This window comes from Micrococcus luteus, assembly GCF_014138885.1.
In the GTDB taxonomy this organism is placed as follows: Bacteria; Actinomycetota; Actinomycetes; order Actinomycetales; family Micrococcaceae; genus Micrococcus; species Micrococcus luteus.
Window position 1 is genome coordinate 628,370 of record NZ_JACJIK010000001.1, and the last position, 454,783, is coordinate 1,083,152.

Annotated in this window: 419 protein-coding genes, 5 tRNA genes, 1 other RNA gene, 6 pseudogenes and 1 riboswitch (2 of these 432 cut by a window edge); of the genes and pseudogenes, 130 read left to right on the top strand and 301 right to left on the bottom strand. The window is 72.5% G+C overall.

Going from position 1 to position 454,783, the window contains the following annotated elements:
- A protein-coding gene (locus HDA34_RS02800) for an ADP-ribosylglycohydrolase family protein (RefSeq protein ID WP_134376928.1) crosses the window boundary here: on the top strand, nt 1-691 show its 3' portion. The gene continues 464 nt to the left of window position 1, outside the view; the window shows 691 of its 1,155 coding nt (coding positions 465-1,155); its start codon lies beyond the left edge, outside the window; its stop codon occupies nt 689-691.
- Between the two features lie 5 nt (nt 692-696).
- Here HDA34_RS02800 and HDA34_RS02805 read toward each other — a convergent pair whose 3' ends face one another.
- The 7 genes from HDA34_RS02805 to clpS are packed head-to-tail and all read right to left on the bottom strand — an operon-like array spanning nt 697 to nt 6,191.
- On the bottom strand, nt 697-1,842 hold the full coding sequence (locus HDA34_RS02805) for a 3'-5' exonuclease (protein ID WP_036312995.1): 1,146 nt from the start codon (nt 1,840-1,842) through the stop codon (nt 697-699).
- Nucleotides 1,839-2,528, bottom strand: a complete 690-nt coding sequence (locus HDA34_RS02810; protein WP_036312997.1) for a non-canonical purine NTP pyrophosphatase — start codon at nt 2,526-2,528, stop codon at nt 1,839-1,841. Before HDA34_RS02810 ends, HDA34_RS02805 begins: the two co-directional genes overlap by 4 nt.
- Nucleotides 2,525-3,289, bottom strand: a complete 765-nt coding sequence (gene rph, locus HDA34_RS02815) for a ribonuclease PH (protein ID WP_036382145.1) — start codon at nt 3,287-3,289, stop codon at nt 2,525-2,527. Before rph ends, HDA34_RS02810 begins: the two co-directional genes overlap by 4 nt.
- A gap of 22 nt (nt 3,290-3,311) precedes the next feature.
- Complete coding sequence (locus HDA34_RS02820) at nt 3,312-4,127, bottom strand: MBL fold metallo-hydrolase (protein ID WP_041103211.1); 816 nt, start codon at nt 4,125-4,127, stop codon at nt 3,312-3,314.
- A complete protein-coding gene (gene murI / locus HDA34_RS02825; RefSeq protein WP_041103213.1) occupies nt 4,124-5,056 on the bottom strand; it encodes a glutamate racemase in 933 nt (310 codons plus the stop codon). The genes HDA34_RS02820 and murI overlap by 4 nt, the downstream gene beginning before the upstream one ends.
- Nucleotides 5,053-5,820 (bottom strand): DUF2017 family protein, encoded by a 768-nt coding sequence (locus tag HDA34_RS02830; RefSeq protein WP_036313009.1) that lies wholly within the window; start codon nt 5,818-5,820, stop codon nt 5,053-5,055. Before HDA34_RS02830 ends, murI begins: the two co-directional genes overlap by 4 nt.
- An 8-nt stretch (nt 5,821-5,828) precedes the next feature.
- On the bottom strand, nt 5,829-6,191 hold the full coding sequence (clpS, locus tag HDA34_RS02835; protein ID WP_002857236.1) for an ATP-dependent Clp protease adapter ClpS: 363 nt from the start codon (nt 6,189-6,191) through the stop codon (nt 5,829-5,831).
- A gap of 64 nt (nt 6,192-6,255) precedes the next feature.
- Here clpS and HDA34_RS02840 point away from each other — a divergent pair, with 64 nt between their 5' ends.
- The 3 genes from HDA34_RS02840 to HDA34_RS02850 all read left to right on the top strand — a co-directional run bounded on the left by HDA34_RS02840 (nt 6,256) and on the right by HDA34_RS02850 (nt 8,798).
- A complete protein-coding gene (locus tag HDA34_RS02840) occupies nt 6,256-7,608 on the top strand; it encodes a nicotinate phosphoribosyltransferase (protein ID WP_036313014.1) in 1,353 nt (450 codons plus the stop codon).
- A gap of 3 nt (nt 7,609-7,611) precedes the next feature.
- The gene (locus HDA34_RS02845) at nt 7,612-8,295 is read left to right on the top strand and encodes an isochorismatase family protein (protein WP_036313018.1); all 684 of its coding nucleotides are present in this window, start codon (nt 7,612-7,614) and stop codon (nt 8,293-8,295) included.
- Between the two features lie 149 nt (nt 8,296-8,444).
- Nucleotides 8,445-8,798, top strand: a complete 354-nt coding sequence (locus HDA34_RS02850; RefSeq protein WP_060973990.1) for a GNAT family N-acetyltransferase — start codon at nt 8,445-8,447, stop codon at nt 8,796-8,798.
- 55 nt (nt 8,799-8,853) lie between these two features.
- On the opposite strand, the gene HDA34_RS02855 is transcribed toward HDA34_RS02850, so the two are convergent.
- The 5 genes from HDA34_RS02855 to HDA34_RS02875 form a co-directional block, all read right to left on the bottom strand.
- Entirely contained in the window at nt 8,854-10,674 is a 1,821-nt protein-coding gene (locus HDA34_RS02855) for a DEAD/DEAH box helicase (protein ID WP_081097748.1), read from the bottom strand.
- Nucleotides 10,667-11,011, bottom strand: a complete 345-nt coding sequence (locus HDA34_RS02860) for a DUF3039 domain-containing protein (protein WP_010079007.1) — start codon at nt 11,009-11,011, stop codon at nt 10,667-10,669. The genes HDA34_RS02855 and HDA34_RS02860 overlap by 8 nt, the downstream gene beginning before the upstream one ends.
- Before the next feature lie 23 nt (nt 11,012-11,034).
- The gene (locus HDA34_RS02865) at nt 11,035-12,636 is read right to left on the bottom strand and encodes a Tat (twin-arginine translocation) pathway signal sequence (RefSeq protein WP_134376930.1); all 1,602 of its coding nucleotides are present in this window, start codon (nt 12,634-12,636) and stop codon (nt 11,035-11,037) included.
- Nucleotides 12,627-13,451 carry an ABC transporter ATP-binding protein gene (locus HDA34_RS02870; RefSeq protein WP_060973992.1) on the bottom strand — a complete coding sequence of 275 codons (825 nt, stop codon included), beginning with the start codon at nt 13,449-13,451 and terminating at the stop codon, nt 12,627-12,629. The genes HDA34_RS02865 and HDA34_RS02870 overlap by 10 nt, the downstream gene beginning before the upstream one ends.
- A 64-nt stretch (nt 13,452-13,515) precedes the next feature.
- Nucleotides 13,516-14,472 (bottom strand): co-chaperone YbbN, encoded by a 957-nt coding sequence (locus HDA34_RS02875; RefSeq protein ID WP_230956233.1) that lies wholly within the window; start codon nt 14,470-14,472, stop codon nt 13,516-13,518.
- A gap of 125 nt (nt 14,473-14,597) precedes the next feature.
- Here HDA34_RS02875 and HDA34_RS02880 point away from each other — a divergent pair, with 125 nt between their 5' ends.
- The gene (locus HDA34_RS02880; RefSeq protein WP_041103224.1) at nt 14,598-15,920 is read left to right on the top strand and encodes an AI-2E family transporter; all 1,323 of its coding nucleotides are present in this window, start codon (nt 14,598-14,600) and stop codon (nt 15,918-15,920) included.
- 33 nt (nt 15,921-15,953) lie between these two features.
- Here HDA34_RS02880 and HDA34_RS02885 read toward each other — a convergent pair whose 3' ends face one another.
- Nucleotides 15,954-16,313 (bottom strand): Rv1322 family protein, encoded by a 360-nt coding sequence (locus HDA34_RS02885; protein WP_041103226.1) that lies wholly within the window; start codon nt 16,311-16,313, stop codon nt 15,954-15,956.
- A 52-nt stretch (nt 16,314-16,365) separates the two neighbouring features.
- On the opposite strand from HDA34_RS02885, the gene nucS reads away from it, so the two are divergent.
- Nucleotides 16,366-17,061, top strand: coding sequence for an endonuclease NucS (nucS, locus tag HDA34_RS02890; RefSeq protein WP_041103228.1), 696 nt, complete (start codon nt 16,366-16,368; stop codon nt 17,059-17,061).
- 14 nt (nt 17,062-17,075) lie between these two features.
- On the opposite strand, the gene HDA34_RS02895 is transcribed toward nucS, so the two are convergent.
- The 24 genes from HDA34_RS02895 to HDA34_RS03010 form a co-directional block, all read right to left on the bottom strand.
- Nucleotides 17,076-17,465 carry a DUF2550 family protein gene (locus tag HDA34_RS02895; protein WP_230259842.1) on the bottom strand — a complete coding sequence of 130 codons (390 nt, stop codon included), beginning with the start codon at nt 17,463-17,465 and terminating at the stop codon, nt 17,076-17,078.
- A gap of 34 nt (nt 17,466-17,499) precedes the next feature.
- A complete protein-coding gene (locus HDA34_RS02900) occupies nt 17,500-17,775 on the bottom strand; it encodes a F0F1 ATP synthase subunit epsilon (protein WP_036313044.1) in 276 nt (91 codons plus the stop codon).
- A gap of 6 nt (nt 17,776-17,781) precedes the next feature.
- Nucleotides 17,782-19,239, bottom strand: coding sequence for a F0F1 ATP synthase subunit beta (atpD, locus tag HDA34_RS02905; protein ID WP_134376932.1), 1,458 nt, complete (start codon nt 19,237-19,239; stop codon nt 17,782-17,784).
- 53 nt (nt 19,240-19,292) lie between these two features.
- Nucleotides 19,293-20,186 (bottom strand): F0F1 ATP synthase subunit gamma, encoded by an 894-nt coding sequence (locus HDA34_RS02910; protein WP_041103232.1) that lies wholly within the window; start codon nt 20,184-20,186, stop codon nt 19,293-19,295.
- Nucleotides 20,187-20,269: 83 nt separating this feature from the next.
- Nucleotides 20,270-21,904, bottom strand: coding sequence for a F0F1 ATP synthase subunit alpha (gene atpA, locus HDA34_RS02915; RefSeq protein ID WP_036334989.1), 1,635 nt, complete (start codon nt 21,902-21,904; stop codon nt 20,270-20,272).
- A gap of 90 nt (nt 21,905-21,994) precedes the next feature.
- The gene (locus HDA34_RS02920) at nt 21,995-22,810 is read right to left on the bottom strand and encodes a F0F1 ATP synthase subunit delta (protein ID WP_049145267.1); all 816 of its coding nucleotides are present in this window, start codon (nt 22,808-22,810) and stop codon (nt 21,995-21,997) included.
- Nucleotides 22,807-23,361, bottom strand: a complete 555-nt coding sequence (locus HDA34_RS02925; protein WP_002857262.1) for a F0F1 ATP synthase subunit B — start codon at nt 23,359-23,361, stop codon at nt 22,807-22,809. Before HDA34_RS02925 ends, HDA34_RS02920 begins: the two co-directional genes overlap by 4 nt.
- A gap of 84 nt (nt 23,362-23,445) precedes the next feature.
- Nucleotides 23,446-23,661, bottom strand: coding sequence for an ATP synthase subunit C (locus tag HDA34_RS02930; protein WP_002857264.1), 216 nt, complete (start codon nt 23,659-23,661; stop codon nt 23,446-23,448).
- Between the two features lie 150 nt (nt 23,662-23,811).
- On the bottom strand, nt 23,812-24,612 hold the full coding sequence (gene atpB / locus HDA34_RS02935) for a F0F1 ATP synthase subunit A (RefSeq protein WP_036382182.1): 801 nt from the start codon (nt 24,610-24,612) through the stop codon (nt 23,812-23,814).
- A gap of 231 nt (nt 24,613-24,843) precedes the next feature.
- Nucleotides 24,844-25,278, bottom strand: a complete 435-nt coding sequence (locus HDA34_RS02940; protein ID WP_036382185.1) for a hypothetical protein — start codon at nt 25,276-25,278, stop codon at nt 24,844-24,846.
- Nucleotides 25,275-26,414, bottom strand: coding sequence for an MraY family glycosyltransferase (locus tag HDA34_RS02945; RefSeq protein ID WP_041103236.1), 1,140 nt, complete (start codon nt 26,412-26,414; stop codon nt 25,275-25,277). Before HDA34_RS02945 ends, HDA34_RS02940 begins: the two co-directional genes overlap by 4 nt.
- Nucleotides 26,415-26,423: 9 nt before the next feature.
- Nucleotides 26,424-27,158 carry an L-threonylcarbamoyladenylate synthase gene (locus HDA34_RS02950; protein WP_036313064.1) on the bottom strand — a complete coding sequence of 245 codons (735 nt, stop codon included), beginning with the start codon at nt 27,156-27,158 and terminating at the stop codon, nt 26,424-26,426.
- On the bottom strand, nt 27,155-28,057 hold the full coding sequence (gene prmC, locus HDA34_RS02955) for a peptide chain release factor N(5)-glutamine methyltransferase (protein WP_036382189.1): 903 nt from the start codon (nt 28,055-28,057) through the stop codon (nt 27,155-27,157). Before prmC ends, HDA34_RS02950 begins: the two co-directional genes overlap by 4 nt.
- Nucleotides 28,054-29,163: a peptide chain release factor 1 gene (prfA, locus tag HDA34_RS02960; RefSeq protein ID WP_036382191.1), complete on the bottom strand. Its 1,110-nt coding sequence runs from the start codon at nt 29,161-29,163 to the stop codon at nt 28,054-28,056. Before prfA ends, prmC begins: the two co-directional genes overlap by 4 nt.
- Before the next feature lie 115 nt (nt 29,164-29,278).
- Nucleotides 29,279-31,357 (bottom strand): transcription termination factor Rho, encoded by a 2,079-nt coding sequence (gene rho / locus HDA34_RS02965; RefSeq protein ID WP_041103238.1) that lies wholly within the window; start codon nt 31,355-31,357, stop codon nt 29,279-29,281.
- A 320-nt stretch (nt 31,358-31,677) separates the two neighbouring features.
- The gene (thrB, locus tag HDA34_RS02970) at nt 31,678-32,631 is read right to left on the bottom strand and encodes a homoserine kinase (protein WP_041103240.1); all 954 of its coding nucleotides are present in this window, start codon (nt 32,629-32,631) and stop codon (nt 31,678-31,680) included.
- A 3-nt stretch (nt 32,632-32,634) separates the two neighbouring features.
- A complete protein-coding gene (gene thrC / locus HDA34_RS02975) occupies nt 32,635-33,747 on the bottom strand; it encodes a threonine synthase (RefSeq protein ID WP_036313078.1) in 1,113 nt (370 codons plus the stop codon).
- 3 nt (nt 33,748-33,750) lie between these two features.
- The gene (locus tag HDA34_RS02980; protein ID WP_049147165.1) at nt 33,751-35,073 is read right to left on the bottom strand and encodes a homoserine dehydrogenase; all 1,323 of its coding nucleotides are present in this window, start codon (nt 35,071-35,073) and stop codon (nt 33,751-33,753) included.
- Between the two features lie 170 nt (nt 35,074-35,243).
- The gene (gene lysA, locus HDA34_RS02985) at nt 35,244-36,716 is read right to left on the bottom strand and encodes a diaminopimelate decarboxylase (RefSeq protein WP_049147167.1); all 1,473 of its coding nucleotides are present in this window, start codon (nt 36,714-36,716) and stop codon (nt 35,244-35,246) included.
- Nucleotides 36,717-36,724: 8 nt separating this feature from the next.
- Entirely contained in the window at nt 36,725-38,395 is a 1,671-nt protein-coding gene (argS, locus tag HDA34_RS02990) for an arginine--tRNA ligase (RefSeq protein WP_041103245.1), read from the bottom strand.
- Between the two features lie 114 nt (nt 38,396-38,509).
- On the bottom strand, nt 38,510-39,691 hold the full coding sequence (locus tag HDA34_RS02995; RefSeq protein ID WP_134376934.1) for a HesA/MoeB/ThiF family protein: 1,182 nt from the start codon (nt 39,689-39,691) through the stop codon (nt 38,510-38,512).
- Entirely contained in the window at nt 39,688-40,506 is an 819-nt protein-coding gene (locus HDA34_RS03000) for a thiazole synthase (protein WP_036316581.1), read from the bottom strand. Before HDA34_RS03000 ends, HDA34_RS02995 begins: the two co-directional genes overlap by 4 nt.
- Nucleotides 40,507-40,509: 3 nt before the next feature.
- Nucleotides 40,510-40,752, bottom strand: coding sequence for a sulfur carrier protein ThiS (thiS, locus tag HDA34_RS03005; protein ID WP_134376936.1), 243 nt, complete (start codon nt 40,750-40,752; stop codon nt 40,510-40,512).
- Entirely contained in the window at nt 40,749-41,918 is a 1,170-nt protein-coding gene (locus HDA34_RS03010) for an FAD-dependent oxidoreductase (protein ID WP_036316589.1), read from the bottom strand. Before HDA34_RS03010 ends, thiS begins: the two co-directional genes overlap by 4 nt.
- A 145-nt stretch (nt 41,919-42,063) precedes the next feature.
- On the opposite strand from HDA34_RS03010, the gene thiE reads away from it, so the two are divergent.
- Together thiE and HDA34_RS03020 are read left to right on the top strand one after the other, a co-directional pair.
- The gene (gene thiE, locus HDA34_RS03015) at nt 42,064-42,807 is read left to right on the top strand and encodes a thiamine phosphate synthase (RefSeq protein WP_134376938.1); all 744 of its coding nucleotides are present in this window, start codon (nt 42,064-42,066) and stop codon (nt 42,805-42,807) included.
- Nucleotides 42,808-42,893: 86 nt separating this feature from the next.
- Nucleotides 42,894-42,966: transfer RNA gene (locus HDA34_RS03020), tRNA-Arg, on the top strand.
- A gap of 196 nt (nt 42,967-43,162) precedes the next feature.
- Here the strand turns inward: HDA34_RS03020 and thiD are convergent.
- Nucleotides 43,163-44,017 carry a bifunctional hydroxymethylpyrimidine kinase/phosphomethylpyrimidine kinase gene (thiD, locus tag HDA34_RS03025; RefSeq protein WP_036316593.1) on the bottom strand — a complete coding sequence of 285 codons (855 nt, stop codon included), beginning with the start codon at nt 44,015-44,017 and terminating at the stop codon, nt 43,163-43,165.
- 73 nt (nt 44,018-44,090) lie between these two features.
- Here thiD and HDA34_RS03030 point away from each other — a divergent pair, with 73 nt between their 5' ends.
- From HDA34_RS03030 to HDA34_RS03060, 7 genes are all read left to right on the top strand, one after another.
- Nucleotides 44,091-45,248 carry a YkvI family membrane protein gene (locus HDA34_RS03030; protein ID WP_127435604.1) on the top strand — a complete coding sequence of 386 codons (1,158 nt, stop codon included), beginning with the start codon at nt 44,091-44,093 and terminating at the stop codon, nt 45,246-45,248.
- 171 nt (nt 45,249-45,419) lie between these two features.
- On the top strand, nt 45,420-47,225 hold the full coding sequence (thiC, locus tag HDA34_RS03035; protein WP_036341386.1) for a phosphomethylpyrimidine synthase ThiC: 1,806 nt from the start codon (nt 45,420-45,422) through the stop codon (nt 47,223-47,225).
- Between the two features lie 368 nt (nt 47,226-47,593).
- Nucleotides 47,594-48,514: a hypothetical protein gene (locus HDA34_RS03040; protein ID WP_049147226.1), complete on the top strand. Its 921-nt coding sequence runs from the start codon at nt 47,594-47,596 to the stop codon at nt 48,512-48,514.
- Nucleotides 48,511-49,647, top strand: a complete 1,137-nt coding sequence (locus HDA34_RS03045; protein ID WP_233437059.1) for a hypothetical protein — start codon at nt 48,511-48,513, stop codon at nt 49,645-49,647. The genes HDA34_RS03040 and HDA34_RS03045 overlap by 4 nt, the downstream gene beginning before the upstream one ends.
- Nucleotides 49,647-50,318, top strand: coding sequence for an ABC transporter ATP-binding protein (locus HDA34_RS03050; protein ID WP_127435353.1), 672 nt, complete (start codon nt 49,647-49,649; stop codon nt 50,316-50,318). The genes HDA34_RS03045 and HDA34_RS03050 overlap by 1 nt, the downstream gene beginning before the upstream one ends.
- 105 nt (nt 50,319-50,423) lie before the next feature.
- Complete coding sequence (locus HDA34_RS03055; protein ID WP_020624982.1) at nt 50,424-51,173, top strand: DNA-3-methyladenine glycosylase I; 750 nt, start codon at nt 50,424-50,426, stop codon at nt 51,171-51,173.
- A 62-nt stretch (nt 51,174-51,235) separates the two neighbouring features.
- Nucleotides 51,236-52,651, top strand: coding sequence for an NAD-dependent succinate-semialdehyde dehydrogenase (locus tag HDA34_RS03060; protein ID WP_060974184.1), 1,416 nt, complete (start codon nt 51,236-51,238; stop codon nt 52,649-52,651).
- A 149-nt stretch (nt 52,652-52,800) separates the two neighbouring features.
- On the opposite strand, the gene HDA34_RS03065 is transcribed toward HDA34_RS03060, so the two are convergent.
- Together HDA34_RS03065 and putP are read right to left on the bottom strand one after the other, a co-directional pair.
- A complete protein-coding gene (locus tag HDA34_RS03065) occupies nt 52,801-53,394 on the bottom strand; it encodes a 2'-5' RNA ligase family protein (protein ID WP_127445977.1) in 594 nt (197 codons plus the stop codon).
- The gene (putP, locus tag HDA34_RS03070) at nt 53,391-55,025 is read right to left on the bottom strand and encodes a sodium/proline symporter PutP (protein ID WP_060974186.1); all 1,635 of its coding nucleotides are present in this window, start codon (nt 55,023-55,025) and stop codon (nt 53,391-53,393) included. The genes HDA34_RS03065 and putP overlap by 4 nt, the downstream gene beginning before the upstream one ends.
- A 97-nt stretch (nt 55,026-55,122) precedes the next feature.
- Between putP and hrpA the strand changes: the two genes are divergently transcribed.
- Nucleotides 55,123-59,226 carry an ATP-dependent RNA helicase HrpA gene (hrpA, locus tag HDA34_RS03075; protein ID WP_134376940.1) on the top strand — a complete coding sequence of 1,368 codons (4,104 nt, stop codon included), beginning with the start codon at nt 55,123-55,125 and terminating at the stop codon, nt 59,224-59,226.
- 24 nt (nt 59,227-59,250) lie between these two features.
- Here the strand turns inward: hrpA and HDA34_RS03080 are convergent, their stop codons facing one another.
- The gene (locus HDA34_RS03080; RefSeq protein WP_060974188.1) at nt 59,251-59,679 is read right to left on the bottom strand and encodes an HIT family protein; all 429 of its coding nucleotides are present in this window, start codon (nt 59,677-59,679) and stop codon (nt 59,251-59,253) included.
- Nucleotides 59,680-59,724: 45 nt separating this feature from the next.
- A complete protein-coding gene (locus tag HDA34_RS03085) occupies nt 59,725-60,852 on the bottom strand; it encodes a sulfurtransferase (RefSeq protein ID WP_134376942.1) in 1,128 nt (375 codons plus the stop codon).
- Nucleotides 60,853-60,963: 111 nt separating this feature from the next.
- Between HDA34_RS03085 and HDA34_RS03090 the strand changes: the two genes are divergently transcribed.
- Nucleotides 60,964-61,410, top strand: coding sequence for a Fur family transcriptional regulator (locus HDA34_RS03090; RefSeq protein ID WP_036381728.1), 447 nt, complete (start codon nt 60,964-60,966; stop codon nt 61,408-61,410).
- Between the two features lie 18 nt (nt 61,411-61,428).
- Here the strand turns inward: HDA34_RS03090 and HDA34_RS03095 are convergent, their stop codons facing one another.
- The 6 genes from HDA34_RS03095 to guaB1 all read right to left on the bottom strand — a co-directional run bounded on the left by HDA34_RS03095 (nt 61,429) and on the right by guaB1 (nt 68,266).
- Nucleotides 61,429-62,247 carry a metal ABC transporter ATP-binding protein gene (locus HDA34_RS03095; RefSeq protein WP_049147192.1) on the bottom strand — a complete coding sequence of 273 codons (819 nt, stop codon included), beginning with the start codon at nt 62,245-62,247 and terminating at the stop codon, nt 61,429-61,431.
- Complete coding sequence (locus tag HDA34_RS03100) at nt 62,244-63,143, bottom strand: metal ABC transporter permease (protein WP_041104321.1); 900 nt, start codon at nt 63,141-63,143, stop codon at nt 62,244-62,246. The genes HDA34_RS03095 and HDA34_RS03100 overlap by 4 nt, the downstream gene beginning before the upstream one ends.
- Before the next feature lie 2 nt (nt 63,144-63,145).
- A complete protein-coding gene (locus tag HDA34_RS03105) occupies nt 63,146-64,153 on the bottom strand; it encodes a metal ABC transporter substrate-binding protein (protein ID WP_134376944.1) in 1,008 nt (335 codons plus the stop codon).
- A 75-nt stretch (nt 64,154-64,228) separates the two neighbouring features.
- A complete protein-coding gene (locus HDA34_RS03110) occupies nt 64,229-65,287 on the bottom strand; it encodes a hemolysin family protein (RefSeq protein ID WP_041104317.1) in 1,059 nt (352 codons plus the stop codon).
- Nucleotides 65,284-66,600: a hemolysin family protein gene (locus HDA34_RS03115; protein WP_041104315.1), complete on the bottom strand. Its 1,317-nt coding sequence runs from the start codon at nt 66,598-66,600 to the stop codon at nt 65,284-65,286. The genes HDA34_RS03110 and HDA34_RS03115 overlap by 4 nt, the downstream gene beginning before the upstream one ends.
- A 184-nt stretch (nt 66,601-66,784) precedes the next feature.
- Nucleotides 66,785-68,266: a GMP reductase gene (guaB1, locus tag HDA34_RS03120; RefSeq protein ID WP_134376946.1), complete on the bottom strand. Its 1,482-nt coding sequence runs from the start codon at nt 68,264-68,266 to the stop codon at nt 66,785-66,787.
- Nucleotides 68,267-68,466: 200 nt separating this feature from the next.
- Between guaB1 and HDA34_RS03125 the strand changes: the two genes are divergently transcribed.
- From HDA34_RS03125 to HDA34_RS12155, 3 genes are all read left to right on the top strand, one after another.
- The gene (locus HDA34_RS03125; protein WP_134376948.1) at nt 68,467-72,198 is read left to right on the top strand and encodes a multifunctional oxoglutarate decarboxylase/oxoglutarate dehydrogenase thiamine pyrophosphate-binding subunit/dihydrolipoyllysine-residue succinyltransferase subunit; all 3,732 of its coding nucleotides are present in this window, start codon (nt 68,467-68,469) and stop codon (nt 72,196-72,198) included.
- 76 nt (nt 72,199-72,274) lie between these two features.
- Complete coding sequence (locus tag HDA34_RS03130; protein ID WP_041104309.1) at nt 72,275-72,880, top strand: GDSL-type esterase/lipase family protein; 606 nt, start codon at nt 72,275-72,277, stop codon at nt 72,878-72,880.
- Nucleotides 72,881-72,924: 44 nt separating this feature from the next.
- Nucleotides 72,925-72,999 carry a 50S ribosomal protein bL37 gene (locus tag HDA34_RS12155; RefSeq protein ID WP_095346645.1) on the top strand — a complete coding sequence of 25 codons (75 nt, stop codon included), beginning with the start codon at nt 72,925-72,927 and terminating at the stop codon, nt 72,997-72,999.
- A gap of 136 nt (nt 73,000-73,135) precedes the next feature.
- On the opposite strand, the gene rsrA is transcribed toward HDA34_RS12155, so the two are convergent.
- Both rsrA and HDA34_RS03140 read right to left on the bottom strand, forming a co-directional pair.
- Nucleotides 73,136-73,414, bottom strand: a complete 279-nt coding sequence (rsrA, locus tag HDA34_RS03135; RefSeq protein ID WP_073115764.1) for a mycothiol system anti-sigma-R factor — start codon at nt 73,412-73,414, stop codon at nt 73,136-73,138.
- The gene (locus HDA34_RS03140) at nt 73,411-74,127 is read right to left on the bottom strand and encodes a sigma-70 family RNA polymerase sigma factor (RefSeq protein ID WP_036314006.1); all 717 of its coding nucleotides are present in this window, start codon (nt 74,125-74,127) and stop codon (nt 73,411-73,413) included. Before HDA34_RS03140 ends, rsrA begins: the two co-directional genes overlap by 4 nt.
- A 200-nt stretch (nt 74,128-74,327) precedes the next feature.
- Here HDA34_RS03140 and aroA point away from each other — a divergent pair, with 200 nt between their 5' ends.
- From aroA to HDA34_RS03165, 5 genes are all read left to right on the top strand, one after another.
- The gene (gene aroA / locus HDA34_RS03145; protein ID WP_061867904.1) at nt 74,328-75,758 is read left to right on the top strand and encodes a 3-phosphoshikimate 1-carboxyvinyltransferase; all 1,431 of its coding nucleotides are present in this window, start codon (nt 74,328-74,330) and stop codon (nt 75,756-75,758) included.
- On the top strand, nt 75,758-76,858 hold the full coding sequence (rsgA, locus tag HDA34_RS03150) for a ribosome small subunit-dependent GTPase A (RefSeq protein ID WP_044659234.1): 1,101 nt from the start codon (nt 75,758-75,760) through the stop codon (nt 76,856-76,858). Before aroA ends, rsgA begins: the two co-directional genes overlap by 1 nt.
- 29 nt (nt 76,859-76,887) lie before the next feature.
- Entirely contained in the window at nt 76,888-77,727 is an 840-nt protein-coding gene (gene hisN, locus HDA34_RS03155) for a histidinol-phosphatase (RefSeq protein ID WP_041104303.1), read from the top strand.
- 77 nt (nt 77,728-77,804) lie between these two features.
- The gene (locus HDA34_RS03160) at nt 77,805-78,290 is read left to right on the top strand and encodes a FluC/FEX family fluoride channel (RefSeq protein ID WP_041104301.1); all 486 of its coding nucleotides are present in this window, start codon (nt 77,805-77,807) and stop codon (nt 78,288-78,290) included.
- Nucleotides 78,287-78,733: a CrcB family protein gene (locus HDA34_RS03165; RefSeq protein ID WP_041104299.1), complete on the top strand. Its 447-nt coding sequence runs from the start codon at nt 78,287-78,289 to the stop codon at nt 78,731-78,733. The genes HDA34_RS03160 and HDA34_RS03165 overlap by 4 nt, the downstream gene beginning before the upstream one ends.
- A gap of 79 nt (nt 78,734-78,812) precedes the next feature.
- On the opposite strand, the gene ssrA is transcribed toward HDA34_RS03165, so the two are convergent.
- From ssrA to HDA34_RS03240, 15 genes are all read right to left on the bottom strand, one after another.
- Nucleotides 78,813-79,184: a transfer-messenger RNA gene (ssrA, locus tag HDA34_RS03170) on the bottom strand.
- 135 nt (nt 79,185-79,319) lie between these two features.
- The gene (gene smpB, locus HDA34_RS03175; RefSeq protein ID WP_044659238.1) at nt 79,320-79,835 is read right to left on the bottom strand and encodes an SsrA-binding protein SmpB; all 516 of its coding nucleotides are present in this window, start codon (nt 79,833-79,835) and stop codon (nt 79,320-79,322) included.
- Between the two features lie 129 nt (nt 79,836-79,964).
- Nucleotides 79,965-80,630 (bottom strand): CoA transferase subunit B, encoded by a 666-nt coding sequence (locus HDA34_RS03180; RefSeq protein ID WP_044659239.1) that lies wholly within the window; start codon nt 80,628-80,630, stop codon nt 79,965-79,967.
- On the bottom strand, nt 80,627-81,436 hold the full coding sequence (locus tag HDA34_RS03185) for a CoA transferase subunit A (RefSeq protein ID WP_041104295.1): 810 nt from the start codon (nt 81,434-81,436) through the stop codon (nt 80,627-80,629). The genes HDA34_RS03180 and HDA34_RS03185 overlap by 4 nt, the downstream gene beginning before the upstream one ends.
- Nucleotides 81,437-81,467: 31 nt before the next feature.
- Complete coding sequence (locus HDA34_RS03190) at nt 81,468-82,676, bottom strand: acetyl-CoA C-acetyltransferase (RefSeq protein ID WP_113913915.1); 1,209 nt, start codon at nt 82,674-82,676, stop codon at nt 81,468-81,470.
- Nucleotides 82,677-82,866: 190 nt separating this feature from the next.
- On the bottom strand, nt 82,867-83,934 hold the full coding sequence (locus tag HDA34_RS03195) for a 2,3-butanediol dehydrogenase (RefSeq protein ID WP_041104337.1): 1,068 nt from the start codon (nt 83,932-83,934) through the stop codon (nt 82,867-82,869).
- 217 nt (nt 83,935-84,151) lie between these two features.
- Nucleotides 84,152-85,273, bottom strand: coding sequence for a peptide chain release factor 2 (gene prfB / locus HDA34_RS03200; protein WP_049147200.1), 1,122 nt, complete (start codon nt 85,271-85,273; stop codon nt 84,152-84,154).
- Between the two features lie 12 nt (nt 85,274-85,285).
- Nucleotides 85,286-86,020: an alpha/beta fold hydrolase gene (locus HDA34_RS03205; protein WP_049147203.1), complete on the bottom strand. Its 735-nt coding sequence runs from the start codon at nt 86,018-86,020 to the stop codon at nt 85,286-85,288.
- Nucleotides 86,017-86,475 carry a Tad domain-containing protein gene (locus HDA34_RS03210; protein WP_036381775.1) on the bottom strand — a complete coding sequence of 153 codons (459 nt, stop codon included), beginning with the start codon at nt 86,473-86,475 and terminating at the stop codon, nt 86,017-86,019. Before HDA34_RS03210 ends, HDA34_RS03205 begins: the two co-directional genes overlap by 4 nt.
- The gene (locus tag HDA34_RS03215; protein ID WP_036313982.1) at nt 86,475-86,903 is read right to left on the bottom strand and encodes a hypothetical protein; all 429 of its coding nucleotides are present in this window, start codon (nt 86,901-86,903) and stop codon (nt 86,475-86,477) included. The genes HDA34_RS03210 and HDA34_RS03215 overlap by 1 nt, the downstream gene beginning before the upstream one ends.
- Nucleotides 86,887-87,315: a TadE/TadG family type IV pilus assembly protein gene (locus tag HDA34_RS03220; RefSeq protein WP_036381779.1), complete on the bottom strand. Its 429-nt coding sequence runs from the start codon at nt 87,313-87,315 to the stop codon at nt 86,887-86,889. Before HDA34_RS03220 ends, HDA34_RS03215 begins: the two co-directional genes overlap by 17 nt.
- Before the next feature lie 2 nt (nt 87,316-87,317).
- On the bottom strand, nt 87,318-87,524 hold the full coding sequence (locus HDA34_RS03225) for a hypothetical protein (protein WP_010079078.1): 207 nt from the start codon (nt 87,522-87,524) through the stop codon (nt 87,318-87,320).
- An 87-nt stretch (nt 87,525-87,611) separates the two neighbouring features.
- Entirely contained in the window at nt 87,612-88,553 is a 942-nt protein-coding gene (locus HDA34_RS03230; RefSeq protein WP_134376950.1) for a type II secretion system F family protein, read from the bottom strand.
- Nucleotides 88,550-89,407, bottom strand: a complete 858-nt coding sequence (locus HDA34_RS03235; RefSeq protein ID WP_134376952.1) for a type II secretion system F family protein — start codon at nt 89,405-89,407, stop codon at nt 88,550-88,552. The genes HDA34_RS03230 and HDA34_RS03235 overlap by 4 nt, the downstream gene beginning before the upstream one ends.
- Nucleotides 89,407-90,633 (bottom strand): TadA family conjugal transfer-associated ATPase, encoded by a 1,227-nt coding sequence (locus tag HDA34_RS03240; protein ID WP_041104284.1) that lies wholly within the window; start codon nt 90,631-90,633, stop codon nt 89,407-89,409. Before HDA34_RS03240 ends, HDA34_RS03235 begins: the two co-directional genes overlap by 1 nt.
- Before the next feature lie 237 nt (nt 90,634-90,870).
- Between HDA34_RS03240 and HDA34_RS03245 the strand changes: the two genes are divergently transcribed.
- On the top strand, nt 90,871-93,870 hold the full coding sequence (locus HDA34_RS03245) for an FtsK/SpoIIIE domain-containing protein (RefSeq protein WP_134376954.1): 3,000 nt from the start codon (nt 90,871-90,873) through the stop codon (nt 93,868-93,870).
- Nucleotides 93,871-94,448: 578 nt separating this feature from the next.
- Entirely contained in the window at nt 94,449-95,027 is a 579-nt protein-coding gene (locus HDA34_RS03250; RefSeq protein ID WP_123244100.1) for a dienelactone hydrolase family protein, read from the top strand.
- A gap of 19 nt (nt 95,028-95,046) precedes the next feature.
- Here HDA34_RS03250 and HDA34_RS03255 read toward each other — a convergent pair whose 3' ends face one another.
- Together HDA34_RS03255 and HDA34_RS03260 are read right to left on the bottom strand one after the other, a co-directional pair.
- Nucleotides 95,047-96,450 (bottom strand): MFS transporter, encoded by a 1,404-nt coding sequence (locus HDA34_RS03255; RefSeq protein WP_123244099.1) that lies wholly within the window; start codon nt 96,448-96,450, stop codon nt 95,047-95,049.
- 71 nt (nt 96,451-96,521) lie between these two features.
- Nucleotides 96,522-97,103 carry an LURP-one-related/scramblase family protein gene (locus HDA34_RS03260; protein ID WP_123244098.1) on the bottom strand — a complete coding sequence of 194 codons (582 nt, stop codon included), beginning with the start codon at nt 97,101-97,103 and terminating at the stop codon, nt 96,522-96,524.
- A gap of 141 nt (nt 97,104-97,244) precedes the next feature.
- Between HDA34_RS03260 and HDA34_RS03265 the strand changes: the two genes are divergently transcribed.
- From HDA34_RS03265 to HDA34_RS03275, 3 genes are read left to right on the top strand one after another with little or no spacing between them, the layout of a single operon-like run.
- Nucleotides 97,245-98,435, top strand: coding sequence for an LLM class flavin-dependent oxidoreductase (locus HDA34_RS03265; RefSeq protein ID WP_127435283.1), 1,191 nt, complete (start codon nt 97,245-97,247; stop codon nt 98,433-98,435).
- Nucleotides 98,432-99,121 (top strand): FMN reductase, encoded by a 690-nt coding sequence (locus tag HDA34_RS03270; RefSeq protein ID WP_049147210.1) that lies wholly within the window; start codon nt 98,432-98,434, stop codon nt 99,119-99,121. The genes HDA34_RS03265 and HDA34_RS03270 overlap by 4 nt, the downstream gene beginning before the upstream one ends.
- On the top strand, nt 99,093-99,635 hold the full coding sequence (locus HDA34_RS03275; protein ID WP_228070444.1) for a MarR family winged helix-turn-helix transcriptional regulator: 543 nt from the start codon (nt 99,093-99,095) through the stop codon (nt 99,633-99,635). The genes HDA34_RS03270 and HDA34_RS03275 overlap by 29 nt, the downstream gene beginning before the upstream one ends.
- A gap of 105 nt (nt 99,636-99,740) precedes the next feature.
- Here the strand turns inward: HDA34_RS03275 and HDA34_RS03280 are convergent, their stop codons facing one another.
- The 8 genes from HDA34_RS03280 to HDA34_RS03315 all read right to left on the bottom strand — a co-directional run bounded on the left by HDA34_RS03280 (nt 99,741) and on the right by HDA34_RS03315 (nt 106,022).
- Nucleotides 99,741-100,964 carry a trypsin-like serine protease gene (locus HDA34_RS03280; protein ID WP_233437060.1) on the bottom strand — a complete coding sequence of 408 codons (1,224 nt, stop codon included), beginning with the start codon at nt 100,962-100,964 and terminating at the stop codon, nt 99,741-99,743.
- A 122-nt stretch (nt 100,965-101,086) separates the two neighbouring features.
- Nucleotides 101,087-102,088, bottom strand: coding sequence for an SseB family protein (locus tag HDA34_RS03285; RefSeq protein ID WP_060973580.1), 1,002 nt, complete (start codon nt 102,086-102,088; stop codon nt 101,087-101,089).
- Nucleotides 102,085-102,870, bottom strand: coding sequence for a bifunctional 1-(5-phosphoribosyl)-5-((5-phosphoribosylamino)methylideneamino)imidazole-4-carboxamide isomerase/phosphoribosylanthranilate isomerase PriA (priA, locus tag HDA34_RS03290; RefSeq protein WP_020628149.1), 786 nt, complete (start codon nt 102,868-102,870; stop codon nt 102,085-102,087). The genes HDA34_RS03285 and priA overlap by 4 nt, the downstream gene beginning before the upstream one ends.
- 32 nt (nt 102,871-102,902) lie before the next feature.
- Nucleotides 102,903-103,061 carry a CG2302 family histidine operon protein gene (locus tag HDA34_RS03295; protein ID WP_004167696.1) on the bottom strand — a complete coding sequence of 53 codons (159 nt, stop codon included), beginning with the start codon at nt 103,059-103,061 and terminating at the stop codon, nt 102,903-102,905.
- Complete coding sequence (gene hisH, locus HDA34_RS03300; protein WP_004167703.1) at nt 103,061-103,720, bottom strand: imidazole glycerol phosphate synthase subunit HisH; 660 nt, start codon at nt 103,718-103,720, stop codon at nt 103,061-103,063. The genes HDA34_RS03295 and hisH overlap by 1 nt, the downstream gene beginning before the upstream one ends.
- Complete coding sequence (gene hisB / locus HDA34_RS03305) at nt 103,720-104,301, bottom strand: imidazoleglycerol-phosphate dehydratase HisB (protein ID WP_152743305.1); 582 nt, start codon at nt 104,299-104,301, stop codon at nt 103,720-103,722. The genes hisH and hisB overlap by 1 nt, the downstream gene beginning before the upstream one ends.
- A 181-nt stretch (nt 104,302-104,482) precedes the next feature.
- Nucleotides 104,483-105,604 (bottom strand): histidinol-phosphate transaminase, encoded by a 1,122-nt coding sequence (locus tag HDA34_RS03310; RefSeq protein ID WP_060973582.1) that lies wholly within the window; start codon nt 105,602-105,604, stop codon nt 104,483-104,485.
- Nucleotides 105,605-105,647: 43 nt separating this feature from the next.
- Nucleotides 105,648-106,022, bottom strand: a complete 375-nt coding sequence (locus tag HDA34_RS03315) for a LysM peptidoglycan-binding domain-containing protein (protein WP_020628151.1) — start codon at nt 106,020-106,022, stop codon at nt 105,648-105,650.
- Between the two features lie 291 nt (nt 106,023-106,313).
- On the opposite strand from HDA34_RS03315, the gene lexA reads away from it, so the two are divergent.
- Nucleotides 106,314-107,030 carry a transcriptional repressor LexA gene (lexA, locus tag HDA34_RS03320; protein WP_020628152.1) on the top strand — a complete coding sequence of 239 codons (717 nt, stop codon included), beginning with the start codon at nt 106,314-106,316 and terminating at the stop codon, nt 107,028-107,030.
- Between the two features lie 43 nt (nt 107,031-107,073).
- On the opposite strand, the gene HDA34_RS03325 is transcribed toward lexA, so the two are convergent.
- Both HDA34_RS03325 and hflX read right to left on the bottom strand, forming a co-directional pair.
- A complete protein-coding gene (locus HDA34_RS03325) occupies nt 107,074-109,173 on the bottom strand; it encodes an ATP-dependent DNA helicase (RefSeq protein WP_036383346.1) in 2,100 nt (699 codons plus the stop codon).
- A complete protein-coding gene (gene hflX / locus HDA34_RS03330; protein WP_134376956.1) occupies nt 109,170-110,810 on the bottom strand; it encodes a GTPase HflX in 1,641 nt (546 codons plus the stop codon). Before hflX ends, HDA34_RS03325 begins: the two co-directional genes overlap by 4 nt.
- A gap of 444 nt (nt 110,811-111,254) precedes the next feature.
- Between hflX and HDA34_RS03335 the strand changes: the two genes are divergently transcribed.
- A complete protein-coding gene (locus HDA34_RS03335; RefSeq protein ID WP_134376958.1) occupies nt 111,255-112,418 on the top strand; it encodes an NAD(P)-binding domain-containing protein in 1,164 nt (387 codons plus the stop codon).
- A gap of 25 nt (nt 112,419-112,443) precedes the next feature.
- Nucleotides 112,444-113,079 carry a class I SAM-dependent methyltransferase gene (locus tag HDA34_RS03340; protein ID WP_134376959.1) on the top strand — a complete coding sequence of 212 codons (636 nt, stop codon included), beginning with the start codon at nt 112,444-112,446 and terminating at the stop codon, nt 113,077-113,079.
- Between the two features lie 57 nt (nt 113,080-113,136).
- Here HDA34_RS03340 and dapF read toward each other — a convergent pair whose 3' ends face one another.
- The 13 genes from dapF to dapA form a co-directional block, all read right to left on the bottom strand.
- Entirely contained in the window at nt 113,137-114,090 is a 954-nt protein-coding gene (dapF, locus tag HDA34_RS03345; protein ID WP_102708365.1) for a diaminopimelate epimerase, read from the bottom strand.
- A 9-nt stretch (nt 114,091-114,099) separates the two neighbouring features.
- Entirely contained in the window at nt 114,100-115,038 is a 939-nt protein-coding gene (gene miaA / locus HDA34_RS03350; protein WP_095695801.1) for a tRNA (adenosine(37)-N6)-dimethylallyltransferase MiaA, read from the bottom strand.
- The gene (miaB, locus tag HDA34_RS03355; protein WP_020628159.1) at nt 115,038-116,585 is read right to left on the bottom strand and encodes a tRNA (N6-isopentenyl adenosine(37)-C2)-methylthiotransferase MiaB; all 1,548 of its coding nucleotides are present in this window, start codon (nt 116,583-116,585) and stop codon (nt 115,038-115,040) included. Before miaB ends, miaA begins: the two co-directional genes overlap by 1 nt.
- Before the next feature lie 39 nt (nt 116,586-116,624).
- Nucleotides 116,625-117,641, bottom strand: a complete 1,017-nt coding sequence (locus HDA34_RS03360; protein WP_134376960.1) for a regulatory protein RecX — start codon at nt 117,639-117,641, stop codon at nt 116,625-116,627.
- Nucleotides 117,638-118,702 carry a recombinase RecA gene (gene recA, locus HDA34_RS03365; RefSeq protein WP_041104259.1) on the bottom strand — a complete coding sequence of 355 codons (1,065 nt, stop codon included), beginning with the start codon at nt 118,700-118,702 and terminating at the stop codon, nt 117,638-117,640. The genes HDA34_RS03360 and recA overlap by 4 nt, the downstream gene beginning before the upstream one ends.
- Nucleotides 118,703-118,912: 210 nt before the next feature.
- Nucleotides 118,913-119,131, bottom strand: coding sequence for a DUF3046 domain-containing protein (locus tag HDA34_RS03370; RefSeq protein ID WP_002856506.1), 219 nt, complete (start codon nt 119,129-119,131; stop codon nt 118,913-118,915).
- A 98-nt stretch (nt 119,132-119,229) separates the two neighbouring features.
- Nucleotides 119,230-119,631, bottom strand: a complete 402-nt coding sequence (locus tag HDA34_RS03375; protein ID WP_036315027.1) for a helix-turn-helix domain-containing protein — start codon at nt 119,629-119,631, stop codon at nt 119,230-119,232.
- A gap of 107 nt (nt 119,632-119,738) precedes the next feature.
- On the bottom strand, nt 119,739-121,022 hold the full coding sequence (locus HDA34_RS03380; protein WP_134376961.1) for a hypothetical protein: 1,284 nt from the start codon (nt 121,020-121,022) through the stop codon (nt 119,739-119,741).
- An 80-nt stretch (nt 121,023-121,102) separates the two neighbouring features.
- Nucleotides 121,103-121,624: a CinA family protein gene (locus tag HDA34_RS03385; protein WP_095353821.1), complete on the bottom strand. Its 522-nt coding sequence runs from the start codon at nt 121,622-121,624 to the stop codon at nt 121,103-121,105.
- Nucleotides 121,625-121,634: 10 nt separating this feature from the next.
- Nucleotides 121,635-122,249, bottom strand: coding sequence for a CDP-alcohol phosphatidyltransferase family protein (locus tag HDA34_RS03390; RefSeq protein ID WP_041104255.1), 615 nt, complete (start codon nt 122,247-122,249; stop codon nt 121,635-121,637).
- Nucleotides 122,246-125,392, bottom strand: coding sequence for an FtsK/SpoIIIE family DNA translocase (locus tag HDA34_RS03395; RefSeq protein ID WP_134376962.1), 3,147 nt, complete (start codon nt 125,390-125,392; stop codon nt 122,246-122,248). Before HDA34_RS03395 ends, HDA34_RS03390 begins: the two co-directional genes overlap by 4 nt.
- Nucleotides 125,393-125,446: 54 nt before the next feature.
- Nucleotides 125,447-127,132: a ribonuclease J gene (locus HDA34_RS03400; protein WP_002856517.1), complete on the bottom strand. Its 1,686-nt coding sequence runs from the start codon at nt 127,130-127,132 to the stop codon at nt 125,447-125,449.
- A gap of 14 nt (nt 127,133-127,146) precedes the next feature.
- Nucleotides 127,147-128,064 (bottom strand): 4-hydroxy-tetrahydrodipicolinate synthase, encoded by a 918-nt coding sequence (gene dapA / locus HDA34_RS03405; RefSeq protein WP_134376963.1) that lies wholly within the window; start codon nt 128,062-128,064, stop codon nt 127,147-127,149.
- 41 nt (nt 128,065-128,105) lie between these two features.
- Between dapA and HDA34_RS03410 the strand changes: the two genes are divergently transcribed.
- Nucleotides 128,106-129,377: a heparan-alpha-glucosaminide N-acetyltransferase domain-containing protein gene (locus tag HDA34_RS03410; protein WP_134376964.1), complete on the top strand. Its 1,272-nt coding sequence runs from the start codon at nt 128,106-128,108 to the stop codon at nt 129,375-129,377.
- A gap of 17 nt (nt 129,378-129,394) precedes the next feature.
- Here HDA34_RS03410 and HDA34_RS03415 read toward each other — a convergent pair whose 3' ends face one another.
- The 5 genes from HDA34_RS03415 to rpsO form a co-directional block, all read right to left on the bottom strand.
- The gene (locus tag HDA34_RS03415; RefSeq protein ID WP_041104248.1) at nt 129,395-129,913 is read right to left on the bottom strand and encodes a hypothetical protein; all 519 of its coding nucleotides are present in this window, start codon (nt 129,911-129,913) and stop codon (nt 129,395-129,397) included.
- A complete protein-coding gene (gene dapB / locus HDA34_RS03420) occupies nt 129,906-130,697 on the bottom strand; it encodes a 4-hydroxy-tetrahydrodipicolinate reductase (RefSeq protein ID WP_002855289.1) in 792 nt (263 codons plus the stop codon). The genes HDA34_RS03415 and dapB overlap by 8 nt, the downstream gene beginning before the upstream one ends.
- Nucleotides 130,698-130,740: 43 nt before the next feature.
- A complete protein-coding gene (locus HDA34_RS03425) occupies nt 130,741-132,069 on the bottom strand; it encodes a M16 family metallopeptidase (RefSeq protein WP_036315003.1) in 1,329 nt (442 codons plus the stop codon).
- Nucleotides 132,070-132,152: 83 nt separating this feature from the next.
- Nucleotides 132,153-134,414 carry a polyribonucleotide nucleotidyltransferase gene (locus HDA34_RS03430; protein WP_036315001.1) on the bottom strand — a complete coding sequence of 754 codons (2,262 nt, stop codon included), beginning with the start codon at nt 134,412-134,414 and terminating at the stop codon, nt 132,153-132,155.
- A gap of 296 nt (nt 134,415-134,710) precedes the next feature.
- Nucleotides 134,711-134,980: a 30S ribosomal protein S15 gene (rpsO, locus tag HDA34_RS03435; protein ID WP_017488396.1), complete on the bottom strand. Its 270-nt coding sequence runs from the start codon at nt 134,978-134,980 to the stop codon at nt 134,711-134,713.
- A gap of 131 nt (nt 134,981-135,111) precedes the next feature.
- On the opposite strand from rpsO, the gene HDA34_RS03440 reads away from it, so the two are divergent.
- A complete protein-coding gene (locus HDA34_RS03440; protein WP_044658601.1) occupies nt 135,112-136,116 on the top strand; it encodes a CPBP family intramembrane glutamic endopeptidase in 1,005 nt (334 codons plus the stop codon).
- On the opposite strand, the gene HDA34_RS03445 is transcribed toward HDA34_RS03440, so the two are convergent.
- The 23 genes from HDA34_RS03445 to HDA34_RS03555 all read right to left on the bottom strand — a co-directional run bounded on the left by HDA34_RS03445 (nt 136,094) and on the right by HDA34_RS03555 (nt 161,553).
- Nucleotides 136,094-136,936 carry a class I SAM-dependent methyltransferase gene (locus HDA34_RS03445; protein ID WP_134376965.1) on the bottom strand — a complete coding sequence of 281 codons (843 nt, stop codon included), beginning with the start codon at nt 136,934-136,936 and terminating at the stop codon, nt 136,094-136,096. The genes HDA34_RS03440 and HDA34_RS03445 overlap by 23 nt on opposite strands.
- Nucleotides 136,933-137,910, bottom strand: a complete 978-nt coding sequence (locus HDA34_RS03450) for a bifunctional riboflavin kinase/FAD synthetase (protein ID WP_041104239.1) — start codon at nt 137,908-137,910, stop codon at nt 136,933-136,935. The genes HDA34_RS03445 and HDA34_RS03450 overlap by 4 nt, the downstream gene beginning before the upstream one ends.
- Nucleotides 137,910-138,341 (bottom strand): hypothetical protein, encoded by a 432-nt coding sequence (locus HDA34_RS03455; RefSeq protein WP_036314984.1) that lies wholly within the window; start codon nt 138,339-138,341, stop codon nt 137,910-137,912. The genes HDA34_RS03450 and HDA34_RS03455 overlap by 1 nt, the downstream gene beginning before the upstream one ends.
- Before the next feature lie 11 nt (nt 138,342-138,352).
- Complete coding sequence (locus tag HDA34_RS03460; protein ID WP_002855305.1) at nt 138,353-138,721, bottom strand: hypothetical protein; 369 nt, start codon at nt 138,719-138,721, stop codon at nt 138,353-138,355.
- Complete coding sequence (gene truB / locus HDA34_RS03465; protein ID WP_078026112.1) at nt 138,718-139,683, bottom strand: tRNA pseudouridine(55) synthase TruB; 966 nt, start codon at nt 139,681-139,683, stop codon at nt 138,718-138,720. Before truB ends, HDA34_RS03460 begins: the two co-directional genes overlap by 4 nt.
- Nucleotides 139,684-139,696: 13 nt before the next feature.
- A complete protein-coding gene (gene rbfA / locus HDA34_RS03470; protein ID WP_073116937.1) occupies nt 139,697-140,149 on the bottom strand; it encodes a 30S ribosome-binding factor RbfA in 453 nt (150 codons plus the stop codon).
- 80 nt (nt 140,150-140,229) lie between these two features.
- Nucleotides 140,230-143,031, bottom strand: coding sequence for a translation initiation factor IF-2 (gene infB, locus HDA34_RS03475; RefSeq protein ID WP_134376966.1), 2,802 nt, complete (start codon nt 143,029-143,031; stop codon nt 140,230-140,232).
- 191 nt (nt 143,032-143,222) lie between these two features.
- A complete protein-coding gene (locus HDA34_RS03480; RefSeq protein ID WP_078025530.1) occupies nt 143,223-143,564 on the bottom strand; it encodes a YlxR family protein in 342 nt (113 codons plus the stop codon).
- Between the two features lie 42 nt (nt 143,565-143,606).
- Nucleotides 143,607-144,593 carry a transcription termination factor NusA gene (gene nusA, locus HDA34_RS03485; protein WP_036314069.1) on the bottom strand — a complete coding sequence of 329 codons (987 nt, stop codon included), beginning with the start codon at nt 144,591-144,593 and terminating at the stop codon, nt 143,607-143,609.
- A 1-nt stretch (nt 144,594) separates the two neighbouring features.
- Complete coding sequence (rimP, locus tag HDA34_RS03490) at nt 144,595-145,182, bottom strand: ribosome maturation factor RimP (RefSeq protein ID WP_036314068.1); 588 nt, start codon at nt 145,180-145,182, stop codon at nt 144,595-144,597.
- A 130-nt stretch (nt 145,183-145,312) separates the two neighbouring features.
- Nucleotides 145,313-146,062 (bottom strand): sulfite exporter TauE/SafE family protein, encoded by a 750-nt coding sequence (locus tag HDA34_RS03495; RefSeq protein ID WP_169577818.1) that lies wholly within the window; start codon nt 146,060-146,062, stop codon nt 145,313-145,315.
- A gap of 43 nt (nt 146,063-146,105) precedes the next feature.
- Nucleotides 146,106-147,932, bottom strand: coding sequence for a proline--tRNA ligase (locus HDA34_RS03500; RefSeq protein ID WP_061866730.1), 1,827 nt, complete (start codon nt 147,930-147,932; stop codon nt 146,106-146,108).
- A 119-nt stretch (nt 147,933-148,051) separates the two neighbouring features.
- Nucleotides 148,052-148,984, bottom strand: coding sequence for a GNAT family N-acetyltransferase (locus tag HDA34_RS03505; protein ID WP_061866742.1), 933 nt, complete (start codon nt 148,982-148,984; stop codon nt 148,052-148,054).
- The gene (gene ispG, locus HDA34_RS03510) at nt 148,959-150,143 is read right to left on the bottom strand and encodes a flavodoxin-dependent (E)-4-hydroxy-3-methylbut-2-enyl-diphosphate synthase (RefSeq protein WP_061866731.1); all 1,185 of its coding nucleotides are present in this window, start codon (nt 150,141-150,143) and stop codon (nt 148,959-148,961) included. Before ispG ends, HDA34_RS03505 begins: the two co-directional genes overlap by 26 nt.
- A 105-nt stretch (nt 150,144-150,248) precedes the next feature.
- Nucleotides 150,249-151,616, bottom strand: a complete 1,368-nt coding sequence (locus HDA34_RS03515; RefSeq protein WP_061866732.1) for a M50 family metallopeptidase — start codon at nt 151,614-151,616, stop codon at nt 150,249-150,251.
- Nucleotides 151,613-152,848, bottom strand: coding sequence for a 1-deoxy-D-xylulose-5-phosphate reductoisomerase (dxr, locus tag HDA34_RS03520; protein ID WP_061866743.1), 1,236 nt, complete (start codon nt 152,846-152,848; stop codon nt 151,613-151,615). Before dxr ends, HDA34_RS03515 begins: the two co-directional genes overlap by 4 nt.
- A gap of 139 nt (nt 152,849-152,987) precedes the next feature.
- Nucleotides 152,988-154,610 (bottom strand): monocarboxylic acid transporter, encoded by a 1,623-nt coding sequence (locus HDA34_RS03525; RefSeq protein ID WP_041104224.1) that lies wholly within the window; start codon nt 154,608-154,610, stop codon nt 152,988-152,990.
- Nucleotides 154,607-154,981 (bottom strand): DUF485 domain-containing protein, encoded by a 375-nt coding sequence (locus HDA34_RS03530; RefSeq protein ID WP_041104222.1) that lies wholly within the window; start codon nt 154,979-154,981, stop codon nt 154,607-154,609. The genes HDA34_RS03525 and HDA34_RS03530 overlap by 4 nt, the downstream gene beginning before the upstream one ends.
- Before the next feature lie 202 nt (nt 154,982-155,183).
- Nucleotides 155,184-156,062 carry an HpcH/HpaI aldolase/citrate lyase family protein gene (locus tag HDA34_RS03535; RefSeq protein ID WP_044658614.1) on the bottom strand — a complete coding sequence of 293 codons (879 nt, stop codon included), beginning with the start codon at nt 156,060-156,062 and terminating at the stop codon, nt 155,184-155,186.
- A complete protein-coding gene (locus HDA34_RS03540; protein ID WP_041104218.1) occupies nt 156,059-156,589 on the bottom strand; it encodes a MaoC family dehydratase in 531 nt (176 codons plus the stop codon). Before HDA34_RS03540 ends, HDA34_RS03535 begins: the two co-directional genes overlap by 4 nt.
- A 1-nt stretch (nt 156,590) precedes the next feature.
- The gene (locus HDA34_RS03545) at nt 156,591-157,778 is read right to left on the bottom strand and encodes an acyl-CoA dehydrogenase family protein (protein ID WP_041104216.1); all 1,188 of its coding nucleotides are present in this window, start codon (nt 157,776-157,778) and stop codon (nt 156,591-156,593) included.
- A 15-nt stretch (nt 157,779-157,793) separates the two neighbouring features.
- Nucleotides 157,794-159,929: an acetyl/propionyl/methylcrotonyl-CoA carboxylase subunit alpha gene (locus HDA34_RS03550; protein WP_061866733.1), complete on the bottom strand. Its 2,136-nt coding sequence runs from the start codon at nt 159,927-159,929 to the stop codon at nt 157,794-157,796.
- A gap of 7 nt (nt 159,930-159,936) precedes the next feature.
- Nucleotides 159,937-161,553, bottom strand: a complete 1,617-nt coding sequence (locus HDA34_RS03555; RefSeq protein WP_081374413.1) for a carboxyl transferase domain-containing protein — start codon at nt 161,551-161,553, stop codon at nt 159,937-159,939.
- A gap of 113 nt (nt 161,554-161,666) precedes the next feature.
- On the opposite strand from HDA34_RS03555, the gene HDA34_RS03560 reads away from it, so the two are divergent.
- Nucleotides 161,667-162,314 (top strand): TetR/AcrR family transcriptional regulator, encoded by a 648-nt coding sequence (locus HDA34_RS03560; protein ID WP_061866734.1) that lies wholly within the window; start codon nt 161,667-161,669, stop codon nt 162,312-162,314.
- Nucleotides 162,315-162,417: 103 nt separating this feature from the next.
- Nucleotides 162,418-162,891 (top strand): GNAT family N-acetyltransferase, encoded by a 474-nt coding sequence (locus HDA34_RS03565; RefSeq protein ID WP_051995227.1) that lies wholly within the window; start codon nt 162,418-162,420, stop codon nt 162,889-162,891.
- Between the two features lie 105 nt (nt 162,892-162,996).
- Here HDA34_RS03565 and HDA34_RS03570 read toward each other — a convergent pair whose 3' ends face one another.
- The 9 genes from HDA34_RS03570 to rpsB all read right to left on the bottom strand — a co-directional run bounded on the left by HDA34_RS03570 (nt 162,997) and on the right by rpsB (nt 171,699).
- Nucleotides 162,997-164,424 (bottom strand): dihydrolipoamide acetyltransferase family protein, encoded by a 1,428-nt coding sequence (locus HDA34_RS03570; protein ID WP_036314052.1) that lies wholly within the window; start codon nt 164,422-164,424, stop codon nt 162,997-162,999.
- On the bottom strand, nt 164,421-165,476 hold the full coding sequence (locus HDA34_RS03575) for an alpha-ketoacid dehydrogenase subunit beta (RefSeq protein ID WP_044659478.1): 1,056 nt from the start codon (nt 165,474-165,476) through the stop codon (nt 164,421-164,423). Before HDA34_RS03575 ends, HDA34_RS03570 begins: the two co-directional genes overlap by 4 nt.
- A gap of 8 nt (nt 165,477-165,484) precedes the next feature.
- The gene (gene pdhA, locus HDA34_RS03580; protein WP_061866735.1) at nt 165,485-166,639 is read right to left on the bottom strand and encodes a pyruvate dehydrogenase (acetyl-transferring) E1 component subunit alpha; all 1,155 of its coding nucleotides are present in this window, start codon (nt 166,637-166,639) and stop codon (nt 165,485-165,487) included.
- Between the two features lie 155 nt (nt 166,640-166,794).
- The gene (locus tag HDA34_RS03585) at nt 166,795-167,394 is read right to left on the bottom strand and encodes a DivIVA domain-containing protein (protein ID WP_049147668.1); all 600 of its coding nucleotides are present in this window, start codon (nt 167,392-167,394) and stop codon (nt 166,795-166,797) included.
- A 49-nt stretch (nt 167,395-167,443) separates the two neighbouring features.
- Nucleotides 167,444-168,280 (bottom strand): phosphatidate cytidylyltransferase, encoded by an 837-nt coding sequence (locus HDA34_RS03590; protein ID WP_061866736.1) that lies wholly within the window; start codon nt 168,278-168,280, stop codon nt 167,444-167,446.
- 25 nt (nt 168,281-168,305) lie between these two features.
- The gene (frr, locus tag HDA34_RS03595; protein WP_002857704.1) at nt 168,306-168,863 is read right to left on the bottom strand and encodes a ribosome recycling factor; all 558 of its coding nucleotides are present in this window, start codon (nt 168,861-168,863) and stop codon (nt 168,306-168,308) included.
- A 53-nt stretch (nt 168,864-168,916) separates the two neighbouring features.
- Nucleotides 168,917-169,684 carry a UMP kinase gene (gene pyrH, locus HDA34_RS03600; RefSeq protein WP_002857706.1) on the bottom strand — a complete coding sequence of 256 codons (768 nt, stop codon included), beginning with the start codon at nt 169,682-169,684 and terminating at the stop codon, nt 168,917-168,919.
- Nucleotides 169,685-169,892: 208 nt separating this feature from the next.
- Nucleotides 169,893-170,729, bottom strand: coding sequence for a translation elongation factor Ts (gene tsf / locus HDA34_RS03605; protein ID WP_061866737.1), 837 nt, complete (start codon nt 170,727-170,729; stop codon nt 169,893-169,895).
- Nucleotides 170,730-170,832: 103 nt separating this feature from the next.
- Nucleotides 170,833-171,699, bottom strand: coding sequence for a 30S ribosomal protein S2 (rpsB, locus tag HDA34_RS03610; protein WP_061866738.1), 867 nt, complete (start codon nt 171,697-171,699; stop codon nt 170,833-170,835).
- 404 nt (nt 171,700-172,103) lie between these two features.
- Here rpsB and HDA34_RS03615 point away from each other — a divergent pair, with 404 nt between their 5' ends.
- The gene (locus HDA34_RS03615; protein ID WP_060974055.1) at nt 172,104-172,778 is read left to right on the top strand and encodes a M23 family metallopeptidase; all 675 of its coding nucleotides are present in this window, start codon (nt 172,104-172,106) and stop codon (nt 172,776-172,778) included.
- Here the strand turns inward: HDA34_RS03615 and HDA34_RS03620 are convergent.
- Nucleotides 172,714-173,916 (bottom strand): glycosyltransferase, encoded by a 1,203-nt coding sequence (locus HDA34_RS03620; protein WP_081097755.1) that lies wholly within the window; start codon nt 173,914-173,916, stop codon nt 172,714-172,716. The genes HDA34_RS03615 and HDA34_RS03620 overlap by 65 nt on opposite strands.
- Before the next feature lie 312 nt (nt 173,917-174,228).
- Between HDA34_RS03620 and HDA34_RS03625 the strand changes: the two genes are divergently transcribed.
- Nucleotides 174,229-175,113, top strand: a complete 885-nt coding sequence (locus HDA34_RS03625; RefSeq protein ID WP_036339471.1) for a LysM peptidoglycan-binding domain-containing C40 family peptidase — start codon at nt 174,229-174,231, stop codon at nt 175,111-175,113.
- A 61-nt stretch (nt 175,114-175,174) separates the two neighbouring features.
- Here HDA34_RS03625 and HDA34_RS03630 read toward each other — a convergent pair.
- From HDA34_RS03630 to HDA34_RS03670, 9 genes are all read right to left on the bottom strand, one after another.
- Nucleotides 175,175-175,248: transfer RNA gene (locus HDA34_RS03630), tRNA-Ile, on the bottom strand.
- A 45-nt stretch (nt 175,249-175,293) separates the two neighbouring features.
- The gene (locus HDA34_RS03635; RefSeq protein WP_060974056.1) at nt 175,294-176,514 is read right to left on the bottom strand and encodes a glycosyltransferase; all 1,221 of its coding nucleotides are present in this window, start codon (nt 176,512-176,514) and stop codon (nt 175,294-175,296) included.
- A gap of 126 nt (nt 176,515-176,640) precedes the next feature.
- Nucleotides 176,641-177,282, bottom strand: a complete 642-nt coding sequence (locus HDA34_RS03640; protein WP_020624488.1) for a CDP-alcohol phosphatidyltransferase family protein — start codon at nt 177,280-177,282, stop codon at nt 176,641-176,643.
- 151 nt (nt 177,283-177,433) lie between these two features.
- Entirely contained in the window at nt 177,434-178,357 is a 924-nt protein-coding gene (locus HDA34_RS03645; RefSeq protein WP_061866739.1) for a phage holin family protein, read from the bottom strand.
- Nucleotides 178,358-178,488: 131 nt separating this feature from the next.
- Nucleotides 178,489-179,322, bottom strand: coding sequence for an aldo/keto reductase (locus tag HDA34_RS03650; RefSeq protein WP_060973449.1), 834 nt, complete (start codon nt 179,320-179,322; stop codon nt 178,489-178,491).
- A gap of 80 nt (nt 179,323-179,402) precedes the next feature.
- Nucleotides 179,403-180,473 carry a nucleoside hydrolase gene (locus HDA34_RS03655; protein ID WP_134376967.1) on the bottom strand — a complete coding sequence of 357 codons (1,071 nt, stop codon included), beginning with the start codon at nt 180,471-180,473 and terminating at the stop codon, nt 179,403-179,405.
- A complete protein-coding gene (locus HDA34_RS03660; protein WP_036314031.1) occupies nt 180,470-181,408 on the bottom strand; it encodes an SDR family oxidoreductase in 939 nt (312 codons plus the stop codon). The genes HDA34_RS03655 and HDA34_RS03660 overlap by 4 nt, the downstream gene beginning before the upstream one ends.
- Nucleotides 181,409-181,521: 113 nt before the next feature.
- Nucleotides 181,522-182,478, bottom strand: coding sequence for a glutaminase A (gene glsA, locus HDA34_RS03665; RefSeq protein WP_060974229.1), 957 nt, complete (start codon nt 182,476-182,478; stop codon nt 181,522-181,524).
- A 55-nt stretch (nt 182,479-182,533) separates the two neighbouring features.
- Entirely contained in the window at nt 182,534-182,728 is a 195-nt protein-coding gene (locus tag HDA34_RS03670; protein WP_255351321.1) for an AbgT family transporter, read from the bottom strand.
- Nucleotides 182,729-182,768: 40 nt separating this feature from the next.
- On the opposite strand from HDA34_RS03670, the gene HDA34_RS03675 reads away from it, so the two are divergent.
- Nucleotides 182,769-183,515, top strand: coding sequence for a DUF72 domain-containing protein (locus tag HDA34_RS03675; RefSeq protein ID WP_044659465.1), 747 nt, complete (start codon nt 182,769-182,771; stop codon nt 183,513-183,515).
- Nucleotides 183,516-183,602: 87 nt separating this feature from the next.
- Complete coding sequence (locus tag HDA34_RS03680; RefSeq protein ID WP_010079170.1) at nt 183,603-184,448, top strand: alpha/beta fold hydrolase; 846 nt, start codon at nt 183,603-183,605, stop codon at nt 184,446-184,448.
- A gap of 478 nt (nt 184,449-184,926) precedes the next feature.
- Here HDA34_RS03680 and HDA34_RS03685 read toward each other — a convergent pair.
- Nucleotides 184,927-186,104 (bottom strand): annotated as a pseudogene (locus HDA34_RS03685) (IS3 family transposase).
- A 221-nt stretch (nt 186,105-186,325) separates the two neighbouring features.
- Nucleotides 186,326-187,891 carry a multicopper oxidase family protein gene (locus HDA34_RS03690; RefSeq protein ID WP_060974119.1) on the bottom strand — a complete coding sequence of 522 codons (1,566 nt, stop codon included), beginning with the start codon at nt 187,889-187,891 and terminating at the stop codon, nt 186,326-186,328.
- Nucleotides 187,892-188,207: 316 nt separating this feature from the next.
- Here HDA34_RS03690 and HDA34_RS03695 point away from each other — a divergent pair.
- Nucleotides 188,208-189,102, top strand: a protein-coding gene (locus HDA34_RS03695; protein WP_119217444.1) for an IS5 family transposase whose coding sequence is annotated in 2 segments (ribosomal slippage) — nt 188,208-188,564 and nt 188,566-189,102 — 894 coding nt in all. Because the reading frame shifts where the segments join, the coding sequence is not laid out codon by codon here.
- Between the two features lie 342 nt (nt 189,103-189,444).
- On the opposite strand, the gene HDA34_RS03700 is transcribed toward HDA34_RS03695, so the two are convergent.
- Nucleotides 189,445-190,311, bottom strand: a complete 867-nt coding sequence (locus tag HDA34_RS03700) for a F510_1955 family glycosylhydrolase (protein ID WP_036340675.1) — start codon at nt 190,309-190,311, stop codon at nt 189,445-189,447.
- A 157-nt stretch (nt 190,312-190,468) separates the two neighbouring features.
- On the opposite strand from HDA34_RS03700, the gene HDA34_RS03705 reads away from it, so the two are divergent.
- The 6 genes from HDA34_RS03705 (at nt 190,469) to HDA34_RS03730 (ending at nt 196,952) form a co-directional block, all read left to right on the top strand.
- Nucleotides 190,469-191,194 (top strand): response regulator transcription factor, encoded by a 726-nt coding sequence (locus tag HDA34_RS03705; RefSeq protein WP_060974075.1) that lies wholly within the window; start codon nt 190,469-190,471, stop codon nt 191,192-191,194.
- A complete protein-coding gene (locus HDA34_RS03710; protein ID WP_060974076.1) occupies nt 191,191-192,360 on the top strand; it encodes a sensor histidine kinase in 1,170 nt (389 codons plus the stop codon). Before HDA34_RS03705 ends, HDA34_RS03710 begins: the two co-directional genes overlap by 4 nt.
- A 71-nt stretch (nt 192,361-192,431) precedes the next feature.
- Nucleotides 192,432-192,761 (top strand): heavy-metal-associated domain-containing protein, encoded by a 330-nt coding sequence (locus HDA34_RS03715; protein WP_060775536.1) that lies wholly within the window; start codon nt 192,432-192,434, stop codon nt 192,759-192,761.
- A gap of 75 nt (nt 192,762-192,836) precedes the next feature.
- A complete protein-coding gene (locus HDA34_RS03720; protein WP_060974077.1) occupies nt 192,837-195,074 on the top strand; it encodes a copper-translocating P-type ATPase in 2,238 nt (745 codons plus the stop codon).
- 59 nt (nt 195,075-195,133) lie between these two features.
- Complete coding sequence (locus HDA34_RS03725) at nt 195,134-195,808, top strand: DUF305 domain-containing protein (RefSeq protein WP_060974078.1); 675 nt, start codon at nt 195,134-195,136, stop codon at nt 195,806-195,808.
- An 88-nt stretch (nt 195,809-195,896) separates the two neighbouring features.
- The gene (locus HDA34_RS03730; RefSeq protein ID WP_002854314.1) at nt 195,897-196,952 is read left to right on the top strand and encodes a type II glyceraldehyde-3-phosphate dehydrogenase; all 1,056 of its coding nucleotides are present in this window, start codon (nt 195,897-195,899) and stop codon (nt 196,950-196,952) included.
- A gap of 106 nt (nt 196,953-197,058) precedes the next feature.
- On the opposite strand, the gene HDA34_RS03735 is transcribed toward HDA34_RS03730, so the two are convergent.
- From HDA34_RS03735 to HDA34_RS03745, 3 genes are all read right to left on the bottom strand, one after another.
- Entirely contained in the window at nt 197,059-197,307 is a 249-nt protein-coding gene (locus HDA34_RS03735; RefSeq protein WP_060974079.1) for a beta/alpha barrel domain-containing protein, read from the bottom strand.
- 15 nt (nt 197,308-197,322) lie between these two features.
- Nucleotides 197,323-198,217 (bottom strand): IS5 family transposase gene (locus HDA34_RS03740; RefSeq protein ID WP_119217444.1). Its coding sequence is split into 2 segments (ribosomal slippage): nt 197,323-197,859 and nt 197,861-198,217, totalling 894 coding nucleotides; the frame shifts between segments, so codons are not numbered across the junction.
- Nucleotides 198,218-198,263: 46 nt separating this feature from the next.
- On the bottom strand, nt 198,264-198,743 hold the full coding sequence (locus tag HDA34_RS03745; RefSeq protein ID WP_310735465.1) for a class I fructose-bisphosphate aldolase: 480 nt from the start codon (nt 198,741-198,743) through the stop codon (nt 198,264-198,266).
- On the opposite strand from HDA34_RS03745, the gene HDA34_RS03750 reads away from it, so the two are divergent.
- Nucleotides 198,742-200,085 (top strand): IS256-like element ISMlu11 family transposase, encoded by a 1,344-nt coding sequence (locus HDA34_RS03750; protein WP_012750929.1) that lies wholly within the window; start codon nt 198,742-198,744, stop codon nt 200,083-200,085. The two genes, HDA34_RS03745 and HDA34_RS03750, sit on opposite strands and share 2 nt — an antisense overlap.
- Here HDA34_RS03750 and HDA34_RS03755 read toward each other — a convergent pair.
- Together HDA34_RS03755 and HDA34_RS03760 are read right to left on the bottom strand one after the other, a co-directional pair.
- A complete protein-coding gene (locus HDA34_RS03755; RefSeq protein ID WP_233437111.1) occupies nt 200,069-200,326 on the bottom strand; it encodes a beta/alpha barrel domain-containing protein in 258 nt (85 codons plus the stop codon). The two genes, HDA34_RS03750 and HDA34_RS03755, sit on opposite strands and share 17 nt — an antisense overlap.
- 96 nt (nt 200,327-200,422) lie before the next feature.
- Nucleotides 200,423-200,833: a four-helix bundle copper-binding protein gene (locus HDA34_RS03760; RefSeq protein ID WP_044659891.1), complete on the bottom strand. Its 411-nt coding sequence runs from the start codon at nt 200,831-200,833 to the stop codon at nt 200,423-200,425.
- Between the two features lie 419 nt (nt 200,834-201,252).
- On the opposite strand from HDA34_RS03760, the gene HDA34_RS03765 reads away from it, so the two are divergent.
- From HDA34_RS03765 to HDA34_RS03785, 5 genes and pseudogenes are all read left to right on the top strand, one after another.
- Nucleotides 201,253-202,695, top strand: a complete 1,443-nt coding sequence (locus tag HDA34_RS03765; protein ID WP_423300424.1) for an IS30 family transposase — start codon at nt 201,253-201,255, stop codon at nt 202,693-202,695.
- Nucleotides 202,696-202,699: 4 nt separating this feature from the next.
- Nucleotides 202,700-202,993, top strand: a pseudogene (locus tag HDA34_RS03770) (integrase core domain-containing protein); the annotation flags it as partial.
- A gap of 205 nt (nt 202,994-203,198) precedes the next feature.
- Nucleotides 203,199-204,349 (top strand): IS3 family transposase gene (locus tag HDA34_RS03775; RefSeq protein ID WP_159833235.1). Its coding sequence is split into 2 segments (ribosomal slippage): nt 203,199-203,469 and nt 203,469-204,349, totalling 1,152 coding nucleotides; the frame shifts between segments, so codons are not numbered across the junction.
- A 160-nt stretch (nt 204,350-204,509) separates the two neighbouring features.
- Nucleotides 204,510-204,713 (top strand): annotated as a pseudogene (locus HDA34_RS03780) (integrase core domain-containing protein); the annotation flags it as partial.
- A 253-nt stretch (nt 204,714-204,966) separates the two neighbouring features.
- The gene (locus HDA34_RS03785) at nt 204,967-207,075 is read left to right on the top strand and encodes an acyltransferase family protein (protein WP_081097732.1); all 2,109 of its coding nucleotides are present in this window, start codon (nt 204,967-204,969) and stop codon (nt 207,073-207,075) included.
- Between the two features lie 115 nt (nt 207,076-207,190).
- On the opposite strand, the pseudogene HDA34_RS03790 reads toward HDA34_RS03785, so the two are convergent.
- The 4 genes and pseudogenes from HDA34_RS03790 to HDA34_RS03805 form a co-directional block, all read right to left on the bottom strand.
- A pseudogene (locus HDA34_RS03790) lies at nt 207,191-208,011 on the bottom strand (transposase).
- A 30-nt stretch (nt 208,012-208,041) separates the two neighbouring features.
- Complete coding sequence (locus tag HDA34_RS03795; RefSeq protein ID WP_081097721.1) at nt 208,042-208,692, bottom strand: UvrD-helicase domain-containing protein; 651 nt, start codon at nt 208,690-208,692, stop codon at nt 208,042-208,044.
- Nucleotides 208,685-210,454, bottom strand: a complete 1,770-nt coding sequence (locus HDA34_RS03800; protein ID WP_060973737.1) for an ATP-dependent nuclease — start codon at nt 210,452-210,454, stop codon at nt 208,685-208,687. The genes HDA34_RS03795 and HDA34_RS03800 overlap by 8 nt, the downstream gene beginning before the upstream one ends.
- Before the next feature lie 212 nt (nt 210,455-210,666).
- On the bottom strand, nt 210,667-211,233 hold the full coding sequence (locus tag HDA34_RS03805) for a recombinase family protein (RefSeq protein ID WP_060973479.1): 567 nt from the start codon (nt 211,231-211,233) through the stop codon (nt 210,667-210,669).
- Nucleotides 211,234-211,512: 279 nt separating this feature from the next.
- On the opposite strand from HDA34_RS03805, the gene HDA34_RS03810 reads away from it, so the two are divergent.
- Together HDA34_RS03810 and HDA34_RS03815 are read left to right on the top strand one after the other, a co-directional pair.
- The gene (locus HDA34_RS03810) at nt 211,513-212,979 is read left to right on the top strand and encodes an MFS transporter (RefSeq protein ID WP_036316244.1); all 1,467 of its coding nucleotides are present in this window, start codon (nt 211,513-211,515) and stop codon (nt 212,977-212,979) included.
- A 17-nt stretch (nt 212,980-212,996) separates the two neighbouring features.
- A complete protein-coding gene (locus HDA34_RS03815; protein ID WP_100056028.1) occupies nt 212,997-213,566 on the top strand; it encodes a TetR/AcrR family transcriptional regulator in 570 nt (189 codons plus the stop codon).
- A 1,205-nt stretch (nt 213,567-214,771) separates the two neighbouring features.
- Here HDA34_RS03815 and HDA34_RS03820 read toward each other — a convergent pair.
- From HDA34_RS03820 to cmtR (HDA34_RS03870), 11 genes and pseudogenes are all read right to left on the bottom strand, one after another.
- Nucleotides 214,772-215,140, bottom strand: a complete 369-nt coding sequence (locus HDA34_RS03820; protein ID WP_127435415.1) for a hypothetical protein — start codon at nt 215,138-215,140, stop codon at nt 214,772-214,774.
- A 706-nt stretch (nt 215,141-215,846) separates the two neighbouring features.
- On the bottom strand, nt 215,847-216,098 hold the full coding sequence (locus HDA34_RS03825; protein WP_049147591.1) for a YlcI/YnfO family protein: 252 nt from the start codon (nt 216,096-216,098) through the stop codon (nt 215,847-215,849).
- Nucleotides 216,095-216,709 (bottom strand): AAA family ATPase, encoded by a 615-nt coding sequence (locus tag HDA34_RS03830; protein ID WP_065423796.1) that lies wholly within the window; start codon nt 216,707-216,709, stop codon nt 216,095-216,097. The genes HDA34_RS03825 and HDA34_RS03830 overlap by 4 nt, the downstream gene beginning before the upstream one ends.
- 180 nt (nt 216,710-216,889) lie before the next feature.
- The gene (locus HDA34_RS03835; RefSeq protein ID WP_127435416.1) at nt 216,890-217,318 is read right to left on the bottom strand and encodes a DUF6083 domain-containing protein; all 429 of its coding nucleotides are present in this window, start codon (nt 217,316-217,318) and stop codon (nt 216,890-216,892) included.
- A gap of 108 nt (nt 217,319-217,426) precedes the next feature.
- A pseudogene (locus tag HDA34_RS03840) lies at nt 217,427-217,720 on the bottom strand (integrase core domain-containing protein); the annotation flags it as partial.
- Between the two features lie 4 nt (nt 217,721-217,724).
- Nucleotides 217,725-219,167 (bottom strand): IS30 family transposase, encoded by a 1,443-nt coding sequence (locus HDA34_RS03845; RefSeq protein ID WP_060973670.1) that lies wholly within the window; start codon nt 219,165-219,167, stop codon nt 217,725-217,727.
- A gap of 1 nt (nt 219,168) precedes the next feature.
- Nucleotides 219,169-219,498, bottom strand: a pseudogene (locus tag HDA34_RS12200) (DDE-type integrase/transposase/recombinase); the annotation flags it as partial.
- Nucleotides 219,499-219,815: 317 nt separating this feature from the next.
- Nucleotides 219,816-220,109 carry a transposase gene (locus HDA34_RS03855; RefSeq protein ID WP_060973960.1) on the bottom strand — a complete coding sequence of 98 codons (294 nt, stop codon included), beginning with the start codon at nt 220,107-220,109 and terminating at the stop codon, nt 219,816-219,818.
- A gap of 326 nt (nt 220,110-220,435) precedes the next feature.
- A complete protein-coding gene (locus HDA34_RS03860) occupies nt 220,436-220,909 on the bottom strand; it encodes a signal peptidase II (protein WP_227718746.1) in 474 nt (157 codons plus the stop codon).
- A 180-nt stretch (nt 220,910-221,089) separates the two neighbouring features.
- Nucleotides 221,090-223,045, bottom strand: a complete 1,956-nt coding sequence (locus HDA34_RS03865; protein WP_170721174.1) for a heavy metal translocating P-type ATPase — start codon at nt 223,043-223,045, stop codon at nt 221,090-221,092.
- Entirely contained in the window at nt 223,042-223,404 is a 363-nt protein-coding gene (cmtR, locus tag HDA34_RS03870; protein WP_060775722.1) for a Cd(II)/Pb(II)-sensing metalloregulatory transcriptional regulator CmtR, read from the bottom strand. Before cmtR (HDA34_RS03870) ends, HDA34_RS03865 begins: the two co-directional genes overlap by 4 nt.
- Before the next feature lie 152 nt (nt 223,405-223,556).
- Between cmtR (HDA34_RS03870) and HDA34_RS03875 the strand changes: the two genes are divergently transcribed.
- The 5 genes from HDA34_RS03875 to HDA34_RS03895 all read left to right on the top strand — a co-directional run bounded on the left by HDA34_RS03875 (nt 223,557) and on the right by HDA34_RS03895 (nt 227,166).
- Complete coding sequence (locus HDA34_RS03875) at nt 223,557-224,306, top strand: cytochrome c biogenesis CcdA family protein (protein ID WP_036313837.1); 750 nt, start codon at nt 223,557-223,559, stop codon at nt 224,304-224,306.
- Between the two features lie 42 nt (nt 224,307-224,348).
- Nucleotides 224,349-225,074, top strand: a complete 726-nt coding sequence (locus HDA34_RS03880) for a DsbA family protein (protein WP_081097719.1) — start codon at nt 224,349-224,351, stop codon at nt 225,072-225,074.
- A 61-nt stretch (nt 225,075-225,135) separates the two neighbouring features.
- Nucleotides 225,136-225,795 carry a vitamin K epoxide reductase family protein gene (locus tag HDA34_RS03885; RefSeq protein ID WP_036313831.1) on the top strand — a complete coding sequence of 220 codons (660 nt, stop codon included), beginning with the start codon at nt 225,136-225,138 and terminating at the stop codon, nt 225,793-225,795.
- Between the two features lie 54 nt (nt 225,796-225,849).
- Entirely contained in the window at nt 225,850-226,227 is a 378-nt protein-coding gene (locus HDA34_RS03890; RefSeq protein ID WP_036313828.1) for an ArsR/SmtB family transcription factor, read from the top strand.
- A 30-nt stretch (nt 226,228-226,257) separates the two neighbouring features.
- Nucleotides 226,258-227,166 (top strand): cation diffusion facilitator family transporter, encoded by a 909-nt coding sequence (locus HDA34_RS03895; RefSeq protein WP_036313825.1) that lies wholly within the window; start codon nt 226,258-226,260, stop codon nt 227,164-227,166.
- A gap of 205 nt (nt 227,167-227,371) precedes the next feature.
- Here HDA34_RS03895 and HDA34_RS03900 read toward each other — a convergent pair whose 3' ends face one another.
- The 7 genes from HDA34_RS03900 to HDA34_RS12205 all read right to left on the bottom strand — a co-directional run bounded on the left by HDA34_RS03900 (nt 227,372) and on the right by HDA34_RS12205 (nt 233,297).
- The gene (locus tag HDA34_RS03900; RefSeq protein ID WP_036313821.1) at nt 227,372-227,989 is read right to left on the bottom strand and encodes a recombinase family protein; all 618 of its coding nucleotides are present in this window, start codon (nt 227,987-227,989) and stop codon (nt 227,372-227,374) included.
- A gap of 124 nt (nt 227,990-228,113) precedes the next feature.
- On the bottom strand, nt 228,114-229,280 hold the full coding sequence (locus HDA34_RS03905) for a TniQ family protein (RefSeq protein ID WP_080981719.1): 1,167 nt from the start codon (nt 229,278-229,280) through the stop codon (nt 228,114-228,116).
- Nucleotides 229,277-229,561 (bottom strand): hypothetical protein, encoded by a 285-nt coding sequence (locus HDA34_RS03910; RefSeq protein WP_233437109.1) that lies wholly within the window; start codon nt 229,559-229,561, stop codon nt 229,277-229,279. Before HDA34_RS03910 ends, HDA34_RS03905 begins: the two co-directional genes overlap by 4 nt.
- Nucleotides 229,562-229,597: 36 nt before the next feature.
- The gene (locus tag HDA34_RS03915) at nt 229,598-230,941 is read right to left on the bottom strand and encodes an IS256-like element ISMlu11 family transposase (protein ID WP_012750929.1); all 1,344 of its coding nucleotides are present in this window, start codon (nt 230,939-230,941) and stop codon (nt 229,598-229,600) included.
- An 11-nt stretch (nt 230,942-230,952) separates the two neighbouring features.
- Entirely contained in the window at nt 230,953-231,636 is a 684-nt protein-coding gene (locus HDA34_RS03920) for a TniB family NTP-binding protein (RefSeq protein WP_310735466.1), read from the bottom strand.
- A complete protein-coding gene (locus HDA34_RS03925; protein ID WP_230956207.1) occupies nt 231,630-232,865 on the bottom strand; it encodes a TnsB C-terminal domain-containing protein in 1,236 nt (411 codons plus the stop codon). The genes HDA34_RS03920 and HDA34_RS03925 overlap by 7 nt, the downstream gene beginning before the upstream one ends.
- A 48-nt stretch (nt 232,866-232,913) precedes the next feature.
- Nucleotides 232,914-233,297 carry a helix-turn-helix domain-containing protein gene (locus tag HDA34_RS12205; RefSeq protein WP_174233354.1) on the bottom strand — a complete coding sequence of 128 codons (384 nt, stop codon included), beginning with the start codon at nt 233,295-233,297 and terminating at the stop codon, nt 232,914-232,916.
- Between the two features lie 248 nt (nt 233,298-233,545).
- Between HDA34_RS12205 and cmtR (HDA34_RS03930) the strand changes: the two genes are divergently transcribed.
- The gene (cmtR, locus tag HDA34_RS03930) at nt 233,546-233,905 is read left to right on the top strand and encodes a Cd(II)/Pb(II)-sensing metalloregulatory transcriptional regulator CmtR (protein WP_017488126.1); all 360 of its coding nucleotides are present in this window, start codon (nt 233,546-233,548) and stop codon (nt 233,903-233,905) included.
- Nucleotides 233,902-234,504 (top strand): cadmium resistance transporter, encoded by a 603-nt coding sequence (locus HDA34_RS03935; protein WP_036341590.1) that lies wholly within the window; start codon nt 233,902-233,904, stop codon nt 234,502-234,504. The genes cmtR (HDA34_RS03930) and HDA34_RS03935 overlap by 4 nt, the downstream gene beginning before the upstream one ends.
- A 329-nt stretch (nt 234,505-234,833) precedes the next feature.
- Here the strand turns inward: HDA34_RS03935 and HDA34_RS03940 are convergent, their stop codons facing one another.
- The gene (locus tag HDA34_RS03940; RefSeq protein ID WP_049147382.1) at nt 234,834-235,715 is read right to left on the bottom strand and encodes a hypothetical protein; all 882 of its coding nucleotides are present in this window, start codon (nt 235,713-235,715) and stop codon (nt 234,834-234,836) included.
- A 305-nt stretch (nt 235,716-236,020) separates the two neighbouring features.
- Here HDA34_RS03940 and HDA34_RS03945 point away from each other — a divergent pair, with 305 nt between their 5' ends.
- Together HDA34_RS03945 and HDA34_RS03950 are read left to right on the top strand one after the other, a co-directional pair.
- Nucleotides 236,021-237,364, top strand: coding sequence for an IS256-like element ISMlu11 family transposase (locus tag HDA34_RS03945; RefSeq protein WP_012750929.1), 1,344 nt, complete (start codon nt 236,021-236,023; stop codon nt 237,362-237,364).
- A 119-nt stretch (nt 237,365-237,483) separates the two neighbouring features.
- Nucleotides 237,484-237,732: a MerR family transcriptional regulator gene (locus HDA34_RS03950; RefSeq protein ID WP_049147384.1), complete on the top strand. Its 249-nt coding sequence runs from the start codon at nt 237,484-237,486 to the stop codon at nt 237,730-237,732.
- Between the two features lie 134 nt (nt 237,733-237,866).
- Here the strand turns inward: HDA34_RS03950 and HDA34_RS03955 are convergent, their stop codons facing one another.
- Nucleotides 237,867-238,862 carry an IS481 family transposase gene (locus HDA34_RS03955; protein WP_060974313.1) on the bottom strand — a complete coding sequence of 332 codons (996 nt, stop codon included), beginning with the start codon at nt 238,860-238,862 and terminating at the stop codon, nt 237,867-237,869.
- A gap of 66 nt (nt 238,863-238,928) precedes the next feature.
- Nucleotides 238,929-240,272, bottom strand: coding sequence for an IS256-like element ISMlu11 family transposase (locus tag HDA34_RS03960; RefSeq protein WP_012750929.1), 1,344 nt, complete (start codon nt 240,270-240,272; stop codon nt 238,929-238,931).
- A gap of 240 nt (nt 240,273-240,512) precedes the next feature.
- Here HDA34_RS03960 and HDA34_RS03965 point away from each other — a divergent pair, with 240 nt between their 5' ends.
- Nucleotides 240,513-240,923, top strand: coding sequence for a hypothetical protein (locus HDA34_RS03965; RefSeq protein ID WP_127435035.1), 411 nt, complete (start codon nt 240,513-240,515; stop codon nt 240,921-240,923).
- Nucleotides 240,924-242,003: 1,080 nt separating this feature from the next.
- The gene (locus HDA34_RS03970) at nt 242,004-242,261 is read left to right on the top strand and encodes a hypothetical protein (RefSeq protein WP_134377518.1); all 258 of its coding nucleotides are present in this window, start codon (nt 242,004-242,006) and stop codon (nt 242,259-242,261) included.
- A gap of 151 nt (nt 242,262-242,412) precedes the next feature.
- On the opposite strand, the gene HDA34_RS03975 is transcribed toward HDA34_RS03970, so the two are convergent.
- The 17 genes from HDA34_RS03975 to HDA34_RS04055 form a co-directional block, all read right to left on the bottom strand.
- On the bottom strand, nt 242,413-242,790 hold the full coding sequence (locus HDA34_RS03975; RefSeq protein ID WP_049145134.1) for a hypothetical protein: 378 nt from the start codon (nt 242,788-242,790) through the stop codon (nt 242,413-242,415).
- Nucleotides 242,787-243,635: a hypothetical protein gene (locus HDA34_RS03980; RefSeq protein ID WP_049145136.1), complete on the bottom strand. Its 849-nt coding sequence runs from the start codon at nt 243,633-243,635 to the stop codon at nt 242,787-242,789. Before HDA34_RS03980 ends, HDA34_RS03975 begins: the two co-directional genes overlap by 4 nt.
- Before the next feature lie 268 nt (nt 243,636-243,903).
- Entirely contained in the window at nt 243,904-244,284 is a 381-nt protein-coding gene (locus HDA34_RS03985; RefSeq protein ID WP_049145137.1) for a hypothetical protein, read from the bottom strand.
- Nucleotides 244,285-244,288: 4 nt separating this feature from the next.
- On the bottom strand, nt 244,289-246,193 hold the full coding sequence (locus HDA34_RS03990; RefSeq protein WP_060973429.1) for a type IV secretory system conjugative DNA transfer family protein: 1,905 nt from the start codon (nt 246,191-246,193) through the stop codon (nt 244,289-244,291).
- Nucleotides 246,193-247,695, bottom strand: coding sequence for a putative type IV secretion/conjugal transfer ATPase (locus HDA34_RS03995; protein ID WP_049145144.1), 1,503 nt, complete (start codon nt 247,693-247,695; stop codon nt 246,193-246,195). Before HDA34_RS03995 ends, HDA34_RS03990 begins: the two co-directional genes overlap by 1 nt.
- Nucleotides 247,695-249,284: an SCO6880 family protein gene (locus tag HDA34_RS04000; protein ID WP_060973428.1), complete on the bottom strand. Its 1,590-nt coding sequence runs from the start codon at nt 249,282-249,284 to the stop codon at nt 247,695-247,697. Before HDA34_RS04000 ends, HDA34_RS03995 begins: the two co-directional genes overlap by 1 nt.
- Nucleotides 249,284-250,324 carry a hypothetical protein gene (locus HDA34_RS04005; protein WP_060973427.1) on the bottom strand — a complete coding sequence of 347 codons (1,041 nt, stop codon included), beginning with the start codon at nt 250,322-250,324 and terminating at the stop codon, nt 249,284-249,286. The genes HDA34_RS04000 and HDA34_RS04005 overlap by 1 nt, the downstream gene beginning before the upstream one ends.
- Nucleotides 250,325-250,356: 32 nt before the next feature.
- On the bottom strand, nt 250,357-250,662 hold the full coding sequence (locus tag HDA34_RS04010; protein ID WP_060774791.1) for a hypothetical protein: 306 nt from the start codon (nt 250,660-250,662) through the stop codon (nt 250,357-250,359).
- 183 nt (nt 250,663-250,845) lie between these two features.
- On the bottom strand, nt 250,846-251,508 hold the full coding sequence (locus HDA34_RS04015; protein ID WP_060973426.1) for a hypothetical protein: 663 nt from the start codon (nt 251,506-251,508) through the stop codon (nt 250,846-250,848).
- 86 nt (nt 251,509-251,594) lie between these two features.
- A complete protein-coding gene (locus HDA34_RS04020) occupies nt 251,595-251,891 on the bottom strand; it encodes a hypothetical protein (protein ID WP_036340685.1) in 297 nt (98 codons plus the stop codon).
- Nucleotides 251,888-252,697, bottom strand: a complete 810-nt coding sequence (locus HDA34_RS04025; RefSeq protein WP_231119441.1) for an RNA polymerase sigma factor — start codon at nt 252,695-252,697, stop codon at nt 251,888-251,890. Before HDA34_RS04025 ends, HDA34_RS04020 begins: the two co-directional genes overlap by 4 nt.
- A gap of 35 nt (nt 252,698-252,732) precedes the next feature.
- The gene (locus HDA34_RS04030) at nt 252,733-253,479 is read right to left on the bottom strand and encodes a helix-turn-helix domain-containing protein (RefSeq protein ID WP_233437108.1); all 747 of its coding nucleotides are present in this window, start codon (nt 253,477-253,479) and stop codon (nt 252,733-252,735) included.
- A 42-nt stretch (nt 253,480-253,521) separates the two neighbouring features.
- Nucleotides 253,522-254,865 carry an IS256-like element ISMlu11 family transposase gene (locus tag HDA34_RS04035; protein ID WP_012750929.1) on the bottom strand — a complete coding sequence of 448 codons (1,344 nt, stop codon included), beginning with the start codon at nt 254,863-254,865 and terminating at the stop codon, nt 253,522-253,524.
- An 11-nt stretch (nt 254,866-254,876) separates the two neighbouring features.
- A complete protein-coding gene (locus tag HDA34_RS04040) occupies nt 254,877-255,233 on the bottom strand; it encodes a helix-turn-helix domain-containing protein (protein ID WP_233437084.1) in 357 nt (118 codons plus the stop codon).
- A complete protein-coding gene (locus HDA34_RS04045; protein ID WP_044659678.1) occupies nt 255,230-256,363 on the bottom strand; it encodes a DUF2637 domain-containing protein in 1,134 nt (377 codons plus the stop codon). The genes HDA34_RS04040 and HDA34_RS04045 overlap by 4 nt, the downstream gene beginning before the upstream one ends.
- Nucleotides 256,360-256,842 carry a hypothetical protein gene (locus HDA34_RS11920; protein ID WP_238693316.1) on the bottom strand — a complete coding sequence of 161 codons (483 nt, stop codon included), beginning with the start codon at nt 256,840-256,842 and terminating at the stop codon, nt 256,360-256,362. The genes HDA34_RS04045 and HDA34_RS11920 overlap by 4 nt, the downstream gene beginning before the upstream one ends.
- Before the next feature lie 368 nt (nt 256,843-257,210).
- Entirely contained in the window at nt 257,211-257,438 is a 228-nt protein-coding gene (locus tag HDA34_RS04055; protein WP_060974140.1) for a helix-turn-helix domain-containing protein, read from the bottom strand.
- Nucleotides 257,439-257,599: 161 nt separating this feature from the next.
- On the opposite strand from HDA34_RS04055, the gene HDA34_RS12160 reads away from it, so the two are divergent.
- Nucleotides 257,600-257,863, top strand: coding sequence for a helix-turn-helix domain-containing protein (locus HDA34_RS12160; protein WP_223246458.1), 264 nt, complete (start codon nt 257,600-257,602; stop codon nt 257,861-257,863).
- On the opposite strand, the gene HDA34_RS04065 is transcribed toward HDA34_RS12160, so the two are convergent.
- Nucleotides 257,825-257,896: transfer RNA gene (locus HDA34_RS04065), tRNA-Asn, on the bottom strand. The two genes, HDA34_RS12160 and HDA34_RS04065, sit on opposite strands and share 39 nt — an antisense overlap.
- 203 nt (nt 257,897-258,099) lie before the next feature.
- On the opposite strand from HDA34_RS04065, the gene HDA34_RS04070 reads away from it, so the two are divergent.
- A complete protein-coding gene (locus HDA34_RS04070; protein ID WP_060974139.1) occupies nt 258,100-258,765 on the top strand; it encodes a PepSY domain-containing protein in 666 nt (221 codons plus the stop codon).
- Between the two features lie 81 nt (nt 258,766-258,846).
- On the opposite strand, the gene dnaG is transcribed toward HDA34_RS04070, so the two are convergent.
- The 3 genes from dnaG to HDA34_RS04085 all read right to left on the bottom strand — a co-directional run bounded on the left by dnaG (nt 258,847) and on the right by HDA34_RS04085 (nt 261,962).
- A complete protein-coding gene (gene dnaG, locus HDA34_RS04075; RefSeq protein ID WP_060974138.1) occupies nt 258,847-260,757 on the bottom strand; it encodes a DNA primase in 1,911 nt (636 codons plus the stop codon).
- 30 nt (nt 260,758-260,787) lie between these two features.
- Nucleotides 260,788-261,033 (bottom strand): hypothetical protein, encoded by a 246-nt coding sequence (locus HDA34_RS04080; protein ID WP_060974141.1) that lies wholly within the window; start codon nt 261,031-261,033, stop codon nt 260,788-260,790.
- A 62-nt stretch (nt 261,034-261,095) separates the two neighbouring features.
- Entirely contained in the window at nt 261,096-261,962 is an 867-nt protein-coding gene (locus tag HDA34_RS04085; protein WP_060974137.1) for a bile acid:sodium symporter family protein, read from the bottom strand.
- 32 nt (nt 261,963-261,994) lie between these two features.
- On the opposite strand from HDA34_RS04085, the gene HDA34_RS04090 reads away from it, so the two are divergent.
- Together HDA34_RS04090 and HDA34_RS04095 are read left to right on the top strand one after the other, a co-directional pair.
- Nucleotides 261,995-263,578 carry an anthranilate synthase component I family protein gene (locus HDA34_RS04090; RefSeq protein WP_095353463.1) on the top strand — a complete coding sequence of 528 codons (1,584 nt, stop codon included), beginning with the start codon at nt 261,995-261,997 and terminating at the stop codon, nt 263,576-263,578.
- Nucleotides 263,579-263,691: 113 nt separating this feature from the next.
- Nucleotides 263,692-264,594 (top strand): NAD-dependent deacylase, encoded by a 903-nt coding sequence (locus HDA34_RS04095; RefSeq protein ID WP_060973407.1) that lies wholly within the window; start codon nt 263,692-263,694, stop codon nt 264,592-264,594.
- Here HDA34_RS04095 and HDA34_RS04100 read toward each other — a convergent pair.
- The 3 genes from HDA34_RS04100 to HDA34_RS04110 form a co-directional block, all read right to left on the bottom strand.
- Nucleotides 264,521-265,927, bottom strand: coding sequence for a deoxyguanosinetriphosphate triphosphohydrolase (locus HDA34_RS04100; RefSeq protein WP_081097679.1), 1,407 nt, complete (start codon nt 265,925-265,927; stop codon nt 264,521-264,523). The genes HDA34_RS04095 and HDA34_RS04100 overlap by 74 nt on opposite strands.
- The gene (gene dusB / locus HDA34_RS04105) at nt 265,920-267,215 is read right to left on the bottom strand and encodes a tRNA dihydrouridine synthase DusB (protein ID WP_230956166.1); all 1,296 of its coding nucleotides are present in this window, start codon (nt 267,213-267,215) and stop codon (nt 265,920-265,922) included. The genes HDA34_RS04100 and dusB overlap by 8 nt, the downstream gene beginning before the upstream one ends.
- A 119-nt stretch (nt 267,216-267,334) precedes the next feature.
- A complete protein-coding gene (locus HDA34_RS04110) occupies nt 267,335-267,751 on the bottom strand; it encodes an ankyrin repeat domain-containing protein (RefSeq protein WP_095353462.1) in 417 nt (138 codons plus the stop codon).
- Between the two features lie 139 nt (nt 267,752-267,890).
- Between HDA34_RS04110 and HDA34_RS04115 the strand changes: the two genes are divergently transcribed.
- Nucleotides 267,891-268,913, top strand: a complete 1,023-nt coding sequence (locus HDA34_RS04115; RefSeq protein ID WP_020628395.1) for an LLM class flavin-dependent oxidoreductase — start codon at nt 267,891-267,893, stop codon at nt 268,911-268,913.
- Complete coding sequence (locus HDA34_RS04120) at nt 268,910-270,223, top strand: MFS transporter (RefSeq protein ID WP_095353461.1); 1,314 nt, start codon at nt 268,910-268,912, stop codon at nt 270,221-270,223. The genes HDA34_RS04115 and HDA34_RS04120 overlap by 4 nt, the downstream gene beginning before the upstream one ends.
- 7 nt (nt 270,224-270,230) lie before the next feature.
- Here HDA34_RS04120 and HDA34_RS04125 read toward each other — a convergent pair whose 3' ends face one another.
- From HDA34_RS04125 to HDA34_RS04135, 3 genes are read right to left on the bottom strand one after another with little or no spacing between them, the layout of a single operon-like run.
- Entirely contained in the window at nt 270,231-270,866 is a 636-nt protein-coding gene (locus HDA34_RS04125) for a cation efflux transmembrane domain-containing protein (RefSeq protein ID WP_134377311.1), read from the bottom strand.
- Nucleotides 270,863-271,999 carry a GNAT family N-acetyltransferase gene (locus HDA34_RS04130; RefSeq protein ID WP_036317592.1) on the bottom strand — a complete coding sequence of 379 codons (1,137 nt, stop codon included), beginning with the start codon at nt 271,997-271,999 and terminating at the stop codon, nt 270,863-270,865. The genes HDA34_RS04125 and HDA34_RS04130 overlap by 4 nt, the downstream gene beginning before the upstream one ends.
- Entirely contained in the window at nt 271,996-273,378 is a 1,383-nt protein-coding gene (locus tag HDA34_RS04135; RefSeq protein WP_044659691.1) for a glycine--tRNA ligase, read from the bottom strand. Before HDA34_RS04135 ends, HDA34_RS04130 begins: the two co-directional genes overlap by 4 nt.
- A 141-nt stretch (nt 273,379-273,519) precedes the next feature.
- On the opposite strand from HDA34_RS04135, the gene HDA34_RS04140 reads away from it, so the two are divergent.
- On the top strand, nt 273,520-273,762 hold the full coding sequence (locus tag HDA34_RS04140; protein ID WP_036317588.1) for an RNA-binding S4 domain-containing protein: 243 nt from the start codon (nt 273,520-273,522) through the stop codon (nt 273,760-273,762).
- A 52-nt stretch (nt 273,763-273,814) separates the two neighbouring features.
- On the opposite strand, the gene HDA34_RS04145 is transcribed toward HDA34_RS04140, so the two are convergent.
- On the bottom strand, nt 273,815-274,507 hold the full coding sequence (locus HDA34_RS04145; protein WP_134377310.1) for an alpha/beta hydrolase: 693 nt from the start codon (nt 274,505-274,507) through the stop codon (nt 273,815-273,817).
- An 80-nt stretch (nt 274,508-274,587) separates the two neighbouring features.
- Here HDA34_RS04145 and HDA34_RS04150 point away from each other — a divergent pair, with 80 nt between their 5' ends.
- Nucleotides 274,588-275,481, top strand: coding sequence for an SGNH/GDSL hydrolase family protein (locus tag HDA34_RS04150; protein WP_036317586.1), 894 nt, complete (start codon nt 274,588-274,590; stop codon nt 275,479-275,481).
- Nucleotides 275,482-275,556: 75 nt separating this feature from the next.
- On the opposite strand, the gene metX is transcribed toward HDA34_RS04150, so the two are convergent.
- Both metX and HDA34_RS04160 read right to left on the bottom strand, forming a co-directional pair.
- A complete protein-coding gene (metX, locus tag HDA34_RS04155) occupies nt 275,557-276,687 on the bottom strand; it encodes a homoserine O-acetyltransferase MetX (RefSeq protein ID WP_010079225.1) in 1,131 nt (376 codons plus the stop codon).
- A complete protein-coding gene (locus tag HDA34_RS04160; protein WP_095353460.1) occupies nt 276,684-278,051 on the bottom strand; it encodes a bifunctional o-acetylhomoserine/o-acetylserine sulfhydrylase in 1,368 nt (455 codons plus the stop codon). The genes metX and HDA34_RS04160 overlap by 4 nt, the downstream gene beginning before the upstream one ends.
- Before the next feature lie 130 nt (nt 278,052-278,181).
- A riboswitch (SAM riboswitch) is annotated at nt 278,182-278,297 on the bottom strand.
- 177 nt (nt 278,298-278,474) lie between these two features.
- On the opposite strand from HDA34_RS04160, the gene HDA34_RS04165 reads away from it, so the two are divergent.
- On the top strand, nt 278,475-279,110 hold the full coding sequence (locus HDA34_RS04165) for a VOC family protein (RefSeq protein ID WP_078025700.1): 636 nt from the start codon (nt 278,475-278,477) through the stop codon (nt 279,108-279,110).
- Nucleotides 279,111-279,128: 18 nt separating this feature from the next.
- On the opposite strand, the gene HDA34_RS04170 is transcribed toward HDA34_RS04165, so the two are convergent.
- Nucleotides 279,129-280,016: a CPBP family intramembrane glutamic endopeptidase gene (locus HDA34_RS04170; RefSeq protein WP_095353459.1), complete on the bottom strand. Its 888-nt coding sequence runs from the start codon at nt 280,014-280,016 to the stop codon at nt 279,129-279,131.
- A gap of 140 nt (nt 280,017-280,156) precedes the next feature.
- On the opposite strand from HDA34_RS04170, the gene HDA34_RS04175 reads away from it, so the two are divergent.
- Complete coding sequence (locus HDA34_RS04175; protein WP_095353458.1) at nt 280,157-281,233, top strand: phosphotransferase; 1,077 nt, start codon at nt 280,157-280,159, stop codon at nt 281,231-281,233.
- Nucleotides 281,234-281,248: 15 nt separating this feature from the next.
- On the opposite strand, the gene gatB is transcribed toward HDA34_RS04175, so the two are convergent.
- The 11 genes from gatB to HDA34_RS04230 all read right to left on the bottom strand — a co-directional run bounded on the left by gatB (nt 281,249) and on the right by HDA34_RS04230 (nt 292,525).
- Complete coding sequence (gatB, locus tag HDA34_RS04180; RefSeq protein WP_078025703.1) at nt 281,249-282,754, bottom strand: Asp-tRNA(Asn)/Glu-tRNA(Gln) amidotransferase subunit GatB; 1,506 nt, start codon at nt 282,752-282,754, stop codon at nt 281,249-281,251.
- Nucleotides 282,751-284,367, bottom strand: coding sequence for an Asp-tRNA(Asn)/Glu-tRNA(Gln) amidotransferase subunit GatA (gene gatA, locus HDA34_RS04185; protein WP_179288526.1), 1,617 nt, complete (start codon nt 284,365-284,367; stop codon nt 282,751-282,753). The genes gatB and gatA overlap by 4 nt, the downstream gene beginning before the upstream one ends.
- Before the next feature lie 8 nt (nt 284,368-284,375).
- Nucleotides 284,376-284,672 carry an Asp-tRNA(Asn)/Glu-tRNA(Gln) amidotransferase subunit GatC gene (gene gatC / locus HDA34_RS04190; RefSeq protein ID WP_002854348.1) on the bottom strand — a complete coding sequence of 99 codons (297 nt, stop codon included), beginning with the start codon at nt 284,670-284,672 and terminating at the stop codon, nt 284,376-284,378.
- 204 nt (nt 284,673-284,876) lie between these two features.
- Nucleotides 284,877-285,401 (bottom strand): GNAT family N-acetyltransferase, encoded by a 525-nt coding sequence (locus tag HDA34_RS04195; protein WP_060973931.1) that lies wholly within the window; start codon nt 285,399-285,401, stop codon nt 284,877-284,879.
- Nucleotides 285,398-285,880 carry a hypothetical protein gene (locus HDA34_RS04200; RefSeq protein WP_060973932.1) on the bottom strand — a complete coding sequence of 161 codons (483 nt, stop codon included), beginning with the start codon at nt 285,878-285,880 and terminating at the stop codon, nt 285,398-285,400. The genes HDA34_RS04195 and HDA34_RS04200 overlap by 4 nt, the downstream gene beginning before the upstream one ends.
- On the bottom strand, nt 285,877-286,794 hold the full coding sequence (locus HDA34_RS04205) for an inositol monophosphatase family protein (RefSeq protein WP_020625516.1): 918 nt from the start codon (nt 286,792-286,794) through the stop codon (nt 285,877-285,879). Before HDA34_RS04205 ends, HDA34_RS04200 begins: the two co-directional genes overlap by 4 nt.
- Nucleotides 286,791-289,184 (bottom strand): NAD-dependent DNA ligase LigA, encoded by a 2,394-nt coding sequence (gene ligA, locus HDA34_RS04210; RefSeq protein WP_060973933.1) that lies wholly within the window; start codon nt 289,182-289,184, stop codon nt 286,791-286,793. Before ligA ends, HDA34_RS04205 begins: the two co-directional genes overlap by 4 nt.
- Nucleotides 289,185-289,224: 40 nt before the next feature.
- A complete protein-coding gene (locus HDA34_RS04215; protein WP_020625514.1) occupies nt 289,225-289,983 on the bottom strand; it encodes a PP2C family protein-serine/threonine phosphatase in 759 nt (252 codons plus the stop codon).
- Between the two features lie 11 nt (nt 289,984-289,994).
- A complete protein-coding gene (locus HDA34_RS04220; RefSeq protein WP_060973731.1) occupies nt 289,995-291,134 on the bottom strand; it encodes an adenylate/guanylate cyclase domain-containing protein in 1,140 nt (379 codons plus the stop codon).
- Entirely contained in the window at nt 291,131-291,658 is a 528-nt protein-coding gene (locus HDA34_RS04225) for a PH domain-containing protein (protein ID WP_041103555.1), read from the bottom strand. Before HDA34_RS04225 ends, HDA34_RS04220 begins: the two co-directional genes overlap by 4 nt.
- 30 nt (nt 291,659-291,688) lie before the next feature.
- Nucleotides 291,689-292,525, bottom strand: coding sequence for a biotin--[acetyl-CoA-carboxylase] ligase (locus HDA34_RS04230; RefSeq protein ID WP_041103545.1), 837 nt, complete (start codon nt 292,523-292,525; stop codon nt 291,689-291,691).
- 189 nt (nt 292,526-292,714) lie between these two features.
- On the opposite strand from HDA34_RS04230, the gene HDA34_RS04235 reads away from it, so the two are divergent.
- From HDA34_RS04235 to HDA34_RS04260, 6 genes are all read left to right on the top strand, one after another.
- Entirely contained in the window at nt 292,715-294,298 is a 1,584-nt protein-coding gene (locus HDA34_RS04235) for an acyl-CoA carboxylase subunit beta (protein WP_041103546.1), read from the top strand.
- Nucleotides 294,295-294,588 (top strand): hypothetical protein, encoded by a 294-nt coding sequence (locus tag HDA34_RS04240; RefSeq protein ID WP_101965796.1) that lies wholly within the window; start codon nt 294,295-294,297, stop codon nt 294,586-294,588. Before HDA34_RS04235 ends, HDA34_RS04240 begins: the two co-directional genes overlap by 4 nt.
- A gap of 34 nt (nt 294,589-294,622) precedes the next feature.
- Nucleotides 294,623-296,311, top strand: coding sequence for a DUF885 domain-containing protein (locus HDA34_RS04245; RefSeq protein ID WP_041103547.1), 1,689 nt, complete (start codon nt 294,623-294,625; stop codon nt 296,309-296,311).
- Nucleotides 296,308-297,003, top strand: coding sequence for a Maf family protein (locus HDA34_RS04250; protein ID WP_041103548.1), 696 nt, complete (start codon nt 296,308-296,310; stop codon nt 297,001-297,003). Before HDA34_RS04245 ends, HDA34_RS04250 begins: the two co-directional genes overlap by 4 nt.
- A 164-nt stretch (nt 297,004-297,167) precedes the next feature.
- Complete coding sequence (locus HDA34_RS04255; protein WP_095353457.1) at nt 297,168-299,024, top strand: acetyl/propionyl/methylcrotonyl-CoA carboxylase subunit alpha; 1,857 nt, start codon at nt 297,168-297,170, stop codon at nt 299,022-299,024.
- A gap of 171 nt (nt 299,025-299,195) precedes the next feature.
- On the top strand, nt 299,196-300,635 hold the full coding sequence (locus HDA34_RS04260; protein ID WP_041103550.1) for an MFS transporter: 1,440 nt from the start codon (nt 299,196-299,198) through the stop codon (nt 300,633-300,635).
- Between the two features lie 108 nt (nt 300,636-300,743).
- Here HDA34_RS04260 and HDA34_RS04265 read toward each other — a convergent pair whose 3' ends face one another.
- Nucleotides 300,744-302,174 (bottom strand): NAD(P)H-quinone dehydrogenase, encoded by a 1,431-nt coding sequence (locus HDA34_RS04265; protein ID WP_081097739.1) that lies wholly within the window; start codon nt 302,172-302,174, stop codon nt 300,744-300,746.
- Between the two features lie 73 nt (nt 302,175-302,247).
- Here HDA34_RS04265 and HDA34_RS04270 point away from each other — a divergent pair, with 73 nt between their 5' ends.
- From HDA34_RS04270 to HDA34_RS04305, 8 genes are all read left to right on the top strand, one after another.
- Nucleotides 302,248-303,093: a purine-nucleoside phosphorylase gene (locus HDA34_RS04270; RefSeq protein WP_060973872.1), complete on the top strand. Its 846-nt coding sequence runs from the start codon at nt 302,248-302,250 to the stop codon at nt 303,091-303,093.
- On the top strand, nt 303,093-304,823 hold the full coding sequence (locus tag HDA34_RS04275; protein ID WP_060973873.1) for a phospho-sugar mutase: 1,731 nt from the start codon (nt 303,093-303,095) through the stop codon (nt 304,821-304,823). Before HDA34_RS04270 ends, HDA34_RS04275 begins: the two co-directional genes overlap by 1 nt.
- A 20-nt stretch (nt 304,824-304,843) precedes the next feature.
- On the top strand, nt 304,844-305,533 hold the full coding sequence (gene deoC / locus HDA34_RS04280; RefSeq protein ID WP_036340586.1) for a deoxyribose-phosphate aldolase: 690 nt from the start codon (nt 304,844-304,846) through the stop codon (nt 305,531-305,533).
- A 58-nt stretch (nt 305,534-305,591) separates the two neighbouring features.
- On the top strand, nt 305,592-305,897 hold the full coding sequence (locus HDA34_RS04285; protein ID WP_036317357.1) for a hypothetical protein: 306 nt from the start codon (nt 305,592-305,594) through the stop codon (nt 305,895-305,897).
- A gap of 78 nt (nt 305,898-305,975) precedes the next feature.
- Nucleotides 305,976-307,043 carry an acyltransferase family protein gene (locus tag HDA34_RS04290; RefSeq protein ID WP_060973874.1) on the top strand — a complete coding sequence of 356 codons (1,068 nt, stop codon included), beginning with the start codon at nt 305,976-305,978 and terminating at the stop codon, nt 307,041-307,043.
- The gene (locus HDA34_RS04295) at nt 307,040-307,966 is read left to right on the top strand and encodes an arsenate-mycothiol transferase ArsC (RefSeq protein ID WP_095353456.1); all 927 of its coding nucleotides are present in this window, start codon (nt 307,040-307,042) and stop codon (nt 307,964-307,966) included. Before HDA34_RS04290 ends, HDA34_RS04295 begins: the two co-directional genes overlap by 4 nt.
- 626 nt (nt 307,967-308,592) lie before the next feature.
- Nucleotides 308,593-309,480, top strand: coding sequence for a nucleotidyltransferase family protein (locus tag HDA34_RS04300; protein WP_060973876.1), 888 nt, complete (start codon nt 308,593-308,595; stop codon nt 309,478-309,480).
- Nucleotides 309,470-309,802, top strand: a complete 333-nt coding sequence (locus tag HDA34_RS04305; RefSeq protein ID WP_060973877.1) for a PqqD family protein — start codon at nt 309,470-309,472, stop codon at nt 309,800-309,802. The genes HDA34_RS04300 and HDA34_RS04305 overlap by 11 nt, the downstream gene beginning before the upstream one ends.
- 6 nt (nt 309,803-309,808) lie before the next feature.
- Here the strand turns inward: HDA34_RS04305 and mfd are convergent, their stop codons facing one another.
- Nucleotides 309,809-313,465: a transcription-repair coupling factor gene (gene mfd, locus HDA34_RS04310; RefSeq protein WP_060973878.1), complete on the bottom strand. Its 3,657-nt coding sequence runs from the start codon at nt 313,463-313,465 to the stop codon at nt 309,809-309,811.
- On the bottom strand, nt 313,462-314,526 hold the full coding sequence (locus HDA34_RS04315; protein WP_060973879.1) for a MauE/DoxX family redox-associated membrane protein: 1,065 nt from the start codon (nt 314,524-314,526) through the stop codon (nt 313,462-313,464). The genes mfd and HDA34_RS04315 overlap by 4 nt, the downstream gene beginning before the upstream one ends.
- A 184-nt stretch (nt 314,527-314,710) precedes the next feature.
- Here HDA34_RS04315 and HDA34_RS04320 point away from each other — a divergent pair, with 184 nt between their 5' ends.
- Nucleotides 314,711-315,238, top strand: a complete 528-nt coding sequence (locus HDA34_RS04320; RefSeq protein ID WP_060973880.1) for a DUF2505 domain-containing protein — start codon at nt 314,711-314,713, stop codon at nt 315,236-315,238.
- A gap of 83 nt (nt 315,239-315,321) precedes the next feature.
- Nucleotides 315,322-315,897: an arsenate-mycothiol transferase ArsC gene (locus tag HDA34_RS04325; RefSeq protein WP_060973881.1), complete on the top strand. Its 576-nt coding sequence runs from the start codon at nt 315,322-315,324 to the stop codon at nt 315,895-315,897.
- A gap of 43 nt (nt 315,898-315,940) precedes the next feature.
- Here the strand turns inward: HDA34_RS04325 and pth are convergent, their stop codons facing one another.
- The 3 genes from pth to HDA34_RS04340 all read right to left on the bottom strand — a co-directional run bounded on the left by pth (nt 315,941) and on the right by HDA34_RS04340 (nt 318,601).
- Complete coding sequence (gene pth, locus HDA34_RS04330) at nt 315,941-316,516, bottom strand: aminoacyl-tRNA hydrolase (RefSeq protein ID WP_010079281.1); 576 nt, start codon at nt 316,514-316,516, stop codon at nt 315,941-315,943.
- A gap of 7 nt (nt 316,517-316,523) precedes the next feature.
- A complete protein-coding gene (locus HDA34_RS04335) occupies nt 316,524-317,147 on the bottom strand; it encodes a 50S ribosomal protein L25/general stress protein Ctc (RefSeq protein WP_134377309.1) in 624 nt (207 codons plus the stop codon).
- A 185-nt stretch (nt 317,148-317,332) separates the two neighbouring features.
- Nucleotides 317,333-318,601, bottom strand: coding sequence for an O-antigen ligase family protein (locus HDA34_RS04340; protein WP_220482123.1), 1,269 nt, complete (start codon nt 318,599-318,601; stop codon nt 317,333-317,335).
- 210 nt (nt 318,602-318,811) lie between these two features.
- On the opposite strand from HDA34_RS04340, the gene HDA34_RS04345 reads away from it, so the two are divergent.
- Nucleotides 318,812-320,215 (top strand): tyrosine-protein kinase domain-containing protein, encoded by a 1,404-nt coding sequence (locus HDA34_RS04345; protein ID WP_134377308.1) that lies wholly within the window; start codon nt 318,812-318,814, stop codon nt 320,213-320,215.
- A gap of 60 nt (nt 320,216-320,275) precedes the next feature.
- Here HDA34_RS04345 and HDA34_RS04350 read toward each other — a convergent pair whose 3' ends face one another.
- Both HDA34_RS04350 and rfbB read right to left on the bottom strand, forming a co-directional pair.
- Entirely contained in the window at nt 320,276-321,691 is a 1,416-nt protein-coding gene (locus tag HDA34_RS04350) for a sugar nucleotide-binding protein (protein WP_134377307.1), read from the bottom strand.
- A 13-nt stretch (nt 321,692-321,704) separates the two neighbouring features.
- Nucleotides 321,705-322,700, bottom strand: a complete 996-nt coding sequence (gene rfbB, locus HDA34_RS04355; RefSeq protein ID WP_134377306.1) for a dTDP-glucose 4,6-dehydratase — start codon at nt 322,698-322,700, stop codon at nt 321,705-321,707.
- Nucleotides 322,701-323,216: 516 nt separating this feature from the next.
- Here rfbB and HDA34_RS04360 point away from each other — a divergent pair.
- Complete coding sequence (locus HDA34_RS04360; RefSeq protein WP_080695004.1) at nt 323,217-324,047, top strand: alpha-1,2-fucosyltransferase; 831 nt, start codon at nt 323,217-323,219, stop codon at nt 324,045-324,047.
- A 51-nt stretch (nt 324,048-324,098) separates the two neighbouring features.
- Nucleotides 324,099-324,938 carry a glycosyltransferase family 25 protein gene (locus HDA34_RS04365; protein WP_134377305.1) on the top strand — a complete coding sequence of 280 codons (840 nt, stop codon included), beginning with the start codon at nt 324,099-324,101 and terminating at the stop codon, nt 324,936-324,938.
- Here the strand turns inward: HDA34_RS04365 and HDA34_RS04370 are convergent.
- The gene (locus tag HDA34_RS04370; RefSeq protein ID WP_166795215.1) at nt 324,925-326,958 is read right to left on the bottom strand and encodes a glycosyltransferase family 2 protein; all 2,034 of its coding nucleotides are present in this window, start codon (nt 326,956-326,958) and stop codon (nt 324,925-324,927) included. The two genes, HDA34_RS04365 and HDA34_RS04370, sit on opposite strands and share 14 nt — an antisense overlap.
- A 4-nt stretch (nt 326,959-326,962) precedes the next feature.
- On the bottom strand, nt 326,963-327,823 hold the full coding sequence (locus HDA34_RS04375; protein ID WP_134377303.1) for an alpha-1,2-fucosyltransferase: 861 nt from the start codon (nt 327,821-327,823) through the stop codon (nt 326,963-326,965).
- A 52-nt stretch (nt 327,824-327,875) separates the two neighbouring features.
- Here HDA34_RS04375 and HDA34_RS04380 point away from each other — a divergent pair, with 52 nt between their 5' ends.
- Genes HDA34_RS04380 through HDA34_RS04390 form a run of 3 tightly spaced genes read left to right on the top strand, consistent with a single transcriptional unit; the run spans nt 327,876 to nt 330,784 of the window.
- Nucleotides 327,876-328,862, top strand: a complete 987-nt coding sequence (locus HDA34_RS04380; protein WP_166795214.1) for a glycosyltransferase family 2 protein — start codon at nt 327,876-327,878, stop codon at nt 328,860-328,862.
- A 20-nt stretch (nt 328,863-328,882) separates the two neighbouring features.
- Complete coding sequence (rfbA, locus tag HDA34_RS04385; RefSeq protein ID WP_060775330.1) at nt 328,883-329,752, top strand: glucose-1-phosphate thymidylyltransferase RfbA; 870 nt, start codon at nt 328,883-328,885, stop codon at nt 329,750-329,752.
- Nucleotides 329,753-329,776: 24 nt separating this feature from the next.
- A complete protein-coding gene (locus tag HDA34_RS04390) occupies nt 329,777-330,784 on the top strand; it encodes a CgeB family protein (protein ID WP_134377301.1) in 1,008 nt (335 codons plus the stop codon).
- Between the two features lie 10 nt (nt 330,785-330,794).
- Here HDA34_RS04390 and galE read toward each other — a convergent pair whose 3' ends face one another.
- Genes galE through HDA34_RS04445 form a run of 11 tightly spaced genes read right to left on the bottom strand, consistent with a single transcriptional unit; the run spans nt 330,795 to nt 343,343 of the window.
- Nucleotides 330,795-331,778: a UDP-glucose 4-epimerase GalE gene (gene galE / locus HDA34_RS04395; protein WP_134377300.1), complete on the bottom strand. Its 984-nt coding sequence runs from the start codon at nt 331,776-331,778 to the stop codon at nt 330,795-330,797.
- Nucleotides 331,778-332,920, bottom strand: a complete 1,143-nt coding sequence (locus HDA34_RS04400) for a glycosyltransferase (RefSeq protein WP_134377299.1) — start codon at nt 332,918-332,920, stop codon at nt 331,778-331,780. The genes galE and HDA34_RS04400 overlap by 1 nt, the downstream gene beginning before the upstream one ends.
- A gap of 10 nt (nt 332,921-332,930) precedes the next feature.
- Entirely contained in the window at nt 332,931-333,893 is a 963-nt protein-coding gene (locus HDA34_RS04405) for a glycosyltransferase family 2 protein (protein WP_166795213.1), read from the bottom strand.
- Nucleotides 333,894-333,909: 16 nt separating this feature from the next.
- The gene (locus HDA34_RS04410; RefSeq protein ID WP_134377297.1) at nt 333,910-334,947 is read right to left on the bottom strand and encodes a glycosyltransferase family 4 protein; all 1,038 of its coding nucleotides are present in this window, start codon (nt 334,945-334,947) and stop codon (nt 333,910-333,912) included.
- The gene (locus HDA34_RS04415; protein ID WP_134377296.1) at nt 334,944-336,089 is read right to left on the bottom strand and encodes an acyltransferase family protein; all 1,146 of its coding nucleotides are present in this window, start codon (nt 336,087-336,089) and stop codon (nt 334,944-334,946) included. Before HDA34_RS04415 ends, HDA34_RS04410 begins: the two co-directional genes overlap by 4 nt.
- Complete coding sequence (locus HDA34_RS04420; protein WP_233437083.1) at nt 336,086-337,225, bottom strand: glycosyltransferase family 4 protein; 1,140 nt, start codon at nt 337,223-337,225, stop codon at nt 336,086-336,088. Before HDA34_RS04420 ends, HDA34_RS04415 begins: the two co-directional genes overlap by 4 nt.
- Nucleotides 337,216-339,459 (bottom strand): N-acetylneuraminate synthase family protein, encoded by a 2,244-nt coding sequence (locus HDA34_RS04425; protein WP_134377295.1) that lies wholly within the window; start codon nt 339,457-339,459, stop codon nt 337,216-337,218. Before HDA34_RS04425 ends, HDA34_RS04420 begins: the two co-directional genes overlap by 10 nt.
- Nucleotides 339,456-340,247, bottom strand: a complete 792-nt coding sequence (locus HDA34_RS04430) for an acylneuraminate cytidylyltransferase family protein (RefSeq protein WP_060973899.1) — start codon at nt 340,245-340,247, stop codon at nt 339,456-339,458. The genes HDA34_RS04425 and HDA34_RS04430 overlap by 4 nt, the downstream gene beginning before the upstream one ends.
- Nucleotides 340,244-341,365, bottom strand: coding sequence for a hypothetical protein (locus HDA34_RS04435; protein ID WP_060973900.1), 1,122 nt, complete (start codon nt 341,363-341,365; stop codon nt 340,244-340,246). Before HDA34_RS04435 ends, HDA34_RS04430 begins: the two co-directional genes overlap by 4 nt.
- On the bottom strand, nt 341,362-342,423 hold the full coding sequence (locus HDA34_RS04440) for a CgeB family protein (RefSeq protein ID WP_060973901.1): 1,062 nt from the start codon (nt 342,421-342,423) through the stop codon (nt 341,362-341,364). Before HDA34_RS04440 ends, HDA34_RS04435 begins: the two co-directional genes overlap by 4 nt.
- Nucleotides 342,420-343,343 (bottom strand): glycosyltransferase family 2 protein, encoded by a 924-nt coding sequence (locus HDA34_RS04445; RefSeq protein ID WP_060973902.1) that lies wholly within the window; start codon nt 343,341-343,343, stop codon nt 342,420-342,422. The genes HDA34_RS04440 and HDA34_RS04445 overlap by 4 nt, the downstream gene beginning before the upstream one ends.
- Nucleotides 343,344-343,513: 170 nt before the next feature.
- Here HDA34_RS04445 and HDA34_RS04450 point away from each other — a divergent pair, with 170 nt between their 5' ends.
- The gene (locus HDA34_RS04450) at nt 343,514-344,638 is read left to right on the top strand and encodes a PqqD family peptide modification chaperone (protein ID WP_060973903.1); all 1,125 of its coding nucleotides are present in this window, start codon (nt 343,514-343,516) and stop codon (nt 344,636-344,638) included.
- 51 nt (nt 344,639-344,689) lie between these two features.
- Here HDA34_RS04450 and lepB read toward each other — a convergent pair whose 3' ends face one another.
- From lepB to rsmI, 12 genes are all read right to left on the bottom strand, one after another.
- Nucleotides 344,690-345,436 carry a signal peptidase I gene (gene lepB / locus HDA34_RS04455; protein WP_060973904.1) on the bottom strand — a complete coding sequence of 249 codons (747 nt, stop codon included), beginning with the start codon at nt 345,434-345,436 and terminating at the stop codon, nt 344,690-344,692.
- A 2-nt stretch (nt 345,437-345,438) separates the two neighbouring features.
- On the bottom strand, nt 345,439-346,419 hold the full coding sequence (locus HDA34_RS04460) for a ribose-phosphate diphosphokinase (RefSeq protein ID WP_020627447.1): 981 nt from the start codon (nt 346,417-346,419) through the stop codon (nt 345,439-345,441).
- Nucleotides 346,420-346,530: 111 nt separating this feature from the next.
- The gene (gene glmU, locus HDA34_RS04465; RefSeq protein ID WP_060973905.1) at nt 346,531-348,024 is read right to left on the bottom strand and encodes a bifunctional UDP-N-acetylglucosamine diphosphorylase/glucosamine-1-phosphate N-acetyltransferase GlmU; all 1,494 of its coding nucleotides are present in this window, start codon (nt 348,022-348,024) and stop codon (nt 346,531-346,533) included.
- A gap of 37 nt (nt 348,025-348,061) precedes the next feature.
- Nucleotides 348,062-348,133, bottom strand: a tRNA-Gln gene (locus tag HDA34_RS04470).
- 64 nt (nt 348,134-348,197) lie between these two features.
- A complete protein-coding gene (locus HDA34_RS04475) occupies nt 348,198-349,691 on the bottom strand; it encodes a sugar transferase (protein WP_060973906.1) in 1,494 nt (497 codons plus the stop codon).
- A 140-nt stretch (nt 349,692-349,831) separates the two neighbouring features.
- Nucleotides 349,832-351,673, bottom strand: coding sequence for an ABC-F family ATP-binding cassette domain-containing protein (locus HDA34_RS04480; protein ID WP_060973907.1), 1,842 nt, complete (start codon nt 351,671-351,673; stop codon nt 349,832-349,834).
- A 65-nt stretch (nt 351,674-351,738) separates the two neighbouring features.
- The gene (locus HDA34_RS04485) at nt 351,739-352,707 is read right to left on the bottom strand and encodes a 4-(cytidine 5'-diphospho)-2-C-methyl-D-erythritol kinase (RefSeq protein WP_060973908.1); all 969 of its coding nucleotides are present in this window, start codon (nt 352,705-352,707) and stop codon (nt 351,739-351,741) included.
- Nucleotides 352,704-353,627 (bottom strand): 16S rRNA (adenine(1518)-N(6)/adenine(1519)-N(6))-dimethyltransferase RsmA, encoded by a 924-nt coding sequence (rsmA, locus tag HDA34_RS04490; RefSeq protein WP_134377294.1) that lies wholly within the window; start codon nt 353,625-353,627, stop codon nt 352,704-352,706. The genes HDA34_RS04485 and rsmA overlap by 4 nt, the downstream gene beginning before the upstream one ends.
- Before the next feature lie 60 nt (nt 353,628-353,687).
- Complete coding sequence (locus HDA34_RS04495) at nt 353,688-355,499, bottom strand: ABC transporter ATP-binding protein (protein ID WP_060973972.1); 1,812 nt, start codon at nt 355,497-355,499, stop codon at nt 353,688-353,690.
- Nucleotides 355,500-355,532: 33 nt separating this feature from the next.
- Nucleotides 355,533-356,486 carry a TatD family hydrolase gene (locus HDA34_RS04500; RefSeq protein WP_060973971.1) on the bottom strand — a complete coding sequence of 318 codons (954 nt, stop codon included), beginning with the start codon at nt 356,484-356,486 and terminating at the stop codon, nt 355,533-355,535.
- Nucleotides 356,487-356,606: 120 nt separating this feature from the next.
- Nucleotides 356,607-358,094, bottom strand: a complete 1,488-nt coding sequence (locus tag HDA34_RS04505) for an NAD-dependent succinate-semialdehyde dehydrogenase (RefSeq protein WP_134377293.1) — start codon at nt 358,092-358,094, stop codon at nt 356,607-356,609.
- 183 nt (nt 358,095-358,277) lie between these two features.
- Nucleotides 358,278-359,135, bottom strand: a complete 858-nt coding sequence (gene rsmI / locus HDA34_RS04510) for a 16S rRNA (cytidine(1402)-2'-O)-methyltransferase (protein ID WP_134377292.1) — start codon at nt 359,133-359,135, stop codon at nt 358,278-358,280.
- A 96-nt stretch (nt 359,136-359,231) separates the two neighbouring features.
- Between rsmI and HDA34_RS04515 the strand changes: the two genes are divergently transcribed.
- Together HDA34_RS04515 and HDA34_RS04520 are read left to right on the top strand one after the other, a co-directional pair.
- Complete coding sequence (locus HDA34_RS04515) at nt 359,232-360,845, top strand: dolichyl-phosphate-mannose--protein mannosyltransferase (protein ID WP_134377291.1); 1,614 nt, start codon at nt 359,232-359,234, stop codon at nt 360,843-360,845.
- Nucleotides 360,846-360,913: 68 nt separating this feature from the next.
- A complete protein-coding gene (locus tag HDA34_RS04520; RefSeq protein WP_134377290.1) occupies nt 360,914-362,752 on the top strand; it encodes an AMP-dependent synthetase/ligase in 1,839 nt (612 codons plus the stop codon).
- 75 nt (nt 362,753-362,827) lie between these two features.
- On the opposite strand, the gene HDA34_RS04525 is transcribed toward HDA34_RS04520, so the two are convergent.
- From HDA34_RS04525 to HDA34_RS04535, 3 genes are read right to left on the bottom strand one after another with little or no spacing between them, the layout of a single operon-like run.
- Nucleotides 362,828-364,048, bottom strand: coding sequence for a TIGR01906 family membrane protein (locus tag HDA34_RS04525; RefSeq protein ID WP_101967343.1), 1,221 nt, complete (start codon nt 364,046-364,048; stop codon nt 362,828-362,830).
- A 47-nt stretch (nt 364,049-364,095) separates the two neighbouring features.
- Complete coding sequence (gene ahcY / locus HDA34_RS04530) at nt 364,096-365,655, bottom strand: adenosylhomocysteinase (protein WP_205810353.1); 1,560 nt, start codon at nt 365,653-365,655, stop codon at nt 364,096-364,098.
- 45 nt (nt 365,656-365,700) lie between these two features.
- Nucleotides 365,701-366,003, bottom strand: a complete 303-nt coding sequence (locus HDA34_RS04535; RefSeq protein ID WP_020628239.1) for a DUF3499 family protein — start codon at nt 366,001-366,003, stop codon at nt 365,701-365,703.
- A gap of 62 nt (nt 366,004-366,065) precedes the next feature.
- Here HDA34_RS04535 and HDA34_RS04540 point away from each other — a divergent pair, with 62 nt between their 5' ends.
- Entirely contained in the window at nt 366,066-366,611 is a 546-nt protein-coding gene (locus HDA34_RS04540) for a hypothetical protein (RefSeq protein ID WP_225348318.1), read from the top strand.
- A 55-nt stretch (nt 366,612-366,666) separates the two neighbouring features.
- Here the strand turns inward: HDA34_RS04540 and HDA34_RS04545 are convergent, their stop codons facing one another.
- Nucleotides 366,667-367,188, bottom strand: a complete 522-nt coding sequence (locus HDA34_RS04545) for a WhiB family transcriptional regulator (RefSeq protein ID WP_101967344.1) — start codon at nt 367,186-367,188, stop codon at nt 366,667-366,669.
- A gap of 171 nt (nt 367,189-367,359) precedes the next feature.
- Between HDA34_RS04545 and HDA34_RS04550 the strand changes: the two genes are divergently transcribed.
- Nucleotides 367,360-367,983 (top strand): hypothetical protein, encoded by a 624-nt coding sequence (locus tag HDA34_RS04550; protein ID WP_101967345.1) that lies wholly within the window; start codon nt 367,360-367,362, stop codon nt 367,981-367,983.
- Nucleotides 367,984-368,010: 27 nt separating this feature from the next.
- Here the strand turns inward: HDA34_RS04550 and HDA34_RS04555 are convergent, their stop codons facing one another.
- Nucleotides 368,011-368,628, bottom strand: a complete 618-nt coding sequence (locus tag HDA34_RS04555; protein ID WP_101967346.1) for a GtrA family protein — start codon at nt 368,626-368,628, stop codon at nt 368,011-368,013.
- Between the two features lie 162 nt (nt 368,629-368,790).
- Between HDA34_RS04555 and HDA34_RS04560 the strand changes: the two genes are divergently transcribed.
- From HDA34_RS04560 to manA, 4 genes are read left to right on the top strand one after another with little or no spacing between them, the layout of a single operon-like run.
- Complete coding sequence (locus HDA34_RS04560; RefSeq protein WP_101967347.1) at nt 368,791-369,996, top strand: 5-(carboxyamino)imidazole ribonucleotide synthase; 1,206 nt, start codon at nt 368,791-368,793, stop codon at nt 369,994-369,996.
- Nucleotides 369,993-370,550, top strand: a complete 558-nt coding sequence (gene purE, locus HDA34_RS04565) for a 5-(carboxyamino)imidazole ribonucleotide mutase (protein WP_049147836.1) — start codon at nt 369,993-369,995, stop codon at nt 370,548-370,550. Before HDA34_RS04560 ends, purE begins: the two co-directional genes overlap by 4 nt.
- Nucleotides 370,550-372,163 carry an LCP family protein gene (locus tag HDA34_RS04570; RefSeq protein ID WP_134377289.1) on the top strand — a complete coding sequence of 538 codons (1,614 nt, stop codon included), beginning with the start codon at nt 370,550-370,552 and terminating at the stop codon, nt 372,161-372,163. The genes purE and HDA34_RS04570 overlap by 1 nt, the downstream gene beginning before the upstream one ends.
- Before the next feature lie 41 nt (nt 372,164-372,204).
- Complete coding sequence (gene manA / locus HDA34_RS04575; RefSeq protein WP_134377288.1) at nt 372,205-373,449, top strand: mannose-6-phosphate isomerase, class I; 1,245 nt, start codon at nt 372,205-372,207, stop codon at nt 373,447-373,449.
- Nucleotides 373,450-373,472: 23 nt separating this feature from the next.
- Here manA and glpX read toward each other — a convergent pair whose 3' ends face one another.
- Nucleotides 373,473-374,495, bottom strand: coding sequence for a class II fructose-bisphosphatase (glpX, locus tag HDA34_RS04580; RefSeq protein ID WP_134377287.1), 1,023 nt, complete (start codon nt 374,493-374,495; stop codon nt 373,473-373,475).
- A gap of 107 nt (nt 374,496-374,602) precedes the next feature.
- Between glpX and HDA34_RS04585 the strand changes: the two genes are divergently transcribed.
- From HDA34_RS04585 to HDA34_RS04595, 3 genes are read left to right on the top strand one after another with little or no spacing between them, the layout of a single operon-like run.
- Nucleotides 374,603-375,193 (top strand): DUF4245 domain-containing protein, encoded by a 591-nt coding sequence (locus HDA34_RS04585; RefSeq protein WP_069941642.1) that lies wholly within the window; start codon nt 374,603-374,605, stop codon nt 375,191-375,193.
- Nucleotides 375,190-375,861, top strand: coding sequence for a carbonic anhydrase (locus tag HDA34_RS04590; RefSeq protein ID WP_049147417.1), 672 nt, complete (start codon nt 375,190-375,192; stop codon nt 375,859-375,861). The genes HDA34_RS04585 and HDA34_RS04590 overlap by 4 nt, the downstream gene beginning before the upstream one ends.
- Nucleotides 375,862-375,916: 55 nt before the next feature.
- Complete coding sequence (locus HDA34_RS04595; RefSeq protein WP_134377286.1) at nt 375,917-377,338, top strand: class II fumarate hydratase; 1,422 nt, start codon at nt 375,917-375,919, stop codon at nt 377,336-377,338.
- Between the two features lie 90 nt (nt 377,339-377,428).
- Here HDA34_RS04595 and HDA34_RS04600 read toward each other — a convergent pair whose 3' ends face one another.
- Both HDA34_RS04600 and phoH2 read right to left on the bottom strand, forming a co-directional pair.
- Nucleotides 377,429-377,932, bottom strand: coding sequence for a prepilin peptidase (locus HDA34_RS04600; RefSeq protein WP_134377285.1), 504 nt, complete (start codon nt 377,930-377,932; stop codon nt 377,429-377,431).
- 332 nt (nt 377,933-378,264) lie between these two features.
- Entirely contained in the window at nt 378,265-379,713 is a 1,449-nt protein-coding gene (phoH2, locus tag HDA34_RS04605) for an RNA 5'-3' helicase PhoH2 (protein WP_041105009.1), read from the bottom strand.
- A 227-nt stretch (nt 379,714-379,940) separates the two neighbouring features.
- Between phoH2 and HDA34_RS04610 the strand changes: the two genes are divergently transcribed.
- The gene (locus HDA34_RS04610) at nt 379,941-380,582 is read left to right on the top strand and encodes a rhomboid family intramembrane serine protease (RefSeq protein ID WP_227717990.1); all 642 of its coding nucleotides are present in this window, start codon (nt 379,941-379,943) and stop codon (nt 380,580-380,582) included.
- On the opposite strand, the gene HDA34_RS04615 is transcribed toward HDA34_RS04610, so the two are convergent.
- Nucleotides 380,561-381,334, bottom strand: coding sequence for an isoprenyl transferase (locus HDA34_RS04615; RefSeq protein WP_041105013.1), 774 nt, complete (start codon nt 381,332-381,334; stop codon nt 380,561-380,563). The genes HDA34_RS04610 and HDA34_RS04615 overlap by 22 nt on opposite strands.
- Before the next feature lie 105 nt (nt 381,335-381,439).
- On the opposite strand from HDA34_RS04615, the gene trhA reads away from it, so the two are divergent.
- Nucleotides 381,440-382,159, top strand: a complete 720-nt coding sequence (trhA, locus tag HDA34_RS04620) for a PAQR family membrane homeostasis protein TrhA (RefSeq protein ID WP_134377284.1) — start codon at nt 381,440-381,442, stop codon at nt 382,157-382,159.
- A gap of 156 nt (nt 382,160-382,315) precedes the next feature.
- On the opposite strand, the gene HDA34_RS04625 is transcribed toward trhA, so the two are convergent.
- Both HDA34_RS04625 and mca read right to left on the bottom strand, forming a co-directional pair.
- Entirely contained in the window at nt 382,316-382,720 is a 405-nt protein-coding gene (locus HDA34_RS04625; RefSeq protein WP_134377283.1) for a hypothetical protein, read from the bottom strand.
- Nucleotides 382,721-382,768: 48 nt separating this feature from the next.
- Entirely contained in the window at nt 382,769-383,761 is a 993-nt protein-coding gene (gene mca / locus HDA34_RS04630; RefSeq protein WP_101965738.1) for a mycothiol conjugate amidase Mca, read from the bottom strand.
- Between the two features lie 115 nt (nt 383,762-383,876).
- On the opposite strand from mca, the gene HDA34_RS04635 reads away from it, so the two are divergent.
- From HDA34_RS04635 to HDA34_RS04645, 3 genes are all read left to right on the top strand, one after another.
- Nucleotides 383,877-384,323, top strand: coding sequence for a DUF4307 domain-containing protein (locus HDA34_RS04635; protein ID WP_044659626.1), 447 nt, complete (start codon nt 383,877-383,879; stop codon nt 384,321-384,323).
- Nucleotides 384,324-384,581: 258 nt separating this feature from the next.
- Complete coding sequence (greA, locus tag HDA34_RS04640; protein ID WP_060973861.1) at nt 384,582-385,076, top strand: transcription elongation factor GreA; 495 nt, start codon at nt 384,582-384,584, stop codon at nt 385,074-385,076.
- Nucleotides 385,077-385,173: 97 nt separating this feature from the next.
- Nucleotides 385,174-385,812: a GPP34 family phosphoprotein gene (locus HDA34_RS04645; protein WP_134377282.1), complete on the top strand. Its 639-nt coding sequence runs from the start codon at nt 385,174-385,176 to the stop codon at nt 385,810-385,812.
- 10 nt (nt 385,813-385,822) lie between these two features.
- Here HDA34_RS04645 and ilvA read toward each other — a convergent pair whose 3' ends face one another.
- The 9 genes from ilvA to eno all read right to left on the bottom strand — a co-directional run bounded on the left by ilvA (nt 385,823) and on the right by eno (nt 396,018).
- A complete protein-coding gene (gene ilvA, locus HDA34_RS04650) occupies nt 385,823-387,154 on the bottom strand; it encodes a threonine ammonia-lyase (protein WP_134377281.1) in 1,332 nt (443 codons plus the stop codon).
- On the bottom strand, nt 387,154-388,371 hold the full coding sequence (locus HDA34_RS04655) for an AI-2E family transporter (RefSeq protein ID WP_134377280.1): 1,218 nt from the start codon (nt 388,369-388,371) through the stop codon (nt 387,154-387,156). Before HDA34_RS04655 ends, ilvA begins: the two co-directional genes overlap by 1 nt.
- Nucleotides 388,368-389,339: an aldose 1-epimerase family protein gene (locus HDA34_RS04660; RefSeq protein WP_134377279.1), complete on the bottom strand. Its 972-nt coding sequence runs from the start codon at nt 389,337-389,339 to the stop codon at nt 388,368-388,370. The genes HDA34_RS04655 and HDA34_RS04660 overlap by 4 nt, the downstream gene beginning before the upstream one ends.
- A 121-nt stretch (nt 389,340-389,460) precedes the next feature.
- Nucleotides 389,461-390,336, bottom strand: coding sequence for a Bax inhibitor-1/YccA family protein (locus HDA34_RS04665; protein ID WP_036384970.1), 876 nt, complete (start codon nt 390,334-390,336; stop codon nt 389,461-389,463).
- A 184-nt stretch (nt 390,337-390,520) separates the two neighbouring features.
- Nucleotides 390,521-390,597: transfer RNA gene (locus tag HDA34_RS04670), tRNA-Leu, on the bottom strand.
- A gap of 91 nt (nt 390,598-390,688) precedes the next feature.
- Entirely contained in the window at nt 390,689-392,104 is a 1,416-nt protein-coding gene (locus HDA34_RS04675; RefSeq protein ID WP_036316342.1) for an NAD(P)/FAD-dependent oxidoreductase, read from the bottom strand.
- A 53-nt stretch (nt 392,105-392,157) separates the two neighbouring features.
- The gene (locus tag HDA34_RS12100; RefSeq protein ID WP_134377278.1) at nt 392,158-393,756 is read right to left on the bottom strand and encodes a DUF501 domain-containing protein; all 1,599 of its coding nucleotides are present in this window, start codon (nt 393,754-393,756) and stop codon (nt 392,158-392,160) included.
- Nucleotides 393,757-393,806: 50 nt separating this feature from the next.
- Nucleotides 393,807-394,604, bottom strand: a complete 798-nt coding sequence (locus tag HDA34_RS04685) for an FtsB family cell division protein (protein ID WP_134377277.1) — start codon at nt 394,602-394,604, stop codon at nt 393,807-393,809.
- A 136-nt stretch (nt 394,605-394,740) separates the two neighbouring features.
- The gene (gene eno / locus HDA34_RS04690; protein ID WP_134377276.1) at nt 394,741-396,018 is read right to left on the bottom strand and encodes a phosphopyruvate hydratase; all 1,278 of its coding nucleotides are present in this window, start codon (nt 396,016-396,018) and stop codon (nt 394,741-394,743) included.
- A 179-nt stretch (nt 396,019-396,197) separates the two neighbouring features.
- Here eno and HDA34_RS04695 point away from each other — a divergent pair, with 179 nt between their 5' ends.
- Nucleotides 396,198-397,208, top strand: coding sequence for an IS481 family transposase (locus HDA34_RS04695; protein ID WP_182496702.1), 1,011 nt, complete (start codon nt 396,198-396,200; stop codon nt 397,206-397,208).
- 113 nt (nt 397,209-397,321) lie between these two features.
- Here HDA34_RS04695 and HDA34_RS04700 read toward each other — a convergent pair whose 3' ends face one another.
- The 11 genes from HDA34_RS04700 to HDA34_RS04750 form a co-directional block, all read right to left on the bottom strand.
- Nucleotides 397,322-398,128 (bottom strand): MazG nucleotide pyrophosphohydrolase domain-containing protein, encoded by an 807-nt coding sequence (locus HDA34_RS04700; RefSeq protein WP_134377267.1) that lies wholly within the window; start codon nt 398,126-398,128, stop codon nt 397,322-397,324.
- 7 nt (nt 398,129-398,135) lie between these two features.
- Nucleotides 398,136-399,347 (bottom strand): adenosine deaminase, encoded by a 1,212-nt coding sequence (locus HDA34_RS04705; protein ID WP_134377268.1) that lies wholly within the window; start codon nt 399,345-399,347, stop codon nt 398,136-398,138.
- A 24-nt stretch (nt 399,348-399,371) separates the two neighbouring features.
- Nucleotides 399,372-400,019 (bottom strand): DedA family protein, encoded by a 648-nt coding sequence (locus HDA34_RS04710; RefSeq protein WP_115261643.1) that lies wholly within the window; start codon nt 400,017-400,019, stop codon nt 399,372-399,374.
- Nucleotides 400,020-400,023: 4 nt separating this feature from the next.
- On the bottom strand, nt 400,024-401,358 hold the full coding sequence (locus HDA34_RS04715; protein WP_134377269.1) for a thymidine phosphorylase: 1,335 nt from the start codon (nt 401,356-401,358) through the stop codon (nt 400,024-400,026).
- Nucleotides 401,359-401,432: 74 nt separating this feature from the next.
- Nucleotides 401,433-401,864: a cytidine deaminase gene (locus HDA34_RS04720; RefSeq protein ID WP_122053957.1), complete on the bottom strand. Its 432-nt coding sequence runs from the start codon at nt 401,862-401,864 to the stop codon at nt 401,433-401,435.
- 2 nt (nt 401,865-401,866) lie between these two features.
- Entirely contained in the window at nt 401,867-403,174 is a 1,308-nt protein-coding gene (locus HDA34_RS04725; protein ID WP_122053955.1) for an ABC transporter permease, read from the bottom strand.
- The gene (locus HDA34_RS04730; protein WP_134377270.1) at nt 403,171-404,586 is read right to left on the bottom strand and encodes an ABC transporter permease; all 1,416 of its coding nucleotides are present in this window, start codon (nt 404,584-404,586) and stop codon (nt 403,171-403,173) included. The genes HDA34_RS04725 and HDA34_RS04730 overlap by 4 nt, the downstream gene beginning before the upstream one ends.
- A complete protein-coding gene (locus HDA34_RS04735; RefSeq protein ID WP_041102904.1) occupies nt 404,583-406,181 on the bottom strand; it encodes an ABC transporter ATP-binding protein in 1,599 nt (532 codons plus the stop codon). Before HDA34_RS04735 ends, HDA34_RS04730 begins: the two co-directional genes overlap by 4 nt.
- 125 nt (nt 406,182-406,306) lie before the next feature.
- The gene (locus tag HDA34_RS04740; RefSeq protein ID WP_041102902.1) at nt 406,307-407,464 is read right to left on the bottom strand and encodes a BMP family lipoprotein; all 1,158 of its coding nucleotides are present in this window, start codon (nt 407,462-407,464) and stop codon (nt 406,307-406,309) included.
- A gap of 144 nt (nt 407,465-407,608) precedes the next feature.
- Entirely contained in the window at nt 407,609-408,865 is a 1,257-nt protein-coding gene (locus tag HDA34_RS04745; protein WP_061866929.1) for an amidohydrolase, read from the bottom strand.
- A gap of 61 nt (nt 408,866-408,926) precedes the next feature.
- Nucleotides 408,927-410,078, bottom strand: coding sequence for a mannose-1-phosphate guanylyltransferase (locus HDA34_RS04750; protein ID WP_002856569.1), 1,152 nt, complete (start codon nt 410,076-410,078; stop codon nt 408,927-408,929).
- Nucleotides 410,079-410,324: 246 nt separating this feature from the next.
- Between HDA34_RS04750 and sdhC the strand changes: the two genes are divergently transcribed.
- From sdhC to HDA34_RS04770, 4 genes are all read left to right on the top strand, one after another.
- Complete coding sequence (sdhC, locus tag HDA34_RS04755) at nt 410,325-410,729, top strand: succinate dehydrogenase, cytochrome b556 subunit (protein ID WP_078025777.1); 405 nt, start codon at nt 410,325-410,327, stop codon at nt 410,727-410,729.
- A gap of 3 nt (nt 410,730-410,732) precedes the next feature.
- On the top strand, nt 410,733-411,212 hold the full coding sequence (locus tag HDA34_RS04760) for a succinate dehydrogenase hydrophobic membrane anchor subunit (RefSeq protein ID WP_036314556.1): 480 nt from the start codon (nt 410,733-410,735) through the stop codon (nt 411,210-411,212).
- Nucleotides 411,213-411,289: 77 nt separating this feature from the next.
- The gene (gene sdhA / locus HDA34_RS04765) at nt 411,290-413,077 is read left to right on the top strand and encodes a succinate dehydrogenase flavoprotein subunit (protein ID WP_134377271.1); all 1,788 of its coding nucleotides are present in this window, start codon (nt 411,290-411,292) and stop codon (nt 413,075-413,077) included.
- On the top strand, nt 413,077-413,868 hold the full coding sequence (locus tag HDA34_RS04770; RefSeq protein ID WP_010079347.1) for a succinate dehydrogenase iron-sulfur subunit: 792 nt from the start codon (nt 413,077-413,079) through the stop codon (nt 413,866-413,868). The genes sdhA and HDA34_RS04770 overlap by 1 nt, the downstream gene beginning before the upstream one ends.
- Before the next feature lie 183 nt (nt 413,869-414,051).
- Here the strand turns inward: HDA34_RS04770 and HDA34_RS04775 are convergent, their stop codons facing one another.
- From HDA34_RS04775 to HDA34_RS04810, 8 genes are all read right to left on the bottom strand, one after another.
- The gene (locus HDA34_RS04775; RefSeq protein WP_134377272.1) at nt 414,052-414,573 is read right to left on the bottom strand and encodes a hypothetical protein; all 522 of its coding nucleotides are present in this window, start codon (nt 414,571-414,573) and stop codon (nt 414,052-414,054) included.
- Between the two features lie 7 nt (nt 414,574-414,580).
- A complete protein-coding gene (locus HDA34_RS04780; protein WP_073116114.1) occupies nt 414,581-415,165 on the bottom strand; it encodes a hypothetical protein in 585 nt (194 codons plus the stop codon).
- 108 nt (nt 415,166-415,273) lie between these two features.
- Nucleotides 415,274-415,870 (bottom strand): hypothetical protein, encoded by a 597-nt coding sequence (locus tag HDA34_RS04785; protein WP_134377273.1) that lies wholly within the window; start codon nt 415,868-415,870, stop codon nt 415,274-415,276.
- A 58-nt stretch (nt 415,871-415,928) separates the two neighbouring features.
- Complete coding sequence (locus HDA34_RS04790) at nt 415,929-417,212, bottom strand: ABC transporter permease (protein WP_134377274.1); 1,284 nt, start codon at nt 417,210-417,212, stop codon at nt 415,929-415,931.
- Nucleotides 417,209-417,970 carry an ABC transporter ATP-binding protein gene (locus tag HDA34_RS04795; RefSeq protein ID WP_010079352.1) on the bottom strand — a complete coding sequence of 254 codons (762 nt, stop codon included), beginning with the start codon at nt 417,968-417,970 and terminating at the stop codon, nt 417,209-417,211. Before HDA34_RS04795 ends, HDA34_RS04790 begins: the two co-directional genes overlap by 4 nt.
- A gap of 188 nt (nt 417,971-418,158) precedes the next feature.
- Complete coding sequence (trpS, locus tag HDA34_RS04800) at nt 418,159-419,241, bottom strand: tryptophan--tRNA ligase (RefSeq protein ID WP_002856591.1); 1,083 nt, start codon at nt 419,239-419,241, stop codon at nt 418,159-418,161.
- Between the two features lie 26 nt (nt 419,242-419,267).
- The gene (locus HDA34_RS04805; RefSeq protein WP_002856592.1) at nt 419,268-420,194 is read right to left on the bottom strand and encodes an exodeoxyribonuclease III; all 927 of its coding nucleotides are present in this window, start codon (nt 420,192-420,194) and stop codon (nt 419,268-419,270) included.
- Nucleotides 420,194-420,757: a hypothetical protein gene (locus tag HDA34_RS04810; protein WP_060973411.1), complete on the bottom strand. Its 564-nt coding sequence runs from the start codon at nt 420,755-420,757 to the stop codon at nt 420,194-420,196. The genes HDA34_RS04805 and HDA34_RS04810 overlap by 1 nt, the downstream gene beginning before the upstream one ends.
- Nucleotides 420,758-420,859: 102 nt before the next feature.
- Here HDA34_RS04810 and HDA34_RS04815 point away from each other — a divergent pair, with 102 nt between their 5' ends.
- Nucleotides 420,860-422,362, top strand: coding sequence for an MFS transporter (locus HDA34_RS04815; protein ID WP_233437082.1), 1,503 nt, complete (start codon nt 420,860-420,862; stop codon nt 422,360-422,362).
- A gap of 16 nt (nt 422,363-422,378) precedes the next feature.
- Here HDA34_RS04815 and HDA34_RS12105 read toward each other — a convergent pair whose 3' ends face one another.
- The 4 genes from HDA34_RS12105 to glyA form a co-directional block, all read right to left on the bottom strand.
- Nucleotides 422,379-424,307 carry an ABC transporter permease gene (locus HDA34_RS12105; RefSeq protein WP_053088833.1) on the bottom strand — a complete coding sequence of 643 codons (1,929 nt, stop codon included), beginning with the start codon at nt 424,305-424,307 and terminating at the stop codon, nt 422,379-422,381.
- A 3-nt stretch (nt 424,308-424,310) separates the two neighbouring features.
- Entirely contained in the window at nt 424,311-425,297 is a 987-nt protein-coding gene (locus HDA34_RS04825) for an ABC transporter ATP-binding protein (RefSeq protein ID WP_036338212.1), read from the bottom strand.
- A 129-nt stretch (nt 425,298-425,426) separates the two neighbouring features.
- Nucleotides 425,427-426,338 (bottom strand): bifunctional methylenetetrahydrofolate dehydrogenase/methenyltetrahydrofolate cyclohydrolase, encoded by a 912-nt coding sequence (locus tag HDA34_RS04830; protein ID WP_036338210.1) that lies wholly within the window; start codon nt 426,336-426,338, stop codon nt 425,427-425,429.
- Nucleotides 426,339-426,345: 7 nt separating this feature from the next.
- Nucleotides 426,346-427,626: a serine hydroxymethyltransferase gene (glyA, locus tag HDA34_RS04835; protein ID WP_010079361.1), complete on the bottom strand. Its 1,281-nt coding sequence runs from the start codon at nt 427,624-427,626 to the stop codon at nt 426,346-426,348.
- A gap of 227 nt (nt 427,627-427,853) precedes the next feature.
- On the opposite strand from glyA, the gene HDA34_RS04840 reads away from it, so the two are divergent.
- A complete protein-coding gene (locus tag HDA34_RS04840; protein WP_041102947.1) occupies nt 427,854-429,368 on the top strand; it encodes a catalase in 1,515 nt (504 codons plus the stop codon).
- Nucleotides 429,369-429,473: 105 nt separating this feature from the next.
- On the opposite strand, the gene HDA34_RS04845 is transcribed toward HDA34_RS04840, so the two are convergent.
- Entirely contained in the window at nt 429,474-431,030 is a 1,557-nt protein-coding gene (locus HDA34_RS04845) for a hypothetical protein (protein ID WP_134377275.1), read from the bottom strand.
- Between the two features lie 179 nt (nt 431,031-431,209).
- Between HDA34_RS04845 and purU the strand changes: the two genes are divergently transcribed.
- Complete coding sequence (purU, locus tag HDA34_RS04850; protein ID WP_036314586.1) at nt 431,210-432,115, top strand: formyltetrahydrofolate deformylase; 906 nt, start codon at nt 431,210-431,212, stop codon at nt 432,113-432,115.
- Nucleotides 432,116-432,157: 42 nt separating this feature from the next.
- Here purU and HDA34_RS04855 read toward each other — a convergent pair whose 3' ends face one another.
- A complete protein-coding gene (locus HDA34_RS04855; RefSeq protein WP_144786657.1) occupies nt 432,158-433,168 on the bottom strand; it encodes an IS481 family transposase in 1,011 nt (336 codons plus the stop codon).
- Nucleotides 433,169-433,296: 128 nt separating this feature from the next.
- On the opposite strand from HDA34_RS04855, the gene HDA34_RS04860 reads away from it, so the two are divergent.
- Together HDA34_RS04860 and HDA34_RS04865 are read left to right on the top strand one after the other, a co-directional pair.
- Nucleotides 433,297-433,818 carry a gamma carbonic anhydrase family protein gene (locus tag HDA34_RS04860; RefSeq protein WP_036314590.1) on the top strand — a complete coding sequence of 174 codons (522 nt, stop codon included), beginning with the start codon at nt 433,297-433,299 and terminating at the stop codon, nt 433,816-433,818.
- A 33-nt stretch (nt 433,819-433,851) separates the two neighbouring features.
- Complete coding sequence (locus tag HDA34_RS04865; RefSeq protein ID WP_220482126.1) at nt 433,852-434,847, top strand: D-isomer specific 2-hydroxyacid dehydrogenase family protein; 996 nt, start codon at nt 433,852-433,854, stop codon at nt 434,845-434,847.
- A gap of 28 nt (nt 434,848-434,875) precedes the next feature.
- Here HDA34_RS04865 and HDA34_RS04870 read toward each other — a convergent pair whose 3' ends face one another.
- The 5 genes from HDA34_RS04870 to HDA34_RS04890 form a co-directional block, all read right to left on the bottom strand.
- Entirely contained in the window at nt 434,876-436,168 is a 1,293-nt protein-coding gene (locus tag HDA34_RS04870; protein WP_041102958.1) for an ABC transporter ATP-binding protein, read from the bottom strand.
- A gap of 35 nt (nt 436,169-436,203) precedes the next feature.
- The gene (locus HDA34_RS04875; protein ID WP_129866962.1) at nt 436,204-437,106 is read right to left on the bottom strand and encodes a carbohydrate ABC transporter permease; all 903 of its coding nucleotides are present in this window, start codon (nt 437,104-437,106) and stop codon (nt 436,204-436,206) included.
- Nucleotides 437,103-438,074 carry a carbohydrate ABC transporter permease gene (locus tag HDA34_RS04880; RefSeq protein ID WP_036381993.1) on the bottom strand — a complete coding sequence of 324 codons (972 nt, stop codon included), beginning with the start codon at nt 438,072-438,074 and terminating at the stop codon, nt 437,103-437,105. The genes HDA34_RS04875 and HDA34_RS04880 overlap by 4 nt, the downstream gene beginning before the upstream one ends.
- The gene (locus HDA34_RS04885; RefSeq protein WP_060974376.1) at nt 438,071-439,375 is read right to left on the bottom strand and encodes an extracellular solute-binding protein; all 1,305 of its coding nucleotides are present in this window, start codon (nt 439,373-439,375) and stop codon (nt 438,071-438,073) included. The genes HDA34_RS04880 and HDA34_RS04885 overlap by 4 nt, the downstream gene beginning before the upstream one ends.
- 86 nt (nt 439,376-439,461) lie before the next feature.
- A complete protein-coding gene (locus tag HDA34_RS04890; RefSeq protein ID WP_061866948.1) occupies nt 439,462-442,158 on the bottom strand; it encodes an ATP-dependent helicase C-terminal domain-containing protein in 2,697 nt (898 codons plus the stop codon).
- Between the two features lie 66 nt (nt 442,159-442,224).
- On the opposite strand from HDA34_RS04890, the gene HDA34_RS04895 reads away from it, so the two are divergent.
- Nucleotides 442,225-444,072, top strand: a complete 1,848-nt coding sequence (locus tag HDA34_RS04895; protein WP_134377449.1) for a glutaminase — start codon at nt 442,225-442,227, stop codon at nt 444,070-444,072.
- A gap of 46 nt (nt 444,073-444,118) precedes the next feature.
- Here HDA34_RS04895 and HDA34_RS04900 read toward each other — a convergent pair whose 3' ends face one another.
- Nucleotides 444,119-445,717 carry a TIGR01777 family oxidoreductase gene (locus HDA34_RS04900; protein ID WP_061873229.1) on the bottom strand — a complete coding sequence of 533 codons (1,599 nt, stop codon included), beginning with the start codon at nt 445,715-445,717 and terminating at the stop codon, nt 444,119-444,121.
- Between the two features lie 72 nt (nt 445,718-445,789).
- Between HDA34_RS04900 and HDA34_RS04905 the strand changes: the two genes are divergently transcribed.
- Entirely contained in the window at nt 445,790-446,383 is a 594-nt protein-coding gene (locus HDA34_RS04905) for a methylated-DNA--[protein]-cysteine S-methyltransferase (protein ID WP_101962408.1), read from the top strand.
- A 191-nt stretch (nt 446,384-446,574) separates the two neighbouring features.
- Here HDA34_RS04905 and HDA34_RS04910 read toward each other — a convergent pair whose 3' ends face one another.
- The 3 genes from HDA34_RS04910 to purH all read right to left on the bottom strand — a co-directional run bounded on the left by HDA34_RS04910 (nt 446,575) and on the right by purH (nt 452,203).
- Nucleotides 446,575-448,797 (bottom strand): NADP-dependent isocitrate dehydrogenase, encoded by a 2,223-nt coding sequence (locus HDA34_RS04910; RefSeq protein ID WP_134377450.1) that lies wholly within the window; start codon nt 448,795-448,797, stop codon nt 446,575-446,577.
- A 291-nt stretch (nt 448,798-449,088) separates the two neighbouring features.
- Entirely contained in the window at nt 449,089-450,441 is a 1,353-nt protein-coding gene (gene mgtE, locus HDA34_RS04915) for a magnesium transporter (protein ID WP_061866951.1), read from the bottom strand.
- Nucleotides 450,442-450,508: 67 nt separating this feature from the next.
- Nucleotides 450,509-452,203: a bifunctional phosphoribosylaminoimidazolecarboxamide formyltransferase/IMP cyclohydrolase gene (purH, locus tag HDA34_RS04920; RefSeq protein WP_061866952.1), complete on the bottom strand. Its 1,695-nt coding sequence runs from the start codon at nt 452,201-452,203 to the stop codon at nt 450,509-450,511.
- Nucleotides 452,204-452,322: 119 nt separating this feature from the next.
- Here purH and HDA34_RS04925 point away from each other — a divergent pair, with 119 nt between their 5' ends.
- The gene (locus tag HDA34_RS04925; protein ID WP_041102977.1) at nt 452,323-453,744 is read left to right on the top strand and encodes an MFS transporter; all 1,422 of its coding nucleotides are present in this window, start codon (nt 452,323-452,325) and stop codon (nt 453,742-453,744) included.
- Here the strand turns inward: HDA34_RS04925 and purN are convergent.
- Nucleotides 453,731-454,294: a phosphoribosylglycinamide formyltransferase gene (purN, locus tag HDA34_RS04930; RefSeq protein ID WP_041102979.1), complete on the bottom strand. Its 564-nt coding sequence runs from the start codon at nt 454,292-454,294 to the stop codon at nt 453,731-453,733. The two genes, HDA34_RS04925 and purN, sit on opposite strands and share 14 nt — an antisense overlap.
- Nucleotides 454,295-454,316: 22 nt before the next feature.
- On the opposite strand from purN, the gene HDA34_RS04935 reads away from it, so the two are divergent.
- On the top strand, nt 454,317-454,754 hold the full coding sequence (locus HDA34_RS04935) for a hypothetical protein (RefSeq protein ID WP_020621608.1): 438 nt from the start codon (nt 454,317-454,319) through the stop codon (nt 454,752-454,754).
- 10 nt (nt 454,755-454,764) lie between these two features.
- Here the strand turns inward: HDA34_RS04935 and HDA34_RS04940 are convergent, their stop codons facing one another.
- Nucleotides 454,765-454,783 carry the final stretch of a cell division protein PerM gene (locus HDA34_RS04940; protein ID WP_230594448.1) on the bottom strand. Its footprint extends 1,346 nt past the window's final position, so only the last 19 of its 1,365 coding nucleotides appear in the window; its start codon lies beyond the right edge, outside the window; the stop codon is at nt 454,765-454,767.

The following is a 454,783-nucleotide window of genomic DNA, read 5'->3' on the forward strand; positions in this document are numbered from 1 at the left end:
GCTCGCCGAACCGGGGATGGGCCTGCCGGGCGACCCGCACAACCCGGGTTCGAAGGGCTGCGGGACGGTCATGCGCTCGGCCCCGTACGGGATGGTGCCGGGGCTCGAGGACCCGCACGTCGTGTCCCTCGCCCGCCAGGGGGCCGTCCTCACGCACGGCCACCCCACCGCGTGGGTCGCGGCGGGCGCGTACGCCCTCGTCATCGCGGCCCTGCTGCGCGGCCTGGACCTGGCCGCCGCGGTCGCGCACGCCCGCGCGTGGCTCGACGGCCTGGGCGAGGAGGCCGAGGAGACCCGCGCCGCCGTGACCGCGGCGGTCGACCTGGCCGGCACCGTCGACGCCGACCCCGGCGCCCCCGGTGCCCTCCCCACCGCGCTCGGCGAGGGCTGGGTCGCGGAGGAGGCCCTGGCCATCGCGCTGTATGCCGCGCTCACCGCGCAGGCGGCGCACCCGGCCGATCCGGCGGCGGCGCTCGCCCTGGCGCTGCGGATCGGCGTGAACCACGACGGCGACTCCGACTCCACGGCCTCGCTGGCCGGGCAGGTGCTCGGCGCGGCGCACGGCACCGCCGTGTTCGGCGCGCACGACCCCGCGGACCGCGCCGCGGCCGAGGCCTCCGTCCCGGGGTGGATCGCCGAGCGCGAGGTCGTCCTGGAGGCCGCCCGGCGCTGGAGCGCCGCGACCACCTGAGTGGTTCAGCGCGCGGCGTCCGGCCAGTTCCCGTCGAGCATCTGCAGGAACTCCCCCTCGGAGACCAGGGCGATGGCCTGCCCACGGTCCCGCCGGCGCAGGGCGTCCCGCGTCTTGCGGTGCGCCAGCGCCGTGGTCACGGCCTGCGGTGCCCCGTCCTCGGCGCGCGGGCGGTGCAGGTCCGCGGCCTCGAAGCCGTCCCCCACGACGAGCATCGTGGTGGCCGCGCCCACCCGGTTCGCGGTCTGCGCGCCGTGCGCGGCCGCGCGCGTCTTGGCACTCTGACGCGACATGCCGATGCCGCCCGTGAACACCACGGTCTGGCCGAACAGGGGGTGACCCGGGTCGGCGGTCGGGTTCGGGGGCGGATTGACGCCCTCGTCCGGCCAGCGCATGAAGTCGGGCATGGCGCGTTCGTCCCGCAGCGGGACCCGCGCGTCGAAGACGCCCTCAGTGCGCCGGGCCTGGCGGGTGGCCTTCGACTCGGCGCCCGATCCCGCCGCCCGGGGGGCGAGGACGCTGACGCCCAGCCCCTGGGCCCGCATCAGGCGGTCGACGCCGCGGCCGGCCGGCGCGTCGGTCAGCCCGGGCAGAATCTCCGCGTCGGCCGGCGGCGCCCCCAGCACGCGCCGGCCGATGTCCACGAGGATGGCCGCGCAGGCCTCGGCGTCGGCCAGTGCGTCGTGGTGGCGTCCCGGGGTGAACCCGGCCTCGCGCGCCGCGGAGGGCAGGGCGTACGAGGGCAGGTCGTAGACGCGGCGCGCCAGCACCAGGGTGCACACGAACTCCAGGCCCGGCACGTCCCGGCCGGAGACCTCGAGGCCGGACTCGATGACGCCGACGTCGAAGCCCGCGTTGTGCGCCGCGAGCACGTCCGTCCCCACGAAGTCCGCGAGCTCGTCGTACACCTGCGCGAACCGGGGGGCGTCCAGGACGCGGTCCTCGGTGATGCCGTGGATGCGCACGTTGCGGGGATCGAACCGGTCGAAGCCGACGGGCGGACGGATCAGCCACTCCGCACGGTCCACCATGACCCCGTCCCGCACCCGGACGGCGCCCACGGCACACGGGGAGCCGCGGAAGCCGTTGGCGGTCTCGAAGTCGATCGCGGTGAAGTCCAGCCCCGGCACGGGGGCGCGCCCGCCGCTCACGGGCGCGCGTCGAGCGCGTCCACCAGGTAGGGCAGCAGGGCGCGGAAGGCGTGCCCCCGGTGGCTGATCGCGTTCTTGTCCTCGGGGCTCAGCTGCGCGGTGGACACGTCCCGGCCCTCGGGGCGCAGGATCGGGTCGTAGCCGAAGCCGCCGTCCCCCACGGGCTCGCGCAGCAGGGTGCCGGGCAGGCGGCCGTGCTCGACGTGCTCGACGTGGATGGCCCGGGCGCCCGCGGCGTCCGGGCCGCTGGGGACCGCGAGCGCGGCGGCGCACACGAACTGGGCACCCCGATGCTCGTCCGGCACGTCGGCCAGCTGGGCCAGCAGCAGCTCGAGGTTGGCACGGTCGTCCCCGTGGCGCCCGGCCCAGCGGGCCGAGAAGATCCCGGGGGCGCCGTGCAGCACGTCCACGGCCAGACCGGAGTCGTCCGCGACGGCGATCAGCCCCGTGTGCGCGGCCACGGCGCGGGCCTTCTTCAGCGCGTTCTGGGCGAACGTGACGCCGTCCTCGACGACGTCCGGGGCGCCCACGGCGCCCGCGTCCACCACCGCGGCCTCCACGTCGAGGCCGGGCACGGCGCCGGCGAGCAGCTGCCGCAGCTCGCGCACCTTGCCCGCGTTGTGCGTGGCGAGCACGACGCGGGCGCCCTCCGGCAGGCCTGCCGACGAGGAGGCGGGCGCGCTCACGCCCGGTCCTCCGTGGCGGCGGCCAGGGTCTCGGCCTGGATGCGGGCCAGCTCACCCGTGCCGATCAGGGCCAGGTCCAGCAGGGTGTCCAGCTCGGCGCGGGTGAACGGCGCGCCCTCGGCGGTGCCCTGCACCTCCACGAACTCCCCGGCCCCGGTGACGACCACGTTCATGTCCGTCTCCGCCTTCACGTCCTCCACGTACGGCAGGTCGAGGACGGGCACCCCGTCCACGATGCCCACGGACACCGCGGCGACGGAGTCCTTGAGGACGGCGGCGCCCTTCGCGAGGATCCCCTCGCGCCGCGCCCAGGCCACCGCCTCGGCGAGGGCGACGTAGGCGCCCGTGATGGCGGCGGTGCGGGTGCCGCCGTCGGCATCGAGGACGTCGCAGTCCAGGACGATGGTGTTCTCCCCCAGGGCGGACAGGTCGATGACGGCGCGCAGGGACCGGCCGATCAGGCGGGAGATCTCGTGGGTGCGCCCGCCGATCCGGCCCTTGACGGACTCGCGCTGGCTGCGCTCGTTGGTGGCCCGCGGGAGCATCGCGTACTCGGCGGTGACCCAGCCGGTCCCCTCGCCCTTGAGCCAGCGCGGCACGCCCTCGGTGAAGGAGGCGGTGCACAGCACGCGGGTGTTCCCGAACTCGATCAGGGCCGAGCCCTCCGCCTGCCGGGACCAGCCCCGGGTGATGGTGATGGGGCGCAGCTCGTCGACGGCGCGGCCGTCCGGGCGGGGGGCGGTGGGGGCGGGAGAGCTCATGGCCTCCAGTCTAGGCACGCCCTCAGACGCCGTAGCTCAGCCCCGAGACGGCGACGGCCAGCGGGCCGTCGTACACCGCGCGGGCCTCCTGGACGGCGCGCTGCGGATCGTTCCACACCGGCAGGTGTGTGAGCAGCAGCTTCCGGGCCCCGGCCTGCGCCGCCGTCTCGCCGGCCCGTCGGCCGGTCAGGTGGACGCCGTCGATGCCGTCGTCCCGGCCCTCGTGGAAGGCGGCCTCGCACAGGAACACGTCCGCGTCCCGCGCGGCCTCGACGAGCCCCTCACACGCGTCGGTGTCCCCGGAGTAGGTGAGCACGCGGGTGGTGACGTCGCCGTCGTCGTCGACGCGGTCCACCTCGACCCGGATCGCGTAGGCCTCGTCGATGGGATGGCGCACGGGGACCGGGGTGAACCGGAACGGACCGAGCCGCTCGGGGCGGCCGGCGGCCCAGCACCGGAACTCGAAGTCCTGGTGCATCCCCGGCTCGGGGTCCATCCCGTACGCCTCGGCGATGCGGTCGGCGGTGCCGGCGGGTCCGTAGACGGGCAGCCGGCCGCGTCCCCAGCCGGCCGGGTTCCAGCGGATGGCCACGTGCATCCCGCACAGGTCCATGAAGTGGTCCGGGTGCAGGTGGGAGAGCAGGATGCCGTCCAGGTCCTCGAGCTCGACGTAGCGCTGCAGCACGCCGAGGGCGCCGTTGCCGAGGTCGAGCAGGATCCGCCACGTGCGCGGGGTGACGCCGTCCTCGGCCACGCCCTCGGCGGTGAGGAGGTAGCACGAGGCGGGCGAGCCCGGGCCGGGGAAGGACCCGGAGGCCCCGATGATGGTCAGCTTCACGTCACACCCTCCTGCTCGGGGCCCGGCCGGACGGAGGCCGCCGAGCGCGTCGGGACCGGCGCGGCCGCGGGGCGGGGCGCGCCGATCGTCTCCAGGCGTCGCACGGACTCGACCTCGGGTCCGAGGAAGCGGCGCGCGAGGGCCTGGAAGTGGTCGGGGTCGCCGGTGGCGGCGAAGCGGTGGCGGGTGGCCTGGCCGGAGCCCGCGGCCGAGTGGGGGTGCTCGAGGCCGAGGCGGACCAGCTCCCGGTAGAGGTCCTTGGCGGTCTCCTCCGCGGAGGAGACGAGCGTGACGTCCTCCCCCATCACGAGGGAGAGCGCGCCGGTCAGCAGCGGGTAGTGGGTGCATCCCAGCACGAGGGTGTCCACGCCCGCCGCACGCAGCGGGGCCGTGTACTCCCGGGCGGTCTCCAGCAGTTCGGGGCCGGTGGTGATGCCGGCCTCCACGAACTCCACGAACCGCGGGCACGCGACCGAGGTGATCTCGAGGTGCGGGGCGGCCGAGAACGAGTCCTCGTAGGCGCGGGACCCGACGGTCGCCTCGGTGCCGATCACACCGATCCGGCCCGTGCGGGTGGCTGCCACGGCGCGGCGCACGGCGGGCTGGATCACCTCGATCACGGGGATGCCGTGGCCTCCCGTGTAGCGCTCGCGGGCGTCGCGCAGCACGGCGGCCGACGCGGAGTTGCACGCGATCACGAGCGCCTTGACGCCGCGCGCGACGAGCTCGTCCATGATCGCCAGGGCGAGGGCCCGTACCTCGGCGATGGGCCGCGGGCCGTACGGCGAGTGCTCCGTGTCGCCCACGTAGAGGATGGACTCGTGGGGCAGCTGGTCCATGATCGCCCGGGCCACGGTCAGCCCGCCCACGCCCGAGTCGAACACGCCGATCGGCGCGGCGGCGTCCACGGCGGCGCGCTGGCCGCTCACTGCTCGCCCTCCGCGTCCCCGGCGCCCGGCGCGGACTCGTCCGAGCCCTCGGGCAGCTCGCTGAGCATCTCCGTCATGAGCGTCTCCAGCAGCCACGAGGTGAAGTTGTAGAGCAGGGCCATGGTGGACTCGACGTCCTCCGCGCTGCGCCAGTCGTCCACGGCGTGCACGCGGGCGGCGTCCTCCTCGGTCTCGACGCCCAGGCGGGCCGCGAGGACGAGGCGCACGTCGTTGAGCGCGCGGCCGAAGGCCGGCGCCTGGTCGTGCGGGACCTCCACGCGCGTCGAGCGCAGCAGCTCGAGTGCCAGGCGCGCGTCCGCGAGCTTCCCCTCCGACAGGGCGTCCTCGGTCAGGGCCCGGTGGGCGCCCTGTTCGGCGGCGCCGGCCTGGGGCATCGCATCCGGCAGGAGGCGTGCGACGGCCGGGTCGGTGGGGGCCGAACGCTGCGGCTCCGGGTCCTGGCTCAGGTGCAGCCCGGAGACCAGCCCCCAGAACGCGGCGTCGGACGCGTCCAGCCCGGCCACGGGGCCCGCGTCCTGCGCGGCGGACACGGACGGCGGCGCCGCCGGGGGATCTTCGGGCGTGTCGACGCCGTCCTCGGCGGCCGGGGCCTCGGCGGGGTCCGCCTCGGCGGGGCGCACGTCCGCGCGTCGGCCCTCGAGCAGGGCGACGACGTCCCTGACCAGCCCGCGCAGCAGGCGCACCTCCGGCAGCTCCAGCTGCGCCGTGTACCCCCGCCGCGTCCAGCGGAACCGTTCTGCCATGCCCCTCCTCAGTCCTCCGCCTGCTCCAGCGTGGCCCACAGCCCGTAGCCGTGCATCGCGCCCACGTGCAGCTCGGCCTTCTCCTTGGTGCCCGTCGCCACCACGGACCGGCCCCGCTCGTGGACCTCGAGCATGAGCCGCTGCGCCTTGGCCGCGGAGTAGCCGAAGTGGGTGCGGAACACGTAGGCCACGTAGCTCATCAGGTTCACCGGGTCGTTCCACACCACCACGTTCCACGGCCGGTCCCGGGCTGTGTCCTCGTGAGGCCGCTCCAGCAGGGCGGTGTCGGTGGCGCCGGCGGGGACGGACTCACCCGGCGCCGGACGCACGGCGCGCGGCGCGGACGGATCGTGGCGGGTCAGCACGGACATGCGCCCCAGTGTACGAGGCGGGCGGGCCAGGACCGGCCCCGCCACGGTCCACTAGGGTGGGGGCGTGAGCCAGAACCCCGTGCCCAGCGCCCCGCGGACCGCCGACGACTGGCAGATCCCCACGGCGCTGATGACCGACCACTACGAGCTGACCATGCTCCAGGCCGCGCTGAAGGCCGGCACCGCGCACCGCCGCTCCCGCTTCGAGCTGTTCACCCGACGCCTGCCCAGCGGCCGCCGCTACGGCGTGGTGGCCGGCGTGGGCCGCGCGCTGGAGGGCCTGTCCCGCTTCCGGTTCGACACGCCCGAGCTCGACTTCCTCGCGGACACCACCGCCCTCGACGACGCCACGCTGGCCTGGCTCGCCGACTACGAGTTCACGGGTGACATCGTGGGCTACGCCGAGGGCGAGGCCTACTTCCCGCACTCCCCCCTCCTGCAGGTGGAGTCGACGTTCGCCGAGGCGTGCATCCTGGAGACCTACCTGCTCTCCATCTACAACTACGACTCCGCCGTGGCCTCCGCAGCCTCCCGCATGACGGCCGTCGCGGACGGCCGCCCGTGCGCCGAGATGGGCTCGCGCCGCACGCACGAGGAGTCTGCCGTGGCCGCCGCCCGCGCCGCGGCCATCGCGGGCTTCACCGCCACCTCGAACCTCGAGGCGGGCCGCCGGTACGGCATCCCGACCGTCGGCACCGCCGCCCACTCCTTCACCCTGCTGCACGACTCGGAGCGCGCCGCCTTCGAGGCCCAGGTCGCCGCGCTCGGGGCGGACACCACCCTCCTCGTGGACACGTATGACGTGGAGCAGGGCGTGCGCACCGCGGTCGAGGTTGCCGGCCCGGCCCTGCGGAACGTCCGGGTCGACTCCGGCGACCTCGTGATCCAGGCTCACCGCGTGCGCGAGCTGCTCGACGAGCTGGGCAACACCGAGACCGGGATCATGGTCACCTCGGACCTGGACGAGTACGCGATCGCCGCCCTGCGCTCCGCCCCCGTCAGCTCGTACGGCGTGGGCACGCGCCTGGTCACCGGGTCCGGCGCGCCCACCGCCTCCATGGTCTACAAGCTCGTGGCCCGCCAGGACGACGACGGCACGTGGGTGGACGTGGCCAAGGCCAGTTCCGGCAAGGCCAGCCGGGGCGGCCGCAAGGAGGCCGCGCGCCGCCGCGACCCGCGGGGCCGGGCCACCGCCGAGGTGATCGGCGTCAACCGCGGCGCCGCGCCCGACGCCGACGACCGTCCCCTGCTGCACCGTTTCGTGCACGCCGGCGAGCTGGCCGAGGGCTGGACCGGCCCCGAGGCCGTCACCCGCGCCGCCGAGCGGCACGCCGCCTCCCTGCGCGAGCTGCCCGCCTCGGTGGGCCGCCTGCAGCCGGGCGACCCCGCCATCCCGACCATCTTCCTGGAGGACTGACCCATGGAGAACCTGAACCGCGCCCTGGTGATCGTGGACGTGCAGAACGACTTCTGCGAGGGCGGCGCCCTCGGCGTGACCGGCGGCGCCGCCGTCGCGGCCGGGGTCAGCGAGCACCTGGCCGAGCACGCGGACGCCTACGCGTCCGTGGCAGCCACGCGCGACTGGCACGTCGACCCGGGCACGCACTTCGCCGCGGCCACCGGCGCCGAGCCGGATTTCCGCACCACCTGGCCGGTGCACTGCGTGGCCGGCACCGCCGGCGCCGAGCTGCATCCCGACCTGGACGCCGAGCACCTCGACGCCGAGTTCCTCAAGGGCCTGCACACGGACGCCTACTCCGGCTTCGACGGCGCCCTCGGCGAGCCCGACGCCGTCCCGACCGGGGCCGCGGGCGAGCGCCCCTCCGGGACCGTCGGCCCGTACGGGGCCACCGCCGTGGCCGCGGCCGCCGTCGAGTCCGGCGCCCCCGGCCTCGACGAGTGGCTCCGTGAGCAGGGCGTGGACGCGATCACCGTGGTGGGCATCGCCACGGACCACTGCGTGCGCGCCACCGTGCTCGACGCCCTCGACGCCGGCTACGAGGTCACCGTGCTGACCGACCTGGTGGCCGGCGTCGACGAGGCGGCCGCCCAGGCCGCGCTCCACGAGATGGAGGCCGCCGGGGCCATCCTGGCGACCTCGTGAGCGGGTTCGGCCCCGAGCGGCACCGGCGTCGCCTCTGAGGCGCCGCACGCCGAGACAGTGACGAATGTCACTCGATGCGGCATGATGGAGGCACGCGGCCCCGGCGGGCGTGCCGGAGCCGGTGCCCGACGCAGACGAGGAGAGCAGCCATGACCGACTCCCCCATCGCCGCAGACCGGGACGGCATCCGCTACCTCTCCGGGGTGATCCCCGCCGCCGACGGCGGCCGTCTGGTCGGTCTGGCCCGCGTGGTCTCCGACGGCCACACCATCGCCTACCTGCAGGACATCCTCGTGGATCCGGGGCACCAGCGCCGCGGCATCGCCTCCGAGCTGCTGCGCCGCATCTTCGCCCGGTTCGGCCATGTGCGTCAGCACGTGCTGCTCACGGACACCGAGGAGCGCCAGCGCGCCTTCTACGAGGCCCATGGATTCCGTGAGTCCCGTGACGTGGAGGGCGACGAGCTGCGCGCCTTCGTGCGCTTCCAGTCCCGGGACGGCTGAACCCGGCGCTCAGGTCGGCACGGCCCGCGGGCGCCCGCCGCGCTCCCGACGGACCTCAGGTCCGGCCGACGAACCACCCGCGCAGGGTGCTCAGCCGCTTCTCCAGCTGCTCGCGGGAGGCCTGGGCCACGGCGGGGCCGCCGGAGATCTCCCGCAGGCGGTTGTGGATCACCCCGTGCGGCTGGCCGGAACGGGCCGCCCAGGCGGACACCGTCTTGGACAGCTCGGAGCGCAGCTCCTTCATCCGCCGGTGGTCCACGACGTCGGCGGGCTCGGCCGCCTGCGCACGCGGCCGGCGCTGGATCTGCTCGGCCTGCCGCTGCCGCAGCAGGGCGGAGACCTGCTCGGCGTCCAGCAGGCCCGGGATGCCGAGGAAGTCCTGCTCCTCCTCCGAGCCGACGGCGCCGCCGAGGCCGAACTCGCCGCCGTCGAAGAGCACCTTGTCGAAGCTCGCCCGGGACTCGAGGGCCTCGAACTTCTCCCGCGTCAGCGCGTCCGAGCCGCTCTCGGCCCGGTTGGCCTCCGCGATGAGGTCCTCCTCGGGGGCGTCCTCGAGGTCCTCGACCTCGACGGCGCCCTCCTTGCGGTCCAGCGCGTGGTCCCGCTCGAGCTCCATCTCGTTGGCCAGCAGCATGAGCGCGGGCACGGACGGCAGGAACACCGAGGCGGTCTCCCCACGCCGGCGGGAGCGCACGAAGCGGCCCACGGCCTGGGCGAAGAACAGGGGCGTGGACGTGGACGTGGCGTACACGCCCACGCACAGGCGGGGCACGTCCACGCCCTCGGACACCATGCGCACCGCCACCATCCACCGCTCGTCCGACGCGGCGAACTCCTCGATGCGATCCGAGGCGCCCTTGTCGTCCGAGAGGATCACGGCCGGCCGCTGGCCGGTCAGCGCCTCGAGCTGCGCGGCGTACGCGCGCGCGTCCTGGTGGTCCGTGGCGATCACGAGACCGCCGGCGTCGGGCACGTTGCGGCGCACCTCGCTGAGCCGCCGGTCGGCCGCGCGCAGCACGGACGGGATCCACTCGCCCGCCGGGTCCAGCGCGGTGCGCCAGGCGGAGGCGGTGATGTCCTTCGTGGCGGCCTCGCCGAGCTGAGCCTCCATGACCTCGCCGGTGGAGGTCTTCCAGCGCATCTGCCCGGAGTAGGCCATGAAGATCACCGGGCGCACCACGTGGTCCCGCAGCGCCGGGCCGTAGCCGTACGTGTAGTCCGCCTTCGACCGCTCGATGCCGTCCGCACCGAGTTCGTAGCGGACGAAGGGGATGGAGGCGGTGTCCGAGCGGAACGGGGTGCCGGTCAGGGACAGACGCCGCGTGGCCGGCTCGAACGCCTCACGGATGCCCTCGCCCCAGCTCAGGGCGTCGCCGCCGTGGTGGATCTCGTCCAGGATCACCAGCGTCTTGGCGGCCTCGGTGCGGTTGCGGTGCAGGACGGGCTTGTTCGCCACCTGGGCGTACGTCAGCGCCACCCCGCGGTACTCGGCGCCGTGCCGCCCGTCGGCGTTCTTGAAGTTCGGGTCGATCGCGATGCCGACGCGCGCGGCGTTGTCCGCCCACTGGCGCTTGAGGTGGTCCGTGGGCGCGACGACGGTCAGCCGCTGCACGACGCCGGAGTCCATCAGGATCTTGGCCACGCGCAACGCGAACGTCGTCTTGCCCGCGCCGGGGGTCGCGACCGTCAGGAAGTCCTGCGGGGCGGTCTGGAGGTAGCGCTCCAGCGCCTCCTGCTGCCACTGGCGCAGCTTGGGGGCCGTCCCCCACGCCGCGCGCTCGGGCATGGCGGGGGGAAGGTCCTCGCCGATGTGGAACAGGTCGTGCTGGACGCTGCCGTCCGGGGTGCCGCTCGTCAGGGAGCGGCCGTCAGCCACGGCCGCGGCCTCCGAACCAGCCACCGCGCTTGCCGCCGCCGTCGCCGTCGCCGCCGTCCTGCGGCTCGCGCAGGCCCTCGTAGATCTCCTTGCACGTGGGGCACACGGGGAACTTGTTCGGGTCCCGGCCCGGCACCCACACCTTGCCGCACAGGGCGATCACGGGGGCACCGGTGACGGCGGACTCCGTGATCTTCTCCTTGCGGACGTAGTGGGCGAAGCGCTCGTGGTCGCCCGGCTCGATCTCCTGGCGCAGCTCCTCACGCTCGAGGACGGACGTGCCGCCGCCGGCGGGCGCGAAGGGGTCGTTCAGGTCGGGTTCGCCGGTCACACTCATGCGGGCCAGTCTAGCCGCGCCCCTCAGAAGGCGGCCACGGCCTGGTAGGTCTCGGCCTGCGCGCGGTCGTACCAGCGCGCCCCCAGGCGCACGCCCAGCCACAGCGCGACGGCGCCCCACGCGAGCCCGAGCGCCACCGTCACCCAGCCCCACACGGCGGCCCCGGTGGCGAGCCGGACGACGAAGGGCACCAGGAACGGCACCGCGAGCGCCAGGCTGACCAGCATCGCGGCGCCCTGGACGAGCATCGTGCGCATGGCCGCGCCCTGCGGCGTCGCGAACGGGCTGTCCCCCGGCTTCGGGACCGGGTAGACGAAGCGGGCGGAGACGAACGCGGACAGCCCGGCGGTCGTCCCGAACAGGCCGAGGGCCAGGCCCAGCATCGGCGCCAGCAGGGACCAGTCCCCCGCCGCCGCCACCGTCGCCGTCGTCACGAGCAGGATCATCGGCACGCCCCAGCCCGCCAGGCCCAGGACCCGGCCCCAGCGGTCGTCCACGCCCCGCACGCCCGAGACGACGTGCAGGTGGAACGCCGTGTGGTCGTAGGCGATGTCCGCGGAGATCGAGTAGGCCAGGGACCAGGCGGTGATCGGCCCGAGGACCAGCAGCAGGCCCAGTCCGGGACCCCCCTCCCCGGCCATGCCCCCGGTGAACCACAGCAGGACGGCCATGAGCGGGATGATGATGAGCCCGGCCGCGTACCGCGGGTCAGCCAGCCAGTAGCGCTGGGCGCGGGCCGCGATCGCGGTGCGCGGGCCCGTGGCCGGTCGGCCCAGCCAGCGCAGCGGCGTCGGGTCCGCTCCCGCGGCGACGCGGCGGGACCGACCGCCGCCCACGGCCACCGGCTCCACGGTGCGGCGCACGGCCAGGTGCCACAGGGCCAGGGCGGCCAGGCACCAGGCGGCCGCCACCGCGAGGTGGAGCGCGACGGCGGCGCCGCGGCCCTCGGCGACCGCCCACGCCGCGGCGGGGCCCGCCCCGAACGGGGTCCACGCCGCGCCGCGGGCGATCTGGGGCGCGATCGCCAGGAAGTCCTCGAACGACGCGATGGCCCGCGAGAGGGCGAGGCCGCCGAGCATGAGCGGGATGAACAGCAGGACGGAGACGACGTCCCGCACCCGACGCCGGCTCGCGTAGGCGGCCAGGAGGCCGGCGAGACCGGAGCCGATCGCCACGGCGGTCACCGCGGTGAGCGCGCCCCCGACCAGGCCCACCGCCAGCGCGGCCGGCCGGTCCCACCACCTGGCCCCCAGGCCCACCAGCACGGCCAGCGTGGCGAGCCCGACCGGCGTCGTGAAGGCGCTCAGGACCAGCCCGGCGATGAGGGTGCGGGCCGGGACGGGGAAGAGCACGAAGCTGTGCGGGTCGAGCGTGGCGTCGACGCCCGTGACGAACGGCGGGATGACGAGCCAGGCGAGCACCACGACGGCGGCGGCCAGCACGGTCGTGGCGCCGCGGGCCTCGTCCGGCAGGGCGGGCAGGCCCGTGACGAGCAGCGTCACCGCCACGGCGGCCATGCCGAGCACGTACAGCGCGCCGAGCACGCTCATCACCAGGGTGAACGGGGACCGGCGCCACTGGTTCAGGGTCAGCGTCCAGCGCAGTCGGACGAGCGTCAGAGCCATGCCAGCCCCTCCGAGCCGTGGCGGCCGCCGACGAGGTCCACGAAGCGGTCCTCGAGGTCGCGCCCGTCCCGGACCTCCTCGAGCGTGTCGGCGGCCCGCAGCGTCCCGGCCGCGATCACGGCGACGTGGGTGCACATGCGCTGGACGAGGTCCATCACGTGGCTCGAGACGATCACGGTGCCGCCCCGCTCCACGTACGAGTGCAGGATGTCCCGGATGTTCGCGGCGGAGACCGGGTCCACGGCCTCGAACGGCTCGTCCAGGACGAGCAGGTCCGGGGCGTGGACCATGGCGGCCGCCAGGGACACCTTCTTGGTCATGCCGGCGGAGTAGTCGGCCACGAGCTTGCGGCCGGCGTCCTCCAGGTCCATCACCCGCAGCAGGTCCGTGGTCCGCTCGGCCACGGTGTCCGCGTCGAGCCCGTGCAGCAGCCCGGCGTAGGTCACGAGCTGCGCGCCCGTGAGGCGGTCGAAGGTGCGCACGCCGTCGGCGAGCACGCCGACCCGTCGCTTGGCCTCGAGGGGCTGCTCCCACACGTCGACGCCGTGGATCCAGGCGCGGCCGTGGTCCGGGCGCAGCAGCCCGGTGGCCATGGACAGGGCGGTGGTCTTGCCCGCCCCGTTGGGCCCGACCACCCCGAAGAACGATCCGGCCGGGACGTCCAGGTCCAGCGCGTCGAGCGCCAGCTTGTCCCCGAACCGCTGGGTCAGCCCGCGCGTGACGAAGGCGAGGTCCGGATCGGGGGCGTCCACCGCGCGACGACGGGCGGCGGCCGCCAGGTGGGCGGGGGCAGGCTCGGGCGCATGCGGAGTCATGCCTGGGACGTTACCCACCGTCAAGCGGACACGGCGTCCTCCTCAGGGATGAACTGTGGGTCCCTCAGAACAGCGCTGCGGCCAGCCGACGCCGCGAGGCCTGCACACGGGGATCGTCCGTGCCCACCACGGTGTAGAGGTCCACGAGGTGGGCGCGCGCCGTCTCCCGGTCGTCGCCGGGGTGGAGGGCGATGAACCGCACGAGCCGGGCGAAGGCGTCCTCCACGTGGCCACCGAGCACGTCCAGGTCGGCGACGGCGAGCTGGGCGGCGACGTCGTCCGGGCCGTCCGCGGCGGCCGCGCGCACCGCCGCGGCGTCGGCGTCGCGGGTGCGCAGCATGAGGCGGGCCGCGGACAGGCCCTGCTGGGCCACGGCGTCCGCGGGGCTGTCGGCCAGCGCCGCCTCCCACGCCGAGACGGCCCCGGGCAGGTCGTCGGCGGCGAGGGCCTCATGGGCGGCCCGGTGCAGCGGCGGCACGGGCGGGGCCTCCGCGGCCGCGGCGCCGGCGTCCTGGCGCGCCGGAGCGACGGGGGGCACGGTGCCGGCGACGCCGTTCTGACGGGCCACCTCGAGGATCTCCCCCATGAGCTGGCGCAGCGTCTCCTCCGGCACCTCCTGATTGACCAGCGGCACCGGCTGCCCCGCCACCACGGCCATGACCGCGGGGCCGGCCCCCAGGCCCAGCGCCTGCAGCACGGTGGGCTCCTTCGCCACGTCCAGACGCGCGAGCACGAGCCGTCCCGCCTGGGCGTCGACCGCGTCCGCGAACTGCCGGTAGAGCGCCTCGCTCGCCGCGTCCCCGGGCACGTGCAGGTGCAGCAGCACCGGCACCTGGGCGGAGAGCTGGACCAGCTGCTGCAGCAGACCCTGGTCGGCGTCCGCGATCACCCACGAGCCGCCGCCGGCGCCGGCGTCGGCCCCCGGGGCGGTCCGCCCGGCCGGGGCCGGGGTGCCGAGCGAGGACAGGTCGACGGCGCCGCGCAGGTGGGACGGGGCGTCGGAGGGGGGCTGGGCGGTCACGTCGGTCACGATCCTTCCGGTCCGGGTCCGCCCCGTCGCCGGGGCGAGAGGCGTTGTCACTGCGCCCCACGGTAGCCTCCCCGGCGCGGCGCGGTCAGGCCGGGGCCCTGACGTACGCTGAGCGCGTGGAGGAGAAGGAGACCGCATCCGGCCCGGACGCCGCCGGCGTCGCCGACGTCCGCGCCCCGGCCGAGCCCGAGGGCACCGAGCAGCCGCCCGTGGCCGGCATCCCCGTGGAGCCGGTCGGGGTGGCCGCCGCGCCGCCGTCGCACGGGCCGACGCCCGCCGGGCGTCGTCGACTGCCCCGCCTGGGCTCCGTCCTGCGGCGGCGCCGACCCTTCCTCGAGGAGGACCGGGTGGACCCCGAGTCGGTCCCCGTCGACGGCGCCGAGGATCCGGCGGTCGCGGCCGTGGCTCTCGAGTCCCCCGTGCTGACCGGCTTCCTGCTCGCGGTGGGCGTGGCCCTGGCCATCGGCGTCGTCTCGGTGCTGCGCACGAACGGACACCTCATCGTGTGGATCGCCGCGGCCCTGTTCATCGCCCTGGGCCTGGATCCGCTGGTGCGCCGGGTCGAGTCCTGGGGCGCGCCCCGCTGGGTCGGCGTGCTCACGGCCGCGCTCGGCCTGGCCGCCGTGGCCGGGGCGTTCGTCGCCCTCCTGGTCCCCACGGTGATCGAGCAGTCCACGCAGCTGGTCCAGGACCTGCCGGCCATCATCGACGGGGTGATGACCGCCGAGTGGTTCGTGCAACTCGACGAGGAGTTCCACCTCCAGGAGGCCGTTCGCGCCCAGACCGAGCGCCTCGCCGCCGACGGCGTCGCCGTCACCGACCTGTTCGGCGGGCTCCTCGGCTTCGGCCAGACCGTGCTGAACGCCGTCTTCTCGGTGCTCGTGGTGGTCGTGCTGACGCTGTACTTCCTCTCCTCCCTGCCGCACATGAAGTACTGGGCCTACCGGCTCGCACCGCGTTCGCGCCGGCCCCGGATCGAGGCGCTGTCCGAGCAGATCACCTCCTCGGTCGGCCACTACGTGATGGGCCAGTCCTTCGTGGCCGCCCTCAACGGCGCGGTGGCGTTCACGGCGCTGGCCATCGCCGGCGCCCCCTTCGCCGTCCTGCTCGCCGCGATCGCCGCCTTCATGGCGTTCATCCCGCTGGTGGGCGCCGCGATCGGCGGTACGCTGCTGACCCTCGTGAGCCTGCTGACCTCGTGGCAGACCGCCGCCGTGTTCGCGGCCATCTACTTCGTCTACCTGCAGATCGAGGCCTACGTCATCTCGCCGCGTGTCATGGCGCGCGCGGTGTCCGTGCCGGCGGCCGTGGCCGTGATCGCGGTGATCGCCGGTGGCGCGCTGCTGGGCGTCCTCGGCGCCCTCATGGCGATCCCGCTCGCCGCCGCGCTGCTGCTGCTGGTCCGCGAGGTCTTCATCCCCCGCCAGGACGCCCGGTAGGCCCACGACGGCGGCGCGGCCCGGACCGCGCGGTCAGCGGCCCGGTCGGGTGCGCCAGCACACCGGGTGCCAGTGCCGCCGGTCCGCCCCCGCGTCCTCATCCCCCATGATCCAGTCGGCGCGCCAGGCCACGAGGTGCGCCTGGCCCTGCCGGATCACCTGACCGCAGCCGGGGCACGTGTAGTCCTTCACCGCGCGCCACGCGGGGATCTGCCGGACGTGCCATCCGCCGTCGGACCCGGACTGGCGCGAGTAGCCCGCGTCCAGGCCGAGGAGCTCCTCGAGCGGGTCGGCGCGCCCCGGCGACGGCCGGGACCGCCGGGAGGCGCCGGAGGCCCCGCGCTCGCTCCGCCGAGGCGCGGACGAGCGGCGGGGGCGGTTCGAACGGGGCATGCCTCCATGCTGGCACAAGAGCCGGTGGGCGCGGTCCGCCTAGGATGGACCGGTGCGACTCGTCATTGCCCGCTGCTCCGTGACCTATGAGGGCCGCCTGAACGCCCACCTGCCCACCGCCACCCGCCTGCTCATGGTGAAGGCGGACGGCTCGGTGCTGGTGCACTCCGACGGCGGCTCCTACAAGCCCCTCAACTGGATGTCGCCGCCCGCGACCCTGCACGTGGAGGAGCCCTTCCCCGACCAGGCCGACCAGGGGGTGACGCAGGTCTGGCGCGTGCAGGCCAAGAAGTCCGACGACCGGCTCATCGTGCTCATCGAGGAGGTCCTGGCGGACGACTCCCACGAGCTCGGCGTGGACCCCGGCCTCGTCAAGGACGGCGTGGAGGCGGATCTGCAGCGTCTGCTGGCCGAGCAGATCAGCCTGCTCGGCGACGGCCACACCCTCGTGCGCCGCGAGTACATGACGGCGATCGGCCCCGTGGACATCCTGGCCCGCGACGCCGACGGCGGCACCGTGGCGGTCGAGCTCAAGCGCCGCGGGGACATCGACGGGGTCGAGCAGCTCACCCGCTACCTCGAGCTGATGAACCGGGACCCGCTCCTGGCGCCCGTGCGCGGCGTGTTCGCGGCCCAGCAGATCAAGCCCCAGGCCCGCACCCTCGCCGAGGACCGCGGCATCCGCTGCGTCACCCTCGACTACGACGCGATGCGCGGCGTGGACGACGCCGAGTCCCGCCTGTTCTGAGGCGCCGGGCGGGCTCAGCGGCGCCAGAAGGACGACGCCGCGGACGGCCCCGCCTCGCTCCAGGCGCGCAGGGCGCCGGCGTCGTCGGGGTCGACGACGACGCGCACCGGACGTGTGCCGGCGCTCAGCTCCAGGACGGCCCGGCCGGCCTCGTCCGCCGGGAGGCGGTCGATCTGCAGGCGGCTCCGGTCCGCGCTCCAGCGCTCCCGCGAGAGGCGCCAGCCCCCGGTGAGGCGCAGGCGGGACTCGTCGTACACGCCGATCACACGCTCACGCCCCGGGCCCTCCCGCTCCAGGACCGCAGGGAAGGCGGCCGTGACACGGGCGAGGGCCCGGCGCCGCATCACCAGGGCGAGTGCCGACAGCACGATGACTGCCACCACGGTCGCCGAGGCGATGAGCACCGGGCCCTCCACCGTCAGGTCCTGCCGCGCCGCGTCAGGCCGCCGCGGCGTCGCCCAGCCGGGCGGACGTCGCGGCGATCACGACACGGTCGTGGTCCACGGAGAAGAAGCCGCCGCGGGCCTGCGCGGTGACGGTGCCGCCGTCCGTGGTCCGCACCACGACCTCGCCGTCGCCGAGGACGGCGAGCATCGGGGTGTGGCCCGGGAGGATGCCGATCTCACCGTTGACGGTGCGCGCCGACACGGCCGACGCGGCGCCCGACCAGATGGACCGCTCCTCGGAGACGATCTCGACGTTGAGCTCAGCCATGATCGATCAGCCCTCGGCCTGGATCTTGGCCCACTCGCGCTCGACGTCGTCCAGGCCGCCCACGTTGTAGAAGGCCTGCTCCGCGACGTGGTCCAGGTCGCCGTCGGCGATGGCCTTGAAGCCCTCGACGGTGTCCTTGACCGGCACGGTGGAGCCCTCGACGCCGGTGAACTGCTTGGCGGTGTAGGTGTTCTGCGAGAGGAACTGCTCGATCTTGCGGGCGCGGCCCACGGTGATCTTGTCCTCCTCGGAGAGCTCGTCCACACCGAGGATCGCGATGATGTCCTGCAGCTCCTTGTTCTTCTGCAGGATCTGCTTCACGCGGATGGCCACGTCGTAGTGGTCCTGGCCCACGTACTGCGGGTCGAGGATGCGCGAGGTCGAGGCCAGCGGGTCCACGGCCGGGTACAGGCCACGGGACGCGAGGTCACGGGTCAGGTTGGTGGTCGCGTCCAGGTGCGCGAACACGTTGGCCGGGGCCGGGTCGGTGTAGTCGTCCGCGGGGACGTACACGGCCTGCATCGAGGTGATGGAGTGGCCGCGGGTCGAGGTGATGCGCTCCTGGAGCACACCCATCTCGTCCGCCAGGTTCGGCTGGTAGCCCACGGCGGAGGGCATGCGGCCCAGCAGCGTGGAGACCTCGGAACCGGCCTGCGAGAAGCGGAAGATGTTGTCGATGAACAGCAGCACGTCCTGGTTCTGCACATCGCGGAAGTACTCCGCCATGGTCAGCGCGGACAGGGCCACACGCAGACGCGTGCCCGGCGGCTCGTCCATCTGGCCGAACACGAGGGCGGTGTCCTTCAGGACGTCCGCCTCGTCCATCTCGACCCAGAGGTCGTTGCCCTCACGGGTGCGCTCGCCGACGCCGGCGAACACGGAGGTGCCGCCGAAGTTGCGGGCCACACGGGTGATTATCTCCTGGATGAGCACGGTCTTGCCCACGCCGGCGCCGCCGAACAGGCCGATCTTGCCGCCCTTGATGTAGGGGGTCAGCAGGTCGATGACCTTGATGCCGGTCTCCAGCATCTCGGTGGAGCCCTCGAGGGACGCGAAGTTCGGGGCCGGGCGGTGGATCGGCCAGCGGTCCTCGGCCTGCAGCTGCGAGGTCGGCATGTCCAGGGTCTCGCCGAGCACGTTGAAGATGTGGCCCTTCACGGCGTCGCCGACCGGCACCGAGATGGGGGCACCGGTGTCCACGACGTCGGTGCCGCGCACCAGGCCGTCGGTGGACTGCAGGGAGATGGCGCGGACCATGTTGTCGCCGAGGTGCTGGGCGACCTCGAAGGTGACCGTGCGGCGCTGGCCGTTGAAGTCGATCTCGGTGGTCAGCGCGTTGTAGATCTCCGGCATCGCGTTGGCCGGGAACTCGGCGTCGATCACGGGGCCGATGACGCGGGACACGCGTCCGGTGGCACCGCCGGTGGGGGTCCCGGTGCCCTGGTCAGTGATGGTGGCAGTCATCTCTCTCACTTCTATCGTGTGTGGATGGCGAGTCTGGTGAGTCCCGAACGGGCTCAGGAGTTGTTGAGCGCGTCCGCGCCCGCGATGAGCTCGGTGAGCTCCTGGGTGATCTCGGCCTGACGGGCGTTGTTCATCAGGAGGGTGTAGTCCTTGATGAGGCTCGTGGCGTTGTCGCCCGCCGACTTCATGGCGCGCTGACGGTTGGCGAGCTCCGAGGCCGCCGACTGCAGCATCGCGTTGAAGATGCGCGACTCGATGTACTTGGGCAGCAGCGCGTCGAGGACCTCCTCCGCGTCCGGCTCGTACTCGTAGAGCGGCAGCACGTCCTCGGCGGTGGCGGCCTCCTCCTCGACGACCTCGAGGGGCAGCAGGCGCACCACGTGGGGGTTCTGCTTCACGAGCGAGACGAACTCGGTGAACACGACGTGGATCTCGTCCACGCCGCCGTCCGCCGTGTCCGTGAGGAACGCATCCACGAGCACCTCGCCGATCTCGGCGGCGCGCTCGGCGACGGGGGCGTCCGTCTGACCGGTCCACAGCTTCTTGTAGCCGCGGCCGCGGAAGTCGAAGTACGTCTGCGCCTTGCGGCCGACGACGTACACGTCCACGTCCTTGCCCTCCTCGCCGAGGCGGGTGAGGAGCTGCTCGGCCTTGCGCAGCACGTTCGCGGAGTACGCGCCGGCGAGGCCGCGGTCCGAGGACATGATGAGCACGGCCGCCCGGGTCGGGTTCTCGGGCTCCGTGGTGAGGACATGATCGATGTCGTGCTGGCTCGACACGGCCGAGACGGCGCGGGTGATCGCGTTCGCGTAGGGCAGCGACGCGCTGACGCGCTCACGTGCCTTGGTGATGCGAGACGTGGCGATCAGCTCCATCGCCTTGAAGATCTTCTTCATCGACGACGTCGACGCGATCTTCTGACGGTAGACCCGGATCTGGGCTCCCATGGTGGTCCTTTCCCTGGCGGGAGGGCGGCCCGGCGTCGTCCCCGTGGGGTCCGACGCCGGACCGCTCCCTCACCGACCGGCGGTCAGCGCTTCTGCTTGGTGATCTGCTCCTGCGCGACCTGGTCCTGCTCGATCGCGCGGTGCTCCTCGTGGCCGGCCTGCACGCCGCCGTCCTCGGAGGACTGGAAGCCCTTGGAGAACTCGGCGACGGCCGACTCGAGCGCGGACACGGTGCCGTCCTCGAGCTTGCCGGTGGAGGCGATGTCGGTCAGGACGGAGGTGTGGCGACGCAGGTGGTCGATGAACTCGCGCTCGAAGCGCAGCACGTCCTGCACCGGCACCTCGTCGAGGTGGCCCTTGGAGCCGGCCCAGATGGACACGACCTGCTCCTCGACCGGGTAGGGCGAGTACTGCGGCTGCTTGAGCAGCTCCATGAGGCGCTCACCGCGGGCGAGCTGGCGGCGGGTGGCCGGGTCCAGGTCGGAGGCGAACATGGAGAACGCCTGCTGGTCGCGGTACTGCGCCAGGTCCAGCTTCAGCGTGCCGGAGACCTTCTTCATGGCCTTGACCTGGGCGGCGCCGCCCACGCGGGACACCGAGATGCCCACGTCCACGGCGGGACGCTGGTTGGCGTTGAACAGGTCCGACTGCAGGAAGATCTGGCCGTCGGTGATGGAGATGACGTTGGTCGGGATGTAGGCCGACACGTCGTTCGCCTTGGTCTCGATGATCGGCAGGCCGGTCATCGAGCCCGCGCCCATCTCGTCCGAGAGCTTGGCGCAGCGCTCGAGGAGCCGGGAGTGCAGGTAGAAGACGTCACCCGGGTAGGCCTCGCGGCCCGGCGGGCGGCGCAGCAGCAGGGAGACGGCGCGGTAGGCCTCGGCCTGCTTCGACAGGTCGTCGAAGATGATCAGCACGTGCTTGCCGCCGTACATCCAGTGCTGGCCGATGGCCGAGCCGGCGTAGGGGGCGAGGTACTTGAAGCCGGCCGGGTCGGACGCCGGGGAGGCCACGATGGTGGTGTACTCCAGAGCGCCGTGCTCCTCCAGCGTGGCGCGGACGCCGGCGATGGTGGAGGCCTTCTGGCCCACGGCCACGTAGACGCAGCGGACCTGCTTCTCGACGTCGCCCGACTCCCAGTTGGCCTTCTGGTTGAGGATCGTGTCGACGGCGATCGCGGTCTTGCCGGTCTGGCGGTCACCGATGATCAGCTGACGCTGGCCACGGCCGATCGGGATCATGGCGTCGATGGCCTTCATGCCGGTCTGCAGCGGCTCGTGGACCGACTTGCGCTCGGTCACGGTCGGCGCCTGCAGCTCGAGGGCACGGCGGCCCTCGGCCTCGATCGGGCCCAGGTCGTCGATGGGCTGGCCCAGCGGGTCCACCACACGGCCCAGGAAGGCGTCGCCCACCGGGACGGAGAGGATCTCGCCGGTGCGCTGCACCTCCATGCCCTCGCGGATCTCCTGGAACTCGCCGAGGACGACGACACCGATCTCACGGGTGTCGAGGTTCTGGGCCAGGCCCTGGATGCCGTTCTCGAAGCGCAGCAGCTCGTTCGCCATGACGGAGGGCAGACCCTCCACACGAGCGATGCCGTCCGCCGCGGAGATGACACGGCCGACCTCGGTGCGATCGGTGCCCGACGGTTCGTACGATGCCGCGAAATCGTTCAAGGCATTGCGGACATCGTCAGCGTTGATGGTCAATTCGGCCATCTGCAGTCCCTGCTCTCTGTGCTTGGTGATCATCGACGTGACGATGATGCTTACGTTCGTGGGTGTTCCGGATGCGGGCGGGAGCCGGCGTCAGCCGGCCATCCGCCGCTGGAGGTCGTGGAGGCGCGCGGCCATGGACCCGTCGACGACGTCGTCGCCGACCTGGACGCGGATGCCGCCCACCACGTGGGGGTCCACCGTCACGTCCATGACGAGATCGCGGCCGAAGGCGCGGCGCAGGCCCAGGGCCAGCCGCTCCTGCTGCTCGGCCTCGAGCGGCCGGGCCACGGTCACCTCGGCGATCCACTGGCGCTGCCGCTCGGCGACGACGTCCGCGGCCTTGCGGACGGCGGCGGACGGCTTCAGGCCGCGCGGGGCCGAGACGGCGCGCTCGACCAGCAGTCGGCCGGCCGGGCTGGCCGACTCGCCCAGGAGGCGACCGGCCAGAGCGGCCCGTGCCTCGAGGGGTGCGTGCTGGTCGGTGAGCGCCCGCTGCACCTCGTGCGAGTCCTCCACCGTGCGGTTGAAGGCCAGCAGCTCGCCCGAGAGGGCGGCCAGGCCCGCGTGTCCGCCGCGTGCGGCCTCAGCGGCGGCCGCGTGCGCGGCCACCGTCTCGAGGGCGTCCCCGAGATCGCGCTCCGCCGACCAGCGGCGGCCGGCCAGGTCCTTGAGGACCTGCAGTGCACCGGGGGTCACCCGGGCGCCGAACAGCGAGTCGACGAGGCCGTGACGGCGCTCGGTGGTCCAGGCGGGGTCGGTCAGGGCGCGGCGCAGGGCGCCGTGCTCGTCCACCACGTCCAGCGCGCCGAACAGCTCGCGTGCCAGGGCCACGCCGCCCTCGTCCAGCACCGGACCGACGGCCTCCAGGGAGGCGGCCAGGGAGTCCCTCGATGCGCCCGTCATCATTCGGCGACACCTGCGCTCTGGTGACGGTCCAGGTCAGCCAGGAAGCGGTCGACCACGCGCTGCGAGCGGGCGTCGTCCTCGAGGGACTCGCCCACGATCTTGCCGGCCAGGGTCGTGGCCAGCGAGCCGACCTCGCCCTTGAGCTGCGCGGCGGCCTGCTGACGCTCGGCGGCGATCTGCGCCTGCGCCTGCTCGGAGATGCGCGTCGCCTCGGCGGTCGCGCGCTCGCGCGCCTCGGCCACGATCTCGGCGGCCTCGGTGCGGGCATCCTCGCGGATGCGGTTCGCCTCGGTGCGGGCGTCCGCCAGCTGCGACTCGTAGTCCGCCATCATCGCGTTCGCCTCGGCCTGGGCCTTCTCAGCCTTGGCCAGACCGCCCTCGATCGCCTCGACACGGTCCTGGTAGGACTTCTCGAGGGTCGGGACGATGAACTTGATGACGATGAACATGAGCAGGGCGAAGCCCACCACGACGACGAGGATCTCCCACGGGTTGGGGATCAGGGGGTTGGCCCCCTCAGCCGCCGCGAGGATCAGTCCGTTGCTGATCATGTTTCAACCATCCTTCGGTCAAGAGTCCTGTGGAGAGGGAGCACCGACGGTCTCACCGTGCGGGCGCTCCGTGGACGCGGCGCGTCAGGCGCCGATGACGAAGGCGAAGACGAGGCCCAGGATGGCGAGGGCCTCGGCGAGCGCGAAGCCCAGGAGGGCGATCGGCTGCAGGATGCGCTGGGCCTCCGGCTGACGGGCGACGCCGTTGATGTAGGCGGCGAAGATCAGGCCCACGCCGATGGCGGAGCCGATGGCGGCGAGGCCGTAGCCGATCATGTTGAGCGAACCGTGCAGTTCCATGGTGTTCCTTTCACGAGGCCGAGGTGTCCGGCCGGGTTGTGGAGGGTCGGCCTCCCGGGTGGTCCTCCTGCGGAGGGCCGGGAAGACTGGTGGCGGGCTCTCCCGCCGTACCGCAGCCGCCTGGGTCGTGCCCGAGGCGGCCCCGGAAGATCAGTGGTCGTTCGCGTCGATCGCGCCCTGGATGTAGATCGCGGTCAGCAGCGTGAAGACGAAGGCCTGCAGGTACATGATCAGCAGCTCGAGGAAGTACAGGGCCACCGAGCCGAGGATGACCAGGATGCCGGTGCCCTGCAGGGCCAGGCTGCCGGTCTGCGTGATCAGGTAGGCGGCGCCGGCGCCGGCGAGCATCACGATCATGTGGCCGGAGAGCATGGTGGCCATCAGACGCAGGGAGTGGGTCAGCGGGCGCACGATGAAGTTGGAGATGATCTCCAGCGGCACGAGCAGCGGCAGGATCCAGCCGGGCACACCCGAGGGCACGACGGCCAGCTTCAGGTAGCGCACGCCGTGGCGCTTGATGCCGACGCCGATCCAGATCGCGTAGACGATGAGGGCCAGGCCGTAGGCGGCGCCCGCGTGGGAGAAGGTCGGCAGCTGCAGCACCGGGATGGCGCCGAACAGGTTGTTCAGCAGCACGAAGAAGAAGATGGAGAAGAGCAGCGGGACCCACTGCTTGAAGTTCTTCTCGCCCAGGATGTCCTTCGCGATGTCGTTCCGGACGAAGGAGTAGCCGGACTCGGCGAGCCACTGGGCCTTGCCGGGCACGAGCCGGGGACGGCGCATGGCCCACGCGAAGAAGGCGGTGATGAGCACTACGGAGAGCAGGACGAGCAGCATCTGCTTGCCGAAGCCGGTGCCGTACTCCGCACCCCAGGGGAAGATCTCCGGGAGGTGACCATCAGAGATGGTGGGGGGCACGAATGATGCGTTGGCCAGCACGAGGGTCAGCACGCGGTTCCTCTCCGAAGTGATGCAGTCGACGGGACCGCAGCCTCGTCCCCGGACCACAGGCGGGCGCCGCGACATTGCGGGGGTACCGGTGCGATGCGAGACACGGATGGCGGCAGGTGGGCGCCGTCGAAGTGTTCGCCGCCAACGATACCAAACGGTGACCCGTGCTCCGTACCGCAGAAGGGGCCCACGACATGGCCCCCGGCTCGGTGTCTTCGCCCCTCGGGCGGGTCAGTCGGTGTAGATCCCGCGGCGGGTCCGCGCGAAGACGAGGACCTCCGCGGCCTGCCAGACGAGGATCGTCACGAGGGCGGCGATCGCCGCCGCGTCCGCCCGGACCCAGCCGGGGCGGGGCAGGACCCCCAGCAGCACCGCGAACACCGCGATCTTGAGCACGAACAGCCCCACGCTGACCGGCAGCGCCGCCTCGCGCGCCCGGTCCCACACGAGTGCCGTCGTCGCCCCGGTGAGCGCCGAGAGCGCGAGCACCGCGCCGCCGCCCAGCAGGGCGCTCCCGGCCGCCTCCCCGCCGACGGAGAGCAGCCACGCGGCGCACGTGATCGCCAGGGCAGCCCCCGCCGCGGTCAGGGACCACCCGAGGATCCCCCACCAGCCGCGGCGGTTCTCCCAGCGGCGCCGGCGTCGGCGGCCGCCCGCCCCGGTCACGCGTCCCCCCGCTCGTCCGGGTGGGCCGCGGCGTCGTGCCGGTCCGCGCGACGGCGCTCCACGATCGGATGCAGGGTGAGGTAGCCGGCTCCGGCCAGGGCCACGGCGAGCACGGGTAGGACGATCATGTGGTCCACGAAGTTCAGGGACACCGCGCCCCATGCCACGAGGAACGCCCAGAGCCAGAGCAGCGCGACGGCCTGCGCCTGGGTGTAGCCGCCGTCCACGAGCTTGTGGTGCAGGTGCCCGCGGTCCGCCGAGAAGGGGCTGGTGCCCTTGGCCGTGCGCCGCAGCACGGCCAGGGCGAGGTCCGCGAGCGGCAGGGCGAGGACGGCGACGGGCAGCAGGATCGGCGTGTAGGCGGGGACGTTGCGGAAGCGCATCCCGTCCAGGGCGTTGACGTCGGCGGTCACGGCGACCGCGGCCGCGGCCATCAGCAGGCCGATGAGCATGGCCCCCACCTCGCCCATGAAGATGCGGGCCGGGGACAGGTTCCACGGCAGGAAGCCCACGCACGCGCCGACGAGCAGGGCCATGAGCAGGGTGGCGAGGTTGGCGTAGTCGAACTGGTTGATGGTCCGCGTCAGCAGATACGAGTAGACGAAGAAGGCCGAGCCGCCGATCAGCGCGACGCCCGCCGCCAGGCCGTCCAGACCGTCCACGAAGTTGATCGCGTTCATCGTCAGCACCACGGCGAACACCGTGAGGATGACCTGCGTGGTCTCGTTCCCCACCGGGATCCAGCCCACCGGCATCGCCTCGATGCGGATCCCGCCCAGGGCCACCGCGAGTCCGGCCAGCACCTGGCCGGCCATCTTCACCCACCAGCGCAGGTCCCACATGTCGTCGGCGATGCCCACGACGAGCACGACGGCGACGGCGACCAGGAGCCCGCGCATCGCGGCGTCGTCCGCGTAGATCCCCTGGAGGAACGGCACGACTCCCCCGACGGCGAATCCCACCAGCACGGCCGCGGCCATGGCCACGCCGCCCAGCTTCGGCACGGGGTGCCGGTGCACATCCCGCTGGCGCAGCGGGGTGAACACGCGCGCGCCCAGCCCCAGCCGGCGCATGAGGGGCGTCAGGGCCCCGCAGGCGACGGCCGTGACCATGACCAGGACGAGATACGCGCGCATGGGGGCCGGTCAGGCCTCCCGGTCGGCGGGGCGCGCCGCGGCGGCGTCGTCGGCGGCCGCGATCCGCTCGGCGGCGACCGGCGGCTCCTCGCCCTCGGCGAGCAGGTCCGGCACCACCGCGCGCAGCTCCTCCAGGGGCACGGAGCCCTGCCGGGCCACGCGGAACGGGGTGACGGTGCAGTCCACGATCGTCGAGGGATCCCGGCTCTCGCGGGGGCCGGCGTCGAGGTAGAGGGCCACGGACTCCCCCAGCATCGAGCGGGCGGCGTCGGCGGTGGTGGCGGCGTCCATGCCGGTGCGGTTCGCGCTGGAGACGGCCATGGGGCCGACGGCGTAGAGCAGTTCGCGGGCCACCGCGTCGTCGGGCACGCGCAGGGCGACGGTGCCGCGGGTCTCGCCGAGGTCCCAGGTCAGCGTGGGCTGGGACTTGAGGATGAGCGTGAGGGCGCCGGGCCAGAAGCGCCCGGCGAGGGCCTCGGCCTCCTCCGGCACGTCGTACGCGAGGCCGGCCATGACGCGGCGGTCCGCGATGAGCACGGGCGGCGGCATGGTGCGGCCACGGCCCTTGGCGGCCAGCAGCACGGCCACGGCCAGCGGGGAGAACGCGTCCGCTCCGATGCCGTAGACGGTGTCCGTGGGCAGGACCACGCAGCCGCGGTCCGCGAGGACCTCGCGGGCGCGGGCCACGGCATCCTCGAGGGCGGCCGGATCCGAGACGTCGATGAAGTCACTCACGTCGGTCATTCTTCCACCTCCGCGCCCGCCACGGCGTCGCAGGACCGGCGCGCCGTGAGGAACCGGTCTCGTCCGGTGAGGTCCTGGTGGACTCGGACGCCCGTGAACCGCCGGTCCGCGCCGAGGGCGGCCAGGAGGGCCGGGCCCTGCGTCTCGTGGTGCTCCATGGCGAACAGGCCGCCCGGGACGAGCAGGTCCGCCGCCCGGTGCGCGATGGCGCGCGGGATCCGCAGCCCGGGCGCGTCCCCGCCGTAGAGCGCCCGCGCCGGGTCCAGTCGGGCCTCGGGCTGGGCGGGCACCTCGGCCTCGGGCACGTAGGGCGGGTTGCTCACGACGACGTCCACGCGGCCCTCGAGGTTGGGGCACGCGACAAGGGCATCGGCTTGTCGCAGGTCGACCCCGCGCGGGGCGAGGTTCCGCCGGGCCCAGTCGGCCGCCGTCGGGTCGAGCTCGACGGCGGTGACGGCGAGCGGGCGGCCCCGCGCCTCGCCCCACGCCGCGACGGCCGCGGCGATCGCGCCGGAGCCGGTGCACAGGTCCACCACGGCGCCCGCCGCGGGCCGCGCGGCCAAGTCGGCCACGACGGTCTCCACGAGCAGCTCGGTCTCCGGCCGCGGGACGAAGACGCCTGGGCCGACCGCCAGGTCGAGCCCGTGGAAGTGCGCGACGCCGGTCAGGTGCTGGACGGGCTCGCGGGCGGCGCGGCGCCCGACGAGCGCCTCGAAGGCCGCCGCCTGCGCGGGCTCGGCCACGGCCCCGGCGAACACCCGGGCCAGCAGCGCGCCGCGGTCGAGGCCGAGCACGTGGGCCAGCAGCAGCTCGGCGTCCACACGCGGCGAGTCGATGCCCACCGCGGTCAGGCGGGCGGCGGCGTCGCGCAGCAGCGCGGACCAGGCCGGTGCGCTCACGCGTCCCCGCCCAGCGCGGCGAGCCGCCGCTCCTCGTCGAGGGCGAGGCAGGAGGCGATCACGGCCTCGAGGTCGCCGTCGAGGACCGCGTCGAGGTTGTGCGCCTTGTAGCCGGTGCGGTGGTCCGCGATCCGGTTCTCCGGGAAGTTGTAGGTCCGGATGCGTTCCGAGCGGTCCATGGTGCGCACCTGCGCGGCGCGCGCCGCGGAGTTCTCGGCGTCCTGCTCCGCCCGCTGCCGCTCGAGCAGCCGCGACCGCAGCACGCGCAGCGCGGCCTCGCGGTTCTGGATCTGGGACTTCTCGTTCTGCATGGAGACGACGATCCCCGTGGGCAGATGCGTCAGACGCACCGCGGAGTCGGTCGTGTTGACGGACTGGCCGCCCGGCCCGGAGGAGCGGAAGACGTCCACTTTGAGGTCGTTCGGATCGAGGTGGACCTCGTCCGGGGCGTCCACCTCGGGCAGCACGAGCACGCCGGCGGCGGAGGTGTGGATGCGGCCCTGGGACTCGGTGACGGGCACGCGCTGCACTCGGTGCACGCCGCCCTCGAACTTGAGCCGGGCGTAGACGCCGTCGGCCGGGTCGGCCGCGCTCCCCCGCACCGCCACGTGGACGTCCTTGTAGCCGCCCAGGTCGGAGTGCGTGGCGGAGAGGACCTCCGTCTTCCAGCCCCGGGACTCGGCGTAGCGCAGGTACATGCGCAGCAGGTCGCCGGCGAACAGGGCCGCCTCCTCGCCGCCCTCGCCGCCCTTGATCTCGAGGATCACGTCACGCGCGTCGTCGGGGTCGCGCGGGATCAGCAGCCGGCGCAGCCGTTCGGCGGCCTCGGCCTCGGCCGCCTCCAGACCGGGCACCTCGGCCGCGAAGGCCGCCGCGTCGTCGTCGCCGGCCGCGGCCAGCTCCCGCGCGTCGGCCAGCTCCTCCGCGGCCGCCGACCAGGCGCGGTGCGCCGTCACCACGGCGCCGAGCTCGGCGAACCGCCGGTTCAGCCTCCGGGCGAGCGCCGGGTCCTGGTGCACCGCCGGGTCGGACAGGCGCGCCGTCAGCTCGCGATGCTCCGCCAGGAGCCGATCCACGGCCTCGCGCCGCTGCTCCGAATCGAACACGTGCGTGCCTCTCCTCCTCCGGCCTCAGCGGGCCGGGCTGTCCGACGCGGACGGCCCCGCCCCGTCCGGCGGAGACGAGCTCCCCCGGGCGGGACGGGGCCGTGCGACGGGGCGGTCAGTCGTCGCCCTTGGACCCCAGCGTGGTCTTGGAGACCAGCATGAGGAACTCGGCGTTGGACGCGGTGTCCTTGATCTTGTTGGTGAGCAGGTCGAGGGCCTGCTGCTGCTCGAGGCCAGAGAGCACCCGGCGCAGCTTCCACATGATCTTGACCTCCTCCTGCGAGAGCAGGGCCTCCTCGCGGCGGGTGCCGGACGCGTTGACGTCCACCGCCGGAAAGATGCGGCGCTCCGCGAGGTGACGGGACAGGCGCAGCTCCATGTTGCCGGTGCCCTTGAACTCCTCGAAGATCACCTCGTCCATGCGCGAGCCGGTCTCGACCAGCGCGGTGGCCAGGATGGTCAGCGAGCCGCCGTTCTCGATGTTGCGGGCGGCGCCGAAGAACTTCTTCGGCGGGTACAGCGCCGAGGAGTCCACACCGCCGGAGAGGATGCGGCCCGAGGCCGGGGCGGCCAGGTTGTAGGCGCGGCCCAGGCGGGTCATGGAGTCGAGCAGCACGACGACGTCGCGGCCCATCTCCACGAGGCGCTTGGCGCGCTCGATGGCCAGCTCGGCGAGGGTGGTGTGGTCGTCCGCCGGGCGGTCGAACGTGGAGGCGATGACCTCGCCGTCCACCGACCGCTGCATGTCGGTGACCTCCTCGGGGCGCTCGTCGACGAGCACCATCATGAGGTGGACCTCGGGATTGTTCGTCTTGATCGCGTTGGCGATCGACTGCAGGATCATCGTCTTGCCGGCCTTGGGCGGGGAGACGATGAGGCCGCGCTGGCCCTTGCCGATGGGGCTGACCAGATCGATCACGCGGGGGCCGATCAGCTTGGGATCGGTCTCCAGGCGCAGGCGCTCCTGCGGGTACAGCGGCACGAGCTTGCCGAACTCCACGCGCTGCGGGTGCTCGACGGCGGGCTGACCGTTGACCGAGGAGATCTTCACCAGGGCGTTGAACTTCTGACGGTTGGAGCCGCCGCCGTGGTGCTGCTGCTTCTCACCGTCGCGCGGGGCGCGGATCGCGCCGACGACGGCGTCGCCCTTGCGCAGACCGTACTTCTTCACCATGGCCAGGGAGACGTAGACGTCGTTCGGGCCCGGCAGGTAGCCGGAGGTGCGGACGAACGCGTAGTTGTCCAGCACGTCGAGGATGCCGGCCACGGGCTGCAGGACGTCGTCCTCGGTCAGCTCGGTCTCGTCGACCTCGGGGCCGCCGCGGCCACGGCGGTTGCGGCCGCGCTCGTTGCGGTTGCGGCGGTTGCGACGGTTGCGGCCGCCCTCGTCGTCGCGGTCGTCGCGGCGGCTGCGGTCCCCGCGTCCGCCGTCGCCCCGGCCACCGTCCTCGGACTTGTCGCCGCGCTGCTCGCGCGAGCCGTCGCGGCCGTTCTCACGGTCCCGGTTGTTCTCGCGGCCGTTCTCGCGGTCGCGGCCGTTGTCGCGGTCCCGCCCGTTGCGGCCGTTGCGGCCGCGGCCGTTCTCGCGCCCGTTGTCGTCACGGTCCTCCCGGTCGCCGCGGCGGTCCGCGTCGGCGCCGTCCTCGCCCTGGGCGCCGTCGGAGCGACGGTCCTGACCCTGCTGGGCGTCGTCGTCGCCGGCGCGGCGGCGGCCGCGGGAACGGCGCTCGGACTGCGGGCGGTCCTCGCCCTCGTCGCGGGTCTCGGACCCCCCGGACCGATCCTGGTCCGAGGCGGTCTCCCGGGGGGCCTGCTCGGTCTGGGCCTCGCGGGCCTCGGCCTGGGGCTGCCCGTCCTGGGCGGCGGCCGGAGCGGAGGTGTCGGCGTCGGCGCGGCGCGAGCGGCGGCGGGCCGGGCGCTCGGCGGCCGGGGCGGCGTCCTCTGAGGACGCGGCCGCCGGGGCGGTCTCGGCGGCGGGGGCCGCGGGGGCCTGGGCCGCGCGCTCGGCGGCGTCGCGGTCCGCCACGGAGCCGCCGCGCTGGTGGTCGGAGATCGCGGTCACCAGGTCGGCCTTGCGCATGCGCGAGCCGCCGGCGATGCCGAGCTGGGAGGCCAGGGCCTGGAGCTGGGCGAGCTTGAGCGAGGCCAGGCCACCGCCGTTCGTCGGCGTGGTCTGTTCCGTGGATTCGGTCACGAAGGTTCCTTCTCCCTCGAATGCGGCCCGGCGGCGCGTGGCGCGTCGGGCTGCGGTGTGCATCCGGTCGGGCCGCGCAGCGGCGCCCCAGAAAACCGGGTTTCATGGTGTGAACTCAGCAGTGGCGCCTCCCCTGATCGTGCGCAGTCGCTGCGTGACGGGGCGGAGGCGTCCGGACTCGACCGAGCCGGAGCGGATCCCGCACGCCGGCCGTGCGCAGCACGGGATGGATCGCGGCGGGGTTCCGGCCGACGGCGCACGGTGCGTCCGGCCGTCACAGGCCCGGGCACCGGAGACCCGGGCCGCGCGAGGCGGTGGGGTCAGCCGTGGTGGAGTGATTCCACCCTAACACCGTCCACGGCCACGCACGGCACCAGCACGCGCCAGGCGGCCGCCCCGTCCGCCGTCAGAGCACGCGCCGCCTCCGTGGCGTGCTCGGCCGCCTGGACGCCGTCGCACAGCGCGAGCACCGTGGGACCCGCGCCGGAGACGACGGCGGCGTGGCCGCGCTCGCGCAGCCCCGCGACCAGTGCGGCGCTGGCCGGCATGGTCACGGCGCGCGGCTCCTGGTGCAGCCAGTCGCGCGTGGCGGCCGGCAGCAGCGCGGGGTCCTCCGCCAGCGCGTGGACGAGCAGCGCGGCACGGCCGGCCTGGGCCGCCGCCACGGCGTGGGGCACCTCGGCGGGCAGCACGCCCCGGGCGACGTGGGTGGACAGCTCGGTGTCCGGGATCGCGACCACCGGCACCACGCGCTCGTGCAGCCGCAGCCGCGCCGTGGCCGGGCCGGGGACGTCGTCACGGGTCCAGGAGACGGTGGCCCCGCCCACGAGCGCGGGGGCGACGTTGTCCGGGTGCCCCTCGAAGCGGGTGGCCGCCTCGAGCAGGTCCGCGGGCGCCCGGCGCAGCGCGGCCGGCAGCAGGGCCTCGGCCGCGGCGTAGGCCGCGACGACGGCGGCCGCGGACGAGCCGAGTCCGCGGGCGTGCGGGATCCGGTTCACGGCGCGCAGGTGCAGCCCCGGCGCGGTGAACCCGCGGTCCCGCAGGTGCTCGTGCGCCAGGCGCAGGATCAGGTGCGCGCCGTCCCGCGGCAGGGTGGCCGCGCCCTCCCCCTCGACCTCCGCGACGTCGGGGCCCGCCACGACCGTGAGCGTCACCTCGTCGCGCAGCTCCAGGGCCAGGCCCATCGAGTCGAAGCCGGGGCCGAGGTTGGCGGAGGTGGCGGGGACGGAGACGGACGCGGCGGTCCCGGGCGCCAGCGGCTGCGGTGCGGCCATGGCTCAGCTCAGGCCGAGGGCCTGGGCGACGGTGACCACGTCGAACGGCACCGAGCGCGGGGTCACGTCGGCGCCGTCGGCGCCGCGCAGGGCCCACTGCGGGTCCTTGAGGCCGTGGCCGGTGACGGTGATGACCCAGCTCTTGCCGGCCGGCACGTTCCCGGCGGCGTGGTGCTTGAGCAGCCCGGCGACGCCGGCGGCGGAGGCGGGCTCGACGAACACGCCCTCCTTCGCGGAGAGCCAGCGGTGGGCCTCGAGGATCTCCTCGTCCGTGACGGAGTCGATCATCCCGCCGGACTCGTCGCGGGCGGCCTCGGCCTGCTCCCACGAGGCCGGGTTGCCGATCCGGATGGCGGTGGCGATCGTGTCCGGGTCGGTCACGGGGTGGCCCTGGACGATCGGGGCGGCGCCCGCGGCCTGGAAGCCCCACATCACGGGGGTCTTCGTGGCCACCGCGGGCAGCTCGGCGTCCGAGGCGCCCTCGTGCGGGTTCACGTAGGGGGCGGCGTACTCGCGGTAGCCCTTCCAGTACGCGGTGATGTTGCCCGCGTTGCCCACGGGCAGCAGGTGGTAGTCCGGGGCGTCGCCGAGGGTGTCCACGACCTCGAACGCGCCGGTCTTCTGCCCCTCGATGCGGGCCGGGTTGACGGAGTTCACGAGGAACACGGGGTAGTTCTCGGCCAGCTTGCGGGCCACCTCGAGGCAGTCGTCGAAGTTGCCCTGCACCTGGAGGATCTCCGCGCCGTGGGCCACGGCCTGGGACATCTTGCCCATCGAGATCTTCCCCTCGGGCACGAGCACGGCGCACGTGATCCCGGCCTGCGCGGCGTAGGCCGCCGCCGAGGCGGACGTGTTGCCGGTGGACGCGCAGACGACGGCCTTCGCGCCGTCCGCGACGGCGGCGGTGATCGCCATGGTCATGCCGCGGTCCTTGAAGGAGCCGGTCGGGTTCATGCCCTCGAACTTCACGTGCACGGTGCCCTGCACCAGCTCGGAGAGGTGGGGGGCGTGGATGAGCGGGGTGCCGCCCTCGCCGAGGGTGATCACGCGCGTGTCCTCGGTGACGGGCAGGCGGTCGGCGTACTCGCGGACGACGCCGCGCCACTGGTGGGCCATGGGTCAGTTCCCTTCGACTCGGAGGACGGACGCGACCTCGTGGACGACGTCCAGGGCGGCGAGCGCCCCGACGGTGGCGTCGAGGTCGCGCTGCCGCGCACGGTGGGTGATCAGCCGCAGGGACGCGCCGGGGGCGTCCTCGCGCTCAGATGGGACCTGACGCAGCGTCTCGATGGAGACGCCGTGCTCCTCGAACACCCCGGCGACGCGGCGCAGCACACCGGGCTGGTCCGCCGCGCGCAGCACGACCATGAAGGAGGTGTGGGCCTCGGCCGGGTCCAGGGCGGGCAGGGCGGTGACGGGGGTGCGCAGGCGCGCCGGGCCGCCGCGCACGATGCGCTGGGCGATCGAGACGACGTCGCCCATCACCGCGGAGGCGGTGGGGGCGCCGCCGGCGCCGGGACCGTAGAACATGAGCTCGCCGGCGTTGTCGGCCTCCACGAAGACGGCGTTGAACGCCCCGCGCACGGAGGCCAGCGGGTGCTCCCGCGGCAGCAGGGTGGGGTGCACGCGCAGGACCGCGCCCTCGGCGCCGTCGGCGGCGCGGCCGCGCTCGGCGATCGCCAGCAGCTTGATGACGTAGCCCGCCTCCGCGGCGGCGGCGTTGTCCTCGGCCGTGATCGCGGTGATGCCCGCGACGGCCACCTGGTCCAGTGTGTACGGCGCCCCGAACGCGATGGTCGCCAGGATCGCGGCCTTCGCGGCGGCGTCGTGGCCCTCGACGTCGGCGGTCGGGTCGGCCTCGGCGTAGCCGAGCCGCTGGGCCTCGGCGAGGGCGTCGTCGAAGTCCGCCCCCTCGGAGTCCATCCGGTCGAGGATGAAGTTGGTGGTGCCGTTGGCGATGCCCATCACGCGGGTGACGCGGTCGCCGCCCAGGGAGTCGCGCAGCGGGCGCAGGATCGGGATGGCGCCGGCGACGGCGGCCTCGAAGCTGAGCTGCGCGCCGGTGGCGGCGGCCGCGGCGTACAGCTCCTCGCCGTGCTGGGCCAGCAGCGCCTTGTTGCCCGTCACCACGGACGTGCCGGCGGCCAGGGCGCGCAGGATCAGGGTGCGGGCCGGCTCGATGCCGCCCATCAGCTCGATGACGACGTCCGCGCCGTCCACGAGCGCCTCGGCGTCGGTCGTGTAGAGCGCCGGGTCCGCCTGCCAGTCGCGCGTCGCGCCCGTGTCCCGCACCGCGATGCCCGTGAGCTCGAGGTCGGCGCCCACGCGGTCCCGCAGGATGTCGGCGTCCTCGGTGAGGATCCGGGCGGTCTGGGACCCCACGGTCCCGCCGCCCAGCAGGGCGACCTTGAGTGCGGTGGGGGCGTCGGTGTGCTGGGGCATGGTCCTCCGTGATCCAGGGTGGGTCGGGCCCGCGCGACCGCGCGGCCCGGCTGGCCTCGAATCTAGCGCGGCGCCCCGGCCCGTCCCACCGCGCGACACTCGGTGTCCGCAGAGCGGGACGGACCCACCCGGGCTCGAGGCCGGCGGCCGGGTGCGCCGCGCCCGCGTCCTCAGCGGGCGAGGCGCGGATCGGCCTCGCGGGCGAACAGGTCCTCCTGCGTCTCGCGGCGGATGATCACCCGCGCCTGCCCGCCGGAGACCGCGACGACGGCCGGGCGGGCCAGCGCGTTGTAGTTCGAGGACATCACGTGCGTGTACGCGCCCGTGGCCGGCACGGCCAGCAGGTCGCCGCGGCCCAGGTCGGCCGGCAGGTACACGTCGCGGACGAGGATGTCGCCGGACTCGCAGTGCTTGCCCACCACGCGGGAGAGCACCGGCTCGGCCTCCGAGGTGCGGCGCGCGGAGACGGCGGTGTAGTCGGCGTCGTAGAGGACGGGACGCGGGTTGTCGGACATGCCGCCGTCCACGGCGACGTAGCGGCGGGCCGCCGTGCCGCCGTCGGGGGCGTCCGCGTCCACGGTCTTGGTCACCCCGACCGTGTAGAGGGTCAGGCCCGCGGGGCCTGAGATGGCCCGCCCCGGCTCGAGCGAGACCCGCGGGCACCTCAGGCCGAGGCGCTCGACGGTCTTCTGGACGTCGTCGGCGAGGGCGTCGGCGATCTCCGCGGCCGGGCGCGGCTCGTCCACGGCCGTGTAGGCGATGCCGTGGCCGCCACCGAGGTCGAGCTCGGCCAGCTCCACCCCGTGCTCGGCCTTGACCTCGGCGAGGAACTCGAGCACGCGTCCGGCCGCCAGCCCGAAGCCCTCGGCCTCGAAGATCTGGGACCCGATGTGGCAGTGCACGCCCAGCAGGTCGATCGACTCGGCCGCCAGGGCCGCGGCCACGGCGACGGCGGCCGGCGAGCGGCCGGCCACGTTGCCGTCCCGGTCGGTGGAGGCCGGGGCCAGGGAGAGGCCGAACTTCTGGTCCTCGTGCGCGGTGGCGATGAAGTCGTGGGTGTGCGCGTGCACGCCCGGGGTCAGCCGGAGCATCACGGGGGCGCGGCGGCCGACCTCGGCCGCGAGCGCGGCCAGGTGGGTGAGCTCGTCGAGCGAGTCCACGATGATCCGGCCCACGCCCGCCTCGAGGGCGGTGCGCAGCTCGGCGTCCGACTTGTTGTTGCCGTGCAGGCCGATGTGGGCCGGGTCGACGCCGGCGGCCAGCGCGATCGCCAGCTCGCCGCCGGAGGCGGTGTCCACGCGCAGGCCCTCCTCGGCCGCCCAGCGGGCGGTGGAGAGGGTGAGCATGGACTTGCCGGCGTAGTAGACGTCCGCTCCCCCGCACAGGTCGGCGAACGCGGCGTCGAAGCCCTCGCGGAACGCGCGGGCGCGGGCGCGGAAGTCGTCCTCGTCCACCACGAGCAGCGGCGTGCCGAACTCCGCGGCGAGCGCGCTCGCGCGCAGGCCCTGGACGGTGAGCTCGCCGTCGGCGGCGCGGTCCACGCCGGCGGCCCACAGGCCGGGCACGAGCGCGTCCGGGTCCCCCGGCGCGGGGAGCCAGGCGGGGGCGAGCGGGGAGGCGGGGGCGGGCTGCGGCGTCGTCATCCGGGCGCTCACATCTTCTCCGGGGCGGTCACGCCGAGCAGGCCGAGACCGTTGGCCAGCACCTGGGCGGTGGCGTCGTTGAGCCACAGGCGGGTGCGGTTGAGGGTCTCCACGGGACGCGGCGTCCCGTCGTCGGTGGGCATGGGCACGATGCGGCAGGCGGCGTACCACGAGTGGTAGGCCCCGGCGATCACCTCGAGGTGGCGGGCCACGCGGTGGGGCTCGCGCAGGCGCGCCGCCGCGCCGACGACGGCCGGGAACTCCGCCAGCTGGGCCAGCAGCTCCGACTCGGTGGCGTGGGTGAGCAGGGCGGCGTCGAACTCGGAGCGGTCCACGCCGTGGGCCTGCGCGGTGCGCGCCGCGCCCGAGGCGCGGGCGTGGGCGTACTGCACGTAGTAGACGGGGTTGTCGTTCGTGGCGGAGCGCAGCAGCTCGGGGTCGATCGTCAGGGGCGAGTCCGCGGGGTAGCGGGCCAGGTCGTAGCGCAGGGCGTCGCGGCCGAGCCACTCCACGAGGTCCTTGAGCTCGATGATGTTGCCGGCGCGCTTGGAGAGCTTCGCGCCGTTGACCGAGATGAGCTGGCCGATGAGGATCTCGATGTTCGTCGCCGGGTCGTCGCCGGCGGCGGCGGCGATCGCCTTGAGGCGGTTCACGTAGCCGTGGTGGTCGGCGCCGAGCAGGTACACCTTCTCCTCGAAGCCGCGGTCGCGCTTGTGGAGGTAGTAGGCGGCGTCGGCGGCGAAGTAGGTGGGCTCCCCGTTGGCGCGGATGAGCACGCGGTCCTTGTCGTCGCCGAAGTCGGTGGTCTTGAGCCACACGGCGCCCTCGCGGTCCTCGATGTGGCCCTGCTCGCGCAGCCGCTGCACGGCCTGGTCGATCGCGCCGGAGTCGTGGAGCGTCTGCTCCGAGGTGAACACGTCGAAGTGCACGTCGAAGGCGGCGAGCGTGTCCTTGATGTCCTGCATCTGGAGCCGGTACGCGGCCTCGCGGACCACCGGGCGGGCGGCCTCGTCCGTCAGCTCGCGCACGTCCGGGTGCTCGAGGGCGACGGCGTCGGCCAGCTCCTGCACGTACGCGCCCGGGTAGCCGCCCGCGGGGACGTCGCGGCCGTGCAGGCGGGCGAGGACCGAGTCGGCGAACACGTTCATCTGGTTGCCGGCGTCGTTGACGTAGTACTCGGCGGTGACGTCCGCGCCGGAGGCGCGCAGGAGGCGGGCGATCGCGTCGCCCAGCGCGGCCCAGCGGGTGTGTCCGATGTGCAGCGGGCCGGTGGGGTTGGCGGAGACGAACTCCATGTTCACGGTGTGCCCGGCCAGGGCGTCGTTGCGGCCGTACTCCGGGCCGGCCTCGACGATCTCGCGGGCCAGGGCGCCGGCCGAGGCCGCGTCCAGGGTGACGTTGAGAAAGCCGGGGCCGGCGACGTCGACGGCGGCGATGCCCGGCTTGTCGGTCAGGCGCTCGGCCACGAGCCCGGCGAGGTCGCGCGGGGCCATCCCGGCCTTCTTGCCCAGCTGGAGGGCGACGTTGGTGGCCCAGTCGCCGTGCTCGCGGCTGCGGGGTCGCTCCACCTTCACGCGCGCGGGGGTGATCTCCTCCCGCAGCGCGGCGGGGAGGTCACCGGCATCGACGGCGTCGGTGAGGACAGCGGACAGCAGGGCGGAGAGGTCTTCGGGCTTCACCCGCGCAAGTCTACGGAAGGGCCGCCGCGCCCGTGCGCGTGCGAACGAACCCTGCGAGATGGCCCCCTCCGGCCCGCGGTGGGGGCCATCTCGCAGGGTTCGTCGGGGTGGGGGTCAGGCGGGCCAGGCGGCGAGGCCGCCGGCGAGGGACAGGACGCGCCCGCCGGCGCCCGGGTCGGCCCCGACGACGGCGTCCCGCGCCCGGGCCGAGCGGGCTCCGGCGGCGCAGTAGACCACCAGGACGTGGTCCTGCCCGGGCGCGTGGGCCGCCGGCTCCGCGAGGACGGCCTCGAGCGGGACGTGTCGATCGGCCACCGCCGCGGGGGCCTCGACGCGGCGCAGGCGCCGCTCCCAGTCCTCGCGGACGTCGAGCAGGGTGAGGGACGCGGCCCGGGCGGGGTCGGCGAGCAGGGCGGCCAGCGCGGCGGGGGCGATCTCCCCGCCCGCGGCGCCGCACGCCTCCGCCGAGCCGGGGGCGCCGGCGTCGTCCGGGCGGGGGGCCTGGTCCGCGTGGGCGGACAGGTCCGTCACGGGGGTCCGCTCGGGGTCGGGCACGAGCCGCAGCTCACGGAAGCGCATCGTCAGGGCGTCCACGGAGAGCAGCCGCCCGACCAGGGGCTCACCCACCCCGGAGAGCAGCTTGATCGCCTCGGCCGCCATGAGGGAGCCGATGATCCCGGGCAGCACCCCGAGCACTCCGGCCTGCGCGCACGAGGGCACCTCGCCGGGTTCGGGCCGCTCCGGGAACACGTCCCGGTACAGCGGCCCGCCCGGGGCGAACACGCTCACCTGCCCCACGAACCGCAGGATCGCGCCCCACACCACGGGCACGCCCGCGATCTCGCACGCGTCGGCCACGAGGTAGCGGGTCGCGTAGTTGTCCGTGCCGTCGAGCACGAGGTCCACGGCGCCGACCCGTTCGAGCGCGTTGGCCGCGGTCAGGCGTTCGCGGTGCTCGACCACGCGCACCTCGGGGTGCAGGCCGCGCATCGTCGCGGCGGCGGAGGCGGTCTTGGGGCGGCCGAGGTCCGCCTCGGCGTGGATCACCTGGCGGTGCAGGTTGGAGCGGTCCACCATGTCGTCGTCGATCACGTGGACCTCCCCCACGCCCGCGGCGGCGAGGTAGGTCAGCACGGGCGCCCCGAGGCCGCCGGCGCCGACCACGAGGACGCGGGAGCGCAGCAGCGCCAGCTGGGCCTCGGGGCCGAAGCCGTCCAGGCTCAGGTGGCGGGCGAAGCGCTCCAGCTGGGTGTCGGACAGCGCGGTGAGGTCGCGGGGCTCGCGGGCGGCGGTCACCGCTCGTCCTCCTCGGCCGTGACCCGCCCGGCCATCGGCGAGGAGGCCAGGGCGTGCTCGCGGCGCGGGATGCGCCCGGCACGGCGGGCGTGGAAGCCCGCCTCGAGCGCGAGCCGGCACGCGTGGGCCATGCGGGCGGGCTCGGCGGCGCGGGTGATGGCGGAGGCGGCGAGCACGGCGTCGCAGCCGGCCTCCATGGCCAGGGCGACGTCCGAGGCGGTGCCCACGCCGGCGTCGAGCACGATCGGCACGGAGGCGCGCGAGACGATCAGCTCCAGGTGGGCGCGGTTGAGGATGCCCAGCCCCGAGCCGATCGGCGAGCCCAGCGGCATGACGGCGGCGGCGCCGGCCTGCTCGAGGCGCAGCGCCATGGCGGGGTCGTCCGACGTGTAGGCCAGGACGGTGAAGCCGTCGGCGGCGAGCCGCTCGGTGGCCTCGAGGGTCTCGACGACGTCGGGCAGCAGGGTGCGCTCGTCGGCGATGACCTCGACCTTCACGAGGTCGGTCTCGAGCGCCTCGCGGCCGAGCCGGGCGGTGAGCACGGCGTCACGGGCGGTGTAGCAGCCGGCGGTGTTGGGCAGCACGTCGATGCCGAGGCGGTCCAGCAGCGCGACCAGGCCGTCACGGGTGTCCGCGGACCAGCGGCGCAGCGCCACGGTGGTGAGCGTGGTGCCGGAGGCGACGAGGGCGCCCTCGAGGGCGGTCAGGTCGGTGATGCCGCCCGTGCCCATGATGAGCCGGGAGGCCAGGTCGTAGCCGCCGATCCGCAGCGGCGGGATCGCGGGGGCGGCGGGCGGGGTGCGGTGCTCGGCCATCGCTCAGCCCCCCTGCACCGCGGTGACGACGTCGACCTCGTCCCCGGCGGCCAGCGCCCGGGTGGCCCAGGCCGACCGGGGCACGACCTCGCCGCCGACCGCCACGGCCACGCCGAGCCGCCGCCCGTCCGCGGCGGCGCCGTCGTCGCCGACCGCGCGCCCGGTGACGTGCGCGACGACGTCGCGGACGGTGGCCGCGGCCAGCTCGGCGGGCTCTCCGTTGAGGGTCAGGGTGAGGGTGCTCATGCGATCTCCTTCAGGCGGGCGTGCAGCAGCTCGAGGATCCGCCCGGCCGCCCAGGGGGCGAGCAGGATCCCGTGACGGTGGAAGCCGGTGGCGACGACGGCGCCCGGAGCCTCGGGCACGGCGAGCACGCGCGGGGCGTCGTCGGGGGTGCCGGGGCGGGCGGCGGTGGTGATCTCGACCAGCTCGCACTCGCGGACGGCGGGCAGGATCGCGGCGGCGTCGGCGAGCAGGTCCAGCACGGCCCCGGCGGAGGTGCCGGCCAGGCCGTCCTCGCGGGCCGAGGCGCCGACCACGAGGGTGCCGTCCGCGCGGGGCACGAGGTAGACCTGGCGCCCGTGGACGAGGCCGCGGACGGTGCGGGTGATCAGGTGCGACTCCCCCGGCAGCAGCTGCTCGGGGCGCACCCGCAGACGCAGCACGTCGCCGTGGACGGGGCGCAGCGGGACCTCGACGGCGGTGGCCGCGCCGCCGATCCCGCGGTGGCCCAGGCCCGCGGCGAGGACCGCGCCGTCGGCGGTGAGGACGCCCCCGTCGGCCAGCGTGAGGCGCACCCCCTCGCCCTCCGGGCCGGCGGCGGTGACGCGTCCGGCCACGAACCGGGCGGCGGGTCCGGCGCCGACCGGGAGCGGGCCGCCGTCGGGTCCGGTCTCGGCGCGCAGGGCGGCGACGCAGGCGGCGGCGAGCCGTCGCGGGTCCACCTGATGGTCGTCCGGGGCGTCGAAGCCGGCGGCCAGGCCCGGGGCCAGGGCGGGCTCGGCGCGGCGCAGCGCGCGGACGGAGACGGGCTCGACCCGGCGACCGAGGATCGAGGCGTGCTCGAGCACGTGGTCCCAGGCGCGGGCGTCCGAGGGGTCCGCGGCCACGATCCAGGCGCCCTGTGCGAGGAAGCCCGTCTCCACATCGGTGAAGGCGGCGAGCAGGTCCACGAGGGCCGGGTAGGCCTCCCAGCCGGCCTGCAGCAGCGGGGCGAGGTCGTCCTGGCTGAACTGGGTCTCGGCGAGCGGCGCGAGCATCCCCGCCGCGGCGTGGGTGGCCCCGGCCACGGCGTGCGGGCGCCCGGCGGCGTCCAGCTCGGGGGCGATCAGGGTGACGGCGTGGCCTGCGGCACGCAGACGCACGGCGGCGGTGAGGCCGATGATCCCGGCCCCGACGACGGCCACGTGCACGGACCGGTCCTCCTCACGGCGGCATGACCCGCATCGAGTGGTGATGGTCGGCCGCGCCGGCGCGGTGCGCCCCTGCGGCCCTCTCAGCCCGGCGTGTGCGGCCCGGGCTCCCATGGAACAGCGGCCAGTCTGCCACAGTGGGCGCATGCACTCCCCCGATCCGCTCCTGATGACCGCGGCCGGCCGCGACGACGGCGGCACCGGCCCCGGCGCGCGCCGCCGCGCCCGCCTCGCCGCCTCCCGGCTGTACGTCTGCACCGACCTGCAGCGGTTCCTGCGCCCGGACGGCACGCTCGACACGGCCGCGTTCGCCGACTTCTGCGCGGCGGCGTTCCGCGGCGGAGTAGACGTGATCCAGGTGCGGGACAAGGCCGTGGACGTGGCGGTCGAGCTGGCCGCGTTCGCCACGCTCGTCCCGCTGGCCCGGGAGCACGGGGCGCTCTCGGCCGCCAACGACCGCGCCGACGTCGCCGCCCTGGCCGGGGTGGACGTGTTCCACACGGGCCAGACCGACCTGACCACCGCGCAGTGCCGCGCCCTGCTGGGCCCGGACGTGGTGCTCGGCCGCTCGTGCCACACCGAGGCGCAGGTGCGCGGCGCCCGCGCGGAGGACGGCCTGGACTACTTCTGCACGGGGCCGGTGTGGGCGACGCCCACGAAGCCGGGCCGGGCCGCCGTCGGACTGGAACTGCCGACCCTCGCCGCACGCCTGGACGCGGAGGACCCGGCGGGGGCGCGGCCGTGGTTCGCCATCGGCGGCGTCGACGCGGACCGGCTGCCCGAGGTCCGCGCGGCCGGGGCGGAACGGATCGTGGTGGTCCGCGCCGTGACGCAGGCCGAGGACCCCGAGGCCGCGGCCCGGACCCTGCGCGGGGGCCTGCCCGGCTGACGCGCCCCGCGGGGAGGTCACGGACGGGCCGTCCTGATGGTGTAGAGTCGACGAGTCCGCAACGCGCTCGACGCGTCGCGACCCCCGCCTCCGTAGCTCAGGGGATAGAGCGTCTGCCTCCGGAGCAGAAGGCCGCAGGTTCGAATCCTGCCGGGGGCACGAGCGAACAGAGCCGGACCCCCGTGGCGACACGGTGGTCCGGCTCTTCTGCGTTCTGCGGACCCGGACGCTCGAGCGGAGCGGGAGGTCCGGGTCACCGGCATTCGAGGCGGGAAATCGACCTCATAGGACGTCCCGAGGTGCGTATTCGCCGGATTTCCCGCCTCGAACGTGTCGAAGCCCGGAGGTCCCGCCCTCAGCCCCGCTGCGCATGACCGTGGTCGACGGGCCCGTGCCACGTCGGCCGCGAGGCGTCCCCGACCGCGAGCGCCTCCCCCGCCCGCATCGCGTCGGCCAGCCACGGCTTGGCCCGCTCGAGTGCGTCCTCCCAGCTCAGGCCCGCCCCGGCCAGCGTGGCCAGGGCCGAGGAGAGGGTGCAGCCGGTGCCGTGCGAGGCGCGGGTCGTCACGCGCGGGCCGCGCACCTCGTGCACGGCCCCGCCCACGCGCACGACGGCGTCCGGCACCTCCGCCGCTGCGGCCTCGGGCGCCTCGGTCTCGTCCAGGTGCCCGCCCTTGAGCAGCACCGTCACCCCATGCTCGGCGGCCAGGCCCCGCGCCGCGTCGAGGGCGGCGTCCCAGTCCGTCGCGTCCCGCCCGGTCAGCCGGGCCAGCTCGGGCAGGTTGGGTGTCACCAGGTGCGCCACCCGCAGCAGCCGGGCCCACGCGGCGCGCCCGTCGTCGTCGCCGACCGCGGTGAGGGCGTCCCCGCTCGAGGCCACCATGACCGGGTCCAGCACGACGACGGCGGGCCGGGTCTCCTCGAGCCAGCCGGCGACGGCCCGCATGAGCTCCACCGTGCCGAGCATGCCGATCTTCACGGCGTCCACGGCGATGTCGGCGGCGACCGAGTCGAGCTGGGCGCGCACCACGTCCACCGGCAGCGGGTGGACGGCCTGCACGCCCTGCGTGTTCTGGGCGGTGATCGCGGTGATCGCGGTCATCCCGTAGCCGCCCCACGCGGCGATGGTCTTCAGGTCGGCCTGGACACCGGCGCCGCCGCCGGAGTCGGAGCCGGCGATGCTGAGCACACGGGGGACGGCGGGGGTCATGCGGGGGCTCCTTCGGGTCGGGGCGGATCGGCCGCCCGGGCCGGGCCGATCCCGCCCATGAGAATGTAGTCGCATGTCCCACGTCACAGAGAGCTCCCCCGCGCACCCCGGCCGAGCCGAGGAGTCGGCGCCGCTGCGGCCGACCTCCCCGCTCGGGATCGCCGCCACGTTCATCGGCACCACCATCGGCGCCGGGTACGCCTCGGGCAACGAGATCCTGCAGTACTTCGTGAGCTTCGGCCTCTGGGGCGGCACGGGGGCGCTCGTGATCGCCGGCGCGCTGTTCTTCCTGCTCGCGGTGATCGTGCTGCGGCTGGCGCAGAAGCTGCGGACCACGGACATCCACCGGATCGTGAACCCCACGACGTCGCGCGTGCCCACCTGGTTCGCGGACCTGTGCATCACCACGTCCCTGCTGGGGACGCTGGTGATCATGCTGGCCGGGGCCGGGGCGGCGGTGCACACCGCGTTCGGGCTGCCCTCGCTCGTGGGCTCGCTGGTGATGGCCGCCGTCTGCGTGGTCTCGGTGCTGGCCGGCATCACGGGCCTCGTGCGCGTCCAGGCCGTGGTGGTCCCCCTGATCATCGTGGTCGCCGTCGGCGTCGCGGTGTGGGGGTTGGCGAACCCGGGGGCCGCGGTGGACGACGTCGCCGCGCTCGTGACCTCGTCCCCGCTGATCAACCAGTGGTGGCTCTCGGGCGTGCTGTACGTGGCCTTCAACATCCAGCTGGCCTACGCGGTGCTCGCCCCGATCGGCGAGGAGAGCTCCTCGTCGGGCCGCTCCCTCGTCGCCGGGGCCGGGCTCGGGGCACTGGGCCTCGTGGTGATGGCCGGCGCGGTGATGGCCGCGCTGACCGTCCACGCCCAGCTCATCGGCCGTGCCGAGCTGCCCATGGTCGAGCTGGCCGCGATGATCGGCGGCTGGGCCGCCCTGCTGTACACGGTCGTCCTGCTGCTGGCGCAGTTCACGACGGCGGTCTCGTGCCTGTACGGCGGGGTGGAGCGCATCGCCCTGCTGTCCTCGATGCGCCGCGTGCCGGGCTGGGTCATCGCCGTCGTCACGGCCCTGGCCGCCACCCTGCTCTCGAGCGTCGGCTTCTCCGACCTCGTGGGCACCGTCTACCCCGTCCTCGGCTACGCCGGCATCGTCATCATCGTGATGCTGGTCGTGACGTGGATCGTCGAGCGCACCACGGTGCGCCGCCGGGCGGCCCGCGCGGCGCGCGCCTGAGCGCCCGGCCGCATGGCCGGACGGCGGCGGTGAGGCCTCGCGGGGGACGTGCTAGGGTCGCTCGCATCCCACGGGAGCCCCACGGCACGGGGCTGAGACCGGGCTGACGCCGCCCGGAGACCGTCTGAACCTGTCCGGGTCATTCCGGCGAAGGAAGAAGGAGCCGCGGCCATGTCCGTTTCCGAGCGCACCCCCCTGCCCGCAGCCGAGTCGACGGCCGAGGTCGTCGCCGAGGAGAACTACCCCACGCACCGTCTGGGATGGCTCGAGGACGCCGAGCACGGCATCCGCGTGCCCGTCACCGAGGTCCACCAGGACGACTCCCCCGACGGCACGCCCAACGCGCCCCTGACCGTCTACCGCACCATGGGCCCGGGCTCCGTGCCCGAGCGCGGCCTGCCGGCCCAGCGCGCCGAGTGGATCCGCGCCCGCGGCGACGTCGAGGAGTACGAGGGCCGCGAGCGCGACCTGCTCGACGACGGCCGCTCGGCCGTGCGCCGCGGCGCCGCCTCACAGGAGTGGGCCGGCGAGCGCCGCCCCCCGCTGCGCGCCAAGGAGGGCGCGCGCGTCACCCAGATGCACTACGCCCGGCGCGGCGAGATCACCCCGGAGATGCGCTACGTCGCCCTGCGCGAGGGCGTGGACGTGGAGCTGGTGCGCTCCGAGGTCGCGGCCGGCCGCGCCATCATCCCGGCGAACGTGAACCACCCCGAGTCGGAGCCGATGATCATCGGCAAGGCGTTCGCCGTGAAGGTCAACGCGAACATCGGCAACTCGGCGGTGACGTCGTCGATCGCCGAGGAGGTCTCGAAGCTGCAGTGGGCCACCCGCTGGGGCGCGGACACCGTGATGGACCTGTCCACGGGCGACGACATCCACACCACCCGCGAGTGGATCCTGCGCAACTCCCCCGTGCCGATCGGCACCGTGCCGATCTACCAGGCCCTCGAGAAGGTCGGCGGCGACCACCAGGCCCTGACCTGGGAGATCTTCCGCGACACCGTGATCGAGCAGTGCGAGCAGGGCGTGGACTACATGACCGTGCACGCCGGCGTGCTGCTGCGCCACGTGCCGCTGTCCGCGGACCGCGTGACCGGCATCGTCTCCCGCGGCGGCTCGATCATGGCCGGCTGGTGCCTGGGCCACCACAAGGAGAACTTCCTCTACGAGAACTACGACGAGCTCTGCGAGATCTTCGCGCGCTACGACGTCGCGTTCTCCCTGGGCGACGGCCTGCGGCCGGGCTCCGTGGCGGACGCCAACGACGCCGCCCAGTTCGCCGAGCTCGACACGCTCGCCGAGCTGACGGAGCGGGCGTGGGCGTACGACGTCCAGGTCATGGTGGAGGGCCCCGGCCACATCCCGCTGCACCTGGTGCGGGAGAACGTGGAGCGCCAGCAGGAGCTGTGCAAGGGCGCCCCGTTCTACACGCTCGGCCCCCTCGTCACGGACATCGCCCCGGCGTACGACCACATCACCTCGGCCATCGGCGCCACCGAGATCGCCCGCTACGGCACCGCGATGCTCTGCTATGTCACGCCCAAGGAGCACCTGGGCCTGCCGGACCGGGACGACGTGAAGACGGGCGTGATCACCTACAAGATCGCCGCGCACGCCGCCGACGTCGCCAAGGGCCACCCCGGCGCCCGCGACCGCGATGACGCGCTGTCCAAGGCGCGCTTCGAGTTCCGCTGGCGCGACCAGTTCGGCCTCGGCCTGGATCCGCAGCTCGCCGAGGAGTACCACGACGAGACGCTGCCGGCCGAGCCCGCCAAGACCGCCCACTTCTGCTCGATGTGCGGGCCGAAGTTCTGCTCCATGCGCATCAGCCAGGACATCCGCAGCGAGTTCGGCGGCGCGTCCGAGCAGGCGCGGATCGCCGAGGCCGGCATGGCCGCGAAGTCCGCGGAGTTCCGGGCCGCCGGCGGGTCCGTGTACCTGCCCGAGCCGACGATCCGCACCGCCTCGGACGCCTGAGGCCGGACGCGGGGTGAGGTGGGGCGGGATGGCCCGCCCCTGCGCCACCTGACGATCGCGTCATGACCTGAGGGCCGCCACCAGGTCATGACGCGATCGCCAGGACAAGGCCCTCCGGGACGGCGAAGGCGCGGCCCCACGGACGGGGCAGTGCGCTCGGTGGTCGATCGAGTGGTGATGCCTCTTGACTCACACACACTGGGCTCACTATTCCGTCAGGCCCCTGTGATGCGTGTCCCATTCGCCCACAGGAATTGAGTGGATGGAATATGACGTGAAAGTCGACATGACCCCGCCGGTCCGCACCCCAGGGGCGCTTCCCAGGTGAGGCATCATCCAGCCGCTCAGCTCTCCTCGGGCCAGCCGTGATGACCCGGATGCTCGTCTCGAGATTCCTCCTTCTCCTGATCACGCTCGGAACAGCAGCGCTCCTCGCGTCCTACGTCGGGGTGGAGAAGGAGGAACGCTGGCGCATGGACGGCACGGTGTACGAGATCTCGGCATTCCCCGCCGGCGAGGCCTGGCCCATGATCCGGACGTCGCTGACGGGACCGGACTCCGGCTCTGCGGCCACGTCCACGAGCCCCCACGTGACTGCCCTCGCCGGCCGACCTGCTCTGGACGTGCTCCCGGATGGCGTCGCCCCGACCGCGGTCGTCCCCAGCACCTCCCCCTTTGCCGCACGTGCCGCTGCGGGCGAACTGAGCTGGCCGGACGTCGATCGGGTCGTCGTCCGAGACCTCTCCTCCGCGCCGGATCGCGCCACCGAAGCAGACCTCCTGGTCCCGTTCCTCTCCACCGACAGTTCGTCCCTTGCCGGCGTGATCGGCGGCTCACCGGCCCAGGTCGACGAGCTCGTCCAATCGCTGCGGCGGGCCGGTGTCGTCGTCGACGTCGTCCCGCTCCCGCCGCCGTGGGAGGCAGCGATGCGACGCAGTGTCCATGTGCCCCTGCTCGCCGTGATCGCCGGCTTCGCCCTGCTGGGCGCCCAGGTCGTCTGGCGCACGACCCTGCGCAGTCGACTGCTCCCTGCCGTCACCTCGCACCGCCTCGTCGGTGCCTCCCCACTGCGAGCGGCCCGGCTCGGTGTCCGGCCCGCCATGGTCGCCTGGACGACCGCCGCCGCGAGTGCCGGCGGAGTCTGGCTCGTGGCATGGCCCCGGTGGGACGCGGAGATCGGGCTCACGGGGGACACCGCTCTCCTCTGGTCCGCCGTGCTCGTCGTGGACGCCATCCTCATCCTCGGCACGACCCTGTCCACCCTCTGGGTCCGAAGGGCACACGCATGACGGCAGCCATGCGGGCCGTTGCGGACGGCCTCCGCGACCTGTTCGACACGCCCGGACTGCTGTTCCTGTCCCTGCTGCACACGACCGTGGCGTCGGTCGTGTTCGGACTGGCCCTGGGCGTCGCCGGCGGAGTGACCACGGCGCTCGAGGTGCTCGAGGACGCCGAGTCGTCGGGCCTGGTGGCAACCAGGATCCTGGACCCCGCCGTCACGACCGACCTCCACCCCCGCGCCGTCGACACCGTCTCCCGGGCGTTCGCCGCCCATGTCGACGGAGTCGACCCCCGTGCCTTCCTCGTGACGGACGCCATCGGAATCGAGGACCCCCGGCTGCAGGGGGCGGTCATCGCCACGCCTGGTCTGGCCCGGGAGTTCAACGCCGCTGCTGCCGTCAGTCCCGCCGAGGGTGTGTACTTCGCTCCCGCCGCGATCACCTCCGGGGCACCGGGCGGCACCGTGTACGTGGGGTCCACACCCCACAGCTATGCCGGCCCACTCCCCGGGGACGCGGCCGCGCCGCGGGCCGACGGATCCCTCTGGCCCCTGGGTGAGTCGCCCGTCATCGTCACCAGCACGACGACCATGGCCGGCCTGATCGAACCGGCCCAGCTCGCGGCGGTCTACGGTTCCGTCGTGGCATGCCAGGACGCGGCCTCCGAGGTGAGAGCGGCACTCGACGTCCTCGAGGACGAGACGGGCGTGGTCGCCGAGTTGGCCCCGATCGCCTCGGCCAGGTCTCCGATCGCCCGAGAAGCCCGCGGTGCCGCGCTCATGGTCACCGCCTACACCGCCGGGCTTGCCAGCGCCGTCGTGACGGTGGTGAGCCTCCTGACGACCATGACCCGTCGACTCACGCCCACGTGGCTGGCGCACCTGACGGTCGGGGCGCCCAGACGACTGATCCGGCTCCGGATCGCCACATCCGTGGCCGCGGTATGGGGCATTCCGGCCGTGCTCGGATCGTTGCTCGGCCTCGGCATCGCCTCGGAAGCGGGCGGACTGCGTCCGGCGCCTGCCGTCGTCGTGGTCGGGCTGGCGGTCGTCTTGGCGATCGCCGCTGCGTGCACCCGTCATCCCCTCCGCCAGCTGCACCGGGCCGTCCGCACGGCGGCACTCGTCGAAAGGACCGTGTGATGTCCCTGCTCACCGTGCACGACGTACACCGCTCCTACCGCGGCCCCGCCGGGGATGTCCCCGTGCTCCGCGGCGTCTCGCTCCAGGTCCCCGGGGGCGGCGTCCACGCGATCATGGGACCCTCCGGGTCCGGCAAGTCGACCCTGCTGCGGCTCCTCGCCTGCCTTGACACACCGGACGCCGGGAGCATCCGTGTGGCCGGGCGGAGCCTGCCGGCACCGCGGTCGTCCGACGGCGACGCCTACCGGAACCGGACGTGCGGCATCGTGCTCCAGGACCATCTGCTCATCGATCGGGCGACCGCCGTGGACAACGCGGCCCTGCCGCTGCTCTACGCGCGGCCGCGCACCTCGAAGCGGGAGCGCCGCACCATGGCCGCCGAGCTTCTGACGCGCCTCGGGCTCGGAGACCGTCTCCACCACCCCGTCGGCCGGCTCTCCGGCGGCGAGCGCCAGCGCGTGGCCATCGCCCGGGCCGTGATCATGGGGCCCTCCCTGCTGCTCGCCGACGAGCCGACGGGCGCCCTGGACGAGGAGCGCACCGACGAGGTGATGGGGCTCTTCCGCTCCATGTCCCAGCCGGAGCGGGCGATCGTGGTCGTCACGCACGACCCCGCCGTGGCGGCCCGGTGCGACCACACGTGGCGGCTGCGGGCCGGGCGGCTCGAGTGACGAGGTCCGGCCGTGCCTCCTGCACAGGTGTCCGCAGACGGCGTGGCGTCCCCGGGCGTCGCGTTCCGGTTCCGGATGTCCGGGGCCGCTCCTAGGCTCGGATGCATGAGCGCGCACCACGCCGACGACGGCCTCCCCGCCCCCGTCTCCACCCTCGCCGAGGATCCACCGGCCGACGGGCGACAGGCGCCGCCGAGTGGCGTCGTCGTGGGTGAGGACGGGCGGGCCCGCCCGCCGTGGGCGGCACGGGATCCGCTGCTGCGGGAGTACTACGACACGGAGTGGGGCCTGCCCGTCACGGACGAGCGGGGCCTGTTCGAGCGCCTCGTCCTCGAGGCGTTCCAGTCGGGCCTGAGCTGGCGGACCGTCCTGGCCAAGCGGCCCCGGTTCCGGGAGGTGTTCGCGGGCTTCGACGCGGACGCCGTCGCGGCGTTCGGGGACGCGGAGGTCGAGGCGCTGCTGGCGGACCCCGGCATCATCCGGAACCGGCGCAAGATCGAGGCGGCGATCGCGAACGCGCAGGCCGTCGTCGGGATGCGCGGCGAGCGGTTCACCCCGCTGCACCCGGGCTCCCCCGGCGCGGGCCCCGCCTGGCACGGCGACGGCGACCGGCCGGCCCGCGGTCTGGCGGGGCTGGTCTGGGCGCACCAGCCTGCCGCGACCCCACGGCCGGAGACGGTGGCGCAGGTCCCCTCGGCCTCGGAGGAGTCGCGCGCGCTCGCGAGGGCGCTGAAGGCGCACGGCTGCCGATTCGTGGGGCCGACCACGTGCTTCGCCCTGATGGAGGCCGCCGGGGTCGTGGACACCCACCTTCTCGGCTCGTGGCGAAGAGGGGCGTCCGGGATCTGGGAGTGAGCGGGGCCTCCGGCAGGATGGGGAGCTGACCGCAGGACGTCCACACGAAAGGGTGACGACTGATGACCACCACCTCCGCCTCTCAGGGCTACCGCACGATCAACCCGGCCACCGGGGAGCTGCTGAAGTCCTTCGACAACGCCACGGATCAGCAGATCGCCGACGCCCTCGACGCCTCGCAGGCCGCCTACGAGCAGTGGTCCCGGAAGTCGGTGGCCGAGCGCGCCGCCGTCGTGAAGCGGATCTCCGAGCTGCTGGCCGAGCGCTCCAAGGACATCGCTGCGCTGATCACCACGGAGATGGGCAAGGCCCTCGGCGCGGCGGTCGGCGAGGTGCGCTACAGCGCCCAGATCTTCGGGTACTACGCGGACGAGGCCGAGGAGCTGCTCGCGGACCAGCCGATCAAGCAGTTCTCCGGGCAGGAGGCGTTCGTCCAGCGGCTGCCGATCGGCCCGCTGCTGGGGATCATGCCGTGGAACTTCCCGGTGTACCAGGTGGCCCGTTTCGTGGCGCCGAACCTCGTGCTCGGCAACACCATCCTGCTCAAGCACGCCGAGATCAACCCGCAGGTGGCGCAGCTGCTGGAAGAGCTCTTCACCGAGGCCGGCCTGCCGGAGTGCGTGTACCAGAACCTGTTCGCCACCCACGACCAGATCTCCACGATCATCGCCGATCCGCGCGTGCAGGGCGTGTCCCTCACCGGTTCGGAGCGGGCCGGCGCCGCCGTCGCCGAGCAGGCCGGCCGGCACCTCAAGAAGGTCGTCCTCGAGCTCGGCGGCTCCGATCCGTACATCGTGCTCTCCGCGCCGGACGCCCGCGCGGCCGCCCGCGACGCACTGGCCACCCGGATGGGCAACTGGGGCCAGGCCTGCAACTCGAACAAGCGCATGATCGTCATGGAGGACCTCTACGACGACTTCGTGGACGAGCTGGTCCAGCGCTCCTCGGCGATGAAGCCCGGCGACCCGACCTCGCGCGACGCCGACGTCTACGGCCCGCTGTCCTCCGAGTCCGCGGCCGACGGGCTCACCGAGCAGATCGCCGCGGCCAAGGAGGCCGGCGCCACCGTCCACGTGGGCGGCGAGCGCGTCTCCGGCCCGGAGGGCGAGGGCTTCTACGTCTCCCCGGCCGTGATCACGGACGTGGACCAGGAGAACCCCGCCTACACGCAGGAGCTGTTCGGCATGGCCGCCGTGGTCTACAAGGTGTCCTCGGCCGAGGAGGCCGTGGCGCTGGCCAACGACTCCCAGTACGGTCTCGGCGGCGCCGTGTTCTCCACGGACCTGGACGAGGCCAAGCGCGTGGCCGACCAGCTCGAGGTGGGGATGGCGAACGTGAACCTCGCCTCCGCCGCCGGCGCGAACCTGCCCTTCGGCGGCGTGAAGCGCTCGGGCTTCGGCCGCGAGCTCGGCCCCATGGCCGTGGACGAGTTCGCCAACAAGCGCCTCTACGCGGTGCAGGGCCCGCTGGAGAGCTGACCCCGGGCCGGGTCGGCCGGATGGGTCTCCCGCTCCGTCCGGCCCGTCGGCCGCCTGACGCACACAGAGTGGTCACGACGTGCCGTCACCGGAGTCCGGTGACGGCACGTCGTGACCACTCTGTTCGTCGGGGCCTGCTCGTCGGCCCCTCAGCCGCGCAGCGGGACGGTCGCCAGCACCTCGTGCAGCGGCCCGCCGGAGCGGCCCTCGCCGAGCCGGGACGCCACGACCTCGACCTCGTCGGCGGTCCACTGCGGCCCGCGGTACACCGTGAGCGCGTGCACGGCCTCGGCCAGCAGGACGGTGGCCGGTGCCGGCGGACGGGGCTCGCCCCGCCTCCGACCCCGAGGTCGGGGCGCGGCCCCCGAGACCCGCGCCACGGTGAGATGGGCACGCCGGCGGTCCTGGCCGTCGTCGTCGGCGAGCCAGGGCTCCGCCAGAAGCGCGCCGAGTTCCCGGACCTGCCCGCCCACCCCCACCCAGAGCGTGCGGTGGGAGAACTCCCCCGCTCCGGCCAGGTGCAGGTCCAGCGGGGCATGTCCCACCGCGATACGGCCGGCTTCGGTGACGACGTCGTCCACGGCGCCGGCGGGCACCTCCGGGTGGAACGCCAGCGTCAGGTGCCGCTGCTCCGGCTCGGTCCAGCGCAGCACGCGCCCGGCCCGGTCCCGGACGCCGTCGAGGGCCGGCTCGAGGTGGTCGAGCGCGGCCCTCGGCGGACGGATCGCGAGGAAGAGCCTCACGCCTGCGCGCGCGGATCCGCGGCGGCTGCGGTCGAGCCCCCGGCGGCGTCCCGCGTCATGGCGGCCGGGGCCACGTCCGGGTGCGGCTCGCGGCCGGCCACGATGTCGATCGCGCCGGTGAACTCGGCGTCGATCCGCCGCTGCACACGGCGCGAGCGCTGGGTCACGAGGGACACCACCACACCCACCAGGAGGGCGGCGACGAAGCCCGGCAGCAGCTCGTACAGGCCGAACCACTCCCACGTCTCGGCACTGGCCTCGGACCAGAACCAGGCGACGGCGGCGCCGGTGACCATGGCGGCCATCGCCCCCCACGAGGTGAACCGCGGCCAGTACAGGGCGAGCAGGATCACGGGGCCGAAGGCGGCGCCGAAGCCGGCCCACGCGAAGGAGACGAGCTCGAGCACGGAGGAGTCCGGGTTGAGGGCGAGCAGACCCGCCACGAGCGCCACCACCAGCACGCCGATGCGGCCGAGCCACAGGGTGAACGTCGGGGACCCGGTGCGCCCGCGCAGCATGTAGAGGTCCTCCACCAGGGCGGAGGAGCACACGATCAGCTGCGAGGAGAGCGTGGACATGATCGCGGCGAGGACGGCGGCCAGCACCAGGCCGGCCACGAACGGGTGGAACATGATCGAGGCCAGCACGAGGAACACGGTCTCCGGGTCCTCGAGCGTGGTGCCGGGGTTGGCCTGGAAGTAGGCGATGCCGACGAGGGCGACCATCACGGCGCCGAACACGGACAGCGCCATCCAGCCGATGCCGACGCGCCGGGCGACGGCCGCGTCGTGCGGGGTGCGCAGGGCCATGAAGCGGACGATGATGTGCGGCTGGCCGAAGTAGCCCAGGCCCCAGGCGAGGGAGGACAGGACGCCGATCAGCGTCGCGTTCTCGAACATCGAGAAGTGGTTCACTCCGCCGCCGGCGGCGTCGGCGGCGCGGATGCCCTCGACGACGGCGTCCCAGCCGCCCATGGTCAGGATCACGACGATGGGCACGGCCAGCAGGGAGAGGAACATGAGGATGCCCTGGGCCACATCTGTCAGCGAGGCGCCGAGGAAGCCGCCGAACAGGGTGTAGAGCACCGTGATGCCCGCCACCACGAGCATGCCGGTGAGGTAGTTGATGCTGATGCCCTGGGCGTAGAAGGAGTCGGGGCCGAAGGTCGACTCGACGAACTTGCCGCCGGCCACCATGCCCGAGGAGACGTAGAAGGTGAAGAACACGAGGATGATCAGGCCGGCCACGATCCGCAGGATGTGCGTGCGGTCCTTGAACCGGTTCTCGAGGAAGGACGGGATCGTGATCGAGTTCCCGGCCACCTCGGTGTAGGAGCGCAGGCGGGGGGCGACCACGCGCCAGTTCACCCACGCGCCCACGGTCAGGCCGACCGCCATCCAGCCCTCGACCAGGCCCGCGGCGTAGATCGCGCCGGGCAGGCCCATCAGGAGCCACCCGGACATGTCGGACGCACCCGCGGAGAGCGCCGCGACGGACGGCTTCATGTCGCGTCCGGCGAGCATGTAGTCGTCGAGGTCGGTGTTCTTGCGGGAGGCGTACAGGCCGATCGCGATCATCGCGAGGAAATAGAGGCCGATCGCCGCTAGCAGGGAGACGGTGTTCGTGTCCATGGGCTCCAGAGAATCACATCCGGACTCTCAGCCCCAGTCCCGGATTCGCCCCGTCCGGGTCGGCCCGGGCCCCCGCGCGCCTAGGATGGAGGCCGTCATGACGCAGACTCCCCCGCCCTCCACGCCCGCCGCGCAGCCGTCGGCGACGCCCCACGACGCCGCCGCGATCACGTTCCCCGAACACCTGCCGGTGGCGGAGCGCCGTGAGGAGATCATGGCCGCGATCCGCGACCACCAGGTGGTGATCGTCGCGGGCGAGACCGGCTCGGGCAAGACCACGCAGCTGCCGAAGATGTGCCTGGCCCTCGGGCTCGGGGAGGCCGGCTCGATCGGCCACACCCAGCCCCGGCGCATCGCCGCCCGCTCCGTGGCCGAACGCATCGCGCAGGAGCTGGGCGAGGAGATCGGGCAGACGGTCGGCTACCAGGTCCGCTTCACGACGCAGACCTCGAAGGCCACCCGGGTCAAGGTCATGACGGACGGCATCCTGCTGGCCGAGATCCCCCACGACCCGCAGCTGCGCCGCTACTCCGTGATCATCGTGGACGAGGCCCACGAGCGCAGCCTCAACATCGACTTCCTCCTGGGCTACCTGCGCAACCTGCTGCCCCAGCGCCCGGACCTGAAGGTGATCATCACCTCGGCCACCATCGACCCGGAGCGCTTCGCCCGGCACTTCGGCCGGCCGCTGGCCGCGGGCGAGGACCCTGCGGACGCGGTGGAGGCCGACGACGGCGGCCGCGTGGTCCCGGCGCCGATCATCGAGGTCTCGGGGCGCACCTACCCCGTCGAGATCCGCTACCGGCCGCTGACCGACGAGCCCTCCCCCGACGACCCCGAGGACGATGCGGACGACGCCGCCGAGACCCGCGACCCCCTCGACGCGATCGGCGACGCCGTCCTCGAGCTGGCCGCCGAGCCGCCGGGTGACATCCTCGTGTTCCTGCCGGGCGAGCGGGAGATCCGCGAGGCCGCGGACCACCTGACCGGCGTCGTCGCCGGCACCACGCGCCTGGCCGGCACGGAGATCCTGCCGCTGTTCGGCCGCCTGTCCATGGCGGAGCAGCACCGCGTGTTCGGCCGCGCCGGGGCCGGGGTGCGCCGGCGGATCGTGCTGGCCACGAACGTCGCCGAGACCTCCCTGACCGTGCCGGGCATCAAGTACGTGATCGACACGGGCACCGCGCGCATCTCGCGGTACTCGCACCGCACCAAGGTGCAGCGCCTGCCGATCGAGCGTGTCTCCCAGGCCAGCGCGAACCAGCGCGCGGGCCGGTCCGGCCGCACCTCGGACGGCATCGCGATCCGCCTGTACTCGGAGGAGGACTACCTCTCCCGCCCCGAGTTCACGGACCCGGAGATCCTGCGCACCTCCCTGGCCTCGGTGATCCTGCAGATGCTGTCCCTCGGTGTGGCCCGCACCCCGGGCGACGTCAAGGAGTTCCCCTTCGTCCAGCCCCCGGACGGCCGACAGGTCACCGACGGCGCCACCACGCTCACCGAGCTCGGCGCGCTCGAGGCCGGCGGCGCCCGCGCCGGCACCATCACCCGGGTCGGACGCCGCCTGGCCCGTCTGCCCGTTGACCCGCGGCTGGGCCGCATGATCCTCGAGGCCGGTGAACGCGGCTGCGTCCGGGAGGTCATGGTGATCGCCGCGGCCCTGACCATCCAGGACCCCCGCGAGCGCCCCACGGAGCAGCGCGAGGCCGCGGACGAGCTGCACCGCCGGTTCGCGGACGAGAACTCGGACTTCTCCGCGATCCTGAACCTCTGGGCCTACCTGCACGAGCGGCAGAAGGAGCTCTCCGGCTCCCAGTTCCGCAAGCTGTGCCGCCGTGAGCACATCAACTGGCTGCGCGTGCAGGAGTGGCAGGACCTGGTGCGCCAGCTGCGCCAGCTCGCCAAGGACGTGGGCCTCACCGTCGAGTCCGGACCCGTGGACCCGGTCGGCCGGCACGAGGCCGTGCACAAGTCCCTGCTCACCGGCCTGCTCTCGCAGATCGGCGCCTACGACGAGCGCCGTCGCGAGTACGTGGGCGCCCGCGGCACCCGCTTCGCCGTGTTCCCCGGCTCCGCCCTGTTCAAGAAGCGCCACCCGTTCGTCATGGCCGCCGAGCTCGTGGAGACCTCCCGGCTGTGGGCGCGCACGGTGGCCCGGATCGAGCCGGAGTGGGCCGAGGAGGTCGCCGGCCACCTCGTCAAGCGGACCTACAACGAGCCGCACTGGTCGCGGCGGGCGGGCTCCGTCGTCGCGCGCGAGAAGGTGACGCTGTTCGGCGTCACCCTGATCCCGGACCGCTCGGTCCGGTACGGCCGGATCGACCCGGAGCTCTCCCGCGAGCTGTTCATCCGGCACGCCCTCGTGGAGGGCGACTGGCGCACACGCCACCGGTTCTTCGCCCGCAACCGGGCTGCGCTCGAGGAGGTCGACGCCCTCGAGACGCGCCTGCGCCGCCGCGACCTGCGGATCGGGGACGAGGACCTGTTCGCCTTCTACGACGCGCGGATCCCGGGAAACGTCGTCTCCGAGCGGCACTTCGACGCGTGGTGGAAGAAGGCGCGCCAGGATCAGCCGGACCTGCTGGACCTCGACGTCGCCGCCCTGCTCACCGCCGACGCCGAGGACCTGGACACCGACGCGTTCCCCACCACGTTCACGTATCCGATGCCCGGCGGCGACGTGGAGCTCGACCTCGAGTACACGTACGACCCGACCGGCGCGGCCGGCACCGACGGCGTGACCGTGGCCGTGCCGATCCTGCTGCTCAACCAGGTCTCCCCCGACCCCTTCGCGTGGCTGGTCCCCGGCCTGCGGGTCGAGCTCGTCACCGCCCTCATCAAGGCGTTGCCCAAGGCCGTGCGCAAGAACCTCGTGCCCGCCCCGGACGTGGCCCAGCAGCTCGTCGCGGACCTCGAGGCCCACGCCGACCCGCTGCGGGACGAGCTGCCGGACGCGCTGTCCGCGGCCGTGCGCCGGGTGCGCGGCGTGGTGGTGGAGCCCGGACTGTGGGCCCTGGACGCGGTGCCCCTGCACCTGCGGATGGACTACCGCGTCGTGGACGCCCGCGGCGCCGTGATGGGCGCCGGCCAGGACCTGCCCGCGCTGCAGGCCCGGCTCGCGCAGGCCAACCGCTCCGCGATCGCCGCCCGGCTCGCCGGCACCGACGACCCCGCCTCGGCCCGGCCGGGGCCGCGCGGCAAGGGCCGCGGCGGCCGTGCCCAGGCCGACGCGCGGGCCGGGGCCGAGGGACGCCGTCGCCCGGAGGGCCCCGGGCGGTCCGGCGCGACGCCGGCCTTCGAGGAGCGGCACGGGCTGACCTCGTGGAGCATCGGCACGGTGCCGAAGACCGTCTCCACCGCGGCCGGGGCGCGCGGCCCCGCCATCACGGGCTACCCGAGCCTGGTGCCCGAGACCACGCCCGACGGCGGCCCCGCGGCCGGCCTGACCGTGGCCCGGTCCGCGGAGGACCAGGCGGCCTGGCACCGGGCCGGGGTGATCCGGCTGCTGCTGGCCACCCTGCCCAGCCCACAGCGCTACGTGCTGGACCACCTGGACAACAGGGAGAAGCTCACCTTCACCCAGAACCCGCACGGCTCGGTGGACTCCCTCGTCGCGGACTGCACCCAGGCCGCCGTGGACCGTCTCGTCGGGGACGAGCTGCCGTTCGACGAGGCCGCGTTCCGCGCCCTGTTCGACCGGGTGCGGGCCGACCTGATCGACACGGTCTTCGCCGTCACGTCCCTGGTGGAGCAGGTGCTCTCCCGGGCCGCGCAGGTGCGACGCCGGCTCAAGGACTCGGTCTCGCTCGCCCTCGCACCGGCGCTGTCGGACGTGAAGGCACACCTCGAGCAGCTCGTGTTCCCCGGCTTCGTGGCCGCCACGGGCTGGGAGCGGCTGCAGCACCTGCCGCGCTACCTGCAGGGCATGCTGACGCGCCTGGACCGGCTGGACGCCGGGGGCCACCTGCAGCGCGACGGGCAGCACATGGCGGTGGTGCAGGGGCTCGAGGACGAGTTCGACGCCGCCGTCGCGGCCCATCGCGCCCGGTTCGCGGGCACGCCCGTCCCCGCGGAGCTGGAGCGGGTGCGCTGGCTCATCGAGGAGCTGCGCGTCTCGTTCTTCGCCCATGAGCTGGGCACGGCGGTCTCGGTCTCCGAGAAGCGGGTGCGTCAGGCGCTCGCCCGTGCCACGCGCGCCTGAGCCGGGTCCGGGCGGCGCGGGCCGTCAGTCCTGCGGGACGACCTCGCCGTGGCCCAGGTCCCGCAGGGCCGCGCGGAGGCGGGCGGCGGCGTCGTCCAGGTCTGCCGGATCGGGGGCGTTGTCCACGCGGGCCAGGTCGAAGTCGGCGAGCGAGGTGGAGGGCCACACGTGCACGTGCAGGTGCGGGATCTCGTAGCCGGCGATCATGAGCCCGGCCCGGCGCGCGGAGAACGCCGCCACCTGCGCCTTGCCGATCTGCTGGGCGACGGTCGTCAGGTGCGTGACCAGCGCCGGGTCGACCTCCACCCATTCGTCCACCTCCTCACGGGGCACCACGAGCGTGTGCCCCGGCTGGAGCGGTGCGGCGGACAGGAACGCGACGCACGTCTGGTCCTGCCACACGAAGCGGGCGGGCAGCTCGCCGGCGACGATCCTGCTGAAGACGGTGGCCATGGGGGGTCCTCCTGAGGGGTCGGCGGGGCGGGGCCCCGGGGCTCATCACTCCCGGCCGGACGCGCCGTAGGGCTCGGGGCCGACCGCGACGGCGTTGGACGGGTCCTGGACCCATGCTGACCACGAACCCGGGTAGAGCGCCACTCCGGGTCGCCCCGCGACGGCCAGGGTGAGCACGGCGTGCGCCGCGGTGATGCCCGAGCCGCAGTACACGGCGACGGGAGTGGCGTCGTCCACGCCGACGGCGTCGAACCGCTCCGCCAGCTCCGCGGCGGGCCGCAGGCGACCGTCCTCGGCGATGCTCTCCGCCGTGGGCGCGTTCCGCGCCCCGGGGATGTGACCGGCCACGGGGTCGAAGGGCTCGACCTCCCCGCGGTAGCGCTCGGCCGCCCGCGCGTCGAGGAGCAGACCGCCGGAGGCCATCGCCTCGGCGCCGGCCGTGTCCACGACGGGCATGCGGCCCCACGACGGCCGGGCGGTGCCGGGCACCGGGATGACCTCGCCGGGCTGCAGGGGCAGGCCCGCGGCGCGCCACGCCTCGAGGCCGCCGTCCAGGAGCACGGAGTCCCGCAGCCCCGCGTGGCGCAGCAGCCACCAGGCGCGCGCGGCGGACAGGCCGTGGTCGTCGTCGTAGACCACGATGGTGTCCCCCTCGTCGATCCCCCACATCCGCACGGTCTCCGCGAACTGGCGCGCGTCCGGCAGGGGGTGGCGCCCCGCCGCCGGACCGGCGTGGCCGGCGAGCTGGCTGGGCAGGGAGACGTAGACGGCGCCGGGCAGATGGCCCTGGAGATAGGCGGCGTGGTCCGGCCCGCCCCCCGTGGCCCGGAACCGGACGTCGAGCAGGATCACCCGGTTCGGGCGGCATCGGCCCGGCTGGGCGTAGGCAGGGCCCCCGGGCACCGGCGGCAGGTCCTCGACGGGGGCCAGGCCGAGCCAGCCGGCCAGCACGTCCACCGTCACCAGGGTGGGCGGCTCGGCGGCCTCAGGGTCGACGCCGTCGATGTCCGCGTCGGGGTCGCCGCCGGCGTCATGGGACGAGGACGGGGCCGCCGTGGGCGCCGGGACCACGCGGCCCTGCCCCTCGTCGACGACGATCAGCGGGTCGGGTCGATCGGGGGCGGCGCCGTCGCGGTCCGGGACAGGGGATGGGTCCGGGGTCTCGCTGTGCACCCGGACACCCTACTCCACGCCCCCTTCGGCGTCGCTGATAACCTGGAGGATGGCCCGCGCGGACCTGTTCCGGACCGCGCGGAGGAGGCGGCAGCCGCCGCAGAAGGAGTCGTGAGCACCGTGAGCGCCCCCGAGCCCAGCCCCCGTGCCGCCCGTCCCCGGGCGACCCGGCAGAAGGCCGCCGTCGACCGAGCCCTGGACCGCATCCCGGACTTCGTGAGCGCGCAGGAGCTCCATGCCCGCCTCCAGGACCAGGGCGAACGCGTCTCGCTGGCCACCGTGTACCGGACCCTGCAGCAGCAGCTCGACGACGGGCTCGTGGACATGCTCCGCCGCGACGACGGCGAGTCCGTGTACCGCCGGTGCGAGGACGAGGGCCACCATCACCACCTGGTGTGCCGGATCTGCTGGACCACCGTCGAGGTCACCGCCCCCCACGTCGAGGCATGGGCCACCGCCGTCGCCGCGGAGCACGGCTTCACGGACGCGGACCACACGGTGGAGATCACCGGTGTGTGTGCCCGCTGCCGGGCCGAGGGGCGCACCCGCGCGGCCTGACCCCGGGCCGGGCCCCGGTCAGTGGCGGATGCCGCCCGCGGGGTCGTCCAGGAACTCCGCCGCGTCCTCGACCGCCGTGGAGGGCCCGTGCAGGGCGCCCCGGCCGTACGCGATGTCCAGGTTCTCGACCGTGAGCACGTCCCGCGGCGGGCCGGAGGCCACGACGCGCCCGCTCATCAGGACCACGTGGTCCGCCTCCGCGGCCTCGTCGAGATCGTGGGTCGTGTAGACCACGGACACCCCGCGCGTCGGCTCCTCGTGGAGGAGGTCGTCGATCGTGCGGGCGGAGACGATGTCGAGGCCCGTCATCGGCTCGTCGAGCAGCAGCACGTCGTGGTCCTGGGCGAGGCCCTGGGCCACGTAGGCGCGCTGGCGCTGGCCTCCGGAGAGCTGGTCGAGGTGCCGCCGCGCCAGGTCCGCGACCTGCATGCGCTCCATGGCGGCCCCCACGATGTCCCGGTCCTCCCTCCGGAACCGACGGAACCATCCGAGCGTGGGGTATCGGCCCATCCCGACGACGTCGCGCACCGTCACCGGCACGCCCTGGGGCACGCCGATGGACTGCATCACGAAGGAGGTGCGCTGCGAGCGCCGCCGCGGGTCCTCACCGAGCACCTCCAGCGCACCGGAGGCCGGGTCGCTCAGGCCCGCCAGGGCGGTCAGCAGCGTGGACTTGCCGGAGCCGTTGGGCCCGATCACCGCGATCAGCCGCCGGGCCGGCAGGGTGAAGTCGGAGGGTCGGACGGCCACGTGCGAGCCGTGGCGCAGTTCGAGCGCCCGGGCGACCGCGAGGGGAGGCGGGGTCGCCGCGGCGCCCGCGGGGAAGGACGCGTTCATCGGGGGGCCTCCGCTCCGGGCAGGGCCACGACCGGCGCCTCCTGCTCACGCTGCGCGCGCGAGCGCACGTGCCGGCCCAGGAGCGCCAGCACGGCGGCGCGGACGGCGAGCACCACGAAGAACAGCAGGATCGGCATGAGCGCCATGGTGGCCGAACCCGCCGTGCCCAGCCGGTAGCTGAGGGTGAGCCCGGTGACGACGCACGCCGCGCCGATCACGACGGAGACGAGCATCATCTGGGGCACGCTGCGCGTCAGCAGCGCCGCCGTCGCGGGCGGTCCCACGAGGAGGCCGAACACGAGCACCGTGCCCACCGCCTGGAACGAACCGATCACGGCCGCGCCGATCATCACCAGCAGCAGCGTGTGCGTCAGCCCCGGTCGCATGCCCAGCGAGCGCGCCTTGACCTCGGAGAAGCTCAGCGCCAGCAGGGGCCGGTAGAGCAGCAGGGCCAGGGCGATCACCACGACGGCGATGACCGCCTGGGTCACGATGCCGTCCACGCTGACCCCCAGCACATCGCCGAACAGGATCGACGTGAGCGATCCCGTGTAGGAGTCCGACTTGGAGATGATCACCACGCCCAGGGCCATCATCCCCACGAAGAGCAGGCCGATGGCGGTGTCCTCCTTGAGGGTGGTGGCCCGGTGCACCAGCGAGATGCCCGCCATCATGACGACGGCGGCCACCGCGGCACCGAGGTGGGGGCTGCCGCCGGTGACGACCGCCAGGGCGATGCCCGGCAGGACACCGTGCACGAACGCGTCCCCGAAGAAGCTCATCCCGCGCAGCACCAGCCACGTGCCCACGACCGAGCACATCACCACCGCGATGAGTCCGCCGACGAGGGCACGCTGCTGGAAGCCCATCTGGAAGGGTTCGAGCAGCCAGTCCATCCTCAGCCCTCCAGCGCGTCGGCGAGGGTGCGGGCGTTGACGAGCATGGCCTCGGCGTAGTCCGCCTCCGGGGTGTCCTTCGGGCCGACACCGCCCTCGTAGACCTCGATGACCGGCAGGTCGCCGGCCTCCTCGGCCACGGTGTCCACGAGGCTGTTGCGTGCGCCCACGGACGTGATCACGGCGTCCGCGCCGCCGTCGCGGATGGACCGGGCGAGCTCGGCGAGCTCCTGGGAGGAGGGCTCGCCGTCGGTGGAGCCGCCCGGGACGACGACGCCGGACACGGTGAAGTCGTAGGCCTCGCTGAAGTAGCCGTAGGCGTCGTGGTCCGTGACCAGCGTGCGGCGGTCCTCCGGGACCCCGGCGAGGATCTCCCGGACCTGCGTGTCCGTCTGCTCGAGCTCCCCGCGCACGGTCGCGCCGCACTCGGCGAACCTCTCGTCACCCCGCTCCTGGGCGAGCGTGTCGCCCATCAGCTCGGCGGCCCTCGCCATGCGGGCGACGTCCATCCAGACGTGCGGATCCTCGGACCTGTGGTCATGGCCCTCGTGGCCTGTCCCCTCCTCGGCGTGGTCATGGCCGCCGAAGGGCAGCGGATCCAGCTGGGGCGCCACCTCGACGACGGTCGCGCCGTCCGCCTCGGCGTTGGCGAGGGCGGACTCCATGCCGCCCTCGAGGCCGAGGCCGTTGGAGAACACGAGGCCGGAGGAGACCATGTCCTTCACCTGCGCGGACGAGGCGGAGAAGTCGTGCGGATCATCCCCCGGGCCCATCACCGTGACGCTGCGGGCGTCGGCGCACGCGACCACGCGGTCGAGCACGGAGCCGAGCTGCGTCGTCGTGGCGACGGCCACGGGCGCGCCCGCGGCCGAGCCGGACCCGGCGGCAGCAGAGGCGCCCGCGGCCTGCTCGCCCGCGGAGTCGCCGCTGGTCCCGCCGCACGCGGCGAGGCTCAGGGTGAGCGCGGTGAGGGCCCCGGTCAGGGCGGGCAGACGACGGCGGCGGAGCATGGGGCGACCTCGTTCGTGTCGGGAGGATGTGTGAAATCGGTTCTCAACAGTAGCACCGCGCCGCCCGCGCGACGCTCACGCGGGCCGGAACCGACGTGGCGACTGCGTCACGTCGTTGATCTCCCCGACGAGCTCCTCGAGCACGTCCTCGAGGAAGAGGATGCCCGCGGTCTCGCCCTCGGGCGTGATGACCCGGGCGAGGTGGGAGCCCGTGCGCTGCATGAGCGCGAGTGCGTCCTCGACCTCGTCCTCGAGCCGCACGTTGGCCAGCGAGCGCACGCGCGTGAGCGGGATCGGCTCGTCGTGTCCCGACGGGCCCACGGTGAGGACGTCCTTCAGGTGCAGGTAGCCGGTGTAGCCGCCGTCGGGGTCCTCGACCACGAACCGGGAGAAGCCCACGCGGCCCACGGTCCACTCGAAGTCGTGCGGCGTGATCCCCTCGGGGACGGTGACGACCCGCTCGAGCGGCACCATCACGTCCCCGGCCCGGTGGTCCGAGAACTCGAGGGCCGAGTGCAGCACGCCGGACTCGTCCTCCAGGGTGCCCGAGCGGGTGGACTCGGCCACGATCGACTGCACCTCCTCGAGCGTGTAGGAGGAGGCCACCTCGTCCTTCGGCTCGATGCGCAGGGCGTGCAGCACGAGGTTGGCCGTCCAGTTCAGCGCGGCCACGACGGGATGCAGCAGCTTCGAGAGCCACACGAGCGGCTGGGCCAGCAGCATCACGGCGCGGTCCGCGAACGAGACGGCGGCGTTCTTGGGCACCATCTCGCCCAGGGTCACGTGCAGGAAGGTGACCACCAGCAGCGCGAGCACGAAGGCGGTCACGTCCGCCGCCGCGGACGGGACCCCGAGGGCGGCCATCGGGACGACGAGCAGGTGGTGCAGCGCCGGCTCGGACACGTTGAGGATGAGCAGGGAGCACACCGTGATGCCGAGCTGGCAGACGGCCAGCATCTGGGAGACGTGCTCCATCGCGTAGAGCGCCACCTGGGCCTGGCGGGAGCCGGCCTCGGCCCGCGGCTCGATCTGCGCCCGGCGGGCGCCCATGACGGCGAACTCGCCCGCCACGAAGAAGGCGTTGGCGGCCAACAGGACCACCAGCCACAGCAGTCCGACGACGTCCCCGTTCATGCGCGCGTCTCCTCGTCCTCAGCGGCCGGGTCGAAGCGCACGCGCTCGATGCGGCGGCCGTCCATCCGCTCGACCGTCAGGGTGCCGCCGTCCACGTCCACCACGTCCCCGACCTCCGCCAGGCGCCCCAGTCGGGCCAGGATGTACCCGCCGACGGTCTCGTAGGCCCCGTCCTCCGGCACCACGAGGGCCGGGATCTGGGTCCGCACCTCGTCGGGCCGCAGCTCCGCCGGGAAGTACCAGCGGCCGGAGGCCGTCTGGAGGACCCCCGGGGTGACGCGGTCGTGCTCGTCCGCGACCTCGCCGACGATCTCCTCCACCACGTCCTCGAGCGTGACCACCCCTGCGGTGCCCCCGTACTCGTCCACGACGACGGCCATCTGCAGGTTCGCGTCGCGCAGCTCGGCCAGCAGCTGGTCCAGGTGCACGGTCTCCGGCACGCGGATGACCTCCGTCATCAGTGCACCGGCCTCGAGGTCGGCGCGGCGCTCCCGCGGCACGGCCACGACCTTCTTCACGTGCACCACGCCGCGGATGTCGTCCGAGGAGTCGCCGATCACGGGGAACCGCGAGTAGCCGGTGCTGCGGGCCAGGTCCAGGACCTCGGGCAGAGCCTGGTCCTCCCTCACCGTCTCCACGCGGATGCGCGGGGTCATCACGTCCGCGGCGGTGCGGTCCGCGAAGCGCAGCGTCCGGTCCAGGAACGTGGCGGTCTGCGCGTCGAGCGTGCCCAGCTGGGCCGAGCGGCGGACCAGCGAGGAGAGCTCCTCGGGGCTGCGGGCGCCGGAGATCTCCTCCTTGGCCTCGATGCCCACGCGGGCCAGCACGCCGTTGGAGAACCCGTTCAGGACCAGGATCGCCGGCTTGAACACGGTGCTGAACACGAGCTGGGGCCGGGCGAGTGCGCGGCCGATCGCCATGGGCTCGGCGATGGACATGTTCTTGGGGATCAGCTCGCCGAGGAGCATCGAGAGCAGGGTCGCCACGACCATCGCGACGACGAGCGAGACGGTGCCCACCACGCCGGCCGGCAGCCCCACCTGGAGCAGCAGCGGGTCGATGAGCCGGCTGATCGCCGGGTCCATCACGTAGCCGGTGAGCAGTGTGGTCAGAGTGATGCCCAGCTGGCACGCGGAGAGCTGGGTCGAGAGTGACTTGAGACAGCGCAGCAGGGGCTCGGCGCCGCGGTCACCCGCGTCCACCATGCGCTGCACGGTGGGCACGTCGATCGCGATCATGGCGAACTCGACGGCCACGAAGAACCCGGTGCCCACGATCAGGGCCAGGCCGAGGATCAGCAGGAGCCACTCCACCCGACCTCACCCCCTCGACGGCGGGCCGGGCGGCGGTGCGGGGCACCGGGACTGGAAGGCTCCGATCCGGCCGCGTCCGCGTGGGCGGACGAGCGGTCTGGCACACAGGTGTCAGGGTGATCCATAGTCCGCCCAGTATAGGGGCGTCAGGCCCCGGCGGAACGAGCAGGGGCATGCGGCCGCCTCACCACGACGAGGCGACCGGCCGGCCCTCCTCGTAGCCCGCCGCGGACTGCAGGCCGACGACGGCGCGCTCACGGAACTCCGCCAGGTCGTGGGCGCCGGCGTAGGTCAGCGACGAGCGCACACCGGACGTGATGGTGTCCAGCAGGTCCTCCACCGAGGGGCGGCGCGGGTCCACGTACATGCGCGAGGAGGAGATGCCCTCCTCGAACATCGCCTTGCGGGCCTTGGTGAAGGCGTCCTCGTGGCGGGTGCGGTGCTGGACCGCGCGGGCCGAGGCCATGCCGAAGCTCTCCTTGTACCGCCGACCGTCCGGACCGTGCACGAGGTCGCCCGGAGACTCGAGCGTCCCCGCGAACCACGAGCCGATCATCACCGAGCTGGCTCCGGCGGCCAGCGCGAGCGCCACGTCCCGCGGGTGCTTCACCCCGCCGTCCGCCCACACGCGTGCCCCGAGCTCGCGGGCCGCGGCGGCGCACTCCAGGACCGCCGAGAACTGGGGCCGGCCCACCGCGGTCTGCATGCGCGTGGTGCACATCGCGCCCGGTCCCACGCCCACCTTGACGATGTCCGCGCCGGCCGCGACCAGGTCCCGGACGCCGTCGCCGGAGACGACGTTGCCGGCCACCACGGGCACGCCGGGGTCGAGGGCCCGCACGGCGGCGAGCGCGTCCAGCATGGTCCGCTGATGACCGTGCGCGGTGTCCACGACGAGCACGTCGACGCCGGCCTCGACCAGGACGGCGGCCTTCTCCCCCACCGCCCCGTTGATGCCGACGGCGGCGCCGACGCGGAGCCGTCCGTCGTCGTCGAGACCGGGCGTGAACAAGGACGAGCGCAGCAGGCCCGCCGCGGTGACGACCCCGCGCAGCACGGGGGCGGCGGTGCCCACCGCCGGGTCCACGACGGGGGCCATCTCCTGGTGCGCGGCGTGCAGGCGCTCGAAGGCCGCCCGCAGCGCGTCCTTGTCCGGGGCGCCGTCCGTGCCGCCGAGCTCGGCGAGCGTGAGGGTCACCACCGGAGGGTGCATGACGGAGGCGGCCGAGGTGAAGCGGTCCACGTCCTCGCAGTCCTGGGGGCGGACCACGCCGAGCAGCCCGCCGTGCGCGTCCACCACGCAGACGGCCCCGTGTTTGCGGCGGTCCACGAGGTGGAGCAGGTCCAGCACCGTGTCCTGCGGGCCGACGGTCAGGGCGGTGTCCGCCACGGGGTGGGCCGCCTTCACCCGACGCACGACGTCCCGGATCACGTCCGCCGGGATGTCCTGCGGCAGGATCCCGAGACCGCCGCGCCGGGCCATGGTCTCGACCATCCGGCGCCCGGTGACGGCGGTCATGTTGGCGGAGACCAGGGGGATGGTGGCGCCCGTGCCGTCATCCGGGGCGATGTCCACGTCCATGCGACTGGCGACGTCCGAGTGTGAGGGCACGAGGAAGACGTCGTTGTACGTCAGGTCGACGGCCGGGTCGGTGAGGAAGCGCATGGCGTCAGTCTCCCAGACGAGGCGGACGCCGTGAGGCCCCCGCGCGTCCGCCGGGAGCGGAGTCGAGCCGAGGCCGCGGCATTCCGACCGGGGGCGTCGAAGAACTATGATGTCTCGAGGCGTTCCCGGCCCCACGCGCGCCGCGCGGGTGGCCCGGCGCAGCACATCGCATCCCAAGGCTCAGGAAGAGGCGTTACACAGTGCCAGAACTCACGTCGGACCGGCTCGCACAGGAGTTCCCGGGGAACGAACGGCTGGTGGCCGAGATCTACCGGAAGTACCGCGAGGACTCCGGTTCCGTGGACCGGCAGTGGGCACAGATCTTCGCCCGTCTCGAGGCCAGCGCCCCCGCCGCCGAGGCCGAGCCGAAGGCCGCCGCCAAGACCGAGCCGAAGACCGCCGCCAAGGCCGAGCCGAAGGCCACCGCCAAGGTGACCGAGCCGAAGGCGGCGACCGCCCCGGCCCGGGGTGCGCAGCCCAAGGAGACCTCGGTCAGCACCGGCCCCAAGCCCAAGAAGACCCCGGCGGCCCAGGCCGTGCCCTCCGAGCCCGCCGACACCGCCACCACCACCGCGGACGAGAAGCAGGAGAAGGCCACCGTCCTCAAGGGCATGGCCAAGGCCGTGGCCACGAACATGGACGCCTCCCTATCCATGCCCACCGCCACCACCGTGCGCGACCTGCCGGCCAAGGTGCTGATCGACAACCGCGTGGTCATCAACAGCCACCTGGCCCGCACCCGCGGCGGCAAGGTCTCCTTCACCCACCTCATCGGCTACGCCGTGGTCCGCGCGCTCGCGGCCATGCCCTCGATGAACGTGACCTACGAGGAGCGCGACGGCAAGCCCACCATGGTGGAGCCGGCCCACGTGAACTTCGGCCTGGCCATCGACCTGCCCCGCCCGGACGGCACCCGCGCGCTCGTGGTCCCGAACGTGAAGGCCGCCGAGACCCTCGACTTCCGCGGCTTCTGGAAGGCGTACGACGACCTCGTCCAGCGCGCCCGCAAGAACAAGCTGACGATGGACGACTACGCCGGCACCACGGTCTCCCTGACCAACCCGGGCGGCATCGGCACCGTGCACTCGGTGCCCCGCCTGTCCCAGGGCCAGGCCGCCATCATCGGCGTCGGCGCGCTGACCTATCCGGCCGCCTTCCAGGGCGCCGCCGAGTCCACGCTGCACGACCTGGCGATCTCCAAGACGATCACCCTCACCTCCACGTACGACCACCGCGTGATCCAGGGCGCCGGCTCGGGCGAGTTCCTGAAGATCGTGCACGGCCTCCTGCTGGGCGAGGACGGCTTCTACGACGAGGTCTTCCACTCCCTGCGCATCCCCTACGAGCCCGTCCGCTGGGCCCAGGACGTGCAGGTGAACCCGGAGGAGCAGGTCGGCAAGGTCGCCCGCATCCAGCAGCTCATCCACGCATACCGGGACCGCGGCCACCTGCTGGCCAACGTGGACCCGCTCGAGTACTCGATGGCCTACCACCCGGACCTCGACATCCGCGAGCACGGGCTCACCCTGTGGGACCTGGACCGCGAGTGGCCCACCGGCGGCTTCGGCGGGGCGAGCAGCCTGACCCTGCGCAAGATCCTCGGCGTGCTGCGTGACGCGTACTGCCGCACCATCGGCGTCGAGTACATGCACATCCAGGACCCGGCCGAGCGCGCCTGGTTCCAGGAGAAGCTCGAGCAGCCGTACGCCAAGCCCACCCGCGAGGAGCAGCTGCGCATCCTGGGCCGCCTCAACGCCGCGGAGGCGTTCGAGACGTTCCTGCAGACCAAGTACATCGGCCAGAAGCGCTTCTCCCTGGAGGGCGGCGAGTCCCTCATCCCGCTGCTGGACGGCATCCTCGGCGACGCCGCCGACGCCGGACTGGACGAGGTCGCCATCGGCATGGCGCACCGCGGTCGCCTGAACGTGCTCACCAACATCGCCGGCAAGACCTACAGCCAGGTCTTCCGCGAGTTCGAGGGGGCCACCCCGGGCGGCGCCTCGGGCTCGGGCGACGTGAAGTACCACATGGGCACCGAGGGCACCTTCGTGTCCGACGCCGGCAACAGCACCCGCGTGTATCTCGCCGCGAACCCCTCGCATCTGGAGGCTGTGGACCCGGTCCTCGAGGGCGTCGTGCGCGCCAAGCAGGACCGCCTCGATCTGGGTGGCCAGCGCCCGGACTCCTTCTCCGTGCTGCCGATCCTCGTGCACGGCGACGCGGCCTTCGCGGGCCAGGGCGTCGTGACCGAGGTCCTGCAGCTCTCGCAGCTGCCCGGCTACCGCACCGGCGGCACGATCCACGTGATCGTGAACAACCAGGTGGGCTTCACCACGCCGCCGACCCAGGCGCGCTCCGCGGTGTACTCCACCGACGTGGCCAAGACCATCCAGGCCCCGATCTTCCACGTCAACGGCGACGAGCCGGAGTCCGTGGTGCACGTGGCCCAGCTCGCCTTCGAGTACCGCCAGCGGTTCAACAAGGACGTCGTCATCGACCTCGTCTGCTACCGCCGCCGCGGCCACAACGAGGGCGACGACCCGTCGATGACGCAGCCGCGCATGTACAACCTCATCGAGCAGAAGCGCTCCACCCGCAAGCTGTACGTCGAGTCCCTCGTGGGCCGCGGCGACATCACGCAGGAGGAGGCGGACAGCGCCCTGAAGGACTACCAGCAGCAGCTGGAGCGGGTCTTCGCGGAGACCCACGAGGACGCGCCCGCCTCCGGCGGGGAGGGCCTCCGCCCGGCCGAGGACCGGGACGCGGCCCCGGAGGCGCCGGCGTCCACGGCCATCTCGGCCGAGACGCTGCGGGCCATCGGGCAGGCGCACATCGACGTGCCCGAGGGCTTTACGGTCCACCCCAAGCTCGCGGCCCTGCTCGAGCGCCGCGCCAAGATGGCCGTCGACGGCGGCATCGACTGGGGCTTCGCCGAGCTGGCGGCCTTCGGCTCGCTGCTCATGGAGGGCGTGCCGGTCCGCCTGGCGGGCCAGGACTCCCAGCGCGGCACCTTCACGCAGCGCCACTCGGTGTTCCACGACCGGATCACCGGCGACACGTGGGCGCCGCTGAGGCACCTCTCCGAGGACCAGGCGAAGTTCTGGGTCTACAACTCGCTGCTGTCCGAGTACGCCGCCCTCGGCTTCGAGTACGGCTACTCCGTGGAGCGCTCCGACGCCCTCGTGCTGTGGGAGGCCCAGTTCGGCGACTTCGTGAACGGCGCGCAGACGATCATCGACGAGTTCATCTCCTCGGCCGATCAGAAGTGGTCGCAGACCTCGTCCGTGGTCCTGCTCCTCCCCCACGGCTACGAGGGACAGGGGCCGGACCACTCCTCCGCCCGCATCGAGCGCTTCCTGCAGATGTGCGCCGAGGACAACATGCGCGTGGTCAACCCCTCCACGGGCGCGAACCACTTCCACCTGCTGCGCGAGCACGCCTACGCCCGCCCGCGTCGGCCCCTCATCGTGTTCACCCCGAAGCAGCTGCTGCGCCTCAAGGCCGCCGCGAACTCGGTGGAGGACTTCACCGAGGGCGGCTTCCAGCCGGTCATCCCGGACGCCGGGGTGGACGCCAAGGACGTCACGCGCGTGGTGCTGGTCTCCGGCCGGCTGTACTACGACCTGCTCGCCCGCCGCGAGAAGTCCGGTGACACGTCCACCGCGATCGTGCGGGTGGAGCAGCTCTACCCGCTGCCGCTCGACGAGATCCGCAAGGCGCTCCGCGCCTACCCGGTCGCCGACGTCACCTGGGTGCAGGACGAGCCCGCGAACCAGGGCCCGTGGCCGTTCATGGCACTGAACCTCGTGCCGCAGCTCGACGGCCCCGTGACCCTCGTGTCCCGCCCGGCCTCGGCCGCGACCTCCGCGGGCACCAAGGGCCGCCACGACCAGGAGCTCAGCACGCTGCTGGACGCCGCCTTCGGCCGCTGACCCGGACCGACCCTGCGCCGCCGCCGCACCCTCCGGTGCGGCGGCGGCGCCGGATCGGCCGACGAAAGGACACACTGTGCACAACCGCCGGATCCGGATCGCCGCCGTCGGCGACCAGCTGCTGGCCGGTGCGGGCGACGCCCGCGCCATCGGCTGGTGGGGCCGCGTGCTCGCCCGCACCCAGGCCCCCGACGTGGAGCTGGAGAACTACGTGCTGGCCGTGCCGCACGAGACCACCGAGGACCTCAACGAGCGCTGGTGGGGCGAGGCCTCGCGGCGCTTCTCCGAGGAGACGGAGAACCGCCTCGTCGTGGCCCTGTCCGACGCGGACCTGGATCTGGAGGCCACCTCGACCGCCCGCTCGCGGCTGAACCTGGCCAACGTCCTGGACACCGCCTCGCAGCGGAACATCCCGGTGCTCGTGGTGGGCCCCACGCCCACCCTGGACGAGCAGCGCAACGCCCGGCTCGCCGAGCTCAACGCCGCCTACCTGGATGTGGCCGACCGGCGCAACCACGTGTACGTGGACACGTTCACCCCGCTGGTGGGACACGAGCAGTGGCGCGCGGACCTCGCCTCCGGCCAGGGCCGGCCGGGCCAGGCGGGCCACGGGCTCATCGCGTGGCTCGTGCTGCACCGGGGCTGGTACCAGTGGCTCGGTCTGCCTGAGCCCACGGCCTGATGTGACAGAATGGACCACCGACCGACTCGTTGAAGGGAGACGTCATGAGCAAGCGTGCACGCAAGCGTCGCGACCGCCGCAGGAACGGCGCCAACCACGGCAAGCGTCCCAACGCCTGATCCGCTGATCGGCGTCGCGGACCGGCCGGGTGCCACCCGGCGACCGCAGACCACGAAGGGCCGTCCCCTCAGGGGACGGCCCTTCGTCATCGTCGGGGCGCCCGATCGGGTGCCCACGGGTCCGCATGTCGCGGTGTCAGCCCCAGGTGACGGTCGTCGTCGAGATCTGGGTGATGCGGGTCATGATGGTGGCCCGCAGCTGCGCGGGCGCCTTCTCCTGGCAGCTCCGACGCACCGCCGAGCGGATGAGCTCTTCGAGCTCCTTCTGGTGCCGGCAGTCCGGACACTCCGCCACGTGGGCGCGCACCTGCTCGATGTCCTCGGGCGTCAGGGCGCCGTCCAGGTACTGGTACAGCCGCTCCAGGGAGGCGTCCTGGGCGTCGCGGCACTCATGGCCGTGCTGGTCCGCGGTCATCGCGTGGCCTCCTTCGTGCTCGTCTCGGTCTGCTTCGTGCCGCCGCGCCCGGTCTTCTTCTTCGGCTGGGCCTTGATGCCGCGCGCGGCCGCGTAGTCCGCGAGGCGCTCGCGCAGCTGCTTGCGGCCGCGGTGCAGCCGCGACATGACGGTGCCGATCGGCACGTCGAGGATCTCGGCGATCTCCTTGTAGGCGAAGCCCTCCACGTCCGCGAAGTAGACGGCGAGCCGGAACTCCTCCGGGATCGCCTGCAGGGCGTCCTTCACCTGGGAGTCGGGCAGCCGGTCGAGGGCCTCCGTCTCGGCCGAGCGCAGGCCACCGGAGGTGTGCTCGGCGGCCCGGGCCATCTGCCAGTCCTCCACCTCAGGGTTGTCCGCCTCGAGGGGCTGGCGCTGCCGCTTGCGGTAGAGGTTGATGTACGTGTTCGTGAGGATCCGGTAGAGCCAGGCCTTGAGGTTGGTGCCGGGCCGGTACTGGTGGAACGAGGAGTAGGCCTTCGTGTACGCCTCCTGGACCAGGTCCTCGGCGTCCTGCGGGTTGCGCGTCATGCGCAGCGCAGCGGAGTACAACTGGTCCACGAACTCGAGGGCGTCACGCTCGAACCGGGCACGGCGCTGCTGTTCGGACTCGGCGGCGACGTCGATGTCGGCGCGGTCGTGCTCGGGGGCGTCCTCGGGCCGGGCGAATTCCGGCCGGCTGTTGTCAGTGCTCATCGCGGGCCAGTCTACGGTCCGGGAGGGATGCGTCAGCAGGGCGGCGCTCATGCGGGGCTCCTCTCCGGCTGCGGTCCGCGGCGAGCGGGACCGGTGCGCCGACACGGGTACGGGGTCGTCCAGTGGAGCGCCAGGAGCGTTCCAGGTATTCCCCCGCGACAGGCCGACCCCGGCCGACAGCCGCCGGATAGGCTGGTCCGGTGACCCGCCCCACGCGTGCCGCCGCGCACTCCCCCGCCCCCCGTCCCGACGCCGCCGAGACCTGGCCCGCGCCCGTGGCGCGCGGCCCGGTGCGCGGAGAGGTGCGGCTGCCGGGATCGAAGTCGCTGACGAACCGGCATCTCGTGCTCGCCGCGCTCGCCGACGGTCCGTGCGTCCTGCACGGCGTCCTCGAGTCGCGGGACACGGCATTGATGCGCACGGCGCTCACAGCGCTCGGGGCCCGGTTCGAGCCCCTGTCCGACGGCGGACTGCGGGTGCATCCGATGCCGGTCGGCGAGCCGCTGGCCGGGGATGTCGCCGTGGACTGCGGACTGGCGGGGACGGTCATGCGCTTCGTCCCGTTCGTCGCCGCGCTGCGGCCCGGCCGGGTCCGCTTCGACGGCGACGCCGGCGCGCGCCTGCGCCCGATGGCCCCGGTCCTGGACGCGCTGCGCCAGCTCGGGGTGGCCGTCAACGAGGAGGGCGAGCCCGGTCGCCTGCCCTTCACGATGACGACCCGCGCGGACGCGGCCACGGTGGCCCCCGACGGCGACGTGCCGGAGGTCGCGGTCGACGCCTCCGGCTCCTCCCAGTTCCTGTCCGCCGCGCTGCTGGCGGCCGCGGGGATGCCGCGCGGCCTCCGGCTGCGGCACACCGGGCAGACCGTGCCGAGTCCGGAGCACGTCGCGATGACCGTCGGGGTGCTGCGCGCGCTCGAGGTGGACGTCGCCGAGACGTCTCCCGGGGCGTGGACCGTGGCCCCGGGGCGCGTCCCGGCACACGAGGCGACCGTCGAGCCGGACCTGTCCAACGCGGGCCCCTTCCTGGCCGCCGCCGTGGCGACGGGCGGCTCCGTGACGGTGCCGGACTGGCCGACCCGCACGACGCAGATCGGCGACCGCTGGCGGCGGATCCTGCCGCAGTTCGGGGCGAGCGTGGCCCTCACGGTCGACCGCATGGATCGCTCCCGCGGCCGCCTCACGGTGACCGGGGCGGTCCACGACGACGGCACGCCCCGCATCACCGGCGCCGGTGAGATCGCGGACACGGCCGAGCTCGCCCCCACCGCGGCCGCGCTCGCCCTGCTGGCCTCCGGGCCCACCCGTCTGACGGGGATCGGCCATCTGCGGGGCCATGAGACGGACCGGCTCGCCGCGCTCACCGCCGAGGCCGCCCGCCTGGGGGTCACCGTGGACGAGGGAGAGACGTCGCTCGGCTTCCCGGGCACGGACGCGTCCGGACCGCTGTCGCCCGCCGCCCTCGAGACCTACCACGACCACCGGATGGCGACCTTCGCCGCCGTCGTCGGCCTGCGCGTGCCGGGGACCGGCATCGTGGACGTGGCGACCACCGCGAAGACGATGCCGGACTTCCCCGCACTGTGGACCGCGCTCGTGGCACCCGGCGACGCGGCCGAGGAGGCCCGCTGATGGCCCGGCGCCTCGATCCCTCGGCATGGGACGAGTCCGATGTCCGGGTGCGCCCGTCCAAACGCGGCACCCGCCCGCGCACCAAGGAGCGGCCCAAGCACGAGGATGCGCAGGTCGGCATGGTCACCACGGTGGACCGCGGCCGGTACGCCGTGGTGCTGCCGGATCGCCTGGACGAGCGGATCACGGCGATGCGCGCCCGCGAGCTGCGCCGCACGCCGATCGCCACGGGCGACCGGGTGGCCGTCGTCGGGGACCTCTCCGGGGACGAGGGCACGCTCGCACGCATCGTCCGTGTCGAGGAGCGCAGCACGGTCCTGCGCCGGTCGGCGGACGACTCGGACGAGGTCGAGCGGGTGGTGGTGGCCAACGCCGACCTGCTGGTGATCATGGTGGCCGCGGCCAATCCGGAGCCCCGGACCGGCTTCATCGACCGCGCCCTGGTCGCCTGCTACGACGCCGGCATCCACCCGGTGCTGCTCATCACGAAGACCGACCTGCGTGATCCGGCCGCGCTGGTGGCGCACTACGAGGCCCTGGACCTGGAGGTGATGACCTCCGGTGCGGCGACCTTCGAGGCCGAGACCGGGGACACCGCCCTGGACGCCTCGCTCGTGGCCCGGGTGGCCGAGCGGCTGATCGGGCACACGAGCGCGTTCGTGGGGCCCTCCGGCGTCGGCAAGTCCACGCTGCTGAACGCGCTCACCGGCGCGGAACGGGCCACCGGCCACGTCAACGCCGTCACCGGCCGGGGCCGGCACACCTCCTCGTCCGCGCTCGCACTGCCGCTGACGGGCGACGACGGCGCCCCCCTGCCGGACACCTGGGTGGTGGACACCCCCGGCATCCGGTCCTTCGGGCTGGGCTGGGTCGAGCCGGACCGCGTGGTGGAGGCGTTCGACGACCTCGCCGGCGGGCTGGCGGACTGCCCGCGCGGCTGCACCCACACCGCCGACTCCCCCGGCTGCGGCCTGGACGCATGGGTGGCCGCGGGCCACGCCGGCCCCTCGGGAGCGGCACGCCTGGCCTCGCTGCGGCGTCTGCTCGGCAACCGGCTGGCCCCCTCGGGGGCGGAGGACGCGGCGTCGTCCGAGGACTGAGGCGGCCCGCGCGGTATAGCGTGGGCGGCATGGAGCGACCTGAGAACCCTGCGACCCGCGGCCGCGACCTCACGGAGGACCTGCGGCTGGCCCACATGCTGGCGGACAACGTGGACTCGATCACGATGTCCCGGTTCAAGGCCCAGGACCTCGAGGTCAGCACCAAGCCGGATCTCACCCCTGTCACGGATGCGGACCGCGCCGCCGAGGAGTCCATCCGCTCGACCCTGTCCCGTGCCCGGGCGCGCGACGGCATCGTGGGTGAGGAGTTCGGCGGATCTCTGAGCCGCTCCGGCCGGCAGTGGGTGGTCGACCCCATCGACGGCACCAAGAACTTCGTGCGCGGCGTGCCCGTGTGGGCCACCCTCATCGCGCTGCTGATCGACGGCGAGCCCGTCGTCGGCGTCGTCTCCGCCCCCGCCCTGCACCGTCGCTGGTGGGCCGCGGCCGGCCAGGGCGCCTTCGCGGGCACCTCGCTCACGCGTGCTCAGCGGATCACCGTGTCCGGCGTGGACCGGGTCGAGGACGCGTCGCTGTCCTTCTCCTCGATCGAGGGCTGGCGCGAACGCGGCTCGATCCGCGCGTTCCTGCAGCTCACCTCGGACGTGTGGCGCGTGCGCGGCTTCGGCGACTTCTGGTCCTACATGCTCGTCGCCGAGGGCGCCGTGGACATCGCGGCCGAGCCCGAGCTCGAGCTGCATGACATGGCCGCTCTGGTGCCGATCGTGCGCGAGGCCGGCGGCCGCTTCACCTCGCTGGACGGCGAGGACGGCCCGTTCGGCGGGCACGCGCTGGCCACGAACGGCCTGCTCCACGACGACGTCCTCGCCCGCCTCCGCGCGGGTGACGAGACCGAGGGCGGCGCCTGATAGCAGTGCGGGGGGAGACGACGGCCGACCGGAGGGGCGGGCGCGGGACAGATCGCCGGCCCGGCACTGCGGGTGCGGTGGCCCTCGGCGGTGCCGCGGGCGTGCTGTGCGGTGCGGGGGTGATGAACGCGGTGACCGCGCTGGCCGGGGCGCCCAACTTCCGCGGCACGTTCGGCGCCGCGTTCGGGGCGGTCGACGTGCTGGTCCAGGCCCTGCCGCTGTTCGTGGTGAACGTGCTCGGCTCGTTCCTGCTCGGCCTGCTGTGGGCGGCCTCGCGACGCCGCGGGCCGGACTGGCGTCCACGCCTGGTGGCGGGGCTGGGAACCGGCTTCCTCGGTGCGTTCACCACCATCTCCAGCGCCGTCGCCCTGGTGCTGTGGCCGGTGCGGCTGGGCGCCGCGGCGTCCGGGGCGGGTGGCGTCCTCGCCGCGGCGGTAGCGGTGCTGCTGGTGCTCGCGCTGATGGCTGCACTCTCGACGGCGGCGGCCGTGCTCGGCCTGCGCGCCGGTGGCGCCCCGGGGTCGCGCGCGGTCGGGACGGATCGTTCGGCGGAGGACGCATGAGCGGCGCGGGATACGAGGTCTTCGCTCTCCTCCAGGTGGCCCTCCTGGCCTGCCTCGCGGCGGGCGGGGCGCTCGGCGCCCTGGTGCGCCGGCGCCTGACCGACCGGCTCGGCCCCCGGGGTCTGCTCACCGCCAACACGACGGCGGCCCTGCTCCTCGGCGTCACCGTCGGCCTGGCCGTGCCGGAGCTGGTGTACGCCTCCGAGAGCTGGGGCGACGGGCAGGGGCTCGTGCTCGTCGCGGCGGTGTCCGCCGTGGTGTCCGGGTTCTGCCTCGCCCTGGGGACGTGGTCCACCGTGGCCGCTGAGGCGGCTGACGCCGCGCTCGCCCGTCGATGGGGCACAGCCGCCCGCCTGTGGACCGCGCATCTGGGGCTGGGGCTGGTGGCCGTCGTCGTCGGCTGGGGCGCCGGCCTGGGCCTGCACGCCGTCCTGGCCGGCTGAGGGGCGGGCCGCCGCACACCGGCATGGACACGACGAAGGCCCCGGAATCGGGGTGATTCCGGGGCCTTCCCGTGGTGGTGAGTGGAGCCGGCGGGAATTGAACCCGCGTCCGATGAGGTGTTGCCAGGTCTTCTCCGGGCGCAGTCTGCTGTGGGTGTTGCTCGGTCCTGGCCGTCCCGCAGACGGGCGGCCAACCCGGACCCAGCCGGATTGATGTCGGCGTCACGACCCCCGGCGAGGGTGACGCCCAGTGGCTATCTAGCTGACGCCACGATCCGAGGCGACAGCGACCTCGGGGTGACGGACTCGATCACTGATCAGGCAGCGAGAGCGAAGTCAGTGCGCTTGGATTCGGCACTTATTGGTTTGCAGAGAGCGTTTGACGAGATGACTCTGCATCCTCGGCCCGCTTCTCCCGACGCGACACACACCGTCGAAACCGATCGGCCCCATGGGGGCGACTCCTCTATGAGGTTGTCAATCACCACTGCAGGCGGAGGGCGCGAGGCCCGCCGGTCCTGAAACCGGCCCTGCGAGAGATACAACGTAGCACGCCCCCGAGGCATTCCCAAGGGGTCCACCGCGCTCAGGCCACGCCGGCGCGCCGGTTGCGCATCCGCATGGCCCGCTGGGCCTCGCGGTTGTCCTGCTGCTCGCGCAGCTTGTGCCGCTTGTCGTATTCGCGGTTGCCGCGCGCGACGCCGATCTCCACCTTCACGCGCCCGTTCAGGAAGTACAGGGACAGCGGCACGATGGTCAGGCCCGGATCCTGGATCTGGCGGGAGATCTTCGTCAGCTCGGCGCGGTGCAGCAGCAGCTTGCGGCGGCGGCGGGCGGCGTGGTTGGTCCACGAGCCGTTGAGGTACTCCGGGATGTAGACCTGCTCGAGCCACAGCTCGTCCCGGTAGAAGACCGCGAAGCCGTCCACGAGCGAGGCCTTGCCCTCGCGCAGCGACTTCACCTCGGTGCCGGTGAGCACCATGCCGGCCTCGTACGTGTCGAGGATGGTGTAGTCGTGGCGCGCCTTCTTGTTGTTGGCGATCACCTGGCGCTCGCCGGGGGCCGGCTGCTTGGCGGCCTTGCCCTTGCTGTTCTTGCCCATGGCCTCACGTCCTTCCAGCGTCCACGGCGACGGCCGCGCCCCGATCAGGGCGCGGCCGTCCAGTCTATCCCGTGCCGGCCCGATGCCCGCCGAGGCGGTGCGCCGGGGCCGCGGGGCGGCGTCGTCGGCTCAGTCCAGCGGCGCGCCGGTGAGCGCGCGGACCTGCTCCTCGGTGATGCCGGGCGCGGTCTCCACGAGCGCCAGGCGGGGCTGTTCCGGGGTGCCGACGACGTCGATCACGGCCAGGTCCGTGATGATGCGGTCGACGACGGCGCGGCCGGTCAGCGGCAGGGTGCACTGGTCGACGATCTTGGGGGTGCCGTCCTTGGACACGTGGTCCATCATGACGATCACGCGGCCGGCGCCGTGGACGAGGTCCATCGCACCGCCCATGCCCTTGACCATCTTGCCGGGCACCATCCAGTTGGCCAGGTCGCCCGCGGCGGAGACCTCCATGCCGCCCAGGACGGCGACGTCGATCTTGCCGCCGCGGATCATGCCGAAGCTCAGCGCGGAGTCGAAGAAGGACGCCCCCGGGTTCACGGTGACGGTCTCCTTGCCCGCGTTGATCAGGTCCGGGTCCACGGCGTCCTCCGTGGGGTACGGGCCCGTGCCGAGGATGCCGTTCTCGGACTGCAGCACCACGGACCGCCCGGCGGGGATGTGGTTGGGGATCAGCGTGGGCATGCCGATGCCGAGGTTGACGTAGGCGCCGTCCGGCAGCTCCTGCGCGGCGCGGGCCGCCATCTGGTCGCGGCTCAGGCCCTGGGGACGCCCGGTGGTCTGCTCGCTCATGCCCGCCCCTCCCCCGACGCGCGCACGGTGCGCTTCTCGATCCGCTTCTCGATGTCCGTGCCGACCTCCACGATCCGGTGCACGAAGACACCGGGCAGGTGCACGTCATCCGGGTCGATCTCGCCGGGCTCGACGAGCTCCTCCACCTGCGCGATGCACACGCGGCCGGCCATGGCCGCGGGCGGGCCGAACTGGCGGGTGGCCTTGCGGAACACGAGGTTGCCGTGGCGGTCGCCCTTCCACGCGTGCACGAGGGAGAAGTCGGTGACGATGGAGCGTTCGAGCACATAGGTCTCGGGCTCGTCCGGGGTCTGGCTGAGGTAGCCCTCGCCGAGCACGAACGTGTCCGTGGGCTTGGCCTGCGAGGACTTCACCACGGTGCCGTCCGCGTCGTAGCGCATGGGCAGGCCGCCTTCGGCCACCTGGGTGCCGACGCCGGAGCGGGTGTAGAACGCCGGGATGCCGGCGCCGCCGGCGCGGAGCTTCTCCGCGAGGGTGCCCTGCGGGACGAGCTCCACCTCGAGCTCGCCCTTGAGGTACTGGCGGGCGAACTCCTTGTTCTCCCCCACATAGGAGGAGGTCATCTTCCGCAGCCGGCGCGCGCCGAGCAGGATGCCCAGGCCCCAGCCGTCCACGCCGCAGTTGTTGGAGACGACGGACAGGTCCGTGGCGCCCTGCTCGAGCAGGGCCTCGATGAGCTGCACGGGGTTGCCGGAGAGCCCGAAGCCGCCGACGGCCAGGGACGCGCCGTCCGGCACGTCCGCCACCGCCTCGGCGGGCGTGGCCACGGTCTTGTCGAGAGCCATGTCCGGGGTCCTTTCTGTCAGGGGCGGTCTGTCAGCGGAAGAGGATCAGGGCCTCGCCCTGGCCGCCGCCGCCGCAGAGCGAGACGGCCGCGCGGCCGCCGTCGCGCCGGTCGAGCTCGAGGGCGGCGTGCAGGGCCAGCCGGGCGCCGGAGGCGCCGATCGGGTGGCCCAGGGCGATGGCGCCGCCGTGGATGTTGGTCTTCTCGTGCGGGTAGCCGAGGTCGCGCAGGGACTGCACGGCCACCGCGCCGAACGCCTCGTTGATCTCGATGAAGTCAAGGTCGGCCACGTCCCAGCCCTGCTTCCGCACCGCCGCGGCGATCGCGTCCGAAGGCTGCGAGTGCAGCTGCGAGCTGTCCGGGCCGGCGGTCTGGCCGGGTGCGCCCACCGTGGCGAGGATCGTCAGGCCCTTCTCCTCGGCGAAGGCCCGCGAGGTCACCACGAGGGCGGCGGCGCCGTCGGACAGGGGCGAGGAGTTGCCGGCCGTGATGGTGCCGTCCTTCGCGAACGCCGGGCGCAGGGCGCCCAGCGACTCGGCGGTCGTGTCCGGGCGGACCCCTTCGTCCTGGGAGACGACCAGCGGGTCGCCCTTGCGCTGCGGGATCTCCACCGGGGCGATCTCGCCCTCGAAGACGCCCTCGGACTGGGCCCGGGCGGCCCGCTGGTGCGAGGCCGCGGCGACCTCGTCCTGCTCGGCGCGGGCGATGTTCCGCTCGCCGTTGCCGGACTCGGTCAGCTCGCCCATGGCCTCGTGGCTCAGGGAGTCGGTGAGGCCGTCCCACGCGACGGCGTCGAGCATGGTGGCCGGGCCGTACTTGAAGCCCTTGCGCGCGCCGGGCAGCAGGTGCGGGGCGTTGGTCATGGACTCCTGACCGCCGGCCACCACCACGTCCACCTCGCCGAGGCGGATGAGACGGGCGGCGTCGATCACGGCGGTGAGGCCGGACAGGCACACCTTGTTGATCGTCATGGCCGGGACGTTCAACGGGATGCCCGCGGCGAGCGCGGACTGGCGGGCCGGGTTCTGGCCCGCGCCGGCCTGCACGACCTGGCCCATGTAGACCATGTCCACGTCCTCGGGGGCCACGCCGGCGCGCTCGAGCGCGTGCGTGATCGCGTGGGCGCCCAGGTCCACGGCGCGCAGGTCGGCCTGCTGCGAGAGCAGCCGGGTGAAGGGCGTGCGGGCACCGCCCACGATCACGGCATCGGTGGGCTGAGGCTGGGGCAGCTCGGCGGTCATGCGGTCCTCCTGGGACGTTCAACTCGGTTCATCACGATTCACTCAAATGCAGTCTATGACCCCGGTCACAGGCGCGCCAGGGAGCGACGCGTCTGTGACGGCGCGCCGCGGCACAGGGACCACGACGGCCCGCACCCGCAGCGCGCGGGTGCGGGCCGTCGTCGGGACGTCCGGGGATCGGGCCGGAGCCTCAGAGGCCCTGGCCGGTGGGCGAGACGAGGATCTTCACGGCCGTCTCGTTGTGGTGGATGAGGGTCTCGAAGCCCTGGTCGACCAGGTCGTCGAGGCCGATCTTGCCGGTGATGAACGGCGCGAGGTCCACGGCGCCGTCCTCGACCATGCGGATGGTGTCCGCGTGGTCGTTCGCGTACGCGATGGTGCCGCGCAGGTCGATCTCCTTCATCACCAGCTTGTGCAGGGCCACGGCGGGCTCGTGGCCCCAGATGGACTCGTTGACGATCACCCCGCCGGGACGCACCGCGTCCAGCAGCATGTCCAGCACCACGTCCACCGAGGTGCACTCGAAGCCCACGTCCGCGCCCTGGCCGTCGTGCAGCTCGCGGATCTTCGCGGGCACGTCCACCTCGCGGGGGTCGAATGCCTCGTCTACCACGCCGGCCTCGAGCACCTTCTGGCGGCGCAGCTCCGAGAGCTCGGAGACGTACACCGTCAGGCCCTTGCCCTTGAGCACGGCCGCCGTGAGCGCGCCGATGGGGCCGGCGCCACCGATCACTGCCACGCCCGACGTCGGAGAGCCGGCCCGCACCCACGCGTGGTGGGCCACGGAGAGCGGCTCGATGAGCGCGGCCTGGTCGAGAGGCACGGAGTCGGCCACCGGGTGGACCCAGCGGCGCTGCACCGCGATCTGCTCGGCCAGTCCGCCGCCGTCGCCGCCCAGGCCGATGAAGTTCATGTCCGGCGCGAGGTTGTAGTCCGGTCGGTCCCGGTCCTCCTCGCGCACGATGTACGGCTCCACGACGACCTTCTGGCCGACCTCGAGGTCCGTGACGCCCTCGCCCAGGGCGGCGACGGTGCCGGACATCTCGTGGCCGAGCGTGACGGGGGCGGCGTCGCCGGAGATCGGGTGCGGGTGCCCGGCCGGCGGGATGAAGATCGGGCCCTCGAGGTACTCGTGCAGGTCCGTGCCGCAGATGCCGCACCACGCGACGTCCACGAGGACCTGCCCCGGGCCGGCCGTGGGCGAGTCGATCTCCTCGATGCGGATGTCCTTCTTGCCGTGCCAACGGGCGGCGCGCATGGTCATGCTGGTCGACCTCCTGGGTGGGAATGGAGTCTGGTGCCGGACCGGCGCGCGGGGGCGCCTGCCCGGTGCTTCGAGCATCCCACCGGGCCGGTCTCCCGGGCCAGGCCCGAGGCCCCTGCGGGGGCTTGAACGGCGACGCCGGCCGGCGCCTCACTGCGGAGGTGCGGGCCGGCGTCGTGGTGGCCTGGGCGGCGGGGCCGCGCCGTGGGGCTCAGTCCTCCTGGGCGGCCTTGACCTGCTCGGCGCGCCAGCGGATCCCGGCGTCCACGAAATCGTCGATGTGGCCGTCGAACACGGAGGAGGGGTTGCCCTCCTCGTGGCCCGTGCGCAGGTCCTTGACCATCTGGTACGGGTTCAGCACGTAGGAGCGCATCTGGTCGCCCCAGGACGCCTTGACGTCGCCGGCCATCTCCTTCTTCTTCGCGTCCTCCTCGGCCTTGCGCAGCAGCAGCAGACGGGACTGGAGCACGCGCAGGGCGGCGGCACGGTTCTGGATCTGCGACTTCTCGTTCTGCATGGACACGACGATGCCGGTGGGCAGGTGCGTCATGCGGACGGCGGAGTCCGTGGTGTTCACGGACTGGCCGCCGGGGCCCGAGGAGCGGAACACGTCCACCTTGATCTCGGACTCGGGGATCTCGATGGAGTCGTCCGACTCGATCAGCGGCACCACCTCGACCGCCGCGAAGGACGTCTGGCGGCGGCCCTGGTTGTCGAAGGGGCTGATGCGCACGAGGCGGTGCGTGCCGGCCTCCACGGAGAGGGTGCCGAACGCGTAGGGCGCGTTGACCTCGAAGGTGACGGACTTCAGGCCGGCCTCCTCCGCGTAGGAGGTGTCCATGACCTTGGTGGACCAGCCGCGCTGCTCGGCCCAGCGCAGGTACATGCGCATGAGGGTCTCGGCGAAGTCGGCCGCGTCCACGCCGCCGGCGCCCGCGCGGATGGTCACGACGGCGTCGCGCTGGTCGTACTCGCCGCTGAGCAGCGTGACGACCTCGAGTTCCTCCAGGGCCTTGCGGATGGAGGTCAGCTCCTGGTTCGCGTCGTCGAGGAGGGAGGGCTCGTCCTCCTCCGCGGCGAGCTCGACCATGGTCTCCAGGTCCTCGATGCGGCTCTCCAGGGAGGTGATGCGCTTGAGGTCCGTCTGACGGTGGGAGAGCTTGGAGGTGACCTTCTGGGCCTCCTCCGGGTCGTCCCAGAGGTCCGGTGCGGAGGCCTGCTGCTCCAGTTCGGCGATGTCCGCCTTGATGCGGTCGAGGTCCGAGACCTGCTCGATGGAGGCCAGGGTGTGGCGCAGGGAGTCGATCTCCGCGGAGAAGTCAGTGTCAGCCATGATTCGGCCAGCCTACCGCGTGGGGTGGACGCCGGTCGTGTGCCAGCGGCGGATCGCCGCCGCGACGGCCTCGGGCTCCGTGACGTGCGGCCAGTGGCCCGTGCTGACATCGACGACGGTGGCGTGCTGCGTGACCGCGTCCAGGTCCCGTTGGTGGACGTCCCGGGTGCTGCGCACGTACAGCGTCGGGACGGTGATGCCGGCCCAGAGGGCACGGGTGTCCGCGGCGAGGACGGCGGCCCAGAGCTCGCGCATCGGATGGTCCGGCGTGGCGTCCAGGTCGGTCAGGATCCGCTCGCGCCACGGCTCCGGGACGAGGAGGTCCCGCGCGAGCGAGGCGCGGAGCACGCTCCGCCAGTCCGGGCGGGCGGCGAGGCGGGCCTTGGCCGCCCGGGCGGCCAGGGCGGTGTCCGTCACCGGGACGTTCGAGTCGATGACCACGAGGGCGCGGGGCCGCACCAGCCCGTCGGCGACGGCGCGCAGCGCGATGACCCCGCCCGTGCTGTGGCCGATCAGCAGCCCCGGCACGGGGCCGGCCTGCGCCGCCCAGGTGCGGGCGGCGTCGAGGACGGGGTCCGCATCGGTCGCCGGCCGTGCGGCCCGGGGGCGGCCCTGACCGCCGGCGTCCGTGCCCGGGTGGCCGGGCAGGGCGGGCGAGGCGGCGAGGTCGGCCACGGCGCCGAGGGCGTCAGCAAGGGGCTCGAAGTGGGCGGGCCGGCCACCGATGCCGTGGAGGAAGCGGATCACCGGGCCAGGCTAGTGCGACTGCTGCCCGTCGCCTCGAGGGGGACCGACAGGGGCAGTGTCCCCGCGAACGGGCCGGTCATGGCGAACAGATCGGCCCGGGCGTCGAGGGTGACGACGACGGTGGTGCCGTCGTCGGCCACGCGGGCGTTCATCCCGCCGAGCCCGGGCACGGCCTCCTGGGCACCGACGGCCGCGAGGTGTGCGCTGGCGGAGGCGGCGACGTCGTCGTCGGAGAGCACGACGCCCGGGTCCTCCCCCAGCCGGAAGCCGAGCTCCTCTGCCCCGGCGATGGCGGCCGAGTCCGCGAGCGACTGCAGGCGGCGGTGCTGCAACTGCACGGTGGTGACCGCGAGCATGACCAGCATGAGGGCCACGAGCACGGCGCACAGGCCGACGGTGAGGACGGTGGTCTGCCCGTCGTCGTGACCCAGGCGAGCGGTGAGGCGGCGGCGCATCAGAACCTCGGCACAGTCTGCCGGGCGTCGGAACCCACCGTCACGGGGGTCAGCGACCACGCTGCCGGCGTGAGAGGGACGGGCACCCCCACGTCCACCCGCACGGCGACGACCTCGCCCGGTTCGAGCGTGCCACAGCCGCCCTGATCGCAGCCGACGGTCAGGTCGTACTGGCCGGCGCCCACGCCGTAGTCGGCCAGCGTGAGCTCGACGGTGGCGTGGGCGGCGCCTGCGCTGGGGTGATCAGCCTCGGCGACCACGGCCTTGACGGCCTGGTCAGCGGCGGCGACCGAGGCGAACGCCGCGGCCTGGACCTGGGAGACGTAGATCATCAGGTACACCACGGGGATCAACAGGACGAGGGTGAGGCCCAGGAATTCGACCGTGGCCGCTCCCCGCTCGTCGCGGACGTCATTGACGGAACGCATGACCGCTCACCTCCACGGGGATCGGGCCCGGCAGGAACCCCAGGCCGGGCAGCGAGCTCGAGACCGTGACGCGCAGGACCGGGACCCCGTCCTGGCTGGTGAGCTCCGCGGCGACGTCGGCCCCGGACTGGCCGGGCACGCCGGCCGAGAGCAGCTCCCGAGCCCGCTGGACGCCGTCCTCGGGGCTCCGGTCCGCGAGCGCCCCGTACCGGGCGCCGGCGGAGGCGGCGTCGATCATCACGTTGCGCGTGTGGATCACGACGCCGGCCTGGAGCAGCGCCGCGAAGAGCAGGACGACCAGGGTCATCACCATGGTGGACTCGGCCACCGCGGCGCCCCGGTCGTCCCGCCAGCGGACACCCGTGTGGCCGCCACGGGGCGCCTGCGCGCCGTGGGCAGCACCCCGGGGCATGCTCAGCCGCCCTGGGACACCTGGGAGATGGCCTGGTTGAACAGTCCCTGGAGCGCCGGCAGGGCGAGGGCCAGCAGGCCGGCCACGAGCACGGCGGACATGAGGGTGATCATCACCCAGCCGGGGACGTCGCCGCGCTCGTCGCGGACGTCGTCGTGGATGAGGGCGCGCAGGGCGGCCAGGACGGTGATGGCGTGGTGGTGGAGCATGGTCCCCTCCTCGGGTGGCCGGCCGCCCGTGCGGCCGGAGTGGATGGTGATCGTGGGTGGATGGATGGACTATTCAGTTGTGGGTCTTCAGAACCCCAGGCGCATCAGGGAGATGCCGGGGAAGACGGCGAAGATCACCGTGAGCGGGAGGATGCCGAACACGAGGGGCACCATCATCTGTATCTCCTTCCGGCCGGCGGCCTCCATGAGCTCGCGGCGATCCATCTCACGCACGTCCTGGGCCTGCGCGCGCAGGACGTCGGCGAGGGGCGTGCCGCGGTCGAGCGCGATGAGCACGCCCCCGATGAACCGTTCGACGGGGGCCAGCTGCACGCGCCGTCCCATGGCCTTGAGCGCCGCGGACAGCGACGCCCCGGCACGCATGTCGGCGAGCGTGGTGCGGAACTCGCCGGCCAGCTCCCCGCGCGCCGTCCCCGCGATGCGTTCGAGCGCTCCGGCGGCGCTCTCCCCCGCGCCCACCGAGAGCGCGAACAGCTCGGCCACGGACGGGAACTCGGAGAGGATGGCCTCGCGCCGCCGTCGCACCCGCAGGGAGAGCAGCTGCTCCCGGAGCAGGAACCCGGCCATGCCGCCGGCGATCACGAGGGCGACCCCCGTGATCACCGGCACGCGGCCCGTGACGGTGAGGCTGAGCGCGAGGACGGCCGCCACGGCGGCCCCCGCGGCTCCGCTCAGGACCTGCTGGGCACGGAAGTCCGTCGACGTGACCGCGAGCCCCGCGGCGGCCAGCTTGCGGTCGAGCGCCACCCCGCCCGGGGAGATGCGCTGGACCCAGCCGACTCCGGCCTGCACCACGGGATCGAGGATGCGTCCCCACGCTCCCCAGGGTGAGGCGCCCGCACGTTCCTCCTCGAGGAGGCGGGAGGCCGGGATGTGGTGGCGCAGCTGCGGTTCGACCCGTTGCTCGAGGCTGGGGCGCCAGCCCACCGGCTGGGTGACCAGGATGAGGAGCAGTCCCGCCCCGAGGGTGAGGCCCAGGAGCGCGGCCCAGATCAGCGCGGACGTCATGCGAACACCCGCTTCTCCCGGGGCAGCGCGCCGATGCGGAGCATGACGCGGTAGCAGACGACGGAGGCCACCATGCCGGCGAGGAGCACGGCCCCGCCGGCGGCGGACCGATAGGCCGCGACCGCGGCGGGCTGGGTCCCCAGCAGCAGAAGCACGAGCCACGGGGCGCACACCGCCAACCGGGCCGCGTTCACGGTCCACGACTGCCGGGCCTCGAGCTCGGCGCGGATGCGGGCGTCCTGCCGGAGGAACTCGGAGAGGGTCTGCAGCAGACGGCCGATGTCGGCGCCCCCGACCTCGCGGGTCAGGCGCAGCGAGACCACCAGGCGGTCCGCGACGGGGTCGGCCATCCGGGCCTTGAGCCGGTCCAGTGCGTCCACGAAGCGGGCTCCGGCCCGGTAGTCCCGGGCGAACTGCTGGAACGGCTCGCGCAGCCCCTCCGGCCCGGTCTCCCCGAGCTGGATGAGCGCCTCCGGGAGAGTCAGGCCCGCGCGGATGGCCGACCGGGCGTGGTCGATCGCGTCCGGCCACAGCTCGCGCAGTGCCGTGGACCGCCGGCGGGCCTGCCAGGACAACAGCAGCCAGGGCACGGCCGCGCCGAAGACGGCGAAGCACGCGGCGATGGTCCACGTACTGGTCAGCGACAGGACGAGCAGCCCGACCACGAGACCGCCGACGGCCATGGCGGACACGACGCCGGCCGGGCTGAGACGCTGGATGCCGGACTGGGCGATCAGCACCCGCAGGCGCGAGTCGGTGCGGGCGGCCCCGGGCTTCTCCATCGGAGGGGACCGGAGGGACCACCACAGCAGGAACAGGCCGCAGCCGAGCGCGAGCCCCAGCAGCGCGGCCATCAGCGCAGCCCCACCAGCTCGTGGACGTCCACGCCGCGACGGGCGAGCGCCTCGAACTCCAGGTTCGCACCCTCGTTGAGGCGCAGGTCGCCCTCGGCGTCGCGCTGGAAGAGCGCCGACGTCTCGATGACCCCGCCCTCCACCCGTGAGCCGACGGTGAGGATCTCCCGCACCCGCCGGCGGCCCTGACGGTCGCGCTCGCAGTGCACGACGACGTCGATGCACGTGGCGACCGTCGGAACGACGAAGTCCCGGGAGATGTTCTCCCCGGCCAGCAGCGGCAGCGTGCAGAGCTTCGTGAGCGCGTCCGCGGCCGAGTTCGCGTGGATCGTGCACATGCCGGCCAGGCCGGAGTTCAGCGCGACGAGCATGTCCAGTGCCTCGGCCTCGCGCACCTCGCCGACGATCAGGCGGTCCGGGCGCATCCGCAGCGCCTCCTTGACGAGGCGGCGCAGCGGGATCTCGCCGTGGCCCTCCAGGTTCGGCTGGCGGCACTGCAGCCCGACGACGTCGCGCACCGGGATCTGCAGCTCGAAGATCTCCTCCACGGTGATCACCCGCTCCCGCGGGCCGATGGCCGAGGCCAGGCAGTTGAGCAGGGTGGTCTTGCCCGCCTGGGTGGCCCCGCTGACGAGGATGTTCATGCCCACGTCCACGGCCGCGTCCAGGAAGCGGGCCGCCGTCGGAGTGAGGGAACCGCCCCGGACGAGGTCGTCCAGCCGGCGCGCCCGGGCGATGAACTTCCGGATGTTCACGGCCCAGTGCCGCCGCGTGATGTCGGGGATGGCCACGTGCAGGCGCGAACCGTCCGGCAGGGCCGCGTCGACGAACGGCATCGACAGGTCCAGCCGCCGGCCCGAGGACTTCAACATGACTTCGACGAGGTCCTGCACCTCCTCCTCGGTCAGGACGATGCCCGTCAGCTCGGAGCGGCCGGACCGCGCGCAGTAGACGGCGTCCGGCGCGTTCAGCCAGATCTCCTCCACGGACGGATCGTCCATGAGCCGCTGGAGTGGCCCGAGGCCCGCGATGCGGTCGAACAGGTCCTGCCGCGCCGCCACGGGATCCTCCAGGTCCGGCAGCGAGCTGACCATCGCGCGGGACTCGTAGTCCGCCGCCGCGTCCTGGATGAGCGTCAGGACCCGGGCGTGCTCACGCTGCGGGTCAATGCCCTGCCGCCGGACGATCTCCCGGATCTCGTCCTCGAGAATGCGCACCGCATCCATGTGTCCCTCCTGTGCCCGATTCGGCGCCATCCCCAGCGCGGCACACGTCTCGATCAGGAAGATACCCCGTTCCGTCGACGCGTGTGGTCCAGGACACCATGACTGTGGACAACGTGGTGGCGGTCCCGTTCGACGGGGAGTTGTCCACAGGCCGCCCGAACCGCCATCCGGCCGTGGCAGGGTCGTCCCCAGGCGGCCGGACGGGCCGGTCGCCGTTCTCGGGAGGGAGGGGCGGGGATGGCCTGGAGCGTGCGGATCCTGGGCGGGGCCGCTCCCGAGACGTGGCGGGTGGAGCACTTCCCCGCCGACGCGGGCGAGCAGGATCGGGCGGTGCGGGAACGTTTTCCCGCCCGGTCGCTGCGCCGGTGCGCTGCCGGGCCGCGCAGCGTGACGTACGCGGAACGGGTCGGGAGTGCACCGACCCGCGGGCCGGAGCTCGCGGTGGTCACCGAGCACGGACCCGACGCCGGCCGCCTCGTCCCTCTGGGGGAGGGCGGGTTGAGCGTGGGACGCGGCGAGGCGCGGCTGTTGCTGGACGATCCCTCTGCCCCGTCGCGGCCGATGCGTCTGCGGCTCGCGCCCACCGGGCTGCACGTCCACGACGGCCCTCGGGGCACCGGACGCCTGTGGGACGGCCGCAGCCCGCTCCCTGTGGGCCGGACCGCCCTGGGCCTGGTCCGCGGGCCCGGGTCCGCCCTGCCGCGGCCGATCACACCGGAGCCGCCCGCCATCGACCTCGGATCCCCACCGGCCCGGCAGTCCGTCGTGATCCCGCTGGTGGCCGCCCTGGGCCCGCTGGTGCTCGGGGTCGCCCTGGTCCTGATGATGGGCAACCCGATGTTCCTGCTGTTCGGCGTGCTGTCCGTGACGGTGGCGCTGGTCATGCTGGCGATGCAGCGCCGCACCCGGCTGCGGCATGCGCGGCTGCTCGCCGCCCGCGCGGACGCGGTCGTCCGCCGGCGGGCTCGGGCGGCACTGAGCCCCGGTGGGGTGGCCCGCGCCGTCCGCTCCGGCGCGACGGACCGCTTCGGACTGACGGCGGGGGCCGACGAGGCCGTGGCGGTCTCGTGGGGTTCCGGCATCGGGGCGCTGTCCCTGTCGCGGGACGACCCGGACGAGGCATGGGTGGAGGCCGTCACGTCGCGGCGCACCGTGATGACGACGTCACCGCCGGAGTCGCGCGTCGTCGTGGTCGGGCCGCCGCGCGATGTGGCCGGGGCCTGCCGGTGGGCGGTGTTCCAGCTCCTGCGGCACGCGGTGGCCGCCGACGGCGCGTTCGTGGTGGAGGCCGGTGGAGTCCGCCGCACCTGGCGGTCGGGCGGGTCCGGCCCGCGGCTGCTGGTGTCGGCTCCTGAGGACGCGGCACTGGATCCGGCGTGGCGAGCGTGGCGGGCCGCCATCGGCGACGACGCGGGGACGACGCCCACGGCCCGGACGGATCTGCCCTGGACGCGGTACGACTTCACCGGGCCGTCGCCTGCGCCGGGGGACGCCGTCGTCGACCTGCGCGGGCGCACCGTCGTGGTCCCGGCGGAACAACAGCGCTTCGAGGACGTGACCGCCGACGGCCTCGCCGACGGCACCCTGGTCGCCTGGCTGACCGAGCTGGCCGACGACGTCGTGAACCTCGGCCTGCTGCCCACCGACGACGGGGACGGCACGCTCACACCACCGGGGCAGGTGGGCGCCCGTGATGCCGTCGACGGGCTCACCGTGACCCTCGCCCGGGGCGGCGACGAGACGGGCGTCGTCGAGATGGACCTGGCCGCCGACGGTCCGCACCTGCTCATCGCGGGCACCACGGGATCCGGGAAGTCGGATCTCCTGCTGTCCCTCCTGCTGGGAGCCGCGGCGCACCACCCGCCGGCCGAGGTCGCGTTCCTGCTGCTGGACTTCAAGGGCGGCGCGTCGTTCGGCTCGCTGGGCGCGCTCCCCCACACGATGAGCCTGGAGACCAACCACGTGGGAACGGCCTCGTTGCGGGCGCTGAGCGCCATCCGGGCGGAGCTGCATCGCCGCGAGGCCCTCTTCGCGGAGGCCGGGGTCAGCGACTATCCCGGTTTCCGTCGCCGCCATCCGGACGCGGCGCTGCCTCGGCTCGTCGTGGCGATCGACGAACTGCGCGTGCTCGTGGACGACCACCCGGACGCGGCCGCCGTCCTGCAGCGTCTGGCCGCCACGGGCCGCTCCCTCGGCTTCCACCTCATCCTGGCCACGCAGCGGGCCACGGGTGCGGTGGGCTCGGACCTGCGCTCGAACCTGGGCAGCACGATCGCCCTGCGCACCGCGACGGAGCAGGAGTCGTGGGACCTGGTGGGCACGGCCGCCGCGGCCCGGCTCGACCCGCGTCGCCCCGGCTCCGCGATCCTCTCGACGGCGGGGCGCCCGACGGTCGCGTTCCGCGCGTCCCAGTGGACGGTCGACGGCGGCACGCCCGTGTGGCGACGGCTGGGCGAGGCCGCGGCCGCCCCGGCCGTCGCCCCCTGGGAGGCCGTCGTCTCGGTCCTGGTGGAGAAGTACGCGGCGGGTGACTGGCCGACACCCCCGCCCGTGGTCACCCCCGCCCTGCCGGAGCGCTGGGTGCCGGACCGCGCTCGCCGGGCGGAGGCCACGGCCCTGGCCCTGCTCGACGACGCGGCCCACGGCCGGCACCGTCCCTGGCGGTGGCCGACCGGCGCGGAGGGACGCACCGCATGGATCGTCGAGGCCGCGGGCGGTCGCGCGGAGACGCTGGTCGCCGTCGTCGAAGTGGCGCTGCGCAGCGGCCGGCCGGTGGCCGTGCTGGACGGCACCGGGGAGGCCGCGGCGGCCGCGCGGTCCGGGACGCCGGTGCTGACCCCGGACGTCGAGGGGGCCGGGGAGGCCGCCCTGGCCCGCCTGCGCGAGCTCGCGGCCGCCGGCGGCACGGCGGTGATCACGGGCTGGAACGCGTGGTCCGGCCTGCGCGTCGGGGACACCTACCGCACGGTCGAGGAGGACGTGCACGACTGGCTCGGCCGTCCGACCGCCGCCGGCCTGCGGTTGGCGGTGTTCGGCGGCCGAGAGCTGGCGACGGGCCGGCTGCTGCTGCACCTGCCCCACCGCTTCTTCGTGCCGGCCGGGACGAACGCCGAGCACCGGCTCATCTGGCCACGGCTGACCGAGGTCGAGCCCCTGCCGGGGCGGGCCGTGCACATCAGTCCCGCCGTCCCCGAACCCGGCATGCCCTGCCAGCTCGCGTCTCCCGCCCCGGCGTGACCGCACTGACGGCGATTCCCGTGTGACCGCAGCGGAACGGTGGACTCAGCTCCGACGTCCACCCGGCGAGACGTTCTCCCGTCCTCCGTCGAACGTGGATGCCGTGGTCGAGGTCGCCAGGAGCAGTCGGACAGGGCGCCCCTTCGTCGCCGTCCGTCCAAAGGGGACGCCGCATCGTCCGGCGAAGACGTCCCGAAGGTCGCAAGACGGATGAAGCGAGGAGGCTGCTGTCCGGTCCTGCCTCGAGTAGCCCCGTGACCGTTCGCACGAGTGCCTCGGCACTCATGCAGAAGATTCCTCGCCGCTCGCTCGCGCAGTCTCCGGTGGGCAGGAGCCTCCTTTCCGCATCCGCACCGACAGCATGCGTCCCCGAGTCTCGCCCCCACCCAGCAGAGCACGCCCGGGGAGGAGCGCTGCAACGAGAACCCAGGGCACCGGTCGGAGAAACACTGCGCTTGCCCTCCACGCAATGAGCGGCAACTCACCCGTGGCGACAGACGCGAGCCACCTCACTTCTTCGCCCCGATCACCCACCCGCACTCTGGGGCAGCCGCTCACCGCGGTCTACGCTCTGACCCATGGCGCAGATCGTCCTCTTCCACCACGCCCTCGGTCTCACAGACGGCGTGCGCGCGCTCGCCGAACAGATCGCCAGCGGCGGTCACACCGTCCACACCCCTGACCTCTACGACGGCCGCACGTTCGCCACCGTGGACGAGGGTGTCGCCCACGCCCAGCACCTCGGCTTCGAGGAGATCGGCCGACGCGGCATGCGGGCGTGTGCCGAGCACCAGGAGGCCTCCGTCGTCGCGGGCATCAGCATGGGCGTGATGCCCGCCTGGCGTGCCGCCCAGGTGGTCCCCGGCTTCCGCGCGTGCATCGCCATGGCCGGCGTCCTGGCCCTCGACGCCTACGCCCCGCTCTGGCAGCCCCACACCGCCCTGCAGATCCACCTCGGCACCCGCGACCCCTGGGCCCTCGAGGGCGACCTCGAGACCGCCCGCTCCTATGCGGCCACCGCCGAGCACCCGGACCGCCCCGCCGACCTCTTCGAGTACGACACGGACCGGCACCTGTTCATGGACTCCTCCACCGCGGACTTCGACGCGGACCTCACCGCCATGCTGATCCGACGCATCCACGAGCTCCTGGCCTGAGCCGCGGAGCGGGCCCGACTCAGGCGGAGCGCCGCCCGCGCGCCACCGTCGCCAGGGCGGCCAGCAGCACGAGCACGAAGCCCGCGGCCGCCGCGAACACGTAGCCCGCGGACGGGGCGATGCTGTCGATGAACACGCCGGCCAGCGGGGCGCCCATCGCGGCGCCCGCGGTCATGGCCGAGCCGTAGAAGCCCATCGCCTCGCCACGCCGCTCCTCCTCCACGAGATGCGACAGCCGCGACGAGGCCGAGGCCAGGGTCGGCGCCGTCAGCAGGCCGGAGGGGATCGAGGCCAGCGCGAGCGCCCACACGCCGTCCACGAGCGCGAGCGGCACCGTCGCCACGGCGAACAGCGCCATCAGCAGGTACGGGTGCACCTGGCGGCCCCACGCCCCGTAGAACAGCCCGCCCACGGCGGAGGCGCCGCACCAGAACGCATACACCAGACCCACCGACGCCGCGGCGCCCTGCGACTCCAGCTCGGCCACCATCGAGACCTCGGTGCCGACCATGACGATCCCGGCCGCCATCGACACCACGAGCACGCCGAGCACCTCCGACCCGACCCAGGAGAAGTGGCTCCGCCGCCACTGCCGCAGCCGCTCGGCCCGGGCCCGGCGCGGCGCCGTCGTCGGCCCGGAGCCGTCCGCGGCGATCACCGGCAGCGCCCCGCTGACGATCGGGATGGCCTCCGTGATGGCCGGCAGTGCGCCAGTGGCCAGGCTGGGGGCGGCCATCTCCACGTGCATGGGCGCGGCGGTCACCGCCTGGGCGATCGCCTCCTGACGGTCCTGCTCCTCGGTGTACGGGTCCTCGGTCGCCGGTCCGACGACGGCCAGCTGACTCGACCGTGTCGGCGGGTTGAACCACATCAGCAGGATGCCGCCCAGCGCGCTGGACAGGCCCACGATGGTCAGGCCGAGGGCGCTCGACCACGTGGCCGCGACGACGGCGCCCAGCGCCGGGCCCATCATGAAGATCGTCTCCGTGACGATGGAGTCCAGGGCGAAGGCCGTCTGCCGGTCCTTGCCGCGGGTGAGCACGCCGAGTCCCTGACGGACGACGGAGAAGATCGGCAGCGAGAACACGCCGCCCAGGAACACGGCCAGGAGCATCGGCCAGAACGGCAGCCACGGGACGATCGGCCAGATCACCGCCTCCGCGATCACGGAGGGCAGCAGTGCGCGGCGCAGCCCCTTCGCGTCCACCACGCGGCCCCGCCACGGCGAACCCACCGCGATGCCCAGCGTCATCGCCGCCGCGGCCAGGCCGGCCTGGCCGTAGCCCAGCCCCAGCGTGAGCGCCACGTGGAGGGTGAGGATCACCCCGGCCGCGGTGTGCGGGAAGCGGGCGATGAACCCCACCGCCAGCAGATGGCGGATCCGAGGGTCCTGCAACAGCCGTCCGTACGCTCCGAAGTCCACCGTCGAATCCTATGGGAGGCGTCAAGGCACGCCCCGGAGGCGCCGCCGAGACGGCCGCACGTCCAGCGGACTCAGCTGGTGCTGCGCCGGTCCTTGGCCCGGATCAGGTCGAGGGCGATGGCCGTGCCGAGCACGGCGCAGCGCACCACGGGCGGCATGCCGGGCTCCAGGCGCATCTCGTACCGCGAGCGCCCGGCCAGGGCGTTCATGACACCTCCGAACCGCGCGGTCACGCGGGCGATCGGCTGCTGGCCCACGGTCATGGCGTAGTCGTGGTCCCACAGGTCGCCGATCACCGCGAAGCACGTGCCGTCCACGACCTCGACGCTCACGGACGTCCGCAGGAACGCGAACTGGCGGGCGAGGTGGGCCAGGGGCAGCCCGTCGGCGTCCAGGATCGCGAAGCGGTCGCGGCCGAACGTGGCCGGGTCGGCGAGGCGGAAGAGCACGCGGCCGTCGTCACCGTCGACCACGTCGAAGCTGCGGTTCCCCATCAGCATTCGGCCCAGGCCCCCGCCCGTAGTGACCACCGAGACGACGGTGCGCCCGTCCGGGTCCGTCACCTGGATGTCGTTGGACAGGAAGCTCGTCACCTGCTGCAGGATGAGGACGTCCGTGTGGGCGAGGCGACCGGCGTCGAAGGCGGGGCTCATGGGACCAGTCTGCCGTGTCGGGCCCTGCGGAATATTCAGGACGGGGCGGCTCGTTGTGCGGTATAGTTCATTTTTGAAGGACACGGCGACGGCGCGGCCGGCACCGTGAGACCCGCCCCCGGGCACACTGAGGAGCACACCATGCAGTTCGGCGTCTTCACGATCGGCGACATCACCGCCGATCCGACGAACGGGACCGCCCCCACCGAGCATCAGCGGATCAAGGACACCGTCAAGATCGCCCGCCACGCCGAGCAGGCGGGCTTCGAGGTGTTCGCGACCGGCCAGCACCACAACCCGCCCTTCGTGGCCCCGGGCAACCCGCCCACGCTGCTGGCCTACCTGGCCGCGCAGACCGAGACCCTCCAGCTCTCCACGGCGACGACCCTGATCACCACCATGGACCCGGTGCGTCTGGCCGAGGACTACGCGTACCTGCAGCACCTCGCCGACGGTCGCGTGGACCTGACGATGGGCCGCGGCAACACCGGCCCCGTGTACCCGTGGTTCGGCAAGGACATCCGCCAGGGCATCCAACTCGCCGTGGAGAACTACAACCTCCTCTACCGCCTGTGGCATGAGGAGACCGTGGACTGGAGCGGCAACCACCGCACCCCGCTGCAGGACTTCACCCTCACCCCGCAGCCCCTGGACGGCGTCGCCCCCTTCGTGTGGCACGGCTCCATCCGCTCCCCCGAGATCGCCGAGCAGGCCGCCTACTACGGCGACGGCTACTTCCACAACAACATCTTCTGGAACAAGGAGCACGTCATCCAGATGGTGCGCCTGTACCGCCAGCGCTACGAGTACTACGGCCACGGCAAGGCCCATCAGGCGTACGTGGCCCTGGGCGGCCAGGCCTACATGGCGAAGAACTCGCAGGACGCCGTGGCGGAGTTCCGCCCCTACTTCGACAACGCGCCGGTCTACGGCCACGGCCCGTCCCTCGAGGACTTCTCGAGGATGACGCCCCTGACGGTCGGCTCGCCGCAGCAGGTCATCGAGCGCACGCTCACGTTCCGCGACTGGGTGGGCGACTACCAGCGTCAGATGTTCCTCATCGACCACGCCGGCCTGCCCACGGACACCGTCCTGCGGCAGATCGACCTCTTCGGCGAGGAGGTCCTGCCCGTGCTGCGCAAGGAGTTCGACGCTCTGAAGCCGGACGACGTCCCGGCGGCCCAGACCCACGAGTTCCTCGTGGCACGCGCCCGCCGCGGCGAGGCTCCCGTGCCCGGCGGCAAGGAGGGATCGCAGGCCCAGCTCGACCGCGCGGCGGCCGCCGAGCAGCGCGCCACCGCCGATGCCGCGAAGGGCGGTGCCGCGCAGTGACCACCCCCGGCGCCCCCGATGCCTCCGCCCCGTTCACGCCGCAGGCCCGGCACCTCGCCGTGGTCTCCGGCGGGTCCGGGGACCCGTCCCAGACCCGCATGCTCGCCGAACGCATGGCGGAGTCCGCCTCGGCGGCGCTCTCCGAGCACGGCGTGGTCCCGCAGATCCACCTGATCACGCTGCGGGAGCTCGCCGTGGACATCGCGCAGGCCCTGGTGACCTTCGCCATCTCCCCGGCCCTGCGCGCCGCCCTGGACGAGGTCGCCCAGGCCGACGCTGTCATCGCGGTCTCGCCCACGTACAAGGCCTCCTACTCGGGCCTGTTCAAGTCCTTCTGGGACCTCGCGGAGCCGACGTCCGTCGTCGGCGTGCCCGTGCTCCTCGGCGCCACCGGCGGCACCGCCCGCCACTCGCTCATGATCGACACCGCCATGCGGCCGCTGTTCGCCTACCTCAAGGCCCGCATCGTGCCGACCGCGGTCTTCGCGGCCTCGGACGACTGGGGCGAGGCGGCCGGCGTGCAGGCCTCGATGCGGACCGACCCGCTGCAGTCCCGCATCCGGGCCGCCGGACGCGACCTGGCCGAGATCACCCTGAACCGCCCCCCGCGGGCACGCGCCGCCGCGCCCGCGGACATCGACCTGGAGGTGACCCCCTTTGAGCAGCTCCTCAACCCCGGCCCCTGAGCCCGCCGCGCAGGACGCGGCGGCGGAGCCCGACGGCGGCTGGTTCGGCTCCGCCTCGGAGGCGCACCGCCCGGTGGACCCGCCCAAGCGCGCCTGGCGCGCCTACTTCGAGGCCACCCAGATGCTCACGGAGGTGCTGGAGCGCCGCCTGAAGCAGGACTGCGGCATGTCGCTGGCCGACTACAACCTGCTGCTGCTCCTCTACGAGTCCCCCGACGGCCGGCTCCGGCTGGGAGAGCTGGCGTCCCGGATGGTCTTCTCCCCGTCGCGTATCACCTACCAGGTGAAGACGCTCGTGGCCCGCGGCCTGATCGACCGCCGCCCGGTGGCCTGTGACCGGCGGGGCTTCGAGGCCGTCCTCACCGACGAGGGCCGGTCCGCCTTCCGGCGCGCCGCGATCGAGCACGCCCGGCAGGTGGACGAGCTCTTCCTCGGCGACCTGGCGCCGGGCGAGGCGGAGTCCCTCACCCGGATCTTCTCCCGCCTGGGGCGGCGGCTCGAGGGGCTGTGCTGACCACGTCCCCACCTGGCCGGGGTCGCCCCGGCCCCGGGACATGACGAGGCCCGGTGATCCGTGCGGGATCACCGGGCCCCGTCGTGTCGTTCGGGGCGGAATCGATCAGCCGACCAGCTGACCGCCCAGGGTCACGGTGGCGTCCGTGGCGGCGCCGGCGGCGTCGACCACGGTCACCACCACGGAGCCGCCCGCGGGCACCTCGGCCGGCACGGGCAGCCAGGCGCGGTACTCGCCGGTGAGGTCCAGGCCCTCCTGGCCCAGGACCGTGCCGTCGGCGTCGTAGGCCGTGACGGTGACGGAGGCGAAGCCGCCCTGATCCGTCTGCGCGACCACCTGGGTGCCGTAGGCGACACCCTCGGCGGGCGCGGCCACGACGTCGGTCACGCCCGGCGCGGCGGCCTCAGCGGCCGGGGCCTCAGCAGCGGGGGCCGCCTCGGCGGCCTCCTCCGCGGCGGTCTCGGCGCGGGCCTTGAGCTCGGCCGCGATGGCCTCCTCCTCGGCCGGGGTGAACTCGGTCAGCTCGGACTCGTCCACGGCAGGCTCGCCGCCGGTGGGCAGGTCCTCGTCGGCCACGGGGCCCGCGACGTCGGCGATCGCCGGGGCGGTCTCGGCGGCCGGAGCGGTCTCCGCGGCCGCGGCGGTCTCGGCGGCGGGCGCCGCGGAGGCGTCCAGCGCGTCGAGGGACTCGACCGGGACCATGATCGAGGACATCGCCTGGGCGTCGCAGCCCACCACGTTGCCCTCGGCGTCGAAGGTCACCGGGGCGATGCCCGAGATGACCCCGACCACCCGCTGCTGGGCGTCATAGACGGCCCCGCCCGAGTCGCCGGCGTAGGTCGAGGCGGTGTCGAGGGCAACCTGATCCGCGTACGCGTCGTCGCAGACCGTGGCGGCCTCGAAGGTCTGCGTGTGGGACACGGTGTTCGGCGCGCCCAGCGGCACGGACGAGCCGTGGGTGTAGACGGTCTCGCCCACACCGATGGACGAGGCCGGCCGCGTGGACCAGTCGCCCACGACGTCGACGTCGTCGGCCAGGGCCACGCGGACCGCGTCCACGCCCGAATCGCCGGGCAGTGCCGAGACGGTGCCGATCGCGGTGCCGTCAGCGTCGCGGACGGTCGAGCCGATCTGCCACTGGCCCGCACCACAGTGGGCCGCGGTGTAGGCGGTGGCGTCGTCGACGATGGTCAGGCTGCACGCCCCGGCCGGCGCGGTGATCGCCGAGCCCTGGGTGAGCGTGGTCTGCGCGAGGGCGGGGCCGGCACCGGCCACCACCACCGCGCCCAGCGCCGCGGTGGCGACGCCGGTCAAGGTTCTGGTTCTCATGGGTACTCCTCGGAGGATGGGAGGCATGGGGCCGGCGCGCGGCGCACGGCCTCCAGGATGGGGTGGGGCCACCACGGGCCCTCCCCTCCCCCTCAACGGTACCGGACAGGCCGGGCGACCGATCAGGGTCGGCGGACCGTGATCTCCACGGAGTCGGCCCGCTCGGCCAGCAGCGGCAGGTCTGCCAGGAGGGTCTTGAGCGTGGCCGTCATCAGGCGCACCCCGGCCGCGTCGGCGTCCCGGGTGGGCATCGCGACGATCTGCAGCTCGGGCCCGGCCCCGCCTCCGTTCATCACCGCGCCGGAACCCGTGTGTGTGGCCACCCCCGACCCGGGTGCGAGGCCCAGGTTCAACAGGTTCGGGACCAGGTCGGCGATCTCGGCGATCTCGTCCGCGATCTCCTGGTCCCGATAGGCGGGGGTCCACTCCCTCTGCTGGGCGAGCGACCACACGGCCGGGCGTCGCACCACGTACGTGTGCTCGGCGCCGGCGTCGATGACGACGAGCTCACAGCCCTCGTCCACGGCGGACAGGCAGGCACGCGGCAGCCACACGGCCACGGGTCGGGCGACCGGGTTCCACGCCGTCAGCGCGGGCACGTTCGTGAACACCGGCAGCGCCTGCCGGCCGTCCGGCGCGCGCATGGTCACGAGGGCCACGTCCGCGGCCTTGTCCCCGTGCGCCGCGACGTCGTGCTCGTGGCCGGTGTGGTCGGCGTGGTCGTGGACGTCGTCCTCGTCCCCGGCGAGGGTGGGCACGACGGCGGCGAACACGCGGATGCGCGCGAGCACCTCCGTCACCTCCCGCTCACCGGCGGAGCCGTCCGTCAGGGCCGCCATGACGGCGGTCCACTCGGCCGGGCTGGTGCCGTCGTCCTCGTCGAACACGTGCAACGGGTTCGCGGAGCCGTCCACGCCGGGGCCGGAGAGGTCGCGGCCCTGCCACGGGATGCCCGCGGTGTCCGCGGTGTTCTCGCCCGCGGTCTTCTCCCGCATGCGGTCGAGTGCGGCCCGGATGTGCCCCGGCAGCTCCCGGGCCGCCGGATGCGGCACCGCGACCGTCTCGTCGATCGGACCGAGCCCGTCGCCGCGGGCCAGGCCGCCGTCGTCGTGCGAGCCCGTCACGGGGCGACCGGGCCGGGCTGCTCGGAGCGCGCCTGCTCCACCGTGGCGCCGCCGGCGACGGCCAGCGCCTGCTCCAGGCTGAAGCGGCCGGCGTACAGCGCCTTGCCCATGATCGCGCCCTCGACGCCCTGGCCGGTCATGGCCGCGAGCGCGGCAACGTCCTCGAGGGAGGAGATGCCGCCCGAGGCGACGACCGGCTTCGCGGTCTTCGCGCAGACCTGGGCGAGCAGCTCCGTGTTCGGCCCCTTGAGCGTGCCGTCCTTCGTGACGTCGGTGACCACGTAGCGGGCGCAGCCGGCATCCTCGAGGCGGGCGAGCACCTCCCAGAGGTCGCCGCCCTCCTTGGTCCAGCCGCGGGCGGCGAGCGTGGTGCCGCGCACGTCGAGGCCCACGGCCACCCGGTCGCCGAAGCGCTCGATGACGCGCGCGGTCCAGTCCGGGTCCTCGAGGGCGGCGGTGCCCAGGTTCACGCGCGCCGCACCCATCTCGAGGGCGTTCTCGAGCGAGGCGTCGTCGCGGATGCCGCCGGACAGCTCGATCTTCACGCCGATCTCCTCCACCACACGGCGCATGACCTCGCGGTTGTCACCGCGACCGAAGGCCGCGTCCAGGTCCACGAGGTGGATCCACTCCGCGCCGGCGCGCTGCCAGTCCAGGGCGGCGGTGACCGGGTCGCCGTACGAGGTGGCGCTGCCGGCCTCGCCCTGGACGAGGCGGACGGCCTGGCCGTCCTGGACGTCGACGGCGGGCAGCAGCTCGAGGGCGGGGGCGTTCGGGGTCATGGGGTTCCTCTCGGGTGGGGCGGCCGGCGCGGTCAGGCGCCGACGGTCAGGAAGGAGGCGGCGATGGCCATGCCGGCCAGCACGAGGACGATCACGATGGCCCACAGCGGCGCCTTCTGCGTGCGCATGGACCAGGCGGCGCCGAGCAGCAGCCCGCCGAGGGCGAGGTAGAGGACGGACCAGTAGGGCATCAGAGGGTCTCCAGCCAGTTGCGCAGCAGCTGCAGCCCGGCGTCCCCGGACTTCTCGGGGTGGAACTGCGTGGCCGACAGGGGGCCGTTCTCCACGGCGGCGATGAAGTCCGCGCCGTGGTGCGCCCAGGTGACCTGGGGCGGACGCATGGCGGAGATCGTCTGGTCGAACTCCCATTCGAGCACGCCGTAGGAGTGGACGAAGTAGAACCGCTCGTCCTCGATGCCCGCGAAGAGGGCGCTGCCCTCGGGCGGCCGGACGGTGTTCCAGCCCATGTGGGGCAGGACCTCGGCGGGCAGCTCGGCGACGACACCCGGCCACTCCCCCATGCCTGCGGTGCGCTCGCCGTGCTCGACGCCGGCGTCGAAGAGGATCTGGTGGCCCACGCAGATGCCGAGGACGGGTCGGCCCCCGGCCACGCGGCGGCCGATCCAGCGGGTGCCGCCGACCTCGGTCAGTGCCCGCATCACGGACGCGTACGCCCCGACGCCGGGCACGAGCAGCCCGTCGGCCTCCTGCACGGCCTGCGGATCGCGCGTGAGCTCGACCTCCGCGCCGGCCCGCTCCACGGCACGCAGCGCCGAGTGCACGTTGCCCGAGCCGTAGTCCAGGACGGCGACGCGCGGCCGCACGCCGGGGACGGTGGTGGGGCGGGCCATCAGAGGGCGCCCTTGGTGGAGGGCACGCCGGTCATGCGGGGGTCGTCCTCGACGGCGGCGCGCAGGGCGCGGGCGAAGGCCTTGAACTGCGCCTCGACGATGTGGTGCGGATCCCGGCCTCGCACGACGTCCATGTGGAGGCAGATCGCCGCGTGGTACGTGATCGACTCGAACACATGGCGGGTCATGGAACCGGTGAAGTGCCCGCCGATGAGGTGGTACTGCTGGCCCTCGGGCTCGCCCTCGTGCACGAGGTACGGCCGGCCGGAGACGTCGACGACGGCGCGCGCCAGCGCCTCGTCCAGCGGCACGGACGCCTCGCCGAAGCGGCGGATGCCGGACTTGTCCCCGAGCGCGGTCTTGAGCACCTCGCCCAGGGTGATGGCGACGTCCTCGACCGTGTGGTGCACGTCGATGTGCGTGTCCCCGGTGGCACGGACCGTCAGGTCGATCTGGGAGTGCCGGGACAGCGCGGTGAGCATGTGGTCGTAGAACGGCACGGTGGTGGAGATCTCAGCGCGGCCGGTGCCGTCCAGATCCATCTCGACGTACACGTCCGACTCGCTCGTGGTGCGCGTCATGCGCGCACGGCGTCCGGAGATCAACTCGGCTGCCACGGGTCCTCCTCGGGCTGGGTCCGCACCGGTCCGGGACGGGTGCGGGGGGATGCGGGTGCGCGCGGCCGGTGCCGGCGGGCCGGGGCGCCGCGCGCGCTGTCCCTATCCTAGGGAGCCGGGCGGACGCCGAGACTCCGGTGACGCCTCAGGACCGGTCCCCGGTCTCGCCGAGGACCTCCGCGAGAGCGGTGAGGAACGCCGTCGTCTCCGCCTCGGTGCCGGCGGTGACGCGCAGGTGGTGCGGGATGCCGACGTCCCGCACGAGGACGCCGCGGTCGAGCAGGCGGCGCCACACGTCGGACGCGTCCTCGAGGTGACCGAAGAAGACGAAGTTCGAGTCGGACACCGAGGGCCTCAGTCCCAGGCCGCGCAGGGTGGAGACGATGCGGTCGCGCTGGGCCTTGATGTCCTCCACGGTGCGCAGCAGCGCGTCCACGTGATCGAGGGCGGCCTCCGCCGTGGCCTGCGTGACCGCGGAGAGGTGGTACGGCAGGCGCACCAGGCGCAGGGCGTCGGCGACGGCGGGGTCCGCGGCCAGGTAGCCCAGGCGCGCGCCGGCCAGGGCGAACGCCTTGGACATGGTGCGCGTGACGATCAGCCGCTCACGGCCGGGCAGGAGGGTGAGGGCGGAGCGGGTGCCGGCGAGGGCGAACTCCGCGTAGGCCTCGTCCACGACGACCATGGCGCCGGGCCCGCCGGCGGCCTCGTTCTGCGCCTGCGCGGCGTACACGGCCTCGATGGTCGCCAGGTCCAGGGCGGTGCCCGTCGGGTTGTTGGGCGAGGCCAGGAAGACGACGTGCGGACGGTGCTCCCGCACCATGGCCGCCGCGTGCTCGGCGCTGAGGGTGTGGTCTTCGGCACGGCCGCCGTCCACGAACACGGTGTCCGTGCCGCCGGCCAGCAGCGGGTACATGGAGTACGAGGGCAGGAAGCTCAGCAGTGTCCGCCCGGGGCCGCCGAAGGCCTGGAGGATCTGCTGCAGGATCTCGTTGGAGCCGTTGCCGGCCCACACGTGGTCCGCCGTGAGGCCGTGGCCGAGGTAGCCGGCGAGCGCACGTCGCAGCCCCGTGAACTCGCGGTCCGGGTAGCGGTTCAGCCCCCCGGCGACGGCCGCGACCCGCTCGGCGATGGCGGCGGCGACCTCCTCCGGCACCGGATGCGTGTTCTCGTTGGTGTTGAGCATGTACGGCACGTCCAGCTGGGGGGCGCCGTAGGGGCTCAGGCCGCGGAGGTTCTCACGCAGGGGCAGAGAGCTGAGGTCGGTCATGGCCGCCAGTCTAGGAAGCGTGGAGGGCGAGGCCCGCCGTGCGTCACCGCGTGGCCGGGACGAACAGCTCCTCGCCCGGCGCGGGGGCCCGGCCCTCGAGCCCGTTGAGCTCGTCGATCGTGGCGATCACCTCGTAGACGTCCGCCTCCGGAGCCACCGTGGTGGCGATGGTCCACAGGCTGTCCCCGGGCATGACCGTGACGGACTGGGTGGCGGGCCCCGCGGTGTCCGCGGACACCGCGGCGGGCGACAGCAGCACACCCAGGAAGAAGGCGGCCGCCAGCGTGGCGGCCACGGCCGCGGCGATCACGGGGATCCCCCGCAGCACGAGGCGGCCGCGGCGGGTCAGACGGATGGTGGCCGGACGCGGCCGCGCCGTCGCGGGCGAGCCGGCGAACTGGGCGGTGGTGAGCGTCATGGTGTCCTCCTCCGGGGCGGATGCCCTCCAGGTGATCGAACATGTGTTCGAATCCGTTCGAATGCCTTTCTAGCACAGGTGTTCGAGACATGCCACGACGAGATCGAACATATCTTTGAAGGAGAGGCGGCTCTCCTCTAGGCTCGAGGCCATGCACGGACGCCCCGGAACGCCCCGGGACCGCCAAGACACAGGCAACCAGCGGGGGCGGACACGGTAAGCGTCCGGACGGCAGCCGGACGCCGGAACACGAGTCCGGCCACCATCACCCCGGGAGAACGGACGGCAGCCATGAGCACCACCGACGATCAGCCGGCGGCGCGCGCGCCGCTCACCGACCGCCAGCGGCGGATCGTGCAGACCATCCGGGACGCGATCGCCGACCACGGCTACCCGCCCTCCATGCGCGAGATCGGCGACGCCGCGGGCCTGGCCTCGCTCTCCTCCGTCACGCACCAGCTGGGCCGTCTCGAGCGGCACGGCTACATCCGGCGCGACCCCGGACGCCCGCGTGCCCTCGAGGTGCTGCTCGACGTGGACGGCACCCCGCTGGGCGAGGCCGCCTCCCCCACCGCTGCGCCGTCGTCGCGGGTCTCCGCGATCCCCGCGTGGCACACCGGCGCAGACGAGGCGGACAGCGTGCCGGTCCCCTGGGTCGGCCGCATCGCGGCGGGCGGCCCGGTCCTGGCTGAGCAGCAGGTCGAGGACGTCATGGCGATCCCGCGACGCCTCACGGGCGAGGGCGAGCTGTTCATGCTGCGCGTCACGGGCGACTCGATGGTGGACGCCGCGATCTGCGACGGCGACTGGGTGGTGGTGCGCCGGCAGGACACGGCGGAGAATGGCGACATCGTCGCGGCCCTCCTCGACGACGAGGCCACCGTGAAGACCTTCCGCCGCCGCGACGGGCACACCTGGCTCCTCCCCCAGAACACGGCCTACGAGCCCATCCTCGGCGATCACGCCACCGTGATGGGGCGGGTCGTCACGGTCCTGCGTTCGCTCTGACCCGCTCCCTCCGGCCGGGCCGACGGCCCGAGGCCGAGCGAGGTCAATCGCCCGAGGCGAGCCGTGCCAGCACCCCGCGGACGACGTCGCGGTCCGTGGTGCGCCAGAAGTCCGGCAGGGCGCTCGTGATGTAGCCGCCGTACCGCTCGGTGGCCAGGCGGGGGTCCAGCACGGCCACCACGCCGCGGTCCGTCACGGAGCGCACGAGGCGCCCGGCGCCCTGGGCCATGCGCACGGCCGCATGCGTGGCGGAGATCCGCATGAACCCGTTGCCGCCGTGCCGGGCGACGTCCCGGGTGCGGGCCTGGGAGAGCGGGTCGTCCGGCCGCGGGAACGGGATGCGGTCGATCACCACGAGCCGCAGCGAGTTCCCCGGCACGTCCACGCCCTGCCACAGGCTCATGGTCCCGAACAGGGACGTGTCCGGCTCCTCGGAGAACTGGCGCACGAGGGCGGAGAGGGTCGCGTCCCCCTGGCACAGGATCGTGGTCTTCGGCCCGAGCCGACGGCGCATCTCGGCGGCGGCGTCCTCGGCCGCCCGGCGCGAGGAGAACAGGCCGAGGGCCCCGCCCCGCGACGCCCTCAGGAGCGCCTCGAGCTCATCCAGGGACTCGGGCGAGGCCGTCCGGCCGGGCCGGGGCAGGTGCCGGGCCACGTAGAGCACCCCCTGACGCGGGTAGTCGAAGGGGCTGCCGACGTCGAGGGCCTCGAACTTCGGGGCGTCCGGGCCGGCCAGGCCCACGTCGCCGGCCACCGAGTCGAACCGGCGCTCCCCCGAGCCCACGGTGAGCGTGGCGGAGGTGAGCACCGTCGTCGCCTTGCCGAACAGGCCCTCCCGCAGCTTGCCGGCCACCGAGAGCGGGGCCACGTAGAGCTGGGGCGGGTCGGTCTCGTCCCCCGGCTGCCAGCCCACGCCGGGCTCGAAGTGGCCGGGGCGGGTGGCCCACAGCACCTCGGGGAAGTCGGCCTCGGGCCGGGCCGCGAGCATGCGCTCCACCACCTCGAGGACCTCGAGGATCCGCGAGCGCGCCATCTGCCGTCCGCCGTCGGCGTCGGCCTCCTTGTCCTTGTCCTGGCCGAGGTCGGACAGGCACTGGCGCGCGGCCGTGAGGACGCCGGTGAGGGCCTGCTCCTGGACCTCGTCCGGGCCCGCGGCGATCAGACCGGACGGAGTGTCCGTGAACGCGCGGTCCAGGGCCGCCCCGGCCTCGATCAGGTCCTCCACGGCCACGGTGGTGTGGCGGCGCAGCGAGGTGGCCGCGCCGTGCACGATCGACCCGGACAGCTGCCCGGTGACCGCACCGGTCACCCGGTCCTGCAGCTCGTGGGCCTCGTCCACGACGACGGCCGAGTACGCCGGCAGCACCGCGAGGCCCTCGAAGGCGCTGATGGCGAGCATCGCGTGGTTGGTGACCACGACGTCCGCGTCCGCCGCGTCCGCGCGGGCACGCTCGGAGAAGCACTCCTCGGCCTGGGGGCAGCGGGACGCGCCGAGGCAGTCGACCGCGGTGACGGAGACCTGCCGCCACGCGCGGTCGGTGACGGGGACCTCGAGGTCGTCGCGGTCCCCGGTCTCGGTCTGGTCCGCCCACGCCCGCAGGTACATGACCTCCTTGCCCAACAGGGAGGAGGGCCCGGCGGCGCCGTCCGTGGCGGAGCCGATCACCCCGCCGTCGTCGGCGACCGTGAAGAGGGCCTCCTCGCCCTCATCCCCGGGGTAGCCGCCGTCCACCTTGTGGCGACAGAGGTAGTTGGAGCGGCCCTTGACCAGGGCGACGACGGGCTCGCGAGGCAGCTCGTCCTTGAGCGCCTCGACCAGCCGGGGGGCGTCCCGCTTCATGATCTGGGCCTGCAGGGCGAGCGTGGCCGTGGCGACGACGACGGGGTCCTCCTGCGTCATCGCGTGCTGGATCGCGGGGATCAGGTAGGCCAGGGACTTGCCGGTGCCGGTGCCGGCCTGCACGAGCAGGTGGCGGCGCGACTCGAGGGCGCGCGCCACCTGCAGCACCATCTCCCGCTGGCCCGCGCGGTGCTGGCCGCCGGTGGCCTGCACCGCGGCGTCCAGCAGGCGCAGTGCCTCGCGCTCGTGCTCCGTGCGGGGCTGCGCGCCGCCTGCCCCGACTTCCTCCGCCCCGCCGCTCACAACGCGTCCGCCTCCACGACGAACTCGGCGAAGTCCGGCGCGATGTCCTCACGGACCAGCACGGACAGGCGGGTGCCGCCCTCCTCGTAGCCCTCGGCCAGGATCTCCGCGTCCGCCGAGTGGAGGCGGGAGACCAGCTCACCCCGGGTGAACGGGATCAGCAGTTCGAGCCGCACGTCCGGCCGCGGGATGGTGGCCGCGATGGCGCGCTCGAGCTCGTCGATGCCCTCGCCGGTGCGCGCCGAGACCACCACGGCGTGGGGCTCCTTGGCCCGGATCCGGGCGATGACGGCCGGGTCCGCGGCGTCCGCCTTGTTCAGCACGATGATCTCGGGGATCCGGTGCGCGTGCACCTCCGCGAACACGGAGCGCACCGCGGCGATCTGGCCCTCGGGGTCCGGGTGCGAGCCGTCCACGACGTGCAGGATGACGTCCGCGTCCGCGACCTCCTCGAGGGTGGAGCGGAACGCCTCGACCAGCTGCGTGGGCAGGTTCCGCACGAAGCCGACCGTGTCCGAGAGGGTGTAGCCGATGCCGTCCGGCGTCATGGCCTTGCGCACGGTGGGGTCCAGCGTGGCGAACAGGGCGTTCTCCACGAGCACCCCGGCGTGGGTGAGGCGGTTGAGCAGGGACGACTTCCCGGCGTTGGTGTACCCGGCGATCGCCACGGACGGCACCCGGTTGCGACGACGGTTGGCGCGCTTGGCCTCCCGGGCCGGCTTCATCCCGGCGATGTCCCGGCGCAGCTTCGCCATGCGGGTGCGGATGCGGCGGCGGTCCAGCTCGATCTTGGTCTCACCGGGTCCACGGGAGCCGATGCCCTCGCCGGCGGCGGCACGGCCGCCGGCCTGCCGGGACATGGACTCGCCCCAGCCGCGCAGGCGCGGCAGCAGGTACTCGAGCTGCGCGAGCTCGACCTGGGCGCGGCCCTCACGCGAGCTCGCGTGCTGGGCGAAGATGTCCAGGATCAGCGCGGTCCGGTCGATCACCTTCACCCGCACCACGTCCTCCAGCGCGCGACGCTGAGACGGGGCGAGCTCGGAGTCCACCACCACGGTGTCCGCACCGGAGAGCGCCACGATCTCGGCGAGCTCCTGCGCCTTGCCCTTGCCGAGGAACGTGGCCGGGTCCGGGGTGGCGCGGCGCTGGATGACGCCGTCGAGCACCTCCGAGCCCGCGGTCTCGGCGAGCGCGGCGAGCTCCCGCAGGGAGTTCTCCGCATCCTCCGCGGAGCCCTCGGTCCAGACGCCCGCCAGCACCACGCGCTCCAGGCGCAGCTGGCGGTACTCGACCTCGGTCATGTCCTCGAGCTCGGTGGACAGACCCTGCACGCGCTTGAGGGAGTGGCGCGCGGCGAGCTCGTCCTGGTCACCGTCGGCGTCGGTGTGCCCGTCCTCGCCCTCGTCCAGGGCGAGTGCGCGGCCCGCGAGCGCGCCGGAGCGGTACGGGGCGCCGGCGTCGGGGGCGTCCCGGTGCTCGGCGGCGGCGCCGTCCGCGGAGCCGTGCCCGGTCGCCTCGCGCTCGGAGGCGCGGCGAGCGTCATCGGCGGCCAGGATGCGGTCGATCACGGCCTGGATCTCGTCCTCGGAGCCGTGGGCGCCCTGGGGGCCGGGGGTGTGCTGGTTCTTCTCAGTCATGGTCTCCTCTGGGCCGCCGCGGTCGGGTGGCCCGATGCTCTCAGGGTAGAGGGGTGCGCGGACGCGTTAGGCGGCTGTCCGCAGGGGGCGGACGTGGCGGGTGACGCGCACGGCCGTGTGGGCAGGGGTCGGCGCCGCGCTGCGACGATCTCGCGGCGGCTCCGTTCGCGGGAGGAAGGTGAGCACGCGGCACCGCAGCCACGAGGTCTCGTCGGCGGGCGTGCAGGGGCGGACCACATCGTCCATGGTGGGATCTCCATCAGGTGCCGGGGCGCGCTCGACGGCCTCATCCGAGGCGGGCGCGCGAGGGGGCGGGGGCGGGCAGTGACGCGGGGGCGTCAGTGCAGGAAGATCCACATGGGCGTCGAGTGTACCGGGCGGCGCGTGTGGGCGACAGGGGCCCCGGCGCCCGGTCCGCTGACGACGCGCACGTATCCTGCGGGCATGACCGTGTCCCCCTCCCCTGCCCCGCCGCAGCCCGGCCGGACGGGCCGGGCGACCGTCGTCGTGATCGGCGCGGGCCAGGCGGGCTTGTCCGCCGCCTACCACCTGCGCCGCCGCGGCTTCGTGGGGCTGGGTCCGAACGACGACGGCGCCGCCGGCGTCCCCGAGGACGCCCCCGGCACGTTCGTGGTGCTCGACGCGGAGACCGCCCCGGGCGGGGCGTGGCAGCACCGCTGGGACTCGCTCACGATGGCCACCGTCAACCACATCCACGAACTGCCCGGCGACCCGGTGCCGCCGGCCGACCCGGCCGCGCGCGCCAACGCCCTGCTGCCGGCCTACTTCGCCGACTACGAGGCGCGGTTCGCCCTGCCGATCCGGCGGCCCGTGCGCGTGAGGCGCGTCGAGCGGATCGGCGCGCCGGGACGTGCGCGCGGGCTCCTCGTCCGCACGGACGGGGGGCCGGGCACGTGGCGGGCGGACTTCGTGGTCAACGCGACCGGCACCTGGACGTCCCCGCGGTGGCCCTCGGTGCCCGGGATGCGCTCGTTCCGCGGCCGGCAGCTGCACACCCACGACTACCTGTCCAAGGACGAGTTTGCCGGGCAGCGGGTGGTGATCGTGGGCATGGGCGTCTCGGCGACGCAGCTGCTGGCCGAGATCTCCACGGTCGCGGACACCCTGTGGGTGACCCGCCGCGAGCCGCGGTGGCAGGACTCGGCCGCGCCCGGTGCCCTGGCCGAGTCGGTGCGCGGGGTGGACGAACGGACCCGTGCGGGCCTGCCGCCGGGCTCCGTGGTCGGGGCGACCGGGATGCACCGCTCATCCTGGGTGCGCGAGGCCGAGACACGAGGCGTGCTGGTGCGCCACCCCATGTTCACGGCCGTCGAGCCGGACGGGGTGCGGATGCCCGACGGCTCGTTCGAACCGGCGGACGTGATCCTCTGGGCCACCGGCTTCCGGCCGGCGATCCGGCACCTCGCTCCCCTGCGGCTGCGCACGCCCGCCGGCGGCATCCGCGTGGCGGGCGCGCGCGCCCTGGACGAGCCGCGCCTGTTCCTCCTCGGCTACGGCCCCTCCCAGTCCACGGTCGGGGCCAACCGCGCCGGGCGCGACGCCGTGCGCGCGATCCTCTCGGACCTGGCCGGGCCGCCGTCGGGCTGAGGGCCGCGGCGACCCGCTGGCTACCATGGTCGCCGTGAGCCCCGCATCCCACTACTTCGACGCCGACCCCTCCGCACCCGAGCGGCGCCGCACCGTGCGGACACGCCTGGCCGGCCGCGACGTCGAGGTCCAGACGGCCAACGGGATCTTCTCCCCGGACGGTCTGGACAAGGGCACCGCGGCCCTGTTCTCGGCCGTGCCCGCGCCGCCGGCGAGGGGCCGGTTCCTCGACGTCGGCGCGGGCTGGGGGCCGGTCGCCCTCACGCTGGCGCTGCGGTCGCCCGAGGCGGAGGTGACCGCCGTCGAGGTCAACGACCGCTCCCTGCAGCTGACCCGCGACAACGCCGCGGCGCTGGGCCTCGGCAATGTCGTGGCACTGCGGCCGGAGGACGTCCCCGAGGGCGCGGAGTTCGACCTCATCTGGTCCAACCCGCCCATCCGGATCGGCAAGCCGGCGCTGCACGCCCTGCTGGAGCGGTGGCTGCCACGACTGGCCCCCGGCGGCGAGGCCTGGCTGGTGGTGCAGAAGAACCTCGGCGCGGACTCGCTGCTGCCGTGGATCGGCCGGATGCTCGAGGAGCGCGCGCCCAGCCGGTTCACCGCGGAGCGGGCGGACAGCGTCAAGGGCTTCCGGATCCTGCGGGTGGCGCGGGCGCGCTGAGGCGCCGTTTCCCGAACGACAGCGGTTCGTGGCCCGCCGTTTCCCGAACGAAAGCGGTCAGGCGGTGAGTTCGCCGTCGAAGACCAGCTCGGCCGGGCCGGAGAGGACCACGTGCTCGGCCCCCTCCGGGCCCGGCACGACATCCACGGCCAGCACGCCGCCGGGCACCTCGACGAGCCACGAGTCCGAGCCCTGGTCGCCCGACCATGCGCGCATCGCCACAGCCGCCGCGCACGCGCCCGTCCCGCAGGACTGGGTCTCGCCCACCCCGCGCTCGTGCACGCGCATCCGCACGCGGCCGACGCTCTCGCGCACGAGCGGCTCGTGCGCGGCCACGAACTCGACGTTCGTCCCGTGCGGCGGGGCGGGGTCCACCTCGGGGGCGCGGCCCAGGTCCAGCCCCTGCAGGTCGGCGAAGGAGGCCAGCGGGACCACGGTGTGGGGGTTGCCCATCGAGATGCTCAGCGCCGGACGCGGATCGGTGAGGCCGTGGGCGAGGACCATCGAGTCCGACGCCGCCTCCTCCGCCAGCTCGGGGTCGAGGTACGACCAGGGGCCCATGTCGATCGCGTAGCCGTGCTCGAGCCGGGTCACGGCCTTCACACCGGCGCGCGTGCCGATGGTGATCGCCCGGCCGGGGGCCAGGTCCACGAGGCCCTTCTCGACCAGGAAGTGCACGAAGACGCGCACCCCGTTGCCGCACATCTCGGCGATCGAGCCGTCGCCGTTGCGGTAGTCCATGAACCACTCGGCCTCGGGGTGCTCGGCGAGCAGCGCCTCACCCTCCGGCAGACGCGCGGACCGCACGGCGCGGATGACGCCGTCGGCGCCGATCCCCCGGTGCCGGTCAGCCAGCCGTGCGACGCGCTGGGCGTCGAGCTGCGTGTTGCCGTCCGGGTCGGCGATCAGCACGAAGTCGTTGCCCGTGCCATGGCCCTTCGTGAACGGCACGCGCGGCGCGCTCGCGTGGAGGGGGTCCTGGGCGGCGGGCGCCGCGGGCTGCTCGGTCATGGGCCCAGTCTAGGTGGCGTCCCCGGCGACGACGGCGAGCGCCTCCGCCACGATGTCCTCGCCCTGCGCGTCGAGCCAGACGACGCGTGGGTCGGCCCGGAACCAGGTCTCCTGGCGTCGGGCGAACCGGCGCGTGGCCACGACGGTCTGCTCGGCCGCCTCCGCCTCGGTGAGCTCGCCGTCGAGGACGGCGAGCATCTGGGCGTAGCCGATCGCGCGGGACGCGGTCGGTCCCTGCCGCAGCCCGTCCGGCCCGGGGACGTCGAGGCGGCGGACCTCGTCCAGCAGACCCTCGGCCAGCATGCGCTCCACCCGGGCCGCGATCCGCTGGTGCAGCTCGGACCGGTCCAGGCGCAGGCCGAGCTGCACCACGGGGGCGACCTCCGGGGCGTACGTGCGCTCCGGCATGAACGCGGAGAACGGACGGCCCGTCAGCCGGCACACCTCCAGCGCGCGCACGATGCGGCGGGCGTCCTGCAGCCGCTCCGCCGAGACCGGGTCCAGGGCGGCCAGCTCGGCCCTCAGCCCGGCCAGGCCCTCCCGCTGCGCGCGCGCCTCCAGCTCGGTCCGCAGCGCCGGGTCCGTGGGTGGGAATTCGAGCACGTCCAGCGCCGCCCGCACGTACAGCCCGGAGCCGCCCACGAGGATCGGGGTCCGACCCCGCGCGCGGATCTGGTCGAACAGGTCGCGGGCCGCGGACTGGAAGGCCGCCACCGAGGCCTCCTGGCCGACGTCGAGCACGTCCAGCAGATGGTGCGGGACGCCCTCGCGTTCAGCCGGGGTGACCTTCGCCGTGCCCACGTCCATCCCCCGGTAGAACTGCAGGGCGTCCCCGTTGACCACCTCGCCGTCCAGCGCGTGCGCCAGGGCGACGGCGAGGGCGGACTTGCCCGTCGCCGTCGCCCCGACGACGGCGACGACGGGCGGCCGGGCCGCGACGGCGGACATCAGGACCGCGGGCGCAGGGTCGGCATGCCGAGGCTCGTGGCACCGGAGCCGCCCGCCGTGCCGGGGGCCGGCGCGCCGCACGACTCGGCCTGGGCGCGGTCCCACGCGTCGCCGGCCCGGGAGCGGCGCAGGACGTAGTCCTGGGCGGTCGGGTCGGCGACGGCGAAGAACGGGTGGGCCTCGGTGACCGTCACGGTGACGAAGTCGCCGGGGCGGGGGGTCTCGGCGCCGGCGGGCACGGAGAAGTGCACGAGCCGGTTGTCGGGTGCGCGCCCGGACAGGCGGCCGCGCTCCGCGGCCTTGGAGCCGGAGTCGGCGGTGACGAGCAGCTCCTGGCGGGTGCCGACGAGCGTGGCCATCTCCTCGGCCGAGATCCGGTCCTGCAGGGCCACGAGGCGCTCGAAGCGCTCCTGGACGACGGCCTTGGGCACCTGGTGGTCCATCTCCCCGGCGGGGGTCCCGGGGCGGATGGAGTACTGGAAGGTGAACGCGGAGGAGAAGCGGGAGGCCTCGACCACGCGCATCGTCTCGGCGAAGTCCTCCTCGGTCTCCCCGGGGAAGCCGACGATGATGTCCGTGGTGATGGCGGCGTGCGGGATGCGCTCGCGCACCTTCTCCAGGATCCGCAGGAACTTCGCGGACCGGTAGGAGCGGCGCATGTCCTTGAGCACCTTGTCCGAGCCCGACTGCAGGGGCATGTGCAGCTGCGGCATGACGTTGGGGGTCTCGGCCATCGCGTCGATGACGTCGTCCGTGAACGCGGCCGGGTGGGGGCTGGTGAAGCGGACGCGTTCGAGGCCCTCGATCTCCCCGCACGCGCGCAGCAGCTTGGCGAACGCGCCGCGGTCGCCGAACTCGACGCCGTAGGTGTTCACGTTCTGGCCCAGCAGCGTGACCTCGACGGCGCCGGCGTCGACGAGCGCCTGCACCTCGGCGAGGATCTCCCCGGGGCGGCGGTCCTTCTCCTTGCCGCGCAGCGACGGGACGATGCAGAACGTGCACGTGTTGTTGCAGCCCACGGAGATGGACACCCAGCCGGAGTGGGTGGAGTCGCGCTTGGTGGGCAGGGTGGAGGGGAACACCTCGAGCGACTCGAGGATCTCGATCTCGGCCTCGGCGTTGTGGCGCGAGCGCTCCAGCAGCACGGGCAGGGAGCCGATGTTGTGGGTGCCGAAGACGACGTCCACCCACGGGGCCCTGCGCTGGATGGCGGCCTGGTCCTTCTGGGCGAGGCACCCGCCGACGGCGATCTGCATGCCCGGGTGCGCGTCCTTCACCGCACGCAGGTTGCCGAGGTTGCCGTACAGGCGGTTGTCCGCGTTCTCGCGGACCGCGCACGTGTTGAAGACCACGAGGTCGGCCTGGGCGTCCTCGGCGACCGGGGCGTAGCCGGTGGACTCGAGCAGGCCGGAGATGCGCTCGGAGTCGTGCACGTTCATCTGGCAGCCGAAGGTGCGGACCTCATAGGTCAGGCCCTCGTGCGGGCGCGCGGCGGCGCCGTCCTGCGCGAGCGGGGTGGTGCGGGGGGTGGGGTCCGTCAGAGTCACCGCACCATTCTAGGAACTCCGGGCGCGGCCCGGGTCCGCTCACTCCTCGTGCTCGGCGAGGACCTCCTTCACGACGGCGAACGCGAGGCCGCCGCCGTAGCCCTTGCGTCCCAGCATGCCGACGAGGCGGCGGGTCACCTTGTCCCGCTCGGCCCGGGCCTCCGGCGAGGCACCGCCGGGGACGGTGCGGCCCCGCAGCCGTCGGCGCACGAGGTCGAGGGCGGCGGCCCGTTCGTCCTCGCCGTCGATGGCCTCGAGCGCCTCGGCGGCGATCTCCCGGTCCACGCCCTTCTGCTGGAGCTCGTGCCCGAGGGCACGGCGCGCCAGGCCCTTGCTTCGGTGACGGCTGCGGACCCAGACCTCGGCGAAGGCGGCGTCATCCACGAGGCGCACCTCCTCGAAGCGGTCGAGGACGCGCTCGATCAGCTCGGGCTCGGCCTGGCGCTCGGCGAGCTTGCGTTCGAGCTGGCCGCGGGAGCGGGGGCCCAGGGCGAGCTGGCGCAGGACGACCTCGCGTGCGGCCTCCTCGCGCTCACGCGGTGCGGTGGGCAGGGGCGCCGGGCCGGGGCGACGTCGGGGGCGGTCGGTCTCGACGGCGGGGCGGGGATCCACGGCCGGGCGTCCCTCGTCGCGAGGACGGCCACGCCGCGGGGGCGTGGTGGCCCGCTTCCGGCCCCGGCGCTCGATGTCCGCCCGGGTGTCCTCGCGCCCGGACCAGGGCAGCGCACGGGGCCCGGCGCCGGGCGCGGGACTGGGCAGATCGCTCGCGCGAGTCAGCAGGGCCCCGAGATCCGGTGCCGCGCCGGGGGCGGGATCCGAGCCGTCCCCCGCGGGGGTTCCGGCGTCGCGCGCGGGCACGGCGTCCCGCGCGGCATCCGAGGCGTCCGCGTCGGACGACGTCGGCTCCGGTGCGCCGGCCAGGTCGAGCCACATTCGGCCCACGTCCGAGTCCCGGGCGTCGTCGAACGCGGACGCACCGGAGGCGGAGCCGCTCCGGTCGGTCGTCTCCGACCGGTGGGCGGCCCCGCCTCCGACGTTCCTGCGCGATCGGGTCATCCGGCCGCGGTGTCCCCCGGAACCGCGGTCAGGGCCGGGGCCTCGTCGTCCTCGGCCTCCGGGGCCACGCCGATGCCGAGCTTCGTGAGGATGCGCTCCTCGATCTCGTTGGCGAGGTCCGGGTTGTCCTTGAGGAAGCGACGGGCGTTCTCCTTGCCCTGCCCGAGCTGGTCCCCGTCATAGGTGAACCACGCGCCGGACTTCTTGACGATGCCCTCCTCGACACCCATGTCGATCAGGCCGCCCTCGCGGGAGATGCCGACCCCGTAGAGGATGTCGAACTCGGCCTGTTTGAAGGGCGGGGCCATCTTGTTCTTGACGATCTTCACGCGGGTGCGGTTGCCGACGGGGTTGCCGGCCTCCTTGAGGGTCTCGATGCGGCGGACGTCGATGCGCACGGACGCATAGAACTTGAGCGCCTTGCCGCCCGTGGTGGTCTCCGGGGAGCCGAAGAACACGCCGATCTTCTCGCGCAGCTGGTTGATGAAGATGGCCGTGGTCTTGGTCTGGTGCAGGCGGCCGGTCACCTTGCGCAGCGCCTGGGACATGAGGCGGGCCTGCAGGCCGACGTGGGAGTCGCCCATCTCGCCCTCGATCTCGGCGCGCGGGGTCAGCGCGGCCACGGAGTCGATGACGACGATGTCCAGGGTGCCCGAGGAGACGAGCATGTCCATGATCTCCAGGGCCTGCTCGCCGGTGTCCGGCTGGCTGACCAGCAGGGCGTCCGTGTCCACCCCGAGCTGGCGGGCGTAGACCGGGTCCAGGGCGTGCTCCGCGTCGATGAAGGCCGCGATGCCGCCGTTGCGCTGCGCGTTGGCCACCGCGTGCAGGGCCAGGGTGGTCTTGCCCGAGGACTCCGGGCCGTAGATCTCCACCACGCGGCCGCGCGGCAGGCCGCCGATGCCCAGGGCCACGTCCATGGCCACCGAGCCCGTGGGGATGACCTCGACGGGTGCCTGGGTCTGGTCCCCCAGCCGCATGACGGAACCCTTGCCGAACTGCTTGTCGATCTGGGCGAGAGCGGCCTCGAGGGCCTTCTCGCGATCCGTCACCTTGCTCATCCTTCACCCCTAGCTCTGGTGGTGCTGCCGCGGACGCTGGAGCGCCCGCCTCGGTCATGTCCGTGAATCTACGGGGGGCGGCGGACACGATAAGCGTGGCCGGCCCCGCCTGTGCACGAGATCACCCCGTCGCACTGCTGTGCAGGACTCTACCGCATTCTTCGAACACGTGTTCGAACAGGGGCAGTGCCCCGCCAGCGCCTCGCGGCGTCAGCGTTTCGGCGGCACGTCCCGACCGAGACGCCGCTCCTGGGGGATCTCATGCAGGTCGCAGACCGCCAGCCAGACCCGCCGCGGGTCCACGCCGGCGGCGAGCGCCGCCGTCGCGGTGGTGTCCAGGCCGGGCAGGTGCAGGGAGTCGGCCACGAGGCCGGCCCGGGCGGGGCCGAACTCCTCGTCCATCAGTCGGCGGAACTCGCTCTCGCGCACGGGCGGTCCTCTCTGTGGTCGGTCGCGGGGTCAGAGACGGGGACGCAGACGGCGCGGGCGCCCCGAGACGGGGCGCCCGCGCCGTGGGTGTGGCGGGGTCAGCGGCCGGCCAGCGAGCCCAGGCTGGGGTCCGTGAGGTCGTCCGGCAGGGTGTCCGGGACGACCATGCCCTCCTGCTCCACGAGCCGGTCCGAGACCTCCCGCAGCAGGTAGGACAGCGGGATGTCCAGCGCCTGGCAGATCGAGGCCAGCAGCTCGGAGGAGGCCTCCTTCTGGCCGCGCTCCACCTCCGACAGGTAGCCGAGCGAGACACGGGCGTCGTGCGAGACCTCGCGCAGGGTGCGGCCCTGGAGCTGCCGGACGTCGCGCAGGACGTCGCCGATCTCGTGGCGGAGGAGGGGCATGCTGCGCTCCTTGATGTCGGGGGCGGCCGCGCGGGGACGGGGCTGGTCATCGACCCAGCGCGTGATTCCGTGGGAATGGACGGGATGTCGCATCATGTCTATCGCCTGCTCCTGGACTTTTCCTGAAGGGCGCCGGACCGCGGGCCTGATCCCGCGAGGCACTCTTCTTGACTCGTTACATTCAACGTCGGGCGGGGTCGCGTTCATTCCCGAGACACCGCCTCCCCCGCCGTCGGGCCCTCCGCGGCCCCGTCGCCCTCGTGCCGCTCCGAGCGCCGATGCCGTTCCCGCAGGGAGTACGTGGCGTTCCGGATGCGCTCGGAGTCGTCCAGGCTCGATCCGACGGCCCCGGCCATCGTGCCCATCGACGCCGCCAGCCACACGAGCCGGACGTAGTCGCCCACACCGCTGGGCTGCTCGAGCTCCTCCCCCAGATACTCCACGGGGATGATCATGAGCGCGACCAGCAGCAGCGTCACGAAGAGCAGCACGTAGACGACGGTGCAGGCCAGGCCCACGGTGAGCACGGTGGAGAGGTTGTCCAGCCGCGAGCTGTGCCGGTGGGCCGCACCGTGCGTCCACAGACCGTTCGTGGTGACCAGCCACGCCACCAGCAACACCACGGACAGCACGCTGACCGCCGCGAGCCGCCCCGGAGACATCACGCTGGAGAGCACCCAGATGGAGCCGAAGAACACACCGTAGGCACCGGCCGCGCTGGCCGAGGCGATCGTGAACGTCATGTCCCGCGGCATGAGCAGCGGCCGGTTGGCCATCACCATCCCGGCCAGCAGACGCAGCGTGCCCGTCCAGCCCTTCACGTACACCGTGGACGTGCGCCGGGACCCGCCGCCCATCCCGGTGGTCGTGGTCACGTCCGCGTCGACGTCGCCCAGCGGGGCGATGCCCCGCAGCGCGGCCGTGTCGGGCTCGGGAGGCTCGTCCGCCGGGGACCGGCCGCCGTCCTCCTCCACCTCGCCGGACTCGTCGGAGGACTGCACGTCCAGCTCCCCGTCCGGCGGGTCCACGTGCGGGGCGGTGTCGATGTGCTCGACGATCCGCAGCACCGTCTCCCGCAGCCGGCGGGCCGGGGTGATGACCCCCAGCGCCGGGACGCACACGACGCCGACCCGCAGCTGCGGCACGACGTCCGCCACCACGCCGCGCCGGTCGTCGAACCGGGGCAGGTCGACGACGGCGACCACCGTGTCCCATCCCTGCCCGTCCGCGAGTGAGCGGACCGGCTCCTCCAGGACCATGCCCCCGGTCGCACCGACCGGCAGCGACTCCTGCCGTGTCTCGACCCGCCAGCCGCCGGGCTGCGGCAGGCGTTCGTCGAGCCGGTCCTCGACGTCCCCGGCGATGCGGCGCACGAGGGCCCACGGGGTGCCCGGGTCGGCCACGAGGCCGATGACGCGGGGGCCCGGGGCGTCGTCGCCGTCCTGCGGTGCATGCTCGGGCGGGGTGGGAGGCGATGCGGTCTCCATCGCGCCGAACCTACGCACCGGGTTGGGCCGGCACCAGGGACGGGGCGCCGAGTCGGGTCGGTCGGCGCCCCCGTGCAGCCTCAGTGGCCGGGGCCGGCGAGCAGGTGCGTCAGGGCCTGCAGCGCCGCGGCGACGGTGGCCTCCCGGATCGCGGCCCGGTCGCCGTCGAGCCGGAGGAGGATCGCGGTGGCCGCGCCGTCGCGCTCGCCGCCGAGCACGTCCAGCGCGCTCGCGTCCGCGTCGGGCACGGCCAGGCCGAGCCACACGGTGCCCACCGGCTGGCCCTGGTGCGGCTCGGGCCCGGCGACGCCCGTGGTGGCCACACCGACGTCGGCGCCCAGGGCCGCCCGGGCGCCGAGGGCCATCCGTCGGGCCACGTCCGCATCCACCGCCCCGACCCGCGCGAGCAGGTCCTCCGGCACACCCAGCAGGCCGGTCTTCACGGCGTTCTGGTAGGCCACCACGCCGCCGTGCAGCACGGCCGACGCCCCGGGGACGTCGGCCAGGCGCGCGGCCACCAGACCGGCGGTGAGGGACTCCCCCGTCGCCACCGTGAGGCCCGCGTCCGCGAGCGCGTGCACCACGTCCCGGGCCGCCGCCATGGTCATCGCCTCAGGCCCCCCGCTGGGCGGCGAGGGCGTCCCGCCGCAGGATCCACGCGTCCTTGACGTACTCCAGACCGGTCAGCACCGTCAGCACGGTGGCGGCCCCGATGACCACCCAGCCGGCCCACGGCCACCAGCCGCCCACGAGCGGAGCCAGGGGCAGGAGCAGCAGGCCGATGCCCACGGTCTGCAGCACGGTCTTGAGCTTGCCGCCGCGGCCGGCCGGCATCACGCCGTAGCGGATCACCACGAAGCGCATCAGGGTGATGCCCCATTCACGCACCAGGATCACGATGGTCACCCACCACCACAGCTCGCCCAGCAGGGAGAACAGCACGAGGGCCGTGCCCGTGAGCAGCTTGTCCGCGATGGGGTCCGCGATCTTGCCGAAGTCGGTGATCAACCCGCGGGCGCGGGCGATGTCCCCGTCGAGCTTGTCGGTGTACATGGCCGCCGCGAACAGCGCCAGCGCGAGCCAGCGGGCGAGGAGCGAGTCGCCGCCCCACGGCCCGCCGGCCCACAGCGCCCAGGCGAAGAAGGGCACCATCAGGATGCGCACCGAGGTCAGGATGTTCGGCAGGTTCCAGGCGGACACGTGCTGCGCCCCGCCCGCCGTGCTCATCTGCCCGTCAGCTGCCACGCGTCCTCCGATCCCTCGTCGTCGTCCTCATCGTTCCAGTCCACGGCGGCCGGGCGCGAGTCCAGGTCCTCCTGCACCAGGTCGCGCGGAGCGGACGACGCCGAGGCGGCGTCGTCACCGGTTCCGGCCGAGGGCGGGGTGTCTCCGGAGATGGTGGCGAGCACGTCCGCGAGGTCGTCGGGCTTGACCAGCACGTCGCGGGCCTTGGAGCCCTCGGAGGGGCCCACGACGCCGCGGGACTCCATGAGGTCCATGAGGCGGCCGGCCTTCGCGAAGCCCACCCGCAGCTTGCGCTGCAGCATGGACGTGGAGCCGAACTGCGTGGTGACCACGAGTTCGACGGCCTGCAGGAGCAGGTCCAGATCGTCGCCGATGTCCTCGTCGATGACCTTCTCGGTCTTCTCGGGGATCACGTCCTCGCGGTACTGGACCTGCATCTGCGACTTCACGTGCTCCACGACGGCGTGGATCTCGGACTCGTTGACCCACGCCCCCTGCACGCGCATGGGCTTGGACTTGCCCATCGGCAGGAACAGGGCGTCGCCCTGGCCGAGCAGCTTCTCCGCGCCGGGCTGGTCCAGGACCACGCGCGAGTCCGTGACCGACGACGTCGCGAACGCCATGCGCGAGGGCACGTTGGCCTTGATCAGGCCCGTGACCACGTCCACGGACGGCCGCTGCGTGGCGAGCACGAGGTGGATGCCGGCCGCACGGGCCAGCTGGGTGATGCGCACGATCGCGTCCTCGACGTCGCGCGGGGCGACCATCATCAGGTCCGCGAGCTCATCCACGATGACCAGCAGGTACGGGTACGGGCGCAGCACGCGCTTGGAGTCCGGCGGCAGCTTCACCTGGCCGGCCCGGACGGCCTTGTTGAAGTCGTCCACGTGCTTGTAGCCGAACGCCGCGAGGTCGTCGTAGCGGGTGTCCATCTCCTTGACGACCCACTGCAGCGCCTCGGCCGCCTTCTTCGGGCTCGTGATGATCGGGGTGACCAGGTGGGGCACGCCCTCGTACGCGGTGAGCTCGACGCGCTTGGGGTCCACCATCACCATGCGCACCTCGTCCGGGGTGGAGCGCATGAGGATCGAGGTGATCATCGAATTCACGAACGAGGACTTGCCGGCGCCGGTGGCGCCCGCCACGAGCATGTGGGGCATCTTCGCGAGGTTGGCCACCACGTAGCCGCCCTCCACGTCCTTGCCGACGCCCATCACCATCGGGTGGTCGGTGCGCTGGGCGGCCTGCGAGCGCAGGACGTCGCCGAGGGCCACGACCTCCTTGTCCGTGTTGGGGATCTCGATGCCGATCGCGCGCTTGCCCGGGATGGGGCTGAGGATCCGCACGTCCGAGGAGGCCACCGCGTACGCGATGTTCTTCTCCAGCGCCGTCACCTTCTCCACCTTGGTGCCGGGGGCGACCTCGACCTCGTAGCGCGTCACCGTCGGCCCGCGGGAGAACCCGGTGACCTGGGCGTCCACCTTGAACTCGGTGAACGTGGTGGTCAGCGCGGCGACGACCCGGTCGTTGGCCTCGGAGCGCTCCTTCGGCTGGGGCCCGGCCGGGAGCAGGGCCGACTGCGGCAGCGTGTAGGACACGTCCCCGCCCAGCTCGGACTGGGTGCCGCGGGCCGGCTCGGCGGTCACCGGCGGCACCGGCGCGGGGGTGCTGGCGGGCACGGCGGAGGACGACGACGGCGCGGCGGCCCCGGAGCCCTGACCCGGGGCGTCGTCCAGGGCGAACGGGGTGTCCTCCCCCGCGTCCCCCTCCTGGCGCGCGGCGGCCGGGGCGGCGGACTCGCGCTGGGCGCGGGCATGCTCGCGGACCTGCTCGAGGGCACGGTCCGCGGCCGTGGGCCGGCGCACTCCGGCGGGCGGCTGCGGCTCGGCGTCCGCGTCCTCGGGCGCGTCGTCCTCGTCCACCCACGGGTCGAAGTCGTCCGAGGCGTCCCGGCCCGCGTCCCGCGCGTCCGCGGCGGCCTGCTCGGCGTCGAACACGCCCTGCTCCCCGCGAGCGGCTCGCCGGGGGGCGGGCCGGGGCAGGACCTGGGTGGTCTCCGCCTCGGGGGCGGCGTGGGAGCCGGCCTCGGCCTCGTGGATCACCGGGGAGTCGTAGGCGGTGCTGGCGGTGTGCTCCGGGGCGGCGTCGGCGGCCTGCTCCTCGCGTGCCCGGCGCCCGCCGAACAGGCGCGCGAACAGGCCGGGGCGGGAGGCCCCGGCGGCGTGGGCGCCGGCGGCCGGGCCGTCCAGGTAGGACTGGTCGTGGTCCGGGTGGGTGCGCCCGGTCTCCGCATCCACGGAGAGCGGGGTGGCGAGGTCCTCGGCCTCGCGGCGCTCCTCCCGGGCCCGGCGCCGCTCGGCACGGCGGGCGGCCCGCTGCTCGGAGGCACCCTCGGGGTCCTGGCCCGTGAGCCAGTCGTAGCCGCCCGCGATCCGCTGCGGGATCGAGCCGACGGGCGTCGCGGTGAGCACGAGCACCGAGAAGAAAGCCAGCAGGATCATGAGGACCCAGACGGGCACGGGTGTCAGCAGGGAGGCCAACGGCGCCGTCGCGAGGTAGCCGACCATGCCCCCGGCGCCGAGCATGTCCTCGAAGGCGTCGGCGGCCGAGGGCACGCCGCCCACGAGGTGGGCGATGCCGGAGCCCGCGACGGTGGCCATGAGCAGGCCGATGATGATGCGTCCGTTGGCGCGATGGTCCGTGGCGTGGCGGAAGCAGCGCACGGCCACGACGAGCAGGGCGATCGGCACCAGGAGGGCGAACCACCCGACGGTGCCGCCCACCACCCCGTGCACCACGCGGCCGACGGCGGTGCCGCGCAGGCCCCACCACTCCACGGCCGCGATCAGCGCGGCGAGCAGCAGCAGGACCAGGCCGGTGCCGTCACGGCGTTCCTCGCGGTCGATGCGCACGTCCGGGCCGAGCTTGCGGAAGCCCGCGCCGACCGGTGTGGCCAACCCCATCCACAGGGTGTGCAGGGCGCGCAGGGGCGCGGCGGGCCGGTCGGCCTCGGGGACGGTCGCGGTCGACCCCTTCCGTCCGGAGCCTCGGCGTCCGGCGGAGCCGGAGCGGGACGTGGCGGAGGAGGAGGACGACGAACGCGTGGGGGAAGTACGGGTCGCCATGCCCACCAAACTACCGCGAACCGCGGACACGGCAGGCATGGCGACCCGGAGGGGTCAGGCCTCCAGGACCACCGGGATGATCATCGGGCGCCGGCGCAGCTTGCGGTTGACCCACGTGCCGACGGTCCGGCGGACCACCTGCTGGAGCTGGTGGGCGGTGTGGTCCTTGCTGGACTGCACGGCCTCCTCGAGCGCCCGGACGATCTTCGGCTTGATCTCCTCGAACACCTTCTCGTCCTCGGCGACGCCGCGGGCGTGGACGTCCGGACCGGACACGATCGTGCCCGTCTGCCGGTTGACCACGGTGATGATCGAGATGAAGCCCTCCTCGCCCAGGACACGGCGGTCCTTGAGGTCCGAGTCGGAGATCTCACCCACGGAGGAGCCGTCCACGTACACGTAGCCGCACTCCACCTCGCCGACGACCTTCACGAGGCCGTCGGTCATGTCCACCACGGTGCCGTTGCCGGCCAGGATGACGTTCTCGGCCGGCACGCCGGTCTTCTCCGCGATCCGGCCGTTGGCGATCAGGTGGCGGGTCTCGCCGTGCACCGGCATCACGAACTCGGGCTCGACGATGTTGTAGCAGTACAGCAGCTCGCCCTCGGAGGCGTGGCCGGAGACGTGCACCTTGGCCATGCCCTTGTGCACCACGGTCGCGCCGAGCTTCATGAGCCCGTTGATCACGCGGAACACGGAGTTCTCGTTGCCCGGGATCAGGGAGGAGGCCAGCACGACGAGGTCGCCCTCCTCCAGCTGCACCTGGTGGTCCCCGTTGGCCATGCGGGACAGGGCCGCCATCGGCTCGCCCTGGGAGCCGGTGACCATGAGCACGATCTCGTCGTCTCGGTACTTGTCCACCTTGCGGATGTCCACGAGGATCCCGTTCGGCACGTTGAGGTAGCCGAGCTTCGCCGCGATGGTCATGTTGCGGATCATGGAGCGCCCGCCGAAGGCCACCTTGCGACCGTGCTTGTGGGCGGCGTCGAGGACCTGCTGGACGCGGTGCACGTGGGAGGAGAACGAGGCCACCACGATGCGGCGCTTCGCCGTGGCGAAGTAGCGCTCGAGGGTGGGGCCGATCTCCGCCTCCGTGGTGGTGAACCCCGGGACCTCGGCGTTCGTGGAGTCGGTCATGAACAGGTCCACGCCCTCCTCGCCGAGACGGGCGAAGGCGCGCAGGTCCGTGATGCGGCCGTCGAGCGGCAGCTGGTCCATCTTGAAGTCGCCGGTGTGCAGGATGGTGCCGGCGTCCGTGTGGATGGCGACGGCGAGCGCGTCCGGGATCGAGTGGTTCACGGCCACGAACTCGCACTCGAACGGGCCGAACTCGACGATGTCGTCTTCCTTGACCACGCGGGTGCGCGGCTTGATCCGGTGCTCCTCGAGCTTGGCCTCGATCAGGGCGAGGGTCAGCTTGGAGCCGATCACGGGGATGTCGTCGCGCAGGCGCAGCAGGTACGGCACGGCGCCGATGTGGTCCTCGTGGCCGTGGGTCAGGACGATGCCGACGACGTCGTCCACGCGGTCCCGGATGTAGTCGAAGTCCGGCAGGATCAGGTCGACGCCGGGCTGGTGCTCCTCGGGGAAGAGGACGCCGCAGTCGACGATGAGGATCTTGCCGTCGATCTCGAAGGTGACCATGTTGCGGCCGACCTCCTCGAGGCCGCCCAGCTGGACGATGCGGCAGGTGCCCCGCTTGAGCTTGGGCGGGGTGGACAGGCGGGTGCCTGCGGTCATGGAACGGGTCCCTTCTAGAAGGTGATGCCGGCCTCCGCGAGGTCGGCTCGGATGACGGAGAGCTCGTCCGGCGTGGCCTGGACGAGGGGCAGCCGCACGGCTGCGGACGGGATGACGCCCTGGGCGGCGAGGACGGCCTTCGCGGCCACCGCGCCCTGGACGTGGGTCATGATGCCGCGCTGGACGGGGTCCAGCGCGAAGTGGTGATCACGGGCACCGGCCAGGTCGCCGGCGTGGACGGCGTCCACGAGCTGGCGGTACAGCTCGGGGGCCGCGTGCGCGGCCACCGAGACGACCCCGACGGCGCCGAGCGCCATGAGCGGCAGGGTCGCACCGTCGTCGCCGGAGTAGAGGTCGAGGTCTGTGTGCGCCAGGACGGTGGTGGTGGACTGCAGGTCCCCCTTCGCGTCCTTGAGCGCACGGATGTTGGGGTGCTGCGCGAGCGCGATGATCGTCTCGGGCTCGATCGGCATCACGGAGCGGCCCGGGATGTCGTAGAGCATGATCGGCAGGTCCACGCCGTCGGCCACGGCCTCGAAGTGCGCGCGGATGCCGGCCTGGTTGGGCTTGTTGTAGTACGGGGTGACGAGCAGCAGCCCGTCCACGCCCGTCTCGGCCGCGCGGCGGGACAGCTCGAGGGTGTGCGCCGTGTCGTTGGTGCCGGTGCCGGCCACGACCCTGGCGCGGTCCCCCACGGCCTCGACGACGGTGCGGAACATCGCCACGTTCTCGTCGTCCGTGAGCGTGGAGGTCTCGCCGGTGGTGCCGGTGACCACGAGGCCGTCGGCCCCGCGGTCCACCAGGTGCTCGGCCAGCGCGGCGGCCACCTCGAGGTCCACGGCGCCCTCGTCCGTCATGGGGGTGACCATGGCGGGCACGACCGTGCCGAAGAGCAGCTCGGAGGGGATGACGGCGGGACGGACGGCACTCATGGGCCCCACCCTACCTGCGAGACTGGGGGCCCGCGCCGTCCGTGGCCCCTCCGCGACGCGCGGCGACCCGAGAGGAGCCCGCCCTGCGTCCCGCCCCGCCCCCCGCCGCCGTCCGCCCGGACCGGCCCGCACGTCGCCGGCTGCCCGGCGTCGACGCGGCCCGCGGGATCGCCCTGCTCGGCATGATCACCGTCCACGTCGTCGACCCGGCGACGGCGGACGGGGCGCCGCACCCGGCGTTCCTGTGGTTCGCCGGACGCGCCTCGGTGCTGTTCGTCCTGCTGGCCGGCGTCGGGCTGGCCCTGTCCACGGGGGGCGCGACGCCGGCCACGGGGGTCCGGCGCGCGGCGCTGCGCCGCCGGATCGCCCGACGCGCGGGCCTGCTGTTCGTACTCGGGCTCGCGTGCGGGACGCTCGGCGTCCCCGTGGCCGTCATCCTGTGCCACTACGCCCTGCTCTTCCTGCTCGCGCTGCCCCTGCTGGGCCTGCGCGCCCGCGCCCTGGGCCTGATCGCGGGGGCGTGGCTCGTGCTCGGGCCGGTGCTGGTGTTCGCGGTGGTCGCGGCCGCGCAGGCCGCCGTGGGGCGCCAGGAGTTCTTCCTGGGCGGGCGGCTCTGGCTCTCCCCCGGCCCCGCGGACCTGCTGCGTCCCGGGCTGCTGCTGGCCGATCTGACGCTCACGGGCTACTACCCCGTCCTGTCCTGGGGCGCGTTCCTCGTGCTGGGGCTGGCCCTGGGGCGGCTGCCGCTGGACCGGCCCCGCGTGGCCGCCGGGATCCTCGGCGGCGGGGCCGCGGCGTGGGCGGCGGCCGGCGTCGTCGGTGCGGCGGTGCTGCGGGCTCCGGGCACGGTCGGGCGGGTCGCCGCGGCGATCGGCACGGACCCGGCCGAGACGGCGCTCACGCTGCGCACGGGCGAGCCGCGGCTCGCGCTGCTGATCCCGGATCCGCTGTGGCTCGCCCTGCCGACCCCGCACTCCGGGTCCGTGGTGGCCGCCGTGCTCGCGGCGGGCTGGGCCTGCGCCGTGCTGGGCGCCTGCCTGCTGGCCCGGCCGCTGGTCGGGCACGCCGCGCTGCGCCCGCTCGTGGGTGCGGGGCGCATCCCGCTCACGCTCTACGTGGGGCACCTCGTGGTGCTCGCGCTCGTGGACGCGACCGGACTCGACCCGGCCGACGGGGCGCTGCTCGCCGCCCTCGTCGTGCTGAGCCTCGCGGCCGGGCTGGCCGCCGAGCTCAGCGGCCGACGGGGTCCGCTCGAAGCCGTGATGGCCCGGCTCTCCCGGGCGGGTGGGGAACGGGCCGTCGCAGGGCGCTGAGCGAGGCGTGGGCCGCGTCAGCCGGCGCGGTGCAGGCGGACGGCCTCCCGGGCCGCCTCGCGGGCGCGGCGGCGGTCGCCCGAGGCGTCGTAGGCCAGGGCGAGGCGGTAGCGGGCGCGCCAGTCGCGCGGTGCGGCCTCGGCCTCCACGCGGTACAGCTCGAACTGGGCGTCGGCGGCCTCCCGGTCGATCCGGCCGCCCGGCGAGCGCGGCAGGTCGTCCTCCGGCAGTCCGCCCTCGGCCTCGAGCTGGTCGGCCAGGCGTTCGGTCTGGCGGCCGAACCACACCTCGCGGGCCAGGACGGCCACGGTCACCAGCACCACGAGGATGACGCCCACGCCGATCGCCTTGGCCAGCGGCTGCGGGGCGCGCACCAGCGCGACGGACGCGTTGAGGGCGAACCCGGCGAACAGCAGCACGAGCAGGCAGACGAAGCCGACCCACACCTTGCTCATCACGGTCGAGCGGCGGGCACGGGCGGCGTGCGCGGTCGGGCCCACGGCGCCGTCGTCGGGAGTGCGGGAGGGCTCAGCCAAGGTCCAGGTATCCGTCCAGTCCGTAGGTCAGACCCGGGCGGGAGGCCACGGTCCGCAGGCCGAGGACGACGCCGGGCATGTAGGCGCCGCGGTCGAACGCGTCGTGCCGGACCACGAGCTGCTCGCCCGGCCCGCCCAGCAGCACCTCCTGGTGCGCCTCCAGGCCACGCAGGCGCACCGCGTGCACATGCACGCCGTGGACGACGGCACCGCGCGCGCCGTCCGGGTCGTGCTCGGTGGCGTCCGGGGAGACGGGCACGCCGGCCGCGTCCCGGGCCGCGCCGATGAGCTCGGCGGTCCGCACGGCCGTGCCCGACGGGGCGTCCACCTTGTCCGGATGGTGCAGCTCGACGAGCTCGACGGACTCGAAGTACCGCGCCGCCTGCGCGGCGAACGCCGAGGCCAGCACCGAGCCGACCGAGAAGTTCGGGGCGATCAGCACGCCCACCCCCGGGTGCTCCGCCAACTGCGCCTCGAGGCGCTCGCGGCGCTCGGGCACCCAGCCCGACGTGCCCACGACCGTGTGCAGCCCATGCTCCACGGCGAAGGCCACGTTCTCGGGCGAGGCGTCCGGCACCGTGAGGTCCAGGACGTGCGTGGCGCCGGCGTCGAGCACCGCGTCCAGGCGGTCCTGCGAGCCGAGCTCGGCCACGAGCTCCAGCCCCTCGGCCGCTCGCACCGCGGGCACCGCGTGGCGGCCCATGCGGCCACGGGCGCCCAGGATCGCGACGCGCGGGACGTCGTCGGGAGCGGACACGGCGGAGGGGGTGCGGGTCTCGGTCATGGCCTCCAGCCTACGCGGCCCGCCCCGGCGGCCGTGGCCGAGGTCAGGCCGGGGCGACGACGACGCGCGCCCGGTCCCCCGCGGCCAGGCGCGCGGCCACGGCCCGGACCTGGCCGGCGTCGACCTCGCGGACCCGGGCGAGGGAGGCCGCCAGGTCCACGTACTCCCCCGTGACCAGCTCGGCCCGTCCCAGCCGGGACATGCGGGCGCCCGTGGACTCCATGCCCAGCACGGTGCCGCCGCAGATCTGCCCGTGGGCGCGCGCGAGCTCCTCCCCGGTGACGTCGGCCTCGGCCATCCGGTCCAGCTCGGCCTCCATCAGCGCGGCCACCTCGTCCACCCGGTCCGGCTGGCAGCCCGCGTACAGGCCCCAGTAGCCGGCGTCGGAGTACCCGGCGGAGAACGAGTAGGTGTTGTAGGCCAGGCCGCGGCGCTCGCGGATCTCCTGGAACAGCCGCGAGGACATGCCCCCGCCCAGGACGGACTGCATGACGCCCAGGGCGAAGCGGTCCGGGTCCGTGGTGGACAGCGAGCGGCCGCCGACGAGGACGTTGGCCTGCTCGACCGCCTTGGTGACGGTGTGCGTGCCGGTCCGCACCCGCGAGGCCGCGGCCCCGGCGGTGTCCACGGCACGACGCGGGGCGGGCAGGGCCCCCTGGGTGAGCTCCCAGCCCGAGGCGCGCAGGGCGGCGAGGACGAGGCGGCAGACCTCGTCGTGGTCGAGGTGGCCGGCGGCGGTGACGACGAGCTCGTCCGGGCGGTACCAGTGCGTGTAGTGCCCCACCACATGGTCGCGGGTGACGGCCCGGATCGTCTCGGGCGTGCCGCCGATCGGCCGGCCGAGGGGGTGGCCGTCCAGCATGACCTCGGCGAGCTTCTCGTGGGCCACGTCCACGGGGTCGTCCGCGTCCATGGCGAGCTCCTCGAGGATCACGCCGCGCTCGGTCTCGAGCTCGTCCGGGTCGATCAGGGAGGAGGTGAGCATGTCCGTGAGGACCTCCACGGCCATCGGCAGGTCCTCGTCCAGCACGCGGGCGTGGTAGACGGTGGACTCCTTGGCCGTGCCGGCGTTGGACTCCCCGCCCACGCGGTCGAAGGCGGCCGCGATGTCCATCGCGGTGCGCGTGGGAGTGCCCTTGAAGAGCAGGTGCTCGAGGAAGTGCGTGGCGCCGTAGCCCTCGGGCGACTCGTCACGGGACCCGACGGCCACCCAGTAGCCGATGGTCACCGAGCGCTGGTCCGGCATGGCCTCGGTGAGCACGCGGACGCCGCCGGGCAGCACGGAGCGGCGCACCACGGAACCGTTGCCCTCGTCCGCCAGCACGCCGTCGAAGTCCAGGGGGATCTCACGGTGAACACTCATGACGGCCATTCTCGCCCATGCGCGACGACGGCGCCGCACCACTCGCGGGGAGGGTGCGGCGCCGTCGTGGTCACCGGGCCGGGCGGGGCGGATCAGGCCTCGATCTGCGAGGACTCGATCGCGTCCGCGGTCTCGGCCAGGGCGTCGGACTCCGCCACCACCGGGGAGAGGGACAGCTTGCCGCGGTCGTCGATCTTGGTGATCTCGACCTGGACCTTCTGGCCCACGCCGAGCACGTCCTCGACGTCGTCCACGCGCTTGCCCTCGTTGAGCTTGCGCAGCTCGGAGATGTGCAACAGGCCGTCCTTGCCCGGGGTGAGCGAGACGAACCCGCCGAACGTGGTCAGCTTCACCACGGTGCCGAGGTAGCGCTCACCGACCTCGGGGACCTGCGGGTTGGCGATCGCGTTCACCGCGGAGCGCGCGGCCTCGGCCGAGGCGCCGTCGGTGGCGCCGATCAGCACGGTGCCGTCGTCCTCGATGGTGATGTCCGCGCCCGTGTCGTCCTGGATCTGGTTGATCATGGCGCCCTTGGGGCCGATGACCGCGCCGATCTTGTCCACCGGGATGCGCACGGAGATGATCCGCGGGGCGGTGGGGGCCATCTCGTCCGGGGCGTCGATGGCGGCGTTCAGCACGGACAGGATGTGCAGGCGCGCCTCGCGGGCCTGCGTCAGGGCGGCGGCCAGCACGGAGGCCGGGATGCCGTCCAGCTTGGTGTCCAGCTGGATCGCGGTGACGAACTCCGCGGTGCCGGCCACCTTGAAGTCCATGTCGCCGAACGCGTCCTCGGCGCCGAGGATGTCGGTCAGGGCCGCGTACTGGGTCTGGCCGTCCACCTCGGCGGAGACCAGGCCCATGGCGATGCCGGCCACGGGCGCACGCAGCGGCACGCCCGCGTTCAGCAGGGACAGGGTGGAGGCGCAGACGGAGCCCATCGACGTCGAGCCGTTGGAGCCGAGGGCCTCGGAGACCTGGCGGATCGCGTAGGGGAACTCCTCGCGGGCCGGCAGCACGGGCACGAGGGCGCGCTCGGCGAGGGCGCCGTGGCCGATCTCGCGGCGCTTCGGGGAGCCCACGCGGCCGGTCTCGCCGGTGGAGTACGGCGGGAAGTTGTAGTGGTGCATGTACCGCTTGGCCGTCTCCGGCGCCAACGAGTCGATCTGCTGCTCCATCTTGAGCATGTTCAGCGTGGTGACGCCCATGATCTGGGTCTCGCCGCGCTCGAAGATGGCGGAGCCGTGCACGCGGGGCAGGACCTCCACCTCCGCGGTCAGCTTGCGGATGTCCGTCAGGCCGCGGCCGTCGATGCGCACCTGGTCGGTGAGGATGCGGCGGCGCACGATCTGCTTGGTGAGGGAGCCGTAGGCCTTGGCGATCTCGCCCTTGCGCTCGGCGAAGTCCTTGCCCTCGCCGGCGAGCTCCTCGAGCACCTCGAGCAGGTAGGCGTCCGAGGCCGACTCGCGCTCCTGCTTGTCGCCGATGGAGAAGATCTCGGTCAGGCGGTCCGTGGCGAGCTTCTCGACGGCGGCGTAGGCGTCGTCCTGGTAGTCCTGGAACACGGGGACGTCCACCGGGTCCTTGCCGGCGCGCTTGACCAGGTCGGCCTGGGCCTCGCACAGGGCGCGGATGAAGGGCTTGGCGGCCTCGAGTCCCTCGGCCACGATCTCCTCGGTGGGCGCCTGCGCGCCGCGCTCCTTGACCAGGGTCCAGGAGTCCGGGGTCGCCTCGGCCTCGACCATCATGATGGCGACGTCGTCGCCCACCACACGGCCGGCCACGGCCATGTTGAACACGGCGCCCTCGAGCTGGGAGTGCTTCGGGAACGCGACCCACTGGCGCGTGCCGGAGCCGTCGTCCATGAGGGCCATGCGCACGCCGCCGATGGGACCGGAGAACGGCAGGCCGGACAGCTGCGTGGACAGGGAGGCGGCGTTGATGGCCACCGTGTCGTAGATCTCGTCCGGGGCGATCGAGGTGACGGTCACGACGACCTGGACCTCGTTGCGGATGCCCTTGACGAACGCCGGGCGCAGCGGGCGGTCGATCAGGCGGCAGGTGAGGATCGCGTCCGTGGACGGGCGGCCCTCGCGGCGGAAGAACGAGCCGGGGATGCGGCCCGCGGCGTACATGCGCTCCTCGACGTCCACGGTCAGCGGGAAGAAGTCGAAGCCCTCGCGGGGCGACTTGCCGACGGTGGTGGCGGACAGCATCGACGTCTCCTCGTCGATGTAGACCATGGCGGCGCCGGCGGCCTGCTGGGCGAGGCGCCCGGTCTCGAAGCGGACGGTGCGCTTGCCGTACGAGCCGTTGTCGATGACGGCCTCGGCGAAGGTGATCTCAGGACCCTCCATGAGGGCCTCCTTTCAGGTGGACGGCGCCGCAGGCGTCCCTGTCCCCCTGGTCTTCGATCGAGGCCCTCGGCATCCCGCCGTGCGGCGGGGTCCGGGAGCCACTGTCGAGGACCGCGAGCGATGGGCGCGGAGCCGTCGGGTGTGTCGATGATGCGGGGATGCGCGCCATGGCGCGCCGGAGTGCCGCAGGCTGCGGCGATCTCTCCCCCGGGACACACTACGTGCGTCCGGGGGCAGACGAAAGGCGGCGCCGGCGCTCGCGGGTCTCCCGCGGGCTCCGGCGCCGCCTCCTCAGGTCACTTGCGCAGGCCGAGGCGCTCGATCAGCGCGCGGTAGCGCTCGATGTCGACCTTCTGCAGGTAGCCGAGCATGCGACGACGGCGACCGACCAGGGCCATCAGGCCGCGACGGGTGTGGTGGTCGTGCTTGTGCTCCTTGAGGTGCTCGGTCAGGTCCTTGATGCGGCGGGACAGGACCGCGATCTGCACCTCGGGGGAACCGGTGTCGCCCTCGTGGGTGGCGTACTCCTTGATGATCTGCTGCTTGACAGCGGGATCCAGGGCCATGGTGGGCCTCCTTCACTTCGGTACCGCGAACACGGGCCGCGCCCCGCCGGGGCGGACGACGCGGGGCCCACCCCACCGCGGACTGCAGGGAGGCCGAGGGTCGAGTCTACCGCATCGCCTACCCTGGCCCGGTGAGCACCCCACCGGTCCCCCACTCCCCGGCCCCGTCGTCGTTCCCCCTCCGGCCGCCCGCGCCGCCCCTGGATCTGCCGCTGATCGGCCACGGCTACCCCGCGCTGCTGCGCACGCCGCGGGCCCGATGGTGGAACCCGCTCGCGTCCTTCGGCCTCGTGCTGGCCGGCCTGGTGGGCCTCCTCGTGCTCGGGGGCGTGCTGGGCGCTCTCGCCCTGATCGCCACGTCCGGGCCCGCGCTGCTCGGCGCGGCCGACCCGACGGACGTGACCGACCTCGACCTGTACTCCGCGCCCATGGTGCTGCTGAACAACCTCCTGCTCGCCGCGCTGATCGGGGTCGCGCTGCTGGCCGTGGCGCTGGGCCACCCCGTCGCCGCCCGCTTCGTCCACTCGGTCGAGGGCCGCGTGCGCTGGCGCTGGCTGGCGCGCTGCGTCGTCGTGCTGACGCCGCTGTTCCTCGCCTACGTGCTGGGCGCGTGGGCCCTCGACGGCGCCCCCACGGCCCCGCGCGCGCAGGACTGGGTCTGGCTGCTCGTCATGGCGTTCGTGCTCACCCCGTTCCAGGCCGCGGGCGAGGAGTACCTGTTCCGCGGGTGGCTGCTGCTGGCCGTCGGCACGTGGATCCGCCGGCCGGTCGTGGCCGCCGCGGTCACCGCGGTGCTCTCGGCGGCGACCTTCTCGCTCGCCCACGGCTCGCTCGACCCGTGGATCCTGCTGGACCTCGCCGCGTTCGCCGTCGCCGCCGTCCTGCTCACGTGGCGCACGGGCGGGCTCGAGGCCGCCGTCGCCCTCCACGTGGTCAACAACGTGGTGATCATCGCCGTCGGCACGCTCGTGGGCACCGTCGAGGACAGCTACGTGGGCGCGGAGACCGCCGGCTCCCCGGCGGCCACGCTGCTCTCGGTGGCGGTGGTCGCGGTGGCCACGGCGCTGCTGCTCTGGCAGGCGCGGCGGGCCGGGATCGCCCGGACGGTCCCGGTCACCGTGGGCGCCCGCCCCTGACCGGCGCCGCCCACCAGGCCACCGTCACGTAGGGCACCTGCAGGACCGCGTCCGCCGCATGGCCCAGGTGCTCGTGCAGGTACCAGTCGAGGTTGGCCGTCATCCGGGACCGGATCCGCTCGTCCGCGCGCAGCCAGTACGAGCGCGAGGCCATGAGCCCGTGCAGCCCCGCCGCGGTCATGGGCTGCGTCCACGCCCAGCGCGCGTGCTCCTCCGCCCCGAACGGGGCGGCGAACCGGCGCTGCTCCGGCCGGGCGGCGTGCACGTCCCCGGCGTGCATGATCCGGGTGAGACGGTGCACCCACGGCACCGCCGTGTCGAGCTGGTTCCACACCGCGGCCAGGCGCCCGCCCGGGCGCAGCACCCGTGCGGCCTCCGCGCTCGCCGCGGCCGGGTCCATCCAGTGCCATGCCTGGGCCGCCACCACGACGTCGGCGCTCGCCGCCGGCAGGCCCGTGGCCTCGCCCGTGCCCGGCACGGCGCGCACCCGCCCGCCCGTGCCGGCCGCGACCTCGCGTTCCAGGACGGCGCGCATCGACGCCGACGGCTCGAGGGCCGTCACCGTCCGCACCCGGTCCGCCGGGCGGGCCGCGAGCAGCCGGGTGAACAGTCCCGTCCCGGCCCCGAGCTCCACCACGTCCGCGCCGTCGGCGGTGCCCGCCAGGACGCGGTCCACCGCGGCGGCCGGGTAGGAGGGGCGGACGGCGTTGTAGTGCTCCCCGCCGGTCTCGAAGGGGTTGGGCCCGGCCCGACGGGCCCGGGCCGGGCGCCCCGGCAGGTTCGGCACAGCGGGGGGAGCGCCCGGCTCCGGGGCGCTCACCGGTCGGAGGGGGTCGTGGCCAGGATCGCCCGGGCCTCGTCCACGTCCTGCGTGATCTGCGCCACGAGCTTCTCGACGCCCTCGTAGGCGACCATCCCGCGCAGCCGGGCCACGAACTCCACCTCGATGTGCTGGCCGTACAGGTCGAAGTCCTCCACCCGCTCGTCGTGGCGGTCGATCACGTGTGCCTCCACCACGCGGGAGACGTCCTCGAACGTGGGGTTCGAGCCGATGGAGATCGCGGCCGGCCACACCCCGCCGTGCGCGTCGTGCACCCAGCCGGCGTAGACGCCGTCGGCCGGGATCATGCCCTGCACATCCGTCTCGAGGTTCGCCGTGGGGAAGCCGAGCTCGCGGCCGCGCGCGAACCCGTGCACCACCTCGCCGGCGAGCACGTGGTGCCGGCCGAGCACGGCCGCGGCCTGGGCGACGTCGCCCGCGGCCAGGGCCTCCCGCACCCAGGTCGAGGAGCAGCGGCGCTCCGGCTCGGCCCCGTGTTCGGCGGGGAACTCCTCGACGGCCTCGACCTCGAAGCCGTAGCGGGCCCCCAGGCGCACCATCTCCGCGACGTCGCCGGTGTTGCCCCGGCCGAAGCGCACGTCGTGCCCCACGACCACGACGGCGGCGTGCAGCCCGTGCACGAGCATGCCGCGGACGAACTCCTCCGGGGACTGGTCCGCGAACTCGAGGGTGTAGCGCTGCAGGAGCACCGCGTCCAGACCCGCCTCGTCCAGGAGGACGACCCGCTGCTCGGGGCTGATGATGTCCACGTGGGGCACCTCGGGATGGTGCACGGCGCGCGGGTGCGGGGTGAAGGTCACGGCCACGGCCAGGGCGTCGCGGGCCCGCGCCAGCTCGACGACCCGGCGCAGCACCTCCCGGTGGCCGCGGTGCACGCCGTCGAAGTTGCCCAGGGTGACCACGGTGCGCGGCAGGTCCGTGGGGACCTCGTCCAGGCTGTTCCAGACCCGCATCAGAGCGCCCCCGCCTCGGCCGGGCGGGCGGGGCGGTGCGTCAGCAGCCAGATCAGGCCGACCACCGGCAGCACGAGCGGCACGTAGCCGTAGCCCGCGCCGAACCGGGACCACACGGTGTCGTGGGCGAACATCCCCGGATCCAGGACGGTCCACAGGCCCACGCCCACCACGCCGGCCAGCTCCACGAGCACGGCGCCCAGCGCCACGGCCCAGGCGCGCGCGCCGGAGCGGGCGAGCGCGAACGTCGCCACGATGTACACGACCGCCGCGACCGCGGAGAGCGTGTACGCCACGGGGGCGGCGTCGAACTGCGTGAGGATCTGGAAGAGGCTGCGCGCGCTCGCCGAGAGGGCGAACACCGCGTAGACCATGACGATGATCCGGCCGAGACCCTGGTTGCGCGCGGGGGCGCCGTCGCTGGGTGCCATGTCCATCCTCCTCACCACTGCCCGAACCAGATGACCTGCATGCGGTGCAGCATCACGGCGATCGTGGGCCCGACCACGGCCAGCACGAGGTTGGACCACCGGGTCTTGTCCGTGACGGCCCAGCCCACGGCGATCACCGGCACGATCAGGGCGGTGAGGATGTAGCCCCAGAACTCCCAGCCGGGGCCGTTCAGGGTGTCCCCGCCGAGCTGGCGGACGGCGGCGGCCGCGGCGTAGACGAGCGTGAACAGCTCGACGGCGGCCACCGAGAGGATCGAGGCGTCCGCGGGGTGGCGGCGGATCGCCGTCATCACCACGCAGACCACGAACGAGACGGCACCGATCACCAGTCCCGTCCAGAACCAGGCGTCGAGGATCATGCGGTCCTTCCCTGTCCCGGCCCCTCGGCCGGGGCGAACACGAGCTGGGGCTTGGCGACGTCGGCGCCGCGGCGGCGCACGTCGGAGACGAGGGCGATGACGCGGCCGTCCGGCGCGCGCCCGGCGACGAGCGTCTCACCCGTGCCGGTGGGCGCCACGACCCGCCCGAAGGCGAGCTCGTGGGCCTCGTGCTCCGTCAGCTCGCGCACCGGGAAGAGCCCGGCGGCGGCCTCGGAGAGCTCGGTCATCGCGAAGCGCTCCGCGAGGGCCTCGAGCGAGAGCGCGTCGGCCACGTCGAACGGGCCGACGGCGGTGCGGCGCAGCGCCGTGAGGTGCCCGCCGGTCTCGAGGGCCTCGCCCAGGTCGCGGGCGAGCGCCCGGATGTAGGTCCCGGACGAGCAGCGCACGGTGACGTCGAGGTCGACCAGCCGGCCGCCGTCGAGCCGGCGCAGCTCGTGCACCGTGAACTCGTGCACGGTGACGGGGCGGGCGTCGAGGGTGACGTCCTCACCCGCTCGGACGCGGTCGTAGGCGCGCCGGCCCGCCACCTTGACGGCGGAGACGGCCGAGGGCGCCTGCAGGATCTCGCCCGTGAGGGCGGCGACCTGCTCGGCGACGCGCTCGGGCGTGACGGCGTTGGCCAGCCGGGTCTGCACGACCTCTCCCTCGGCGTCGTCCGTGACGGTCGACTGCCCGAGGCGGATCGTGGCCGTGTACGTCTTGTCCGTGCCCGTGATGGCGGTCAGCAGGCGCGTGGCCTTGTTGACGCCGACCACGAGCAGGCCCGTGGCCATGGGGTCCAGGGTGCCGGCGTGGCCCACCTTGCGGGTGCCCGCCAGCCGGCGGACCCGCCCGACGACGTCGTGCGAGGTCCACCCCTGCGGCTTGTCCACGAGGACGACCCCCGACGCCTCCGTTCCCGGCGCGTCGGGGGCCTGTCCCCCGGTGCTGCGAGCGCTCACCGTGCCGCGGGCCTCAGGCGCGCGGGGCGTCGTCGGCGTCGGCGTCCGGCTCCGCGCTGCGGTACGGGTCCGCGTCACCGGCGTACGACGCGCCCTCGCGCGCCTTCGCCAGCTCGGCGTCCCGCTCCTTGGCCGCGCGGAGGACGTCCTCCAGGTGTGCGGCCGCCTCGGGGACGGTGTCCGCCACGAACTCGAGCGTGGGCACCAGGCGGATGGTGAGCCCGCGGCCCACCTCGCGGCGCAGGATGCCGCGGTTGTCCTGGATGCCCTCGTGGGCGGCGGCCACCGTGGCCTCGTCGCCCAGGACGGTGTAGTAGACGGTGGCGTGCTGCAGGTCGTTGGTCACGCGGACCTCCGTCACGGTGACGGGCTCCACGCGGTCGTCCTTGACGCCGCGGCGCAGCGCCTCGGCCACGAGGACCTTGATGCGCTGGGCCAGGCGGCCGGCGCGTGCCGGATCGGCCATGGTGCGGTTCCTTCCGGTGGTGATGGTTCAGAGGGTGGGACGCGGAGGGCGGGGGCCCGTGCGGGCCCCCGCCCCGGCCGTCAGACGCGCGGCTTCTCCTGCATCTCGAAGGTCTCGATCACGTCGCCCTCCTTGATGTCGTTGAAGCTGCCCAGGCCGATGCCGCACTCGTAGCCCTCGCGGACCTCCGTGGCGTCGTCCTTGAAGCGGCGCAGCGACTCGATCTTGAGGTGATCGGAGACCACCACGCCGTCGCGCACCAGGCGGGCCTGGGCGTTGCGGCGGATGAGGCCCGAGCGCACGAGCGAACCGGCGATGTTGCCCCACTTGGAGGAGCGGAACACCTCGCGGACCTCGGCCGAGCCGAGCTCGACCTCCTCGTACTCCGGCTTCAGCATGCCCTTGAGCGCGTTCTCGATGTCATCGATCGCGTCGTAGATCACGCTGTAGAAGCGCATGTCCACGCCCTCGCGGTCGGCCAGGTCGGCGACCCGCTCGGCGGGGCGCACGTTGAAGCCGATGATGATGGCGTTGTCCACGGTCGCCAGGTTCACGTCATTCTGCGTGATGGCGCCGACGCCGCGGTGGATGACGCGCAGCTGCACCTCGTCCTCGCCGACCTCGATCTTGAGCAGCGAGTCCTCGAGCGCCTCGACGGCACCGGACGCGTCGCCCTTGATGATGAGGTTGAGCGTGTCCAGCTTGCCCTCGGCCACGGCCTGGTCGAAGTCCTCCAGGGTGATGCGCTTGCGGCGCTTGGCCAGCTGGGCGTTGCGGTCCGCGGCCTCGCGCTTCTCCGCGATCTGGCGGGCGGTGCGCTCGTCGTCGGTGACGAGGAACGAGTCGCCGGCACGCGGCACCGCGGACAGGCCGAGCACCTGGACGGGACGCGACGGATCGGCCGCCTCCACGGCGTTGCCGTTCTCGTCGAACATGGCGCGCACACGGCCGTGGGCGGAGCCCACCACCATGGTGTCGCCCACGCGCAGCGTGCCGGTCTGCACCAGCACGGTGACGACGGCGCCGCGGCCCTTGTCGAGGTTGGCCTCGATGGCCACGCCGCGGGCGGCCTTGTGCGGGTTCGCCGTGAGCTCGAGGGCGGCGTCCGCGGTGAGCAGGATCGCCTCGAGCAGCTGGTCGATGTTGATGTTGTTGCGCGCGGAGACGTCCACGAACATCGTGTCGCCGCCGTACTCCTCGGGCACGAGGCCGTACTCGGTGAGCTGACCGCGGATCTTGTCCGGGGCGGCGGTGTCCTTGTCGATCTTGTTGACCGCCACCACGATCGGCACGCCGGCCGACTGGGCGTGGTTGAGCGCCTCGACGGTCTGCGGCATGACGCCGTCGTCGGCCGCCACCACCAGCACGGCGATGTCGGTGACCTTCGCACCGCGGGCACGCATGGCGGTGAACGCCTCGTGACCCGGGGTGTCGATGAAGGTGAGGCGACGCTGCTCGCCCTCGTGCTCCACGGGCACCTGGTAGGCGCCGATGTGCTGCGTGATGCCGCCGGCCTCGCCCTCGATGACGTTCGAGGAGCGGATGGCGTCCAGCAGACGCGTCTTGCCGTGGTCCACGTGGCCCATGACGGTGACGACCGCGGGGCGCGGCTCGAGGTCGGCCTCGTCCTCGTTGGCCGCCTCGGCCTCGAGGTCGATGTCGAAGGCCTCCAGCAGCTCCTTGTCCTCGTCCTCCGGGGACACGATCTGGACCTTGTAGCCCAGCTCGTCGCCGAGCAGCTGGAAGGTCTCCTCGTCGAGGGACTGGTTGGCCGAGGCCATCTCGCCGAGGGTGAAGAGCACCTTCACCAGGTCGGCGACGTCGGCGCGGATCTTCTCGGCGAAGTCGGCCAGGGACGCGCCGCGGCGCAGGCGCAGAACGGTGGTGCCGTCACCCTTGGGGACCTTGACGCCGCCGATCTCACGCGTGTGCTGCTGCTCGAACTCCTGGCGCTTCGCGCGCTTCGACTTGCGTCCCTTGCGCGGGCCGCCGCCGCGCCCGAAGGCGCCCTGGGCGTTGCCGCGACCGCCACGGCCGCCCGGGCCGCCGGGACGACCCGGGCCGCCACCGGGGCCGCCGCCCGGACGGCCACGGCCGCGGGCCGGCTGCGGGGCCGGGGTGATCTGCTTGGGCATCATGCCCGGGTTCGGACGCGGCCCACCGGGGCGGGGACCGCCGGCGCCCGCGGCCGGGCGCGGACCGCCCGGACGGGGACCGCCGGCACCGGCCGGCGGACGGGGGCCGCCCGGACGAGGCGCGCGGTCCTCACGACCGGAGCGCATGCCCTGCGAGGGGGCGAACGGGTTGTTGCCCGGACGCGGAGCACCGCCACGGCCGCCCGGGCGGGCGCCCGGGCGAGGCCCGGCGGAGCCGCCCTTGGGGCTGAACGGGTTGTTGCCGGGACGCGGGGCGCCCGGCTTGGGCGCGGAGGCACCCGGCTTGGGCGCGGCGGCGCCCGGCTTCGGCGCGGCCGACCCCGGCGTGGCCGGCGGCTGCGGGGCCTTCGGCTCGGCCGGGGCGGCCGGCGTCGGTGCGGCGGGGCCGGGGGTCGGGGCGGCGCCCGGCTTGGGCGCGGCGGTGCGGCCCGCGGCGGGACCGGGCGCCGGGGCGCCGGCATTCGACGTGGGGGCCGCGGCGCGCGGCGACGGGGCGGCCGCCGGCTTCGGCGCGGCGGAACGGCCCGGGGCGGCGGGCGTGGAACCGGGCTTGGCGGCGGACTTGCCGGCACCCGGGTAGGCGTTGCGCAGCTTCTTGACCACCGGGGGCTCGATGGTGGACGAAGCCGAGCTGACGAACTCGCCGAGGTCCTTGAGCGTGCTCAAGGCCTCCTTCGAGGTGATGCCGAGCTCCTTGGCGAGCTCATGGACGCGGACCTTGGCCACGGTTCTCCTGTTCTGGCCCCACGGGCCGGAACGGAGCCGCTCGGGCTGTCCGTCTCAGCGCGTCCTGGGACCGTTGACGTTGCTCCAGGCCGTCGCGCGCGCCACCAGGGCACGCGCACCACGGCCTGCCTGATAGCAGGGGGTGAAGTTCATCGCTGGGCACTCATGCTTCAGTGCTCATCGGGTACGCATCAGATCTCTGACCCGCCTTCATCTGTCGGTCTGTCAGCCGGTGCCTCCGCGGTGCGGCCCAGCGCGTCGGCGTCGACGGCGGACCGGAAGGCCCGCCCGAACGCGCGGCGGCGCAGGGCGAGGTGGAGGCAGTCCTCGCCGGGATGCAGCCACGCACCCCGGCCGGGACGGCGTCGTTCCGGGTCCCAGACGACGGATGGGGGTTCCGTCGAGGAGTCCAGGGCGACGCGCACCAGCTCTTGCTGGTCCGCCCTCGATCGGCATCCGATGCAGGTGCGCACGACCGTCCGAGACGTCATGCGTTCACCCCTCACGGGCGTCGGATCGAGAAAGGACCTCATCCATCCTAGCGCGTCCGGGCCCGGATCTGTTCCCGGGGACGGTCAGCGGCCCGGGGCGGAGGTGGTGACCCCGTCGCCGACGATGTCGATCCGCCAGCCCGTGAGCTTGGCCGCGAGGCGGGCGTTCTGGCCCTCCTTGCCGATGGCCAGGGACAGCTGGTACTCCGGCACCACGGCGCGGGCCGAGTGCTGGTCCGCGTCGAGGATCTCCACCGAGACGGTCGTGGCGGGCGAGAGGGCGTTGGCGATCATCGCGGCGGGGTCGTCCACGTGGTCGACGATGTCGATCTTCTCGTCGTTGAGCTCCGTCATGACGGCGCGCACGCGGCTGCCCATCTCCCCGATGGAGGCGCCCTTGGCGTTCACCCCGGGGCGGGTGGCGCGCACGGCCATCTTGGTGCGGTGGCCGGCCTCGCGGGCCAGCGCCGTGATCTCGACCGAGCCGTCCGCGATCTCCGGGACCTCGAGCTCGAAGAGCTTGCGCACGAGGCCGGGGTGCGAGCGGGACACCGTGACGGACGGGCCCTTGGCGCCGCGCGTCGCGGAGACCACGTAGGCGCGGATCCGGCGGCCGTGGGCGTAGTCCTCGCCGGGCACCTGCTCGGGCGGCGGGAGGACGGCCTCGAGGGTGCCGAGGTTCACCTGGACCATGTGGCGGTTCAGGCCCTGCTGGATGACGCCGGAGACGAGCTCGCCCTCCTTGTCCTTGAACTCGCCGAGGACCTTGTCGTCGTCCTCCTCGCGCATGCGCTGGATCATCACCTGGCGCGCCGTGGAGGCGGCCACCCGGCCGAAGCCGTTCGGGGTGTCGTCGAACTCGCCGATGGGCGTGTCGTCCTCGTCCAGCTCCGTGGCCCACACGGTGACGTGGCCGGTCGCGCGGTCGATCTCCACGCGGGCGCGCTTCAGGGCCCCCGGGGTGCGGTGGTACGCCATGAGCAGGGCCTGCTCGATGGTGGGGATGAGGCGGTCCATCGGGATCTCCCGCTCCGCCTCCAGCATGCGCAGCGCGCTCATGTCGATGTCCAACTCATGCCTCCGTGTGCTCGGCCGTGTCCTCGCCCGCGGCGGCGTCGGCGTCGCCGGCCTGCTGAGCGGGGCTCCACTCTACCTGCACGATCGCCGGACCGAGGCGGTCGAGGGCGACCCGCTCGGCGGGCAGCTCCTTGGCCTTCATGCCCTTCTTCGCGGGCGGGCGCACCACGGCCAGCTCGACGTCGTCGTCCGTCACGTCCTTCAGGCGGGCGGTCACGGGCGCGGCGCCGTCGACCGAGACCTCGACGAGACGGCCGACGTTGCGGGCGAAGTGGCGGGGCTCGGTGAGCGGGCGGTCCACGCCCGCGGTGGTGACCTCCAGCAGGTACTCCCCCGCGCCGACGCCGGGCACGTGGTCGCCCAGGGCGTCGAGGGCGGCGGAGACCCGGCCGGAGAGGCGGGCGACGTCGTCCAGGCTCAGGCCCTGGGTGCCCGAGGCGCGGTCGAGGACCACCTCGACGGTGCGGTGCTCGGCGGTGCCCGTGGCGCGCACCTGCTCCACCACCACGTCGTCGGCCGCCAGGGCCTCCTCGACGCGGGTGCGCAGCTCGGCGAGGTCGTCGCGGCGGTCGGTGCTGTCCATGGGGTGCCTCACTCGTCGGGTCGGGGCCGCCGCGCCACGCGGGCGGGGGCCGGGGTCGGGATCCGGGGCCGAGCCTACCGGCGGCCCACGGCGGGGCCGAGTGCTCCCGACCGGGTTGGACGGGGCGAGCTCAGCGCAGCAGCGGGGCGAGGGTGTCCGCGCCGACCTTGACGATGAGCGCGGTCACCACCATGAGGTACACCACGCGGATGAAGCCGGTGCCGCGGGCGATCGCCATGCGGGCCCCCACGTAGCCGCCCATGAGGTTGGCCGCGCCGAGCAGCAGCCCCAGGCCCAGCACCGCGTGCCCCGAGGGCACGAAGTACGCGAGCGCGCCGAGGTTGGTCGCGAGGTTGACCACCTTCGCCTGTGCCGAGGCGTGCAGGAAGTCGAACTTGAGCAGCAGGACCAGCCCCAGGATGAGGAACGTGCCCGTGCCGGGGCCGAGGACGCCGTCGTAGAAGCCCACCGCCGCGCCGAGCGCCACGGCCCGGGCCAGCGCGGTGCTCCGCCGCGGCCCCACGCCGGCGACCTGTCCGAGGCCCGGGCGCACGGCCGTGAACACGGCGACGGCGATCAACGCCGCCAGGATCACGGGCCGGATCACGCCGGCCGGCAGATGCGCGGCGACCACGGCCCCGCCCAGGGCCGCCGCGAAGGCGACGGCGGCCATCGGCAGTGCGGTGGACAGATCCTGCCGCAGGCGCCGCCGGTAGGTGAGCGCCGACGTCGCCGTGCCGAACACCGAGCCGAGCTTGTTGGTGGCCAGGGCCTGGATCGGGCTCAGCCCGGGCACGAGCAGCAGGGCCGGCAGCTGCAGGAGCCCGCCCCCGCCCACGACGGCGTCGATCCAGCCCGCCGCGAAGCCCGCGGCGAGCACGAGGACGAGCAGCCCGGCGGTCAGCTCGACGGCGCCGAACCACTCAGCGCCCGTCGCGCACCTCCGCGAGCACCGCCGCGACGGCCCCGTCCACGGGCACGGGGCGCGCCTCGCCGGTGGCACGGTCCTTGAGCTCGAGCTCGCCGTCCGCCAGGCCGCGGCCGATCACCACGGTGGTGGGCACGCCGATGAGCTCGGCGTCCTTGAACTTCACGCCGGGGCTGACCTTCGGACGGTCGTCCACGAGCACGGTCAGGCCCTCGGCCTCGAGGCCCGCGGCGAGGGTCTCGGCGGCGGCGAGGCCGTCCTCGCCCTTCGTGGCGACGACGACGTGCACGTCCGCCGGGGCCACCGCGCGCGGCCACGCCAGGCCCTTGTCGTCGTGGTAGCGCTCGGCGATCGCGGCGACGGCGCGCGTGATGCCGATGCCGTAGGAGCCCATGGTCACCACGACCTGCTTGCCGTGGACGTCGAGGACCTTCAGGTCGAGGGCCTCGGCGTACTTGCGGCCGAGCTGGAAGATGTGGCCCATCTCCATGCCGCGGCGGGTGTGCAGCGGGCCGGAGCCGTCCGGGGCCTGGTCGCCCTCGCGCACCGCGGTGGCCTCGAGCACGCCGTCCCACGTGAAGTCGCGGCCGGCCACGAGGCCGAACACGTGGCGCTGGTCCGCGTTCGCGCCGGTGATCCACGCGGTGCCGGGGGCGATGCGCGGGTCCACGAAGAAGGGCAGGCCCGAGACGGAGCCCTCCGCGCCGAGGACCGGGGTGCCCTCGACCGCGTCGGCCGCCGCGGGGCCGATGTAGCCCTTGACCAGGGCGGGGTGCGCGGCCAGGTCCGCGGCGGTCGCGGCCTCGAGCGTGGGCTCGCCGACCACGCCGAGCGCCGGGCCCACGGAGGCCTCGAGACGCTTGAGGTCCACCTCACGGTCGCCGGGCACGCCCACGACGAACGGGCGGCGCTCGCCGCCGTCCACCACCGCGGTGACCACGACGCACTTGAGCGTGTCCGCGGCGGTCCACGGCTCGCCGTCGCGCGGGGCCAGCCGGTTGGCGACGTCCACGAGCGCGGCGATGGTGGTGGAGACCGGGGTGTCCTTGACCTCGGCGGCGGGCAGGACCGCCATGGCCGCCTCGTCCAGCGGGGCGGGGGCCACCGTGGTGACGGCCTCGACGTTGGCGCGGTAGCCGCCGTCGGACTCGACGAAGGTGTCCTCGCCCACCTCGGTGGGGTGCAGGAACTCCTCGGAGCGGGAGCCGCCCATCGCACCGGAGGTGGCCCGCACCGGCACGACCTCGAGGCCGAGGCGGTCGAAGATCCGCAGGTAGGCGGCCCGGTGGGCCTCGTACGCGGCGTCCAGGCCGGCGTCGTCCACCGTGAAGGAGTAGGAGTCCTTCATGATGAACTCGCGCCCGCGCAGCAGGCCGGCGCGCGGGCGGGCCTCGTCCCGGTACTTGGTCTGGATCTGGTACAGGTACGCGGGCAGGTCCTTGTACGAGGAGTACAGGTCCTTCACCAGGAGCGTGAACATCTCCTCGTGTGTGGGGGCCAGGAGGTAGTCGTTGCCCCTGCGGTCCTGCAGGCGGAACAGCCCGTCGCCGTACTCATCCCAGCGCCCCGTGGCCTCGTAGGGCTCCCGCGGCAGCAGCGCCGGGAAGTGCACCTCCTGGGCGCCGATCGCGTCCATCTCCTCGCGCACGATCCGCTCCACCTTGGCCAGCACCTTGAGGCCCAGCGGCAGCCACGAGTAGATGCCCGGGGCCGCGCGACGGATGTAACCGGCACGGACGAGGAGCCTGTGGCTCGCCACCTCGGCCTCCGCCGGGTCGTCGCGCAGGGTGCGCAGGAACAGGGTGGACATGCGCAGGGGCATGACGGGGCCTCCTCGGACGGGCTCGCGCGGTCGGGGCGGCGCGCGGGACGGGACGACGCCGGCACGGGGTGCCCGGCGTCCTGACCGCCGATCCTATCGCCCGCGCAGGGCCCGCCGGGTCAGTACAGGACGGTCGCGAACGTGCCGCGCCGCTCGAACCCCACGCGCTCGTACGTGCGCAGCGCGGGGGTGTTGTACGCGTTGACATAGAGGCTGACCACGGGCGCCTGGAGTCGCACGTAGTCCACGACGGCGGCCATCGCCGACGCCGCCAGTCCTCGGCCGCGCGCGGCGGGGGCCATCCACACGCCCTGGATCTGGGCGCACCGGGAGGAGAGCAGCCCGATGTCCGCCTTGAAGCGCAGCGGGCCGCCCGCGTCGCGCGGTCCCGGGTCGATGAAGACGCGTCCGGTGTGGATCAGCCGCTCGACGCGGTCCCGGTACTGGGCCGCGCCCCCGGCGAATGGGGAGAAGCCGAGCTCCTCCTCGAACATCGCCGCGCTGGCCGGCAGGACGCGCGCGAAGTCGTGTGGCTGCGCCTGCACCACGTGCGGGTTCGGGTCGATCCCCCCGGCCGTGCCCAGCACGAGCAGCGGCTGGTCGGGGCGCACGGACCGGGACCGGTGGCCCGCGGCGGCGAGGGCCTCGCCGGCGGCCAGCACGGGACCGGCCGGGCCGTAGATCGACCCGTACCGGCGGCGCAGCGCGGCGGCCGCCGCGCCGAGCGCCTCCGCGTCGCCCGGCGCCCAGCCGGCGTCCGGGGCCTCGGACGCGGCGACCGGCACCACGTTCGAGCCGATCCAGACGGCCGCGCGCAGCGCGCCGGCGCCCGGGGCGTCGTCGTCGATCCCGAGGAACAGGGTGCCCGCCGCTCCCCCGCGCGGGCCGGCCAGGCGGCCCGCCTCGAGCAGGGAGTCCACGAACACGTTGGACACGGGGGCACGGGCGGACAGGGCCGCGAGCGCGGCGGTGTCCGCGTCGGTCAGCAGGCGGACGCGGTCACCCGTGGCGGCCCGGACCTCCCGGTCAGTGGACGGAGACCACCGGGGCACCGGCGGCAGCCTGGTCACCGCCGTCCTCCCCCAGGTCCATCTCACCGGCGATCCGGTTGGCCTCCTCGATGAGGGTCTCCACGATCTGGTCCTCGGGCACGGTGCGGATGACCTCGCCCTTGACGAAGATCTGGCCCTTGCCGTTGCCGGAGGCGACGCCGAGGTCGGCCTCGCGGGCCTCGCCCGGCCCGTTGACGACGCAGCCCATGACGGCCACCCGCAGCGGGACCTCAAGGTCCTGGAGGCCCTCGGTGACCTGCTCGGCCAGCGTGTACACGTCCACCTGGGCGCGGCCGCACGAGGGGCAGGAGACGATCTCGAGCTTGCGCTCACGCAGGTTCAGGGACTGCAGGATCTGCAGGCCCACCTTGACCTCCTCGACCGGCGGCGCGGAGAGGGAGACGCGGATGGTGTCACCGATGCCCTGGCCGAGCAGGTAGCCGAAGGCGGTAGCGGACTTGATGGTGCCCTGGAAGGCCGGGCCGGCCTCGGTGACCCCGAGGTGCAGCGGCCAGTCACCCTGCTCGGCGAGCAGCTCGTAGGCGCGGGCCATGATCACCGGGTCGTTGTGCTTGACGGAGATCTTGAAGTCCTTGAAGCCGTGCTCCTCGAAGAGGGAGGCCTCCCAGACGGCGGACTCGACGAGGGCCTCCGGGGTGGCCTTGCCGTACTTCTGCAGCAGGCGCGGGTCCAGGGAGCCGGCGTTGACGCCGATGCGGAGGGAGGTGCCGTGGTCCGAGGCGGCCTGCGCGATCTCCTTGACCTTGTCGTCGAACTTCTTGATGTTGCCCGGGTTCACGCGCACGGCGCCGCAGCCGGCCTCGATCGCCGCGAACACGTACTTCGGCTGGAAGTGGATGTCCGCGATCACGGGGATGGTGGACTGCTGGGCGATGACCTTGAGGGCCTCGGCGTCCTTGTCCGTGGGGCAGGCCACGCGGACGATGTCGCAGCCGGCGGCCGTGAGCTCGGCGATCTGCTGCAGGGTCGCGCCGATGTCGTGCGTCTTGGTGGTGGTCATCGACTGCACCGAGACGGGGTGCTGCGAGCCGACGCCCACCGAGCCCACCTGGATCTGCCGGGTGGTGCGGCGCGGGGCCAGCACGGGCGGCGGGGCGGACGGCATTCCAAGGCTGACGGGCACGGGGGCGCTCCTCATGGGTTCTCGGGGTCGACGGCGCGGGGCCGCCGGGTTCTCCGGTCCATCCTAGGCGCGCGGGCGCCCCGGGGCGCGGGGCGACCGCCCACGGCGAACGGGCCGGGCTCAGAACAGCCGGACCGGCTCCACGATGTCCGCCACGATCAGGATGACGCCCATGAGCAGCATCGCCGCGCCCACCGCGTAGGTCAGCGGCAGCATGCGGGCCAGGTCGAACGGCCCCGGGTCCGGGCGGCCCGTGATCCGGGCCCAGCCGCGGCGCACCGCCTCCCACAGGGCGCCGGCCACGTGGCCGCCGTCGAGCGGGAGCAGCGGGATGAGGTTGAACACCATGAGCGCCACGTTCACGCCCGCCAGCAGGGACAGCAGCAGGGCGGCCTTGTCCGTCAGCGTGGCCTCCTCGAGCGCCGCCGCCTCCCCGGCGATCCGGCCGACTCCCACCACGGACATCGGGCCGTCCGGGTCGCGCTCGGCCGGGGTCACCACGGCGACGGCGGTGTCCCACAGCCGCTGCGGCAGCACGAGGACGACGTCGACGACGCCCCGCACCTGCTGGGCCACGAGCGGGCCGGCGTCGAGCGGGGTGCCGCGGACCGTCTCGAGCTGCGCGCCCATGCCGATGAACCCGACCTCGTGGGTCGCCACGGTCCCGTCCGGGGCCCGCTCGGGCCGGCCCAGCGCGTCCGTCACGGGCCGTTCCGTCAGGCGCGGGGTCAGGGTGGCGCTCATCCGCTCGCCGTCGCGCTCCCACTCGATCCGGGTGGGCTGTCCGGCGCGGTCCCGGATCGCGGCGGAGAGGGCGTCCCAGTCGGAGACCGGCCGCCCGTCGAAGGCGAGCACGGTGTCGCCGGGGCGCAGTCCCGCCTCGTGGGCGGGCGCGGCGGGATCGCCCGGGCGGCAGTCCTCTGTCCCGCCGGAGGCGGCGCGGGCCTGCTGCTCCTGCATCGTGACCACGCACCGGTAGACCTCGGCGACGGTGGTGCTGGGCTGCGAGGTGCCCACCGTGGTGACCAGCAGGGCGGTGGCGCCCAGCGCGATGAGCAGGTTCATGAACGGCCCGCCGAGCATGATCACCACCCGCTTCCACACCGGCAGGGCGAGGAAGCGGCGGTGCTCGTCGCCGGGGCGGACCTCCTCGGCGGCCTGGGCCCGCGCGTCGTCGGCCATGCGGCCCAGCTGCTGGACGAAGCCCGTGGACGCCGCGCGGGGCGTCTGCCCGGGCCGCGGCGGGGGCAGCATCCCGATCATCGCGACGTAGCCGCCCAGCGGCACGGCCTTGAACCCGTACTCCGTCTCGCCGCGGCGCCACGAGACGAGCGTCGGGCCGAAGCCGATCATGTACTGCGTGACGCGCACGCCGAAGAGCTTGGCCGGGACGAGGTGGCCGATCTCGTGCAGGGCGATCGAGACCGCCAGGCCCAGCGCGACCGCGAGGACGCCCGCGACGTACCAGAGGATCTCCACGACGGTCACCAGCGGGCCCGCGCCGCACGGCGCGCCCAGGCCTCGGCGGCGAGCACGGCATCCACGGTGAGCCCCGTCGGCGCGGGGTCGTGGCCGGCCGCGGCGAGCACGTGCTCGGGGGCATAGTCGGCGACGACGGCGCGGACCGTGTCCACGATCCCGTCGAAGGGCAGGGCGCCGGCGTGGAAGGCGTCCACGGACTCCTCGTTGGCGGCGTTGAACACGGCCATGTGGGTGGGCGAGGCGGCCGCCGCCTCCTTCGCGGCCCGTACCGCGGGGAAGGCCTCCTCGTCGAGGGGCTCGAACGTCCAGGTGGCCGCCCGCGTCCAGTCGCAGGCCGGGGCCGCGCCCGGGAGACGGCGCGGCCAGCACAGCCCCAGGGCGATGGGCAGGCGCATGTCCGGCGGGGAGGCCTGGGCGAGCGTGGACCCGTCGACGAACTCGACCATCGAGTGGACCACGGACTGCGGGTGGACCACGACGTCGATCCGGTCCAGGGGCACGTCGAACAGCAGGTGGGCCTCGATCACCTCGAGGGCCTTGTTCACGAGGGAGGCGGAGTTGGTGGTGACGACGCGGCCCATGTCCCACGTGGGGTGGGCGAGGGCCTGGGCGGGCGTGACGGCGTGCAGGGCGGCGCGGTCCAGGCCGCGGAACGGCCCGCCCGAGGCCGTGAGCACGAGGCGGCGGACCTCGTCCGCCGTGCCCCCGCGCAGCGCCTGCGCGAGCGCGGAGTGCTCGGAGTCCACCGGCACGAGCTGGCCCGGCGCCGCGGCCGCCTTCACGAGGGCCCCGCCGACGATGAGCGACTCCTTGTTGGCCAGGGCCAGGCGGTGGCCGGCGTGCAGGGCGGCGAGGGTGGGCCGCAGGCCGATCGAGCCCGTGATCCCGTTGAGCACGGTGTCGGCGCCGGGCCACGCGGCGATCTGCTCGGCGGCGCACGGGCCGGTGAACAGCACGGGTCGGGGGGACGGGCGCCCGAGGCGGGCGGCGGCGTCGGCGAGGGCGGCGCGCAGCTCCTCCTCCCCCGCCGCGGCGGAGCCCACCGCCTCGACCTCGAAGCGCACGGCCTGCTCGGCCAGCAGGGTCGTGTTCGCCCCGCCCGCGAGCGCGACGGCCCGGAGCCGGGCGGGGTCCTGGGCGATCACGTCGAGGCCCTGGGTGCCGATCGAGCCCGTGGAGCCGATCAGGGCGACGGCGCGCGGGGCGCCGTCGTCGTCCGCCGGGGCGGGGGCGGGCAGCGTGTAGTCGGTGAGGGATCCGTGCGTCACCCCGCCATGATGCCAGTCGGGCCTGGACACGGACGGGGGGCCGGCCGGACGGACGCCGCACCCCGACGTCCCGCCCCGCCGGCCCCCGTGGGACCGGGTCAGCCGCGGATCAGTGCTGCACCGGCTTCTCGGCGCCGATGCCGGTGAGGGAGCGGACCTCCATCTCGGCCTGCTTGTCGGGGTCCTCGGCGCGCGACGAGGTCACCGAGCCGAGCCAGCCGAGGAAGAAGGCCAGCGGGATGGAGACGATGCCCGGGTTCTTCAGCGGGAACACCGCGAAGTCCGCGCCCGGGATCATCGAGGTCGGCGTCCCGGACATCACCGGGGACAGGACGATCAGGATGATCGCGGAGAGCAGTCCGCCGTACATCGACCACACCGCGCCGCGGGTGGTGAAGCGCCGCCAGAACAGGGAGTAGAGGATGGTCGGCAGGTTCGCCGAGGCCGCCACCGCGAAGGCGAGCGCCACGAGGAACGCCACGTTCTGGCCCTGGGCGGCGATGCCGCCGACGATCGCCAGGACGCCGATCACCACCACGGTGATCTTGCCGATCCGCACCTCCTCCTGCGGGGTGAGCGGGTGCTTGGCGATCACGGAGCCGTACACGTCGTGGGCGAAGGACGCCGCCGCCGTGATGGCCAGGCCCGCGACCACCGCGAGGATGGTGGCGAACGCGACCGCCGAGATCAGGCCCAGCAGGATGGAGCCGCCGAGCTCGAACGCCAGGAGCGGGGCCGCGGAGTTCTGCCCGCCGGGCGCGGCCAGGATGCGCTCGGGGCCGATCAGCGCGCCGGCACCGTAGCCCAGCACGAGGGTGAACAGGTAGAACGCGCCGATGAGGACGATGGCCCACACCACGGACTTGCGCGCCTCCTTGGCGGTGGGCACCGTGTAGAACCGCATGAGCACGTGCGGCAGGCCGGCGGTGCCGAGCACGAGCGCGATGCCCAGGGACACGAAGTCGAGGCGGGTCAGCGCGCTGGCGCCGTACTGCAGGCCCGGCTCGAGGATCGCCTCGCCCTTCGGGTTCATCTCGACGGCGGCCCCCAGCATGGCGTTGAAGTCGAAGCCGAACAGGGCCAGTGACCACACGGTCATGATCCCCGCGCCGGCGATCAGCAGGATCGCCTTGATGATCTGCACGTAGGTGGTGCCCTTCATGCCGCCGATCAGCACGTAGACGATCATCAGCACGCCCACGATCACGATCACGAGGGCCTGGCCGGCCCGGTCGTTGATGTTCAGCAGCAGGGACACCAGGCCGCCGGCGCCGGCCATCTGGGCCAGGAGGTAGAAGAGGCAGACGGCCATGGTGCCGAAGGCGGCGGCGATGCGCACGGGACGCTGCTGCAGGCGGAAGGACAGCACGTCCGCCATGGTGAACTTGCCGGTGTTGCGCAGCAGCTCGGCCACCAGTAGCAGGGCCACGAGCCACGCCACGAGGAAGCCGATCGAGTAGAGGAAGCCGTCGTAGCCGTAGAGGGCGATCGCGCCCACGATGCCCAGGAACGAGGCCGCGGAGAGGTAGTCACCCGCGATGGCCGTGCCGTTCTGGGTGCCGGAGAAGCCGCGGCCGCCGGCGTAGTAGTCGGCCGAGGACGCGTTCGTCTTGGACGCGCGGATCACGATCACGAGGGTGACCACCACGAAGGCGACGAAGATGCCGATGTTCACGGCGGGGTTGCCGACCGTCTGCGGGGCGGCCTGGAGCAGGGGGGTGAGCGCGCTCATCGCGTGGCCTCCGGGTTCTCGTGGGCGCCGGCGGCCTCGCGCTCGAGGCGCTCACGCAGCGCGGTGGCGCGGGGGTCCAGGGTCCGGTTGGAGAAACGGACGTAGGCGAAGGTGATCAGGAACGTGGTGACGAACTGGAGCAGGCCGAGGATCAGGCCGAGGGTGATGTTGCCGCCGAGGCGGATCGCCATGAACTCGGGGAAGAACGCGCCGACGATCACGAACACCAGGTACCAGACGAAGAACGCCACGGTCATGGGGAAGGCGAAGGATCGGTGGGTGCGCCGGAGCTCGATGAACTCCTCGGACTGCTGCGCGGCGCGGAACTGCGCGGCCGTGGGGACCGGCGCCGTGGGCTCGCTGGATGACATGGGCCCTCCGGGGGTGCGTAGGACGGATCAGTGTGAGACAGATCACTGTGATGACAACCACACTCTGGCGGGCGGAGGGGTGCGCCGTCAAGCGCGCCCCGGGGCCGTGCGCCCGTGTGACAGCCCCGGGGCGCAGCCGTGCGGACGCGGACGCGCCCCGACGGCACGGGGCCGCCGGGGCGCGGAGCCGCCGAGGAGCCGGTCAGGCGCTCGCCGGCCGGGGCGCGTCCGCGCGGCGCAGGACCGCGCGGGCCTGGGCGAGGACCACCTCGTCGACCATCGCCCCGTCCAGCTCGAAGGCCCCGTGTCGGCCCTCGGCCGCGGCGAGGACGCGCCGGGCGCGTTCGACGGCCTCCGGGGCGGGCGTGTAGGCGGAGCGCACGACGGGCACCTGGCGCGGGTGCAGGCACACGGTCGCGGTGCAGCCCAGGGCGACGGCGTCCTCGGCCTCGGCGGCCAGCCCGGCCTCGTCGCCGAGGTCCAGGTGGACGGCGTCCCATGCGGCCGCGCCGTGGGCGGCCGCCGCCAGCAGCACCGTCGCGCGGGCGTGCTGGACCACGGAGCGGTAGGCGCCCTCGGGGGTGCGGGAGGAGCTGCCGCCCATCGACGCCACGAGGTCCTCGGCGCCCCACATCAGCGCACCCACGTGCGGGTGGGCGGCCAGGTCGGCGGCGGCGAGGATCCCGGCCGCGGTCTCGCATAGGGCGACGACGCGGGTCTGCGGGCCGAGGGCGGCGACGACCCCGTCCACCTGCGCGGCGGACTCGGCCTTGGCGAGCATGAGCGTGCGCCAGCCCGTCCCGGCGAGCATGGCCAGGTCGGCGTCGTGGTCCGCGGTGCCCGCGGGGTTCACGCGGACCACCACGCGGTCCTCGTCCAGCGGGCCGCCGTCGACCCCGCCCGTCGCCCGCCCCGCCCAGGCCGCCGCGACGGCGTCCCGCGCGGTGGGCCGGGCGTCCGGGGTGACGGCGTCCTCGAGGTCGAGGATCACCGCGTCCGCGCGCTCGAGCGCCGTGGCGTACCGCTCGGGGCGGTCCGCCGGGGTGAACATGACGGCCGGTCCGAGGGTCAGCGCGCTCATGCCCGCTCCCCCGTGCCTGCGGCGTCGGCGGCCTTCGCCTTGGCCTCCGCGTGCGCCTGCGCGGTCCACATCAGACAGGTGCGCTGGGCGCGGACGACGACGTCGCCGTGCTGGTTCTCCCCCGTCATCGCGAACGTGACGATCCGCTGCCCCGGCCGCGAGGAGGACTCGCGGATTGCGGTGACCTCGGAGCGCCCGTAGAGCGTGTCCCCGTGGAAGACCGGCTTCGGGAACGCGATCTCCCCCAGGCCGAGCTGGGCCACGAGCGTGCCCTGTGTGGTCTGCCCGACGGCGAGGCCCACCAGGGTGGACAGCGTCAGCATCGAGTTGACCAGCGGTCGGCCGAACGGCTGGTCCGCCGCGTACGCGTGGTCCAGGTGCAGGGCCTGCGGGTTCATGGTGAGGGTGGTGAACAGGACGTTGTCCGCCTCGGTGAGCGTGCGGCCGGGCCGGTGCAGGTAGACCTGACCGACCGCCAGCTCGTCCGCGTAGCGGCCCCGCTGCTCGATCTCGACGCGCTCCGTCACGTCAGAGGCCCAGCTCGCGGGCGATCAGCATGAGCTGCACCTCGGTGGTGCCCTCGCCGACCTCGAGGATCTTGGAGTCGCGGTAGTGACGGGCCACGAGGGTCTCGTTCATGAAGCCGTAGCCGCCGAACACCTGGGTGGCGTCCCGGGCGTTGTCCATGGCGGCCTCGCCGGCGATCAGCTTGGCCATGGCGGCCTCGGTCTTGAACGGCTTGCCGGCCAGCATCTTCTGGGCGGCCTCGTAGTAGGCCAGGCGGGCGGCGTGCGCGCGGGCCTGCATGCGGGCGATCTTGAAGGACACGGCCTGGAACTGCCCGATCTTCTGGCCGAACGAGGTCCGCTGCTTGGCGTAGGCGACCGACTCGTCCACGCAGCCCTGGGCCGCGCCGGTGGCCAGGGCCGCGATGGCGATACGGCCCTCGTCGAGGATCTCGAGGAAGTGGGCGAAGCCGCGGCCGCGGGCGCCCAGCAGGTTCTCCTCCGGCACGCGCACGTCCGAGAAGTGCAGGGCGTGGGTGTCCGAGGAGTTCCAGCCGACCTTGTCGTAGGCCTTGGCCACGGAGAAGCCCTCGGTGCCGGCGGGCACGAGGATCGTGGAGATCTCCTTGGCGGGGCGGCCGTCGTGGCCGGTCCTGCCCTCCACGGTGCCGGTCACGGCGGTGACGGTGACGAGCGAGGTGATGTCCGTGCCGGAGTTGGTGATGAACTCCTTGGCGCCGTTGATGCGCCACTGGCCGTCCTCGAGCGCGGCGGTGGTCTGGGTGCCGCCGGCGTCGGAGCCCGCGCCCGGCTCGGTGAGGCCGAAGCCGGCCAGGTGCGTGCCGGCCACGAGGTCCGGCAGCCAGCGCTGCTTCTGCTCCTCGGTGCCGAACTTCAGCAGCGGCATGGCGCCCAGGGAGACGCCGGCCTCGAGGGTGATGGCCACGGACTGGTTGACGCGGCCGAGCTGCTCGAGGGCCAGGGCCAGGGCGAAGTAGTCGCCGCCCATGCCGCCGTACTCCTCGGGGAACGGGAGGCCGAACAGGCCCATCTCGCCCATCTGGGCCACGATCTCGTACGGGAACTCGTGCTGGGCGTCCAGCTCGGCGGAGACCGGGGCCACGACCTCGTCGGCGAACTCGCGGACGGTGTCGGAGAGGACCTGGTAGTCCTCCTCGAGGGCGGGCAGGGTGCGGTGCTTGGTGCTCATGGTCCTCTCCTGTTCTCAGGTGTTCTCTGCGGGTGCTGCGTGCTCGGTGGGCTCGACGACGGCGATCAACGCCTGCGCGGCCACGGCGTCGCCCTCGGCGACGTGGACGGTCACGACGCCGGCGACGGCGGCCGTGACGGGGTGCTCCATCTTCATGGCCTCGACCACCGCCAGCTCCTGGCCCGCGGCCACGGTGTCCCCGGTGGCCACGGACACGGCGACGACGGTGCCCGGCATGGGCGTGCGGGCCTCGGGGGACGCTGCGCCGGCCGGGGCACGACGCGCGGCCGCGGCCGCGCGGGCGGCCTCGACCACCTCGGCCCGGGTGAGGCGGCGGACCTGCCACGCGGCGCCGTCGCGGTGCAGCCACGCTGAGCGCGGGTCCCGCGGGTCACCGGCCAGGAGGTTGACGCCCGCCAGGCCTCCGGCGTCCTCGTCCACCTCGGCGTCGGCGGCGGGGGCGGTGAGGATGCGGTCCTCGTCCCCGACCCGGACGCGCATCCCGGGCTGCGGGGCGCCCGCGCCGCGCCAGCCGTCCGCCCGGGCCCACGCGGTGCCGGCCGCGCGGTGCTCGGCGGCGGCCGCGTCCTCGGACACGTCGGCCAGGGCCTCGGCCGCGAGCGCGGCGAGGTCCTCGGGCAGCGCGGGGGCGGTCCACGCCTCGAGGCCGTCGATCAGCTCGGTGGTGAGCCGGCCGGTCCGCACGTCCTCGCGGGCCGCGAGCTCGCGCAGCCAGCCCAGGTTGGAGCGGACGCCGAACAGCACGGTGTCCGCGAGCGCGGCGTCGAGCCGGTCCAGGGCCTCGGCGCGGTCGGCGCCACGGGCGATGAGCTTGGCGATCATCGGGTCGTAGAAGCCGGTGATCTCGGGCTGTGCGCCGTCGACGTCCACGGGGTCCACGGCGCCGGCGGCGGGGCCAGTCTGCGGTCCGGAGCCGAACGCGCGCTCCTCGGCCGGCCGGGAGGGCAGCAGGAGGGTGTCGACGCGGACGCCCTCGCCGGCGGGCTCGCGCCAGCGCAGCACCGGCCCGGTGGAGGGCAGGAAGCCGTTCGCGGGGTCCTCCGCGTAGACGCGGGCCTCGACGGCGGCGCCGTCGAGGGTCACGTCCTCCTGGGCGAAGCCGAGCGGCCCCCCCGCGGCGATGCGCAGCTGCAGCTCCACGAAGTCCAGGCGCTGTCCGCGCACCCGGACGACCTCCTCGGAGACCGGGTGCTCCACCTGCAGGCGGGTGTTCATCTCCATGAAGAAGAACTCGTCCGGGTTCTCGTCCGAGACGAGGAACTCGACGGTGCCGGCACCGCGGTAGCCCACGGACACGGCCGCGTCCACGGCGGCCCGGCCCAGGCGCTCGCGGAGCTCGGCCCCGTGCGCCAGCCCGGTCAGCAGGGGCGCGGGGGCCTCCTCGATCACCTTCTGGTGGCGGCGCTGCAGGGAGCACTCGCGCTCGCCCAGGTGCACGGTGGCGCCGTGGGCGTCCGCGAACACCTGCACCTCGATGTGCCGGGGCGCGGTGATGAGCCGCTCGAGCAGCAGGGTGTCGTCGCCGAACGCGGAGCGCGCCGTGCGCCGGGCCGAGGCGAGGGCGCCGGGCAGCTCCTCGGCGGCGCGCACGGCCACCATGCCCTTGCCGCCGCCGCCCGCGGAGGGCTTGATCAGCAGCGGGAAGCCGACGCGCTCGGCCTCGGCCGTGATCTGCTCGTCGGTGAGCGTGGGGTCCTGGATGCCGGGGACCACCGGCACGTCGTACGCGGCCACGGTCTCCTTGGCGCGGATCTTGTCCGCCATCGCGTCGAGCGAGGCCACGGGCGGGCCCACGAACACGATGCCGGCCGCGTCCAGCGCGCGGGCGAAGTCGGCGTTCTCGGACAGGAAGCCGTAGCCGGGGTGCACGGCCTGGGCGCCGGTGCGGCGCGCGGCGTCGACGACGGCGTCGATGTCCAGGTAGGACTCGCGGGCCGGAGCCGGGCCGAGGCGGACCGCCGTGTCCGCCTCGCGGACGTGCCGCGCGTCGGCGTCGGCGTCGGAGTGCACGGCCACCGAGCGGATGCCGAGGCGGCGCAGGGTGCGGATGACGCGCACGGCGATCTCGCCGCGGTTGGCCACCAGCACGGTGTCGAACAGGGGCGTCCCCTGGGCGTGGTTCTCGGTCACGGGTGCCTCACATGCGGAACAGGCCGAACCGGGAGTCCGGCAGCGGGGAACGGGAGATGACGTCGAGGGCCAGGGAGAGCACCCGGCGGGTCTGGCCGGGGGTGATCACTCCGTCGTCCCAGAGGCGGGCGGTGGAGTACAGGGGGCTGCCCTGGTCCTCGTACTGCCGGCGGACCGGCGCCTGGAAGGCCTCGACCTCCTCGGGGGACATCGGCTCCTCCCCCGCGGCGGCCCGCTGGTCCTGCTTGATCTGCGTGAGCACGGAGGAGGCCTGCGGGCCGCCCATCACGGAGATGCGCGCGTTCGGCCACATCCACAGGAAGCGGGGTGAGTAGGCGCGGCCGCACATCGCGTAGTTGCCGGCGCCGAACGAGCCGCCGATCACCACGGTCAGCTTGGGCACGCGGGCGGTCGCGACGGCGGTGACCATCTTGGCGCCGTCGCGCGCGATGCCGCCGGCCTCCGCGTCCCGACCCACCATGAAGCCGGAGATGTTCTGCAGGAACAGCAGCGGGATGCCGCGCTGGTCGCACAGTTCGATGAAGTGCGCGCCCTTGCGGGCGGAGTCTCCGAACAGGATGCCGTTGTTGGCGAGGACGCCCACGGGGTGGCCGTCGATCCGCGCGAACGCGGTGACCAGGGTGGTGCCGTAGAGGGGCTTGAACTCGTGGACGGAGCCGCCGTCCACGAGGCGGTCGATCACCTCGCGCACGTCGTAGGGGGTGTTCACGTCCACGGGCACGACGCTGGTCAGTTCGGCCGGGTCCTTGGCGGGCTCCGCGGCGGGGGCGACCTCCCAGGCCGGCGCCTCGGCCGGGGGCAGGGTGGCCACGATGTCCCGGAGGATCTGCATGGCGTGCAGGTCGTCGTCCGCCAGGTGGTCCGCGACGCCGGAGCGCTCGGCGTGCAGCCGGCCGCCGCCGAGGTCCTCGGGCGAGACGTCCTCCCCGATCGCGGCCTTCACGAGCGGGGGGCCGCCGAGGAAGATGGTGCCCTGCTCGCGCACGATCACGGTCTCGTCCGACATGGCCGGCACGTACGCGCCGCCCGCCGTGGAGGAGCCGCACACCGCGGCCAGCTGCGGGATGCGCTGCGAGGAGAGCAGCGCCTGGTTCCGGAAGATGCGGCCGAAGTGCTCGCGGTCCGGGAAGACCTCGTCCTGGCGGGGCAGGAACGCGCCGCCGGAGTCCACGAGGTAGATGCACGGCAGGCGGTTCTCCAGGGCGATCTCCTGGGCCCGCAGGTGCTTCTTCACCGTCATGGGGTAGTAGGTGCCGCCCTTCACGGTGGCGTCGTTGCCGACCACCATCACGAGGCGGCCGTGGACCAGGCCGATGCCCGCCACGACGCCCGCGGCGGGGCTGTCCCCGTCGTACAGGCCGTGCGCGGCCAGCGCGCCGACCTCGAGGAAGGGCGAGCCCTCGTCGAGCAGCGCGTCGATGCGGTCCCGCACCAGCAGCTTGCCGCGGCCGGTGTGGCGCTCGCGCGAACGCTCGGGCCCGCCGAGCGACGTGCGGGCGACGAGGTCGGCGAGCTCCTGCTCCAGCCGGGCGTGGCCGGCCGCGTTGCGCTCGGCCACGGTGGGCGCGGACTGCGCGGCCGGGGCCGGGGTGCTGGCGGTCATGAGACCCCCTTCAGTGAATGACGACTAACTGAACCGAGCCTCAGTGTAGTGACGATCGTCACTGACGTCGACCGGGCGCCCGGCGCGCCTCGTCCCGTCCTACAGTGGATCCCATGCCCGCCGTCGATCCCGCGTCCCCCACCGCCCCGGCGACCCCGCCGACCGCCCGGGAGGCCGCCAAGGCCCGACGCCGGGTGGACCTGCTCGCGGCCGCGGCGCGACTGTTCGCGGCCCGGGGCTTCGACGCGGTCCGCCTCGAGGACATCGGCGCCGCGGTCGGGATCAGCGGCCCCGCCATCTACCGCCACTTCGCCGGCAAGGCCGCCGTGCTCACGGCGATCCTCGACACGGCCTCGCAGGACCTGCTGGACGGCGGGCTGGCCGCCGAGGCGCAGCACGCGCCGGGGGCGGAGACCCTGCGGGCCCTCATCGGTTTCCAGGCGGACTTCGCCCTCGCCCAGCGCGACGTGATCCGTGTGCAGGACCGCGACATGTCCGCCCTGCCCGACGGCGCGCGCACGGCCATCACGCGCACCCAGCGCGCCTACATCGACGTGTGGGCGCGCCAGCTGCAGGTCGTCCACCCCCACGAGGACCAGGCCACCGCCGTGTTCCGCGCCCAGGCCGTGCTGGGCCTGCTCAACTCCACCCCCCGCTCGGTGCGGCGCACCGCGGCCGACCGCGCGGCTCGCCGCGCGACCCTCGTGGCCATGGCCTGGGCCGCGGCCACGGCCCCCGGGCCGCTGCCCGGCGGGGACTGAGCGGGCGGCACCGGCCCGGCGGGCCGGCGTCGTGCCCGGTGATACGGTGGCCGGTACCCGCGACGGCGACGCCGTCGAACCCCGCCCCGAGAGGTCCACCGCCGTGCTTCTTCGTGACGTCCGACCCGAGGATCTGGACGAGTTCTTCCTCCACCAGCAGGACGAGCAGGCCAACCTGATGTCCGCCTTCGCCCCCCGCAACCCCCGGGACCGCGGTGTCTTCGACTACCACTGGGCCCACCTGCTCGGGGACGAGGACACCGTCGTGCGGACCATCGAGCACGAGGGCCGCGCCGTGGGTGCGCTCGTGTGCACCCAGCAGGACGGCGTGGGCGAGCTGTCCTTCTGGACCGCGCAGGACTACTGGGGCCTGGGGCTGACGACCGCGGCCGTGGACCGGTTCCTGGAGGAGCACACCGCCCGCCCGCTGCGGGCGCACGTGCCCGAGGACAATGTGGGCTCCGTGAAGGTGCTCTCCCGCCGCGGCTTCGAGACCGTCGGCGAGGAGAAGGTCTTCTCCAACGCCCGTGCCGAGGTCATCACCGAGCTCGTGATGGAGCTGCCCGCCGCCGACTGAGCGCGCCCCGCGGCCCCCGCCGTGCCGGCGGCCGCACCGGCCTGCCACGACGACGGCCCCGCCTCCCGGTGCCCGGGTGGCGGGGCCGCGGCGCGTCCGGGGCCGTCAGACCATGGTCAGGGTCAGACCCGGGCGGCGCAGGATCGCGCCGACGTCCGCGAGGAAGCGCGAGCCCTGCTCGCCGTCCACGAAGCGGTGGTCGAACGAGAGGGACAGCGTCATGACGTCCCGCAGGGCGATCTCGCCGCGATGCTCCCACGGCATCCTCCGGACCTGGCCGATCGCGATGATCGCCCCCTCACCCGGGTTGATGATCGGGGTGCCCGCGTCCACGCCGAACACCCCGACGTTCGTGAGCGTGAAGGTGCCGCCGGCCAGATCCGCCGGGGACAGCCGCCCCTCGCGGGCGAGGCCCGTGAGATCGCGGATGGCGTCGGCCAGCTCCCTCAGGCTCATCGCCTGGGCGTCCTTGACGTTCGGCACCATCAGCCCGCGGGGGGTGGCGGCGGCGAAACCGAGGTTCACGAAGTTCTGCTGGACGATCGTCCCGGCGGCCTCGTCCCACCGGGCGTTGACGTCCGGGGTGCGCTCCATCGCCACGAGGCACGCCTTGGCGGCGAGCGTCATGGGCGTGAGCTTGACGTCCCGGAACTCGCGGGAGGCCTTGAGCTCGGCGAGCAGCTCCATGGTCTCGGTGACGTCCACCTGCAGGAACTCGGTCACGTGCGGGGCGGTGAACGCGGACTGCACCATGGCCGCCGCGGTCGCCTTGCGCACGCCCTTGACCGGCACGGCCTCCGTGCGCGGGCGGCCGCCCAGGGTGCGGACGCCCCCGGTCGAGCCCGACTCGGCGCCGGACTGCGGCGGCGCCGCCGCGGCCGCGGGCTGCCCGCCCCCGGCCAGGAACGCCTCGACGTCCGCGCGGGTGATGACCCCGCCCACACCCGTGCCGGTGACCTGCTCCAGATCCACGCCCGCGCGGCGCGCGTACAGGCGCACGGGCGGAGTGCACCGGGGTCGCTCGCCCGGGGCCGGCTCGTGGGCCGCGTCCGCGCGGTCCGGCTCGGCGGCCTCGGGCTGCGGGCGCCCGGCGCCGGCGGGGGCCGCCTCCGACGTGGACGGCGCCTGTCCGCGGGCGGGCTCGCCCGCCGGGGCGGCCGACGTCGCCGGGGCCGCGGAGCCGCGCCGCGCACGGCGGCCGGGCTTGCCGGTGTCCGGCGCGGCGCCGTAGCCGACGAGGGTGGGCACGCGGCCGTCACCCTCGGCGGGCCCGCCGACGTCGGGCTCGGCGCCCTCGAGGGTGAAGGTCACCAGGGGCGCACCGACCTCGAGGGTCTCACCCTCGGCGCCGTGCAGGGCCGCGACGACGCCCGCGAACGGGCTCGAGACCTCGACCACGGCCTTGGCCGTCTCGACGTCGGCGAGCACCTGGTTCACGCTCACCGCGTCGCCCTCGGCCACGCGCCACGTCACGATCTCGGACTCGGTCAGGCCCTCGCCGAGGTCGGGCAGGCGGAAGGTCTTCTGGCTCATCGGGTCTCCTCCCCGGCGTTCTGGGCCGCGAGGAACTGCTCGGCGGTCTCGGGGGCGGCGAACGCGTCCACGGAGTCCAGCGAATTCGGTCGGCCCAGAGCACGGTCCAGGCCGTCGAGGATGCGGTCGAGGTCCGGCAGGTGCAGGTGCTCGAGCTTGGACGGCGGGTAGGGCACGTCCATGCCGGTGACGCGCACCGGCGGGGCCTCGAGCCAGTGGAACGCGCGCTCGGCCACCGTGGCCACGAGCTCGGCGCCGAGGCCGCCGGTGCGGGAGGCCTCGTGCGCCACGACGAGCCGGCCGGTGCGCCGCACCGAGGACTCGACGAGGCCGGTGTCCAGCGGGGACAGGCTGCGCAGGTCGACCACCTCGACCTCGACGCCCTCCTCGGCCGCCACCTCGGCGGCCTGCAGGGCGGTCTTCACGAGCGGGCCGTAGGCCACGAGCGTGGCGTCACGGCCCTCGCGCAGGATGCGGGCCGGGCTCATCGGCGGGATCGCGACGTCCAGGTCCACGTCGCCCTTGTCGTGGTAGCGACGCTTGGGCTCGAGGTAGACCACCGGGTCCTCCGAGGCGATCGCGGCGCGGATGAGGTCGTACCCCTCCTGTGGGGAGGACGGGGAGACCACGCGCAGGCCCGCGGTGTGCAGGAAGTAGGCCTCGGGCGACTCGGAGTGGTGCTCCGGGGAGCCGATGCCGCCGCCGAAGGGGATGCGGATGGTGACCGGCATCGGCACGGCGCCGCGGGTGCGGGCACGCAGCTTGGCCAGGTTCGCCACGATCTGGTCGAACGCCGGGTACACGAAGCCGTCGAACTGGATCTCGACGACGGGCCGGTAGCCGCGCATCGCCAGGCCGATGGCCGTGCCCACGATGCCGGACTCGGCCAGCGGGGTGTCGAGCACCCGGTCCTCGCCGAACTCGGCCTGCAGGCCGTCGGTGATGCGGAACACGCCGCCGAGGGCGCCGATGTCCTCGCCCATGAGCAGGACCTTGGGGTCGTCGGCCAGGGCACGGTGCAGGCCGCGGTTGATCGCACGGCCGAAGGTCATGCGCTCGCTCACGCGCCCGCCTCCTCGTCGTCGAACTGCTGCAGGTAGAGGGCGTGCTCGCGGCGCTGCCGCTCGAGCTCCTGGTGGGGCTCAGCGTAGATCTCGTCGAAGAGCCTGTCCGCGCCGTCCTCCTCGAGCGCCTCGAGGGCGCGGCGGACCTCGGCCGCCAGCTCGTCGGCCTCGGCCTGGGCCTGTGCGAGCACGGCGTCCACGTCCACATCGAGGGTGCGCAGGTGCGCCTCCACGCGGGTCAACGGGTCACGGGCCTTCCAGGCCTCGAGCTCGGCGTCGTCCCGGTAGCGGGTGGGGTCGTCCGCGGTGGTGTGCGGGCCCATGCGGTAGGTGACGGCCTCGATGAAGGTGGGACCGCCCCCGTCGGCCGCGCGCTCGACGGCGGCGCGGGTCGCGGCGAGCACGGCCAGGACGTCGTTGCCGTCCACGCGCATCGACGGGATGCCGAAGCCCCACGGGCGGTCCGCGATGCTGCGGCGGGTCTGCAGGCGCACGGGCTCGGAGATGGCCCAGTGGTTGTTCTGGCAGAAGAACACCACGGGCGACTGGTACGAGGCGCTGAAGACCATGGCCTCGTTGACGTCTCCCTGGCTCGTGGCGCCGTCGCCGAAGTAGACGATCGTGGCGACGTCCGCCTGGTCCCGCTGGACGCCCATCGCGTAGCCGACGGCGTGCAGGGCCTGCGCGCCGATGATGATCTGCTGGGTGGCCACGCGCGTCTCGTTCGGGTCCCAGCTCGAGAACGTGGAGCCGCGCCACACCCGCAGCAGGTCCAGCGCGGGGACGCCGCGCAGCAGGGCCACGCCGTTCTCGCGGTAGGACGGGAAGACGAAGTCGTCCGGGCGCAGCGCGACGGCGGAGCCCACCTGGGCGGCCTCCTGGCCCAGCAGCGGGGGCCACAGGGCCAGCTCGCCCTGACGCTGCAGGTGCGTGGCCTCGACGTCGAGGCGCCGGACCACGGCCATCTGGCGGTACAGCGCGGCGAGGGCGTCGGCGTCGACGTCCTCGATCCACGGGGCGAGCTCCGGCTGCGGACGGCGGCGGCCCTCCGCGTCGAGCACCTGGAGCATCACGGCCTCAGCCGGGCCCGCCGGGGGCGGAGAGCCGGCGGATCGGCCGCCGGTGGGACGGGTGTGGTCCACGAGGGTCACTGCACTGCCTTCCGATCGACGCCCACGGTGCGGGGCGAGGGAGTTGTACGCATGCGCGAGCAGGGGTGGAGCGCGCGGCGTCTCGGTGGTGTGATTGTAATCACTTCAGTGTGATCTGCGCCACTCTCCCGGGGCCGCCGCGCGAGGGCCGGGTGTCAGGCGCGGCGCAGCAGCACGTCGACGGCGGCGTCAAGGTAGGCGTCGACCTGGCCCTCCTCGTAGCCGGCGGCACCCTCGGCCTCGCTGAACGCCGCGCGGCGCACGTCGTCCGCGGTCAGCCCGCCTTCGGCGTCGGGATCCGTCGAGTCCTCCGCACCGGCCAGGGTGACGCGCAGGCGGTCCACGAGCGCGTCCACCTGGTCCACGTCGTAGCTCACGGCGTCCGCGCGGGAGGGGCGGCGGAAGCGCTCCGCCGGGGCCCGGTCGGCACGGGCCACGAGCTCGGCCACGCGCTCCTCGAGGTCTGCGGCCCAGTCCTCGTCCCCGCGCTCGGCGACGAAGGCCTGACGCTCGGCGGCGGCCAGCTCCTCTTCGAGGCGGTCCAGCTCGTCGTCCACCTCGTCCGTGGCGTAGCCGCCGTTGACGGTCGCGAAGCGGGCCTGGCGCACCTCCTCCGCCGTCAGCGGGGCACCGCCGTCGCGTGCCTCACGGGCACGCGCCATGAAGGCGTCCACGTGGGTGGTCTCGTAGCCGATCTCGTCCTGCTCGACGAGCTCGAAGACCGGCTCGGCGTCCGGGGTGGTGCGGGGGGTCATGGGCGTCTCCTGCGGTGCGGGTCCCGGACGTGCCGGGTCGAGGGGTGGATCAGGTCAGGGGCAGCGCCAGCACGGTGTAGGCCACCGGCGAGGCGAACACGAGGGAGTCCAGGCGGTCCATCACGCCGCCGTGGCCGGGCAGGGCGGAGGACATGTCCTTGATGCCGAGCTCACGCTTGACCATGGACTCGGAGAAGTCCCCCGCGGTGGCGGCGGCGACGGTGGTCACGCCGAGGACGGCGCCGATCCACCACGGCTGGCCGACCAGCAGGGGGACGGCGACGACGCCCACCAGCACCGAGCCCGCCAGGGAGCCGGCCAGGCCCTCCCAGGACTTCTTGGGGCTGATGCGCGGGGCGATCGGGGTGCGGCCGAGGCGGTAGCCCACGATGTAGCCGAACGTGTCGTTGGAGACCACCATCAGCAGCAGGATCGCCACCATGCGGTGCCCCAGCGGCTCGTCCAGGAGCGCAGCGGCGAAGGAGAGCAGGAACGGCGCCCACAGCACGATGAACACGCCCGCGAGCATGAACTGGCCCGCCGGGCGCCGGCGCGTCAGCGCCGTCCACACGGCCACCAGCGCCAGGCATGCCACCAGGGCGATGAACAGCGCGGGCACCCCCCACCGCCACGCGGTGAGCGGCAGGACCGCCGCGGCCACCCAGAGCGGGGGCCGCGGCACGTCCAGGCCGATGCCGCGTACCGCCGTCGCGATCTCGGACACCGCGCCGACCAGCAGGGCGACCACGAGCACGACCAGCAGCCAGTCGAGCCAGAAGAGGCCGACCAGGGCCGTCGCCAGCAGCCCCACCCCCACGAGGACGGCGGACTTGAGGTCGCGGCCGCCGCGCGGGGGTGCGGGCGAGGTGGGCACGGCGGAGGTCATGGGACGAGCGCGGACGGCGGGAGGCTCAGACCTCCAGCAGCTCCTGCTCCTTGTTCTTGGCCATCTCGTCGATGAGCTCGACGTGGCGCTTGGTGAGCGCGTCCAGCTCCTTCTCGCCGCGGGCGCCCTCGTCCTCGCCGACCTCGCCGTCCTTGACGGCCTTGTCCATGGCCTCCTTGGCCTTGCGACGGGCGTTGCGCACGGAGATCTTGTGCTCCTCCGCCTTGGACTTGACCAGCTTCACGTACTCCTTGCGGCGCTCCGCGGTCAGCTCCGGCATCACGATGCGGATGACCTTGCCGTCGTTGGACGGGTTCGCGCCGACCTCGGACTCGGACAGGGCCTTCTCGATGTTGCGCAGGGCCGACTGGTCGAACGGCGTGATGAGCAGCGTGCGGGCGTCCGTGGTGGTGAAGGACGCCAGCTGCTGCAGCGGGGTGAACGAGCCGTAGTAGTCGACCATCACCTTGGAGTAGAGGCCCGGGTTGGCGCGGCCGGTGCGCACGGAGGCGAAGTCCTCACGCGTGGCCTCGATGGTGCGGTCCATCTGCTCTTCGGCGGACTGCAGGGTCTCCTGGATCACGGTGTCTCCTCGGTGTGGTGGATCAGGTCTGCCGCCATCCTACGCGGCGGGCCTCAGACGGTGACGGTGGTCCCGATCGGCTCGCCGAGCAGGGCGCGGGTCACGTTGCCCGGGCCCTCCATGCCGAACACGCGCATGTCCAGGTCGTTGTCCTTGCACATGGTCATGGCGGTCAGGTCCATCACGCGGATGTTCCGCAGCAGCGCCTCATCGTAGGTCAGGTGCGTGAGGCGCTCGGCGGTGGGGTCCTTCTTGGGGTCCGCGGTGTAGACGCCGTCCACGCCGGACTTGGCCATCAGGACCTCGTCTGCCCCGACCTCCAGGGCGCGCTGGGCCGCCACGGTGTCCGTGGAGAAGTAGGGCAGGCCGGTGCCGGCGCCGAAGATCACGACGCGGCCCTTCTGCATGTGGCGGATGGCGCGCAGCGGGATGTAGGACTCCGCCACCTGCTCCATGTGGATGGCGGACTGCACGCGCGTGGTGACCCCGGCCTGGATGAGGAAGTCCTGCAGGGCCAGGCAGTTCATCACGGTGCCGAGCATGCCCATGTAGTCGGCCCGACGGCGGTCCATCCCGTTCTCGGACAGCTCGGCGCCACGGAAGAAGTTGCCGCCGCCGACGACGATCGCGATCTCCACCTGGTCCGCCGCGGCGGCGATCTGCTCGGCGATGCCGCGGACGGTCTCCGGGTCCACGCCGATCTTGCCGCCGCCGAACACCTCGCCCGAGAGCTTGAGGAGCACGCGACGGCGGCCGGTGTCGTCCGAGGTCTGCGGGGCGTGGGCGGTGGTCGGGTCCTCGGGGGCGCGGTTCGTCTCCATGGGAAGCATCTCCTGGTCGGTGGGGGGTCGGGCCGGGGACGGCCGTCCCGGGGGCGGACACGCGGACGGGGTGGCCGCCCGGTCGGGGCGGCCACCCCGTCATGCGATGGTCGTCGGCGCCATCCGGCGCCGGAGTGGACCTCGGGTCGCTCCCGATCCTACGCCCCCGCGGGGCGTGGACCGGGAGCGGCCGGTCCGGGTGCGGCGGTCAGTTGCCGACGCGGAAGCGGGCGAACCCGGTGACGTTGGTGCCGGCGTCGGAGGCGACCTTGCCGACGGTCTGCTTCGGGTCCTTCGCGAACGGCTGGTCCACGAGCACGATCTCCTTGAAGAAGCCGGTCAGGCGGCCCTCCACGATCTTCGGCAGGGCCTGCTCCGGCTTGCCCTCGGCACGGGCGGTCTCATCGGCGATGCGACGCTCGTTCTCGACGGTCTCGGCCGGCACGTCCTCACGGGTGAGGTACGTGGGCGAGTAGGCCGCGACGTGCACGGCGATGTCGTGCGCGGCGGTCTTGGCCTCGGCGGAGTCGGCGTCCACGGCGAGGAGCACGCCCACCTGGGCCGGCAGGTCCTTGGAGGTCTTGTGCAGGTAGGCGTCCACGTAGGCGCCCTCCACGCGGGCCAGGCGGCGCACGGCCACCTTCTCGCCCAGCAGGGCGCCCTCCTCGGTCACGTAGTCGCCCAGGGTGCGGCCCTCGTAGTCGGAGGCCAGCAGGCCGTCGACGTCGGTGGCGCCGGAGGCGACGGCGGCGCGCAGCACCACGTCGCCCAGGGCGATGAACTTGTCGGCCTTGGCCACGAAGTCGGTCTCGCAGTTGAGCTCGATCATGACGCCGACGCCGTTCTCGACGGTCGCGGCCACGAGGCCCTCGGCGGCCGAGCGGCCCTCGCGCTTGGTGGCGCCCTTGAGGCCCTTCACGCGGATGATCTCGATGGCCTTCTCGGCGTCGCCGTCGGCCTCGTCCAGAGCCTTCTTCACGTCCATCATGCCGGCGCCGGTGCGCTCGCGCAGGGCCTTGATGTCAGCAGCGGTGTAGTTCGCCATGCTCGTTCGGTCCTTCCCGTGGTGTGGGTTGTGCGGGATGTTCGGGGTCTGAACCGGCCCGTCGGCCCGGCCGGGTGGGGCCGGGCGGACGGACCGGCCGGGATCACTCGCCCTGCGGGGCGGCCTCGGCGGCGGGGGCCTCGGCCTGCTCGGCCGGCGCCTCGGCGGCGGGGGCCTCGGCCTGCTCAGCCTGCTCGGCCTGCTGGGCGTTGTGCTGCTCGAGCAGCTCGCGCTCCCACTCGGCCATCGGCTCGGCGGCCGCCTGGCCGGACTTGCCGCCCTGACGGGCGATCAGGCCCTCGGCGACGGCGTCCGCGACCACGCGGGTCAGCAGGTTCACGGAGCGGATGGCGTCGTCGTTGCCCGGGATCGGGTAGGCGACCTCGTCCGGATCGCAGTTGGTGTCCAGGATGGCGACGACCGGGATGCCGAGCTTCTGGGCCTCGTCGACGGCCAGGTGCTCCTTCTTGGTGTCCACGACCCACACGGCGGAGGGGGTCTTGGCCATGTTGCGGATGCCGCCGAGGTTGGCCTGCAGCTTCTCGAGCTCACGGTTGAGCAGCAGCAGTTCCTTCTTGGTGAACTGCGAGCCGGCCACGTCCTCGAAGTCGATCTCCTCGAGCTCCTTCATGCGCTGCACGCGCTTGGAGACGGTGGAGAAGTTGGTCAGCATGCCGCCGAGCCAGCGGTGGTTCACGTAGGGCATGCCCACGCGGCCGGCCTGCTCCGCGATGGCCTCCTGGGCCTGCTTCTTGGTGCCGACGAACAGGATGGTGCCGCCGTGGGCGACGGTCTCCTTGACGAACTCGTAGGCGCGGTCGATGTAGGACAGCGACTGCTGGAGATCGATGATGTAGATGCCGTTGCGCTCGGTGAAGATGAAGCGCTTCATCTTGGGGTTCCAGCGGCGGGTCTGGTGGCCGAAGTGGACACCGGAGTCGAGGAGCTGGCGCATGGTCACGACGGGCATGACGTTCCCTTCTGTGGCAGCCGTGGCACCCCGCGCTTCACGCGCGGGCGGTCTGCCGGTCGATTTCTTGACGGTTGGCGGCCGGCCCGGTCGGGCGGCCCCTGGCATCACGACGGCGGGCTGCCGGGCCCCACGAGCACCCGCGCCGACGTCCTCTCCAGGAGGACGGCGGGGACGGGACCGAGCGTGGGGGCTGGGCCGCTGAAGCGACCCACCGCGATGCGCGGAGTCGGCGTCCGGGGCACAGCACAGGGCCGGCCACAGGACACCGCTGAGGTGAATCCTACCCCAGGTGGGCGACCGCTCCCATCGCCGACTCCTGCACAGGGGCCGGTGCGGCGGGCGCTCTCCACGATGGGACTGCGGGCCCGCCACGCGGCCGCCCGGGACGCCAGGCTGACGCCATGACCCCTCGCACGCTCCTCCCCCGTCCGCTCCCGCGTCCGCGCATCGCGGGGTGCGTCGCGGCAGCCCTGCTCGCCTGGCTCGTCCTCGCCCTGGGGATGGGCGACCTCGGCCCCGTGTCCCGGGCCACGCCCGCACCGTCCACGCGCGACGCGCTGCTCCTCGTCGCGGCGTCCCCGGCAGGTCCGGGCGCGACGGCCGCGCCGGTCGCGTGGCACCCGCCCGTCGCCGGCGCCGCCCCGGATGACGTGCTCCGCGCGTTCGTCGCACCCGAGCGACCGTGGAGTCGGGGGCACCGGGGCGTGGACCTCGCCGTGCAGACCGGGGCTCCGATCCAGGCGCCGGCGGCGGGCCGGGTCGTGTTCGCCGGGGTCGTGGTCGACCGCCCCGTGCTGACCCTCGAGCACGCGAACGGGACCCGCAGCTCCCTCGAGCCGGTGGAGGCCGACGTCGCGGTGGGGGCCGTCGTCGACGCGGGCGACCCCGTGGGGCGACTGGCCGGGGCGCCACCCCACTGCCCGCGGGCGTGCGTGCACTGGGGCGTGCGGGAGCCCGATGGCTGGCGGGTGGGGGACGCGGCCTTCGACCGCTACCTCGACCCGCTGGTGCTCATCGGCTGGAGCGGCCCGTCCGTGCTCTGGCCGCACGCCGCGCCACACCCAGCGCGGCCGTGAGGTCCAGAAGCCGGCGGGCGGACTCGTCCCAGCTGAACCGGGCCGCCTGGGCGACGCTCGCCCGGGAGGCCGCGGCGAACTCGGCGGGGTCCTCGAGCTCCCGCACGCGGGCCGCGAGCGCGGCCGCCCGGTCCCCCTCGAGCGGGACACCCCGGAAGGACGGGGTGCCCGCGCCGGCGATCTCGCGGAAGATCGGCAGGTCCGAGCACACCACCGGCGTGCCATGGGCCATCGCCTCGGCCACGGGCAGGCCGAAGCCCTCGGCGCGGGAGAGGGTGACGGCCGCGGTGGCCCGGCGGAGCAGGCGCACGTACTCGGCCTCGTCGGTGCCGTCGTGGAAGACCACGTCCGCGCCGGCGGCCCCTGCGCCGGCGCGGCGCGCGGCCAGCCGGGCCTCGAGCTGCCCGCGGCGCTCCGGGCTGATGCGGGAGAGCAGGTGCAGCGCGTAGCCCGGCAGCAGGGGCGCGGCCGCCACGAGGGACTCGACGTCCTTGTAGTCCATGAACGAGCCCATGTAGAGCAGCGTGCGGTCCGGGGTCTCGTCCGGGTCACGCGGCTCCGGTACCGTCTGCGCCGCATTGGCGATGACGTGGACCGGACGCCGGGTGAGGCGGTGCCGGTCGATGAGCTCCGCCGTCGTCCGGGAGACCGTGGCGACCGCGTCCGCGCGGTCGAGCAGGAGCCGCTGCGGGGTCTTGGTCAGGTGGTAGGCCCGCCACAGCCAGCGGATCGGCTCGGGCAGGTTCCGCGGCGGGGTGCGGTGCTCGTAGTAGATGAGGTCGTGGAGCGTGAGGATCAGCGCGTAGTCCCGCCCCCACGACCCCATGGTCTGCATGGGCGAGAAGACGACGTCCGGTCGCAGGCGCGCGACCTGACGGGCCACGAACGGCTCGCGTGGGGAGGTGGGGCCGGAGACGAGGTGCCACGGCACGCCGTCCGGGAGCAGGGCCAGCTGTCGTTCGTCCGAGATCAGCATCGCGACTTCGACCTCGACGTCGGCCCCCTCCGGGCCCGGCGCGTCGGTCCGGCGGGCGACCGCCTCGATGAGGCTCGCGCCGTAGCGGGAGATGCCGTCGTGGAAGTCGGTGCGGGTGTAGCGGGCGTCCATCAGCAGGCGCAGGGGGCGGGAGGGGCTCACCCGCACCACGCTAGCGCCGCGCCGGAGAGGGGCGGGGACAGCCGCGCACGGTAGGTGCCGACCGGGGCGCGTCGAGCGCCGATCGGCCACCTGGACGTCATCCGAATTTCTGATTGCGTTTCGATAACGATCGTGTATCTTGATCACGGATCGGTTACAGCCGATCCGCCACACCGGGGCTTCCTCCGCGTCCTCGCGTACCCGGTCATCCGCACTGCTCGTCAACTCGCACCCGCGGTCCGGCCTCGTTCCGGGCATCGCCCGGAGGCACCGCCCTCACGGGCCGCAGGTCCTGTCCGGGAAGAAGATCCGATGTCCGTGACCTCCTCGCACGCCGCTGTGCGTCGCGCCCCCCGCACCGCCGCCGCCTCCGTGGCCCTCGCCCTGGGCGCCGCCGCCCTGACCGGCGTCGGCACCGTGTCCGTCGCCGAGACCGCCCAGGCCGCCGAGACCGCCTACACCGTCCGCTCCGGCGACGGCTGGTGGATCATCGCCCAGCGCACCGGCGTCTCCATGTCCAGGTTGCAGTCGCTCAACGGCATGACCGCCGCGACCGTGCTGCATCCCGGCATGGTCCTCAAGACCTCCGGCACTGCCACCCCGACCCCGGCCCCGGCGCCGTCCACCTCGGGCTCGACCTACACCGTGCTGGCCGGCGACGGCTGGTGGATCATCTCCTACCGCACGGGGGTGTCCGCCTCGATCCTGCAGTCCATCAACGGCATGAGCTCCTCGACCATGCTCCACCCGGGGATGGTCCTGAAGACCACCTCGGTCTCCACCTCCAGCGCCCCCGCCGTCGCCCCTGCGCCGGCGCCCGCGTCCAAGCAGGCTGCCGTCGACTACGTGCGCTCCGCCGTCCGGAACCCGTCCTCCTATTACGTGTGGGGCGGCAACGGCCCCTCCGGCTTCGACTGCTCCGGCCTCACCCAGCAGGCCATGGCCCGGGCCGGCATCTCCATCCCGCGCCGCGCCGGCGACCAGTACCTCGCCGCGAAGTCCTACGTGCCGATCTCCCAGGCCCAGCCCGGCGACCTCGTGTTCTATGCGAACCAGTCCACCGGCCGCATCTACCACACGGCCATGTACATGGGCGGCGGCCAGCTCGCCCACGCCCTCAACGAGGACGCGGGCCTAGTGTTCACCTCCACGACGATCATGAAGTCCGACATGCTCGCGGTGGCCGCCCGCTACTGAGCACCGGCACGACGACGGCCCCCGGCCCGCGCCATACCGCGCGGCCGGGGGCCGTTTTCTGTAGGGCGTGCGGGACTTGAACCCGCGACCCAGGGATTATGAGTCCCCTGCTCTGACCGACTGAGCTAACGCCCCTCCCCCGCGGCATCGCGCGGGACCCGCCCATCCTACCGACGGGTCTCAGAGCATCGCGCGGACCTCGGCGGCCGTCGCGCCGCGGTAGAGGCGCTCGAAGATGTCCACCGTCTTCTGGGCGGAATGATGCAGGGCCTTCGCGTGGGACGCCTCGCCCATGGCGGCGCGGTCCGCGTCCGAGAGGTCGAGGATCCGGGCGATCCGATCGGCCAGGGCCACGTGGTCCCCGGGCGGGAAGAGGTGGCCGTTGACGCCCTCGTCCACGAGGTGGGGCAACGCGAGGGCGTCCGCGAGGACCACCGGGGTGGACGCGCTGAGCGCCTCGAGGGTCACGAGGGACTGCAGCTCCGCCGTGCCCGGCTGGCAGAACACGTCGGCGCGCAGGTAGGCCGCCCGCAGCTCCTCCTCGGAGACGTGGCCGCGCAGCAGGACGCGGTCGGCCACCCCCTCCTCGTCCACCGTGGCACGGATGCGGTCGCGCTGCTCGCCGTCGCCGACGATCTCGGCGTGCACGTCCAGGTCGGGGCGGGTGCGGGCCAGGTGCGCGATCGCACGGATCAGCACCTCCACGTTCTTCTCCACGGCCAGCCGCCCCACGAAGAGCACGACCGGATGGCCGGGATGGTCCACCCTCTCCCCCGGCTGCAGCTCGTAGGCGCTCGCGTCGATGCCGTTGGAGACCGGGAGAACGTTGTCCAGGCCGGCGTGCTCGGCCATGGCCTGCGCGGCGAGGGCCGTGGGGGTGGTGACCACCGCGCCCTTGCCCATGAGTCGACCCATGTCCTTCCACGACACCCGGGAGACGGTGTCCAGGAACCACTGCGGGAACGGCAGGAACGGCTCGAGGTTCTCCGGCATGAAGTGGTTCGTGGAGACGATCCGGATGCGGCGCCGCTCGGCCTCGTTGATGGCGGCCTCGCCGATCATGTAGTGGCACTGGGCGTGCACGACGTCCGGCTGGACCTCGCGGTAGATGCGGCGGAAGGAGATCTTGGCATGCCGCGGGAGCACCACACGGTAGTACTCGTGCGTCGGCGCCGGCAGGGAGCGCAGCAGGTGCACGGTGGCCTCCGGCCGGTGCTCCACGGTGTCCGGGCCGGCGTCACTGCGCGGCATCACGACGTGGACCTCGTGGCCGCGCGCGTGCAGCGCCGTGGCGAGGCGGTGGCCGAAGGTGGCGGCCCCGTTGACGTGCGGCGGATAGGTGTCTGCGGCGATCAGCACCTTCAGGGGGCGGTCGGCGGCGATCCCGGGACGGTCGGACACGGCGGTCCCTCTCTGTGGTGGCGATGGCACGACGGCGCCCGGCCCGTGCCGTGAGGATCGGCCGCGGGCACGGCGCGCGTCCCACGGTAGCAACCGTCGGCGCCGGCACGAGGATGCGCGAGGGGGTCAGCCCCGGCGGGACGGGTGCTCGCGCGGGTCCTGACCGTCCGCCCGCAGGCCGCGGGCCTTGCCCACCGCGCGCACGAGGTAGTCCCCCGCGGCGAGGATGTGCAGCAGGCAACCGGCGCCGACCAGAGCCAGGGCCACGCCGCTCCACGGGCCGCCGTCGACCCCCGGCACACGGGCGAGCAGCAGCAGGGGCGTGCCCACCAGCAGCAGCGCGGTGCGCACCTTGCCCAGGACCGTGACCGGCAGATCCGGGCTGCCGCCGAACAGCCACAGGCACACGGCGGCGAGCACGAGGTCCGGGATCGCGATGGCCAGGGCGAGCCAGAGCGGGGCGATGCCGGTGGCCACGAACGTCACGGCCACCACCAGCAGGGAGAGGCGGTCCGCCACCGGGTCGAGCCACCGCCCGACCGTGGAGATCATGTCGAACCGGCGCGCCACGTAGCCGTCCACCCAGTCCGTGCCGGAGAGCACCGCCAGGATCACGAACGCGTCCAGGTGCCGGCCGTCGACGGTGAGCCACACGAACACCGGGACCAGGGCGAAGCGGGCCAGGGTGATGAGGTTCGGCACGGTCAGCCAGGTGTCGCGGACGCGGTACTCGTGGCCCTCGCGCAGGCCGACGTCGATCACACGCATGGGTCGCTCCTCCAGGGTCCGCGGGCGGACGCCCCCGCCGGGCGCCCCACACGCCCAGCCTACCGACGCCGTCGCCCCTGCCCGCAGACGACGAGGCCCCGATCCGTGGGGATCGGGGCCTCGGGGGCTGGGGAGGGCGGGCGCCCCCGGGTCAGCGGCGGCGCAGGCGGCCGGCGAGCGCCACGAACGCGGCGGAGGAGGCGCCGAGCAGCGCGAGCGGCTGCCAGTGGTCCTTCACGTAGTCCTCGGCCTCGGCGGTCCGCTCCCCCGCGCGGGCGGCACCGGTGAACGGCGCGGTCTGCTCGGTGGCGTGCGTGGTCTCGGGGGTGACGCCGCGACCCTTGCGCTGGGCGGCGAAGGCCGCGAGCTGGCCCTTCACGTTGGTCTTCTCGTCCAGGCCGGAGCGGATGTCGCCCAGGTGGCGGCGGCGCAGGTCGGCACGGCGACGGATCTCGGCCTCGGTGGCGTCGTCGCGGTCCGGGTGGGGAGCGGCCTCGCCGTTCTTGCGGGCCTTCTTGTTCTCCTCCTTCTCCACCTTCTTCCGCTCGGCCTCACGGGCGGCCTCGACACGCTTGGCCTCGGCGCGCTCCGCCTTGAGGCGGTCGTACTCGGCCGGGTCGAAGGCGTTGCCCTCCTTGAGGTAGCCGAGGTCGTACTCGAGGTTGCGCACGGTCTCCTGCGGCACGAGCGGCATGGCGCCCTTGACCATCACGAGGCCGACGCCGGCGAAGATCAGGCCGAGCACGAGAAACGCGAGCGCCACCATGAGCGCCGGGAACCAGAAGCTCGGGTCGGCGAAGGCGCCGACCAACGTCACCACGAGGGCGACCACCATGAGCGCGAGGAAGAACAGGCCCACCACCGCGACGCCGGCGCCGATGCCGGCCTTCTTGCCCTTCGCGGCCACGTGTCCCTTGGCGAGCGCGAGCTCGTCCTTCATCTGCAGGGGCAACAGGCGCACGACGGCGCCGAGCAGGTCGGTCAGCGAGCTCGCGCGGGTCTGCGGGGTCACCGGGACGGCGGTCCGCGGCGCGCGGGCCTTCGACGCATCGGCGGGGGGAGCCTGGTGGGACATGGTGCATGCCTTCCGTGGAGTGCCTGGACAGATGCGCCCGGGCGGCGCGGCGGCCACCGGGCATTCTCGAGCAAAGCTATCACCGGCCCGCCCCCAGGGGGACGGGCCGGGTGCGCGCGGTGGCGGCTGGATCAGAAGTCGATGACCGCCGGGTCGGGGCCGAGGCGGCCGTCCTCGCGGTCGAGGGCGTCGATCCGGGCGACGTCGTCGGCGGTCAGCTCCACCCCCGCGGCCTCGAGGTTCGAGACGATGCGCTCGGGCGTCACGGACTTGGGGATGACCACGAAGCCCTGGGCGAGGTGCCACGCGATGACCACCTGGGCCGGCGTCGCGCCGCGGACCTCGGCGATCTCCGTGACCACGGGATCGGCGAGGAGGTCGCCGCCCTGACCGAGCGGGGACCAGGACTCGTGGACGATGCCGTGGCGGCCCTCGACCTCGCGCAGCTCGCGCTGCTGCCAGTACGGGTGGGTCTCGACCTGGTGGATCGCGGGCACCACACCGGTGGCCTCGATGATCTCCTCGAGCTGGGCGGCCGGGAAGTTGGAGACGCCGATCGAGCGCACCTTGCCCTGCTTCTGCGCCTCGATCAGGGCCTTCCAGGTGTCCACGTACTTCCCCTGCGCAGGCTTGGCCCAGTGGATGAGGTAGAGGTCGACGTAGTCGGTGCCGAGCTTGTCGAGCGAGGCGTCGAGGGCGGCGAGCGCCTCCTCGTAGCCCTGGTCCGAGTTCCACACCTTGGTGGTGAGGAACAGCTCCTCGCGGGCGACACCGGACGCGGCGATGCCGCGGCCCACGCCCTCCTCGTTCCCGTAGATCGCGGCGGTGTCGATGTGGCGGTAGCCGGCGCGGATCGCCTGCTCGACGACGTCGGCGGCGACGTCGTCCTCGACCTGCCACACGCCGAGCCCGAGCTGCGGGATCTGCTGGCCGTCGTGGAAGGGGACGGTGGGCACACTGGTCATGAGGGAGCTCCTGCAAGGTCGGGGTCGGGCGGATGCGTCGGATGCAACCGCGCGCGGGCGGCCGGCATTCCCGACGGCGGTCACCGGGCCGGGGCGCCGCCGTCGGACGTCCGCTCCCCCGCGACGACGGCGCCCACCGCGCGGGCGAAGGCCGCGAACACCTCAGCGGGGTCATTGGCCGTGACGAGCCGGGCGTTGGGGCGCCTGCCCCAGATGTCCCGCGTGTCGTGGACGGTCGTGCCGCGCAGCAGCTCCGAGTCCGCCTCGACGTCGACGACGGTGGCCCGCGTGGCGATGCGGGCCTGGCCCGCGGCCACCTGGGCGGCGAAGAGGTCGTGCAGGTGGGCGATGTAGCCCTGGTCGTAGTCGTGGTGGAACTCGAAGTAGAAGCGCAGCGCGTCGGCGAGCACGTCCAGGACGGGGCTGCCGGTGGCGGCGTCCGGCCCGGCGACCCGCGGTCGGTCCGCGGACCAGCCGACGGGGTGGGCCCCGGCGTCGGCCAGGAGGCCGTCCAGCAGGGCCGGCGTGTACTCGATCCGCTCCGTGGTCTCGAGCGCGCAGACCACCGGCAGGCGATCCTCGGGCAGGCCCTCGAAGGCCGTGAACACCTCCTTCGCGACGTCCGGGTCCACCCAGGTGTTCCACTCGGCGGTGGGCGTGGTGTTGCCCGGATGATAGAAGGAGCCGCCCATGATCACGATGCCGCGGGCGAGGAACGGCAGGCGCGGCTCGGCGCGCAGAGCGAGGGCCAGGTTCGTCAGCGGCGCGGTGCAGAGGATCGTCGTCTCCCCGGGGTGGGCCCGCAGCTCGTCCAGCCACACGTCCACGGCGGGCCGGGACGAGAGCCGCTCGGGGCGCCGAACGATCCGGGCATGGCCGAGACCGCCGTCGCCGTGGGTCTCCGGGGTGGTGACCGCAGGGCGGCGCAGCGGGGTCTCGGCACCGACGGCCACCTCGACGTCGGCCCGACCGGCCAGGTCCAGCACCGCGGCGGTGTTGAGGGCGCAGTCCCGGGCGGTCGCGTTGCCGCCCGTGGTGGTGACGGCCGCGAGCTCGGGACCGGCGCCGAGGCGGTGGGCGCCCACGAGGTAAAGCAGGGCGCAGGCATCGTCGATGCCGGTGTCGACGTCGGCGAGGAGGCGGGCGGTCACGGGGTGGGCGTGCCGCCGTTGGCGTTGAGGGTCTCGCCGTTGACGTAGCTGGACTCGCCCGAGGCAAGGAACACGTAGGCGGGCGCCATCTCCACGGGCTGGCCGGCGCGGCCGATGGGGGTGCTGTGGCCGAACTCGGGCAGCTTCTCCTCGGGCTCACCGTAGGACACGTGCTGCACCGTCCAGATGGGCCCGGGCGCCACCGCGTTGACACGGATGCCCTTCGGGCCGAGCTGCTCGGCCAGGCCCTTGGTGAAGTTGTTGATGGCGCCCTTGGTGGCCGCGTAGTCGAGGAGCCTCGGGTTGGGGTTGTAGGCCTGCACCGAGGTGGTGTTCACGATCGTGCTGCCCGGGCCCATGTGCTTCAGCGCGGCGCGGCTGAGCGTGAACATGGACATGATGTTGATCTGGAACGTCTCGTGGACCTGCTCGTCGGTGAGATCGGTCAGGTCATCGGAGATGAACTGCTTGCCCGCGTTGTTCACGAGGATGTCCAGGCCGCCGAGGCGCTGCGCGGCCTCGTCCACGAGGGAGGCACGGTAGTCGGCGTCCATCAGGTCGCCCGGCAACGCGACGGCGGTGCGCCCGGCCGCCTCGATCGCCGCCAGGACGCGGTCGGCGTCGGGCTGCTCCTGAGGCAGGTAGGCGATGGCGACGTCCGCGCCCTCACGGGCGTAGGCGATGGCGACCGCGGCACCGATGCCGGAGTCGCCGCCGGTGATCAGGGCCTTGCGGCCGGTCAGCCGGCCCATCCCCCGGTACGAGTCCAGACCGATGTCCGGGACGGGATCCGTCTTCACGTCCAGGCCCGGCTCGGGCTGGCGCTGCTTGGCGACGCGGAGCTTCGGGTGGCGGGTGCGCGGGTCGTCGTGGGCCAGCTGCGAGTCCCGCACGGGGATCGCGGGGGCGTCGTCCTTCTTCTCTGGAGTGGTCATGGGCCCGATGCTACGAGGCGAGCGCCAGAGGGTGACAAGGGACGGGGCGCGGCGTCGTCGGCGGCGTGGCCCACGCGACGACGGCGCCGCGGCGGCTAGGCGTCAACGCGGGGTCAGCGGGGCCCGCTGAGGCCGCGCAGGGCGCCACGGTGCTGGAGCACGTGCAGGTCCCAGCGTGCGCTGAGCCCCTCGAACAACCCGATGCCACGCCGGGAGTTACCTTGCTCGTCCAGGCGCGGCGACCACGTGGCGATGCCCAGGGCCCCGGGCACGGCGCCGAGCAGCGCGCCCGAGACGCCGGACTTCGCGGGCACGCCGACCTCGGCCACCCACTGGCCGCTGGCGTCGTACATGCCGCAGGTGAGCATCACGGACATCGCCTGCTGCGCTACCCACTCGTCCAGCACCCGCTCCCCTGTCACGGGGTTCGTGCCGCCAGCGGCGAGGGTGGCGCCCATGACGGCCAGCTGGGGTGCGGTGACCAGGACCGAGCACTGCGCGAGGTACCCGGCCACGGCCTCGCGGGCCGAGATGGGCAGCCGGCCGGCGTCGGCGAGCAGGTGGGCCAGGCCCAGGTTGCGGTCGGCGCGGGTGCGCTCGGCGTCGAGGACGTCCTCGCTGACCTCCAGCTCGACGCCGGCCAGCGCGCTGTAGCGGCGCAGCAGCAGGGCCGTCCGCTCGTCCTCGTCCCCGGCGGGCAGGAGGGAGTGGACCAGGATGGCGCCGGCGTTGATCAGCGGGTTGCACGGCCGGCCGTCGTCGTGCAGGGACAGGTGGTTGAACGACTCACCGGAGGGCTCGACGCCCACGTGCTCCAGCACGTGGTCCAGGCCGATCTCCTGCAGCACCACCGCGTAGGTGAGGGCCTTGGAGACCGACTGCAGCGCGAAGGCGTGCTCGGTCTCCCCGGCGGCGGCCTGGTGGCCGTCCACCGTGCACACCGCCACGGCGAGGCCGTCCACATGCTGGCCGGCGACGTCCTCGAGGTAGTCGGAGGGCTCGCCGCGGCGGTCGGACTCCACCTCGTCGAGCATCGCGCGCAGGTCGTCGTCGAATCGCGTCGTGTCCATTCCTGGTCACAGTAGTGGACGGGCAGGCGGGCGGGCGCCGGGCCGGTCACGGCGTTCACTGGACCGGGGCATTCGGGCCCATCGGCAGGTCCAGCCGCATCCAGCCGATGACCATGCCGGTGCACGCGGGCAGGAAGGCGATCGAGGACGGGAGCATCGTGGCGATCAGGGAGCCGATGCCCATCTTCCGGTCGTACCTCTGAGCCACCGCGATGATCAGCGGGACGCTACGCCTGCCGCGGCGGGTCAAGGCAAGACCCGGGAACCCGTGCCGGGGCTATCGTCGGGGGATGGACGTGCGGATCGGGACCTCCGGCTGGACCTACAGGCACTGGCGCGGGACCTTCTACCCGCAGGGGCTGCGGATCGCCGATCAGCTCGACCACTACACGGAGCGATTCCGGACGGTCGAGCTCAACGGCTCCCACTACCGCTGGCCGGCGGACAGCACCGTCGAGGCCTGGCGCGAGCGCCTGCCCGCCGGCTTCGAGATGGCCGTCAAGGCCTCCCGCTACCTGACCCACTACCGCAAGCTCAACGAGCCGCAGGACTGGGTGGAGCGCATCGTGCACACGCTGGACCTGCTCGGTGACCACGCCGGGCCGCTGCTGCTGCAGCTGCCGGCCAACCTGCACCGCGACGACGACCGACTCGCCGGGTTCCTCGGCCTGCTGCCCGAGCGGGTGCGCGTGGCGGTGGAGGTCCAGCACGAGTCCTGGCTGGACGAGGACGTGTTCGACCTCCTCGACCGGCACGGGGCGGGGTTCGTGGTCTCGGTGATCGCCGGGCGGGAGCCGGTGCTGCGCGCGACCGGGCGCCTCGCCTACGTGCGCTTCCACAACGCGGACCCGGACTGGCGCTACGGCGGCTCGTTCTCCGACGCCGAGCTCTCCCCCTGGGTGAAGCGGCTGCGGGAGCTGACCGGCGCGGACGCGGCGGGCGCGCGCCCCGCCTACGTCTACTTCAACAACGACAACCACGGCCACGCCGCGTTCAACGCGCTGACGCTGCGCAGGATGGCGGAGACCGAAGCCTGACACGTGCCGAGCGCGTGCCTAGCGTGAGGAGGAAGCGGCGGCCGAGCGCCGCCGTCGTCCCCCGAGAGCACAGGAAGGCAGACGCACATGACCCTCATGCAGATCCCCACGGACCACGGCACGATCGGACTGAACGTGGAGGAGGCCGGCCACGGGCGTCCCGTGGTCCTCATCCACGGCTGGCCGCTGACCCTCGACTCGTGGAAGGACCAGGTCGCAGCCCTGTCCCCGCACTACCGCGTGATCACCTATGACCGGCGGGGCTTCGGTGCCTCGGAGAAGCCCGCCGGCGGGTACGACTACGACACGATGACCGCCGACCTGCACGGTCTGCTCACCGAGCTCGACCTGCGTGACGTGACGCTCGTGGGCTTCTCGATGGGCGGTGGCGAGGTGGCGCGCTACATGTCCCGGTTCGGCGCGGACCGGATCCACTCGGTGGTGTTCGCCGGCGCGGTGCCCCCGTACCTGCTGAAGACCGACGACAACCCCGACGGCCCGCTGACCGAGAAGCAGGCCGCCGAGATGCGCGCGGGTCTCGAGAAGGACCGCGAGTCGTTCTTCGACGACTTCACGACGACGTTCTTCTCCACCCCCAAGCTGGCCGGCCTGACCAGCAGCCTCAAGGTCACCGAGGAGCAGCGCCAGGAGGCCATCCGGATGGCGCTGCAGTCCGACCAGACGGCGGCGCTGGCCTGCATGGACGCGTTCGGGGCCACCGACTTCCGCCGCGACCTGCCGGCAGTGACCGTGCCGGCCCTGGTCCTGCACGGCGACGCCGACCAGATCGTGCCGTTCAAGGGCTCCGGCAAGCGGACGCACAAGGCGATCGACGGCAGCCGCGTCGAACTCGTCAAGGATGCCCCGCACGGCTTCAGCATCAGCCACTCCGAGGAGTTCAACCGGATCCTGCTGGAATTCCTGGCGGAGTGAGGGGGCAGGTAGGCCCACCAGAGTGCTGAACGCGACACGGCGCTCGTGGGGGTGGTGCATGCCATCCACCACGGCGCCGACGCTGACCTGTCAGGCTCGATCCGACGCCGTGATCACCCGGAGCGCGGGATCAGGCCGACCGGCCGGCAGAACCGCGCGTCAGGACGTCGAGTACGAAGCCGATCGGCCCATGACGGGTGCGCGCGTCCTGAAATAGGCCAGATCGGAACTGCGAGCCCCGGTCCTCGTGCACCAGGCACCCAGCCACCACGGCTGCACCGCCGCGGCCTGCGACGGCCTTGTTCGCGCAGAGACAGAGCTTCTCCTCAGCCGTGAAGTGCTTCCTGATGTCGGTCAGTCAGAGCCTGCGCGGCGCTTCTGGAGCGGGCTGGCGCACAGACCGAGGTGCTGTCGATCCATGACGGCGAGATTCAGGCGCGTGAGAAGGGTCTGCCATGAGTTTGCTTGACACGAGTTATCAGGCGGCGGCAGCCGCCTGGACTGATTGAACCATCTCGAACTCGACAGGGGTGAGCTTCCCGAGACGGGCCTGCCTACGACGGCGGTGATAGGTCCGCTCGATCCAGCTCACGATCGCGAGCCGGAGCTGGTCGAAGGACTGCCAGCGACGCCGGTTCAGCACGTTCTTCTGCAACAGCGCGAAGAAGGATTCCATTGCCGCGTTGTCCCCAGCAGCACCGACCCTGCCCATCGACCCGACCAGGCCGTTGACCCGGAGCGTCTCCACGAACCGCCTGGCTCGAAATTGCGATCCTCGATCCGAATGCACCCGGCAACCCTGCACCTCGGCCTTGCCTCCACGCCGGCCCAGAGCCATCTGCAGGGCGTCCACGGCCAGCTGCGAGCTCATCCGCCGATTGATCGAGTAGCCCACGATCCGGTTCGAGAACACGTCCTTGACCGCGCAGAGATAGAGCTTGGAATCCCCGGCCCAATGCTCTGAGATGTCCGTGAGCCACAGCTGGTTCGGCTTCTCAGCGGCGAACTCACGACGAACCAGATCATCATGAACGGCAGGGCCAGGACGCTTGCCCGAGCCGCGACGGATCGAGTGGCAGCAGCGGACCTTCACGAGCCGACAGGCCTTCAACACCTGATGGTCCGACACGGCCAGGCCACGGCCGCGGAGCTCATCAGCCAGGAACCGGTATCCGAACTCCGGGTCATCGGCATGGGCATCGAGGACGGCGTTGGCGGCATGCGCGTCGGACCATTCCCGCTCGCTGACAGGTTCGGCCAGCCACTGGTAGTAGGCCTGACGGGAGAACCCGAGGACCCGGCAGGAGAGTTTCACGGCAATCCCGTCGCGGGCCAGGTCCTTCACGACGGGATAGGTCATTTTGGGGACTGACCCAATTTCAGGTTCGCCTGGGACAGATACGCGGCCGCACGCCGTAGGACCTCGTTCTCCATCTCCAACTCGCGGTTGCGGCGCTTGAGAGCCTTCAGCTCCTCGTTCTCAGCCTTGGTGATGCCGGGCCGGATCCCGGCCTCGACATCATCCTGGGCCAGCCAGCGCCGTAGGCAGGACTCGGCGATGCCGAAGTCCTTCGCGACCTGCGCGATCGGCATCTGACCCTTACGGGCGATCGCGACCACGTCCTGGCGGAACTCTCGGGGGTATGCAGCGGGCATGGGGTCATCCTTCCAGCAGTCCCTCCCGGGACCACAGATCAGATGTCAACCAAACTCACGGCAGACCCTTTCCTCCTACGGGTCAGGACGGGGGTGCCGGGCCAGAGGTCTCGGGCGGGCTGGGCACGGTGGGTGGGGGTGAGCGATAAAGGCATGTTCTTTCCTGGGCGGCCACCGTGCGATGCCCCCGTGGATGGAGGGGTGTGGGCCGGGCGGGAGGGTCAGTGGATGTAGGAGAAGACGCCCATCATCCCGGCCTCGGCGTGGTAGGCGTTGTGGCAGTGGGTTAGCCACTGGCCCGGGTTGTCCGCCTCGAAGTCGAAGACGATGGTTTGCCGGGGTTTGATGATGACCGTGACCTTGCGGGCGCCATGGTCGGCCAGCTGGAAGGTGTGGCCGTGCAGGTGCATGGGGTGCCACATGTCGGTGTCGTTGGTCATCGTGACCCGCACGCGTTCGTCCAACCGGAGTTCGAAGGCGCCCTCGAAGGGGTTGGCCGGGTCGAAGCGTCGCCCGTTGATGCCCCAGTCGTACTCCATCATCGATCCGGTGAGGCGTACCCCGTGGGTCGTGGTCGGGTCCTTGGGTGGGAGCAGGACGGATTCGTGTGCCTTCAGTCGGCTGCCATCGAGCACGGTTCCGCCCAGGGTCTGTGGGAGCCGACCGGAGAGCGTGGTCTTTGGACCGGCTGCGATGATGCCGTAGGCGTGGCCGGTCTTGCCCTCGGGCAGGGCCAGTACGGGCACCGCCTGGTCGCCGAGGGTGATCAGCACGTCCAGGCGTTCGCCCATCCCCAGGACGACGGCATCGGCCTGGCGGGGCTGGACCGGGAACCCGTCGGTGTGGGTGATGGTCAGTTCCTGGCCGGGGATCCCGACCCGGTAGGCGGTGTCTCCGGCCGCGTTGATCAAGCGCAGGCGGATCCGGTTGCCCGGGGTGCTGGAGAAGGTGTCCGGGTCGGATGGGGGGCGGCCGTTGAACAGGTGCACGGGGATCTTCACGTCGCCGGCGTCCCCGCCCAGATAGTCGCTCTCAGCGCCCATGAGCATGTGCTTCATGGGCATGCCCGAGGAGCTGTCCTGGCTCATGGACCCGTGGTCCATGCCCGCCATGCCGGCCATGCCCTCCATGTCGCCGGACATGTCCATCCCGGCGGAGAGTTCCTCGACGACGTCCTGCGGTGTTCCGGTGATCCCGTCGAGCCAGTCGTCCAGGATCACGACCCATTCCTGGTCGTAGCTGAGGGGCTCGTTGGGGTCCTCGACGATCAGGGCCCCGTACAGGGCGCGTTCGCGCTGGGTGTCGAAGTGGGAGTGGTACCAGTACGTGCCCGGATGGGACAGCCGGAAGCCGTACGTATAGCGTCCTCCGGCGGCGATGGGGTCCTGGGTCACCCCCTGGACTCCGTCGGCGTCGTTGCGCAGGGCCAGCCCGTGCCAGTGCACGCTCGTGTCCTCGGGCAGGTCGTTGGCGACGCTGACCTTGAGCAGGTCCCCGGTCTGGGCGCGCAGCAGCGGCCCGTTGAGGCCGTCGTTGTATCCCCAGGTGGTCAGGCCCCGACCCTGGAGGGAGGTCTCGAGGGGTGCGGCGGAGAGCCGGTGGGTGACGGTGGTGCCCGAGGCGGCGCGTCGTTTCTCGTACTCGGCGACCAGCGGGTCGGTGGGCAGGATGCGCCCTGACGGTTGGGGGCTGATGACGGGATCGGCGCAGGCGGCCAGCCCGGCCAGCGCCAGGGCCCCGACGGAGGCGCCCAGGAAGGTGCGGCGGGTGGTCAGTGAGGAGGTCATCGGTTCTTCTTTCCGTCATCCGGCCCCGTGTCGCAGGCGGGCGCGACGGGGCCGGGCATGGCTGATCAGTTGCTGGGTGAGGCCGGTGGCGTACCGGGGCTGCGTGCCGCTGTCACCCGGAGGTATTGGCGGACCCTGCGCTCACCGGTGGGGCGCGGCCGGGGGCTTTAGGTGCGGCTGACGGCCAGTTGAGCCAGTGAAGGGTCCACGGGGGCCGGAAATGGGCAACCCAGGGCAGGGGTGGTGCGGTCAGTCCCCCACCGGGGCTAGGGCGTGTCTGAGAATAGATGCACGAGTCAGCTGAGACCCTGGGGACATGTCCCGGTTCCAGATGCTCTCTGACACCCAATGGGAGTTGATCGCCCCGATGCTCCCGACCCGGACCGGCCGCGCCGGCAGGCCGTTCGCCGACGCCCGCACCATGGTGGAGGCGATCATCTACCGGTACCGGTGCGGAATCGCTTGGAGGGATCTGCCCGAGGTCTACGGGCCCTGGCAGACCGTGTGGACCTGGCATCGGCGCTTGGCTGAAGAGGGCACATGGGACACGGTGCTGGCCACGCTGACCGCCGCCGCTGACGCCGAAGGCCTGATCGATTGGTCGGTCTCGGTGGACTCCACGATCGCCCGCGCCCACCAGCACGCGACGAACATCACCCGCCACACAGGGGGATGGATCGAACTACAAGAATCCGCGTGAGGAGCCGGCCGATCACGGCATCGGGCGCTCCCGTGGCGGGCTGAGCACGAAGATCCATCAGCTCGTGGACGGGACCGGGCTGCCGCTGGTCAGCCTGATCACCCCCGGCCAGGCAGGGGACTCCCCGATGCTGCTTCCTCTTCTGGCGCAGCTGCGCGTGACCCGGCCAGTAGGGCGGCCCCGGACCCGCCCCGAGGCCGTGCTGGGCGATAAGGCGTACTCCTCCCGGGCGATCCGCACCCACCTACGTGCCCGTGGGATCAAAGCGGTCATCCCCGAACCGGCCGACCAGCAGGGCCACCGCAGACGGCGCGGTGCCCGCGGCGGGCGCCCCGTCAGCCTCGACGCGGACGCCTACAAGGGCCGCAACGTCATCGAGCGTCAGTACGCGCACCTGAAGCAGTGGCGGGGTCTGGCGACCCGGTATGACAAGTACGCGATCGTCTACCGGTCCGCTGTGGTGCTGAATGCTGTGATCGCATGGTCCAAACGATTGTCAGACATGCCCTAGGCAGGAGGGCCCGGGAGGCCAAGTGGGACACGACAGGTGCCTTGGTCAGGGCCGAGGCGCAGGTATCGTCCACGGCCTCCAGGGCACAGACCGGCAACCCGGGGTCGGCTGCCTCATCCCCGGCAGGCTCGGCCGGGAGCACGACCTCGGGCACCATGCCGGCCGGACCGATGGCGCCCGGCCCGAGGTGATGAACAGTTGTGGCGGCGGCCGTACCGGTGGCGGCCCAAGCCGCGCTGGTGCCCGTACCAGCGTGCATCCCGAGCAGGCCCAGGATCAACACGAGGGTGCCCAGAACGGTTCGAAGGGCGGGCCAGCCGGACAGGGGGCGGCGGGGGGAGGTCACAGCAGCGATTCGGTGGTGTTCCCGCCGTCCGTGGTGGACAGCACGGTCGAGCCGACGACCAGCAGTGCTTCGGTCTGCCCGTCGTCGGTGATGCCCGTTCCCAGGGCGGTGGCCGTGCCGACCGGGCGGTCGCTGGCGGTCCAGGTGTCGCCGGCGTCGGTGCTGGTCAGCAGGTGTCCCTCGGTGCCGGCGCCCACGGCGGTGGTGTCATCGGCCCAGGCGACCAGGTGCATCAGCTGGGGGGTGTCCAGGGTGGTCCAGGTCGCGCCGTGGTCGGTCGAGCGCAACATGCCGGTTTCGGTGGTGGCCAGCACGGTCCCGGTTTTGGGGGAGATCGCCAGCGATGCCGGGGCGACGGGGATCTCAAGGCTCTGCCAGGTGAGGCCGTCGGTGCTGGCGCGCAGTTGCCCATCGAAGCCGAGGACCCCGTTCGGGCCGGCGGCCAGGGCGTGGAAATCGGATGCGCCGCCGCGGGAGAGCACCGTCCAGCTCTGGCCCCGGTCGGTGGACTCGGCCAGGCCCAGCGGCTCGGGCAGGTCGGTGCGCGGTGCGGGGTGACCCGAGGCCAGGTAGCGGCCCTCGGGAGTCAGGGTGAAACCCATGAAGTCCACGACCGGACCGACCTGGGTCAGCTCCCCGTCCTGGAGCCGGAACAGGCCCTGGTGGGTGGCCAGCAGCACCTCACCGGACTCGGGGTCCCGGGTGAGGGCATGGACGTGGGTGATGGCCGTGCCGGTGCCCTGCGTGCCGGTGCCGGCCGCCGGGGATGTCGCGGGGTTCGGCGCGGCGCAGGCGGTGAGGGTGCCAGCGCCGAGCAGGGTCAGCCCGCCGGCGATCAGGGTTCTGCGGGTCAGGGGGGTCATGGAGCCTTTCCGCCCCGGGCCAAAAGGCGGGGCTATCTACCATTGTCGGCCGGTGACGCGCCGGGATGGGGCGGTTTGCCTTGAAGATTCGATGAAGATTCCCCGCCCCGGCACCGTTCTGAGCCGCCGGGGCGCGAGACAGAGCGAGACTGGACCCATGAATTCTGGCACTGGCACTGGGACTGACACTGGGACTGGTCCGGCGGCCGGCCGGGTGTTGGTGGTCGATGACGAGAAGCCGCTGGCGCGCATGGTGGCCACCTACCTGGAGCGGGCCGGCTACGAGGTGGCCCTCACCCACACCGGCCCGGCCGCAGTGCAGGCCGCCCGGGTTCACGAGCCCGACGTGATGGTCCTGGACCTGGGCCTGCCCGGGCTGGACGGGATCGAGGTGTGCCGGCGGGTGCGGGCCTTCTCCGAGTGCTATGTGCTGATGCTCACCGCCCGCGGCCATGAGCACCACCGGTTGGAGGGATTGGCGGTGGGGGCCGATGACTACATCACCAAACCCTTCAGCGTCCGGGAGCTGGTCGCCCGGGTGGGGGCGGTCATGCGCCGGCCGCGCACAACGGTGTCAGCCCCCGAACCGGAACGGGTCTGCGGTGACCTGGTCATCGACCTGGCCGCCCACGAGGCCCGCGTGTCGGGCCAGGTGGTGCAACTAACGCGCACGGAGTTCGACCTGTTGGCCGCCTTGTCGGGGCGCCCGCACCAGGCCTTCTCCCGGCGCCAGCTGATCGATATCGTCTGGGACCCGGCCTGGGTGGGCGATGAACGGCTCGTGGACGTGCACATCAAGAACCTGCGCCGCAAGCTCGACGCGGACCCGGCCCGCTATATCGACACCGTCCGCGGGGTCGGCTACCGGATGGCGGAGCAATGACCGGCCGGCGGCGCTACCAAGGATTAGCGGCCCGGTTCTTCCTCGCCCAGCTGCTGGTGGTGGGGGCCAGCGTGCTGGCCGCGGTGGTGGTGGCCTCCCTGGCCGGCCCACCACTGTTCCACGAGCACCTGGAACAGGCCGGGGCCGGACACGATGCAGCCCAGGTGCTGCACGTGGAGCAGGCCTACCGGGACGCCAATTTCTGGACCCTGGGCGTGGCCCTGGCCACGGCCTTGATCTGTTGTCTGGCATTGACCTGGAATGTCGCCCGCCGGATCCAGAGTCCGATCAACGCCCTGACCCAGGCGGCCAAGGCCATGGCCGGTGGACGGTACGACACCCGCGTGCCGGCCATGGGCGCCGGCACCGAGGTGGAGGAGCTGGCAGGGTCTTTCAACACCATGGCCGCACGGCTTCAGCGCACCGAGGACACCCGTCGACGGATGCTCTCGGACCTGGCCCACGAGCTGCGCACCCCCGTCTCCGTGCTGACCGTCTACCACGAGGCCCTGCAAGACGGGGTGTCCCACTGGGACGAGCCCACCGGTGAGCTGATGGGCGAGCAGCTGGCCCGGTTGACCCGGCTGGTGGAGGACATCAACGACGTCTCCCGCGCCGAGGAGGGCCGGATCGAACTGGACCGCAGCCCCCAAGGGGTCAGCGGGCTGCTGCATGCCGCGACCGAGGCCCACAAGGAGGCCTACGCCACCAAGGGCGTGGCCCTGACCATGGACGCCGATCCGGGCCTGGCCGTGGACGTGGACCGCCAGCGCATGGGCCAGGTCCTGGGCAACCTGCTCACCAACGCCCTGCGCCACACCCCGGCCGGGGGCCGGGTCACCCTCGAGGCCCGACAAAGCCCGTCCGGGGTCACGCTCAGCGTCACCGACACCGGGGAGGGGATCTCTCCCGAGCACCTGCCGCACGTCTTCGAACGCTTCTACCGCGGGGACACCGCCCGCGACCGTGACCACGGCGGCTCCGGGGTCGGCCTGGCCATCTCCCGAGCTCTCATCCAGACCCACGGCGGCACCCTGAGCGCCACCTCCACCACGGCCGGGGCGACGTTCACCATCGACCTGCCCACCAAGCAGCCCCCCGACCAGCCCACCTACCGGCGCACCCGTTTATCCACCGTGAACACCGGCGCTCCACCCCTTGAATGATACCCCCAGGGGGTATATACCAAGAGGAGAGGCGCCGTCCGGCGCCGCCCTCAGACCTGAAGGAGACCGTCATGACCGAATCCGCCCGCACCCCGCTGCCGGGGGCCACCAACGGCTGCTCGTGCTGCGCCCCAGCCGCCGACGCCACCGCCCCCGCCGGGCGCCAGAGTGCCGACCCAACCGGGACGAGCGCCGGCGACGCGACCTACCAGGTGGAGGGCATGACCTGCGGACACTGCGTGGGCTCCGTCGCCGAGGCCGTGAGCGCCCTGGACGGGGTGGACGATGTCCGGGTCGAACTGGTCGCCGGCGGGGCCTCCCCCGTCACCGTGACCGGGCCCGCCTCCGCGGACTCCGTGCGGACGGCCATCGAAGCGGCCGGCTACCGCGTCCGGATCTAACCGACCCATCCCCTCGAGGTCGGCGCCCCACCGCCGAGCCGGTCGCCGAACAGACCGCCGAGCAGAAGGAACACCATGAGCACCCCGCACCACCACGATCACCCCACCGACCAGACCGCCGAACACCCAGACCCGAACCCCCACGCCGGCCACGCCAACCACACCGACCATGCCGCCCACCACCCCGCGGACGCGGCCACCCACGGGCAGGCCATGCCCCAGGGCCACGCCCACTCGGCCCTGGACGAGGAGCACCAGGTCCACGACCACGGTCAGCACGCCGGGCATTCCACCGCGATGTTCAAGAACCGGTTCTGGGTCTCACTGGTGCTCTCCATCCCGGTGGTGTTCTTCAGCCACATGGTCGGGCAGCTGCTGGGCTACCACGTCCCCGAGTTCCCGGGCTCGGCGTGGATCGCCCCGGTGCTGGGCACCGTGATCTACCTCTATGGCGGCATGCCCTTCCTGAAGGGCGGGCTGACCGAGTTGCGCGCCCGCCAGCCCGGGATGATGCTGCTGATCGCGATGGCCATCACGGTGGCCTTCGTCGCCTCCTGGGTCACGACCCTGGGCATCGGGGACCTGATGCTGGACTTCTGGTGGGAGCTGGCGCTGCTGGTGGTCATCATGCTGCTGGGCCACTGGATGGAGATGCGCGCCCTGGGCGCGGCCTCCTCCGCCTTGGACGCGCTGGCGGCGCTGCTGCCGGAGGAGGCCGAGAAGGTCGTGGACGGTGACACCATCACCGTGCCGATCACCGAGTTGGCCGTGGGCGATGTGGTGCTAGTGCGGGCCGGGGCCCGGGTGCCGGCCGACGGGACCATCCTCGAGGGCGCCGCGGAGTTCGACGAGGCGATGATCACCGGGGAGTCGAAGCCTGTGCTGCGCCAGGCCGGGGACACGGTGGTCGCTGGGACCGTGGCCACCGACAACACCGTGCGGGTGAAGGTGGCCGCCGTCGGGACCGACACGACCCTGGCCGGGATCCAGCGGATGGTCGCTGACGCCCAGGAATCCTCCTCCCGCGCCCAGGCGTTGGCCGACCGGGCGGCGGCCCTGCTGTTCTGGTTCGCCCTGGTCGCGGCGATCATCACCGCGATCGTGTGGACCGCGATCGGCCAGCCCACCGACGCGGTCACCCGCACCGTGACCGTGCTGGTCATCGCCTGCCCGCACGCCCTGGGCCTGGCCATCCCGCTGGTGATCGCCCTCTCCACGGAGAAGGCCGCCAAGTCCGGGGTCCTGATCAAGGACCGGATGGCCCTGGAGCGGATGCGCACCATCGACGTGGTCCTGTTCGACAAGACCGGCACCCTGACCGAGGGCGCCCACGTCGTCACCGCCGTCACCGCGATGCCCGGCGTGTCCGAGGCAGAACTGCTGGCGGTGGCCGCCGCGGCCGAGGCTGACAGCGAGCACCCCGTGGCCCGGGCCATCGTCACCGCCGCCGGGCAGCACCCGCAGGCCAGCACGTTGCGCAAGCGCGGCACGGACTTCAGTGCTGCCATGGGCCGCGGGGTGCGCGCCACCGTGGACGGCTCCGAGATCCTCGTCGGGGGCCCGAACATGCTGCGCGAGCTTAACCTGACCATGCCGGCGGAGATCACTGAGCACACCGCCTCCTGGACCGCGCGCGGGGCCGGGGTGTTGCACGTGCTGCGCGAGGGGTCCGTTATCGGCGCGGTCGCCGTGGAGGACAAGGTCCGCCCCGAGTCCCGGGCCGCCGTGGCCGCCCTGCACGCCCGCGGCATCAAGGTCGCGATGATCACCGGCGATGCCCGCCAGGTCGCCGAGGCCGTCGGGGCGGACCTGGGCATCGACGAGGTCTTCGCCGAGGTCCTCCCCCAGGACAAGGACACCAAGGTCACCGAGTTGCAGTCCCGGGGACTGTCCGTGGCCATGGTGGGCGACGGCGTCAACGACGCCCCGGCGCTGGCGCGGGCCGAGGTCGGCATCGCCATCGGCGCCGGCACCGACGTGGCCATGGAGTCCGCCGGCGTTGTGCTGGCCAGCAACGACCCCCGCGCGGTGCTGTCGATGATCGAGCTCTCCCAGGCCAGCTACACCAAGATGATCCAGAACCTGGTGTGGGCCACCGGCTACAACGTGCTCGCCGTGCCGCTGGCCGCCGGCGTGCTCGCCCCGATCGGGTTCGTGCTCTCCCCCGCGGTGGGCGCGATCCTGATGTCCGTCTCCACCATCGTGGTGGCCCTCAACGCCCAGCTGCTGCGCCGGATCGACCTGGACCCGGAGCACCTGGCTCCTCTCGAGCGCCCCCGGTCGCAGGCTGCCCTTCAACCCGCGACCTCCTGATCGCGCCTCTTGGCGCTAACTCTGATATGAACCCTCAACCCACTGTGGAAGGACCCACCATGAAACGCACCATGACGCTGACCGCCCTGGCCCTGGCCTCCGCCCTGACCTTGACCGCCTGCGGCACCGGCGCCCAGGACGAGAACGCCGGCGCTGAGGCCTCGGCCACCGCGACCAGCTCCGCCCCCGCCGCCACCCCTGCGGCCACGGCCACCGCGACACCGTCCACCACGGCGACCGGTTCGGCCGAGGAGGTCTCCGCCGAGCACAACGACGCGGACGTGATGTTCGCCCAAATGATGATCCCGCACCACCAGCAGGCCGTTGAGATGAGCGAGATGCTGCTGGCCAAGGATGACGTCCCGGCGGAGGTGGCCGCGTTCGCCCAGAAGGTCATCGACGCCCAGGGCCCGGAGATCGAGCGCATGAACGCCATGCTCACCGCCTGGGGCCAAGACCCCGTGGACACGGACGGTATGGAGGGCATGGACCACGGCGGGATGTCCGGGATGATGTCCGAGGAGGACATGGCCGCCCTGGAGCAGGCCCAGGGCACCGAGGCCGCCCGGTTGTACCTGGAGCAGATGACCGCCCACCACAAGGGCGCCGTGGACATGGCCAAGGACGAGGTCGAGGACGGCCAGAACCCGCAGGCCGTGCAGCTCGCCGAGCAGGTCATCGCCGACCAGGAGGCCGAGATCACCGAAATGCAACAGATGCTCGACAAGCTCTGAGCACCGTCGTCCGCTGCGGGCATCCGGTGAGACGCGGCTGGCGATAGACCCCGAAACCGGAACGGGTCCTCCAGGAAAGGAGACGAGCATGCAGGACAAGATCAAGGTCGCGGTGAACGGGTACGGGGTCATCGGCAAACGCGTCGCCGACGCGGTCCGGGCCCAGGAGGACATGGCGCTGGTCGGAGTCAGTGACGTCATCGCTGACTACCGGATCGCGACTGCGGCCGGGAAGGGTATCCCCGTCTACGCCTCTACCGAGCAGGCCCTACCGGTGATGGCGGATGCCGGCCTTCCCGTCGTCGGAGGCCTGCACGACCTGCTCGAGAACGTTGACGTCGTGGTGGACTGCACCCCGGCCCAGGTGGGCGCCGGCAACCTGGAGCTCTACCGTGCCCACGGGGTCAAATCCGTGTTCCAGGGCGGGGAGAAGCACGATCTCACCGGCCACTCCTTCGTCGCCCACGCCAACTACGCCACCGCCCTGGGCCGGGACAGCACCCGGGTGGTGTCCTGCAATACCACCGCCACCGTCCGGGCCCTTACCGCGCTGAAGGACGTCGGACTGCTGTCCAAGGCCCGGGGGGTGCTCATCCGCCGGGCCACCGATCCGTGGGAATCGGACCACTCGGGGATCATGAACACCATCGTCCCCGAGGGCCGAATCCCCAGCCATCAGGGGCCCGACGCCCAGTCGGTGGTCCCGGACCTGGACGTGGTCACCATGGCCGCCAAGGGAGCCCACACTCAGAACCACCTGCACTACTGGACGATCGAGCTCACCCGCCCGGCCGAGAAGCAGGAGGTGTTGGAGGCGTTCCGGGCGATGCCGCGGATCGCCTTCGTCCGGCGCTCGGACGGCGTCGTGGCGGTCAATAGCACCGTGGAACTCATGGAGGACCTGGGCCGGCCCCGGGGTGATATGTATGAGGTGGCCCTCTGGGAAGACATCCTCACCGTGGACGGCAACGAGCTGTACTACACCTACACGGTGGACAACCAGGCGATCGTCGTCCCCGAGAACATCGACGCGATCCGGGCCCTCACCGGAACCGTCGACGACGGCGGCGAGTCCATCCGGCGCACCGACCGCGCCTTGGGGGTGCGCCAGGACTTCGTGCGCTCCTCGGTGGCTGCCCGTTGAACTGCGCGGCAGACGCCGCTGAGGCGGTGCCCGGCCCCAGGAATGGGGGGTGGTCGGACACCGCTTCGGCGGCCGCAGACTACCGCAGCGGTCCTATGGCCTCCGGTCAGGTGCGAGAGGCCGTCGCGATCGCGTTGATGGCCTCATCCAACACCGCATTGAACTGCGCTGGGCTCTGGGCCGTACTCAGCCCTTCGGTCAGGGCGCGGGAGAAGCTGGCGATCACGCCGTGGTTGCGGGCCAGCAGGGTGGTGGCCTGGGCCCGGGTATAGCCGCCCGACAGGGCCAGGACGCGGATCACTCGGGGATGGTCCACGAACTCGCGGTAGAAGTCCGCCCGCTCCGGCAGCGTCACTTTGAGGATGACCGACTAGGGCATGTCTGACAATCGTTTGGACCATGCGATCACAGCATTCAGCACCACAGCGGACCGGTAGACGATCGCGTACTTGTCATACCGGGTCGCCAGACCCCGCCACTGCTTCAGGTGCGCGTACTGACGCTCGATGACGTTGCGGCCCTTGTAGGCGTCCGCGTCGAGGCTGACGGGGCGCCCGCCGCGGGCACCGCGCCGTCTGCGGTGGCCCTGCTGGTCGGCCGGTTCGGGGATGACCGCTTTGATCCCACGGGCACGTAGGTGGGTGCGGATCGCCCGGGAGGAGTACGCCTTATCGCCCAGCACGGCCTCGGGGCGGGTCCGGGGCCGCCCTACTGGCCGGGTCACGCGCAGCTGCGCCAGAAGAGGAAGCAGCATCGGGGAGTCCCCTGCCTGGCCGGGGGTGATCAGGCTGACCAGCGGCAGCCCGGTCCCGTCGACGAGCTGATGGATCTTCGTGCTCAGCCCGCCACGGGAGCGCCCGATGCCGTGATCGGCCGGCTCCTCACGCGGATTCTTGTAGTTCGATCCATCCCCCTGTGTGGCGGGTGATGTTCGTCGCGTGCTGATGCGCGCGGGCGATCGTGGAGTCCACCGAGACCGACCAATCGATCAGGCCTTCGGCGTCAGCGGCGGCGGTCAGCGTGGCCAGCACCGTGTCCCAGGTGCCCTCTTCGGCCAAGCGCCGATGCCAGGTCCACACGGTCTGCCAGGGCCCGTAGACCTCGGGCAGATCCCTCCAAGCGATTCCGCACCGGTACCGGTAGATGATCGCCTCCACCATGGTGCGGGCGTCGGCGAACGGCCTGCCGGCGCGGCCGGTCCGGGTCGGGAGCATCGGGGCGATCAACTCCCATTGGGTGTCAGAGAGCATCTGGAACCGGGACATGTCCCCAGGGTCTCAGCTGACTCGTGCATCTATTCTCAGACACGCCCTAGTCGTCTCCGAGCTTGTCCAGTTGGGCGAGGATTGCCGCCTTGAGCTGGTCCTCCACCTCGGCCTTGCGGGGGCTGCGGATATCCACCTCGGGCTCGATGATGGGCACCAGCCCGGTAACGAGGATCTGACGGGCGAGCCCGAACTGCTGCTCCACGACGGAGCCCACCCCGTCCCCGGGCAGCTTGATGACCGAGCGCATCTTCGTCCCGAACATGTGCTTTTCGACGGCTCGAGACAGTAAGTCATCCAGGTGCGGGATGGGTTTCATGAGCTGGGCGCCTTGCTGTTCCGGGGCCAAGCCCTGGTCGATTTTGAGGAAGGGCACGATGCCTTTGCTGTTCCACAGGTAGTCGCCCGTGGGGGAACCCTCCACCTGGCGGTTCATTGTGTTCTCGAACAGGATGGCCCCCATGACGGGGCGTGTCAGATGGTCTGTGTAAGCCGTACCGAGAGGAACGGTAAGAATCATGACCATGATCGACGAGAAGAACCCAGGCGAGCCCTCGGGCCAGGACCTGGTCGAGCAGCTGAAAGCCTCAGGGCAGCTTGATGCCCTGTTCGCGCAGATCGACGCGGGCGGCGTCGAGCTCACCGGTGACGGCGGGTTCGTGCCCGCGCTGGTCAAGGCCGCGCTCGAGCGGGGCCTGCAGGCCGAGCTGACCAGCCATCTGGGCTACGAGAAGGGCTCGAGCGAGGCGCCGAAGCACGCCAACTCCCGCAACGGGACCACCCCGAAGACCGTGGAGTCCGAGGTCGGGCCGATCGAGCTGGACGTCCCGCGAGACCGGGGCGGGTCGTTCACCCCGCGCCTGGTGCCCAAGGGCCAGCGGCGCCTCGGGGGCCTGGATGACATGATCATCAGCCTCTATGCCGGCGGAATGACGATCCGGGACATCCAGCACCACCTGGCCTCCACGATCGGCACGGACCTGTCGCACGAGACGATCTCCAACATCACCGACGCCGTGAGCGAAGAGGTCCTGGCGTGGCAGTCGCGGCCGCTGGAGGAGTTCTATCCGGTGATCTATCTCGACGCAATCCGGATCAAGATCCGAGAGAACAGCCAGGTCCTCAACCGTGCCGCCTACATCGCCGTCGGCGTGGACCTCGAGGGCATCAAGCACGTGCTGGGGATCTGGGTCCAGGACACCGAGGGCTCGGCGTTCTGGGCCCACGTCTGCGCCGATCTCGCCAACCGGGGCGTGCAGGACGTGCTGATCGTGTGCTGCGACGGGCTCAAGGGCCTGCCGGAGGCGATCGAGGCGACGTGGCCGGACTCGATGGTCCAGACCTGCGTGGTTCACCTGATCCGGGCCGCGATGCGGTTCGTGGCCTACCAGGACCGCAAGAAGGTCGCCGCCGCGCTGAAGCCGATCTACACTGCCCCCAACGAAGAGACCGCGAGGAAGGCGCTGGCCGAGTTCGAGGCCTCCGAGCTCGGCACGAAGTACCCGTCTGCAGCCGCGACCTGGGCGAACTCCTGGGAGCGGTTCATCCCGTTCCTGCAGTTCCCACCCATGCTCCGCAAGGTCATCTACACGACCAACAGCATCGAGTCGCTGAACTTCCAGCTACGGAAGGTGACCAAGAACCGCGGCCACTTCCCCTCGACCGAGGCGGCGGTGAAGCTGCTCTGGCTGGCGATCTGCAACATCGAAGACAAACGCGCCGCCGAACGCGCTCGGGACCGGGGCAAACCCGCCGGCCAGCGCAAAGCCCAGGGCCGGCTCGTCGAAGGCCAGGCCGTCACGAACTGGAAGCAGGCCCTCGCCCAGCTCGCCGCGGCCTACCCCGACCGGATCAACCCCTACCTGTGACCACCCCGCTTACACAGACAAGTTGACACGCCCCCATGACGCGCTCACCGTCGAAGCTGGGGCTGGTGATGATACGTGTGCGCACCTGGTGTACCAGGTCGAACATCTCCTCTGGGCCGGAGTAGGCATCCTTGTCGATCCCGTAGAGGTGCAAGGCCGCCGGGGTGCTGCCCCCGCTCTGGTCCAGCGCCGCGACGAATCCGGCACCGTTCCTGACCCTCTGATACTTCTCCGAGTCCATGGGAGCCTTCCGCGGCGAGGGAGCACGGTGGTCCGGGTTCCCTGCGCACGTCATGGACGACTGGCCGCCCTCAAGGGGGAACGGTCATCAGCAGGCTCAACCCAGGGTGACGAGCAGGTCCGCGCAGGCCTGTTCACACCGGCGGCAGGCCTCGGCACACACCTTGCAGTGCTCGTGCATCTGGGCGTGGCTCTCGCATTCGTCCCCGCACGTCTTGCAGGCGGCCCGGCAGGCCTCGAGCAGGGCGCGGGTGGTCTCGACGTTGGTGCCGGTCTGCCGGGACAGCATCCGGCCTGTGGCGGCGCACACATCGGCGCAGTCCAGGTTCAACCGGATGCACTGCCTCAGGTCGGCGACCATGTCCTCGGCCAGGCAGGCGTCCGCGCAGGCGGTGCACGTCTGGGCGCACTCGAAGCAGGCCTGGATGCATTCGGCCAGTTTCTGCCGATCGATGTTCCCCACCTCCTTCGGGTAGGTCTCCAGCATGGCGCTCACGTGATGGGTCATGATGTGCTCCTTCGTCGATCTGATCCGACGCACCGGCCTTCGCCGGCCCGCCCTTTCATCGACTGTAGACCGCCCCGCCGACGCGGGTGAAGGGCTCAACCTTGAAGGTTCCGTGAAGATCGCCGGCCACGGAGGCCCGCGGACTCCTTTACGGGCAGGGATGACGCAGGTGTGACCAGCCGCCCCTCAGCCCGGCCGACGGCCCTGAGGACCACGCCGACGGGGAGGACCAGCAGGGCTCGCCTCAACGTGGATCCTGTCGGACCGGACGGTCGGTGTCGGGAAGAGCGCTTATGCGATCCGACCAGGGGCGTCGAGGCCGCCGGTGCAGGGTTGCCGGGTGCATTCGGACCGCGGCTCCCAGGGTGGATTCAATCGGTCGTCGCAACACCCTCTCGGAATCACTGGAGGTATGGGCGATGGCAAGCAAGGACTGGGCGAGGAAGATCAGTGACGTGCCCGAGGGGACACGGCGGCAGTGGAGAGCGGATCGGGCCTTGCGGGCCCCGATGCGCTCTCCTGGCAGGCCGCAGCCCTCACGGGAGGTCCAACGCCAGTTCTGGCGTGTGATCGCCACCGGTGTCACCACGGTCGAGGCATCCCTGACTGTGGGCGTGTCCTGGCCCGTCGGGGCGCGCTGGTTCCGTCACGCTGGCGGGATGACCCCGCTGTCCTTAGCCGAGCCCACCGGCCGGTATCTGTCCTTCGCTGAGCGTGAGGAGCTCGCGATCCTCCATGCCCAGGGCCAGGGGGTCCGTCAGATCGCACGCACGCTGGGACGTGATCCCGGCACGATCAGCCGTGAGCTGCGCCGTAACTGCGCCACTCGTTCCGGGAAGCAGGAGTACCGGGCCACGGTGGCGCAGTGGAAGGCCCAGGAAGCTGCCAGGCGGCCCAAGCCGGCGAAGCTGGCCACGAACCAGCGACTGCACGACTACGTCCAGGCACGCCTGAACGGGGTGGTCCTGGGCCCCGATGGCGTGGCCGTGCCGGGACCGGTCGGGCCCGGTTTCAAGGGGCGGAAGATGAAACCGCGCCGGGCGGACCGGCGGTGGTCCACGGCGTGGAGCCCTGAGCAGATCAGCCACCGGCTGCGCCTGGAGTTCCCGGATGATGTGTCCATGCGGATCTCTCATGAAGCGATCTATCAGTCCCTGTTCATCCAGGGGCGTGGGGCGCTCAAGCGTGAACTCGTCGCGTGCCTGCGTACCGGGCGGGCTCTGCGCGAGCCGCGGGCACGTACCCGGAACAAGCCCCAGGGCCACGTCACCGAGGACGTGGTGTTCAGCAAGCGCCCACCCGAGGCCGCTGATCGTGCTGTGCCCGGGCACTGGGAAGGGGACCTGATCATCGGGACCGAGCGTTCAGCGATCGGGACTCTGGCCGAGCGCAAGAGCCGGGCCACGATCCTGGTCCACTTGCCCCGCCTGGAGGGATGGGGTGAGCGGCCGCCGGTGAAGAACGGGCCGTCGCTGGGTGGGTACGGGGCTGAGGCGATGACCGCGGCCCTGATCAAGGCGATGGCGACGGTGCCGGAGCAGCTGCGTCAGAGCTTGACGTGGGATCGGGGCAAGGAGCTGGCCGGGCATGTCCAGTTCACGATGGCCACGGGCACGAAGGTGTTCTTCGCTGACCCCCACTCGCCGTGGCAGCGGCCGACGAACGAGAACACGAACGGGGTGCTGCGGCAGTACTTCCCCAAGGGCACGGACCTGTCGAGATGGTCGGCCGAGGACCTCGCAGCAGTCGCGTACACGCTGAACAACAGGCCCAGGAAGGTCCTGGACTGGAAGACTCCCGCGGAGGTCTTCGCCGAGCAGCTACGCTCGCTCTCAACGCACGGTGTTGCAACGACCAGTTGAACCCGCCCAGTTCCGCTCGGCCCTATTCCAGGACGCCCTCACCACCCACGGGCTGATCGGGTCCATGGGTCAGGTCGGTGCTGCCGGGGACAACGCGGCAATGGAATCCTTCTTCGCGCTGTTGCAGAAGAACGTGCTGAACCGGCGTCGCTGGCAGTCCTTCGACCAGCTCCGGCTCGCGATCGTGAGCTGGATCGAGCGGACCTATCACCGCCGTCGTAGGCAGGCCCGTCTCGGGAAGCTCACCCCTGTCGAGTTCGAGATGGTTCAATCAGTCCAGGCGGCTGCCGCCGCCTGATAACTCGTGTCAAGCAAACTCATGGCAGACCCCCAGCACGAGACCAGGCCCGCGGACCGTCACCGGCCAATGCATAGAGGCATCTGACAGGGGCGATCGTTCATCGATGCCAGATGGCCCAGTGGGCTGACCCCGTTTCGTAGGTCCAGTCGTTATGAGAGTCGTCCTGTTGCCCGCGGTCGCGGGCAGGGAGACTGGTCAGATCATGACGAACAGCAGGAAGCGTCACACCCCCGAGCAGGTCGTCCGTAAGCTCGGGCAGGCCGACAGGATGCTCGCCGATGGTCAGGACGTCGCGGCGGTGTGCCGGGAGCTCGGGGTGTCCGAGCAGACGTACTACCGGTGGCGGAACCAGTACGGCGGCCTCAAGGCCGACGACGCAAAGCGCCTGAAGGAGCTGGAGAAGCAGAACGCGACCCTGAAGCGTCTGCTCGCGGAAGCGGAGCTGGAGAAGGCCGCGCTCAAGGAGCTGGCTGAGGGAAACTTCTAAGCCCGGACAGGCGCCGCGCCGCCGTCGATCACCTCAAGCGCAAGTTGCGGGTGAGCGAACGGATGGCGTGCCGTCTGGTCGGGCTGAGCCGCTCCGCGTACCGGCGACCGCTCAAGGGCGACACGGTCGCGGACCCGGATCGGGCGCTCAGGGAGTGGCTGCGCGCCTGGGCGAAGGACCATCCCCGCTACGGGTATCGGCGGGCGTATCACGACGCCCGCGCCGAGGGGTGGGTGGTGAACCACAAGAAGATCCAACGCCTGTGGCGTGACGAAGGGCTCCGGGTCCCGCAGCGGCGTCGACGCAAGCGCGTCGGGTCCTCGACCGTCGACGCGCCGACGGCGGACGCGCCGAACGTGGTGTGGGCGGTGGACTTCCAGTTCGACGTCGACGAGCACGGACGGCCGATCAAGATCTGCTCGATCGTCGACGAACACACCCGGGAGTGCATCGGCGGGCTCGTGGAGCGCTCGATTACCGCCGACCGACTCACCGCCCACCTCGAGGACCTCGTCGCCGCCCGGGGCGCCCCGGCGGTGCTCAGGTCGGACAACGGGCCGGAGTTCATCAGCGAGGCGATGGCCGACTGGGCCGGCACCCGCACCGGCCTGTCCTACATCCCTCCGGGCTCGCCGTGGCGCAACGGGTACGTCGAGTCGTTCAACAGCCGGATCCGCGACGAGTGCCTCAACATCAACAGCTTCTACTCGCTGCTGCACGCACAGGTCATCATCGGCGACTGGAAGGACGAGTACAACCACCACCGCCGGCACTCCTCGCTCGGCTACCTAACCCCAGCCGAGTACGCTCGGCAGTGCACCCATCAAATGGAAACCGGCGACTCACAGAACGTCCGGACCGAATGAAGGGGGCGGCTCACTCCTCGCTCGGCTACCTAACCCCAGCCGAGTACGCTCGGCAGTGCACCCATCAAATGGAAACCGACGACTCACAGAACGTCCGGACCGAATGAAGGGGGCGGCTCACACCCACATAGGAGCGGCACGAAACCCGGGACGCTTCAAGGAGACCGTGAACGGGCTCTACAAGGCCGAGCTCATCCACGCCAAGCGGGTGTGGGAGTCGACCGAGGCGGTCGAGCTGGCCACCATGGGGTGGGTGCACTGGTGGAACACCACCCGCCTGCATGAGGCCCTTGGCTATCACACTCCCGCAGAGGTTGAGGCGGCTTACACTCACGATCAGGATTCAGCGCCCGTTGCATCCTGACCTCGGAACGGAACCCAGGGCGCTTCAGTGAGCAGTAGTCCGGGGAGGCCGACGACGCCTGCGCCTGAGGCGTTCCCTTTCACCTCCACGACGGCGCCCGCGCCCTACCGCGCGAGGGTGCGGGCGCCGTTGTGCGACGTGAGGGCTGGGCCACGAGCCTTAATCCGCTGGTCAGCTTCCCGTTCGAAAGAATCACCCTCAGGCATGATGTTGCCGTTTGCCTTCCCATCCCTCTGACACTGCTGAGGCCACCATGACCAATCCGTCCGTCTATCCCCGCGGCTACCGCCCCCGACACGCGGCTGATGGGCCCGATTCGACTCCTGTGGTGGCCCGAAGGCAGGCGGACTGGCGACCGGAGATCCAGGGTTTGCGCGCGGTAGCCGTCCTTCTGGTGGTGGTGTTCCACATCTTCACGGACAGGGTGTCGGGCGGCGTCGACATCTTCCTGTTCATCTCGGCTTTCTTCCTGACAGGCTCCTTCACCCGCAAGATGGAGGCTGGAAGGCCCCTCGCGGTGGGGCGCTACTGGCTTCACGTCTTCACGCGCCTCATGCCCATGGCGGTGCTGACGATCTTGCTTACCTTGGTTGCCGTTGCCACGGTGTATCCGCTGGCCGACCGTGCTTCGTGGCGGACGGAGGCGCTGGCGTCGGCCCTCTACGTGGAAAACTGGGCCCTGGCGTTCAATGCCGTCGACTACTACGCCGCCGACAACACCTCGCTGTCCCCCTTCCAGCATTTCTGGTCGCTGTCGGTCCAGGGGCAGGTGTTCATCCTGTGGCCGCTCCTCTTCCTTGTCTCAGCCCTGGTGGCCCGCCGCACCGGGGCGCGGCCCCGAGCCGTCCTCACGACTGCGTTCGCCTCGGTGTTCGTCGTGTCCCTGCTGTGGTCGGTGACCCAGACCTCCCAGAACCAGGCGTTCACGTACTTCGACACTCGGGCTCGCCTATGGGAGTTCGCCCTCGGTTCCCTCCTGGCGCTCGTCCTTCCATTCATTCACCTGGGACGGCGCACACGGGTGTTCCTCGGCTGGGCAGGGCTCGCGAGCATGATCGCCGTCGGCGTCGTGGTGGACGTCCAGGGCGCCTTCCCCGGCTGGATCGCGCTGTGGCCGCTGATGTCGGCCACTGCTGTGATCGTCGCGGGCACCAGCGGCTCCCATTTCGGTGTGGACCGGGTACTGGCTTCCCGCCCGCTCACCCGCTTGGGTGACTCCGCCTACGCTCTCTACCTCATTCACTGGCCGCTGCTCATCACCTATTCCGTCCTCACGGGGTCACAGAAACCCGGCGCGGCCGCAGGCGTCGTTCTCGTCGTCGTCTCCCTCGGCGCGGCCCTCCTCCTCTCGGTGCGCGTGGAGCGTCCGCTACGAGCGTGGGGCTGGCCCCAGACGGCCGCCTGGCGGTCCGCCGTCGTACTGGGGACCTGCGCCGCTCTCGTTGTGGCGCCGGTGACCCTGTGGCGCGGCGCCGAGGCAGCGGAGTCCGCACGAGTCCTCGAGGCGGCCGACCGGAACAACCCGGGCGCCGCCGTCCTGCGCCCCGACTACGAGCCAGCTGGAGACCCCGGTGCCCCCGTTCTGCCCGTGGTGGAGGGACGGTACCCCTTCCCCGAGTACCCCGAGGAGTGCGACCCCGCCCTGGAAGCACAGTTGACCGAGGTCGGAGCCGAGTCGTGCCATGTCCTCGTCCCACAAGCAGATCCGGCCGGCGTCGTGCTGATGGCCGGCAACAGCCACGTGATGCAGTGGTCCCCCGCTCTCCGGCGCCTCGGTGAGGAAAGACGGCTGGAGGTCGTCAGCTATACGCGGGGCAGCTGCCTGGTAGCGCCGATGGAGGAGCAGGTGGACGACTCCCCGAAGTGCCCGGACTTCCTCGCGGACCTCAACCTGGTCGTGGAGCATGTACGCCCGGACGTCGTCTTCATGCAGGGCACACGCAGCACCTATGAGGACGAGGAGATGCTCACCCCGGGGATGGTCGGGCGGATGGAGGAGATTGCGGGGACGGGTGCCCATGTCCTCGCACTCCGGGACAACCCCCGGTTCGCGGCCGGATCACCCACAACCTGCGGAAGGACACACGGGATCGATGCGGCGACATGCCGCTGGACGCATACCGTGCTCGATCCGAACACCAGCCCCCTGACCGGACTGGCCGATGCTCATCCCCGCATCGCGCAGGTGCAGCTGAACGACATGATCTGCCCGGGCCGTCAGTGCCAGCCCACGGTGGGCAACGTCCATGTGTACTGGGACGACAACCACCTCACCCCAACGTATGTAGAGACTCTTGCTCCCGTCTTCATCGAGCGTGCGCTGGCGGCCCTGGAGCATGACGGCATGCGTCTAGGACGCTGAGGCTCTCTCGAGCGCGCTGATCAAGGGATGGGAATGGTGCGGGTGTTGATGACACCCTCAGTCCGTTCCCGCTCCTCTATCGGCCTCGAAGAGGTGGGCAGCATGCGGAGCAGAACTACGGCGCCGGGCGCGCCCAGGGCGTGTCTGACACCAGCTTCAACCATGTGACCCCAGTGGTCAGGCGCTCGGCGGGCCGGTAGATGATCGTGCACTCGTCATACCTGGCCACCCGTCCGCGCGACTGCTGCAGGGGCGCATACTGACGTTCGATGACATTGCGGCCCCTACAGGCGACTGCGTCGAAGCCGACGGGGCACCCGCTGCTGCAGCCACGACGCCTGCGGTGGCCCTGATGGTCAGCTCACACGGGGATGACCGCCGCGGCTGCCCAAGCAGTGGAGTCGGCATCGGTCAATCCCCTGCCTGGCTCAGGCGATCAAGCTGGCCAATGGCATTCCTGCCCCCGCGTCGAGCTGATGGATCTTCGTGCTCAACCTGCCACGTGAGCGTCCGATACCGCGACCGGCAGGTTCATCCCGCAGATTCCCGTAGTTCGATCCATCCCCTGCATGGCGGGCAATGTCCGTGGCGTGCTGATGAGCGTGGGCGATCGCGGAGTCCAGTCCGGACCGATCCATCGATGAGGCCCTGGGCGTCGCTGGCGGCCGCCAATGTTGCTAGCACCTCATGCCAGGTGCCCGCAGCTGCCATCCGCCAGCACCAGGTCAGCGCGGTCTGCCAGGGCCCGTAGACCTCGGGCATATCCCGCTACGGAATCTCGTGCCGATGCGGGTAGATGGTCGCCTCGATCATCGCCCGGACATCGGCGAACGGCCGGCCCTGCCGGCTGGCCCGGGCCGGGCCGGGCCAGGCCGGGTGCATCGAAGTGGTCGGCGGCTCCCCATGGGCGTCGGAGAGCGCCTGGATACGAGAGATGCGATCCAGGGCGTCAGCTGGCCCCTGGATTCATTGCCAGACACATTCGAGGCTCCGTCGTCCTCCAGGCACGAAGAAGCCCCCGCACCGATCTGGTCGGTGCAGGGGCCTCTGCTCGGCTCCCCCGGTTGGATTCGAACCAACAACCCTTCGATTATTACTGAAGTTGAACAGGCTCTGTAGTGGGTCACCGAACACCGCAGTGGGGACCGTCATGGCCAGGGCGAGCACCAGCTCGTGTTGATCGACAAGACAGTCCTGATACTCGTCGATGAACAGGTGGGTATAGCTGACTTTGAGCATCTTCCCCACTGCCCTGCTGGTGGCTGTCCGCGCCGCTGCGCGATGGTATTCGGCAGACTTGCTCCAGTCGGGACCACCGGACACGTCGAGCCCCGCGAGACTCGGGAAGTGGGCAATCAGGTCATACGACCATGAATCGATTGTGCGCACGACGACTTGGTCGCTGGCAACGCCAAACTTTTTCATGCGGCGGCGAAGGGCGTCCACACCAGCATGCGTATGCGTCAACACGAGGCATGTCCCGCCTTGCTGGGTAGCTTTTGCCACACTGGCCGCGATCAGCTCGGTCTTCCCAGCACCGGCGGGAAGAGCCACCGAACAGGGTAGTGCCCTGAGTACAACTTCGACTGCTTTCGAGATGGGAGGGTCCTCAACCATCGAAGGACCCCTCCGAAGACTCCGCTGGCGGCTCGGATTCCGCGGCGTAAGCGAAGGTCTGCAGATCGTCGATCACCTTCATCAAGTGGGTGCTGTCCAAATCAGCCCAGTGCCTGATGACGACCTCGGCAAGTTCTTCGCCTCTATCTTCGCGCTTGAACCACTCCTTATCCCTGGCAGTCGCCGCGGCCGCGATGGCACCGCGGATCTCGGTTTCATTGACACCGGCCTGTGCCTGCCATGAAGCGAAGTCGGTTCCAGTCAGCTGATCGTTGTTCAGACTTGCGCCGACATTAGCTCGAATGGAATGCTCACCCCTGATCTCTACGGCTAGGTCAACGAGTGCCTGCAGCCCCTTGGCGCCGAGAGTCTGAATGATCTCATCTTCGATCGCATTGCCCGGACCCCAGCGGTATACGCTTACGCCGGAGTCCATTGCCTGCCTCACCGATTTGTCAATAGCGCGGTCGTCATTATCCACTAGCAGGCAGGCTGGGTAGCCGAGCTGCTGGAAGTGCTGGGCTCGCTTGGTCGACTGGGTCCCTCCCCCTCCATTCACCAACACGACGCCAAGCGAAGCAGCACCAGGCTGCTCAGCGGCGATCCGCTGGGCGTCCCAGTGACGAAGCAGGCCGCGCAGGAAACCCACCTCGGTCGCACCCTCTCCGACAAGTACGCGACGGCCAAGGAGCGCCTCTGGGGCAATACGGAACGTGCCCTGCACGTTGTCGAGGTCTTCAGGAACCGGCTGGCAGGTGGTCACGCCAGTTCCATCCGCGCGGACTACGACGAGATCGACGGCGCTCAGCGTCTTCACCGCGATGGGAGAGTGGGTGGTCATAATGACTTGCAGGTTGCCCCCTTCAGTTCGCTTCTTGAGGTGGTGGAGGACTTGCGCCAGTCGGTGCGGCTCGAGCCCGTGTTCGACCTCGTCGATGGCAATGATCGAGCCGTCGTCCATCGCCTGATCCTGGATCGACAAGCTTGTTAGCCGGCGCGTGCCGAGCCCGAGGCTCGACAGAGGCACGTCACCGTCATGAAGCATCAGCGAATGTGTGGAGGTGGCCGAGCCTGGCTCGAGACCAGGCCGCAGCTCATCAAATTTCCCTGCACCGAAGTTCCCGGCCGACCGCTGAACTTTGGAAGCTGCATCATGTAGGGCGCTCGACTGGGCGTCGAAGACTGCTCTCCGCGCTTCACGGTGGGCATCGAGAACGACAGACGAAGCCCCATCGCTACCATCGGTCAGGCCAGACAGGGCCGATCCGCGCGCCCAGCGAAGGTGGAGGTCGGCCCGTTCACCCAGGCGGAAGAAGCCGAGCTGGCGACGTTGGCTGGCGGAAATCGGGCGGGCGTCTTCAGAGTCGGGGCGCACGACCTCCCACGTCGGATCGAGTTCTGGGGTCACGGTCAGCCTGACGACGAGGCACTCATCGGCCTCCTCGACAGGGTCGTGGACGAGAGTGCCGCCCGGCAGGATGCCTGAGCGGTCTTTGCCAAGCTGGCTCTCCTTGACGAGATTGTCCGGGAGGTTCGTGATCGTTGCCTCGATGACGATGTTCTTGGTTAGGTCAAGGTCGAAGAAATCGGCATCCGTGAACTGCGGGCTGTAGTTCGGGCTGAGTACCAGCCCGATCGCGTCCAACAATGTGGTCTTGGTGCTGTCGCCAGCTCCCACCAAACTGATCAATCGCTGGTGGATCGCCCAGTTCGCGGATTCAATGCCACGGAAGTGCTCAATCCGGAGTCGGCGGAGCATCATGGGGTCACCTCGCTGTTAGATCCGATACGGCCCTGATAGCAAGTATGCTCGCGCCGTTGTCCCGAACCACTCCGGGGCAACCGCGGAACACAACGCTCGTCGGCCGCGCGTGCCATCACTCAGCCCAAGACGCTCGATCCCCGTACAAGGCCCCACCCGCGTGCTGACGCAGAAACCCCGGAGACGTAGGCGGCCGAGGATAAGGCTCAGTCTTAGGCTGGCCGGCGCAACGAGGTGTATAGGGTCTGCCGGCTCACACCGAACGCGCGCGCCACCTCGGCCTTCGGGATCCCCATGTCGATCATCACGCGCGCCTGCTCCACGTCGGTGTCCGAAAGCTTCGGGGCCTGCACGTACTTGCCGCGGGCCTTGGCCAGGGCGATGCCTTCGGCCTGACGCTCCTTGATCCGCCGGCGCTCGAACTCAGCGAACGCCGCCAGGATGCCCAGCATCAGCCCGTCCACCGGAGAGGTGCCGGACTTGTCCACGGTGATCCGCTCGGACACGAACTGCACCGCACACCCCTTGCCGGTGAGCTCGTCCACGATCGCGTACAGGTCCCGCGTGTCCCGGCCGAGCCGATCCATCGAGGCGACCTTCACCAGGTCCCCCTCCCGCACGTAGGCCATCAGCTCCGCCAACCCCGTGCGCTTGGCCCTCGAGCTGCCGCTGATCTTGTCCTGGAAGATCCGGTCGCGCTCCCCCACCGCCTCGAGCTGACGATCCAGGTTCTGCTCCGCTGAGCTCACCCGCACGTAGGCCACAGTCTGTCCAACCACGTTTAAGACCCTCCGACGCTTGTGTCCAACGGGCCCGATTGGGACCGTCTCTGACGTGATGGTCTCGTGACCGGGCAGGGTGTGTAAAGGGGTATACCCGGCTTGACGCCGGGATGGGGCAATGAACACCCAGCTGGATTGTGAGGCATCCCTCTGTCGGAGCGTTGACGTTTACTTTACTAACCTGTTAGTATAGTTTCGTTGATGCGACTACAGGCAGAGGACAGGGGTACAACAGTGAACGACGTTGGATCATCGCCGCGGCGGTGGTGGCTGCTCATGACCGTGGGGGCCGGCCTGCTACTCATCACCCTCGACAATTCGATCCTCTACACCGCCTTGCCTACGTTGACCGCAGACCTCGGCGCGTCCGGATCCTCGACACTGTGGATCATCAACGCCTACCCCCTGGTCATGGCTGGCCTCCTCTTGGGAGCAGGCACACTGGGCGATCGCATCGGCCACCGCCGAATGTTCGTCGTCGGCCTGTGGATCTTCGGTGCCGCATCACTGGCAGCGGCATTCTCGCCCAACCCTGCCTTCCTGATCGGCGCCAGGGCACTCCTCGCTGTGGGGGCCGCAGCGATGATGCCCGCCACGCTTGCTCTGATCCGCCTCGCGTTCGACGATCCTCGTGAGCGCAACATCGCCATCGCCATCTGGGGGAGCCTGTCGATCGCGGGGGCAGCGCTCGGACCCATTCTCGGCGGCGCCCTTCTCGAACGGTTCTGGTGGGGATCTGTTTTCCTCATCAATGTCCCCGTTGTTGCCATCGCACTTGTGGCGACCGCAATCATCGCGCCGCACAACCATCCCGATCCGTCGAAGAAGTGGGATCTCGTCTCATCCCTCTATGCGATGGTCGGGCTGGTGGGCACCGTGCTCGTCATCAAGGAACTGGCCCATATTCCACAGAACTGGGTTCTGATCGCAGGGGCGCTGGCGTCAGCAGTCATCGGGTTCGTCCTCTTCGTGCGACGCCAGGGCCGATTGGAAGAACCACTCATCGAGTTCTCCATCTTCCGCAACCGCGCCTTCGCTGGCGGCTCTCTGGCAGCCTTCTTCGCGATGTTCACCATCGCTGGCGCCCAGCTCGCGACCACACAGCGCTTCCAGCTCGTCGAGGGCTTCACCCCCCTGCAAGCAGGCCTGCTAGTCGCAGCCATCGCGCTTGGCGCCCTGCCCTCTGGTGTCCTAGGGGCCGCGATCCTGCACATCGTGGGCCTGCGGATCATTATCTCCGGCAGCCTCGCCATCGCCGCCCTAGGACTAGCTCTCGCCGTGCTGGCCTCTGCGAACGGATCACTACCCCTGCTGGTCGTCAGCTTCATCGTGACCGGCTTCGGCCTGGGCGGCACCTTCGCCGTCGCTTCCGCCGCCATTATGGGCAACGCGCCTCCGCGAAAGGCCGGCATGGCGGCCTCGATCGAAGAAGTCTCCTATGAGATGGGCTCCCTCTCGGCTGTAGCACTCCTCGGGAGCCTCCTGACCTTCGTCTACGCCACAGTCGTCCGACTCCCGGATGGCACTCCCGCCGCAGCGGGGGAGAGCATTGCCGATGCCCTCGGGATCGCCGACGGAGATCTCGACGTGATCGCAGCCGCCACCTCCGCCTACGACACGGCCTATTTGGTCACGATGATCGTCCTCGCTGTCATGCTGGCTAGTGGAGCCGCTCTGACCAATCGGCTGCTCCGCGCTTACGGGCGCGGCAGCGAGGCAATGGAGTACGCCGAAAACCACTGAACCAATCGGAGGGGCGCATGATGGTGCGTGAGAGCAAGAAGACCATGATCCTCGACGCCGCGATCCAAGTGATCGAGGAAGACGGGATCACAGCAGTCACGTTTGACTCTGTCGCGGCCGCTGCAGGGATCACCAGGGCCGGGATCATCTACCACTTCCCATCACGAGACGACTTGATCGCTGCGATCCACCAGAGACTCGCTGATCACTGGGAGCGGCAGTTAGAGATCGCCTGTGGAAAGCCGACCGCTGAGGCAACGCCGATGGAGCGCCTGACCGCCTACATACTCACTTGTTCGACAGCCGCCTCCCGCGCCGAGTTCCAGATGATTCTCGACAGCCAGCACACCCAGCACAAGGCGATCTGGGAAGACCTCATCGACCGATGGACCGGACGTAGCGAACGAGACGAAGCTGAGCGCGACCAGATGACCTCGCTCGCCCTGCTCGCTGCTGACGGGCTCTGGGTCAACGACCTGATCGGAAGCAGGCCCATCTCACAGGACCACCGGAGTGAAACCGCAAAGCAGATCATCGCGCTACTCCAGAATGACGTCCATGAATCCGAGGCCAAGCCCAACGGGTAAGCGAGCCAGCGCGCGGTTGGAGAAGGCCGGATCGACGAATCCGTCGAGCGCGATGATGGGCAACCCTGTCAAGCAAGATCGCACCCTGGCACCTCTGTCCAGCAGCACCCAACTGGCTCTGACACATGCGCCTAGTGGGTATACCCGCCTGGACGGGGTCAGCCTGTGACAAAGCTAGACCAGGAGAAGACCGCCGCGGTCCAGGCCGTGGTGACCCGCGCGTTCGGAGTCTCCCGGACCACGATCTACAAGGCCCTCAACACCACCGAGACCGGCCAGCCCTGAACGGCCCACGCCCTGTGGATACCCGTGGTCCGGGCCGGTTCTTCTCCGTAGGGTGAGACCCGTCGCGGTGTTCTTCTTCGAGGGCCGCGACGGTGAGTGAGCCGCCTGTTCTCCTGTCCGGGTATGGTCACCCCGCCCTTGTCTTGGTCAATAGGGGGCAAGGGGATTTCACTTCCGCCCGGTCCACGCGCGACCCATCGGCAGCGCCCAGCACACATCACCCGTGGTCAGACCGGGGAAGTAGTGCAACTAACGCAGTACCGCAGTACCGCATTCACCCGTGCGGTGCTGCGGTAGCGCGGTGGTGCGGTTATAGCGCTGACATCGCTGTCAAAATGGGCATGGGACACACTGAACCTACTGATCATTCCACTTCCTGGGCGGCGTCAGCCATCCCCTCTCGATTCGATCTTCAGCGGCCATTTCCTCCGTCATTTTCTTGGTCTTGCTCCAAGCTTGCCGAATTTCCTCATCACTCATACCGGGCCGCCACGTCTTTAATAACAATGCTTCAGTCCCAAAGACTGTGAACATCGCGATAGCTCCGCACGCAGCGTGACCCGGAGAAACGAACCACCCCACCATTGCCCCCACAAGTGGGGGAATAACGAACCCCCAAATTGCATAGCCCCACCCGCCTGGGTCTGAGTGACCAGCAGAAACAGTAAAGGGCCGCTCACACAAAGTCACGACAATAGAACTAACCACTACAGCAGCAGCAGTGAGGGCAAGGGAAAGAGATCCGCTCAAAGGGCTGGAGAGGAGCTTGCTCAACAGCCACCAAAACAACCAGACCACCGGGGACAGTAGCGCCGCAGTAGACAAGTGTCCCCCTACGGCCAAGGAAATAGGAACGACATGGGAGGGGCCCCCTTCCTTCGGAAAGGAACCCCTCCCCCTGTTTGGGATTAGCCCTGACATCAGCTCAGGCAAGCCTCCACAAGCCCGGGAACCCCCAGGAGTTCGGAGAGAACATTCACGGCATCCTCACCGATCTCAGCGGCAGCCTGACCGGAACGAATTGCACGCCAAATGCCGCTAACTCCGCCCCAAAGGCTCCGCGCCTTCTTAATCCAAGCAATGATCTTGAATACGGGGAACCCGAACTGAACGACGAAATTGCCAAGCGCCAGCGAGCATCCAAAAACATTAAACGCTGGACTTGCCTCAGCGTCGCCAGATGAATCCACTGGAGTCTGAATTGTCGTGAGGCCTTCAAGGTAAGGCGCGATTTTCTCGCTGTATCCCGGGTATGTGTGAGGATCAGCTCGCTTAAGCTCTTCAGGCATCGAATCCAGCGCCCTCAGAATCATGTCGAGCTGCTCATCTTCCGTGTAGGAGGACTGCGGCTTGCGCCACGCCGACTGAGGCGGCCGTCGCCCAGCATGAGGCGGCCGTCCAATCGGCTGCCCGGCGCCCGCCAAAGTCGGCGCAGCGACTGCAATCAGACCCCCAGAAACCAACGCTCCCGAAAGACCACGCATGGCTTGACGTCGATCGAAAATAATCCCCTCCAATATTCAGCTTGTCATCTGACGCATCGAAGCCTATCTGCGTGCTGTACATCACACAAGTTGCAGGCGAGGCCCCCTGTCATGCGGTGGCAGCAACAGGAGGGGAGGTGGACGTTCCCCGCCGGGGTCGGGCTTAGCTGACCTGGAGGATGAAGTATGTGGTGGGGTATCCCAGCGGGAAGCGGTCTTCTCCGTGGTCCACTGCACATCCCCTCGATGCTCACTCCGTCTGCTTGCGTTCGGTCCGTTGTGGCGAGTTCGTTCTTGCGCCGCGCGGCTGAGTGAACTATCTGTTCTCCCGTCCAGAGACCTCCCCTGACTTGGTCGATTGAGGGATGGAGGCCTTTCAGTATCCCCCGGCTCCTGGATGGTCAACCGGCAGCTACTCAGTGCGTATCGCTCTTAGTCAGACATGGGAAGAGGCGTCTCTAACGCAGTACCGCACTACCTCATTCATGCGCGCGGCACTGCGGTATTGCGGTCAGTCTTCGGGGTACTTGGCTTCGATGGCCTGGATGATCAGTTGGGACATGGGCACCCCGACCTCGACGCTGTGCCGGCGCAGGTGCTTGTGCAGGCGTTCGGGTAGGCGGATGGAGGTGGCCTTGATGGGCTCGGCGGCTGCCTGGGCGTGGGCGGCGTAGGCCAGGGTCATGTCCGGGCCGTCGGTGGGGGTGGCCGGGGTGGTGGTGCGGCGTCCGCGGGCGGCGCCGGGGGTGGGCTTGGTGCTCACGGGCGGGTCATCTCCTGGATCTCCTCGGCGACCTGGAGCCAGGGGCCGAGCGCGGTACGGGTGGGGTAGGTGCCGTGGGTGTGCTTGAAGCTCTCGCGGGTGGGGATCGTGGTGGCCAGCTGCGGGACGTTCTCGGCGGCCAGCAGGTCCACGACCTGGGTGAAGAGCTTGGTGCGGGGGTTGGCCTGGTTCAGCAGGGCCACCAGGCGCACGGTGGGGCCCAGGGCGTCGACGGTGGCCCAGGTGCGGGCGATGTCGTCGGCGCTGGGAGTGGTGGGGATGATGACCAGGTCGGCCGCTGCGGCAGCGGCGGACTGGACGTCGGGGGTGCCCGGTGGGGTGTCGATCACGACGAAGTCCGTGCTCGGGCGCAGCCGTTTGAGGTCGGAGAGGTTCACGGCCCGGTAGGTGAAGGGGATGGGCGAGCCTGTGGGGCGTTCTTCGGCTGCGATCTCCAGCCACTCGCTGGCCGAGCCCTGGGGATCGGCGTCGAGGACTTCGACGCTGTGGCCGGTGTGGGTCAGGGCGGCGGCGAGGCAGATGGTTCCCATGGTCTTGCCCACGCCTCCCTTGGAGGCGATGAACGCGATGGTGACAGGAGCTGGTGCCATGAGGGCAGGATAACCCGCACTAACGCAGTGCCGCACGCGGTGATGCGTTAGTGCGGTACTGCAATCCCTCGGGCCTAGGCGTACATATCGCGTTGGCCAGGGCGGGAGCTGGTGATGGCTCCTCCTCCGTGTGGCAGAGCGTGAGCTCCGTGTTGTCCACCAAGTGGGGATTCTGCTTGTTCAGGAGAGCTTCTCCTCCGTGTCGCTTTCCTCGAGGCTGGCACGCAGCTCGTTCTGGATGCGGAGCAAGGCCGGAGAGTCTGAGTCCTCATCGAAGGGGCAGACATGCGTGTGTGGGATGAGCACCTTGTCGGTGGGGCGTTCTGCGGGGCGTTGGATGGCGATGATCTTCCGACGTCGAGGAAGGCGCCACTGAGCCTTAGGGGGCAATCCAGCGCTCTCGTACTCTTCCGGCTGGAAGGGCCAGGGTGCTTCGCGTTCGGTGTAAATCCAGATGATCGGCAGTCGACAGCGTCGGCAACGGCCTCTCTTTGGTTTGGACCAGAGATAGGTGGCTGGGGCGTCGTCAGCAGGGTCTGAGAACAAGGCCTGCTTGATCTGCTGGGGTTCATGGAGACGATGCCGGGGTGGTGGTTGCTCTTGGCTCATGTGGGTCTCCTCTGCCTGCGCACGCCGGTGATGTTTGGATTCTCACCCGATGGCCGGCTGTACACCAGAGGAAGGAGGGACTGGTGCACGTGTAGGTGACAGTCGTCTTCACGCCGCGTCTGCGGGCGTGTGGTCCATGATCAACTCGTACTCGACCGGCGTCAATCGGCCCAGGCGCACCTGCCGGCGGCGGCGGTGGTAGGTTCGCTCGATCCAGGTGATGATCCCGGCCCGCAGCTCGTCCCGGGTGTCCCAGTCGCGTCGGTCCAGCACGTTCTTCTGCAGCAACGCGAAGAAGGACTCCATAGCCGCGTTGTCCCCGGCAGCACCGACCTGACCCATGGACCCGATCAGCCCGTGGGTGGTGAGGGCGTCCTGGAATAGGGCCGAGCGGAACTGGGCGGGTTCAACCGGTCGTTGCAACACCGTGCGTTGAGAGCGAGCGTAGCTGCTCGGCGAAGACCTCCGCGGGAGTCTTCCAGTCCAGGACCTTCCTGGGCCTGTTGTTCAGCGTGTACGCGACTGCTGCGAGGTCCTCGGCCGACCATCTCGACAGGTCCGTGCCCTTGGGGAAGTACTGCCGCAGCACCCCGTTCGTGTTCTCGTTCGTCGGCCGCTGCCACGGCGAGTGGGGGTCAGCGAAGAACACCTTCGTGCCCGTGGCCATCGTGAACTGGACATGCCCGGCCAGCTCCTTGCCCCGATCCCACGTCAAGCTCTGACGCAGCTGCTCCGGCACCGTCGCCATCGCCTTGATCAGGGCCGCGGTCATCGCCTCAGCCCCGTACCCACCCAGCGACGGCCCGTTCTTCACCGGCGGCCGCTCACCCCATCCCTCCAGGCGGGGCAAGTGGACCAGGATCGTGGCCCGGCTCTTGCGCTCGGCCAGAGTCCCGATCGCTGAACGCTCGGTCCCGATGATCAGGTCCCCTTCCCAGTGCCCGGGCACAGCACGATCAGCGGCCTCGGGTGGGCGCTTGCTGAACACCACGTCCTCGGTGACGTGGCCCTGGGGCTTGTTCCGGGTACGTGCCCGCGGCTCGCGCAGAGCCCGCCCGGTACGCAGGCACGCGACGAGTTCACGCTTGAGCGCCCCACGCCCCTGGATGAACAGGGACTGATAGATCGCTTCATGAGAGATCCGCATGGACACATCATCCGGGAACTCCAGGCGCAGCCGGTGGCTGATCTGCTCAGGGCTCCACGCCGTGGACCACCGCCGGTCCGCCCGGCGCGGTTTCATCTTCCGCCCCTTGAAACCGGGCCCGACCGGTCCCGGCACGGCCACGCCATCGGGGCCCAGGACCACCCCGTTCAGGCGTGCCTGGACGTAGTCGTGCAGTCGCTGGTTCGTGGCCAGCTTCGCCGGCTTGGGCCGCCTGGCAGCTTCCTGGGCCTTCCACTGCGCCACCGTGGCCCGGTACTCCTGCTTCCCGGAACGAGTGGCGCAGTTACGGCGCAGCTCACGGCTGATCGTGCCGGGATCACGTCCCAGCGTGCGTGCGATCTGACGGACCCCCTGGCCCTGGGCATGGAGGATCGCGAGCTCCTCACGCTCAGCGAAGGACAGATACCGGCCGGTGGGCTCGGCTAAGGACAGCGGGGTCATCCCGCCAGCGTGACGGAACCAGCGCGCCCCGACGGGCCAGGACACGCCCACAGTCAGGGATGCCTCGACCGTGGTGACACCGGTGGCGATCACACGCCAGAACTGGCGTTGGACCTCCCGTGAGGGCTGCGGCCTGCCAGGAGAGCGCATCGGGGCCCGCAAGGCCCGATCCGCTCTCCACTGCCGCCGTGTCCCCTCGGGCACGTCACTGATCTTCCTCGCCCAGTCCTTGCTTGCCATCGCCCATACCTCCAGTGATTCCGAGAGGGTGTTGCGACGACCGATTGAATCCACCCTGGGAGCCGCGGTCCGAGTGCACGATGCACCCGGCCACCGCATCGGTGCCGCCGCGGCGTGCCACGGCCTGCTCGAGGGCGTTCACGGCCAACGAGGCCTGCATACGCCCGGCCATGGAGTACCCCACGATCCTGCCGGCGTAGAGATCCTTGATCGCGCAGAGGTAGAGCTTGCCCTCACTGGTGGGGTGCTCGGTGATGTCGGTCAGCCACAGCCGGTTCGGAGCTTCGGCAGAGAAGTCCCGGCGGACGTGGTCGTCGTGCACGGGTGGGCCTGGGCGGGTCCCGTACTTGCCACGCTTGGCCCCGAACCCGCAGTGCCACCCGTTCTGGCGGCAGAGCCGCCAGGCAGTACGGGCGGCCATTCGCTCCCCGGCCGCCTCGGCCTCGTCCCGCAGCAGCCGGTACCCGAACTCCGGATCGTTCAGGTGAGCGGCGTGCAGGGCGTTGGCCCGGTAGGCCTGCTCCACCTCAGAAACGGCGACGGGCTGGTCCCGCCAGCGGTAGTAGGGCTGGCGGGCGAGCTTGAGGACCCGCAAGGACACCGCGACCGGGATCTGGTCGGCGGCGAGCTCGGACACGAGCGGGTACATCATTTTTTCGGCAGGTTCGCCTGGGAGAGGTAGGCCGCGGCGCGGCGTAGGACTTCGTTCTCCTGCTCGAGGAGCCGGATCCTGCGGCGGGCTGCGCGGAGTTCTTCGGCCTCGGCCTTGGTGGTGCCTGGGATGTTGCCTGCTTCGATATCGGCCTGGCGAATCCAGTTCGTCAGGCAGGACTCGAAGATGCCGAAGTCCTTCGCGATGTCTTTCAGATGGGTGCCGGGCTCACGGTTCTGCGCGACCCGGACGACATCATCGCGGAACTCTTTGGGGTAGGGGGCGGGCATGGTGCACATCCTTCCCTTTGGTGTGGGAACACCACAGATCGTATGTCACCTGTACGTGCGTCAGTCCCTCCCTCGGCCGTCGGCCTGTGCACGATCGGCCCCTTGACCACAGGGGTCAGGAGCACCGGGGTCGGGACGCGGATATGGTCTGTCGTTCCCAGGGCCGGGGCTTCTGCTCCATCGCCGACCGGCGTCGAGGCGTGCCACCCACCTGTCGCACCGCCCCACCCCGCCAAGATCACCGTGTGGTCTCGTACGGCGCCGGCAGGTTGACTCCCTAGGGGGGACCGACTGCAGCGGGCCGCGGAGGGGAGTCCTAGTAGTGGTTATCGCGCGGCGTCGACGGTGCCCCGGTCGGGCACCGTGGCGGTCAGGAGGACCGCGGCCAGCGCCCCGCCGACAATGAAGATGTCCGCGATGTTGCCGATGAACCAGTTCCCGTAGGCGAGGAAGTCCACCACGTGGCCTTGCCCGAATGACGGTGGGCGCAGGAGCCGGTCACCCAGGTGGGAAGTCACCGCGCCGCCGAGACACCCGATCACGATCGCCCAGGACACGGTACGGACCCGGAGGGTGAACCAGATCGCCGCGGCGACCGCCACCGCCGAGATGATGGTGAAGATCCAGGTCGAGTTGGCCCCGAACGAGAAGGCCGCCCCGGGGTTGTAGGCCAGCTGGAGCCCGAGCAGCTCACCCAGGAGCGGGACTCGCTCGCCCGTGGACAGGCTGTTCTCCGCCCACCACTTGGTCACCTGGTCCAGGACCACTACGCCGGCCCCGATCGCAATGGTCAAGAGCACCAGGGGGTACCTGCGCCGGTGGTTCATTCGTGTCCTTTCGCGATGCGCCCGTTTCCCGGCGCCTCAGTGGATCTGCTGACCCCGGCGCGACCTGTGAAATCGCTGGCAGGTACCGGATGGACCGGACAGGTCGGGTCTCACCGGGCCTGGGCGTCTCTGTCCCGCAGGCACGGTAGGAGCTCATCCCGTGGTGGCGGGTTGGGCTTGCCGGTCGGTGAGGGGTTCCAGGGCGGTGCGTCGGGTGGTGGCGGCGCGCAGGCCGTTGCCGATGACGATGACCTCGGCGACCTCGTGGACCAGGACCACGGCGGCCAGGCCGAGGACGCCGGTGATGGCCAGCGGCAGCAGCACGGCGATGATCAGCAGCGAGAGAATGATGTTCTGATTGATGATGGCCCGGCCGCGGCGGGCGTGGGCCAGAGCTTGGGGGATCAGGCGCAGGTCGTGGCCGGTGAAGGCGACATCGGCGGATTCGATGGCTGCGTCCGAGCCGGTGGCGCCCATGGCGATGCCGACCTCGGCGGCGGCCAGGGCGGGAGAGTCGTTGATGCCGTCACCGATCATCGCGGTGGGCCGGGTGCCGGTCAACTGGTGGACGGCGGTGGCCTTGTCCTCGGGGCGCAACTCGGCGCGCACGTCGTCGATGCCGGCCTGGTCGGCGATCGCCCGGGCGGTGCGGGCGTTGTCCCCGGTGAGCATGGTCAGGTCGATGCCCTGGCCGGTCAGGGTGGTCACGACGGTGGGGACCTCAGGGCGCAGTTCGTCACGGACCCCGATGGCCCCGGCGACCGCCCCGTCGCGGTGGATGATGACCACGGTCATGCCCTGGTCCTCCAGCCCCTGGACCTGGGCCGCCAGGGGGCCGGGGGCCAGCCAGCGGGGGCTGCCGACGGTGACGGTAGCCCCGTCCAGGCGGCCGGTGATCCCGTGCCCGGCGGTCTCGGTGACGCCCTCGGCCGCGGGCGTGTCCGGGGTGGCGGCGGTGATGGCCGCGGCCAACGGGTGGGTGCTGTGCTGTTCCAGTGCCGCGGCCCAGCCCAGCACTTGGTCCTCGGTGATGCCGGGGGCGGCGAGCACGGCGGTGACGGTGGGCTGGTTGCGGGTCAGGGTCCCGGTCTTGTCCACCGCCAGGTGGCGGATCCCGCCGAGGCGCTCGAAGGCGGCCCCGGATTTGATGACCACCCCGAACCGGCTGGCCGCGCCGATCGCCGAGACCACGGTGACCGGCACCGCGATGGCCAGCGCGCAGGGCGAGGCGGCCACCAACACCACCAGGGCGCGGGTGATCCACAGTTCCGGGTCCCCGAGCAGGGACCCGAGGGCCGCGACGAGCACGGCCAGGATGAGCACCCCGGGCACCAGGGGCTTCGCGATCCGGTCGGCCAGCCGGGCCCGGTCCCCCTTCTCGGCCTGGGCCTGTTCGACCAGGTGCACGATGGTGGTCAGGGAGTTGTCGGTGCCGGCGGCGGTGGCGTCAATCTCCAGGGCCCCGGCGGTATTGATCGACCCGGCCGAGACGGTGTCTCCCGGGCCGACCTCGACCGGGATGGACTCGCCGGTGATCGCCGAGGTGTCCAGGGAACTGCGCCCGGTACGCACGATCCCGTCGGTGGCGACCCGTTCCCCGGGCCGGACCACGAGCACCTGCCCGGGTCGCAGGTCCTTGGCCTCGACCTCCACCGTGGCCCCGCCGGCCCGGATGGTCGCGGTCTCGGGCACCAGTTTCAGCAGGGCGCGCAGGCCCGCCCGGGCCCGGTCCATGGCCTTGTCTTCCAGGGCCTCGGCGATGGAGTACAGGAACGCCAGGGCGGCGGCCTCCTCGATGTAGCCCAGGATCACCGCGCCGATGGCGCTGATCGTCATCAGCAGTCCGATCCCGAGCCGGCCCCGGGTGAACAATCCGCGCAGCGCCCCGGGCACGAAGGTCCAGGCGCCCAGCACCAGCCCGACCCAGAACACCACCGTGGCCACGAGACCGGCCCCGGACCATTCCAGGACCAGCCCGGTGAGGAACGCCAGCCCGGAGAGCGCCGGGAGCAGGATGGCTGCATCGCGCCACCACGGCCGGTGCTCCTCGTGCTCCTCGGGTGCACCGGGAGTGGGGGTCGGGGCCTCGCAGCCGCAGGCGGCGCTCACGAGGCCACCTCCGCCGTGTCGCAGCACCCGGGTACCGGGCAGCCCGGGTCCAGGCAGGGCGCGGAGGCATCCACCGCGAGGGTCACCTCGAGCAGACTGCTCAGCGCCCGGGCCAGGTGCGCATCGACGATCGCGTACCGGGTGCGGCGGCCCTGGTGCTCGACGGCCACGATCCCGCAGTCCCGCAGGCAGGCCAGGTGGTTCGACACGTTCGACCGGCTCAGCCCCAGGGCCTGGGCCAGCTCGGCCGGATACCCGGGGCCCTCCAGCAGGGACAGCAGGATCCGGGATCGGGTGGGGTCGGCCATCGCCCGGCCCAGCCGGTTCATCACGTCCAACCGTGTCGCAATCGTCAGCATGTGGTGAACTATACAGCCTGCACTGTAGTCTCTTGCGGGGTTTCGCCCGGGCCGGGCGACCCCGATCGATTGAATCAGTGAGGACCCTCCGTGACTGCCCGTTGCTGCCCCACCTTCCCGCATCGCCGCTGCCGGGGCCGAGGAGGACGGCCATGAGCCTGGGTGGGTTCTTCGCCGAGATGGTCCAGTCCGGGGCACTGCTGGTGGCGATGCCGCTGGCCGTGGTCGCCGGGCTGGTGTCCTTCCTCTCCCCGTGCATCTTGCCGCTGGTGCCCGGATACCTGGGGTATGTCTCCGGGCTGGCCGACCCGCGCCGGGCGGACAACCGGCGCCGGGTGATGACCGGGGTGGGACTGTTCATTATGGGCTTCGCCGCGGTGTTCACCCTCTACGGGGCCGCCTTCGGGGTGATCGGCGGGTGGCTGTTGCAGTGGCAGGACGCGCTGATCCGGGCCTTGGGGGTGTTCGTGATCCTGATGGGCCTGGTGCTCATCGGCTGGCTGCCGTTCCTGCAGAACACCCGGCGGATGTCCTTCCAGCCCAGGACCGGGATCGCCGGGGCCCCGCTGCTCGGGGTGGTCTTCGGCCTGGGCTGGACCCCGTGTATGGGCCCGACCCTCAGCGCCGTGCTGGCGTTGAGCACCACCACCGGGGACCCCTGGCGCGGGGCCCTGCTGGGCTTCCTCTACTGTCTGGGCCTGGGCATCCCCTTCGTGCTGGTGGCGATGGGCCTGGACTGGGTCACCCGAACGCTGGGCTTCGTCCGCCGCCACATCCGCGCCTTCAACATCATCGGCGGGGTACTGCTGGTGCTCGTCGGGGTGCTGATGGTCACCGGGATCTGGACCCTGTGGATCTACCAGCTGCAGAACCTGGCCGGCACCTTCACCACCCCCGTCTAACCCCGCCCGCACACGCCCCCCACCTCACGGATTGGACCGCTCGTGACTTCCCCTGACCCCACCGCTTCCACCCCGTCCCGGCAGCGCCGGGCCAAGATCGTGGTCTGGGTGCTGCTGGGCCTGGTCGTGGCCGCCGCCCTCATCGGTTACCTTGTGGCCCGCGGGACCGCCACCGCCCAGCAGCAGGACCCCAACCAGTCCACCGCCCAGTCCACCGGGCAGTCGACTGGGTCTGCCGGTCAGTTGGTGCGGGAGAATAGCCGGGTGCTCTCGCAGGCCCCCAATGAGAAGGCCGTGCTGGTGGAGTTCCTGGACTTCGAGTGCGAGGCCTGCGCGGCGGCTTACCCCTTCGTGGAGGACCTGCGCGCCGAGTATGCGGACACCGTGACCTTCGTGCACCGGTACTTCCCGCTGCCGGGCCACCCGAACTCGGTCACCGCGGCCATCGCCGTGGAGGCCGCTGCCCAGCAGGGCGCCTACGAGTCGATGTACCAGAAGATGTTCGAGACCCAGACCGAGTGGAGCCACACCACGGAGGACCGCAGCCCGGTCTTCCGGGCCTACGCCGAAGAGTTGGGCCTGGACATGGCCGCCTACGATGCCGCGGTGGCCGACCCGGCCACCCGGGACCGGGTCGAGCTGGACGTGGCCGACGGCACCGCCCTGGGCGTGGCCGGGACCCCGACCTTCTACCTCGACGGTGAGCCGCTCACCGTGAACAGCCTGGAAGAGTTCACCGCCGCCGTCGAGGCCGCCACCCAGGACTGACCGCCCGGACCATCCGCGGCCACCCGGGCCAGAGCAGAGGACCGAGAGCAAAGGACTTCCCATGACCGACCGGCTCACCGAGCCCACCGCCCCGAGCGCCGCCTCCCCAGTATCGGCAGCCGGCCCGGCGCCGGCCCCGGCGTGGTTCACCGGGCGCCGGGCCTTCGGCCTGGTGCTGCTCGTCACCGGCGCCGTCGGCTGGATCGCCTCGGCGACCCTGGTCCTCGAACGCCTCGCCCTCTACGAGAACCCCGGCCACACCACCAGCTGTGACATCAACCCCTGGGTGTCCTGCGGACGGGTCATGGGCACCTGGCAGTCCGAGCTGTTCGGCTTCCCCAACCCGCTGATCGGCATCGTCGCCTTCGCCGTGGTGATCTCCACCGCGATGGTCGTGCTCTCCGGGGCCCGGCCCGGCCGCGGGTACTGGCTCGGGCTGCAGGCCGGGGTCACCCTCGGGATAGGGTTCGTGGCCTGGCTGTGGTTCCAGGCCCTGTACGAGATCTACATCCTCTGCCTGTACTGCATGATCGTCTGGGCGGCCATGATCCCCCTGTTCCTCCTGCTCACCGCCCGCAACCTCGCCCACGGCGTGATCCCCGCCCCGCCGGGGGTGGTCCGGTTCGCCACCGGCTGGGCCGGGACCCTCATCGCCGTCGCCTACGTCGCCGTCGCCGGCTCGGTCTTCGTCCAGTTCCTCCCCGCCTTCACCGGCTTCTGACCGGTCCTGGGGCGCGACCTCGCCATTATCGACTGAAGGCGCTATCATCGTCGTATGACGATGATTAAGGAGCCGGGGGTGTCCCCGGCGGCGGGCCTGGGCCCGGCGGCGGCGCTGTTCCACGGGTTCTCCGACCCCACCCGGTTGGCGATCCTGCGGCACCTGGCCACCGGGGAGCACAAGGTGCGCGAGCTGACCGAGCACCTCGGGTTGGCCCAGTCCACGGTCAGTGCGCACCTGGCCTGCCTGGCCGGCTGCGGGTTGGTGGCCTCCCGGCCGGTGGGCCGGGCCTCGCTGTACGCCCTGGCCGCCGAGCCCGAGCTGCTTCAGGTGCTGGCCGCCGCCGAGCGGCTGCTGACGGTCACCGGGCACGCGGTCGAGCTCTGCCCACACTCCGGCACCCCGGGCCCCGACGGCCCCGCCGCGGCCTGAGCCCGGTCCCGGAGAAGGAGGACACAGTTAATGGGTGCACACCACCACGCCTCGCCGGCGCACCGCTGGCGGCTGGCGGTCGCTTTCGCCATCACCACGGCGGTGCTGCTGGCCGAGGTGGCCGGGGCGCTGATCACCGGCAGCCTGGCCCTACTGGTGGACGCGGCGCACATGCTCACCGACGCTGGCGGGTTGCTGATGGCCCTGCTGGCCTCCACCCTGATGGCCCGGCCGCCCACGGCCCGGCGCACCTGGGGGTTCCTGCGCGCCGAGGTGTTGGCCGCCCTGGCCCAGGCCGCCATCCTGCTGGCCGTGGGTCTCTACGCCTTCATCGAGGGCCTGCAGCGACTGTTCGCCCCGCCCGAGGTAGCCTCCGGCCCTCTGCTGCTGTTCGGGATCCTCGGCTTGGCCGGTAACCTCGCCTCGCTGGCCGTCCTCGGCTCCGGCCGCGGGGCCAACCTGAACATGCGCGCCGCGTTCCTGGAGGTCCTCAACGATGCGCTGGGCTCGGTGGCCGTGATCGCCAGCGCCCTGGTCATCGCCACCACCGGCTGGGCGCAGGCCGACGCCGTGGCCGGGATGCTCATCGCCGTGTTGATTGTGCCCCGCACCCTGAAGATCCTGGCCGAGGCCGCGCACATCCTGCTCGAATCCACCCCCCGGGACCTGGACCTCGCCGAGGTTCGGGACCACCTTGAAGCGGTGCCGCACGTGGTGTCCGTGCACGACCTGCACGCCTCCCAGATCGCCACCGGGGTCCCCGTGCTCAGCGCCCACGTCGTCGTCGAGGACCACTGCTTCCACGACGGGCACGCCCCCCAGATCCTGGACCAGCTCCAACACTGCGTCGCCGAGCACTTCGACGTGGCGATCGACCACTCCACCTTCCAACTCGAACCCGCCGCCCACGCCCACCACGAACACCCCACCCACCACTGACCCAGTGGGGCTGGTTGAGCAATAGACGCGTCCGCAGGAGGAACCCCCCACCGGACACACCCGCAGCCGACATGGATGAACAGTGGCACGCCACTAGGGACATCCCGCATGACCCGTCCGGTGGTCCGTCCCGCGACGGCACGTCATACGACACGCCCCCGGGTGGGTCACCATCGGCGGCACACAGCTCCGCAGCCCGCGGTGGTCATCGGCGTTGGGCCAGCACCTTCTGTCCGGCTTCGCGCAGTTCCCCCGTGGGTGAGACGTGGCGGTAGAGGGTCTGGCGGGTGATGCCCAGTTCCTTACACAGGGCACCGACGTTGGTGTCCTTGTTCCCCATCGAGGCCATCGCCAGGCGGATCTTGGCCGGGGTCATCTTGTAGGGCCGGCCGCCCTTGCGGCCTCGGGCCCGGGCCGAGGCCAGGCCGGCCTTGGTGCGTTCGGAGATCAGCTCGCGTTCGAACTCGGCCAGGGCGGCGAAGATCCCGAACACCAGCTTGCCGGAGGCGGTCGTGGTGTCAATCGCCGCCCCCTGGCCGGTGAGCACCTTCAGGCCCACGCCCCGCTCGGTGAGCTCGTGCACGATGTTGACCAGGTGGCGCAGGTCCCGGCCGAGTCGGTCCAGCTTCCACACCAGCAGGGTATCCCCGGCCCGCAGCGCTTTCAGGCACGCGGCCAGATGGGGACGGTCATCGCTCTTGCCGGAGGCCTTGTCCTCGTACAGAGCCTCCGGTTCCACGCCGGCTTCGAGCAGGGCGTCGCGTTGCAGGTCGGTGGCCTGGGAGCCGTCAGCCTTAGACACCCGCATGTACCCCACGAGCACCGCCCACCACCCCTGTCATTTATTCGATCGTTTATGTGACACGAGGCCCGCAGAGCGAGGTGTTGAGAAATATTGTCACGTAACCGGTCATTTATTCTACGTCTCGCAGACGGTCAAGGCGCAGCTATGGTGACAGGTAGTCCGAAGGGATGCCGAGCTCGGTGAAATTGCTCCGGACGCCTTGGATCACTTCGTCGTTGTCGCGGCGGTACATCGTGCAGAAGTTGAAGAGTTGGCGGGCGGTCTCGGGGGTGGTCCGGGCTTCCTCGACGACGGCCTGAAAGTTCTTTTTGATCTCCTGCCAACGGATGGCGGTGGGGTCCGTGGTTTGTTCGGTGCTGCCGGGGTCGCGGGAAATGTCCGGTTGGGGCAGGAACACCTCGGCTTCGCGTCCGGGGCAGGTCATGGCCCGGGTTTCGAGCAGGTGTATCGCGGTGGCGGCGGCTTCCAGGGACTGGAGTTGGCGCTGATCGGAGAGTTCCTCGTAGGGGCGCCACGGGCCCTGTCCGGCGCGGACCGGGTGGCCGGTGCGGTCCCACACCTGTCGTGTCAGCCGGCCGGGTGCGCCGCATTCGATGATGGTCGCGCCGAGCTCGTCGAGCAGCGTCCTGAGTAGTCGGAACCAGAGGCCTGCGTGCACCCGGTGTCGGGGAAGGGCGACGGATCCTGTGGTCAGGGCCTGCCAGGTCCGCTGGTCCATGCTCCGGATCGCCGCCCCGACCGGTCGCGGCTCGGGCCTACCCGGCGAGACGTGCCAGAAGTCGTGGTAGCCCACCGGGCCGTTGTGGCGTTCGAGTCGGCAGTGGTGGACGGGGCAGGAGAGCATTAGGGGCACCAGCCACGCCAGTTGGTAGGGGCAGGGAGGGGTGGATTCCATGGTGCAGCGCGGACAGGCCCGGTGTTGCCAGCCGGCATCCGTGGGCAACCAGGCCCGCCAGTCCTCCACGGTACGGTCGCGTCTCCTTCCCCGGGGCAGCAGTACCGCCAGCTGGCGGGTATAGGTGGTGTAGGCCTTCGCCGCTGGCTCGAGTTGGTCCAGCAGCCAGGGGGTCTGCCCGCCGAGAGTCATGGCCCGTATGGTGTCGGTTCCGGTTCTGGTGCGGCCGGCTAGCTGGTTGATGAATTCCTCCGGGGCGGCCACGTCCAGGTCCCCGGGGCGGGAGATGCAGAACCCGGTATCGAGAACGAGGTCCTCGACCTCGGCCCCGTAGCGGTGGGCTATCCGGCGCAGCCAGGAGGTGAGTGCCTCACCGGTGACCGGGGCCGGGTGCACCGGCCACCGAGTGCTCACAGCAGCTCGCGTTCGAAGACCCGGCGGCGTTCGGCCGGCCCGGTGTAGTTAGCCATCGTCAGGGTCCGGTGGTCGATGGCCTCGAGGCCGGACTCGACGGCGGCCACCGCGGCCGCGGTCAGCAGGTGGGCCAGCTCCCCGATGGTGCCCTCGCTGCGGGCCAGCAGGTAGCGGGCCATGTCCTCGGTGTCGATCACCGATGGTTTCCGGAGGGGGAAGGAGGCGGCGAAGCTGGCCAGCAGGGATCTCGCCTGGTCGTCGGCCTCCCAGAGCGGGAGCACGAAGGGCGTGTCAACTTGTCTGTGTAAGCGGGGTGGTCACAGGTAGGGGTTGATCCGGTCGGGGTAGGCCGCGGCGAGCTGGGCGAGGGCCTGCTTCCAGTTCGTGACGGCCTGGCCTTCGACGAGCCGGCCCTGGGCTTTGCGCTGGCCGGCGGGTTTGCCCCGGTCCCGAGCGCGTTCGGCGGCGCGTTTGTCTTCGATGTTGCAGATCGCCAGCCAGAGCAGCTTCACCGCCGCCTCGGTCGAGGGGAAGTGGCCGCGGTTCTTGGTCACCTTCCGTAGCTGGAAGTTCAGCGACTCGATGCTGTTGGTCGTGTAGATGACCTTGCGGAGCATGGGTGGGAACTGCAGGAACGGGATGAACCGCTCCCAGGAGTTCGCCCAGGTCGCGGCTGCAGACGGGTACTTCGTGCCGAGCTCGGAGGCCTCGAACTCGGCCAGCGCCTTCCTCGCGGTCTCTTCGTTGGGGGCAGTGTAGATCGGCTTCAGCGCGGCGGCGACCTTCTTGCGGTCCTGGTAGGCCACGAACCGCATCGCGGCCCGGATCAGGTGAACCACGCAGGTCTGGACCATCGAGTCCGGCCACGTCGCCTCGATCGCCTCCGGCAGGCCCTTGAGCCCGTCGCAGCACACGATCAGCACGTCCTGCACGCCCCGGTTGGCGAGATCGGCGCAGACGTGGGCCCAGAACGCCGAGCCCTCGGTGTCCTGGACCCAGATCCCCAGCACGTGCTTGATGCCCTCGAGGTCCACGCCGACGGCGATGTAGGCGGCACGGTTGAGGACCTGGCTGTTCTCTCGGATCTTGATCCGGATTGCGTCGAGATAGATCACCGGATAGAACTCCTCCAGCGGCCGCGACTGCCACGCCAGGACCTCTTCGCTCACGGCGTCGGTGATGTTGGAGATCGTCTCGTGCGACAGGTCCGTGCCGATCGTGGAGGCCAGGTGGTGCTGGATGTCCCGGATCGTCATTCCGCCGGCATAGAGGCTGATGATCATGTCATCCAGGCCCCCGAGGCGCCGCTGGCCCTTGGGCACCAGGCGCGGGGTGAACGACCCGCCCCGGTCTCGCGGGACGTCCAGCTCGATCGGCCCGACCTCGGACTCCACGGTCTTCGGGGTGGTCCCGTTGCGGGAGTTGGCGTGCTTCGGCGCCTCGCTCGAGCCCTTCTCGTAGCCCAGATGGCTGGTCAGCTCGGCCTGCAGGCCCCGCTCGAGCGCGGCCTTGACCAGCGCGGGCACGAACCCGCCGTCACCGGTGAGCTCGACGCCGCCCGCGTCGATCTGCGCGAACAGGGCATCAAGCTGCCCTGAGGCTTTCAGCTGCTCGACCAGGTCCTGGCCCGAGGGCTCGCCTGGGTTCTTCTCGTCGATCATGGTCATGATTCTTACCGTTCCTCTCGGTACGGCTTACACAGACCATCTGACACGCCCAGCACGAAGGGTTCGAAGCGGTTCTCCAACTGGTCATCGGAGCGCACCGCCAGGTAGGCCTCGCGGGTGCCGACCCCGACCAGCGGGATGCGCAGTTCGTTGCCCAGAAACCGCAGTAGGTTCAGGAACTCCCGACGGGTGTCCCCGCGACCGGCCAGCACGTTGTGCAGCTCATCAACGACCAGCATCCGCGCCCCGACCTTGCGCAGCAGGGACAAGGCGAGGCGTTCGAGCTCCACCAGACGAGGCCGGGGCCGCAGGGGTGCGCCCAGGACGGACAGGATCGCGGTGTAGAACCGCAAGGGTGATGGTTCCGAGGGCATCTGCACGCACACCACCGGGACCTGCTCCCGGTCCGGTTCGGAGCTGGGCGGGTGCTGCCGGCGGAAGCGCTCGATGATCATCGACTTGCCGTTGTTTGTCGGGCCCACCAGTAGCAGGTTGGGCATGCGCTGCTTCGCCGGCCAGCCGAGCATGGTCTCCAGACGCTCGACGGCCTCGACCGCCTTCGGGTAGCCGATCCAGCGGTCCGCGCGGATCCGCTGGACCCGCTCGGCCGCCGGCAATCGCGCCACCGGCTGCGCGGCCGGGTGCAAGTGGGACAGCTCCAGCGGCTCGTACTCGTTGGCATTCACCATTGCTCGATCTCCCCGAACCGGGCCACCACATCCAAGTCCGTTGGTACGACCGGTGGTTCCGGCACCGGGGGCGTCGGCCTCGTAGTGGTCGTCCCGGTCTGGGTGCGGCGTTGCCTCTCGCGGCGGGTGTGCTTGGTGGTCTTCTGGGCGGTCTCGGAGATGGTGCGCATCTGCTCGATCATCCGGAACAGGCCCGACTCGTCGACTTCGGTGGCCCCACGCTCGCGCAGCCGGGCCAGAGCCTGCCGGTGCTCCCACACGCTGACCGCCGGGTTCGACAACGCCCGATACGGGACCTCGATGTACGCGGTGCCCTCGGGGTCCAGCACCCAGATGCGGCTGATATCGCGCGGATCCCGCCGGATGAGGAACCGCTCCAGGGCCTCGCGGCGTGCGATCCACGGCTTGAGCGCATTGGCGAAATAGTGGACATGGTCTAGAACAAACCCGGTGCGCGTGAGCTTGCGGCGGAACACGGGCAGAAAGTCCACTAAGAACGCCGTTGGGTTGGCCGTCGTCATCGGGGTACTGGTCGCTGCGACCGACTCGACCCACCGTCCGGCCGGGGTCTGGCCCAGCGTGGAGTGCACCGTGCCGTGGTAGGTCGCCACAGCCAACACCAGCCACCGCTCCAACTCGGCAATCGTCAGTGCGGCCATCTTCTCGGCGTCGTACGCTCCACGCTCGACTGGGTTCGAAAACGTGGTCCCCGGCAGCTCGTGGATCTGTCGCATGGCCGTGCCGATGACCCGCTCGACGATCCCGCCGTAATGCGGCCGGCCCAGCGGGCGGTAGTCGAGGCTGATACCGTGCTGGTCGCACCCGCGGGTGAGCGCTTCGCTCTTGAACTCCCGAGCATTGTCCACATACAGGACCTTCGGCTTGCCACTCATCGGCCAGGCCGCGTCGATTCCGAGCCGCTCCAGCCAGGGCCGCTTGTCACCGGCCGCATGGGCCAGGCACAACCCCACCGACACCGCCGAGGGCGGCTCCAAGGTCACCACCATTCCAACCAGACACCGACTGCGCACGTCGATGGCCACCGTCAGATACGGCCGTCCGATCGGCTGACGGTCACGGTCATCGACCACGATCAGATCCATGACCGTGTGATCGATCTGCACCTGGTCCAGGATCGACTCGACTACCGGAACCTCGTCCCCGGCCGATTGCAACGGCCGGACGCTCTCGGCCCCCTCGCGCCGCCGGCCCACCTCGACCGGATTCATCCGAGCGATCCGCGCGGCCACCGTGTTCCGTGCCGGAGCCGGCAGCCCCTACACGGCGCAGGCCCGCGTGATCTCCCGATGCAGGGAGGCAATGCTGCGCTTCTGCCGGGTCAAGTACCGCTGGCGCACCAGCTCACGGATGATCTGCTCCACTGGCTCCGTCAGCCGGCCCCCACCCTTGCCACCATCCGATCGCCGGGGGACAAGATCAGTGACCAGGCCCGAGCCCCGCCGGTACCGCTCCAGCAGCACGTACACCCGGCGCCGGGAGATCCCCAGCTCCATCGCGGCTTCGTCGACGACAGCCAGTCCCACTGGATCGTGCTCGGCCAGGCGACCGATCACCCCGGCCCGCAACCGGGCCTGCTCCCACTCACGCTCGGGCACCGCAAGCACGCCCGGTCCAGCCATCTCATCCTGGTCGCCGTCCACGCCCGCCTCCTCATAGAGAACAGGACTACTGAGCAGATGCGACGCTAGTGCACAGGACTACTGAACGACCAGGGCTCGGGAGTCGACGACACCACCCCCGAGAGGACGGGCCCGAGAGCGCAGTCGACTTCTGAAAATGACTCGAGGACTGAGCTCGCTCGACGTACGGTGAAGGATCCCCTTACGGGCATGCGATCTGGGCTGACGCCTGTGACCGAGTGTTCAGTTCGCACTGTATAGTTCAGTCCATGATGACTATTGCTTCGCGTCTCGACGTGATGAACCGCCTGGGTCGTGCACTGGCCGACCCCACTCGATCCCGGATCATCTTGACCCTGCTCGACCATCCCGCTTACCCGGCGGAACTGGCCCGAGATCTGGACCTGACACGCCCGAACGTGTCCAACCACCTGGCATGCCTGCGCGATTGCGGGATCGTCGTCTCCGAGCCCGAGGGTCGTCGGACACGATATGAGATCGCCGATTCGCACCTGGCGCAGGCGCTGACGGCACTGGTCGATGCCACCCTGGCAGTGGACGAAGACGCCCCGTGCATCGATCCCGCCTGCTCGCTTCCCGGATGCGACGCAGCTGGGGAGGGCGCATGAGCCTCACCTCGGTCTTGCAGGCGATGGGCCTGTTCGCAGCGACCAACATCGACGACATCATCGTGCTCTCCCTCTTCTTCGCGCGAGGGGCAGGCCAGCGCGGCACTACCGCCCGCATTCTGGCCGGCCAGTACCTCGGATTCGCCGGCATCCTCGGTGCCGCGGTCCTGGTGACCATCGGCGCCGGAGCATTCCTGCCCCCGGCAGCCATCCCGTACTTCGGCCTCATCCCTCTGGGCCTCGGCCTCTGGGCCGCATGGCAGGCCTGGCGCGGAGACGATGACGACGATGACGACGAGGCCAAGGTTGCCGGCAAGAAGGTCGGCGTGTGGACAGTCGCAGGCGTCACCCTTGCCAACGGCGGCGACAACATCGGCGTCTACACCCCTGTCTTCCTCAGCGTGGAACCTCTCGCAGTAGTCGCCTACTGCATCGTCTTCCTCGCGCTCGTCGCGGTCCTGGTGGCCCTGGCAAAGTTCGTCGCCACCCGCCCCCCGATCGCCGAAGTGCTCGAACGCTGGGAGAACATCCTCTTCCCCATCGTTCTCATCGGCCTCGGCATCGTGATCCTCGTCAGCGGCGGAGCCTTCGGACTCTGACGTAGCGGCAGCGATCCAAACGGCCCCGACCGGGCGCACCCCTCTCGGTTCAGACCGCGACACCTACCTGCAGCCAGTCCTGCGTGATCGCGGCAACAAGACCGCCACGGAGCGCTGCAAAAACCCCGCCACCAAGCGAACGAAGCCACAGGGCAGGGCGTGTAAAGGGGTATACCCGGCTCGACGGCCAATAGGACGAGCGCGGGCAACGGAGCCACCCTGCATGAGAGATCAGGATCGGTGGCCAAGCGCGCTGACCAGGAGGGGAATCGTCCTGACGCGCTGAGGAGCACCGTAGCGCCATGCGGCGGGCACCGGTGGATGAGCGGTCAGGCAGGGAGCGGCGGTAGACCGAACAGGACGTAGATCGTGCTGAGGACCGGGATGATGCGCTGTGCAGACTCGTCCGCGAGGGTCTCGACGGCCTTGTTTAGGAAGCGCTCGAGCAGGCTGGCTGGGATCTTGCCGTCGCCGTCCTCCACCTGCTCCTCAAGCATGTTCACGCGCGTCAGCAGGTCACGTACGGCGTCAGAATCGCTGAGGCCCTCCTCCGCGTGCAGCACCTCGCGCAGCTGCTCGAACTGTCCCGCCAGCGCCGGGCGGTCCTGGCTCTGGACGGTGAGGGTGACGTTGCTCCTGTGGCCGGCTAGGGCCACGTTCGACCCGTTGCCGGTCTGGACGTTCTGAGTAACGGAGTTGTCGTGGTGGTTGGTCACTGAGAACCCGCTTTCTGCCGGCGGCCACACGAAGGGAGTCTGGTAGGCGGCCACGAGATCAAGGCCTGCGGACGTGAGTACGGGCCGGTACGAACTGGTACTACCGGGCTCGAGGTAACCATGAGCCTCGAGGTCCGAAGACGCCTTCTGAATCTGGCGATCGGTGAGGTCCAGGGCCTGGAGGTCGTCGTAGACGCCGGCATCATTGGGACATGCCTCGGCTGCTTCTAGAAGCAGCCACTGGGCCTCGACGCGCGGGTATGCCCGAGCAACCCGCTCGGCGTCGAAGGCACACCGGGGCAGGACAGCAATCGGGATACAGCCAGCCAAGGGGGTGTTCTTGGGGATCATCTCGAGCTGCATGAGCTCTCGGGCGGCGACTTGGACACGGTCGGGTGGGCACACCTCAGTGGGGATGTCCCGCAGGTGCTGGCCGACGAGGCCGTTGGTGTGGACGTAGTTCAGGACGCGGAGGGTGAAGATCGTGGGTCGCACGAGACCTCGCTGTTCTGTCGTGGCGGGTCACTACCCCGCCGTGCTGTGTACTGGAGCCTTCACGGTAGCGGCGAGGGCGGACGCGATAGCCCCCGGCTCCTCCAAGGAGGCCGGGGGCTCACGGGGAGAGCGTGCGGCAGTCAGGCGAAGGGTCGCCCCAGGGCCTTCCACTGCTCCTCGAGCTCGGCGCGCCAGCCCTTCGGTGGCAGCCACGGCACGCCCCAGGCGGCCAGCTGGGCCTTGGTCCAGGGCGTGTCAGATGGTCTGTGTAAGCCGTACCGAGAGGAACGGTAAGAATCATGACCATGATCGACGAGAAGAACCCAGGCGAGCCCTCGGGCCAGGACCTGGTCGAGCAGCTGAAAGCCTCAGGGCAGCTTGATGCCCTGTTCGCGCAGATCGACGCGGGCGGCGTCGAGCTCACCGGTGACGGCGGGTTCGTGCCCGCGCTGGTCAAGGCCGCGCTCGAGCGGGGCCTGCAGGCCGAGCTGACCAGCCATCTGGGCTACGAGAAGGGCTCGAGCGAGGCGCCGAAGCACGCCAACTCCCGCAACGGGACCACCCCGAAGACCGTGGAGTCCGAGGTCGGGCCGATCGAGCTGGACGTCCCGCGAGACCGGGGCGGGTCGTTCACCCCGCGCCTGGTGCCCAAGGGCCAGCGGCGCCTCGGGGGCCTGGATGACATGATCATCAGCCTCTATGCCGGCGGAATGACGATCCGGGACATCCAGCACCACCTGGCCTCCACGATCGGCACGGACCTGTCGCACGAGACGATCTCCAACATCACCGACGCCGTGAGCGAAGAGGTCCTGGCGTGGCAGTCGCGGCCGCTGGAGGAGTTCTATCCGGTGATCTATCTCGACGCAATCCGGATCAAGATCCGAGAGAACAGCCAGGTCCTCAACCGTGCCGCCTACATCGCCGTCGGCGTGGACCTCGAGGGCATCAAGCACGTGCTGGGGATCTGGGTCCAGGACACCGAGGGCTCGGCGTTCTGGGCCCACGTCTGCGCCGATCTCGCCAACCGGGGCGTGCAGGACGTGCTGATCGTGTGCTGCGACGGGCTCAAGGGCCTGCCGGAGGCGATCGAGGCGACGTGGCCGGACTCGATGGTCCAGACCTGCGTGGTTCACCTGATCCGGGCCGCGATGCGGTTCGTGGCCTACCAGGACCGCAAGAAGGTCGCCGCCGCGCTGAAGCCGATCTACACTGCCCCCAACGAAGAGACCGCGAGGAAGGCGCTGGCCGAGTTCGAGGCCTCCGAGCTCGGCACGAAGTACCCGTCTGCAGCCGCGACCTGGGCGAACTCCTGGGAGCGGTTCATCCCGTTCCTGCAGTTCCCACCCATGCTCCGCAAGGTCATCTACACGACCAACAGCATCGAGTCGCTGAACTTCCAGCTACGGAAGGTGACCAAGAACCGCGGCCACTTCCCCTCGACCGAGGCGGCGGTGAAGCTGCTCTGGCTGGCGATCTGCAACATCGAAGACAAACGCGCCGCCGAACGCGCTCGGGACCGGGGCAAACCCGCCGGCCAGCGCAAAGCCCAGGGCCGGCTCGTCGAAGGCCAGGCCGTCACGAACTGGAAGCAGGCCCTCGCCCAGCTCGCCGCGGCCTACCCCGACCGGATCAACCCCTACCTGTGACCACCCCGCTTACACAGACAAGTTGACACGCCCTTGGTCCATCCGCCGGCCGGCGTGCGCGCGGCAGCGACCTCGTCCGGGCTGGGCGTGCTCGGCTCGTCACACATGGGAGAGGACGCATGACCAGCACCCCTACGCGCGCCAAGCGCAAGCAGACCGCCCGCGAGCTAGCCGAGCGATTCGGAGTCTCGCCGCGCACCATCCGCCGCACCGTCGCCCAGGAACGCGCGGACTACTTGGCGGACGCCGCCGCACGCCATAAACGCATTCGTGCTCTGCGCGCGGAAGGGCTCTCCATGCGCGCCATTGCTGCCAAGGAAGGCGTCACCGTCGGGACGGTGCACTACGCGATCCACAAGGACGACTGAGACCAGCAAGAAAGCCCCTCAGCGTCTCAACGGAGGACCAGCGACATCAGAAGGCTCTGACACGGAAACGTGCTCTACTCCAAAGTGCGAGCTCCTAAGGGCCGCGATGAACGCCAACCGGCCATCAGCATCGCCTAGGTGTGATGTCCAGGGAGGTTGTTGAGCCGGGTGGCAGGCGCGGCGCCGATCGCGGAGTGGACGCGATGATGATTGTAGAAGTGCAGCCATCCAGGCAACGCGGCCCTGCGTTCCGTCTCTGAGCTATAGAACCGGGCGTAGGCCCACCCGTCAGCGAGCGTGCGATGGAACCGCTCAATCTTCCCGTTCGTCTGCGGCCGGTAGGGCCGAGTCCGCTTAGGCTTGATCCCGAGCTCGGTGCAGGCATCACGCCAGGCATGCGAGCGGTAGGCCGAGCCGTTGTCCGAGAGCACCCGCTCCACCTCCACACCCAGGCGCGCGAAGTGGGCGACCGCGCGGCGCAACACCGCGATGGCCGTCTGGCTGCGTTCATCGGAGTGCATCTCGACATAGGCGAAGCGGGAGTGATCATCGATCACGGTGTGCAGAAAGCCCACCCCGAGCCGGGGCTGGTATCGGGCATCACGGGTTCCTTCGCGGTCCGAGGTCGCCGCGCGGTGCTTCATGCCCTGCTGGCGCCCGACGAATCGGTGTCCGCCCCCGTCGGGGATGCGCCCGAACTTGGTGACGTCGACGTGGATCAGCGACCCGGGGTGGGGGTGCTCGTAGCGGCGGATCGGCTCGCCGGTGACCCGGTCCAGACGGGCGAGGCGGTTGATCCGGCAGCGCACGAGCACGGCATGGACGGTGGAGGCCGGCATCCCGAGTTCTCCAGCGATCTGTGCCGGCCCCAGGCGTCGGCGCCATCGGGCGGCCACGATCTGTTTCACCACCGCCGGCGGTGTTCTGGTCGGCATCGTGGACGGCCGGCTGGACCGGTCTGCCATCCCTGCAGGTCCCTCGGCCCGGAAGCGTGTGGCCCATTTGCGTGCGGTGGGTGCGGAGACCATGAACATCTTGGCCGCGGTGGCGACCGGCCAGTGCTCCTCGACGATGAGCTTGGCCAGGCGTAGGCGGGCGCGAGGGGTCAGGGCGGCGTTAGCGTGGGACATGAAGGCCTTCTGTTCGCGTGAGCGGTTTCTCGAGGGCGTGTCAACTTGTCTGTGTAAGCGGGGTGGTCACAGGTAGGGGTTGATCCGGTCGGGGTAGGCCGCGGCGAGCTGGGCGAGGGCCTGCTTCCAGTTCGTGACGGCCTGGCCTTCGACGAGCCGGCCCTGGGCTTTGCGCTGGCCGGCGGGTTTGCCCCGGTCCCGAGCGCGTTCGGCGGCGCGTTTGTCTTCGATGTTGCAGATCGCCAGCCAGAGCAGCTTCACCGCCGCCTCGGTCGAGGGGAAGTGGCCGCGGTTCTTGGTCACCTTCCGTAGCTGGAAGTTCAGCGACTCGATGCTGTTGGTCGTGTAGATGACCTTGCGGAGCATGGGTGGGAACTGCAGGAACGGGATGAACCGCTCCCAGGAGTTCGCCCAGGTCGCGGCTGCAGACGGGTACTTCGTGCCGAGCTCGGAGGCCTCGAACTCGGCCAGCGCCTTCCTCGCGGTCTCTTCGTTGGGGGCAGTGTAGATCGGCTTCAGCGCGGCGGCGACCTTCTTGCGGTCCTGGTAGGCCACGAACCGCATCGCGGCCCGGATCAGGTGAACCACGCAGGTCTGGACCATCGAGTCCGGCCACGTCGCCTCGATCGCCTCCGGCAGGCCCTTGAGCCCGTCGCAGCACACGATCAGCACGTCCTGCACGCCCCGGTTGGCGAGATCGGCGCAGACGTGGGCCCAGAACGCCGAGCCCTCGGTGTCCTGGACCCAGATCCCCAGCACGTGCTTGATGCCCTCGAGGTCCACGCCGACGGCGATGTAGGCGGCACGGTTGAGGACCTGGCTGTTCTCTCGGATCTTGATCCGGATTGCGTCGAGATAGATCACCGGATAGAACTCCTCCAGCGGCCGCGACTGCCACGCCAGGACCTCTTCGCTCACGGCGTCGGTGATGTTGGAGATCGTCTCGTGCGACAGGTCCGTGCCGATCGTGGAGGCCAGGTGGTGCTGGATGTCCCGGATCGTCATTCCGCCGGCATAGAGGCTGATGATCATGTCATCCAGGCCCCCGAGGCGCCGCTGGCCCTTGGGCACCAGGCGCGGGGTGAACGACCCGCCCCGGTCTCGCGGGACGTCCAGCTCGATCGGCCCGACCTCGGACTCCACGGTCTTCGGGGTGGTCCCGTTGCGGGAGTTGGCGTGCTTCGGCGCCTCGCTCGAGCCCTTCTCGTAGCCCAGATGGCTGGTCAGCTCGGCCTGCAGGCCCCGCTCGAGCGCGGCCTTGACCAGCGCGGGCACGAACCCGCCGTCACCGGTGAGCTCGACGCCGCCCGCGTCGATCTGCGCGAACAGGGCATCAAGCTGCCCTGAGGCTTTCAGCTGCTCGACCAGGTCCTGGCCCGAGGGCTCGCCTGGGTTCTTCTCGTCGATCATGGTCATGATTCTTACCGTTCCTCTCGGTACGGCTTACACAGACCATCTGACACGCCCTTTCTCGACAACTCCACTCTCGCAACAGGAGGCCTTCGCCTGTCAGCTATTCACGCAACAACGTCCCTGGACATCACACCTAGGAAGAGGTCCTCTTGAGCGAGAGGGATCAGAGAGCAATAGCGGTGCATAGAGAACGCACAGTACAGTGGGGCGCGTCATATCCACTCGAAGGAGACTCTCATGCCCGACAAGCATCGACCGCGCCTCTCTCGTCTAGCCCAGTCCGGGGCCGCGTTTTCCATCGTAGGAGCCCTCACCGTCAGCAACTTCGGGGCTACCGCCTGGGCGGCCCAGCCCGCCTTCACCCCTCAAGCAACAGACGGGTACGCAGCCGCCGCCTCGCTTCCCGGCGACTTCGAGAATCAAGGAAGCACATCCAGCGAGTGGGATGTCTCTGATCTTCTAATCGAGGAAAAGAAGACCGGCCCGGAAGTAGCCGAAACGCAGGCGTGGCCCTGGGCTGTCTATAGGTGCCTCATGGGAATCGGTCTCAATGGGCCTCAGATCACCCAGATCATGACTCGGGGGACCCCTGAGGCGTTTCTCGCCGCAGGAGGACGGGCTGCGCTTGCCTGCCTGAGGGGGAAGTGACCTATGCCACTCCGAGGCATTTCCCGCTCAGCCCTTGAAGAGGAGCTAAGGGCAGTCAACGCGAAACTCTCCACCCACCCTCTAGCATCCGCTCCAGTCAAGGAAGCGCACGCACTCGTTGCAACGATGCAAGGAGCAGACAAGACAGAGGTCTCCAAAAGGCTGTCTGACAAGGGGCTCCCATCCCTCGACGAACTAGGAGCCCTCCAGCTCAAGGGGTCAGTTTCTTGGTGGCGCCTAAACAGGAGGAAGAATAAGCTCGAAAAGAAGCTAGAAGAAAAATCAGAATGACGAATATTATAGTCGCTTTGATTGAGAGCCTCGCTTCTAGCTTTGTGACCCCACCCCCTCCTGTGATTAGTTCACTTCTTATGAAGAATTGAACTACTTTTCACACTGACACGGACTGCCCAGCTCCAGCCAATCCCAAATGGCCCTCCCGCGTCCTCGTGGAGCGGTCCGGGGTGCACCCCGGACCGCTCCGGCGCACGGTTGCCCAGCCCTGCGAGAAGTACTTCGTCAAGGTCGCCGCGCTCCATGAACGTATCCGCGCCATGCGCACCGAAGGCATGATCATGCGCGCCATTGCCGAGCGCGAAGGCGTCAGCACACGCGCCGTTCATTAAGCGATCCACAAGAACGACCCGCCGCGCACCCCGGACACCCCCCAGGCCCCCAAAACGGACGCCTCCGACGACGCTTGACCCCCTGCGCCTGCACCCCCAGCACAGTGCAACGAATCCCGGCCTGACTAGGCCGAAAGCGACTTAGCATAGCTAAGTATCTAACTTGCTCCGGCTCCGCCGGTCCGCACCCTGCACGCCCTCCTGCGCCCCTGCACGCCCTCCTGCGCCCCTGCACGCCCTCCTGCTGCTTACCGCCTCCGCCTCAGCCACCGACCCGTCTTCTGACGCACCCAACGACCAACCCACTGACGCAACCACCGACCCCCAACCAGTCCCGATCCTCGCTGGTGTCGAAGAAGTCAAAAATGACCAGGTCCCGACTTCGCTCCAGAACCTGGTGGGGTCGTTGATGCTGACAAGCGCCCTCCCTATCGTCGTGGGATTCTGGACCGTCATGTTCGGTGCATCCATCCTCATCCGCAAACGAGCAGTCGCATGGGCCACACTTGTTGTCCTGGTCAGCTTGTCAGCCATCGTCAGCTACAAGTTCAAGAGCACCATCACCGACCTTCAGAACCAGGGCCACGACATCGCGAACCTTAGCCTGGACGGGTGGACGTGGTTTGCACTTGCTCTGATTCTGGTTGCCTCGATCCTGCACGTGATCTTCGAGACCGCACGGCATCGTCGCGCCACCAATCGCACTGACTGACCCCAACACGACGGCCAGCCTCAGCCTGAGCCAACTATTCGAAGGCATCACAGGCTGGCCGTCCTGACTGAATCTCCTACGTCAGACCGAGAAGCCCGCGGCCCCGATACCTCTCCGGTATCGGGGCCGCTCCGTCATGGTGCTCCTGTAGTCAGCTCTGCGTCACAGCGACCTGGAGCTTCCGTTCGATTGCTTCGACGCATTCCCGACGCACGGCCTGATACCGCCCAGCACCCTCCTGGCGTTCATCGAAGTGCCCACCATGAGCCAGCCCCGAGAACAACACATCCGTGCGCTCGATAACATCGGTTCCGGCCAACTCGAACACGCGGTACCGGGACCGGTACGGCGCCCCGTTCTTCGTCATCCGCCAGCCACCGTCGCTGAGCATGGCCAGCACGGTGCCGTACTCCCGCTCCACCCACATTGCGCCGGTGCGGTCGTCCTCATAGAGGTCCCACTCCTGCCTGTCCATTTGCTGGACCCAGTGCATGTTCCACGGGCTACCGGTGCCGCGAACCCAGTTCATCGTCGTTCCTCCTCGCTCGAGTCTTCCGGCTGTTGCTCATCTCCCAGGGTGCCCCAGATGTGCCCGTCCGGGGAGCTCTCCCACTCCACACTGAGGTCGTCCCGACTATCAGCCACGGACACCGCCAGCCGTGGAGCCGACGGCGTAGACGAGGACATCTCCAGCACCACGGCCACGTCTTCAGGCTGCCGGGAGGCGGCCAGCCCCACCGGGTTCGACACCGCGACCTGCCCGCCGTCGCCGTCCACCACACGTGCCCGCACGTATTGCACGCCCGTCGCGGGTCGTTCGAGGGTGTCCTGTTCACGGGTGGTACCAGCCCAGGCCGTGAAGTCGTCCTCGTCGTAGTCCAGCGTGAACGCTGGCCGGTCTCCGTACGCCTCGGGCTCCTTGTGCCTCCCGATCTTCGCGCAGCCGGCCTCATCCACCATGCGGCGCAGACGCGCGGTGAGCATCTCCACATGCGGGTGCCACATCATCATCGGGCCCAGCCCCGGAGCCTGTTCCTCCCAGACCTTGTACTCCATGCACATCGCCGCATACAGCTCGGCCGTCAGGTCCGAGTGCTTGTACCAGCAGGGTGGCACTACCGAGGTCACCAGCCGGTACTCGGCTACGAACCAGTCCACCCACCGACGCAGCGTGTTCCACGCCTCCCACTGGTGCTCTGCCTTGATCTCCCTCCACCGCGTGCCCATCCACACCGGCGGACCCTCGCCCGCGAGTTCCGCGGCGACCTCCGGGTCGACGTAGGGCAGCGGAGTTCCCGTCTGTCCGTCGTCATCGGCGGCCGCCGGCGCCTCCCAGTCCGTGGGCTCGTCGTCTTCAACCCAGGGCGATGCCATCAGTTCCGTCCTTCCCTCGTGTACCGGCGTGCTGGCCCGCCCAACAGCCTCTCGAGCCGGGCGAACAGCTCCTCAACGGCCTCGCGCCCGTCTGCCCCGGTCGAGCGCATGTAGCGATGCGCGGCGTCCTCGCATGTACCGCACAACCACACCCCGATTCCGCCGGTGGCACGACACTCGGCGCGGTCCAGGTATCGTCCATCGGCGCAGTGCCACCTCGTGGAGACGGGCCGCTGGCAGACATGGCACCGTGCACCCCCGTCCGTGCTCATGCCTGCCTCTGCCGGATCATCCTGGCCACGATCACGACCGTGGCCCGCCTGCGGTCCCATCCAAAGAACTCCTTCTTGCCGTCCATGATCTGATGCAGCCGCTGATGGTGGTCCCGGCACAACGGCATCAGGTCGTTGTGCGCTTCGCGGGCCTGCCACCGGCCCTCCTCGTCCTGGCCCACGCCCTTGTACGAGACGTGGTGCAGGTCCAGGGTCCCAGCCTGGGTCAGCGTGATCCCGCAGACCTGGCAGGCCGGCTCTTGGCCGGCCTGCCGGCAGTCTGCGAACCACCGCACCCGCCTGTACCCCCATGCCTGGGACCGCAGGTACCGCTTGTACTCGGCCGAGCTGGTGCGGTGCAGCCCGAACCTGCCCATGCCCTCACCGCACCGGGATCGCCGGGGCCGTCTCCGGCACCGGGTCCAACGCCGCCACGGAGTCCTCGGCCCGGTCCGCGTCGGTCGGTGTGGACGGGGCCGGGTCCTTGGACTCCAGCTCAGCCAGCAGCGCCTTCGAGTACCGCCCCGCGGCCTCCTTGATCTGCTTGCCGTCCTTGCGGTCCCACCAGCGGGTCATCTGCATCAGGATCGGACGCCCATTACGGTTCAGCAGGACCCCCCACCCGAACGGCAGCCGACGCAGCTCCGCGACCGAGACCACGTCGGTGTCGTGGATCTGCTCGGAGACCGAGGTGTGGTCCTTGCCGCGAGACTTCGAGGTCCGCATGATCTTGCGCTGGCCGGCCAGCTTGGCGAACTGCTCCAGGTCGGACACGTTCGAGGCACCCCCGAGCTGGACCTTCACCGTGGCCGCATCGAACAACGCCTGCGCCTGCTGCTCGCCCCACTCGTTGCGGGCCTGAGCCATCGACTGGAACACCGCGAACGGGGAGATGCCCACGCCGCCGCCGTCAGCCATGAGCTGGGTCAGCCCCGGCCAGGCACCGGAGATGTTCGCAATCTCATCGAGCACCAGCGACAGCGGCGGGTCGAGCCGGTTCCCGGGCGACTTCGCCGCCAGCTCGCGCGCCCGCTCGGTGATGGCGTCCATCATCGCGATCAGGAACGGCCCCGCCGACGAGCCGCCGGTCTTGGTGCCCACGATGTAGAGCGTCCCGCACTCGGTGAGGAACTTGTCGATGTCCAGGGTCTCCTCGAACCGGTTGGGTCGCAGCACGTCGCGGACCTCGGGCACCGACAGCCCCTTGACCGCACCTTCGACGCCGAACCACTTGGACTGGAGCAGCTTCGGGTCGCCCTCGATGATGCCCTTGAGCACCAGGTTCCAGTTCAGCGCGGCCTTGGGATGTTCGGTGAGGATTTTCACGGCCTCCTTGGCCTCGGCCGGGTTGTTGCCCCACCGCATCAGGTCATCCACGGTGCGCTCACCCAGCGCCGCGGCGTGCAGCAGGCACTCCATGATCGTGATGGCCGGGGCCTGCCACTCCGCGTTCGAGCTGGAGGACCCCAGGCCGGAGGCACCGATCAGCGACGCCGCCCGCTGGTTCGCCACACGCGGCTCTTCACAGCCCGTGATCGGGGACCACTTCAGCGTGGAGGGCTGACCGGTCAGTCCCTGCGGGTCGAACAGGGCCACTGGTCCCTTCTTCTTGCGCAGCTCGGCTGTGGCCCCCAGGTTGTCCGCACGTGAGCTGGTCGTGATGACCGGGCCGGGTGCGTCGAGAATCGCGCCGATCAGCAGGTGCACGCCCTTGCCCGAGCGCGGCGGGCCGATCAGCACCACCGACTCCTCGTAGCTCGCGAACACGTCCACGCCCTCGGCCTTGCCCAGGCGCATGGCCCCGTCCGTGATGGCCGGCTTCTTGATCGAGGGCCGGACCTTCTTCACCCGGGACAGCACCGACTTGCGGCCCACCGTCTTGGTGATCTCCGTAGACCGGGCCAGGCCCTCGCGTTCGCGCAGCTCCTTGATGAACTTCTTGTCCGACTGCTGGTATCGGCTCCACGCCGTCACCGCGACGCCGATCAGCACGAGCACCAACACACCCAGACCGATCAGCCAGCCGATGACCCCGCCGGTGGTCGCCGTGCATCCCTGCGCGGTGGCCCCGAACGTGGCCGGGTCGTGCTCGCCCACGAGGAAGCCCAGCGGCGCGAACAGCGAGTCCGGCTTCGTCGGTGCCCCACAGTGGATACGCCCGGCCAGGAACCCGGCCAGCAGGTACGCCCCGTAGAGCAGCACGGCCGGACCGATGAGCCAGATCAGTGCCGTCTCGGCCGGGCTGTCCCCTTCCAGGACCGAGTTGTTGCCACGTTCACGTCGCATCAGGCCACCGCCTCCTTCGCCTTGTCCATGCGCTCGTCCGTATCGAACAGCGGCAGCTCGGCCCGCGTGAGCACGTTCTGCACCTCGAACGAGGAATCCCCCAGACGCCACAGGCCCGTGCCCTTGGGCAGGGACCGCACCAGGGACCGCTCCCGGTCGGACAGTTCCATCTCCGACGTCGTGATCTTCAGCGCGGACCGGTCCTGCCGGTAGATCACCTTCACGTCCGCGTCGGCCAGCAGGGACCGGGCCATCGCGGCCATCTTCGAGCTCTGATCACCAGCCATGTCCAGGTCAGCGATCTTGTGCAGCACAAGCACGTTGAAGATGCCGTAGGCGCGGCTGAGCTTCCACTGCTCGACCATGCGCCGCAGGTCGGCCTCGGAGCTGATGTTGTCCCAGCCCTCTTCGTAGATCACGATCCGCTGCCCGCCGTCGCGCGTGGTGACCATCGCTTCGGTCCACGCGCCCGCGCACGCGTTGACCACGCGCACCGCCTCCGGGGAGGCACCCAGCAACGCGGAGGTGTCGATGCTCGTCGCGCACGCCTGATCGTCCAGGACCACCGTGGTCTCCCCGTCGAACATGCCGGCCAGATCGCCGGAGGACACGCGGCCCAGCGTCATCATCGTCACCGACGCGGCCTGCGCCTTCATCGCGTCCGGGTCCGTGCGGGCCGCGTCCAGCGCCCGGATCACGTCCGGGATGATCGGCGGACGTCCCTCGGCGTCCGCGACCGCCACAGCCGCGTCCAGGCCCGCCGAGAGCACATGGTGCTCGGGCGAGGTCATGTCCCGGTCGGTGAGGATCTTCACCAGGGCCACCAAGATGGACATGCGCCGAGTCCGCACCATCGAGGCCCACGCCCGATCCGTCATCAGCTCGCCCTGCACGTCCGTCGAGGGCCGGGTGCCCGGGTCCAACGGGTTCAGGCGCGTGTCCAGGCCAGGGCCGACCTGGATCACCGATCCACCCAGGCCCTTGACCACACGGGTCCACTCGCCCTTCTTGTCCGAGGCCACCGAGAGCTTGCGCCCGGCCAGCACCTGCCGCACCGCCAGCGACTTGGCCAGTGACGACTTCCCGGTGCCCACCTGACCGAACAGCATCATCGACATGCCCGAGATGATCCCGGCCTCATAGAGTGCCCACGGGTCGAAGCAGAACGCGCCGCCGCCGTGCATGTCCTTGCCGATCATCAGCCCGCGCGCACCCAGACCGGGGCCGGCCACGAACGGGTACGCCGTCGAGGCCGTATGCGTCGTCGTGCGGACCGGCCGCGGGGCCAGCGTGCGCATCCCCCGCAGCTGCCGTGCCCCGCGCGGTCCGGCCTTGCCCCACTGCGGCTGAGGGAACCGCACCTCCTTAGCCTGCGCAGCCATCGCCTTCCGCAGCGCCCGCTGGCCTCGCTCCAGCTCCCGGGCCGCACGCTTGGCCTCTCGGGCTTCGTCCTTGCCCGGTTCGATGATCTGGAACAGATCGACCTTCGGTTCTTCACGCATCAGAGCTTCATCCTTCCGAACGGCAGGGCACCGGCCACGAACGCCGCGTCCTGCTCCATCCACACCGGGCGCAGCTCGCACCCGGCCGTGATCCCGGAGGCCACGACCTCCGCAGCCGCGGACTCCAGCTCGGACCGCGAGGACCCGGTCACCGTGACCAGCACGACGACATCCACGCCCGTGTGCCGACGCCGCAGCTCGGCCTCCTCGCGCTCCACGTCCTCCAGGGACTGGTCATGTTCCAACGACCCGATGCGCCCGAGCTTGCTCATCAGCCGCGAGTTCGTGTGCCAGTCCGTCTTGCGCCGCTGCACGGACCGCACCGCGGCCCCACGCTCCACCGGAGCCAGGAACACCGAGACCGTGTGCCGGAAGTCCCCGGCGAACACCAGCTCGTCCAGGAACCCCAGCCGGGCCAGGTTCTGCGGCAGCTCGGAGACCTTGTAGGTGCGGTGGTAGTTCCCGTCCGTGACCATGTGGCCCGCATGGACCTCCACGGCCATCGGTCCCGCGCTCGAGGGCGCGGTACCCGCCGTCTTCCCGTCCGCCTTCATGGTCGAGACCATCACCGAGGCGTCCGGGTCGAACGCCGACCGCGAGAGACCGGCCAGCGTGCGCGGAGAGTGCCAGGCGGTCACCTGGGTCCCCGAGCGCGGCAGCGTGCTCTCCACCGTCGTCATCAGCTTGAGCATGTGCTCCATGAGCGCCGGGGTGCCCCCGCCGAGCGCCTTGACCTGCGAGGTGATCTTCGACGGGGAGACCACCAGCGTCAGCCACTGCTCGTGCACCGGCATCGACTGGGCCTCCTTCATCAGCTCACGGAACGCCTGGTCCAGGAACGGGTCGACGCTTGCCCCTGACCGGCCCGCGCCCTCCTGCTTGGACTCGTAGAAGTCCTCCACGGCCGCACCGGAGATGAGCGTCGTCTGATCCGACGCCTGAATCCGCACCACACCCGGCAGACGCGACAGCGCCGCCAGCGACGATCCCCACGACAGGGACCGTTCCTCCTGAGCGTCGAAGGACTCCAGGTCAAAGCCCCGCGTCGTCATGACCTTCGCACAGACCACCGCTTCCCGGGCGCGCGGGTCCCAGACGAACCCGGCCCCGTTGGGCATCGCGTAGACCATCAGCTCACCGGCCACACCCGGCAGCCGGAACCGTGCCGGCTCACCCGGCTTGATCCGCCCCTTCGCATCGCGCTGAGCCTGCGGCCCTGCCTCGCTCACCGGGGCCTGCGGCTCGCCGTCCACCAGCTCCAGCACGTGTGCCGGGGCCATCCCCTGGCGGTACTCGAGCTGATCCGTTGCCCCGCGCCGCAGGTACTGCATCGCCACCCACACCCAGCCAGGCAGGGACCGGCCACGGAACCGGGTCGCGCCGAACGCGCCGATCACGGCCATCAGCCCGATACCCACGAGCATGGCCGGCCCGCCACGCAGGATGAACGCCATGCCGATCAGCACGCCGGCCAGAACCACGATCACCTGCTCCAGGGTCAGCCCCAGGATCAGTCCCTGAGTCCGTTCCTGGGGGAATCGGACGTCGTCGTACTCCGAGTCCATCGACTCCTGAATCATCGTTGCCATCAGCGGCCTCCTCGCATCACCATCGCCCCGGCACGCTGGCGCATCCGGCCAGCCCGCGCCGAAACGCCCCGCATCGAATTCATTGCTCCACGCCCGGCCCGGCTCGCGGCCATCACGCCCGCCTGCTCAGCCTGGCCAGCACCGCCGGCCAGCCACGCGGTGACTGCAAGCATGAAGATCGGCATGGCCGCGGCCACGAACACCAGCACCATGCCAGCCACGGTCTGCACCCAATCCGTGGACAATGCCGCCATCGCCATGCCCAGCCGCACAACGGCGGCTGCGAGTGGCCCGGCCATGATCAGCCCCAGCATCATCGACAGCCACCGCCCCGCCAGCGCCTTGGCCGGCTCCAGGGCCAACGAGAAGATCGCCGGGGCCGCGAACGAGGCCAAGATCAGAATCAGCACCAGACGGAAGATCATCATCGCCATCAGCACGAAGCAGGCGAAGAAGATCACCAGCGCGATGATCACCGCGACCACGATCATCCCGTTCTCCGAGTTCTCGCTGGCCATCTCCCACTGCGCGAAGTTCTCATCCAGCAGGATCTTGTCGTTGGCGGCGTCGTAGGTCAGACCGAACAGCCCCAGCACGCCGGCCACCGCCTCGTCCTGGCCATCGGTGCCACCGGAACCGACCCGCAAGATCCACAAGGTCAGCTGCTGGGTCGCCCCCATCGCCATCCACACCAGCCCGACCACCACGTAAGTCGCCGGGATGCTGAACACCGCCGCCAGGAACGCGCGCACCATGCCGGCCGTAGACCCGCGCACCGCCGAGAGCACGACCTGCACGGCCACGAAGATCATCAGCAGCGGGATCATCGCCACCACGATGATGTTCAGCATCCCCGGGTGGTCGATCACCGTGCTCTCGCCACCGGCCACCGTCGTAGTGACCTGCCCGCCGACGACCGTGACCCACCACTCCGGGGTCAGCGCACCCACGGAGAAAGCCTGCTCGAGCAGCCCGGAAGCGGCCTTCGCCAGCCCCAGGATCGAACCCCGCATGAACTCCTCGAAGTCCTTCTCCCACATCGTTCTCTCCCTCCGTGAGTGCGCTCAGGACCTCAGAACAGCGGCAGGCCAGCGCCCCAGCCGATCAGGCTCGCAGCACCGGCGATCAGGGCCGCAGCAACGATGCCCCAGACCACGAAGCTGATACCCACGTCCTGCGCGCGGCCGCTCGAGGAGAGCTTGCCGAAGATCCAGACCAGCACGCCGATGCCGACGGCGACGATCAGGATGACCAGGAAGGTGCCCAACGCCAGGCCCGTGATGTTCTGGATGGTGGGCATCCACGGCCCGTTGAAGCTCGGTGCGATGTCCGGGACACCGGCAGCCACCGTGGTGGCCGCGTGAATCAGATTGCTCATCAGAGGTCCTCCCGTAGGGATGTGATGTGACGACGGCCTGGATACCTTCCGGGCCGAACGGGCAACTCCCGCCCGCTGCCAGATGTACGACGCGCCCCACCGCCACGCATGTCACCTGGCCCGCACACGAGAAAGCCCCCACCCGCTGCATCCGCAGCAGGTGGGGGCAACTCGCAGATCAGATCAAGAGCAGTTCTGACCCCGCGTCAGCGTCAGGGTCCGCCCGGTCTGAGCACCGTTGGTCAGCGACTGACGCGCCACGTGCACCTCGACCGGCGAGCACTCGGCCGTGGCCTCGTTCTGTGCCGAGCAGTCCGGCTCACCCGACCCGTTCACCTCGCCCGTGGCGTACCACTTCACCGATGTGACGACCGTGTACGAGGATTCCGTGCCCGTAGCCTCCTTGCCCCACTCGTACCCGTCCAACGCGGGCTGTCCACCGAGCAACGCACTGATCACACGCTCACGCTCTGCCCGATCCGGCGACGGCTCCTCCTTGTCGAAGTCCCGCACCGCCTGCCGGTTGCAGGTCTGCTTCGGGGCGTTCTTCTCGATCGCGACCGACTGCGGCCTGGCCCCGGCGGGCATCAGCTCGCTCGTCCCCAGCCCAGCCCCCCAGCTCGTGCCGGCCGTGCCAGCGCCCAGCACCGTCGCCCCCACCGCCGCCAACGCGACCATCGTCCACCCCTTGCGCATCCCGCCAGGTGAGAACAAGGCCCTGCCCCACACCGCCAGCGCCACGCCAGCCCCCACCGCCAGGATCAGCACGACCAGCGCCGTCCCGACCACCCATCCACTGATCTGTGACCACCCCGACAGCCCGTCCGGGTTGATTCCGTTCAACATGTCCGACTCCTCGCCGCTCGTCTGGCCCGCTCTTGCTTCGTTGCCGTGTCTCGTCCTGGGTTCGCGGTCCCCACCGCGAAGGTCTGTCAGCGCGCCATCGCCTGCACCACCAGCACCCACACCACGAGCACCGCCAGCGCCACGGCCGCGATCACCCACCGACCCCGCGCCGAGTCCCACGCGTCCGGTACCCGCTCCTGCCACGACGTCGGCAGCGGCGCGTCCACGGACTCCGCCACCCACCGCCGCCCGGCCTCGCCTGCGCGCTGGCGCAGTCGCCGCACGGACGCGACCAGTCCCCGGTCCCGCTCTACGTAGACCACGCGCGGCTCCTGACCCTCCGGGACGTCATGGCTCTGCTCGAACTCCGTCTGCTCGCTCACTTCTCTGCCCTCTCGTTTCGGATCACCGTTGTCGCCACCCTCAGCAGGTGCCGTGTCTCGGCCAGGTACTGCCGACTCGTGGAGTGGCTGAACCCGGTGGCCTGCATGACGTCCTCGACCGTGACCGCTTCCATCCGGCCCCCCGCCTGCGCGCAGGCCAACGCGACCTGCCGCGCCCAGTCCCCCGCGTCCCCGTCGTCGGGAAGGCAGCTGATCAGCACACGCATCGTCACCGCCTGCCCCGAACGGGCCACCTCCTGCGCCGCCCGGACCACCCGGGCACAGCGCACCAGCTCACGCCGGGCCTGACGCAGTGCGGTCACCGAGACGCCCATCGCCTCCGATGCCGCCACGACGTCATCCCCGAACGCCAGCACCACGGCCAGGGCACGGGCCGTCATCTCCGAGGACTCCATGACCGACTCGACCACCCGCATCACCTCCGCGACTTCCCGGTGTGCAGCCAGCGCTTCAACCACAGCCTCGGCCGGGTCCTCCATGACCGTCGACACCGCGGTCTTCTCCCGCGCCACCGCGGAAGCCTCCAGCGCCTCCTGGCCCGCCCGCGACCGGCCGACCGCCCGCAGATGATCCACCGCTCGGTTCCGGGCGATGGTGCCGACCCAGGTCCGCAGGGAACCCCGGTCCGGATCGAACCGCTCCCGGGAGTGCCACGCGGACTCCCACGTGCTCTGGAGCACGTCCTCGACGACGTCGCCGTTGCCCGAGGGTCCGAGTACGGCCACCACCGTGCCTCGCACCGAGGCCACCGCTTCCGCCAGCTCGTCACCGGTCACCAGCACCATCCCCGCCGGAGCCACCCGGTCCGCCTGCCCGGTCATCAGTCCACCGCCTCCATCAACGCCCGTGGCATCGCCCGCCGCTCCAGCCGGCAGTGCGGGCAGTCTGCAAGCACGGCCTGCCCGTACGCCGGGATGTGCACGTCCGGGTCCTGGCACGGCTCACCGGTCCGCAGCTCACGCACCTGCCCCGAAGCAGCCGGAGCCTGAGTCACGGCGACCGGCCGGGGCCGGGTCACAGCGACCAATTCCTCGAACTCCGAGGCCAAGGACCGCGCCACGAAGGCCGTGGGCTTGCGCACCGGCCCCGAGGCCCGCGCCAAGACCACGTCCACGATGGACCGCAGCTGCCCGTCTCCGAGGTCCGCAGCCGCCGGCACCCGCTGAACCAAGTCCGCCAGGACCACACCCCGATGGACCAGCCCCACGCCTTCCCCACCGTCGATGACCTGATCGGTCCGTCGTCCGTCGTCCGTCGTCGTCTCCGCGCGCACTGCACCGGACTGACGGACTGACGGACGGACAGATGAGGGTTCTTGAGGGTTAGTCCGCGCGCGATCCTTATAGTCGGCAAAGTCGTGATTGTCGGGTGAGTCCGCCGAAATTGTCGGGTGAGTCGACTCACCCGACAGATTGTCGGGTCGCGTGTTCATGCGGGTCTCAGATTTACCCGACAGATTGTCGGGTCGCGTCTTCGTGCGGGTCTCAGATTTACCCGACAGATTGTCGGGTCGCGTCTTCGTGCGGGTCTCAGATTTACCCGACAGATTGTCGGGTCGCGTGTTCATGCGGGTCTCGGGCGTGTCAACTTGTCTGTGTAAGCGGGGTGGTCACAGGTAGGGGTTGATCCGGTCGGGGTAGGCCGCGGCGAGCTGGGCGAGGGCCTGCTTCCAGTTCGTGACGGCCTGGCCTTCGACGAGCCGGCCCTGGGCTTTGCGCTGGCCGGCGGGTTTGCCCCGGTCCCGAGCGCGTTCGGCGGCGCGTTTGTCTTCGATGTTGCAGATCGCCAGCCAGAGCAGCTTCACCGCCGCCTCGGTCGAGGGGAAGTGGCCGCGGTTCTTGGTCACCTTCCGTAGCTGGAAGTTCAGCGACTCGATGCTGTTGGTCGTGTAGATGACCTTGCGGAGCATGGGTGGGAACTGCAGGAACGGGATGAACCGCTCCCAGGAGTTCGCCCAGGTCGCGGCTGCAGACGGGTACTTCGTGCCGAGCTCGGAGGCCTCGAACTCGGCCAGCGCCTTCCTCGCGGTCTCTTCGTTGGGGGCAGTGTAGATCGGCTTCAGCGCGGCGGCGACCTTCTTGCGGTCCTGGTAGGCCACGAACCGCATCGCGGCCCGGATCAGGTGAACCACGCAGGTCTGGACCATCGAGTCCGGCCACGTCGCCTCGATCGCCTCCGGCAGGCCCTTGAGCCCGTCGCAGCACACGATCAGCACGTCCTGCACGCCCCGGTTGGCGAGATCGGCGCAGACGTGGGCCCAGAACGCCGAGCCCTCGGTGTCCTGGACCCAGATCCCCAGCACGTGCTTGATGCCCTCGAGGTCCACGCCGACGGCGATGTAGGCGGCACGGTTGAGGACCTGGCTGTTCTCTCGGATCTTGATCCGGATTGCGTCGAGATAGATCACCGGATAGAACTCCTCCAGCGGCCGCGACTGCCACGCCAGGACCTCTTCGCTCACGGCGTCGGTGATGTTGGAGATCGTCTCGTGCGACAGGTCCGTGCCGATCGTGGAGGCCAGGTGGTGCTGGATGTCCCGGATCGTCATTCCGCCGGCATAGAGGCTGATGATCATGTCATCCAGGCCCCCGAGGCGCCGCTGGCCCTTGGGCACCAGGCGCGGGGTGAACGACCCGCCCCGGTCTCGCGGGACGTCCAGCTCGATCGGCCCGACCTCGGACTCCACGGTCTTCGGGGTGGTCCCGTTGCGGGAGTTGGCGTGCTTCGGCGCCTCGCTCGAGCCCTTCTCGTAGCCCAGATGGCTGGTCAGCTCGGCCTGCAGGCCCCGCTCGAGCGCGGCCTTGACCAGCGCGGGCACGAACCCGCCGTCACCGGTGAGCTCGACGCCGCCCGCGTCGATCTGCGCGAACAGGGCATCAAGCTGCCCTGAGGCTTTCAGCTGCTCGACCAGGTCCTGGCCCGAGGGCTCGCCTGGGTTCTTCTCGTCGATCATGGTCATGATTCTTACCGTTCCTCTCGGTACGGCTTACACAGACCATCTGACACGCCCCGGGTCTCGGCGTCTTGGACAAGGTCGTTCAGGGCCTCTTCGCGGAGGTAGTACCTCAAGCCGATCCGCCCGCGCCCGTCCCCGTAGCGAGACTCGGTGTCCACCAGGCCCAGGTCTCGCAGGCGGGCGATGTGCCGCTCCACCGAACGCACCGTCTGGGCCGACCGCCGGGCCAACAACTCCTGGCTCGGGTGGCACGACCACGCCTCGTCCGCATGGTCACCCAGCAGCAAAAGCACGAACGCCTGGCCGGTGTTGAGTTGGCCTGTCTCCGCGACTTTCTGCGCCCACTTCATCGCTTCGATGCTCATGCCTGCTCCTCCTCGGTCCCGAATGCCTCGGCGTGCGCCTCACGGGCATCGGCCAAGCGGCGGCGCCCGGTGCGCTCTGAGCACCCGAACTTCTCTGCGACCTCCGCCGCCGAGGGCACCTGGCCCTCCTGCGCACGGGCCACGATCCATGCGGTGATGTCCGCACCCGATGCCTTCTCCACCGTCTTCGTCTCTGCGGCGACCGGCTCTGACGACGCCACGGTCTCGACGACCTCGATCCCCTGGGCGACCTGCGATTCCTCGACCACGGCCTGCGGAACCTCGCGGGCCTCGCGTTCGGTCTCGAGTTTGGCTTGACGCTCCATCCGTTCCAGCTCCTGCCGGTGCCGAGCCTCGGCCACCTCGGCCTCCCGCTCGGCCTCGCGCCGCTGGGCCTCGATCTGCCAGCGGCTCGCTGCGAGTTCGGCCTCCAGCTCCGCGCGCTGACGATCCAGCTCCGCCTGAGCCTTCAGCTGCTCTGCTTCCTCCGACACCTGCGATGCGCGCTCGGCCCGCCGCGAGTCCGGGTTCTCCACCGCGACCCGCGCCAGCTGATCCGTGGCCACGAACACCGCCACCGGAACCATCACCGCGATGAGCGCACCCACCACGGACTGCCACACGCTCGCGTTCTCAGCACTCCACGCATGCGCCCCGTTGGCGATCATCGACAGCCCCGTGAACGCCCCCAGCGCCCACCACGACGCCCGCGCGGACTCCCCTCGAGACTCGTGCACCAGTACGGAGCCTGCGTAGACCAGGATCGCCAGGTCTATGAAGACCGGCACTGCCCAATGCATGAACGGCGGCAGCCCCAGCCACGCCGCGACCTCGTACAGCGCCGCGAACGAAATGGAGAACGCCACCAGCCCGGCCACAGCGGTCCCGGCCACCACGGCCCGGATGAACCGCCCATCGTTCGGGTTGACCCGGCGCGGAAGCGTCCGAATCCCACTGTCCGTGGGCCGCGCCCCGGTGCTATCCTTTGAGTGCTCGACCAGCGTGTTCTTTGGAATGTGCACCGTCTCGGATTGAGCGTTTTCGGAAGCCCCGACAGCCTGCCCGCTGGCCGGGGCTTCCGCCCTTTTCGGCCCAGACGTTCGGGCCTCCCACATCTGCTGCGCGCTCATCGCGTGCCCTCCTCGATCTTCTTCAGCACCTCATCCAGGTCGTCCACCGCGTCCCGCAGCGTCGACCGGATCTCCGCCTGGGACTCGCCCTCGACATGCCCCACGGACCGGATCACGTGCGCCAGCGTCCGCACGCACCGCACCGAGTCCCACACGACCCCGTGCAAGTCCTCGTCTTCGACCAGCGCCTTACCCGTCGCCGGAGACACCAGCGAGGCCACCGGGGTAGCCGCCTTGATCAGCGCTGGCACCGCGGCCGCACCCGACCCGTTGAACGCAGTCAGCACACGACGCGCGCGGCCCTTCTGTTCCTCGTCGTGCCGGACCAAGTTCAGCGGCTCGATCCCGAAGTCCTCGGCCGGCATGTCCAGCACCGAGTCCAGGCCCATCTGGCCCTCGAGCACCGCCTCTGGCCCTTCGGACGACGTCGCGGCTCGCTCGCGCACCGGCTGATAGGTCTTCCCGTCCGTGCCAGTCACCCGCCGAGCGTTTCCAGGTGTCCCATTTGGGACATCTCGACCCGCCGTCGCGTCGAGTTCCCGGTGCACGGTGCTCTTAGACAACTGAGTGGCGGTTGCGATGGCGCGTGCGCTCATGCCGGCCTCACGAAGTGAGAGGACCACGTCCTGCCGATATTCCAAGGGCGGACGGAGGTGGAGGTTTCCGAACTCACGGGTCACGTAGTCGTCCCAGCTGCGGTAGCCAAGAACGGCCCAGGCCCGTCCTCGATATGCCGAACGGATGAGGTGGTAGACCGACTCCATGCCAGTCTTAATCTGGTCCGTGAGGTCACGCGCTGCCGCAGCAGTCATGGACGCGCCGTGGTCAGGGTCAACCACTGTCGCCGTCACGGCTTCCCCTCCTCGGCCTCGAACACGAAGAGGTCTCGCATCGACAACCCAAGAAAGTCAGCGACGGTCTCGAGTTCCGTGAAGGTGAAATCGCGGTGCCCGTTCATACGTGCTGACACCGATGCGCGGCTTAGACCGAGGGCTTCGCCCAGGTCCCCCATGCTTTTGTCGGCCAGGGCCAACCTGGAGCGGATTTGCAGAGTTAACTGCTTCTGTCTCGTCATGGCCACCAGTGTTGTGCTACCCGCAACACTGGTCAAGCCGTATGTTGCTTATGTAGCAATTTTTTTTCGTATCCCATGACGACTGGCCTGCCCTTCGCTACGCTGGACACATGGATGAGTCAGAAATCAAGACCGCGCTCCTCGCGGAGATCCGCGCCTGGATGGGCCGCCGGCAGGTCAACCAGTCCGACATGGCCCGGCACATGGGCCTGACACGCAGCGCGGTCAGCCGGCGGATGAGCGGACAGCAGGACTTCACGTTCCCCGAACTGGCCTCGATCGCGGGGTGGCTCGACATCACGCTCGCTGAACTGTTCGGCCCGGTCGTCCTCCAGGCACGAAGAAGCCCCCGCACCGACATGGTCGGTGCAGGGGCCTCAGGATCGCTCCCCCGGTTGGATTCGAACCAACAACCCTTCGATTAACAGTCGAATGCTCTGCCGTTGAGCTACGGGGGAATGTGCCGCGAACCGCCGGAGCCGTTCGGACAACGGATGGAACTCTACCAGAGCCCCTGCCTGCGCGCCACCCGGCCGCGGGGCGCCGTCGTCGTCCTACCCACGCCCGGGGACCGGGCCCTTGCCAGGCACGGTTCCGGCGGGCCTACGGTGCGCGGACACCCCAAAACCATCAGGAACGGACCCGAAGGAGAGACGTGTCCATGACCATCACGACCCTCACACGCAAGACCGCCCTGACCGGCACGGGCATGCTCGCCGCCCTCGCCCTCGCGGCCTGCGGCACCACCTCCGACAACGGCGACGACGGCTCCGCCTCGCCGGGGGTCGACGCCTCCTCGGCGGTGGCGAGCACCCCCACCACGGACGACGCGTCGGGCTCGGCGTCGTCATCAGCCTCCTCCGCTTCGGCCTCGTCGACGGCCGCCGCGGCCGGCAGCGGCTCGGCCACCGGCCAGGCCGACGAGCCCGCCTACGCGGTGATCGACGCGGTCCTGGAGAAGTACGCCGACGGCATCATCGTCGCGGTGGATGCCAACGACGATGACACGACCTGGGAGGTCGACGTCGTGGTGGGCGAGGGGGCCAAGGAGCTGGACGTCACCGCCGACGGCGACATCACCGAGACCGATCGCGAGTCGGATCCCGAGGACGTCCAGAAGGCGAAGGAGGCCGAGGTCACCGCCCAGCAGGCCCTCGACACCGCCCGGGAGGGCCGTGACGGGGTGACCCTGGACGAGATGGACCTGGAGGACGACAACGGCACCCTCCAGTGGGAGGTCCGGTTCGATCGCGAGGACGGCTCCGACGGCCCCGAGGTCGAGATCGACGCCACGTCCGGCGAGGTGCTCACGGTCGACGAGCGCTGACGCCGCGCGGCCGACGGGCCGCCGTTTCCCGAACGAAAACGCGCCTGGAGCCGCCGTTTCCCGAACGAAAACGGGTGGGGGTCAGTCGTCGGCTCGGAGGGCCCGGCGGCGCGCCTCCAGTTCCATGAGCTCGCTGTTGAGGCGGGTGAACTCGGCGGGGTCGCCCTCGGGGCCGAGCCGCTGCAGGCGCCCGAGCAGCTCCTCCTTGCGGTGCACGATCTGCAGGGCGAACAGGCGGTTCATGATGTCCCGGCAGTACCGGTCCACATCCTCGGGAGTGCGGGCGGGCAGGTCGCGGACGGCCAGCTCGGAGACGACGCCGGCCACCTCCTGGGGCACGGCGTCCCGCACGGCGTCCACCCAGCGCTGCGGTGTCGCCCCCGCCGACCCGGCCACCTTCACGCCCTGGTGGACGGCGGCGTACTGCGGGACCGTGAAGCGGGCGGCGTACAGCGCGGTCCACTGCTCCGCGGAGAGCAGGGTGGGGTGCTGCAGCACCACCTCGAGGGACTCCCGCTCCCGGCGGGCGACGGGGTCACGCGGGTCCACCGGCACCACGATCCGCGGCGCCGGGGCGGCAGCCTCCCCGTGGCGGCCCGTGGGCCCGACCGCCTGCCCGTCGCTCGCCGGGGTCGGCCGTGCCTCGGGCTCGGGCCCCCGCCGCGGTGCGCGCCCGGCCGCGGCCACGGCCCGGTGCACGGCGTTCGGGCCCAGGCCGAGCCAGCCGGCCAACTCCCGCTCGTAGCCCGGGCGCAGGACGGCGTCCTTGATCCCCGCCACGATCGGCGCCGCGTGGCGCAGGGCGCCGGCGCGGCCCTCCACGGTGTTCAGGTCGTAGTCCTTCAGCCCCGCCCGGATCGCGAATTCGAAGAGCGGCCGCCGCGAGGCGATGAGCGCGCGCACGGCCTCGTCGCCCTTCTGCATGCGCAGGTCGCACGGGTCCATGCCGCTGGGCTCCACGGCCACGAACGTCTTGGCGAGGAACCGGTGGTCCTCGTCGAACGCCTTGAGGGCGGCCTTCTGCCCGGCCTCGTCGCCGTCGAAGGTGAAGATCACCTCGCCGCCCGTGCCGTCGTCGGAGATCAGGCGGCGGGCCACCTTGATGTGGTCCGCGCCGAACGCGGTGCCGCACGTGGCCACGGCCGTGCCGACGCCGGCCAGGTGGGCCGCCATCACGTCCGTGTAGCCCTCGACGAGCACCAGCTGGCGTTCCTTGGCGATCGTGCGCTTGGCCAGGTCGATGCCGTAGAGCACCTGGGACTTCTTGTAGAGCGGCGTCTCGGGGGTGTTCAGGTACTTGGGGCCGGGATCGTCGTCGTAGAGCTTGCGGGCGCCGAAGCCGATGGTCGCGCCGGTCATGTCCCGGATGGGCCAGAGCAGGCGGCCGCGGAACCGGTCGTACAGGCCGCGCTGTCCCTCGGACACCAGCCCGGAGGCGCGCAGCTCCTCGTCCCGGAAGCCGCGCTGCCGGAGGTGGTCCAGCAGATGCGACCACCCCTGCGGGGCGTACCCGAGGCCGAACTGCACCGCGTGCTCCTGCGTGAACCCGCGCTGGGTGAGGAAGTCGCGGGCGGCCTGGGCCTCGGGCGAGCCGAGGGCCCGACGGAAGAACTCGTCCGCCACCTTGTTCGCCTCGAACAGGCGACGACGGCGCCCCGTCTCCGCCTTGTCCGGGCCGGTGCCGCCGTCCTCGTAGTGCAGCTCCACCCCCACCCGGGACGCCAGTCGCTCCACGGTCTCCATGAACGTGGTGTGTTCAAGTTCCATGAGGAAGCTGATGACGTCCCCGTGCGCGCCGCATCCGAAGCAGTGATAGGTGCCCACGCCGGGGCGCACGTGGAACGACGGCGTCCGCTCGTCGTGGAACGGGCACAGCCCCTTGAACGAGCCCACGCCCGCCGAGCGCAGGGTGACGAACTCCTCCACCACGGCCTTCAGGTCCGTGCGCTCGCGGACGAGGTCGATGTCCTTGCGCACGATCAGTCCAGCCATGCGGACCATTCTAGGGACGGGGCGGGGCGGTCAGCCCCGAGCGGAACCGCCCTGCGTGGATGGCTCGGTCTCCGCTGCGGCCTGTGCAGGACCGGTCCCTGCCGCGCGGGACGCTTCGGTCCGCGCCGCGTCCACTCCCTCGGACGCGGGGCGCCCGGTGGCGGGGTCGATGACGGGCAGTGCGCCGGTGGCCGCCTCGACCAGCGGATGGAACAGCGCGGCCGACGCCAGGCCGCCGTGACGGCGGCGCGCCGAGGACACGAACGAGAGGCTCATGTCGCCCACCATAGCCACCCGGGACCGTGATTCCGGTCACGGTAAGGCAACATTCTGGGCGGTCAGGTCACGGTTCGACCCGCGCCCGCCCCCGCGGACTGCCCGTGCAGCGGCAGCAGCCGGGGCACCAGGCGGACGAGGCTCACCATCGCCCCGAGCTCCACGAGCGTCTGCGTCACCACCACGAGCGGGGCCGGGTCCAGGCTCGCCGGCAGGGCCAACGCCAGCGGCAGCACGACCAGGGAGTTCCGCGTCGCGCCCGAGGACACGAGCGCTCGTCCTGCGGGCACATCGAGGCGCGCCCACCGCGCAGCCACCACACCGAGGGCCACCATCACGACGGCGAACGCCACGAACAGGGGCACGACGGCGGCCAGCGCGGGCAGCCGTTCCCCCACCCCGCGGATCTGCGAGGCGACCACCGTGAACAGCGTGACGACCATGAGCGGGACCATCGCCACCGTGAACCCGCGCACCACCCCGGCCGCCGTGTCCCGCACCCCACCGCGGCCGCGCACCGCACCCCACTGGAGCAGCGCCGCGAGCGCGAGCGGCACCAGAATCAGCATGACCAGAGCACGGACGAAGGGCCCGACGTCGACCGCGGCCACCGCCGCCCCGCCCGCGAGTGCGGTGAACGCGATGACGTAGTCCACGCACGGGGCCAGCAGCACGAGGAGCACGCCCACGAGCAGCGCGTCGTCGTGGGCCACGAACCGGCTCAGCCCGAACACCACCGCCGGCACCACCACGAAGTTCAGGACCAGCAGTGCCCCGAGGAACCTGCCGTCCCGCAGCCCCGCGCCCAGCGCGGCGAACGGCACCGCCAGGAACGTCGCCAGCAGGAGCAGCGCGAGGACCGGCTCGACGAGCACCGCCCACGCGTCGGCCCCGGGCACGGCCCACCCGACGACGGCGCCCGCGGCGATCCCGGCGGGGGCTGACCCCTACGCTGGGGGCCATGCCCACCGCCCCCGCACCGTCCGAGGCCGCTGCCACCCCGTTGCACGTGGCCGTGCGCACGCTCGACGCCGCGGCGCTCGCGGCGGCCGGGCACACGGCGGCGACCGCCGTGGCCGCGGTCTATGCGCACGCCGTCGTGCGCGGGGCCGCGTCGTTCTGGCTGGACTCCGCTCTGCCGGACCCGGCCGAGGCGCGCTGGTCCGTGGCGGGCGACGGGCTGGACGTGCTCGGCGAGGAGCAGGGTCGCGTGCCCTCCCCTGGCCCGCGGCTGGTCCGGCACGACGACCCCGCCGATCCGGACCGCGCGTGGGCGGACCTCGGGGCCGCGGCCGCGCCCCGGTCGGTGGTCGGCGGCGAGGGCCTGCCCCTGCGCGGCGGCCTGGTCGGCTGGCTCGGCTACGAACTTGGCATGGCGGATTTGGGGGTGTCCCCGCCCTCACGCCGACCCGAGGACCCCGCGCCCCTGCCCGCGCAGTTCTGGGTGCGCCCGTCCCGCTACGTCGTGGCCGACCACGCGGCCGGGGTGCTGCACTGCTGCGTCGTCTCCCTCGATCCGACCACCGCGGAGGCCGGGGCCGACCGCTGGGCGGCGGACGTGCGCCGCGCCCTCGCCGCGGCCCGCCGCGCTCTCGAGACGGCGGCGGGCGACGTCGTCGTGCCCCCGCCGCGGGACGCCGGCCCGGGGCCGCGGGCCGATGAGGAGGCGCCGGGCACGTGGCGCGAGGACCGGGCGGCGTACGCCGAGCAGATCGCCCGTTGCCGCGCCGCGCTGCATGCCGGCGACTCCTACGAGCTGTGCCTGACCACCCGCTTCGACGCCGATCCCGGGCTGCGCGTGAACCCGCTGGTCCTGTTCCACGAGCTCGCCGCGCACCAGCCGGCCCCGTACGCGGCGCTGCTGGAGCACGGCACGGGCGCCCGCCGGTGGGCCGTGGTCTCTGCCTCACCGGAGCGGTTCCTCGCCGGGCGCGAGGGCCGGTACAGCACCAAGCCGATCAAGGGCACGGCCGCCCGCCTGCCGGACCCGGCCGGGGACGCCGAGGCCGCCCGCGCGCTCGCCGCCGACCCCAAGACGCGCGCCGAGAACCTCATGATCGTGGACCTGCTGCGCAACGACCTCTCCCGGGTGTGCGAGCCCGGCTCCGTGCAGGTGCCCTCCCTCATGGCGGTGGAGAGCTACGCGAGCGTCCACCAGCTCGTCTCCACGGTCACGGGCACGGCACGGGCCGGCGTCGAGCCCGTGGACGTGGTGCGGTCGCTGTTCCCCGGCGGGTCGATGACGGGCGCGCCGAAGCGCCGCAGCGTCGAGCTGCTGGCCGCGTGGGAGGCCTCCCCGCGCGGGGTCTACTCCGGGGCGCTGGGGATGCTGAGCGCGGACGGGACGACGTCGTTGTCCGTCGTGATCCGCACGGCCGTGCTCGCCGGGGGCCGCTGGTCCGTGGGGGCCGGCGGGGCGATCGTCGCGGACTCTGACCCGGCCGCCGAGCACGACGAGGTCCTCCTCAAGGCCCGCGGCCTGCGCCGGGCCCTCGCCCGCGCCGCCGGCACGGGCCTGCCGACGACGGCGCCCGACATCGCCTGACCCCACCCTGTGGTTCGGGGGCGATATTCGGCGGTATTCCGACGGAATAACGCCGCAAACCGCCCCCGAACAAGGGGAGGCGACCACCCGTGCGGCCTGCCTAGGCTGGGGACATGGCCGATCCGCACCCCGTCCTCGCCGCCTCCGCCCCCGACCTCGACCCTGACGCGCTGGACGCCGTCCGCGCGCTCGTGGCCGCCGCCGAGCGTCCCGTGGTGCTCTCCGGGGCGGGGATGAGCGCCGAGTCCGGCATCCCCACGTTCCGCGACGCCCGGACCGGCCTGTGGGAGCGATTCTCCGCGGAGGAGCTCGCCACGGAGGAGGCGTTCCTCGCCGATCCCGCGCTTGTGTGGTCCTGGTACCGGTGGCGTGCCCGGATGGTGCGAGCCCGCCGACCCAACCCGGGGCACGACGCCGTCGCCGCCTGGCAGCGCCGCACACCCGGTCTGGAGGTGGTCACCCAGAACGTGGACGACCTGCACGAGCGCGCCGGCGCCCGGGTCCTCGCACACCTGCACGGCTCCCTGTTCGAGCACCGCTGCGCCGAATGCTGGGCCCCCGCCGACGTCGACCCGGGCGCGCCCGCGGACGAGGCGACGGCCGGCTCCGAGGCCGACCTCGAGGCGATGCTCCGCGAGGCACCGCCGGCCTGCACCGTGTGCGGGGACGGGCTGATCCGCCCGGGGATCGTGTGGTTCGGGGAGATGCTGCCGGCCGAGCCCTGGGACCGGGCGTTCGCCGCGCTCGAGGACTGCGACCTGTGCGTCGTCGTCGGCACCTCGGGCATCGTCCAGCCGGCGGCGTCCCTGCCGTTCGTGGCGCTGGGGGCCGGGGCCGCCGTCGTCGAGGTGAATCCGGTGGAGACCGAGCTGAGCGGCGCGGTCACGCACGTCCTGCGGGGTCCCGCCGGCGCGGTGCTTCCCGCGCTGCTGGACCCGCCGGTCAGAGCCAGACGCGCCGGAACTCCGCGCCCTGCACCAGGGTGTGATGCCACTCGACGGCGGTCGAATCGGTGAGCGAGGCGATCTGGTCGATCACCACGCGCCGCCGGGCTGCGTCGTCGGGGGCCTGCGCCCAGTCGAACGCGAACATCGGCTCGAGGTACCGGTCCCCCGTCGCGTCGAGCAGCGTCACGAGCTCCGCGAGCACCTCGCGCTGCCGCGCGTAGAGCGGCTGGCGCTGCTCGGCGGTCATCACGTAGGCCGCCGCGATGCCCTTCATCACGGCGATCTCGGTCTCCGTCTCCTCGGGCACCACGACGTCGGCGCCGTGGCGGGTGAGCGGCTCGTTGCCGAACACCTGACGCGTGGCGTCGAAGGCGGCGCTGCAGAACCGGCCGATCAGCTGGCTCGTCATGTCCTTCATCGCCGCCAGCGCCCGCCGGGAGCCGTCCATCTCGGAGACCCACACGTCGGTGGCCTCGAGGCGGGCCAGGGCCGCGTCGACCTCGGCCGGGTCCGTGTGCGGCAGGTACCACTGGCGGGTGGTCTCCACGACGCGCTCCCGGTGCTCCGGGATGGCCAGCCACTTGAGCTGGAACACGGCGTTGACCACGCCGTCCTCGACGTCGTGCACGGAGTAGGAGATGTCGTCCGCGAGGTCCATGACCTGGGCCTCCATGGACGTGCGCGTGCCGGGCACCCCGGCGCGGAACCAGCGGAACACGGGCAGGTCGTCCTCGTAGACGCCGAACTTGCGCGAGCGCGTGCCGTCGGGGCGCAGCGGGGCGTCCTCACGGGTCCACGGGTACTTGCATGCGGCGTCGAGGGCGGCGCGCGTGAGGTTCAGGCCCGCGGAGGAGCCGTCCGCGAAGAGCTTCTTCTGCTCGAGGCGGGCCAGCAGGCGCAGGGTCTGGGCGTTGCCCTCGAAGCCGCCGACGTCCTCGCTGAGCGCGTCGAGCGCCTTCTCCCCGTTGTGCCCGAAGGGCGGGTGGCCGAGGTCGTGGGACAGGCAGGCGGTGTCCACGAGGTCGGGGTCGCAGCCCAGCGACCGGCCGAGCTCACGCCCCACCTGCGCCACCTCGAGCGAGTGCGTCAGGCGGGTGCGGGCGAAGTCGTCCGCGTCCGGGGCGACCACCTGGGTCTTGGCCCCCAGCCGGCGCAGGCCCGCGGAGTGCAGCACGCGGGCACGATCCCGCTCGAAGTCCGAGCGGTACGAGGACTTGGGCGGCTCGGGCAGCCACCGCTCCCGGTCCCACGGCGTGTAGCCGGGGGTCTGCACGGCGCGGCCGGCATACGGGGGCCGGCCTTCCGGGCCGAACAGCACCGGCTGGTGGGCGGCGCCGGTCCAGGGCGACGACGGCGCGGCGGGCGTTCCGGCGGCGGGCTCCGGCGTCGTGGGCTCAGCCACCGGAGACGTCCAGCTCGGCGGCCTGGATCATGGCCTGCTGCTCGGCATTGAGCTCGCGGGAGTCGAGCCAGCCGTCCGGCAGGTGCGGGCGCTTGGGGGCGCCGGCCCGGCCGCGCGGGCCCTCGGCGGCCTCGCCCGGGTAGGGCTGGCCCCGGTCCACGCGGGCGAGGATCTCGCCCAGCGTGGCCAGGTCCGGGACGGTGGACAGCGCGGTGCGGATCTCCGAGCCCACGGGGTAGCCCTTGAAGTACCAGGCCACGTGCTTGCGGATGTCCCGCAGCGCCTTCGTCTCGTCGCCGCCGAAGGTGTCCACGAGCAGCTCGGCGTGGCGGTACAGCGTGTCCGCGACCATGCCCAGGGTCGGCTGGAACCGGTCCTGGCGGCCCTCGAACGCGGCCTGCAGGTCCCCGAACAGCCAGGGCCTTCCCTGGCAGCCGCGGCCGATCACGACGCCGTCCACGCCGGTCTGCTCGACCATCGCGATGGCGTCCTCCGCGGACCAGATGTCGCCGTTGCCGAGCACGGGGATGTCCGGCAGGGCCTCGCGCAGCCGGGCGATGTCGTCCCACACGGCGGTGCCCGAGTAGAACTGGCGGGTGGTGCGGCCGTGGAGGGCGACGGCGGCGACGCCGAGGTCGCGGGCCGTGCGGCCGGCGTCGAGGAAGGTCAGGTGGTCCTCGTCGATGCCGCGGCGCATCTTCACGGTCACCGGGATGTCCTTCTTGGCCGCCTCGGTCACGGCCGCCTTGACGATGGAGGCGAACAGCTCCGCCTTCCACGGCAGGGCGGAGCCGCCGCCGCGCCGGGTCACCTTGGGCACGGGGCAGCCGAAGTTCATGTCGATGTGGTCGCAGCGGTCCTCCTCGACCAGCATGCGCACGGCGGCACCCGTGGTGACCGGGTCCACGGAGTAGAGCTGCACGGAGCGGGGCACCTCGTCCGGGTCGTGCTGGATGATCCGCATCGACTCGGGCTTCCGCTCGACCAGCGCGCGGGCCGTGACCATCTCGTTGACGTAGAGGCCGCCACCGTACTCGCGGCACAGGCGGCGGAACGCCGTGTTGGTGATGCCGGCCATCGGGGCGAGCACCACGGGGACGTCGATGGTCAGCGGCCCCAGCCGCAGCGGGGGCAGGGCCAGGCGGTCCGTCGTCGGGGCGGGGTGGCGGGCCTCGTGGAGCTGATCGTCGTCGGCGATGCGCCGACCCGCGCCGGCGGACTTGGCGTAGTGCGCGACGTCGTCGGCGTCGGTCACCGCCGCGGCGGGGAGGGTGTGGGAAGAAGTCATGTCGGACCCCATTCTTCCATTCCGCCCGGCACCCGCGTCACCGTGCCCCACGACGAGGCCCGCTGGGAGGCGATCACCGAGGCACCCCGCCGGGACGGGCAGACCATCCTCCCGGCGGGTCAGGCCTCCGACGCCGGCGCCGCGTCCTCGCCGTCGAGCACCGCCAGCAGGTCCGCACCGGCGAACATCTGAGCGGTCTGGCGCGCCGAGGGGGTGCCCGCGTCCGGGTCCGCCCCGGCAGCCAGCAGATGCCGCATCGAGGCGACATCCCGCTTGAACGTGGCGCAGGTCAGGGCGCGCTGGCCGCGATCGTTGGCGTGCTCGATCTCGGCGCCGGCCTCGATCAGCATCGCCACCGTGTCCGGGTGCTGGTGATAGGCGGCGAGCGTGAGGAAGGAGTCGCCCGCGTGGTTGCGCAGGCGCGTGCTCACCCCGGCGTCCAGGTATGCCTTCAGCTGGGCCGTGTCCCCGTCCCGCGCCATGTCGAAGAGCCGGTTCGCCAGCTCGATGTCCTTCTCGCTCCACTGCTCACTCATGCCCGCCAGTATGGCGGACGCCGCGACGATCGACCGCTCCGCAGCGACATCTCCGCGGGTCTGCCCGCAGGTGATGTCGCCGGCCGGCGGTCAGACGAGCACCGGGAACAGCCCCGCCCGCCCCGCGGTTGCACCCGGCATGACCCGCAAGCACCTCGGCTTCCTCAACTTCGGCCACTGGATCCACCGTCCCGGCGCCGAACCGGACGCGCGGCAGGCCCTCGACGACGTCGTCGCCATGGCCGTGGCCGCCGAGGACGCCGGACTCGACGGCGCCTGGCTCCGCGTCCACCACTTCCAGCGGATGTTCTCCTCGCCGTTCCCGATCCTCGCCGCGATGGCCGCCCGCACCGAGCGGATCAGCCTCGGCACCGGCGTGATCGACCTGCGGTATGAGAACCCCCTGTACATGGCCGAGGCCGCGGCCACCACGGACCTCATCTCCGGCGGCCGGCTCGAGCTCGGCGTCTCCCGCGGCTCACCCGAGGCCGCCCTCGACGGCCAGGCGCAGTTCGGCTACGCCCTCGACGAGGGGCAGACCTGGGCCGACGTGACCCGAGAGCGCGGACGCCGGTTCCTCTCGGCCGTGCGCGGCGAGGGCATCGCAACGCCGGACCTCACCTCCGGCTGGGCGCACAGCTCGCAGCCGCTGCGGATCGAGCCGCACTCCCCCGGGCTCGCGGACCGCATCTGGTGGGGGTCCGGCTCCGTGGGCTCGGTGGCCGGCGCCGCCACGGACGGCTACAACATGCTCTCCTCCACCCTGCTCCTGCAGGACGACGGCCGCCCCTTCCACGTCCAGCAGGCCGACCAGATCGCGCGCTACCGGGAGGCCTTCGCCGCGGCCGGCCACGCCGGTCCGGGCCGCACGGCGGTCACGCGCTCCGCGTTCGTCATCCAGGACCGGGAGGACGAGCTGTACTTCGGCCGGGAGCGGGCCTCGCGCGACTCCTCCGGCATGCTCGAGGGCGGCGCCGCCCGCTCCGGCCCGACCTATGCCGGGTCCGCCGAGGAGGTCGCGGAGAAGCTCGCCGCCGACGACGCCGTCGCCGCCGCCGACTGGGTCCTGTTCGCCAACCCCAACCAGCTCGGGGTCGAGTACAACGCGAAGATCTTCGCCGGCTGGGCGGAGGTCTGGCGCCTGCTCGGCTGGGATGCATGAGCCAGGCCGCGCCGCACGTTCCGGCCGCCGACGGGTTCACCCGAGCCCGTCGCGCGCGCTGGGCCGTCACCGCCGCCTTCGCGACGAACGGCGCCCTGCTCGGCGCGCTCATCCCGCACTACCCGGAGGCCAAGGCCGCGTTCGGCCTGGACCCGGCCGCGTTCGGCCTGCTCGTCATCGCGCTCGCCGTGGGCGGCACGCTCGCCGGGCCCCTGCCCGCGCCGATCCTGCGCCGGTTCGGCGCCCGACGCGTCATGCTCGCCGGCAGCGTGGCCATCGCCCTGCTCACGACGGCGGCCGGTCTCGTCCTCGACGTCGCCGGGGCGGGTGCGGGGGCCGGGCACGGTGCGGGCACGGCCGCGGCCTGGCCGCTGTGGGTCTTCGCGGGCCTCGTCCTGGCCTCGGGGGTGCTCGACGCCGTCGTGGACACCGCCCAGAACGCGCAGGGCCTGCAGGTGCAGGCCCGGCTGGCCCGGCCCGTGCTCACGACCATGCACGCCGGCTGGAGCCTCGGGGCGGCCGCCGGTGCCGGGCTCGGTGCGGCGGTCATCACCGTGGGCGGCCCCGCGGCCCTGCACCTGGGGCTCAACGGCGCCGTGTGCGTCGCGGTGCTGCTGGGGGTCCGGCGCCTGTTCCTGGCGGAGGCTCCCGTGGACTCGGCGTCCGCCCGCGGCGCCGCGGATCAGTCACCCGCACCGTCGGAGACGTCCACGCCGCCTGCCCCGGCCGCCCAAGCCCTCCCCCGCCGCGCCGCCGTGGCCGTGCTCGTCCCCGCCGTGGTGATCGCGATGGCCGGGTTCGGCGTGGAGGAGTTCGGCAACGCGTGGGCCACCCTGTTCCTGATCACGGAGCGCGGCCTGGATCCGGCCGCGGCGGTGCTCGGCGCGTCGACGCTGCTGGGCGCGCAGTTCGTCGGACGCCTCGCGGGCGACCGAACCCTCACCGCCCTGGGACGCCGCGGGGCGCTGACGGCGGGGCTGGGCGCCGTCGTCGTGGGGCTGGGGCTGGCCCTGGCGCCGCTGCCCGAGCCGGTGGCCGTGCCTGCCGCGTTCGCGGGGCTGGCCCTGGCGGGGCTCGGCTGCGCCGTGGTGGTGCCCGTGGCCTATGCGCTCGGCGACGAGGCGCCCGGGCTCCGGCCGCAGACCGGGCTGGCGGTGACGAGCTGGTGCATGCGGCTGGCCGGGGTTGGGCTCAGCCCGGCGGTCGGGGCGCTGGCCGGCGCCGTCGGTCTTGCACCGGCGCTGACGGTGTTCCTGGGCCTGGCCGCCGTCGGGGCGGTGCTCGCCGCCCGGCTGCCCGCCGCCCCGTAGGAACCGCTCAGTCGTCGTCGACCTCGCCGGCGAGGGCCTGGGCCGCCAGGTGCTCCTCGGTCGCGGCCTCCCAGATCTCCTTGGCGGCGGAGCCGTTGAGCAGCACGAGAAGCACGCCCACGATGATGTCCGCCCAGCCCGACGCCGTCAGCACCGTGATCCCGGACAGGGCGATCAGCACGACGCCGGCCACGAGGTCGTTGCGCGCCGCGAGCCAGGCCGCCCGGGTGAGGGAGCCGCCGTCGACGCGGACGCGGGCCAGCAGGACCACGCACACGATGTTCACGAGGAGCGAGCCGACGGCCGCCCCCAGCAGCACGCCCGCGGCCGGCGGCTCGGGGTCGCCGATCTTCGTGGCCGCCATGACGAGCGCCGCCACGGCCGGCAGCACGATGATCCCGGCCATGACCTTGCCGATGACCGCCTGCCGGGCCGCCGTCCACCCGAGCGCCACGAAGATCAGCAGGTTGACGGCGAAGTCCTCGAAGAAGTCGACGGAGTCCGCCACGAGGGCCACCGAGCCGATCCCCACCGCCAGGATGATCTCGACCACCAGGTAGGCGCCGTTGAGCAGGGCCACCGCCAGGACGGTGCCCCGCAGGGTGCGGGTGCGCCGGCGGTCCGCTGCGGCCGCCCGGTTCACGCGCCCGGCGCGTCGTCCACGAACACGTACGTGTCCACCAGCGTCCGCGCCGCGTTGCCGCCGATGAGCCCGTCCACGATCCGCTCCAGCGGGGCCATCGCCTCGTCCACCTCGATCTGCACGGGGTACTGGGCCACGAGCAGGGCGAGCAGGTCGGCCACGGCCTGCAGCGCGTCCTCCTCCCCCAGCTCCGGGTCCCAGCCCACGAGCACATCGGCCGGCGCGTCCTGGCGCTCCGGGGTGTAGGACACCGCGAACGCGCGGATGCGCCCGCCCTCGGCCTTCGGCGCGTCGCGGAGCACGACGGCGCCCGCGGCCCCGGTGGCCGGGCCCAGCAGCAGCTGCTGGGCGGCCCCGACGCTCAGGGTCGACGGGTCCCACGCGTGCACGGCGTCATAGAACGCGGCGACCGCCTGCGTCAGCTCGACGGAGCCGGTCGAGGCCTCCTCGAGGACCACGCCGTCCGGGTGCTCCTCCCCGCGCACATCCGGCAGGCCGATGGCCCCCGGGGCGATCGCGACGCGGCGGGAGCGCTGCACGGGGGTGAAGCCCTGGGCCACGAGGAACGCCTCGGTGCCGGCGGCCAGTGCGGCGGTCTGGGACCGCACGGCCTCCGTGTCCACGGGCGGGCGGCCCGTCGCACCGTCGGCCTCGGTCTGCGGGTCGGCGCCGGCCACGCCGGGCACCAGGGCGTCCTTGGCGAACCGGGCCTTCAGGGCCGTCGTCGGGATGGCGCCGGCGGCGTGCGCCTCCGCGGCGAGCCCCCGCAGGGCCGCCACGAGCGCCCGGCCGATGCCCCGGCGCCGCTCGGCAGCCGCGGTCTCGACGTACAGCCACAGCCGCCGCGGGTGCACGGACGAGGCATAGACGACGCCGGCCGCCACCGGCACCCCGGCGGCCTCGGCCACGAGCGCGCGGCGCCAGGGCCGTTCCGCGTCCTCGGCGAGCATCGCCCGGTCCTGGTGCTGCTGCGCGTTGGCCGGGTCGCCCCACACCTCGAGCAGGGCCAGGTCGTCCCCGGGCCGCCAGGGACGCAGCACGATCTCCCCGCCGGCGACCGCGGCGGAGTCGAACAGCGCGCCGCCGTCGTCGTGTCCCGCGGCCCCGGCCGCTCCCGTCACGTCCCCGCTCACTTGACCAGGCGCTCCAGCAGGTAGGACTTCACCTGGGACAGCGCCACGCGCTCCTGGGCCATGGTGTCCCGCTCGCGGATGGTCACGGCCTGGTCCTCGAGGGTGTCGAAGTCCACGGTGATGCAGAACGGGGTGCCGATCTCGTCCTGGCGGCGGTAGCGACGGCCGATCGCGCCGGAGTCGTCCGTCTCGATGTTCCACAGGCCGCGCAGCTCCGCGGCGAGGGACTGGGTGGCCGGCTGCAGCTCGGGCTTCTTGGACAGCGGGAGCACGGCGGCCTTGACCGGGGCCAGGCGCGGGTCCAGCTTGAGCACGGTGCGCACGTCCACCCCGCCCTTGGCGTTCGGGGCCTCGTCCTCGGCATAGGCGTCCACGAGGAACGCCATCATGGCGCGGGTCAGGCCGAAGGACGGCTCGATCACGTACGGGGTGTAGTGCTCGTTGTTGGCCTGGTCGAAGTACTGCATCTTGGTGCCCGAGTGCTCGGTGTGCCGGCCCAGGTCGTAGTCGGTGCGGTTCGCGATGCCCATCAGCTCGCCCCAGCCGTCGCCGCCGGTGAAGCCGAAGTCGTACTCGAGGTCGATCGTGGCGTCCGAGTAGTGCGCCCGCTCGTCCGCGGGGACGTCGAACTTGCGCAGGTGCGCGGGGTCGATGCCGAGGTCGATGAACCAGTCCCAGCAGTCCTCGACCCAGCGGTCGAAGTGCTGGCCCGCCTCGGCCGGCGGCACGAAGTACTCGATCTCCATCTGCTCGAACTCACGGGTGCGGAAGATGAAGTTGCCCGGGGTGATCTCGTTGCGGAACGCCTTGCCGATCTGGCCGATGCCGAACGGCGGCTTCTTCCGGGCCGCGCCCAGAACGTTGAGGAAGTTCACGAAGATGCCCTGCGCCGTCTCCGGGCGCATGTAGTGCAGGCCCTCCTCGTTGTCCACGGGGCCGAGGTAGGTCTTGACCAGGCCCGAGAACAGCTGCGGTTCGGTCCAGGCGCCCTGGGTGCCGCAGTCCGGGCACACGATCTCGGCCATGCCCTCGGCCGGCCGGCCCTTCTTGGCCTCGAACGCCTCGAGCAGGTGGTCCTGGCGGTGGCGCCTGTGGCACTGGGTGCACTCCACGAGCGGGTCGGTGAAGGTCTCGACGTGGCCGGAGGCCTCCCACACCGCGCGCGGCAGGATGATGGAGGAGTCCAGGCCCACCATGTCCTCACGGGAGCGCACGAAGGTCTTCCACCACTCGGCCTTGATGTTCTCCTTCAGCTCCACACCCAGGGGCCCGTAGTCCCACGCGGAGCGCGAACCGCCGTAGATCTCACCGGCCTGGAACACGAAGCCTCGGCGCTTGGCGAGGTTGATGACGTTGTCCAGCGGGGACTTGGCAGCCATGGGGGCATCACTTCCGTACTCATCGGCGGGGCGGGAGGGGATCACGACGACGACGGCACCCGGCCGCCTCCGACGCGGCGGGCCCGTTCCGGCGCGGCGCGCCGGTCGATCCCGTCCAGCCTACCGGCCATGATGGACACCATGACCGAGACGAACGCACCCGACGCCCAGCCCCTGCCCATCCGTGACGAGTCCATCCGCCTCGGCCAGGCGCTCAAGCTCGCCTCCCTCGTGGAGGACGGGGCCATGGCCCGCGACGTCGTCACCGACGGGCTCGTCACCGTCAACGGCGCGGTGGAGACGCGCCGCGGCGCCCAGCTGCACGACGGGGACGTCGTCGAGTTCGCCGGCGAGGCGTTCGTCGTCCAGGCCGGGCAGGCCTGAGCCGACGCCCCGTCGGGCGGCCGCGGCGCCGTCGTCGAGCGTGTCCGGTGCGTCAGCCGCGGGGCGGCACCATGTGGGCGAGGTACTCCTTCACGTGGCCCAGCTCCTGCTCGTTGATCGCGTGGCCGAGCCCGGCGTAGACGATCTTCATGAGGTCCACGTGGGCGTTCAGCCAGGCATGGGTCTCCTCGACCCGGGGCTCGGAGATGATCGGGTCCTCCTGGCCGCGGCCCCAGAAGACCTTCGGTCGGACGCGGGCGACGTCGTCGTCGCGGGTGAACAGCTCACGCAGCTGCGGCTCCGCGAGCTGCGGGTCCACCACGAAGCCGGACAGCGCCACGGTGCACGCGTAGGCCTCCGGGTCCAGGCGCAGCAGCGACGTGGCCATGGCCATGCCCTGTGAGAAGCCGAGCAGGGAGACGGTGCGGAAGTCCCCGCGCACGGCCTGCACCCAGGCGTGCAGGGCCTTGACGGCCTCGCGGACCGGCTCGGCGGTGGAGCCCAGCTCCCCCGTGACCGGGTCTTGGGAGAGCGGGAACCAGGCGTGGGAGCCCGGCTGCAGGGGCAGGGGCGCGCGCACGGCGGCCACCGTGACGTGCTCGGGCAGGTGCGGGACGAGGCCGAACAGGTCGTCCTCGTTCGCGCCGTAGCCGTGCAGGACGATCAGCAGGTCCTCGGTGCGCTCGCCCTCGGGGCGGGACCAGCGGACGACGGGCTCGACGGCGGGGGTGGGGTTCGCGTTCACGTCCGCCAGCCTAGCGAGCGGCGCGGTCGGCCCCTCCCGGAGGTTGACCCCTCCCGCGCGACGCGGGCAGAATCCTACCCGTGGGTAACCCATCCTCCTCTCAGCCTCCGCACGCCTCCGACGCGACCCCGGTCGACGACCCCGCCGCCCATCCCTGGCGCCGCTACGTCGCCATCGGGGACTCGTTCTCCGAGGGCATCGGCGACCCGGACCCGGACCGTCCCGGCTACCACCGCGGCTGGGCCGACCGCCTGGCCGAGGAGCTCTCCCGCCTGACGCCGCCCGGCGAGGACCTGGCCTACGCCAACCTGGCGGTCCGCGGGAAGCTGCTGGACCAGATCGCCGAGGACCAGGTGGAGCCGGCGCTCGCCCTGCGGCCGGACCTCATCAGCGTGTGTGCGGGCGGCAACGACATCCTGCGCGGCGCGGACCCGGACGAGATCGCGGTCCGGCTGGACGCCGTCGTCGAGCGTCTGGCCTCCGACGGCGCCACCGTGCTGCTGTTCAACGCGACCGACGTGAAGGGCACGCCCGTCATCGGCCGCATCCGCGGCACCGTGGCGATCTACAACGAGAACGTGCGCACCATCGCCCTGCGGCACGACGCGCTGGTGCCGGACATGTGGTCACTCAAGGACCTCGCCCGGCGGGAGATGTGGGCCGAGGACCGCCTGCACTTCTCCGCGCTCGGCCACCACACGATCGCCGCGATGGTGCTGGACACCCTCGGCGTGGAGCACGGCCTCGAGCACCTGCGCCTGGCCCCGCCGGCGCCGCGCGCGTGGCGCGCGGCCCGCGCGTCGGACGCCGCATGGGTGCGCACGCACCTGGCGCCGTGGGTGGTCCGCCGCCTCCGCGGCGTCTCCTCGGGCGACGGCGTCACGGCCAAGCGCCCCGTCCCCGAGCCGCTCTTCGGCGCGCCGATGCCGCAGGGCTCGGACCACACCGAGCCGCTGGACATCGTCGAGCCCTGAGCCCGGCCGGCGGGGACCGGTGGCCGTTTCTCGAACGACAGTGCCGCGACACGCCGCCGTTTCCCGAACGAAAGTTCAGAGGGCGAGGGTGCGCTTCAGCGTGTCGGCCACCTGGCCGTATTCGGTGAGGAAGCCGTCGTGGCCGATGGGCGAGGCGATCGTGTGCACCGGCGGCCGCGCGGGCAGCGCCGCCGCGAGCGCCTCGGACTCGGCCGGCAGGTAGAGCCGGTCCGAGTCGACGGCGGCCACGAACGCCCGGCCCCGGTAGTCCGCGAGCGCCGCCGCCACGCCGCCGCGCCCGCGCCCGACGTCGTGGCCCATGAGGGCCTCGGTGACCACGAGGTAGGAGTTCGCGTCGAACCGGTCGGTGAGCTTGGCCGCCTGGTGGTCCAGGTAGGACTCCACGGCGTAGCGCCCGCGCCCGCCCGGCACCCCGACGACGGCGCCGAACGGGTCCTCGACGCCCTGCGGTTCCCGGCCGAACCGCTGGCCGAGCTCGCCCGCCGTGCGGTAGGTGGTGTGGGCGATGCGCCGGGCGATGCCCAGGCCGGCCACGGGGCCGGGGCCGGGGTAGTAGTCGCCGCCCTGGAAGTCCGGGTCGAGGCGGATGGCCGCGGTCTGCGCCTGGCCCCACGCGATCTGGTCGGCGGAGGAGGCCGCGGTGGCGGCCAGCACGCCCACCCCGGCGACGCGCGCGGGGTGGGTCGCGGCCCACTCGAGGGCGCGGGCCCCGCCCATCGATCCGCCGATCACGGCACGCCAGGCGCCGATCCCGAGGTGGTCGGCCAGGCGCCGCTCGGCCTCGACCGCGTCCCGCAGCGTGAGGAACGGGAACCGGGAGCCCCAGGGCCGCCCGTCGGGGGCCGGCGTCGAGGGCCCGGTGGAGCCGTGGCAGCCGCCGATCATGGCGGGGGCGACCACGAACCACCGGTCCGTGTCCACGGCGCGGCCCGGGCCGACGAGGGCGTCCCACCAGCCCGGCGTCGGGTCCTCCTCGTGCGCGGCCACGTGCGCGTCGCCGGTGAGGGCGTGCAGCACGAGCACGGCGTTGGAGCCGTCGGCGGCGAGGGTGCCCCAGGTCTCGTAGGTCAGCTCGACGTCGGGCAGCAGCCCGCCGGTCTCGGTGCGCAGCTCGCCGACCCGCAGACGGTGGCGGCCGCCGCGGGGCAGCGCGGTGCGCGACGGACGCGTGGCAACGGCGGTCATGCCCGCTCCCCCGCGTCGTCGTCGCCGCGGCGAGCGGCGGCCGCGAAGCCGCGCTCGAGGTCGGCGAGGATGTCCTCGATGTCCTCCACGCCGAGCGAGAGCCGCACCAGGCCGGGGGTGACGCCGGCGGCGCGCTGCTCGTCGTCGGTGAGCTGGGAGTGGGTGGTCGAGGCCGGGTGCACCACGAGCGAGCGGACGTCGCCGATGTTGGCCACGTGGTGGTGCAGGGTGAGCCCGTCCACGAACGCGGCCCCGGCCTCGCGGCCGCCCGCGATCTCGAAGGAGACGAACGCGCCCGCGCCCTTCGGCAGGTAGCGCTGGGCGCGCTCGTGCCACGGGCTGGACTCCAGGCCGGCGTAGACCACGTGCTCGACGTCGTCGCGACCCTCCAGCCAGCCCGCCACCGCGGCCGCGTTGGCCACCTGCCGCTCCATGCGCAGGGACAGGGTCTCCAGGCCGAGGTTCACCAGGAAGGCGTTGAACGGGGAGATGGCCGAGCCGTAGTCGCGCAGCAGCTGCACGCGCGCCTTCAGGATGAAGGCCAGGTTGGCGCCGAGCGGCGAGCCCACCCCGAGGTCCCGCGCGTAGACGAGGCCGTGGTAGGACTCGTCCGGCTCGTTGAAGCCGGGGAAGCGCTCGGCGTGCTGCGCGTAGTCGAACGTGCCGGCGTCGACGATCACGCCCGCGATGGCCGCGGCGTGCCCGCCGAGGTACTTCGTGGCGGAGTGGGTGACGACGTCGGCGCCGTGCTCGATCGGCCGCAGCAGGTACGGGGTGGCCAGCGTGTTGTCCACGATCAGCGGCACGCCGGCCTCGTGGGCGGCGTCGGCGACGGCGCGCACGTCCAGGACGTCGCCGCGCGGGTTGCCGAGGGTCTCGCCGAAGAACGCCTTGGTGTTCGGCCGGACGGCGGCGCGCCAGGACTCGAGGTCGTCCGGGTCGGCCACGAACGTCGTCTCGACGCCGACCTTGGCGAGGGTGTGCTTGAACAGGTTCTGCGTGCCGCCGTAGAGGCTGGCCGAGGCGACCACGTGGTCGCCGGCGCCGGCGAGGTTGAGGATCGCGAACGTCGTCGCCGCCTGACCGGAGGCCAGCAGCAGCGCGCCCACACCGCCCTCGAGCGCGGCGATCTTCTCCTCCACCGGGCCCTGCGTCGGGTTGCCGATGCGGGTGTAGAGCGGGTCGAGGTCCTTGAGCGCGAACCGGTCCGCGGCCACCTGGGCGGACGGGAAGTCGTACGAGGTGGTCTGGAAGATCGGCAGGGCGGTCGCACCGAAGGCGTGCTGGCCGACGGCGACGCCCGCGTGGACCTGCGCGGTGGAGAAGCCCCAGGCGTCGGGGGTCGGGGTGGGCTGGTCGGTCATGGCGGACCCTCCTGAAGGGTTCAGGGGCCGGACCCGGCCGCCCCGCCCGCCGGCCGACGTGCCGATCCGGGGACCGGCGTCGTCGAGGTGCCGGAGATGACCCGGCGCCGTCGAGAGGGGCCGTGGGATCGGCCCGCGCTTGCCGGCGTCCGTTGTGGGGCCGGCCTGGTCGTCACCCGGGGCACCCCACCGCGGAAGGAGGGTTGCCGGTCAGCATGCCGGGGCCTGTTGCTGACTCTCGTGACCGTGCCTCCGAGTGTAGCCCGCCGCCCCGCCACGATTTCGTCACGCGTGTCACCCGCGGATACGCTCTCCGCACGGGGCGCCCGACCCGTCAAGGGCTCGACGCCCCGCGACTCGCACCAGGTCAACCCCCGGGGCAGCCCGGGAACGGAGAGGAACAGCGCAGTGCACACCTGTCGCATGGACCACGTGTCCTACGCCGCCGGCCCCGAGGGCCTGGACGCCACGGTCGCCCGCATCGCCGAGACGCTGGGCATCGAGCGGATCAAGGGCGGTGTCCACCCCCGCTTCGGCACGCAGAACGCCCTGTTCCCCATGGCGGGCAGGCAGTATCTGGAGGTCGTCGAGGCCCTGGACCACCCGGCCTCCCTCAGCGCGCCGTTCGGCCAGCTCGTGCGCGCCCGCACCGAGCAGGGCGGCGGCTGGATGAGCTGGGCGGTGGCCACCACGGACATCGGCCGGTTCGAGCGCCGCCTCGGCCGTGAGGCCGTCCCCGGCAACCGTCGCTTCCCGGACGGCCGGGAGCTGTCCTGGCGGCAGATCGGCGTCAAGGGAACCCTCGCGGACCCGCAGCTGCCGTTCATCCTGCGCTGGGCCGACGGTCAGGAGGACATGCACCCCTCGCAGGCGGCCGAGCCGCAGGCCACCATCGAGCGCCTGAACATCGCCGGCTCCCCCGAGCGCCTCGCCGAGTGGCTCGGCGACGACGAGGACGGCCAGGTCCAGGACGTGAACATCGAGTACGTCGCGCCCTCCGGCACCCCGGGCATCGTCTCGGTCACCTTCCGCACCCCGAAGGGCGAGGTCACGCTCTGAGCGCGGGGGCGGGGCCGCTCAGCCGAGCAGCCCCGCCCGCGCCAGCAGCGGGTAGCCGACGAACCCGACGGCGTCCAGCAGCGTGTGCGCGATGACCAGCGGCATCACCCGGCGCACCCGCAGGAACACGAGCGCGAACACCACGCCCATCAGGGCGTTGCCCACGCCCGGCCCGATCCCCTGGTACAGGTGGTACGCCCCGCGCAGCAGCGCGAGGGCGAGCACGACGACCGCCACGCGGGTCGGCAGGTACAGCCCTTCGGCGCTCACCCACGACGACGGCACGGCCGGCGCCGGATCGTGCGCCAGGCCCGCGGCGCGCAGCCGCTGCAGATACCCGAGCCGGTCGACGAGCCAGGCGCCCACGATGACCTCCTCCAGCAGTCCGTGCCGCAGCGCGGAGAGCAGCAGGACCGGTACCTGGTACCAGCTCTCCCCGAGCGCCGAGCCGACGATCGCCGTCGTGATCCCCAGGGCCCGGCCGGCGGCGTAGACGCCGAGCGTGCCCAGCCCGATGGCCGCGAACAGGCCCAGGCCCCAGGCCAGGTCGCGGCCGGGGCGACGCAGGTCGAGGCCGAGCACCCGGAACGGGTTCCGGCCGCGCAGGTGCATCAGGTGCAGCACGAGGGCCACCGGCACGAGCGCGAACCCGATGCCGAGCAGCTGATAGGTCAGGTCGAAGGCCCAGCGGTCGGCCAGGGCCGGGTTGAGGACGGTGGTCTGCTCGCCGAGCGGGGCCTGGGTGGCCTTGTCGATGAGCTGGACGATCGCATAGACCGCCGACTTCCCCAGGGAGAGGCCGAGGACGATCGCGATCTCCCACCGCACCGTGCGCGCGGACGGGGCGGGCAGCGCGGGGGCGGGTCGGACGGCCGGGGTGCGGGACGTGCGCGGGGTGGCGGGCATGCCCTCCAGTATCGGCCCGCCCCTCTCCCCCCGGGCGCTTTCGAACGTGAGGTGGGGCCTTTCTCCCGTTCGAAAGTCCCCATTCCCCCGATGTCACGTTCGAAAGTCCGGGAGGGCGGAGGGAGCGTTAGCGTGGTCGTGTGGTCTCCCCGCCTGCCCCCAGCGAGCTCGAGCTGGTCCACCGCGCCCTGCAGCACCTCCGCCCCGGCCTCGACCCCGCCCTCGCCCGGCGGCTCCGCACAGCCGACTGGGCCGCGGCGTCCGTGGAGGAGGGCGGGCAGTTCCACCGCGTGCTCGTGCTCGAGGACGTCGGCGTCCTCCGGATGACGCGGGCCCACGAGGTGGGGGCCGCCCCGGCCGCGCGGTGGGCGCCCGAGCGGGACCCCGCGGCGCACCTGCCCCGGCGCCTGGCCCTCCTCGACGGGCTCGCCGCGGCCCTGGCCGAGCGCCGCGTGCCGTGGACCGTGCCGATCGCCCTCTCGGACCCCGTCCCCGCGGGCCCGGGCGCCGCGGTGCTGCAGCGCTTCCTCCCGGGCGGACCACACCCGCCGCACGAGGGCGATCCGGCCGTGCTGCGCGGCGTCCTCGACGACCTCGCCGCCGTGGACGTCACCGACCCGCGGATCGCCCCGCACCTCGGCCGCCCGTTCGCCTTCCGCGGCCCGTGGACGCCGGAGCGCGCCCGGCACGTCGCGGCGCTGCCGGGGGCGGTCGCCGCGCGCCTGGGCGCGTGGGAGGGGCACGACGTCGACGCGCGGCTGGGCGCCGAGGCGTGGCCGGACGCGGTCGCCGCCGTCACGGACGCCGTGACGGCGTGGACCGCCGCGCCGCCCGTGCCGCCGTCGCTCGTGCACGGCGACCTGGCCGGGCACAACATGCGCTGGCGCGCCGTGCCCGAGGACGAGGACCCGCGGGCCCCGCTGCGCTGGGCGCTGGCCGGGGTGCTGGACTGGGACTTCGCGTGCGCGTGGGACCCCGCCCTCAACGTCGCCTACCTGGCGCTGTGGCACGGCGAGGAGAAGGTGCCCGACCTGGCCCGGGACGCGGCCGAGGCGCGGCGGGCCCGCGTGTGGCTCGGGGCGATGGCCATGGAGACGCTCGACGACGCGGCGGCCCGGGACGCGATCGTCGGCGGGCTGGCCGCGGGGTCCTGGCGGCGTCTGCTGCGCAAGACCCTGCCCCGCGTGGCGCGGGCCCTCACCGCCCTGGACGGCTGAGGGCCCGCACGGACGTCAGGACACGCCCAGGCGCTCCAGCACGATCTCGCGGACGCGGCCGGCGTCGGCCTGCCCGCGGGTGGCCTTCATGACCGGGCCGATCAGGGCGCCGACGGCGGCCATCTTGCCGCCCTTGATCTTCTCGGCCACGTCCGGGTTGGCGGCGATCGCGGCGTCGACGGCCTCGGTGAGCGCGCCGTCGTCGGACACCACGGCCAGGCCCTTCGCCGCGACGACCTCCTTCGGGGCGCCCTCGCCGTCGGCCACCAGACCGAGCACCTGCTTGGCGATCTTGTCGTTGATCGTCTTCGCGGCGATCAGCTCCTCGACCTCCACCACGTGCGCCGGGGTGATCCCCAGCTCCGCGACGGCGACCTCGCGGACGTTCGCCAGGCGGGCGATCTCGCCCATCCACCACTTGCGGGCGGCCGCCGCGGAGGCGCCGGCCTCCACGGTCGCGACGATCTCGTCCAGGACGCCGGCGTTGACGACGTCGCGGAACTCCTCGTCCGAGAAGCCCCACTCTGCCTTGAGCCGCTTGTTCCGCACGGCCGGCAGCTCGGGCATGGCCGCGCGCACGCGCTCGACCCACGCGGCGTCCACGTGCACGGGCACGAGGTCCGGCTCGGGGAAGTACCGGTAGTCGTCCGCGTCCGACTTCGGGCGGCCCGAGGTGGTGCTGCGGGTGTCCTCGTGCCAGTGGCGGGTCTCCTGCGTCACGGTGCCGCCCGCGGCGAGCACCGCGGCCTGGCGCTGGATCTCGTGGGTGACCGCGTGCTGCACGGCGCGCGTGGAGTTCACGTTCTTCGTCTCGGTGCGGGTGCCGAACTCGGTGGCGCCCTTGGGCATCAGCGAGACGTTCGCGTCGCAGCGGACGTTGCCGCGCTCCATCCGCGCGTCGGAGATGTCGATGGCCTGCACGATGTCCCGGATCGCGGTGACGTAGGCGCGGGCCAGCTCGGGGGCCCGCGCACCGGCGCCGACGATCGGCTTGGTGACGATCTCGATGAGCGGCACGCCCGCACGGTTGTAGTCGACGAGGGACGCGGAGGCGCCCTGGATCCGCCCGGAGCCGCCCACGTGGGTGAGCTTGCCGGCGTCGTCCTCGAGGTGCGCGCGCTCGATCTCCACGCGGAAGACCTCACCGTCCTCCAACTCGACGTCCAGGTGGCCGTCGAAGACGATCGGCTCGTCGTACTGGGAGGTCTGGAAGTTCTTCGGCGTGTCCGGGTAGAAGTAGTTCTTCCGCGCGAACCGGCAGGTCTCGGCGACCTGCGCGTCCAGGGCCACGCCCAGGCGGATCGCGTACTCCACGACCTTGCGGTTGAGCACCGGCAGGGTGCCCGGCAGGCCGAGGTCGAGCGGGGTCACGTTCGTGTTCGGCTCGTCGCCGAACGCGTTGGGCGCCGAGGAGAAGATCTTCGTGGCGGTGTTCAGCTCCACGTGCACCTCGAAGCCCAGCACGGGGTCGAAGCGCTCCATCGCCTCCGCGAAGTCCATGGTCTGCTCTGCGTGGCTCATGCCCGGCCTCCTGCCGTGGTCGCGGTGGTGGCGCGCTGCGCGCCCTTCTCCAGCTCGGGGGCCTCGGCCCACACCGGCCCGCCCCGGCGCTGGGCCACGAGGCGTTCGAGCGCGGCGCCGGCCTCGTACAGGCGCGCGTCCTCGCGCGCCGGTGCCATCAGCTGCAGGCCGTAGGGCAGCCCGTCGACGACGCCGCCCGGCACGGACATGCCCGGGATGCCGGCGAGGTTGGCCGGGATGGTTGCGAGGTCGTTGACGTACATGGTCATCGGGTCGTCCGTCTTCGCGCCCAGCTCGAACGCCGGGGTCGGCGCGGTGGGCGTGAGGATGACGTCCACCTGCTCGAAGGCGCGGGCGAAGTCCTCCTGCACGAGCGTGCGGACCTTCTGCGCGGAGCCGTAGTAGGCGTCGTAGTAGCCGGCGGACAGCGCATAGGTGCCCAGGATGATGCGCCGCTTGACCTCGGCGCCGAACCCGGCGGCGCGGGTGGCGCCCATGACCTGCTCGATCGTGCCGCCGCCGTCGGGCACCACGCGGTGGCCGTAGCGGACGCCGTCGAAGCGGGCCAGGTTGGAGGAGGCCTCCGAGGGCATGATCAGGTAGTACGCCCCGAGGGCGGCGTCGAAGCTGGGGCAGGAGACCTCCACGATCTCCGCGCCGGCCTCACGCAGGGCCGCGACGTGCTCGTCGAAGCCGGCCCGGATGCCCGGGTGGAACGCGTCCGCCGGCAGGTCCGTCACGACGCCGACGCGCAGCCCCGCCAGGTCGCGGCCGCGGGCCGCGCCGGTCAGGTCCGCCGGCGCCTCGGCCAGGGACGTGGAGTCCTGCGGGTCGTGGCCGGCGATGACCTGCTGCAGCGCCGCGGCGTCGGCCACGGTGCGGGCGGCGGGGCCGATCTGGTCCAGCGAGGAGGCCATGGCGATGAGGCCGTAGCGGGAGACCGCGCCGTAGGTGGGCTTCACGCCGACCGTGCCGGTGAACGCGGCGGGCTCACGCACGGAGCCGCCGGTGTCCGAGCCGAGGGCGAAGGGGGCCAGGAAGGCGGCCACGGCGGCCGCCGACCCGCCGCCCGAGCCGCCGGGCACGCGGTCCCCGTCCCACGGGTTGCGGGTGATGCCGAACGCGGAGTGCTCGGTGGAGCCGCCCATCGCGAACTCGTCGAGGTTGGTCTTGCCGAGGATCGGCAGGCGGGCCTCGCGGAGGCGGGCCACCACCGTGGCGTCGTACGGGCTGAGCCAGCCCTCGAGCATGCGGGAGGCGGCCGTGGTCGGCTGCCCGCGGGTGACGATGTTGTCCTTCACGGCCACGGGCACGCCGGCCAGCGGGTGCAGGGCGTCGGCCTCGGGGCCGCCGGCGGCGCGGATCGCGTCCACCTCGGCGGCGACGGCGAGGGCCTCGTCCGTGTTCACGTGGAGGTAGGCGCGCACGCCGCGGTCGCCGTCGGCGTCGGCGCGCACGTCGCCGTCGTGGGCCGCGATGCGGTCCAGGTGGGCCTGGACGAGCTCCACGGACGTGGTGGTGCCGGCGCGCAGGCGCTCGGCCATCTGCAGCGCGGTGAGCCGGACGAGCTCGTCGGCGCCGAGGGTCGCGTTCACGTCGAACGTCTCGGTCATGGGGGTGATCACTCTCCGTCCAGGATGGCGGGGACCTTGAACTGGCCGTCCTCGGAGTCCGGCGCCTGGTCGAGGGCCTCCTCCTGCGTGAGCATGCCGGCGGGCACATCCTCGCGGAACACGTTCTCCAACGCGATGGGGTGGGACGTCGGCGTCACGTCGTCGCCCGCGGCGGCCTGGACCGCGGAGACGTGCTCCAGGATCTTCTCCAGGTCGCCGGACATCGTGTCCAGCTCCTCGTCGGTCATCCGGATGTGGGCCAGGCGAGCCAGATGCTCCACCTGATCCCGGGTGATCTCAGGCATGGATCTCCTCGTGTGACGGGTCGGGGCGGGGTGGACGACGCCGGCGCGGCGGCGGCCACATCGGGGTCGAGTCTAGTGCCGGGGCCTGGACGGCCGCCGCCACCGCTTCGAGGCGGGAGATCCACCCCACCGCGGCGCTCCGGGCCCGCATGACAGGGATTTCCCGCCCCGAATGGGGTCCCGGTGCCGATGTCCCGCCCGGGGTCAGTCCAGCGCGAGCCGGTAGACGAGGAACGGGCCGGTCTCGTCGGCCGGGTCGAGGTCCGGCACCACGTCCGCGAGGAACCAGTCCCGCTCCGGGACGCGCACGAAGCCGGCGCGCTCGTACATCCGGTGGGCGCCGGTCATGGAGGGCATGGTGGTCAGCACGACGGCGTCCACGCCCTTCTCGGCGCGGGCCCGCGCCACGATCTCGGCCAGCAGGGCGCCGCCCACCCCGCGGCGGTGGAACCGCGGGTGCACGGCGAGCATGCGGAACTCGTACTCCCCGTCGCCGGAGGTCTCGGCCAGGGGCGAGCCGGGCGGGGTGAGCACCACTGACCCGGCCACCTCGCCGTCGACCTCGGCCACGAGCACCTCCGCGCGGCCGGCCCGGTCGGCCACGTCCATGAGGGTCTTCACGTAGGCGTCGTCGGGGGCGATGTGGCCGCCGTCGACATAGGACGCCAGGGTGAGCTCGGCGACCGCCTCGTGGTCCTCGGGGCGCAGCGGGCGGACGAGGGCGCTCATGCGTCGCCTCCGGCGTGCTGGCGCAGCGTGTCCTTCAGGCGGGCGCGGGTCGCGTCCGTGGCCACGACGTAGTCGCGCCGGCGCAGCCAGGCGGTGGGCACGGCCTGGTGGGGGTGGCCGTCGCGCGCCTCGTGCAGCCCCGCGAGGAACGTCGCGGCCGCCGGCTCCTGCCAGATGTTCACCCAGTAGGCGCGCTCCCGCTCCTGCGCCGTCAGTTCCGTGACCAGCCGCCTCGTGAACGAACAGCCCGGCCGCCAGAACACGACGACGCCGCCGCGCTCGACGTGCGCCTGCGCGCCGGCGAACGGCCGCGAGCGGACCCGGACCGCCCACCGGTACGTGACCGCGTAGCCGGCCAGGACGAGCCCGGCCACGATCATGCCGACCTGCTGCAGGCGCGTCCCCGCGATCATGAACGTCAGTCCGCCGGCCACGAACAGGACCGGGTAGAACCACGGGTCTCCGACGATCCGCCTCATGCCCTCTCCCCCGTCACGGCGGCCAGGGCGGACCCGTCCACGTCGCCGGCCACCATCCAGTCAGGATGTGCCGTGCCGTCCGCCGAGGCGGGCCGCGTCACCGCGACGCCGGCCTCCTCCGCCACCAACGCGCCGGCGGCCCAGTCGTACTCCTGCGTGCCGAACTCGGCGTACGCGTCCAGGGTGCCGTCGGCGACCATGCACAGGTCCAGCGCCGCCGAGCCGATCCGTCGCACGTCCCCGAACGCGGGCAGCAGGGCCGCGAGCGCCCGCACCTGCAGGGCCCGGCGGGCGGGGTCGTAGCCGAAGCCGGTGGCGAGCAGTCGCCCCGAGCGTCCGGGCAGGGGACCGGTGAGCCGCACGGGGGCGGCATCGCGGTCGGGCAGGTCCACGCCCGCCGTCGTCGCGTCCGCGGTGCTGAAGGCGCCCCGGCCCGCGCTCGCGTACCAGGTGCGCCCCAGCGCGGGCGCCGCCACGACGCCGGCCAGCCAGCGTTCGGTGCCCTCGGCCACCCCCAGCAGGTCGGCGGTCTCGGCGTCCACCGGGCCGGTGACGGCCACCGAGGTGCAGAACTGCGGAAGCCCGCGCACGAAGTTCGTGGTGCCATCCAGCGGGTCGATGGACCAGCGGTACCCGGACGGCTCGGCCGGACGGGTGGCGCCGTACTCCTCGCCGGTGATCTCGTCCGAGGGGCGGTAGCCGGCGACGACCTCCCGGACGGCCTGCTCGGCGCGGCGGTCGTAGTCGGTGACCCAGTCGGAGCCGGAGGACTTCGTCTGCGCGCCGATCTCCTCGATGCCCAGCGGGACGGCCGGGTGGTGACCGGTCCAGCGCCGGGCCAGGACGTCCGCGCCGGCGCGCGCGGCGGCCTTGGCGACCACGAGCAGGCCCGGGACCGTGGTGCGCGCGCTCATGCCGAGGCCTCCCCCTCTGCGGCGTCGTCGGTGGCGTCGTCCGTGCCCGCCGGGCGCACGGCGTCCGGGCCACCGGCCAGCAGCGCCGTGAACCCGGCCTCGTCCAGCACGGGCACGCCGAGGGACTGCGCCTTGTCCAGCTTGGAGCCGGCGGCCTCGCCGGCCACCAGGAAGTCGGTCTTCTTGGACACGGACCCGGAGGCCCTGCCGCCGCGCACGAGGATCGCCTCCTTCGCGGAGTCGCGGGAGAAGCCCTCGAGCGAGCCGGTGACCACCACGGTCAGGCCCTCGAGCGTGCGCGGGGTGGACTCGTCCTGCTCGTCCTCCATGGCCACACCCGCCGCGGCCCAGCGGTCCACGATCTCCCGGTGCCAGTCCTCGGCGAACCACTCGATGAGCGCGTCCGCGATGATCGGACCGACGCCGTCGATCTCGGCCAGCCGGTCCCGGTCGCCGGCCTCGGCCGCCGCGCGCAGCGCCGCCATCGAGCCGAACGCCGTGGCCAGCGAGCGGGCCGCCGTCGGGCCCACGTGCCGGATGGACAGCGCCACGAGGGTGCGCCACAGCGGCTGGGACTTGGCCTTCTCGAGCTCGTCGAACAGGCGGAGCGTGTTGGCCGTGGGCGCGGACGGCTTCTTCGCGGTGCCGGCGGTGAAGAAGTACGGCTTGAGCGTGAACACGCCCGAGGGCACCATGCGGCCGTCCACCTTCGTACGGCCCTCGCGCCACACGCGGACCTCGCCGAGGGAGCGCTGCAGGTCCGTCAGCCCGTCCTCGCCGCGGGGGCCCGTGATCTCCTCCGGCGTGCCGGAGGCGAGGTCGAAGATCTGCGCCTCCGCCGTGATGGGGCCGGGACCCTCGGGGCGCACCTGCCCCTCGTGCTCGGCCGGGTCCTCGCCGGGGCCCTGGACGAGCCAGCGGGCGGCCTCCTCGCCGAGCGCCTCCACGTCGAAGGCGCCGCGGCTGGCCAGGTGCTCGACGCGGCCGGCCAGCTGGGCCGGGCAGGAGCGGGCGTTGGGGCAGCGCAGGTCCACGTCCCCCTCCTTGGCCGGGGCCAGCGGCGTGCCGCACGAGGGGCAGTGCGCGGGCATGACGAACTCGCGCAGCTCCCGGCCCGCCTCGATCGCCTTCTCGCGCAGCGGCAGCACGGGGCCCACGACCTCGGGGATCACGTCCCCGGCCTTGCGCACCACCACGGTGTCCCCGATCAGCACGCCCTTGGCCTTGACCACGTCCTGGTTGTGCAGGGTGGCCAGAGAGACGGTGGACCCGGCCACGGTGACCGGCTCCAACACCGCGAACGGGGTCACCCGACCGGTGCGGCCCACCGAGACCGCGATGTCCCGCAGCAGCGTGTGCACCTCCTCCGGCGGGTACTTGTACGCCGCCGCCCAGCGGGGCACGCGGGAGGTGTGGCCGAGGTAGCGCTGGTCCGCGAACGCGTCCGCCTTCACCACGATGCCGTCGATCTCGTGGATCAGCTCGTGCCGGCGCCGGCCGTACTCCTCGATCACCGCGACGACGGCGGCCAACGCCTCCTCGTCCGCACCCTCCACCACGCGGGTGTAGGGGCTCACGGGCAGGCCCCAGCCCGCGAGCGCGTCGTACACCTCGTGCTGGGACTCCAGTCCGAACGCCTCGACCGAGCCGATGCCGTGCACGAACATGGCCAGCGGGCGCTGCGCGGTGACGGCCGGGTCCTTCTGACGCAGGGCGCCGGCGGCGGCGTTGCGCGGGTTCGCGAACGGCGTCTGACCCTCCTCGGCACGGCGCGCGTTGAGCTCGGCGAAGGCGGCGGAGGACATGAACACCTCGCCGCGCACCTCGAACTCGGCGGGCCAGCCCTCGCCGGAGAGCTCGTGCGGGATGTCCCCGATGGTGCGCACGTTGGCGGTGACGTCCTCGCCCGTGACGCCGTCGCCGCGGGTGGCGGCCTGCACGAGCCGCCCGTCCCGGTAGCGCAGGGCGACGGCGAGCCCGTCGATCTTCACCTCCACGAGCCAGCGGGGCGCCACGCCCGGTCGCACCTGCGTCAGGGCCTGCGCCGCGCGGCGGAACCAGACCTCGAGCTCCTCGATGGAGAACAGGTCCTCGAGCGAGTACATGCGGGCCCCGTGCCGGACGGGGGCGAACGCCTCCGAGACCTCGCCGCCGACCTCCTGGGTGGGCGAGTCGTTGGCCACGAGCTCGGGGTGCAGGGCCTCGAGGTCCTCGAGGCGGCGGTACAGCGCGTCGTACTCGGCGTCCGAGATCTCCGGGGCGTCCCGCTGGTAGTAGGCGGTCCGGGCGGCGCGGACCCGCTCCACGAGGTCCTCGTACTCCTCCCGCAGGTCCGCGGCGGGGATGTCCTGCGGATCGGGCTGGGCGGCGGATTCCTTGGGGGTGCTCACCCGGCCCAGCGTAGTCGGCGTCCCGGACGGCGCACCCGGGTCAGGGGATGCGCACGAGCACCGCCGTGATGTTGTCCCGGCCGCCGCGCCACAGGGCGGCGCCGATGAGCTTCTCGAGGGCGTCCTCGAGGGTGTCGGCGTCGTCGATCAGCGCGCGGATCTCCTCGTCCAGCAGCTCGCCGGTCAGGCCGTCGCTGCACAGCAGGACGAGGTCCCCGGAGGCGAGGGGGACCTCGGCCACGTCCACCGTGAGCGCCTCGCGCGAGCCGAGCGCGCGGGTGATGACGTTGCGGCGCGGGTGGACGCGGGCTTCGGCGGGGGTGAGCTCCCCCGCGTCGACGAGCATCTGGACCGCCGAGTGGTCCACCGTGAGCTGCTGGAGCACCGGCGAGCCGACGGGCCGCAGGTACACCCGGGAGTCGCCGACGTTCGCCACGGCCCAGCGGCCGCGCTCCGTGTCCAGGCAGGCCAGGACGGTCAGGGTGGTGCCGGAGCGCCCCAGCCCGGCCTCGACGACGGCGGCGTCCGCCTCGTGGATCAGGTGGCCGAGCTCCTGGGGCGTGTGGGCCGTGCCCGGGGCGAGCACCTCGGGGGCGCGGCGGCGCAGGGTCTCGATCGCGGCGGCCGAGGCCACCTCGCCGGCCTCGTGCCCGCCCATGCCGTCGGCCACGGCGGCGAGCACCAGCGGCTCCCCGACGAGGGTCCACGCGTCCTCGTTCAGGTCGCGGACGGCGCCCACGTGGGTGGCGCCCGCGGCCTGGGGCCGCGGCGCGGACGGGGTCTCGGGGCGGGGGTCCACGGGGTCCTCGATCAGTCGGCGAGCAGGGTCTGGGCCGACCCGTCCAAGAGCAGGGAGGGGCGGACCTCTCCGAACCCGCGGACGATCCTGGGCGGCTGCGGGACGAGCACGAAGCGCTCGTCCCGGGACAGGGCCGCAGCGGTCATGGCGTCCACGAGCACGGTACCCGGATCGGCCAGGGACGTCAGCCGCGCGGCGAGGTTCACGGTGGGCCCGTAGATGTCCCCCATGCGGGAGAGCACCCGTCCCCATGTCAGGGCGACGCGCGCCGAGGGCAGCTCCTCGTCCGCGGCGATGGTCTCGGCCAGGGAGAGCGCGATCGCGGCGCCGGCCTCGGGGGTCTCGGCGTTGAACATGACCTCGTCGCCGATGGTCTTCACGAGCCAGCCGCCGCCGGCCGAGATGGTCTCCGCGGCGAGGGACTCGAAGCGCAGCACCATGCGGGCCAGCGTCCGGTCGTCCATGGTCCGGGAGAGCGTCGTGTAGGAGACCATGTCCGCGAAGCCGACGGCGCGGGCCAGCGGCAGCGGCGCATCCGACTCGGAGCCGTCGCGGCCCTGGGCGCTGGCCGCCAGCCCGGCCTCCACGCGCACGGTCAGGCGCTGGACGGCGCGGTTGAGCTGGCGCCGGTAGACGATCCGCATGGCCTTCTCGAGCGGTCCGACCATGTCCGGGAGCATGTCGACGACGGCCCGCCGCGCCTCCGGGTCCGTCAGGTCCTCGGAGGCGATCTTGTCCTCCACGAGCGCCTCGATCTGCCACACCACCATGCGGTCCGTCATCTGCCCGATCGACCGGGCCAGCGAGATGGCGGTGTCCTCGTTCAGCGTCCCCGAGCGCACGAGCGTGAGCACGGACTCGAACGCCTCGATGTCCGCCTCGGTGAAGGCCTTGTGCCCCTCCGGCGACGTCGGATAGCCCAGCGCACGCCAGATCTTCCGGGCGGAGCCCATCGAGACGCCGAGGCGCCGCGCCACCTCCCGCGAGGTGTAGGCGCGCGGGCCCACCACCAGGCCGGCGTCGAGCGTGCGCATCGCGCTCGTCCAGCCGGCGGGCTGGGCGGAGCGCTCCTCGACGTCGCGGGCGGTCTCGTCCTCAGCCGACGGGACGATCGGCAGCGGTGCGGTGTCCGGTGTCTCCGGACGGCTCATCGGAGGTCTCCTGTCGGGACGGGGGCGGGCCAGGTTGCGGTGCGGGCCTGGCGGGTGAGGTGGGCCAGGGCCTCCTCGAAGCGCGCGGCCTCGGGGACGTCGCGCAGCCGCCAGTGGACCTGGCGGGCGGGCTCCTGGAAGAGGATGTGCAGGTCTCCGGCACCCGAGCCGCGGCGGCGCCGCTGCACGTCGGCGATGGACACGAGCGGCATGGCGGCCCCGGAGCCGCCGACGCCGGCGCCCTGGAGGATGCGGCGGTCGGTGAGCACGGTGCGCCGGAAGACCCAGCGCCACAGCGGGCGGATGGTGCCGGGGAGCAGGACGAGCGCCGCGACCACCCACGCGGCCGCCTCGAGCACGGCGCGGTTCGCGGCGACGATCCCGGGCAGGTCGGGGCGTGCGAGCACGCCGACGGCCAGGCCGAGCAGGAACGCGACGGCCACGAGGACCGCGGCCGGGCGCAGCAGCGCGCGCGGGTGGGTGCGGGTGCGCACCATCACCTGCTCACCGGGCTCGAGTCGCACGGCGGTCACCTCCTGACCGGGACGGGTGTGTCATGCGCCGCGATGGACGTCTCCGCGCAGGTGGGCCACGTCCCCCGCACTGACCTCGGTCTCGATTGTGCCACGGTCCGGTGTGACGTGCTTCACGCGCAGGGTGCCGCCGGGGCCGAGGCCCACGGCCGTGCCCTCCAGCACGCCGCCGCCGGGCAGCTCGGCGCGCACCGCGCGGCCCAGCGTGGAGAGCCGGTCCGCCACGGCCGCCACGGCCGGGTGACGCCCGTCCACGGCCGCCGTCTGCCCCGCCACGCCCGCCGCGAAGCGGTCCACGGCCGCCACGACGGCGTCACGCAGCTCGACCGCGAGGTCCCGGGGCGCGGGCACGGCGTCCGCGCCGATCCACTCCGCCAGGTCCGAGGCGGTGTCCACCGGGGCGGCCCCGCGGTGGTCCAGGTTCACGCCCATCCCGACGACGACGCCGGGCCCCTTGCCGTCCGAGGACAGCGCCACCGTGGCCAGCACGCCGCACAGCTTGCGCCCGTCGGTGGCGAGCACGTCGTTCGGCCACTTCACGTGCGTCAGGACGCCCCGGGCCGCGAGGCGCTCGGCGACCGTGGCGGAGGCGACGAGCGAGAGCCAGCTCAGATGGGCCGGGGAGACCGGCACCCCGCCGGACTCGGGACGCAGGTACACGGACAGGGCGAGCGCCGCACCCGGCGCGGCGCTCCACACCCGGGAGTGCCGTCCCCGGCCGGCCCGCTGGTCCGCGGTGGCCACGGCCGCACCGTGCCGGTGTCCCTCGCGGTCCAGCCGTGCGAGGAGCTCATCCTGCGTGGAGCCGGCGGAGTCCAGCCAGGTCAGATCCGGTGTGGGGGCGTCGTCGGGGTGCATGCCCCTAGATATACACGGCGTTCCCGGGGGCGGGCTGGGCGGGCCGATCCGCTCCCGGGGCGCGCGGAGGGGCGGCCCGGGCCGACGTCCTCGTCGTTTGTGGGCTTCCTCCAACCGAGGGCGTCCGCGGCGGCCCGTAGACTGGCCGACTGAGCCTCCGCATCTGGCGGACCACCACAAGGAGGACGTGTGACCGATCCCGATCTGACCACCACGGCCGGCCGGCTGGCCGACCTGCATCGGCGGCTCGAGGCGACGGCCGCGCCCGGCGGCCCGGACGCCGTCGAGCGCCAGCACGCGCGCGGCAAGCACACCGCGCGCGAGCGGATCGACCTCCTCCTGGACGAGGGCTCCTTCGTGGAGCTGGACGCGCTGGCCGTGCACCGCACCACCGCGTTCGGCATGGACGCCAAGCACCCGGCCGGCGATGGCCTGGTGTCCGGCTTCGGCACCGTGGACGGACGCCAGGTGGCCGTCTACTCCCAGGACTTCACCGTGTTCGGCGGCTCGCTGTCCGAGCGCAACGGACAGAAGATCGTGAAGGTCCAGGAGTTCGCCGCGCGCAACGGCTGCCCCGTGATCGGCATCCTCGACGGCGGCGGCGCGCGCATCCAGGAGGGCGTGGCCTCCCTCGCCCAGTTCGCGGACATCTTCCGGAACAACGTCCTGGCCTCGGGCATGATCCCGCAGATCTCGCTGATCATGGGCCCCTCCGCCGGCGGCGCGGCCTATTCGCCGGCGCTGACGGACGTCGTGGTGATGGTGGACCAGACCTCGCACATGTTCATCACCGGCCCGGACGTGATCAAGACCGTCACGGGCGAGGACGTGGACATGGAGACCCTCGGCGGCGCCCGCTCGCACAACGCCACCTCCGGCACCGCCCACTACATGGCCTCCTCGGAGGAGGACGCGATCGCCTACGTGCAGGAGCTGCTCGAGCTGCTGCCCTCCAACAACCTCGCGGAGGCCCCGACCTTCGAGGCCGCGGACCCGGAGCCCACGGACGAGGACCTCGCCCTGGACGAGATCGTCCCGGACTCCGCCAACCAGCCCTACGACATGCTCGAGGTCATCGCCTCGATCGTGGACGAGGGCCACCTGCTGCAGCTGCAGGAGCTGTACGCGCCCAACGTGATCACCGGCCTGGCCCGCCTGGACGGCATGAGCGTGGGCGTCGTCGCGAACCAGCCGATGCAGTTCGCCGGCACCCTGGACATCGCCGCCTCGGAGAAGGCCGCGCGGTTCGTGCGCTTCTGCGACGCGTTCAACATCCCGATCATCACCCTCGTGGACGTGCCCGGGTTCCTGCCCGGCACGGACCAGGAGTTCAACGGCATCATCCGCCGCGGCGCCAAGCTGATCTACGCCTACGCCGAGGCCACCGTGCCGAAGCTGACCGTGATCACGCGCAAGGCCTTCGGCGGCGCGTACATCGTGATGGGCTCCAAGAAGCTCGGCGCGGACCTGAACCTGGCCTGGCCGAGCGCCCAGATCGGCGTGATGGGCGCCCAGGGCGCCGTGAACATCCTGTACCGGCGCGACCTGAAGGCGACGGCGGAGGCGGGCGGCGACGTCGACGCGCGCCGGGCCGAGATCGTGGCCGACTACGAGGCCGAGCTGCTCAACCCGTACCAGGCCGCCGAGCTGGGCTACGTGGACGCCGTGGTGCCCCCGCACGCCACCCGCGGCCAGCTCATCCGCGCCCTGCGCGCCACCCTGCACAAGCGCGAGGCCCGCCCCGCCAAGAAGCACGGGAACATGCCGCTGTGAGCGCCCTGCTGGGTCCGGGCGCCCCGGACGAGAACGACGAGTCGACGCAGGCCACGCCGGCGTCGGCCGACCCGCTGCAGCTCAGCGGCCCGGAGTTGGAGCCGGAGGAGATGGCGGCGCTGGCCGCCGTCCTCGAGGCGGCCGCCGCGGCCCGGGCCGAAGCCGCCCGGCTCGCCGCCGCGGCCGCCGACCCCCGTCCCCTGGACCGCACGCTCCGCCGTCGCGGCGACCTGGGCCTGTGGGCCCGGCCCGGCCGCGGCCAGTGGCGTCAGGGCGCGGGCCCGCAGTGAGCCGGGGGCGGGTGCCAGCGCCTAGAGTGCCGGTATGACCCAGCACACCTCCGAGGCCGCCGCCGACGGCGCCCGCACCCCGTCCGCCATCGACGCGCTCGCCGAGCGCTACGTGACCGACCTCCTCGCCCTGCATCCGGACACCGCCACCGAGCTCGGCTTCCCCGGCCGGGAGACCGAGTACACGGACTTCTCCCCCGCCGGCGCCCGCGCCGACGACGAGCTCAACGCCCGCCTGCTCGAGGACTTGGCCGCGCTCGAGCCGCAGGACGAGACGGACCGCGTCACGAAGGCGGCCATGCAGGAGCGCATCGGCCTCGAGCGGGAGATCCACGCGACCGGCCGCACCGAACTGAACAACATCGCCTCCCCCGCTCAGGGCATCCGCGCGGTCTTCGACCTCATGCCCACGGACACCGCGGAGCAGTGGGGCCACATCGCCGGCCGCCTCGAGAACCTGCCGGCCGCCCTGCGCGGCTACACCGAGTCCCTGCTCGCCTCCCGCGACGCCGGCCACGTGGCCGCGGTGCGCCAGGTGGACATCGTGGTGGAGCAGGCCCGCGCCCACGGCGGCGCGGGCGGGTTCTTCCCGGGCCTGGTCGAGCGGGCCGAGGCAGCCGACGTCGTGGACGACGCCCTGGCCGCCCGCATCCGCTCCGGCGCGGACACCGCCGCGCAGGCCTACCGCGACTTCGCGGCCACGCTCGAGGCCGAGCTGCGCCCGCACGCCCCGGAGGCGGACGGCGTCGGGATCGACTACTACCGGCTGGCCTCCCGCGTCTTCCTCGGCGCCGAGATCGACCTCGAGGAGACCTACCGCTGGGGCCAGGAGGAGCTGGCCCGCATCATCGCCGCGCAGCAGGCGGACGCCGAGCGCATCCGGCCGGGCGCCACGATCGAGGAGGCGCGCGCGATCCTGGACGCGGACCCGGAGCGCACCCTGAAGGGCACCGAGGCCCTGCGCACGTGGATGCAGCGGCTCTCCGACGACGCGGTCGAGGCCATGAAGGAGCACTTCGAGATCCCGGCCCCGATGGACCGGCTCGAGTGCATGATCGCCCCCACCCAGGAGGGCGGCATCTACTACACCGGCCCCTCGGACGACTTCTCCCGGCCCGGCCGCATGTGGTGGTCCGTGCCCCCGGGCGAGGACGAGTTCACCACGTGGGCGGAGACCACCACGGTCTACCACGAGGGCGTGCCGGGCCATCACCTGCAGATCGCCACCGCCATGATGAACCGGGAGAACCTCAACCTGTGGCGCCGCAGCTTCTGCTGGACGTCCGGCCACGGTGAGGGCTGGGCGCTGTACGCGGAGAAGCTCATGGAGGAGCTCGGCTTCCTCGACGACCCGGGCGACCATCTCGGCATGCTGGACATGCAGCGCATGCGCGCGGCCCGCGTGGTGTTCGACATCGGCTACCACTGCGGCTTCGACGCCCCCGAGTCCGAGGGCGGCGGCGCGTGGACCCCGGAGAAGGGCTACGCGTTCCTGGCCAAGCACCTGATGATCTCCGAGGGCCAGCGCCGCTTCGAGTTCACGCGCTACCTCGGCTGGCCGGGGCAGGCGCCGGCGTACAAGGTGGGCCAGCGCATCTGGGAGCAGATCCGCGCCGAGCACGAGCAGGCCGAGGGCGCCGACTTCGACCTCAAGGCCTTCCACACCCGGGCCCTGCGCCTGGGCGGCATGGGCCTGGACACCCTGCGGGAGGCGCTCGCGTGATCCCGCACGACGACGGCGCGGCCGGCCCCGGCACGGGCCTGCGGCTGGTGCTCGGCTCGGCCTCCCCCGGCCGGGCGGAGGTCCTGACCCGGGCGCGGGTGCCGTTCCGCGTCGTCGTCTCGGGGGTGGACGAGGCGGCCGTGGGCGCGGCGGCGGGCGACCCGTCGCCGGCGGAGCTGGCGGGCCTGCTGGCGGAGGCCAAGGGCCGCGATGTGGCCGCCCGTGTGGCGGGCGCCGGCGTCGAGGCCCCCACGCTCGTGCTCGGCTGCGACTCCGTGTTCGAGTTCGAGGGCCGCGCCCACGGCAAGCCCTACGAGCCCGAGGTCGCCGTCGAGCGCTGGCGCGCCCAGGCCGGCCGGGAGGGCGTGCTGCATTCGGGCCACTGGGTGGGCCTGGTGCTGCCGGAGCCCGGGGTCGAGTCCGGGATGGCCGCGGAGGCGGGCGTGGTGTCCGCCGTCGTGCGCTTCGGCGCCGTCACCGAGGCCGAGATCCAGGCCTACGTGGCCACGGGCGAGCCGCTGCACTGCGCGGGCGCGTTCACGGTGGACGGCGCGGGCGCGGCCCTCGTGGACGGCGTGGACGGGGATCCCAACGCGGTGATCGGGCTGTCCGTGGCGTGGCTGCGGCGGGCCACGGCGGCCCTGGGCCAGGACTTCACCCGATTGTGGGAACCCTCCAACGCGCAGCGCTGATCCGGCGCGACAGGGCCACGTGCCTCGGAGGGTTCCGCCACAACGAGTAGGGTGCTGGTCAGAGTCGGCGCCGTCCCGCGCCTTTCGCCCCACCGGGTGAGGGGCACGACCCCGGACGTGGCGCCCGCACCCCCAGCCGTGATCGTCCGAGGAGTCCATCGCCCATGAGCATCGCCGACGCACCGCAGGCCTCGGTCGTCCCGCCCGTCGACCCCGCGGCGGAGCGCCGGTTCTCCCGGGTGCTGATCGCCAACCGCGGTGAGATCGCCGTGCGCATCATCCGGGCCTGCCAGGACGAGGGGCTGACCTCCGTGGCCGTCTACGCCGAGCCGGACCGGGACGCCCTGCACGTGAAGCTCGCGGACGAGGCCGTGGCCCTCGGCGGGGAGAGCGCCGCCGACTCCTATCTGGTGGTCGGCAAGATCCTCGACGCCGCCGAGCGCGCGGGCGCGGACGCCGTGCACCCCGGCTACGGCTTCCTCTCCGAGAACGCGGACTTCGCGCGCGCCGTGGCCGACGCCGGCCTCGTGTGGATCGGCCCGCCCGCCGCGGCGATCGACCGGCTGGGCGACAAGGTCTCGGCCCGCCAGCTGGCCACCAAGGTCGGCGCCCCGCTGGCGCCGGGCACCACCTCCCCGGTGACCGGCACGGAGGAGGTCGTCGCGTTCGCGGACGAGTTCGGCCTGCCGGTGGCCATCAAGGCGGCCTACGGCGGCGGCGGCCGCGGCATCAAGGTGGCCCGCACGCGCGAGGAGATCCCCGAGTTCTACGAGTCCGCGGTCCGTGAGGCCGTGGCCGCGTTCGGCCGGGGCGAGTGCTTCGTGGAGCGCTTCCTGGACAAGCCGCGCCACGTGGAGACGCAGTGCCTGGCGGACGTGCACGGCGACGTCGTCGTGATCTCCACCCGCGACTGCTCGCTGCAGCGCCGCAACCAGAAGCTCGTGGAGGAGGCCCCGGCGCCGTTCCTCACGGACGAGCAGAACGCCCGCCTCGTGGAGTCCTCCAAGGCGATCCTGCAGGAGGCCGGCTACGTCGGCGCGGGCACGTGCGAGTTCCTCGTGGGCCAGGACGGGACCATCTCCTTCCTCGAGGTGAACACGCGCCTGCAGGTGGAGCACCCGGTCTCCGAGGAGATCACCGGCATCGACCTCGTGCGCGAGCAGTTCCGCCTGGCCCGCGGCGAGGCCCTCGGCTACACGGACCCGCAGCCCCGCGGCCACTCGATCGAGTTCCGCCTCAACGGCGAGGACCCGGGCCGCAACTTCCTGCCCGCCCCCGGCCGGCTCACCACGTTCCGCATGCCCAGCGGCCCGGGCGTGCGCGTGGACTCCGGCGTGGTGGAGGGCGAGACCGTGTCCGGGGCCTTCGACTCCATGGTCGCCAAGCTGATCGTCACCGGCGCGGACCGCCGCCAGGCCCTGCAGCGCGCCGCCCGCGCCCTGCGCGAGGCCGAGATCGTCGGCATGCCCTCGGTGCTGCCCTTCCATCGCGCCGTGGTGCGCGACCCCGCCTTCGCCCCCGAGATCGCCGGCTCGGAGGAGCCGTTCTCGGTGCACACCCGGTGGATCGAGACGGAGTTCGCGAACCGCATCGAGCCGAGCGCCCTCACCCCGGCCGAGCCGGCCCCCCGCGAGGCGCGCCACACCGTGACCGTGGAGGTCAACGGCAAGCGCGTGGACGTCACCCTGCCCACGTGGGGCGAGGCCCTGCACACGATCTCCGGCGCCGCCCAGCGGGCCGGTGCGGGACGACGCCGGCCCCGCGGCAAGCGCGGCGCACCGGTGGCCGCGGCCGTCAGCACGGACGCGCTGACCGCCCCGATGCAGGGCACCGTGGTGAAGGTCGCCGCCGAGAACGGCCAGACCGTGGCCGAGGGCGACCTGATCGTGGTCGTGGAGGCCATGAAGATGGAGCAGCCGCTCGCGGCCCACCGCGCGGGCGTGGTCAGCGGTCTCGAGGTCGAGCCGGGCCAGACGGTCACGGCCGGCACGGTGATCGCCACCATCGCCGACGCGGAGTGAGCCGCCGGCGACGACGGCGGGGAGCGCCGGCGTCGTGGGCTGGTTCCACATGGTGGACGACGAGGATGTGACTCTCGCAGATCGGCGCGACGAGGCTTAACCTGACACGCATCTTCGTCTCACATCGTGGTCGCTCGCGACCCCCTGTGCCCGTCATACCAGGGAGACACCATGTCCCACTCCACCCCGCCCGTGAACCCGGGCGCCCCCACCGATCTCACGTCGGACGCGGTCGCCACCGCGGAGGAGGTGCCCCGCTCGCGGGTCATCATCGCCTCCCTCGTGGGCACCTCGATCGAGTTCTACGACTTCTACATCTACGCCACGGCCGCCGTCTCGGTGTTCCCGCTGATCTTCTTCGCGGGCGGCGACGACAACACGGCCCTGCTGGCCTCCATGGCCACCTTCGGCGCGGCGTTCATCGCCCGGCCGCTGGGCGCCGTCGTCTTCGGCCACCTGGGCGATCGCGTGGGCCGCAAGACCACGCTCATCGGCTCGCTGCTGACCATGGGCATCGCGACGTTCCTCATCGGCCTGCTGCCCACGTACTTCCAGATCGGCCTGTGGGCGCCGGCCATGCTGACGCTGCTGCGCTTCTTCCAGGGTCTGGGGCTCGGCGGCGAGTGGTCCGGCGCCGCCCTGCTGGCCACCGAGTACGCCAAGGACGGCAAGCGCGCGCAGGCGGCCATGTGGCCGCAGCTCGGCGCGCCGATCGGCTTCCTGCTGGCCAACGGCCTGTTCCTCGCGCTCGTGCTCGGCTTCGACCACGACTCCACGAGCCCGGTGCTCGACGGCCCGTTCCTCACGTGGGTGTGGCGCGTGCCGTTCCTGCTCTCGATCGTGATGGTGGCCGTGGGCCTCTACGTCCGCGTCAAGCTCGAGGAGACCCCGGTCTTCCAGCGCGCCCTCGACCGCGACCAGCGTGTGAAGGCGCCGCTGGGCGAGGTCTTCCGCCGCAACTGGTGGGAGCTGATCCTGGGCACCTTCGTCATGTACGCCACCTACGTGCTCTTCTACCTGATGACCACGTGGATCCTGTCCTACGCGATCGGCAAGCCGGCCAACGGCTTCCTGGGTGTCCCCTACGCCGAGTTCCTCGTGCTGCAGCTGGTCGGCATCCTGTTCTTCGCGGCGTTCGTGCCGGTCTCCGGCCTGCTGGCTGACCGCTTCGGCCGCCGCCCCACCCTGATCGTGATCTCGGTGCTCATGGTGCTGTTCGGCCTCTCGTTCGGCCTGTGGCTCTCGCCGGAGAACATGGGCGTGGGCGCGGAGCTGAACGTGCCGCTGATGCTGGCGTTCCTGGCCACGGGCATGACGCTCATGGGCCTGACCTTCGGGCCGATGTCCGCGGTGCTGCCCGAGCTGTTCCCCACGAACACGCGCTACACCGGCTCCGGCATCGCCTACAACGTGTCCTCGATCCTCGGCGCGGCGCTGACCCCCTTCATCGCGGCCTGGCTCGTGCAGAAGTTCGACGTCTCCTACGTCGGCTACTACCTGGCCGCCGCCTCGGCGATCACCGTCATCGCGCTGGTGCTCTCCCCCGAGACCCGCCACACGGACCTCGACACCGTCACCTCGGCCCGGGAGCGCCGCGCCGCCACCCGCTGACCCCGCCCGCCCGGGGCCCCCGCCCGCACTGTCGAACGTGACATCGGGGGAATGGACGCTTTCGGTCGTGAGATAGGGCCTATCTCACGACCGAAAGTCGTCTCTGGGTCAGATGCGCACGTGCAGGCGGCGGGCCGCCTCCGCGATCGACCCGGACATGGACGGGTACACGGTGAAGGTGTCCGCGAGGTCGTCCACGTGCAGCTTGTGCGTGACCGCGAGCGCGAGCGCGTAGATCAGCTCGGAGGCGCGCGGCGAGACCACCACGCCGCCGATCACGGTGCCGGAGCCCTGACGGGCGAAGATCTTCACGAACCCCTCCTCCGCGCCGGACATCTTGGCGCGGGGGTTGGTGTGGAAGTCCAGGCGCAGCACGTCCGCCTGGTACTGGCCGGAGTCCACCTGCGCCTGCGTGACGCCCACGGTGGCGATCTCCGGCGAGGTGAAGATGTTCGAGGCCAGCAGGTGCGGGCGCAGCGGCTTGAGGGCGTCGCCGAGCAGGTGGGCGACGGCGATGCGCCCCTGCATGGCCGCCACCGAGGCGAGGGCGAGCTTGCCCGTGCAGTCGCCCGCCGCGTAGATGCTCGGCACGGACGTGCGGGAGACGCCGTCCACGAGCACGTGGCCGGAGCCGGTCAGCTTCACGCCCACGTCGTCGAGGCCGAGGCCCGCCGTGTTCGGCACGCCGCCGACGGCCACGAGGGCGTGGGAGCCCTCGATCGACGGGGTGTCCTCGGCGCCCTCGCCGGAGAGGTGCACGCGCACGCCGGTCTCGGTCCGCTCGACGGACTCGGCCCGGGAGCGGGAGACCACCCTGAGGCCGTTGCCCTCGAAGACCTTCTCGAGCAGCTCGGCGGCGTCGGCGTCCTCGCCGGGGAGCACGCGGTCGCGCGAGGAGACGAGGGTGACCTTGGCGCCGAGGCGGTTGTAGGCCGAGGCGAACTCGGCGCCGGTGACGCCGGAGCCCACGACGATCAGGTGCTCGGGCAGCTCCTTGAGGTTGTAGACCTGCTTCCAGTTGAAGATCCGCTCGCCGTCCGGGACGGCGGTGGGCAGCTCGCGGGGGCTCGCGCCGACGGCCACGAGGATCGCGTCCGAGGTGATGATCTCGGGCTCGGCGCCGGCGTCGGCGTCGTCGAGGGCGCGGACGGACACCTCGTGGGGGCCGACGACGCGGCCCACGCCGTCGATCACCCGGACGCCGACCCGCTCGAGGCCCGCGCGGATGTCCGAGGACTGCTCGTGGGCCAGGTTCAGGATGCGGCGGCCGACCTGGCCCATGTCCGCGTGGACGTCGCCCCCGCCGAGGTCGACGCCCAGGTCCACGGAGGCGCCCACGCGGCGCATCGAGTCGGCGGCGGCGATCAGCGTCTTGGAGGGGACCACGTCCGTGAGGACGGCCGCGCCGCCCAACCCCTGGCGCTCGACCAGGGTCACGCGGGCGCCCAGCTTCGCGGCCACCATGGCGGCCTCGTAGCCGCCGGGGCCGCCGCCGATGATGGTCAGGGACGGGATGAAGGTGCTGTTTTCCTCGGTCACGGGCTCCATTGTGTCCGCCACGGACGGGAAAGTCCTAGCCAGCGGCCACGGGACACCGCCTAGACTCCACGACGTGACCGACCAGACCAGCATCCCCTCCCCCGACTCCCCCCTGACCGGCGACCACCCGGGCTTCGCCGAGGCCCGCGCGGCCGCCGACTCCCTCGCCCGGGCGACGGGCGTGGCGGAGCACCGCGTCGCCGTCGTCCTCGGCTCCGGCTGGGGCGAGGCCGCCGGCCTGATCGGCGAGGAGGTCGCCGCCGTGCCGCTGGCCGAGGTGCCCGGCTTCCACGCCCCGAAAGTGCCCGGCCACAACGCGGTGATCCGCTCGGTCCGACTGCCGGACGGCACGCACGCCCTCGTCTTCGGCTCGCGCACGCACTTCTACGAGTCCCGCGACGCCCAGGCCGTGGCGCACACCGTCCGCACCGCCGCCGCCGCCGGGGCGCGCACCGTGGTGCTGACCAACGGCTGCGGTGGCCTGGACCCGGAGATCGCTCCGGGCACCCCCGTCCTGCTCGCGGACCACATCAACCTCACCGGCGCCACCCCGCTCGCCGGCGCCACGTTCGTCGACCTCACCGACCTCTACTCCCCGCGGCTGCGCGCGATCGCCCGCGAGGTGGACCCGTCCCTGCGCGAGGGCGTGTACGTCCAGTTCGCCGGCCCACAGTATGAGACCCCCGCCGAGGTGCGGATGGCGCGCACCCTCGGCGGCGATCTCGTCGGCATGTCCACGGCACTGGACGCGATCGCGGCCCGTCACGCCGGGCTGGAGGTGTTCGGCATCTCGCTGGTGACCAACCTCGGCGCCGGCATCTCGGAGACGCCGCTGTCCCACGCCGAGGTCGTGGAGGCCGGTCAGGCCGCCGGCCCGCGCATCGCGCGCCTGCTCGCGGACATCGTGGGGCGGCTCTGATGCCCGCGCATCCCCCGCACGACGACGTCGCCGCGCTCCCGGAGGACGTCCTCGCCCGGGCTGAGCGGTGGGCGACGGAGGACCCCGACCCCGCGCACCGGGACACCCTGCGCGCCGAGCTCGACGCGGCCGCCGGCGTCGGCCCGGAGGCCGCGGCCGCCCGGGCGGCGCTCGCCGCCCGCTTCGCCGGGCCGCTCGCCTTCGGCACCGCCGGCCTGCGCGCCGAGGAGGGCCCGGGCGAGTCCCGCATGAACCGGCTCGTGGTGCGTCGCACCGCGGCGGGTCTGGCCGCCCACCTGTGGGACGGCGTCGGACGGGACGCTGCCCCGCCGCTGGCCGTCGTCGGGTACGACGCGCGACGCGGTTCGGCCGCCTTCGCCGCGGACACGGCCGCCGTCCTGACGGCCGCGGGCGTGCAGACCGTCCTGCTGCCGGACCCGCTGCCGACGCCGGTGCTCGCCTTCGCGGTGCGCCATCTCAGCGCGGACGCGGGCGTGATGGTCACGGCCAGCCACAACCCGCCCGCGGACAACGGCTACAAGGTCTACCTCGGCGGGCGGCTCACGGACGAGGCGGGCCGGGGGGCGCAGATCGTCTCCCCCGCGGACGCGCAGATCGCCGCCCGCATCGACCACGCGGCGTGGGCCGCGGACATCCCGCTCGCCGACGACGGCTGGACCGTGGCCGGGCCGGACCTGCTGGAGGCCTACCGCGCGGCGGCCCTCGGCGTGCTCGACGACGACCGGCACGGCCACCGCGACCTGCGCGTGGTCTACACGCCCCTGCACGGAGTGGGCGGCGCCGTGGTCCCGGGCCTGCTCGAGGACGCCGGCTTCGGCCCCGTCCACGTGGTGGCCGAGCAGGCCGCCCCGGACCCGGCCTTCCCCACGGTCGCGTTCCCCAACCCGGAGGAGCCGGGGGCGATGGACCTCGCCCTCGCCCTGGCCGCCGAGGTGGACGCGGACCTGGTGATCGCCAACGACCCCGACGCCGACCGCCTGGCCCTGGCCGCGCCCGTCACCGACGCGGACGGTGCCCGCACGTGGCGGATGCTCTCGGGCGACGCCGTCGGGACGCTGCTGGGCGCGCACGCGATGCCGGCCCTGCACGCGGCCGGCCGCAGCGCCGCGAACTCCGTGGTCTCCTCCCCGCAGCTGGCCGCCCTGGCGGAGGCGAACGGGGTGAGGCACCACGTCACGCTGACCGGCTTCAAGTGGATCTCCCGCGCCCCGGACCTCGGCTTCGGCTACGAGGAGGCCCTCGGCTACTGCGTGGACCCGGACATGGTGCGGGACAAGGACGGCATCACGGCCGCCCTCATGGCCGCGGAGCTGGCCGCCGCCCTCACAGCGCAGGGACGCGGCCTGACGGACGCCCTGGCCGACGTCGACGCGGTCACCGGCGCCATGCCCAGCGCCCAGGTCTCGGTCCGCGTGGCGGACCTGTCCCTGATCGCCCGCACCATGACGGCCCTGCGTCAGCAGGCGCCGGCCACGCTCGCGGGGGAACCGGTCACCGTGCGCCGGGACCTGGCCGCCGGCGGGGACGGGCTGCCGCCGACGGACGCACTGCTGTTCGCCACCGACTCCGGCACCCGCGTCCTCGTGCGCCCCTCCGGCACCGAGCCCAAGCTCAAGTGCTACCTCGGCACCCGGGACGCCGACCCGGCCGCGGCCGCCGAGCGGCTCGAGGCGCTGCGCGCCGAGGTGACGGCCCTCGTGGGCGGCTGAGCCTCGGTAGGCTGGCGGACATGACCGTCTCCCTCACCACCGCCGAGCTGGCGAAGTACATCGACGCGACCGCCCTGAAGGCCGACACCTCGGAGGCGGACGTGCGCCGCCTCGTGGCCGAGTCCCGCGAGGCCGGGGTCAAGAGCGTCTGCATCAACCCCGTGTGGGTGCCGCTGGTGGCCGCCGAGCTCGCGGGCTCGGACGTGCTGACCTGCACCGTGATCGGCTTCCCCCTCGGCGCCAACGCCTCGGAGGTCAAGGCCTTCGAGGCCCGGCAGGCGATCGACGCCGGCGCGGACGAGGTGGACATGGTCCTCGACGTCGCCGCGGCCCGCGCCGGGGACCGCGACCGGCTCGTCGCGGACGTCCGCGCCGTGGCCGAGGCCGCGCACGCGGATGGCCCCGCAGGCGACGGCGGGGCGCTGCTCAAGGTGATCGTGGAGACCGCCCTGCTGGACGACGACGCGATCGTCCTGGCCTGCGAGGCCGCGGTCGAGGCCGGGGCGGACTTCGTGAAGACCTCCACGGGCTTCTCCACCGCGGGCGCCACCGTCGAGCACGTCGCGCTGATGCGCCGCACCGTGGGCGAGCGCATCGGCGTGAAGGCCTCCGGCGGGGTGCGCACCCGCGCGGACGCCCTGGCGATGATCGAGGCCGGCGCCACCCGGATCGGGGCCAGCTCCGCGCTTGCTATCCTGGGATCCGACTGACTCGCATCACTTCGGCCGGGCGTCCGCCCCGGCCGGGACCGCACCGAAGGAGCATCACGTGATCCGCAACGGCAAGGCCATCGACCACTCCAACGTGGGCGGCGTCTGGGGTTCCCTGATCGCCTTCATCGTCGCCTTCGGCGCGTTCCTCGGCTGCCTCTACGCCATGGGCTTCTGGTCGCTCGAGTCGGTCTGGATCCCCGGCCTGATCGCGCTGGCCCTGGCCACTGTGGCCTTCATGATCCCCAAGGCGTTCCTGGGCCGCAGCGACACCGTGGACACCACCGCCATCCACACCCGTCCCGTCGTCGAGCACGCCGCCTCCGGCGCCCACGCCGTCGAGACCGGCGCCGCGCACCGCTGAGCCGTCCCGGAGCCGAGGATCGCTGACACCGGTCGTCCGGCCGCCGCGCGCCGAAGGGCGTCCACCCGCAACACGGGGGTGGACGCCCTTCGGCTTGTCTCCATCGCGGCGGTGGTGCTGGGTCACGCATACCTGACGGACCTCACCTTCAGCCGGTACCTGGAGATCTGGCGGATGCCGCTGTTCTTCTTCCTCACCGGCTACTTCTGGACGCGCGGCCGCCCCTGGGCCACGGACGTGTGGGGCCGCTTCCGGAGCCTGATGGTGCCGTACCTGGTGTGGGCGGCGCTCATGTCCGTGGCCGCATTCGCGTGGTTCGCCGACGACCCCGACCTCCTGCGGCGCCTGATGATCACCGGCTGGTACGGGGGCGCGGACCAGGAGCCCCCGTGGTGGGCGTTCTGGTTCATCTCCGTCCTGTTCTTCACCACGGTGCTGCGCCGATTCCTCGAGCGCTTCCCGTCCGCCGTCGCCTGGGCCGTGGGCCTGGCCGGGCTGGCGTGGGCCCACCTCGTGCCGGACTCCGCGATCGCCCGCACGCCGCTGGGCGTCGGGCTGGCCCTGCCGTGCCTGTTGTTCGTCCTCAGCGGGGAGATGTTCCGCCGCCGCGTCCAGCCGCACGTGCGGCGCCACCGGACGCTCATCGGCGTCGGCCTGGTGCTGCTCGGGATGGTCGCGGTCCGGCTGGGCCTGGAGCCGCCCAACATCAAGTTCGGCGGCTTCGGCACGCCGGTGCTCACCCCCGCCGTGGGCGTCCTGATGTCCGCGGGGATGGTGCTCGTGTTCGGTTCCACGGTGGAGAGGCTGCTGCGCTCCTTCGCCCGACGCACCGGGACGGGTCAGGCCCTGCGCCGCGCCATCACCGCCCTGGTCCGGACGGGCACGGTGGTGGTGCTGCTGCACGGCTGGGTGCTGATGTGGGTCACGCGCCACGGCGTGGAGGACAACGCCGCCAAGTTCGCCCTCGCGCTCGCCCTCAGCTGGCTGGCAGGCCTCGCCCTGCTCGCCACCCCCCTGTCCAAGCCGTTCACGGGGGCGCGCCGCCGCTGGCACCCGGTGCACCGCCTGCGACGCGTGGAGCCCCCGCACCCCGTCACGTCCGCGCTGCCGCGCGTCACGACCGCCTCGGAGAGGACACACCCATGAGCAGGGATCATCGCCCCCCGATCCGCAATCCGTTCCTGCCGTCGACGCCGGAGGAGCCTGAGGTGCCGACCCGCGACGGCGGCCACCCGGCGGGTGACGGCGGCGACGCCGGCGCCCCGGCGGCCTCCACGGCGCGGGAGGATCGCCTCGCCGAGTTCCGGCTCGGCCCGGCGTTCCTCCCCCACCCGGCCGACCCCGCCGCGCCGCGGCAGCGTGCGACGCCGGCCGAGCGCGCGGTGGCTCCCGCGACCGCCGCGGCCGCTGAGCCGGCCTCGCCTGCCGCACCGGCCGACCGTGTCCCCGGCCCCGTGCCGAGCGCCCGCATCCTCGTCGTGTGCACGGGCAACATCTGCCGCTCCGCCTATGTGGAGTACGCGCTGCAGGCGCAGCTCAACGCCCTGCTCGGTGACCGGGGCCGCGCGGAGGTCACGAGCGCGGGCACGGAACCGAACCAGGCGCTGACCGTCCCCGGCCCGCTGCTCGACCTCGCACCGAGCCGCCGAGTCCGCGCCGCGTTGACGCAGCATCGACCGCAGCAGCTGACCGGGCGTTCGCTGGCGGGACAGGACCTCGTCCTGACCGCGACGGACGACCACCTGGACGAGGTGCTGCGCGAGGACCCCGCGGCGGTGCGCCGGACCTTCACGATCCTCGGCATGGGCACCCTCCTGCGCGACCACGGCGAGGAGCTCGCCGCGGCGGTCCCTCCGGGCGCGGGCGTCACCGCGCTCGTCACGGCGCTGGCGGAGCTGCGCTCCCGCCTGATCGCCCACGGGGAGCGGCCGGACGCGGATCTGCCGGACCCGTTCCGCGGCCCCGCCGAGGGCTACGCCGCGATGGCGCAGACCGCGCAGCCGATCGTCGAGCTGCTGGCGTGGGAGATCGACGGGGACCTCGTGGAGGAGGAGCCGACGGGCGCCTGACCGGCCAGCGTCAGAGATCGGGGACGGGGCCGCCTCCACTGCCACGCGCAGGGGTGCGCAGCCGGGGGGCGGACAGGCGCAGCCTAAGAATGCGTAGGCGCCGAGGATGGCGAGGACGAGCACGACGCCACCCCCATCTGCGGCGTCGACCAGAGCCACAGGACGGCGCACGCCAAGCCCGCCATGGAGGTGCAGGGCCCGTGAGGAAGACGCACACCGCGGCGGTGACGAGCAGGGCCACCTTCCACCGCCGCGTCCGCATCAGAGCGAGCGGCGACTGAGCCGACCGCGGGCGATGCAGTCAACAAGACCGATGAAGCCCGCGATCCGCGCCCATTAGCGCAACCAGTCCAGGTCTGGGATGCCCTGCGGCAGGGGGACGATCGCGGGGAACGGCATGCTCGGTGAACATGAGAATGGAACTCTGCAGGTGGATCTAGACAGGTCGCGCAGCTCATCGCGAGTCCTGCCACGCGTTCATGGATGGCACGTCAACACGGAGCACCCGGGAGCGTGCGGGTCTCGCGCCGTCAGTCCACGAATCCACCTGAACCCCCTTTAACTTTGCACCGGGCATCCGGCACAGTCACCGCCGGGCCTCCTTTGGGTCGACTAAGCTCGCGGCCATGGGAGAACGAGCGACGGGACAGCGACCGGCCGCCCCGCCGTCCCTGGACTTCGAGGTCCGCGTCCGCCTCGCCCACGCCCGCATCACGCATCTGCTGGACCGGGTCGGCATTCGCGGCCTGCACGTCAAGGGCTACGCCACGGAGCCCGGCGTCTACCCGGAGCACCGCCGCAGTTCGGACGTAGACCTGCTGGTCCATCCGGCCGATGCCACCGCCGTCATCGAGCTCCTGCACGCCCACGCCTGGGAACCGGTCGCTGACTTCTCGGAAGGGTCGATCTTCCAGCACGCGGCCACGCTCTGGCACGACCAGCTGGGGTATGTGGACGTGCATCGGCTCTTCCCCGGCCTCGGCGCGTCCCCCGAGGCGGCCTTCGACGCCCTGTGGAGCGAGCACGCCCACCTCGTGATCGCGGGCCGGCCCGTTCCGGTGCCGAGCCCGCGCCACCAGCGGCTCGTCGTGATCGTCCACGCGGCCCGCGACCCGTTCCGCGGTGGCCTCGACGTCCGGCACATCCGGGAGTCCCTCCCCGCCGAGAGCTGGGCCGCCCTGCGCGAGGAAGCCCACCGGCTGCACGCGGGCGCGGCCTGGCACGTCGCCACGGGCGAGGCCGCCGACGGCGTCGACACCCGGCAGCTGACCCTCTTCGCGGCGCTGCACGAGAGCCAGAGCGGTCTTGAGCTGTTCCGCACCCGGTGGCGGTCGGCCGCCACGGTGCGGGAGCGGGCCGTCCTCGTGGCCCGCACGATCCCGGTGAACCGCCCCCATCTGCAGATGCGCCTGGGCCGGCCTGTCACCCGCGCGGACCTGTGGCGCGAGCAGCGCGCCCGGCTCGGCGCACTCGCCGGCTGGGCCTGGACGAAGGCGGTGCGCCGTGACCGTTGAGACCACCGAGGGCTGGGCGATCTCCCCCGACATCGCGTGGGCCCGCACCGCCGGCGGCCAGGCCGCCGTCATGACGCTCGAGGCCGGTCAGCCGCTGCTGTTGGGCGCCTCGGGCGACGTGATCTGGGACGTCCTCGTGGGCGGCCGCACCCCGGAGGACGACCTGGTCGCGGATCCGCCGGTGCCGCTGTCGACGACGGACGTCACGGTCCAGGTGGCGGAGGCGTTCGGCCTCGCTCCCGCCGACGTCGCGGCCGACGTCCACGCCTTCCTCGAGATGCTCGAGGCGCACGGCATCCTCGTCCGCGTGAGGACGGCCTGACCCGCCTCAGCCCTCCGGCGCGAAGATCGCGTCGACCACCTGCTGCGCCCACTCGAGCAGCGGGACGTCCACGAGGTCCTGACCCATGACCGGCTTGGTCTTGGGACGCGGGATGAGGACGCCGTTCAGGGCCGGCTTGACCTGGGCGCCCTTGTACATGCGGGTCAGGCGCATCTGACGGGACTCCGGCAGGTCCGCGGCGGGGCCGAACTTCACGTTCTGCCCCAGCAGCATGACCTCGGTGACGCCCGCGGCTCGCGCCCGGTTGCGGAACCGGGCGACGGCGACGAGCGCCTCCACCGGCTCCGGCAGCGGGCCGTACCGGTCCTTGAGCTCCTCCACCACGGCGTCCACGGCGGCGTCGTCCGCGGCCTGGGCGAGGTTGCGGTACATCTCGAGGCGCAGCCGCTCCCCCGGCACGTAGTCGTGCGGCAGGTGGGCGTTGACCGGCAGCTCCACCTTCACCTCGGCGGGCGCGGTGTCCTCCTCGCCCTTGAAGTCGGCCACGGCCTCGCCCACCATCCGCAGGTAGAGGTCGAAGCCCACGCCGGCGATGTGGCCGGACTGCTCCCCGCCCAGCAGGTTGCCGGCGCCGCGGATCTCGAGGTCCTTCATGGCCAGCTGCATGCCCGCGCCGAGCTCGTTGTGGGTGGCCACGGCCTTGAGCCGTTCGAGGGCCACCTCGCCCAGGGGCTTCTGCGGGTCGTACAGGAAGTACGCGTACGCCCGCTCGCGGCCACGGCCCACCCGGCCGCGCAGCTGGTGCAGCTGCGAGAGGCCGTAGCGGTGGGCGTCCTCCACGATCAGGGTGTTGGCGTTGGCGATGTCCAGGCCGGTCTCGATGATCGTGGTGGAGACGAGCACGTCGAACTTCCGCTCCCAGAAGTCCACCATGATCTGCTCGAGCCGGGCCTCGCTCATCTTGCCGTGGGCGACGGCGATCCTCGCCTCCGGCACCAGCTCGGCGATGCGCTTGGCCACCTTGTCGATGGTGGTGACGCGGTTGTGCACGTAGAACACCTGGCCCTCCCGCATCAGCTCGCGGCGGATGGCCGCGGTGACCTGCTGGTCCGAGTACGGGCCCACCGAGGTGAGCACGGGGTGGCGCTCCTCCGGGGCGGTGGCCAGCGTGGAGGTCTCGCGGATGCCGGTGAGGGACATCTCGAGGGTGCGCGGGATGGGCGTGGCGGACATGGCGAGCACGTCCACGTTGGTGCGCATCTTCTTCAGCGCCTCCTTGTGCTCGACGCCGAAGCGCTGCTCCTCGTCCACGATCACCAGGCCCAGGTCCTTGAACTGCACCTGGTCGGAGAGCAGCCGGTGGGTGCCGATCACCACGTCCACCTCGCCGTGCGCGAGCCCCTCGATGACCTCCTTGGACTCCTTGGCGGTCTGGAACCGGGAGAGCGCGGCCACCTTCACGGGGAAGCCGGCGAACCGGTCGGAGAACGTCTGGTGGTGCTGGCGGGCGAGCAGCGTCGTCGGGACGAGCACGGCCACCTGCTTGCCGTCCTGCACCGCCTTGAACGCGGCGCGCACGGCCACCTCGGTCTTGCCGAAGCCGACGTCGCCGGAGACGAGCCGGTCCATGGGGACGGCCGCCTCCATGTCCTTCTTGACGTCCTCGATGGTGGTCAGCTGATCCGGCGTCTCGATGAACGGGAACGCCTCCTCCAGCTCGCCCTGCCACGGGGTGTCCGGGGCGAACGCGTGGCCGCGCGAGGCCATACGGGCCGAGTACAGGCGGATGAGCTCGCCGGCGATCTCGCGGGTGGCGCGCTTGGCCTTGGACTTGGTCTGCGCCCAGTCCGAGCCGCCCATCTTGGACAGCGACGGCGTCTCCCCGCCCACGTAGGTGGAGATCAGGTCGAGCTGGTCGGTGGGCACGAACAGCCGGTCGCCGGGGGCGCCGCGCTTCGAGGGCGCGTACTCGAGCACGAGGTACTCGCGGTAGGACTCCTCGGTGCCGGGGGCGGTGCGCGGGCCGCCGGTGACCTTGCGGCGCTGCAGCTCCACGAAGCGGGCGATGCCGTGCTGGGAGTGCACCACGTGGTCGCCGGGCTGCAGGGTCAGCGGGTCGACGGCGTTGCGCCGCTTCCGGGCCAGCCGCGCTCCGGGGGCGCGCGTGCCCGCGGTGCGGTGCCGGCCGAAGAGGTCGTGCTCCGTGATCAGGGCGATCTGCGCGTCCGGGATCGTGAAGCCGGAGCCGACGGGCGCCGCCGCGATGGAGACCCGCCCCGGGGCGAGGTCGGCGGGCAGGGGCCCGTCCACCACGGAGGCCGTGAGGCCGGCCTCCGCGTTGAGCTCGGCGAGGCGGCGGGCGGAGCCGGGGCCGTCGGTGAGGACCACGGCATGCCACCCTTCCGCGAGCCGGATGCGGGTGTGCGCGACCATGGCCTCGATGTCGCCCGAGAAGGTCTGCGCGACGCCGAGGGTGGCGCGCAGGGTGGCGGCGTCGGGCAGCAGCTCGGCGTCCGAGACCAGCGCGGTGACGGACCAGAACCCCTGGTCCTGCTCGAGCGCGGCCGCGCGGAGTTCGGCCACCGTGAGGAACCCGCCCGCGGCGGACTGGTCCGCCCCGGCCACGTCCACCGGGGCGACCGCGCCCTGCGCGGCGCCGGCCCACGCGGCCTGGAGGAACTCCTCGTTGGTGGCCAGCAGGTCGTCGGCGCGGCCGCGCAGGCGCTCGGGCTCCACGAGGACGGTCAGCGAGCCGGTGGGCAGCATGCGGGGCAGCGACGTCATGGCCTCGGCCAGCAGCGGGGAGAGGGACTCCATGCCCTCCACGGCCACGCCCTCGGCGATCCGGTCCAGCATGTCCGCGGCGGCGGGCATGGCCGGGATCAGCTCTTTGGCGCGCCGGCGCACGTGGTCCGTGATCAGCAGCTCGCGGCACGGGGGCGCGTACAGCTCGGAGGGGTGGCCCGAGCCGTCCTCCGTGGTGTCCTCGAGGGAGCGCTGGTCCGCCACGGAGAACCAGCGCATCTGCTCCACCTCGTCGCCGAAGAACTCGATGCGCACGGGGTAGTCCTCGGTGGGCGGGAACACGTCGATCAGCCCGCCGCGCACCGCGAACTCGCCGCGACGGCTGACCATGTCCACGCGCGAGTAGGCGGCGTCCGCGAGCGCGGCCACCACGCCGTCGAAGTCCCGTTCCTCCCCCGTCCGCAGGGTCACGGGGCTCAGCTCGCCGAGCCCGGCCACGAGGGGCTGCAGCACGGCGCGCACGGGGGCGACGACGATGCGCAGCGGGCCCTCCGCGTGCTCCTCGGGGTGGGCGAGGCGGCGCAGCACGGCCAGGCGGGCGCCCACGGTGTCCGAGCGCGGGGACAGGCGCTCGTGGGGCAGCGTCTCCCAGGACGGGAACAGCGCGGCGGCGCCGGCGGGGGCCCAGGCGGCGAGGTCGGTCACGAGGTCCTCGGCCTCGCGGGTGGTCGCGGTGACCACGAGGACGGCGGCGCGCTCGCCGTGGCCCTCGGCCAGCGCCTCGGCGAGGACGGTCAGCAGGGGCGCGCGGGCGCCGTCGGGCAGGCCGATCTCCAGTTCGACGCCCCGGGCCTCGAGCGGCCGGGCGGCGGAGGCGGCGGCCGCCTCGAGCGCGCGTTCGGCGCGCAGGCGCGGCAGCAGCGGGGCGAGGACGGGGGTGGTCTCGGGGGCGCTCATGCGCGGACCTCCGGGGTGGCGGTGGAGCCGTCCGTGGCGGCGGGCAGTTCGGTGGTCATGATCTCCCGGATCTCTTCGAGGAAGGCGAGGACGTCGTCGGCGCCGCCCACCGGGCCGCCGGCGGTGAGCCGGTCCGTGCCGAGCAGCACCGCGGTGGGGAACGAGTGCAGACCGAGGGCCTGCGAGGCGGCGCCGGCCGGGTCGGCGAGCACGAGCGACGCGTCGACGGCGCCGCTGTGGATCGCCCCCTCGGCGCCGGGGGCGTGCTGGGGCATGAGGACCCGCAGCCGGACCGGCCCGAGCGCGTCCTTGAACTCGTCCAGCCGGTCGATCACCCGCGTACAGGAGCCGCACCCCGTGGACAGGCGCAGGGCCACCACGGCCCCGTCCGCGACCAGCCGGTGCAGACCGGTGTACTCGCCGTCCGCGACCACGACGGCGTCCGGGAACGGGTGGCGTTCGGGCTCGGCGGCGTCGGCCGGGTCGACGGCGGCCGGAGCCTCGGGCGTGGGCGTCGCCGGGGCGGCGTCGGGTGCGGCCGGGACGGACTCGCGCCCGGCCAGGAACGCGGCGGTCGCGAGCAGCACGGACACGAGCAGGGCCCACGCCCACGCCCCGGCGCCGAAGGCGGTGAGAGGCTGCCAGGCCAGGCCCGCGCCGTGCACCGCCAGCGAGACGATCCCCTCGGCCAGGGCCAGGACGGCGAGGGCCAGGAAGACGACGTTGCGGACCACGGTGGTGCGGGAGATCGGGGCGGCCGAGGCCTCGCCGAAGCAGCCGCAGGAGACGCCGTCGTCCTGGGCCCGGACCACGAGCGCGAGGAAGGCGGCGAAGAGGGCCACGGCGACCAGGCCGACGACGGGACGCAGCAGGGTGAAGGGCTGCAGGAGGGCGGCGGCGAGCAGCAGCTCGAGCCAGGGGAACGCGCGCGCCAGGGCGGGGGCCGCGAACGGGCGGGGCACCCTGAGCCGGGTGAACGTGGCCTGCACGTCCTCGCCGGAACGGAGCTTCGCCGTCCCGCTCAGGAGCAGGATGAGGGCCACGGCCCAGAGTGCCGACATGGCGGACACACCTTCCAGGGGGTTCACGAGGGGTCGCGCGGCCGGTCCCGGCGCCGTGCACGGGACCCGGGTCGCGGAGGCCAGCATATAAGGTGAGGGATGGACGCCCATCGCCGTCGGCGAACCGGTGCCGGCCCTCTCATGGCCCGCCGGGCGCGGTCCGACTTGACCCCGAGGAGACACCGTGGCCTTTTCCGCTCAGCAGTCCATCCCGCACCCGCCGTCGGCCGTGGCGGCCGCCCTGGCGTCCGAGGACTTCCACCGTTCCGTGGTCGAGTCCTTCGGCGGCTCCCTGGTCTCGTTCTCCGTGGAGGGCTCCCCGGAGGGCCCGATGACCGTCACCGCCGTGCGCTCCCTGCCCGCGGACCGCATCCCGGACCGTGTCCCGGACATGGCCCGCAAGCTCATCGGCTCCGCCCTCCAGGTGGAGCAGGTGGAGCGCTGGGACGCGCCCGCCGCGGACGGCTCCCGCGCCGGCACCACCACCATCACCGTGCCCTCCGCCAAGGCGACGGCGGACGGCGCCCTCCGCCTGACCGCCGCCGGTGAGGGTTCCCAGTTCTCCGTGGACGGCACCCTCGTCTGCCGGATTCCGCTGGTGGGCTCGAAGCTCGCCGCGAAGGCCGAGCCGATGGTCGGCAAGGTCGTCGATCGTCAGGCCCGGGCGCTGTCCTCGTGGCTCGAGCGTGACGGCGGAGCAGCGCGCGGTTGATCTCGTTCCCCCGTCGCCCGGCGCCGACGAGCCCGTCTCCGCCTGCCCAGCGGGGGCGCCGGGCCCTCCCCTCGCCGGACGCCGTGCTCATCGTGTGCACCGGCAACGTGTGCCGATCGGCCTATGCGAGCCGGGCCCTGCAGGGACGGCTGGCGGCTCTGGTCCCCGGCCGGGTGGAGGTCGGCAGCGCCGGCTCCCAGCCGAACCAGGCCCTGACGGTGCCCCCGCCGCTCGTGCGGCTCGGCGCCGAGGCCGGTGTCGCCGGCCTCGCGGACCATCGGCCCGCCGCGTTGCAGCCGTTCATGGTCGCGGAGGCGGATCTCGTGTTGGCGGCGGCTCAGGAGCACATGCGCTTCGCGCTGCGGGAGGTGCCGCAGGCCGTCGCGCGGGTGTTCACCGTACTGGAGCTCGCGGCGCTGGTCCGCATCTTGGACGCGCGGGACGGACGGGACTGGATCCCCGCGGGCCGAGGAGTGCGTGCCTTCGCGGCGGAGGCGGCCCGCCACCGGGCCCTCGCGCGGTCGACCGCCCAGCCCCTCGACGTCGTGGACCCGTTCCGCGGACCGGTGGAGGGGTACGCGGAGATGATCCGGATCATGGATCCCGCGCTGGAGACCATCGCGGATGCCCTGGCCCGTGCCGTGACCCCGACCCCCTGAGCGTGGGGCTGCACCCCCGTCGAGGATGTCGCGGGGCGGGAGGTCAGTGGAACGCCTGCTGGGCGGGCTCGAGCCCGTCCGTGACGAGCTTCTCGACGGCGTCCGCCGCACGGTCCACGTGCAGGGGCAGGACGTCCTGCTCGGGCTTGGTGAAGGGGCGCAGCACGAAGTCGGCCACGTCCATGCGGCCCGGGGGCCGGCCGATGCCGACGCGCACGCGGGCGTAGTCCTTCGTGCCCAGCGAGGCGGTGATGGACTTCAGGCCGTTGTGGCCGCCCTCTCCCCCGCCGCGCTTGAGGCGCAGGGTGTCGAACGGGATGTCCAGCTCGTCATGGACCACCACGAGGTCCTCGGGGCCGATCCCGTAGAAGGACGCCAGCGCGGAGACGGGGCGTCCGGAGACGTTCATGTAGCCGGTGGACTTCGCGAGCACGACGCGCGGCCCCCCGATGCCGAGGCGACCCGTGGCCACCACGGCGCCGGCCCGGTGGCGGGTGAACCCGACCCCCATGCGGGAGGCGAGCTCATCCGCCACCATCTGGCCGACGTTGTGACGGGTGCGCTCGTACTCGGGCCCGGGATTGCCGAGCCCGACGATGAGCGTGGTCCCCGTCGTCACGGCGTGATCAGTCCTCGGAGCCCTCGGACTCGCCCTCGGCAGACTCGGCGGCCTGCTCCTCCTGCACGGACTCGTCGCCGAGGTCCTGCTCGACGACCTCGCTGACGGTGGCGATGACGATGTCGTCCTCGAGCTGCAGGGTGGTGCCGGCGGGGACCTGCACGTCCGTGGCGTACACGTGGTCGCCGGCCTCGCGGCCCTCGATGGAGATGGTGACGGCCTCGGGCAGGTCGGTTGCCTCGGCCTCGACCGGCACGGTGACGTAGTCCAGCACGTACTCGTTGCCGGGGGCGACTTCGCCCTCGACCTGCACGGTGACCTCGACGATGACCTTCTCGCCGCGGCGGACCTCGATGAGGTCCAGGTGGTCCACGGTGTCCTTGATGGCGTGGCGCTGGATGTCCTTGGGCAGGACCAGGTGCTCCTCGCCGGCCTCGTTCACGACGGTGAGCAGGGCGTTGGGGTTGCGGACGGCCAGGGTGGTCTCCTGGGCCGGCAGCAGCAGGTGCACGGGCTCCTGGCCGTGGCCGTAGACGACGGCGGGGATCAGGCCGGCGCGGCGGGCCTGGCGGGCGGCGCCCTTGCCGAAGTCGGTGCGGCGGGTGACCTTGATCTTGAGCTGGTCAGACATGGTGCGTCCTCCTGTGGGGGTCTCGGCCGCGCAGCCGGGGGCGGCGCGGGATGCGGCCAGGAGGGGGCTTCAGTGCCGCAGCGGGTCAGCATGCTGACGCGCGGCGGCGGCCTCGTCGATCACGGAGCGCGCGCTCCCTCGCCTGGGCAACCTGGACAGGATAGCACCGGTGGTGCTCGACGCGTTCAGCGGCCCGCGCGTCGGGACCGCTCGATGATGCGGTCCAGCTTGCGGCGGTGGGCCCGGTCCTTCGCGGGGGCGCCATGGTCCTCCTCGTCCTCCTGGGCGCTCAGCAGGAGTCCGCAACCGAGCACGATGGCGCCGAAGATCGTGATGAACACCTCCCCCAGCTGGAGCGAGGCCACGAGGATGATGAGGGCGGCCGCTTCGACGGCGACACGGGAAGGCGAGCGGTGCGTCCGGGCGAAGGGCCGCAGGCACAGCCAGAGGTAGGCGCCGACCACCACGACCAGGAACGGCCAGCCGCCCTCGACCAGGAGACCCAGGTAGGAGTTGTGGAAGAACATGGACACGTGGTCCAGGTCCACGAATGCCGTGGAGAGGCCCTGGCCGAAGAAGGACGTGTCCGCGACCTTCTCCGCGGACGCCTCCTGGATCTGCGCACGGAACCAGTCCGTGCCCGTGCGGTCTCCGAAGATGCCGAGGTCGGCCAGGTTCTCCTCGGCCCAGCTGACGAACCAACCCATGACGACCCCCAGTGCGATACGCAGGACCCGCCCCAGGTAGGGGCTCACGAGGATCCACACGACCGCGCAGAGCAGCGCGGCCATCGAGGTCCGCGAGCCGGTGAGGAACGTCAGGGCGGAGCCGGCGCCCAGCACGAGGAGCTTGGGGCCCATGCGCTGCATGGTGGCCACGAGCAGCACGGGCAGGAGCGCGTAGAAGAGGCCGGAGACGTTCTTGTCCCCCAGGAACCCGGTGAGGTAGCCGCCGTAGGTGTCCGGGGCCAGGCCCGCGTAGAAGAGGGGCACGTTGACCAGTGCTCCGGCCGTCATCCCGTAGAGGATGCCCTTGATGTCGATCCGCTCGCTGGCGATGGCGTAGATCAGCAGGATCAGGAGCGTGATCCTGGTGGCGCGCCGGGTGGGGTCAAGGTCGTTGTGCACGGTCACCGCGACGAGATACGCCACCAGGGCCAGTGCGCCGAGGGCCAGCACGCCGTACTGGGAGAGGTCCCGGCGGGGCTCTCGGAACGAGGCGAGGAGCAGCAGAAGGATCGCGGAGAACTCTGCGAACGGGATCGGCAGGCCGGGAGCGCTGAACGCCTCCACCACCAGGCCGGTGGCCAGCACGGCCTCGAACAGCCGCGGTGAGGCCGACGTGACCAGCGGGTTCCACGGAGAGCGGGTCCACGCGGCCTGACCGTCCTCGACGAGGCCGAGCGAGGCGTGGCGCCTGGCCGGCCGGGCCTCGGGTGGCGCAACGGCCCCCATAGCGCGGGCAGCCGTCCGGTTATGGGGCGTGCTCGAGCGCATGGTGCGGAACCTTTCATGGACGCCGGGCGATACGCGGCTCAGCGTAGCGCGGTGGCGGGCGTCGTCCCCGGGTCCTCAGACCGTGCGGCGGGTCTTGATACCGTGGACCCGTGCGTTTCCTGGCCACAACGGCCCGCGCATCCCCGCCCATGACCCCCGAGGTGCTCCGTGACGATCGTCGACTTCTTCCGCCTGCTGCGCGCCAACCTCCTCCTGCTGCTGGCGGCCGCCCTCGTGGGGGGTCTGCTGGGCTGGGGCTACTCCGCGCTGCAGCCCCGGATCTACGCGTCCGAATCTCAGGGGCTCCTCGCCGCGCGGAGCACGGATCAGAGCCTCATCGCCGGCAACGGACCCGCCGAGAGCCGGGCTCAGGCCTACGTCGCCCTGATCAACAGCCAGGCCGTGCGTGAACGCGTGGCACAGGACACGGGGCAGGACGACGACGACTCGCTCTCCGCGGCGCTCGTCCCCGGGTCCAGCATGATCAAGGTGACCGCCACCTCGACGGATCCCGAGACCGCCGCGCAGCTCGCGAACAGCGCCCTGCAGGCGACGGCGGACGTGGCGGCGGAGGTGGACAAGAACAGCCCCCTGGAGGTCGTGCCCCTGTCGGACGCCCGCGTGCCCTCTGCTCCCGTGAGCCCTGACACCCGGCGCAACGTCCTCGTGGGCGTCGTGGCCGGACTGGGTGCGGGACTCGCCATCGCGGTGCTCCGTCGTCTCCTCGATGTGAAGGTGCGCAGCCGCGCCGACGTGAAGGAGGTCACCGGCGCCGGCGTGATCGGCGCCGTCCCGGAGAACGCCTCCCTGACCCGCACAGGCGAGGAGGCCGTGGACCTCGACCCCCGGGCCGGCGAGGCCATCCGAGCGCTGCGCACCAACCTCAAGTTCGTCTCCGTCGACGAGCCGCCGCGCGTCGTCTCGTTCACGAGCGCGGACCCCTCCGAGGGCAAGTCGACCATCGCCTCGAATCTGGCCCGCGCCCTGGCCCTGGCCGGCGAACGGGTGCTCGTGGTGGACGCCGACCTGCGGCGCCCCCGGCAGCACGACCTCTTCCAGGTGGCGGGCGACGTGGGCCTGTCCGAGGTGCTGGCCGGTGAGGTGCAGCCGGACGACGCCCTCGCGGCCACCGGAATCCCGAACCTCACGCTGCTCCCCGCCGGCCGGACGCCCCCGAACCCGTCGGAGCTGCTGGGCTCGAAGCGCATGCGGGCCCTGTTGGAGCTGGCATCGGAGGACTTCTTCGTCATCGTCGACTCCCCTCCCCTGCTGCCCGTCACGGACGGCTCGCTCCTGGCCACCGCCGTGGACGGGACTGTGCTCGTGGTGCGTCAGGGGCGGACCCGCAAGGACCACCTGGAGGCCGCTGTGGAGAATCTCGCCGCAGTGGACGCGCATCTGCTGGGCGTCGTGATGAACGGCGTCGCGCGCTCCCAGCGCGGCGGCGGCTACGCCTATGGCTACGGGTACGAGAGCACGTACCACAAGTCCCACGAGAAGTACCTCTCGAGCGGCGGTTCGTCCGCGAAGAAGGGGCGACGTTCACGCCGCAAGGCCCGCACGCGCAGCTGATCGCCCCCACCCACGAAGCCCCCGCCGGAACCGGCGGGGGCTTCGTCGTGCGAGACGGGGTCAGCGCCTCAGGTACGTCCGCAGGCGTTCGCGCTGGTCCGGGGCGGTGTAGCCGACGGCGGCCAAGGGCCCGAGGTCGAGGGCGCTGTTGGTCGGCCGCGGGGCCACGCCCTCCTTGCCGGCCAGGTACGCGGCGGTGGTCGTGGCGGAGACGCGCGCGGCGTCGTGGCCGGTGTCCTCGAAGACCCACCGGGCGACGTCGTGCCAGGTGACCACGTCGCCGCTGTTGGTCATGTGGAACGTGCCCGTGGGCGCGTCCGTGGTGACCAGGTGCAGCAGAGCGTCGGCGAGGTCATCGGCGAAGGTGAGGCGGCCGTGCTGGTCGGCGACGACGGCCGGGTCGATCCCGCGCTCGGCGAGGGAGGCCATCGTGGCCACGAAGTTCTTCCCCTTCCCGATCACCCAGGAGGTGCGGACGATCCAGTGCCGGGGCACGGTGCGCACCGCGGCCTCACCGGCGGCCTTCGACTGGCCGTAGACGCACAGCGGCGCGAGCGGGTGGTCCACCGGGTGCTCCTGCCCCACGGGGAGGGCGCCGTCGAACACGTAGTCCGTGGAGACGTGCGCCAGGGGCACGCCGGCCTCGGTGCAGCGGCGCGCGAGCTCGGCGACGGCGGTCGCGTTGACGGCCCAGGCCTGGGCCCGGCCCTCGGGTGTCTCGGCGGCGTCCACCGCGGTCATGGCGGACGCGTTGACCACGGCGCGCAGGCCGCGGAAGTGCTCCCGCGGCCACGAGGCCGGATCGGTCATGTCCCACGTGTCGCGGCCGTGGGCCTCGACCGGGATCCCGGCGGCCTCGGCGCGGGCCACGAGGGCGCGGCCGAGCTGGCCGCCGGCGCCGAGCACAAGGATCGGGGCGGGCGGCATGGGAGTGACGTCCGCGAGCATCGGGTGGGCGCGGTCCTTGTCCGAGAGCTCGGCGTCCTCGAGCGGGATGGGCCAGGCGATGGCCGCCGTCGGGTCCGCGAGGTTGAGGAACGTGTACCGGCCCTGCGCGTCGGCGGACCAGTGGTCGTTCACCAGGTACGTGTAGGCGGTGTCCGGCTCGAGCGTCTGGTAGGAGTTGCCCACCCCGCGCGGCACGAAGACGGCCTTCTCCGGGCCGAGCTCCACGGTGGCGACGGCGCCGAAGGACGGCCCTTCCCGCAGGTCCACCCAGGCGCCGAAGATCCGGCCGTGGGCGACGGCCACGTACTTGTCCCAGGGTTCGGCATGGATGCCGCGGGTGGTGCCGACGGCGTCGTTGAAGGAGATGTTGTTCTGCACCGGGGCGAGCGAGGCCAAGCGGGGGTGCTCGGCGGCGAGGGCGCGGATCTTCTCCCGCTGCCAGTTCTCCTTGAACCAGCCCCGGTTGTCCCCGTGGACGTCGAGGTCGAGGACGAGCAGGCCGGGGATGGCGGTCTCGGTGATGCGCATCAGCGGTGCCCCCTCACTGGCCCTGGGCGCGGTACGTGGCCTCGACGGCGGCCTTGGCCGGGCGCCACCAGGTCTCGTTCTCGCGGTACCAGCGGACCGTGTCCGCCAGGCCGGCGCGGATGTCCGTGAACTGCGGCTCCCAGCCGAGCTCGGTGCGCAGGGCGGTGTTGTCGATCGCGTAGCGCAGGTCGTGGCCCGGGCGGTCGGCCACGAGGTCGTAGTCGTCCGCGGGGCGGTCGAAGAGCTCGAGGAGGATCTCCACGATCTCCCTGTTGTTCCTCTCGCCGTCCGAACCGATCAGGTACGTGCGGCCGATCTCGCCACGCTCGAGGATGCGCAGCACGGCCGAGGAGTGGTCCTCCGTGTGGATCCAGTCCCGGACGTTGACGCCGTGGCCGTAGAGGCGGGGGCGGACGCCGTCGATCAGGTTGGTGATCTGGCGCGGGATGAACTTCTCGACGTGCTGGTACGGGCCGTAGTTGTTGGAGCAGTTGCTCAGCGTGGCCTGCACGCCGAAGGAGCGCACCCACGCGCGCACCAGGTGGTCCGAGCCGGCCTTCGAGGCCGAGTAGGGGCTGGAGGGGTTGTACGGGGTGGACTCGGTGAACTTCGCCGGATCGTCCAGTTCGAGGTCGCCGTAGACCTCGTCCGTGGACACGTGGTGGAACCGCTTGCCGTGCTTGCGGACCGCCTCGAGGAGGACGAAGGTTCCGACGATGTTCGTCTGGATGAACGGCGAGGGATCGTTCAGCGAATTGTCGTTGTGGGACTCCGCCGCGTAGTGCACGACGGCGTCCGACTCGGCGACCAGGCGGTCCACCAGGGCCGCGTCGCAGATGTCCCCGACCTCGAGAGTGACGCGGTCCTCCGGCAGGCCGGCGAGGTTCTCCCGGTTGCCGGCGTAGGTCAGCTTGTCCAGGACGACGACGTCGTGCCCAGTCTCGCGGACCACGTGGTGGACGAAGTTCGAACCGATGAACCCGGCGCCGCCGGTGACGAGGAGGTGCATGGGGCAAGGGTAACGGGAGCGCAGGCGGCGAGCATGGTGCCCCATTCGACACTGGCAGGATGGAGCGCCGGCCCCCATGGCCCACGACGGAGTTGTTCCACGAGGTCGAACGGCGCCTGGACTACTTCCTCCCCCTTCTGAGGAACCACCCGGGAGGCGTACGGGGCGAGGTCGAATTGTATCCCGTGGGCTGGACTCAGATCCTCACAGACATTGCCTACCCCTCTCCCACAAGTACCACGAGCACAATCCCTTGGAGAAGGAGATCACACCGCTGGACAAGGCCTATCGCTGCGACGACTCGCAGGCCACGCAATGGACTGGATCTTCGCCACAGCAGTTGGAGGCGTCTGCTCCAGGGGGGAGCGCGGGCAGCCCATCGCCCGAGGGGCCATAAATAGAACCAGCAGGGGGATACCCTCGGGGCGACAATCCCCTGGGCAAGATTGCGAAGCTCGTCACGCTCTAGAAGGCGAAAGGAACGCCTGTTCATGACCGCCCTGTAGATTGCAAGGCATGAGGTTCCTCAACAAAGCGAAGTCACGCGCCCTGACAACCATCCGTCGCGGCGATCCTGTGTCCTGGGTTCCCGATTGGATGGGCTTGGGAAATCTCCTGTATCAAGGGTTGTGGGCGTTCGAAGGCCACACGCATCGAGAGTCGCGCAGGGTCCTATTGCACCCCAAACGCGAGGCAGCGGTCGCACTCTTCCCCACTTTGCGGGAGCGCTACTTCATCCCGAGGGACCGCGTACCCTTCACCGCTCGACGGGTGATGCCGTGGCGAGAGGAGTCCCCGCAGCCGGTGCCCTATCAGCCTGCCGAACTCAGGAGCTTCATACGTGAGGTGTTGCTCTCCGGCTCCCCCGTCGCCTTGGACCCGGATGGCCTCTCCAAGGATGATGTCATCGTGAACGTGCGGCGGGGCGACTACTACTCGGTTCCCCAGCATGAGGCCGAGTTCGGAATGGACCAGGTGGCCTACATTCGGGCCGCCATCAGCCGAACAGCGGCGCTCTCCGGCCCCCTCTCACGGATCGTGGTGATTTCGGACGGCCTAGACTGGTGCAGGGAGCATCTCGGTCCCGTTCTCGGCCTTCACGGCGAGGTGGTCTATAAGGACGGCGACCTCTTCCACGATCTGCGCGCCGTCGTGCATGCCCGCCGCCTGATCATCACGAACTCCACCTTCTCCTATTGGGGTGGATACATCGGCGACGAGTTGCACCCGGGCCGTCTCGTCATTGCACCGGCACTGTTCAGCCGTAACCTCAACGGTGGTCGTGCTCACCAGCTCAGGCCTTCGTGGACCGTGCTGGAGGAAGGGTGCGGGGACCTCGCCAGGTAGCCCTCTGTCGGAACCTCGGAAAGGGGAACCGCCCTTGGCTATGCTGGGCGCATGGTTCATTCAAGCCGGTTGGAGCGCCGGGTTTGCATCTCGCTCACCGACAGTGATCGACGCCCCCGGTTCATGGATGGGCCGGGGGCCGCCTGGTTCCGCTTTTACGATGCGTTCAACGGCTCCACCTCGGATCCGTCCCCTTACTTCAATGTGGCCCGCTACCGCGAGCACTACCCCGGTTCACCCACCCCCGGCCAGGCGGGATGCGCCATCAGCCACTTCCGTGTCCTCGAGTCCTTCGCGTCGAGCACAGGCCCCGACGACGGGGTGGCTCTTATCTCCGAGGACGACGTCCTCATGCCGACCGAGACGGAGGCGGTCCTCAACTGCATCCTAAAGGACAACTCCTTCGACATCGCCGTGCTGGCAGATCGCGCCCCCACGAACCCCTCACTAGCATTTCAACGGCTTCTCATGACCGAGGCCCAACTGTCGTTGCTGTCACGCCCAATCGTTTGCGGCGGGCGGATCCGGCGTCTGGGTCGGTTCGCCGGGAACCCGTACACGGCAGCCTTCTACCTGATCACGCGCTCGGGAGCGCAAAAACTCGTCTCGGGACTCGTGGAGGACGCCGGCGGTCCCTGGACCATCGCCGATGACTGGCCGCTGTTTCGTGACAGGTACGGTCTCGACATTCGCGTCCTGAGGCCCGGGCTGGTGACCTACATGGGCGGGTCCACGACGCGGGAGGCGGCGTCCCTTGCCCGCGATAGCGAGACCACCGACCGCGCCGTCAGTCTCCTGGACAGCCTGAAGACGGCGCTAGCGTTGCGCTCTCGATGGCGGGCCGCGCGTCTGGCCGTCCGGGCCACCGCGCACGACATCAAGGCTCGATGAGGCGACCCGGCCGAACGCCGCGGCGGTCCCGCCAGGCAGGATGGTCCGTGGTTCTGGACCCGACGGCGGAGGCCCCGTCCACCAGCCTCCGTGACGGAATCCGCTTCAACAGCCGGTAACGGACCATCCCCTGCAGGGCACCCAGGTGCCCGCCGGCAATCCGGGCGTGGCGTAGCCGCGCGGCGCGCTCGCGGGTGACGATATAGGCCGGAAGGTGCCGAGCCACCTCCGTGGCCGACACCCGCCAACTCGGCCCGCTCATGCCCTCGTCGCGGTGGCGGATCCAGAGCAGCATCCGGCCGACCTGCTGGATCCGCTGCTGCCGAAAGACGGTCTGCGGGGTGGACCGCAGGCGGTAGTGGACAACCGCGCGCGGCGCGTGCACGACGACCGCCCCGCGGCGTTGGGCGCGCCAGGAGAAGTCCGTCTCCTCAGAGCCGCCGGGGAACGAGGAATCCATGCCGCCAACCGCGAGGTAGGTGGAGCGACGGACGCCGAAGTCATTGCCCGCCACGGTGGGGAGGTGCCCGGCGAATCCGCTGTGCACCACCGAATACCCCACCGCGTCTGTGTCGGGCTCGCCGGCCGTAGACGGGATGCCATAGGCGGCAAGCACGGCCCCGTCGTTGAACCGCCGGTGCAGGAGCGTCCCCACAGCTAGGGCGTTCTCGCGCGAGCGCACGGCCGCGGAGAGTTCCCGGACCCACTCGGGGCCGACGAAGTCGTCTGCGTCGCAGAAGAGCAAGACCTCGCCCGCGGCCGCCAGGGCCCCGACGTTTCGGGCATGAGAGGCGCTGGCCGGCCCCCGGGCATCGACCACGGTCACAGTGAGGCCGCAGCGCTCCGCTGCCTCGCGGGCAGCGGACGCCGTGCGGTCCGTGCTCCCGTTGTCGGCCACGATCACCTCGAACTCCGGAGCGGCTACCTGCACGGCCAGGCTCTCAATCTGCTCGGCGATGTACGCCTCGGCGTTGTATGCCGGGATGACCACACTGACCAGCTCGGGGTCACCGGGCCCGCCCACGCCCTGCCGTGCCTCCCCGGAGAGCGCCCGTATGCCAGGGTCGAGGCCCAGGCCGACCTGTGGCGTGGGGCGTCGCCGCAACATTCGATACTCCAGGGCTCCCGCGAGCGTGCCCGCAGCCATCGCCGTCCGCGAGGCGAGCCCCCGCCAGTCGGCCGTCGCCGGATGCGCCGCCATCTTCACCGCCGCCCCTAGGCACCGCACGGGCTCGCTCGCCCACGTCGTGGCCCGAGAACGGTCCCATACGCCATATCGATCCGCCAGGAGCACATGGGCTTTCGCGGACCGGAACGCGATCCTGCGAACCGACCGCGTACTGGTCTTGCCTCGGGAGGCGACCCTCACCTGCGGCATCTCCACCAGCCGGTGACCGGCTCGCAAGACGCGGAAGGCGAGATCGTTGTCGTCGCCCGCGTGGGGGAACGACTGGTCGAAGCCCCCCACCGCCTCCAGCAGCTCACGGGACGCTCCGAAGTCGCCCCCCATCAGCACGGGGAACGGGCCGGAGACCTCCCGGCCGGGCCCGTTCTGCGGCCGCAGCTCGTCTCCGAGACGGTCCCGGACAGCGTCCAGTCCTTGCTCGAAGGTGTCGGCCGACAGATGCGTCACGCTGCCGGTCCAGATCGAAGCCGTGGCGAAGGCCGCCGCTCCCGCAGCCACCCAGTGGCGGGAGACGACGTCGTCGGCGTCGCAGAACATGACGTAGGGGGCGCGGGCAGCGGCAATCCCCCGGTTGCGGGCATAGGAGGACCCTTGGTGCCCGTCGGCTCGGACCACCCTGAGCTGGAGGCCGGACTCCAGGAACGGCCGGATGGCGCCCTCCAGGTCGTCGGTGGAGCGGTTGTCCACCACGACGACCTCGAAGTCCGGTGCACCGACCTGCGTGCGGAGCGCCTCCAGCTGCAGCGGCAGGGTCAGTGCGCCGTTGAAGACGGGGATCACCACTGACACCGAAGGCGTCGTCGGGTCCGAGGAACAGCATTCACGGGTCGACATGAGGTCAGGCCTCTCCCTGGAGTCGGTCTGGCGTGGAGAATTCGTCATCGGGAATCGCCGTCCACTCCGGTAGGAGCAGCGGAGACTCGCCATCGCTGTAAAGGCGGTTGAAGTGCAAGGGCGCGAACACGGTCCGTGGGCGCTCACGGGCGGAGCGCGCGCTGGCGAGATACCCGCCCCAATAGGAGAACGTGGAGTTCGCCAGGATCAGGTCGCGCGCCACGGCCAGCTGGGCGAGATCGTCGAACATGTCATGAGGAGTCGGCATGAAGGAGACGGACCTGCCCTGCCTGACAAAGGTGAGGTTCGTGGCGCACCATTCGGGGTCGTCCGACACCACGACGACTCGCTTCTGCCGGTCGCCCGGGATACGCTGCAGCGCGGCATTCACGTAGCCGGGGATATCGAATCCGAACACCGCCGCAAGCCTCTCGTTCGTGTAATAGTCGCCGCGCCGGACATTGACTACGACGGCGTCGCGCGGACGGGCGGCCATACGACCGCGGAAATTCTCACTTGCCAACAGCAGGTCGCGCGCAAAGTCCCGAAGGTCCTTGACGCGGAAGTCACGCCCCGCGTGTTGCCCCCATTCCACCGTCCGCCTCTGCCGCCATCCCACATCTACCTCGTCGACCGTCAACGCCCGCAGCTGGGGGAACTCCTCAAGCCACGGATTCATCTTGGGCTTGTATCGCACGAGCCACCGCTCGCCTGTGTGTCGCTGTCGCGCCCATGCCGTCGTCCACAGATACAGATAGTTCCCGCCGTTCATGGGCTCGGCGCCCCAGATGATGAAGGGTTGCTGGGTGCGTACGATGGAGAGCGCCCGCGCACGGGCGGCTGCGGCGAAGTCGCGACGGGCCATGCGGCTACCCTACCGAGAGAACCTCACCTCTCCCCATGACGGAAGTGACCCCGTGGATCTCCTCTCACGTGCGCGCACCCTTAAGCACCGCGTCTTCCTGGCCCGCAAGGACTCGGAGCTTCGCGCCGAGGCCATGCGCCTGCGATCCGATCCCGCCTTCCTCGCCCAGTATGCCGCGGCACAGGAAGGCCTGGACGTCCCCCCGCTCCAGCACCATGAGGGTGTGTGGGCGATCGCCATGGTGCGCAACGAGGCGGACATCATCGAGACGACGGTCCGCCACCTCCTACAGCAGGGCATTGACCACATGCTGATTGTGGACAACCTCTCCGATGATGACACTCCCCGGGTACTGGCTCGACTGGCGGAGGAAATCCCGCACCTCCACGTCGGCACGGACAGCGAGCCGGCCTATTACCAGTCGGCCAAGATGACCCAATTGTCCGACCTGGTCTCCGCCGCAGGGGCGCGGTGGATCATCCCCTTCGACGCGGACGAACTGTGGTTCGCCCCGCAGGGTCGGCTGGTCGACGCCCTCGATGACTCAGGGTCGCCCGTGCGTCGCGCTCACCTGTTCAACCTGTTCCCGTCCCCGGGCGGCAAGCAGTGGCGTCTGGACACCGCCCGCCACTTCGACGACAAGGTGGCCTTCCGCCCCTGGGGAGGGGCAGTCGTGACGATGGGCAACCACGAGGTGAGCCGCCCGGGATCCCGTGAGAGCGAGGGGCTGCGCATCCTCCACATGCCCTGGCGGTCTTTCGAGCAGTTCGCTAGGAAGACCCGCATCGGCGCCGCAGCGGTGGCGCGGGCCGAGCTCGACGAGGGGGAGGCCTACCACTGGCGCTGGCTCGGCTCGGCCTCAGACGACGAGCTACGAACCGTATGGAGGCAGCTCCTGTCCGGCGAGGCCGTCGCGAACGCCGCCTGGTACCCCCGGGGGGCGCTACGCCCGGTCGGAGACATGCCGCCGCCGTCATGGGCCGCGGTCCAGCCGCTGCTGGAGCCGATGGCGCCACGGCCGGGGGCGTCGACCCGGTGAGCCCCGTTAGAGTCGGCCCTATGAAGGGCATCATCCTGGCCGGGGGCACCGGCTCCCGACTGCACCCGATCACGCACGGCATCTCGAAGCAGCTTGTGCCCGTGTACGACAAGCCGATGGTCTACTACCCCCTGTCAACCCTGATTCTCGCGGGCATTAGCGACATCCTGGTCATCACCACACCCAAGGACGCCGACCAGTTCCGGCGCCTGCTCGGCGACGGCTCGCAGTTCGGTATCTCCCTCTCCTACGTCCAGCAGCCCTCCCCGGACGGCCTGGCGCAGGCGTTCCTCCTCGGGGAGAAGCACATTGGCGACGACCGCGTTGCCCTCGTGCTGGGGGACAACATCTTCTACGGCCCCGGCATGGGTCAGCAGCTGCTCCGCCACACGGAGGTCGAAGGCGCCACCGTGTTCGGCTACTGGGTGGCCGACCCGTCGGCGTACGGCGTCGTGGAATTCGACGGGCACGGTAGGGCCGTCTCCCTCGAAGAGAAGCCATCCGAGCCCAAGTCCAACTTCGCCGTGCCCGGCCTGTACTTCTACGACAACGACGTGGTGGAGATCGCCCGCGGCCTGAGGCCCTCGGCCCGCGGCGAGCTAGAGATCACGGACGTGAACCGCACCTACCTCGAGCGAGGCGCCCTGAACGTGGAGGTGCTCCCCCGCGGCACCGCTTGGCTGGACACCGGCACGTTCCACGACCTCAACGACGCCTCGAACTTCATCCGCACCGTCGAGTCTCGCCAGGGCCTCAAGGTAGGTTCGCCCGAAGAGGTCGCGTGGAGGCGGGGCCTGCTCACCGACGACGAGCTGCGCGCCCGCGCCGAGCCGCTGGTGAAGTCCGGGTACGGCCGCTATCTTCTGGGCCTTCTCGAGAGTACCCACTGAACAGGCGCGGACTCCGGAGGACCCATGACCCTCGACATCTTGTACGTCCGTCCCAAGGGCTCCGGGTGGGGGCCGGTCTCGCAGCTCGTGGGACTCGCTGCCCGGCTCTTCGAGGCACGAGTGCTGGAGCTGGATGACCGTGGGGAGGTGTCGCTGTTCCGGAAGACGGCAGCGTCCCTGCCCCGGGGTCGCCGGCGCCCGGGTCACCACCTCCTCGTCGTAGCCCCCCACGCGGGCATGGCCGCCTACGCGGCCCGGCCCCGTCTGTGGTTTCCGGGTTACGACTCCACCGCGGTGTGGGTCATCGACTCGTTCTGGACCGACAGGACACCGCGACTCCTGCGCGGCACCGCCCACGTGGATCGGGTGTTCATCACGGACCCCCAGCTCGTCGAGGAGTGGGAGCAGATCACCGGCACCCCGGTCTCCGTCCTGCCCTGGGGCGCGGACACAGCGCTCTACCCCGGCGCCGCGCAACACCGCGGCATCGATGTGCTGCGCCTGGGCCGCCAGCCCGAGGCCTGGGCGGACGACGACGCTACGGCCCTGGACGCCCACCGGCAGGGCCTACGGTTCGCGGGGCGCCCGCCGATGAGTGACGACCCAGGCCAGAACCAGCGCAACGTCCGAGAGGCCCTCATGGGGGCGAAACTGGTGCTCGCATTCTCGAACCTCGTCAGCCCCGCTCCGTACACCCATCCCACACGGGACTACCTGACCGGCCGGTGGATGGATGCACTCGCGGCCGGATGCCTCGTGGCGGGGACCGCGCCAGCCGCAGCGACGAGCACGCTATGGGACGGGGCCACGCTGGAGATCTCCCCGACGTCGCGTGAGGATGCCTGGCCCATCCTGACCGCGGCCGCCGAATGCTGGTCCCCCGAGCGAGCTGCCGAGCAGCAGGAGTGCGCGCGTCGCACCCTCGACTGGCGATGGCGCCTGCGGCAGATGGGCACCGTGATGGGGTGGCCCGAGCCGCCGCGTCTGACCCAAGAGCTAGAACGGCTGATCTCGTCCCCTCAGCAAGGCTGAACCGATTCGCCTATTCGTCGCCGCTTGCTGAGATCCCCAGGCGTCGATGGGCGTCCCACGCCGACCGGACCATGTCCTCCACCGAGTGGCGCATACGCCAGCCGAGGTCCTGGGCTGCCAGCGTGCCGTCCGCCACGATTCGCGCCGGATCCCCGGGGCGTCGGGCGTGCACCTCCGGCGGGTCGGAGACCCCCGTGACGTCACGGACCGCGGCCATGATCTTGCGCACAGAGGTCCCTTCCCCCGACCCCAGGTTGTACACGGAGTGCAGGCCCGCGCCGGACGTCAGCGCCCGCGCGGCCGCCACGTGCGCGTCCGCGACATCCTGGACGTGGACGTAGTCCCGGATGCAGGTGCCGTCGGGGGTCGCATAGTCGTCGCCGAAGATACGGGGCCGCTCGCCCCTCTCCAGCGCAGAGAAGACCAGGGGGAAGAGGTTGTGGGGGCTGAGATCCGTGATGTCCGCCCACCCGGATCCGACCACGTTGAAGTACCGCAGACTGGTGTGACGGATGCCGACGGCACGCCCCTGGTCCCGCAGCAGCCACTCTCCGATTAGCTTGGACTTGCCATACGGCGACTCAGGTGCCGGCGGTGTGTCCTCGGTGACCCGCTCAACGGCCGGTGTCCCGTAGACCGCAGCCGACGACGAGAAGACGATGTTCTGCACCTGCGCGGCCACCATCGCGGCGAGCACGCTCGCGGTTCCCTGGACGTTGACGTGGTACGCCGTCAACGGCACCCGAACAGACTCCCCCGCGTACTTGTACCCGGCGACGTGGACGACCCCCTCTGCCTCATTCTCACGGAGCACCGCCGTCAGCGCTGCGGTGTCCGTGACATCCGCATGAAAGAACGGGACGCCGTCGGGGACGAACTCCCGGTGCCCGGTGGACAGGTCGTCTACGACCGCGACCGGCAGACCCCGCTCCCTAAACGCCCGGACGACGTGCGCCCCGATGTAGCCGGCGCCTCCGGTCACGACCCAGGTCATCACATCGCCCCCTTGTTCCGGGCATGGGTCTGGAGCTGCCCAAGTTGGGTGCGGACCTGACGGGCGATTTGGTCCTCCGAGAAGCGCTCCGCGTGCGCCCGCATCGCAGGGGGGTCCCAGTCCCGGGCCAGCGCCTGCTCGACGCCATCGGTCACGGCTTCCACCGTGGGCGCCTCGACGAACACCCCGTTGACGCCCTCTGTGATCGTGTCCAGATACCCGCCGGCCCGCAGCGCCACGGTGGGGACGCCCCACGCGCTCGCCTCCAGGGGAGTGATTCCGAAGTCCTCGTGGCTGGCCGCGATCAGCGCGGTGGCATGGGCGTAGGCCCAGCGCAGCTGCGCGTCGGTGAGGTCCTGGGCGAAGACGACGCCGTCGCCAGCCATCGCCTTCAGGCGCGCCTCTTCGGGGCCCTTGCCGATCACCAGCAGCCGCAGGCCGGTGCGCTCCGCTGCACGGATGGCCACGTCCACGTGCTTGTACGGCATGAGCCGCGCCACGGAGAGCAAGTATCCGCCCTCGGCAAGGTGCTCGGCGCCCGGGATCGGCTCCTGGGGTCCATCAGTGGACACCGAGTGCGGCGGGAACACGACGGGCACGTCTATCAGCCCGTACACCTCCTCGATGCGCTCCTTCACCACCGTGGAGTTGGCCACATAGCGTGATCGACGTCGAACGGCCGCGCGGTCCCACCTGCGCAGACCCGGGCGCAGCACGCGGGCGATCCGGCCCTTGATGCTGTTCTGACCGTCCTCGCCCAGGTAGTCGTCCAGCAGGTAGACCCAGCGCGCCGGGGTGTGGCAGTAGACGAGCGTGGCGCCGTCGTAACGGAATCCGTGGGCCCATCCGGAGGTCGAGACCACCGCGACCGGCTCCTTCACGTGCATGAGCGAGGAGGCGACGGGCAGCAACGGCAGGGCGCGGCGCGGATCCCTGCGCAGGACGCCGACCCGGTTCAGGGGGGAGGTGATGATCCGGGCGTCCTTGAACTCCGGGAACGTCCCCTCGGGGTCGTAGAAGGTCGTGTAGATCGGGGCGTCCGGCCACATGCGGTGCAGGGCCAGGACGACCCGCTCGGCTCCGCCCTTCTGCGTCAGGTAGTCGTGGGCGATCGCGATGCGGCCGCGTGTCATGTCGGTCATGGTGCTCCCCTCAGAACTGTCGGCGGGCACGCCCCGGCCGAGTGCGTCCGGTCTCCGCGGCGGCCTCGACCTGCAAGGCGATCAGCTTTCGTGCGATTGACGCTGGCAACACGGCAGCAGCACGCTCGACGACGGCGGAACTGTACTGGATCGTGCGCTCCGTGCTCAGAGCAGCCACCGCCCGCACGGCGGCGCCCCACGGCCCGCCTGGGGCACGGTCCCCGCCGAGTGCGTCCGCCCCGTGCTTGGCGATGAAGATCTGCCGGGCAGAACCCGAGTGCAGGGCCCGGCGGGCCTTGGTGTACGTCGTCGCGGCGGCGGCATGATGCCGCGTCTCCAGCTCCGGGCAGATCACCACGGGGTATCCCGCCGCGTGGAGCCGGTAGCCGAAGTCGACGTCCTCCCACCCGTAGCGGCGGTAGTCCGGGTCGTAGCCGCCGAGCTCCTCGTGCAGAGTGCGGGGCACGGAGACGTTGCCCGCCCAGTGCCGCCACTGCTGCTCTGCGGGCAGAGCGTATGCGTGGGCCCGGTGGGTGCGCCCCTGCGCCGTGCCGTAGACCTTTTGATAGGCCGTTTCGGGCAGGACGTCCTTGGTCAGGCCGATGACACCCCGAGGACCCTCCTCATGAGCGGCCACGTGGTCCCGGATGTAGTGCGGTCCGGGCTCGAGATCGTCGTCCGCGCGGATGAGGATGCGTCCGGACGTCGCGTCGGCCCCTGCGTTGAGCGCAGCGACCCGTCCGCGGTTCTCGCCGAAGACGGTCCAGCTCAGGTCCAGGCCCGGATGTTCTGCGGCCAACTGGGCGAGCACCGCTGCCGACCCGTCCACATCCCCGTCCACGGCCACGTGGACCTCGAACGGCGGGGCGTCCTCCTGCGCGGCGAGGGCGCCGATCAGGCGCGGCAGCCGCTGGGCTCCGCCCCGGCTGGGGACGATCACGCTGGCCTCGGGGGTCAGGGGCGTCTCGGTCATGAGTCCTCCGCGGGGATCATAGGGACAGGTCATCCAGGAGCTCGGCGACGGCGGCGCGGCCGGCCTCGGGAGAGAACAGCGACGCCCAGCGGTGCCGCTGGGAGTGGGCCACCGCGCCCAGATCGACCGCACGTACTGCCCGCAAGCAATTCGCGAGTGCGGCAGCGTCGCGCTGCGGAACAACGAAGGGGTGATCGCTGCCGACCACCTCGGGAACGGCCCCCGCATCGGAGGCCACCACCGGAACGCCCGCCGCCATCGCCTCGGCCGTCACCAGGCCGAAGACCTCGGCCCACTGCGACGGCACGGCCAGCACGTCCACCGTGGTCAGGAACTGGGCGGTGTCCTGCCAGCCGAGCACCTGGACGTCCTCACCGGCTGCCTTCAGGGCGGTGGCGAGCCGGTCGGCCTCGTCATCCGCTACGAACCGGCTCTCCCCCGCGATGCGGAACACGAAAGCACCCGGGTCGGTCTTCCACAGCAGCGCGGCGGCCTCCAGCAGGGTGACGATGCCCTTGTCCTCGGACAGGCGGCCAAGGAAGCCCACGGTCACCAGCTCATCGGCACCGCGGGCCCGCCGTGTCTGCGGCGCCGTCGGGGCCGGAACCCAGTTGTGGAGCACGCGCGCCCCGCGGATGCGGTCCGCCGCGAATCGGGACGGCGCGAGGACCGCGAGCGCACCGGGACGCGCCAGGGCGGAGAACACCCGCAGAACCGGCTTCTCGGGTACCTGATGCAGGTGCACGATCCGGCGCGGCCGGCCGGCCAGCGCCGTGGCCGGCAGCAGCCCGTTGCACCACACGACGTCGTCCCCGCCACGGCCACGGTCCCAGGCCCGGAGAGCACGCAGGTACCCCAGGCGTCCGGGCCCGCCCACGCGGACCACGTCGAAGCCGTCCGCGGCCAGGCGATCGGCGGTCTCGGCCGGGTGGGCCGGGGCCACGACGCCCACGTCCCGCCCCAGCTCGCGCAACGCCGTGGCGAGGTGGTGCAGCATCACCTCGCCGCCGCCCACCTCGCCCTGGTTCGCCAGGATCCAGATGCGTCCGGTCATCGGGCCGGCTCCAGGGATCGGGGATGTCCGGTCCGCGCGTCCACGACGGAGCGGACGCGGGTCAGCCCCCGCTTGGCCGCGCGGCCGAGGTGCTCCTCGCCGTACTTCTGCAGGGCCCAGGCGAGCACGGAGACCACGGCCAAGGCCACGAGCATGGCCATGTTTCGGCCTACGTACGGCCATAGAGCATGGATGACCAGATAACCGGGAATGACGTGGATGATGTACAGGGAGTAGCTGATCCGGCCGTAGAACTGGAAGGGCGGCGTTGTGAGGAGCCACGTCCTTCGTCGGAGGGCCACAGCAGTGAACAGGGTCGCTGCTGCCAGCACCCAGAGCCCAAGGGTCATGTCGCGCAAAACGAAGGGGCTCACGACAGCCGATGCATAGGCTGCGGCCACCGCTCGTCGGTGGCGACCCGTCTCCCGTGCCAGGAACACCACCATGCCCAGGACGAACATGGGCGCATACTCGGCAACAGTGATGTTGTTGACGAGTTTGACCCACGTGGGGTCCCCCGCTGGGCGTGGCGCCGCGGCCTGTGACGTCACAGCCACCACCGTCCAGGACAACACAGACCAACCCAGGCATGCCCACAGGACCAGACGGTCCGACAGGCGACACCGGCTGAGGATGAGGAGGGTCAAGACAAGTGCGTAGAACTGCATCTCGACCGCCAGGGTCCAGTAGACGTCGACCACATCGTCGACCAGCAACCATCGTTGGACCATCGTGAGGTTGACGATGATCTGCCCCGGACTCAGCGAGTACCCCGGCACCTGAACGAGGGCGAGGATCACCACGGCGAATGCAAGCGAGAGCCAGTACGGCGGGTACAGCCGGGCGGCTCGGGAGATGACGAAATCGCTGGGACGCGAGGCCCGGCGCGCGGTCATGAGGATCACGAAACCGCTGATCATGAAGAACAGCTGGACCCCCGTGCCACCCCAGACGAAGTCATGAAAAGCGGGGGGATCGTCGCGGTAGTGGAAATTGTGCGTACCGCCGAAGTGCGAGAACACCACGGCCAGCGCCGCGATCCCCCGAAGGCCGTCCAGCTCCCGGAACCGGGGCCCCGGCACTCGCTTCTCGGCCGGGGCCACCGAGGCCGCCCCCGGCTCGTTCGGGCTCGCCGCGGTCATCGGTGCCCGCCCTTCCCCACCCGGCGCCCGAGCACCTCGAGGGTCGCCTCGGCGGTGGCCCGAGCCATCGTCTCCACGTCGCCCACGCGCACCTCGCCCGGGCCCTCGCCGGCGGCACGCACGACGGCGTCGGCGATGGCCGCCGGCGTGGTCTCGTGGACCAGGCGCTCAGGCGGCAGGATCTCCCCGTTGCCGCCCACGTCCGTGGCGACGGCGGGCAGGCCGGCGGCCGCGGCGTCGAGCAGGGTGTAGCTGAGGTTCTCCCACGCGGAGAGCTGCACCAGCACGTCATGCTCGGCCATGGTGCCCCACGGCTCCACGAAGCCGGGCAGGTCGACCGCATCCGCCACACCGAGCGCCTCGGCCTGGGCGCGCAACGCCGCGGCGAGCGGCCCGGTGCCGGCCAGCGTCACCCGCGTCTCGGGATCGCGCTCCAGCAGGGCGGGCAGCGCGGCGATCAGCCGGTCGAGGTTCTTCTCGGGGGCCAGCCGGGACAGGGAGAGGATCCGCAGCCCCTCCCCCGGTGCGCGCCGCCGCCCCGCGGCCGCGGCGCGCACCGCAGGCACGTCCACGCCGTTGCGCACCACGGTGAGGGGCGCCCCCGCACCCCATTTGCGGCGGAGCACGTCCGCGGTGGACTGCGCCACCGCGATCACGAGGTCCGTGCCGCGCAGCCGGGCGCGGTGCGCGGCGTTCTTCACCCGGGCCGCGGCGGCGCGGTTGTACAGCCCATCGTCCGGGGCGATCCCGTGCTCAGTGCTGAGCAGCGCCGGCGCACCGGGCCGCCGCCGGGCCCGCCCCGGGCCGAGCGCGGCGAACGCCGCAAGGTCGGCGTAGGCCAGGTGCGTGTGGACCGCGGCCGGGCGCAGGGTGCGCACCGCCGTCCGGAGCGTGCGCACCGAGGCGGCCAGGCCGGCGTCGGGACCGACGTCCCCGGTGAACACCGCCGCCCCCTGCTCGCGCAGGCGCTCGGCGAGCGGCCCCTCGGGGCAGAGCACCGCCAGACGCAGGCCGGGCAGGCCCACGCGCGCGACGTCGAGGACGTGCCGGGCCACGCCGCCGAGGTCGGCGACGGGCACCACCCAGAGCGTCAGCGGGGCCGGAGTGGTCCTCGCGGCCTCGGGGATCACAGCCACTGCTCCAGGCGGTCCAGGGCCGTCCAGAAGCCCTCGCCGTTGTTGATGTGGCCCTGCCAGATCTCCGGGATGAAGCTCACCCCGGGGGCCAGGCGGTCCAGCTGCTCGCACAGCACGGGCCAGTCGACGTCGCCCTCGCCGATCTGCGGTCCCTCCCCGTCCACACCGGTGGCGTCCACCAGGTGCAGGTGGATGGTGTGCGGGGCCAGCTTCTCCACCATCTCCGAGAAGGGGATCCCCAGGAACGTGGCCGAGAGCTTGGAGTGGGAGATGTCCAGGCACAGGGGCACCCCCGTGGCCTCCACGAACGCCACGGTGTCGTCCGGGTCCATGAAGAGGTTGTGGTACTGCTGACCGCCCATCAGCCACGGGAACGGCGGCAGCGTCTGCGCGGCGATCCGGATGCCGGACGTGTCCAGGCGCTTCACGGCCTCGGCGATGCGCGCGTACTTCGGCAGCCGCTCCTCCGGGCGGATGTGCCGGTCCAGGGTGAACCCGCCCATGGTGATGACCATGATGGGCGCCTCCTCGGACGGGAACCAGCGCTTCAGGTCCCGGGTGATGTCGATCGTGCGCTGCACCTCGGCGATCGAGCGCTCCCACACGGCGTCGTCGTCGCTGGCCAGGTCCACGAGGAAGTCGCCGGAGAAGATGTCCGGCAGGTGGGTGGTGAAGCCCATCGGCATGGGCTCGCTGAACACCGAGTCGATGTCGATCTCGAGGTCCTTGTAGGAGAAGTGGAACTCCAGGAAGTCCGGGGTGCAGTCCTTCGTCAGCGCCTCGACGTCGTGGTAGCGCACCGGCAGGCCCCAGGGGCGCCGGAACTGGAACTGGCGCCCGGTGGGCACCGTGTCCGTGAGGTCGCCGGCGAAGAAGAAGTCGCCCTCGGCCATCTCGCGGTGCAGGGTGCGGCCGACCAGGCGCGGCAGCTCGTTGGGCTGCAGGCCGCGGCCCGGGGACTTCACGGTCACGTCGTCCGCGGTGATCGTGGCGCCGGCCCGCAGCGGACGGGCCGCCACCAGGGACTTGGCCAGGTTGATGCGGTTCATCGCCTCGCCCGTGGAGACCACGCGCTCGTTCCCGACGCCGATCGACTCCTCGATGTCCCGCGTCTGCCGGACCATCTGCGCGAACTCCTCCGGCAGCAGGGAGACCTTGTGGTCGTTGCCCTCGAGCCCGCGGTCCACGGTGAAGTGCTTCTCGATGATCGCAGCGCCCCGGGCCACCGCGGCCAGGGCCACGTGGAAGCCGCGCTCGTGCCCCGAGTAGCCCACCGGCGTCTGCGCGATCTCCGCGAGCCGGTCCAGGTAGGCCAGGTTCACGTCCTTGTAGGGGGCGGGGTACGTGGACTGGGCGTGCAGCATCGCGAAGGGGACGCCGGAGGAGCGCACGAGGGCCACCGACTCGCGGATCTCCTCCTCCCGGGACATGCCGGTGGAGAGCACCATCGGCAGGCCGGAGGCGGCCGCGTCCCGCAGCAGACCGTGGTTCGTCAGGTCCGCCGAGGCGATCTTCACGCCGTCCACCGGGTACTCGCGCAGCACCCGCATGGACGGGGCGTCCCACGGGGTGCACATCAGGGCGACGCCGGCGTCCCGGACGTGGTCGAACACCCGCACCATGTCCTCGGCGGAGAGCGAGAACTTGGCCAGCTCGTCCAGGGTGCGCTGGGCCCCCAGGTCCTCACCGGCGGTGGCCGCACCGGACTGCCGGTAGAGGGCGTCCATGTCCCGCAGCTGGAACTTCACGGCGTCCGCGCCCGCCTCGACGGCCAGGTCCACGAGACGGCGGGCCAGGTCCACATCGCCCTGGTGGTTGTTGCCGATCTCCGCGATCAGGAACGCCGGGTGGCCCTCCCCGATCCGGTGCCCGCCGATCCGCAGCTCGGCCTCCCGGTTGATCGCCAGGGCCGTCAGGCGGCCGCGCTCGTCCAGGAGCGGCAGGTGCAGCGCCCCGGCGGGCAGGGCCTCGCGCATCTCGGCCGGGGAGGCGCCCAGGGGCGCCGTCGCCGGGTCGTGGTGGGCGACGTCGGCCGCGGCCACGTCCAGCGAGGCCTCCGGATGCGCCATGAGCCAGCGACGCACGTCCCCGTCCGTCAGCGAGCCGACGAGGAAGCCGTGGGAGTCCACCACGAACACGGCACGCTCGCGGTTGTCGGTCATCTTGTGCAGGGCGACCAGGAGCGAGTCCTCGGGGAAGACGAGGTAGGGGGTGAGCCTGCGTTCGATGATCACTGCGCGCCTCCGGGGGTGCGGTTCGGGCCGGTGGTGGGGGTCTCGTTGGTGCGCAGGGCACCGAGGTCGGGGCGGTGCTGGAGCACCTTCTGGACCGCCAGGTACTGGTCCATCTGCTGCTCGGCCAGGGCGAAGTCCAGCTCGGTGTCGATGTCCACGCCCTCGAGGTCGTCGAGCTCCAGCAGGCCGATCCGGCCGCCGAGCCGGTTGTGCAGCCGGTCGTAGACCCAGGGGCGCGTCACGTAGAGGGACCCGTTCTCGCGGAACCGCAGATCGGCGCGCGACATGTCCTGCCGACGCTTGCGCGCCGTGACGTCGAAGTCCGGGATCGGCTCCCCGTCGGGGTCCTCGGCGTGGCGCCACAGGAACGGGGACACCGGGACGACGCCGACCAGCGAGTCCACCCCCGTGTCCCGGAACTGCCGCACGGCGCGGTCCAGGGTGCCGGGCAGGCGCAACGGGCTGGTGGCCTGGAGCAGCATCACGCCCTCGGGTTCGACGCCGGCCGCGCGCTCGGCCGCGAGCACGTGCTCGATCACGGGCTCGGTGGGGGTCGAATTCTGGGCCAGGTGGGCCGGGCGCAGGCCCGGGACGTCCGCGCCGTAGCGGAGGGCGACCTCGGCGATCTCGGCCGAGTCCGTGGAGACCACCACGTGCAGGTCCTCCTCCGCCTCGAGGGCGGCCTGGATGGTCCAGGCCACGAGCGGATGGCCGCCCAGGAGGCGGATGTTCTTGCCGGGCAGCCCCCGGGACCCGCCGCGCACGGGGATGACGCACAGGATGCTCACGCGGACTCCTTCCAGACGTGCTCGGCGATCGCGGCCGCGGGGTCTGCGGTCGGCGAGGCCAGGGGCGGGGTGGGCTCCGGGGTGCGGCCGGGCCGCCACCGGGTCATGCCGTAGCGCCGCCAGAACCCCTCGAGCCAGGCGGGCGGGTCCGGGTGGACGGCCCATGCGGGTCTGCCGGCCTGCGCGGCCTCGAGGATCCCGGTGGAGAAGACGGCGGCCACGGGCCCGCGGGTGGCGACGAGGGGCGCCCCGGCGTCGTCGATCCGCACCCCGGCCCTGCGCCAGGCCGCGTGCTGGCCGCGGGAGAGGCGGTCCCCCTCGGCCGGGTGGGGGCGGTAGGCGGCGCCGGTGGCCCGCACGTACTGTCCGGCGGCCGCGGCGAAGTCCCGGCGGGGCAGCTCGGCGCCGTGCAGCTGGCCGAGGAACACCCCGGGACCGTCGTCCCCGGCACCCGAGAGCGCGGGCGCGGTCTGGCGGGCCTGCTCCAGCAGCGCCGAGCCCACCGGGACGGCCTCCACATCGGCGCGGCCCTGGGTCCACCAGTCCGCGTCCGTGCTCGTGAAGGCGTACAGGGTGGCGTCCTGCGGGACGGGCGGCGTGGACACGGCCAGCAGCCCGTGCTGGACGACGCCGATCCGCGCCCCCCGCTGCCGGGCCCAGCGCACGGCGGCGCGACCCGAGGGCAGGTACTCCCCCGCCACCAGGACGCGGCGGAGCCCGGACAGGCGATCCGTCACGACGTCGGCGGTGGCGGCGTGCTCCCGGTGACCCGCGGCCCCGGGCAGGGCGGGTGCGTCACCGGCGGGCAGCACCCAGCCGACCCCGGCGGCGACCTCCGGCCGCGCGGTGGCCAGGGCGGCCACGGGCGAGGCCAGCGCGGCCAGCTGCGTGGGGCCGAAGGACTCGAGGGCGACGAGGGTGTGCACGTCCCCCGCCGGCAGGAGCAGTCGGGGAGCGTCGTCGCCGGTGGACCGGCGGCGTGTCAGGGCGCCGGCCACGCCGCGCACGGTCGAGCGCGCGGTGTCCGCGGCCCGCCGGGTCAGCGGCCACTGGGCGCGCTGCCACGCGTGCCAGCGCGGCAGGTCCTCGGAGCGCCAGAAGAGGGGCGCGTCGGTCATGCCCACCACCCCTGGGCCATGGCCGCCCGGTGCGCGAACGTGTGCTCCGCGTGCGACCGGCGGCGGCCGGCCTCCCGGATGCGCGCTCCCCAGGCGGGGTCCGCGACGACCCGGCGGGCCTGCTCGATGAGGTGGTCCGCGTCCTCGAAGACGAGCACCTCCTCGTCCGGGACGTAGAACTCGGCCACGTCGGCCCGATCGACGAGCTGGAGACCGCCCATGCCGGGCACCTCGAAGGTCCGCATCGCGTGGCCGGCCTGCAGGCCGTGGATGTTGATGGCGCCCGCGGCGGCCGCCTGCACGGCGTACGCCTCCTCGAGGGGGATGTCCCGTTCGGCCGGCAGGTCCGGCCGGGTCAGCTCCCACGTGCGCAGGCGGTCCACCGGGTGGTGGCTCCACTGACGCCCGTAGGCGCGCACCGGCACCCCGGCCGCGGCCAGGCGCGAAAGCAGCTCCACGCGGTTCGGGTAGCGCGAGCCCACGAAGACCAGTTCGTCACTCCGCGGCACCTGGGGCAGCGCCATGGCCGGGTCGAAACCGTTGGGCATGTAGTGGGCGTCCACGCCCTCGCCGGCCAGCAGCTCGGCCTCGGAGCGGGCGTAGCTGAGCACCGGCCCGACGGAGCGCAGGAACTCCATCGAGTAGTCGTGCCGCGCGAGGTCGTCGTACAGCCAGAGCATGCGGGGCAGGCCCGCATCGAGGATCTCGGACCAGAAGTCCTCGCCCAGCGAGTCCCCCTTGATGACGAGCACGCGGTCCGGCCGGGCCTCACGCAGCGCGGCCACGGCCCGCCCGGTGTCCCAGGCGACCCGCGCGGCCGTGCGGTCCACGCCCGCCTTCTGCGGCAGCTCGAGCAGCCCCTTGTTCCGCAGCTTCATGCCGAGCGTGGCGTAGGCGTCGTAGCAGTGCACCGTGACGTCGAAGCCCTGGGCAGCCCACGCCGCCGCGATGGAGCGGTGGTAGCCGTGGAACGCCGGCGAGACGAGGAACAGCCGTTCCGGTGAGCGGCCGCCCCGCGCGTCGGGCGGCGCGGGCACGGTGTAACCGGTGGCGCTCATCGGCGCTGCCCCCTCCAGACCAGCGCGTGCTCGTCCCGGAGCACGGCGCGGGCGTCCACGTCCACACCCCGGGCCTGCCGGAGCGCGTTCACGGCGAAGTTCGCCCCCGTCGCCGCGGTGAGCGCGGCCTTGAGGGCCCAGGGGTGACCGAACTTCCGGGCGTAGCGGTACCGGGAGTCCACCAGCCAGCCGCGCCGGCGCAGCGGGTCCGAGGAGCCGTGCAGCCCGTGCGGCACACGGACGGCCGGCACCACGATCGACGGCACGCCGCGCTCGCGCAGGCGGCGCTGCAGGTCGACCTCCTCGGAATTCATGAAGTACTCCTCGTCGAACCCGCCGACGGCGCGGACCTGCGCCATCGGCAGGAGCAGCACGGCGCCCATCACCCAGTCGACCGCCACGGGCGAGGCGGACCGGGCCGCCGCGACGTCGTGCCCCACGGCCTCGTGGAGCACGTCCAGGTGGCGGAAGCGGGCCAGCGGGGTCAGCCACTCGACGGTCTGGTGCAGCACCGTGGGGAAGTGCCGCCCGGACCACTGCGGCGTGCCGTCCCCGTTGACGACCTGCGGACTGACCACGGCCGGCTGGTACGGAGCGGCCGCAACCACCAGCGCGTCGATCTGCGCCCCCGTGATCTCGGCGTCCGAGTTGAGGACCAGGGCCAGCTCGGTGGTGACCGCGGCCAGGCCGGTGTTCACGTTCGCCCCGAAGCCGCCGTTGCGCTCGCGGCGCACCACGGTCAGACGCGGATCGTGCGCCTCGGGGTACGGGGTGGGCGAGGCGTCGTCCGAGACCACGACGGCGGCCAGCGCGTCTCCGGGATCGCTCAGCAGGCGGTCGACGAGGGCGAGGGTGGGGGCCGGATCGCCGTAGTGCGGGATCACCACGGTCACCGCCGCCGTGGGCGACTGGGCTGCCATGCGGGCTCCTCCCTCAGCTCGGATGGAGGGCGCACCCAGCGCCCGAGAACCTGTGTCGAGTATAGGGAGGCTCTGGCGAGGACCCGTGCCGTCCGACGGGGCGGCCTCGTGGCCGTCGACACGGTGCTCGGTACACTGACCGGACAACCACGGGATGGAAGGGGTGAGCCATGCCCGGCACCCAGGGGGAGGACGAAGCCACGCGCGAGACGACCGCGTTGCGCATCGGCGCCGGACTCGATGCTGTGACGGTCAGCGGCCTCACGGGAGACGAGCGGGCGGAGGTGATCGAGTCCTGGGCCCGATGCGGTGTGGAGGCCGTGGAGTCGCCCGCCGACGCGGATGCGCACCGGGGCGCAGGCGCCGCGCGTCCGTGGCTCCAGTGGCACGAGGACCTGGTGTTCCTGGCGACCTCGCAGGCGATCGAGTCCGCCCGCGGCACCCACCTGATGTTCCATGCCGCGTGCCTCGCCGCACCGGACACCGGGGAGGCGATCGTCCTGGTGGCGGCGTCCGGGACGGGCAAGACGACGGCCACGCGCCGGCTGGGACCCCATTTCGACTATCTCACCGACGAGACGGCGATCATCGCCCCGGACGGCCTGGCCGTCACCCCGTACCCCAAGCCGCTGTCCGTGCTGGAGGCACACGGAGTGCGGCCGAAGACCCAGCGCGGCCCGGACGACCTCGGTCTCGGCCCGACCCTTCCTGACGCCCGACTGGCCCGGATCACCGTGCTGGATCGCGTGCGGGATCCGGAGGGCTCGGTGTCGCCGCGGGCGGAGCCCATGGAGCTCGTGGCTGCGCTGGGGGCGCTCGTCCCCCAGACGTCCTCCCTCTCCCTGCTCCCCCGCGGCCTCGTGACGCTCTGCCGTGTCCTCGACGCGGTCGGCGGCGCCCAACGCCTGGTCTACGCCGAAGCCGAGGACCTGCGGGGCGTCGTCGACGGCCTGCTGGCGGCCCCGCCCACGCCCGTCACCCCCGCCTGGGAGGCGCTCACCGATGAGGAGCTGCGGGCCTCGGTCGGTGCGGCGGTCCCGGGCGCGGTGTCCCGCTGCGCCGTCGACGACGGCATCCTGACCGACCACGGCCGCCTGGTCCTGCTCGCCTCGGACCGCCTGGTCGTGCTCGAAGGTCTGGGCCCGTCCGTCTGGCTCCTGCTGGACGAGCCGCGGACGGCCGCCGACGTGGTGGCCTGCCTCCGCACCGAAGGACCCGTGCCCGAGGACGCCGAGGCCCGGGTGCAGGAGACGATGGACGCCCTGATCGCCGTGCAGCTGGCCACGGCCGGCTGAGCCGGCCCGGCCCGGAGACGGCCGGCGCCCAGGGCCCGCCCCCTCAGGAGATCAGTGCCCGCCCCAGTGCGTGGGCGGCCAGACGGTCACGAACACCTCGCCCACGATGTCCTCGCGGGTGACGAAGCGGGCGCAGTCCCCGGCCTGGTCGGCGGGGATGCCGCGGCACGCGATCACGGAGTCGGCCGAGTTCGAGCGGTGGTCGCCGAGCACGAGCATCGAGTCGTCCGGCACGGTGACCGGGCCGAAGCAGCGCGCGGACATCACCTCGGACTCGCAGTCCAGCTCGTCCCGGATGAACGGCAGATCGTTGTGGATGTACGGCTCGTCCACGGGCTCCCCGTCCACCGTCACCGCGCCCTCGGCGGTGCAGCACTCCACGGTCTGCCCCGCGGTGCCGACCACGCGCTTGACCAACGCCTGCTCGTGCGAGCGGCCGATGCCGGTGAGGTCGCCGAACGTGCGGACGGCGTTCTCCACGGCCCCCTCCGGTGGCATGGGGTGCGCCCAGTCCTCGTTGGCCGTGAAGACCACCACGTCCTGGGAGTCGGCCATCCCGTCCGGGTAGGCGGTGCGGTTGACCAGCATGCGGTCCCCCACCTCGAGGGTGTTCTCCATCGAGCCGGACGGCACCGAGTACACCTTCACCCACAGGGCCTGCACCACGGCGACGACCGCGAGGGCCACCACCACGTTCAGCAGCAGGGAGGCCCAGAACGGCAGGCGCGGACGGTGAGGCTGCGGCGCGGCCACCGCGCCGCCGTCTTCCCCGTGGGCCGGCTCGAGGCGCTCGGCCATGGTCAGGCGACGCCGTCGAACAGGCTGGTGACCGAGCCGTCCTCGAAGACCTCGCGGATCGCGCGGGCGATCAGCGGGGCGATCGAGAGCACGGTGAGGGTCTCGAAGCGCTTCTCCTCCGGGATGGGCAGGGTGTTGGTCACCACGACCTCGCGGGCGCCGCACTCGCCGAGCCGCTGGGCGGCCGGGTCCGAGAACACCGCGTGCGTGGCGGCGATGATGACGTCCTTCGCGCCGGCGTCCTTGAGGATCTGCACGGCGCCGGCGATCGTGCCGCCCGTGTCGATCATGTCGTCGATCAGCACGCAGACGCGGCCCTCGACGTCCCCGACCACGGTCTTGGACTCGGCCTTGTTCGGAACGGTGAGGTCCCGGCTCTTGTGCACGAAGCCCAGCGGCACACCGCCCAGGCGGTCCGCCCACTGCTCCGCCACGCGCACGCGACCGGTGTCCGGGGAGACCACCGTGACCTCCTCGCCCTCCACGCTGGAGCGGATGTGGTCCGCCAGCAGCGGGATGGCGAACAGGTGGTCCACCGGGCCGTCGAAGAAGCCCTGGATCTGGGCGGTGTGCAGGTCCACGCTCATCACGCGGGAGGCGCCGGCGGTCTTGTACAGGTCCGCCACGAGGCGGGCCGAGATCGGCTCGCGGCCGCGGCCCTTCTTGTCCTGGCGGGCGTACGGGTAGAACGGCGAGACCACCGTGATGCGGCGGGCGGAGGCGCGCTTCATGGAGTCCACCATGATCAGCTGCTCCATGAGGTGGTTGTTCAGCGGCGCCGGGTGCGACTGGATGATGAACACGTCCTTGCCGCGCACCGACTCGCCCGAGCGCACGTAGATCTCGCCGTTGGCGAAGTCGTAGGCGCTCATGGGGAGCAGCTCGGTGCCCAGCTCCTCGGCGATCTCCTGCGCGAGCTCGGGGTGGGCGCGGCCCGTGGCCAGCACCAGTCGCTTGTCCTCGCTGCGGCTCAGCTCCGTCATGACGTCCTCAACATCCTTCGTGGTCTCGCGTTTCAGGACCGACGGCGTCCGGCGTCGGTGTCGGCCGCCCGGGGCGGCCCGGTCCTCGCACCCATCCTAGGGCGCGAGGGATCAGCACTCGGCGTCCGCGACCGTCGCCCCGGCCGCCTCAGCGGCCTGCGCGGACGTGCTGCCGGGGCGCTTGGCGGGCACCCAGCCCTCGATGGTGCGCTGCGCCACGGCGTTCAGCGCCAGGGCGCCGGCCGGGACGTCATCGCGGACCACCGCGCCGGCACCGGTGTAGGCGCCGTCGCCCACCGAGATCGGGGCCGTGAACACCGTGTTCGAGCCGGTGCGCACGTGCGCGCCGATCACGGTGCGGTGCTTGGTAACGCCGTCGTAGTTGGCGGTGATGTTGCCGCAGCCGATGTTGGTGTACTCGCCGATCTCGGCGTCCCCGGCGTAGCCCAGGTGGGAGAGCTTGGCGCCGCGGCCCACGGTCACGTTCTTGGTCTCGTAGAACGCGCCGATCTTGCCGTCCTCCCCCAGCACCGTGCCCGGGCGCAGGTAGGTGAACGGGCCGACGGTCGCGCCCGCGCCGATCACGGCCTCCGTGGCGTCGGTGCGCTTCACCACGGCGCCCTCCCCCACCTGCGTGTCCGTGAGGGTGGAGTCCGGGCCGACGACGGCGCCCGTGGCCACCGACGTCGCCCCATGCAGCTGGGTGCCGGGCTTGAGCCTGACGTCCGAGGCGAGGGAGACGGTGACGTCCACCCACGTGGAGGACGGGTCGACGACCGTGACACCCTCCTTCATCCAGCCGCGCAGCACGCGGTCGTTGAGCTGGCGGCCCAGGTCGGAGAGCTGCCGGCGGTCATTGGCACCCTCGACCTCCCACACGTCGTCCGTGCCCACCGAGGCGACGCGGCCGCCCTCGGCACGGGCCATGCCGAGCACGTCCGTGAGGTACTTCTCACCCTGCACGTTGTCCGTGGAGATCTCCGGCAGGGTGCGGCGCAGCAGGGCGGCGTCGAAGGCGTAGATGCCGGAGTTGACCTCGCGGATCGCCACGAAGGAGTCATCCCCCGTGGCCTCGGCGTGGGCGAGGGCGTCCTTGTGCTCCATGATCCGCTCCACGAGGCCCTCGGCGTCGCGGACGATGCGGCCGTAGCCCGTGGCGTCCTCGAGGGTGGCGGTGAGCACGGTGACGGCGTTGCCGTCCGCCTCGTGGTCCGCGACGAGCCGGGCGAGGGTCTCCGGGGTCAGCAGCGGGACGTCACCGTAGGTCACCACGACGGTGCCCTCAAGGTCCGCGGGCAGGGCGGCCAGGCCCAGCTCGACGGCGCGGCCGGTGCCCGGCACGTCGTCCTGGTCGGCGATCGCCAGCGCGTCGATGCCCAGCTGGGCCGCCACCGTCTCGATGTGCTCGGCCACGCGGGCCCGCTCGTGCCGGACCACGGCCACGAGGTGCTCCGGCGCGAGCGACCAGGCCGCCGCGAGCGCGTGGCCCACGAGGGAGCGCCCCCCGATCGCATGCATGATCTTCGGCGTCGTCGACTTCATGCGGGTGCCCTGGCCCGCGGCCAGGACGATCACGGCGGAGGGACGGGCGGACGGCTGGGACATGGGGGCTCCTGCACCGGTGGGGGTCAGAGGACGGGTGTTCCGCCCCTAGGATTCGAACCTAGACCGCACGGCTCCAAAGGCCGGCGTGCTGCCATTACACCAGGGCGGAGCGCCGGACCCCAGGGGGCGGCGACGACGGCCTATTCTTCCACACAGGTCGCGCGGATCCGGGGTCAATAGGCGCCGTCGGCGGCGATCACGGCCTTGACGGTCCGGCCCAGGATCACGAGGTCGCCCAGGATGGACCAGTTCTCCACGTAGTAGAGGTCCAGGCGGACCGCCTCCTCCCACGGGAGGTCGGAGCGGCCGGAGACCTGCCAGAGGCCCGTGATGCCGGGCTGCACCAGAAAGCGGCGGTGCACGTACTGCTCGTAGGCCTCGACCTCGTGCGGCAGGTGGGGCCGCGGGCCCACGAGGGACATGTCCCCCCGCAGCACGTTCACGAGCTGGGGCAGCTCGTCGATGCTGGTGCGGCGGATGAGCCTGCCGACCCGGGTGATGCGCGGGTCGTCCTTCATCTTGAACAGCACGTCCGCATCCCCGCCGTCCGAGACGAGCCGCTGCCGGATCTCCTCGGCGTCCACCACCATGGAACGGAACTTGAGCATGGTGAACGGCCTGCCGCCGAGACCGATGCGCTCCTGCCGGAACAGCACCGGCCCGCCGTCCGTGGCCTTGACCGCGATCGCGACGGCGATCAGCAGCGGCGAGATGGCGATCAGGCCCAGCCCCGACGCGACGACGTCGAACGCCCGCTTGGCGAACGCCTTGCCCTCGGAGAGGCGCGGGGTGGAGAGGTGGATGAGCGGCAGGCCCGCGAGGGGCTGCGTGTGGAGGCGGGGTCCGGCGACGTCCACGAGGGCGGGCGCCATGATCAGGGAGACGCCGCGCTCCTGCAGCTCCCAGCCCAGTCGGCGGACGTCCCCGGGGACGAACGAGTGGCCCGAGGTGATCACCACGGCTTCGACGTCGCGCACCTCCACGAGGGCGACCACGTCCTCCACGGTGTCCAGGTCCGTGGAGACCGGTATCGGGAGGTAGTCCTCCTGCCGGGCCTTGTATCCGGGGAGGGCCGCCGCCACGGGGGCATAGCCGGCGCCGGCCTCGGAGTCGAGGGTCTGGAAGATGTGCCGGACCGCCTTCGGGCCGCCGACGAGCAGGAGCCGCCGCCGGAACCTGCCGTGGTGGCGCTGCCGCGCCACCCACCCGCGCACAAGGAACCGGCCCAGCAGGAGCAGGAGCACGCCCAGCGGCAGAGCCAGGCCCACGTAGCCGCGCGCCACTTCGAGACCTGCCGCATAGGCGAGGATCGCGACGGTGCCGAAGAGGTAGAGGGTGCCCTGCAGAACCCGCTTGTACTCCTCGCTGCCCACCCCCAGGATCCGGATGTCCCGCGAGCCCTGGATGGTCAGCGCGAGCACCCAGGCCGCGCTCAGCGCGAGGCTGATGACGCTGTAGTCGACGAGTGCGGCACCGGGGAGGGTGGTGCGCCGCGGTCCGCCGAAGCGGAGCTGGGCCGAGACGAAGGTGGCGAGCAGGACCGCGACCACGTCCACGATGAGGACGAGCAGCGGAAGGCCCCGCTCCCAGGGCCGGCCCAGGACACGGCCGCGGGCAGTCGAGCCCATACGGAGCGCGGTCGACTCATCACCGGGACTCCCGATCACGCTCTGCTCCTCCGTCCTGACGCGGGGGATGGTCCACGTCGTGGGGGTCGGGCATGGTGCTGTGCCCCGGCCCCCGATTGTAGGCCGGAAACAGCCTTCAGCTGTGCCACCTGCCACACGCTCCTGTGCACGCCCGCCGGTCAGTCCCCTTCGGCGAGTTCAGCGGCCTGCAGCCACTCCTCCTCCAGGACGCCCAGCTGCGCGTCGAGGTCCTTCAGGTCGGCGGAGGCCGCGGTGAGGGCGTCGAAGTCCTGCGCCTGCCCCAGCTCGGCCATCCGCGCCTCGAGGCCGGACCTCCGCTCCCGGAGCCGGGTCATCTGCTTCTCGAGCCGGGCCATCTCCTTGCGGGCCAGCCGACGCTCCGCCTCGGTGGGTCCGGTGTCCTCCTCCGGTCCGCCCATGCCCGCGCACGTCCCGACGACGTCGTTGCGGCCCCGTACCGGGCCGGCTCCCCGGGCCGGGCCGCCGGCCTCGTCCATCGCGGCGCGCAGCTCGAGGTACTGATCCACCCCGCCCGGCAGGCCGCGGACCTTGCCGTCCCCGAGCAGGGCGACCTGGTGGTCGGTGACGCGCTCGAGCAGGTACCGGTCATGGGAGACCACCACGAGGGTCCCCGGCCACCCGTCCAGCACGTCCTCGACGGCGGCCAGGGTGTCCGTGTCCAGGTCGTTGGTCGGCTCGTCGAGCATGAGGACGTTGGGCTCACCCACGAGCAGGCGCAGCAGCTGCAGGCGCCGGCGCTCGCCACCCGAGAGCTCGGAGACCTGAGTCCACTGCCGGGAGGTGCCGAAGCCGAGCATCTCGAGCAGCTGGCCGGAGGACATCTCGCGGTCACCGACCTGGAAGGACGAGCCTTCGCGGGCCATGACTTCGGCGACGCGCAGGTGGGCGACGTCGTCGAGCTCCTTCACGTCCTGGGTGAGGGTGGCCGAGACCACCGTCTTGCCGCGCTTCACCCGCCCCGAGTCCGGAGCGATGCGGCCGTCGAGCAGGCGCAGCAGGGTCGACTTGCCCGCACCGTTGACGCCGACCACGCCGAGCCGCTCGCCGGGCGCCAGGCGCAGGGTGACGTCGTCGAGGATCGGCTTCTCCCCCAGCGTCAGGCTCACGTGCTCGAGGTCGAGGACGTCCTTGCCGAGCCGGGCCGTGGCCATCTTCGCCAGGGACACCGAGTCGCGCGGGGCGGGGACGTCCTCGATGATGGCGTTGGCCGCCTCGATGCGGAACTTCGGCTTGGACGTGCGCGCCGGGGCGCCACGGCGCAGCCAGGCGAGCTCCTTCTTCACGAGCTGCTGACGCTTCTGCTCCGTCACCGCCGCCTGCCGGGAGCGCTCCGCGCGCGCGAGCACCCACGCCGCGTAGCCGCCGTCGAACGGGTCCACCGTGGCATCGTGCACCTCCCACGTGCGCGTGCAGACCTCGTCGAGGAACCACCGGTCGTGGGTGACCACCACGAGGCCGCCGTCGGTGGGGCGCCAGCGCTGCTTCAGGTGGCGGGCGAGCCACGCGACGCCCTCGACGTCCAGGTGGTTGGTGGGCTCGTCGAGGAAGAGGACGTCGTCGTCCCCGGCGAGCAGACGGGCCAGGGCGACGCGCCGGCGCTGGCCGCCGGAGAGGCCCCGCACGGACTGCTCGAGGTCGAAGCCATCGAGGAGACCGCCCAGGACGTCCCGGACCTTGGGGTCCGAGGCCCACACATGGTCGTCCACGTCCCCGACCACGGCCTGACGCACGGTGTGCTCCGGGTCGAGCCGGTCCTGCTGGTCCAGCACGCCCACGCGGACGCCGCCGCGGCGGGTGACGCGGCCCGTGTCGGGTTCCTGAAGGCCGGCGAGGATGCGCATGAGCGTGGACTTGCCGTCACCGTTGCGGCCCACGAGTCCGATCCGGTCCCCCTCATCCACGCCGAGGGAGAGGCCCTCGAGGACGGTGCGGGTTCCGAAGGCGATGCCGATGTTCTCGGCGCCGAGCAGGTGGGCCATGGAGGAGGTGGTCCTTTCCGGACGGAGGAGGGGTGGTCGGGTGCGGCGGGGTGCGCCGCCGGGTGTCAGAGCACGTGGGCGCCGGGCACGGGGCCGTGGACGGGGAGGGCGCGCACGCCCGTGCGCTCCTCGATGGCCGAGGCCAGCCGCAGCGCGGAGGCCTCGTCCTGCGCCACGAAGAGCAGGGTGGGGCCGGAGCCGGAGACCATGCCGCGCAGCGCGCCTTCGTCCATACCGAGGTCGAGGACGTCCGAGAGCTCGGGGAACAGGACGACGGCCGGGGTCTGCAGGTCGTTGTCCATGGCGGTGGCGAGTTCGAGCGGGTCCGCCGCGGTGAGGGCCCGCAGGACGGCCTCGTTCACCTCCGGGCGCGCCGGCCCGTCGGTCAGGTGGCCCTCCCGGCGCAGCTCGTCCAGGGTCTGGAACACCACGGGGGTGGACAGCCCGGCGTCCGCCGGGACGAGGACGAGGTGCACCGGGGTGCGGGCCGCGACGGGGGTCAGCTCGGCCCCGGTCCCGAGCCCGACGGCGGCGCCGCCCAGCACGCTGAAGGGCACGTCCGCGCCCAGCGGGGCGGCCAGCTCGGCGAGCTCGGCGCGGGTGTGCCCGGTCTCCCACAGGACGCTGCACGCGAGCAGCGCGGCGGCCGCGTCGGCGGAGCCGCCGCCCATGCCGCCCGCGACCGGGACCTGCTTGGCGACCTCGAGGTGGACGCCGTGGGTGTCAGGATCGAGCCCGAGGGTGCGCCGCAGGTGCGCGGCGGCGCGGTGCGCGAGGTTGCGCTCGTCCCAGGGCACGTCCTGGGTGTCCACCAGACTGATGTGGCGGCCCGACGGGCCGACGGTGATCCTCCCGTCCGTGCGCGCGATCGCCGTGACGGTCTCCCGCAGGCTGACGGCCAGGTACACGGTGGCCACGGGGTGGTAGCCGTCCGCACCGGGGGGTCCCACCCGCAGGGACAGGTTCACCTTGCCGGGGGCGCTGACCGTGACGTGCCGGGCCGTGGGGTCGAGGCCGAGGTCCTCCGTCGTCATGCGCCCACCTCCTCCGCCGCACGCCGCGGGCCGTGCTCGGCGATCCGCGCGAAGGCCGCGATGTCCAGGGCCTCGCCGCGGGCGCGCGGGTCCACGCCGGCGGCCACCAGGGCGTCCTCCGCCGCCTGCGGCGACCCGGCCCAGGAGGCGAGCGCGGCGCGCAGGGTCTTGCGGCGCTGGGCGAAGGCGGCGTCCACCACGGCGAAGACCTCCCGGCGGGACGCGCCGCCCGCCGGCGGCTCGCGTCGGGTGAAGGCGACCAGCCCGGAGTGGATGCGCGGAGCCGGCCAGAACACCTGGGTGCCGATGGTGCCCGCCTTGCGCACGTCCGCGTACCACGCCGCCTTGGCGGACGGCACGCCGTAGACCCTGGAGCCGGGCCCGGCCGCGAGACGGTCCGCGACCTCCTCCTGCACCATCACCAGGCCGTGCCGCAGCCCCGGCAGGACCGCGAGCGCGTGCAGCAGCACGGGCACGGCCACGTTGTAGGGCAGGTTCGCCACGAGCGCGGTGGGACCGCCGGCGGCGGTGGCGGGCCGGACCTCAGCCAGGGCCTGCTCGCTCAGGGTCATGGCGTCCGCGTGCAGCACGGCGAGGGCACCCTCGGCCCCGGGGCGGAACTCGGCAGCGGTGCGCGGCAGGCGGGCGGCGGTGACCGGGTCGATCTCGACGGCGGTGACGGCGGCGGCCGCGTCCAGCAGGCCGAGGGTGAGCGAGCCCAGCCCGGGACCGATCTCCAGCACGTGCTCGTCCGCGGTCACGTCCGCGGCCTGCACGATGCGCCGGATCGTGTTCGGGTCGATCACGAAGTTCTGGCCCCACTGCTTGGTGGGACGCAGGTCCAGCTCGGCGGCGATGCGCCGCACGTCCGCGGCGCTCAGCAGCGGGGCGGGGGCGGGGTGCGGGGAGGGCTGGACCATGCCCGCGAGTCTATCGGGGCGCCGGACGGGGTAACCGGGGCGCAGCGGCGCGGGCTCCGCTCAGGTGGAGAGGTCACCGAGCCGGACGAGCTCGCGGAACTCGGGGCTCGTCTCCTGCAGCCCGGCGAACGTGCCCTGGCCGATGATCCGCCCCTGGTCCATCAGCACGATCTGATCGCAGCGCTTGACCGTGGAGAGACGGTGGGCGACCACGATGACCGTGATCCGGCCGCGCAGCGACTCGATCACCTCGGTGACCCGGCGTTCCGTGAGGTTGTCGAGGGCCGACGTCGCCTCATCGAGCACGAGGAGGCGGGGGCGCCGGAAGAGCGCGCGCGCGATGCCCAGGCGCTGGCGCTGGCCGCCGGAGACGCCCACGGCCCCTTCGCCGATCACGGTGTCCAGGCCGTCGGGGAGCTCGTCCAGCCACTGGCCCAGCTGGGCTTCGCGCAGCACGCGCTCCACCTCGGCCCGGTCCGCCGTCTGGGCGGCCTCGACGTCCAGGAGCACGTTGTGCAGCACCGTCCCGTTGACCACGGTGACGGACTGCGGGACGAACGCCACGTTGTCCCACCAGCCGCGCGGGTTGGCCTCGAGCTCCACCCCGTCCACGTAGACCCCACCGCGCTGGGCGTGGTGGAAGCCGATGACCAGGTCCACCAGGGTGGTCTTGCCGGCACCGCTGCCGCCCACGAAGGCGTACGAGGACCCGAAGGGGATGCGCAGGTCGATGTCGCGCAGGACCGGCTCGGTCTTGCCGGGGTAGGTGAAGGACGCGTCCCGCACCTCGATGGCCTCCTCGAACGTGACGCGCTCGTAGGGCCGGTCCGCCGCGTGCAGGACCGGCTGCGCGGCGGCGAGCTCCGCCGTCGTGCGCTCGAAGGCCGGCCAGGACGTGCGGATCTCGTTGGTGGTGGCCATGAGCGCGGCCATGGACGGCAGCACGCGGAAGCCGGCCATCGCGAGCAGGGCGAGCGAGCCGAACGCCTCCCCGCCGCGGCCCTGGATGAAGGCCACGGCCACGAGCGCCGCGATGGCGGCCACGAAGGCGACCTCGAGCACGTAGCGCGGCATCATCGTGAGGATCATCTTGAGCCGCGTGGCTTCGGCGCTCTCCATGCGGGCGGCGCGGTACTCCTCCATGAAGGCCGAGTCGTTGCCGCGGATCTTCACGTCCTTGTAGTTCTCCAGGCCCTGCAGCGCCGCCGTGTTGGCCCGCTCCCCCGCGGTCACCAGGGTCCAGCCCAGGCGGGAGGCCGGGCGGCGGATCACGGTCTTGATCACCCAGGCGACGGCGAGGAAGTACAGGGCCATCCCGAGCCCCGTCAGCGGCATGGAGACGCCCACCACGACCGCCACCGCGACGAGCGTCACGGCCTCCGTGAGGAACGTGACGGACGCATTCACCACGCCCGTGTACGCCATGCTGGAGGTGCCGGTGACGTTGTTGACCAGGGTGCCGACCGTGCGCGTCAGGTGCAGGCCGTAGTCGGCCCGCAGGTAGTAGCGCAGCAGCGTGGCGGACGTGCGGACGAGGTTCTGGTTGGTGAACCCCATGGTCCACCAGCGGAACGCGAGCACCAGGATCGCCTTGAGCAGGAAGGCCACCACGATCACGACGGCGAAGGCCACCGTCTGCTCCGGCACCGTCACGGCCCCGAACCGGGCCAGCAGCCCTTCGAGCGCCGGGGAGCCCAGCTCACCTGAGGTCAGCAGGCTGACCAGCGGGATGATCGAGGCGAGCGCCACCATCTCGAGGCCGGCCACGAGGACGGACCCGAGGACCACGAACACGAGGCGGATCCGCATGGGGCGGTCCACCAGGTACTGCGTTCCCTCGGGCAGCCGGGCTTTGAGGAGTCGGGTCAGCACGTCGCTCATCCTAGGGGCCGGGTCTGGATCGGCTTAGAACGCCCCGTACACCCGGGCGGTGTTCTCGCTCACCGCGCGGGCGAGGGCCGCCACGTCGTCTCCGCGCGTCTCCGCCATGCCCCGCAGTGTGACCGGGACCAGGTAGGGCGCGTTGGGGCGGCCCCGATGCGGATGCGGCGTGAGGAAGGGCGCGTCCGTCTCCACGAGCAGCAGCTCGGCCGGGGCGATCCGCAGCGCCTCACGCAGCTCATCGTTGGCCTTGAAGGTGACGGGGCCGGCGAAGGACATGTGCCAGCCGTGCTCGGCGCACGTGCGGGCCAGATCGGGGCCACCGGAGAAGCAGTGGAACACCACGTGCGGGGGCAGCCCGCCGTCGGCCGCCTCCTCGAGCAGGATCCGGACGGCGTCGTCGTGCGCGTCCCGGTCGTGGATCTGCAGGGCCGTGCCGAGTTCGCGGGCGAGTCGGATGTGCCGGCGGAAGGACTCCTGCTGCGCCGCGTGGCCGGCCTCGTCCTGCGTCCGGAAGTAGTCGAGGCCCGTCTCACCCACCGCGCGCACGCGAGGGTGACGGGCGAGCTCGGCGATCTCCGCGAACGCCTCCTCGAACTCGCCGCACTCGGTCAGGCGGGCCGCGTCGTTGGGGTGCAGCGCCACGGCGCCGAGCAGGCGAGGCTCGGCCTCGATCGCCGCGATCGTGAACCGGGCCGAGGCGACGTCGCAGCCCACCTGGACCGCGCCGGTCACGCCCACCGCCTCCGCCGCGTCCATCGCCTGGTGGACGTCCACGCGGACCAAGCCGTCGCGGAAGTCGAGGTGCGTGTGGTTGTCCACGACGGGCACCGGCAGCGGCTCCGGTGCGGGCGGGTACTCGAGACGACGCTTGCGGCCCGACTTCTCCTCGCGGGCGTCCCGGCGCGGGCCGCCGTCGTCGTCCGGCTGCTGGGCGGAGGCGCGGTAGGCGAGCGGGGTCTCGGATGCGTGGGCCATGCACCCCACTCTAGGGAGCCGAGCCCGGGCCCCCCGACACGCCTCGGGGGCGGTATCGGGTGGTATCCGACGTGGATACCACCCGATACCGCCCCCGGAGGGCACGGCTCGGCGCGAGGGTCAGGCCTTCGCGGCCGCCCACGGGTCGGCGATGCCGATGTACTGCACCGAGGTGTACTCCTCGATGCCCTCGGCGCCGCCCTCACGGCCCAGGCCCGACTGCTTCACGCCGCCGAACGGCGCGGCCGGGTTGGAGATGACGCCCACGTTGTAGCCCATGAGGCCGAACTCGATGCTCTCGGCCACGCGGTACATCCGGGCCTGATCCTTCGTGAACACGTAGGAGGCGAGGCCGTACTCGGTGTCGTTGGCCATCTCGATGGCCTCCTCCTCGGAGGAGAAGGTCACGATCGGGGCCACGGGGCCGAAGATCTCCTGCTGGAGGATCGGGTTGCCCTCCTCCACCTTGATCGCGGTCGGCGCGTAGAAGTAGCCGTCGCCCTCGATCTTGTGGCCGCCGGTGAGCACTTCGCCGCCGGCCGCCACGGCGTCCTGGACGAGCTGGTCGATGTCGTCGCGCGCGCCCTCGTCCACGATCGGGCCGAGGGTGGACTCCGGGTCGGTGCCGCGCAGGGGCTTGAGCGCCTCGAGCTTGGCCACGAACTTCTGCGTGAACTCCTCGGCCACGTCCTCGTGCACGAGGAAGCGGTTGGCGGCGGTGCAGGCCTCGCCCATGTTGCGCATCTTCGCGGCGAAGGCGCCCTCGACGGCGGCGTCCAGGTCCGCGTCCTCGAAGACGATGAGCGGGGCGTTGCCGCCGAGCTCCATGGAGGTGCGCAGCACGTTGTCCGCCGCGTCCTTCATGAGGCGCACACCGACCGGGGTGGAACCGGTGAAGGACACCTTGCGCAGGCGCCGGTCCTGCAGGATCGGGCTGGAGATCGACGAGGCGGAGGAGCCCGCCACGACGTTGAGCACGCCCTTGGGCAGGCCGGCCTCCTGCATCACCTGCGCGAACAGCTGGGTGGTCAGCGGGGTCAGCTTGGCGGCCTTGAGGACCATGGTGCAGCCGGCGGCGACGGCGGGGCCCACCTTGCGGGTGGCCATGGCCAGCGGGAAGTTCCACGGGGTGATCAGCAGGCACGGGCCCACCGGGCGATGGTGCACCTGCATGCGCAGCGTGCCCTCCGGCACGGTCAGGGTGCGGCCGTAGTGGCGGCCGGCCTCCTCGGAGAACCAGCGCAGGAAGCCGTTGCCGTACGTGACCTCGCCGCGGGCCTCGGCGAGCGGCTTGCCCATCTCGAGGGTCATCAGCAGCGCGAAGTCCTCGGCGCGCTCGTTGATCAGGTCGTAGGCGCGGCGCAGGATGTCGGCGCGCTCCTTGGCCGGGGTGCGGGCCCAGTCGGCCTGCGCGGCGCAGGCGGCGTCGAAGGCGGCCATGGCGTCGTCGGAGTTCGCGTCCTGCAGGCTCGCGATGACCTTGCCGGTGGCCGGGTCCTTCACGTCGAAGGTCTTGCCGGAGGAGGCATCGCGCCACTCGCCGTCGATCAGCAGGCCGGTGGGGACGGACTCCAGCAGCGCCTTCTCGCGCTCAGCGGTCACGGTCATGATGCACCTCTTTCGGGGTCGGTGGTCGGAGGCGGCACGCCCCGCGTCCCTCAGGGGAACGGGTGGACGGCCACGGGTATTCCGACGCCGTCCGGCGGCGGTCGGCAGCGGCTCCACGGCTGATCCTAGCCAGGCCCCGGGGCCGCGCCCCCGCGCATGAGCATCTGTGTAGCCGGGGACGTGTCAGCCCCGGGCCGCGAGCACCGCCTGGTAGAGCTCCCGGCTCCGCATCCCGTGGGCTCCGGCCACCGCGGCCACGGCCTCCTTCAACCGGGTGCCGGACTCCACCAGCACCGCCACCTCGGCGACGGCGTCCGCCTCGGACGCCTCGCCCGCAGCGCCGGGCGCGGCCGGCCCGATCACCAGCACGATCTCCCCGCGGATCCCCTCCCCCGCGTGCCGCTCCGCAGCCCAGGCATGCACCTCGGCCGCGGTGCCGCGCACCACCTCCTCGTGCAGCTTGGTGAGCTCGCGCGCCACGCACACCGGCCGTTCCGCACCGAGGACCTCCACGACGACGGCCAGCGCGTCCGCCAGGCGCTGCGGCGACTCGAAGGCGACCACAGTGCGGGCCTCGGTCAGCAGGGAGGTGAGCCATCGCCGTCGTTCCCCGTCCTTGCGGGGGACGAAGCCGTCGAAGGCGAACCGGTCCGTCGGCAGGCCGGAGAGGGCGAGCGCGGTGGTCACGGCGGAGGGGCCGGGCGCGCAGGTCACGGGCAGCCCTGCGGACACCGCGGCCGCCACGAGCCGGTACCCCGGGTCCGAGACCGTGGGCATGCCCGCGTCCGAGACCACCGCCACCGTGGCACCGCCCCGCACCTGGTCCAGCAGCCCCTGGGCGGAGGCCGCCTCGTTGTGCTCGTGATGGGCCACCACCCTGCCCGCCGGGGTGACGCCCAGTCCGGCGCACAGGCGCCGCGCGGTCCGGGTGTCCTCGGCGGCGATCACGTCCGCCTCCGCCAGCAGCTCACGCAGGCGCGCGGACGCGTCCCCGAGGTTGCCGATGGGGGTGGCGGCCAGGACGATGCGACCCTCGGGCATGGGACGACCTTTCGACGGACGGACGGCTGCCCCGAGCCTACGGCCCCGGCCACCGTGCACGTCTCGCCGTCCACCGTGCGGCCTAGCATGGAGCCCGTGCCCGCCACCGCCCTCGCCTCACGCCCCGCCGCCGTCGCGGTCGACGACGGCCCCTTCGGCGTCGCCGCCCTGCGCGCCCGCCTCGGGGTGAGCGCGGCGCCCCTGACGCGGTGGCACTGGATCCTGCCGCTGCTGGTCACGGTGATCGCCGGCGTCCTGCGGTTCACGAACCTGGCCCACCCGGACCAGCTGATCTTCGACGAGACCTACTACCCCAAGGACGCCTACTCCCTCCTGGAGTCCGGCTACGAGCGGCGGTGGGACGAGGACGTCAACGACGCGTTCGCGCGCGGCGAGGCGGAGCCGCTCGAGGGGGCCGCCTACGTGGTGCACCCGCCGCTGGGCAAGTGGCTGATCGGCCTGGGCATGCTCGCGTTCGGTCCGGACAACGGGGTGGGCTGGCGATTCAGTGCCGCGGTGGCCGGCACGCTGTCCGTCCTGCTGGTCGCCCTCGCCACGCAGCACCTGCTGCGCTCGGTGTCCCTGGGCGCGGTCGCCGGGCTGCTGCTGGCCGTGGAGGGCCACCACCTGGTGATGTCCCGCATCGGGCTGCTGGACATCTTCCTCTCGTTCTTCGTGCTCGCGGCCTTCGCCGCGCTGCTGGCGGACCGCGTCCACGGGCGGCGGCTGCTCGCGGAGCGGCTCGCCCACGACGTCGCCCGGCGGGGACGCGACGCCCTGGCCAGCGGGCCGTGGCTCGGCTGGCGCCCGTGGCGACTGCTGGCGGGCGTGCTACTGGGCGCCGGCTGCGCCGTGAAGCTCTCCGGGCTGGCGTTCATGGCGGCCTTCGGCCTGCTCACGGTCCTGTGGGACATGTCCGCGCGCCGGACCGCCGGGGTGCGGCACTGGGCGTGGGCCGGCGTCGAGAAGGACGGCCTGTACGCGTTCGTGGCCGTGGTGGGCGGCGGCCTGGTCGCCTACCTGGCCTCGTGGACCGGCTGGTTCGTCACGGAGGGCGGCTACTACCGGGACTGGCACCGGGACAACCCGCCGGAGGGCCTGCTCGCGGGGCTGGTCCCCGGTCCGCTGCGCTCCCTGTGGCACTACCACGTGGAGTCCACGACCTTCCACCAGGGTCTCACCAGCCCCCACGACTACGCCGCCAACCCGTGGACCTGGCCGTTCATGGGCCGGCCCGTGAGCTACTACTACGAGGGTGCAGAGCCCGGCGAGGGGATCTGCCCGGCGGACGCCGCGGGCGCGTGCTCGGCGGCCATCACGGACATCGCCAACCCGTTCGTGTGGTGGACGGGCCTGGCCGCCGTCCTCGTGTGCGTGTGGCTGCTGGTGCGCCACCGGGACTGGCGGGCCGGCGCCCTGCTCGGCGCCTACGCGGCCGGGCAGCTGGTGTGGTTCCTGTGGCCCGAGCGGACCATGTTCTTCTTCTACACGATCGCCTACGAGCCCTTCCTCGTGATGATGATCGCCCTGGCGCTCTCACTGCTGCTCCGGCCGGGCCGCCGACCCGGGCCCCGCTGGGGCTCGGCCCTGGTGCTGGCGTACGTGACGATCGCCGTCGCCGTGTCCCTGTTCTTCCTGCCCGTGTGGATCGGCGACGTGATCCCGTACGACCAGTGGCGCTGGCGGATGTGGTTCAGCAGCTGGATCTGACGGCCACGTCCCGGGCGCGGGCGTGCCCGACCGCGCGCCGCACGCCCGGAAATGGATACGCTCGGACCGTGCAGAACCAGAGCCCCGTCCATGAGTCCGCCACCGAGCTCGTCGGCATGCCGCCGGCGGACTCCAACATCACGGACCTGATCGTCACCTCCTGTGCCGACCGGCCGGACGCCCCCGTGTACGCCGTGCGCAACGGCGCGGGCGGCTGGGTGGACGTCCACTTCACCGCGTTCCTCACCCAGGTGCGCGCCGTGGCGGCCGGCCTCATCGCCCGCGGCGTCCAGCCCGGGGACCGGGTGGGCCTGTTCTCCCCCACCTCCTACGCGTGGGCCGTCCTCGACCAGGCCGTGTGGTTCGCCGGCGCCGTCTCCGTGCCGATCTACGAGACCTCCTCGGCCCACCAGGTGGAGCACATCGTCACGGACTCGGGCCTGCGGGTGGTCGCCGTCGGCAGCGAGGAGCTCGGCGAGCGCGTCGCCGAGGCCGCCGGGCACGCGGGCGTGGACGTGGCGACGTTCCCGCTGACGGACGCCGGACTGGCGGAGCTGGCCGAGGCCGGCGCGTTCGTGTCGTATGACGCGGTCGAGCACGCCCGCTCCCTGGCGACCCTCGCCAGCCCCGCCTCGATCGTCTACACCTCCGGCACCACCGGCCGCCCGAAGGGCGCCGTGATCACGCACGGCAACTTCGTGGGCGCGGCCATCAACGTGCTGCACTTCGCGCGCGAGGTGGTCCAGTGGTCCCCGGAGACGACAACGTCGCGCACCCTGCTCTTCCTCCCGCTGGCCCACGTGCTCGCCCACGCCGTCCAGGTCATCTGCCTGTACGCCCGCATCCAGGTGGCCCACTCCGGTTCCCCGGCCACGCTGCTCGGCGACCTCGCCTCCTTCCACCCCACGTGGCTGCTGGCCGTGCCGCGCGTGTTCGAGAAGGTCGAGGCCGGCATCGAGGCCAAGGCCCAGAAGAGCGGCACCGGGCGGATCTACGCGGCCGCCAAGCGCACCGCCATCGAATGGTCCACGGCCGTGGACGAGGCCGAGTTCGGGGACGGCCCCGGGCCTTCGGCCCTGCTGCGCGCCCGGCGCGCGCTGTTCGACCGGCTGGTCTACCGCAAGATCCGGGAGGCCCTCGGCGGCGAGGTGATCTCGTGCGTGTCCGGCGCGTCCGCCCTCTCCCCGGAGCTGGTGCACTTCTTCCGCGGCGCCGGCATTCCGATCGTGGAGGGCTACGGCCTCACGGAGACCACCGCGCCGGCCACCGTGAACATCCCCGGCGCGCACCGCGTGGGCACCGTGGGCCTGCCCGTGGCCGGGGTGACGGTGAAGATCGCCGAGGACGGCGAGATCCTCATCCGCGGCCCCGTGGTGTTCGACGGCTACCACGGCATGCCGAAGGCGTCGGCGGAGGCGATGGAGGACGACTTCTTCCGCACCGGGGACATCGGTGCGCTGGACGAGCACGGCTTCCTGCGGATCACCGGCCGCAAGAAGGACGTGATCATCACCGCCGGCGGCAAGAACGTGTACCCCACGCCCATGGAGGAGGCGCTGCGCCAGCACCGGCTCATCGAGCACGTCGTGGTGGTCGGCGAGAACCGCCCGTTCGTGGGCGCCCTCATCACCCTGGACACCGAGGCCTTCACCCAGTGGGCCCTGGACCGCGAGCTCAGCCTCACGCCGGCCGAGGCCGCGACGGACCCCACCGTGCTGGCCTCGATCCAGGAGGCGGTGGACCAGGTCAACGCGGGCGTCTCCCGTGCCGAGTCCATCCGCCGCTTCCGCATCCTGGACCACCCGTTCACCGAGGACTCCGGGCACGTCACCCAGTCCCAGAAGCTCAAGCGGGCCCAGGTGATCGAGGACCACGCCGAGGACGTCGAGGCCCTCTACCGCCGCTGACCCCGCCCCCGGACGACGACGGGCCGGGAGGACGCCTCGTCCTCCCGGCCCGTTCCCGGTGTCGTCCGGCGGCGGTCAGCGCACCACGGCGTCGTCCTCCCGGGCCCAGCGCAGGCGGGTGCGCAGCAGCTGCTCGCGGCGGTCCGCGCTCAGCTCACGACGGCGGCGCGTGGGCCACGTGAGCACGAGCGTCACGAGGGACGCCAGCAGGGTCACCAGCCCGACCACCACGGCCGCGTCCACCCAGAACTGCTCGGGGTAGAGGCGGATGAGAGCGTCCCGCACGGAGAACGTCCACGTGCCGTCCGCGAAGAACAGCGAGTGGAAGCCAGCGAAGAACGTCTCCCAGCCCAGCACCGCCAGGACCGCGAGCGCGATCACCGCGAGCGGCAGCCACACGGCGCCGGCGAACAGGGCGCGGCGCACCCCGCCGGGGCTGGTGCGCAGCAGGGACGCGATGAGCAGGGCGCACACCACCAGGAGCACCACGAGCGCCGCGGCGGCGATCCACAGCACGGTCTTCACATCCGTCATGTGGTCGACCTCGACCTCGGTGAACAGGGGCGCGCCCTGGTGCGTGAGGCTGCTGAGATACCGCGGCCCGGCCAGGTTGGTCACGTAGTCCAGCCCGGCGGAGCCGTAGTGCATGCGGTCGGCGAGGGTGAAGCCGAACCGGTCCGCGGGGAACCCGGGCCGGTGGTACTCCAGCCACAGGAACACCGGGCTCGCCACGAGGCGGACGGTGGCCAGCAGCAGGGCGAGCGGGGCGAGGATCGCCAGCAGCACCTGCGCCAGGCGCGGGCCCGCCTTGGGCAGGCGCGCGCGCTCCTCCGGCGTGGGGCCCTGCAGGGCCGCCGCCTGGGCCACGGGGGCGGCCGTGCCGTCCTCGGGGTAGCGGTCGACCGGGGCGGCGGCGCTCGACCCCGCCGCGCGGGCCCCGACGGCGGCGCTCAGCGGGCCGAGCTCGTCGGCGCCGGGCAGCGGCCGCCGGCCGCCCTCGGGCACGGCCCGGGAGGCGACGATGTCGCGGTCGGCGTCCGCGGCCGGGCGGCCGGCGTCGCGTCGGTCCGCGGCCGCCGCGTCCCCGCCGCGCAGCGCGGCGAGGTCCTCGGGGCTGAGCGCCGAGGTGTGCTGGGCGCCGCCGTCGTCGTCCCGGCCCATGGCGGGCAGCGCCTGGGTGCGGTTCGGGTCGTCCGCGGCGTCGTCCTCGACGAACGCGCCGTAGTCCAGCCCGGAATCGAAGTCCTCCGCCCCGGCGCGCTCGTCGCGCCCGCGGCCGGCCTGATGGGAAGCCATGCTCGTGCCTCTCTCGAATGGGTCCGTCCGCCCGCGGGCGCCGGGGATCAGTAGCGGTAGTGGTCGGCCTTGTAGGGGCCGGCCACGTCCACGCCGAGGTACTCGGCCTGGGCCTTGGTCAGCTCGGTCAGCCCGACGCCGAGGGCGTCCAGGTGCAGGCGGGCGACCTTCTCGTCCAGCACCTTGGGCAGCGTGTAGACGCGCTTCTCGTAGTGCTCGCCGGTCAGGGCGCCGGTGCCCGTGGAGCCGCCGAAGAGCTCGATCTGCGCCATCACCTGGTTGGTGAAGGACGCGCTCATCACGAACGAGGGGTGGCCGGTGGCGTTGCCGAGGTTCAGCAGGCGACCCTCGGAGAGCACGATGATGCTCCGCTCGGCCTCCGTGCCGCCGTCCAGGGTCCACTCGTGGACCTGCGGCTTGATCTCCGTCTTCACGACGCCGGGGATGCGGGCCAGGCCGGCCATGTCGATCTCGTTGTCGAAGTGGCCGACGTTGCCCACGATGGCCTTGTCCTTCATGGCGGCCATGTGCTCGGCCATGATGATGTCCTTGCCGCCGGTGGTGGTGACGAAGATGTCGCCCTCGCCCACCACGTCCTCGAGGCGGGCCACCTGGTAGCCGTCCATCGCGGCCTGCAGCGCGCAGATCGGGTCGATCTCCGTGACGATCACGCGGGCGCCCTGGCCGCGCAGGGCCTCGGCGGCGCCCTTGCCGACGTCGCCGTAGCCGCAGACCACGGCCACCTTGCCGCCGATCAGCACGTCCGTGGCGCGCATGAGGCCGTCCGGCAGGGAGTGGCGGATGCCGTACTTGTTGTCGAACTTGGACTTGGTCACGGCGTCGTTCACGTTGATCGCCGGGAAGAGCAGGCGGCCCTCCTGCGCCAGCTGGTAGAGGCGCAGCACGCCCGTTGTGGTCTCCTCGGAGACGCCGCGCAGGGTGCCGGCGGTGCGGGTCCAGTGCTGCGGGTCGCGGGCCAGCGAGCGGCGCAGCGTCTCGAGGATGATCCGGTACTCCTCGGGGTCGTCCTCGGTGGCGCTGGGCACGGCGCCCGCGGCCTCGAACTCGACGCCCTTGTGCACCAGCAGGGTGGCGTCGCCGCCGTCGTCCAGGATCATGTTGGGGCCGCGCTCCGGATCCTCGTCCGCGCCCGGCCAGGTGAGGATCTGCGAGGCGGTCCACCAGTAGTCCTCGAGGGACTCGTTCTTCCAGGCGAACACCGGCACGCCCTGCGGGTCCTCGGGGGTTCCCGAGCCCACGACGACGGCGGCGGCGGCCTCGTCCTGCGTGGAGAAGATGTTGCAGGAGGCCCACCGGACCTCGGCGCCGAGGGCGATGAGGGTCTCGATGAGCACGGCGGTCTGCACGGTCATGTGCAGGGAGCCGGCGATGCGGGCGCCCTTGAGCGGCTGGGCCTCCCCGTACTCCTCGCGCAGGGACATCAGCCCCGGCATCTCGTGCTCGGCCAGGCGGATCTGGTGGCGGCCCGCCTCGGCCAGGGACAGGTCCCGGACCGTGAAGTCGAACGAGGCACCGGGCACGGTGGTGCGGTTGGCGAAGGCCGGGTCGACGTCGGGGGTGCGGAACTCTGCGGAGGTCTCAGTCATGCCCTCCAGCCTAGCGAGGCCCCGGACGGCACGAGACGCACCGCGTCAGTCCCCGTCACGCACCACGCGCAGCCCGGGGCGGGCCGGCGGGACGGCCATGGGCCGGGTGGGGACCGTGCGCACGCCGCCGTCCGCGTCGACGGCCTCGTAGTGCTCGGGCAGCTCCAGCCGCAGCACCTCCCAGCCGCGCGGGGCCGTGGTGCGCCGAGCGTGCTCGCCGCAGAGGTCGTACGTGTGCGGCTCCGCCCGGCGCGACAGGGGCCCGATGACCACCTGCGAGTCCGCATAGTTGTACGTCAGCGTGGCCAGGGCAGGGCTCTGGCATCCGGTCTTGCTGCAGCGTCGCATGGGTCCCACGCCCGCCACCCTACTCGGCGGACGGCCCGGAGCGGTGGCCTACCATGGCGCGCATGACCGCGTCCGCCTCCTCCGATCCCCTCGACCCCCTGCCGTTCCGGGCGGGCGACGCCGCGGGGGCCGAGCCGGGCGTCGAGGGCGGCCCGGCCGAGGCCGGCGTCTCCTCCCCCACGGGGCGCGGCGGCCGGGACCGCCGTGGCCGAGGGCTGCGGCATCCGCGCCCGTTCGGTGCGCGCTCGGAGCGGGGCCGGGGCGAGGCGCTGCTGACCGCCGTCGAGAAGGCGGTGGACCGGCTGGGCTCCCTGGACGCGCCCGGGCTGCGGCACGTGACCGCGCGGGTGGAGCGCATCCCGGACCGGCTCGACGAGCGGCTGCGCGAGCTGCACGCCGGCCGGGAACGGGATGAGGAGGCGCTGTTCGCGCGGGCCGAGCGGCAGGGCCGGGACGGGGTGCTGATCACCCTGTTCGAGCGGCCGCTGCGGGACGCGGCCGACCCGGCCGACCTCGAGGGGGCCGTCTACGGGGTGGCGCTGAGCCGTTGCGCCGACGCGCTGGGCGTGGACCCGCAGGTGCTCGACCCCAGCTGGGGCCGCGGCTGAGCCCGGACCGGGCGGTCCGCGCCGGGCACCGCGCCCGGCGGACGGGCGCCGCGCGTCAGGCGCGGGCGCGGCGCAGGCGGCGACGCTCGCGCTCGGAGAGCCCGCCCCAGATGCCGAAGCGCTCGTCGTTCGCCATGGCGTACTCCAGGCACGCGTCCTTGACGGTGCAGGCCTCGCACACACGCTTGGCGTCCCGCGTGGAGCCGCCCTTCTCCGGGAAGAACGCCTCGGGGTCCGTCTGCGCGCACAGGGCGTCCGCCTGCCAGGCCAGCTCGCCCTCGACGGGCTCGGTGGTCACGCCCGGGATGGCGGCCCAGTCGGCGGAGACGGGCACGGCCTCGACCGGACGCTCGTCACCGGGGAAGAGGGCGGTGACGGTGGCGGCCGGGGTGCCGGTCTCGCCGTCGAGGTCGTGGGCGGTGAGGAAGGCGGTCGCCTGGTCCTCGAGGCTCGCGCCGGAGACGCCGGCCTGCGGGTCGGCGGGGTCGAGGAACCAGTCGCTGGGGACGCTCCGCGGACGAGGTGCCGGCGCGGGATCGGCGCGGTGCGCGTCCTCGACTCGCTGGGTCTGCTCCATGTGTGACGCCTCTTCCCGGGATCGACGTGGCGGCTGTGGGCCGGGTGATCATGCGGTCCGCGCGGGTGCCGGGCAAGCCGGCGGGCCCCTCCTGGCGGGACCGTTGGCCCGGGTTCATTACATCGGTGTGATTCATGCCGAGTCAAACCGAACGGGTGCCACACTGGGCCCATGGTCTCCCTCTCCGCACCCCGGTCCACCGGCCCCCTCGTGCACCGCCTCGCCTCCTCCCCGCGGCCCGCGCTCGTCCAGGAGCCGGGGGCCCCGGACGAGCCCGGCGCGGTGGACCAGCGCCTCGAGCTCTCGGGCCGTGTGACCGTGAACTGGGCCGCCAAGTTCGCGGGCCTGCTCGGCGACGAGGGCGTGGGGGCGGGTGACGCCGTCGCCCTGGACCTGCCCGTCCACTGGCTCTCCCACGCCCTCGCCCTCGGCGTGCTCTGCGCCGAGGCCGAGCCCGCCCTCGAGGGCGACTCCCCCGCCGCCGTCCTCACGGACCGGCCCGAGGCGTGGCCGGACCCGTCCGTGACCGTGTTCGCCGTGGCCCTGCCGCGCGGCCTCGAGCCCGAGTTCGACGGCCCGGCCGCCGACCCGGCCGTCGTGGACGTGGCCGCCGAGATCCGCGCCCAGCCGGATGCCCTGCCCGGCCCCGTGGACCACGTGCGGCCCGCGTCGATCCCGGCCGGGGCCGACGTCGCCCCGGACGACGACGGCCCGCGCCCCCGCCTGTCGTGGGCGGGAGTGCGGGCCGCGCTGGAGGCGTGGGACGCGGGCCGGGCGGTGACCGTGCGCCCCTGACGGGGCGGCGGGGTCAGGCCGGGACGCTCAGACCCCGGCGTCGGGGGTGCGGTGCCGGGCCGGGCCGTCGGCCCGATGCCCGCGCTCGGCGGGCCGGCCCCGGGCCTCGTGCCGGCCGTGCGGAGGCAGCTGCTCCTCGCGCAGCACGGGCATCTGGCCGGTGATGATCGCGAGGTCGTTGGCGAAGCCGGGCTCCACGTCCAGCTTCTCCTTGAACACCCAGAACCGGTAGGCGAAGTAGCGGAACACGGTGCCGAAGAACAGGCCGATCACGTTGCCGGCGATGAACAGGCCGGTCGGGTCGGTCACGCCCATCAGGTACTGCGCGATCGCCACGCAGCCGGCCTGGATGCCCAGCCCGATCGCGTTCATGATCAGGAACATCACGAGCTCGCGCGTCTTGTTCGAGGAGCGCTTGTCCCGGAACGTCCAGTAGCGGTTGGCCACCCAGCTGAACAGGGTGGCGACGACGCCGCCCACGATCTTGGCCTTGACGTTGGACCCCTCGAGCGGGCCGGTCATCATCCACCAGAAGACGAGCGAGTCCACCACGAACGCGGCCGCACCGACGGTGCCGAACTTGGCCACCTCCCGCCACAGCAGGGAGACCATCCCGGTCAGGCGGCCCCAGAGATCGGACAGCATGGGCGTGGACTCCTCGGTTCGGGACGGGGGTGTGCACGCGGGGCGGACCCGCGCAGGGCTGGGGAACACTGTAGCCGCGCCCCCGGCGCGCGCCCTCCTCGGATCCGGCATCGGCCACCCCTCCGTGACGGAGTTCTCAGCCGGTCCGACTACCCTGTCCGGGTGACTTCCCCTCGACTCGGTGTGATCGGTGGCGGGCAGCTGGCCCGCATGATGGCGGGCGCCGCCGCGGAGCTCGGCGTGCCCTTCCGCGTGCTCGCGGAGGCCCCGGACGCGTCAGCGGCCCAGGTCGCCCCCCACGTGGTCGGCGACCACGCGGACCTGGCGGACCTGCGCGCGTTCGCGGCCACGGTGGACGTGGTCACCTTCGACCACGAGCACGTGCCCACCGAGCACCTGCGGGCCCTGCAGGAGGCCGGCGTCGCCGTGCGCCCCGGCCCCGAGGCGCTGCAGCACGCCCAGGACAAGCTGGTCATGCGCGCCGCCGTCGAGCGGCTGGGCCTGCCGAACCCGGCGTGGGCGCCGGTCGACGACCTCGAGGCCGTCCTCGCCTTCGGCGACGAGCACGGCTGGCCGATGATCCTCAAGACCGCCCGCGGCGGCTACGACGGCAAGGGCGTGCTCACGCTCGACGACGCCGACGACGCCCGCGCCTCCGCCGCGGACGGCACCCTGGCCGCGTGGCTCGGCGCCGGCATCACCCCGCTGCTGGCCGAGGCCCTCGTCCCCTTCTCCCGTGAGCTCTCCGCGCAGGTGGCGCGCACCCCCTCCGGTGAGGTGGCCGTCTACCCCGTCGTCGACTCGGTGCAGGTGGCCGGCGTGTGCGACCTCGTGGTCGCCCCGGCCCAGGACCTCGACCCGGCCGTCGCCGCGGCCGCGACCGCCGCGGCCGTCCGCCTCGCCGAGGAGCTGGACGTCACCGGCATGCTCGCGGTCGAGCTGTTCGAGACGCCGGGGGTCGGCCCGGGCTTCCAGGTGAACGAGCTGGCCATGCGCCCCCACAACTCCGGCCACTGGTCCATGGACGGCGCCGTCACCGGCCAGTTCGAGCAGCACGTCCGCGCCGTGCTCGACCTGCCGCTGGGCGAGACGACCCCCCGCGGGGCCGGCGTCGTGATGAAGAACGTCCTCGGCGGCGCCCGCGAGGACCTGCACGCCGGCAGCGTCGCGGCCCTCGCCGCCCACCCGCAGGCCAAGGTCCACCTCTACGGCAAGGACGTGCGCCCGGGCCGCAAGGTCGGTCACGTCAACGTCGTCGCGGACCACGGCCTCAGCCTCGAGGAGGCCGTGCGGACCGCCGAGTCCGCCGCCGCACTGCTGCGCGACGACGCCCCCACCACCGGCACCGAGACGGAGGCCCGCCCATGACCGCCACGCCCCAGTCCCCCGCCCAGCCCCTGCAGGACGACGCCCCGGTCGTCTCCGTCGTGATGGGCTCCGACTCCGACTGGCCCGTGATGAGCGCGGCCGCCGAGGCCCTGCGCGAGCTCGACGTGCCCGTCGAGGTCGGCGTGGTCTCCGCGCACCGCATGCCCCACGAGATGGTGGAGTTCGGCGCCCGCGCGCACGAGCGCGGCATCCGCGTGATCGTGGCCGGCGCGGGCGGCGCGGCGCACCTGCCCGGGATGCTCGCCGCCGTCACCCCCCTGCCCGTGATCGGCGTGCCCGTGAAGCTCAAGAGCCTGGACGGGATGGACTCCCTGCTCTCGATCGTCCAGATGCCCGCCGGTGTGCCGGTGGCCACCGTCTCCATCGACGGCGCCCGCAACGCCGGCCTGCTGGCCGCCCGCATCCTCGCCTCGGCCGACACCGCGGAGGGCGACCGCCTGCGCGCCGCCCTCGCCGAGCACGCCGACGAGCTCAACGCCCAGGCCCGGGCCAAGGGGGCCCGCCTGCGCGAGCGGATGGCCGCCGACCGCTGATGTCGTCCGCCACCGGATCCGTGCCCGCCGGTCACGCGCAGCCCGACCCGCTCCGAGATCCACGCGTCGCCTCCCCCACCGAGCGCACCCGCCGGGCGCTGATCCTCACCGCCCTGACCCTGCTGGTCCCCGGCGGCGCCCAGCTCGTCGCCGGCAGCCGCCGGCTCGGCCGCGTGGCGCTGCGGGTCACCGTCACCGTGTGGGCCGTGCTGATCCTCGGGCTGCTGTGGTGGCTGGTCTCCCGCGCGAGCCTGATCTCGCTCATGGCCCGGGACGGCGTGCTGCTCGGACTGGCGGTGGTCCTGGCGGCGTTGGCGGTGGGCTGGGCGGTGCTGTGGGTGGACACGTTCCGGCTGATCCGACCGCACCTGCTCGCCCCCGGCGCGCGGAAGATCACGGCGACGGTCACCGCACTCGCGCTCGTGCTCACCAGCGGCGCCCTGCTCTACGGCGGCTGGGCCGCGAACACGAGCCGCGGCGCGCTCGGCGAGGTCTTCCGGGAGGGGCCGGCCGTCCCGGAGGCCGAGGGCCGCTACAACATCCTGGTCCTGGGCGCGGACGCCGGCGAGGGCCGCCAGGGGCTGCGCCCGGACTCCATGCACGTGGTCTCCGTGGACGCCCGCACCGGCGCCATCGTGATGTTCTCCCTGCCCCGCAATCTCCAGAACGCGCCGTTCGTCGAGGGCTCCCCGCTGTGGGACGTGTACCCGAACGGCTTCGACTGCGGCGACGAGTGCATCCTCAACGCCCTCTACACGGACGTGGAGGAGCACCACGCAGACCTCTACCCGGACGCCGAACACCCCGGTGCCGAGGCCATGAAGGACGCCGCCGGCGGCATCCTCGGCCTGGACGTCTCCGGCTACGCCCTCATGGACATGGGCGGCTTCGCCCAGCTGATCGACGCCATGGGCGGGGTGGACGTCGTCAGCGGCGGCTACGTGGTGCACCGCGGCGTCCGGCCCGACGGCGCCTGGGGCAACATCTGGTGGGAGCCGGGCACCCACCACTTCAACGGCGACGACGCGCTCGCCTTCGCCCGCTCCCGGCACTGGTCCACCGACTACGCCCGCATCCGCCGGCAGCAGTGCATGCAGGCGGCGATGCTGGAGCAGTTCAGCCCCGCCACCGTGCTCACCCGCTTCGAGGGGATCCTCGCGGCGGGCCAGCAGATCGTGACCACCGACCTGCCGCAGTCCCAGCTCGGCACGTTCGCGGACCTCGCCGAGCGCTCGCGCGGCCAGAAGATGCGGCGGCTGACCATCGGCCCGCCCGACTTCGGCGACACGGGCACCCACTTCACCACCTACCCCGACTACGACCTCGTCCACCGCCGCGTGGACGAGATGCTGGCCGATGAGTCCGCAACCGCCGGATCGGAGCCGACCGGGGTCTCGGCGACGCCGCTGCTCACCGTGCTGGCCGTCGTCGCGCAGGAGACGCAGACCCCCGACGTCGACGAGGACGACCCGGCCACGTGGCCGGCCCCGCCGACCCGCTCCGACGGCGAGCCCTTCACCGCCGAGGACCTGATGACGGCCGAGGACCTGGGCCAGGAGGACGTGCTGAACCACGCGTCCTCGACCAACGGGCTGTGCATCCCCGCCCCGTGAGGCGCGGCGCGCGGGCCGACGGGCTGACCTAGGCTGGGCGCATGCACGTCCTGAAGCCCGTGATCCGTGACTACGCCTGGGGCTCCCCCACGCTCCTCGCCGACCTGCAGGGACGCGAGCCCACCGGCCGCCCCGAGGCCGAGCTGTGGCTGGGCGACCATCCGGGCGCCCCGTGCGTCGCCGTCGTGGCGGACGGCGCCCACGTCGGCCTGGACGAGGTGGTGGCCGCGGACCCCGAGCGCTGCCTCGGACCCGCCGCGCCGGAGGGCCGTCTGCCCTTCCTCATGAAGCTGCTCGCCGCGGGCGCCCCGCTGTCCATCCAGGCGCACCCCACCCTGGAGCAGGCCCGCGCAGGCTACGCCGCGGAGGAGGCCGCCGGCGTGCCGGCCGACGCCCCGGAGCGCAACTACAGGGACGCGAACCACAAGCCGGAGATGCTGCTCGCCCTGACCCCCTTCGCGGCGATGTGCGGCTTCCGCTCCCCCGAGGTCTCCTCGGACAGCTTCGAGGCCCTGGCCCGCGCCCTCACGGAGCGGGCGGACGGGGACACGTCCGCCGTCGCCGTCGCCGCCGCCCGGATCAGCCAGACCCTCGCCGCCGGCGACCTCGAGGACGCGTTCACCTCGATCCTCGACCCCGACTCCGTGTGGGGCTCCCCCGGCGCCGTCGCGCAGGTCGTGGACGTGCTGCGGGCCGCGCCGGACCTGGCCGAGCGCGACCCCTCGCTGGCCACGGCCCTCGAGGCCGCCCAGCACCACCCGGACGACCCCGGCGTGGTGGTGGCCATCCTGCTCAACCGCGTGGACCTGGCCCCGGGTCAGGCCATCCATCTGCCCGCCGGCAACGTGCACGCGTACCTGCACGGGCTGGGCGTGGAGGTCATGGCGGCCTCGGACAACGTGCTGCGCGGCGGGCTCACCCCGAAGCACGTGGACGTGCCCGAGCTGCGCCGCGTGGTCACCTTCGAGGCGCTGCCGGTGCCCTCCACCGAGCCCGAGCGCGTGGCCGACTCCGTGGTGGCCTTCCGCCCGCCGTTCGAGGAGTTCGAGCTGCTCCAGGCCACGCTCGAGGACGACGCCGTCCACGGGCTCGACGTGCACGGGCCCGGGATCGCGGTGGTCACCCGCGGCACGGCGAGCCTGGCCCTGGCAGGCCAGGAGATCGAGCTGGGCCCGGGCGAGGCCGTATTCCTGCCCGCCGTGGAGACGGCGTCCGGCCGGCTGGCCGTCCGCGCCGCGGCCGGCGCCCCGGCGACGGTGCACGTGGCCGGCCTGCCGCGGGGCTGAGCCCGGCAGGCCGGCCCGCAGGCTCAGCGGGCGTCGCGGTCCTCCAGCCACTTGGACCACTTCTTCACGTCGTGCTCGGCGTCCACGGTGCGGACCGTGCCGGACGACGAGCGCATCACGATGGACTGCGTGTGCACGCGGCCGTCGGCGAAGCGCACACCGCGCAGCAGGTCGCCGTCGGTGATGCCGGTGGCCGCGAAGTAGCAGTGGTCGGAGGTGACCAGCTCGTTCGTGGTCAGCACGGCGTCGAGGTCGAGGCCGGCGTCGAGGGCCTTCTGCTTCTCGGCGTCGTCGGTGGGGGCCAGGCGGCCCTGGATGATGCCGCCGGTGGCCTTGATCGCGCACGCGGTGACGATGCCCTCCGGGGTGCCGCCGATGCCCATCATCATGTCCACGCCGGTGCCCGGGCGGGCGGCGGCGATGGCGCCGGCGACGTCGCCGTCCAGGATGAACTTCACGCGGGCGCCGGCCTGGCGGATCTCCTTGACCAGGCCCTCGTGGCGGGGGCGGTCCAGCACGCACACGGTCACCTGGGAGACGGGCTTGTCCAGGGCCTTGGCCACGAGGTTCACGTTCTGCTTCACCGGCAGGCGCATGTCCACGAAGTCGGCGGCCTCGGGGCCCACCACGAGCTTGTCCATGTAGAACACGGCCGACGGGTCGAACATGGTGCCGCGCTCGGCCACCGCGAAGACGGAGAGCGCGTTGTTGTAGCCCATGGCGGTCAGGCGGGTGCCGTCGATCGGGTCCACGGCCACGTCCACGGCGGCGCCGGAGCCGTCGCCGACCTGCTCGCCGTTGAACAGCATGGGGGCCTCGTCCTTCTCGCCCTCGCCGATCACCACGGTGCCGTCCATGGCCACGGTGTCCATGAACGCGCGCATCGCGTCCACCGCGGCGCCGTCCGCCTTGTTCTTGTCCCCGTAGCCCACCCAGGGGCTCGCGGCGATGGCCGCCGCCTCGGTCACCCGCACCAACTCCATGGCCAGGTTGCGGTCCGGGACGTGATTCTCGTAGCCGGTCTTCTCCGAGGACGCGCTGGTCATCGCTGCTCCGATCCTTGCTCGCGGCGCTCCGTCCGCACGAGACGGGGCGTGAGGGCGGCTCTGCCCCGGTCCTCATCCTACGGGGGCGGCCTCCCACGGGTGGCACAATGCTGACCGTGAGCTCCGCCGACCCCCACTCCCCCGCCCCCCGTCCCGTCCTGACCGCCACGCAGGCGCAGCGGGCCCGGCAGCCGTGGATGGCCATGGTGCTCTCCCTGGCGGCTCTGCTGGCGATCGTGGCCGTGGTCCTCCTGCTCAACCCGGAGCCGCCGCAGCGGCCCCGTGAGGACCGCGTCGACGTCGCCGCCGAGGCCGCCACGGTCCCCCACGACGACGGCGACCTGCCGGCCCTGGCGCCCGAGGTGCCGGAGTCCTGGTACGCCAACTACGCCCGCCTGCAGAAGCTGGACGGCGTCTCCACGTGGGACGTCGGCTGGGTGGTCACGGACACGGTGTTCGCGGGCCTGCAGCAGGCCGAGGACGTCGACCCCACCTGGGTGAGCCTGCGGGTGGACCAGGTCCCGACGTCGGAGACGATCGAGATCGACGGGATCGCGTGGGACCTCCACGCCGATCCGAAGAAGCCGGAGCGACGGCTCGTGGCGGAGGTGGACGGCAGCACCGTGGTGCTGACCACCACCGGCGACCGCGCCGTCCTCGAAGACCTGGCCCACGGAGTCGCGAAGGAGACCCGATGACCCCCCACACCCGCCCCGAGACGACGCCGGCCCCCGACGTCGTCGTCCCCACCTCCGACCTGACCCCCGCGGAGGCGTGGGAGGTCCTCGTCGAGGGCAACCGCCGCTTCGTGGCGGGCGAGCCGAGCCACCCGAACCAGAACGCCGAGCGCCGCAGCGGGCTGACGGCCGGCCAGGCCCCGGTCGCCGTGATCTTCGGCTGCGCCGACTCGCGCCTGGCGGCCGAGATCATCTTCGACCTGGGGCTCGGCGACGTGTTCGTGGTGCGCACGGCCGGCCACGTGATCGACGACGCCGTGCTGGGCTCCATCGAGTACGGCGTGGACGTGCTGGAGATCCCGCTCGTCATCGTCCTGGGCCACAACTCGTGCGGCGCCGTCACGGCGACGGTCGAGTCCTACATCTCCGGCACCATGCCGCGCGGCTTCGTGCGCCCCCTCGTGGAGCGCATCATCCCGTCCGTGCTGGCCGGGCGCCGCCGCGGTCTGGAGGAGGTCGACGAGTTCGTGGCCGAGCACGTGGACCAGACCTGCGACCACCTCTTGGAGACCTCGCAGTCCGTCCGCGCGGCCGTCGAGTCGGGCCGCACCGCCGTCGTCGGGCTCACCTACTCGCTGTCCGAGGGCACCGCTCGACCGGGCCGCGTGCACGGCGACCTGGCGGTCTGACGACGACGGGCGTCCGGTGCGGCACCGGGCGCCCGCGCCGTCCTAGGATGTGACCATGACCGCAGAGAACACCGATCAGCAGTTCCGCATCGAGCACGACACCATGGGCGAGGTGAAGGTGCCGGTGGACGCGCTCTACCGTGCGCAGACCCAGCGCGCCGTGGAGAACTTCCCGATCTCCGGCAAGGGCCTCGAGCCCGCCCACATCCACGCCCTCGCGCAGGTCAAGAAGGCCGCGGCCAAGGCGAACGCCGAGCTGGGCATCATCTCGCAGGAGCGCGCGGACGCCATCGTCGCCGCCGCGGACCAGGTCATCGCCGGCGACCACGACGACCAGTACCCGATCGACGTGTTCCAGACCGGCTCCGGCACCTCCTCGAACATGAACACCAACGAGGTGCTCGCCACCCTCGCCACCCGTGCCCTCCAGGAGGCCGGCTCCGAGGACGAGGTGCACCCCAACGACCACGTCAACGCCTCCCAGTCCTCGAACGACGTGTTCCCGACCTCCGTGCACGTGGCCGTCACCGCCGCCCTCGTGAACGACCTCGTCCCGGCGCTGGACCACCTGGCCGTCTCCCTCGAGAAGAAGGCGGAGGACTTCGCCGGCATTGTGAAGTCCGGCCGCACCCACCTCATGGACGCCACCCCGGTGACCCTGGGCCAGGAGTTCGGCGGCTACGCCGCGCAGGTCCGCTACGGCATCGAGCGCATCCAGTCCGCGCTGCCGCGCGTGGCCGAGGTCCCGCTCGGCGGCACCGCCGTGGGCACCGGCATCAACACGCCCCAGGGCTTCTCCGCGCGCGTGATCGAGCTGCTCGCCGAGGAGACCGGTCTGCCGCTGACCGAGGCCCGCAACCACTTCGAGGCCCAGGCCAACCGTGACGGCCTCGTGGAGGCCTCCGGTCAGCTGCGGAACATCGCGTTCTCGCTCATGAAGATCAACAACGACCTGCGGTGGATGGGCTCCGGCCCGAACACCGGCCTCGGCGAGATCGCCCTCCCGGACCTGCAGCCGGGCTCCTCGATCATGCCGGGCAAGGTCAACCCCGTGATCTGCGAGGCCGCGATCATGGTGTGCGCCCAGGTGATCGGCAACGACACCACCGTCGCCCTGTCCTCCACCAACGGCGCGTTCGAGCTCAACGTGGGCATCCCGGTGATGGCCGCCAACCTGCTCGAGTCCATCCGCCTGCTGGCCAACACGACGCGCGTCATGGCGGACAAGATGATCGACGGCATCGAGGCCAACGAGGAGCGCTGCGCCTTCCTCGCCGGTGCCTCGCCGTCCATCGTGACCCCGCTGAACAAGGTGATCGGCTACGAGGCCGCCGCCAAGATCGCCAAGCACTCCGTCGCGAACAAGATGACCGTGCGCGAGGCCGTCGTGGACCTCGGCTACGTCGAGCGCGGCGAGGTCACCGAGGAGCAGCTGGACAAGGCCCTGGACACCATGTCCATGACCCACCCGGAGTGATCCGGCGGATTCGGTGAGCGGCGCGACGCCGCCTCCCGGGCCACGACGCCGAGCGGCCGTCCTCCCGTGCGGAGGGCGGCCGCTCGTCGTTCACGCCAGCACCAGCACTCCGGCGGCCGCCGCCACCATCGCCGGTCCGAACGGCAGCGCCGTTCGCCCCGTCGCCCGGCCCGCGAGGACCAGCAGCCCCGCCACGACGCCGCCGAGCAGGATCGCGCCCACCCCGGCGGCGAGCACCGCCGTCGGGCCGAGCACCCCCGTGTACACGCCCAGCCCGCCGGCGAGCTTCACGTCGCCCATCCCGAGGCCGCCGCGGCTGAGCACGTGCAGCGCGAGCATCGCCACGGTGTAGCCGAGACCGCCCAGCAGGCTGCAGAGGGTCAGGTCACCCCGGCCCGCCAGCAGCGCTCCCCCGGTCATCATCGTCAATCCGCCCAGCGCCAGCCGCAGCGTCCATCGGTTCGGCAGCCGATGTTCGCGCAGGTCGGTGCGCACGAGCACGCCCGTGCACACCGCGAACCACACCAGTCCCAGGGTCCACAGCACCGCCGTCGCCGGCGCGCCGTGCGTCCACGCCCATCCCACTCCGCTCATGCGCCCAGCCTAGGTCGGGCGGCGCACCCGCCGGGCCGTCGTCCACAGGGCGATCCGGCCACCTCGCGTTCACGGTCCGGCCACCCGGTGTTCTGCCGACAGCGCAACCGGAGCCGCCCATTGCGACGAGCCCTCGCGTGGGTCTACTGTGAAGTCACGAGCTTCCGGCCGTCTGATGGACGTGCGGGGCTCACACAGACCCCATGGCCTCAATCCCGTTTCAAAGGGGCCATGGTGGCGGGCTTCCTCGGTCCCCCATCCCCCCCTCCGCGGGGCCGAGCACCCCCGCCGGGGGCCGCTGCTTCGGCAGCGGCCCCTTTTTCATGCCCGGCTCAGGCTCGGCCCTCCTCCAGCAGGTCCGTGACCAGCGCGGCGATCGGGGAGCGCTCGGAACGGGTCAGCGTCACGTGTCCGAACAGCGGGTGGCCCTTGAGGCGCTCCACCACGGCCGCGATGCCGTCGTGCCGGCCCACGCGCAGGTTGTCCCGCTGGGCGACGTCGTGGGTCAGCACGACCTTCGAGTTGCGGCCCATCCGGCTCAGCACCGTGAGCAGCACGTTCCGCTCGAGCGACTGCGCCTCGTCCACGATCACCCACGCATCGTGCAGCGAGCGGCCGCGGATGTGCGTCAGCGGCAGGATCTCCAGCATCCCGCGGTCCACCACCTCGTCCACCACGGACGGGGAGACCAGCGCGCCCAGGGTGTCGAACACGGCCTGCGCCCACGGGCCCATCTTGTCGCCCTCGGAGCCGGGCAGGTAGCCGAGGTCCTGGCCGCCGACGGCGTACAGCGGGCGGAACACGACCACCCTGCGGTGCTCGCGGCGCTCCATCACGGCGTCGAGGCCCGCGCACAGCGCCAGCGCGGACTTGCCGGTGCCCGCGCGGCCGCCGAGGGAGACGATGCCCACGCTCGGATCCGTCAGCAGCTCGATGGCCAGCCGCTGCTCGGCGGAACGGCCGTGCAGGCCGAACACGTCGCGGTCCCCGCGCACCAGGCAGGCTCGGCCGCCCTCGCCGACCCGGGCCAGGGCGGAGCCCCGGGGCGCGGTGAGCACCAGCCCCGTGTTGACCGGCAGGCGGTCCGCCTCGGCCGGGGCCTCCTCCGGCCCGGTCTCGACGCCCGTGCCGGTCAGGGTCCCCAGCGGGACGCCGGCCAGGTCGACCTCGCCGTCGTCGTAGAGGGCGTCCAGCCGCTCCTGCGCCACGCTGAGGGAGACGGTGCCGCGCCAGCCCGAGTCACGCACGAGCTCGTGGCGGTACTCGTCCGCGGCGAGGCCCATGGCCGCCGCCTTCACGCGCATCGGCAGGTCCTTGGACACGACCGTGACCGTGGCGCCCTCGTCCGCGAGCGCCTTCGCGACGGCGAGGATGCGGGAGTCGTTGTCCGTGCCGCGGATGCCCAGGGGCAGCACGTCCACGGACACGTGGTTCAGTTCGATCCGCAGCGTGCCGCCCTCGGGGGTGATCGGCACGGGCTGGTCCAGCGCGCCGTGGCGGCCGCGCAGATCGTCGAGCAGGCGCAGGGCCGTGCGCGCGTAGTAGCCGAGGTCGGGGTCGGCGCGCTTGGCCTCGAGCTCCGAGACCACCACGAGCGGCAGGACCACCTCGTGCTCGGCGAAGTGCAGCAGGGCGCGCGGGTCCGAGAGCAGCACGGACGTGTCCACCACGTAGGTCCGCAGGCCGGTCGCCTCCGCCGCCCCCGCCTCGGCACGCGCCTGGCCCGGCCGGCTCGACGGCTCCTGCCGGGTCTGCGCGTGCTCCACGAGCTCTGCCACCATGTCTGCCTCCTGTGCCGGTGAACCGTGCGGACGGGGGTCCGCCCACGGTCCACGCTAGGAAGCGGCGTCGTCCGCCGGGTCCCGGCACGGTGAACCCGGGATGAAGTCACGGTGACGGTCCGTCCGGGCTCCGCCACGGCCCCGGCGTCCCGCGCTCCCTACACTGGAGACGCGCCGCCGACGTCCCGACGGCCGCCCGCTCCCCGTCCACAGGAGGGCCCTTGAGCATGCACCGCCCGTCCCCCGGCCTGCCCGATCTGCCGGGCGGCCCGGCCCCCGCCCCGACCCTGGCCGAGCGCGCCGGCGGCCGCCTGCTGGGCGCCGTCGCGCCCACCGCCGTGCTGATCGCGGCCATGTGGGTCGCGCAGTTCGTGCTGATCTTCCTCGGCCGGGTGATCATCCCCGGCGTGGGCCTGATCCCCCGACGCCTCGACGGCCTCGACGGGGTCCTGTTCTCCCCCGTGCTGCATGCCGGCTGGGCCCACTTGATCGGCAACACGACGGCGCTGCTCGTCCTCGGTCCGCTGGCCGCCCTGGTCTCGCGCCGGCCGGTGGCCCTGCTCGTCTGCGCCTGGCTGGGCTCGGGCCTGCTGACCTGGGTGATCGGCACCCCGGGCGTGCACATCGGCGCCTCCGGGATCGTGTACGCGCTGATCGCGTTCCTGATCGTCTACGGGGTCGCGGTGCGGCGGATCGGGGCGGTCGTCGTCTCCGTGCTCGTTGCGCTCACGCACCTGGGCTCGAGCCTGATCGGCCTGCTGCCGGCACCCGGCATCTCGTGGACCGGCCACCTGGCCGGGGCCGTCGTCGGGGTGCTGCTGGGCCTGTGGTGGGGCCGCGCCGACCGTCAGGTGCCGAACCGGCGCTGACGGCTGCCGTAGTCGCGCAGGGCACGCAGGAAGTCGACCTTGCGGAACGCGGGCCACATGGCCTCGCAGAAGTAGAACTCCGAGTACGCGGACTGCCAGAGCAGGAACCCGGAGAGCCGCTGCTCCCCGGACGTGCGGATGACCAGGTCCGGGTCCGGCTGGCCGCGCGTGTAGAGCCGGTCCGCGATCTGCTCGACGGTGACGGACTCGGCCACCTCCGCCGCGCTGTGGCCCAGGGCGTGCTCGTCCCGCAGCAGCTCGCGCACGGCGTCGAGGATCTCCTGGCGGCCCCCGTAGCCCACGGCCACGTTCACGTGCACGCCGTCGTGGCCCTTGGTCTGCTCGGCCACCTCGGCGAGCCGTCGCGCCATGGGCTCGGGGAGCAGGTCCACCGCGCCGACCGGCTGCACGCACACGGGGGCGCGGCCCTCGGCCGGCTGGGCGAGGCGCTCCGCCGTCGTCTGGATGATCTCCAGGAGCGGGGCGAGCTCCTCCGCCGGACGCCGCAGGTTCTCGGTGGAGAGCATGTAGAGCGTGACCACGGGGATGCCGGCCTCGTCGCACCAGCCGATGAAGTCGAGGATGCGCTCAGCTCCGGCCTGGTGGCCCTGCTGCGTGGACGCCCCGAACGCGCGGGCCCAGCGACGGTTGCCGTCCACCAGCACGCCGATGTGCCGGGGCAGGCGCTCCGGGTCCAGGCCGCGCGTCAGCCGCCGCTCGTACAGGCGGTAGAAGGCCTCGGGTCGACCCACGGCGCGCTCCCCTCTCGGACGGTCCTGCGAGCCTCCAGGATACGCGCGCGGCACACAGCGACCATCCCGTGCCCCGGCCCCGGGCCGACCGGTGACAATGGAGGCATGGACCCTGTGACACCCCTCCCCGACGCCGACGCCGCCCGTCGCCTGCGCTGGCGCATCGAGCGCATCCGCGACCCCGACCATCCGCTGTACAAGCCCCGACTGCGCGGCTGGATCCACGCGGTCATGGCGCCGCTGACGCTCGCGGCCGGCATCGTGCTCATCGTGCTCGCGCCGACCGCGACGCTGCGGTGGGCCAGCGCGGTCTACGCCGTGACGGGCCTGCTGCTGTTCGCGGTCTCGGCGACGTACCACCTGGTGCAGTGGAACGAGGTGGTCTCCCGTGTCCTCAAGCGGTTGGACCACACGAACATCATGCTGGTCATCGCCGGCACCTACACGCCGCTCTCCCTGGCCCTGCTGGCTCCGGACCGGGCGCGCGTGCTGCTCACCCTGGTGTGGGTGGGGGCCGTGGCCGGCGTCGCGTTCCGGGTGCTGTGGACGGACGCGCCGCGCTGGCTCTACACGCCGGTGTACGTGGCCCTCGGGCTGGCGGCGCTGCTCTACCTGGGCGACTTCTTCGCCGCGGATGCGGCGGCGGGGTGGCTGATCGTGGCCGGCGGCGTCGCGTACATCACGGGCGCGGTCTTCTACGCGCTGCAGGCCCCCACGATCCACCGCGAGTGGTTCGGCTTCCACGAGCTGTTCCACGCCTTCACGGTGGCCGGCTTCGTGTGCCACGCCGTCGCCATCTACCGGGCGGTGCTCGTCGTCGCCTGAGCGTGGCGGGGACGGGGGTCTGCCGCCCGCCGGGCAGCGCCGAGGCCCGCAGACGCGCCGCTACGTCCATGCCGTAGCGGCGCGTCTGCGGGCCTCAAGGGTTCGGGCGTGGAGTCTCCGGCGTCGAGTCTCGGGCGTGCGCGGGCCCGACGGCGGTCAGTCGCGTCCGGTGTCCGGGGCCTGGGGCTCCGGGGCCGGCTCCTGGAGGTAGCCGGGGTACTTCTCCTGCAGGCGGCGCAGCCGGTCCTCGGAGTCCGCGTCCAGGTGCTCGCCGCCCGCGCGCGCCTCGTCCGGCAGGTGCTGCTGATGGCGCTCCACGAGCATGGCCTCGGCCTGCGGGGAGCGCTGCTGGACGCGGCGCACGGAGCGGACCATGACGCGGAGGACGATGATCGCCATGACCACCATGAGCGCGGTGAACAGGAACCCTTCGATGCCGGGGGTGACCTCCGCCTCATCGAGCCCGGGGCGCAGCGTCGGCTCCGGGACGGCGGGCACCGGCGCGGGGCTCGCGGCCGCGAGCGCGGTGAGGACGAGGGGAAGGCCAGACAGGGGTGTCACGCCGCCCCACTCTACCGGCCCCGGCCGCACGGCCCGAGCCGGGTCGGCTCAGCGCAGGCCGGCGAAGAGGTCGTGCTCCGGCAGCTCGGAGGGCACGCGCGAGTCGATCAGCGCGAAGTCCTCCCACGGCCAGGCGCGCCGCTGCAGATCATGGGGGGCGTCGAAGAACATGCCGTCGGGGTCGATCTGGGTGCGATGCGCCCGCAGGGCGGCGTCGCGCTCGTCGAGGAAGCCGGTGACGTCCACCTGCGTGGTGACGTCGTGGTCCGCGGTGACCCACGGCGGGATGACCTCCGGGTCGGGCACGTCCTCCCCGGCTTCGCGGCGGCGCAGCACCTCGCGCATCGCGTCCATCGCGTCGAACATCATCAGGCGTCGGGCGAACGGCACGTCCTCGCCGTCGGCCTCGGCCACCGCGGCCATCGTGCGGAACTTCCGCGGGTTGAAGCCGCAGTCGTAGTAGACCTTCGAGACCTCCCAGGCGGGCCCGGCCTCGGGGTACTCGTCGGCGAGGCCCGCGGCCCGGTACGCCTCCATCGTCACGGCGTGGGCCTGCAGGTGGTCCGGGTGGGGGTAGCCGCCGACCTCGTCGTAGGAGATGAGCACGTGCGGGCGGAACCGGCGCACGAGCGAGATCAGCGGGGCCGCCGCATCCCGGAGCGGGATCTCGGCGAAGCAGTTCGCCGGGAGGGCCGGCAGCGGATCCCCCTCGGGCAGGCCCGAGTCGAGGAAGCCGAGCCAGGCGTGCCGGATGCCGAGGATGCGCGCGGCCTCCGCCATCTCCTCGCGGCGCACGGCCGCGATGTCCCGGTCGGCCCGGGTGGTGTCCCCGAACGACGGGTTGAGCAGGGTGCCGGCCTCGCCGCCGGTGCACGTGACGACCATGACCTCGGCCCCGGCCGCCGCGTAGGCGGCCATGGTGCCGGCCCCCTTCGAGGACTCGTCGTCCGGGTGGGCGTGCACCGCCATGAGGCGCAGCCCGGTGGAGGGCGGCAGGGCGGTGCCTGCGGCGGGCTGGGCCTGGGGGGTCTGATCGGCCACGGGGATCGCACACTCCTGTCCGGATGGCGGGGCCGCCGCGGGGGCGACGGCGTGAGGGGGCTGGGCCGACGTCCTTATCGGCCTCCGGCGGCGGGCAGCGGCTAGGGTGGAGGGGATGTCCCACCACGCCCCCGCGGTCCGCGCGCAGGACCCCACATTAGCCAACCGGTACGGCACGAACCACACGCGTCCGGGCCGTCGTCGGCTGTGGGCGGGCCTCGGCGGGCTCGGGCTGGTCGTGGCCGTGCTGCTGTCCGTGTGGATCGGCCTGAACATGTCCGTGGGCGCCATCGAGTACAAGGACGTCGGCTTCACCATCGAGGACGACGGCCACGCGACCGTCACCTTCCAGGCCTCCGTCCCGGAGGGCGTCCAGGCCGAATGCGATGTGCTCGTCACCGACTCCCACGCCGCCCCCGTCGGCTTCCGCACCGTCCGCCTGGAGACCCTGCCGGCCGACCGGCGGGACTCCCCCTCGGACGCGCAGCAGCGCTACACCGTGGACGTGCGCACCGTGGTGCGGGGCGACTCCGGCGTCGTCGAGACCTGCCGCAAGGTCTGACCCCTCCCGGAGTGCTCCGCCCTCGGCGAAGCGGCCGCCGTTGGTGTGACGCACGCCGCCCGGATAGACTCGTCGGAGCATTCCCGCCCCGCCGGTGAGTCAGGCAGGCGTCGCACGGAGCCCTCGGGTCACGCGCGTCCTCCTGATCGGCGGGGTCTTTCGCATGCGGGCGCGTCCGCCGGACGCGGATCGCGCGCCAGACCCGGTGCGCCGCGCCCCGGACTCCGCATCACCCGAGACAGAAAGGCGGAACAGAGCATGACCACCAGCCAGTCCGACGCCCCGTGGCTGACCCAGGAGGCGTACGATCGCCTCTCCAAGGAGCTCGAGTACATCTCCGGTCCCGGCCGTCAGGAGATCATCGAGCGCATCGAGGCCGCCCGCGATGAGGGCGACCTCAAGGAGAACGGCGGCTACCACGCCGCCCGCGAGGAGCAGTCGAAGAACGAGGGCCGCATCGCCGAGCTGAAGCACCTGCTCGAGACCGCCCGCGTGGGCGAGGCCGCCGAGAACGACGGCGCCGTGCACCCGGGCACCGTGGTGACCGCCGTCGTCGCAGGCGACGAGATGACCTTCCTCTTCGGCAACCGCGAGATCGCCGCGGACGACGAGTCGCTCGAGGTCTACTCCGAGCGCTCCCCGCTCGGTGAGGCCATCAACGGCGCCAAGAAGGGCGACAAGGTCTCCTACACCGCCCCGAACGGCAAGGACATCAAGGTCGAGGTCAAGGACGTCCAGCCCTACTCCGGCTGACCCTGCCCGGCTCCGACGGCGGCCGCGGTCCCCCCGAGGGGACCGCGGCCGCCGTCCGTCCCGGACCCCACCGCGCCCCCGTTGCTACTCTGGCCCCATGCTGACCGTCGAGAAGGCACACCTGCTGCTCACCCGCGAGGACGGGTGCTCCGAGAGCCCCTCCCACCACCGCGTTGCCCTCGCGGCCGCCGCGCTGGCCGACCACCGGTCCGCCGGGATCGTGACCCTCGAGGACGTCCCCGTGGACCGGGCCCGCGTGCTCGTGACCGCGGCCGGCACCACCGGCGACCCCGTCCTGGACTCCTCCCTCGGACAGGTCGACGCCCTGGCCGGCCGACCGCTCGTGGCCACCGTGGCGGCCGGCAAGCCGGACCTGCGCAAGGCCGTCGTCGCCCATCTGACCGAGACCGGCCGCCTCACCGAGCGCAAGGCCTTCCTGGCCACCCGGCACGTCCCCCGCGGCACCGAGCGCGCCGAGCTGCTCGCGCACCTGACCGCCGTCGTCCTGGACGAGGCAGAGCCCTCCGACGAGGACGTGCTCCTGCTCGGCGTGCTGCAGCACCTCAACCTGGCCCGGCGCCTGCTGCCGGGCGCCCACGAGCGCTATGACCGTCGCGAGATGGTCCGTCGCATCGAGACGCTGACGCGCGAGGACCTCCTGGTCCAGGCCGTGCGCCGCGCGGTGGGCGGGACCTGCGGCACCGTCACCGCGGCCGCCGCCGGCTCCGTGGCCTGAGCCGGCCCGGTCAGGGCAGCGGGGCCGGGCTGTAGCCGGCCCCGCGCAGCGCCTCCAGGACCTGGGCGGAGTGCTCGGCGCCGCGGGTCTCCATGTCGATCGTGATGTGCACGCCGCCCATGGACAGCTCCGGGCCGACGCGGGTGTGGTCCACGCGCACCACGTTGGCGTCCGTGTCCGCGATGATCCGTGAGATCGTGGCCAGCTCGCCGGGGCGGTCCCGCAGCGGGATGCGCACGGTCATGTAGCGCCCGGCGGCCGACAGCCCGGCCTGGATGGACTTCAGCATGAGCATCGGGTCGATGTTCCCTCCGGAGAGGACCACGGCGGTGGTGCCGAGCTCGAAGCCCAGGTCCGCCGTGCGGCCCGCCAGCAGGGCGGCCACCCCGACGGCGCCCGCCGGCTCCACGACGAGCTTGGAGCGCTCGAGGAGGTGGACGAGGGCGGCGGCGATCTCGTCGTCCGTGACGGTCACGACGGCGTCCACCAGCTCGGCGGCGATCCGCAGCGGCAGGGCCCCGGGCCTGCCGACGGCGATGCCGTCCGCGATGGTGGACACGCTCTCCAGCACCTGGACGCGGCCCTCCTCGAGGGAGCCGGGGAACGCGGCGGCGGTGGCCGCCTGCACGCCGATGACGCGCACCGTGCGCCCACGACGCCGGGCGGCCTCCTTGAGGGCCACGGCCGTGCCGGCGATGAGCCCCCCGCCGCCGATGCCCATGATCACGGTGTCCACGTCCGGCAGCACGTCGAGGATCTCGAGGCCGACGGTGCCCTGGCCCGCGATGACGGCCGGATCGTCGAACGGCGGGATGAACACGGCACCGGTCTCCGTGGCCCACCGCTGCGCCTCGGCGAGGGACTCATCCACGGTGGAGCCGTGCAGGACGACCTCGGCACCGTGGTCCCGGGTGGCCTGCAGCTTGGGCAGGGCCACGCCGTGCGGCATGAAGATGCGGGCGCGGATGCCGAGCTTGGCGGCCGCGAGGGCGACGCCCTGGGCGTGGTTGCCGGCCGATGCGGCCACGACGCCGCGGCCGCGCTCCTCCTCGCTCAGCTGCGCCATCCGCACGTAGGCGCCGCGGACCTTGAACGAGCCGGCCCGCTGCAGGTTCTCGCACTTCAGGTGCACGTCCGTGCCCACGGCCCGTGAGAGCGCCCGGGAGTGCTGCAGCGGGGAGCGCTCGGCGATCCCGCGCAGCGTCTCGCGCGCCCGCTCGATCTCCTCGAGGGTGACGGGCAGCTCTGCCGGGGCCGGCGGACCGTCGGCGGGCCGCACCCACCGGGGCGACGGCGTCGGTCCGGTCCGGTCCGGGGTGTTCGTGGCCTGCGCCGCGCCCATCAGGCGTCGTCCCCGTGCCGGGTGCCCGCGTCGGCCTCGGAGGCGAGGGCGGCGTCCTCGTGCGTCGAGGGGCGGTACCGGTGGGAGCCGGCCGCCTCGTCCTCCGCGCCGCCCGGTTCGAGGGCGTGGTCCGTCCGCTCCGTGAGCTCCTCCGGCACGTCCGCGGTGAGGGCGCGGACGAAGCTGTTCACGAAGGCCAGCACCGGCACGGCGAACACGGCGCCCGCCAGCCCGAGGACGGTGGACCCGGCGGCGACGGCCAGGAACACGGCCAGCGGGTGCAGCGCGACGGCCTTGCCCATCACGAGCGGCTGCAGGACGTTCGACTCGATCTGCTGCACGAGCAGCACCACGCCCAGCATGAGCAGCGCATTGACCAGGCCGTTGGACATCAACGCCAGGAGCACCGCCATCGCGCCGGTCAGGGTGGCGCCGATCATCGGGATGAACGAGGCCAGGAAGACGAGCACGGCCAGCGGGATGGCCAGCGGCACGCCCAGGATCAGGGCACCGATGCCGATGCCGACGGCGTCGATGAACGCCACGAAGATCTGGACCCGCACGTAGGAGCCGAGCGACTGCCAGCCCGAGCGGCCCGCGCGGCCCACGGTGGCACGGTGCGCCTTCGGCACGAAGATCAGGAGGAAGCGCCAGATGCGGTCGCCGTCGTAGAGGAAGAAGATCAGGGAGAACAGGGCGATGAACAGGCCCGCACCGATGTTGACGGCCGTGGAGCCGAACGTGACGGCGCTGTTCATGACCGTGGCGGAGTTGTCCCGCAGCGTCTGCCACAGGCCCTCCAGCCCGGCACCGGAACGGGGGATCTCCACGCCCACGCCGGCCAGCCAGGCGATCGCGCCGTCGACGGCCTGGCCCAGCTGGTCGCCCAGCTGGGCGAAGCCCTGCACGATCTGCTGACCGGCGAGCCCCATGAGGCCCACCACGACGACGATCAGCAGCAGCACGCACAGCAGGGCGGCCGCGACGCCCGGCACCCGGATGCGCCGCATCGCCTGGTACACCGGGGCCAGCAGGGTGGCCAGCAGCGCGGCCACCAGGATGGGGATCAGCACGAGGCTCACGAAGCTGAGCAGGTACACCACGACGCCGAGGCCGATGACGACGGCCACCAGCCGCCAGGACCAGGCTGCGGCCACCGTCAGCCCATAGGGCACGTCCTTGTTGATCTTGGTCTGGGCCGCCAGGGTCGAGCTCACGCGCGATCCTCCTCGTGTGGGTGGTCGGGGACATGGGGGGTCAGACCCCACTGGACGCTCCAGCGGGCGTGCGGGGCGAGCCGGTGCAGGCCCTCCCCCGAGTTCAGGGCGTCCGCGGGAGCGGTGAGCGGCTCCACCGCGAGCGCCGTGTCACGGCCGGGCAGCCGGTCCGTGACGAAGACGTGGGTGTAGGCGAACGCGTGGTCGGACCACAGGGTCACGGCCTGGCCGTCCCCGGCGAGCAGAGTCTGGCGGTGCCGGCCGTCGGCGTCCGGCGTCAGGCCGGTGAGGCACACGTCCAGGGCGTCCTCGCCCACGGCCCGGCCGCGGCGGAAGTCCAGGTCCGTGCCGTCCACCGGCAGGGTCTCCACGGGGATGAGGTCCTCCCCCGTGCGGATCCAGGCGTCCGCGGGCACACGCAGGCTCAGCTCCGCCGTCGGGACGTCCCCGATCCGCAGGAACGGGTGGGCGCCGACCGCCACGGGCACGGTGGCGTCCGTGTGGTTCTGCACCTCGGCGGTGACGGTGAGGCCGCCGTCCGCCTCGAGCTCGTAGGTGACGCGGTGAGTGAGCCGGAACGGCCAGCCGTGCTGGGGGTGGATCTCACCGCGCAGGGTCACCGCGTGGGCGGAGAACGTCTCTGTGACGAAGTGGGTGTTGCGCAGCAGGCCGTGGCTGGCGTGGCCGCGCGCGGGTTCGGTGACGTCCAGGCGCTGCTCGACGCCGTCCAGGATCCAGCGGGCGCCGGCGACGCGGTTCGGCCACGGGCTCATCTGGATGCCGTTGGCGGCGGGCGGGACCACGTCCTGGCCGTACGGCTCGGTCAGGTCCACGCCGCCCACGCGGTACCTGCGCAGGGCACCGGCCAGGCCGACGACGACGGCCTCCGCGGACCCGCGGTGCAGGCGGTGCTGGGTGCCGGTGGCGTCCGGAGCCCCGAAGGCGGGCAGGTCGCTGGTCTCGGTCACGGGACCTCCTGAGTGGCGGCGAGGGACCCCCTCAATCTACGCCCTCGCGGACGCAGACCGCCCCGGCCCTGTGCAGGACCGGGGCGGCGGTGCGGGTCTCCGTGCGGGGACGGGGCGCCGGTCAGTCGTTGCCGCGCAGGATGGCGACGATGCGCAGGATCTCGATGTACAGCCAGATCAGGGTCACGGTCAGGCCGAAGGCCACGGACCAGGAGTACTTCTGCGGGGCGCCGTTCTTCACGCCCACGGCGGCCATCTCGAAGTCCATCGTCAGCGAGTACGCGGCGAGCAGCACGGCGATCGCGCCGATGATCAGGCCCAGGCCGCCCTCACGCATGTTGCCGATGCCGGTCCAGGTGAGGACCAGGTTGACGAGCATGAAGACGAGGTAGCCGATCATGGCGCCCATGACGATCTTCGTCATGCGCGGGGTCGGGCGGAACTTGCCCGAGGTGTAGAGCGCCAGCATCACCGCGAACACGGAGAAGGTGCCGAGCACGGCCTGCACCACGATGCCCGGGTAGGCGCCCTCGAAGAACGCCGAGATGCCGCCCAGGAACAGGCCCTGCGCCACGGCGTAGGCCATGATCAGCACGGGCGAGGGCTCGCGCTTGAACGCGTTGACCAGGCCCAGCACGAGGCCGGCGATCGCGCCGATGATCATCAGGCCCGGCGAGAACCAGCCCACGGCGCCCGCCACCACGACGAGCACGAGCATCAGGCCGGTCTTGCCGACGACGTCGTTGAAGGTCATCCGGCCGGTCTGCTCCGGGCCGGCGGAGGGCGCGCGGAAGGCGTCCTCCATGGACTGCTGGTGCGCGTACTGCTGGGCCGCCTGGCCGGCGCCGAACGCCTGGGCCTGGCCGTACGGGCTCTGCTGCTGGCCGTACGGGGACTGCGCGGACTGCTGCCCGCCCTGGTACCAACCGGGCTGCGCCTGTCCGCCGCCCTGCATCTGCTGCTGGAAGTTCTGAGAGTTCATGACCGGATTCGCCACGGCTCGCTCCTTCGGGTCGAGTCGGCCCGGTCGCACGCCGCCGCAGTGAGCAGCGCTCGTGCCCCGGGGTTCAGCACGATCCTATCGGGATGTCTGCGTCCGCGCGCGGGGCCGGAGCGTGGATCCGCGCCGGTTCACCGGCTGTTCACGGTGGGCGCAGAAGCGAGGCGCGCGGGGAGACGCGTGGTGCCCCCGGCGGGACTCGAACCCGCAACACGCCGATTTTAAGTCGGCCGCCTCTGCCAGTTGGGCCACGGGGGCGTGGCGGGCCCGTGGACGCGGGCCCGGGTGCGGACGACGCCGGCCCCGCCCGATGCGCTCGGACGGGGCCGGCGGCCCGCTGGCTGCGGGATCAGCCCTTCGAGGACTCGAGGGCCCGCTGCCGCTCGAAGCGGCCGGGCTCGAGCTCGACGCCCGCGGCGCGGCGGAACGGGTTGAACGGGGTGTCCAGGCCCGCCACCGAGGTGGAGTCACGGCCGAACAGGGTCTCGGCGACCCAGCCGGACAGGATGCGGAACTTCCGCTCCAGGGTGGGCATCGCGTAGCCGTGGTAGCCGCGGTGGGCCAGGAACGCCGGGATGCCGGCGATCTTGGTGCCCAGCGGGTTGCCCACGCCGCGGCCGAAGCCCAGCCCCGCCACGGTGCCCAGGGACTTGTGCACGTACTCCTGCACCTCGCCCTCGCCGTGGCGCACGGCCATGTAGTTGGCGGCCAGACGCTTGGCCTGACGGATGGCGTGCTGGGCGTTCGGGACGCAGAAGCCGCCCGGGCCGGCCCCGGTCAGGTCCGGCACGGCGGAGACGTCGCCGCAGGCCCACGCACCCTCGAGCGCGCCGGCCTCGCCGTCCTTGATCTGCAGGGTGGGGGTGGCCTCCACGCGGCCGCGGTCGTCCACCGGGAAGTCGGTGCTCTTGACCACGGAGTTGGCCACCACGCCGGCGCACCACACGAGGGTGTCCGCCGCGAAGGTCTCCGCCTCCTCCTTGGAGGGCATGGCCACGAGCTTCATGACGCCGTCCGTGGCGTCGCCCAGCGAGGTGTTGAGCAGGACCTCGATGCCGCGGTCCTTCAGGTGCTCCACCACGCCCTGGGCCTGCTCCTCGGAGACCTCGGGCATGATGCGGCCCATGGCCTCGACGAGGACGATCCGGATCTCCGACTGGGAGAGGCGCTCGTTGCGCTCCACGGCGTTGCGGATGAGGTTCTCCATCTCCGCGATGGCCTCGATCCCGGCGAAGCCGCCGCCCACCACCACGAAGGTCAGGGCACGCTTGCGCTCCTCGGCGTCCGTCATCAGGGAACCGGCGTCCAGGCGCTCCAGGATCTGGTTGCGCAGCTGGACGGCCTCCTCGACCGAGCGCAGACCGATGCCCTGCTCGCCCAGACCCGGGATCGGGAACACGCGGGTCACGGCGCCCGCGGTCATCACGATGTCCTGGTACGGGATCTCGAACTCGTCGCCGCCCTCGCCGCGCACCACGGCGGTGCGGCCGGCGTGGTCCACGGACACGACGGCGCCGCGGACGACCTCGGCGTCCTTGAGGTGCGTCTGCAGGTCCACGTTCACGTGGCGGCCCTCGATGTGGCCGCCCACGACCTCGGGCAGGAACGGGTAGTACGTCATGTACGGGCGGGGGTCGACGACGGTCACGACGCCGCCGCGCTCGGCGACCTTCTTCTGCAGCTCGCGGGCGACATGGAACCCGGCGTAGCCGCCGCCGACGATCAGCAGGCGCGGCTTGGGAGACAGTTCAGGGGTGAGAGACATACCGCCAGTCTACGCACGCACGGGCCCGGCCCCTCCACTCTCCGCCGTCGTGGTCAGGACCGCAGCGAGAGCACGATCCCGTCCAGGATGTCGTGCTCGCTCGCCCAGGCCTCGGTGACGCCCGCGACCTCGGCCACCCGCTCCAGGACGGTGCTCCACAGCAGCGCGCCCGCGCCGATCACGTCCACCCGTCCCGGGTGCATGAACCCCCGCTCGGCGCGTTCGGCCCGGGTCGCCGCCACGAGGCCCTCCGCCGCCGCGCGGAACTCGGCGATCGGCAGGCGCGCACCGTGGATGGCCTCGGGCTCGTACGTGCTGAGCCCGAGGGCCTCGGCGGTCACGGTGGTCACCGAGCCGGCCACGCCGACCACGCGCGCCACGCGTTCCAGCGGCAGGCGGGCGGCGGCGTCGTCGAGGAGACGGAGCGCGTCTGCGCGGGCCGCGGTGACCTCATCCGACGTCGGGGGGTCGGAGCGCAGATGACGCTCGGTGAACCGCACGCAGCCCATGTCCAGGCTGACCGCGCCCACGACCTCGCCCGCGGGCGTGCCGACGACCAGCTCGGTGGAGCCGCCGCCGAGGTCCACGACGAGCACGAGGTCCTCCGGGCCCAGGTCCGCGGTCTCGACGGCGGAGACGGCGCCCGCGAAGGACAGGCCGGCCTCCTCGGCGCCCGAGACGACCTCCGGCTCGACGCCGAGCCGCTCCCGGACGCCGTCGACGAACGCGGCCCGGTTGGAGACGTCCCGGCTGGCGGAGGTGGCCACGAACCGGACCCGGCCGGCGTGGTGGCGCTGGACCAGGCGGGCGTACTCGTCGACCGCCGCGAAGGTGCGCTCCAGCGCGGCGTCGGAGAACGCGCCGGTGGCGTCCACGCCCTCGCCCAGGCGCACCACGCGCATCTCGCGCACGACGTCGGCCAGCGGCGCCGCCGGGTCGGCCCCGGCGCCGGTGGTCTCGTCCGTCCCGGCCGGCCGGGAGATCAGCAGGCGGATGGAGTTCGTGCCGCAGTCCACGCCGGCCACCGTCACCTCCTTCAGCGCGGCGACGCGCTCGAGGTGCTTCACGTGCCGGGAGAGGTCCTTCGTGGGCACCGCCGCGGCCTCGTCCCACGCGCCCTCGCACGCGCAGACCTCGGGCGTCCACCACGGGGCCACCAGGGCGATCGCCTCGTCCCCGAGCGGGTTCACCCCCGGCCCGGCCGCGAGCGCGTGGCCCACGAGGGCGTGCAGGCACTTCACGCGCTCGGGCATGCCGCCGGCCGAGACCCCGGCGATCTCCGGGACGGGCCCCGTGCCGGCCTCGGCCCCGACCCGGTCCCGCTCGGCGATGTAGGCCTCGTGCGCCGCGCGGTGCGCGGCCGCGAGCGCGGGGTCCTGGGCGAGGCGGTCGTTCATGCGCGCCATCTCCCCGTCCGCCTCCACGCGCGAGACCGCCGCCGTCAGCACGGGGTGCGTCAGGTAGAAGGTCGTGGGGAACGGGATGCCGTTGGAGAGGCGCGGCGCGGTGGTGGCCACGAGGGGGTTGCCGCACACGCAGCGGGCGCCGATCTCCACGACGTCCCGGACCGGGCGGCCGAGCTGGCGGGACAGGGTGTCCAGGTCCTTCTCGGTGACGGTGCGGTCCGGGGCGGGGCGGGGGCTGACGGTCATGGTGTCCTCGGGGGTGCGGGGGTGGTGCGGGCGGGGGCGGGACGCGGGGTTCACTCGAGCCCGGCGCGGACGGCCGAGTCCCACAGGCCCTCGGCCCACGGCAGGCGGGTGTTGACGACCTCGTCCGCGCCGGCGGCGGGCGTGTCCTCGGTCTCGGTATCGGTCCCGGTCTCGGGGGGCTGCCCCGTCACGGAGTACAGGGTCTCCCCCGGCATGACCAGCTCGAGGCGCTCGCGCGCCTGCTGGGTCACGTAGGCGGGATCGTCCCACAGCTGGATCCGCCGTTCGTAGTCCTCGCGCTGGGCCTGCATGGTGGCGATCTCCTCGCGCGCGGCCGAGATCTCCAGCTGCTGGTTCAGGAACGCGCGCAGCGTGGGCGCCACCAGGACGGCGGCCACCAGCAGCACGGCGACGACGATGAGCGAGCGGCCCGTGATCTGCCGGGCCGGCACCGGCTCCGGCAGCGGGGCCCGACGGCGGGCGGCCGTGGCGGCGGCGGATGCGGCGCGGCGGGGGGCGGGCCGGGGCCGACGCCCGGCCGGGCGGGCCGGTGCCGTCCGGCGCGGGGGTGCCGACGGGGATGCGGGGGCGGCGGTGTCCTCGGCGGGGGCCGTGTCGGCCCGGTCCACGTCGGGGTGACCGGCCTGGCGGCGCTCCTGGATGCTCTGCAGGTCGATGACCTCGGCGTCCGTCGCCGCGGGCGCCGGCGTGGGGGCCGCAGGGGTCGGCGTGGGCGTGTCCGCCTCCGGGAAGGCCGTCGTCGGGGCCGCCGGGGCCGCGACGGCGGTCCGGCGCGGGGCGCCCGTCGTCGGGTCGACACGGGGCACGCGGGGGCGGCGCGGACTCATCGCGGACTCCTTCGGACGCGTGGCGGGGACCCTCCCAGCCTACTGCCCGCCCCTGACAGGATCCTGGTCGCGCCGGGACGGGCGCGGGCCCGCCCGGAGGGATCCGGGCGGGCCCGCGCGTCGTCGTCGGGGACGGTCAGCCGCGGAAGCGCGGGAAGGCGGAGCGGCCCGCGTAGACGGCGGCGTCGTCCAGGTCCTCCTCGATGCGCAGCAGCTGGTTGTACTTGGCCACGCGGTCCGAGCGGGCCGGGGCGCCGGTCTTGATCTGGCCGGCGTTGGTGGCCACCGCGAGGTCCGCGATGAACGTGTCTTCGGTCTCGCCCGAGCGGTGCGAGATCATGCAGTGGAACATGTGGCGCTGGGCCAGGGCGATCGCGTCGAAGGTCTCGGTCAGGGAGCCGATCTGGTTGACCTTCACGAGCAGGGCGTTGCCGGCCTTCTCGTCGATGCCGCGCTGCAGCCGCTCCACGTTGGTGACGAACAGGTCGTCGCCCACCAGCTGGACGCGATCGCCCAGCTGCGCGGTCAGGTGCTGCCAGCCGTCCCAGTCGTCCTCGTCGAGCGGGTCCTCGATGGAGACGATCGGGTAGTTGTCCACCAGCTCGGTGTAGTAGGCGGCCATCTCCTCGGCGGAGCGCTGCTGGCCCTCGAAGGTGTAGGAGCCCTTGTCGAAGAACTCGGAGGAGGCGACGTCCAGCGCCAGCGCGATGTCCTCGCCCAGGCGGTAGCCGGCCTTCGTCACGGCCTCGGCGATGAGGTCCAGGGCGGCCCGGTTGGACTCCAGGGACGGGGCGAACCCGCCCTCGTCGCCCAGGCCGGTGGACAGGCCCTTCTCCTGCAGCACGGTCTTCAGGGCGTGGTAGACCTCGGTGCCCCAGCGCAGGGCCTCGCGGAAGGACGGGGCGCCGATCGGGGCGATCATGAACTCCTGGATGTCCACGTTGGAGTCCGCGTGGGCGCCACCGTTGAGGATGTTCATCATCGGCACGGGCAGCACGTGGGCGTTCGGGCCGCCCAGGTACTTGTAGAGCATGAGGTCGGAGGCCTGCGCGGCGGCCACGGCGACGGCCATCGACACGCCCAGGATCGCGTTCGCGCCCAGCTTGCCCTTGTTGGGGGTGCCGTCCAGGTCCAGCATCGCGCGGTCCACGGCGCGCTGGTCCGCGGCGAACTCGCCCTCGAGCTCCTCCGCGATGCCCCCGACGGCGGCGACGGCGTCCAGCACACCCTTGCCGCCGTAGCGCTTCTTGTCCCCGTCACGGCGCTCGACCGCCTCGAACTCGCCGGTGGACGCGCCCGAGGGCACGGCCGCGCGGCCCAGGGAGCCGTCGGTGAGCAGGACCTCCACCTCGACGGTGGGGTTGCCGCGCGAGTCGAGGATCTCGCGAGCGTGGATGGCGTCGATCAGGGCCATGGACGGGTCTCCTTCAATCGAAGTCGGAAGTCGTGCCCGCGGCGTGGACACGGCCTCAGCCTAGCTGTTGTGGGTCATGAGGTTCTTGACACGAGGCACGGGCTGAGATGAGACGAGCGGGCTCCGCCCCGCAGGATGGGAATTGCGACATCCACTCATCCGCGGAAGGAAGCCCGCTCGTGACTCACGCTAACGCACCTCTGACCCCCACCGGCCGGCTGCGCATGGTCCACCGCCACCTGAACGACGGGATCCCGCAGTCCCACGTGGCCGCGGAGTTCCGCGTCAGTCGGCCCACGGTGGCCACCTGGGTCGCCCGCTACCGTGCCGAAGGCGAGGCAGGACTGCAAGACCGCTCGAGCCGGCCCCATCGCTCACCTGCCCGGCTCGACCCCGCGATCGTGGCCGAGCTGGAGGCCCTGCGCCGGGCCGAGAAGTGGTCCGCCCGGCGCATCCATCACCATCTGGTCGGCGAGGGCCACCAGGTGTGTCTTCGCACCGTGGGGCGATGGCTGCACCGGGCCGGGATCTCCCGCCTACGGGACCTGACCCCAGCCGGAGAAGACCTCCGCCGGCAGCCGGCCCGGAGGATCACCGCGAGAGGGCCGGGGCACATGGTGCACCTGGATGTGAAGAAGATCGGACGCATCCCTGAAGGGGGAGGCTGGCGCGCCCACGGAAGAGACAGTGAGGCAGGGCGTGCTTCCAAGCGGGGGTCTGGCCAGCGGGTCGGCTACACCTACCTGCACTCGGCGATCGACGGGTTCACCCGCCTGGCGTACACCGAGGCGTTGGAGGACGAGCGGACGGTGACCACGATCGGGTTCTTCTGCCGGGCGCGGGCGTTCTTCGCCGCCCACGGCATCACCGTGGACCGGGTGGTCACGGACAACGGGAACAACTATCGGGCTGCGGACTTCACCGCGAAGGTGGTCTCGCTCGGGGGCCGGCACCACCGGATCCGCCCCTACACCCCGCGCCATAACGGGAAGGTCGAACGGTACAACCGGCTGATGGTCGATGAGGTCCTCTACGCCCGCCCGTATACCTCAGAGACGGCTCGGCGTGAGGCGTTGGCGGTGTGGGTAAACCACTACAACTACCATCGGCCTCATACCTCCTGCGGAGACGCTCCTCCGGCCTCACTGGCACCGACCCGAGTCAACAACGTCATGCCCTCCTACACCTAGCTGGGACCTCAGGTTCCAGTCGGCCGCGCGCCGGCGACAAGACCGCCGTTCCCCCCTGCTGCGATGTCGCTGGGGCGCGGTCGGGGCTGCGGCCGGGCCGGCGCGGCGTCGCGTCAGCCGGACGGACGCAGCGCCGACCAGTCCCCCGCACGCACCCGCGCCACCGTGGTGCGCAGGGCCCGTTCGGGGTCCAGCCCCGCCGCCCGGGCCCGGAACACCAGCGCGAACAGCTCCGCCCCGAGCGCGGTCTCGTCCGGCCACACCGCCACCGGACGCTCCCCCGCCTCCGCGGCCGGCACCGGGACGTGCGCGGCGAGCGGGTCCGGCTCCTGCCGGGCCGCGCGGTCGACCACCTTCGCGGCGGCGGCCAGCGCCGGCAGCCGGGCCGGGATGTCGCCGACGTCGAGGCCCGGGCCGGTGCCGCCGTCGTCGTGGGTCGGGGCGGCGGACGAGAGCCCCGCGGCGGCCCGCTCCTGCGCCTTGACCCGCTCCCAGGCCAGCTCGACGGCCTCGGGCGTGACGGCGGCGAGCTCCTCGGCCGGTCGCAGGCCGCCCTCGGGGGTGAGCACGAGCGGGTTGCGCCGGATCATCTTGGCGGTGAGGGCGTCGGCGGCGTCGTCCAGGCGGAACCCGGCCGTCTCCGCCGGGGCGCCCGGCTCCCGGGAGACGGCGGCGTGCAGCACCACCTGGAACAGGACGTCCCCGAGCTCGGCGGCCAGGGCGGGGTACGCGCCGTCGGCCCGACGCGCGGGCACGTCGGCCCACGCGGCGGCGTCGCGGGACTCGATCTCCGCCACCGCCTCGTACGCCTCCTCCACGAGGTACTCGGCGAGGTCGGCGTGGGTGAGCGCGGCCGTCCAGGGGCAGTGGTCGCGCAGGGCCTCGACCACCGCCACCAGACGGTCCACACTCGCGCTCACGGGCGGATCAGTCGTCCTCGTCCTCGTCGTCCAGCTCCTCGAGGACCGGGCCGACGGCGTCGCCGGAGATGACCTCGCCCCAGCCGGCCACGAGGATCTCGGCGAGGTCCTCGCGCTCGTCCACGGACAGGAAGGCGGCCTCGGCGGCGTTGAGCTGCAGGTCCAGCAGCTCGGAGAGCGAGTAGCCGAAGGTCTCGGCGAGCAGGTAGAGCTCGTCGGTCAGGGACACGTCCGAGACGAGCCGGTTGTCCGTGTTCACGGTGACGCGGAAGCCGAGCTGCACGAGCAGGTCGATGGGATGGCCCGCGATGCCCGCCGCGGCGTCCACCGCGCCGGTCTGCAGGTTCGAGGACGGGCAGACCTCCAAGGCGATCTGCCGGTCCCGCACCCACGCGGCGGTCTCGCCCAGGTCCACGATGCCGGTCAGCTCGTCCAGCTGCTCGCCGTCCTCGTCCACGCCGCCGTACTCCACCGAGATGTCCTCGGCCAGGCGCACGCCGTGGCCCAGACGCAGGGCGCGGCCGTCCACGAGGGCCGAGCGGACGGAGTCCAGGCCGTCGCCCTCGCCCGCGTGCACGGTGACGGGCAGGTGGTGGGCGGCCAGCCACGTGAAGGTGTCGGCGAAGCGGGAGGGCGGGAACCCGGCCTCGGCGCCCGCGATGTCGAAGCCCACGACGCCGGCCTCGCGGTGGCGCACGGCCAGCTCGGCGATCTCCTGGGCCCGGTCGGCGTGCCGCATCGCGGTGACCAGCTGGCCCACGCGGATCACGTGGCCCGCGGCTTCGGCGGCCTCGACCGCCTCGTCCAGACCGGCCTGCACGGCCTCGACGGCCTCGTCCAGGCTCAGCCCGCCGGCCAGGTGCTGCTCGGGGGCCCAGCGTATCTCGCCGTAGACGACGCCGTCGGCGACCAGGTCCTCGACGAATTCGCGGGCCACGCGGCGCAGCTGCTCGCGGGTCTGCATCACGGCGGTGGTCAGGGCGAAGACCTGCAGGTACTTCTCGAGGGACTCGCCGTTGGCGTGCTCGGCGATCCACTCGGCCAGGCCCTCGACGGTGTCCGCGGGGACCTCGACGCCGGCCTCGCGGGCCAGGTCGAGGACGGTGCCCACGCGCAGGCCGCCGTCGAGGTGGTCGTGGAGGGAGACCTTGGGCAGGACGGCCAGGTCGACCTCGAGCGGGGAGGGGGATGCGGTGTCCGGAAGCTGCGTCGTCGTCACGGGCGTCACTCTACGGCAGGGCGCTCAGCGCAGGGCCTCCTGCTCGGCCAGGGTGAGGCCCTTCACCCCGGCGCCCAGCCGGCGGCGCAGCAGGGCCTTGAGCAGGCGGTCCAGCAGCAGGCCCACGAGCGCGGCACCCGTCACGGAGACGGCGATCTGCAGCACCGGGTTCTCCAGCCAGCCCGCGGTCAGGCGCGCGATCATGATCGAGTACGCGGCCCAGCTGGCCGTGGAGAGCAGGTCCAGCGCCACGAACCGCACCGGCGGATAGCGGGTGGCGCCGGCGGTGAAGTTGAGGGCCACGCGGCCGCCGGGGATGAACCGGGCGGTGAACAGCAGCAGGGCGCCGTGACTGTGCAGGTGGTGCCGGGCGACCTCGACCGTGGCCCGCACCCGCCGCAGCCGCATCCACCGGAACCGCTCCATGCCTACGGCACGGCCGATCGCGTACGCGGCCACGTCCCCCAGGAACGCGCCCGCGAAGCCGACCCCCCACAGCGCCCACAGGGAGAACGGATGCCCGTCGCGGACGATCGCGCCGAGGGCCACCAGCACCGACTCCGACGGGAAGATCGGCACGATGCCGTCGAGCAGGCACAGCAGCAATGTCAGCGGCAGGACCCACCACTGCGCGGAGGCGTGGAGGATCGCCCCCTCGAGCCACGCGAGCATCCGGTCAGCCGATCCGGTCCAGGATCACGGAGCGCTCGCGCAGGGCCCGGGCGGCGTCGTCGTCGAGCTCGCCGACGGACCAGCCGCCGGCGAGCGCGGCCCTCGCCCGCTCGAAGCGCTCCGGCGTGTCCGTGTGCAGGGTCAGCACCTTCTGACCCCGAGCCACGCGCTCGCCGGGGCGCACGTGCACCTCGACGCCGGCCGCGGCCTGGACGGCCTGGCCCTGCCGCTCCCGCCCGGCGCCGAGGCGCCACGCGGCCAGGCCCACGGCCATCGCGTCCAGCTCGGTGAGGACGCCGTCCGTCTCCGCGACGACGTCCTCGGTGTGGGCCGCCGTCGGGAGGGTCGCGCGGGGGTCGCCGCCCTGGGCCTCGATCATCCGGTTCCACACGTCCATCGCCCGGCCGTTGGCCAGGTGCTCGGCCGGGTCCACGTCCGTGACCCCGGCGCCGGCGAGCATCGCGGCGGCGAGCGCCACGGTGAGCTCCACGACGTCGGCCGGGCCGCCGCCGGCGAGCACCTCCACCGACTCGCGGACCTCGAGGGCGTTGCCGGCCGTCCGGCCCAGGGGCACGGACATGTCCGTGAGCAGCGCCGAGGTGTCCACCCCGGCGTCCCGGCCGAGATCCACCATGGTTCGGGCCAGCTCGCGGGCGGACGCCTCGTCCTTCATGAACGCGCCCGAGCCGCACTTGACGTCCAGCACCAGGGCGCCGGTGCCCTCGGCGATCTTCTTGGACATGATCGAGGAGGCGATCAGCGGGATGGCCTCCACCGTGCCGGTGACGTCACGCAGGGCGTACAGGCGCTTGTCCGCCGGGGCCAGGCCCGAGCCGGCGGCGCAGATCACGGCGCCCACCTCGGAGAGCTGGCCCAGTATCGCCTCGTTGCTGAGGTCGGCCCGCCACCCGGGGATCGCCTCGAGCTTGTCCAGGGTGCCGCCGGTGTGGCCGAGGCCGCGGCCGGACAGCTGCGGCACCGCCACCCCGAAGGAGGCCACGAGCGGGGCCAGCGGCAGGGTGATCTTGTCCCCCACGCCGCCGGTGGAGTGCTTGTCCGCGGTGGCCAGGGGGCGGCCGTCCGGGGTGGTGAGCCCGCCGAAGTCCATGCGCTCGCCCGAGGCGATCATCGCGTCCGTCCAGCGGGCGATCTCGGCGCGGTCCATGCCGTTGAGCAGGATCGCCATGGCCAGGGCGGACATCTGCTCGTCCGCCACCACGCCGCGGGTGTACGCGTCCACCACCCAGTCGATCTGCTCGGGCGACAGCGTCCCCCGGTCCCGCTTGGTGCGGATCACCTCGACGGCGTCGAAGGGCTCGGCCTGCGGCTGCGCGGTCATGGGGTTCTCCTCGGAGGACGGCTGCGACGGTCAGCCTCCGACTCTAGCGAGCGGGCCCGGGAGCGCGCCGCAGGTCAGGGACGGTCCGCCCGCTCCAGGTCGGCCGGGCCGAAGGCGTCCGGCAGCACCGCGTCGATCCCCCGCTCCCCCGCCGGGGTGAGCAGCACGAGCCCGGGGGCGCGGAACTCGTACAGCAGCTGGCGGCACCGCCCGCAGGGCATGGTGAGCACGCCCGCGCCGTCCACGCACACGAACGCGGCCAGTCGGCCGCCCCCGCCCATGCGCAGGTCGGCCAGCAGCGCGCACTCGGCGCACAGGGTCAGCCCGTAGGACGCGTTCTCGATGTTGCAGCCCGCGACGAGGCGGCCGTCGTCGGTGAGCGCGGCGGCGCCCACCCGGAACCCCGAGTAGGGCACGTAGGCGTGCTCCGTGGCGGCCAGGGCCGCGGCCCGCAGCCGGTCCCAGTCCACGCGCGGCGCCGTCGTCGTGTGCTGCCCGTCCGCCACGGCTACTCCTTCACGTACGGCACGCCCGAGGCGGCCGGGCCGCGCGAGCGGCCCACGAGGCCGGCCACGGCGAACACCGTGACGAGGTACGGGAGCATCGCCATGAACTGGCTCGGCACCGGGGTGCCGAGGATCGCCAGGACGTACTGCATGTTGGTGGCGAAGCCGAACAGCAGCGCCGCGAAGAACGCGCCGATCGGGTTCCAGCGGCCGAAGATCACGGCCGCGAGCGCGATGAAGCCCTGGCCCGCCGTCATCTCCTTGGTGAAGGACGACGCGGAGACGAGCGTGAAGAACGCCCCGCCCATGCCGGCCACCGCACCGCCCAGCAGGACGGCGGCGTACCGCGTGCGGTTCACGTCGATGCCCACGGTGTCCGCGGCCTTGGGGTGCTCGCCCACGGCGCGCACGCGCAGGCCCCAGCGGGTGCGGAACAGGGCGAACCACAGCGCGATCACGAGCAGGTACATCGCGTAGCCCAGGATCGTCTGGTCGAACAGGATGGGCCCGAGCACGGGGATGTCCGCCAGGCCCGGGATCCGCAGGTTCGGGAAGTGCGGCGGCGCGTTGAGCTCGGTGTCCCCGCCCGTGAGGACGGTGGAGTACAGGAAGCTCGTCAGGCCGGCCACGAGCACGTTGAGCACGACGCCGACGATCACCTGGTTGACCAGGTACTTGATCGAGAACACGGCGAGCAGCCAGGACACGAGGACGCCGGCCACGATCGCGGCGGCCAGGCCCGCCCAGGGCGAGCCGGTGGCGGTGCCGACGACGGCGGCCGTGAACGCGCCCGCCAGCAGCTGACCCTCGATCGCGATGTTCACCACGCCCGAGCGCTCGGCCAGGATGCCGGCCATCGAGCCGAAGATCAGCGGGACGGCCAGCGCGAACGAGCCGGCGATCAGGCCGGTGAGGAACACGGTGGTGTTGTCCGCCGAGCCGATCACCCAGATGAGGAACGCGGCCACGAACGCGACGGCGAACAGGGCGGCGGCCCAGCCGGGGGTGCGCCCCGAGCGCAGGGTCGCCAGCCAGGCCACCACGGTGAGCACCGCCATGAGCCCGACGAGCAGCCAGCCCCCCAGCACGGGGTCGGCGGTCAGGTCCGGGAGCACGACGGCGTCGGACGCGTGGGAGAGCCGGAAGGTCGCCGTCGTCTCGGGGGCGCCGAGGGCGAAGACGGCCAGGGCCAGCAGGGTCAGGATCGTCAGGGCGATCGGGGTGGTCCAGTGCCGGACCACGACCCGGGCGGGCTCGGCGGCCTCGGGGCGGACGACGTCGGCGTGGGGCCGGGCGGCGGTCGCGCTCATCGGGCGTCCCCCTTCTGCTCGTGCGGGCGGTGGGTCGGGGCCGTGTCCGTGGGCTGCGTGGTCGGGGCCTGCGGGTCCGCGACGGCGGTGGCCGCGGCCGCCTGGACGCCCGTGGACGGGGCGGCGGCGTGGCCGCCGGCGCCGGTCACCGCGGCGCCGGCCACGGCGGGCTGGGTCACGGGGTCGGCGGCACGGCGGGCACGGGCGGCACCCGGGGCGGGCAGTCGGAAGATCGCACGCACCAGCGGCGGGGCCGCGACGAGCAGCACGATCACGGACTGCACCACGAGGACGATGTCGACCGGCACCCCGGTCTCGGTCTGCATGGTCACGCCGCCGGCGCGCAGGGCGCCGAAGAGCAGGCCCGCGAACAGCACGCCCACCGGGTGGGACCGTCCGAGCAGGGCCACCGTGATCGCGTCGAAGCCGAAGGACCCGGCCACGGAGGTGTTCAGCGTGCTCTCCGTGCCGGCGACGTGGGTGGCGCCGGCCAGGCCGGCCAGGCCGCCGGAGATCGCCATGGCGGCCAGGTAGGAGCCCTTCACGGAGATGCCGGCGGTGCGGGCGGCGTCGGGGTTGGCGCCCACGGCCCGCAGGCGGAAGCCGAGGGTGGAGCGCTGCATCAGCCACCACGTGAAGAGCACGGCCAGCAGCGCGACGAAGAAGCCCCAGTGCAGCCGGAAGTCGGTCCCCAGCAGCCGCGGGAACATGGCGGAGCGGTCCAGCGGAGCGGACACCGGGTTCGTGGTGCCGGGCGCCCGCAGGACGGGGGTGTTCAGCAGGTACGCGAGCAGGTTCACCGCCACGTAGTTGAGCATGATCGTGAGGATCACCTCGTGCGCGCCCGTCCAGGCCTTGAGCACGCCGACGACGGAGCCCCACAGCACGCCGCCGAGCACGCCCATCACGACGACGAGCAGCAGGTGCACGCCGGCCGGCAGGTGCAGGTGCACGCCGAACCACGTGGCGAACATGGCGCCGAAGATGAACTGGCCCTGGCCGCCGATGTTGAACAGGCCCGCCCGGAAGGCGATGGCGATGCCCAGCGAGATGATGATCAGCGGGGTCGCCACGGTGAGGGTCTCGGTGAGCGGGTAGAGCATGCCCGTCGCGTCCGAGGCCCGGTAGTTGAAGACGGCGCCGCGGAACAGGGCCGCGAAGGCTCCGGCGAACGCGGCCCAGGCGGCGGACAGCAGGTCTCCCGGGCGGGCGAAGAAGTAGCCGGCGGCGTCGCGGACGTCCTCGTCCACGGCGATGATCAGCAGGCCGGAGATCAGCAGGGACAGCAGGATCGCCAGGACGGTGACCGTGCCGTTGCCCGAGAGGATCCGGCGCAGGGCGGAGTCGGCGGGGGCGGGCCGGACGCGGGGGTCGGACGCGGGGGCCGGGCGCTGCGGGGCGGCGGTGCTCACGGGCGCTCTCCTTCCGTGGTGGGGTGGGCGGCGGGCGCCGCGCCGGCGGTGCCGGGCGTGTCCGCGGCGACGTCCGCTCCGGAGGCGAGAGCCGCGTCGTCGGGGGTCTGGCCGGCCATCATGAGTCCGAGCGTCTCGCGCGAGGTGTTCCCCGGCACGATGCCGACGATCCGCCCGTGGTACATCACGGCGATCCGGTCGGCCAGCTCGAGGACCTCGTCCAGCTCGGTGGAGACGATCAGCACGGGGGTGCCGGCGTCGCGCTCGGCGATGATCCGGTCGTGCAGGAACTCGATCGAGCCGACGTCCACGCCGCGCGTGGGCTGCGAGGCGATGAACAGGCGCAGCCCGTCCACGAGTTCGCGGGCCATGACGACCTTCTGCTGGTTGCCTCCCGAGAGGGAGGAGACCGGCAGGTCCACGCCCTGGGTGCGGACGTCGAACTCGGCCACGCGGCGCTCGGCGAGCGCCCGCACCGCGGCGGGGCGCATCTGCACGGCGTTGCCGGCCGGGGCGACGTCGTACCGGTTGAGCACCATGTTCTCCGCCACGGAGAACGGGCCGACGAGCCCGTCCGTGGAGCGGTCCTCGGGCACGAAGCCGACGCCGGCGCGGATGATCTGGCGGGTGGACCGGCCGATCAGCTCCCGGCCGTCCAGGGTGACGGAGCCGGTGGCCTTGACCAGGCCCATGATCGCCTCGGTCAGCTCGGTCTGCCCGTTGCCCTGCACACCGGCCACGGCGAGGACCTCGCCCTGGCGGATGGCGAAGGACACGGCGTCCAGCAGCACCTGGCCCGTGGGCGAGACGACGGAGAGGTCCTCGACGCGGAACGTCTCCTCCCCCAAGGTCGGGGCCGTCTTGCGCCGCTCGAGGACGACGTTCCGGCCCACCATGAGGGCGGCCAGCTCGGCGGCCTCGGCGGAGGGGTCCGCCGTGCCGACCACGCGGCCGCGGCGCAGCACGGTGATGTCGTCTGAGACGGCCTTGACCTCGCGCAGCTTGTGGGAGATGAACACGATCGCCGTGCCGGCCGCGCGCAGCTGGCGGATGATGCCGAGCAGCTCGTCGGTCTCCTGGGGGGTGAGCACGGCGGTCGGCTCGTCCAGGATGAGGATGCGCGCGTCGCGGACGAGGGCCTTGATGATCTCGACGCGCTGCTGCACGCCCACCGGCAGGTCCTCGACGACGGCGTCCGGGTCCACGTCGAAGCCGTACTGGGCGGAGATCTCCCGGATCCGCCGGCGGGTGGCCTCGAGGTCGAGCACGCCCAGGGCGCGGGTGTGCTCGTCGCCGAGGGCCACGTTCTCGGCCACCGTGAAGACGGGCACGAGCATGAAGTGCTGGTGCACCATGCCGATGCCCGCGCGCATGGCCTCGCCGGGACCGGAGAACCGGACGGGCTCGCCGTCGAGCAGGATCTCCCCCTCGGTGGGCTCGTAGAGCCCGAAGAGGACGTTCATCAGGGTGGACTTGCCGGCGCCGTTCTCGCCGAGGAGGGTGTGCACCCGCCCCGACTCCACGGTCAGGTTCACGTCCTCGTTCGCGGCGAACGAGCCGAAGCGCTTGGTGATCCCGCGCAGTTCGAGCCTCATCGAGGGCCTTCCGTCTGGTCGATGCTCGTGGTGCCGCGCTCGGCGGCGGAGCGGGCCTGGCGCCCGCGCGCCGCGGGGCCGGTCCGGAGGGGTCCGGGCCGGCCCTGCGGCGGTGGCGAGGCGGGTCAGGCCTCCGGGGAGTACTCCGAGCCGACCTTCAGCTCGCCCGAGACGATCTTGGCCTCGAGGTCCTTGAGCTCGTCCTTGAGCTCCTGCGGCACCGTGTCCTCGAAGTCGTGGAACGGGGCCAGCTCGACGCCCTTGTTCTCCAGCGTGCCCACGTAGGGCTCGGCCGAGAACTCGTCCTTCAGGTCCGCGGCGATCACGTCGGAGACGGACTGGCCCATGTTCTTCTTCACCGAGGTGAGGATCAGGTTGCCGTCCTTGGTGGACTCGTAGCCGTCCGAGTCCGGCCAGATGACCTTGACGTCCTTGCCGCCCTGGTTCGCCTCGCGGACGGCGTCCAGGGTGCCCAGGCCCACGGGTCCGGCCACCGGCATCACGATGTCGGCGCCCTCGTTGATGAAGTTGGCGGTGTTCGTCTTGCCGTTGGCCACGTTCTCGAAGTCGCCCGTGAAGGAGCCGGTCTTCGCGTCCTTGTCCCAGCCCAGGACCTTGACGTCCTCGTCCTTGACCTCGTTGTAGTGCTCCACGCCGCGGGCGAAGCCGTCCATGAAGATGGTGACGGTGGGCAACTCGGCCCCCCCGTAGGTGGCCACGGTGCCGGTCTCGGTGGTGCCCGCGGCCAGGTAGCCGGCCAGGAACGCCGCCTGCGCCGTGTCGTAGGTGAGCTTCTGGAAGTTGTCGGTGAAGTCGCCGTCGGTGACGTCCACGCCGAAGAAGTGGGTGTCCGAGTGCTGGGCGGCGATCGGCTTCATGGTGTCACCGAGGAGGAAGCCCACGCCGATGACGGCGTCGCAGTCGGCGTTGACCATGGCGGTCACGTTCGGGGTGTACTCGCTGGGCTCGTTCGACTCGGCCTCGCTGGTGGTGATGCCGTAGGCCTTCTCGGCGGCCTTGAGGCCCTCGTAGGAGGACTGGTTGAAGGAGCGGTCGTCGAAGCCGCCCTCGTCCGAGACGATGCAGGCCTTGTAGTCGTTGTTGTCCGAGCCGACGCCGTCCACGGTGGCGGCGGCCTCGCTCTCGGCGGCGCCGGAGCCCGAGGCCTCGGACTGCTCCGGCGGGGCGCCGCACGCGGTCAGCAGCAGGCCGGAGACGCCGAGCGCGGCGGCGGGGAGCAGGAGACGACGGCGGCGCGCGGCCGACGGGGTGGCGATGCCCATGGGGTCCTCATTTCGGAAGGCACGGTGCGAGGTCCGCGGCCGGTGGCCGCGGAAAGACGGGGCCCGTGCAGGTGGCCCCGTCCGGATGAGCGCGAGTCTACCGAACGGTTGGCCCGTCCCCTCCGGCGGGGGCGGGCGACGGGGTCAGTGGTGGTCCTCGCCCGTGAGCACCTGCAGCGCGGCGGCGGTGAAGACCCGCATGCCCACGCCGATGGCCCGCTCGTCCGGCGCGTAGTCCCCGCGGTGCAGATCGTAGATGGGGCCACCCGGGGACCGGGTGCCGAGGCGCAGCATGGAGCCGGGCACCTTCTGGGTCATCCAGGCGAAGTCCTCGCCGCCCATCGACTGCGGGGTCAGGACGATCGCCCGGGAGCCGAGCTCCCGCCGCGCCGCGGTCTCGATCAGCGCCGTCTCGCCCTCGGTGTTGTGCACCGGCGGGACGCCGCGCACGTGCTCGAGCTGCACGTGCACGCCGTACGGCGCGGCGACCTGCCGGACCACCTCGTCGAGCAGCGCACCGGCCTCCTCCCACACGTCCGCGTCGAGGCAGCGCATGGTCCCGGCCAGGTAGCCGGTGTTGTCGATCGCGTTGGGCGCGCTGCCGGCGGCGATCTGCCCCCACACCACGGAGACGGCCGAGCGCACGTCGATCCGCCGGGAGAGCACGGCGGGCACGTTCACGGCGATCTGGGACAGGGCGAAGACCATGTCCTCGGTGAGGTGGGGCCGCGAGGTGTGCCCACCGCGTCCGGTGAGGGTGATCCGGATCGTGTCCGCCGCCGAGGTGATGGCGCCGATGCGGGTGCCGATCGAGCCGACGTCGACCTGGGGGTCGCAGTGCGCCGCCAGGATGCGGGGCACGTCGTCGAGGATCCCCTGGCGCAGCACGGCCAGGGAGCCGCCGGGCAGCCGCTCCTCCGCGGGCTGGAAGATGACGCGGACCGTGCCGTGGACCCGCTCGCCGGCCGCGCGCAGGTCGGCGTCGGCGGTGGCCCCGCGGAGGATGCGGCCGAGGGCGACGGCCACACCCGCCATGACGGCGGTGTGCATGTCGTGGCCGCACGCGTGCGCGACGCCGTCATTGACGGACACGTAGGGCAGGCCGGTCTCCTCCTCGACCGGCAGCGCGTCGATGTCCGCGCGCAGGGCCAGCACCACCGGCCCCTCCCCGACGTCCACGTAGGCGCCCGTGGACTCCATCCGCACGGGCGAGAGCCCGTAGCCGGAGAGCAGCTCCACGATGCGGTCGGTGGTGCGGTACTCCTCATAGGAGAGCTCGGGATGCCGGTGCAGGTCCCGGCGGAAGGACACGATCTCGTCCTCGAGCTCGGCCACCACGGGGCCCACCGAGGGGACGGAGGTCGGACGGGGCCCGGTCAGCACGGAGTCGGAGGTGGTCATGGCCCAGCACCCTACTCCGGGGGTGCCGGTCGGTGCGGGCCGGACCCCGCCGGGGACGCGGTCAGAGGACCTCGTCCACGCCCTCGGCCTTGAGCGCCTCGACGGCCTTCTTGACCTCCTGGGCGTGCTCCGTGGTGGTGACCAGCAGCGCGTCCTCGGTGTCCACCACGACGACGTCCTCGATGCCGATCAGCGCGATGACGCGCTTCGTGTCCGTCACCACGACGCCGGACGCGTCGTCCGAGTACACGCGCGGGGTGTCGCCGATCACCGTGATGCCGGAGGCGTCCTTGACCGGGTTCAGGCGGGCGATCGCCGCGAAGTCCCCCACGTCGTCCCACGTGAAGGAGCCGGGGATCACGGCCACGTCGCCGACGGCGGCGGCGGGCTCGGCCACGGCGTAGTCGATGGCGGTCTTCGTCAGCTCGGGCCACACCCGGGCCATGACCTCGTCCCGCTCCGGCGTCTCCCACGCGCGGGCGATCTCCATCAGGCCGGCGTGCAGCGCGGGCTCGTTCTCCTCGAGGTGGGCCAGCATGAGGCCCACGGGCGCCACGAACATGCCCGCGTTCCAGAGGTAGCGGCCGGACTTCACGTACTGCTGGGCGACCTTCAGGTCCGGCTTCTCCACGAACGCGGCGACGTCGTGCGCGTCCGGGGCGCCGGCCACGCGGAGGCGGCGGCCCCGGCGGATGTAGCCGAAGCCCGTGGCCGCGTGCGTGGGCTCGATGCCGATGGTCACGATCCGACCCGTGGCCGCCGTCTCGACGGCCTGCCGCACCGCGTCCTGGAAGACCTCCACCGGGGAGATCACCTGATCCGCCGCGAACGAGCCCATGATCGTGTCCGGGTCGCGCAGGGAGAGGATCGCCGCGGCCAGGCCGATGGCGGCCGCGGAGTCCTTGGGCGAGGGCTCGAGCACCAGATCCGTCTCCGCCAGGGCCGGCAGCTGCGTGCACACCGCCTCCCGGTGGGCCTCCCCGGTCACCACGAGCATGCCCGCGGCCAGGGGCGCCAGACGGTCCCACGTGGCACGGATCAGGGTCTGGCCCGAGCCGGTGAGGTCGTGGAGGAACTTCGGCGCGGCGGCCCGCGAGAGGGGCCACAGGCGGGTGCCCACGCCCCCGGCGGGGATCACGGCGTGGAAGCGGGACAGGGCCGTGCCCGGCGCGGCCTCGCGCGGGGCATCGGTCAGGTTCGGATCGGTGCTCACCGGGCCAGACTACGGAACCGTCCGGACGGGGGACCACTCGACGCGTCCCAGGCGGGGCACAGCCCAGACCGAACAGGACGGCGGCGGGGCGCCGCACGCGTCACAGTGGTCGCCCGGGTCCCGGTCGGGCACGGAGGCGCGGGAAGGGTCTACCCTAGGTGGAGGAATCCACTCGCACACGCCCCTGCCCGTCGTCGTCCCACGGCGGAGGACCGGGATCGTGCATTCCCCCTGGAGGTATCAACCGTGTCTAGCGCCACTGCGCAGGCCCCGGCCAAGAACGGCCGCGGAACCCTGTACCGGGGCCACGGCGGCATGTGGTCCTGGGTGGGCCACCGCGTCACCGGCGTCGTCATCTTCTTCTACCTGCTCGTCCACGTGCTGGACACGGCCCTGGTCCGGGTCTCCCCCGAGGCCTACAACGCCGTGATCGGCTCGTACAAGACGTGGTACTTCGCGCTCGGCGAGGCCGGCCTCGTCGCGGCGATCATCTTCCACGCCCTGAACGGCCTGCGCATCATCCTGGTCGACTTCTGGAAGGGCGGCACCCAGCACCACAAGACCCTGCTGTGGATCGTGCTGGGGCTGTGGGTCGTCCTGACCCTGGGCTTCGCCATCCGTCACTTCAGCCTCGCACTCGGAGGTCACTGAGCCATGAGCACCACCGCTGAGACCACCATCGCGGCGCCCCGCAGCCGCCGTCTGGACCCCAAGTACACGCGCGACGGCGGCGGCCGCGGCAACTTCGAGATGCTCGCCTGGCTGTTCATGCGCATCTCGGGCGTCTTCCTCGTCGTGCTGATCGCCGTGCACCTGACCACCAACCTGCTGGTGGGCGACGGCATCCACGCCATCGACTTCGGCTTCGTGGCCGGCAAGTGGGCGCACCCGCTGTGGCAGTTCTGGGACCTGGCCCTCCTGTGGCTGGCCATGCTGCACGGCGCCAACGGCGTGCGCACGATCATCAACGACTACACCCGTCGCGGCAGCGCCCGCTTCTGGCTGACGATGATCCTGTACATCGCCACGGCCGTGATCATCATCCTCGGCACCCTGGTGATCTTCACCTTCGATCCCTGCATGGTGGACGCCTCCGGCGCCCTGCTCGAGGGCTCCCCGGCCTTCTGCGGCTGACCTCGGAAACGCTCACCCTGCGGTGCGGCCGGCCCGAGCGGCCGCCGCGTCACAGACACCCAGAAAGAGAGACCTGAATGCAGGTGCACAAGTACGACGTGGTGATCGTCGGCGCCGGCGGCGCGGGCATGCGCGCGGCCATCGAGGCCGGTCAGCGCGCGCACACCGCCGTCCTCACCAAGATCTACCCCACGCGTTCCCACACCGGCGCGGCCCAGGGCGGCATGTGCGCGGCCCTCGCCAACGTCGAGGAGGACAACTGGGAGTGGCACACGTTCGACACCGTCAAGGGCGGCGACTACCTCGTGGACCAGGACGCCGCGGAGGTCATGGCCAAGGAGGCCATCGACGCGGTGCTGGACCTCGAGAAGATGGGCCTGCCCTTCAACCGCACCCCCGAGGGCAAGATCGACCAGCGCCGCTTCGGCGGCCACACCCGTGACCACGGCAAGGCGCCCGTGCGCCGCGCCTGCTACGCCGCGGACCGCACCGGCCACATGATCCTCCAGACGCTGTACCAGAACTGCGTCAAGCACAACGTGGAGTTCTTCAACGAGTTCTACGTGCTCGACCTGCTGCTGGTGGAGGAGGACGCCGTGCGCGAGGACGGCACCGCCTACAAGCAGAAGCGCACCGCCGGCGTCGTCTCCTACGAGCTGGCCACCGGCGAGATCCACGTCTTCCAGGCCAAGTCGGTCATCTTCGCCACCGGCGGCGCCGGCAAGGTGTACAAGACCACCTCGAACGCCCACACCCTCACCGGCGACGGCATGGCCATCGCCTACCGCGCGGGCCTGCCGCTGGAGGACATGGAGTTCGTGCAGTTCCACCCGACCGGCCTGGCCGGCCTGGGCATCCTGCTCTCCGAGGCCGCGCGCGGCGAGGGCGGCATCCTCCGCAACGCGGACGGCGAGCGCTTCATGGAACGCTACGCCCCCACCATCAAGGACCTCGCCCCGCGCGACATCGTGGCCCGGTCCATGGCCGAGGAGGTCCGTCAGGGCCGCGGCGCCGGTCCCAACAAGGACTACGTGCTGCTCGATCTGACGCACCTGGAGCCCTCGCACATCGACGAGAAGCTCCCGGACATCACCGAGTTCGCCCGCACGTACCTGGGCGTCGAGCCCTACACGGAGCCGGTGCCGGTGTTCCCCACCTGCCACTACTTCATGGGCGGCATCCCCACGAACATCAAGGCCGAGGTCCTCCAGGACAACGACACCGTCGTGCCGGGCCTGTACGCCGCCGGCGAGGTGGCCTGCGTGTCCGTGCACGGGTCCAACCGCCTGGGCACCAACTCGCTGCTGGACATCAACGTGTTCGGCCGCCGCGCCGGCATCTACGCCGCCGAGTACGCCGCGCAGGCGGACTGGGTGGAGCTGCCCGAGGGCGGCGAGCTGCCGACCGTGGAGCACATCGAGAACCTGCGCTCCGCCACCGGCTCCGAGCGCGTCGCGGACATCCGCGCCGAGCTCCAGGAGTCGATGGACGCGGACATGCAGGTCTTCCGCGACGAGGACTCGATCCGCCGCGCACTGGCCAAGATCGAGGAGCTGCGCGGGCGCTACGAGAACGTGTCCGTCCAGGACAAGGGCCGCCGCTTCAACCTCGACCTGCTCGAGGGCATGGAGCTGGGCTACCTCCTGGACATCGCCGAGGCGATGACCCTCGCGGCCCTGGGCCGCAAGGAGTCCCGCGGCGGGCACTACCGCGAGGACTACCCCGACCGCGACGACGAGAACTTCATGGCGCACACCATGATCTACCGTGACGAGACCGCGGAGATGGAGGGCGTCAAGGGCATCCGCTTCGAGACCAAGCCCGTCGTCGTGACCCGTTACCAGCCGATGGAGCGTAAGTACTGATGAGCCACTCAGCAACCGAGACCGAGGCCCCCGTGGCCCAGGCGCAGACCCAGTCCGCCGGTGGCGGCGCAGGCGAGGTCGAGAGCTTCGACATCGTGCTCAAGGTCCGCCGCTACCTCCCGGAGTCCTCCGAGGAGTCCTACTGGGACGAGTGGCGCCTGACCATGTACGGCACCGACCGCGTGCTGGACGCCCTGCACAAGGTCAAGTGGGACCACGACGGCACCCTGTCGTTCCGCCGCTCCTGCGCCCACGGCGTGTGCGGCTCCGACGCCATGCGCATCAACGGCCGCAACCGCCTGGCCTGCAAGACGCTCCTGAAGGACCTCGACCTGTCCAAGCCCATCCTGGTGGAGCCCATCAAGGGCCTGCCGGTGGAGAAGGACCTGATCGTGGACATGGACCCGTTCTTCCAGTCCTACCGCGAGATCATGCCATTCCTGGTCGCCGAGGGCCACGCGCCCACCAAGGAGCGCTACCAGTCCCAGGCCGACCGGGCGATCTACGACGACACCACGAAGTGCATCCTGTGCGCCGCGTGCACCTCGTCCTGCCCGGTGTTCTGGACGGACGGCCAGTACTTCGGCCCGGCCGCCATCGTCAACGCGCACCGGTTCATCTTCGACTCGCGTGACGAGGCCGGCGACATGCGCCTGGAGATCCTGAACGACAAGGAGGGCGTGTGGCGTTGCCGCACGACCTTCAACTGCACCGACGCGTGCCCCCGCGGCATCCAGGTGACCAAGGCGATCTCCGAGGTGAAGCGGGCCATCCTGGCCCGCCAGTTCTGATCCCCCGCACCACGACGGCGGCCCGTCTCCTCACCTCGAGGAGGCGGGCCGCCGTCGTCGTGCGTGGTGCCCCTCCCGCCGAGGCCCGCAGACGCGCCGTCACCGGACCGGCGTAGCGGCGTGTCTGCGGGCCTCGGCGTGGGGACGGGCGGGACCGGAGGCGGAGTCGGAGGCGGGGCGAGCTCAGACGTCGAAGGCGTCGCGCGTCTCCCGCCGGTGTGCCACACGCAGCCACACCGCGCTGGACACGAGCATCCCGACGACGGCACCCAGCACGACCGGCCCCCCTCCCCCGTCCTGCACCATCCGTCCACCGTCGACCATCCAGAAGGCCGCCGTGAGCATCCCCAGCACCACGAGCACGCTCCCCACGGGGCGCACGACCCGGATGCGGCGGGTGATGCCGGCCAGGAGCACCAGGGTCAGGACGACCACCGCCGCGGCGGCCACCGGCCACGCCCCCGCCGGGGTGAGGAACGCGGCGACGTCGGCGTCGGTGACCTCGCTCGCGCCCCAGGAGCGCGCCTCCAGCACGGCGCGGGCGTAGCCGGGCGTCGACTGCAGCGCGAGCACGCCCCCCATGCCGGCCGCGCTCAGTGCGCCCGTGACGGCCGTGACGGTCTGGAACAGGCGCAGGGGACGCAGCGACGCGAGATCGGGGGCGGGGTCCGTGGTCTCGTGGGGATCGTCGTCGAGGGGGTGCATGCCCCCATCATGCCCGGCGGCGCAGGAAGGTCGTCGCGAGGCCCGGGTTGAAGGCGCACACGAGCCAGGCCGCGTTCACGAGCGCGAACAGCCCGCCCAGGACCAGGGGCAGCACCACGTCCCCGGCGGGGAAGACGAACAGGCGGATGGCCCCCAGCAGCGTCACGAAGATGGCGATCGAGGCGAACAGGGCACCCATGATGCGCGCCGTGTTGCTGTGCCGGGTCAGGCCGACGAGGACAATCGCGTAGACCGCCAGACCCAGCAGGGTCGCGAACCAGACACTGCCGGTGAGGGCGCCCTCGATCGCCTCGGCGGTCATCGCGGGCGACTGCGCGCTGCCCTCGGGCAGCGAGTCCGCGATGTCCTGGGCCGCGCCCGGGAGGAGGTTGCGCAGGATCGACGCGGCGTAGAGGACCGCGGACGCGACCGTCAGTCCGAGCAGCGCCCGGAACACGCCGGGGGTGCGGGCGTCGGGGCGGATCAGCGGGCGGGCGTCCGGGCCGGAGTGCCCGGCGATGCGCCGCCGCGCCTCATCCGGGCCCACCACGGGCCGCCCGCCGCCGTCCAGGTCGTCGGGGTGGGGGGACACGGGATGCGGGGGTCGATGATCGGAGGCCATGTCGCCATGGTCTCCGCCGGCCGACGCCGGGGCGAGGGCTGGCGACCCCGGACTCGCCGCCGGCGAACGGCGTCGGGATCAGGCGTGGCGGCCCTGACGGGTGTAGGCCGCGACCTGCGGGTTGAAGGCCTTGACCAGCCACAGGATGTTCACGATCACCAGCGCCAGGCTCAGCACGGAGGCCAGGACGCCGCCGATGCCGGGGAAGGTCACGAAGGAGAAGATGCCGCCGACGGCGCTGAGGGTGCCCAGGATCGCGACGACGATGCCGAGGATGCGGGCCCAGTTCTTGGCCCCGCGGAGGTTGAAGTACACCAGGGCGTACAGGGCCACGCCGATGAGCAGGACGATGATCGTGCCCACCGTCACGGAGGCGCCCACGACAGGCGCGATCTCCTCCACCTGCTCGGGGGTGAGGCCGCTCTGGCGAAGGGAGTCCCGCATGCGTTCGATGCTCTCCTCGCCGCCGAACAGAGCCGGCAGGGAGGACAGCACGTACAGCGCGAGCGACGTGAGCGTCAGCGTCAGGAGCGCGGGGAACGCGGCCGGCTCCGGGACGATGCCGTACGGGCTGCCCGGCTGGGCGCCGTAGCCCGGGGCCGCGTAGGGCTGCGTGCCGTAGCGGGAGCCCACGGCGGGCTGCTCCGGGTTCGGGTTCGGTCGATCGGTGGTCATGGTGTGCTCCTCGGTGTCGGGGGTGCGGGTGGTGGTGATGACGGGCGCGGCGGCAGGATCACTCGTGCCGCAGTGCCTCGATGGGATCCTTGCGGGCCGCACGCAGGGCGGGCAAGGTGCCGGCGATGAACGCGATGGCCACGATCAGCAGCAGGATCAGCAGCAGGGCGAGGGGGTTGACCGCGAACAGGACCAGGCCGGTGACGCCGCTGAGGGGGCCGGTGGTCAGCACCTGGTTCGCGATGAGTCCGACGGCGACGCCCAGGCCGATGCCGATCAGCGAGCCGAGCAGGCCGATCACGACGGCCTCCATGGTGAACAGGCCGAAGATCTTCCCGCCGGTCATGCCGAGGGCCTTCATGAGGCCGATCTCCCGGGTGCGCTCCTGCACCGCCATGAGCAGGGTGTTGATGATGCCGAAGCTGGCGGCGAGCAGTGCGATGAGTGCGAAGCCGGTGAGCACCCACGTGACGGCGTCGATGATGCCGCGGATCACGCCGAGCTGCTCCTCGAGGGTCTGCGCCAGCAGGCCCTGGTCGGCCAGCGCCTGCTTCACGGCGTCCTCGTTGGCCTCCGGATCCTCCACGATCGCCGTGGCCTGGAAGTAGGTGTCCCGCTGGGACTCCGGCAGGCCCTCCGTCGTGATGTCGTAGATCGCCTGCTCCAGCGACTCCGACGGCGTCGGGGCGGTCCCCGCACCGGACGCGGCCGCCTTCGTCACACCGACCACGGTGGCCTTCACGGACTTCTGCTCCTGCAGCGGGGTCGCCGCCACGACGGTCAGCTCCGTGCCGATCAGGTCCTCGGCGTCGCTGGCGCCCAGGTCCTCCACCCACGACTCGGGCATGACGATCTCCGCGGCGCCGGCCTCGGGGGCACGGCCGGCGGCGAAGGTGAGCATGTCGATCTCACCGGAGCTGCCCATGAAGCCGGTCTGCCACTTGCGGTCGTCCGGGCCCTGGATGTACTCCGGCTCGGCCACCCGATAGGTCTTCACCTCGGTGACGTGCTCGGTGTCCTCGATCGCGGCGAGGTCCTCCTGGGTGAGCAGCGGCATGCCGAACATCTCGCCTCCGGCGGCGTCCTGCTCCGTGTACTCCTGGGGCGAACCGCTCACCGCCCCGGCCGAGGACATGTCCTGCTGCTTCATCACGGTCAGCTCGCCGGGCTGGCCGAAGCCCTCGACCACGTTGTCCACGTACTTGTTGATGCCCGCGCCGAGCCCCGTGGTGAGGGTCAGCGTGAATGCGCCGATCACGATCGCGACGACGGTGAGGAAGGTGCGCAGCTTGGAGCGCATCGTGTTGGCGAGCGCCGTGCCCGCGACGTCGGTGACCTTCATGCCCGCGCTCCGTCCCGCTCGGTGCCGACGCGCTCGTCGGCGATGACCACGCCGTCCTGCAGCTCGACGCGACGGTCGCACTTCGCGGCCAGGTCGTCGTCGTGCGTGACCACCACGAGGGTGATGCCCTCGTCGCGGTGCAGGCCGAAGAGGATGTCCTCCACGGCCGCCGAGGTGGCGGAGTCCAGGTTGCCCGTGGGCTCGTCCGCGAACAGCACCGTCGGGTTGTTCACGAGCGCGCGGGCGATGCACACGCGCTGCTTCTGGCCGCCGGAGAGGTCCGTGGCCTTGTTCTTCGCCTTGTCCGCGAGCTCGAGCCGCTCGAGCACCGCCATGCCGCGGCGGGTGCGCTCGGCCCGGCCCACGCCGGCGATCTTCAGCGGCAGCACGGTGTTCTCCAGGACCGTCTGGTTCGGGTTCAGGAAGAACTGCTGGAACACGAAGCCGAACCGCTCGTTGCGCAGCTGGGAGATCTCCGCGGCCTTGAGCTGGGAGACGGGACGGCCGTCCATCGCCACCACGCCGGCGGAGGGCTGGTCCAGCAGCGCCAGCAGGTGCATCAGGGTGGACTTGCCGGAGCCGGACTTGCCGACGACGGCCAGGGACTCGCCGCGCTGGATCTGCAGGGTGATGCCCTTCAGCGCGTCGAAGCGGGACGCCCCGCGGCCGTAGACCTTGACGAGGTTCTCCGTCTCCAGGACGGGTTCGGCCCCGGGCGGGACCTCGGCGACCCCGGGGGTCGCGACTGCGGTGGACATGGCTCCGGCACTCCTCTGTCGGTGGGGCACGCCCCCACGGCGGCAGGAGCGGAGGCAGTGCCTCCATCCTGACAGCCGCGCACGCGCCGCCGCCTCCACCTCGAGTCGGAGAACACGACGGCCCGCGTCCCCCGCAGGTCGGGGGCGCGGGCCGTCGTCGGGAGGCCGCGGGGCCGGTGCGGCCCGGCTCAGCGCAGCGGCGGCAGGAAGCCGACCTTGGCGTAGACGTCCTCGAGCACGGGGGTGGCCACGGCGCGGGCCTTCTCGGCGCCGGCGGCGAGGATGCGGTCGAGCTCGGCGGGGTCGTCCAGCAGCGCGAGGGCGCGCTCGCGCACGGGGGCCAGGCGCTCGACGACGGCGTCCGCCACCGCGACCTTGAGGTGCCCGTACATCTTGCCGACGAACTCCTCCTCGAGCTGCGGGATCGGCGTCCCGGACACCGCGGAGAGGATGGTCAGCAGGTTGGAGACGCCGGGCTTGGCCTCGCGGTCGAAGCGCACCTCGGTGCCGTCGTCGGTGACCGCTGACTTGATCTTCTTGGCGGTCTTCTTCGGCTCCTCGAGGATGTTGATGAGCCCGTTCGGGGACGCCGCGGACTTGGACATCTTCGACGTGGGGTCCTGCAGGTCGTAGATGCGCGCGCCGGTCTCCGGGTAGAAGCCGGTGGGCACCACGAACGTCTCGCCGTAGCGGTGGTTGAAGCGCTGGGCGAGGTCGCGGGTGAGCTCCACGTGCTGGCGCTGGTCGTCGCCCACGGGCACGCCATGCGGCTGGTAGAGCAGGATGTCCGCGGCCATGAGCATGGGGTACGCGAGCAGGCCGACGCCGGCCGCGTCCGCGCCCTGCTTGGCGGACTTGTCCTTGAACTGGGTCATCCGCATGGCCTCGCCCATGCCGGTCATGCAGGTCAGCACCCACGCCAGCTGCGCGTGCTCGGGCACCTGGGACTGGACGAACAGCGTGGAGCGCTCGGGGTCGATGCCGCCGGCGATGAACTGCGCGGCAGCCACCCGCGTGCGCTCCGCCAGGGCTGCCGGGTCCTGCGGCACGGTGATGGCGTGCAGGTCGGGGATGAAGAAGAAAGCCTCGAAGTCGGCCTGGGTGCGCTCCCAGTTCACGAGGGCGCCGAGGTAGTTGCCCAGGTGGAGGGAGTCCGCCGAGGGCTGCATGCCGGAGAGCACGCGGTGCCGGGCGGACGCGCCGGCCAGGTGGGCGGTGGCGGCGGCGTCCTGGGCCAGGACGTCCTGCACGGAGTTCTTCTTCATGGTCATCTCAGCCTCGGGTCTCTCCTGCACGGTCAGAACTGGTAGTCGACCACGAGCGGGGCGTGGTCGGAGAAGCGGGTGCCCCAGCTGGGGGCGCGGTCCACGACGGCGGTCGTCGCCCGCTCGGCCAGGCCCGCGGTCGCCATGTGGTAGTCGATGCGCCAGCCGGCGTCGTTGTCGAAGGCCTTGCCGCGCATGGACCACCACGTGTACGGGCCCGGCACCGGTCCGGCGAGGGCGCGGTGCACGTCCGTGAAGCCGAGCTCGCCGAAGAACCGGTCGAAGTAGGCGCGCTCCTCGGGCAGGAAGCCGGCCTTCTTCACGTTGCCCTTCCAGTTCTTGATGTCCAGCTCGGTGTGGCCCACGTTGAGGTCGCCCGTGACGAGGGCGTGCCCCTCCCCCGCGGCCAGCTCGGAGAGGCGGCGGACCATCTCGTCGAGGAACCGGTACTTGTCCACCTGCTTCGGGGTGTCGACCTCGCCCGAGTGCACGTACGCCGAGACCACGGTCAGCGGCGAGCCGTCCGGCAGGCGCAGGTCGGCCTCGATCCAGCGGCCGGCGTCGTCGAAGTACCCGTCGGCGTCGGCGATGCCGGTGCGGACCTCGCCGAGCGGGAACCGCGAGGCGATCGCGACACCGGCCCGCCCCTTGGCGGCGGCCACGGCGTCCGCCAGGTGCACCTCGTCCCAGTCCTCGCCCACGATCTCGCGGACCAGCTGCGCCGTGACGTCCGCGGGGGCGCGCACCTCCTGGAGGGTGAGCACGTCCACGCCGCGGCCGGCGAACCACTCGCGCATGCCCTTGCGGTGCGAGGCGCGGATGCCGTTGACGTTCACGGTGGCCACGCGCACGGCGCCGTCGGCCTTGGGCGCCCCGGCGTTGGCGTGCACCACGGGCTCGCCCTCGGCGGGCTCGGGGTACTTCCCGGTGACGGGGTCCTTCTCGGGCAGCGCCGTCATCAGCCGATCACCGTCCCGCTCACCGGGCCCTCGGCGCCGCCGGCCCGGGACTCCTTGATCATGTCGCGGGCGTTGGAGGCCGTGATGTCGATGGTCTCCAGGGCGCGGTCCACCATCTCGCGGTCCATGCCCTCGCCCGCGGCGAGCTGCTCGCGCACCACGCGCACCTGCACCTGGGCGATCTTGAACGAGTGGTCCAGCTTGGTGTCCCGCAGGGGGTCCGCGGCCGGTGCCGGCGGGACCACCGCGGGGGCTGCGGCGTCGGCGTCACGGCCGCGCAGGGCGGCGACGTCGGCGCGGGCGTTCTGCATGGCGGTGTCCACCTTGCGGCCCGCGGCCCGGACGCCGCGGCGCATCTGCAGGTACACGACCACCGCGAACACGAGCCAGCCGGCGGCGACCGCGACCACGAGCCACCCGATCACGTCGTTCTGGTTCGCGGCGAAGATGATCGCCACGATCAGGATGACGATCATCGCGACGAAGCCGAGCGATCCCACGCGCAGGCCGGCGCGGGGGCCGCGGCGCGCGCCGTCGGGACCGGGGGTCAGGGACTGGGACATGGGTGCTCCTCCGGAGGGGCTCGTGGGGTCTGCCCTCCATCATCCCGCATCGTGGGGTGCGCTCCGAATCGGGCGGCCCGCGTCGGCGCCTATCCTGAGGCGATGACCCCCCGCCCCCCGCACCCCGCCGACCCCGCGTCCGGGGCCTTCACCCCTGACCAGCGCCGCATCCTCACCGCACTGCTCATGCCGCTCTTCCTCGCGCTGATGAGCGTGTCCGTGGTGAACGTGGCGCTGCCGGCCATCGAGTCGGGCCTGGACGCCACGAGCGCGGATCTGCAGTGGGTGCTGGCGGGGTACACGCTGACGTTCGGCACCGTGCTCGTGGCCGCGGGCCGCGCCGGCGACCTGTGGGGGCGCAAGAGCCTGTTCCTGGCGGGCATCACGCTGTACATGCTCGGCTCCCTGCTCTCCGGCCTGGCCGGGGACACCCTGCTGCTCAACGCGGGGCGCCTGCTCACGGGCCTGGGCGCGGGCGTGTTCAACCCCCAGGTCATCGGGTTCATCCAGTCGAACTTCCACGGCCGCGCCCGCGGGCGGGCCTACGGGCTCTTCGGCACCGTGGTGGGCCTCGGCGTGGCCGTGGGGCCCCTGCTCGGCGGGCTGTTCCTCGGCGCGTTCGGCCCCGAGTGGGGCTGGCGCTCCACGTTCCTCATGAACGTGCCCGTGGGCCTGGCCGCCGTCGCGATGGGTGCCCTCTGGCTGCCGCCGCCCACCCGCGTGCACGGCCTGCCCGCCGCCCCCGGCCCGCGCGGGATCGCCGCACTGGACCCGGTGGGCGCCCTGCTGCTCGGCGCCGGCGGGGTGAGCCTCATGGTGCCGTTCATCGTCCCGGGCACCGCCTGGCTGCTGGTGCTCGCCGCCGCGCTCGTGACGGCGTGGTGGCTGTGGGAGAAGCGCGTGAAGGCCCGGGCGTCGGCCACCGGCGTGCAGCCCATGGTGGACCCGGCCCTGTTCCGGCGGCCGTCCTTCACGATCGGCGCGCTCGAGTCCACGATCTACCTGGCCACCATGCCGGCGGTGTTCGCGATCGTGGCGATCTTCCTGCAGCGCGGCATGGGGTTCACGCCGCTCGAGGCCGGCCTCGTGGGTCTGCCCGGCGCCGTCGTCGTGGCCTCTCTGTCCCCGTGGGTGGGCTCGATGGTGCAGCGGCGCGGGCCCGTGCTCGTGCTGCTCGGCGCTCTGGTGGGCCTCGTGTCGCTGGGGGTGCTCGCGCTCGCGTTCGAGCGCAGCGCGGCCGGCGCGTGGTCGCCGTGGATCGTGGGGGTGGGGCTGATCGTGCAGTCGGCCTCGCAGGCCCTGCTGCTCACCAGCACGCAGGTGCTGATGATGGACGACGTCGCCGGCCACGAGGCGGGGGCGGCCGGCGGCGTCGCCCAGACGGCGCAGCGCCTCGGCACCGCCCTGGGCCTGTCCGTGGTGACGGGCGCGTTCTTCGCGGCCCTGGCCGGCGCCGCAGCCGAGAGCGCCGGGCCACCGTCGGCCGCGGCGTACGCGCACGCGGCCTCGACCGCCATGGGCATGGTGGCCGTGTGCTGGGCGCTCACCGCCGTGGTCGCGGCCCTGGACGTGGTCCGGCGGCGCCGCGCGGTGCGCGCGGCCTGACCGGCCCGCGGGGGCCTCAGCGCAGGAACAGCGCGCCGAGCCGGCGGGCGGCGAGCCACACCCCGACGCCGGCCATCACCACGAAGTAGAGAACGTGGCCGGCGGTCGCCCAGCTCAGCGCCCCCACCGCGAGCGCGCGCATCATCTCCACCGCGTGCCACAGCGGGAACACGCGGATCACCCACTGGATCGGCTCCGGGTAGACCGCGAGCGGGAAGAACGTGGCCGAGAACAGGAACATGGGCATCAGCACGATCTGGACCCAGTCCATGTGCTGGAACGTCTTCATCCAGCTCGTCACCGCCATGCCGAGGGAGGCGAAGCCCAGCGCCACGAGCAGGGCGCCGGGGATCATGAGCAGCGCCGTCCACGAGGTGACGAGACCGGCCACGGTCATGACGATCAGGAAGCCGACCGCGTAGATCAGCCCGCGCAGCAGTGCCATCGCGATCTCCCCGAGTGCCACGTCCAGCGGGCCCAGCCGCGTGGAGAGCATGGTCTGGTACGTCTTCGCGTAGCGCAGCTTGAAGAACACGTTCCACGTGGAGTCGTAGATGGCGCCGTTCATCGCCGAGACCGCCAGCAGTGCGGGGGCGAGGTACATGCCGTACGGGACGGGGGTGCCATCCGGGCCGGCCACGTCGCCGACCAGCGCACCGAGCCCGAGCCCCAGGGAGGCCAGGTAGAGCACGGGCTCGAAGAACCCGGAGAAGAACACCACCCAGTTGTTGGACTTCAGGGAGAGGAACGCCCGCTCCATCACCGCGCGCACGTTGCCCGAGTACGCGCCGGCCAGCGGGCCGCGGCGGACGGGGATCTCGGGCAGGGGCGGCACGGCGACGGCGTGTTCCCGCACCACCGAGGACGACGGCGCAGCCGGGTCCGCCTGCGCGGCGGCGGGTGCGACGTCGGCGCGGGCGGCCCCGGTGCGCGCGGCACGGCGGCCCAGGCGCGGGGCACGGCGGCCCAGGCGCGGGGCACGGTCGCGACGGGCGGCCGTGACGGCGTCGCGGTCCGGGGTGCCGCGGACCCAGCCGAGGCGGCGCGTGTAGATCCGCACCGCGAGCCAGGCCCCGCCGAGCGCGAGGGCCAGCAGGAACGCCACGTGCACCACGGTGAGCCAGGCCGGCTCGACCATCCCGTAGGAGAGCACGCGGCCGAGCTGGGCGGCATGCCACTGCGGGGAGAGCCAGCCGATCCAGCGCAGCCACACCGGCAGCGCCTCGAGCGGGTAGAAGGTGGCGGAGAACAGGAACAGGGGCATGACCACGAGCCGCTGCAGGGTGGCGAACTGGCCCTTGTCCTCCTTCAGGGAGGCCGCGAACGCCATGATCGGCGCGCCGACGGCGAGCCCGCCGAGCGTGGCGGTGAGGACCTGCACCCACGCCCACGGGCTCGAGACCACGCCGAACGCCAGCATCACCAGCAGGAACACGGCGGCCTGGAACACGAACCGCAGGCTCACGGCCGCGAGGTGGCCCAGGGCGATCTGCGCCGGAGACAGCGGAGTGGCCTGCGCCGCGTAGTACGTGCGCTGCCACTGGAACCCGCCCATCACCGGGTAGGAGAACTCGACGGACGCGGTCATCAGCGCGCCCGAGGCCAGCAGCGCCGGGGCGATGAACGCGACGTAGGAGACCCCGCCCAGGGCGTCCTGCGGCATCCCCCCGCCCATGAGCTGGGCCAGGCCCAGGCCCATGGCCAGCAGGTAGAGCACGGGCTCGCCGAGCGCCCCGACGAGCAGCACCGCGCCGTAGCGACGCATGTTCCGCAGCTGGTGTTCGGCGTAGAGCAGGACGCCGCGGCGCCTCACACGCTCCGCGGACGCCGCCGCGGTGACCGGCGGGCGCAGCGGCTCGGCGGGCGTGGCGGACGGAGCCGAGGTCCCGGACCGCGGGCCGGGCGAGGCGGGGCCGGGGGTCGTCGTCGTGGTGGGGGACGGCACGGGTCAGTCCACCAGGGTGCGGCCGGTGAGGATGAGGAACACGTCCTCGAGGCTCGCGCGGCGGGTCAGCGTGGTGGCGGGGGCGGGCAGGGCGCCCTCGTCGACGAGGCGCTGCACGACGTCGTGCAGGTCGTCCGCGCGTCGGGCGTAGACGAGGACGCGGTCCGGGAGGACCTCGACGCGGTGCACGACGCCGTCACCCGCGTGGGCCTGGACGGTGCGGGCCGCGGCCTCGTTGCGGTCCGCGCCGAAGCGCGCCTCGAGGACCTCACGGGAGGCGTGCTCGCGGATGAGCTCGGCGGGGGTGCCGGCGGCCATGATCTCGCCGCCGTCGACGACGACGAGCCGGTCGCACAGCTGCTCCGCCTCGTCCATGTGGTGCGTGGTCAGCAGCAGCGTGGTGCCGCGTTCCTTGAGCCGGTAGAGGCGGTCCCACAGGATGTGGCGGGCCTGCGGGTCCAGGCCCGTGGTGGGCTCGTCGAGGAGGAAGAGGGCCGGCTCGTTGACCAGGGCGCGGGCGATCACGAGCCGGCGCTTCATGCCGCCGGAGAGGTCGGTGACCTTGGCGTCCGCCTTCTCGGTGAGCTGGGCGAAGGCCAGCAGCTCCTCGGCCTTGGGCCGCAGGTATGAGTAGGGCAGGCCGAAGTAGCGGCCGTAGATCAGGATGTTCTCCCGGGCGGTGAGCTCCTCGTCCAGGTTGTCCTGCTGCGGCACCACGCCCAGGCGCGCACGGACGGCCGGCCCGTCCTCCTCCGGGTCGATGCCCAGGATGGTCAGCTCGCCCGCGGTGCGCTGCGAGGTGCCCGCGAGCATGCGCATGGTGGTGGACTTGCCCGCGCCGTTGGGGCCGAGCAGGCCGAAGCACTCGCCGGGACGCACGTCCAGGTCGATGCCCTTCACGGCGTGGAACTCGCCGTACTGCTTGCGCAGCCCACGGGCACGGATGACGGAGGCGTCGCCGGGGGACGCGTGCAGAGTGGTGTGACTCACAAGGCGACAGCATAGGCGCACCACCCGCCCGGACGCGCGCCGCCCCCTCGGCGACGAACCCTGCGATATGGCCCCCATCCGGGGTGGATGGGGGCCATATCGCAGGGTTGGTCGCGGGAGTGGGAGAGGTCAGGCTCCGGCCCGCTCCCCGGCCCAGTCCTCGCCGTCGGCGGCACGCTCGGCGGCCTCGACGACGTTCGCCAGCAGCATGACGCGGGTCATCGGCCCGACGCCGCCCGGGTTCGGCGCCATCCAGGCCGCCTTCTCCTTCACGGCCGGGTCCACGTCGCCCAGGACGCGCGACGTCCCGTCCTCCCCGGTCACGCGGGAGACGCCCACGTCCAGGACGATCACGCCCTCCTTGACCTGCTCCGGCTTCACCATGTGGGCGGAGCCGGCGGCGGCGATCACGACGTCGGCGCTCGCCAGCAGCTCGTCGAGGTTCGTGGTGCCGGTGTGGGCCAGGGTCACGGTGGCGTTGACCTCGCGGCGGGTGAACACGAGGCCGGCGGGCCGGCCGATGGTCACGCCGCGGCCGATCACGAGCACGTGCTTGCCGGCCAGCCCCACACCGTGGTGGCGCAGCAGCTCGACGCAGCCGGCCGGGGTGCACGGCAGCGGCGAGTCCAGCTCGCCGCCGACCGAGGCCACGAGCCGCCCCAGGTTCATGGGGTGCAGGCCGTCCGCGTCCTTGTCCGGGTCGATGGCCTCGAGCACCTTCTGGGTGTCCACGTGCTTCGGCAGCGGCAGCTGGACGATGTAGCCCGTGCAGGCCGGGTCCTCGTTCAGCTCGCGCACGACGTCGAGGATCTGCTCCTCCGTCGCGTCCGCGGGCAGCTCACGCTGGATGGACTCGATGCCCACCTCGGCGCAGTCGCGGTGCTTGCCCGCCACATACTTCTGCGAGCCGGCGTCCTCACCCACGAGCAGGGTGCCGAGGCCGGGGGTGTGCCCGCGCTCGGCGAGGGCGGCCACGCGGCCGCGCAGCTCCTCCTTGATCGCGGCGGCGGTGGCCTTGCCGTCCAGGACCTTCGCGGTCATCGGCGGCTCACCAGCCCTCGAGGCCGTCGTACAGCGGGAAGTCCTCGGTGAGCTTCACGACGCGGGCGCGCAGCGCCTCCACGTCCGGGCTCGGCTTCAGCGCCTCGGCGATGACGTCGGACACCTCGCGGAACTCGGCCTCGCCGAAGCCGCGGGAGGCCAGCGCGGGGGTGCCGATGCGCAGGCCGGAGGTGGTCATCGGCGGACGCGGGTCCCACGGCACCGAGTTGCGGTTCACGGTGATGCCGACCTCGTGCAGGATGTCCTCGCCCTGCCTGCCGTCCAGCTGAGACTCGCGCAGGTCCACCAGGACCAGGTGCACGTCCGTGCCGCCGGTGAGCACCGAGATGCCGTGCTCGGCCATGTCCGGGGCGGTCAGGCGCTCGGCCAGGATCTGCGCGCCGGCCAGGGTGCGCTCCTGCTTCTCCTTGAAGTCCGCGGAGCCGGCGATCTTGAAGGCCACGGCCTTGCCCGCGATCGCGTGCATCAGCGGGCCGCCCTGCTGGCCCGGGAACACGGCGGAGTCGATCTTCTTCTTCAGCTCCTCGGTGGAGAGGATGAAGCCCGAACGGGGGCCGGCGAGGGTCTTGTGCACGGTGGAGGAGACGACGTCGGCGTGCGGCACCGGGTTCGGGTGCAGGCCGGCGGCCACGAGGCCGGCGAAGTGGGCCATGTCCACCCAGAGCCGGGCGCCGACCTCGTCCGCGATCGAGCGGAAGGCGGCGAAGTCGAGCTGACGGGGGTAGGCGGACCAGCCGGCCACGATCACCTTCGGCCGGGCCTCGAGGGCCTTCTCGCGCACCTTGTCCATGTCGATGCGGTGGGTGTCCGGCTCCACCTCGTACGCGGCGATGCTGTAGTTCTTGCCGGAGAAGTTCAGCTTCATGCCGTGCGTCAGGTGGCCGCCGTGCGCCAGGGACAGGCCCATCATCGTGTCCCCGTGGTCCAGCAGCGAGGTCATCACGGCCACGTTGGCCTGAGCGCCGGCGTGCGGCTGGACGTTGGCGTGCTCGGCGCCGAACAGGTCCTTGGCGCGCTGGATGGCCAGGTTCTCGGCCACGTCCACGAATTCGCAGCCGCCGTAGTAGCGGCGGCCCGGGTAGCCCTCCGCGTACTTGTTGGTCAGCACCGAGCCCTGCGTCTCGAGGATGGCGCGCGGCACGAAGTTCTCCGAGGCGATCATCTCGAGCGTGCCCCGCTGGCGGCCGAGCTCGTCCGCGAGCGCCGCGGCGATCTCCGGGTCCACCTCGGCGAGGGGCTGGGTGTTGATGTCGGGCGTCTGCGTCACGGGGGTTCCCTTCGAACGGGGGTCTGTGCGGCCGGAAGGCTCCGGTGCCCTCCATCCTAGTGACCAGGCGCCGTCGTCGGTCCTGCGCGACGGCGGCCCGCGGCCCCGGCGACCGACCCCGGCACCCGGTTCTTTTGACTGATTCAGAAATATGCCAAGATCGGGGATGACGCCGCCCACCGCGCCGATCGGTGCGCGGCCGACGTCGATCGACGAAGGAGAGTTCCATGACGGAGTACCAGAAGACGACCCCGCACGCGACCGGTTCCACCCGCCAGAACGGCGCCCCGGCCGTCAGCGACCGCCAGTCCCTGACCGTGGGCAGCGAGGGGCCCATCGTCCTGCACGACACCCACCTGCTGGAGACCCACCAGCACTTCAACCGCATGAACATCCCGGAGCGCCGCCCGCACGCCAAGGGCTCCGGCGCCTTCGGCGAGTTCGAGGTGACCGAGGACGTGTCGAAGTACACCAAGGCCCTCGTGTTCCAGCCGGGCACGAAGACTGAGACCCTCCTGCGCTTCTCCACCGTGGCCGGCGAGCTCGGCTCCCCGGACACCTGGCGCGACGTGCGCGGCTTCGCGCTGCGCTTCTACAGCGAGGAGGGCAACTACGACATCGTCGGCAACAACACCCCGATCTTCTTCCTGCGCGACCCGATGAAGTTCACCCACTTCATCCGCTCGCAGAAGCGTCTGCCGGACTCCGGCCTGCGCGATGCCACCATGCAGTGGGACTTCTGGACCAACAACCCCGAGTCGGCGCACCAGGTGACCTACCTGATGGGCCCGCGCGGCCTGCCCCGCACCTGGCGTGAGATGAACGGCTACGGCTCCCACACCTACCTGTGGGTCAACGCCCAGGGCGAGAAGCACTGGGTGAAGTACCACTTCATCTCCCAGCAGGGCGTGCACGGCCTCTCGAACGACGAGGCCACCAAGATCGCCGGCGAGAACGCCGACTTCCACCGCCAGGACCTGTTCGAGTCCATCGCCAAGGGCGACCACCCCAAGTGGGACCTCTACATCCAGGCGATCCCCTACGAGGAGGGCAAGACCTACCGGTTCAACCCCTTCGACCTGACGAAGACGATCTCCAAGAAGGACTACCCGCGCATCAAGGTCGGCACGCTGACCCTGAACCGCAACCCGGAGAACCACTTCGCGCAGATCGAGTCCGCCGCGTTCAGCCCGAGCAACACCGTGCCGGGCATCGGCCTCTCCCCGGACCGCATGCTCCTGGGCCGCGCCTTCGCGTACCACGACGCCCAGCTGTACCGCGTGGGCGCCCACGTGAACCAGCTGCCGGTGAACCGTCCCAAGAACGCGGTGCACAACTACGCCTTCGACGGCCAGATGTGGTACGACCACACCGGCGACCGCTCCACCTACGCGCCGAACTCCAACGGCGACTCCTGGTCGGACGAGACCGGCCCGGTGGACGACGGCTGGGAGGCCGACGGCACCCTGACCCGCGAGGCCCAGGCCCTGCGCGCGGACGACGACGACTTCGGCCAGGCCGGCACCCTCGTCCGCGAGGTCTTCTCGGCCCAGGAGCGCGAGGACTTCGTGGAGACCGTGGCCGGCGCGCTGAAGGGCGTCCGCCAGGACGTCCAGGCCCGCGCCTTCGAGTACTGGAAGAACGTGGACGCCACGATCGGCCAGCGCATCGAGGACGAGGTCAAGCGCCACGAGGGCGACGGCATCCCGGGCGTCGAGGCCGGCGGCGAGGCCCGCATCTGACGGCTCCTTCCCCCGGCGGGCGCCCGCGCGGGCTCCGCTGAACGCGCGGCGGCCGCTCCCTCACACGAGGGGGCGGCCGCCGTCGTCGTGGGGCGGTTGTGCCGGTCAACGCTTGCCCCAGCGGCGCTCCTGCGCCTGGGACAGCTTGTCCTTGACCACCTTCACGACCGTGTCCTTGGCGGGCACGGCCACGTTGTCCCGCAGCGGGACGGCGACCTTGTCACGCACGGTCTCGAACGCGGAGGCCGCCACGGCGCCGACCTGGGCCAGCTTCGACTCACCCTCGGCGTCCGAGGCTCGGGTCTCGTCGCGGTCCGCCCGCAGGTCCGGGAGGGCGGCGCCCTCGGTGTCGTCCTCGGCGGGCTCCTCATCCGTGGGGGCGGAGGAGGTGGAGGTGTCCGGGGCCACGGTCGTGGGCGTCGACGACGTCGGCGCGCCGGTCCCGGCGGCTGCCGCCGACTGCGCGGCGCGGGCCTCGCGGCGGGTCGCCGGAGTGGCGTCCTCCGCACGGCCGGACGAGGCCGCGGTCGGATCCAGCTCCGGGGCGCCGCCCAGGGGCGTGGCCGGCGTGGTGCCGGCGTGGGTCTCCGGGGCCTCGGCCCGTCGGGTGGCCGGGGTGGCCTCGAGGGACGGGCGCTCGGCCGCGGCCTCGAGGGACGGGCGCTCAGCCGCGGGCTCGACCGCCGCCGGCTGCGCGACGTCCGCGCGGTGGTCATCGGTGCGCGCCGGCTCGCGGTCCGCCTCCGCCACGCGACCGGGCACCCCGGGCGTGCCGTCGATGCGCAGGGACCCGGCGGCCGAGCGCTCCGCCCCGTCGGCGCCGTTCTGCTGGGCCTGGTACGACTCGGTGGCCACGACGGTGACCGAGCCGTGCGCGGTGGTGGCGACCGTGTGCGTCTCGAGGTGCTCGCCCTGAGGGACGGGGATCGCGTCCGTGGCGAACTCCTTGGTGGGGGTGTGCTCGGTGGCGACCTCGGCGGCGGGGACGGTCCCGTGCACGTGCTCGGGAGCCGGGGTGAGGTGGCTTCTGTGCTGCGGAGCCTCGGCGGCCGGTGCCGCCGGGGCGGGGGTCTCGGTCACCGGGGACGGGGAGGCCGGGGTCGCCGGGACGTCGGCCGCGGGCGTCTGCTCGTCCAGGGTGACGCCGGAGCCGCCGGCCACACCGGCCGCGCCCAGGCCCACGGTGTCCGTCTCGCGCGCCGTGCTCGGCGCCGCCGCGGCGGGGCGCAGAGTGCCCCGGGTGGCCGGAACCGCGGCATCGCGACGGTGGGTCTCAGCGGCGGCCTCGGTGCTCGGGGCGTCGTGCTGGTCCACGGTCACCCCCGCCCCGCCGGCCACGCCGGCGACGGACTCGTCGGTCTCGCGGTCCGCCGCGGCGGTGTCGAACGCAGCCATACCCCCGGCGGGCTTCACCGCGGCTGCGGGGCGCGCGTCCTTCTCTGCCACCACCTCGTCCAGGCGGGAGAGGCGGGTCGGGGCCGCGGGGGCGGCCGCCTGCTCACCCGCGGTGTCCGCGGTGACACCCCGACGCTCGAGCCGGGTCTCGGCGGCCTCGGCCTCGGCCTCGCGACGACGGCGGGAGGCGATCACCGAGAGGATGATCAGGATCAGCAGCACGACGATGATCGCCGCGATGATCCAGTAGAGGGTGGACTGTGGCATGGGGGTGCTCCTCGGTCGTCTGGGGCGACCGGCCGGGCCGGGCGCCGCGTCGTGCTTCCCGCGCCGCCGCGCGGCGGGGAACCTGGTCTTGAGGATGACACGGGGCCCGGCCCCCCGACCAGGGATCAGCCCCGTCATCCCGCGGTTCCGCGCGGCCGGCACCGCCTACCATCGACGCCATGGACACGGCAGCCCTCTCCCCCAGCCCCTCCCCCGCCTCCGGCGCGGAGCACGCCCGCGTGCTCACGCTGGCCTGCACGAACCGCAAGGGCATCGTGCACGCCGTGACGGGCGCCCTGCTGGGCGTGGAGGCGGACATCACCGAGTCGCAGCAGTACGACTCCCCGGACACCGGCGACTTCTTCATGCGCGTGGAGTTCGTGACCCCGGCCACGCGGGAGGACATCGAGCAGGCGCTCGCGCCGGTGCGCGAGGAGTTCGGCATGCGCATGGGCCTGTGGGACGCGGCGCAGCGCATGCGCACCCTCGTGATGTGCTCCAAGGACGGGCACACCCTCAACGACCTGCTCTTCCAGCAGCGCGCCGGCACCCTGCCCATCGAGATCCCCGTGGTGGTCTCGAACCACCTGGACCTGCAGCCGCTCGCCTCCTTCTACGGCGTGCCCTTCATCCACGTGCCCGTCTCGAAGGACCCCTCGAGCCGGGACTCCAAGGAGGCCGCGGAGGACCGGCTGCGCGATCTGATCGCCCAGTTCGACATCGAGCTGGTGGTCCTGGCCCGCTACATGCAGATCCTCTCGGACGAGCTGTGCCGGGACCTGGCCGGGATGGCCATCAACATCCACCACTCGTTCCTGCCCTCCTTCAAGGGCGCCCGCCCCTACCACCAGGCGCACGAACGCGGCGTGAAGCTCATCGGCGCCACCGCCCACTACGTGACCGCCGACCTGGACGAGGGCCCGATCATCGCGCAGTCCGTGCAGCCGGTGACCCACGCCCAGACCGCCGCCGACTTCGTGGCCCGCGGCCGCGACGTCGAGGGCTCCACGCTCGCGCAGGCCGTGCGCTGGCACGCCCAGCACCGCGTCCTCGCGGACGGCCGGCGGACCGTCGTCTTCAGCTGAGCCCGGGACGACGGCGCCACGCGGCGCCGTCGTCCTGCCCGCCTAGGTGTAGGAGGGCATGACGTTGTTGACACGCACCGGGGCCAACGAGGCCGGAGGAGCCTCTCCGCAGGAGGTATGCGGCCGATGGTAGTTGTAGTGATTCACCCACACCTGCAGGGCCTCACGCCGAGCCCGCTCTGAGGAGTACGGGCGGGCGTAGAGGACCTCGTCGACCATCAGCCGGTTGTACCGCTCGACCTTCCCGTTATGGCGCGGGGTGTAGGGGCGGATCCGGTGATGCCGGCCCCCGAGAGAGACCACCTTCCGGGTGAAGTCCACGGCCCGGTAGTTGTTCCCGTTGTCCGTGACCACCCGGTCCACGGTGATGCCGTGAGCGGCGAAGAACGCGCGGGCCCGGCAGTAGAACCCGATCGTGGTCACCGCCCGCTCATCCTCCAGCGCCTCCGTGTACGCCAGGCGGGTGAACCCGTCGATCGCCGAGTGCAGGTAGGTGTAGCCGACCCGCTGGCCAGACCCCCGCTTGGAAGCACGCCCTGCCTCACTGTCTCTTCCGTGGGCGCGCCAGCCTCCCCCTTCAGGGATGCGTCCGATCTTCTTCACGTCCAGGTGCACCATGTGCCCTGGCCCCCTCGCGGTGATCCTCCGGGCCGGCTGCCGGCGGAGGTCTTCTCCGGCTGGGGTCAGGTCCCGTAGGCGGGAGATCCCGGCCCGGTGCAGCCATCGCCCCACGGTGCGAAGACACACCTGGTGGCCCTCGCCGACCAGATGGTGATGGATGCGCCGGGCGGACCACTTCTCGGCCCGGCGCAGGGCCTCCAGCTCGGCCACGATCGCGGGGTCGAGCCGGGCAGGTGAGCGATGGGGCCGGCTCGAGCGGTCTTGCAGTCCTGCCTCGCCTTCGGCACGGTAGCGGGCGACCCAGGTGGCCACCGTGGGCCGACTGACGCGGAACTCCGCGGCCACGTGGGACTGCGGGATCCCGTCGTTCAGGTGGCGGTGGACCATGCGCAGCCGGCCGGTGGGGGTCAGAGGTGCGTTAGCGTGAGTCACGAGCGGGCTTCCTTCCGCGGATGAGTGGATGTCGCAATTCCCATCCTGCGGGGCGGAGCCCGCTCGTCTCATCTCAGCCCGTGCCTCGTGTCAAGAACCTCATGACCCACAACACCTAGGCTGGTGGCATGGCCCACATCATCACCGTCGCGGGTGCCACCCCGCGCATCCACGAGTCCGTCTTCCTCGCCCCGACCGCCGCGATCACCGGCGACGTCGAGATGGCCGAGCGCTCCTCGGCCTTCTACGGCGTCTCCGCCCGCGGTGACTCCGCCCCCATCCGCGTCGGGGCGGGCACCAACCTGCAGGACAACGTGGTGCTGCACGCGGACGAGGGCTTCCCGTGCACCCTGGGCGCCGGTGTCTCCGTGGGCCACTCCGCCGTGGTGCACGGGGCCACCGTGGAGGACGACTGCCTGATCGGCATGTCCGCCACGGTGATGAACGGCGCGGTCATCGGCGCCGGTTCGCTCGTGGCCGCCGGCGCCCTGGTGCTCGAGGGGACGCAGGTCCCGGCCGGCTCGCTCGTGGCGGGCGTCCCCGCGAAGGTCCGCCGCCCCCTCACGGACGAGGAGCGGGAGGGCCTCAAGAAGAACGCGGCCACCTACCTGCGGCTGTCCGCCGCGCACCGGGACGCCGTCGCCGGCTGAAGCGGGCCCGGAGGATGTGGGACGGTGGGCACCATGCCCACCACTTCCGCTCTCCCCCGCACCCGACCCGACGACGTCCCCGAGCGCCTGCTCGTCCTCCCCGCGGCGCAGGACGTCGCCGGCACCCCCTACGCCCACGCCCGTCGGCTGGCCGAGCAGGCCGTGGCCGACGTCGGCGGCGCCGCCGTGGCCGAGGGCGACACCTCCGCCACGGCCCTGCTGATGGTCCGCCCGATCCCGGTCGATGCGCTCGCCGCGGCCCTGGCCGCCCACCCCCACGTGAGCTGGGTGCAGCTCCCGTTCGCCGGGATCGAGCCGTTCGTCCCCCTCGTGCGCAGCCGCCCGGACATCGTGTGGACGTCCGCCAAGGGCACGTACGCGCCGCCGGTGGCCGAACACGCGCTGCTGCTCACCCTGGCCCTGCTGCGGGACCTGCCCGCGCGCGTCCGCGCCACCACATGGGGCCCCTCCTCCGGTCGCACCCTGAACGGCCTGACCGCCGTGGTCGTGGGCGGCGGCGGGATCGCACAGGAGTACATCCGCCTGCTCAAGACCTGGGACGTGCACGTCACCGCGGTCCGCCGACGCGCGGGCGACGTGCCCGGCGCGGACCGCACCGTCACGACCGACCGCCTCGACGAGGTCCTGCCCGGCGCGCAGGTCGTGATGATCGCCGCGGCGGCCACCGAGGAGACCCGCGGCATGTTCGACGCCGACCGCCTCGCCCTCCTGGACGAGGACGCCGTGCTCGTGAACGTCGCCCGCGGGGCGCTGGTGGACACGGACGCCGTCGTCCAGACCCTCGCGGCGGGCCGGCTGCACGGCTACGGCACGGACGTCACCGACCCCGAGCCCCTCCCGGACGGCCACCCGCTCTGGACCGAGGAGCGCGCCCTCATCACGCCGCACACGGCGGACACCCCGGAGATGTGCGTCCCGCTGCTCCACGCGCGGGTCGAGCGGAACCTGCGGGCCCGCGCGGCCGGGACGGAGCTGGAGGGCCTGGTGGACGCCGAGGGCGGATACTGACCCGCCCCCGGCGTCCCGCGGCGCCGGCTCAGCGGCGCGGCGCGTCCGCCTCGTGCTCGGCGGCGTCACGCTCGGCCGCCATCTCGATCTGGCGGCGGCGCTCCTCGCCGGCCCGGCGGGTCAGCTCGGCGCCGACCTCCGGGTCGCGGGTGAGGTTCTCACCGGTCGTCGGGTCGAACAGGTGCACCCGCGTGGTGTCCACCCACAGGCGGGTCGGCGTGCCCGGCCGGGCGCGGGACTCGCCGGAGAGGGTGGCCACGACGACGGGGCGCAGCTCATCCGCATCCAGGTCCTTGGCCAGCGCGGAGAGCATCTCGGCCACGGCCGGGTCCGGCTCGAACTCGATGTAGCCGTACTGCTCGTGGCCCAGCCACTCCAGGTGCGTGAGCGTCGCGTCGAAGGTGGAGCCCCGGTCGCGGCGGCTGTCCTCCACCAGCTCGGCGTCCTCGAAGAACTCCGGCCGCAGGCCGAGGAACACGATGTCCCGCCCCTCGGCGGCGCGGGCCTTCTCGGGCGGCACCGGGATGTCACCGATCGGCGAGGACAGCACGTGGCCGCCCTCCTTCTGCTTCAGCGAGGCGGGCAGGAAGTTCATCGACGGCGAGCCGATGAAGCCGGCCACGAACAGGTTGAGCGGCTGCTCGTAGAGCTCGCGCGGGCTGGCCACCTGCTGCAGCTCGCCCTTCTTGAGCACGGCCACCCGGTCGCCCAGGGTCATGGCCTCGGTCTGGTCGTGCGTCACGTAGACGGAGGTCGTGGCCAGGCGGCGCTGCAGCTGCGAGATCTCCGCGCGCATCTGCCCGCGCAGCTTGGCGTCCAGGTTGGACAGCGGCTCGTCGAAGAGGAACGCGTCCGCCTCGCGCACGATCGCCCGGCCCATGGCCACACGCTGACGCTGGCCGCCGGAGAGGTTGCCGGGCTTGCGCTCGAGGTGGTCCTCGAGCTCGAGCACGCGGGCGGCGTCGCGCACCTTGCGGTCGATCTCCTCCTCGGAGGGCTTGTTGTCCTTGATCAGCCGCAGCGGGAAGGCGATGTTCTCGTACACCGTCAGGTGCGGGTACAGCGCGTAGTTCTGGAACACCATCGCGAGGTTGCGGTCCTTGGGGGCCGCCTCGTTCACGCGGCGGCCGTCGATCAGCATCTCGCCGTCGGTGATGTCCTCGAGGCCCACGATCATGCGCAGCAGCGTGGACTTGCCGGAGCCGGAGGGGCCCACGAGGATGACGAACTCGCCGTCCTCGATCTCCAGGTTCACGTCCTTGATGGCGTGGAAGCCGTCGTCGTAGGTCTTGTCGATGTGGTTCAGGGTGATGGAGGCCATCGGGGGGTCCTTTCAGGAGGTCTCGTGTGCGGGCCTCAGCCCTTCACCGCGCCGTTGGTCAGGCCGGCCACGATCTGACGCTGGAACGCCAGCACCAGGATCACGATCGGGATGGTCACGATGATCGCGGCCGCCGAGATGGCCCCGGTCGGCGACTCGAACTGCGAGGCGCCGGTGAAGAAGGCCAGGGCGGCGGGCACGGTGCGCGCGGTCTCGGTGGAGGTCAGGGAGATGCCGAACACGAAGTCGTTCCAGGCGATGAAGAAGGCGATGATCGCCGTCGTGAAGACGCCGGGGGCGGCCAGCGGGACGATCACCTTGCGGAACGCCTCGAGCGGGGTGGCGCCGTCCACCTGCGCGGCCTGGTCGAGCTCCCACGGGATCTGGCGGAAGAACGCGGCCAGGGTCCAGATGGAGATCGGCAGGGTCAGGGACAGGTAGGGGATGATCAGGCCGACCCACGTGTCGTACAGCCCGAGGGTGCGCCACATGTTGAACAGCGGCGTCACCAGGGAGATGACGGGGAACATCGAGACCATCAGGGACACCGTGAGCACGATCCGCTTGCCCGGGAAGTCCAGGCGGGCGATCGCGTAGGCGCACAGCGTGGCCAGGGTGACGGCGATGATCGTGGCGATCACGGTGATGCCGATCGAGTTGCGCAGCGCCGTGAGGAACAGCTCGCGCGAGCCGCCCACGAAGATCTCCTCGTAGTTCACCGTGGACCACTGGGTGGGCAGCAGCTTGCCGTTGGAGAGGTCGGCGGGCGTCTTGAAGCTGGTCGCGAAGATCGAGAACAGCGGGAAGAGGCACCACACGCCGATCACGACGGTGAGGATCCACCACAGTGCGGTGGCCTTCCCGGTGCCGCGACGGTGGGGCGCGCGGCCCTCAGGCGAGCGGCCCTCGGGGGCGGGAGCGGATGCGGCGGTGCTCACTTGGAACCTCCTCGGTCGGCCAGGTCCACCTTGAAGCCCTTGACGGCGATGACCGCCATGAGGGCCACGCACAGGAACAGGATCACGGAGACCGCCGAACCCATGCCGATCTCGAGCCGGCCGATGGACGTGCGGTAGGCCAGCAGCGAGAGGACCTCGGTGCCGTAGGCGCCGTTGGTCATGATGTAGATGGAGTCGAAGATGCGGAACGCGTCCATCGCGCGGAACAGGACGGCCACCATGATCGAGGCCTTCATGTTCGGCAGGATGACCAGCTTCATCCGCTGCCACCACGAGGCGCCGTCGACGGAGGCGGCCTCGGTGAGGTCGCCCGGCACCTGGGCCAGGCCGGCCAGCAGGAGCAGGGAGATGAACGGGGTGGTCTTCCAGATCTCGGAGAGCATGATCACGAACAGCGCGGTGCTGCCCTGCGCGAACCAGTTCAGGTCCGCGTCGACGCCCGGCAGCCACTCGAACCAGGCGTTGATGTAGCCCGAGTCGATCGAGAACATGTAGAACCACGCGAACGCGGAGACCACGGTGATGATGCCGTACGGCACCAGGATGATCGTGCGGATCAGGCCGCGGGTCTGCTTGATGGCGTGGTGCATGGCCAGGGCCAGCAGGAAGCCGAGGATGAGCTCGACCACCACGGTCACCACGGTGATCAGCAGGGTCACCCCGAGGCCCTTCCAGAACACGGGGTCCGTGAGGATCACGCCGTAGTTGCCCAGGCCCACGAACTCGCGGTCGCCCGGCGCGGTGAGCCGGTACGTGAACAGCGAGTCGTAGAGGGCCTGCAGGATCGGGTACAGGACCACGAACAGCATCACGAAGAACGCGGGGCCGGCCAGGAGCCAGCCGAGACGCGCCTCGGACTTCGCGCGCTGGGACTTCACCCGGCGGGGGCGACGACCCTCGGCGGCGCGCGGGGTGGATGCGGCGGGTGCGGTGTCGACGTGGCTCACAGCAGACGCTCCCCTCTCAGGACTTCCTGGATGAAGTCGTCGGTCTCGGCCGGGGTGGACTCGGAGACGCCCGACGGCGGCGCGTAGCGCTGCTGGATCGCGGTGGAGACCTCGTTGTAGTACGGGGTCTGCGGCCGCGGGGCGCCGAGTTCGAGGGACTCCCGGATGGTGTCCGCCATGGGGTACTTCTCGGCGACCTCGGGGGCGTCGTAGGCCGCCGGGTCGGCGGGCGGGTTGCCGTTCTCGACGAAGTACTGGCTCTGGTGCTCGGTGGTGGTGATGCAGGAGATCGCGTCCCAGGCGAGGTCCTGGTGCTCGGACTTCGCGCCCACCCCCAGGTTGATGCCGCCCACGGGCGGCGCGGCGTCCTTGCCCTCGACGGTGCGGGGGTAGACGGCCCAGCCGATGTCCTCGGGCAGGTCCTCCGGCAGCGAGCCCTCCTCCACGGAGCCGAGGGTGGCCGGCCAGACGAACGGCCAGTTGACCATGAACGAGCCGTTCTTGCCCTGGAAGAGCAGCATGGAGGCGTTCTCGTCCTGCGTCGGCAGGCCGGCGCTGCCGAGACCCTCCTTGCCGATCGTGGAGATGATCCGGGCGGCCGTGCGGCCGGCCTCGGAGTCGAGGTTCGTGGTGACCTCGTCCGTGGGCGCCTCGGCGTTGGGGACGATCTGCTCCCCGCCGCCCTCGATGAGCGCGTTGAGCCACACGGTCATGGACTCCGCACGGGCGCCCTGGACGGCCAGGTCCTTGTCCTGGCTGCGGGCGGCCTCGATCAGCTGGTCCCACGTGACGGGCTGGGACATGTCCAGCCCCGCGGCCTCGGCGACCGACTTGCGGTACCAGAGCAGCTGCGTGTTGGCCCAGAACGGGACCGTGACGAGCTCGTCCTTCCAGCTGGCGGCCGCGAGCGCGCCCTCCAGGGCGTTGTCCTTCGCGTAGGCCTGCATCTCCTCCGGCACGGGGGCCAGGAAGCCGGGCTCGGCGAGCTCGGGGACGAACGGCGGGTCGAGGGACATGATGTCCATCGACGTGTCGCCCGCGGCGAGGCGGCGGGTCAGCTGCTCGCGCTGGGAGGCGGCGTCCGTCGGAAGCATGGACGTCTCGACTCTGTACCGGCCGTTCGCGGCGTCGGTGCACTGGGCGGCGATCTTCGCCTGCCCGCCGTCGTCGGGGTTGGTGTACCAGGTCAGGGTGGGCGTCTGCTCGGCCGGAGCACACCCGGCCAGGATCAGCGCGCCCGCGGCGACGGCGCCGGCCAGCGTGGCCCGGCGCCGTTGACGTGCCCGCGTGTCGTGTCTCACAAGTGGAACCTCAATCGATGCGAGTCGGATGTGACGGCCATCATCACGCATCACAGCGATTCCTGCACGTTTCGCGGACCCCTTTCTCAGCGGGCGCGGCGGTTCGTCCGGGCGGTCGGCTCCGCGGCGGCGGGATCCTCGGGCCACGGGTGCTTGGGGTAGCGCCCCCGGTTCTCAGCGCGGACCTGCGCGTAGGGGCCGGCCCAGAAGGAGGGCAGGTCGGCGGTCACGGCGAGCGGGCGACCTGCCGGGGAGAGCAGGTGCAGGACCACCGGCTCACGACCGTCCGCGACAGCGGGGGTGACACGCGCCCCGAAGAACTCCTGCAGCTTGGCGGCGACCACGGGCGGGGTGTCCTCGTGGACGGCCGGATAGTCCACGACGACGGCGCGCCCGCTCGGCACGGGCAGGCGCTCGGGGGCGAGCTCGTCCAGCCGGCCCGCCTCCGGCCAGGGCAGGGCGCCGCGCAGCAGCGCCTCGGCGTCCAGGCGTGCGAGGGACCGCCCCGCGGCCAGGTCGGCCGCAAGCCCGTCGACCAGCGCGTCCAGGCCGGGCAGCGCCGCGTCCGAGAGGTCCGGCCACGGGGCGCCGAGGACGCGGTGGAGCAGGTGCACCCGGCGGCGCAGGCGTTCGGTCCGACCGCTCGGGTCGAACCGGGCGAGGCCGTCGGCGGCGAGTGCGGCGCGCACGGCCTGCGCGGCGGCGTCGGGGGCGACGGGGGCCGGCGTCTCCGCCAGCACGAGCGCGCCCAGCCGGTCCACGCGGCGGCCGGTGAGCCGGTCCCCGCGCCAGTCGGCGGTGTCCTCGGTGCGCCGCAGGCCCGCGCCGGCGAGCTCGGCGAGCGTCCGGTCGATCGGCGCGGTCGCGCGGATCGCGGCACCCGTGCCGGCCGCGTCCCCGGCCACACGGGCGACCTCGGCCACGGCCAGCCACTCCTGCCCCGCCAGGCCGCCGCCGGCGGCGTCGCGGGGCAGGGCCGCGCGGGTGCCGGAGGCGAGCAGGTACGCGCCCGCCTCCCCCGCGCGTCGGGCGATCCACGCGGGGAAGGCTAGGGCGGACACGAGGCCGGCGGGGTGCCGGCGCGCGGCCGCCGTCGCCTCGGGCCCGGGCTCTCCCGGCGCTCTCGTCTCCAGGGAGTGGTGCGCGTGCCGACGGGCGAGTCGTTCCAGTCGGTCCGCCTCCCGACGCCAGCGCCCTGCCTCCGGGTGCCGGCCGTCCCGCACGGACGCGACCAGCGCCTCGAGGTCGGCCCCGGGGGCGCGCAGGTCCAGGGCGAGGGCCGCCGTCGCCTCGGCCGCGGGGCGGGGCCCCGTCCACAGTGCCGCGCGCAGGAGGGCGTGGCCGAGCGGCGGGTCCAGGGGCAGCTCGGCCAGGACGGCGCCGTGCGGGGTGATGCGCCCGTCCGCGTCCACCGCGTCGAGGGAGGCGAGCGTGCGCTCGGCGGCGGCCATCGCGTCGGCCGGCGGATCCTCGGGCAGGGTCAGCCCGCGGCCGCCCGGGGCGCCCCACGCCGTGAACGCCAGGGCCACCGGCGCGAGGTCGACGACGGCGAGGGCCGGCGTCGGGGCTGCGGGCGCGGTGCCCAGGGCCGCGGCGGTGTGACAGCGGACCACGGTGCCGGGGCCGAGGCGGGCGGCGCGGCCCGCCCGCTGGCCGGCGGCCGCGCGCGAGGCCTGGACGGTGACGAGCCCGGCCATGCCCCGCCCCCGGTCCCGGCGCGGCTCGCGGGCCAGGCCCGAGTCGATCACGAGGCGCACCCCCGGCACGGTCAGCGAGGACTCGGCGACCGCCGTCGCGACGACGACGCGCGGCACGGCGGGGTCGGCGCGGCCGGCGAGCGCGGCGTCCTGGTCGGCGGGTTCCTGGCGGCCGTGCAGGACGCGGACCTCGGTGTCCGGGGCGAGCGCGGCGACGCGCCCCGCGACCGCCTCGACCTCGGCCACCCCGGGCAGGAAGACGAGGGCGTCCACGGACGGGTCGGCGTCGAGCGCTTCGGCGTGGGCGCGCGCGGCCGTGGCCGCGACGTGGTCGAGGAAGGCCCGGTCCACGCGGCCCTCGGCGGTGAGGCGGTGGCCGCGGAACGGGGCGTGCTCCTCGCGCAGCGGGTGCAGCACGGCCGGGGTGGAGACCACGGGCAGGGGCGCCTCCTCCCCCATGCCGCGGGCCCAGCGGGCGGCCAGGGCCGCCGCGTCCACGGTCGCGGACATGGCCACGAGCACGAGTTCGGGGCGCAGCTGCCGCAGGTCGGCGAGGAGGGCGAAGAGCACGTCCGTGTCCAGATCCCGCTCGTGGACCTCGTCCAGGACCACCGCGTCCACGCCATCGAGCCCGGGGTCGGCGAGGAGGCGGCGCAGCAGCAGGCCCGGGGTCACGAACTCGACGGCCGAGGCCCCGCCGCCCACCGCGTCGCCGCGCACGGCGTACCCGACGGCGGCGTCCGCGAGCCGAGCCTGCGCGTCGGGGTCGGCGCCGGGCAGCACGTCGGCCGCGGCGGCCAGCACCGCCGTGCGCAGCCGCCGCCAGGCCGCGCGCACCGCGACCCGCCGCGGCTGCGTGACCAGGACGCGCCCGCCGCCGTGGTCCGCGAGCCGGACCGCGAGCGCGGGCGGGACCACGGTGGTCTTGCCCGTGCCCGGGGGCGCCTCGACGACGGCCGCCCCGCGCGCGTCCAGTGCGTCTTCGAGCTCGGGCAGGGCGGCGGCGAACGTCAGGCCGGTGCTGAGGCGGCCCAGAGCGGCGGAGAGGCAGGCGGGGACGGAGACGGGATCGACGGGGGTGGGCATCGGGACCCATTGTGCCCGCCTCCGTCGCGCTGTCCCGGGGCCGCCCCACTGACTAGGCTGTGACCCATGACCACACCCGTCCAGGAGCACCTCGATCGCCTCACGTCGGCCCACGCGGGTGAGGGGGAGGTCCCGGACGGGCTGGGCGTCGCGATGCTCATGGTGGACGGGCACCGCTACGTCTCCGGATCCATGACGGCCGTGCCCCTGGCCACGCTCGCCTCTCCCCTGTTCCACGCGCAGGCCCTCGAGGACCTCGGCGCGGTGCGGGTGGGCGAGCGCGTGGGAGCCGCCCCCGTGCGCGACCTGGACCATCGGGTCGAGGTGGACGCCGTCACGGGCCTGCCGCACAACCCGCTCCAGAACGCGGGCGCGGTGGCCACGGCCTCCCTGGTGAAGGGCCGCGGTGGCCGCGACCGCACCGCGCGCATGATGCAGCTGCTCTCCGCACTGTTCGACCGCGAGGTCACCGTCACGGAGTCGGCCGCGCGTGCGGAGAACCGCGCCCAGCATCACACCCGGTCGGCTGCGTGGCTGATGAAGTCCCTCGACACCCTGGACGCCGACCCCGAGACGCTGCTCGAGGACATCGCCACGGTGCGTGCCGCCGCCGTGACCGTGGAGGACCTCGCCCTGCTCGCCGGCACCCTCGCGCACGGCGGTGTCCACCCCGTCACCGGGGACCGTGTGCTGAGCGAGGAGACGGTCCGCGGTGTGCTCTCCGTGATGGACTCCTGCGGCATGGACACCCGGGACTCCCGGTGGGCATACGACGTCGGCCAGCCCGGCTGGGCGTCGACGCGCGGCGGCACGGTGCTCGTGGTGGTGCCGGGCCACCTCGGTCTGGCGCTGCAGTCGGACACGACGGACGAGAACGGGCTCGGCGCCGCGGCGATGGCCGCCCTGCGGACCCTCGTCGAGGACTTCGAGCTGCACCCGTCGGTGGTCACCGGCTCCCCGCGGGCGGCCCTGCGCACCCACTACCGGATCGATCAGGCGCCTTCGGGCACGGTGCGCAGCGCCGTCGTCCTCGAGGCGCTCGGGCGGTTCGCGGACACCGTGCACGTCATGGAGCTGGGCGGTCACCTCGGCTTCAGCCAGGTGGACGCGATCGCCCGCGTCAGCCGTGGTCTGCCCGAGGTCCTCGAGACGCTCGTGGTGGACATGCGCTCGGTCAGCTCCATCTCCCGTCCGGCCCGGCTGCTGGTGGCCCAGTGGTTCGCCCGCGCGCTGGGCAACGGGCTCGACGTCGTCGTCGTGGACAGGGACGCCGCGGAGATGAAGGAGCTGATGGCGGCCGTCGAGGAGTCCGTGGAGGTGGACCTGCCCGAGCCGCTGCAGGATGAGGCCGAGGGGGTGGATCCCGCCGCCGAGGGCGCACAGTTCGTGTTCTTCGACTCCCGCTCGCGGGCCGCCCAGTGGGCCGAGCAGCGGCTGCTCTCCCGCCACGCCCCCCACCTGCTGCCGCGGGACGCCCAGGAGGCGGCCGTGGCACCCCTGCTGCAGCACCTCTCCGCGGACGACGCGCGCCTGCTCGAGTCCATGATGGACGAGCGGGTCTACGCGGACGGCCAGATCATCCGTCGCGCCGGCCAGCCGTTCGGCGGCATCTACGTGATCGTCTCCGGCACCGTGGAGCTCTCGGGTCAGGGCACGGGCAGCCGCCGCGTGCGCCGCACCCTGCTCACCCCGGGGATGACGTTCGGCGAGATGGCCCTGGGCCAGCCCGGCCGCCAGCCCTCCACCGTCCGCGCGCGCGGGCCGGTCACGGCGCGAGTCCTCACCGCCCAGGTGATGGTCGCGCTCCAGGAGGGCTTCCCCCAGCTGGCCCTGGCCCTGTGGGAGGCGCTGGCCCGCGACGCGTTCACCGCGCTGGGCCAGCTCATCCGGGAGACCGGCGCGCTGCAGGACTGACGACCCGCGGGGGCAGCGTCCCCGTGGGACGCTGCCCCCACCCCCGTCACCGCCCGAGGACGTGGCGCAACGCGCCCTCCAGTTCGGGGTCGCGCATCTCGTAGCCGGAGGAGACCAGCCGGTCCGCCACGACCTTCTGGTCCGCCGCGACGGTCTCCACCCGGCCCTCCTCGCCCAGCAGCAGGCGCGGCCCGGCCTCGGGCACCGGGATGAGAGCGGGCCGGCGCAGCACCCGCCCGAGCACGGTGGCGAACTCCTTCGCCGTGACCGGCTCGGGCGCCACCGCGTTGACCGGGCCGGTGACGCCGTCGTCGAGCACCGCGTGGGCGAAGGCCCCCGCGATGTCATCCGCGCCGATCCAGCTCAGCCACGGGCTGCCGTCGTGGCTCTCCCCGCCCGAGGTCGCGACCGGGCCGCCGAGCCCCGCGAGGAACAGCGGCAGCACCTGCTGCAGCATGCCCCCGGCCGGGCTCAGGACCACGCCGGTCCGCAGCATCGCCACCCGGATGCCGGACGTCTCGGCGCGTCGGGCCTCGGCCTCCCAGTCCGCGACGACCTCGGCGAGGAAGTCGTCCCCGGGCTCCAGATCCTCGACGAGGCCGCTGCCGAACGGGCCCGTGCCCGCGTCCGCCCCGTAGTACCCGATCGCCGAGCCGTTCACGAGTGCCCGCACCCGCGCGTCGTCCCCCTCCCGTGCGGCAATCCGGGCGAGCGCGTCCACGAGGGTGCGCGTGCCGCGGACGCGCGAGTCGTGCACGGCCTCCTTGTGCGCGTCCGAGAACCGGCCGGCGATGGGCTCGCCCGCCAGGTTCACGACGACGTCGGCCTCGGCCAGGGCGTCCTCATCCACGGTCTCCCGGCCGGGGTCCCACAGCGCCGCGTCCAGCGCGTCGGCCTTCTTCGGGCTCCGCACGAGCCGGATGACGCGGTGGCCGCCGGTGGTGAGCAGGGCACAGAGCTGCCGGCCGATCAGTCCGCCGGCCCCCGTCACAGCGACCGTGCGGGCCGGCCCGCCGACGAGGGGGCCGGGGTGGGCGGCGTGGAAGTCCAGGTCGTCGGCCATCACGCGGGCGCGGTAGGCGAACTGGCGGCCCAGCTCCGCCTCGAAGGCCTCGTGGGTGCGGCGCGAGGCCGCGGTGCCCAGAGCGGGCACGCGGGACATCAGGGACTCCCCCGGCAGGGCGTACTCGATGTGGTCCGTCACGACCGTGCCGCGCCGGCCGTCCGCCGTGTCCGCCTCACCGGGCGCGGCGTCATCGAGCAGGTGGGTGTGCCGCCAGGAGGCGAGGGGGCCGGAGACCATCTCATCCCGGAACATGCGGCCCTCCTCGTAGGCCGTGTGGCGGGCTCGCCACGGCACCGCGGGCGCGGCCCCACCGGGGAGGCGGGAGGCGACGGCGTCCGGCAGCAGGCCCGTGAGCATCCCATGGGCCGCGCCGGCGAACAGGCCGGCCGCCCCCGGGGCCTGGATGCGCAGCCGCGACTCGGAGCCCACGCGGAGGCCGTCCGTGGGTCCCTGGACCACCTCGCCGGCGAAGGGCGGGGTGAGCCGCTCCAGCGCGCCGGGGTTCTCCAGCCAGCGGAAGACGACCTCACGCGGGTGGCGCAGGAGGGTGCGGTGCTCGAAGACGGTGATCTCGGTCATGGACGCCAGCCTGACACAGGGAGCGGACGGGCGAACACCTGTCCGGGCCGGGCCGTGCAGGACAATGAGGGGATGGACCTGCTTCCCGAGCTGCGCTGGACCGCCGCCGCCCTGCCCGCCACCGAGCTGACCCTCGTGGCCGTCTTCTCCCCCGAGGACCAGACGGTGCGCGCCTCCGGCGTGGCCGTGCCGGGGGACTCGGAGCCCCCCGCCGCCGCGATCGGGCGCCTCCTCGAGACGCTCATGGACCGGCTCGTGGCCCTGGACCCGGAGACCGCCGACCGCGAGATGAACCCGCGCCCCGTGGAGCCGCGTCCGGGTGCGTCCCAGCCCGTCGCCGACGCCCTGGCCGCCTACGCCGCGGGGGACGTGGCCGCGCTGGACGCCCTCGACGTCGCCCAGCCGGGCACCGCGTTCCGGCAGCGGGCGTGGCGGGAGCTGCGCGGCATCGCCCCCGGCTCCCCCGCCACCTACGGCGGCCTGGCCGAGCGGTGCGGGGCCCCGCGGGCCGTGCGTGCCGCCGGCGGGGCGTGCGCCGCCAACCTGGTGGCCGTCGTCGTGCCCTGCCACCGCGTGGTGCGCGCCGACGGCGCCGCCGGCCACTACCTCTACGGCACCGCCGCGAAGCAGGCCCTGCTGGCCCACGAGGCGGCCCACGCGGGCTGACCACCCCCTCCCCACGGCAACGTCGGTTGAGTTGTCACGGGTCCGGGGCACGCACACCCGTGACAACTCAACCCGCGTTGCGGGCGGGGAGCCGTCTCGGGTGGGCGGGGGCCGGCGTCGGGCGCCGGGGAACGAGAAGGGGCCGGGCCGCGCGCTCCACGCACGCGACCCGGCCCCAGGCGCTCAGATGCTCAGACGGAGAGCTTGTCCACGATCGCGTTGAGCGTCGCGGACGGACGCATCACCGAGGTGACCTTCTCCATATCCGGCGCGTAGTAGCCGCCCAGGTCCACCGGGGAACCCTGCACGCCGTTGAGCTCGGCCAGGATGGTCTCCTCCTGGGCCCCCAGCTCCTCGGCGATCGGCTTCGCCGCGGCCGCCAGCTCGGCGTCCTCGGTCTGCTTCGCCAGCTCGCGGGCCCAGTACAGCGCCAGGTAGAAGTGGCTGCCGCGGTTGTCCAGCTCGCCGACCTTGCGCTTCGGGGACTTGCCCTCGATCAGCAGGGTGCCGGTGGCGGCGTCCAGGGTGTCCGCCAGGACCCGCGCGCGGTGGTTCTCGTTCGCGACCGCCTCGTGCTCGAAGGACACGGCCAGCGCGAGGAACTCACCCAGGGAGTCCCAGCGCAGGTGGTTCTCCTCCACCAGCTGCTGCACGTGCTTCGGCGCGGAGCCGCCCGCACCGGTCTCGAACAGGCCGCCGCCGTTGAGCAGCGGGACGACCGAGAGCATCTTCGCGGAGGTGCCCAGCTCGAGGATCGGGAACAGGTCCGTGTTGTAGTCACGCAGCACGTTGCCGGTCACGGAGATGGTGTCCTCGCCGCGGCGGATGCGCTCCACCGAGAGCTTGGTGGCCTCCACCGGGGAGAGGATGCGCAGATCCAGGCCCTCGGTGTCGTGTTCCTTGAGGTACTCCTCGACCTTCTTGATGAGCTCGCGGTCGTGGGCGCGGGTCTCGTCCAGCCAGAACACGGCCGGGGTCTGGGACGCGCGGGCGCGGGTCACGGCCAGCTTCACCCAGTCGCGCACCGGGACGTCCTTGGTCTGGCAGGCGCGCCAGATGTCGCCGGCCTCGACGTCGTGGGAGAGCAGGGTCTCCCCGGCGGAGTTCTTCACGGCCACGGTGCCCGCGGCGTCCATGATGAACGTCTTGTCGTGCGAGCCGTACTCCTCGGCCTTCTGCGCCATGAGGCCCACGTTCGGGACGGTGCCCATGGTGGTGGGGTCGTAGGCGCCGTTGGCCTTGCAGTCGTCGATCACGGCCTGGTAGACGCCGGCGTAGGAGGAGTCCGGGATGACGGCCAGGGTGTCCTGGGTCTGGTCGTCCTTGTTCCACATGCGGCCGGAGGTGCGGATCATGGCGGGCATGGAGGCGTCCACGATCACGTCGGAGGGCACGTGGAGGTTGGTGATGCCCTTGGCGGAGTTCACCATGGCCACGTCCGGGCCGTTCTCGTAGGCGGCGGCGATGGCGGCGCGCACACCCTCGGCGGTCTCGGCGTCGAGCTTGTCCAGGCCGCCCTCGATCGCGGCGAGGCCGTTGTTCGCGGACAGGCCGGCGGCGGCCAGCTGCTCGCCGTACTTCTCGAACAGCTCGGAGAAGTAGGCCTTCACGACGTGGCCGAAGATCACCGGGTCGGAGACCTTCATCATGGTGGCCTTCAGGTGTGCGGAGAAGAGGATGCCCTCCTCCTTGGCGCGCTTGACCTGCTCGGCGAGGAACGCGTCCAGGGCCTTGGCGGACATGAACGTGCCGTCCACGACCTCGCCCTTGAGGACCTTCAGGCCCTCCTTGAGCACGGTGGTCTTCCCGTCCTCGCCGGTGAACTCGATCGTCAGCACGTCGGCGGTCGGCAGGGTCACGGATTGCTCGTTGGCTCGGAAGTCGTCCGCGCCCATGGTGGCGACGGCGGTCTTGGAGTCCGGGGTCCACTCGCCCATCGAGTGGGGGAAGCGCTTGGCGTACGCCTTCACGGCCTTCGGAGCGCGGCGGTCCGAGTTGCCCTCGCGCAGCACCGGGTTCACGGCGGAGCCCTTGACCGAGTCGTAGCGCGCCTTCGCGTCCTTCTCCTCGTCGGTCTTCGGCTCGTCCGGGTACTCCGGCAGCGCGTAGCCGTCCGCCTGCAGCTCCTTGATCGCGGCGCGCAGCTGCGGCACGGAGGCGGAGATGTTCGGCAGCTTGATGACGTTCGCCTCGGGGGACTTCACGAACTCGCCGAGCTCGGCGAGGGCGTCCGCGGTGCGCTGGTCCTCGGGCAGGACGTCCTTGAACGCGGCGAGGATGCGGCCGGCCAGCGAGATGTCACGGGTCTCCAGCTCCACGCCGGCGGTGCCCGCGTAGGCACGCACGATCGGCAGCAGCGACGCGGTGGCCAGCATGGGGGCCTCGTCCGTGAGCGTGTAGATGATCTTCGACATGCGGATGATCTCTCCTTCTGGCCGCACTCGAGACGCGGCCCTCGTCGGCAGGGAACGGGTGACTCCCCGCCAATCTACCCGGCGCCTCGGACGCGCCACACCGTGTGTGGCTCGGCGTCAGCGCCCCCGGCCGTCGCCGGTGCCCTCGCCGGGCCGGGCGGGGTCGCCCGGGTACCAGGGGGGCGTCGGGTCGGCGGGGGCGCCCCCCGACGACGGCGGCACGGCCGGTCCGGCGGGCCCGCCCCGGAACGCCTCGCCGAGGCGGGCAGGGCGGCGTGGACCGTGGCCGGCTCAGATGCCGAGCACGGCCTGGGCGATGAAGAAGTAGACGACCAGGCCGAGGGCGTCCACGAGCGTCGAGATGAACGGGTTCGAGAACACGGCGGGGTCGGCGCCGATCGTGCGGGCCGCCAACGGCATGAGACCGCCGACGGTGGCGGCGAAGGCACACACGGTGAACAGCGTCGCCCCGATCACGAGACCGACGGGCCACGAGAACACGAACCCGGCGAGCACGAGGCCCAGCAGGCCGATGCACCCGCCCAGGGCCATGCCGACGCGCAGCTCGCGGAACATCACGCGCGGCGCGTCGCGGGGCCGGACGTCGTCGAGGGCGAGCGCCCGGGTGACCGTGGTGGCCGCCTGGTTGCCCGTGTTGCCGCCGGTGCCGATGATCAGCGGGATGAACAGGGAGAGGACGACCATCTCCTCGAGCGTGTCCTCGAAGACGCCGAGCACCTGCACGGTGAGGGTGGCGCCGATCGCGAGCACGAGCAGCCACGTGATGCGCGAGCGCATCAGCGCCAGGACGGAGGTCGCCAGGTAGGGACGACCCAGCGGCTCCACGCCGCCGGCGCGGGCGGAGTCCTCGGTCGACCCCTCGTCGAGGACCTCGAGGGCGTCGGCCACCGTGAACACCCCGATCAGGCGACCCTCCGAGTCCGTCACCGGCACGGTCCACAGACGGCGGTCCGCGCAGAGCCGGGCCACCTCCTCGGCGTCCTCGGTGGCGACGGCGGACACCGGTTCCCGCATGATCTCCGAGACTCGCGCATCGAGCGGCTGTGTGACCAGCACGGAGACGTCGACGACGCCCGTCAGACGCGCCTGGGGACTGACCACCGGCACGGAGACGATGGCGGCCTGCTCCTGCCCCCCGTGCTCCCGGAGGTTCTCGAGCGCGGTGGACACGGTCCAGTCCTCGCGCAGGCGCACGGGCGCCATGCGCAGCCGCCGTCCCACCGAGTCCGCCGGGTAGCCCAGGAGCCGGCCGGCCTTGCCGCTCGCCTCCGCGTCGAGCCCGGCGAGCATCTTGCGGGCCACGGTGGCCGGCATCTCGTCGAGCAGCCGGGCCTGGCCCGAGACCCGCAGCTCGGCGAAGAGGTCCTGGACCTGACCGTCCTGGAGCTTGCGCACCAGGTCGGACTGCTGGCCCGTCTCCATCGCCGCGAAGACGTGGACCGCCGTCGTCTTGTCCAGGAGGCGGAACAGCATCGGGGCCATGCGCGGCTCGGAGCGGTCCAGGAGGTCGAGCGCGTCGCCCGGGGACAGCGCGCGCAGCAGCTCGACCGCGCTGTCGAGGTCGTCCCTGCGCAGGTGCTCACGGATGCGGTCCTCGACGCTCTCGACCTCGCGGCGGGTCATCGCCTCGTCACCTCCTGGGGGTCGCGGGGCCCGGTCCGGGCCCCCGTCCGGCAGCGGCGCGCCGCGCTCAGCCGTGGAAGAAGTGGCGCGCCCCGGTCAGGTACAGGCTCACGCCGGCGGCCTCGGCCGCGGCCACGACCTCCTCGTCCCGGACGGAGCCGCCCGGCTGGACGACGGCCTTCACGCCGGCGTCGATGAGGATCTGCAGCCCGTCCGCGAACGGGAAGAACGCGTCCGAGGCGGCCACGGACCCGCGGGCCCGCTCGGGGGCGCCCTCCCCGGAGACGTTCTCCGCGCCGCCGGCGCTGCTCACGTCCTGCCCGCCGGTCTGCGCGGCGCCCAGGGTGTTGGCGCGCTCGACGGCCAGGCGGCAGGAGTCGAGGCGGTTGACCTGGCCCATGCCCACGCCGACCGTGGCGCCGTCGTGGGCCAGCAGCACGGCGTTGGACTTGGCCGCGCGCACGGCGCGCCACGCGAAGGCCAGGTCGGCCAGGACGGCCTCGTCGGCGGCCGGGCCGGCGGCGAGGGTCCAGGTGGCCGGGTCGTCGCCGTCCGCGTCCACCGCGTCCGCGATCTGCAGCAGCATGCCGCCCGAGACCTGCTTGGCCTCCACCGCATCCCGCAGGAAGCCCTCGGGCAGGCTCAGCAGACGCAGGTTCTTCTTGGCGGAGAGGATCTCCAGGGCCTCGGGCTCGAACGCCGGGGCCACGACGACCTCCGTGAACACGTCCTTCACCTGGGCGGCCATGGCGGCGGTGACCGGGCGGTTGGCCGCGATCACGCCGCCGAACGCGGAGACCGGGTCGCACGCGTGGGCCTTGGCGTGCGCCTGCGCGATGTCCGTGCCCTCATCCGTGACGGCCAGGCCGCACGGGTTGGCGTGCTTGACGATCGCCACGGCCGGGACCGGGTGGTCGAAGGCGGCGCGCACCGCGGCGTCGGCGTCCACGTAGTTGTTGTAGCTCATCGGCTTGCCGTGCAGCAGCTCGGCCTGCGCGATGCCGGGGGCCGCCGAGGAGTCCAGGTACAGCGCCGCGGGCTGGTGCGGGTTCTCGCCGTAGCGCAGGATCTGCGCGCGCTCGAGGGAGAAGCCGGCGTAGGGCGGGAACACGGGGATCTCGTCCGCGTCCGTGTCCTCGCCGAAGTGGGCGGCGGTCCAGGCGGCCACGGCGTTGTCGTACCCGGCGGTGTGGGCGAAGGCCAGGGCGGCCAGGCGCCGGCGGGCGCGCAGGTCGAAGCCGCCGGACTGCGCGGCCTGGACCACCTCGCCGTAGCGGGCCGGGTCCACCACGATCGCCACGGACGCGTGGTTCTTCGCGGCCGCGCGCACCATGGACGGCCCGCCGATGTCGATCTGCTCGACGACGGCGTCCTCCGCGGCGCCCGAGTTCACGGTGTCCACGAACGGGTAGAGGTTCACGACGACGAGGTCGAACGGCTCCACCTCGAGCTCGCGCAGCTGGGTCACGTGGTCCTCGCGACGACGGTCGGCCAGGATGCCCGCGTGCACGCGCGGGTGCAGCGTCTTCACGCGGCCGTCCAGGCACTCCTGGAACCCGGTGACCTCGGCGACCTCGGTGACGGGCACACCGGCGGCGGCGATGCGCTGGGCGGTGGAGCCGGTCGAGACGATCTGCACGCCCGCGGCGTGGAGCCCTGTGGCGAGCTCCTCGAGGCCGGTCTTGTCGTACACGGAGATCAGGGCCCGCTTCAGGGGCACCGTGTCCAGGACGGTGGTGGTGGTGGGCTGGGCAGAGGTCACGAGGGGGCGCTCCTTCGAGGGGGTCCGGGTGCGTCCCCCAGCATAGGCCGGGCCGCATAATGGCCCAGGCGTCCGCGTGACGGACCGCCCCCACTCCACCCGACGAACGGGAGCCGACCATGTCCTCCGCCACCCCGCCCCGCCCCAGCGCCGACGGCGCGCACCCCGGGCCCGCGCCCGACGTCGTCGCCCCCGACGCCGCCCTGCCCACCGGTGAGGCGGTCGTCCAGGAGCTGCCGTGGCGCTGGTCCGTCCAGGGCCGCATCTTCCTGATCGGCGGCCTGGGCTTCATGTTCGACGCGTGGGACGTCACGCTCAACGGCGTGATGATCCCGCTGCTGCGCGAGGAGTGGGCCCTGGACAAGGCCGACGCCGCGTGGATCGGCACCGCCAACCTCATCGGCATGGCCGTGGGCGCGTTCCTGTGGGGCACCATCGCGGACCGCATCGGCCGCAAGGCGGCGTTCGCGTGGACGCTCGCGATCTTCTCCGTGTTCACGATCGCGGGCGCGCTGACCGACTCCCTGCTGTGGTTCGCGCTGTTCCGCTTCGTGGCCGGCATGGGCCTGGGCGGCACGATCCCCGTGGACTACGCGCTCGTGGGCGAGTTCACCCCGCGCCGGCTGCGTGGCCGCGTCCTGGCCGCGATGGACGGCTGGTGGCCCGTCGGCGCCGCGCTGTGCGGCCTCGTCTCCGCCTGGCTCGTGGGCACGTGGGGCGACTGGCGCCTGCCCCTGCTGGCCATGGTCCTGCCGGCCCTGCTCGTGTTCGTCGTGCGCCTGGGCATCCCCGAGTCCCCGCTGTTCCTGATGAGCCGGGGCCGCGAGGCACAGGCCCGCGCCGTCATCGACCGCATGGTGGCGGCCACCGGCGCGCCCCGCCGGCCCTACACGATGCCCCCGGCCGAGCCGGCCCGCTCCGGCGGCGTCGGCGCGCAGCTCGCCGCGGTCTGGCGGTTCTCCCCGCGCATCACCGCGATCGCCTGGGCCCTGTTCGTGGCCATCATGCTCGTCTACTACATCGCGCTGCAGTGGCTGCCCACGTTCCTCATCGACGCCGGCTACGCGGAGGGCCGCGCCTTCATCATGACCTCCGGCATGGCCGCGGCCGGCCTGCTCGGCGTGGTCGTGGCCACCGCGCTGATCGAGGTCACCGGCCGCCGCTGGCTGCTGGCCGTCAGCGCCGTCGTCGCGAGCGCCCTGACCGTCTGGCTGGCGAGCGTGCTGGACGTGCCCGCCGCGGTGCTGCCGCTCGTGCTGGCGTTCGGCTTCGTGGTGCAGGTCGCGATCCCGGTGCTCTACACGTACGTCTCCGAGCTGTACCCGACGACGCTGCGCGCCTCCGGCTTCGGCTGGGCGTCGGCGGCCTCGCGGGTGGGCGCGGGCCTGGGCCCGCTGCTCTTCGTGGGCACGCTGGTCCCCGCCCTCGGGCTGCCGGGGGCGTTCGCCGTCACCGGCGGGCTCGTGGTCCTGGCCTGCGCGGCGATGCTGGCGCTGGCCCCGGAGACCCGCGGCCGCGCCCTCGAGGTCAGCGCCGACTGAGCTCGCCGAGCACGCGCAGCAGCAGGGCCCGCTCTTGGACCTTGATGCGCTCGTGCAGCTCGGCCTCGGTGTCCGTGTCCAGCACGGGCACCGCGGCCTGGGCGAGGATCGGGCCGGTGTCCACGCCCGCGTCCACCACGTGCACGGTGCAGCCGGTGACCTTCACCCCGTGCGCCAGCGCGTCCCGGACGCCGTGGGCCCCCGGGAAGGAGGGCAGCAGGGCCGGGTGGGTGTTGAGGATGCGGCCGTCGAACCGCTCGAGCAGCGGGGCGCCCAGGATCCGCATGAACCCGGAGCACACCACCCAGTCCGGCGCGTAGGCGGCGACGGCGTCCGCGAGCGCCTCGTCCCACGCGCGCCGGTCCGCGTGGTCCTTCGGTGACACCACGAACGTCTCGATCCCGTGGGCGCGGGCGCGCTCCAGGCCGCCGGCGTCGGCGACGTCGGCGCCCACCGCGGCGATCTCCACGTCCAGGGCGCCGGAGGCGACGGCGTCGAGGACGGCCTGCAGGTTGGTGCCGGAACCGGAGACGAGGGCAACGATGCGCATGCGCCCATCGTAGGGTGAGGGGGTGTCCGCCCCCGTTCCCTCCTCCCCGCCCCGCCCGCCGCAGGGCGCCCCGGACCCCGGCCGCGTCCGCACCGGCCGTGCCCTGCTGTGGCAGTCCGTGGCGCTGCTGGGGATGGTGCTCTCCTTCTCCCTCGTGCTGCCGTGGAAGCTGATCGCCCTCGCGCTGGGGCTGGTCGCCCTCGTGCTCGGCGTGCGCGTGTGGGTCACGAGCCGCGGCGCCGACCGCTCGGGACTGCCCCGCGCGGTGGCGTCCGCCGGCATGGCGATGGCGCTGGTGGGCATGACGACGGCGGCGCTGCCGCTGCTCGCGTGGGACGCGACGGTCCAGCTCGAGCAGTGCGGCGCCTCCGCGCTCACCGTGCGGGCACAGCAGGCGTGCGCGGACGAGTTCACCCGTCAGGTGGAGGAGCGCACGGGGGTGCCCCAGCTGCGGCCCTGAGCCGCGGGCGTCAGTCCCGCGCCCGGCGC

Coding starts and splice junctions, on each gene's coding strand:
- HDA34_RS03585 (WP_049147668.1), bottom strand. CDS start 167,394: ATGACCCCCCGCACCACCCCGGACGCCGAGCCGGTCTTCGAGCTCGTC.
- hrpA (WP_134376940.1), top strand. CDS start 55,123: ATGACGCAGACTCCCCCGCCCTCCACGCCCGCCGCGCAGCCGTCGGCG.
- HDA34_RS03830 (WP_065423796.1), bottom strand. CDS start 216,709: ATGGCACCAGCTCCTGTCACCATCGCGTTCATCGCCTCCAAGGGAGGC.
- HDA34_RS04010 (WP_060774791.1), bottom strand. CDS start 250,662: ATGAGCAATCTGATTCACGCGGCCACCACGGTGGCTGCCGGTGTCCCG.
- HDA34_RS04350 (WP_134377307.1), bottom strand. CDS start 321,691: ATGCGCATCACCGAGACCGCCATCCCCGGCCTGCTCGTCCTCGACCTC.
- HDA34_RS04760 (WP_036314556.1), top strand. CDS start 410,733: ATGAGCACCACCGCTGAGACCACCATCGCGGCGCCCCGCAGCCGCCGT.
- HDA34_RS03240 (WP_041104284.1), bottom strand. CDS start 90,633: ATGGATGCGGTGCGCATTCTCGAGGACGAGATCCGGGAGATCGTCCGG.
- HDA34_RS03895 (WP_036313825.1), top strand. CDS start 226,258: ATGGGTGCACACCACCACGCCTCGCCGGCGCACCGCTGGCGGCTGGCG.
- rimP (WP_036314068.1), bottom strand. CDS start 145,182: ATGGACAGCACCGACCGCCGCGACGACCTCGCCGAGCTGCGCACCCGC.
- HDA34_RS04595 (WP_134377286.1), top strand. CDS start 375,917: ATGACCGCAGAGAACACCGATCAGCAGTTCCGCATCGAGCACGACACC.
- HDA34_RS02945 (WP_041103236.1), bottom strand. CDS start 26,414: ATGCGCGCGTATCTCGTCCTGGTCATGGTCACGGCCGTCGCCTGCGGG.
- HDA34_RS04435 (WP_060973900.1), bottom strand. CDS start 341,365: ATGACCGACGCGCCCCTCTTCTGGCGCTCCGAGGACCTGCCGCGCTGG.
- HDA34_RS04545 (WP_101967344.1), bottom strand. CDS start 367,188: ATGGAGCAGACCCAGCGAGTCGAGGACGCGCACCGCGCCGATCCCGCG.
- HDA34_RS04740 (WP_041102902.1), bottom strand. CDS start 407,464: ATGGGCATCGCCACCCCGTCGGCCGCGCGCCGCCGTCGTCTCCTGCTC.
- HDA34_RS03730 (WP_002854314.1), top strand. CDS start 195,897: ATGCAGGACAAGATCAAGGTCGCGGTGAACGGGTACGGGGTCATCGGC.
- HDA34_RS04035 (WP_012750929.1), bottom strand. CDS start 254,865: ATGATCGACGAGAAGAACCCAGGCGAGCCCTCGGGCCAGGACCTGGTC.
- HDA34_RS03280 (WP_233437060.1), bottom strand. CDS start 100,964: ATGAGAACCAGAACCTTGACCGGCGTCGCCACCGCGGCGCTGGGCGCG.
- HDA34_RS04590 (WP_049147417.1), top strand. CDS start 375,190: ATGACCCCCCACACCCGCCCCGAGACGACGCCGGCCCCCGACGTCGTC.
- priA (WP_020628149.1), bottom strand. CDS start 102,870: ATGACCCCGAACGCCCCCGCCCTCGAGCTGCTGCCCGCCGTCGACGTC.
- HDA34_RS03220 (WP_036381779.1), bottom strand. CDS start 87,315: ATGCCCCGGGGTGCTGCCCACGGCGCGCAGGCGCCCCGTGGCGGCCAC.
- HDA34_RS02850 (WP_060973990.1), top strand. CDS start 8,445: ATGACCGACTCCCCCATCGCCGCAGACCGGGACGGCATCCGCTACCTC.
- HDA34_RS04845 (WP_134377275.1), bottom strand. CDS start 431,030: ATGCCACAGTCCACCCTCTACTGGATCATCGCGGCGATCATCGTCGTG.
- HDA34_RS04725 (WP_122053955.1), bottom strand. CDS start 403,174: ATGAGCGCGACCGCCGCCCGGCCCCACGCCGACGTCGTCCGCCCCGAG.
- HDA34_RS03760 (WP_044659891.1), bottom strand. CDS start 200,833: ATGACCCATCACGTGAGCGCCATGCTGGAGACCTACCCGAAGGAGGTG.
- HDA34_RS04375 (WP_134377303.1), bottom strand. CDS start 327,823: ATGGCCCGTCGCGACTTCGCCGCAGCCGCCCGTGCGCGGGCGCTCTCC.
- HDA34_RS03395 (WP_134376962.1), bottom strand. CDS start 125,392: ATGGCGACCCGTACTTCCCCCACGCGTTCGTCGTCCTCCTCCTCCGCC.
- HDA34_RS04160 (WP_095353460.1), bottom strand. CDS start 278,051: ATGACCGACCAGCCCACCCCGACCCCCGACGCCTGGGGCTTCTCCACC.
- HDA34_RS04790 (WP_134377274.1), bottom strand. CDS start 417,212: ATGAAGGTCACCGACGTCGCGGGCACGGCGCTCGCCAACACGATGCGC.
- purE (WP_049147836.1), top strand. CDS start 369,993: ATGACCGCCACGCCCCAGTCCCCCGCCCAGCCCCTGCAGGACGACGCC.
- HDA34_RS03935 (WP_036341590.1), top strand. CDS start 233,902: ATGAGCCTCACCTCGGTCTTGCAGGCGATGGGCCTGTTCGCAGCGACC.
- HDA34_RS03460 (WP_002855305.1), bottom strand. CDS start 138,721: ATGATCCTCGACGCCTGGTTCTGGACGGGACTGGTGATCGGTGCCGTC.
- rpsB (WP_061866738.1), bottom strand. CDS start 171,699: ATGCCCGTCGTGACCATGCGCCAGCTCCTCGACTCCGGTGTCCACTTC.
- HDA34_RS03700 (WP_036340675.1), bottom strand. CDS start 190,311: ATGACCCCCCTGACCCGCAGAACCCTGATCGCCGGCGGGCTGACCCTG.
- HDA34_RS04865 (WP_220482126.1), top strand. CDS start 433,852: ATGCCCACCACTTCCGCTCTCCCCCGCACCCGACCCGACGACGTCCCC.
- rsmA (WP_134377294.1), bottom strand. CDS start 353,627: ATGGTCCAGCCCTCCCCGCACCCCGCCCCCGCCCCGCTGCTGAGCGCC.
- HDA34_RS03390 (WP_041104255.1), bottom strand. CDS start 122,249: ATGAGCACGGCGGGCGGGGCGCAGCACGTGTCCGCCTGGAACCTGCCG.
- HDA34_RS03215 (WP_036313982.1), bottom strand. CDS start 86,903: ATGCGTTCCGTCAATGACGTCCGCGACGAGCGGGGAGCGGCCACGGTC.
- HDA34_RS04770 (WP_010079347.1), top strand. CDS start 413,077: ATGAGCCACTCAGCAACCGAGACCGAGGCCCCCGTGGCCCAGGCGCAG.
- HDA34_RS03560 (WP_061866734.1), top strand. CDS start 161,667: ATGCCCGCCGTCGATCCCGCGTCCCCCACCGCCCCGGCGACCCCGCCG.
- HDA34_RS03055 (WP_020624982.1), top strand. CDS start 50,424: ATGAGCGCGCACCACGCCGACGACGGCCTCCCCGCCCCCGTCTCCACC.
- HDA34_RS03710 (WP_060974076.1), top strand. CDS start 191,191: ATGACCGGCCGGCGGCGCTACCAAGGATTAGCGGCCCGGTTCTTCCTC.
- HDA34_RS03535 (WP_044658614.1), bottom strand. CDS start 156,062: ATGAGCGCGCTGACCCTCGGACCGGCCGTCATGTTCACCCCGGCGGAC.
- HDA34_RS02830 (WP_036313009.1), bottom strand. CDS start 5,820: ATGGCAGAACGGTTCCGCTGGACGCGGCGGGGGTACACGGCGCAGCTG.
- rsrA (WP_073115764.1), bottom strand. CDS start 73,414: ATGACCGCGGACCAGCACGGCCATGAGTGCCGCGACGCCCAGGACGCC.
- HDA34_RS04370 (WP_166795215.1), bottom strand. CDS start 326,958: ATGTCGACCCGTGAATGCTGTTCCTCGGACCCGACGACGCCTTCGGTG.
- HDA34_RS04095 (WP_060973407.1), top strand. CDS start 263,692: ATGGCCGATCCGCACCCCGTCCTCGCCGCCTCCGCCCCCGACCTCGAC.
- HDA34_RS03990 (WP_060973429.1), bottom strand. CDS start 246,193: ATGCGACGTGAACGTGGCAACAACTCGGTCCTGGAAGGGGACAGCCCG.
- HDA34_RS03080 (WP_060974188.1), bottom strand. CDS start 59,679: ATGGCCACCGTCTTCAGCAGGATCGTCGCCGGCGAGCTGCCCGCCCGC.
- gatB (WP_078025703.1), bottom strand. CDS start 282,754: ATGAGCCACGCAGAGCAGACCATGGACTTCGCGGAGGCGATGGAGCGC.
- HDA34_RS03310 (WP_060973582.1), bottom strand. CDS start 105,604: ATGACCGACCTCAGCTCTCTGCCCCTGCGTGAGAACCTCCGCGGCCTG.
- HDA34_RS04685 (WP_134377277.1), bottom strand. CDS start 394,604: ATGAGTCCGCGCCGCCCCCGCGTGCCCCGTGTCGACCCGACGACGGGC.
- HDA34_RS02865 (WP_134376930.1), bottom strand. CDS start 12,636: ATGGCTCTGACGCTCGTCCGACTGCGCTGGACGCTGACCCTGAACCAG.
- HDA34_RS03360 (WP_134376960.1), bottom strand. CDS start 117,641: ATGACCCGATCGCGCAGGAACGTCGGAGGCGGGGCCGCCCACCGGTCG.
- HDA34_RS04365 (WP_134377305.1), top strand. CDS start 324,099: ATGGTTCATTCAAGCCGGTTGGAGCGCCGGGTTTGCATCTCGCTCACC.
- HDA34_RS04000 (WP_060973428.1), bottom strand. CDS start 249,284: ATGGCAACGATGATTCAGGAGTCGATGGACTCGGAGTACGACGACGTC.
- HDA34_RS04230 (WP_041103545.1), bottom strand. CDS start 292,525: ATGCACCCCGACGACGCCCCCACACCGGATCTGACCTGGCTGGACTCC.
- HDA34_RS03650 (WP_060973449.1), bottom strand. CDS start 179,322: ATGACCAGTGTGCCCACCGTCCCCTTCCACGACGGCCAGCAGATCCCG.
- HDA34_RS03030 (WP_127435604.1), top strand. CDS start 44,091: ATGTCCCACGTCACAGAGAGCTCCCCCGCGCACCCCGGCCGAGCCGAG.
- HDA34_RS03815 (WP_100056028.1), top strand. CDS start 212,997: ATGATGGTGCGTGAGAGCAAGAAGACCATGATCCTCGACGCCGCGATC.
- HDA34_RS03100 (WP_041104321.1), bottom strand. CDS start 63,143: ATGGACTGGCTGCTCGAACCCTTCCAGATGGGCTTCCAGCAGCGTGCC.
- dnaG (WP_060974138.1), bottom strand. CDS start 260,757: ATGGCTGGACTGATCGTGCGCAAGGACATCGACCTCGTCCGCGAGCGC.
- HDA34_RS04745 (WP_061866929.1), bottom strand. CDS start 408,865: ATGACCACCTCCGACTCCGTGCTGACCGGGCCCCGTCCGACCTCCGTC.
- ispG (WP_061866731.1), bottom strand. CDS start 150,143: ATGAGGAGCGCCCCCGTGCCCGTCAGCCTTGGAATGCCGTCCGCCCCG.
- HDA34_RS04450 (WP_060973903.1), top strand. CDS start 343,514: ATGCCCGGCACCCAGGGGGAGGACGAAGCCACGCGCGAGACGACCGCG.
- trhA (WP_134377284.1), top strand. CDS start 381,440: ATGGACCCTGTGACACCCCTCCCCGACGCCGACGCCGCCCGTCGCCTG.
- thrB (WP_041103240.1), bottom strand. CDS start 32,631: ATGGCCGCACCGCAGCCGCTGGCGCCCGGGACCGCCGCGTCCGTCTCC.
- HDA34_RS04925 (WP_041102977.1), top strand. CDS start 452,323: ATGTCCTCCGCCACCCCGCCCCGCCCCAGCGCCGACGGCGCGCACCCC.
- metX (WP_010079225.1), bottom strand. CDS start 276,687: ATGACCGCCGTTGCCACGCGTCCGTCGCGCACCGCGCTGCCCCGCGGC.
- HDA34_RS03500 (WP_061866730.1), bottom strand. CDS start 147,932: ATGCCCCTGCGCATGTCCACCCTGTTCCTGCGCACCCTGCGCGACGAC.
- HDA34_RS04860 (WP_036314590.1), top strand. CDS start 433,297: ATGGCCCACATCATCACCGTCGCGGGTGCCACCCCGCGCATCCACGAG.
- HDA34_RS02930 (WP_002857264.1), bottom strand. CDS start 23,661: ATGGAACTGCACGGTTCGCTCAACATGATCGGCTACGGCCTCGCCGCC.
- HDA34_RS04445 (WP_060973902.1), bottom strand. CDS start 343,343: ATGGCAGCCCAGTCGCCCACGGCGGCGGTGACCGTGGTGATCCCGCAC.
- HDA34_RS04140 (WP_036317588.1), top strand. CDS start 273,520: ATGACCGAGACGAACGCACCCGACGCCCAGCCCCTGCCCATCCGTGAC.
- HDA34_RS04200 (WP_060973932.1), bottom strand. CDS start 285,880: ATGAGGCGGATCGTCGGAGACCCGTGGTTCTACCCGGTCCTGTTCGTG.
- purN (WP_041102979.1), bottom strand. CDS start 454,294: ATGCGCATCGTTGCCCTCGTCTCCGGTTCCGGCACCAACCTGCAGGCC.
- ahcY (WP_205810353.1), bottom strand. CDS start 365,655: ATGACTGAGACCTCCGCAGAGTTCCGCACCCCCGACGTCGACCCGGCC.
- HDA34_RS02845 (WP_036313018.1), top strand. CDS start 7,612: ATGGAGAACCTGAACCGCGCCCTGGTGATCGTGGACGTGCAGAACGAC.
- HDA34_RS03875 (WP_036313837.1), top strand. CDS start 223,557: ATGAGCCTGGGTGGGTTCTTCGCCGAGATGGTCCAGTCCGGGGCACTG.
- HDA34_RS03060 (WP_060974184.1), top strand. CDS start 51,236: ATGACCACCACCTCCGCCTCTCAGGGCTACCGCACGATCAACCCGGCC.
- HDA34_RS04400 (WP_134377299.1), bottom strand. CDS start 332,920: ATGACCGACATGACACGCGGCCGCATCGCGATCGCCCACGACTACCTG.
- HDA34_RS03555 (WP_081374413.1), bottom strand. CDS start 161,553: ATGACCGCCAGCACCCCGGCCCCGGCCGCGCAGTCCGCGCCCACCGTG.
- lepB (WP_060973904.1), bottom strand. CDS start 345,436: ATGGCCGAGCGCCTCGAGCCGGCCCACGGGGAAGACGGCGGCGCGGTG.
- HDA34_RS04410 (WP_134377297.1), bottom strand. CDS start 334,947: ATGACCGGACGCATCTGGATCCTGGCGAACCAGGGCGAGGTGGGCGGC.
- HDA34_RS03845 (WP_060973670.1), bottom strand. CDS start 219,167: ATGGCAAGCAAGGACTGGGCGAGGAAGATCAGTGACGTGCCCGAGGGG.
- HDA34_RS03185 (WP_041104295.1), bottom strand. CDS start 81,436: ATGGCTCTCGACAAGACCGTGGCCACGCCCGCCGAGGCGGTGGCGGAC.
- ilvA (WP_134377281.1), bottom strand. CDS start 387,154: ATGGGCGCGGCGCAGGCCACGAACACCCCGGACCGGACCGGACCGACG.
- HDA34_RS02920 (WP_049145267.1), bottom strand. CDS start 22,810: ATGATGACGGGCGCATCGAGGGACTCCCTGGCCGCCTCCCTGGAGGCC.
- HDA34_RS04715 (WP_134377269.1), bottom strand. CDS start 401,358: ATGACCGCGCAGCCGCAGGCCGAGCCCTTCGACGCCGTCGAGGTGATC.
- HDA34_RS03110 (WP_041104317.1), bottom strand. CDS start 65,287: ATGAACGGGGACGTCGTCGGACTGCTGTGGCTGGTGGTCCTGTTGGCC.
- HDA34_RS03795 (WP_081097721.1), bottom strand. CDS start 208,692: ATGGTTGAGGACCCTCCCATCTCGAAAGCAGTCGAAGTTGTACTCAGG.
- HDA34_RS03265 (WP_127435283.1), top strand. CDS start 97,245: ATGCAGTTCGGCGTCTTCACGATCGGCGACATCACCGCCGATCCGACG.
- HDA34_RS04525 (WP_101967343.1), bottom strand. CDS start 364,048: ATGGCTTCCCATCAGGCCGGCCGCGGGCGCGACGAGCGCGCCGGGGCG.
- HDA34_RS04255 (WP_095353457.1), top strand. CDS start 297,168: ATGAGCATCGCCGACGCACCGCAGGCCTCGGTCGTCCCGCCCGTCGAC.
- HDA34_RS04900 (WP_061873229.1), bottom strand. CDS start 445,717: ATGACCGAGATCACCGTCTTCGAGCACCGCACCCTCCTGCGCCACCCG.
- pyrH (WP_002857706.1), bottom strand. CDS start 169,684: ATGGAGACGAACCGCGCCCCCGAGGACCCGACCACCGCCCACGCCCCG.
- hisH (WP_004167703.1), bottom strand. CDS start 103,720: ATGGCCCGCCCCACCACCGTCCCCGGCGTGCGGCCGCGCGTCGCCGTC.
- cmtR (WP_017488126.1), top strand. CDS start 233,546: ATGATGACTATTGCTTCGCGTCTCGACGTGATGAACCGCCTGGGTCGT.
- HDA34_RS04245 (WP_041103547.1), top strand. CDS start 294,623: ATGACCCAGCACACCTCCGAGGCCGCCGCCGACGGCGCCCGCACCCCG.
- HDA34_RS02870 (WP_060973992.1), bottom strand. CDS start 13,451: ATGACTCCGCATGCGCCCGAGCCTGCCCCCGCCCACCTGGCGGCCGCC.
- HDA34_RS02910 (WP_041103232.1), bottom strand. CDS start 20,186: ATGGGAGCCCAGATCCGGGTCTACCGTCAGAAGATCGCGTCGACGTCG.
- HDA34_RS04440 (WP_060973901.1), bottom strand. CDS start 342,423: ATGAGCGCCACCGGTTACACCGTGCCCGCGCCGCCCGACGCGCGGGGC.
- HDA34_RS04360 (WP_080695004.1), top strand. CDS start 323,217: ATGAGGTTCCTCAACAAAGCGAAGTCACGCGCCCTGACAACCATCCGT.
- HDA34_RS03245 (WP_134376954.1), top strand. CDS start 90,871: ATGGCCTGGAGCGTGCGGATCCTGGGCGGGGCCGCTCCCGAGACGTGG.
- HDA34_RS03385 (WP_095353821.1), bottom strand. CDS start 121,624: ATGGCGGCGGCCCGGGACGTGGTGCACGCGCTCGCGGACGCGGGCCTC.
- HDA34_RS03430 (WP_036315001.1), bottom strand. CDS start 134,414: ATGGAGGGTCCTGAGATCACCTTCGCCGAGGCCGTCATCGACAACGGC.
- HDA34_RS03660 (WP_036314031.1), bottom strand. CDS start 181,408: ATGACCACTCCAGAGAAGAAGGACGACGCCCCCGCGATCCCCGTGCGG.
- thiE (WP_134376938.1), top strand. CDS start 42,064: ATGCACTCCCCCGATCCGCTCCTGATGACCGCGGCCGGCCGCGACGAC.
- rbfA (WP_073116937.1), bottom strand. CDS start 140,149: ATGGCCGATCCGGCACGCGCCGGCCGCCTGGCCCAGCGCATCAAGGTC.
- putP (WP_060974186.1), bottom strand. CDS start 55,025: ATGGACACGAACACCGTCTCCCTGCTAGCGGCGATCGGCCTCTATTTC.
- cmtR (WP_060775722.1), bottom strand. CDS start 223,404: ATGCTGACGATTGCGACACGGTTGGACGTGATGAACCGGCTGGGCCGG.
- HDA34_RS03380 (WP_134376961.1), bottom strand. CDS start 121,022: ATGGAGACCGCATCGCCTCCCACCCCGCCCGAGCATGCACCGCAGGAC.
- HDA34_RS04405 (WP_166795213.1), bottom strand. CDS start 333,893: ATGACCGAGACGCCCCTGACCCCCGAGGCCAGCGTGATCGTCCCCAGC.
- HDA34_RS03250 (WP_123244100.1), top strand. CDS start 94,449: ATGGCGCAGATCGTCCTCTTCCACCACGCCCTCGGTCTCACAGACGGC.
- HDA34_RS04120 (WP_095353461.1), top strand. CDS start 268,910: ATGAGCCAGGCCGCGCCGCACGTTCCGGCCGCCGACGGGTTCACCCGA.
- rph (WP_036382145.1), bottom strand. CDS start 3,289: ATGAGCTCTCCCGCCCCCACCGCCCCCCGCCCGGACGGCCGCGCCGTC.
- HDA34_RS04090 (WP_095353463.1), top strand. CDS start 261,995: ATGCCCACCGCCCCCGCACCGTCCGAGGCCGCTGCCACCCCGTTGCAC.
- HDA34_RS03625 (WP_036339471.1), top strand. CDS start 174,229: ATGTCCGTGACCTCCTCGCACGCCGCTGTGCGTCGCGCCCCCCGCACC.
- HDA34_RS04600 (WP_134377285.1), bottom strand. CDS start 377,932: ATGAGCGGAGTGGGATGGGCGTGGACGCACGGCGCGCCGGCGACGGCG.
- HDA34_RS03690 (WP_060974119.1), bottom strand. CDS start 187,891: ATGACCTCCTCACTGACCACCCGCCGCACCTTCCTGGGCGCCTCCGTC.
- greA (WP_060973861.1), top strand. CDS start 384,582: ATGACCACCAGCCAGTCCGACGCCCCGTGGCTGACCCAGGAGGCGTAC.
- HDA34_RS04045 (WP_044659678.1), bottom strand. CDS start 256,363: ATGAGCGCGCAGCAGATGTGGGAGGCCCGAACGTCTGGGCCGAAAAGG.
- HDA34_RS02885 (WP_041103226.1), bottom strand. CDS start 16,313: ATGCCCCGTTCGAACCGCCCCCGCCGCTCGTCCGCGCCTCGGCGGAGC.
- HDA34_RS03835 (WP_127435416.1), bottom strand. CDS start 217,318: ATGAGCCAAGAGCAACCACCACCCCGGCATCGTCTCCATGAACCCCAG.
- HDA34_RS04645 (WP_134377282.1), top strand. CDS start 385,174: ATGCTGACCGTCGAGAAGGCACACCTGCTGCTCACCCGCGAGGACGGG.
- mgtE (WP_061866951.1), bottom strand. CDS start 450,441: ATGACCCGCCGCGAGGTCGAGAGCGTCGAGGACCGCATCCGTGAGCAC.
- HDA34_RS04805 (WP_002856592.1), bottom strand. CDS start 420,194: ATGACGGCGCTGCCCGAGAAGGACCCCGTCACCGGGAAGTACCCCGAG.
- HDA34_RS03210 (WP_036381775.1), bottom strand. CDS start 86,475: ATGCGCCGCCGCCTCACCGCTCGCCTGGGTCACGACGACGGGCAGACC.
- HDA34_RS04015 (WP_060973426.1), bottom strand. CDS start 251,508: ATGTTGAACGGAATCAACCCGGACGGGCTGTCGGGGTGGTCACAGATC.
- smpB (WP_044659238.1), bottom strand. CDS start 79,835: ATGGGCAAGAACAGCAAGGGCAAGGCCGCCAAGCAGCCGGCCCCCGGC.
- HDA34_RS03720 (WP_060974077.1), top strand. CDS start 192,837: ATGAGCACCCCGCACCACCACGATCACCCCACCGACCAGACCGCCGAA.
- HDA34_RS03915 (WP_012750929.1), bottom strand. CDS start 230,941: ATGATCGACGAGAAGAACCCAGGCGAGCCCTCGGGCCAGGACCTGGTC.
- HDA34_RS03645 (WP_061866739.1), bottom strand. CDS start 178,357: ATGTCCCACCAGGCTCCCCCCGCCGATGCGTCGAAGGCCCGCGCGCCG.
- prfB (WP_049147200.1), bottom strand. CDS start 85,273: ATGGCTGACACTGACTTCTCCGCGGAGATCGACTCCCTGCGCCACACC.
- HDA34_RS04810 (WP_060973411.1), bottom strand. CDS start 420,757: ATGTCCCAGTCCCTGACCCCCGGTCCCGACGGCGCGCGCCGCGGCCCC.
- miaA (WP_095695801.1), bottom strand. CDS start 115,038: ATGTCCGCCGTCGCGGCCCGGCCGCCCGTCGTCGCCGTCGTCGGGGCG.
- hflX (WP_134376956.1), bottom strand. CDS start 110,810: ATGACTGAGAAGAACCAGCACACCCCCGGCCCCCAGGGCGCCCACGGC.
- HDA34_RS04635 (WP_044659626.1), top strand. CDS start 383,877: ATGTCCCACCACGCCCCCGCGGTCCGCGCGCAGGACCCCACATTAGCC.
- rsmI (WP_134377292.1), bottom strand. CDS start 359,135: ATGCCCGAGGGTCGCATCGTCCTGGCCGCCACCCCCATCGGCAACCTC.
- HDA34_RS02900 (WP_036313044.1), bottom strand. CDS start 17,775: ATGGCTGAGCTCAACGTCGAGATCGTCTCCGAGGAGCGGTCCATCTGG.
- HDA34_RS04220 (WP_060973731.1), bottom strand. CDS start 291,134: ATGAGCCGTCCGGAGACACCGGACACCGCACCGCTGCCGATCGTCCCG.
- HDA34_RS04785 (WP_134377273.1), bottom strand. CDS start 415,870: ATGACCACCGATCGACCGAACCCGAACCCGGAGCAGCCCGCCGTGGGC.
- hisB (WP_152743305.1), bottom strand. CDS start 104,301: ATGACGCGCACCACGAGCGAGTCGGACGTGTACGTCGAGATGGATCTG.
- HDA34_RS04205 (WP_020625516.1), bottom strand. CDS start 286,794: ATGAGCGCGCGCACCACGGTCCCGGGCCTGCTCGTGGTCGCCAAGGCC.
- HDA34_RS03705 (WP_060974075.1), top strand. CDS start 190,469: ATGAATTCTGGCACTGGCACTGGGACTGACACTGGGACTGGTCCGGCG.
- HDA34_RS03995 (WP_049145144.1), bottom strand. CDS start 247,695: ATGCGTGAAGAACCGAAGGTCGATCTGTTCCAGATCATCGAACCGGGC.
- HDA34_RS03765 (WP_423300424.1), top strand. CDS start 201,253: ATGGCAAGCAAGGACTGGGCGAGGAAGATCAGTGACGTGCCCGAGGGG.
- HDA34_RS03455 (WP_036314984.1), bottom strand. CDS start 138,341: ATGGCACCCAGCGACGGCGCCCCCGCGCGCAACCAGGGTCTCGGCCGG.
- HDA34_RS03095 (WP_049147192.1), bottom strand. CDS start 62,247: ATGAACGCGTCCTTCCCCGCGGGCGCCGCGGCGACCCCGCCTCCCCTC.
- HDA34_RS03715 (WP_060775536.1), top strand. CDS start 192,432: ATGACCGAATCCGCCCGCACCCCGCTGCCGGGGGCCACCAACGGCTGC.
- HDA34_RS03890 (WP_036313828.1), top strand. CDS start 225,850: ATGACGATGATTAAGGAGCCGGGGGTGTCCCCGGCGGCGGGCCTGGGC.
- HDA34_RS04840 (WP_041102947.1), top strand. CDS start 427,854: ATGACGGAGTACCAGAAGACGACCCCGCACGCGACCGGTTCCACCCGC.
- HDA34_RS04260 (WP_041103550.1), top strand. CDS start 299,196: ATGTCCCACTCCACCCCGCCCGTGAACCCGGGCGCCCCCACCGATCTC.
- HDA34_RS04675 (WP_036316342.1), bottom strand. CDS start 392,104: ATGTCTCTCACCCCTGAACTGTCTCCCAAGCCGCGCCTGCTGATCGTC.
- HDA34_RS03955 (WP_060974313.1), bottom strand. CDS start 238,862: ATGTCCCACGCTAACGCCGCCCTGACCCCTCGCGCCCGCCTACGCCTG.
- HDA34_RS03800 (WP_060973737.1), bottom strand. CDS start 210,454: ATGATGCTCCGCCGACTCCGGATTGAGCACTTCCGTGGCATTGAATCC.
- HDA34_RS03340 (WP_134376959.1), top strand. CDS start 112,444: ATGGTCGCCGTGAGCCCCGCATCCCACTACTTCGACGCCGACCCCTCC.
- HDA34_RS04460 (WP_020627447.1), bottom strand. CDS start 346,419: ATGACGGAGCTGAGCCGCAGCGAGGACAAGCGACTGGTGCTGGCCACG.
- HDA34_RS03105 (WP_134376944.1), bottom strand. CDS start 64,153: ATGCTCCGCCGCCGTCGTCTGCCCGCCCTGACCGGGGCCCTCACCGCG.
- HDA34_RS03480 (WP_078025530.1), bottom strand. CDS start 143,564: ATGAGGTCCTTTCTCGATCCGACGCCCGTGAGGGGTGAACGCATGACG.
- HDA34_RS04910 (WP_134377450.1), bottom strand. CDS start 448,797: ATGTCGAAGATCATCTACACGCTCACGGACGAGGCCCCCATGCTGGCC.
- sdhA (WP_134377271.1), top strand. CDS start 411,290: ATGCAGGTGCACAAGTACGACGTGGTGATCGTCGGCGCCGGCGGCGCG.
- HDA34_RS02980 (WP_049147165.1), bottom strand. CDS start 35,073: ATGCCCCAGCACACCGACGCCCCCACCGCACTCAAGGTCGCCCTGCTG.
- HDA34_RS03855 (WP_060973960.1), bottom strand. CDS start 220,109: ATGCCCGCCCCCTACCCCAAAGAGTTCCGCGATGATGTCGTCCGGGTC.
- HDA34_RS04710 (WP_115261643.1), bottom strand. CDS start 400,019: ATGCTCGCGTGGCTCGAGGGGGCGATCCTCCACGCCTCCGCGCAGTGG.
- HDA34_RS03975 (WP_049145134.1), bottom strand. CDS start 242,790: ATGAACTGGGTTCGCGGCACCGGTAGCCCGTGGAACATGCACTGGGTC.
- HDA34_RS04005 (WP_060973427.1), bottom strand. CDS start 250,324: ATGTGGGAGAAGGACTTCGAGGAGTTCATGCGGGGTTCGATCCTGGGG.
- lysA (WP_049147167.1), bottom strand. CDS start 36,716: ATGACGACGCCGCAGCCCGCCCCCGCCTCCCCGCTCGCCCCCGCCTGG.
- galE (WP_134377300.1), bottom strand. CDS start 331,778: ATGACCTGGGTCGTGACCGGAGGCGCCGGCTACATCGGGGCGCACGTC.
- guaB1 (WP_134376946.1), bottom strand. CDS start 68,266: ATGCGCTTCCTCACCGACCCGGCCGTCGACCTGACGTACAACGACGTC.
- HDA34_RS03640 (WP_020624488.1), bottom strand. CDS start 177,282: ATGCGTGTGATCGACGTCGGCCTGCGCGAGGGCCACGAGTACCGCGTC.
- HDA34_RS03965 (WP_127435035.1), top strand. CDS start 240,513: ATGCCCGACAAGCATCGACCGCGCCTCTCTCGTCTAGCCCAGTCCGGG.
- HDA34_RS04390 (WP_134377301.1), top strand. CDS start 329,777: ATGACCCTCGACATCTTGTACGTCCGTCCCAAGGGCTCCGGGTGGGGG.
- HDA34_RS03045 (WP_233437059.1), top strand. CDS start 48,511: ATGACGGCAGCCATGCGGGCCGTTGCGGACGGCCTCCGCGACCTGTTC.
- HDA34_RS04505 (WP_134377293.1), bottom strand. CDS start 358,094: ATGACCGTGACCGCTGAGCGCGAGAAGGCGCTGCTGGAGTCCGTCCCC.
- HDA34_RS04585 (WP_069941642.1), top strand. CDS start 374,603: ATGCTGACCGTGAGCTCCGCCGACCCCCACTCCCCCGCCCCCCGTCCC.
- HDA34_RS04555 (WP_101967346.1), bottom strand. CDS start 368,628: ATGCTGTCCGATCTCTGGGGCCGCCTGACCGGGATGGTCTCCCTGCTG.
- HDA34_RS04295 (WP_095353456.1), top strand. CDS start 307,040: ATGAGCAGGGATCATCGCCCCCCGATCCGCAATCCGTTCCTGCCGTCG.
- HDA34_RS04030 (WP_233437108.1), bottom strand. CDS start 253,479: ATGAACACGCGACCCGACAATCTGTCGGGTAAATCTGAGACCCGCACG.
- HDA34_RS03190 (WP_113913915.1), bottom strand. CDS start 82,676: ATGACCGCCGAGCTGCCCCAGCCTCAGCCCACCGATGCCGTGATCGTG.
- HDA34_RS03375 (WP_036315027.1), bottom strand. CDS start 119,631: ATGATGCGACATCCCGTCCATTCCCACGGAATCACGCGCTGGGTCGAT.
- HDA34_RS04110 (WP_095353462.1), bottom strand. CDS start 267,751: ATGAGTGAGCAGTGGAGCGAGAAGGACATCGAGCTGGCGAACCGGCTC.
- HDA34_RS03920 (WP_310735466.1), bottom strand. CDS start 231,636: ATGGTGAATGCCAACGAGTACGAGCCGCTGGAGCTGTCCCACTTGCAC.
- recA (WP_041104259.1), bottom strand. CDS start 118,702: ATGAGCAAGGTGACGGATCGCGAGAAGGCCCTCGAGGCCGCTCTCGCC.
- HDA34_RS02860 (WP_010079007.1), bottom strand. CDS start 11,011: ATGAGTGTGACCGGCGAACCCGACCTGAACGACCCCTTCGCGCCCGCC.
- HDA34_RS03810 (WP_036316244.1), top strand. CDS start 211,513: ATGACCGTGGGGGCCGGCCTGCTACTCATCACCCTCGACAATTCGATC.
- rsgA (WP_044659234.1), top strand. CDS start 75,758: ATGGCCCGGCGCCTCGATCCCTCGGCATGGGACGAGTCCGATGTCCGG.
- HDA34_RS03750 (WP_012750929.1), top strand. CDS start 198,742: ATGATCGACGAGAAGAACCCAGGCGAGCCCTCGGGCCAGGACCTGGTC.
- HDA34_RS04165 (WP_078025700.1), top strand. CDS start 278,475: ATGGACCACGTGTCCTACGCCGCCGGCCCCGAGGGCCTGGACGCCACG.
- HDA34_RS03925 (WP_230956207.1), bottom strand. CDS start 232,865: ATGAATCCGGTCGAGGTGGGCCGGCGGCGCGAGGGGGCCGAGAGCGTC.
- eno (WP_134377276.1), bottom strand. CDS start 396,018: ATGGCCCTGATCGACGCCATCCACGCTCGCGAGATCCTCGACTCGCGC.
- HDA34_RS04135 (WP_044659691.1), bottom strand. CDS start 273,378: ATGGCTGCCAAGTCCCCGCTGGACAACGTCATCAACCTCGCCAAGCGC.
- atpD (WP_134376932.1), bottom strand. CDS start 19,239: ATGACTGCCACCATCACTGACCAGGGCACCGGGACCCCCACCGGCGGT.
- thiS (WP_134376936.1), bottom strand. CDS start 40,752: ATGAGCACCCTCACCCTGACCCTCAACGGAGAGCCCGCCGAGCTGGCC.
- HDA34_RS03295 (WP_004167696.1), bottom strand. CDS start 103,061: ATGCCCTACTGGTCCGTCCTCTACCTCGCCCTCGGCGGGCTGCTGCTC.
- HDA34_RS04315 (WP_060973879.1), bottom strand. CDS start 314,526: ATGTCGGCACTCTGGGCCGTGGCCCTCATCCTGCTCCTGAGCGGGACG.
- HDA34_RS03885 (WP_036313831.1), top strand. CDS start 225,136: ATGACCGACCGGCTCACCGAGCCCACCGCCCCGAGCGCCGCCTCCCCA.
- HDA34_RS03675 (WP_044659465.1), top strand. CDS start 182,769: ATGGACGTGCGGATCGGGACCTCCGGCTGGACCTACAGGCACTGGCGC.
- HDA34_RS12160 (WP_223246458.1), top strand. CDS start 257,600: ATGGGCCGCCGGCAGGTCAACCAGTCCGACATGGCCCGGCACATGGGC.
- HDA34_RS03545 (WP_041104216.1), bottom strand. CDS start 157,778: ATGAGCACCAAGCACCGCACCCTGCCCGCCCTCGAGGAGGACTACCAG.
- HDA34_RS04550 (WP_101967345.1), top strand. CDS start 367,360: ATGGTCTCCCTCTCCGCACCCCGGTCCACCGGCCCCCTCGTGCACCGC.
- HDA34_RS04040 (WP_233437084.1), bottom strand. CDS start 255,233: ATGAGCATCGAAGCGATGAAGTGGGCGCAGAAAGTCGCGGAGACAGGC.
- HDA34_RS02925 (WP_002857262.1), bottom strand. CDS start 23,361: ATGATCAGCAACGGACTGATCCTCGCGGCGGCTGAGGGGGCCAACCCC.
- HDA34_RS04540 (WP_225348318.1), top strand. CDS start 366,066: ATGACCGCGTCCGCCTCCTCCGATCCCCTCGACCCCCTGCCGTTCCGG.
- HDA34_RS03980 (WP_049145136.1), bottom strand. CDS start 243,635: ATGGCATCGCCCTGGGTTGAAGACGACGAGCCCACGGACTGGGAGGCG.
- lexA (WP_020628152.1), top strand. CDS start 106,314: ATGAGCACCACCGACGATCAGCCGGCGGCGCGCGCGCCGCTCACCGAC.
- HDA34_RS03000 (WP_036316581.1), bottom strand. CDS start 40,506: ATGGCCGAGCACCGCACCCCGCCCGCCGCCCCCGCGATCCCGCCGCTG.
- HDA34_RS03140 (WP_036314006.1), bottom strand. CDS start 74,127: ATGAGCACTGACAACAGCCGGCCGGAATTCGCCCGGCCCGAGGACGCC.
- HDA34_RS04070 (WP_060974139.1), top strand. CDS start 258,100: ATGACCATCACGACCCTCACACGCAAGACCGCCCTGACCGGCACGGGC.
- clpS (WP_002857236.1), bottom strand. CDS start 6,191: ATGTCCGTGCTGACCCGCCACGATCCGTCCGCGCCGCGCGCCGTGCGT.
- HDA34_RS04485 (WP_060973908.1), bottom strand. CDS start 352,707: ATGACGACGGAGGACCTCGGCCTCGACCCCACGGCCCGGCACGTCACG.
- HDA34_RS04795 (WP_010079352.1), bottom strand. CDS start 417,970: ATGTCCACCGCAGTCGCGACCCCCGGGGTCGCCGAGGTCCCGCCCGGG.
- HDA34_RS04480 (WP_060973907.1), bottom strand. CDS start 351,673: ATGGCCCACCTGCTCGGCGCCGAGAACATCGGCATCGCCTTCGGAACC.
- HDA34_RS03530 (WP_041104222.1), bottom strand. CDS start 154,981: ATGTCATCCAGCGAGCCCACGGCGCCGGTCCCCACGGCCGCGCAGTTC.
- HDA34_RS04830 (WP_036338210.1), bottom strand. CDS start 426,338: ATGACCGCGAAGGTCCTGGACGGCAAGGCCACCGCCGCCGCGATCAAG.
- HDA34_RS04170 (WP_095353459.1), bottom strand. CDS start 280,016: ATGCCCGCCACCCCGCGCACGTCCCGCACCCCGGCCGTCCGACCCGCC.
- HDA34_RS03260 (WP_123244098.1), bottom strand. CDS start 97,103: ATGAGCCCCGCCTTCGACGCCGGTCGCCTCGCCCACACGGACGTCCTC.
- HDA34_RS04335 (WP_134377309.1), bottom strand. CDS start 317,147: ATGTCTGACCAGCTCAAGATCAAGGTCACCCGCCGCACCGACTTCGGC.
- manA (WP_134377288.1), top strand. CDS start 372,205: ATGCACGTCCTGAAGCCCGTGATCCGTGACTACGCCTGGGGCTCCCCC.
- dapB (WP_002855289.1), bottom strand. CDS start 130,697: ATGACCGAGACCCGCACCCCCTCCGCCGTGTCCGCTCCCGACGACGTC.
- dapA (WP_134376963.1), bottom strand. CDS start 128,064: ATGAGTGCCGTCCGTCCCGCCGTCATCCCCTCCGAGCTGCTCTTCGGC.
- HDA34_RS03570 (WP_036314052.1), bottom strand. CDS start 164,424: ATGAGCCAGAAGACCTTCCGCCTGCCCGACCTCGGCGAGGGCCTGACC.
- glmU (WP_060973905.1), bottom strand. CDS start 348,024: ATGTCCCAGCCGTCCGCCCGTCCCTCCGCCGTGATCGTCCTGGCCGCG.
- HDA34_RS03820 (WP_127435415.1), bottom strand. CDS start 215,140: ATGCCTGAAGAGCTTAAGCGAGCTGATCCTCACACATACCCGGGATAC.
- dusB (WP_230956166.1), bottom strand. CDS start 267,215: ATGACTTCTTCCCACACCCTCCCCGCCGCGGCGGTGACCGACGCCGAC.
- HDA34_RS03050 (WP_127435353.1), top strand. CDS start 49,647: ATGTCCCTGCTCACCGTGCACGACGTACACCGCTCCTACCGCGGCCCC.
- mfd (WP_060973878.1), bottom strand. CDS start 313,465: ATGAGCGCCCCCGAGACCACCCCCGTCCTCGCCCCGCTGCTGCCGCGC.
- HDA34_RS04500 (WP_060973971.1), bottom strand. CDS start 356,486: ATGGCCCACGCATCCGAGACCCCGCTCGCCTACCGCGCCTCCGCCCAG.
- atpA (WP_036334989.1), bottom strand. CDS start 21,904: ATGGCCGAATTGACCATCAACGCTGACGATGTCCGCAATGCCTTGAAC.
- hisN (WP_041104303.1), top strand. CDS start 76,888: ATGGAGCGACCTGAGAACCCTGCGACCCGCGGCCGCGACCTCACGGAG.
- HDA34_RS04815 (WP_233437082.1), top strand. CDS start 420,860: ATGACCCCCCGCCCCCCGCACCCCGCCGACCCCGCGTCCGGGGCCTTC.
- HDA34_RS03680 (WP_010079170.1), top strand. CDS start 183,603: ATGACCCTCATGCAGATCCCCACGGACCACGGCACGATCGGACTGAAC.
- HDA34_RS04735 (WP_041102904.1), bottom strand. CDS start 406,181: ATGAGGCTCGAACTGCGCGGGATCACCAAGCGCTTCGGCTCGTTCGCC.
- HDA34_RS04300 (WP_060973876.1), top strand. CDS start 308,593: ATGGGAGAACGAGCGACGGGACAGCGACCGGCCGCCCCGCCGTCCCTG.
- HDA34_RS03230 (WP_134376950.1), bottom strand. CDS start 88,553: ATGACGTCCGCGCTGATCTGGGCCGCGCTCCTGGGCCTCACCCTCGGG.
- HDA34_RS03335 (WP_134376958.1), top strand. CDS start 111,255: ATGACCGTGTCCCCCTCCCCTGCCCCGCCGCAGCCCGGCCGGACGGGC.
- HDA34_RS03525 (WP_041104224.1), bottom strand. CDS start 154,610: ATGAGCGCGCTCACCCCCCTGCTCCAGGCCGCCCCGCAGACGGTCGGC.
- HDA34_RS04275 (WP_060973873.1), top strand. CDS start 303,093: ATGCCCGCGCATCCCCCGCACGACGACGTCGCCGCGCTCCCGGAGGAC.
- HDA34_RS03755 (WP_233437111.1), bottom strand. CDS start 200,326: ATGGACTCGGAGAAGTATCAGAGGGTCAGGAACGGTGCCGGATTCGTC.
- rfbB (WP_134377306.1), bottom strand. CDS start 322,700: ATGCACCTCCTCGTCACCGGCGGCGCCGGGTTCATCGGTTCGAACTTC.
- rpsO (WP_017488396.1), bottom strand. CDS start 134,980: ATGGCCCTGGATCCCGCTGTCAAGCAGCAGATCATCAAGGAGTACGCC.
- HDA34_RS04055 (WP_060974140.1), bottom strand. CDS start 257,438: ATGACGAGACAGAAGCAGTTAACTCTGCAAATCCGCTCCAGGTTGGCC.
- HDA34_RS03225 (WP_010079078.1), bottom strand. CDS start 87,524: ATGCTCCACCACCACGCCATCACCGTCCTGGCCGCCCTGCGCGCCCTC.
- glpX (WP_134377287.1), bottom strand. CDS start 374,495: ATGACCAGCGCGTCCTCGGAGAAGACCGGCTACGAGAATCACGTCCCG.
- HDA34_RS03195 (WP_041104337.1), bottom strand. CDS start 83,934: ATGCGCGCCGCCCGTTGGCACGGCAAGAAGGACATCCGCATCGAGGAG.
- HDA34_RS04025 (WP_231119441.1), bottom strand. CDS start 252,697: ATGGTGCTGGTGACCGGTGACGAGCTGGCGGAAGCGGTGGCCTCGGTG.
- HDA34_RS03235 (WP_134376952.1), bottom strand. CDS start 89,407: ATGGCCGCGCTGCTGGGGCTCGCGCTCGGCTGCGGCCTGTTCCTGCTG.
- HDA34_RS04195 (WP_060973931.1), bottom strand. CDS start 285,401: ATGAGCGCCCTCGTCCGCCCGCTGCGCCCCGAGGACCACGAGGCGGTC.
- HDA34_RS03425 (WP_036315003.1), bottom strand. CDS start 132,069: ATGGCCGTCATGAGTGTTCACCGTGAGATCCCCCTGGACTTCGACGGC.
- HDA34_RS03950 (WP_049147384.1), top strand. CDS start 237,484: ATGACCAGCACCCCTACGCGCGCCAAGCGCAAGCAGACCGCCCGCGAG.
- HDA34_RS03400 (WP_002856517.1), bottom strand. CDS start 127,132: ATGACCGCAGGCACCCGCCTGTCCACCCCGCCCAAGCTCAAGCGGGGC.
- HDA34_RS04340 (WP_220482123.1), bottom strand. CDS start 318,601: ATGGGGGCCGTTGCGCCACCCGAGGCCCGGCCGGCCAGGCGCCACGCC.
- HDA34_RS03745 (WP_310735465.1), bottom strand. CDS start 198,743: ATGGTCATGATTCTTACCGTTCCTCTCGGTACGGCTTACACAGACCAT.
- HDA34_RS03450 (WP_041104239.1), bottom strand. CDS start 137,910: ATGCGGGTCTGGAACAGCCTGGACGAGGTCCCCACGGACCTGCCGCGC.
- HDA34_RS04080 (WP_060974141.1), bottom strand. CDS start 261,033: ATGAGCCTCTCGTTCGTGTCCTCGGCGCGCCGCCGTCACGGCGGCCTG.
- thrC (WP_036313078.1), bottom strand. CDS start 33,747: ATGGCCCACCAGTGGCGCGGCGTCGTCCGCGAGTACGCCGACCGCCTG.
- dapF (WP_102708365.1), bottom strand. CDS start 114,090: ATGACCGAGCAGCCCGCGGCGCCCGCCGCCCAGGACCCCCTCCACGCG.
- phoH2 (WP_041105009.1), bottom strand. CDS start 379,713: ATGGTGGCAGAGCTCGTGGAGCACGCGCAGACCCGGCAGGAGCCGTCG.
- purU (WP_036314586.1), top strand. CDS start 431,210: ATGGACACGGCAGCCCTCTCCCCCAGCCCCTCCCCCGCCTCCGGCGCG.
- HDA34_RS02950 (WP_036313064.1), bottom strand. CDS start 27,158: ATGACCGACGTGAGTGACTTCATCGACGTCTCGGATCCGGCCGCCCTC.
- glsA (WP_060974229.1), bottom strand. CDS start 182,478: ATGGACACGACGCGATTCGACGACGACCTGCGCGCGATGCTCGACGAG.
- HDA34_RS04570 (WP_134377289.1), top strand. CDS start 370,550: ATGTCGTCCGCCACCGGATCCGTGCCCGCCGGTCACGCGCAGCCCGAC.
- HDA34_RS03970 (WP_134377518.1), top strand. CDS start 242,004: ATGTTCGGTGCATCCATCCTCATCCGCAAACGAGCAGTCGCATGGGCC.
- HDA34_RS03725 (WP_060974078.1), top strand. CDS start 195,134: ATGAAACGCACCATGACGCTGACCGCCCTGGCCCTGGCCTCCGCCCTG.
- HDA34_RS03590 (WP_061866736.1), bottom strand. CDS start 168,280: ATGACCTCCGCCGTGCCCACCTCGCCCGCACCCCCGCGCGGCGGCCGC.
- HDA34_RS04775 (WP_134377272.1), bottom strand. CDS start 414,573: ATGCACCCCCTCGACGACGATCCCCACGAGACCACGGACCCCGCCCCC.
- HDA34_RS03575 (WP_044659478.1), bottom strand. CDS start 165,476: ATGACCTTCGGCCGTGCGATCAACCGCGGCCTGCACCGTGCCCTGGCC.
- HDA34_RS04895 (WP_134377449.1), top strand. CDS start 442,225: ATGACCACACCCGTCCAGGAGCACCTCGATCGCCTCACGTCGGCCCAC.
- thiC (WP_036341386.1), top strand. CDS start 45,420: ATGTCCGTTTCCGAGCGCACCCCCCTGCCCGCAGCCGAGTCGACGGCC.
- HDA34_RS03985 (WP_049145137.1), bottom strand. CDS start 244,284: ATGGGCAGGTTCGGGCTGCACCGCACCAGCTCGGCCGAGTACAAGCGG.
- HDA34_RS03615 (WP_060974055.1), top strand. CDS start 172,104: ATGACCCCTCGCACGCTCCTCCCCCGTCCGCTCCCGCGTCCGCGCATC.
- HDA34_RS03040 (WP_049147226.1), top strand. CDS start 47,594: ATGACCCGGATGCTCGTCTCGAGATTCCTCCTTCTCCTGATCACGCTC.
- HDA34_RS04905 (WP_101962408.1), top strand. CDS start 445,790: ATGGACCTGCTTCCCGAGCTGCGCTGGACCGCCGCCGCCCTGCCCGCC.
- HDA34_RS03180 (WP_044659239.1), bottom strand. CDS start 80,630: ATGAGCGAGCAGACCACCGGGCGTCCCCAGGGCCTGAGCCGCGACCAG.
- gatC (WP_002854348.1), bottom strand. CDS start 284,672: ATGCCTGAGATCACCCGGGATCAGGTGGAGCATCTGGCTCGCCTGGCC.
- HDA34_RS03960 (WP_012750929.1), bottom strand. CDS start 240,272: ATGATCGACGAGAAGAACCCAGGCGAGCCCTCGGGCCAGGACCTGGTC.
- HDA34_RS04870 (WP_041102958.1), bottom strand. CDS start 436,168: ATGGCCTCCATCACCCTGAACCACATCGACAAGACCTACGACGACGGC.
- tsf (WP_061866737.1), bottom strand. CDS start 170,729: ATGGCGAACTACACCGCTGCTGACATCAAGGCCCTGCGCGAGCGCACC.
- HDA34_RS04890 (WP_061866948.1), bottom strand. CDS start 442,158: ATGCCCACCCCCGTCGATCCCGTCTCCGTCCCCGCCTGCCTCTCCGCC.
- thiD (WP_036316593.1), bottom strand. CDS start 44,017: ATGACCCCCGCCGTCCCCCGTGTGCTCAGCATCGCCGGCTCCGACTCC.
- HDA34_RS12100 (WP_134377278.1), bottom strand. CDS start 393,756: ATGACCGTCAGCCCCCGCCCCGCCCCGGACCGCACCGTCACCGAGAAG.
- HDA34_RS04115 (WP_020628395.1), top strand. CDS start 267,891: ATGACCCGCAAGCACCTCGGCTTCCTCAACTTCGGCCACTGGATCCAC.
- HDA34_RS03785 (WP_081097732.1), top strand. CDS start 204,967: ATGACCAATCCGTCCGTCTATCCCCGCGGCTACCGCCCCCGACACGCG.
- HDA34_RS04415 (WP_134377296.1), bottom strand. CDS start 336,089: ATGACCGCGGCGAGCCCGAACGAGCCGGGGGCGGCCTCGGTGGCCCCG.
- HDA34_RS04535 (WP_020628239.1), bottom strand. CDS start 366,003: ATGCGACGCTGCAGCAAGACCGGATGCCAGAGCCCTGCCCTGGCCACG.
- gatA (WP_179288526.1), bottom strand. CDS start 284,367: ATGACCGAGACGTTCGACGTGAACGCGACCCTCGGCGCCGACGAGCTC.
- HDA34_RS03945 (WP_012750929.1), top strand. CDS start 236,021: ATGATCGACGAGAAGAACCCAGGCGAGCCCTCGGGCCAGGACCTGGTC.
- trpS (WP_002856591.1), bottom strand. CDS start 419,241: ATGACCATGAAGAAGAACTCCGTGCAGGACGTCCTGGCCCAGGACGCC.
- deoC (WP_036340586.1), top strand. CDS start 304,844: ATGACCGTCTCCCTCACCACCGCCGAGCTGGCGAAGTACATCGACGCG.
- HDA34_RS03165 (WP_041104299.1), top strand. CDS start 78,287: ATGAGCGGCGCGGGATACGAGGTCTTCGCTCTCCTCCAGGTGGCCCTC.
- HDA34_RS04610 (WP_227717990.1), top strand. CDS start 379,941: ATGCACCGCCCGTCCCCCGGCCTGCCCGATCTGCCGGGCGGCCCGGCC.
- HDA34_RS03315 (WP_020628151.1), bottom strand. CDS start 106,022: ATGACGCTCACCACCGCCCAGTTCGCCGGCTCGCCCGCGACGGCGCGG.
- rfbA (WP_060775330.1), top strand. CDS start 328,883: ATGAAGGGCATCATCCTGGCCGGGGGCACCGGCTCCCGACTGCACCCG.